Raw genomic sequence first — 456,720 nt, 5'->3', positions numbered from 1 at the left:
GCGGCCGGCGTACGGGTCCGAGGCGAGCGTGTCGGAGACCAGCGCGATGGTCTTGGTGACCTTCGTGCGCAGGCTCCGGGCCATGAGGTTGGGCCGGTAGTCCAGCTCCTGTGCCGCGCGTAGCACCCGTTGCCGGGCGTCCTCGGAGATCCGCATGTCCACGTGGCGTCCGGCGAGGACGAACGACGCCGTACTGCGGGACACGCCGGCGCGTTGTGCGACCTGGAGCAGGGTCGCCCGTTGCGGGGGCATGGAGGGAATTCTTCCACGCGCGGGCCCGCGGACGATCGTCGATCGGCGCGGAGAGTCAGGTTCCCGCGGGGATCGCGTCGAGGGCGGCCTCGACGGAGTCGACCACCACGAGCCGGTCGAGCGCCTGGCGGCGGGCGAATTCCGTGTCCGCGAGCCCGTCGAGCCAGCTCAGCAGGCCGTCGTAGAAGCCGGCCGTGTTCACCAGGATTATCGGCTTGTGGTGCAGGTCAAGGGTCGCCGTGGTCCACACCTCGAAGAGTTCGTCCAGTGTGCCCAGGCCGCCGGGCAGCGTGATGAACGCGTCCGAGCGGTCGATCATGATGTTCTTGCGCTCGCCCATGTCGGTGGTCACGATCAGCTCGTCCGCCGCCGTGTCCGCGACCTCGAGATCCACCAGGTACTGCGGTATCACGCCGAGCGTGTGCGCACCCGAGGCCCGCGCGGCGTCGGCGACCGCGCCCATCATGCCGACCCGGCCGCCGCCGGACACCAGGGTGTGTCCGCGCGGACCCAGCGCCTTGCCGAGCTGGGCGGCGAGCTCGAGCCAGCGCCGGTCGAGGTTGCTGGAGGACGCGCAGAAGACGCAGACGGCCGCCACGTCACCGGCTTCCGTCTTCGGCCTGCGGCCCGTCCGCGCCCACGATGATCTGCACGGCCTCCTGCACGTCGTCCGTCACCCGGATCAGGTCCAGGTCGTTCGGGCCGACCTTGCCGTCGGTGAGCAGCCGGCCCTTGATCCAGTCGAGCAGCCCGCCCCAGTAATCGGTGCCCATCAGGATCACCGGGAAGCGGGTGACCTTGCGGGTCTGCACCAGCGTGACCGCCTCGAACAGCTCGTCCAGGGTGCCGAAGCCGCCGGGCAGCACCACGAACGCCTGCGCGTACTTCACGAACATGGTCTTGCGGACGAAGAAGTAGCGGAAGTCGATGCCGATGTCGACCCAGCCGTTGAGGCCCTGCTCGAACGGCAGCTCGATGCCGAGCCCGACAGACATCCCGCCGGCCTCGGTCGCGCCCCGGTTCGCCGCCTCCATCACGCCCGGGCCGCCGCCGGTGATCACCGCGTAGCCCGCCTCGGCCAGGGCGGCGCCCAGGTCGGCGGCGAGCCGGCATTCGGGGCTTTCCGGCTCGCTGCGCGCCGAGCCGAAGACGCTCACCGCGGGCGGCAGGTCCGCGAGGGTGTCGAAGCCCTCGACGAACTCGGACAGGATGCGCAGGGCACGCCAGGCGTCCTTTGTCTTCCACTCGCCACGGTGGTGTGAGTCGAGCAGCTTCTCGTCGGCGGTGCTCAGCGGAATCGATTCGTGGCGGAGCGTGACGGCGCCGCGATGACGCTCCCGGGGTACGCGCCTGCGACCGTCAGTGCTGTCCGTCATGGCACCCACCGTAGTGCGGACGGTCCGTAACCGGTGAATAACCGGTTGGGTTTCGGCAAGAGGATTGCGACGTCGCGACCTTTTTGCCAGATTGAAACAACGGACGGTAGCTCCGGAGCGTCTGTACAGTTACGAACCCGCACGGCGCAGACACGGCGCCCGGCCCCCGGCCGGGCATCTGGGCAGAGGAGCCACCGTGATGAACCGTTACGAGCGCATGAAGATGCAGCGCCGCATGCAGCGGCGCATCCGGCTGGTGGTCGAGGAACGGCGCATGGCGCTGGCCCTGCCTCCGCCGGCCGTCGAGGCCGCCCTCGACCCGGAGACCACCGTGGAGATTCCGCGCCCGGCGGCCGACCCGCTCTGACCGGCCGCAGGCCCGTCACTCGTACGCGGTCAGCCATCGGTACAGGGTTGCCGCGCCGTCCCGGATCTTGCCGATCTCCACGTGCTCGTCCTGTGTGTGCGCCAGCAGCGGATCGCCGGGACCGTAGTTGAGGGCCGATACGCCCAGCGCCGCGAAGCGCGAGACATCCGTCCAGCCCAGCTTGGCCTCCGGCTCCGCGCCGACCGCCGCAAGGAACTCCCGGGCCGGCTCAGAGGCGAGCCCCGGCATCGCGCCGGGCGCCGAGTCGGTCACTTCGAGATCGAAGCCCGCGAATACCTCGTGCAGGTGCTCCGCCGCCTGCCGCTCGTCGCGGTCCGGTGCGAAGCGCAGATTGACATCGATCGCGCACTCGTCCGGAACCACGTTCCCCGCGACGCCGCCGCTGATCCCGACCGCGTTGAGGCCCTCACGGTACGTACAGCCATCGAGGACGATCGTGCGCGGACGGTAGTCCTCGAGGCGTCGCAACACCTCGCCTGCCGCATGGATAGCGTTCACTCCCCGCCAGGCCCGGGCGGTGTGCGCCCGGCGGCCGGCGGTGCGCACCGTCGCCCGCAGCGTGCCCTGGCAGCCGGCCTCGACCACGCCGTAGGTGGGCTCGAGCAGCACCGCGAAGTCGGCCTCGAGCCACTGTGGGTGCGCCTGCGAGACGAGGTGCAGCCCGTTGAACCGCGACTCGATCTCCTCCGCCTCGTAGAAGAGGAAGGTGACGTCGTAGCCGGGCTCGGGCAGCGTCGCCGCGAGGTGCAGGGCCAGCGCGACGCCCGACTTCATGTCGGAGGTGCCGCAGCCGTAGATCAGGTCGTCGACCACCGTCGACGGGAAGTTGTCGTTGAGCGGGACGGTGTCCAGGTGCCCGGCGAGCACCACCCGCCGCCCGCGGCCCAGGTCGGTCCGGGCCATCACGGTGTTGCCGTGGCGCTCGGTGCTCAGGTGCGGAAGCCGCCGCAGCACGTCCTCGACGTGGCCGGCGATGACCTTCTCGTCGCGGGAGACGGACTCGATGTCGACGAGCGCGCGGGTGAGCGCGACGGGGTCGACGAGCACGTCAGGGGTCAGCGGGTTGGCCATGAGCGGCACATTACCGCCCGGACATGAGGTCCGGCCGCAATGCGCGGAGGGAGACGGAGCCGACACGGGCCGTGGTTTCCCATTAGGATCCTTCGCGCCGGTGATGGGAGGCGCACACCATGCAGGTCGATACGGCATCGCTTCGGACGGCCGCCAAGAGGCTCCGGGACGAGGTCGCCGAACAGCTCAGAAGGGCCGGCATCCAGGCCGGCGGTCCCGAACGCGACTACCTGGTCGCGGGCGCGTTCGACGCGTACACGACGCCGGGCCCGTACCGGGCCGCGGTCGCCGCGTGGGGCCGGGAGCTGGAGGTGCTCGCCGAGGCCGCGCGGCAGCTTGCCGACGCGCTCGACGCGGCGGCCGCCGGCTACGACGCCGCCGACGCGCGCGGCGCCGGGCGACTGGCCGGCACCCGATGAGCGACGACCTGGACCGGCTACAGGACGCGCAGGACGACATCCACGACGCGTACGGGATCTGGGGCGCCAACGATCTCGCCGACGCCTGCCGCGGCGCCGCAGCGGTGCCCGGCTTCGGCGGGGACGCCGGCGAGCTGCGCGCGATCGCGGACCACTGCGACACCGTCGCGCAGACCGTGGAGCAGGCCCTGGACGCGGCGGGTCCCCTGGTCCGGGAGGGCATCAGCCGGGTCTGGGCGGGCGACACCCACGTCAGCGCGGACGAGGCGCTGCGCGCGCTGACCGACGACATGTTCCGGGCGTCGACGGCGTTCCACGCGATCGGCGACCTGCTCCGGCGGCACGCCGGGCCGGTGGAGGGCGAGGGCGCGGACCGCGCCGCCGCCGGCACGCTGGCGGAGATCGCGACGACGGTCGGCGCGATGACCTGGGGCGCGCTGCCCGGCCCCGGGTACGAGGGCGAGGCGATGCGCCGCCAGCACGCCCGGGCGATCGGCGCGATCGACGGCCGGGTGGACCGGCACATCGCCGTGCGCGCCGCGGCCGAGGACCTCGCGACCGCGCTGCACGAGATCGGGACACAGGCCCGGACCGGGCGGCTGAGCGACTCGCCGCTGTCGGCGGTCGACGAGGTGGTGATCGCGGGCGCGGGCCGGACGCGGACGGCCGCGTCGCACCCGCCGGTGCTGACGACGGCGATGGACGAGCGCGCGGCGGCCGCCCTGTCGGCGATGGGCGGCACCGACCGGGAACGGATGACCGGCCTGCTGGCGGCGGCGCGCTCGCCGGAGCACCGGGCGTACCTGCTGAAGACGCTGGCGGCGGGGTACCCGGTCGACCAGGTGGCGCGGTTCGACCAGTTGATCGCGGGCCACGGCGACGACCCGGCCTGGCTGGACGAGCACCTGAGCCCGCTGCCGATGGACGGCGAGCCCGCGCCGGGAAAGGACTTCACGACGTTCGGTGCCGCCGAGTGGGAGCAGGGCGCCGCACCGACCTGCGTGGTGGCGTCGACCGTGACGGCGCGGGCCGAGATCGACCCGCCGTACGCACTCCGGCTCACCACCGGCGGCCACCCCGGCGACCCGGCCTTCGACAACCCGGCGGCGTTCGCGGACCGGCTGCGCGACGAGCAGGCGCAGATCTACGACGACGGCCGGAGCTGGTTCCAGGAACACTTCGGCGGCGACGGGATGACGTCCGGCCAGTCGGCGGCGGTGGCCGACCAGGAGATCGCCCCGCGCTCGGGCGCCGGCTACGACGACGTCGCGCTGGACGACCGGGCGGCCCGGGCGGCGACGGTGCCCTCGATCGAGCGCGCGGTCGACGAGGGCTACCCCGTGCCGCTGTTCACCAGCGAGGACGGCGAGACGCACCAGCTGATGGTGATCGGACACTCGGGTGACCGGCTCCAGCTCTACAACCCGTGGGGCTATACCTACTGGATCACCGAGCACGAGTTCGTCGCCGGGCAGGTGAACGGCGTCGATCCCGACATACCCAGCACGCCCAGCTCGGTGCGGCTGCCGGAGAGGGCGCGCGGATGAGCCGGGCCAGCCTGGTCAACGAGGATCAGCTGGCGGGCGTGGACGTCGCGGCGCTGCTCGCGGGCGGCATGCGCGGCCCCGGCGCCGCCGGCGGGATGGTCAGCGGGTGCGCGGTCCCGGCCGCGATACAGGCCGGCCTGGCCGGGGTGCGGCCGCGGTCGCTGAGCTTCCTCGCCGAGCTCGTGCGCCGGGGCGGCGCACGCTACGCGGCGCGGCTTCCGGAGCCGCTGCCGACGCCGGAGCAGTCGGCGCTGGTCCGGCCGTGGCTCGCGGTCGCCGCCGAGGCGGACGGCGCCGACGAGTCGTTCGCGCGCTGGCTCGAGGCCGTCGCGGCGATCATCGACGCCCGGGATACCGGAAGGTGAGTACCTAGTAGGGTTCGCGGTGTGAGTACCGCGATCTCGACCTCGCCCGCGTGGGGCATCGGCCTCGCCACCGTCACCGCCGAGGGGCAGGTGCTCGACACCTGGTTCCCGGCCGGGTTCCTCGGTCTCGGCGCCGCACCGGCTCAGGCGCCGACGCTGCCCGCCGGCCTCGCCGGGCCGAAGGCGCTCACCGGCCTGTCGACCGTCGAGGTCCGGGTCGAGGTCGGCTCGCTCGCCGACCCGATCAAGGACGCCTCGGACGCGTACCTGCGGCTGCACCTGTTGTCGCACCGGCTGGTGCGGCCGAACGAGCAGAACCTCGACGGCATCTTCGGCATGCTGGCCAACGTCGCCTGGACCTCGGCCGGGCCGTGCCCGCCGGACCGGGTGGACGAGCTGCGCTTCATCGAGCGCGCCGCCGGCCGGCACCTCTCGGTCTTCGGCGTCGACAAGTTCCCGCGGATGACCGACTACGTCGCACCGTCGGGCGTGCGGATCGCCGACGCCGACCGGGTCCGCCTCGGCGCGCACCTGGCCGCCGGCACGACCGTCATGCACGAGGGCTTCTGCAACTTCAACGCCGGCACGCTGGGCACCTCGATGGTCGAGGGCCGCATCGTGCAGGGCGTCGTCGTCGGCGACAGCTCCGACGTCGGCGCGGGCTCCTCGATCATGGGGACGCTCTCCGGCGGCGGCAAGGACAAGGTCTCGATCGGCGAGCGCAGCCTGCTCGGTGCCAACGCCGGCATCGGCATCTCGCTCGGCGACGACTGCGTGGTCGAGGCCGGCTGCTACATCACCGCGGGGTCCAAGCTGACCCTGCCGGACGGCCGGGTCGTCAAGGCCCGCGAGCTGTCCGGGGTCAACGGCCTGCTGTTCTGGCGCAACTCGGTGACCGGCGCGCTCGAGGCGCGGCCCCGCAAGGGCACCGGCGTCGAGCTCAACGCCGCCCTGCACGCCAACGACTGACCCCTGCGGGGCGCATCCTCCGATTCCGCCATAGCCGATCACCCGCGAATGGGATCATCGGTGCGTCGCACCCGCCGACGGGGTTCGGAGGGCACTCGATGCGCACGGCGATCGTGGCGGTGGCGCTTGCCTCCGCGTTCATCACCGGTATCGGCTCACCGGTGCGGGCAGCGGCGAACGGCTGGTCGCGCACCGGTGACGTGCTGACCTGGCGGGCGCCCGCGCACGTGCCGACGGGCGACGCGGCGGTGGAGTTCTTCGCGGGCGGCCGGTCGCTCGGCCGCCCGGCCGAGGCAGGCGACCGCCGGACGTTCCGGTTGCGGATAGATGCCGCCGCGCGCCTGGACGACCTGGAGGTACGCGCGGGCGGCCGGCGCCTGGACGCGGCCGCAGCGGCCGGCGACCGGGCCGCCGGGGTCGCCCTGCCCGCGCCCCTACCGCCGAACCCCGCCGACCCGGGCGTCCGTGGGCCACATGCGACGGTCACCGGTGAGTACTCCCTGCCCGGCGTCCGGCTGCCGGGCCTGCCGCGGCCGGTCGAGATGCGGGCCGTCGTTGTCGCGCCGCGGGGCGCACCCGGCCGGCGGCCGCTCGCGCTGTTCCTGCACGGGCGCCACTCGACCTGCTACCGCGGCAGCGACCCCGACGCGGTCACGGACTCCTGGCCGTGCGAGCGCGACCACCGGCCGATCCCGAGCTACCGCGGCTACCTACAGGCACAGCGGCTGCTCGCCTCGCAGGGCTACGTGACCGTCTCCGTCTCCGCGAACGGCGTCAACGCGCAGGACGGCGACGCCGACGACGGCGGTGCGCAGGCCCGCTCGGCGCTCGTGCGGCTGCACCTGGCCCGCTGGGCCGACTGGGCCGGCGCCGGCCGCGCGGGCGCACCGGCGATCGTCCGGGCCGCACCCCGCGCCGCGATGTCCAAGGTCTTCCTGATGGGCCACTCCCGCGGCGGCGAGGGCGTGAGCCGCGCCGCGATGGACACGCTCACCCCGCCACCCGCCGCGCGGGACGGATACCACGGACGGGTCCGCTGGACGATCCGCGGACTGCTCCTGATCGGCCCGACCATGTTCGGCCACAACCCGGTGCCGGACGTGCCCTCCGCGACCATCCTCCCCGGCTGCGACAACGACGTCTCCGACCTGCAAGGCCAGGCATACATCGACGCCACCCGCGGCGTCGGCGCCGGCCGGGCGCTGCACAGCTCGCTGTACGTGATCGGCGCGAACCACAACTTCTTCAACACCGAGTGGACGCCCGGGCAGTCGGCCGCGCCCGCCCAGGACGACGTCGAGGCCGGCGACGACCCGGTCTGCTCGGCCGGGCGGGCGACGCGGCTCACCGCACGGCAGGAGCAGAGCGCCGGCGCGACCTACATCGCCGCGGCGGCCCGGCTCGCCGTCGGCGGCGACGACCGGGTGCGGCCGCTGCTCGACGGCTCCGGCGTACGGGCGAGGTCGGCCGACCCGGCCCGGGTGCTCAGCCACGCTTTGGGCGCTGGGCGCACGCCGGCGGCCCTGCCGGCACCCGGCGTGCGCGTCACCGGCGGCCGGATCTGCGCGCAGGTTGGCCGGGACCCGGCGCGGTCCTGCCTCTACCGGTGGACGACCGGTTCCCCGCACTTCGTGCCGTACCGCGACATCCGCCCGGAGGCCGGCCGGTACGCCCTCGAACTGGCCTGGTCGGCGCCCGGCACCCCGGTCACCGTGCGACCGGCCTCCCCCGCCGGGCTGGCCGGCGCCCGGGCGCTCACGCTGCGGCTGATCGTCCCGCCCAACACCGCCGGTACGCGGCTCGGCGTGGCGCTCGTCGGTCCGGGCGGGGCGCGGACCGGCCTCGGCGACGTCAGCCTCGACGGCCTGCCCGGCAGCGCGGGGACGACGACGGCCTGGGCGCAGGAGGTCCGGGTGCCGCTCGGCGGATTCCGGGGCCGGGTCGCGAAGATCGAGTTCACCCCGCGTACGGCGGACGGGCGGGCGGTGCTCCTCGACGCCTGGGGCTGGCGGCCCGGCACGCCCGAGGCGGCGGCGGTACCGCTGCCGCGCATCGACCTCGGCGAGGCCCGCGGCGCCGAGGGCGACTCGGGCGTACGCGTATGGCGGATCCCGGCCCGGGTGACCGGGCGTGGCCACGGCCGGGTGCGGCTCTTCCTCACCACCTTCGCCGGCGGGGAGCCCGCGGTGAGATCGTGGGTGGCGACCGTGCGCCCCGGCATGCGGGCCATCGCGGTGCCGGTCGCAGTGCGGGGCGACCCCCGCCCCGGCGGGGACCTCCGGTACAGCCTGAACGCCCGTGCCGTCCGCGGCACGATGATCGGCGACGACCAGGGCGAGTTGCTCGTCACGGACGACGACACTTGACCCTCTAGCAGGTCGAGGCGGCAGGGTTCGGGGGGTGGAGAGCAGGATGCACGGGATCGGGGAGATCGCGCGGGCCAGCGGGCTGAGCGTCAGCGCGCTGCGGTTCTACGACGGCGCCGGGGTGCTGGTCCCGGCCGAGGTCGACCCGGTGAACGGCTACCGCCGCTACAGCGACGACCAGGTCCGGGCGGCCCGCCTGGTGGCGGGCCTGCGCCGGGTCGGCATGCCGGTGGCGGAGATAACCCGTGCGGTGTCGGAGCTGGCCAACCCTCGCGCGGTGCGCAAGCTGCTCGACGAGCACCTGCACCGGCTGGAGGACGGCCTCGCCGACGCCCGCCGTGAGCTCTCCCGCGTCCACGCCCTGCTGGATCTTCAGGAGACCACCTTGACCACGATCACCCTGCCCGCCGCCGCCCTCGCCGCCGCTCTCGACGCGGTCCGCTTCGCCGCCTCCATCGATCCCGGCCTGCCGATCCTCGGCGGCGTGCTGCTCGAGACCGAGCCTGCCGCGCTGTGCCTGGTGGCGACCGACCGCTACCGCCTGGCCGTCGCAGAGGCCGCCGCCGCGGTCTCCGGGTCGCCGGCCCGGGTGGTGGCTCCGCTGCCGTTCGTCGACGAGCTGCGCGCGCTGCTCGCCGAGGGCGGGCAGGTGGTGCTCGCGCTGAGCCAGGACCGGATCGGCGTCGACGTCGCCGGGCGCCGCCTGGAGGCGCAGCCTCTCGAGGTCGGCTTCCCCGATCACCACCGTCTGGTGGAGCTCGGCGCGGACGGCGTCCGGCGGGTCACCGTCGACGTGCCGGCGCTGCGGGCGGCGGTGGATTCGGTCCCCGCGGTGGTCCGCGAGCACGAGGGCAAGCCCTTCGACCTCACCATCCTGGCGGTGGATCCCGCCGGCGCGCTGCGGGTGGCGCGGGAGGACGAGTGGGCGGCCGACGAGCAGGCGCATGTCGCGGTCAACCGCGAGTTCCTGCTAGAAGCCCTGGACGCGGGCGGAGCCGGTCAGCTCGTCCTGGAGCTGGACGGCCCGATCAAGCCGCTGGCGGTGCGCGGCGCCGGCTCCTACTCGATCCTGATGCCGGTCCGTCGCTAATGGGCCTGACACCGGTGTCCCGAGCGGCGAGACTGGCACGGTGGATGACATCGCCGCCCGCCGCGCCGCCTGTACGGACTCCTTTCTCGGCAACGGGCTGATCCGTCCGCCGGAGCTGCTGGCGAGCATCGACCCCGGCGCCGCGGCTGACGTGTACGGCGAGGGCGGCGTGGTCGCCGAGCTCGAACAGCACGTCGCCGCGGTGCTCGGGAAGCCGGCCGCCGTGTTCCTGCCCAGCGGCACGATGGCGCAGGGCGCCACCCTGCGGGTGCACGCGGACCGGCGAACCACCCGGACGATCCTCTGGCATCCCTACAGCCACCTCGACCGGCACGAGGGGCAGGCACATTCGCGGCTGCATCAGCTGATCGGGCGGCCGGTCGGCGAGGTCGAGCAGCTGATCACCCTCGACGATCTGTCCGAGGTCGCGGAGCCGGTCGCGGCGCTGCTGCTGGAGCTGCCGCAGCGCGACCTCGGCGGCGCGTTGCCGGCCTGGGAGGACCTGGTCGCGCAGACCTCGTGGGCCCGCGACCGGGGCGCGGCCGTGCACCTCGACGGCGCCCGGCTGTGGGAGGCCTCCGCCGGATACGAGCGGTCGCCCGCCGAGGTCGCCGCGCTCTTCGACACCGTGTACGTCTCGTTCTACAAGGGCATCGGCGCGCTGCCCGGCTGCTGCGTCGCCGGCCCGGAGCAGGACGTCGCCCAGGTGCGGGAGTGGCGGGGACGGCTCGGCGGCACGTTGTTCGCGTTGTGGCCGGCGGCGTCCTCGGCGCTCGGGCTGCTCGACGGCGCGCTCGCCGAGATGCCGGCCCGGCTGCGGCACGCCCGGGCGATCGCGAGCGCCCTCGCCGACGTGCCGGAGGTCCGGGTCGTGCCCGATCCGCCGCAGACGCCGATGATGCACCTGCTGCTGTCGGTGCCGGCCGATCGCTACCAGGCGAACGCGAGGCGCTTCTCCGAGGAGACCGGGATGTGGGTGTGGCCGAGCGTCGCCGATACCGGCGACCCGGCGGTGGTGCGGTGCGAGCTGGCGGTCGGGCGGGCGACGCTGCGCCACAAGCCGGAGGCGATCGCCGAGGTCCTGGCCGCCCTCTGCGTCTGAGCGGGGTACCCACGGGAGGGTCGCTCGCGGGTGGGCAGGTATTTGCGGGCGGTGCTCGTAGAGTGAGGCTGTGACTGACGACACCTTTCCGCTCGGTGACCGCTCGGTACGACGCATCGGCTTCGGCGCGATGCAGCTCGCCGGACCTGGCGCCTTCGGACCACCACGCGACCGCGACGCCGCCCTCGACGTGCTCCGCAAGGCCGTGGAGCTGGGCGTCAACCACATCGACACGGCTCAGTACTACGGGCCGGACTACGTCAACGACCTGATCCGGGACGCGCTGTCGCCGTACCCGGATGATCTGGTCCTGGTGAGCAAGGTCGGCGCCGCGCGGGACGACGCCGGGCGCTGGCTGCCGGCGATGCGGCCCGAGCAGCTGCGGGCCGGCGTGCACGACAACCTGCGTTCGCTGGGTGTCGACCGGCTCGACGCGGTGAACCTGCGGCTGATGGACGGCGGCGAGGACTTCGACGTCGAGCTGGAGACGATGATCTCCCTGCGCGACGAGGGCCTGATCGCCGGCATCGGCCTGAGCAACGTGACCCGCGAGCAGTTGGTGCACGCGGTGCAGCGCACGGAGATCGTCTGCGTGCAGAACGCGCTGAACCTCATCGAGCGCCAGTCCATGTCGCTGCTGCGCGAATGCCAGGAGCTCGGCATCGCCTTCGTGCCGTTCTTCCCGCTCGGCTCGGCGTTCGGCGGCGTGAACCGGCTGCTCACCCACCCCGACCTGATGGACACCGCGGACCGCCTCGAGGCGCTGCCGTCCCAGGTGGCGCTGGCCTGGCTGCTCGACCTGGCCCCGAACGTGCTGCTGATTCCCGGCACGTCCACGCTCGGCCACCTGGTCGACAACATGACCGCCCGCCGGGTCCACCTGGACGACGACGCCCGAAAGGTCCTGGACGCGATCGCGCTCTGATCGGCCTCAGCCGCGCGACGAGGCCGGCGTGACCGCCGGCACCGACGAGATCAGGTCCGCCATCACCTGTGCCGCCAGCGTGTGCGGGTCCGGCGGCGCCGGATAGTGTGCCGCGATCTCCTGGTTCAGCACGTCGAGCCGTTGCGGCAGCGCGACGAGGAAGTCGTCCAGCCCGCGCTGCACCGGCCGCCTCAGGAACGGTGCGACCAGCCCGACCAGCGGCCTGAGCCAGCCGACACCGCGGGCGGCCGCGCTCGTGGTCACGGTCCAGCGGCCCGGCTCGGCGCGGGCCATCCCGAGCTCGGCGACGGCCCGGCCGCGCGGGTGGGTCACCGTCGCGACCAGCTGCGGCTCCCCGTTCTCGTACGGCGGGAGCCGGCCGGCGTCGATCTGCACCCGCGCGCTGACCATGCCGCTGAGCAGGCCGTGTGAGCCGAGCCAGTCGGGCACCTGTAGCAGCACGTCGATCGGCCCGGACGAGAACTCGACCCGTGCCCGGGTGCCGCTGCGGTCATGGTGGACGGTGAAGCACGTCCGGTCCCGGTCGTCGGCCTCGAGCGTGATGGCGTAGGTGTGCCAGGTCGTCGCCACCCGCCCGGTGGCGCGCGCCACGGCGACCCGGCCGCGTTCCCACTCGGCCGCGGCGAGGGTGTCGGCGTCCTCCAGCCGGGCGGCGACCAGCGCCTCCTCGGGCGTCGGTTCGGGCACGTCGTCCTCGCGGAGCATCAGCCGGTAGGCGGCACCCGGATAGGGGTGCAGGCCGGCGACCACCCGCAGACCGTCGTGCGGCTTCTCGGTGACGGGGTGCAGCACCACCCCGTCGGTGAAGGTCAACGAGCGCCACTGTGCGATCAGCGGCGGTAGCGCGGCCACGAATGGTCTCGCATCGATCGCTGCGACATCCGTTCGACCGCCGAGACGCACCATGTCCGGATCGTAGACCGCGCCGAACCCGGTCGCGCCCTGCGGAACGGTCCGGTTACCGTCAGGCATGCGTTCTCCACGGCAGTACGACCAGCTCGTCGGCGAGGCCGTCGGCGTGCCGGTCACCGGCTGGGAGTTCGCCTGGCTGGACGGCCGCGCGGTCGGATCGGACCCCTCCTGGTCCTATCCGGACCTGGCCCGGCCCCTGCTGCGCCGGGCAGGCAGCCTGCTTGACCTCGACACCGGCGGCGGTGAGCTGCTGGTCGAGCTCGCGCCCCTGCCCACGCACACCGTCGCGGTCGAGGGCTGGGCGCCGAACATGGCGGTGGCCCGGGACCGGCTCGCCCCGTTCGGGGTGGCCGTGGTCACCGAGCTGCCCGGCGGCGAGGAGGAGTTCGACGTCGTGCTGAGCCGGCACGGGCGGCTGCCCGCGGAGGACATCGCGCGCCTGCTCAAGCACGGTGGCACGCTGCTGAGCCAGCAGGTCGGCAGCGACGATCTGGCCGACCTGAACGCGGAGCTGGGCGCGCCGCCGCCGTACGCGACGAGCTGGACGGCGGAGGAGGCGGTCGCAGCGCTGGGTGCGGCGGGGCTGCGGGTGACGGACGTGCGCGAGGAGCGGCCGCCGCTGACGTTCCACGACATCGGCGCCCTCGTCTATCAGCTGCGGGCCGTGCCGTGGCAGGTCCGGGATTTCACTCCGAAGCGGTACGACCGCGCACTGCGCCGGATAGACGCGACCATCCGGACGCACGGCCACTACACGGTGACCGCGCACCGATTCCTCGTCCAGGCCACACGCGGCTGACCTGGAACATCAACGAATGGTCACAAAGTGATTGTCTCGCGGGAATGCCAAGTCGGTTTTTTGTAGGTAGTGTCCGGCAGGGAACCGACTACTCGGGGGAGGGCCGTGGCTACCTTCAGTCGTGAAAGATCCCAGGACACCCTGCAACACGTCGCACAGGCCGCCGAGCACATCTCCGGCATCTGCTTCAAGACCGGCCCGCCGAGCCGCATCGGCGTCGAACTGGAATGGACCGTCCATCGCGACGGGGCACCGGCGGCATATGTCGAGGCCGCCGAGCTGCGAACAGCCCTCGGCACTCACGCACCACCCGCACTAGGCAGTTCCCACCCCGGTGATCCGTTACCTGGCGGTGGCACGGTGACCGTCGAGCCCGGCGGCCAGGTCGAGATCTCCTCGGCACCGGCCGGCTCCCTCACCGAGTTGTACGAAGCCCTCAGCACCGACCACGCGCTGCTCGCCGCCCTGCTGGCCCGCTCCGGCCTGGTGCTCGGCGAGAGCGGGCTCGACCCGCACCGGCCGCCGCGACGCATCCTGCACACCCCGCGGTACGCGGCAATGCAGCGGCGGTTCGACGCCACCGGCCGGCACGGCCACACCATGATGTGCAGCACCGCCGGCCTCCAGGTCTGCCTCGACGCCGGCACCGAGGACCGATTACCTCAGCGCTGGAACGCCCTGCACGAGGTGGGACCGGCCCTGCTTGCCGCGTTCGCCACCTCCGGGCGCCACGCCGGGCGCGACACCGGCTGGGCGTCCGCCCGGATGGCCGCCTGGTACGGCATCGACCCGCGCCGCACCGGGCCGGTCGACGATCCGGGCGACCCGGCCACCGGCTGGGTCCGCTACGCGCTCGCCGCCCCGCTGCTCTGCGTGCGCCGCGACGCCGGCCGGTGGGACGTGCCGCCCGAGGTGACCTTCCCCGACTGGATCGGCGGCGCGCTGCCCGGCCCGCCGGTCGTCGGCGACCTCGACTACCACCTGAGCACCCTGTTCCCGCCGGTACGCCCGCGCGGCTACCTGGAGGTCCGCTACCTGGACGCGCAGCCGGGCGGGGAATGGATCGCCCCGGTCGCCGTCCTGGCGACCCTGGTCGCCGACGACGCGATCACCGACGCGGCCCGCGCCGTCGCCGCGCCGACGGCCGGACGCTGGGTGCACGCCGCCCGGCACGGCCTGGCCGACCCGGCCGTCCGGGCCTGCGCCACCGAGCTACTGGATCTCGCCTGCCGCCACCTGGACCGCACCGGCCTGCCGCCGGCCGTCCGTGACGTGGTGACCGACATCCTCGATCGGCGCCTGCATCGCGCCGGCATCAGGAAGGACCCGCACGAATGACCCAGGACCTGCGTCTCGCCGTCGCCGCCGAACTGGAGCGTGCCCGCGCGCGAACGGCCCTGCTGACCGAGGCCGTCGACGACTCCGATCTCGTCCGCCAGCACTCACCGCTGATGTCACCCCTGGTCTGGGACCTCGCGCACGTCGCCAACCAGGAGGAGCTCTGGCTGGTCCGGGACGTCGGCGGCCGGGAGCCGGTGCGCCGCGACATCGACGAGCTGTACGACGCCTTCAAGCACCCGCGCGGCGACCGCCCGGCGCTGCCGCTGCTCGGCCCGGCCGAGGCCCGCGCCTATGTGGACCAGGTGCGGGACAAGGCCCTCGACGTGCTCGACCGGGTCCGCCTCGACGGGCGGCCGCTGGTCGCGGACGGCTTCGCGTTCGGCATGATCATCCAGCACGAGCAGCAGCACGACGAGACCATGCTCGCCACCCACCAGCTGCGCGACGGCGCGCCCGTGCTCGACGCCGAACCGCCGCCGGCCGCCCGGATCCCGGTCACCGGCGAGGTGCTGATACCCGGCGGCCCGTTCACCATGGGCACCGACACCGAGGCGTGGGCGCTGGACAACGAGCGGCCGGCGCACACCGTCGACGTGCCCGCGTTCCACATCGACGCGGCGCCGGTGACCAACGCCCGCTACGCCGAGTTCATCGCCGCCGGCGGGTACGACGACGCCCGCTGGTGGAGCGCGCGCGGCTGGGCGCACCGGCAGGCCGCCGGGCTGACCGCGCCGATGCACTGGCGGCGCGACGGCGACGGCTGGGCGTATACGAGGTTCGGGCGCACCGAGCGGATCGTCGCCGACGAGCCCGTGGTGCACGTCTGCTACTTCGAGGCGGAGGCCTTCGCGGCGTGGGCCGGCCGCCGGCTGCCCAGCGAGGCCGAGTGGGAGAAGGCCGCCCGCTTCGACCCGGCGACCGGCCGGTCCCGGCGCTACCCGTGGGGCGACGACCCACCGGAGCCGCGGCATGCCAACCTCGGGCAGCGCCACCTGTCCCCCGCGCCGGCCGGCGCCTATCCGGACGGCGCCTCGCCGCTGGGCGTGCACCAGCTCATCGGCGACGTCTGGGAGTGGACCGGCTCGGGCTTCGACGGCTACCCGGGCTTCGCCGTGTTCCCCTACGCCGAGTACTCGCAGGTGTTCTTCGGCGGCGACTACAAGGTGCTGCGGGGCGGGTCGTTCGGCACCGACGCGGCCGCCTGCCGGGGCACGTTCCGCAACTGGGATCATCCGGTCCGGCGGCAGATCTTCAGCGGGTTCCGCTGCGCCCGGGACGCCGGTCCCGGCGCTGCCTGATGTGCCGCCACCTGGCCTATCTCGGAGTACCGGTAGCCCTGTCGGACCTGCTGTTCGAGGCGCCGCACGCCCTCGTCCGGCAGTCCTGGGCGCCGCGCGACATGCGCGGCGGCGGCACCATCAACGCCGACGGCTTCGGCGTGGGCTGGTACCCGGACCACGGCGCCGCGCCGGTGCGCTACCGCAGCGCGGCTCCGATGTGGACCGACGCCGCGCTGCCGGCGCTGGCCGCGCACACCAGCGCGGGCTGCCTGCTCGCCGCGGTGCGCTCGGCGACGGTCGGCATGCCGGTCGTGGAGACCGCGGCGGCGCCGTTCGCCGAGGGCGACTGGCTGTTCAGCCACAACGGGGTCGTCGCCGGATGGCCCGACTCGCTCGCCGCGCTCGCCGGGCGGCTGCCGGTACGCGACCTGGTCACCCTCGACGCGCCCACCGACGCCGCCCTGCTCTGGGCACTGACCCGGCACCGGCTCCGGGCCGGTGCGACGCCCGCCGAGGCCGTCGCCGCGACCGTGGCGGAGGTCTCCGCGGCCGCGCCCGGCTCACGGCTCAACCTGCTGCTCACCGACGGCCGGCAGATCGCCGCCAGCGCCGCCGGGCACGCCCTGTCCGTTCGGGCGGACGCCGCGTCCGTACTGGTCAGCTCCGAACCCATCGATCCCGGACCGGCCTGGCGAGCCGTGCCGGACGGCCACCTGCTCGTTGCCACGCCATCCACGCTGGACATCACCGCGCTAGGGAGATCATGACCGCGCTGGAGATCCATCTCGACGACAAATACCTCGACCGGACGCTGCGCGCCGACGTGGCCACCGGCCTTACCGCGATGCCCAAGTGGCTACCGCCGAAGTGGTTCTACGACGCCCGGGGCAGCGAACTCTTCGAGGACATCACCCGGCTGCCCGAGTACTACCCGACCCGGACCGAGCGGGCGATCCTCGCCGCCCGGGCCGCCGAGATCGCCCGGATCACCGACGCGAAGGCGCTCGTCGAGCTGGGCTCCGGCTCGTCGGAGAAGACGTGCCTGCTGCTCGACGCGCTGCTCGATCACGGCACGCTCGGCGCCTTCACCCCGCTCGACGTCTCGTCCGCCGCGCTCGAGGACGCCGTCGACCGGCTCGTCGCGCGCTACCCCGGCCTGGCCGTACGCGGGGTCGTTGGCGACCTGACCCGCCACCTGGCGCACATACCGGACGGCGACAACCGGATGGTCGCGTTCCTCGGCGGGACCATCGGCAACCTCGCGCCGGCCGAACGCGCCGACTTCCTGGGCCGGCTGCGTGCCGTCCTCCGCACCGGCGAGTGGCTGCTGCTCGGTACCGACCTGGTCAAGGACCCGTCGGTCGTGGTGCCGGCGTACGACGACGCGGCCGGGGTCACCGCCGAGTTCAACCGGAACGTGCTGCGGGTGGTGAACCGCCGGCTGGGTGCCGACTTCGACCCGGACGCGTTCGCGCACGTCGCGCTCTGGGACGCCGAGCAGGAGTGGATCGAGATGCGGCTGAGGGCCACCTCGGCGCAGCGGATCCGGATCCGCGGCCTCGACCTGACGGTGGACTTCGCCGCCGGTGAGGAGCTGCGCACCGAGATCTCGGCGAAGTTCCGCCGCGCCGGGCTGGAGGCGGAGCTGGCCGCGGCGGGCTTCGCGCTGCGGCACTTCTGGACCGATCCCGCCGGCCTGTTCGCGGTGTCCCTGGTGCAGGCCGACTGACCCGCCCACGACGGCGTCGAGTGTCGCCGGGCCGGATTCGAGAGATCAGATCCGGCCCGGCCGCCGCGCGGGCGGGAACGAGCGGGCGGGCGCCGAGATATGCCGAAAGAGGCTAATAGTTTTTGCTTCTTTCGCCGATGACGGCCGGCGGAACGCTCACGAAACTGGACAGATGCGCCGTGAACGACCGGACCCATGGTACGACCCGCCGCGCCGGCACCGGATCCGCGGACGGGACAAGGCGGAGTTCATCATCGCCGCGCTGCTGCTCGCCGGCCTGCTCGGCCTCCTCGCGGTCGGGGTGGCGCGGGACACCCCGCGCGCACCGGGATCGACCCCGAGCCTCTCGCCGCCCTAACCGACGACGGCCAGCGCCTCGATCTCGACCCGGAACGCGGGATGCACCAGGCCGCTGACCTGCACCAGGGAGCTGGCCGGCGGCCGAAGCGGATCGATGAACTCGTCGCGCACCGCGCGGAAGTCCGCCAGGTCACCCATGTTGGTGAGGTAGACGGTCAGCTTCACCACGTGCGCGAGGTCGGTGCCCGCGGCGGCGAGCGCACCGAGAAGATTGTGGAACACCTGGCGGGTCTGCGCCTGCGGATCGTCGGCGCCGACCACCCGGCCCTCGGCGTCGAGCGGGACCTGCCCGGAGACCACGACCATCGCGCCGCTGAACGAGACCGCATGGCTGTAGCCGTTCGTCGGCGGCAGCCCGGCGGGATTAACGTGGTGCTGCATGGCCGCAGCGTAACTAGGGTGCAACCCATGACGCGAGTGTTCGGCGAGGTCGCCGCCATCTACGACGAGGCGCGCCAGGGCTACCCGGACGAGGCGCTCGGCGCCGTCACGGCCTTCCACGGTGGCCGCCCCGCCTCGGTCGCCGACGTCGGCGCCGGCACGGGCAAGGCGACGGAACTGCTGCTCAGGCTCGGCGTGCCGGTGACGGCCGTCGAGCCGGACCCGCGGATGGCCGCGGTGCTGACGAAGAAGTTCCCGCAGGTCGAGGTCGCGAACGCGGCGTTCGAGGAGTGGACGCCGCCGCCGGGCGGGGTCGGCCTGCTCGCCTGCGCGACGGCCTGGCACTGGATGGATGAGCGGAGCCGCGAGCGGCTCGCCCGCGCGGCCCTGCTGCCGCGCGGCACGCTGGCGATCTTCCACAACAGTCATGGGTACGCCGTACCGCGCCAGCAGGACACCGTCGACGCCATCCTTCAGGCGATCGACCCGACACCGTCGATTGACGACCGCCAGGTGGACTGGGCCCGCGTGGGCATCGAGCGGAGCGGGCTGTTCACGGACGTCGAGGTGCACCAGTGGCACCGCTTCCCGGTGCTGTCGAAGGAGCAGTACCTGCGGCTGCTCTCGACGTTCTCGAACTTCCGCAACCACTCGGCGCGGGACCAGCGTGCGGCGGTGACCAACCTGGGCGCGGCGATCGACGGCTGGGGCGGCGCCGTGGAGATGGACATCCTCACCGTCCTGGTGCTGGCCCGCGCGGCCTGAGCCGCGCGACGGCCGTCGGTTATCGTTGACCGCGGCCCCCACCGTCCGGTGCACGCTCCCGGACCTCGCGCCTCCCGGACTCGACAGAACCGTCGGCCGATTGCCTCTTTCAGGTGACGACATCGTCGTTCAGCCGACCCCGTTAGGGACAGGGCAGAGAAAAATGCGTGTCGTGGGGAAAGAAAATAACCTCGGGTAACCCACGAAAGCCTTATGAAAACCGCCGCCGATCAGGTCCGGTCCGTTTACCCGATTTGAGATCATGCCGCGTCACCGCTAGCACTTCATTTCGCCAGGCAGACACCACCGCGCATGCATACCCGCAGGCCGCCGGGCCATGTTGGACGCTCGATCCCGTAAGCCGATCGGATTAGCCCGGTCGGCGCGACCGGGGTGTATCGCGGTATCGGAGAGGCGAACAAAAGCACTATCGCGGCGTCGCGGCGAATCCGCCATCTTTGTCGCAGCGCCGGATCCGCCGCACCGGATCGGCGCCACACCGAAACAACGAGTACGCCGGGCGTCGGCTTTTCCGCGATATTGCGGAGGTCGCACTCCGGCCGATCAGGAGGACCACCATGGGCAAGACCACCAAGCGCACCGCCACCGTCGCCACCGCCGTCGTCCTCACGGTGGGTGCCGGAACCGCGGCCTTCGCATATGCCAGTGGATGGTTCCAGGGTGGCGGCACGGCGAGCGCCGCGTCGTCCACCATCCAGAACGTGACCACGACGGTCACGATTGCGAACGACTCCGCACACCGCCTGTTCCCCGGCAAGACGGTCGACCTGACCAGCAGCATCACCAACCCGAACGACTACAAGGTCAAGATCCTCACTGTCGCGGTCGGCCCTGTCACGTCGATCAAGAACAACTCGAACAACCCCAATTGCGTCGACGGACAGGCGAACCTCAGCGCATCGCTCACCGCCCCCGTGGAGATCAACGCTGCGACGACGACGCCGAGCCAGACCTTCGGCACGTTGACGATGGGCCAGAACGCCGAGCCCGCGTGCGCCGGCAGCCAGATCACGGTGACCCTGAACTTCACCGGCGAGCTCATTCCCTGATGCACCGCGGCGGGGTGGGCCGGTCGGCTCCACCCCGCCGCTACTCGCGGCCCGGATGGAATGAGGAGACCTTGAAGAGATGGCAGCAGGCGCTCGCCGCGGTGGTGGGCCTGACGGGCCTACTCGCCGCGACCTCACCGCCCGGCGGCGGCACGGACGAGCAACCGATGGTCATCACCTCGGCCCACGCCGGCCGCCGCGCCGAGCCGGTCTACCTCATCCTTCGTGGACAGTTGAGCGGGCTCTACCCGGGAGCGGTGAAGCAGATCAAGGTGACCCTGGTCAACGACAGCGGCCACCCGATCCGGTTGCACCGGCTCGACGGATGGCCGGTGACGTCGTCGCGACGGGAGTGCCGCCCCTCGCCGGCCAACCTGCGGATCCTCGACTACCGGGGCCGCCTGCCGGTGACCGTCGCGCCGCACACCCGCCACACGCTCTCCGGATCGATTCCCATCGCGATGCCCACCGGAGCGACGCCCAAGTGCTCGAACACCCGCTTCTCGATCTTCGTCTCCGGCGCCGGCAGCAGGCGGCACCGGTGAGGCGGCCGAAGCGAACAATCCTGATCGCCGGGGTCGCCCTCACCCTGGCGGTCGGCGGCACCCTGGCCGCCAACGCGACCTGGTCGATTCCGGGCCGGTCCGCGCCGATTCAGCTCAAGACGGCGGAGATGCCGCGCGGCCCCAAGCCGGACATCGCCAAACAGGGCGGGTCGGCGGTCGTCACCTGGCCCGCCCAGGAGATCGTGCCCGGCGTGGCGATGCGCGGATACGTCGTCACCCGGTACGACGCCGACCACGATTCGTCGTTCGAGGCGTTCCCGGCGGTCGCCGGCACGACCCTCACCGACGCCGACGTGCCGGCCGGGAAGTTCTACTGGACGGTCACGCCGAAGTTCGCGGCCTGGACCGGCGAGGAGAGCAAGAAGAGCGAGAACGTGAAGTTCTCCGCTCCGGCCGGCGCCGCGCGGGCCGCCGTGGTCGCCACCCCGTCCGCGACCGGACCGGCCGCGCCGACCACCGCCGCCACCCAGACGGCCGGTGGCGGGGATGAGACGGCAGACCCGCCACCGGCCCCGGCCGTCACCACCGCGGCGCCCGCGGAGACCACCCCGGCGCCGGTCACGACCACCACCCCGCTGCCGGCCGAGACCTCCGCGCCCGCCGGGGACGCGAACCCGCCGAAGGGTGGCGGCAAGAAGTAGTCACCGCGAGTTCCCGTGGCCCTCGGCGTCATACAAGGCGTCGGGGGCTACGTGCGCCCGCCTCACTCTTCGTAGGGTCTCACTCTCCGTCGCGGCTTTACACGGACGGATTAGGCCGTAATGACCCTCGGATTTCGCTGTATTCCTGAACACAGCGGACGGTCGCCCGATGCCGGCCCGACCCGCCATGGGTCATGGTTTTCGAGCAGTCAAACGAACTCACACAAGGTCCGCCCGGCGGCGGATCCACATATGAGTGGCGCTCGGCAATGAACGGGCGGCGGAGACAGTGACCGTCGCAAGTTTGGTTCGCCGGGCCGGCGGTGCTAGCGGCGACGTCTTCCCCGATGGGCTCGGTTTAGCGCGTTACCGCAGGTCAGGCGCGTGCTGGCGTTTCACATTCCGGCGTACCTCGTGCGGGTTAAGCCGGACAGACCCTCCTGTCCGATTTATGCGCGGGCAACGGCGGACGTATTCCCGATCACGGAGCCAGGCTTTTTCCGGAAATGTAGTAGATGCTCCGGTTTTCGCCATCGCTCCACCGCAGGAGGAAGCTCCGAATGCGCAAGCTCAGCAGACGGCCAGCCGCCGCGTCACGCACGATCGGCGACGCCGAGGCGACGCCGTGATCCGCGACCTGCCGGCCGCGCGTGACGTGCTCACCGGGCGTGACGGCGCGGCCTTGCGCGACGGCGGCGGGGATGCGTCCGAGGGCGTGCAGGCCACGCCGGAGAGGACAATCGAGGTGGATCTCGACGACGAGCCCACCGCCGACCTGCGCGGCTCCGGCCGCCGCCGCGGCTGGCTGCGCCGGCTGGACGCGCGGACCCGATCGATCCTGACCGGGGCCGCGGCCGCCGCCGTCATCGTCAACGCCGGCGCGGTCTGGGCCTACTGGCGCATCACGGACTCGGAGACGGGCCGGGCCGCCGGCGGAACCGTCGTGGAGATGAACCTGCGCGCCCGCTCGGACCTGAACAAGGCGCTCGAGCCCGGCGGCACCGGAAACCTGACCGTGACGGTCACGAACGACAACGACTTCCCGATCCGGATCACCTCGGTGTCCCCGGGCCAGGGCAACATCATCGCGGACGACGAGCACCGCGAGGCCGGCTGCGCGAACACCGGCGTGATCGTCGCGCAGAACTCGGTGAAGGTGCGGTGGGAGGTCCCCCGCAACACCGTCGGCGCGTTCACCGTCCCCGACGGACTCGCGATGAATGCCGACTCCGACAAGGCCTGCGCCGGCGCCGTCTTCGTGGTCCCGGTGCTGGTCTCCGGCATGGTCGGCCACTGAGGACGGGCCCGGATCGCTGAGGGGCTGAGGGGCGGCCATCACGGCGGCGGCGGCGATTGCGCGCCGCCTCCGCCGCACCTGATGACCACCGGGTGCCCGAAGGTGCCCGGGTGGCGCCACCGCCGGTAACAGAGCGTGGGCCTGGCGGTGCGCAGGAGTGAAATCGTAACGCCGAAATGCAAGTTGCACTACGCCCGCAGGCTATCCACATTGCGCAGCGTGCGCGTCGCGGCCGGACGGTGCTCGATCAGCGAAAGGTCGGGCAGCGGCGGCAACGGGCTCCCGGCCACCGAGTCGTAGAGGTGTGCGCGGGCGCGCTCGATCGCGACGCCCGCGATCTCCTCGTCCCTCGATGCCTTGCCGATGCCCTCGGCCATCACCCTCGAGGTCGCCTCCGCGTACCGCCGGACGTCCTTGAGGACCTGCTCGTAGCCGATCGCCGCCTCGTGCTCGCGGCCGCGGGCCTCCCGCGCCTCCGACCGCTCGTACGCGTTGCCGTGCGACACGAACTTCAGCCCGACCGCCGCGCAGTCCAGGGCGATCAGCAGCAGCGCGATGCCGATGTAGAAGGCGCCGATCCCCCAGAAGTCGGTGCTGACCAGGTACCACATCGCCTGGGTGCGGGCGCCGAAGCCGGCGTCGGCCCGGATCACCGTCGCGTTGACCGTACGCTGATCGGCGATCTTGGCGGTGAGGTCCGCCTGCTCGGCGGCGCGCGCGGTCCGGGCGGCCTTCTGGGTGTCCTGTAGCCGGGCGGCCTGCGCGTCCAGCTTCGCGGCCTGGTCGTCGAGGTGGCGGGAGCGCTGGATCAGGGTGTCGCAGAAGCCGCCGGGCGGGCAGCCGGTCCGGCGGGACACCCCCTTGCCCTCCGAGTCCGCGAGGGCCTGCGCGTAGAGCTTGCGTGCGTCCCGGCGCTTCTCGGCCGCCCGCGTTGTCAGCCCCCGCACCAGGCTGTCGTCGGCCGCCGCCTGCTTCTTCAGCTCGCCCAGCCGGGCGCCGTACGCGGCGATCGCCCCGCCGCCCTCGCCCGCGCTGATCTGCTCGTTGTGCACCTCGTTGAGCCGCGCGTCGATCTCCGCCTGGTAGCGGGCCAGCATCAGGGGCTCCGTGATGATCACCGCGAACAGCAGGGCCATGGCGAGGCGGCCGGCGTACAGGCCGATCGTGGGGCGGCGCAGCAGGTCGTCGGGATCGGAGGAGTCCAGGCGCTCGTAGTTGATCGCCACCCGCCCGACCACGGCACGGTCGTACGCGACCACCCCGATCGCCACCAGTGGACCGACAAGCCACCGCCACCACGGGTGCGAGTAGTTCGAGCTCGCGTCGACGAAGGCGGCGCCGCCGACGGTCGCGTACAGGAAGTAGAGCACGATGAAGACGCCGATGGAGTTGTAGAGAACTCGATCGGAATGGGTCGTCACGCTGTCCGGGTTCACGTTGGCGATCCGGTGCAGAACGCGACGGGCCATGGTGCCGAGTCTCGCCCATCCCAGCGGCGTGTGCGGCCGAAACGGGTGGATCACGCGGGACCTCGGGGTATCGCCCGGGCAGGGCATACCCGATGGGCGCGAGGTGTGCCGGTGGTTCGGCGGTATCGGCTCCGAGAGCTACAGCGCCGTCGGCTCGGTGACGGTCACCCGGACGATCACCGAGGCGTGCACCGTCTGCTGCTGCGGGTCTACGTCGAGCTCCAGGTCGGCGGCCTCCGGCGCGCCACCGAACGCGGCCATCCGCATCATCGGCTGCGCCCCGCCGCCGGTGCCCTCGTCGAGGATCTCCACGAGCCGGTCCACCTCGGCGCCGACGGCCTCGGCGTACTCGCGGGCGCGGCCGAGCGCGTCGGCGATCGCCTCGCGCCGCACCTCGGCGCCCGACCGGCTGCCCGGCCGTAGCTGCCACCACGGCCCGGAGACCGAGACGTGATCCTGGCCGGCCAGGCGCAGCAGCAGCTCGCCGAGGACCCCGAAGTCGGTGACGGTGACCGTGGTGGTGACGCTTCCCGAGTACGCGGCGACGCGCTCGCCGCCGCCGCGCTTGAGCTCGGGACGCACCTGCACGCCGCTGGTCTCGCGGCGCTCGATGGCGTCCGGGAACCCGTCGAGAAGGCCGCGCAGCGCGGCGGCCCGCTCGGTGAGCCGGGTCAGCGCGGTCTGCCGGTCCCGGTCGCGGGCGGAGGCGGTCACGGAGAAGACCGCCAGCTCGGGCGGCACGTCGCGGGTCGCCTCGCCGCGTACGACGATCATCGGTTGCTCGGCCATGCGACGACGCTACCCGCCGGCCCGGCGCGACCGGACGATCAGGAACGCCGCGACCGGCAGCGCCACCAGCAGCAGCACCAGCCCCGCACCGACGATGACCAGCGGCGGAATGCCGTCACCGCCGGCGTCGGCCGGTGCCGGCACGGCCGCGGCCGCCGGGGCGTCGGTCGCCGGCGGCGGGGCGCTGCTGCGGACGGGAGCGGGCTGCGCCGCGGTGAGCGCCGCGAGCAGATCCAACTGGCCGTGGCCGTAGTAGTCGTCGCGGCCCTTCGCGCCACGGTCGATCGCGGTACCGGTGAGCCGGTCCACCACCTCGACGGCGGTCAGTTCGGGGTACTTCGCCCTGATCAGGGCGGCCGAGCCGGCGACGATGGCCGCCGCGCCGCTGGTGCCGTTGCCCCGCACGTACCCGTCGCCGGGTGCGGGGCCGGGGATCTCCACCCCCGGTGCGACCAGGTCGACATATTCGCCGTGGTTGGAGAACTTCGCGACCTTGTTCTTGCGGTCGACGGCACCGACGGTGAGCAGCTCCGGGTACGAACCCGGAAAGTCGGGCTCATTGTCCTTGTCGCCGTCGTTGCCGGCCGTGCCGATCAGCACCACGTCGGCCGCGACCGCCTCCCGCACCGCCGCGCGCAGGCTCTCGGAGTCGCGCGTATTGAACGCCAGGTTGATCACCTTGGCGCCTTGAGCCACCGCGTAGCGGATCCCCTGCGCGACGAGGTAGGTGTCGTTGATCGGCTCGATCGGAATGACCTTGGCCCGCGGTGCGATGCCCAGCACGCCGCGACCGCCGCCGTGGCCGCGCCCGGCGATGACGCCGGCCATCCCGGTGCCGTGACCGACGGAGTCGAAGTTGCGCCCCGGCTTGTCCTGCGCCATGTGCCGGCCCGGCAGGACGGCGCCGCGCAGATCGGGATGGGTGTCGTCCACGCCGGTGTCCAGCAGGCCGACGATGATGCCCTCACCCTTGGTGATCCGCTGGGCCTGGTCGACCTTCAGCGGCGCCCAGTACCACTGCTTGTCCCGGATGTCGTCGGCCCGGGCCGGCGTCGCCGACCCGAACACGACAGCGATCACGGCCAGGACGGCGAGGGTCCGGCGGGTGATACCGCCCGGCACCGTCACCCGCGCCAGCCGATCACGTTCGGCCCGGGATCGTGCCGCACATCGTTCTCCGGCGCCGGGGCGATGACCGGGTCGACGCCCGCCGCTACCTGCCACGGGCTGTCGGGATCGAAGGGCGGCTGAGCGCCGCCGCTCGAACGACGGCCGCCGCGGCCGCCGCCCGCCATCGCGGGAGTGCCCTGGCCGGTCCGCGCCGCGCCGACCGGCTCGTCCGGAAGCCAGGCGGGCCGGGGCGGCCGGACCGGCTCGTTCCGGGCCGCCGCGCGGGCCGCGCCCGCACGGGCGCCGCCGCCGCGCCCGGCCACGCCGCCGCCGATGCCCGCGCCGGCGCCGTGCGGGACTCCCGCCGCGCCGCCGCGGCCCGCGCCGGCCACCGTCTCGCCGATGACCGCGCCGGAGGGCAGCGCGCGTGGCCCGACGGCCGCCGGCCGGGCGCCGGGGCGCGCGCCCTGGCCCACCCCGCCGATGCCGCTGGGGCCGAGCCCGGTCATGCCGCCGCCACCGCCGCCGATGCCGCGCGGGCCCGCAGGAATGCCGCGCGGGTCCGTGACGCCGCCGCGCAGGCCGGGCGCGCCGCCGAGCCCGCCGATGCCGGGGCCGACGATCGGGCCGGCCGGGGGCACGATGGTGCTGCCGCCGACGCCGGTCGGGGGAACGACGCTGGCCGGGGTGACGGCGGGCGGGGTGACCGGCGGCGGGGTGGCCGGCGGGGTGATGACCCCGGCCAGCCCGGGTCCGCCGACCACGCCACCGACGTCCGGGCCGCCGGTCGCGGGAGTCGCCCCGGTGCCGGCCCCCGGCACGAACGGGTCGCGTCCGGGCAGCGGTGGCACCGGGTCGTGCGGGACGGGCACGACGGTCCCGCCACCGCCCGAGGGCGAGACGCCGCCGCCGGTGCTGGAGGTGGTATCGCCCGGTTCGACGGTCGGCTCCCACATCGGATCCTTCGGATCCAGCAGATAGGGGTCGGGAACCTTCAGCCGGGCCACGTTGTCCTGCACGATCTGCTCGGCGGTGATCATGTGCTGCCGCGCCTGGCGGTCGAGGTCGTCCTCGGCGTTGTCCCACCACGCCGGCACCAGGTCGTCGCTCTTCTCCTTGTACTGCTCCCAGAGCGGCTCGATGTCGTTCTTCGCCTGGCGCAGCGCTTCGAGGATGTTGGCCAGGCCGGTCGCGGTGTCGTCGGCGTCGGCCCTCGCCTGTTCCATCCGGGCCAGCAGCGTGTCGATCTCCTTGACGAACGCCGCCGAGCTCGTGTTCTCACCGGGCGGCCAGGCCGCCACGAGCGCCTCGCGGGCGTTGAGCAGCAGGCTCCGCTGGTCCTTGACCGCGCCCGCGAGCTGGCCCCAGGCCGCCACCTGCCGCCAGGCATCGGGATCGTCCTCGTTCATGACCATCGACCACAGTCGCGGCGTATTGAACGACCCCCACGCCGTGCACCAACTACTGGTAAGAACCGGCTCGCTCATACCGCGGTCGCCCCTCCCCCGTGGCGCGGACGGTCGGCCCGCTCGGCCGCGAGCCGGACGGCGCGGGCCTCCTGCGCGGCCGTCCACAGTGCGTGCTCGACCCGCTTCGTCCCGTCGGCCGAGCCGGCGTCGACGGCGTCGAAGTCGGCGGCGACCTTCTCCGCCGCGGCGGCGAGCAGCCGGGCCGCGGTCAGGAAGTTGCCGAGGTTGGCGGTGGACGCGCTCAGGCTCTTCGCGTAGCGCTCCTTGGCGGCGTGCACGCCGCCGCTCGCGTTCTGCGCGCCGAACGGCACGCTGTCCAGCGGCAGCTTGGCCCGGCCCACCGCGGGCTCGGTCACGTAGTCCGTGTCCGCGCGGACATCGGTGGCGAACTTGTTGAGCCCGCCCGTCTCGACATTGATTCCAGGATCGCCCACGGCCGCCTCCCCGTAGCCCCGTCGTCACATCGCTTCAGAGGGTAGCGACCACGAACGATTTCCGGGTACCCGGTAGGGCGGTCAGGCGGTGAGGCGGGCGACGGCCTCGGCGACGCGTTCGTCGGTCGCGGTCAGCGCGATGCGGACGTGCCGGCCCGCGGCCGGTCCGTAGAACGCGCCGGGCGCGGCCAGGATGCCGCGCTGGGCGAGCCAGTCCACGGTGGCCCAGCAGTCCTCGCCGCGGGTCGACCACAGGTAGAGGCCGGCGGTGGAGTGCTCGATGGAGAACCCGGCCTTGACGAGCGCGTCCCTGAGCGTCTCGCGGCGGGCCGAGTAGAGCGCCCGCTGCTGCTCCACGTGCGTCTCGTCGCCCAGCGCGGCGACCATCGCGGCCTGCACGGGCGCGGGCACGATCATGCCGGCGTGCTTGCGGACCGTGAGCAGCTCCGCGATCAGCGCCGGGTCGCCGCCGAGGAAGCCGGCCCGGTAGCCGGCCAGGTTGGACCGCTTGGAGAGCGAGTGCACGGAGACGACGCCGGTGTAGTCGCCGCCGCAGACCTCATCGGCAAGCACAGAGACCGGGGTCTCGTCCCAGCCGAGGGACAGGTAGCACTCGTCGCTGACCACGACCGCGCCGCGCTCGCGGGCCCAGTCGACCACCTTGCGCAGGTGGGCGGCGGGCAGCACCCGGCCGGTCGGGTTGGACGGCGAGTTGATCCAGACCAGCTTGACCCGCGGGTCCGGGCCCAGTGCGGTCAGCGAGTCGGAGCGCACCACCTCGGCGCCGGCGAGGCGGACGCCGACCTCGTAGGTGGGGTAGCAGACCTGCGGGATGACGACGACGTCACCGGGGCCGACCCCGAGCAGCGTCGGCAGCCACGCCACCAGCTCCTTGGAGCCGATGGTCGGCAGCACGCCGAGCCGGCCGGAGGCGCCGCAGGCGCGGGCCAGCCAGCCGGCGATGGCCGCACGCAGCGCCGGCGTGCCGGCCGTCAGCGGGTAGCCGGGCGCGTCGGACGCGCCGGACAGCGCCGCCCGGATCAGCGGCGGGACCGGGTCGACCGGGGTGCCGATCGACAGGTCCACGATGCCGCCGGGGTGCGCCGCGGCGACCGCCTTGGCCGGCTCCAGCAGGTCCCAGGGAAAATCGGGCAGCGTGGCCGACAGCACGGTCAGTGTGCGTCGCCGCGCGGCGGCTGCGAAGTCACGAACGGGGTGTCCTTGTCGATCTTGCCGACCTTGGAGGCGCCACCGGGCGAACCGAGGTCCTCGAAGAACTCGTAGTTCGCCGTCGTGTAGTCCTTCCACTGCTCCGGCACGTCATCCTCGTAGAAGATGGCCTCCACCGGGCAGACCGGCTCGCAGGCACCGCAGTCGACGCACTCATCGGGGTGGATGTAGAGCATCCGATTGCCCTCGTAGATGCAGTCGACGGGGCATTCCTCGATGCATGCCTTGTCGAGCACATCGACGCAGGGCTCAGCGATGATGTAGGTCACGGTCTTTCCCTTCCAGAGCCACGCCGCGGGACACCGCGACGGTACGAGCAGAGCCTAGTATCTCGCCGGAAGGAGGTGGCACGTGCTCCGACGGCAGGATGTGGGACACCGGGTGGTGGTTCGCCGAATTGTAGGTGTTTCCCATAATCGTCCACTTTTTGCCGACGCCCTCGGCGAGCTGGTCGAGCTGACGGAGACGGAACTCACGCTGGCCACCGCCAAGGGCACGCTGCGCGTACCGCTGCGGGAGGTGCACCGCGCCAAGCGGGTGCCGCCCGCCCGCCGGCCGCCCGCCGCTGAGGTGGTCGCCCTTGAGCTCGCCGCGAACGAGGCCTGGCCGGCCCCGATCCAGGCCCGCCTGGGCGGCTGGATCCTGCGCGCGGCGGAGAACTGGACGGGGCGGGCCAACGCCGCGCTCGCGGTCGGCGACCCGGACCGCACGCTCGAGGCCGCCATCGACGCCGTCGAGCTGTGGTACGCCGCCAGGGGCCAGCGGCCCATGATCAACACTCCGATGCCACTGGCCGCCCCGGTCAACGCGGCGCTCGACGGCCGCGGCTGGACGGCCCGCCCGCTGACGCTCGTGCAGACCGCCCCGCTGCCCGCCCTGGTCGGCGACGTCGCGCCGCGGCGGGACCTGCCCCCGGTCGAGCTCGCCGACAGCCCCGCCGACGCCTGGTACGAGATGGTCGCCGAGCACAAGGGCACGCTGCCGGCGGTCGCGAGGAAGCTGCTCACCGGCGTACCGGAGGTGGTCTTCGCGTCCGTGCGGGACGAGGCCGGCGACCTGCTCGCGGTCGGCCGCGGCGCGGTCACCGGCCCGGACCGCTGGCTCGGCGTCTCCCTGGTGCAGACCGCGCCCGCCGCCCGCCGCATGGGCCTGGGCCGGCACCTGGTGCGCGCGGTGGCCGGCTGGGCGACGCAGCGCGGCGCCGCGCGGGCCTACCTGCAGGTCGAGGAGCGGAACACCCCCGCGACCACGCTCTATCAGGGGCTCGGCTTCCGCACCCACCACACCTACCTGACCCGCGAGGCGCCGGACTGACGGGCGTGGCGACGGCTCAGCGGCGCACGACCCGGCGCGGCTTGGTGGTCTTCGCCTTGGCGAAGGCTTGCAGCGAGCGGGAGCGGTAGTCGCGCCCGAGCATTGTGGCGATCCAGTAGCCGAGCAGCGTGCCAAGGATCGCGAAGCCGCTGTAGAGCCAGACCTGGGAGAAGAAGTTGCCCGCGCCCGCGGCGAACGGGGTGTCGCCGCTGATGAACGGGCCGACCAGGATGGTCAGCAGCATGCCGCCGAGCGCCGCGGCACCGATCTCGGGCAGCCAGGTACCCGCCGGCACCCGCTGGGCCCGGACGAAGGTCACGATCGCCAGCACGACGCCGATGGCGGCGAACATGATCAGCGATACCCGGCTCTCGGCCGTCTCGTTGTCGGCGAAGCCGATGCGGATCACGAGCCGCGCGATCACGTTGATCGCGAACAGACCGGCCGCCAGCACCGCAACCGGCACCCAACGCTGCTTCATGGCGTACTCCCCTGACGAGCTACGGCTTCTCGCCGCAGATGAATCGTGGCTCGGGATCGTAACGCCAGGTGAACTTCTCGCGCTCGATCTCTTTGCCGTCCTTGCGGATGACGCGCCATGCGTCCTGGGTGAAGCCCGGCAGCCCGCTGCTGGTGATGCACTTCGGGCCCGGCTCGCGGTGCACCGTCGGCGGCGAGGTGACGTCGCGGCGCGGGCCGAGCACGGTCTTGACGCTGTCGTAGACCTTGGTGCTCCACATCGTGACCGTCACCGACCTGTTGGTGTACGACGTGTCGATGAAGATCCCGTGCGGCGTGGTGTTCTTGAACTTCAGGTCGAGCGTCGGGTAGAAGATCGTCGACTCGATGACCGCCGGGTAGCGGGAGAAGTAGAACGAGTGCGGCTTGTGCTCGACGTCCTCGAGCCCCGCGTAGTAGGCGGCGTTGAAGAGCGTCGTGGTGAACTGCGAGGCGCCGCCGCCGACGCCCGGTTCGAGCTTGCCGCCGACGATGACCGGGGCGTCCTGGTAGCCGGAGTCGTAGTCGCGCTCGCCGGTGTGCCCGTTCAGCGAGAACGTCTTGCCGGGCAGCACGAGCGCGCCGTCGACGGCACGGGCGATGGTCATGATGTTCTGGCTGCGCGGCGAGCCGCCACCGCCGGTGAAGTAGGTGGTGAAGGTGGAGACCTTCTCCTTGATGCCGAGCCTGGCCAGGTCGGTGTCGGTCAGGGCGGCGGCCTGCGAGGTGAGGCTCGCGGTGACGGCACGGGGCCCCGGGTTGGGCAGCATGCCGAGCAGCGCCGGGCCGAGCAGGTTCAGGTCAACCAGGTCGCCCGGCCGGCCCGCCACGATCTTCGGCTTCCCGCCTTTCAGAACGATCTTCGCCGCCTCGGGCGGGGTCTCGACCTTGGCGAACTCCTTCGCCGCGGCGGCGTGCAGCCGCACGCCGTCGATCGCCGGGGTCAGCAGGCCGTTGTCGTCGGCGCGGAAGACCAGGCCCTTGGAGATCGCCTTGGGCGTCAGGGTGAACGACCGGTCCCCGACGGTGACGGTGACCGGCGCCGCGACGGCCGGGACGGCCAGCCCGGCCAGCAGCCCGTCGACCTGCTCGGCCGTGGTCGCCGGCGGCCTGGTGACCAGTTCGATCACGGCCACGCCGCCGGTCAGCCAGGACTGCCGGATCGCGGCGGAGGCGGCCGCCACGTCGAGGTTCTTGCCCGGCGCCGGGTGGGTGGCCTCCGGCGTCAGCCCCGCGTACCCGATGCCGGGCTTCTTCATCGTGATCTGCTTCGGGCCCACCTGCCCGCGGAGCACCGCCTCGAGCTTCGCCTCGTCCAGCTCGATCACCGGCGGCACCGTGCGCCCGCCGAACAGCGCCGGGTTGCCGCTGCGGATGGCCCGGCCGACGGACAGGTCGACGTTGAGCGTCATGGCGATGTCGGCGGGCTCGATCGAGAAGGTCTTGCCCGCCAGGCTCACCGCGACCGGGTGGCTGGTGCGCGGCCCGACGCCGTTGGTCAGCGCGCGCTCGGCGTCGGTGCGGGACATGCCGCCCAGGTCGACGCCGAGGACGCTGGTTCCGCGCGGCACGTCGCCGCCGTACGCCCAGGCGCCCGCGGCCGCCCCCGCGATGAGCACGGCCGCCACGGTGCCGACCACGACGATCCGCCGGCGGCTGACCGGGCCCTCGGAGGGGCTCGAATCCTGCGGCGGCGCCGGCTGCGGCACGGTCGTTGGGGCCTGATCGACGGAGGGCTCAGAGGCGAACACGGCGCAAGTGTGCAGGCCAGGCGGCGATCGCGACAAACGCCACGAGGGGTCGTCACATCTTTGTGACAGGCGGCTGCTTCAGGATCTGGCGGTACAGGTACACCGCGAAGGTGAGGCTTCCCACAAAGATCATCACCAGCGCGACCCAGTTGTCCCCACTGATCAGATAGTCGCCCTCCGCGGTGCGGAACCCGGCCGCCGCGAAGAACGTGATCAATGTCCAGACCACCCACGGCGGCCCGAGCGCCCAGCGCCGCCCCACCGTCGTCAGCGCGAACCAGCAGATCGCCAGGTTGCCGACCACGGCCGCCGGCACCGCGACCCCGATCGGCACGCCGCCGACCCGCAGCGGGGTCAGCACCAGCTCCAGAACGGCGCTGAAGACGGCGGCGAGCATCGCGACGACCAGCCCGGCGGTCCGGATCGTCGCCTCGAGCGCCCGGCTCGGCTCGGCCGGTGCCGCCGCCGGGTCGGCCGACGGCGAGGTGGGAGCCTCGAGCGTCATCGCCCGACCACATTGCTGAACAGGTCGGCCTCCCACTTGTGCGGGCCGCCCACCTCGCCGCGCTCGCCCTTGACCAGGGTGAAGTACTCGACGCCCATGAACTCGCCGCCGAAGTCACCGGCAATGCCGTACAGCCAGGAGTTGGACGGGATCTGGGTCGCGTGCGCGCGCATCGCGGCGACCTTGCGCTCGTAGAAGTCCGTGCCGTCGATCCGGGCCGCGATCTCGTCGTCGGGGTGGCCGAACGGCAGGTCCTCGACGTTCTCCACGTCGGCGAACGGGTTGTCGTCCATGCCCCGGAACGCCTCCATGCCGCCCTCGAGCACGCTCAGCGGCATGGCGGTCCAGTAGATCTTCTCCGGCCCGAAGCCCTCGGCCTCGGCCAGCTCCGCCGCGCGCATCGCGACCCGGTGCGCCTGGATGTGGTCGGGGTGACCGTAGAAGCCGTTCTCGTCGTAGGTGATGAGGACCTGCGGGCGTACCTCCCGCATGATCTCCAGGCACTGCCGGGCCGCCTCCTCGAGGTCGGCCTGCCAGAACGCCCGCGGGTGGTCGTTGGTCTCCTGGCCCATCATCCCCGAGTCCCGGTAGCGGCCCGCGCCGCCGAGGAAGCGGTAGTCGGTGACGCCGAGCGCGGCGCAGGCCCGCTCCAGCTCGCCGATCCGCCACCCGCCTAGCTGGTCCGCCTGCCGGGCCTCGAGCTGCGCCAGCGCGGGGACGTGGATCTCGCCCTCTTCGCCGAGCGTGCACGTCACAAGGGTCACCCCGGCACCCTCGGCGACGTAGCGGGCCATGGTGGCGCCGGTGCCGGTGACCTCGTCGTCAGGGTGGGCGTGCACGAGCATCAAGCGGCGTGCGGGCAGCGCATTCGTCACGCGCGCCACTCTACGCGCGAGCGTGGGCGGCCCCCACCTGCGCGGTTTGCCGGGCGGGAGGTGCCGGTGATCGGCGATGCTGGTCGGCGTGGAGTATCCCGAGCTCGCGACCCGCACCGGCGGGTTCCGCTTCGGCGCCCCGCACGCCCTGACGGTCGGCGACGACGGCGCGCGGGTCGCCTTCCTGCGCTCGGCCGGCCCACGGGACCCGGCGCCCGGGCTGTGGTCCCTCGACGTCGCCACCTCGGCGCTCACCCTGGTCGCGGCGGGGCCCGTCCACTCGTACGCGGGCTCGGCGAAGCTCGACGTGCTGACCTGGGCGTACGAGGGCGGGCTGTTCTCCTCCACCGCAGGGCGGATCGGCACCGCCGACGAGGTCCTGGACCCGCGCCCCGACCCCACCGGGCGGCACATCGGCTACATCACCCCGGACGGCTGCCTGCGGGTGGTCACCGGCGGCGACGACCAGCTGCTCGCGGGCGAGGCCGGCGGCGGCGCGTCCTGGGGTGCCGCGGAGCCGGCCGCGGCCGAGTTCGGCCGCGACCGCGGCTGGTGGTGGTCGCCCGACGGAACCTTGATCCTGGCCGTACGGAGCACCCCCGCGCCGAGCCTGCACCTGCTTGACTTGCACGGCGGCTGGGTCGACGTGCACTGGGACCGGGAGACGTACCCGTACCTGGTCGACGTGCGCTGGGGCGGCGCCGGGAACGCCCTGATCACGGTGCTGCGCCGCACCCAGCAGCACGGCCTGGTGCTGTCGGTTGATCCGCGCACCGGCGAGACCCAGGTGCACGCCGAGCTCGCCGACGCGCGCTGGGTGGAGCCCGTGCCGGGTACGCCCCGGCTGCTGCCCGACGGCCGCGTCATGGTCGGCGGCGAGCTGGCACACGACGGCTTCGACGCCCGCTGCCTCTTCGCCGACGGCAGCCTGATCACCCCGCCCGGCCTCTACGTGCGCCGGGTCGCCGGCGTCCTGCCGCGGCCGACCGGCGGCCCCGAGATCATCGTCGAGGGCACCGAGGGCGAGCCCGCCGAGCAGCACGTCTTCGCGGTCCGCACGGCACAGGCCGGCGGGGTCAGCGCCCGCCGGCTCACCGCGGAGCCCGGCTGGCACACCGCGACGGTCGGCGGCGACGTGCTCGTCACCGACCTGACGGTCACCCGCGGCTCGGCCACCATGACGCTGCCGTCGCTGGCCGAGCCCTTGCCCTACACACCAGCGCCCGTCTTCGAAAGGGTGACCGACCGGCGGCTGCCGAGCGGGGTCCTCTACCCCACCGGCCACGTGACCGGCACCCGGCTGCCGGTCCTGCTCGAGCTGGGTGGTGGCCCGGGGAACCAGCACGTCGTGGCCGACCCGGCCCGGTGGCAGGAACGGCAATGGTGGGCCGACGCCGGCTTCGTCGTGGTCAGCGTCGACTCCCGGGGTACGCCGGGAGTGGCGCCCAGCTTCGAGAAGGTGATCTACCGACGGCTGGCCGACGTGGCGCTGACCGACCAGATCGACGCGCTGCGCTCCCTCACCGGCAAGCACCCCGACCTGGACCTGGGCCGGGTCGCCGTGCGCGGTACCGGCCTCGGCGGCTGGCTGGCGGCGGTCGCCGTGCAGCGCCGGCACGACGTCTTCCGCTGCGGCGTCGCCCGCGACCCGATCATCGACTGGGCCGAGCTGCCCGTCGCGTACGCGGAGCGCTACCTCGGCAGCCACGCCGACAACGCCGACGTCTACGAACACCACCGCGTGGAACCGGCGGCGGCCGGCCTACTGATCTCCCCCGCCGGGGGCCTGTCCGAAGAACTCGCATTCGTGACCCGGGAGTGTGCATGACGTCAACCCTGATCAACCGCAGCCTGCCGCTGGAGGCCCTCGCCACGACGGAGGCCGACTACCTGCACCTCGGCGAGACGTCGGCCCGCACGGAGCTGTGGGACGGCGGGGTACTGGCCTGCCCGAGGGACACGCCGAGGCATCAGATGATCTTGAGCGCGCTGGCCAACGCGCTCAAGGCGAACCGCACGGACCTGAACGTGATCGCGGGCGTGCCGGTGCACCTGGGGCCGGAGCGGATCGCGGTGCCGGACCTGATCATCGCGGGCACCATCGACCCGGACCAGCCGCTGGTCGACGCCAGGTCGGTGCGCCTGATCTGCGAGATCACGTCCCCGACCAGCGCGACGGTGGACTGGTCGCTGAAGATGCACGCGTACGCGCAGGCGGGCATCCCGTGCTACCTGGTGGCGGAGCCGGAGCGAGGGCTGCTGCACAGCTACATGCTGTCGGCGCAGGGCTACGTCGAGCAGTCGGTGATGCAGCTCGTCCGAGTCACCGGGCTGAATCTCTGAGCGGCACGATCATGCTCACCTGTGGGAAGCTCGGGTCATGACGTCCGCCATCTTCGGCCGGGGAACGCCGATGACAGAGGAGGAGTTCCTCGCGCTGGGCGAGACCTCCGAGCGCGTCGAACTCTTCGACGGGAGCTTGTACGTGACCCCCGCACCGACCCCCCGGCATCAGGTGATCTCTCGCAGGCTGGCGAATCTGCTCGACCCGGGCGCAGCCAAGGCTGGGCTGATCGTGATGGAAGCGGTCAATGTGCGGCTGCAACCAGGCCGTATCACGATTCCCGACCTCGTCGTGACGACGGAGATCGACCTGGATGAGTCCGTCATCGACGCCGGGGCGGTCCTGTTGGTCTGCGAGATCATTTCGCCGTCGAACGCGGCGACCGATCGAGTGCTGAAGATGCACTACTACGCCGTCGCGGGCCTGCCCTGGTACCTGCTGGTCGAGCCGGAGACCCGGACCATCCGCCTGTTCGAGCTCGTATCCGGTCACTACAAGGAGCAGTCGGTCACCGGAGAGGGCGCGGTTCTACACCTGAACGAGCCGCTGGATGCCGTGGTCTCACCCACGGACCTGCTCCCACCCGCCTGATACCTACCCTCCCGACCACTTCCGCAGCCCTTCACCCGGCACTAACCTGAGCCGCATTCACCTTCGAGGGGATGTGGGTCATGGACGCGCTGCCGAGCTTTCCGCCTGGGTTCCTCTGGGGCGTGTCGACCGCGTCCTACCAGATCGAGGGCGCCGTGCACGAGGACGGCCGGGGCGCGTCGATCTGGGACACCTTCGCGCACACGCCCGGGCGTGTCCGCGACGGCGACACCGGCGACGTCGCCTGCGACCACTACCACCGCTGGCCGCGGGACGTGGAGCTGCTCGGCGACCTAGGTGTGCGCGCCTACCGGTTCTCCATCGCCTGGCCCCGGGTGCAGCCCGGCGGCTCCGGGCCCGCCAACCCCCGCGGCCTGGACTTCTACGACGGCCTTGTCGACGCCCTGCTGGAGCGCGGCATCGCGCCGGTGCCCACGCTGTACCACTGGGACCTGCCGCAGGAGCTGGAAGACGCCGGCGGCTGGCTGAACCGCGACACCGCGTACCGGTTCGCCGAGTACGCGGCCATCGTCGCGGACCGGCTCGGCGACCGGGTCACCCGCTGGATCACCCTCAACGAGCCGATCGTGCACCTGGCCGAGGGCTACGCCTTCGGCAACGGCGCGCCCGGGCGGACGCTGATGTTCGAGGCGCTCCCGGCCGCGCACCACCAGCTGCTCGGCCACGGCCTGGCGGTGCGGGCCCTGCGCGCACGCGGCGCCACCGAGGTGATGATCACCAACAACTGCACGCCGGTGCTGCCGGCCGGCCCCGGGCCCGAGGACGCCGCCGCGGCCGCGCTCTACGACGCGTTCCACAACGGACTCTTCCTCGACCCGATGCTGACCGGCCGGTATCCGGAGCTACCGGGGCTCGGCGACGACTCGCCGTTCATCCACGACGGCGACCTCGACATCATCGGTACGCCCGTCGACGCGCTCGGCGTCAACTACTACCAGCCGACCCGGGTCGGCGCGGCGGGCGCCGACAGCCCGCTGCCGTTCGAGATGCTGCCGATCGAGGGCGTGCCGCAGACCGCGTTCGGCTGGCCGGTCGTACCCGGCGGGCTGCGCGACCTGATGGTCGGGCTGCGCGACCGCTACGGCGCCGCGCTGCCGCCGATCTACATCACCGAGAACGGCTGCTCCACGCAGGACGTGCCCGACGCGGCGGGCGTGGTGCACGACGCCGCGCGGATCGAGTACCTCGACGGTCACCTGCGCGCCCTGCACGAGGCCATCGAGTCCGGCGTCGACGTCCGCGGGTACTTCGTCTGGTCGCTGATGGACAACTTCGAGTGGGCCGAGGGCTACCACCAGCGCTTCGGGCTGGTCCGCGTCGACTACGACACCCAGCTCCGCACGCCGAAGGACTCGTACGCCTGGCTGCGTACGGCGTTGGCGGCCCAGCCGTGACCGTCCCGGACACCGCCACCGCGGAGCCGACCGCCCGGGTCGGCGGCCGCTGGATCACCCTGCTGTCGCTGGCCAACCTCGGCCTGTGGATGGCCTACTTCGGCCCGCTCCAGGTGCTGCTCCCCAACCAGGTGCAGCAGGTGGCGGGCCACGACAAGACCACCGTGCTCGGCATCGTCACCGGCGCCGGCGCGCTGGTCGCCGTCCTGGTCGGCCCGCTCGCGGGCGCCCTGTCGGACGCCACGACGGCGCGCACCGGGCGCCGGCACACCTGGATCGCCGTCGGGGCGCTGCTCGGCTGCGCCGGCCTCACCCTGCTGGCCGCGCAGCACACCGTGCTCGGGCTGACGCTCGGCTGGTGCGCGGCGCAGATCGGGCTCAACACCCTGCAGGCCGGGCTCACCGCGATCGTCCCGGACCGCGCTCCGGTACGGCAGCGCGGGCTGGTCTCCGGCTGGATCGGCCTGACCCAGTCGATCGGCGTGGTCATCGGCGTCCTGCTCGTCACGCTGGTGGTCGCCGGCACCGGCGGCTATCTGCTGATCGGCGTGCTGGTCGTGCTGACCGCGGCGCCGTTCGTGCTCGCCACGCCCGACCCGCCGGCGGCGCCCGGTACCGTGCCGCGGCTCAGCGCCCGGGCGCTGCTCGGCTCGTACCGGTTCAGCCTGCGCGACAACCCCGACTTCGCCTGGGCCTGGATCACCCGGTTCCTGGTGCAGCTCGGCAACGCCATGGCCACGCTCTACCTGCTGTACTTCCTGCGCGACCGGGTCGGCCACCCGGACCCCGACACCGGGCTGCTGCTGCTCATCGTCGTGTACACCGCCGCGACCCTGCTGACCGTCGTCGTCGGCGGGGTGCTGTCGGACCGCACCGGCCGGCGCAAGCCCTCGGTGATCGTGTCCGGGTACGTCATGGCCGCCGCGGCCGTGCTCCTCGCGTTCTGGCCGACCTGGACCGGCGCCCTGATCGCCGCGGCCGTTCTGGGGCTGGGCTTCGGCGTCTACCTCTCCGTCGACCAGGCGCTGATCACCCAGGTGCTCCCGGCCGCGCAGGACCGGGCCCGGGACCTCGGCATCATCAACATCGCCAACTCGGCACCCCAGGTGCTCGGCCCCGCGCTGGCCTTCCCGATCGTGGCCTACCTCGGCGGCTATCCGGTGCTCTACCTGACGGTGGCCGCCGTGACGGTGCTCGGCTCCGTCCTGGTCACGCGGATCCGCTCGGTCGCCTGACGCCGGGCCGCGGCGGCCCGGCGTCAGGACGACCCGCGCGCTAGCGCGAGTAGAGCTCCACCTCGTACGCCGAGAAGCCGTACGAGGTGGCCCGGGTCTGTCCGGTCAGGCGGACGTAGCGGGCGGTCGTGGCGGCGAAGGCGACGTTGTCCAGGCCGCCGTTGCCGCCGGTCACGGCCGACACCTGGGTCCAGGTGCTGCCGTCGGCGGATACCTCGATCTTGTACGCGGTCGCGTACGCCGCCTCCCACCTGATCACCATCCGGGCCACCGGCCGGCTCGTACCCAGGTCGATGCGTAGCCACTGGTTGTCGGCCGACGAGCTGGCCCACCGGGTGGTGAGGCTGCCGTCGACCGCGTTGGCCGCCGGATAGAACAGCTGGTTGCTCGACGCGGTGACCGGCCGGCCCGCCGCCAGGTTGGACAGGTCGTCGCCGCGCTTGGCCGGGAACGAGACCACCTGCTGGTACGTCGGGCGGTTCTGCCAGGCGATCGGGTCGTGGGTGATCCCGCCCAGCGGCGACTGCACGATGGCGTCGGCGCACCACTGGTCGGCGGCGGCGCAGTGCGTGTCGCCGGGATAGGTGGTGGCGGCCGGCTCGGCCAGCGCGGCCGAGAGGCTGGTCAGCAGCGCGCCGCGGCAGGCGCCGAGCGCACCCGCGCCGCAGTACGTCCGCGGCCAGCCCGCGACCTGGTCGCCCAGCGCCGCGCGCAGATCCTTCTCGACGTAGCCCCACCAGCCGTACTGGAAGGACGAGCCCTTGTGCGACTGCGCCTCGTTGGCCGCGCTCGGCAGGCTGGAGTGCCGCCCGGTCTGGCCGCCCGAGGGCGACTCGTTGATCTGGAGCGTGTCGACGAGCGCCTGGTACAGCCCGTCGCCCAGCCCGGACTCGAACTGCGCCGACACCAGCCGCGGCCACCACGCGTCGAAGATCCGGATGGCCTCGGCGTCCTGGTAGGTCCGGCTGCCTGCGGCGGTCTCGATCCGATGCGAGCCGCGCTGCTGCCAGGCGCGGAGCTTGGCCACCGCGGCCGCCTGCGCGGAGTCGGTGACCGTGCCGGTGTCGATCACCCGGAGCAGGTCGTCGAGCACCTCCGAGCCCCGCAGGTCGGTGGTGCCCGCCGACTCGACGACGCTGAGCAGCGACGCCCGGTCGAACCTCGTCCCGGCCTGCAACGCCGCCTTGATCGGCCGGTCCAGCAGGTCGGCGCGGTGCACCGCGCCGAAGCTGAAGTTGCCGTCAGCCGCGGAGTAGTCCGCCGCCTGCTTGTTGTTCCAGCTGACGAAGTAGTCCTGGTTGACCGCCTGCGGATGGCTCGCCTGCGGCTGGTAGGTGGCCGTGTTGGTGTCCGGGTTCCAGCCGGCCCACTCGTAGGCGGCCTGCGCCCGGGTGGGCAGGTTCGGGTCGGCGCCGGCCGCGCGCACCGGCGCGGCGCCCGACATGAAGTACGCCGCGTCGGCGGAGTTGACGTAGAACCAGTTGAACGCGAACGAGATCGTTCCCGCCGAGGCGGCGAACGCGGCCGGCGTACCCATCTGGTCGGGCTCGTTGAACATCTGGAACCCGATCGCCGAGTCGGCCTCGTGGCGGTACGTCGAGCGCAGGCTGGTGAACGCGACCGGCTTGCCGCCGACCAGGCCACGCCAGCTCACCAGCCCGTACTTGGTGCGCAGCATGGTCAGCCGGTAGGAGCCCGCGGCGGTCGAGTCGGCCGTCGTCGGCGCCCAGGAGTTGGTCCGCGACAGCGGCTCCATGGCGAGGCACTGACCGTGGTAGAGGTAGTGGGTCGAGGCGGCGGTCGGCGCGCTGCCGTCGGTCTCGCAGAGCTCGGCGGCGAAGGTGTCGGTGATGTCCTGCACCGACGACGTCGCGCTCCAGGCGTAGTCCGGGCCGCGGCCGATCAGGGTATAGAGGTTGAGCCCTGAGAAGGCGACGCCCCGGCTGCTGATCCCCGGCCCCTGCAACTCCTGGAGCATCAGCAGCTGCGGCGCGAAGTAGCCGGTCTGCGGGCCGAAGACGGCGACCGGGTGCCCGGTCGCCGAGTGGGCCGCCGAGATCACGGCCGCGTTGGACATGCCGCGGTGGCGGCCGTCCACCCGCAGCCCGCCGAGCGACTCGGCGATGGCACTCGTACCGGTCGCGGCGGCGGAGACGGCCGAGCCGGTCTTGTCGTAGACCAGCGGCTCGGGCGTCGCGGTGCCGGCGTCCGGCATCGCCACGCCGGCCGCGTTCGGATCGCCGGCGCCGTACGGGAAGGACTGCCCGTTGTGCAGGGTGAGCACGGCCTCGGGGTCGTTCTGCGACCGGAACGCCGTCCAGACCTGATCGCCGATCGCGGTGCCGTACTTCGCCCGGGCCGCGATCCGGACCAGGGCCGACTGCATCTCGGTGCCGCCACCGCCGCCGAACAGGCCGCCGATCACGCCGGCGACCGCGATCAGGTCGGTGAGCTGGAAGTTCACCGGGCCGCCGGCGTTGGTGGCCGCGTCCAGGTGACCGGTCAGCACGTACTCGCCGGGGCAGTCCCGGGCGGACATGCAGTCGGCGATGTACTTGTTGATCCCGGCGATGTAGGACTGCACGTCGCCGTAGAGCTGGGCGCCGCGAGCGCCGGAGGCACGCAGCGCGTCGATCTGCGCCTGGAGGTCCGCCTCCGTGTACGGCGAGTTGCGCCAGACGCTCTGCTCCAGCTCCCGGTTGCCGACCGCGCCGCCGGCGAACGAGGTCAGCTGGCCGCGGGCCACGTGGCGCATCAGGTCCATCAGGAACAGCCGGTCCTCGGCGCCGGCATAGCCCGCGCCGAACATCGTGCCGGCCCGGGTGGTGCCGGTGACATGCGGAATGCCGAGGGCCTTGTCGCGCACCACGGTCACGTCGGAACGCGGCGAGTAGCTGCGCTCCACCTGGTTGGCGGGCACGCCGTAGCTGCTGTCGTTGAAGAACGTGTTGATCTGCTGGCCGGTCAGGCCGGTGTAGTTGTAGGTCAGGTTCGCGTACCGGGCCAGTTGATCGCCGGAGTGCGCGGGCATCGTGCCGAAGGCCTGATGGCTCAGGATCTCGAGCAGGTCGGCGTTGCCGTTCTGCCCCGGCGGCAGGATGTCCGCGCATTCGCCGAGGCAGTAGTCGTTCGTGGAGTAGGCGGCCGCCGCGGGGGTGGCGAGCAGCGGGTTCAGCACGGTGGCCGCGACCAGGGTGACGGTGAGGAGGGGGGCAAGGCGTCGGCGCATGGGGGTTTCCCTTCCGGGGACGCACGAACGCGAGAAGGATTCATAATGTTACGCACGTGTGAACGCTCCACACCAGAGCATGACGACCATCGATTCAAGGAGAGAATGTCGGAGGCGCTCGCTAGGGTTCGGTCATGAGTGTTGATCACTTCGACGAGGCCGGCACGGCGGTGCAGGCCGCGCTCGACGCCGGGGCCCGATACGCGGACGCACGGGTGATGCTGCGCCGCACCGAGACGATGAGCGCCCGCGACGGCGACATCGAGGACCTCAGCTCGGACGAGAGCGCGGGCATCGGCGTGCGCGCGCTGGTCGGCTCGAGCTGGGGCTTCTACGCGGTGCCCGACCTGTCCGGCGCCGCCGCCCGCGCGGCCGGCCGCCGGGCCGCGGAGATCGCCGCCGCGAGCGCGCTCGTGCCGGGCCCGGCGATCGACCTGAACCCGGCCGCCGCCGTCACGGCGAGCTGGGCCAGCGGGTGCGAGATCGACCCGCTCTCGGTGCCGCTGTCGGTCAAGGGCGACCTGCTCGTGGCGGCCACCGCCGCCGCCCGCGACGCCGGCGCCGACCTGGCCGAGGGCATCTACCAGATCTGGGACACCCGCAAGTGGTTCGCGTCCAGCGACGGCCACCGCATCGATCAGCACATCCGCGAGTGCGGCGCCGGCATCACCGCCAGCGCATACGGCGACGGCGAGATCCAGCGCCGCTCCTGGCCCTCGCACCGCGGGCAATACGGCACCCGCGGCTGGGAGCTCGTCGACGAGCTGGCCCTGACCGACAATGCCGCCCGGATGGCCGACGAGGCCCGCGCCCTGCTCACCGCGCCACTGTGCCCGTCCGGCGAGACCACCCTCATCCTCGGCGGCGAGCAGCTTGCCCTCCAGATCCACGAGTCCGTCGGCCACGCGATCGAGCTCGACCGCATCCTCGGCTGGGAGGCCGCCTTCGCCGGGACGTCGTGGCTGGACCTCGACCAGCTCGGCACGCTGCGCTACGGCTCCGACCTGATGAACATCACCATCGACCCGACGATCCCGGGCGCGCTCGGCAGCTTCGGCTACGACGACGAGGGCTCCCCGGCGGTCAAGCGCGACGCGGTGCGCAACGGCCGCTGGGTGGGCGTGCTGGCCGGCCGCGACTCGGCGGCGATGGCCGGGCTCGACTACGCGGGCAGCGTGCGCTCCGACGGCTGGGCGCGGCTGCCGATGGTCCGGATGACGAACGTCGGCCTCGAGCCCGGACCGCACACGCTTGACGAGATCATCGCGGCGACCGACGACGGCGTCCTGATGGACATCAACCGCTCCTGGTCGATCGACGACCGGCGGCTCAACTTCCAGTTCGGCTGCGAGATCGGCTACGAGATCAAGAACGGCAGGCGGGGCCGGATGCTGCGCAACCCGACCTACACCGGGATCGGCCCGAAGTTCTGGCAGTCGATGGACATGCTCTCCTCGGAGTCGATCGCGTGGGGCACGCCCAACTGCGGCAAGGGCCAGCCCGGCCAGGTCGGGCACACCGGGCACCCGGCCGCACCGGCCCGCTTCACCAACGTCCGGGTGGGGGTGCGGTCATGAGCGTCGAATTGGATATCGCCGGGCGGGTTATTGAGCTGGTGCGGCGGCTGGCGGGGGCCGGCGCCGAGGCCGAGGTCCTCGCCGGGCACTCCGCCGAGGCGCTGACCCGCTTCGCGAACTCCGCGATCCACCAGAACGTGGCCGACGCGACCACCACCGTGCGGCTGCGGCTGCACCTCGACGGGCGGACGGCGGCCGGCTCGACGACGGTGACCGGCGCCGACGGCCTGGAGTCCCTGGTGGAGCGCACGATCGCCGCGTCGCGCCTCTCCCCGCCGGACTCCGCCTGGACCGGCCTCACGCCGCCCGACGCGCTGCGACCGGCGGCCGGCTTCGACGAGGCGACCGCGGCGGCCACCCCGCAGGACCGGGCCGAGCGCGTCCGGGACTTCGTCCGGGCGGCCGGCGGGCTCGAGACCGCGGGCTTCTGCCGCACCAGCTACACCTCCGGCGGCTTCGCCAACACGGCCGGGCACGCGGTGCAGGGCCGGGCGGCCGAGGCGGCGATGGACGGCATCGCCCGCCTCGACGGCGCGGACGGCGTCGCCCGCCGGGCGAGCGGACGCCTCGCCGACCTCGACGGCGCCGCGCTGGGCGTGCGCGCCGCCGCGAAGGCCCGCGCGGGCGGCCGCCCGATCGAGCTGCCGCCGGGCCGCTACGAGGTCATCCTCGAGCCGACGGCGGTCGCCGACATCCTCGGCAACCTGGCCACCTTCGGCTTCAACGGCAAGGCGTTCGCACAGCACCAGTCGTTCGCGGAGCTGGGCGCACAGCAGTTCGACGACGCGATCACCATCGTCGACGAGCCGCTCGGCGCGACGCTGCCCTTCGACCTCGAGGGCACCCCGCGGGACGCGCTGGTGCTGGTCCGCGACGGCACGACGAGCGCGGTGAGCCACGACCGCACCTCGGCCGCCGAGGCGGGCGCGGCGTCGACAGGCCACGCCTCCGAGGGCTCCCGCTCCTGGGGCCCGATCGCCGCCAATCCGTGCCTGGCGCCGGGCCCTGACGCCGCCGACTCCGACTCCGCCGACTCCGAGCCCGGCGACGGCCCGACGGAGGCGTCCGCCCGGGCGCTGGTCGCCCGGATGCGGCGCGGCCTGCTCATCACGGACTTCTGGTACACGCGGGTGCTCGACCAGAAGAGCCTGGTCATCACCGGCCTGACCCGCAACGGCGTCTGGCTGGTCGAGGACGGCGAGGTGACGGCGGCGGTGGGCAACATGCGCTTCACCCAGTCCTACCCGCAGGCACTGGGGCCGGGAGCCGTGCTGGGCCTCGGCGCCGAGGCGGTCGCCATGCCGGACCGGTGGTCCGGAGTCCGGTACACGGCGCCCGCCCTGCACCTGAGGTCCTGGAACCTCACCGGCAACGCCTCGGGCTGAGCCGCCACCGCGGGCAGGCCGGACAACGGCCTGCCCGCCGCCGGTAGCCCGTGGTCGGTGGTGGGCGGAGCATTGACCGGCGTGTTTCACTGGGCCGGTGAGTGCTGGATCGATGAGTGACGGGCCGGATGACCAGCGGCCCGACGAATATCAGGCCGCCTTCCGCCCGGCCGACGAGCCGACCACCGGCCCGCCCGCCGGCGCGAGCGCCCTGCCCGGCTCCAGCACGCCCACCTCGGGCGCACCACTCTCCACCGCCCCGACCTCAGGCGCACCCGTCTCAGGCGCGCCTGTCTCAAGCGCACCCGTCTCTGGCGCACCCGTCTCTGGCGCGCCTGTCTCTGGCGCACCCGTCTCTGGCGCGCCGGCGCCGACGTCTGGTGCTCCGGCGGCTGGTCAGGGTCCGGATGTCGCGCCCGCTGCACGCCGCCGCGGCTTCAGGCTCACTAACGCGGACGCCGGGCCCGAGGACAGCGCCACGAAGCGCCGTCGGCGGCGGCTCTTCGTCGCCGGGATCTCGATCGGTGCCGCGCTGATCGTCATCGCGACCTGTGCCGGCGGGCTCGCCGTGATCGACACCGTCTCCGACTTCCGCGACGACGCCGCCGCGGCCCGGGAGCGCCAGCGGCTCCGGGACGCCGCCTGCGTCGGCCTGGAGACCCGCCTCAACCGCCTCGTCCCGCCCGGCGCCACCACCAAGCCGCAGGCCAGGGCCGTCGCCGTACAGGACGAGAACGCCGCCACGCGGATCTACGTTGTACAGCTCCGGGACCAGCGGGCCGGCGACGGCTGGCGGCAGCTCCTCGACGCCCGTACAAGCTACGCCGAGGGGCTCGAGGCGCAGGCCAAATCCCGTACTCCGGCGTTCTACGTCGCCCCCGAGACCCATGATCAGGTCTCCGTGGCCGACGAGCTGATCCGCTGGTCACCGGCGCCCTGCGCGGGCGCGATCCGGCGATTGGCAACACCTGACCTGTAGTAAGCCTTCCCTTACACGCCACGAAGCTGACCTTCGTTGTAACGTGTGCCACACATTGCGGATGCACCCCGTCTGACAGGTAGAAACAGGGCAGACAGGATCAGGGCGCGCCCGCCGGCAGACGCAGGTCACTGTCAGCACCGTCAGGGAGACGTCAATGACGACGACGGCAACGAGGCCGGATCAGGGGCGCGCACGCGCCGCGATCGCGGCGAAGACGTTGCGTACGGACCGGTGGTGGTTTCCACCGCTGGTCACCTTCGTGGGACTTACCGCGTGGGTCACCTACGCCACCGTCCGGGTATTCATGCATCGGGACTTCTTCGTCCCGGCCTACCACTATCTGACCCCGTTCTACTCACCGTGTATCACCGACCGGTGCGGTGAGGCGGCCGAGTTCGGCACCCCGCTTCCGAGCGCGTGGTTCATTCCGGACGCGGCGTTCACCCTGCCGTTCCTGCTGCTCTTCCGCCTCACCTGCTATTACTACCGCAAGGCGTATTACCGCTCCTTCTGGCTTTCGCCGCCGGCCTGCGCCGTGCCCGACGCGCACGAGAAGTACTCCGGCGAGACGCGCTTCCCGCTGATCTTCCAGAACATCCACCGGTACGCGTTCTACGCCGCCGGGGTCATCTCGGTCATCAACACCTGGGACGCCATCATCGCGTTCCAGCACGACGGCAAGTTCGGCTTCGGGCTGGGCAACGTCATCCTGGTCGTCAACGTGGTGATGCTGTGGGCGTACACGTTGTCCTGCCATTCCTGCCGGCACATCGCGGGCGGGCGGCTGAAGCACTTCTCGAAGCACCCGGTGCGGTACCGCTTCTGGACCATCGTGTCCAAGCTCAACACCCGGCACATGGGGCTCGCCTGGATCACGCTCGGCACCCTCGCGCTGACCGACTTCTACATCATGGCGCTGGCGGCGGGCTGGTGGCCCGACCTGCGCTTCATCAACTAGAGGGCCCCCAATGACAACCCGAATCGAACGACACCACTACGACGTCGTCGTGATCGGCGCCGGTGGCGCCGGGCTGCGGGCGGCCATCGAGGCCCGACTCGCCGGCAAGCGGACCGCGATCATCTCGAAGTCGCTCTTCGGCAAGGCGCACACGGTCATGGCCGAGGGCGGCGCGGCCGCCGCAATGGGCAACGTGAACAGCCGGGACAACTGGATGGTGCACTTCGGTGACACCATGCGCGGCGGCAAGTTCCTGAACAACTTCCGGATGGCCGAGCTGCACGCCAAGGAGGCGCCGGAGCGCATCTGGGAGCTGGAGACCTACGGTGCGCTCTTCGACCGCACCAAGGACGGCAAGATCTCCCAGCGCAACTTCGGCGGCCACGAGTACCCGCGGCTCGCGCACGTCGGCGACCGTACCGGCCTGGAGCTGATCCGCACCCTCCAGCAGAAGATCGTCTCGTTGCAGCAGGAAGACTTCGCGGAGACCGGCAACTACGACGCGAGGATCCGGGTCTTCTCCGAGACCACGATCACCGAGCTGCTGCTCGACGGCGACAAGGTGGCCGGCGCGTTCGGCTACTACCGCGAGTCGGGCGAGTTCATTCTGCTCGAGGCGCCGGCGATCGTGCTCGCCACCGGCGGCGTCGGCCGCTCCTACAAGGTCACCTCGAACTCGTGGGAGTACACCGGCGACGGCCACGCGCTCGCGCTGCGGGCCGGCGCGACGCTGATCAACATGGAGTTCCTCCAGTTCCACCCGACCGGCATGGTCTGGCCGCCCAGCGTCAAGGGCATCCTGGTCACCGAGTCGGTGCGCGGCGACGGCGGCATCCTGAAGAACTCCGACGGCAAGCGGTTCATGTTCGACTACGTCCCCGACGTCTTCCGCCGGCAGTACGCGGAGACCGCCGAGGAGGCGGACCGCTGGTACAAGGACCCGGACAACAACCGGCGCCCGCCCGAGCTGCTCCCCCGCGACGAGGTCGCCCGGGCGATCAACAGCGAGGTGAAGGCCGGCCGCGGCACGAAGGCGGGCGGCGTGCTGCTCGACATCGCCAGCCGGCTGCCGGCCGAGGAGATCCAGCGGCGGCTGCCGTCGATGTACCACCAGTTCAAGGAGCTGGCGGACGTCGACATCACCAAGGAGCCGATGGAGGTCGGCCCGACCTGCCACTACGTGATGGGCGGCGTCGAGGTCGACCCGGACTCGGCGGCGGCGTTCGGCCACGTACAGGGCCTGTTCGCGGCCGGCGAGGTGTCCGGCGGCATGCACGGCTCCAACCGGCTCGGCGGCAACTCACTCTCCGACCTGCTGGTCTTCGGCAAGCGGGCCGGCGAGCACGCGGCGGCGTACACGGAGACGCTGGCCAAGCGGCCCAAGGTGGCCACCGGCGACGTCGAGTCGGCGGTGGACGCCGCGCTCGCCCCGCTGAGTCGTGAGGGCGGCGAGAACCCGTACACGTTGCAGCACGACCTGCAGGTCGTGATGGGCGACCTGGTCGGCATCATCCGCCGCGAGGGCGAGCTGTCCGACGCCCTCAAGCGGTTGCAGGAGCTCAAGGTGCGGGTGGCGAACGTCGGCGCGACCGGCGGCCGCCTGTACAACCCGGGCTGGCACCTGGCGCTGGACCTGCGCAACATGCTCATCGTCTCGGAGTGCACCGCGAAGGCGGCGCTGGAGCGCGAGGAGTCGCGCGGCGGCCACACCCGCGAGGACCACCCGAAGATGAGCCCGCAGTGGCGACTGGTCAACCTGGTCTGCTCGCTGGACGACGGCGGCGACGTGCACCTCGAGCGCAAGCCGGTGCCGAAGATGCGCGCCGAGCTGATCAAGCTCTTCGACCGCACCGAGCTCTCGAAGTATCTGACGGTAGAGGAACTGGCCGAGTACGACGAGGTAGTCGGGGAGGCGAAGTAATGGAGCGTCACTTTCGGGTGTGGCGGGGCGACTCGTCGGGCGGTGAGATCCAGGACTTCGACGTCGAGGTGAACGAGGGCGAGGTCGTCCTCGACATCATCCACCGGCTACAGGCGACCCAGACGCCGGATCTGGCCTGCCGCTGGAACTGCAAGGCCGGCAAGTGCGGCTCCTGCTCGATGGAGATCAACGGCAAGCCGCGGCTGGGCTGCATGACGCGGATGTCCACCTTCGAGGAGGACGAGACCGTCACGATCACCCCGCTGCGGGCCTTCCCGATCATCCGCGACCTGGTCACGGACGTCTCGTTCAACTACGAGAAGGCCCGCGAGACCCCCGCGTTCGCGCCGCCGCCGGGCGTCAAGCCCGGCGACTACCGGATGCAGCAGGTCGACGTGGAGCGCTCGCAGGAGTTCCGCAAGTGCATCGAGTGCTTCCTCTGCCAGAACACCTGCCACGTGGTCCGCGACCACGAGGAGAACAAGCCGGCGTTCTCGGGTCCGCGCTACTTCATCCGCGCGGCCGAGCTGGACATGCACCCGCTGGACGACCGCGGCGACCGCAAGGAGTACGCACAGGCGAGCCAGGGCCTCGGCTACTGCAACATCACCAAGTGCTGCACCGAGGTCTGCCCCGAGCACATCAAGATCACGGATAACGCGATCATCCCGATGAAGGAACGGGTCGTGGACCGCCGCTACGACCCGCTGGTGTGGCTGGGCCGCAAGATCTTCCGTCGGGACCAGCTGGAGAGCTCACCGGCCGGCTCCGCGCGGGAGTCGATGGCGCAAAGCACCAGCACGGGCGTCACCGGCGTCGCGGCGGGCATCGGCCCCTCGGGCGCCCGGCCCGCGGAGTCACCGCCGCTCAACGTCGACGGCCGGCTTGACGTCGCCGAGATGGTCGCGATGCAGGCGGGCGGCCCCTCGCCGTTCGGCGACGACCAGGAGTTCCCGTTGCCGGAGGGCGGCATCACCTACCGCCATCCGGAACCGGACAAGGACTGATCACACCCGGAAAGGCCCGCCTCGGCGGGCCTTTTCTCTTTGACCCGGTGCGGCCCAAGCGGTATAGACCGTTCTGTCGGAGGGAAGGCCCGTCTTTCTATTTCGGTACGGCGCACGGGTCGAAAACGTTTCAGTTCTGCGCTACCTTTCCGTCCACCCACCGAACGGAAGGCTGGACATGTCTGCTTGGCTCCGGCGCGGTACGGCCGCGACCTACGCCGCGACCCTGGGCGTCCTGCTCCTTGGCGCGCCCGCCGCCGCGGCGGCACCGTCGGCCCCGGCGCCGACCGGCGCCGCGGCCGCGCGCAAGGCCGCCGCGCCGCCGGCCAGCGTCGACGCCCGGCTGTTCCTCTACAACGAGCACGGGCAGGCCGCGGTGGCACCCGGTGACACCGTCACGTTCGTGATGTCGACGGCCGGCTACCCGGAGAACGTGCCGCAGCACAAGACCGTCGTGCTGGAGCTTCCGGAGGGCGTCACGTTCCGCTCGGCCACCAACCAGCACGCCTCCGGCCCGTGCGTGCCGGACGCCGCCGGCCGGAAGGTCACCTGCACGACCCAGGACCCGGTCGACCAGCTGCCGGCGACCAACGGCGCCTGGTGGGTGACGACCGACTTCAGCGACGAGCTGCCGCTCGGCGAGTACGTCACCGCCAAGGCCACCCTCACCACGGAGATCCCGGACCCGGAGCAGGACAACAACGTCTCGAGCTGGGACGTGTTCGTCGCCACGACCGGCGACATGTCCGTCGCCATCAGCGCGCCGCCCGGACCGTGGAAGGTCGGCGACAAGTTCGACGCGACGTTCAAGGTGCACAACTTCGGCCCGTACCGGGCGCCCTTCAGCCTCAGCTCGGGGATCAACCCCGTCTCCGGCCTGCGGTACTCCGGCTGGCCGGAAGGCTGCGGCTTCGACCCGGGCGAGATGCAGTGCACGTTCGGCGTGCTCGAGGCCGGTAAGACGTTCGAGTTCACCATGCGTTTCGAGGTGACGGAGTACGACGCGGACGGGATCTCGCTGACCCCGACGATCTACCCGGGGAACCAGGACACCAACGCCGCCAACGACAAGGCCAGCTACCGGGCCAAGATCATCAAGCCGTCCGCCTCCCCGTCGCCGTCGCCCACCGGCGGCCAGGCCGGCGGCGAGCCGACCCTGCCGATCACCGGGGCGCCGGCCGTCCCGCTCGCCGCCGCCGGGCTGAGCCTGCTGGCCGCGGGGGCGGGCGCCCTGCTGCTGGCCCGGCGCCGCCGCACCTCCTGATCGTCACACCTGCGCCGCATTGGCACACGCGTGCTAATGCGGCGTAGGGTGTCCGGGTGACCGCCTACCAGCCGTCGATGCTCGACCTCATGGCCGGCACCGCCACCACGCTCGGGCCGCTGCCCGGCGGCCCGGTCCGCCACCGGCTGTCCGCGGGCGCCTGGGTGGACGTGCTGCCGGGCTGGGTGCGCGGCTCGGACCCGGTCTTCGATACCCTGCTCACCGCGGTCGACTGGCGGGCCGAGCGCCGCCAGATGTATGACGGCGTCGTCGACGTCCCCCGCCTGCTCCGCTGGTACGGGCCCGGCGAGGCCCTGCCGCACCCGGCGCTGACCGACGCGCGCGACCGCCTCTCGGCGCACTACGGGCCCGAGTTGGGCGAGGAATTCGTCACGGCCGGCATGTGCCTCTACCGCGACGGCCGCGACAGCGTCGCGTGGCACGGCGACACCCGCGGCCGGTCCTCCCGCGAGGACACCATGGTGGCGATCGTCTCCTTCGGCTCCCCGCGAAACCTCCTGCTGCGCCCCCGCGCGGGCGGCGAGACGCTGCGCTTCCCACTGGGCCACGGCGACCTGATCGTGATGGGCGGCTCCTGCCAGCGCACCTGGGAGCACGCGATCCCCAAGACGGCGAGGCCGGTCGGCCCCCGGGTCAGCGTCCAGTTCCGCCCGATCAACGTCGCCTAGCCGGCACACACCCTCCGCCGCGCCCGCCCCCCGGGCGCCGTTCGTCGTGCGCTCCGATCCGGTCCATCGATGACTTACGATACTTTGAGGCACGGAGTGGTCACGCTCCGCGCCCGAAACCTTTGTCGAGCTCGATGTTTCGGGGCTATTGACACCGGGTCTCAAGAACTTACACTCCAAGTGTAAATAGTTACCCGCGTCACATCCTCCACCTAGGACAATGTCCGCCCTCAATGCCGAGGTGACGATGCCCCCTCCAGAAACCGCCGAGACCGACAAAGGGCTCGTTCTACATCAGATCGGTGTCCGCTTCGGTGGCCTCGTCGCCCTCGACGGCGTCTCGCTGCGGGTACCGCCCGGCCGGACGGTGGGCGTCATCGGCCCCAACGGCGCCGGCAAGACCACCCTCTTCAACGTCGTCTGCGGCTTCGTCGCGCCGACCACCGGCGCGCTCACCCTCGACGGCAACCCGCTGCGGCCCCGCCCGCACCGCCTGGCCCGCCTCGGCATCGCCCGGACCCTCCAGGGCGTCGGCCTGTTCGCCGGCATGACGGTGCTCGAGAACGTCATGGTCGGCGCGGAGCACGCGGGCAAGCCGGCCGATTCCGCGTGGGAGGTGCTGGAGCGCTGCGGGGTCGCCGAGCACGCGCACGCCCTGCCCGGCGGCCTGCCGTACGCGGTACGCAAGCGGGTCGCCCTGGCCCGCGCGCTCGTCGCCGAGCCCCGCCTGCTCCTGCTGGACGAGCCGGCCGGCGGCCTGGGCGCCGACGAGATCGCGCAGCTCGGCGAGCTCATCACCGGGCTGCCCTGCGCCGTCCTGCTCGTCGAGCACCACATGGACCTGGTAATGGCCGTCTGCGACGAGATCCTCGTGCTCGACTTCGGCAAACCCGTCGCGCACGGCACCCCGGCCGAGATCCGAACCAACGAGGCGGTCGCCGACGCCTACCTCGGTGCCGCGGCATGAGCGCGTTGCTGGAGGCCGAACAGGTCACGGTCGGGTACGGGGCCGCGCCCGTGCTGCACGACGTCGACCTGGCGGTGCCGGCCGGTGCCATCACCGCCGTACTCGGTGCGAACGGCGCGGGGAAGACGACGCTGCTGCGTACCCTCTCGGGTCTGCTCCGGCCGGCCCGGGGCCGGATCCTGCTCGACGGCCAGGACCTGCGCGGGGTCCGGGTCGAGGAGATGGTGCGCCGCGGGGTGGCGCACGTGCCGGAGGGCCGCGGGGTCGTCACCGAGCTGACCGTCGACGAGAACCTGCGGCTCGGCGGCCTGTGGCGCAAGGACCGCGCGGACGCGAAGCGGGCGCTGGACGAGGTGTACGACCTCTTCGAGCCGCTCGCCCGCCGCCGCCGCTTCCCCGGCCACCAGCTCTCCGGCGGCGAGCGGCAGATGCTCGCGCTCGGCCGGGCGCTGGTCGGCCGGCCGCGCCTGCTGCTGCTGGACGAGCCGTCGCTGGGCCTGGCACCGAAGGTGACCGGCCAGATCATGGGCCTGCTGCGCACCCTGCGGGACTCGACCGGCCTGACCGTGCTGCTTGTGGAGCAGAACGTGCGCAGCGCGCTGTCGGTCGCCGACACCGGCGTCGTGATGTCGCTGGGCCGGGTCGTCGCCGGCGCGGACGCCGCGACGCTGCGCGAGGACGAAGACATGCGACACGCATACCTCGGATTCTGAGAAGGGAGGGCCATGGACCGGTTCGTGTTCTTGACGTTCGACGGCCTGGGCCGCGGCGCGGTGTACGCCGCGTTCGCCCTGGCATTGGTGCTCATCTGGCGGGCCACCCGGATCGTGAACTTCGCGCAGGGCGCGATGGCGGTGGCGACCGCCTACGTCGGCTACTCCGTCTCCACCGCGACCGGCTCGTACTGGCTCGGCTTCGTGGTGGCGGTCGTCGGCGGGCTGCTGCTCGGCGCGGCCGTCGAGCGGGTGGTGATGCGGTTCGTCGACCATTCGTCCCCGCTCAACGGCGTGGTGGTCGCGCTCGGCCTGGTGCTTGTCATCCAGGGCGTGCTCGGCATGACCTACGGCAACGAGTTCCGGCCGGCCGGCGCGCCGTTCAGCCGGGACGCGTTCGACGTCGGCGGGATCGCGCTGCTGTCGCGCTTCGACCTGTTCGTGTTCGCGGCCGTCTTCGCCGTCGTCGGTCTGCTGGCGGTCCTGTTCACCAGGACGAACGTCGGCCTGCGGATGCGCGCCTCGGCGTTCGCGCCGGACGTGTCGCGGCTGCTCGGCGTCAACGTCGGCGGGATGCTCACGCTCGGGTGGGCGCTGGCGGCGGCGGTCGGTTCGATGGCCGGCATGCTCGTCATCCCGACCGAGCTGGGCCTGCATCCGAACGCGATGGACATCGTCTTCGTCTCGTCGTTCACCGCGGCCGTGGTCGGCGGGCTGGACAGCCCGTTCGGCGCGGTGGCCGGCGGGCTGATCGTGGGGCTGCTGCTCTCCTACGTCAGCGGCTATCTGGGCGCGACCGTCGCCCCGATCGCCGTCCTGCTGCTGCTCGTCGTCGTGCTCCTCGGCCGCCCCGGCGGCCTCTTCTCCCGATCGGCGGCGAGGGCGGTATGAGTGCGACTCTGGCCCCGGCGGTGAGCACGGAACGGCGCGCACCCGAGACGAGGCGCAGGACCCGGTACCTGCTGTGGACGGTCGCCGCCGCGGTGCTGATCGTCGCGCTGACCTACGTCCTGCCGCCCTTTCGCAACTACCAGCTCGCGACGGTCGGCGCCTACCTCTGCGTCACGGCCGGGCTGACCGTTCTCACCGGGCTGAACGGGCAGCTGTCGCTCGGGCACGGCGCGCTGATGGCGACCGGGGCGTACACGGTCGCGTTGCTTCAGGAGCGGCTGGCCGGGCAGGGGCAGTGGACGCTGCTGGTCTCGGTCGTCGCGGCGATCGTGGTGACCACCGTCGCCGGCGGGATCGTCGGGCTGGCCGCCGCGCGGCTGCGCGGCCCGTACCTGGCCGGGCTCACCCTGGCCGTCGCCGTGGTGGTGCCGGCCATCACCAGCACCTTCGACAAGACCTTCAACAGCGATCAGGGCCTGTCCGTCTACGTCGACCCGCCGCCGCTGGCGCTCGGTGCGACGTTCCCGTACGAGCGCTGGCAGGCCTGGCTGACCTGGACGGGCGCGCTGCTCACCATGTTCGTGCTGGCGACGCTGGTCCGCGGCCGGTTCGGCCGGTCGCTGCGCGCCGTACGCGATGACGAGGCCGCCGCCCGCATCGCCGGGGTGAACGTCGCGCGCACCCAGGTCATGGCGTTCGTGGTGAGCGCGGCCTGCGCCGGCCTCGGCGGTGCGCTCTTCGCGGTGCTCGCACAGAGCGTCTCGCCGGGCGCGTTCCCGCTGTCGCTCTCCCTGTTCCTCGTGATGGCGATCGTGATCGGCGGGCTCGGCAGCCTGGCCGGCGCGGTCTGGGGCGCGGTCCTGCTGGTCGCGCTCCCCGCCCTGACCCATTCGGTCACCGACTCGGTCGACGTGTCACCGGCGGTCGCGCAGCGGCTCGAGGGGAATCTGCCGCTGGCGCTCTTCGGCATCACGTTGATCGTCGTCATGCTCGCCGCCCCCGGCGGCATCGCATCCCTCAAACCAAGAAGGAGAAAGGCATGAGACGCATCTGGTCCGCGCTCGCCGCGATAACCCTGGTCGCCGCCGCAACAGCGGGTTGCAGCGACGACGGCACGGGCGGCAGCAGTGGCGGCGGCAGTGTTCCCGGCGTGACCGCAACGGACATCCTCGTCGGCACGCACATGCCGCTGACCGGCCCGGCCGCGGCCGGCTACTCGAAGATCGCGCCGGCCACCAAGGCGTACTTCGACTTCGTGAACGCGAGCGGCGGCGTGCACGGCCGGAAGATCAGCTACAAGATCATGGACGACCAGTACAACCCGGCGAACACCCAGCAGGTGGTCCGCGAGCTCGTCCTCCAGGACAAGGTCTTCGCGATCCTGAACGGCCTCGGCACGCCGACGCACACCGGCGTGCTCGACTTCCTCAAGACCAACCGGGTGCCCGACCTCTTCGTCGCCTCGGGCAGCCGCAGCTGGAACCAGCCGGACAAGTACCCGGGCACGTTCGGGTTCAACGTCGACTACACCACCGAGGGCAAGATCCTCGCCTCGCACGTCAAGGAGACCCTGCCCGGCAAGAAGGTCTGCTTCCTCGGCCAGGACGACGACTTCGGCCGCGACAGCCTGGCCGGCATAGAGAAGATCCTCGGCCCGGTCGCCGCCAAGCAGTCGTACGTCACGAGCAACCCGAACGTCGGCCCGCAGATGGGCGCGCTCAAGCAGGCCGGCTGCCAGGTGGTCATGCTGGCGACCGTGCCCGGCTTCACCGCGCTGAGCCTTGGCACCGCCGCCAAGATCGGCTTCAAGGCGCAGTTCGTGGTCACGCAGGTCGGCGCCGACCTGCGCACGCTCTCCAAGCAGCTGGGCGCGGCCACGCCGCTGACCGAGGGCCTGATCTCGGCCAACTACCTGCCGCTGAGCACCGACGACGCCAACCCGTGGATCCAGCTCTTCAAGAAGGTGAACGCGCAGCACAACGGCAACGCCGAGTTCGACAACAACATCGTCTACGGCATGTCCGTCGGCTACCTCTTCGTGCAGAGCCTCCAGGCGGCCGGGAAGGATCTGACCCGGGAGGGGATCATCGCGGCGGTGGAGAAGGGCGGATTCCAGGGGCCGGCCAACGCTCCGCTGCGCTTCTCGGCCGACAACCACTCCGGGTACGGCGGCGAGCAGCTGACCAAGGTCGAGGGCGGTAAGCAGGCGTACTTCGGCACGCCGTACCAGACCGACGACGCCGACGGGCCGGTCGCGGCGTACTCGGCGCAGGCCGCGACTCCGCCGCAGAACGGGATCCCGGCTGCCTCCTAGCACACGAGCGAGGCAAGAGAAACGGTTGCGACTCGCCGTCAACAGATGCAGGGTTGGCGGCGAGGGCGGCTACCCGTCAGTATTTCGCGCTGCAAGCGCAAGTTCATATTCTTTGGGGGTCTTGACCGGATGTCGAAGCTTTCGGGTGCTGTGGCGATCGTGACCGGGGCGAGCCGAGGAATCGGGTTCGCCATCGCGCAACGCTTCGTCGCCGAGGGTGCCAGGGTCTGCATCACCGGACGCGACGCCGGCGCCCTCGAGACCGCGGTCAAGGACCTCGGCGGGCCCGCCGTTGCCATCGGCGTCGCCGGCAAGGGCGACGACGCCGAACACCGGGCCGCCGTGATCGACACGGTGCTCGGCACGTTCGGCCCGGTCACCACGCTGATCAACAACATCGGCATCAACCCGGCGTACGGGCCGCTCGGCACGCTCGAGCTGGGCGCCGCACGCAAGATGTTCGACGTCAACGTGCTCGGCACCCTGGGCTGGGTGCAGGAGGCGCTGCGCGGCGGCCTGTCCGAGACGGGCGGCTCGATCGTGAACATCTCGTCGATCTCCGGCGTGCGGCCCGCGCCGGGCATCGGGTTCTACGGCGTCACCAAGGCCGCGCTGATCCACCTGACCGAGGAGCTGGCCGTCGAGCTGGCGCCGACGGTGCGGGTCAACGCCGTCGCGCCGGCGGTCGTCAAGACCCGCTTCGCCGCCGCCCTCTACGAGGGCCGGGAGGAGAAGGTCGCGGCGACCTATCCGCTGGGCCGGCTCGGTGCCCCCGAGGACGTGGCCGGCGCGGTCGCGTTCCTCTGCTCGCCGGACGCCGCCTGGATCACCGGCCAGACGATCGTCATCGACGGCGGCATCACTTTGACGGGAGCGGGCGCATGAGCGAGCTTGCGAGCGAATCATCGACTCAGTGCCGAGCTCTTGGCATCGCTGGAGCGCCAGCGGAGGCGATGTCATGAGCCCGCGGCGGGTGGTTGTCACCGGGGCCGGCGGCGGCATCGGCGCGGCGCTGGCCCGCCGGTTCGCCGCCGCCGGCGCACGGGTGATCGTCAACGACCTCGACCCGGCGGCGGCTCAGGCCGTTGCCGCCGAGATCGGGGGCCTTGCGGTACCGGGCGACGCCGGCGACGAGGCGGACGTGCGCCGGCTCGCCGACGCCGCCTGGGAGGAGCTCGGCGGCTGCGACCTGTTCTGCGCCAACGCCGGCATGCTGTCGCCGGGCTCGGCCGACGCGGGCGACGCCGACTGGGAGCGTGCCTGGCGGGTCAACGTCATGTCCCACGTGTACGTGGCCCGCGCGATGCTGCCCCGCTGGCTGGAGAACGGCGGCGGGCGCCTGCTGCTCACCGTCTCCGCGGCCGGGCTGCTGACCCTGCTCGGCAGCGCGCCGTACTCGGTCACCAAGCACGCGGCGCTGGGGTTCGCGGAGTGGCTGCGCGCGACGTACGCCCACCGCGGCATCACCGTGCAGGCGCTCTGCCCGCAGGGCGTGCGCACCGACATGCTGACCGGCGGCCGGGACAGCGCCAGCAAGGCCCAGCTCGCCGCGACCGCCATGGAGCCCGCCGAGGTGGCGGCCGTGGTGGCCAAGGCGCTGGAGGGCGACAGCTTCCTGGTCCTGCCGCACCCCGAGGTGGCCGAGTACTACCTGCGCCGGGCGACCGACCCGGACCGCTGGCTCGGCGGAATGAACAAGATCCAGCGCCACTTCGAATCGGAGGCGATGGCATGAGCGGGCCACGCGGGCTCGACCTCGAGCGGCTGCGGGCACACCTCGGCTCCGGCGAACTCGCCGCGACCATGTTCGCCGGCGGCAGGTCCAACCTCACCTACGCGGTAAGCGACGGCACCGAGCGCTGGGTGCTGCGCCGTCCGCCGCTGGGCCACGTCCTGCCGACCGCGCACGACATGTCCCGCGAGCACAAGGTTCTCGACGCGCTCTCCGCGGCCGGGTTCCCGGCGCCGCGGCCGGTGCTGATCTGCACCGACCCGGACGTCATCGGCGCGCCCTTCTACCTGATGGAGTACGTCGACGGCACCATCTACCGCGACGTCGAGGCGCTCGAGGCGCTGGGCGCCGCCGCGATGCGCGAGCTGACCCTCTCCCTGGTGGACACCCTGGCCGACCTGCACGCCCTCGACCCGGCCGAGATCGGGCTCGCCGACTTCGGCCGCCCGGAGGGCTTCAACGAGCGCCAGGTCCGCCGCTGGAAGAAGCAGCTCGACGCGTCCCGCAGCCGCGAGGTGCCGGGCGTCGAGGAGCTGCACGCCCGGCTGGCGGTGCGGATCCCGGACGGCGCGGGCGCGGTGGTGCACGGCGACTTCCGGCTCGACAACGTGCTGATCGGCCCGGGGCTGGAGATCAGGGCGGTGCTGGACTGGGAGATGTCGACGCTGGGCGACCCGCTCAGCGACCTCGCCCTGATGCTCGTCTACGCCGGGCGCCCGCTGCTGACCAAGGACGGCGAGCCGCGCACGCCGATCTCCGTACCGGGGCATCCGAGCCTCGAGGAGATGTCCGAGCGCTACGCCAAGCGCTCCGGCCGCGACGTCTCCGACCTGCACTGGTACGTGGCCTTCGCGGCATTCAAGCTGGCCGTCATCCTCGAGGGCGTGCACTACCGGTACGTTCAGGGCCAGACCGTCGGAGCGGGGTTCGACACGGTCGGCGCGATGGTCGCGCCGCTGGTGGCACAGGGACACGAGTCGCTCGACGCAGCGCTGGAGGGAAACTGATGGACTTCGCGTTCGACGAGAGGACCGAGGACTACCGCAAGCGGCTCCTCGCCTTCATGGACGAGTACGTCTACCCCGCCGAGGCCACGTTCGACGAGGGCTACGCCGACGACTGGTCGCCGCCGCGGGTCATCAGCCTGCTGCAAGCGCAGGCGAAGCTCAACGGCCTGTGGAACCTCTTCCTGCCCGGCGAGCACGGCGCCGGCCTGACCAACCTCCAGTACGCGCCCCTTGCCGAGCTCACCGGCCGCAGCCCGGCGATCGCACCGCCCGCGCTGAACTGCGCCGCTCCGGACACCGGCAACATGGAGGTGCTGGCCCAGTTCGGCAGCCCCGAGCAGCGGGAGCGCTGGCTGCAGCCCCTGTTGGACGGCACCATACGGTCGGCGTTCGCGATGACCGAGCCGCAGGTGGCCTCGTCCGACGCGACGAACATCGGCACCCGGATCGCCCGCGACGGCGACGACTACGTGATCAACGGCCGCAAGTTCTACATCTCCGGCGCAATGAACCCGAACTGCAAGATCTTCATCGTGATGGGCAAGACCGATCCGGACGCCGCACGGCACGTGCAGCAGAGCATGATCCTGGTGCCCCGCGACACCCCGGGCCTGACCGTCAAGCGCGGCATGACGGTCTTCGGCTACGACGACGGCGACCACGGCGGCCACGCGGAGATGATCTTCGAGAACGTCCGGGTGCCGGCCACGAACCTGATCGGCGAGGAGGGCTCCGGCTTCGCCATCTCGCAGGCCCGCCTGGGTCCGGGCCGGATCCACCACTGCATGCGCCTGATCGGCATGGCGGAACGGGCACTCGAGCTGATGTGCCGGCGTTCGCTGACCCGCACGACGTTCGGCAAGTCGCTGTCCGAGCAGGGCGTTGTCCAGGACTGGATCGCGGAGTCGCGGGTCCGCATCGAGCAGGCCCGCCTGCTGGTGCTCAAGGCCGCCTGGCTGATGGACACCGTCGGCAACAAGGGCGCGCACACCGAGATCCAGGCCATTAAGATCATCGTTCCGGCCACCACCGAGTGGATCGTCGACAAAGCGATCCAGGCGCACGGCGCCGCTGGCGTCGGCCAGGACACCCCGCTGGCCCGCCTCTGGTCGCAGGCCCGCACGCTGCGGCTGGCGGACGGCCCGGACGAGGTACACAAGCGCTCGCTGGCACACCGCGAGCTCAACCGCTATCGGAGCACCTGATGCCGGCCACCTCCCCACGCCCCGCGCAGCGCATCGACGGCCGCACGGCCCGCTCGGAGCGCACCCGCAACGCCATCGTCGAGGCACACGTCGCCCTGATCCTCGGCGGTGACCTGCGGCCGACCGCGGACCGCATCGCCAAGCAGGCCGGCGTCTCGCTGCGCGCGCTGTGGAGCCACTTCGCCGACATGGAGGCGCTCTTCACCGCCAGCGGCGAACGGATACTGGAGCAGCGCGACGAGGCGCACGAGCCGATACCGACGGACCTGCCGCTGAAGGCGCGGGTCGATGCCTACTGCCATCAGCGGGCGCGCCTGCTGGAGCAGGTGGCGCCCGCGGCCAAGGCCTCGTCGCTGAAGGAGCCCTTCTCCCCCGCGTTGCAGAGCTACCGCCGCAGCCACGTCGAGCGCGTCCGCGCGGAGCTCAGTGAGCTCTTCGCCCGCGAGATCGGCGACGACGAGACCCTGCTCGCGGCGCTCACGGCGGTGAGCATGTGGCCGACCTGGGGCACCCTGCGCGACGCCATGGGCATGGAACCCGAGGCCGCCCGGGCGGTGCTGACCTGCACGGTCACCGCCCTGCTGAACGCGCCGCGTAGCTGAACCGCGACGTGCCGTGACGGCGGGGACCAGCCGGTCTCCACGCCGGGCGCGGGCGCCCGTCATGGAAACCGACGCCTAGAAGATCACCACCGAGCGGGCGCCCTCGCCGCGGGACATGCGGTCGAAGGCCGCCGGCACGTCGGCCAGGGTGATGCGGTCCGTGATCAGGTGGTCCAGGTGGAGCGCGCCGGAGAGCACGTCCTGTGCCAGCTCCGGCACCTCGCGGTCCGGGTCCGCCGAGCCGTACACCGACGCGCGCAGCGTGCGGGCGCTGTTGAAGATGTCCAGCGCGCTCAGCTCCACCATGTCGTCCGCGCCGCCCATGCCGACGACCGTCACCTGGCCGCCCCGGCGGGTCGTACGCCAGGCCGCCCGGATCGTCGCCGCGCGCCCCACGCACTCGAACGCGTGGTCCGCGCCGAGCCGGGACGTGAGCGCCCGGACGTCCTTCGACAGGTTCTCCGAGGAGACCACGAAGTCCGTCGCGCCCGCCGCCTCCGCCAGCGCCTTCTTCGCCGTGGACACGTCGACCGCGATGACCGTCGCGGCCCCGGCCGCGCGGGCCGCCGCGACCACCGACAGGCCGACCCCGCCGAGGCCGATCACCACGACGGACGAGCCCGCCGACACCCGCGCGGTGTTGCGCACCGCGCCGGTGCCGGTCAGGACCGCGCAGCCAAGCAGCGCCGCGCTCTCCCAGGCCAGCTCGTCCGGTACGGCGATGACGGCCTTCTCCGGCACCACGACCTGCTCGGCGAACGCGCCCAGCCCGAGCGTCACGTGCACCGGGTCGCCGTCGAGGGTGATGCCGTTCTCCAGCGCCGCGACGTTCGCCGCCGCGCACAGCCACGGCTCGTCGTGCGTGCAGAACCAGCAGGCCCGGCAGGGCGGCGCCCAGTTCAGCGCCACGTGCGTGCCGGTACGTACCCGGGTAACCCCCGCGCCGGCCTCGACCACCTCGCCGGCCGCCTCGTGGCCCAGCACCAGCGGGTGCGGCGGGCTCAGCGTGCCGTTGATCATGGACAGGTCCGAGTGACAGACCCCGGCCGCCTTGATCCGGACCCGGACCTGGCCGGGCCCGACCTCGGGCAGGCGCAGCTCCTCGATCGTCGGCGCCGCGCCGTTGTCCCGAACCACCAGGCCTCGCATGTATGGGGTCACCGCTGAATCGCCTTCGTCTGCTGGAATTCGGCGAGGCCGTACGGCCCCAGTTCCCGGCCGAGGCCGGACTGCTTGTAGCCGCCGAACGGCGCGGCCGGGTTGAACGAGCCGCCGTTGACGTCGACCCCGCCCGTGCGCATCCGCCGGGCCACCGCCATCGCCCGGTCCTCGGTGCCCCAGACGCCGCCGGCCAGGCCGTACCGCGAGTTGTTGGCGATCTCCACCGCGTGGTCGTCGGTGTCGAACGGCATGATCGACAGCACCGGGCCGAAGATCTCCTCCTGCGCCAGTTCGCTGGCCGGGTCGACGTCCGCGAAGACGGTCGGCGCGACGAAGTGGCCCCGGTCCGGTACCGCGGCGTCGCCGGCCACCTGCCGGGCGCCGGCCCGGGCGATGAAGCCGCGGACCCGGTCGCGCTGTGCCGCCGACACCAGCGGGCCGAGCCGGGTGGCCTCGTCGAACGGGTCACCCATGGCATAGGCCGCGGCGGCAGCGGCGGCGATCTCGACGGCCGCCGGGTAGAGGCTGCGATGCACCAGCATGCGGGTCCACGCCGTGCAGGTCTGCCCGGAGTTCAGCAGGGCGTTGCCCACGCCGACCTTGACCGCCCTGGTCAGGTCGGCGTCCTCGAGGATCACGTTTGCGGACTTGCCGCCCAGCTCCAGCGACACCCGGGCGATCCGGTCGGCCGCGGCGTGGCTGATCGCCCGGCCGGTCGCCGTCGAGCCGGTGAACGACACCATGTCGACGTCCGGGTGCCCGGCGATCGCGGCGCCGACCACCGGCCCGGTCCCGGTCACCAGGTTGAGCACGCCCGGCGGGAGCCCGGCCTCGTCCGCGGCATCGAACAGCAGGTACGCCACCAGCGGCGTCAGCTCGCTCGGCTTGAGCACCACGGTGCAGCCGGCGGCCAGCGCGGCGGCCACCTTGGCGACGACCTGGTGCAGCGGGTAGTTCCAGGGCGTGATCGCCCCGACCACACCCACCGGCTCGTGCACGACGAGCGAGTTGCCGATCGTCTCCTCGCGTACCGGCTCGGCCGCCAGGTCGGCGTACCCCCGGAGGACCGCGAGCGGGAGTCCCGCCTGGACCGCCTTCGCGATCTTGAGCGGCGCGCCCAGCTCGAGCCCGACGGTGCGCGCGATGTCGCCCGCCCGGGCGGCGAGCGACTCGTGCAGCTTGCCGAGCACCGCGCCGCGCTCGGCCATCGAGGTCTCCGCCCAGCCGGGGAACGCCCGGCGGGCGGCCGCGACGGCCCGGTCCACGTCCTCGGCGCCGCCGGCGGGCACGTGGCCCAGGATCTCCTCGGTGGCCGGGTTCTCGACCGGGATCGTGTCCGCGGACGTCGGCGACGCCCAGGCCCCGCCGACGTAGATCTTGTCGCGCGAGAGGCTCATGTCAGGCTCCCTTTCAGCGAATCCAGGCCGGCCTTCTTCACTTCCAGGCCGGCGAGCACGGTTTCCAGGCCGAGGGCGAACGCACCCTCGTCGACGCTCTGCCGGCGCTCGGCCAGCAGGTGTGCGTTGCGCAGGTGCGGGTAGCGCTCCTGATACAGCTCGGGATCCTCGTCGAAGCCTAGGGCGAACGAGCCGAGCGCCGCACCCGTCACGAGATAACGCATCAGGGCGCCGATGTGTGTGGCGCGGCCGGGCGGCCAGCCGGCCGCGATCAGTCCGCCGTAGACGGTGTCGGCCATGGCCAGCGCCGCGGGCCGGCGGCCGGGGCCGTGGGCGAGGACCGGGACGATGTTCGGGTGCGCGGAGAGCACGGCGTGGTAGGAGTGCGCCCAGAGCCGCAGCGCCTCGCTCCAGTGCTCGTCGAGGAAGTAGGAGACGTCGACCTGGGCGACGACCGCGTCGGCGACGGCGTCCAGGATCTCGGCCTTCGTCGCGAAGTGGTTGTAGAGCGAGGGCCCGGCGACGCCCAGCTCGGTGGCGAGCCGCCGGACCGAGACCGCGTCGAGCCCCTCGGCGTCGACCAGGGCGCCCGCCACCTCGACGATCCGCTCGCGGGTGAGCAGCGTGTGCCGGGGCCGGGCCATTTAACGCTCCTGAAACTCTGGACGGCGCAAAACTTACACCGCTAGTTTTATCACGTGGACTTTTCACTCAGCGACGAGGAGAGGGCGGTTCGTGACACCGCCCGGACATTCATCACCCGCGAGGTCATGCCCCTCGAGCAGGAGGCGCTGCGACGCGAGCGGGCACACCAGCCCGGGCTCGAGCCCGGCGAGCTGCGCGAGTTGCAGCTTAAGGCGAAGAAGTTCGGCTTCTGGGGCCTGTCGACCCCCGAGCAGTACGGCGGCATGGACCTCCCGGCGGTCCTCCAGTCGCTGATCTGGACCGAGCTCGGCCGCACGTTCGTGCAGTTCAAGTTCGGCGGCGAGGCCGACAACATCCTGTATCACGCCAACGACGAGCAAAAAGCCGAATACCTGGTCCCGACGATCGAGGGCGACCGGATCTCCTGCTTCGCCATCACCGAGCCGGGCGCCGGCTCCGACGCGGCGAACATCAAGCTCAGCGCCCGGCGCGACGGCGACGACTGGATCCTCAACGGGGAGAAGACGTTCATCACGAACGGCAACGACGCCGACTTCGTGATCGTCGTCGCGGTCACCGACCGGGAGAAGGGCGTCCGCGGCGGCGGCACGACCGCGTTCCTGGTCGACCGCGACATGGGCTGGCGCTCCGAGTTCATCCAGACCATGGGCGAGGGCGGCCCGGCCTCGCTGATCTTCGACAACGTGCGGGTGCCCGCCCGCAACATCCTCGGCGAGATCGGCCAGGGCTTCGAGCTGGGCATGAAGTGGATCGGCAAGGGCCGCTACCTGATCCCGTCGGGCGCGCTCGGCATCGCCGAGCGCGCGCTCGGCATGGCGATCGAGTACGCGAACACCCGCGAGACCTTCGGCACCACGATCAGCACCAACCAGGCGATCCAGTGGATGATCGCCGACTCCGAGGTGGAGCTGGAGGCGGCCCGGTGGCTCATCCTGCGGGCCGCGTGGACCGTCGACCAGGGCGAGGACCCGAGGCACGCGTCCTCGATGGCGAAGCTCTACGGCGCCAACATGGTCAACAACGTCGTCGACCGCGTGATGCAGATCCACGGCGGCATGGGCTACACCCGTGAGCTGCCGATCGAGCGCTGGTACCGCCAGGTCCGGCTGATGCGCATCTACGAGGGCACCGACGAGATGCAGCGACTGATCATCTCCCGCGACCTGCTTCGCGGCTACACCAAGATAGGTGGGCACCTGGCATGACCATGTTGTCGCTGGCCGCGATCCTGGCCGAGGGCGCTCGGCGGTACCCGGAGAAGGTCGCGGTCGTCGACCGCGACGACCGGATCACCTACCGGGAGCTCTGGCAGCAGTCCCTGGCCTACGCCGCGGGCCTGCGGGAGTCCGGCGTCGGGCCGGGCGACACCGTCGCCATCCTGGTACCCAACGTCGCCGACTTCCCGCGCGCCTACTTCGGGGCGCTCGCGGTCGGTGCGCGGCTCGTCCCGGTCCATCTGCTGCTCACCGCGGACGAGATGGCGTACGTGCTGCGCGACAGCGGCACCGACGTGCTCGTCGCGCACGCCAGTCAGCTATCGACGGCGGCCGCCGCCGCGGAGCTGGCCGGCGTCCGGCTGGTGAGCGTCGGCGTGCCGGCCGGCACGCCCGGCGCGCCGCCACGGCTGGAGGAGGCCGCGGCCGCGGTCGCCCCGCTGCCGACCTACGTGAGCCGGGAGGCCGAGGACGTCGCGGTGGTCTTCTACACCAGCGGTACGACGGGCGAGCCGAAGGGCGCCCTGCTGACCCACCTCAACCTGGTCATGAACGCGACCGTGAACATCTTCGACGCCAACGACGCGCGCGAGGACGACGTGGTCCTCGGCTGCCTGCCGCTGTTCCACACGTACGGACAGACCGTCGGCATGAACGGCACGTTCCGGCTGGGCGGAACCCTCGTGCTGCTGGCCCGCTTCACCGGCGAGGCGGCGATCGAGCTGATGGTCCGCGAGCGGGTGACCGTCTTCCACGGCGTACCGACGATGTACATCGGCCTGCTCGAGGCGGCCGCGAAAGCGGACAAACTGCCCGAACTGCGGCTCTGCGTGTCGGGCGGGGCGTCACTGCCGGTCGCCGTGCTCGAGCGGTTCAGCGAGCTGTTCCGCTCGACGGTCTTCGAGGGCTACGGCCTGTCCGAGACGTCACCGACGGCGACCACCAATCAGCCCGCCTTCGGCACCCGCGCGGGCTCGATCGGGCACCCGATCTGGGGCGTCGAGGTGGAGATCGCCCGGGCGGAGGTCGACGAGCGCATCGAGCTGCTGCCGGTGGGCGAGCTCGGCGAGATCGTGATCCGCGGCCACAACGTCTTCGCGGGCTATCTGAACCGGCCCGAGGAGACCGCGGCGGCGGTGGTCGACGGCTGGTTCCGCAGCGGCGACCTGGGCGTCAAGGACGCCGAGGGCTTCATCACGATCGTCGACCGCAAGAAGGACCTGGTCATCCGGGGCGGCTTCAACGTCTACCCGCGCGAGGTGGAGGAGGCCCTGGCCCGGCACCCGGCCGTGGTGCAGGTCGCCGTGATCGGGGTGCCCGACGAGGTGCACGGCGAGGAGATCTGCGCCGTGGTCGTCGCCGGCCCCGGCGGCGTCGCCGAGCAGGAGCTCATCGACTGGTCGAAGGAGCGGCTGGGCCGGCACAAGTACCCGCGCCAGGTCCGGTTCGTCGACGCCCTGCCGATGGGACCCAGCTTCAAGGTCCTCAAGCGGGAGCTACGCAAGACCTTCGGGTCCGAGGGCGGCGAGCAGCCGGGGTAGCTCCGCAACGATCGGTTTGTCCGCCGGCAGCCACGGGACGCTGTCCAGCTCGCCGGCGGTCAGCCAGCGCATCGCCGAGTGTTCGAGGGCGCGCGGCCGGTCGCCGTTCAGCAGCGTCACCGCGTAGACGCGCAGGACGGCGCGGCCGTGCGCCAGCGGCACGTCCGGACCCACCCGGGCGTCCACCCGCACCCGCACGCCGAGCTCCTCGGCGCACTCGCGGGCCAGCGCCTGCGCGTCGGTCTCCCCGGGCTCGACCTTGCCGCCCGGGAACTCCCAGCGTCCGGCGGCCTCCGGTGGTGCGGAGCGCTCACAGGCGAGCACCCGCCCATCGATCACGATCACTGCCGCGACGATCACTCTGGGTGATGTCCGGCCGCTGACGTGGTGTTCGTGACGCATGAGCCAAGAGCGTGCCACAAAACTTGGCCGATCAGGTTGCCCGAGCCGTCCCGATCGTCACGAGAACACGGATATGTGGGCGTGGACATAGTTGACGGGGAAGGCAAGACTGTTTGGCACCGACCATGACGACACGGCGACAGTTTGGCCACAAGCCGGCAACGACGCCAGGGAGGTGGGCCATGCGGGGCAGGAAAACACGCGGCATCCGCTCCGACTACTTGAGCGACGCCCTCGCGGTGCTCGGCGGCTGGACCCGGGACGGCGTCCAGTTGAAGCGCGTCCTCGCCTGCGACGACAGCCAGCATGCCGCATTGACCGAACGGATCAAGGTGGCGGCCGACACACTGCGCCTGCGCCCCAGCATCCGGCGCATGGACGGTCACACGCAGATCCTGCTCGGCGCCCCGGACGGTGTGGCCATCACCGACGGTGAGGTCACGCTCGCGGCTCGAATCGAGGATGCGTACCGCACGGTGGTCGGACCCCAGTAGCCTTTCGGGCATGACGGCACCCATTTACGACAGCAAGGGCCAGCTCGATCAGATCGCGAGCGGTCTGCTCGAGGGTGAGCAGATCATCGCCGTGTACGACGCGGTCGGCGCCGGCACCGGCTTCCTCGGGCTCACCACCCGCCGCGTGATCATCCAGGACCGATCCTTCATCGGGAAGCGCGTCGCGATCACGAGCATCCCGTACTCCAAGGTGAGCAGCGTCAGCGTCGTCAGCAACAAGAGCTGGGCGGGTCAGTTCTTCTCGACCGGCACCATCGCGGTCACGGTCGGCACACACAGCTACGAGGTCGAGTTCCGTGGCACGGAGAAGACCCAGCACGCGCACAACGTGATCCTGCACTACATCTCGTAAATCGCCTCGCCGCCCTTCCGGCCCGCACGCCCGCTTTGCCCCGGGCTGCGGGCCGCAGCTTTTGGCGCGATGAACAAAAGTCCAAGCTGGACGGACGAAAGTATGGACAGCCGCGTCGTAAGTTACTAACGTTTGCACACTGTTACATCCAAGTAACAGGCGGCGAGATCATCCCCGGGTTCTCGGCGCCTGGCCAGGGCTCGGCGTATCGGCGCAAGGTAGCCCAAACCTGGCAGCTCCCCTACGTCAGGAAAGGGACTGGACCCCTATGTCCGTCAGACATCGAAACATGCCCAGATTTAGATGTGCAGCGGGTGCCGCGCTGCTCATCGCCGCGACCCTGGTCGCCACGGCCGCGCCCGCCCAGGCACACGACATCAACCCCGCCGACTTCCAGCAGGTGACGCTCGCCAAGGGGGTCGCCGAGGTCGGCGAGCCGATGGCCATCGCCGTGCTGCCCGACTCCTCGGTGCTGCACACCGCCCGCAACGGCACGCTGCGCCGCACCGACCGGAACGGCACCACGACCGTCGTCGGCACGCTGGCGGTGTACAGCCACGACGAGGAGGGCCTCCAGGGCGTCGGCGTCGACCCCGGCTTCGCCACCAACCGGCAGATCTACCTCTACTACGCGCCGCCGCTGAGCACCCCCGCCGGCGACGCGCCGGCCACCGGCTCGGACTGGACCGCCTGGACCGGCGTCAACCGGCTCTCCCGATACACCCTCAACGCCGATTTCACCCTGAACACGGCCAGCAAGGTCGACGTCCTGGACGTGCCCGCCGCCCGCGGCCTCTGCTGCCACGTCGGCGGGGACATCGACTTCGACGCGGCCGGCAACCTCTACCTCTCCACCGGCGACGACAGCAACCCGTTCGACTCGGCGGGCTACTCGCCGATCGACGAGCGCACCAACCGCAACCCCGGCTACGACGCGCAGCGCAGCGCCGCCAACACCAACGACCTGCGCGGCAAGGTGCTGCGGATCAAGGTGAACGCCAACGGGAGCTACTCCGTGCCCGCGGGCAACCTCTTCGCGCCCGGCACGGCGAACACCCGGCCCGAGATCTACGCGATGGGCTTCCGCAACCCGTTCCGGATGAGCGTCGACAAGGCGACCGGCGTCGTCTACCTCGGCGACTACGGCCCCGACGCGGGTGCCACCGACCCGAACCGCGGTCCGAGCGGCCAGGTCGAGTTCAACCGGATCACCAGCCCGGGCAACTACGGCTGGCCGTACTGCACCGGCACGAACACCAGCACCGAGACCTACAACGAGTGGAACTTCGCCACCGGAACCACCGGCCCCAAGTTCGACTGCGCCGGCGGCCCGACGAACAACTCGTTCCGCAACACCGGACTGACCAAGCTCCCGCCGGCCCGCCCGGCCTGGATCCGGTACGCGGGCGACACGGGCAGCCCGCCCGAATTCGGCGGCGGCTCGGAGTCACCGATGGCCGGCCCGGTGTACCGCTACGACGCGAACCTGGCCTCGCCGACCAAGTTCCCGCAGGTCCTCGACGGGCACTTCTTCGCCGGCGAGCTGGGCCGCGGCTGGATCAAGCCGATCCACGTCGGCACGGACGGCTCGGTCGGTGCGATTTCGAGCTTCCCCTGGGTAGGTAAGCAGGTCATGGACATGGCCTTCGGGCCGGAGGGCTCGCTCTACGTCCTCGACTACGGCACCGGCTACTTCAACGGCGACGCCAACTCCGCGCTGTACCGCTTCGACTACCTGGCGGGCTCGAACCGGGCGCCGACCGCGGTGGCCAGCGCAAGCACGACGTCCGGTCAGGCGCCGCTGACGGTCGCCTTCTCCTCGGCCGGATCCTCCGATCCGGAGGGTGGGGCGCTTACCTACTCGTGGAACTTCGGCGACGGGACCAGCGCCGGCACCGCGAACCCGTCGAAGACCTACACGGCCAACGGGACGTACACGGTCACCCTGACCGCGCGGGACGCCGAGGGCCTGACGGGCACGGCCAACGTGACGATCACGGTCGGCAACACCGCGCCGACCGTAAAGATCAACAGCCCCTTCAACGGCTCGCTCTTCTCGTACGGCGCGACGATCCCGTTCTCGATCACCGTCACCGACCCCGAGGACGCCTCGATCAACTGTGCCGCCGTGAAGATGACCTACGTACTCGGCCACGACAGCCACGGCCACCAGATCACCTCGCAGAACGGCTGCACCGGCTCGATCACCATCCCGGTCGACGGCGAGCACGACTCGGCGGCGAACATCTTCGCGGTCTTCGACGCCGAGTACACCGACGCGGGCGGCCTGACCACGCACACCCAGCACACGCTCCAACCGCGGCACCGGCAGGCCGAGCACTTCAAGACCGCGTCCGGGGTCGACCCGATAGGCAAGACACAGGCCGAGGGCGGCGAGACCGTCGGCAACATCAACAACGGGGACTGGATCGCGTTCGAGCCGTACCGGCTGAGCAACGTCACGTCCTTCACCGCCCGGGTCTCCTCCGGCGGCGCCGGCGGCACGCTCCAGCTCCGGACCGGGTCGCCGACCGGCACGGTGCTCGGCTCGGCCACCGTGCCGGTGACCGGCGGCTGGGAGACCTTCACCGACGTCACGGGTACGGTCAGCGGCGCGCCGGCCAGCACCGGCACCCTGTACCTGACCTTCGCCGGCGGCACCGGCGCGCTGTTCGACGTGGACGCGTTCACGCTGAACACCGGGGCCGGCCCGATCGTCGGGCTGGCCGGCAAGTGCCTCGACGTGGCCGGCGGTGCCACCGCCAACGGCACCAAGATCCAGCTGTACACCTGCAACGGCACCGCCGCGCAGAACTGGACCGTCACCCCGAACGGCCCGGTCAAGGCGCTCGGCAAGTGCCTCGACGTGGCCGGCGGCGGCACCGCCAACGGCACGAAGGCACAGCTCTACACCTGCAACGGCAGCGGCGCGCAGACCTGGGCCGCCAACGCCGACGGCAGTCTGCGCAACCCGCAGTCGGCCAGATGCCTCGACGTCAGTCAGAACAACCCGGCCGACGGCCAGCAGATCCACATCTGGGACTGCCTGGGCGCCGCCAACCAGAAGTGGGTGCTGCCATGATCGGCAAGTTGCTAGCCGCCCTGATGCTGCTGCCCGCCCCAGCGGCGGTGGCCGACGACCCCTACGACGTGCTGGTCTTCTCCCGCACCGCCGGCTTCCGGCACGATTCCATCGCGGTCGGCACCCAGGCCATCCGTGACCTGGGCGCGGCAAACGGCTTCTCGGTCACCGCGACCGAGGACCCGGCGGTGTTCACCGCGGCCGGGCTGGCCGGCTACGAGGCCGTCGTCTTCCTCAACACGACCGGCGATGTGCTCGACAACACCCGGCAGGCCGCGTTCGAGAGCTACATCCGCGGTGGCGGCGGATACGTCGGCGTGCACGCCGCCGCCGACACCGAGTACGACTGGCCGTTCTACGGCCAGCTTGTCGGCGCATGGTTCGCGTCGCACCCGGCGATCCAGCCGGCCGCGGTGGTGGTCGGCGACCGCGGGCACGCCGCGACCGCGCACCTGCCGCAGCGCTGGAACCGCACCGACGAGTGGTACAACTACCGCACCAACCCCCGCTCCACCGCACACGTGCTGGCCACCCTGGACGAGAGCTCGTACACGGGCGGCGGCATGGGCGCCGACCACCCGCACGTCTGGTGCAAGACGCTGGACGCCGGCCGGTCCTTCTACACCGGCGGCGGACACACCCAGGAGTCCTACGCGGACCCGGCCTTCCGGGCACACCTGCTCGGCGGCATCCGGTACGCGGCCCGCGCGGCCAACGCCGACTGCCGCCCGGAGACCGGTTACACGACGCTGTACAACGGCTCGACCAGCGGCTGGTCGCAGGCGGGCCCGGGCAGCTTCACCAACAGCGACGCGACGCTCACCTCGGTGGGCGGCATGGGCCTGTTCTGGTACAGCGCCAAGCAGTTCACCAGCTACTCCCTGAAGCTGGACTGGAGGCTTGCCGGCGACGACAACTCGGGCGTGTTCATCGGCTTCCCGCCGTCGACGGACCCGTGGTCGGCGGTGAACAACGGCTACGAGGTGCAGATCGACGCGACGGACGCCGCGGACCGCACCACCGGCTCGGTGTACACGTTCAAGTCCGCCGACCTCGCCGCCCGCGACGCCGCGCTCAACCCGCCCGGCGAGTGGAACACCTACGAGCTGCTGGTCGAGGGCGAACGCCTCCAGGTGTTCCTGAACGGCACGAAGATCAACGACTTCACCAACACCGACCCGGTCCGCTCGCTGGCCGGCCACATCGGCCTGCAGAACCACGGTGACGGCGACGACGCCTCATTCCGCAACGTCCGGATCAAGGAGCTCGGCGGGCCGCCGGCCGACCGCACCGGCCCGATAGTCGGGCTGGCCGGCAAGTGCCTCGACGTGGCCGGCAGCGGCACCGCCAACGGCACCAAGATCCAGCTCTACACCTGCAACGGCACCGGCGCGCAGCGGTGGACCGTCACCCCGAACGGCCCGGTCAAGGCGCTGGGCAAGTGCCTCGACGTGGCCGGCGGCGGCACCGCCAACGGCACGAAGGCGCAGCTGTACACCTGCAACGGCAGCGGCGCGCAGAACTGGTCGGCCCAGCCCGACCAGACCCTGCGCAATCCGCAGTCCGGCAGATGCTTGGACGTGAGTCAGAACAACCCGGCCGACGGCCAGCAGATCCACATCTGGGACTGCCTCGGCGCGGCGAACCAGAAGTGGGTCCTGCCCTAGTAGTCGAGCACGCGGGTGGGCAGCGGCGTCTCGGTCACCGAGCCGTCCGCTGCCCGCCTGAGCTCGTAGCCACGCGGGCCCTCCGCGTCGGCCACGACCTCGGCCAGCCGGGTGCCGCGATAGACCAGCCCGGCGCCGTCGTCGGTCGCGTAGCCGTCGCCGAGCGTCCCGTCGCCGATCAGCTTGTGCATCATCGGCCGGCGCTGCTCCTCCGCGTCGTAGTGCACCCCGTTGCTGTACGGCAGCCAGCCCAGCCCGTCGGTGAACGCCCGCAGCTCGGGTCCGAAGCTGTCGGTGCTGCCACCCTGGTGCCAGCAGATCGAACCGGCCGAGACGCCGCCCAGCACGACCCCGGCCTGCCACGCCTCGTGCAGGATCTCCTCGATGCCGTGCACCCGCCAGACCGCGACCAGGTTGGCCACGCTGCCGCCGTTGACCCAGATCACGTCCTGGTCGAGCAGGTGCGCGCGGATGTCGTCGTGGTTCGGCATCGGGAACAGTTGCAGGTGCGAGGCCCGGTAGCGGGTCCTGGCGAACGCCGCGTAGGTCGCTCCGATGTAGTCGACGGGGTCACCGATCGCCTGGTGCAGGAAGCAGATCTTGGCCGTCTCGCCGGCGTTGGCCAGCTCCGCGGCGAAGTGGTGGATCGGCCCGACCCGCAGGTCGAACAGGCCGTACCGGCCGCGGCGGAATCCGGCGCTCGTGGCGAGGATCGTGGGTTCGTCGGCTGTCATCGCGTCATCATGGCGCACGCGTCGGCGGTGTCCAGAACGAGGTCGACGGCGGCGTCCAGCGCCGCGGCGAGGCGCATCGGGTCGCCGTTGAGATCGGCGAAGACGGCGTCGACCCGCTCGGCGAAGTGCGGCGGCGCGCCGGGCAGGGCGGCCGCCGCGGCCACCGCGCCCTTCTCATTGATCAGCCAGCGCCCGGCCGCGCCGTGCAGCGCGTGCGCACACACCCCCACCAGCCGGAACAGGCAGCCCGCCAGGTAGGCCGAGTCGCCGCGCGGCACCGCCTTGCGTGCCACCCCGGCGAGGAAATCGGCCTCCCACAGGCCGGCGACCAGGCTCTCGCCCAGCGCCGGCGGAAAGACCAGGGCCCGCTCCTGCAACGCCGCCAGCTCACCGCTCGGATCGGCCAGGATCACCCCGAGGGCGACCTCCCCCGCGTACGCGAAGTCCGGCACGCCGAGCGGGTGGCCCGCCTGCGCGTGGAACGCGTACCGGCCCAGCTCCGCCTGTTCGCACGCCTGCCGGACCCGGCTCACGTCGCGGTAGATCCAGTCGACGGCCGCGCCGTCCACGGTCAGCCAGCCGCCGCCGTCCACCCACGGCCCCCACTCGCCGGGCGAGGTGACCCGGGCGGCCGGGCCGCCGAAGACCCGGGCCAGCCCGGCCAGCGCCGGAACGTCGAGCGGTGCGCGGTAGTAGACGCCCAGGTCGGTGTCGGAGTCCGGGGTGTGCGTGCCCCGGGCCCGGCTCCCGCCCAGCAGGACGCCGGTCACCCCGGGCACCTCGGCCAGGGCCGCGGCGAGCTCCTGCAACCTGGTATCGCTCAACGCCACCCGGTCATCCTGCCGCACGGTCCGCCGGGGCCGGGCGGATTACCCCTGCTTGCCATCCGATCGCCGGTCGCCCGCCGCGGCATCCGGCGTGGCGGCCGCCACGGGTTCATTCGCCGCGTCCTTCTTCGGGTCGTCCTTCGGGTCGCCCTTCGGCACCACCACGCAGGGCAGCGTGAGCTGGAGCTCGTCGATGTCGGCGGCGGTGAGCAGGCTCAGGTCGCCGTCGATGAGGTCCTTCTCGGACTGATCGCCGCTGCCGTCGACGCAGGCCGTGCCGCGGGCCAGGCCGATGCACGGCCCGAGGCGGAGCTGGCATTCCCGGCGGCCGTCGCGCCCGCCGCCGAACGGGCCGGTGACGCGCCGGTTGCCGAAGGCCACCACCCGGTGCTGCGGCTCGCGGGTGACGTTCGAGTCGATGAGCCGGCGGCCCGTCTCCCTGCTGCCGGTGAACGTCACCTCGTAGTGCAGCACCCGTTCGCCGGGGATGCCCGGCGTCTGGATCCGCCGGCTGCCAGGCGGCATCGACGGGTCCCTGATCAGCCTGGTCCGGAACGGGATCGCCTCGGACTCCGAGACCCGTTCGACGTGCACCACCGGGCCCGCGGGCCCGGCCGGCCCGGCCGATCCGCCCGCCGAGGCGCCCACGGTGGCCGGGTTCCGGCCGCTCGGTGCCGTCCGGCGCGGCGTCCGGGTGCCGCTCCGATCCGCCTCGCCGGGCGTCGACCGGCCGTCGTCCGCCGGCACCGCCGCACGGGCGGAGTTCGGCAGGCCCGGCCTCCGCTCACCCGTGCTCCGGGCCGCGCGTACCCGGCCGGCCGCGTCCTTGGCGGCGGCCTTCCGGTCGGCGGCGTGGCCGGCGGCCTTCTGGGCACCGAGCTCCGCGTCGCCGGCCGGCGGCAGCTCGACGACGGACGAATCGCTACCGACGGCGTTCACCACTCGCGTGTCCGTGCTCGTCAGGGCGGCGATACCCGCCGCCGAACCGGCCACGACCATGAGAGCACCGAGCCCGGCAGTAGCCATCCGTACGCCGAATGGCAGCCGCGCCCACAGCGACTTTCGCGGCGTTTCGAGTAGATGCTGCCAGGAATCACTAGATGTCTGGTTTAGCACCAAAGCATTGTGCTTCGGGTAGCTCGCAAGACCAGCGTCAGAGCCGTGCCCGAAAGGATGACCACCGGCCTTGCGACGGCTATCCGACACCGCGGGGGAGCTCGCACTCCCCGTCCCCGACCGGCCCGCGCGCGGGCAGAGAATTCCCGCACACCCACGAAACATGGAGGTACGGTGCGCAGAACGATCAGCATCCTCGCGGCGGCGACCACGGCGATCGCCGGCTCGCTCGCGATCGGCGCCCCGGCACCGGCGGCGACACCGAGCCTGCGCTTCCACGGCGCACAGTACGACTCGCCAGGCAAGGACACCCGCAGCAACGCGAGCCTCAACAACGAGTGGATCTCGCTGATCAACAGCGGCGCCAAGCCGGTCAATCTCAGCCGCTACACGATCCGCGACGCGTCGAACCACGTGTACACGTTCGGCAACGTGACGATCGCCGCCAAGGGTGGCCGCATCTGGCTGCACACCGGCAAGGGCACGAGCAGCGGCCGCGTCGTGCGCTGGGGCAGCGGGAACTACATCTGGAACAACACCGGCGACAAGGCGACGCTGCGCGACGCCGCGGGCAAGAACCTCGACACCTGCTCCTGGGGCTCGAAGATGGACCGGGTCTGGGTCGCCTGCTGACGCCGTACCATCGGTGCCGTGTCCGCCGTCCCGCCCGTGCCGCTCAGCGGCGAGGAGCAGGCGGTCATGCGCGCCTTCGGCCGGCTGATCCAGGTCCTGCCGCGCCTGCTCGACGCCGACCTCGAGCGGGACCAGCGCATGTCCCTCAGCGAATACACCGCCCTGCGGCACCTGTCGGAGGCCGAGGACCGGCTGATGCGGATGAGCGAGCTCGCCGCGGCCTGCGACATGTCGCTGAGCGGCATGACCCGGCTGGCGAGCAAGCTGGAGTCGCTCGGCTACCTGCGGCGGATCCGCTGCGAACGGGACGCCCGTGGCTCCAACGCGGTGCTCACCGACGCCGGCCTCGCCCGGCTGCGGGAGGCCTGGCCGGATCACCTGGCCAGCGTGCGGCGGCACATCTTCGATCACCTGGAGGGCATGGACCTGCGCCGGTTCGCCGCGGCCCTCGAAGCAATGACCGGTTCGGCCGGTCCGGCGTGCAATGGTGATCCACATGACGACTGAGGACCTACCGGCCGAGTGACGTTCGAACCCGGGCAACCGGTCGTCCGGCGCTTCCTGCACACCGACCGCCGCATCGCCGCCGCGCAGGCCGCTCTTGTCGTCGCGGACGACGCGGACGGGCTGCTGCTGTGGAGCGACATCGGCACCGAGACCATGCGGCGTACCGATCTGGCCGGCGCGCCGACCCGCCACCTGAGCATCGCCGCCGAGGTCGCGATGCCCACCATGCTGAGCCCGAGCCACCACCGGGGCTTCCGCTCGCTGCTGCTCATCCCGCCCGGCGCCGCCCATTCGGTCTCGTGGAACTGGCTCGCCGACGGCACGTTCGCCGGCTGGTACGTCAACCTGGAGACGCCGGCCCGGCGCTGGCCCGGCGGGGTGGACACCCGCGACCAGTCGCTCGACGTGCTGGTCGGCGCCGACCGGGGCTGGCGGCTGAAGGACGAGGAGGACCTGGCGGCGCTGGACCCGGCGGAGGCGGCGGCCGTCCGGGCCGAGGGCGGGCGGGTGACCGGGCTCGTCGACGCGGCGGCGTTCCCGTTCGACGGCAGCCGGCTGGACTTCCGGCCGCCCGGCGACTGGACCCCGGCGACGCTCCCGCCCTGGTGGGACGCCGTACCGGCTTGACGTATGCCGTTATGGGTATACGATCGACCCATGGCACGAGCGGCGACAACCACGGACGCCTTCAACGCGGTGGCCGAGCCCCGGCGGCGGCAGATCCTCGACCTCCTCGCGGCCGGCGAGCGGCCGGTCAACGACCTGGTCGACCTGCTCGGGCTGGCACAGCCCCAGGTCTCCAAGCACCTGCGCGTGCTGCGCGAGGTTGACCTGGTGCGGGTCCGCGACGAGGGCCGGCACCGGATGTACCGGCTCAACGCGGAACCGCTGCGGACCATCCACGACTGGCTCAGCGGATACGAGCGGTCGTGGAACACCCGGTTCGACCTCATGGACGACGTACTCGACGAGCTCAAGAAGGCGGAGGAAGCAGATGACGACCACCGGTAAGGGCACGGCCAAGGTCACGCTGCCGGCCGACAACCAGATCCTGATCACCCGCGAGTTCAACGCGCCGGCACGCCTGGTGTGGAGGGCGTACACCACGCCGGAGCTCATCAAGCGGTGGTGGAGCGGCGACCACGGCACCGTCACGATCGCCGAGGTCGACCTGCGGGTCGGCGGCGCCTGGCGCTACGTGATGGAGGCGCAGGGCGGCTTCGAGGTGGCCTTCCACGGCGTCTACCACGAGATCCAGGAGCCCGAGCGCCTGGTCAACACGGAGGCGTACGAGGGCATCCCCGACCCGGACGAGCACGCGGCCCTGGTCACGACGACCCTGATCGAGAAGGACGGCCGCACGTTCATGGAGATGCTCGTCGAGCACCGCGACCAGGCGGACCGGGACGCGCACGTCAACTCCGGCATGGAGGCCGGCATGCAGGTCTCGCTCGACCACCTCGAACTGGTCGCCGCCGCACTGACCTGACGACCCTGCCATCATGGGGCCGTGACCACCGCCGGGACCCTCGCCAGTGATCGCCTGGCCCGGATCACCTCCGAGGTGCTCGCGCCCGCCGTCCTGGTCGCGGGCCTGATGCTGGCGGTCGGCTGGCACGCCGGCGACGAGCCCGGCGTGTCGCGCTGGTGGGGACTGCCCGGCGCGCTGTTCGCCGCCGGCATCCCCCTGGCGTACGTCCTGCGCGGCGTCCGGACCGGACGGTTGACCAGCCACCACATCCCGGAACGGGAACACCGCCGTGGCCCGCTGCTGTTCGGGATCGCCTCGCTGGCGGTCGGCCTGCCGGCGCTGGTGCTGCTCGGCGCCCCCGGCGACATACCGGCGCTGATGGCCGCGGGTGGCGCGGGCCTGCTGGTCTTCGCGGTGGTGACGCACTGGTGGAAGATGTCGATCCACGCGGGCGTCGCCGCCGGCACGGTGGCGACGCTTGTCGCCGTGTACGGCCCGGTCGCCCTGGCCGGCGTGCCGGTGGCGCTGCTGGCCTGCTGGTCCCGGGTACGCCTGTCGGCACACACGACACCCCAGGTCGTCGTCGGCGCGCTGGTAGGCGCACTGATCGCCGCGACGGTCTTCCCGGCGCTGCGCTGACTCAGGCCCTGCCCACCCGCAGCCCGATGAGGATCACCACCACCCCGAGCAGGCTGGTGAAGGCGAACGCACCGCCGAACGACAGGACCGTGAACAGCAGGCCGCCGACCGCCAGCGCCGCGCTGCCGCCCACCGCGTCCGTGATGCTCTTCGCCGCGGTGTTGAAGCCCTGCTCCCCCGTCGCCGAGAGGGCCAGCACCAGGGTGCTGATCCGCGGATACAAGGTGCCCATGCCGGCGCCAGCCGCGAACCAGCCGACCGTCGCCGCCGCGGGCGGCAGGTGCAGCACCGCGGTCGCCCACTCGATGATCGCCCCGCCGGCGAGCAGCACCGCGCCGACCCGGATCGCCGTACCCGGATCGAGCCGATCGCCCAGCCGGCTCTGCACCGCCGAGGCCAGCGCCCACGAGATCGCGCCCGCCGTCAACGTGACGCCGGAGAGCCAGGCCGGCAGGCCGTAGCGGTCGTGCAACAGCAGCGGCAGGAAGGCCTCGGTGCCGAAGAACACCCCGCCGGCCACGCCGCAGATCGCAACGGTCGCCGGCAGCCCCCGCCTGATCCGCAGCGTGCCGGGCGGCACCAGATTGCGCAGCGCGACCCCGATGACCAGCAGAATCACCGGCACCAACAGCCAGGCCGTCGCCGGCTCGAACTCACCGAGCGAGCTCAGCACCACCACGCTGACCGACACCACGGCCGCCTCGGCCACCCGTCGCGCATCGGCGGCCGACGGCGGCACCCGATCGGCGCGGGCCCGGTCGCGGCCGCGCAGCGACGGCAGCACGAGCACGGTCGCCACGGCGACCAGGACGAGCACGCCGAGGAACACCCAGTGCCAACTGAGCGCGTCGGCGACGAGCCCGGCCGCGAACGGCCCCACCAGCGACGGCAGCACCCAGGCGGACGCGAACGCCCCGAAGATCTTGATGTGCAGCCCCGCCGGGTAGACCGCAGCGACGAGCACGTACAGCGCGACGGTCTCGCCACCCGCGCCGAGACCCTGTAGGAAGCGCCCGGCCACGAACACCGGCATCGCCGTCGCGGTGCCGGCCAGGGCGAGCCCGAGCGCGAAGATGCACACGGAGGCGAGCAGCGGCACGGCCGGCCCGCGCCGGTCGGCCCACGACCCGAACGCCACCATGCCGACAACCCCGGCGGCGAGCGTCGAGGAGAACGCCAGGGCGTAGAGCCCACGCCCATCCAGGTCGGCGGTGACGATCGGCATGATCGTCGTAACCGCGAGCGACTCGAACGCGGCCAGAAAGACCAGGCTCCAGGTGCCGACGGTGGTCAACGCGTAAGGGACTTGCAGGATGCCGGCCGTCCGGGTCTCACTCTCCACGCTCACCGCCCGAACCTAGGACCTCAACCCACCTTCAGGTCAACGGGAAGCAGTCTCGATCTGGATGGGCTGGTGCCCGGCCCGACGAGATGATCAGCGCGCAGCGGCACGGCCGGACCACGCCGGTCGGCCCGTCATCCGAACGTCAACCGGCGGTGGCGTCTCGCCGGGCAGGGCGCAGGATCACCGTCACGACGTCGCCTTCGCCGATGCCCTCGGCCCGCCTCACGGCATCCTTGAGCGGAACCAGGTAGCGGCCGTCCCGGGGGAAGAGCGCCGTCGTGAACTCCGTGCCGCCGATGACGACATGCACCGGCACCTGGCCCCAGTAGATCAGCGACCGCGCCTCCTCCTTGAGTTCGGCGCTGCCGTCCTCGGACATGGCCACGAAGTAGAACGGCGCCGGCCCGCGCCATTCGATGATCTCGCCCTCGAACTCCCACTCCACGGCTACGCGCCTGACCAGGTGCTCTTGGTAGTCGAGGTCGCCGCGCAGGTGGATGCGAGGTCGGCGTGCACCGTCAGGCCGGGGCGGGCGAGCCCAAGCTGCTGGACGACATCGAACCGGCGCTCGTAGCCCGGATCGGCGCCGACCACGAGCGGCTTGTCGGAGGCGGCCCAGCGCCCCAGTTCGTACAGCGCGATCGGTTGCGTCGTCTCGGACGAGAACCAGAACAGGATCGCGGCGGCGGCCGCGAGCTGGTCGAATTCCCAGCGGATCTGCCGGACGCCCTCGGCGTCGTCCCCCATAGGGAAATTCACGCGCCGCGGGTTGTAGATGGCCGGCCACAAGGGCCGCAGGTAGTCGATCGCCTCGCGCTGCCAGTCACGCACCCCGCTGATGCCGCCGGCCAGAAAGATGCCCGGCCGAGGCGATGGCACGGGCCGCTCCGGGGCAACCACCACGGTCGTCATCGGCCGATTCTAGGGGCAGACGGCGGATCCCATGAGCCATCCGGCCGAGACCACAGTGGATGGACCGGGCGCACCCGAATCAACTCGGCCCGTTGCGTCCGCGAGAAGTACGAAGGCCTCCGGCCGTCCGGGTCCGGTTTCGGATGTAAACGGTCGGGGGGTCGTGTTCCGGGGTCGTCTGCTTCTAGGGTGCGGTGGCTGCTGGTAACGGCGAGAGGCGAAACTAGTGATCAACGGTCTCGTGGTTGACGACGCGGGTTTTGAGGTTCTGGCTGGCGGAGAGCGGGTCGGGCCGCGCCGGTTGCTGGGGCCTGAGGATGCGCGGACGTTGCGCGAGCTCGCGGACCGGTATGTGCGGGCGGTGTATTCGGCCGCCGACGACGCGGAGTTCGTCGGGTTGGGCCAGGAGCTGTTCGGTTGGCTGGACGGCGATCATCGGCAGTTGAGCACGCTGTTGGAGCGGGCGGGCGCGCCGGTGGTGTTCGAGGTGCAGGGGCCGCGGCGGCCTTCGGATGCGGCGTGGGCGGTGCTACGGGCCCCGTTCGAGGTGTTGGCCGGCCCGGACGGGGGTTTCCTGGCCGCGGACCAGTTGTCGCGGTTCGAGGTGGTGCGCCGGCTGGGGAACCCAGAAGGGCCGACAGCCTTGGACGGGTTTCGTCTGGGTGTGATGTTCATGGCGTCGTCGCCGCGGGGGCAGGTGGAGCTGGATTTCGAGGCGGAGGAGTCGGCGATCCTGGACGCGGTGGGTGATCCGCGGATCGATCTGGTCGTGGAGGACACCGGGGATCCGGTGCAGTTGGGTCATCGGCTGGCGGATCTGGGTGGGATGCCGGTGGTGCACCTGTCGTGTCACGGGGTGAACAACTGGCGGGCCGGGCCGGGTGTGGCGGGTGTGCCGGTGTTGCTGATGGAGGACGAGCTCGGTCAGGGCCGCCCGACGGCGGCGCCGGAGTTGGTGCGGTTGGTCGACGGGAAGACCCGGCTGGTGTTCGTGTCGGCGTGCCTGACAGCGACCGGTGCGGACACCGACGGGCATCTACCGGCTGGTCCCGGCCGGCGTGCCGGGGCGGCGGTGGGTGCGGGTGGGGTGGTGGCGCATTCGATGGCGACCGGGCTGGTCGCGGCGGGGGTGCCGGCGGTGATCGGCTGGGATGGGTCGGTGACCGATGGCGCGGCGATCCTGTTCGCGCAGGAGTTGTATCGCCGGTTGCGGGATCGGGCGCCGTTGGCGGTGGCGGTCGGTGACGCCCGCCGGGCGGTCCTGGCCTCGCCGAACCCGCGGCTGCGCGAGGACTGGCATCTGGCGCGCGTCTGGCTGGGTCCGGACGGGGGCGGGCCGGTGGTGTCCGGGACACGTAAGCGGACGCTGTTGTCGGCCGGGCACGCGACCAAGACGTTCCTGGACAAGAAGAAGCAGCATGTGCCGGTGGCGGAGCCGAGCATGTTCGTGGGCCGGCGCCGCGAGTTGCGGCAGACGTTGCAGGCGTTGCGTGCCGGTGAGCGGGCCGGGGTGTTGTTGCACGGTCAGGGCCGGTTGGGTAAGTCGAGTCTTGCGGCGCGGATCGCGGACCGTTTCACCGATCGGGCGGTGGCGGTGGTGTTCGGCGATTACAGCGCTCTGGGTGTGCTGGACGCGATCGCGGTGGCGGTGCAGACCAACCCGGCCGCCCGAGAGTTGATCGAGCAAGGTCTGTCGGCGGTGCGGCAGCGGCCGGAGGCGTTGGAGTCGGTGCTGGTGGATCTGTTGTCCGGGCCGTGCGCCCAGACGGCCGACGGGCAGCGGCCGCTGTTGTTGATTGTGGATGACCTGGAGCAGATCCTGGAGCCGGATCCAGCCGGCCTGCACCGGGTCGCGGCCGGGGTGGCGCCGGTGCTGGCCGCGGTGTTGCGGGCGTTCAGCCCGGATGTGACGGACAGCCGGCTGGTGGTGACCAGCCGGTTCCGGTTCACCCTGGACGGGTTGCAGGACCGCCTGGAGGCGGTGCAGTTGGAGCCGTTGTCGGCGGTGGCCCAGCGCAAACTGGCCCGCCGGCAGCAGGCCCGCACCACCGACCAGCTGCGAGAGGAACGCCAGCAGCTCGCGGAACGGGCGGTGGCGGTCAGCCGGGGCAATCCCGGCTTGCAGGATCTGATCGGCGGGCGGCTGGTCTACAGCCAGGCGGTCGACGCCGCACGGGCAGAAACGGCGGTGGCCGGGATGGAGGCCTACCTCGACCGAGGCCGGCTGCCCTCGGACACCGAGGTACGCGAGTTCCTGGAAAACCTGGCCCTGGACACCCTGATCGACCAGGCCGGACCGGCCCACACCGCGCTGCTGCGGCAGCTGACCGTCTTCGACCTGCCGGTGCCCGACGCGGTCGCGGAGGTCTTGGCCACACGCACAGGCGGCTCGGCTGAGCGGCTCTGCGGACTCGGCCTGGCCGACGTCTTTCCCGACGGGTACCAGCCGGACCGGCCGGCAGTCGCGGTGAACGCATTGACCGCCGGCAGGCTCACCCCACTGACCGCCGACGAAAAGGCCGAGACCGCTGCCGCGGTGGTGGAGCCGTTGCACACCGCGTGGGGCGGGCCGGCGCCCCGCAGCGTTCGGGATCCGCTGTTGGCGTTGCAGCTCACCCGTCTCGCTCTGCTCGCCGACCAGCCGACCGTGGCCGCCTCCTGCGCCGCCGAGGCGGTGCAAGCCCTGCGGACCGGGCCGGCGATCGACGCGGCCAGGCTCGGCTCGGAGGTTGTCGCGCTGCTCGACCGCCACGGGATGCCCGTGCCGGCGGTGCTGCTTCGAGGGGTCGCCACCGCCGCCGCTACCAGCGGTGACGGTGACACCGCCGACGCTCTGCTCGAGCGGGCGGTCCAGAGCATGGCCGGCACTTACGAATCTCGCGCTGATCCACTCGATCTCGCCCGCACGCTCGGCGAGCAGGCCCGGCGGCTGGTCACCCGCGGCGACCCCCAGCAGGCCGAGCAGCTGCTGCGCCGAGCTCACCAGCTGTTCACCGCCGCCGGCTCCGAACGGGAGGCTGCGACCATCGACGGCGAGATCGCGGCCATCCTGTTCCGGCGGGGTGAATACGACGAGGCACTCCGCATCCGCCAAGAAGTGCAGCTACCGGTCTACGAACGGCTCGGCGACACCCGCTCGACCGCGGTCACCTGGGGCAAGGTCGCGGACATCCTGTTCCAACGGGGCGACTACGACGAGGCACTCCGCATCCGCCGGGAAGTGGAGCTGCCGGTCTATGAGCGGCTCGGCGACACCCGCGCCACCGCGGCCACCTGGGGCAAGGTCGCCGACATCGTCTTCCAACGGGGCGACTACGACGAGGCACTCCGCATCCGCCACGAAGAGCAGCTACCGGTCTACGAACGGCTCGGCGACGCCCGCTCAACGGCGGTCACCTGGGGCCAGGTCGCCGACATCCTCTTCCAAAGGGGCGAATACGACCAGGCACTCCGCATCCACCAGGACAAGGCGCTACCGGTCTACGAACGGCTCGGCGACACCCGCGAGGCCGCGGTCACCTGGGGCCAGGTCGCCGACATCCTCTTCCAAAGGGGCGAGTACGACGAGGCTTTACGCATCCGCCGGGAAGTGGAGCTGCCGGTCTACGAACACCTCGGCGATGCCCGCTCGGCCGCGGTCACCTGGGGTCAGGTCGCCGACATCCTCTTCCAACGGGGCGAATACGACCAGGCACTCCGCATCCACCAGGACGAGGCGCTGCCGGTCTACGAACGGCTCGGCGACACCCGCTCGACCGCGGTCACCTGGGGCAAGGTCGCCGACATCCTGTACCAGCGGGGCGAATACGACGAGGCACTCCGCATCCGCCGAGAAGTTCAGCTGCCGGTCTACGAACGGCTCGGCGACACCCGCTCGGCCACGGTCACCTGGGGCAAGGTCGCCGACATCCTGCACCAGCGAGGCGAATACGACGAGGCACTCCGCATCCGCCGAGAAGTGGAGCTGCCGGTCTATGCGCGGCTCGGCGACACCCGCGAGGCTGCGGTCACCTGGGGCAAGATCGCGGACGTCCTGTACCAGCGAGGCGACTACGACCAGGCACTCCGCATCCACCAGGAAAAGGCGCTACCGGTCTACGAACGACTCGGCGACGCCCGCTCGACCGCGATCACCTGGGGCAAGGTCGCCGACATCCTCTTCCAACGAGGCGAATACGACCAGGCACTCCGCATCCACCAGGAAAAGGCGCTACCGGTCTACGAACGACTTGGCGACGCCCGCTCGACCGCGGTCACCTGGGGCAAGGTCGCCGACATCCTCTTCCAACGGGGCGACTTCGACCAGGCACTCCGCATCCGCCAAGAAGAGCAGCTACCGGTCTACGAACGGCTCGGCGACACCCGCGAGGCCGCGATCACCTGGGGCCGGGTCGCGGACATCCTGTACCAGCGGGGCGAATACGACGAGGCGCTCCGCATCTACCAGGAAGCGCAGCTGCCGGTCTACGAACGGCTCGGCGACGCCCGCTCGACCGCGGTCACCTGGGGCAAGATCGCCGACATCCTGTACCAGCGAGGCGAATACGACGAGGCACTCCGCATCCGCCGAGAAGAGCAGCTACCGGTCTTTGAGCGGCTCGGCGACATCGAAGGCACAGCCTCCACCAAATGGGGCCAAGCACAGATCGAACTCACCCAGCAGGAATACCAGTCAGCGGCCGACCATCTGGCCGAAGCTTTTCAAATCCTCAATCGGCTCCAACGCCCCGACGGTATCGCCATCGTCGGGGCGACGTTCGGCGAGCTCCTGCTGGCCGCGGGTCAGCTCGATGCGGCGAAGGCGGTACTCGAAACCAGCCTCACCGCGGCACAGACGATCGGCAGCCCTCGGGCAGTCGCGCGCATCAGTAACCTCCTGAGCCGCGTCGACTCGCCCTCAGGCCCTCCGGACTCTTGACCGGTACGCGGCTCGGCCGGGGGAAGCCCGGAACTACACGTTGAACCTGAACTCGACGACGTCGCCGTCCTTCATGATGTAGTCCTTGCCTTCCATGCGGACCTTGCCGGCGGCCTTGGCCGAGGACATGGAGCCCGCCGCCATCAGGTCGTCGTAGCTGACGATCTCGGCCTTGATGAAGCCGCGCTGGAAGTCGGAGTGGATCACGCCGGCCGCCTCGGGTGCGGTCGCGCCGACCGGGATCACCCAGGCGCGGGCCTCCTTCGGGCCCGCGGTCAGGTAGGTCTGGAGGCCGAGGGTGTTGAAGCCGACCCGGATGAGCTGGTTGAGGCCCGGCTCGGTCTGGCCGGTCGACTCCAGCAGCTCCATCGCCTCGTCGTCCGGGAGGTCGATCAGCTCGGACTCGATCTTCGCGTCCATGAAGACCGCCTCCGCGGGTGCGACAAGCGCGCGCATCTCGTTCAGGAACGCCTCGTTGCCCAGCTCGTCCTCGTCGACGTTGAAGACGTACAGGAAGGGCTTGGTGGTCAGCAGGTGCAGCTCGGCCAGCAGGTCCAGGTCGATGCCCGCCGCCTTCGCGCCCACGTACAGGGTGGTGCCCTCGTCGAGCAGCTTGAAGGCGGCCTCCGCGGCCGCGACCACCGGCAGGCGGTCCTTCTTCAGCTTGGCTTCCTTCTGCAGGCGCGGCAGCGCCTTCTCGACCGTCTGGAGGTCGGCGAGGATGAGCTCGGTGTTGATCGTCTCGATGTCGTCTGCGGGGGCGACCTTGCCGTCAACGTGCAGCACGTTCGGGTCGGAGAAGGCGCGGACCACCTGGCAGATGGCCGAGGCGTCGCGGATGTTCGCGAGGAAGGCGTTGCCGCGGCCCTGGCCCTTCGACGCGCCGCGCACCAGGCCGGCGATGTCGACGAATGAGACCGGGGCGGGCAGGATCTTCTCGGAGTTGAAGACCTCGGCCAGCTTCGTCAGCCGCTCGTCGGGCAGCCCGACCACGCCGACGTTGGGCTCGATCGTCGCGAACGGGTAGTTCGCGGCGAGCACGTCGTTCTTGGTCAGGGCGTTGAAGAGGGTGCTCTTGCCGACGTTGGGCAGGCCGACGATCCCGATGGTAAGGCTCACGAGGGGCCAGTCTACGTGGCGGGCAGGTGCACGTACGCCTTGAGCCCGAGGGCCGCGAACGCCGCGACCGGGTCCGCGTGCCGGGGCAGGCCGGCCTGGAACCGTTTCCAGACATCGAGGTCCGCCTGCCAGGCGGTCAGGTACCGCACGCAGAACGCCGGATCGATGATCTGGCAGCGGCCGCGGGCGACCTTCAGCGCCTGGATTATCCGGGTACGCCGCTCGTCCGGGCGGCTCCGGTCGAGCCGGGCCAGGATTTCATCGATCATGGCGACCCGGTTGTCGAGGAAGGCGCGCCAGAACCGCTCGTCCGCGGCCTGCATGGGGCGTTCGTGTTCCGACAGCGAGAAGAGGCCCTCGGCGAGGCAGTCGCCGAACTCCTCGGAGCGCGCCCGCTCCGGCGACAGGTACGGGTCGTAGGGCTCCTGCGTCACCCGCCCGTGCACGGCGACCTGCTCGACGTTGCGGCGGCCGACCAGAAAGAGCCAGTCCTCGTTGTAGACGGTGGGGAAGAACGGGGTGCGCGCGTTGACCCGTACGGCCATGGCGCCGCCGCCGACGAAGACGTCCTGCGGCAGGCCGACCTCCCGCCGGGCGTGGCAGACGACCGAGTTGTCGGGGAAGCCGACGTTGCGCATCGCCGAGACGTTGTAGTCGCTGAGCAGGCCGCCGGCGGCGCGGATGGCCTCCGGCCGGAGGCCGGTGAGGTCGTCGTCGAGGAAGGCGATCCGCTGCCAGCGCAGCATGCGGGCCACGGAAAGGCCGAGGTTGCGCTTGATGCTGACGTCGTTGGCGCGGTTCAGCTTCTTCTCCGCGGCGAGCAGGGTGTCACAGCTGAAGTTCGGCAGTTTCGCCTGGTCGGTGACGTCGACGGCGACGACCGGCGCGTCGAGGAGCTGCGCCTGTTTGCGCACCACCTCCGCGGACGACCAGCGGCTGCACAGCGCGATCATCGGCCGCTGGAGTTCCCGGGCCAGGAGCATCGAGTCGCGCATGGTGGCCGGGTTGCGGACCGTCGGCACCACGATGGCGGGCACGTCACCGGGCGTGACCTGGGTCGGGTGCGCGAGCAGGTGGCCGTGCGAGTAGCGGTGTCCCACGGCCCGTACGGCGGGTAGTTGCAGGGCGGCGGTCATCCCGCGTTCGACCACTCGTGCAGGACCGTGCCGGGCAGGGTCCAGTCCGGGGTGATGACCTCGCCGGCGACGATGCTGACCCGGGCCAGGATGCTGTACGTGTCCTCGGGCCGGTACCGCTGCTCGATGTAGGCGCGGTTGCGGTCGCGGAATCGCGGGTCGGTGAGGGTACGCACGGCGGCGTACGTGCCCCGGCCGTAGTTGCCGTTGCAGATGGTGACCGACCTCTTCCGGTTGAACGGGTTCGGCGCGCGGCAGAACTGGGCGACGTCCTCGATCAGCCGCTGGCCCGGCGGGTCGACCTCCAGCCTCGACGGGAAGACCGTCGCGTTGCCGTCCTGGTCCACTACCCGGAAGGAACCGACGTCCGGATCGCTGCCCTCGCGACGGTCCTGTGCGACCGGGAGCTCCAACGACTGCATCACCCGGCGCGTCATGGGGTTCCAGTCGACGCCACCCAGAAGGACGAGGTGGTTGGTGACGTCGTCCTGGGTCAGCTCGTCGGCGAGTTTGCGCCGCACGGAGACCCCGGGGTTCGCGGCGTACACGTGGCCGTAGAGCTCTATCAGGGCGTCGAGGTCCGAGTAGCCGTACAGCTCGACGTAGTCCGGGCTCTCCGGTGAGGTGTAGGTGTCGCTGGCGCGCAGGTTGGCGGGCAGCCGGGCGCAGACGAGCGTGATGGAGGACTGGTCCGGGAAGTGCCACATGCCTTCCCAGGGCGACCGGGTGGTCAGCTCGTCCGACCTCGACCGGCTCGGCGGCTGGTTCGGCCCGGCCGTACGCAGCTGGAGCAGCTCCCGGAACAGGTCCTCGAAGCGGTCGAGTTCGTCGTCGCGCAGGTCCTGCCGGGTGAGCAGCCGCGGGTGCCCGTCCGCGAGCGAGCGCGGGCTGGCGAAGAACCGGGCGTAGGCGTTCAGCCATTCCTCGGACGGCTGCGCCTTGCCCTTTTCCCAGGAGGAGACGAGCGGAACGCTGCGGCCCAGCGCGGAGGCGACCACTCCCTGGGTCACGGCCCGGTCAGCGAATCCGGTCTCGCGCAGCGCACGCAGGCGCGCACCGAGCCGCTTGCCGTCGTCAGCCATCGCAGTCCTTCAGTCGAAACTTCAGTCTTCACTGAACGCAGATACTCGCACTCGTGAGTGTCTTGCTTCAGTTCAGACTGAAGTTTAGCTTGAAGACAGAAGTTATCCGAACGTTATTTCGGAAGGAGGCACACCGGCAGACGGCGGCACAGACGACAACACCCTCGGTGGCCGCCGAGGGTGCAGTCAGGGCATTTCACTTCAGTGGCAGCTCACATCCACTTGCCTGCAGAAAGAAGCCACCATGACCACATTAACCCTGGACTCCCTGCTGTCAAATTCCGCCGCGGACCAGGACGGCACGCTGAGCGCGCTGATCGTCTTGATGATCCTGGTGATGGTGGTGCTCGTGCGGTTGTTCGGCGGGATGATCGCGCCGTTCAAGGAGGTCGTGAAGGCCGCGCTCGCCGCGCTCGGCGCCCTGCTGCTGGCCGGCGCGCTGGTCGTCATGCTGGTCACGGCGCTCGTGATGTCCGCGTAGTGGCCGGTCTCTCGGACGGGCACCGGCCCCGGGGTGACGGTTGGCGCATCGACCGGCACGATGATCCCGTGGGGGACCTACAGGGATTGCGCATCGCACCGCGGGTTCCCGGAGACATCGACCGGCTGGGCCGCACGTTCGGGCCGTCCGCCCGCGCCTACTACCTCGACCGGTCCCGCCGGCAGGGCGTGCTGCTCGTCGCCCGGGTCGGCGAGCGGGCCGTCGGCGCGGCGTTCGTGTCGACGGAGCCGGCGCCGGAGTCCGCGATCATCCGCCACCTGGGTCGGGTGCCGATGCTGCACCGGCTCATGGTCGACGCGTCCCTGCGCCGCAAGGGCGTCGGCACGAAGCTCATCGCCGCGGCCGAGGCCGAGCTGCGCCGCAGGCGGCTGTGGCGGGTGGCCGTCGGCGTCGACGTCGACAACGCCAGCGCGGCCCGGCTGTACCGCCGGCTCGGCTACCGGGAGTGGGCACACGGGCTGCTCGAGACGATCCGCGAGGACGTCAAGGACGGCAAGACGATCGCCGTGCCGGACGTGTGCCACGTATTCGTGAAGTACCTCTAGCGGACCAGGACGCCCAGCGGGTTGTCGGCCATCGTGCGCAGCTGGGCGGCGAGATTGCGGGCGTCGCCGTCCGGGTTCGCCTCGATCGCCTGCGCCAGCGCCCGCAGCTCGGGCGGCGGGAGCTGCGTCATGCCGACGCCGTGCAGCGGGATCGTGATCGTCGGCCCGCCGGCCGGGTCGCGGGCGATGAGCGTCGGTAGCCGTTCGATCGTCTCGCGGGAGGTCTCCCGGTTGCGCCGGAACGCGAGCGCGCCGACCGTGATCGTTGCCGTCGCCAGGTCGACCGTGCGGGCCCGGAACGCGCGCCGCACCGTCGCCCGCGTGCCCTCGAGCCAGGCCGCCGTCCGCAGCGCGCTCAACGCCAGGTAGAGCCCGATGACGATGAACGGTATGCCGATCAGCCCGATCAGCCGCATCGCACCGATGCCGTCGTCGAAGCCGGAGCCGCCGGTGAACCAGCTGCCGTTCGACACGCAGTCCCGGACCGACTCGGGCAGCAGGTCCCGCGGGATGCCGGCCAGCTCGTCCGCCGACGGGCAGGACTCGTCCGCGCTGATCACGCTGCCCAGCCAGTTGTCCGCGATGAGCGGCAGCACCAGGAACGCCGCGCCGCCGGCCGCGAACAGCAGGCCGAAGACCGCGCCGACGACCTTCTGCGCGGGCGGGGCACCGATCGACAGTTTGATCACGCAGTGAAGGATACGTCGCCACGGCAATGTCCGAATCCCGCCAGCAGTCGGCCCGCCCGTTGGCGCAGACTCGGTCGCATGGAGTTGGACTTCGAGCGTTGCTACCGGGCCGTGGACAGCCGCGACCAGCGCTTCGACGGCTGGTTCTACACCGCCGTGCGCACGACCGGCATCTACTGCCGCCCGTCCTGCCCCGCCGTCACCCCCCGGCGGGAGAACGTCACCTTCTACCCCAGCGCCGCCGCCGCGCAGCGCGGCGGCTACCGGGCCTGCCGCCGCTGCCGTCCCGATGCCGCGCCCGGCTCACCCGAGTGGGACGTGCGGGCGGACACCGTCGGGCGCGCCATGCGGCTCATCTCGGACGGCGTCGTCGACCGCGAGGGCGTGCCGGGGCTGGCGAGCCGCCTCGGCTACACCGAGCGGCACCTCAACCGCATGCTCGGCGCCGAGCTGGGCGCCGGGCCGCTCGCGCTGGCCCGGGCGCAGCGCGCACAGACCGCGCGCGTGCTCATCGAGACCACCGACCTCGGCCTGGCCGAGATCGCGTTCGCCGCGGGCTTCGGCAGCGTGCGCCAGTTCAACGACACGATCCGCGCGGTGTACGCCCGGTCGCCGGGCGAGCTGCGGCAGCGCCGGACGGTCCGGCGGCCCGAGGCGGGCACCATCACGCTGCGGCTCGCGTACCGGGCGCCGCTGCACGCCGGCGCGTTGCTCGGGTTCCTGGCCGCCCGCGCGCTGCCGGGCATCGAGGACGCCGGCGTCACGACGTACCGGCGGGGATTGAATCTGCCGCACGGCAGCGCGACCGTCGCGCTCGAGCCCGGCGACCGGTGGGTCTCCGCCACGCTGCGGCTCACGGACGTCCGCGACCTCGCGCCGGCGGTCGCCCGCTGCCGCCGGCTCTTCGACCTCGACGCGGACCCGGTCGCCGTCGACGGCACGCTGGGTGCGGATCCCGCGCTCGCCGCGGCGGTGCGCGCCGAGCCGGGGGTACGGGTACCGCGCGCGGCCGACGGCTTCGAACTCGCCGTACGGGCGATCGTCGGCCAGCAGGTCTCGGTCGCCGGTGCCCGCACGACGCTGGGCCGCCTGCTGGGTCCCGCCACGCCCGGCGAGTTGCGCGGCTTTCCCAGCGCCGAGTCCGTCGCCGAGCTGCCCGACGAGGCGTTCCGGATGCCGGCGAGCCGGCGCGAGACCATCCGGGCGCTCGCCGGGGCTGTGGCCGACGGCAAGCTGGACCTGGAGCCCGGCGCCGACCGGGAGGAGTCCGTCGCCCGGCTGATGGAGCTCCCCGGCATCGGCGCCTGGACCGCCGGCTACGTGGCGATGCGTGCCATCGGCGACCCCGACGTCTTCCTGCACACCGATGTGGCGGCACAGCGCGGCGCGAAAGCGCTTGGCCTGCCGCACTCCCCCCGCGCCCTGGCCGCGCACGCCGAGAGCTGGCGGCCCTGGCGCTCCTACGCTCTGATGCGACTCTGGAGGTCAGCATGATGCGGCACACGACAATCGACACCCCGGCCGGACCGTTCACCTACCTGGTCAGCGACGCCGGCGCCGTGCGGGCCTCGGGCTTCACCGCCGAGATCGATGAGCTGCTCCCGCTCGTACACGCCGGGCTGCGGGAGGAGACGCGGCCCGCCGCGTCGCCCGGGCCGGTTGGCGACGCGGTCCGCTCCTATCTCGACGGCGACCTCACCGCGATCGACGACGTGGTGGTCGAGCAGCGCACCGGCGGGCCGTTCCTGAGCCACGCCTGGCGGGTCATGCGCGACATCAAGGCGGGCGAGCCGGTGACCTACACCGCGTTCGCGGAGCTGGCCGGGCGGCCGGCGGCGGTGCGCGCGGCGGCGACGGCCTGCGCGCGCAACGCGGCGGCGCTGTTCGTGCCCTGCCACCGGGTGCTCGGCACCGACGGCACGCTGCGCGGATATCGCTGGGGACTCGACGTCAAAACCTGGCTGCTGCGGCACGAGCAGGGCCGTAGCATCGCTGCATGACCGATACGGGCAGGACCGCGCGCGCCGGTCTCCCCGAGCGTCCGTCGCTGGACGGCCTCGAGGAGAAGTGGGCGAGCCGCTGGCAGGAGGAGGGCACGTACACGTTCGACCGCGACAAGGCGCGGCCGGACGTGTACGCGATCGACACGCCTCCGCCGACCGTATCGGGCGAGCTGCACATGGGACACGTCTTCTCCTACACGCACACCGACACGGTCGCGCGGTTCCAGCGGATGCGCGGCAAGACCGTCTTCTACCCGATGGGCTGGGACGACAACGGGCTGCCCACCGAGCGGCGGGTGCAGAACGTCTACGGCGTCTACTGCGACCCGTCGCTGCCGTACGACCCGGGGTGGCAGCCGCCCGCGACGCCGCCGAAGCCGGCCGTCGCGGTGTCGCGGCGCAACTTCGTCGAGCTGTGCGGCCGGCTCACCGTCGAGGACGAGAAGGCGTTCGAGGCGCTGTGGCGCCGGCTCGGGCTGTCGGTCGACTGGGCGATGACGTACACGACGATCGGCGCCCGGTCGCAGGCCGTCTCGCAGCGCGCGTTCCTCGGCAACCTCGCGCGCGGCGAGGCGTACACGGCGGAGGCGCCGACGCTCTGGGACGTCGGCTTCCGCACCGCGGTCGCGCAGGCCGAGGTCGAGGATCGGGAGCGGCCCGGCGCGTACCACCGGCTGCGCTTCCACGGCCCGGACGGGCCGGTCGAGGTCGACACGACGCGGCCCGAGCTGCTGCCGGCCTGCGTCGCGCTGGTCACCCACCCGGAACATCCCCTGGTGGGCCGGACCGTGCGCACGCCGTTCTTCGACGTCGAGGTCCCGGTGCACGCCCACCCGCTCGCCGAGGCCGGCAAGGGCACCGGAATCGCGATGGTCTGCACGTTCGGCGACCTGACCGACGTCATCTGGTGGCGCGACCTCCACCTGGAGACCCGGGTCGTGCTGGGCCGCGACGGCCGTTTCCTGCCGGACCGGCCGGCGGGCGTTCCGGACGCGGCGTACAAGCCGTTCGCCGGCCTGAGCGTCAACGCCGCCCGGCGCGAGATCGTCCGGCTGCTGGCCGAGACCGGTGACCTGATCGGCGAACCACGGCCGATCACCCACCCGGTCAAGTTCTACGAGCGGGGCGACTCGCCGCTGGAGATCGTCACCAGCCGGCAGTGGTTCATCCGCAACGGCGGCCGGGACGCGGGGCTGCGCGACGAGCTGCTGGCCGGCGGGCGGGAGCTGACCTGGGTCCCGGACCACATGCGACACCGCTACGACCACTGGGTCAACGGGCTCACCGGAGACTGGCTGATCAGCCGGCAGCGCTTCTTCGGCGTGCCGATTCCGGTCTGGTACCGGCTCGACAACGCTGGCGAGCCGGACTACGGCCAGCTTCTCATACCGGATGTTTCGGCGCTGCCGGTTGACCCATCCTCGGAGTGTCCGCCGGGCTTCGAGGAGTCCCAGCGCGACGCACCGGGCGGCTTCACCGCCGACCCGGACGTCATGGACACCTGGGCCACGTCGTCGCTGACCCCGCAGATCGCCGGCGGCTGGGGCGACGACGAGGACCTGTTCGGCCGGGTCTTCCCGATGGACCTGCGCCCGCAGGGCCAGGAGATCATCCGGACCTGGCTGTTCTACTCGGTGGTCCGCTCGCGCTTCGAGCACGGGACTCTGCCGTGGAAGACCGCGGTGCTCTCCGGCTGGATCCTCGACCCGGACCGCAAGAAGATGTCGAAGTCCAAGGGCAACGTCGTCACGCCGATGGACCTGCTGGTCGAGAACGGCTCGGACGCGGTGCGGTACTGGGCGGCCAACGGGCGGCCCGGCGCCGACCTGGCGTTCGACCCGGCGCAGATCAAGGTCGGGCGGCGGCTCGCGACCAAACTGCTCAACGCGTCGAAGTTCGCGCTCGGCCTCGGCGCCGCGGACGCGCTGCGGCAGCCGGTCACGGCCGGGCTGGACCGGGCGGTGCTGGCCCGGCTCGCCGAGGTCGTCGACGTCGCGACGGCCGCGTTCGACGCGTACGACCACACCGCCGCGCTCCAGGCGAGCGAGGCGTTCTTCTGGACGTTCTGCGACGACTACATCGAGATGGTCAAGGACCGGGCGTACGCCGAGGGTCCGGGCGGCGACTCGGCCCGGGCGGCGCTCGCGGCCGGGCTGTCCGTGCTGCTGCGGTTGTTCGCGCCGTTTCTGCCGTACACGACCGAGGAGATCTGGTCCTGGTGGCGCTACGGCTCGGTGCACCGCGCCACCTGGCCGACCAAGTACGAGCTGATCCGGGTCGCGCCCGACGGCGACGCCACCCTGCTCGACCTGGCCGGGGACGCCCTGCGTCAGGTGCGCCGGGCCAAGTCGGACCGCAAGCTGTCGATGAAGGCGGACGTCCCGCTCGCGGAGGCGCTCGGTCCGGCGGCGATGCTGGAGCGGCTGGCGCTGGTCGAGGGCGACCTGAAGGCGGCGGGCCGGATCGGCGAGCTCGACATGCTCCCGGACCGCACGGCGGAACTCGTGATCGCCTGCGCGTTCTGAGCGGCCACGGCAGCATGGGAACCATGTCGATCCCGCCCGACGAGGTCGAGGCCCCGGCCGACGACGCGGTCCTCTTCCGGTCCTCGCCGTGGCGGACGTTCGCGCTGATGTTCGCCGTCGTGCTGGTCGCCTACGTGGTCGTGTCGCCGTTCGTCAATCTCCTGCTGAACGTCCCGCACGACCCGTGGTCGTCCATCGTCGCGCAGGGCGCGGTCATCGGGGCCCTGGTAGCCGGCGGCTACGAGCTGTCGGCCCGCTCGGCGCTGCCGACCTGGGTCCGTGCCTCGTCGGGCGGCCTGGAGGTGGCCGCGCAGGGCAGCGACCCGGTGCTGCTGGCCTGGCCGGACATCGACCACGTGGTGGTACGCCGGGACGGCCTGCGCACGGTCCTCGACGTGACCCCGGTCGACCTGGACCGGGTCCATCCGGTCTCGGAGGAGGACGAGGGCTGGCCGGCGATCCGCGACGACGACGACGACCCCAAGGGCCGGCCGGCCTTCACCGCCGACCTGACCGAGGTGTGGCCGGGCCCGCGGGCGCTACGCCGCGAGCTCGCCCGCCGCATGCACTGATCGCCGCTCAGAAGTCCCCGCCGCCGAAATCGCCACCACCGAAGTCCCCGCCGCCGAAGTCGCCACCACCGAAATCGCCGCCGCCGAAGTCCCCGGCCTGGTCCATGCCGTCGTAGCCCATGTCGCCGAATTCCGGCGAGAACAGCGCGTCGAAGATCAGCATGCCGCCGAGGACGCCCGCGCCGGCGCCGAGTGCCGTGCCCCAGACCGGCGTCGAGTACCAGCCCGACGGCACCGGCCGGCCCTGCACCCGACCGCCCGGGTAGTAGTAGGGCGTGGCCGGGCCCGGCTGCGGGCCCGCCCGGTACCGGTGGCCCTGCACGTTGACCTCGCGCTCGCGGGTCAGCTCGCCCGCGCCGCGCGCGGCAGCCAGCGGCGGCAGCTCCGGCCCCGGGTCGAGGCCCATCGCGACGCGGGCCGCGCGCGCGTAGGCCAGGCCCTCCAGCGCCGACTCGCGGGCCAGCTCGAACTGCCGCACCGACGCGGCCTGCTGGAGCTGGCCGCCGGCCGCGTTGTAACGCTCGCCCGCGTCGGCCAGCGCCTGCCGGGCCGCCGGCTCGTCGCCGTGCAGGTTCATCAGCTGGCCGCCGAGCCGCTCGTACCACCGCTGCGCCTCGGCCCGGGCGTCGGCCAGCCGCCGCTGCTCCCGGGCGGCGGAGCCACGCCGCACCGCCCCGGCGATCACAACCACCAGGATCAGGATCAGGAAGAGCAGCAGAAACGCCTTCATGACTCGACGGTACCCGCGGGAATCCAACCGGGGTCTCTGGCAAGCTCCGATGCGTGACCTTCTCGACTCTCGCCGTGGTGATCATCTGTCTGGGTGTCGGTGGTGCGCTCGGCTGGCTGGCCGGGCGCCTGCGCGCCGCCACCGACATCGCCCGGCTGGAGGCGACCCTGGCGGCCGGCCGCGAGGGCGAGGCCCGGATGGAGCAGTCGCTGCGCGCGCTGTCCTACGAGGCGACCGCGCAGTCCCAGGAGGCCGTTGCCCGCGCGGTGGGCCCGCTGCACGAGACCCTGCAACGCTACGAGCTGCGGGTGGCCGAGCTCGAACGCGACCGGGTGGACGCCTACGCCGAGCTGCGCGAACAGGTCCGGTCCATGGGCGTGGTCTCGGGCGAGCTGCGGGTCGAGACGAAGCAGCTTGTCGCGTCGCTTCGGGCGCCGCAGGTGCGCGGCCGCTGGGGCGAGCTCCAGCTGCGGCGCATCGTCGAGGCGGCCGGCCTGCTCGAGCACTGCGACTTCGCCGAGCAGGTCACCGGCGCGACCGACCACCAGGGCGTTCGGCCCGACATGCTGGTGCGCCTGCACGGCGGCCGCTGCGTGGTGGTGGACGCCAAGGCGCCGTTCGACTCCTACCTCTCGGCGATGGAGGCCCGCGACGAGCGCACCCGCGACGCACACCTGGACCAGCACGCGCGGGTGCTGCGCGGGCACGTGGACGCGCTGTCGGCGAAGGCCTACTGGACCGCGTTCGACCAGTCACCGGACTTCGTGGTGCTGTTCGTGCCGGCCGACCCGTTCCTCGACGCGGCCCTGCAACGCGACGCGTCGCTGATGGAGCACGCGTTCTCCCGCAACGTGGTGCTGGCGACCCCGGCGACGCTCGTCGCCCTGCTGCGCACGGTGGCCTACTCGTGGCGGCAGGAGGCGCTGGCCCGCAACGCGCTGGCGGTGCACAGCCTGGCCCGCGAGCTGTACGGCCGGCTGGCCACGCTCGGCGACCACGTCGGCAAGCTGGGCAGCTCGCTGAGCGGGGCGGTGACGGCGTACAACCGCGCCGTCGGCTCGCTGGAGTCGCGGGTACTGGTCAGCGCCCGCAAGCTCGCGGAGATGGGCGTCTCGGACGACGAGCTCGTCGTGCCGGCACAGGTGGAGCTGACGCCCCGCCAGCCACAGGCGCCGGAGCTGGTCGACGAGCTTTAGCCCCGGGCGGCCGCGGCGGCCTTCATGTCGCGGCGCAGCTCCTGCGGCAGCGAGAAGGTCAGCCGCTCCTCGGCGGTGGTGAACTCGGTGACCTCGCCGAAGCCCCGCTCCGCGAGGTGGGCGAGCACCTCCATGACCAGGTCGTCGGGGACGCTGGCGCCGGAGCTGACGCCGACGGTCGTCGCGCCCTCCAGCCACTCGTCCTTGATCTCGGAGGCGTAGTCGACCAGGTGGCCGGCCCGCGCACCCGCGCCGAGCGCCACCTCGACCAGGCGCACCGAGTTGGAGGAGTTGGTAGAGCCCACGACGATCACCACGTCGCACTCCGGGGCGATCTCCTTGATCACGTGCTGGCGGTTCGACGTGGCGTAGCAGATGTCGTCGCTGGGCGGCGACTGGAGCAGCGGTAGCCGCGTCTTGAGCCGGGCGACGGTCTCCATTGTCTCGTCAACCGACAGCGTGGTCTGTGACAGCCAGACCACCTTTGCCGGGTCGCGGACGACGACGTTCTCCACGTCCTCGGGCCCGTCGACAAGCTGGATGTGCGCCGGGGCCTCGCCCGCCGTGCCGATGACCTCTTCGTGCCCCTCGTGCCCGATGAGCAGGATGTCGTAGTCCTCGGCGGCGAACCGCTTCGCCTCGTGGTGCACCTTGGTGACCAGCGGGCAGGTCGCGTCGATCGCCTTGAGGTTGCGCTCGCGGGCCTGCTCGTGCACCTCCGGCGCGACGCCGTGCGCCGAGAAGACGACGGTGGAGCCCTCCGGCACCTCCTCGTTCTCCTCCACGAAGATCGCGCCGCGGGCCTCGAGCGTGGTGACCACGTGCTTGTTGTGCACGATCTGCTTGCGCACGTAGACCGGGGCGCCGTAGAGCTTGAGCGCCTCCTCGACGGTCTGCACGGCGCGGTCGACGCCGGCGCAGTAGCCCCGCGGCTTGGCGAGGAGCACACGCTTGCGAACTGGGCTGGTCGAGTCGGCGGTCACCCGGCCATGGTACGTGCACGCGGCCGCAACGCCTCGGCGTGCGACGGGCACCACAGTCACGACACTGCATACTCGTCCGGTGAATGAGACGAACATGACGGCGCGGCAGCAGGTCGGCGGCGTGGCACGAGGGTCGCTCGGCGCGGTGAGCCTCGTCGGCGGCCTGACCTGGATCCTGCTCAACCTGGACGCGCCACGGCCGGTCCAGGAGATGCTCGTCGGCGTGGTTCTGGCCGCCGGCGGGCTGGTGCTGCTCATGCCGCACCGGGTCGCGCTGCCGGGCCGCGCTACCGCGGCGGCGACGGCCGGCGCCGCGGTCGGCGGCACGCTGGCCGGCGGCCTCGTGACCGGCGTCAGCGTCGGCGGCGCGTTCGCCTACCTCGTCAGCCGCGGCTGGCCGTTCGCCTGGCTGTCCCGGGGCGGGGTCGGCGACGACCGGGCCGCGGCCGAGGAGGCCGCGAACCGGGCGAACTGGCACATCGACGCCGTCAACCTCGTCGCCGACCTCTACTTCTGGGCGTTCGCCGGCCTGCTGGTCGTGGCGGCCGCCGTGGTGATCCGCCGCGCCGGAGCGCGCCGCGAGGCCGCACCCCAGTCCTGATCAACAGATCGCGTTTCCGCACGTGACGGCGGTGGCGGGCGCGATACTCAGGCGATGAGCGCCGTAGGTGACGCGGGATATCCGGCCGGGCACGCGGCGGGCCGCCTGCTGGGCTCCTTCTGGTCGGCGCTGCGGCTGTTCGTCGGCTGGTTCAGCATCGCCATCGGCATCCTCAACCTGCTCGTCGAGCTGGACCGCGGCGGCTCGGGCGACGGCGCCTACCTGGCGTTCCACATCATGCTCGTGATCGGCGGCGTGCTCCTGGTCTCGTTCACCACCGTCGGCGCCGGCGCGGGCGTCGCCGGCTACTGCGCCGGCGGCGCGGTGCTGGCGGGCGGCATGATCCTCAGCGGCGTGCGGGCGTTCGACGCGGCGTGCTGCATGACCGCGTACGCGGCGCGGCACGGCTACCCGTTCACGTTCGCGGCCCGTGACGCCGGCCGCTGGCACCTCGACGGGCCGCACCTGCTCGCCGACCTGCTCTTCTGGGGGTACGCGGGCCTGATCGTGCTGGTCGCGGTGGCATCCGTGCGCCGGGCCGTGCGGCGCACCGCGCCGCGGGATGACGGGCCCGGCTCAGACAGGGCCTAGGCTGGCCGGGTGACTCAGCCCGAGACGCCGCCTGCGAAGTCGAGCGCCGACGAGCCGTGGCCCGTCCGGGTCGTGAGCCAGAAGGTCAGCGCGTGGATCGCCAAGCTCGGCTGGGTCTGGGTCGACGGCCAGGTCGCGCAGATCAGCCGCCGCCCCGGCGCCAGCGTGGTCTTCCTGACGCTGCGCGACCCGGCGGCCGACCTCAGCCTCACCGTGACCGCCCATCGCGACGTGCTCGACGCCGGCGCGCCCGGGCTGGTCGAGGGCGCCAGGGTCACGCTGCACGCCAAGCCCGAGTTCTATCCGGCGCGCGGCTCGCTGAGCCTGCGTGCCGACGAGATCCGCCAGGTCGGCCTCGGTGAGTTGCTGGCCCGCCTCGAGCGGCTGAAGAAGCTGCTCGGCGCCGAGGGTCTCTTCGCCCGCGAGCGCAAGCGGCGGCTGCCGTTCCTGCCGCAGCGGGTCGGGCTGATCACCGGGCGGGCCTCGGCGGCCGAGCGGGACGTGCTGATGAACACCCGGCGCCGCTGGCCGTCCGTGGACTTCCGGGTGATCAACGTGCCCGTGCAGGGTCCGACCGCGGTGCCGCAGATCATCGACGCGCTGAAGGTGCTCGACAACGACGACACCGTCGACGTGATCGTGCTCGCCCGCGGCGGCGGCAGCGTCGAGGACCTGCTGCCCTTCTCCGACGAGGCGCTGTGCCGGGCGGTGTTCGGCTGCCGTACGCCGGTGGTCAGCGCGATCGGACACGAGACGGACGCGCCGCTCGTCGACTACGTGGCCGACGCGCGCGCCTCGACGCCCACCGACGCGGCCAAGCGCATCGTGCCGGACCTGGCCGAGGAGACGAACCTGATCCAGCAGGCGCGGCGGCGGCTGGACCGCGCGGTGATCACCCTGGTGGACCGCGAGGCGCACCGCCTGGAGTCCTGGCGCTCGCGCCCGGTGCTGGCCCGCCCGGAGGCGCTCGTCGAGCAGCGGGCGGCCGAGGTGGCCGCCCTGCGCGACCGCGGGATCCGCAGCCTGGACCAGCGGCTGCGCCGCGCCGACGACGACCTGCGGCACACCCTGGCCCGGCTGCGAGGGCTGTCGCCGATGGCGACCCTGGAGCGGGGGTACGCGATCGTGCAGCGCGCGGACGGCCACGTGGTCCGCGCGGCAGGCGAGGTGGAGACCGGCGACGTTCTCCGGGTACGGCTGGCCGACGGTGAGCTTCGAGCGGGAGTGCGGGAATGACGGACGAGGAACTCAGTTACGAGCAGGCCCGCACCGAGCTGGCCACGGTGGTGGAGCGTCTCGAGCAGGGCGGCAGCTCGCTGGAGGAGTCGCTGGCCCTGTGGGAGCGCGGCGAGAAGCTGGCGGACGTCTGCCAGCGCCGGCTGGACGGCGCCCGCGAGCGCATCGAGGCGGCCCGCGCCGCCCGGGACGGCGGTTAGCCGCCCGGGACGGCGGTTAGCCGCCCGGGACGGCGGTTAGCCGTCCAGGGACGCGGCGAAGCGCTCCAGGCTCTCGGTCTCGGTGGTGCCCACCACGATGATGGTGCGGCCCTTCTCCAGCAGCAGCAGCGCGTTCTCGCCCGGCCGGGCGTCGTAGTGCTGCCAGGTGCGCCCGCCGTCGCGGAAGGTGCCGATCGCCTCGGGGTCGTCGCCCAGCTCGACCGGGATCAGCTTCTCCGTCGGTGCGCTGCTCTCGATGAGCTGGATGGGGTCGGAGTCCGGATCGACGTAGCCGATCCGCAGCGTCGCGCCGTCCTTGCCGCGCTCGAAGGTCGCGCTCACCGTGTGCCAGTCGTCGCCGAGCCCCTGCGGCACGACGACCTCGAAGGCCGCCGCCGCGCGGGCCTGCCGGACGGTCGGCTCGGCGTCGACGCTCACCGGCCGGTCGCCGTCCAGGACGAGCCGGTAGAAGAGCAGCAGCAGCGCGATCGGCACCAGCAGGATGCCGAGCGACATCGCCATGTCCCGCGGTGAGCGCCCACCACGCTTTCCGACGGTGATGGGTTCCGCGGCGGCATCAGGCGTAGTCACCTCCCCATTGTTAACCATGTCGCGGTCGCGGGACTTCGCGCGTCTCCACGTGTGAGGATCGGGGCACCACACCCGCACCGTCGCGAGGAGGCACCCCCATGCCCGTTTCCAACAACCCGCAGGACCTCGACCGCAACATCGCGCTCGACCTGGTACGCGTGACCGAGGCGGCCGCGATGGCCGCCGGCCGCTGGGTCGGCCGGGGTGACAAGGAGGGCGGCGACGGCGCTGCCGTCGACGCCATGCGCAAGCTCATCAACTCGATCCAGATGCGCGGCGTCGTCGTCATCGGCGAGGGCGAGAAGGACAACGCCCCGATGCTGTTCAACGGCGAGGAGGTCGGCGACGGCACCGGGCCGGAGGTGGACGTGGCGGTCGACCCGGTCGACGGCACGACGCTGATGAGCAAGGGCATGCCGGGCGCGGTCGCCGTGCTGGCGGTCGCCGAGCGCGGCGCGATGTTCGACCCGAGCGCCGTCTTCTACATGGAGAAGATCGCCGTCGGGCCGGACTGCGCCGACGTCATCGACATCAACGCCGGCGCGACGGAGAACCTGCGCCGGATCGCCAAGGCCAAGCACTCGAGCGTCTCGGACGTGACCGTCTGCATCCTGGACCGGCCCCGGCACCAGGCGCTGGTCGAGGAGGTCCGGGCGGCGGGCGCGAACATCAAGTTCATCTCCGACGGCGACATCGCCGGCGCCATCTCGGCGGCCCGTGGCTCCTCCGACGTCGACGTGCTGATGGGCATCGGCGGCACGCCGGAGGGCATCACGGCCGCCTGCGCACTCAAGTGCCTCGGCGGCGCGATCCAGGCGAAGCTCTGGCCGCTTGACGACTCCGAGCGCGAGAAGGCCATGGCCGGCGGGCACGACCTGGACCGCGTGCTGACCACCGACGACCTGGTCACCGGCGACAACTGCTTCTTCGTCGCCACCGGGGTCACCTCCGGCGACCTGCTCAAGGGCGTGCGGTACCGCGCCGGCGGCGCGCACACCCAGTCGATCGTCATGCGCTCCAAGAGCGGCACCATCCGGGTCATCGACTCCTACCACCGGCTGGAGAAGCTGGCGCAGTACTCGTCGGTCGACTTCGACGGGCACCTGCCGATGGTGCGCGAGTGACGCAGACCTCGACCGCACCCGCGCCACCCGGATCGGCCGTACCGGCCGGTCGCCGCGTCGCCGGCGTTCTGTTCGCGCTGATCGCGGGGGTCGCACTGGCCGTGCAGTCGAGGATCAACGGCGAACTCTCGATCCGCCTCGGCGACCCGATCGGCGCCGCGGTCGTCTCGTTCGGCTCCGGCCTGCTGGTGCTCGCGGTCCTCGTGCCGCTGCTACCGGCCGGCCGGGCCGGCCTGCGCCGCCTGCGCGACGGTCTGCGGGTACGGCAGATCCGCCCGTGGCAGTGCGTCGGCGGGATGTGCGGCGCCTTCCTGGTCGCCACCCAGGGCCTTACCGTGCCGACGCTGGGCGTTGCCGTCTTCGTGGTGGCGCTGGTCGCGGGCCAGTCCTCGAGCAGCCTGCTGGTGGACCGGGCGGGCGCGGGCCCGGCCGGCCCGCAGCCGGTGACCACGCCGCGGCTGGCCGGCGCGGTCCTGACCGTCTGCGCGGTGCTGCTGGCGGTCGGCGACCGGATCGGGCATCCGAGCGCGCTGGCGCTCGCCGTGCTGCCCCTGCTGGCCGGCGTCGGCATCGCCTGGCAGCAGGCGGTCAACGGCCAGGTGCGGGTCGTCTCGGGCAGCGCGATGGTGGCGGGCCTTGTCAACTTCGCGATGGGCACGTCGGTGCTGCTGGTCGCCCTCGCGGTCTCGGTGACCCTCCGCGGCTTCCCGGGCCGGCTGCCGAGCGGCCCCTGGTGGCTGTACGCCGGCGGCGTCCTTGGCATCGTCTTCATCGCCGTCGGCGCCGCCGTGGTCCGCTACACCGGCGTCCTGCTGCTCGGCCTCGGCATGATCGCGGGCCAGGTCACCGGCGCGCTGCTGCTGGACGGGATCGTGCCGGGCGCGGCCGGCCGGCCGGGCTGGAACACACTGCTCGGCGCCGTGCTCACGCTCGTGGCCGTCGGGGTGGCGGTGCTCAGAGGTCGGTGAGGGTGGTGTCCGGGCCGTACAGGGCCGGTGCCGGGCGCGGGCGGCGCCGGCGGAACAGGATCGCCGAGATCACGCCGCCGAGCAGGCCGAGCAGGTGCCCCTGCCAGGAGATCGGCTGATCGGTCGGCAGCACGTTGTAGAGCTGGTACCAGTAGAGCAGCCCGATGAACGCGGCCACGCCAAGGTTCCACCAGCTGCGCTCCACGAAGCCGCGGGCGAAGAGCAGGCCCAGGTAGCCGAAGACGACCCCGCTGGCGCCGACGACGACGCTGCTCGGGTCGCCGATCAGCCACACGCCGAAGCCGCTGACCAGCACGATCACCAGCGTCGACCAGAGGAAGCGGCGGACGCCGCCGGCCAGCGCGAACGTGCCGACCAGGATCAGCGGGATGCTGTTGCCGTACAGGTGGTCCCAGCCGGCGTGCAGGAACGGGCTGAAGATGACCCCGTCGAGGCCGCTGAGGCGGCGCGGGATGATGCCGCCGGCGACATCAAGGCGGCCGGCGCCGACGCCGACGTCGATCACCTCGATGAGGAACAGCACCGGGATGACGGCGCACATCGCCACGAACGCACGGCCGATCGAGGCGAAGAACGCCTCGGTGCCGAATCTCGCCGCTTGATCCTCGCGCTCCCCGGGGTAACCCATCCCCCGATGGTTACCGATGAGCGCCAGCCCCGCCAACCTGCCGGGTCCGTTCGGGCACCGTCAACTCAGCTTCCGGGCGGCTTCCCTGATGTCGGACCGGAACTTCGACACCTGCGTGTAGACGCCGGGGTAGCCCTCGCGGGCGCAGCCGAGACCCCAGCTCACGATGCCGACCTGCACCCACTTGCCCCTGGCGAGCTGCCGCACCATCGGGCCACCCGAGTCGCCCTGGCAGCTGTCGACGCCCGGGGCGGCGGCACAGATCATCTCGTCCTCGACCAGGTCGACGATCTTCTTGTACGCCTTGGCGCAGGGCCCGTCGGGCACGATCCGCACGGAGCCGAACCGGAGCTTGGTCTCCTGCTGCATGGAGCCCTCGCGGGTGTTTCCCCAGCCGAGGATGGTCTGCGTGCCGGTCTCGTCGGCGCCGCCGGAGCTGATCTCCAGGATCGGCAGGTCGAGCTTGCGGTCCAGCTTGATCAGGGCCCAGTCGTCGCCGCCGGTCTCGGAGACGAACTCCGCCGGGCGGACCACCGTGACCGACTTCGCCTTGATCGCGCGGCCGGACTTGAGATTGGTCACACCGGCGATCACCTCGATGCTGGTGTCCTCGCCCGGGCCGGTGACGCAGTGACCCGCGGTGAGCACCACCCGCGGCGCGGTCAGCGCCCCGCCGCAGCCCATGGAGAGCCGCACCATCCACGGAAATCGCCCATCGGGCGCCTTACCGCCGCCGACGATGTCAATCGCCGGCTCCGCGACGTCTCCCGCCTGTGCCGGTAACTGGTTCACCGAAAGAACGGAGGCGAGAACGCCGAGCGTGAACCACGAGGCGACTTTCCTGACCATAGGGATATTTGAACACGAGACGGCCACGCAAAAGGGGTACGCGCCGAAACGCGTACCCCTTTGCCAAGCCGGGTCTGTTTTAGTACCAGCCGACGTCCTGCGAGTGGCCCCACGCGCCACACGGCGAGCCGTAGCGGCCCTTGATGTAGCCGAGTCCCCACAGGATCTGGGTCTTCGGGCTGGTCTTCCAGTCCTCGCCCTCGCTGGCCATCTTGCTGCCGGGCAGAGCCTGCGGAATCCCGTACGCACCCGAGCTGGAGTTGGAGGCGCGGTGGTTCCAGCCGCTCTCCTTCTTCCACAGCTTGTCGAGGCAGGGGAATTCCTTGATCGCGAAGCCCTCGTCGAGCATGAGGGCGCAGCCGGTGGCCCGGTTGCCGCTGTATTCCTCACACGAGTCGGGGATCGGTCCCGTGTAGGGCACCGTCGCGCCGCCGTCGTCCTTCTCGTCCTCGGCGGCCTTCTTCTCGGCGGCCTTCTTCTCGATGACCTTCTTCTCGAGCGCCCGCGCCTTGCCGGCCGCGGCCTTCGCCTCGGCGGCGGCCTTCGTGGCGGCCTCGCCCTCGGCCTCCCGCTGGTATGCGCGTGCGGCGGCGTGCTGACCGTGCCGCTCCTTGAGCAGCTGAAGGTCGTCGACGTCAGCCTGCGCGATCAGGCCCACCTGGGCGTTCTGCGCCTGGACCTGCTGGTCCTTGCCGAGGTAGACCCCGCCGATCACGCCGGCCACGAGCAGACCCACCGAGGCCACGCGGATACCGACCCGGCTCCAGAGCCGATTCACGAAGATTCCCTTCGTTGGGGGCAATGACGCGGTGCGAATTCGCCGGGACGAATCCCGGCGACGATTCCCACCGCGAGCACCGACGACCCCACGGGCCGCACGCGACCGACCTCACTGCTGCCGGTCACGGTGACCCCCCAGTCGATCTCAAACCTGCCGGGCCACGCGATTGATGCTCGCCAGACACCATGGCCCAGAGTGAGGTGGATGTGAAATGACGACGCGCACGTGTGAAATGAATCACAGGATGTTTGGCATTTAATTCGGGCAAACACCCATCATTTCCATCACTTTCGAGGTAATGGAAATCTCACTGCAAGTAGCTAAGCCTCTGCATAGCGTGAGGCGGGGACCCGTTGGGTCCCCGCCTCAGCTAGTGACGGAGTGTTACTGGGGGATGTCTTCCAGCAGATCGGTGACGACCTCTGCGATCGGCGAGCGCTCCGACCTCGTAAGGGTGACATGGGCGAAGATCGGGTGGCCCTTCAGCGCCTCGATCACCGCCGTGACCCCGTCGTGCCGGCCCACCCTGAGGTTGTCGCGCTGCGCGACGTCGTGGGTGAGGACCACCCGCGAGCCCTGCCCGATCCGGGACAGCACCGTGAGCAGGACGTTGCGTTCCAGCGACTGTGCCTCGTCCACGATCACGAACGCGTCATGCAGGCTGCGGCCGCGGATGTGGGTCAGCGGCAGGACCTCGAGCATCCCGCGCGCCAGGACCTCCTCCATGACGTTCGCGTGCACGACCGCGCCGAGGGTGTCGAAGACGGCCTGCGCCCAGGGCGACATCTTCTCCGACTCGCTGCCGGGCAGGTAGCCGAGGTCCTGCCCGCCGACCGCGTAGAGCGGGCGGAAGACCACTACCTTCTTGTGGCGGTTGCGCTCCATCGTGGCCTCGAGGCCGGCGCAGAGCGCCAGCGCGGACTTGCCCGTACCGGCCCGGCCGCCCAGCGACACGATGCCGATCGACTCGTCGAGCAGCAGGTCGAGCGCGATGCGCTGCTCGGCAGAGCGGCCGCGCAGGCCGAACGCCTCCCGGTCACCGCGGACCAGGCGCACCGACTTGTCCGGGTTGACCCGGCCCAGCGCCGATCCGCGCGATGAATGGATCACCAGCCCCGTGTGGCAGGGCAGCGCGTCCGCCTCCTCCAGCTCGAGCTCCTCGCCCGCGTACAGGCGGCTGACCTGGTCCTCCGAGAGCTTGAGGTCCGACATGCCCACCCAGGTGGGGTCGCTGGCCTGGCCATGTCGGTACTCGTCGGCGGTCAGGCCGACCGAGGCGGCCTTGACCCGCAGGGGCATGTCCTTGCTCACCAGCGTGACGTCGCGGCCCTCCGCGGCCAGCCCCAGCGCCACCGAGAGGATCCGGGTGTCGTTGGAGTCGTTGCGGAAGCCGTGCGGCAGCGCGCTCTGGTCGGCGTGGTTGAGCTCCACCCGCACCGTGCCGCCCTCGTCGTTGCAGAGCACCGGCTGGTCGAGGCGGCCGAACTTGATGCGCAGCTCGTCGAGCATGCGCAGCGACTGCCGGGCGAACCAGCCCAGCTCGGGATGGTGGCGCTTGCCCTCCAGTTCGGAGATCACCACGAGCGGAATGATCACCTCGTGGTCGGTGAACCGGCGGAACGCCGCCGGGTCGGACAGCAGGACCGAGGTATCCAGGACGAAGACCCGGCCGGCTGGGGCGGGCTCCGCGTCGGCGTGCCGATCCCGGGACGACCTGCGTCCCGTGGAGGCGCGGCTGCTGGAGACTTTGGCGGCCGGGTTCAAGGGGGCCCCGGCGTCAGTACGGCGAGATGTCACAGGCCTGCTCGCTCCAGCGGGCGTGCAACCCGGGCCGCCCGCGGTCCGCCACGTCCGGCCCCCGTCCCTGACACGGAGCCGGGATGCGGGCCCCGTGGCGTACTTGTCGCAGGTCCGGGCCGACCGGTTGGCCCGGGATGACCCCGCGCCATGACAAGAACGCTACTGGTCAACTGGCACCTGCGGTAGTACCCGCGTGATACGCCAATTCGCCGTCGAAACGGTGGCGTGTAACCGGCCGAACGGCGGGTACGCTGGGATTCGTGCCTGAGTCTCCCCCCAGCAATGCGCGTCCTACGCACCCGCTGAGCGCCGCCGAGGCCTGGCAGTTCACCGCCTCGCGGGCCCGGGACACGACTCTCTTCTTCGACTTCGACGGGGTGTTGTCGCCCGTCACCGACGATCCCGACGCCTCACAGCCCGTGCCCTCGGTGCTCGGCGTGCTCGAGGAACTGGCCGGTGCGGTCGCCCGTGTGGCGATCGTCTCAGCCCGGCCGGTGAGCTTCCTGCGGTCGCGTTTCGAGTCGCTGGCCCACGTGGACCTTTTCGGTCTGTACGGCCTCGAGGTCTGGCACGACGGCGAGGTCGTCACGGAGCCCGCGGCCCTGCCGTGGGTGCCCGCGATGGCGGAGCTGGCCGAGCGCGCCAGGACCGAGCTGCCCGAGGCGATCCTTGTGGAATACAAGCGCCTCTCGGTCGCCCTGCACTACCGGACCGCGCCGCAGCTCGCCGCGATCGTCGAGCGGTGGGGCCACGAGCAGGCCGAGCGCCTCGGCCTGCGGGTGCAGGGCGGGCGCATGGTCGTCGAGCTCAAGCCCCCGGTCGACCAGGACAAGGGCATGGTGATCAGCGAGGCCGTGCTCAACGCCGGCTGCGCCTGGTATTTCGGCGACGACATGTCCGACATCAAGGCGTTCGACGCGCTGCGTGCCCGCGAGGCCGTGGATCCCGACTTCTTCGGCATGTGCGTGGCCGTCGCCAATCCCGAGACCGGCGCCGAGGTCTCCAGCGCGGCCGACCTGACGCTGGAGTCCCCCGAGGCGGTGGCGGGCTTCCTCGCCGAGGCGCTACACGCCTTCCGCCGCGCCTGACCAGCCATAGGCGCGGCGGGCCAGGTCCCGCAGCTCGCCGAGGTGACCCGGCGGGTCGTCACGCCACCACGCCAGCCGCACCGAGATGCGCGGCGCGTGCCGCAGCACCCGGTAGGCCACGCCCGGCCGCGGGTACTGGTGCGCGGTCGCCTCGGACGTGACGCCGACGGCCTGGCCGGCGGCGATGAGCGTCAGCCACTCGTCGACCGCGGGCGTCTCGCGGACGGCGGCCGGCCGCGCGTCCGGCGGCCAAAGGTCCAGCGTCGTCGTGCCGGTGCGGCTGTCGATCGCCACGGTGTACCGGGACAGGTCCTCCACCCGCAGGCTGCGCCGGCGGGCGAGCGCGCTGTCGGTGGCGACCGCGGCGTACCGCGACTCGAGGCCGATCTCCACGGTGGCGAAGCGGTCGTCGTCGAGCGGGCGGCGGATGACGGCGATGTCCGCCGTGCCGTCGCTCAGGCCGGCGGTCGGATCGTTGGCCTGCACGAACACCAGCGGAACGCCCGGGTGCGCGGCCGCCCAGATCTTCTGTAGGCGCCGGGTGTGCCGGCCGAGCGCGGCCCAGGCGTAGCCGAGCAGGACCTCGGTCCGCGCGGCGTCGACGATGCGTTGCAGGTGGGCGACCTCCTCGACGATCCGCCGGGCCTGCGCGACGATCCGGGTGCCGGTCGCGGTCAGCGCCACGTGCCGGGTGGTGCGCTGCACCAGCCGGGCGCCGAACGCCCGCTCCAACGCCGCGACCGAGCGGGACACGGTCGCCTGCGACACGCCGAGGACGGCGGCGGCGTCGGTGAACGTGCCCGCGTCGGCCACCGCCAGGAGCGTCCGGAGCTGACCCAGCCGCACATCCATACGCCCAGCGTATAGATCGGGCGGCCCGCGCATTTCCGCGAAGGCCCGGCGACGCGGAGCCTGGCGGCATGAGAACCTCCCGGCTCGCGGGCGTCGCGACGATGCTCGGCAGCGCGACGAGCAACCAGGTCGGCGCCGCCGTCGGCGCGCACGCGTTCGCGACGATCGGCCCCGCGGGAGTCGTCGCGGTACGCCAGTTCGTCGCCGCCGCCGTCCTGCTGCCGCTGGCCCGGCCGAACCTGCGCCGCTTCACCTGGGCGCAGTGGTGGCCGACGCTGCTGCTCGCCGCCGCGTTCGCGGTGATGAACCTGAGCCTCTACACCGCGATCGACCGGATCGGGCTCGGCCTCGCCGTCACGCTCGAGGTGCTCGGCCCGCTCGCGGTGGCGCTGGCCGCCTCCCGCACCCGGCTCGACCTGCTCTGCGCGGCGGCGGCTGGCGCCGGCGTCTACGTGCTGGTGCTTCCCGGTACGGCCAGCGACTGGCCCGGGATCGCGCTCGGGCTGCTCGCGGCGGCCTGCTGGGCGTCGTACATCCTGCTCAACCGGCTGCTCGGCACCCGGCTGCCGGGCATACAGGCGCCGGCCGCGGCGACCGCGGTCTCGGCGCTGGCCTACCTGCCCGTCGCCGCGGTGCTGGTGGCGCACGGGCGGTTGGACGCCGCCGGGCTCGGGTACGCGACCGCCGCGGGCGTGCTCAGCTCGGTGATCCCCTACGCCGCGGACCTGACCGCCCTGCGCAGGGTCCCGGCCCGGTTCTTCGGGATGTTCATGATCGTGCACCCGGTGCTCGCCGCGCTGGCCGGGCTCGTGCTGCTCGGCCAGGCGCTCCGCCCGCACGAGTGGGCCGGCATCACGATCGTGATCTGCGTGCTGGCCGTGAACGGCATCAGGCGCCGTAGCGCCGCTGTCGTCCCGCGTAGGACCGCAGCGCCCGCAGGAAGTCCGTCCGGCGGAAGTCCGGCCAGTTGGCGTCGTGGAAGTAGAACTCGGAGTGCGCCGACTGCCAGAGCAGGAATCCGGACAGCCGCTGCTCCCCGCTCGTGCGGATGACCAGGTCGGGATCGGGCTGACCGCGGGTGTAGAGGTGCTCGGCGATGTGCTCGACGTCGAGGATCTCGGCGAGCTCCTCGAGCGTGCGGCCGGCCGCGGACTGTTCGTAGAGCAGCGAGCGGACCGCGTCGGTGATCTCGCGGCGGCCGCCGTAGCCGACCGCGAGGTTGACCTCGACGCCCTCGGTGCGGTGCCGGGTCTTCTCCTGTGCGGCCTTGAGCGCCGTCGCCGTGTTGGCCGGCAGGACGTCGAGCGCGCCGACGATGCGCAGCCGCCACGGGTTGCCGTCCTCGGCCAGCTCGGTCGCCAGGTCTTCAATGATCTTGACCAGCGGATCCAGCTCGGCCGCCGGGCGCTGGAGGTTGTCGGTCGCCAGCAGGTAGAGCGTGACGTGCCCGATGCCGGCCTGGTCGCACCAGCCGAGCAGCTCCTTGATCCGCTCGGCGCCGACCCGGTGGCCGTCGTTGGGGTCGACGTAGCCCATCTCGCGGGCCCAGCGGCGGTTGCCGTCGCACATGACCCCGACATGCTGCGGCACCGGCCGGCCGGCGAGCTTGCCGGCGAGCCGTCGTTCGTACAGCGAATAGACCAGGGACCGCACACTCATCCCAGCAAGCCTAGCGAGCGCGGGCGCACGCTCAAGAGGGCGGCAGGGCGATGTGGAGTAACTCTGCCCCGATGCGTCCGATCGTGCGAAGGTCGAAAACCCCGTCACCCAGCCCCAGGTCCACCATTCGGTCGAAAACCGCACCATCTCGGCGAGCCGCGCGAACCGCGGCGTCGACCACCTCCGGCCGCCGGGTCAGCCGCGCCGCCAGTCCGGAGTGACGCAGGTGGCGGCCGAGTCGATTGCCGAGGGCGGCGGCGTACCGCTCGGCGGCCCGGTGCGGCCCGGCCGCGGCCGCGGCGCCGGCCAGGGCGCCGGAGAGCACGGCGTAGAAGATGCCCTCGCCGGTGAACGGATTGATCAGCGACAGCGCGTCGCCCGCGAGCAACACCCGCCCGCGGGCCGGTGGCGGGCGGCGGGTGGACAACGGCAGGTGGTGGGCGCGCAGGCCGGTCGGCTCGGTGCCGGGCAGCAGCTCGCACAGCCGCGCCATCAGGTACGCCTTCGTCAGCGGCGCCCCGCGCAACGTCTCGCCGTAGCCGACGTTGGCGGTGCCGTCGCCGATCGGGAACGACCACGCGTACGCGGGCCAGCGCGCGCTCGTCGTCTTGATGAGCTGCTCGGTGCCGACCGCGGGCGCGTAGCCGCGGATCGCGATGGCGAGGTGCCCGTCCGGGTTGACCGGATGGCCGAGCGCGCGGCGGACCACCGATCCCGCGCCATCGGCCCCGACCACAACCCGGGCCCGGATCCGGTCGTCGAGCGTGACGCCCGCGTCGTCCTCGCGTACCCGGCGGACCGCGTGCCGGCGCAGCTCGGCACCGTGCGCGACCGCCGCCAGCACGAGCCGGGCGTCGAACACCCGGCGCGGGACGGTGTGCGCCGGCCGGGGCAGTGGCCGGGCCACCTCGGTGCCGCCCGGCGCGATCAGGCGCAGGTCCGCCACCGGTGGGTAGCCATCGGTCACCCCGGTGACGCCGAGGCTGTCGAGCACGTCGACGGCGTCGGCCGCGATGCCGTCGCCGCACGCCTTGTCCCGTGGGAACTCGGCCCGGTCCAACAGCAGCACCGAAGCGCCCGCCCGCCGCGCCGCGAGGGCCGCGGCGGCTCCGGCGGGTCCTGCGCCGACGACCGCGACGTCGAACACGGCCGCGGTCATACCGCGAGCCGAATGTCGGCTGAGGTCACCCGGTGGACGGTACTCAGGCCGCGCCCGCCTCGAAAGCGAGGCGGGCGCGGGGTGTCACGCGGCGTTGAGGCGGGCCTTGAGCGCGTCGAGCTCGGACCAGAGCACGGCCGGCAGCTTGTCGCCGAACTTGGTGAACCACTCCTCGACCTGCGGGATCTCCGCAAGCCACTCGTCGGTGTCGACCCGCAGCACGGCCTCGAGATCCGCCCGGCTGATGTCCAGGCCGCTCACGTCGAGGGCGTCGGCGCTCGGCACGTGACCGATCGGGGTCTCGACCGCCTCGCCCTTGCCGTCGAGGCGCTCGACGATCCACTTGAGCACGCGCGAGTTCTCGCCGAAGCCCGGCCACAGGAAGCCGCCGTCGGCGTCGCGCCGGAACCAGTTCACGTAGAAGACCTTCGGCAGCTTGTCGGCGTCGCCGGAAGCGGCCTTGCCCATCTCGATCCAGTGGTTGAAGTAGTCACCGGCGTGGTAGCCGATGAACGGCAGCATCGCCATCGGGTCGCGGCGCACCACGCCGACCTGACCGACCGCCGCGGCGGTGGTCTCCGACGAGAGCGTCGCTCCGAAGTAGACGCCGTGCACCCAGTCGCGGGCCTCGGTGACCAGCGGGACGGTCGTCTTGCGCCGGCCGCCGAAGAGGATCGCGTCGATCGGTACGCCGCGCGGGTCGTCGTACTCGGGCGCGAGGATCGGGCACTGGTTGATGGGCGTGCAGAAGCGGCTGTTCGGGTGGCTGGAGACGTCGTCGGAGTCCGGCGTCCAGTCGTTGCCCTTCCAGTCGATGAGGTGCGCGGGCGGCTCGCCCATGCCCTCCCACCACACGTCGCCGTCGTCGGTGCGCGCCACGTTGGTGAAGACCGAGTTGCCCCGGGCCAGGGTGCGCATCGCGTTCGGGTTGGTGTGGTGGTCGGTGCCCGGCGCGACGCCGAACAGGCCGAACTCCGGGTTGGTCGCCCACAGGCGGCCGTCCTCGCCGAAGCGCATCCAGGCGATGTCGTCGCCGACGGTCTCGACCTTCCAGCCCGGCAGCGTCGGCTCCAGCATGGCGAGGTTGGTCTTGCCGCAGGCCGACGGGAACGCGCCGGCGATGTAGCGGACCTGACCCTCGGGCGAGGTCAGCTTCATGATCAGCATGTGCTCGGCGAGCCAGCCCTCGTCGCGGGCGGCGACGCTGGCGATCCGCAGGGCGAAGCACTTCTTGCCGAGCAGCGAGTTGCCGCCGTAGCCGGAGCCGTACGACCAGATCTCGCGGGACTCCGGGAAGTGCGAGATGTACTTGGTCTCGTTGCACGGCCAGGCCACGTCGGCCTCGCCCTCGGCCAGCGGCTTGCCGACCGAGTGCAGCGCGGGCACGAAGTCCGCGTCGTCACCCATCGCGGTGAGCACCGCGGTGCCCATCCTGGTCATGATCTTCATCGAGGCCACCACGTACGCGCTGTCGGTGATCTCGATGCCGAACATCGGGTTGGGCGCGTCGAGCGGGCCCATGCAGAACGGCACGACGTACATGGTGCGTCCGCGCATGCAGCCGCGGTACAGCTCCGTCATCGTCGCCTTCATCTCCGCCGGAGCCGCCCAGTTGTTGGTCGGGCCGGCGTCGGCGGGATCTACGGAACAGATGAACGTGCGTTCCTCGACCCGGGCGACATCCCCGGGATCCGTACGCGCCCAGAACGAATTGGGCCGCTTGACAGGGTCGAGGCGGACCAGCGAACCGGCGTCGACGAGCGCGTCGGTGAGCCGGGTCCATTCCTCATCGGAGCCGTCGCACCAGACCACCCGATCCGGCGTGGTGAGGGCGACAACCTCATCCACCCAGTTCAGGAGCTTGGTGTGGGCGGTGGGGGGCACAGACATGTGAATCCCTTCGGTCGGCACTGACCTGTGACGAACCAGGCCGGTCGGTCGGCCATTGTCACGGGAGTCACTTCAGCCTAAGCCGAGGAAACGTTCAGTTCATCGGCGAATCTTGTGGACAACCGCACAATCCTCGGTGTTTGTGCGCAATCACGATCGATCCTTCGCCGCTTGACGCACAAGCGCGCACGGCCTCCCCGTTGAATGCATTTTCCGGCCCGCTTCCACCCACGTTCACAAAGTGGACGAAACGGCCTAAGCTAGTCGTAAATCGGGCTTTCCTCCCACTCCCCGCTTCAGGAGGCAGGAATGACGATCCCGGCCAGCGAGACCGACATGGACACGGATCTGCTTGCCGCCGTCCGCGCCGGCGACACCGCCGCGTACGGCGTTCTGTACCAGCGCCACCGGGCCGCCGCCCGGGCGATGGCGTATGGGCTCGTCAGCGATCCCGCCGACGCCGACGACCTGGTCGCCGAGACGTTCGCGAAGGTCCTCGCGGCGCTGCGGGCCGGCGGAGGGCCGCTGGTGGCGTTCCGCGCCTACCTGCACACGACCCTGCGGCACGTGCGCTACCACCGTGCCCGCCGCGACCGCCGGCTCGAGTTCACCGACGACCTGACCCGGTACGACGAGGGCGAGCCGTTCCGCGACCCGGCCCTGGACCGCCTGGAGCGCACGTACGCCGCGCAGGCCTTCCGGGCGCTGCCCGACCGCTGGCGCGACGTGCTCTGGCGCACCGAGGTCGAGGGCGCCAGCCCGGCCGAGGTCGCCCCGGACCTCGGCCTCACGCCGAACGCCGTCGCCGTGCTCGCGCACCGGGCCCGCGAGGGCCTGCGCCGGAACTACCTGCAACAGCACGTGGCCGTCGCCGATCCGCCCGAGTGCCGGTGGACCGGCGACCGGCTGGGCGGGCACGTCCGGGGCCGGGTGGCGCCGCGCGACGCCGTCCGGCTCGAAACCCACCTCGCCTGGTGCGCCGGCTGCCGGGCCCGGCACGCGGAGATCACGGAGATCAACCAGAGCGGCTACCGTCCGTACAAGCAGCGGGGTCATCCCGAGGCCGACGGATTAAGAGTCGCTCACGAAAACGGCGCACCGTGACCAGCGCCGGTACTCTCGGGTCCGTGCCTGCCGCAATCCTGCCCGCGTTGAGGGCACGCTTCGGCGCACTCGTGCGCGAATTGAGCAAGTTCGGGGTCGTGGGCGGCACCGCCTTCGCCGTCGACCTGACCATTTTCAACGTGCTGCTACAGAGCGATTTCGAGTCGCTGACCGCCAAGGCGATCTCCACGGTCATCGCGACGACGGTGGCGTTCCTCGGCAACCGGTTCTGGACCTGGCGGCACCGCGGCCACGCCAACATGGCCCGGCAGTACGTGCTGTTCTTCCTGCTCAACGGCGTCGGCCTGATCATCGGCCTGACCTGCCTGGCGATCAGCCACTACGGCCTCGGCCTGATCTGGCCCGAGTTCCAGAGCCCGATCGCGGACAACATCTCGGGCCAGTTCGTCGGCACCGCCGTCGGCACCCTGTTCCGCTTCTGGTCCTACCGGCGTTTCGTGTTCGGCGAGGCCGTGGTCCCCGACCCGATCGAGGCCGTCGTTCCGGAGCCGTCCCGCCGGGACGCGCCCGTGGCGGCGCCGCAGGTCGTCGAGCCGACCGCCCCGCCCGCAGTCCGGCGAATGTGACATCGGAGGCACCCTCCGCGTCCCGCCGTCCTCGTCCTTTTCCCCCCGTAAGGTTGACCAATGCCTTCAGCCCGCTCGCTGGCGGAACGCCTGCGCCACCTCGCACCGGAAGCGCTGGCCTTCGGCGTGATCGGCGCGGGCAACACGCTGCTCTACATGGCGATCACCTGGGCCCTGCTGTCCATCGGAGCCGTCAAGGCGAGCATCGTCGCGACGATCGTCACGACGACCCTGGCGTATATCGCGAACCGGTACTGGACCTACCGCCACCACACCCGTAGCGCCCTGCGCCGGGAGTACGCGCTGTTCTTCGGCTTCAACCTGATCGGCATGATCATCCAGTCCGGCGCGGTCACCATCGGCAAGTACGGCTTCGGCCTCACCGAGGAGCACGACGAGATCCTGCTCATGGGGTGCACGATGCTGGGCATCGGGGTGGCGACGGTGTTCCGCTTCTGGGCGTACCGGACCTTCGTCTTCCTCAAGCCGCCGGTCGACGGGCACGAGGCCGCGGTCTCCGAGCTCGACGTGGTCGCGGGCCTTGCCGAGCTCAGCGCCGAGGCCGACGGGACCCTGGACGCGGAGTTGGCGAAAGAGATCGACGCTCAGCGCCGCGCTGTCTAGCGGTCGGCTGCGGAGCCTCGTCCTCGGCGGGCTCCTCGTCGTCGCCGTCTCCGCGCAGCTCGCGGTCCGTCTCGATGAGCTGGTAGAGCAGGGTCTGCACCCGATGGGCGCCGGGCACAGACGTCAGCACCGCGACCTGCTCGCCGATCGAGTCGATCTTCAGCGTGCCGCTGCCCAGCATCCGGTCGAGCAGCGTCTGCCGCAGCGCGTGGTCGTTGACCCGGTTGAGCGGCAGGTCCCGGCGGGCGCGGGCGATCACGCCGTCCTGTAGCAGGATCCGCTCGTCGGTGAAGACGTAGTGGGTGGTCCGCCAGACCAGCAATGGCCACACGCCCCGGGTCAGGCCCGTGAACAGCGCGATCGCGGCGACGATGAGCACGCCGATCAGCCCGCCGGTCGTCGGCGGCAGCATGACCCAGACCAGGATCACCGCGGCCAGGCCGGCGAGCAGCACCAGGATCGGGCCGATCGCCGCACGGGCGTGCGGGTGCAGGTGGAGGACGACCTCCTCCTCGTCGGTCAGGATCTCGTCCGGGAACGCCACCGGATCAGCGTACGTGCAGGACGTCTCCCGCGGAGACGCGCCGCTCGCCGTCAGCCGTACGGACGCCCAGCTGGCCGTAACCGTCCACCGTGGTCGCCGTGCCGGTGAGCTCGCTGCCCTGCGGGAGCAGCACGCGCACGTCGCGGCCGATCGTCGAACACCCACGCTGGTACGCCGCAAGCAGTCCGCACATCTCCGCGTCGCCGCCGGCCTCGCGCCAGCCGCCGTACCACTGCGCGACGCCGCGCAGCAGGGAGCGCAGCAGCGGATCGCGGTCGGTGTTCTCGGCGCCGGCGGCCCGCAGGGACGTGGCCGGCAGGCCCGTCGTCTCGGGAAGCTCCTCCGGGCGGGTGGTGACGTTGAGCCCGATGCCGATCACCACGGCGCCCGCGGTCGCCTCGGCGAGGATGCCGGCGGCCTTGGCCTCGCCGGCGCCGGTGCGGATCAGCAGGTCGTTCGGCCACTTCAGGGACGCGTCCAGCTCGGTGATGCGCCGCACGGTCTCGCGCAGCGCGACCCCGGCGAGCAGCGGCAGCCAGCCCCACGTGTGCTGGGGCGCGGGCGCCCAGCCCCGCTCACCGTCGGCGGCGCCGGGCCGCAGCAGGACGCTGAGCGTCAGCCCGGCGCGCGGCGGCGAGATCCACTGCCGGTCCCGGCGCCCCCGCCCGGCGACCTGCTGCTCGGCGACGATGACCAGGCCCTCGCCGGCACCGTCCCGCGCGGCCGCCGCGGCGTCGGCGTTCGTCGAACCGGTCTCGGCCCGGACCTCGACCCGCCGCCACAGCGCGCCCGGCACGACCAGCGCGCGTTCCAGGGCCCGCTCGGTCAGCGGGGGACGATCCAGGTCTGCATACGGCGAGGAGCCCACAGCGACACCCTAGGCGTCGCCGGGCCGGCTTTTCGGCGCGGGCTCAGTTGGGCTCCGCCGCGTGCCGGCTCACATAGACGGTGCTGCGCGCCTCGGTCTGGCCGTTGCCCGGGCGGGGCCGGGGCCGCGGCCGCGACCGGGTCGCGTCGGAGTACCCGTGCTCCACCGCCGGCAGCGTCTGGGTCAGGGTCTCGCTGGCGGGGAGCCCGCCCGGTGCGCGCCGGCGCCGCATCGTGGCGGAGGCGACCGGACGGCGGAACCGGCGGGGCGCGTCCTCGTCCGCGGCCGCCCCGGGGGTCCACGACAGGTCCGGCATGTGCGACCGGTGGACGTCGGAGACGCTCCAGATCGGCTCGTCCAGGCTCTGGTTCACCGGTGCCGAGGCCTGCGGCCGCCACTCGGCGTCGTCGCGGCGCCCGTTGTCGTCGAGGAGTTCGACCCCGTACCGCTCGGTGTTGAGCATGAAGCGCCCGGTGGCCTCGAGGTCGACGGGCGCGGCCGGCGCGGCATCGAGGCGCTCGATCACGCCGCGCTCCGAGGCGGACCGGGGCGCCTCGACCCGGTCGTCCGGGCGCGCAGGCGGCCACGGCGGCACGACCGCCGGTTCCGGCTCCTCGCCGGGCGCCGCCTCCGGCCGGCCCTGCTCCGGTACGGGCCAGCCGTACTCCGGGTCGTAGCTGCCCGCCGGCACCGGCATCCAGTACTCGCCCGAGATCGGCTCGGGCTCGTCGTCGTACTCGGGCCGGCTCCAGCCCTCGACCCGGTCGCCGTGGCTGCCGCCCCACGGCCGGGGCTCGGCCGGCGGCGCCGCGAAGGCGAACCCGGCCGGCGCGCCGGTGGCGTCAACGGCGTCGAAGTCCGCGGAGAGGTCGGGTTCCTCGGGACTGGCGACCCAGCCCTCGTCGCCGGCCCATTCCTCGCCGGGCCGATCGTCCGGGAGCCCGGCGGGTAGGTCACCGGGCACCGGGAAGTGGCCGGTCAGGAAGCCGCCGGTCAGGTCGTACGCCCCCGCGGCGTCCAGCCCGTGCAGCTCCAGGCTGTGCGAGACAGGCTCGTCGTCGGCCACCCGGTCCAGTTCGGGATCGATGTCGAGCTCGGGATCGCCGCCGCGCTCGGTTGCCGCGCGCAGGTCGTCCACCGGCAGCAGGTCCGCGCCGGCGGGCCCGGCACCCGTGGCGACCAGGTCGAACCGCCGGGAGGACGGCGCGTCGATGTCCTCGAGGGCGGCGAACCGCTGGAGCATGGATCGCCCGCGGCCCAGGCCGGCGAGGCCCTCGACCTCGGCGCCGTCCCTGCCCAGCGAGTCCACGATCGGGGTGCCCACCTCGGGCCACTGCGTGCTGAACGGCATCTCGGTCCCTTCCTGTCGCAGCTCGTATGGCGCGTCGTCCTCGTCAAGCGGTAGGCAGTACGCCTCGTCCGTTCCGGCCGGCAGCGGGCCGGAGAGCGGGTCCGCGTCCGCTTCGGCATCCGCGAAGGACCGGCCCGGCTCACCGGCGGCGCGGTACGCCGCGTCCGAGGCGGGCGCGAGCGCGGCGGAGGTCGGCCAGAAGCGCCGCGATCCCGGCCCGCTCGCCGATCCCGGATCCGCCTCGTCGGCATCGCCGGGGACCGGCCCGGGTGAGGTGCCGTCCTCGGCGCCGGGCGCGTCCTCGGCGCCGGGTGCCGGCAGGCGGCCGGGCTCCGGGTTCCGGCGCGCGGCGGGCGTGGTGGCCGGCGCCTCCACCTCGCGGTCGGCCCGCAGTCGCCGGCGCTCGCGAACGGGCCCGGCGGCCGCGTCCTCGGCTCGGCCTGCGGCGGCCTCCGTGCCCGCGGCGGCGCGGGTTCCCGCGGCGGCGTCGTCGCCGTGCGCGCCGCCGGCGGCCGCGGCACGCCGCGCGGCGCGGCCCGTTGACCGGGCGGCCGTGACCGCAACCGCCTTCGACCCGCGGCGCCGGGCGTCGCCCGTGCCGTTTCCTGTCCTGCCGAAGAGTGCCCTGCGGAAAACGATGAGGGTGGTGATGCCACCGACGATCATCGCCACGCCGACGGGGGTCATCCATGTCGTCACGGGGGATGTAACGAATGGGGCATTGAGTGCGAAACGTGCGAACTGCCCCACCGCTTGAGCCGGGCACCGCACCCGCCGCCGCGCATGCTGGATACGATCTCTGCGGCATGCGGGGCTAGCGGAGGACAGGGCATCGTGACGGCGCAGCGAGACGTGACGCAGCAGGATGACATCCACACCACGGCCGGCAAGCTCGCCGACCTCGACCGGCGCACCGACGAGGCGGTCCACGCCGGCTCGGCGCGGGCGATCGAGAAGCAGCACGCCCGCGGCAAGCGCACCGCGCGCGAGCGCATCGCGATGCTGCTCGACGAGGGCTCTTTCGTGGAGCTCGACGAGCTCGCCCGGCACCGCTCCACCGCGTTCGGCCTGGACCGGAGCCGCCCGTACGGCGACGGCGTGGTGACCGGTCACGGCACCGTCGAGGGCCGCCAGGTGTGCGTGTTCTCCCAGGACTTCACCGTGTTCGGCGGCTCGCTCGGCGAGGTCTTCGGCGAGAAGATCGTCAAGGTCCTCGACCTGGCCATGAAGATCGGCTGCCCGATCATCGGCATCAACGACTCCGGCGGCGCGCGCATCCAGGAGGGCGTCGTCGCGCTCGGCCTCTACGCCGACATCTTCTTCCGCAACGTCCGGGCCAGCGGCGTCATCCCGCAGATCTCGCTGATCATGGGCCCGTGCGCGGGCGGCGCGGTCTACTCCCCCGCGATCACCGACTTCACGGTGATGGTCGACCAGACGTCGCACATGTTCATCACCGGCCCCGACGTGATCCGCACGGTCACCGGCGAGGACGTCGGCATGGAGGAGCTCGGCGGCGCACGCACGCACAACGCCCGCAGCGGCAACGCGCACTACCTCGCCAGCGACGAGGACGACGCGATCGACTACGTGCGCGCGCTGCTCTCCTACCTGCCCAGCAACAACCTGGACGAGCCGACCACCTTCGATCTGCCGGCCGACCTGGCGACGGGCGAGGCCGACCTCGCGCTGGACGCGCTGATCCCGGACTCGGCGAACCAGCCCTACGACATCAAGCGGGTCGTCGAGACCGTCGTGGAGGACTTCCTCGAGGTCCAGCCGCTCTACGCGCAGAACATCGTCGTCGGTTTCGGCCGGGTCGAGGGCCGGCCGGCCGGCATCGTCGCGAACCAGCCGATGCACTTCGCCGGCACGCTCGACATCGCCGCGTCCGAGAAGGCGGCCCGCTTCGTGCGCACCTGCGACGCCTTCAACATCCCGGTGCTCACCTTCGTGGACGTGCCCGGCTTCCTGCCCGGCACCGGCCAGGAATGGGACGGCATCATTCGGCGCGGGGCCAAGCTCATCTACGCGTACGCGGAGGCGACCGTCCCCAAGGTCACCGTCATCACCCGCAAGGCATACGGCGGCGCGTACGACGTGATGGGCTCCAAGCACCTCGGCGCCGACATGAACTTCGCCTGGCCCACCGCGCAGATCGCCGTGATGGGCGCGCAGGGCGCGGTCAACATCCTCTACCGCGGCGACCTCGCGGCGGCCGACGACCCGGCGGCCCGGCGTGCCGAGCTGATCCAGGAGTACGAGGACACGCTCGCGAACCCGTACATCGCCGCCGAGCGGGGTTACGTGGACGCCGTCATCAAGCCGTCGGAGACCCGGGAACAGGTCACCCGGGCGCTACGGATGCTGCGCACCAAGCGGGAGACGCTGCCGCCGAAGAAGCACGGCAACATCCCGCTCTGAGCTCCTCGCACCGAGCTCCTCGCACCGAGCTCCTCGCTCTGAGCTCAGAGCGAGGAGCCGACCTCGGGGAGCCACTGGCCGGCCAGCATGAAGCCGCCGATCACCAGCGCGGCGAGGTCGACCGCGAGGAAGACGCCGACCCAGAAGATCGCCGGCACGTGGGTGATCCCGGCCAGCTGGTCCGCATCGGACTCCGGCATCCGGCCGCGGCCGCGCAGCTTCTGCAGCTCGAAGACCGGGCGCACGCCGCCGATCAGCAGGAACCACACGCCGACGTACGCGAAGGCCGCCTGTACCTGCGGCGACCCGTACCAGGAGACCGCGAAGACGATCGCGCCCGTGATCAGCACGGAGACCACGCCGAACACGTTGCGAATGTTGATCAGCATCAGCAGCAGCAGGACCACCGCCACCCAGAGCAGCAGCATGATCCGGTTGCCGCCGAGCAGCCAGGCGCCGCCCAGGCCGACAAGCGACGGCGTGATGTAGCCGGCCAGCAGGGTGAACATCATGCCCGGCCCGGTCGGCCGGCCCGCCGACAGCGTCAGCCCGGACGTATCGAACTCCAGCCGGATGCCGCGCAGCTTGCGCCCGGTGAGCAGCGCGACCAGCGCGTGACCACCCTCGTGGGCGATGGTTATCGCGTTGCGCGCGACCCGCCACAGCGGCCGGACCGAGACCACGACCAGCGCGACCACCGCCGTCACCAGTACGAGCAGGCCGGGCGGGTCCGGCTGGGCCCCGAACAGGGAGTCCCAGAGTTCACTTACCGAGTCGATCGACACAGCCCGGGAGCGTAGTCGATCTGCGCAGGTCTAGGCCAAGTCGCTAGGCGCGGCGGCGCAGGTCGGTGGCCCTCCGGGGTGGTGCCGTGCGGCGCTGCAACATCCAGACGCCGGCGACGCCCGCGCCAAGAAGCACCGTCGCGGCGACGACCAGCAGCACCGCAAGGGTGCCGACGGCCGCAACGACGAGCGCGATATCGGCGATCGCGACAAGCATCCACAGCGCGATCGTGGGCCTGCTGCCGTGTCGGCGAATCATCATGACCTCCATCCGTGGTGCCCGATGAGTACCCATTCATCGGTCACTCACACCCGGGCGGTCACGACTTCGGCTTGAACCCCTGGTAGATGAGCTGTAGATCCTTCAGCCCGGCCTCCCAGTCGCCGGGCGAGGTGTACCAGGAGATGCCGTACGCCTGCTTGCCCGCCTTGGTGATGACACCGCGCTTGACGGCGCGCTGCGCGTTGCCGCTCGACGTGGTGTACGTGAACTCCCAGTCGGCGGCCTTCACGAAGTAATCGACCGGCTCGATCCTGATCCGCTCGTAGTTGCGGTAGGACCGTCCGCGCCGGTCCTGCTCCTGGCCCTTCCAGTCGGCTACCGGATCCGGCTGCGGCTGATCGGTCTGGTCGATTATCAACAGCCGGTTGTCCTTGCGGAAGTAGACCTCGCTGCCCCGGCGGTCGATCGTGACGCCCTCCGGCACCGGCACGGAGAAGCCGGTGCTGTCGCTGTAGCGGTACCAGCCCTTCGGGATCGTGACGTCGCCGGGAGCCGGCGCCGCGGGCGAGCTCGGCGGCGCGGACGACGGCTGCCCGGTCGTGGCGGCCGGGGCCGCCGGCGCGGCCGAGGTGGCGGCGGTGGTCGGCTTGGTCGCGCTGGCGGCCGGCACGGCACCGGGCTTGCGGCCCTGGTCCTTGGCCCGCTCACCGTCGTCGCCGCCGAACGCGCGCGGGACCAGGACGACAAGGGTCAGCAGTACGGCGGCGAGCAGGCCGATCGCGATCACGGTCTGCCGGCGGGTGAGCGTGGTACCGAAGACCGTGATGCCGCGGGGGCCCGCGGACGGCGCGCGGAAGTTCATCGGCTGCCAGGCGGGACGGCTCGGCTGGCCGAAGCCCGGAATGCCCGGTACCGGGTCCGCGGCGCCCGACGGGGTGCCGGCCGCGGCGGGGGCCGGCGTGACTGCGGGAACCGCGCCGACCCGGGTCGCGGCCAGGGCGGACTTGCGCTCGGCCGCGGTCTTCTGCGGGCGCTTGGCGGTGCCGGAGCGCGGCTTCGGGGCGTCCGGGTCGGTGACCGGCTTGATGATGCGGGTGCGGTCCGGGCCGGCGGCGCCGCCTCTGGCGTCACCGGGCTTGGCCTCATCCGGCTTCGCCGCGTCGGTGCCACCCTCCGGGGCGCTACCGTCCGCGTCCTGGTCCGGCGTGCTGCCGTCCTGGTCCGGCGTGCTGCCGTCCTGGTCGGGCGTGGCGTCGCCGCTCTCGGCGTTCTCCGCCGTCGGCGGTGCGGGAACGGCCGTGCCGGCTTCGTCCGCCGTCTCGGCGGGTGCCGGCTGGTCCGCGACAGTCCCGGAGTCGTCCGCCGGGGCGGCCGCCGATGCCTTCGCGGTGCGGCCGCGCTTGCGCGAGGACTTGGTGGCCGGGGCGGTCTTCGCGGGTGCCTTCGCGGCTTCCGCTTCCTTCGCCTGCTCCGGCTCCGGCTCCGTCGCGGCCGGGTCGGGCGATGCTGCGCCCTCGACCGGCGTCGTGGCGGCGCCCGCGTCCTCGGCCGGCACCTCCTCGACCTGCGGTTCCGCGTCCGTCTTCGTCGTGGCCTCGTCCGCGGGCGCGGCGACGGCCGGCTCGGCCGTGCGCGCCTCGGAGGGCCGCGGGCCGAACGGCTGGCGGCTCTTCTTCGGCTCGGCGGTGCCCGAACCGCCGTCCGCCGGGTCGGCGACCGCAGTTTCCGGCTCATCCGTGCCGGTGGTCTCCGGCGCGGTCGCGTCCGGCGTCTCCGGCGCGGTCACGTCCGGCGTCTCCGGCGCGGTCGCGTCAGGCGTCTCCGGCGCGGTCACGTCCGGCGTGTCCACCGAGGTCGTGTTCGGCGTCTCCACCGAGGTCGCGCCCGGCGTCTCCACCGAGGTCGCCGCGTCCGCCGCGGCCGCCGCGGTCACGGCCTCCACGGCCGCCGAGCCGGACGCGGCCGGTGCGGAACCGGCGGCGTCGGAGACGACCGGGTCGCCAGGTGCGGCGGCGGTCGTCGCCGATGACGTCGCCGCGGGGCGGTCGGCCACCGTCGGCGCCGCCGACGAGGCCCTGGGTGCCGGCGGGGCGGGCTGCTGGGGCTCCGGCGGCGTGGCGGCGGCCGGTGCGCCCGTCCGGCCCGTGGAGCCCTTGCGGGCGACGGCGACCTCGTCGGCCGTGAACGACCCCGGTGCGGAGCCCGACCCGCGCATCGTCGCGTCCGGGGCGGTGCCATGCGCAGCCGACTTCGATGCCGGTGTTGGCGGGGACGATGCTGCACCCGTACGGGATCGGTCTAGGTTTTCGATCCGGGTGGCATCCAGCGCGGGCGGCTTCGGGGCCTCGGCCCGGGCCGGGGTGCCCCCGACCGATGCCTTGCCCGGCGTGAAGATCGGCGGACGGCCGCCACCGGCCGGGCTGACCGGCGGGCGCGGGCCCGGCACGACGGGCGCGGAGGCCGAGACGCCGGGCACGACCGGCGGGGCGAGGGTGGGCGCCGGGCGCTCGCGGCCCGCGCCCGGCCGGCGCATGGTCGGGCTCATCGGGAAGCTCAGCCTCGACCGGCGGCCGGTGGCGCGCAGCAGCAGCCGCTCGGCCTCCTCGGCGTTGATGCGGTGCGCGGGATCCTTGCGCAGCAGGCCGTTGAGCACCGGCTTGAGCGGCCCGGCGTTGCGGGCCGGCGGCGGGTTCTCGGTAGCGAGCGCGGCCAGCGTGGCGATCGCGGACGGCCGCGCGAACGGCGACGCGCCCTCGACGGCCGCGTAGAGCGTCGCGCCGAGCGACCACAGGTCGGCGCCGGGCCCGGCCGCGCCGTCCCGGGCCCGCTCGGGGGCGATGTAGGCTGGCGAACCCAGCACGAGGCCGGTCCGCGTCACGTTGGGGTCGCCCGGCACGGTGGCGAGCCCGAAGTCGGTGAGCACGACCCGGCCGTCCTCGCCGATGAGCACATTGCCCGGTTTCACGTCCCGGTGCACGACTCCGGCGCGGTGCGCGGCCCGCAGGGCGTTGAGCACGCCCAGCCCGATCTCGGCGGCCCGGACCGGGTTGAAGGGTCCGTCGGCGGCCAGAATGTCCTGCAACGAGCGGGACGGCACGTACTCCATGACGATCCACGGGTCGGCGTCGGTGCGCAGCACATCGAAGACGCGGACCACGTTGATGTTGTTGAGCCGGGCGATGGCGCGAGCCTCACGCAGCGAGCGCTCGCGCATCTCCCGCCGCTCCTCGGCCGTCAGCCCAGGCGGCGGGACCAGCTCCTTGATGGCGACCTCGCGGTGCAGGACGACGTCGGTCGCCCGCCAGACGCGACCCATCCCGCCCTGACCGAGCGGCGAAACGAGCCGGTAGCGGTCAGCGACAACAAGCGGGGGGGAAGTAGACATCACGCAGAAAATACCCGGTCATGTCGAGCCGCAGCGAATCGATCAGCCGAGTGTGGGACGCGTGTCACCGGGAACCACCCGAACCGTCGTATCCTTGATCAATGAATGAGGAACCGCTGGTCAAAGTCGTCCGGGGTGCACCGACCCCGGAGGAACTCGCGGCGCTGGTCTGCGTCGTGGCCCGCGGGCACACCGGCCCGGATTCACATTCCGGACGCCCGTCGATCTCCGCCTGGACCAGGAGCGCCCGCCCAGCCGCAGGCCGGACGTCGTGGCGGGAGTCGGCGCTACCCCGTTAGGCATCGACCGGCCTCGTTCGTCCACAGCCACTAACGGGGACTGCGAAGGCGGGCGACGACGGACTACTCTCGCGAGAGATTTCGCATTCTCGGGGGAGGCACCGGCGATGCCTGTGGACAGGGAGCCACCGTCGTGGATCGATGACTTCGGCTCGATCGAGACGGACATCCAGGCGATGGAGGAGTTCGCCGCGACCCTGGCCAACGAGGTCGCCACCGGTTACGAGCCCCACCTACAGCAGGTCGTCACGGCCATGCTGACCGAGCTACCGGCGGGAAGCGCCGACTTTCCCGAGCTGGGCGGCTTCCTCACCCGCCACCACGAGGTGCAGCAACAGACCTTCTCCAACGCGTTCAACTTCCGCGACGGCACACACCACTTCGCCACGGTCGCCAAGTCCATCAGCGACGAATACGGCACCACCGACGCCTACGCGCACGCGAAGGTGGCGGACGTGACCGACGCCTTCGCCGCCGCGAGTGATCCCCTGAGCGGCGAGACGAAGGTGGACGGCTGATGCTGATCGCTGACGGCGGTGGCGGCTACGGCGGCACGGACTGGATGTCGAAAGACGTTCGCTTCATGTGGTCGACGATCGCCAACCAGGACACCGGCCCGCACTACGACGTCGTCGAGGGCTGGCGCAAGACCGCCGACCTGACCCTCGCGCACCGCGCACAGGTCCAGATGTACCGCGACAACCTGGCCGCCGTCTGGCCGCCCTCGAAGAGCCCGGCCGCGGCCGCCTACATCGAGCGCCTCGACCAGTTGCTCGTGGACCTCCAGGCAACCCACGACGCCGCGTCCGCGAATTACACGACCTTCGCGACGGTGACGCTCACCCTGAGCCTGGCCCGGACGAAACTGAAGCCCATCCTCGACGAATACGAGGCGAACCGGCAGCTGGTCGTCGACTGGCAGGCAAAGCAGGACGAGGCAGCCGCGGTGACGGAGCCAAGGCCGACACCGGCGCCCGGTCCCCCGCCGGTGTCATCAGCGCGGCAGGAGCAACTGAACAACCAGGCCCGCGCCATCATGTACGACCTCAGCAGCACCTTGATCAGCGGAAACGCGGCCCTCCAGAAACCCAGGCATTACGACCCGGTAAGTATCTCGCGGGATGATCCACCCGACGGCGAGTCGAGCACCAACCCGGTACCTGGATTCGCCGTAGCACCAGTGATTCCCCCTCCCGGGGCGGGAAACGCCGGCGGCTCTGGACCGTCCGTCAGCCCGGTGTCGCACTCGACAACCGCTCCGGCCAGCCCGGTTCCCCCTGGTTCCAGCTTGGGCGGTGGGCTGGTTCTGGGCGGCGTCAACCCCACTGCCGTGGCTCCTCCCCCGACTTCGGGCTTTCCGCCCGGTCCGGGGCCCAGCCCTGCGCCGCCGATCGCGACTCCCGGCCCTATGCCCGGCCTCATCGCGCCGCCCGGCGGACCCGGACTGGTTCCCCCCAACGGCCTTCCCCCGGGGATATCGGTCAAGAACGGTATGGGCACTGGTCCCGCCAACCGCATGACCATGCCATCCGGCGGGGTCATCGGCGCGACTCCCGGCAGCGGAGTCATCGGACAGATGCCCGCGGGAAACACCGGTGGCCGGGCCGGGAGTGCGGCTCGGGTCAACCCGGTCGGCGGTGTCATCGGGCAGCAGGGCGGCCCGGCCGGTCGCGGCATGACTCCGAACGGCTCGCTGGTCAATCAATCCGGCAAGGGCCGCAGCCGACATGACGACCCCGAGTCGAAGCGATGGGATCCGGACAACCCGTGGGCAACCGAGGAGGGCGTCGAACCGGTGGTGCTTCCGCCAGGCGCTCCAGGCCCGGTCGACCCCGGACCCGCCATCGGCTTCCAGAGATGACCCGACGCTTCCTGGCAGTGGTTGCGGCGGCGCTGGCTGGGGCCAGCGCCGCTCTCTGTGGCACGCCGGCCCTTGGCGCCGATGCCGTAAGAGACAAGCAATGGCACCTCGAGTTCCTGGACGTCGCGGAGGCGCAGCGCACAAGCACCGGAAAGGGCGTGACCGTTGCGGTTATCGACTCGGGCGTGTCCGACCACCCGGACCTTTCCGGAACCGTTCTGAACGGCACCGACTTCCTCGAACGCGGCGGCAATGGGCGAACAGACCGGACTGGGCACGGCACCGGGATGGCTGGACTGATCGCAGCTCACGGCGGCGAGAAGACCGGCGCCCTGGGCATCGCGCCAGACGCCAAAATCCTCCCTATTCGGGTATTTGATAAGAAGCCGCAAAAAAATGCCAGAATTGGTGAGGCAATCACCTACGCAACAGAACACGGCGCAAAGGTCATCAACTTGTCCCTCGGCGGCGGCATCGACCCCGCAACCCTGTCAGCCGTGAAGGCGGCCCAGGACGCGGACGTCGTCATCATCGCGGCCGCCGGCAACAAGCCGGAGGATGTCGGCATTACAGCGCCGGCCTTCCTGGAAAGCATCGTCGCTGTCGGTGCGATCGACCGTTCCGGCAAGAAGGCGGCCGTCTCGGTTTCCGGAGCCGCGCTGGACCTGATGGCGCCGGGCGAGGACATCGAAAGCACCGGACGTAACGACGGCTACCGCTCCGGCACCGGCACTTCCGACGCCGCGGCCATCGTTTCCGGCGCGGCGGCACTTCTGCGCAGCAAGTATCCGGACATGACCGCGGAAGAGGTCGTGGCGCGGCTTGAATCCACCGCTATCGACAAGGGTAAGCCTGGCGTTGATGCCGACTACGGTCATGGCATTCTCGACCTTGTTGCCGCGCTCAGTGACAGCGCCGCTCCCTCCGCGAGCGCGAGCCCGTCGACCGCGCCGACGCCGACCCGGTCGGCCAGCGCCGCGGCATCCTCGGCGACCGAGCCCGCCGGCAGCACGACCCCGTTCATCGTCGGCGGTGTCGCTGTCGTGGTTGTCCTCGGCGGGTTGATTGCATTCCTGCTCGCGCGCCGCCGGCCGGGCGCCTCCCCCTGACCCGGCGCGAATAGCCGGACTTGTAGCGTTGTTCTTCGTGCAGACCGATTTTTCCCCGCGCCTGGTGCTCGCCTCAGCGAGCCCCGCGCGCCGGGCCCTCCTCAGCGCCGCCGGCATCGACGTGGAGGTCCTCGTCAGCGGCGTGGACGAGTCCACTGTTGAGGCCGCCGACGCCGCCGAACTCTGTCTCTCCCTGGCCCGGATGAAGGCGCGCGCCGTCGCCGCGACCCTTTCCGCCGATCCCGGTGTGCTCGTTCTCGGCTGCGACTCGGTGCTGGCCTTCGACGGGGAGATCCTCGGTAAGCCGCACACCCCCGCCGAGGCCGTCAAGCGGTGGTGTGCCATGCGCGGCCGCTCCGGCGTGCTGCACACCGGCCACCACCTGACCGATCTCACCACCGGCAAGCAGGCCGAGGACGTCGGAGCCACCGTCGTGCACTTCGCCGACCTCACCGACGGGGAGATCGAGGCCTACGTCGCGTCCGGCGAGCCGTTGCACGTCGCCGGCGCGTTCACCATCGACGGTAAGGGCGGCGCGTTCGTCGAGCGGATCGAGGGGGACGCCGGGAACGTCATCGGCCTGTCCCTGCCGCTGCTCCGCCGCCTGCTCATGACGTTCGGCGTAACGATTCCCCAGCTCTGGCGCACGAGCCGGAAAGAGGACGCATGACCTACAAAGGGCTCTCGCTCACCGCGGACCTGCACCAGTACCTGCTGAGCCACAGCACCCCGCCCGATGAGATCACCGCCGACCTCATCGCCGAGACCCGGGCCGTCCTGCCCGGGGACGCCGTCATGCAGGTCGCGCCGGAGCAGGCCGCCTTCCTGCGCCTGCTGACGGGCCTCATCGGCGTACGGAATGCGGTCGAGGTCGGCACCTTCACCGGGCTCTCCTCGCTCTCCATCGCCCGCGGGCTCGCCGACGGCGGGCGCCTGACCTGCTTCGACATCTCCGAGGAGTTCACCGGGATCGCCCGCCGGTACTGGAAGCGTGCCGGCGTCGACGACCGGATCGAGCTGCGGATCGGGCCGGCGGCCGAACGCCTGCGGGAGCTGCCCGCCGAGCCGCACCTCGATCTGGTCTTCGTCGACGCCGACAAGGGCGGCTACCCGGCGTACTGGAACGAGCTCGTTCCGAGGGTGCGGCCCGGCGGGGTCCTGCTGATCGACAACGTCCTGTGGTCCGGGGAGGTCGTTGATCCGCGGGATGAGAACGGCCGGGCCATCGCCGCCTTCAATGATCTGGCCCGCGACGACGACCGCGTCGAGCTGGTCATCCTGCCCATCGCGGACGGGCTGACGATGGCCCGGCGCCGGTAGTCCGTCAGCGCACGCTGCGGGCGAACAGCCTTGCCGCCCAGGTCAGCGCGAGCCCCGCGAGCACGGCCATGATGGCCAGGCCCTGCCACACCTCCGGCGCGGCCAGGTCGCCGATGAACAGCGCCCGCACGCCGCTGACCGCCCAGGAGAACGGGTTCCAGTCCGCGATGCCTTGCAGCCAGCCGGGTGCGAAGGTCAGCGGCAGCAGGATCCCGGAGAGCAGCAGGACGGGCTGGGCGACCGTGTTCATCATCGGCGCGAGCACGTCCTCGCTCTTGACCGCGAGCGCGACCCCGTAGGAGAGCGCCGAGGTCATCAGCGAGATCAGGGCCAGCATCAGGAACGCCAGCAGCAGGTAGCCGATGAACACGCGCAGGTCGAAGAGGAGCGCGAGCAGCGTGATGATGACCGCCTGCGCCAGCAGCGAGACGGTGTCGCGCAGCGACCGGCCGAGCAGCAGCGCGAACCGGCTGACCGGGGTGACCCGGGAGCGCTCGATCACGCCCGCCCGTAGCTCGGCGATCAGGCCGAAGCCCTGGAACAGCCCGCCGAAGATGGCCAGCAGGACCAGCAGGCCGGGCACGAAGATCTCGTACGCCTCGGCGTTGGAGCGCACGCCCAGCGCCGGCTTGAGCAGCGGGGCGAACAGCAGCAGGTACATCACCGGCTGAAAGACGCCGACCAGGATCCAGACCGGGTTGCGCAGCAGGAGCTGCATCTGCCGCTGGAAGATCAGTGAGGTGTCACGCAGCAGCTTCATGGCTCAGCTCTCCCGCAGGGATCGGCCGGTCTTGGTCAGGAACACGTCGTCGAGGCTGGGCCGGTGCAGCTCGATCGACTCCAGCGGCACGGACGCGGCGTCCAGCGCCCGAAGGATCAGCGGGATGGCAGTCGCGCCCTCGTCGACGTAAAGCCGCACGCTGTCGTCCTGTGTCTCCAGCTTGCTGACGAAGTCGGCCGAGCCGAGGGCCTCGGCGGCCCGCGTCGGTGACGGCACTCCGACGGTCACGATGTCGCCGGAGATCTCGCGCTTGAGCTCCGCCGGCGTGCCGGAGGCGACGATCTCGCCGTTGTCCATGATGGAGATGCGGTCGCAGAGCGCGTCCGCCTCGTCCAGGTAGTGCGTGGTGATGAAGACGGTCATGCCCTCGTCGCGCAGCCGGCGGACCTCGTCCCACATGTGCGCCCGGCTCTGCGGGTCGAGGCCGGTGGTCGGTTCGTCGAGGAAGACCACCTTCGGCTCGTGGATGATGCCGAGCGCGATGTCGACCCGGCGGCGCTGGCCGCCGGAGTACGTCTTGCACCTGCGGTCGGCGTACTCGCTGAGCTGGAAGCCATCCAGCACGCGCGCGGCGCGGGCCAGCGCGTCGGACTTCGAGACGCCGTAGAGGCGGGCCTGCAACACCAGTTCCTCGCGGGCGGTCGAGTCGTCCCAGGTGCTGCCGCCCTGCGCGACGTAGCCGATCCGGCGGCGGACCTCGCCGGGGTTCTTGCGCAGGTCGGCGCCGGCGATGACGGCGTCGCCGCCGTCCGGCTCGACGAGCGTGGCGAGCATGCGCAGCGTCGTGGTCTTGCCGGCGCCGTTCGGCCCGAGGAAGCCGAAGATCTCGCCCTCGTCCACCGACAGGTCGACGCCGCGGACGGCCTCGACGATCTTCTTCTCCCGACCCTGACGGGAGGTGAAGGACTTCCTCAGTCCCCGTGTTTCGATCATGGTGCTCCCCAGTCCCGGGCGGACGGATGCCCGCCACCGGTCGTGAGGCAGCGTAGGACTTGTCGATGCGACTAGTCAAACTTGATTAATCAGAGGTCTTGCCATCCCGATGGCGCCGGGTCCTTCACCCCGACAGGCAGATACGACTCGCCCGACTCGATGAGCCCCGCGATCCGCCCGCACCAGCGGATCTCCGCCTCCGAGCGCTCCATGGAGAGCTCCCACATCCACGTCACGAAGGTCGGCTTGGAGCGCGCCCAGTCGGCGCCGATCGCGGCCCGGAGCTGCTCGTTCCCGGCGCCCAGCTGCGCCGCCCGGTTCCGCAGCGCCGCGGCGGCCTCCGCGCGCGGCATGGCCGGCAGGAACGAGAACGCGGCCATGAACGGATCCGGCGGCGTCGCGATCGACCACCAGTTGCCGCGCAGCAGCGCGGTGAACTCCTCGGCGCCCTTCTCGGTGATCTCGTACGTGGTCCGGGCCGGGCGCGAGCCGACCTGCTCGGTGGCCACCTCGCGCAGCAACTCCTCGTCGGCGAGTTTGCGCAGGGCGTGGTAGATCGAGCCGGGCTGGATGTTGGCCCATTTGTCGGCACTCCAGCTGAGCAGCTCGCGGCGCACGTCGTAGCCGTGCACGGGCTGCATCCACTGGACCAGGCCGAGGATCATCATGCGGGTCGCCGACATATCTCACAGCCTAATAGGCAAACTTGACTGAGAATTTTGCCGGTACCTGACGATAGGCTCACCCCGTGCGCAAGGTATTGATCGCCAATCGCGGCGAGATCGCCGTCCGAGTCATCCGAGCCTGCAAGGACGCGGGCCTGGCCAGCGTGGCCGTCTACGCGGACGCCGATCGCGACGGCATGCCCGCCCGGCTCGCCGACGAGGCGTTCGCCCTGGACGGTGAGACCGCGGCGGAGACCTACCTGCGCTTCGACAAGCTCCTGGACGTCGCCGCCCGCAGCGGCGCCGACGCCGTGCACCCCGGCTACGGCTTCCTGTCGGAGAACGCCGACTTCGCTCAGGCCGTACTGGATGCGGGCCTGACCTGGATCGGCCCGACGCCGGCCGCGATCCGCGACCTGGGTGACAAGGTCACCGCCCGGCACATCGCACAGCGCGCGGGCGCCCCGCTGGTGCCGGGCACGGCCGAGCCGGTCCGGAACGCCGAGGAGATCGTCGCGTTCGCGGTCGAGCACGGCCTGCCCGTCGCGATCAAGGCGGCGTTCGGCGGCGGCGGCCGCGGCCTCAAGGTCGCCCGGACGCTGGGCGAGATCCCCTCGCTCTTCGAGTCCGCGACGCGCGAGGCGGTCGCGGCCTTCGGCCGCGGCGAGTGCTTCGTCGAGCGCTACCTGGACCGGCCCCGGCACGTGGAGGCCCAGGTCCTGGCGGACACGCACGGCAACGTGATCGTCGTCGGCACCCGCGACTGCTCCCTGCAACGCCGCCACCAGAAGCTCGTCGAGGAGGCGCCGGCGCCGTTCCTCAGCGAGGACCAGCGCACCCGCATCCACTCGAGCGCCAAGGCCATCTGCCGCGAGGCGGGCTACCACGGCGCCGGCACGGTCGAATACCTGGTCGGCCAGGACGGCACCATCTCGTTCCTCGAGGTCAACACGCGGCTACAGGTCGAGCACCCGGTCAGCGAGGAGACCGCGGGCGTCGACCTGGTCCGCGAGCAGTTCCGCATCGCCGACGGCGGCGTGCTCGCGCTGACCGAGGACCCGGCGCCGCGCGGCCACTCGATCGAGTTCCGGATCAACGGCGAGGACGCGGGCCGCGGCTTCCTGCCGGCCCCAGGCCAGGTCACTGACCTGACCTGGCCGAGCGGGCCGGGCGTGCGGGTGGACACCGGCGTCGAGACGGGCAGCGTCATCGGCGGCAACTTCGACTCGCTGCTCGCAAAGATCATCGTGACCGGCGCCGACCGCACCGAGGCTCTCGAACGCGCCCGCCGCGTCCTGGACGAGACGGTCATCGAGGGCATGGCGACGGTCCTGCCGTTCCACCGCCTCGTCGTGCGCGACCCGGCGTTCATCGACTTCACCGTCCACACCCGCTGGATCGAGACCGAATGGCAGGGCGGCGTCGAACCCTTCGCGCCGGCCGCGGCGGCCGCCGCAGAGGCGCCGGACCGCGAGACCGTCGTGGTCGAGGTCGCCGGCAAGCGCCTGGAGGTGCGCCTACCGGCAAACCTCATTTCCGGTACGCGCACAGTCGGCCCAGCCCGCCCTCAGCCCCGCCGTTCGGGGTCCGTAAAGCAGGCGGCGGGCGCCAGTGCGGCCGCGCTGGCGGCTCCCATGCAGGGCACGATCGTCAAGGTCGCGGTTCAGGACGGCGACCTGGTCGCCGAGGGCGACGTGATCGTGGTCGTCGAGGCGATGAAGATGGAGCAGCCGCTCCAGGCGCACCGATCCGGCACGGTCTCGGGCCTGTCGGTTGAGGCCGGCGCCACGGTCACCGCCGGCGCCGTGATCTGCGAGATCTCCTGAGCCTAGGCACCGTGGTTCAGCCGGCGCAGGACGGCGCGGGCCGCCTCGTCCGGCGTCTCAGAGGTTTGCGGTAGCGAGCCGCTGAGCCACAGCGTCGCGAAGCCGTGCGCAAGCGACCACGCGGCCAGCCCGGCCTCCCGCACCCCCGGCCCGTCGGCGCCGGCCCGGCCGTCCGGCAGGTCCGCGACCCCGGCGTAGAGCGCGTCGCCGGCCCGTTCCCGCGCGGCGGCCAGGGCGGCGTCGTCGGCGTGGTAGAGGTCCGGCCGCCACATCACCTCGAAGTGCGCCCGGTGCGTCGTCGCGTACCGGACGTAGGTGACGCCCAGTTCCAGGAAGCTTCCGGTCGTCGCGCGGGTCTCGGCCAGCGCCGCCGCGAGCTGAGTGAAGCCCTCCGCCGCCAGCGCCGTGAGCAGGCCGGGCTTGTCTCCGAAGTGGTGGGTCGGCGCCGCGTGCGAGACGCCGGCCCGGCGGGCCAGGTCGCGCAGGCTCAGCGCCGCCGGCCCGCTCTCGGCGATCGCCTCAGCCGCCGCGTCGAGCAGGGCCCGGCGCAGGTCGCCGTGGTGGTACCGCTCCTTCGCCATGTGGCCAGCATATCTTTCCATTGACAAGATAGCGATCCGAGGCGCATCTTGTCAGTGACAAGTTTGGAGGACCCCAGATGGCACCCCTGATCACCCTCGTCGGCGGCACCGGCCTCGCCCGCCTGCTCGGACTGCTCGGCGTCGACGCCCTGGACGGATGGCTGCCCGCCCTACGCACCGGGCTCGCCCTGATGTTCGTGCTGACCGGGCTCGCGCACTTCGGGCTCGGCCGCCGCGCGGACCTGATCGCCATGGTTCCGCCCCGGCTGCCCCGCCCGGACCTGCTGGTCACGGCGACGGGCGTGCTGGAGCTCGCCGGCGCGGCCGGCCTGCTGCTGCCGACCACCTACCGGCTCGCGGCGGCGTGCCTCGCGCTGCTGATGGTGGTCATGTTCCCGGCCAACGTCCACGCGGCCCGGCACCGGGTCACGCTCGGCGGGAAGCCGGCCACCCCGCTGCCCCTGCGCACCGCGGTGCAGCTCCTCTACATCGGTGCGGCGCTGACGATCGCACTCAGCGCAGCCGGGTGATCGTCACCTCGACGCCCTGGCCCGTACTCTGCGGGCCCGCGTAGACGCCCTTGAGCGGCGGCACGTCGCCGTACTCGCGGCCCCGGCCGACCACGACGTGCCGCTCGCCGACCGGCACGCCGTTCGTCGGGTCGAAGGCCGTCCAGCGGCCGACCCACCACTCGACCCAGGCGTGGCTCTGGCCCACCACGCTGTCGCCGATCGCCGCCGCCGGCGACGGGTGCAGGTAGCCCGACACGTACCGGGCCGGCAGACCCATCTCCCGCAGCAGACCGACCGTCAGGTGGCTGATGTCCTGGCAGACGCCCTTGCGCTGCGCCCACGCGTGCAACGCGTCGCTCTGCACGCCGGTCGCGCCCGGCTGGTAGGCGACCTCGCCACGGACGAACTCGCAGACGGCCAGCGCCGCGGCGTGCGGCGTGCCGTGCGCGCCCCGGATATCCGCCGCGATCCCGGCGAGCTCGGCGTCCAGGACCGTCCGCTTCGACGCGACCAGCAGTTCGTACCAGCGGTCCACGTTCTCCGGCATCTCGAGCTCGTCCCAGGCGGCGCCCTCGCCCTGCTCGATCAGGTCGCCCGGCGGCAGGGTCTCCACCGTGGACGTCGCCGTCACGGTCAGCGCCTCGTGCTTCGCGTGCACGTCGAACGCCGTGACGACCGTGCCCCAGTAGTCCTCGTAGCGATAGGTGCGCGCCGGCGGCCACACCTCCACGCGCGCATCCAGCACCGCCTGGTGACTCTCGTTACGCGGCCACATCCGCGCCTCGTTGTAGGACGACGACACCGGCCCGGCATAGTCGAACCCACTCTTGTGCTGAATCTTCAGCCGCCAGCTATCCACCAACGGCCCGCTCATGCCGTCCCCTCCGCTGGCGCTTCGGCGACGACATGAGTTTCAACCTGAGCCGATGATTCGCTCGCAAGCTCGCTCATGCCGCTCCTCGCACCCAATTGACCGCCGTAGTCTGGCGGAAATAGCGGCGGGACACCGCCTCGTTCACCTGGGAGCAGGTCTTCTCCAGGCTGGCCAGCACCGGTGACAGGTCGTCGATCAGCTCGTCCGCGCCGCGGAACTCCAGGTTGGTGCGGGCCCGGCCGACGATCCGCTGCGCGTCCGTCGCCACGCCCGCGCGGCCCGGGTCCGGCTCCAGGTCGGTCAGGCAGGACTCGGCCGTCGAGAGTGCCGCGAAGACCGAGCGGGGAAAGAGCCGGTCCAGCAGCAGGAACTCCGCCGCGTGGCGATCATCCAGGGAGCCACGGTACGTGCGCAGGAACGTCTCCCACGCCCCGCTGGAACGCAGCAGCGTCAGCCAGGACGGAATGCTCCCGCCGGCCCGTTCGTGCGTACGCAGCAGCCGGGCCGTCATGTCCACCCGCTCGACGTTGCGGCCCAGCACCAGGAACAGCCAGCCCTCGTCGCGGCTCATGGTGGCGTCGGTCAGCCCCGCCATCACCGCACACCGCTCGCGCACCCAGCGAAAGAACGAGTGCACACCCTGCTGCTCCACCCGGCGCCGGGCGTTGGGCAGGCCGTGCCAGGTCGAGTTGAGGCACTCCCACATCTCCGAGGAGACCGTCTCGCGGGCGCCGCGGGCGTTCTCCCGCGCCGCCGCCAGCGCGCCGACCACCGAGCTCGGGCTGCGCTCGTCGAGGCCGAGCAGGCCGACCACCCGGGCGGAGGTGAACGGCTGGTCCTCGATCGGCATGCCCATGACCGCGAGCAGCGAGCGGCAGGCCTGATCCTCGCTCGTCCACGGGTCGGCCAGGATGCGCTGGAGGTGCACGTCGAGGATGCGGGCGGTGTCCTCGGCCCGCTCGACGTACCGGCCGATCCAGTAGAGCGACTCGGCGATCCGGCTCAGCACCGCGGCCCTCCCTGCTGTTGCTGCTGTTGTTGCTGTTGCTGCGACTCGCCAATGCCGGCGCCGGGGCCCGGGTCCGGGCTGCCGGCCGCGGGCGGCCGTGCCGGTTCGGCGGGCGGGTGCGGCACCTGGAACGGCGACGGGTCGTCGGCGTCGGCGAGCACCCAGGTGTCCTTGGAGCCGCCGCCCTGGCTGGAGTTCACGACCAGGGCACCCTCCGGCAGCGCGACCCGGGTCAGGCCGCCGGGCAGCACCCAGATCCGGTCGCCGTCGTTGACCGCGAACGGCCGCAGGTCGACGTGGCGCCCGCGCAACCGGTTGCCGATCAGCGTCGGCACCATGGAGAGCTTCACCTCGCGCTGGGCGATCCAGCCACGCGGATCGGCCACGATCTTCGCGGTCACCGCGGCGAGCTCCGCCTCGGTGGCCTGCGAGCCGATCACGATGCCCGCGCCGCCGGCGCCGTCGACCGGCTTGAGCACCAGCTCGCCCACGCGCGGCAGCACGTGGTCCAGCACGCCGGGCTCGTCCAGCCGGTAGGTGTCCACGTTGGGCAGCAGCGGCTCCTCGTCGAGGTAGTACCGGATGAGATCCGGCACGTACGTGTAGAGGAGCTTGTCGTCGGCGACGCCGTTGCCGACCGCGTTGGCGATGGTGACCCGGCCCGCGCGGGCCGCGTTGAGCAGCCCGGCCACGCCGATCACCGAGTCGGCCCGGAAGTGCACCGGGTCAAGGAAATCGTCGTCGATGCGCCGGTAGATGACGTCGACCCGCTGCTCGCCCGCGGTCGTGCGCATCGCCACCTGGTTGCCGACGCAGACCAGGTCGCGGCCCTCGACCAGCTCGACGCCCATCTCGCGGGCGATCAGCGCATGCTCGAAGTACGCCGAGTTGTATACGCCGGGGCTGAGCACCACGACGGTCGGATTGCCGATGCCGACCGGCGCGGCGGCCCGCAGCGCGCGCAGCAGCATCGCCGGATAGGCCTCGACTGGACGGATCTTGGTGGCGGCGAAGACCTCCGGCAGCACCTGGGCCATCGCCCGGCGGTTCTCCATGACGTAGCTGACGCCGGACGGTATCCGCACGTTGTCCTCGAGCACCCGGAACCTGCCCTGCTCGTCCCGGATCAGGTCGACGCCGGCGACGTGGATCCGGACGCCGTTCGGCGGGTTGATGCCCGCCGCGGCACGCAGGAAGTGTGCGCTGGTGGCGATGATGCGCCGGGGCACGACGCCGTCCGCGAGGACCTGGCCGGCGCCGTACACGTCGGCGAGGAAGGCCTCCAGGGCGCGGATCCGCTGCGCGACGCCCAGCTCGACCTTGCGCCACTCGGCGGCGGCGATGATCCGCGGCACGATGTCCAGCGGGAAGGGCCGCTCGACGCCCTTGAGCGCGAACGTGATGCCCTGGTCCAGGAACGCCCGTGCCAGCACCTCGGCCCGAACGCCCAGCTCAGCGCTCGACAGCGGTTGCAGCGTCGCGTGCAGGGCCTCGTAGGTCTCCCGAGGCATGCCGAGCTCGCCGAACATCTCGTCCCAGCCGGGGCCGAGGCGGTACTCCTCGAAAAGATCCGCCATGGCCTGACACTACGGGCGACTCGTTGCGCGCGGGTAACACCGGTCACGGCCTTTTCACGGCGCAACAGAGCGATCGGTACAACAGCGCGATCGGTGCAGCAGCGCGATCAGGCGCCGGCATGAGGCGGGCCGCCGGTACGGGACCTACCGACGGCCCGGGCGCTACACACCCGGCACGAGGCCGGGCGGGCGCCGCTCGCCCGAGACACCGGGAACGGGGGACCCGGCGTATCGGGGACTGGCCCCCACGGTACGCGTGCGCGGCCCCCATCAGAAGCGCCCGATCCGGGTCTACACCGTCGGGGATCGCCGTTGCCCGCATAAAGGCCAACGGCGGGATCGTTCAACACGTACCGTGTCGGGCATCACCGTTACCTGGGCCTGATCAGAGCGCATCCTGGACTCAGCTCATTCTCAGGGGCGCACAGGGACAATGCCGTGTGCGTGACAGCCGCGAGGTGGCCGACCGATGACCGATTTGTTGACCGTAGTGGCGACACCGGCGTGGGCCTACCTTGCTCTTTTCGGGTTCCTGGCGATCGACGCGATGATCCCGGTCGTGCCGATCCAGGCCATCATGATCACGTCCGGCGCGCTCACCGTCTACGGCAACCTGAGCCTGCCGCTGGTCATCGCGGTCGGCGCGCTGGGCATGTTCACCGGCGACTCCATCGCCTTCGTGCTGGGCCGCACGGCGGGCCAGACGGGCGGCCACTGGTTCAGCGGGCGCCTGACCGCCCTGCGGCAGCGCTTCGCGCCCAGGAACGAGCAGGTCGAGAAGCCGGACTCGAAGACCAAGCGCGCGGCCGTGCGGTTCACCCGCGGCCTGCGCCGGCCCGGCCCGCTGGTGATCCTGCTCTGCCGCTTCGTTCCCGGCGGGCGGATGGCGGCCGGCTACAACGCCGGGCGCAGCGGCTACCCGATCAAGCTCTGGGTGATCTACGACGGTGCCGCGGCGCTGGGCTGGGCCACGTACGGCGGCCTGGTCGGGCACGTCGGCGGCACCGCGGTGACCCAGTCGGCCTGGCGCCTGTTCTCCATCGCCGCCACGGCGGCGGTCATCTTCGGCACCGCGGGCTGGATCCTGGCGCTGTTCGGCGGGCGTAAGGAGGCCGAGGCCCTGCGCCTCGCCGACGAGTCCGGCGGCGAGGCGACCGACGACCACCCGGCCGGCGCCCGCAGCTGAGGCCCCGGATCCGCGGCGCGGATCCGGGACCACCGGGCCGCTACTGAATGTCGTGCAGCATCAGCTGCCGGGCCGCCTCGGCGATGGAACCGGAGAGCGACGGGTAGATGGTGATCGTGTGGGCCAGCTGGTCCACGGTGAGGTTGTTCTCGATCGCCATCGTTATCGGCAGGATCAGCTCGCTCGCCTTCGGCGCGACGACCACGCCGCCGACGATCTGGCCCGTGGCCGGGCGGCAGAAGAGCTTGACGAAACCGTCGTGCAGGCCGGCCATCTTCGCCCGGGCGTTGCCGGTCAGCGGCAGCATCACCTGGCGGGCGGGCACCTTGCCGGCGTCGACGTCGTTCTGTGAGACGCCGACGGTGGCCAGCTCCGGGTCGGTGAAGACGTTCGCGGAGACCGTGCGCAGCCGCAGCGGCGCCACGGCCTCGCCCATCGCGTGCCAGATAGCGATCCGGCCCTGCATGGCGGCGACGCTGGCCAGCGGCAGCACGCCGGTGCAGTCGCCGGCCGCGTAGATGCCCGGCACGTTGGTGCGCGACACCCGGTCGACGGTCACGTAGCCGCCGCTCGCCACGTCGACGCCGTACTCGCGCAGGCCCAGGTCGGCCGTGTTGGGCACCGCGCCGACGGCCATCAGGGCGTGCGAGCCCTCGACCGTGCGGCCGTCGGAGAGCGTCACCAGCACCCCGTCGCCCGTGTTGACCACCGAGTCGGCCCGGGACTGGTTGAGGATCGTCATGCCGCGCTCGCGGAAGACCCGTTCGATGGCCATCGCGGCGTCGGCGTCCTCGTGCGGCATGACCCGCTCGCGGCTCGACACCAGCGTGACCTTGATCCCCATGGCCAGGTAGGCGCTGGCGAACTCGGCGCCGGTGACGCCCGAACCGATCACCACCAGGTGCGAGGGCAGCTCGTCCAGGTCGTAGACCTGCCGCCAGTCGAGGATGCGCACACCGTCGGGCACCGCCGTCGGCAGGACCCGCGGGGTCGCACCGGTCGCGATCAGCACGGTCGCCGCGTCCACGGCGTACCCCGCGCGACCCACGGGAGTGATCAGGACCTGGTGGGTGTGACCGAGAGTGTCCTCCCCGAGCCGCGCACGGCCCGTGACGACGTCCACGCCCGCCTTGATCAGCTTGGCCTGGATGTCGCCGGACTGCGCCAGCGCGAGCTGCTTGACCCGGTCGTTGACGGCCTTCGCGTCGACCGTCACGCCGGACAGGCCCGCCGAGCGGATACCGAACCGCTCGTTGTGGCGGTAGCCGGTCACCACCTCCGAGCTGGCGATGAAGGTCTTCGAGGGGACGCAGTCGGAGAGCACGCACGCGCCGCCGGCCCCGTCGGCCTCGACGAGGGTGACGTCCGCGTCGAGTTGTGCGGCGACCAGCGCCGCCTCGTACCCGCCCGGCCCACCGCCGATGATCACGATCCGGCTCACGATACTCCGACCTCCATTGCTAAGTTTTGTCGCTTTCGTACCTCTGATGTGCCGACACGCACGCCTCGTATTCTCCACTACCGCCCGTCCGGGCTATCGTCATCGCCGTGGGTCACTACGCCGCGTACGGCTCAAACCTCGATCCGGCCCGTATGCGGGCCTACTGCCCGCACTCGCCCATGGTCGGGGTCGGGTGGGTGGAGGGCTGGCGCCTGACCTTCGCCGGCGAGGGCGACATGGGCTGGGAGGGCGCGGTCACCACGATCGTGGAGTCGCCCGGCGACCGGGTCTTCGTCTCGCTCTACGACGTGCACCCGTGGGACGCCGCGCAGCTCGACGAGGTCGAGGGCGTGACCGCCGGCGCCTACCAGAAGCTCACCGTGCGTGTCTCCACGCTCGAGGGCGAGTTCAGCGCCTGGGTCTACGTCTTCGACGGCTACGAGGGCGGCATGCCGACCGCCTGGTACCTGTCCGAGATCGCGAACGCGGCCGAGAAGGCCGGCGCGCCGGACGACTACGTCGCCGAGCTGCGGGGCCGCCCGACCCGGACGTCGTCGCCCGAGGTCTGAACGGTCCGCTGGTAGATGTTCGCCTGGTACATCGGGCGCATACCTACCGCGCGGTAGAGCCGCGCGGCCCGCGTCGGATTCGCCAGGTCGACGCCGAGGCCGGCCGTCGCGCGGCCCTTGGCCGCATAGGCCGCGAAGGCCCGGCGCAGGAGCGCCTCACCGACACCCCGCCGACGGTACGGCCGCAGCACCGCCAGCGACCGCACCCAGCCCGCGTTCTCCTCGGCGCCGGAGTCGGACGACTGGAGCACGCCGGCCCACTCGCCGTCGGCCTCGCCGACGAACCACTCGTCCCAGGCGATGCTCGACTCGGCCGCGCACCGGCTCCGCCAGGTCTCGTAGTCCGTCTCCCGGTGGTCGCTGTCGCGGAACGCCTCCTCGATGGTGGCGTGGAACCGGCGCAGCTCGGCCTCGTCGTCGTGGCGCAGCGGCCGGACCGTGACGCCCGGCGCCGGCTCCGGCGCCGTGACCGGCGCGCCCGTCAGCGACATGATCATGCGTGCGTGCTGCTTGAGGAAGCCGAACCCGGCCTCGGTCAGCGCCGCGATCCACTCCGTCTCGGTGGGTATCGCACCCGCCCGGACCGTGTACACGTCGTGTCCGAACTCCCGGCCGCGCTCCACCACCCGCTCCAGCAGCAGGCCCAGCAGCCACCGCAGGGCCGGCTCGCCGCGCCCCGGCCACGCGTACACCTCGATGAACTCGCGGTCGTCGCCCGTGGCGTTGCCGGGGTAGGCCCAGCCCACGATCTCTCCGGCGGCGTCCAGCGCCACCCAGCAGTCCCGGGACGGGTCGGTGTGCGGCGCGGTGAGCGCCTCCCGCACCTCCTCGGCCGTGAAGTCGGGCTCGCCGACGGCCGCGATGTCGCTCGCGTGCGCGAGCCGCAGGATCTCGGGCACGTCCGCCGGCGTGGGGCGGCGGGTGCGCCAGCCCGCAGGCAGTCCGGTCACCCGGAAATCTGAGCACATAACGGCGCGACGGCCAACCGAAATCGGGGGCTCAGCCCGCCCGCGGCGGAGTTCGTCACCCGAGCCGGTGCGACAGCGACTCCAGCAGCCCGCAGAGCTCGATCCGCTCGGCCCGGTCGAGCTGCGCGTACGCCTGGCCGGCCAGCGAGTCCGCGACCGACTCCGCCCACATCAGGCGGCGCACTATCGGCCCCGGCGACGGGTAGGGCGGCTGCCAGCCGAACGCCACCGCGTCCGTCTCGCCGTCCGGGCCCGCGATGATCGCCTGCAACGGGGTGAGCCCGCTGGCCCGGACCGCGACCACGTGCACGCCGAGCCGGTGCTCGTGCAGCAGGTGCAGCATCACCGCCGCCTGCGCGCCGGGCGCCGTCTCGGGCACCGGCATCGCGCGCCACGCGGCGAAGAGCGGCAGCCCGGCGGCGTCCACTGCGGACACGACCCGCTTCGAGAGCTCCAGCAGCCGGTTCAGCCGGGGGAAGCCGCCCAGCTCGGCGACGCCCCACCGGCACAGCTCGTGCAGGTGCCAGGCGGCCACCTCGACCGGCGGGGTGGTCTTGGCCGCCGCCTCCCAGCCGTCGGTCACGGCGTCGGGCGCGATGAAACCGATCGCCGCGGCGACCGTCTCCGGGCGCACGTCGCCCAGCGCACCCGCGCGCGCCGACACGTGGTAGGCCCACCCGGACAAACCCATCAGCCGCGCGCGGCGCAGCGTCTGCGGCGACTCAGCGAACGCACCGACGAGTTTGGCGAGTCCCGGCTTGGCGTTGGCGGATGCCTGTTCGGGGGTCACGCGCCCGATTCTGCTCTCCCTGACCGGTTCAGGAAACCGGCTAATGATCCGGTTCATCGGCGTCGAGATCCTCGATCGCCGCCTCGACGTCGCCGACCTGACGCCGGGCCGCCGACGCGTCGCGCTCCGACGAGCGTCGGGCCAGCTTGCGCCGGGACAGCTCGGCCTGCGCGACGATCCGCTGCCGTTCGAGCTCGGCGAGCTGCTCCTCGATCTCGTCAACCGCGTGTGCTGCGTCACGCTCGGCCGCCTCGGCCCGTTCGAGGCGGGTACGCGCCCGGGTGTCCGCCGCCCGCGCCGCGGTCAGCTCCCGCTCGAGCTCGCGCCGGCGCTCGGCCCGCTGCTGCCGGGCCTTGCCGTCGGCCCGCCGCTTCCGCTCGTCCGAAAGTGACGGCACCGGGGCGGACTCGGGCTCCCCGGCCGCCGGCTCGGGCGGATCCTCCGCCGTGACCAGGCGCAGCCGGGGCCGGGGCACCTCGCCGAAGCCGGCGTAGGTCGCCGCCCGCACCAGCCGCCCGCCGCGGACCTGTTCGGCGACCTCCGGCTCGGCCAGCGCCGCCGTCAGCGTCGCCTCCACCTCGGCCATCGGCAGCTTCACCGTGCGCAGCCCGGGCTCCTCCTCGACGGCCAGCCGCTGCGCGGCGTTGACCAGCGCGGACACCACCTGGCGGCGCTGGGTGGACAGCTCGCGCAGCTGCTCGCCGTGCAGGCCGCGCTGTGCCGCGCGCAGCGCGGTGGCGAGCTCGACCAGCTCGTCGATCAGCTCCGGCCGGCGCAGGGCGAGCAGGTTGACCAGCCAGGCCGCAACGGTCGGCTTGCGCAGCGCGGCCAGCCGCTTCGCCGTCTCCTTGTCGCCGGCCTCCCGGGCCTGCGCCACCGCGGCGGCCCGGCCCGCGACGAACCCGTCCGGCGGCGCCTCGTAGAGCGCCCGGATCAGCTCCTCGGTGCTGGCCGGCACGTCAGTCGAGGGTAGTGCCGGGCGCGACGTGCGCGTACCTGGTGCCGCCCAGCCGCTCCAGGTGCCCGTCGGATACCTGCGCGCCGGTGTCGGTGAGCAGGTAATCGTGCAGCGCGAAGGCCCGGTCCGGCTTGACCGCGCGGACGAAGTCGATCGCCTCGCTCAGCTTCATCCAGGGCGCGTTCAGCGGCACGAAGAGCGTGTCGACGTGCTCGTCGGGCACCGTGAACGAGTCGCCGGGCGTGTACACCGAGCCGGCGCCGTCGGAGATCAGGTAGCCCAGGTTGGCGATCCGCGGGATGTCCGCGTGGATGACCGCGTGCTGACCCCCGTACGCGCGGACGCTGAAGCCCGCCGCCGTGAACTCCGTTCCGGCCTCGACGGCCGTGACCGCGAGCGCCTCCAGCTTGGGCAGCACCTGGGGGTGCGCGTACACCCGCAGGCCGGGGTGCTTGACGAGCGCGGCCGCCAGAGCATCGGTGTCGAGATGGTCGAAGTGCTCGTGCGTGATCAGCACGGCGTCGGCCCCGTCAAGGGCCGACCTTTCGCTGAACGCGCCCGGGTCGACGACGAGGACGGCGTCGCCGCCCTCGACGCGCAGGCAGGAATGCGTGAACTTCGTGACGCGCACGGGACCCCTCCGGTGCCGAATCGTGACCGCTCACCTCGCAGTCTGCCGGAACCGGCGCATCCGCGTCGCGCGTCCCAGGGTGCAGATCTCAACGGTCAACGGAGGATCCATGCGTGCAGGACGAAAGATAGCGGCGGCAGTCGGTGCCGTCGGGCTGGCCTTGACACTGGCACTGGCGGGTTGCGGCGGCAGCGGCGGCTCGGACGATACGCAGTCCACCTCGGGCGGCGGGTCCGACAAGGGCGCGGCCGAGGCTCCCGCGGCCGGCGCGCCCGAGGCGCCTCGGGAGGACGCCGACTCGCAGGGCAAGGACCAGACGGCGCAGGCGCCCAACCTGGCCGTCGACCAGCGGTCGATCATCTACACCGGCTCGATCACCGTACGCGTCGACGACGTGAACATCTCCGCGGCTCGCGCCTCCGGCATCGCGACCGCCGCGGGCGGCTTCGTCAGCGGCGACAAGCGCAACAGCGGCTCCGGCTCGTCGGACGCCTCACTCGAGCTGCGCGTGCCGACGGACAAGTTCTCCACCGTGGTCACCCAGCTCGCGGAGCTGGGCGACGAGGAGCAGCGCGGCATCAACACCGAGGACGTCACCGAGGCGGTCATCGACCTGGACGCCCGGATCGCCACCCAGAAGGCCCGGGTGGAGAGCGGCCGCAAGCTGCTCGCCCAGGCGAAGTCCCTGAACGACCTGGTGATGCTGGAGCGCGAGGTGGCGACGCGCGAGGCGGACCTGGCGTCGCTGGAGGCGAAGAAGCGCCGCCTGGCCGACCTGACGTCCCTGTCGACGATCACCGTGATCCTGCTCGACCCGGAGGCGGTCGCCAATCAGCCGAAGGAGGACGGCCCGCCCGGCTTCCTGGCAGGCCTGGAGAACGGCTGGAAGGGCCTACTGACCTCGCTGGGTGTCCTGGTGACGATCATCGGCTGGCTGCTGCCCTGGCTCATCGCCATCGGCCTCCCGGCCTGGGCCATCGTCCTGGCCTACCGCCGCTACCGCCGGTCCCACCCGGCCAGCCCGCCCCGCCCGGCGATCCCCGCCTTCGCGACACACGGCCCGCCGCCGGGCTACCCGGTCCACCCGCACCGCCCCGCACCCCCGGCCGCCCCGCAATCCGCGCCCCCGGCGGCCCCGCAGTCCGCACCGCCGGCTACCCCGGCTTCGCCCGACGAGAAGGACGCCAAATAGCAGTCGGCCCTGTCGCCTCGATCCGAGGCGACAGGGCCTTTGTTCTGTCGGCGCGCAGCGGCGACGAGCGCGACCACTCACGCACCCGGAAGGGAGCGAAGCGACCGGGGCCCGCGGGAGCGACGGTCAGCACCATGCACCGCCGTGGCAAAAAAGCTCATGATCGGTGTTAACGCTCTTGATCTTTGTCAGTAAGCCGCGGTCGACAGCGCGGCGAGCGCGGTATGCACCAACACCCGCACCCCATAACCGATGCACCGCTCGTCGACGTCGAAGTTCGACTGGTGCAGGTCCGCGTGCACGTCCTGGCCCGGCGCGCCGGTGCCGAGCCGGATCATCGCACCCGGCACGTTCTCGAGATAGAAGGCGAAGTCCTCGCCGCCCATGCTGATCTCGGCCTCGACGACCCGGTCCGGGCCGAGCGCCGCGCCGGCCGCGCCCGCGATCACCGCGGCCGCCATCCGGTCGTTGATCACCGGCGGGACGCCGCGGGTGTACTTGACCTCGACCTCGGCGCCGGTCGCGGCGACCACGTCGCGGATCAGCTTGGTGATCAGCTCCGGGGCCTCGCGCCAGGCCTCGCGGTTGAGTATGCGGACCGTGCCGAGCACCGAGCCCTCGCCCGGGATCGCGTTGAACGCCTGCCCGGCCCGCACCGCGCCCCAGACCATCGAGACGCCGGCGCGCGGGTCGACCCGCCGGTCGAGCAGCGCGGGCACGTCGACGATGACCCGGCCGAGCGCGTGCACCAGGTCGGCCGTCAGGTGCGGGCGCGCGGTGTGCCCGCCCGGGCCGCTGAGGCGGACCTCGACGGTGTCGGCGGCGGCCGTGAACGGGCCGGAGCGGACGCCGACCAGGCCGGCCGGCAGCTGGGGGTAGCAGTGCAGCGCGTAGATCGCCGCGACGTCCTTGAGCGCGCCGGAGGCGATGACCTCGGGCGCGCCGGACGGGACGCACTCCTCCGCGGGCTGGAAGATCAGCCGGACCCGGCCGGGCAGCTCGCCCTGCTCGTTGAGCTGGGCCAGGGCGAGGCCGAGGCCGAGCAGCACGGTGGTGTGCACGTCGTGGCCGCAGGCGTGCGCGACCCGGTCGACCGTCGAGCGGTAGGGCACGTCCTTGGTGTCCTGAAGCGGCAGCGCGTCGAGGTCGGCGCGGAACGCGATCACCCGGTCGCCCTCGCCGATGTCGCAGATCAGACCGTTGCCCTTGGGCAGCAGCTGCGGGCTCAGGCCGGCGACGGCGAGCTCGCGGGCGACAAGTGCGGCGGTCTCGAACTCGGCGTGCGACGGCTCCGGGTGCGCGTGGATGTGCCGCCGGATCGCTACCAGCTCGGCGCCCCGGGAGGCGAGCCAGCGGTCGAGCTGGCCGGGCAGCGGGTCGGCGCCCGGCGGCGGCCCCGGGAAGGGCGCCAGCTGGGAGTCGTCGGGCACGGTCAAGGCTGTTGTCACGTCGGATTCTCTATCGCTCTCGTCAACTGAACCGGTTTCCGCAACGCGCGACAGCTTAGACCTGATGAGGTGACGCTGTGCAACGCCATTCCCGCAATGATCAACCCTAACCGTGTCACTAAAGCCCTGATTAGAGCCTTTCGCGGGCGGCATCAGTTCACCACTTCCTACAACGGGTGACGAAACGCGAAGGTAACGCGGCTCCGGCCCGACCCGAGACCTCGATCAGAAGTGCTCAACGGGGTGGTACACGCCCCACACGTCGCGAAGTGTGTGGCATACCTCGCCCACGGTGGCACGCAGTCGCAAGGCGGCGCGCATCGGGGGCAGGACGTTCTCCGTACCCGCCGCCGCCCTGCGCATATCCTCCAGCGCCGCCTCGACCGCCGGGGAGTCGCGGTCGGCGCGCAGCTTCGCCAGTCGGGCGGCCTGGTCCGCCTCGATCGCGGGATCGACCCGGAGCGGCTCGTACTTCTCCTCCTCGTCGATGCCGAAGCGGTTGACGCCGACGACGACCCGCTCGCCGCTGTCGATCTGCTGGGAGATCCGGTACGCCGAGGTCTCGATCTCCTGCTTCTGGAAGCCCTGCTCGATCGCCTCGACGGACGAGCCGAAGCTGAAGACCCGCTCGATCAGCGCGGTCGCGGCGGCCTCGACCTCGTCGGTCATCGCCTCGATCACGTACGAGCCGGCGAACGGGTCGACGGTGTCCACCAGGCCGCTCTCGTACGCGAGCACCTGCTGGGTGCGCAGGGCGAGCCGGGCCGACTTCTGCGTCGGCAGCGCGATCGCCTCGTCGTAGGCGTTGGTGTGCAGCGACTGGGTGCCGCCGGCGACCGCGCCCAGCGCCTGCACCGCGACCCGGACCAGGTTGACCTCGGGCTGCTGCGCGGTGAGCTGCACGCCGGCGGTCTGTGTGTGGAACCGCAGCATCAGCGACTTCGGATTCTTCGCGCCGAACTCGTCGCGCATGATCCGGGCCCACATCCGCCGGGCCGCCCGGAACTTGGCGATCTCCTCGAGCAGCGTGGTGCGTGCGACGAAGAAGAACGAGAGCCGGGGCGCGAAGTCGTCTACGGCGAGCCCGGCGGCGATCGCCGCGCGCACGTACTCGATGCCGTTGGCCAGCGTGAACGCGATCTCCTGCGCGGGCGTCGCGCCGGCCTCCGCCATGTGGTAGCCGGAGATCGAGATGGTGTTCCACCTCGGGATCTCGGCGCGGCAGTACGCGAACGTGTCGGCGACCAGGCGCAGCGACGGCTTCGGCGGGAAGATGTAGGTGCCGCGGGCGATGTATTCCTTGAGGATGTCGTTCTGGATGGTGCCGGTCAGCGCGGAGCCGGGCACGCCCTGCTCCTCGGCGACGAGCTGGTAGAGCAGCAGCAGCACCGAGCCGGGCGCGTTGATCGTCATCGACGTGGAGACCTTGTCCAGCGGGATGCCGTCGAAGAGCTGCCGCATGTCGTCGATCGAGTCGATGGCCACGCCGACCTTCCCGACCTCGCCGTGCGCGATGGGGTCGTCGGAGTCGTAGCCCATCTGGGTGGGCAGGTCGAAGGCGACCGACAGGCCCATCGTCCCGGCCGCCAGCAGCTGGTGGTAGCGGGCGTTGGACTCGGCGGCGGTGCCGAAGCCCGCGTACTGCCGCATCGTCCACGGGCGCTGGGTGTACATCGTCGGGTAGACGCCCCGGGTGTACGGATACGCTCCGGGTTCGCCGAGCCTGGTGTCGACGTCGGGCGCCACGTCACCGCTGCCGTATACCGGCTTGATCTCGAACCCGGATTCTGCGTTCACAAGGGCGATCCTAAAGCAGCGTTAAGCACACGCGGGTGAGGTATTTTGCACTCTCCGTCCGAAAAGTTCCACCCTATGCGACAACGCGCTCACCCACGGTCGAGGTTTGGAGAACACCCCCTCGGCGGCTTTCCGAAAAGGGGTGGGAACCGGCAAGATAGCCTGGTTGGCCGACAGCCCCCTACCCCCTTCGGTGGCATCTCTCGTGACTCAGATTCCGACCTGGAGCGGTGGCAACTCTGCTCCGACCAGCGGACGCGCGGCCCCGGGCACGCTCATCGGCGGGCGTTACACGCTGCGCGCCGCGGTGGGCCACGGCGGCATGGGCACGGTCTGGCGGGCCGCGGACACGCTGCTCCGCCGCGACGTGGCCATCAAGGAGGTCATCCTCCCGCCCGGCCTGGCTCCGAGCGACCGCGACTCGATGTACGAGCGGACGATGCGCGAGGCGCGGGCCGCCGCCGCCCTCCAGCACCCGGCCGTCGTGCAGGTCTACGACGTGGTGCACGAGAACGGCCGCCCGTGGATCGTCATGGAGCTGCTGGAGGCGCGCAGCCTCGCCGACATGGTCATCGAGGACGGCCCGGTCGCGCCCCGCGTGGTGGCGAAGATCGGCATCGCGCTGCTCGGCGCGCTCGAGGTCGCGCACGCGCACGGCGTGCTGCACCGCGACGTCAAGCCCGCCAACGTGCTGATCTGCACCGACGGCCGCTGCGTGCTCACCGACTTCGGCGTCGCCCGGATGCCCACCGACGTGCAGCTGACCACGCCCGGCATGGTGCTGGGCTCGCCGCACTTCATCTCGCCCGAGCGGGCGATGGGCAGCGACTTCGGGCCGCCCAGCGACCTGTTCTCGCTCGGCGTCACGCTCTACACCGCGATCGAGGGCCGCCCGCCGTTCGACAAGGGCGACCCGATCGAGACGATGCACGCCGTCGTCGAGGACCCGCCGACCCCGGCGGTGCGCGCGGGCTCGCTGACCCCGGTGCTGATGGGGCTGCTGGAGAAGGACCCGGCCCGGCGCTTCGACGTGCAGAGCGCGCGCACCATGCTGCGCCAGCAGCTGGCCGGCCCGCTGGCCAGCAAGGCACCGCCGCACATGATGACGGACCCCTATTCGGTGGTGCCGGCGCAGCGCCCGCCGGCGGCCGAGACCCAGCCCATCCCGCCGCAGCAGCCGAAGCCGTCCGGCCAGATCGGCGGCCGGGCCATGCTCGCACCCGGCGAGTCGCTGACCGGCCGCCTGTCCAAGCTCAAGCCGGGCAACTCCGGCGGCGGCCGGCGCCGCGCGCCCGAGGCCGAGCCCGCGGACGCGCCGACCGGCGCCTACCCGCCGCCGCCCGGCCTCGACGACAACAACCGGACCAGCGTCATCCCGCCGGGCGCCCAGCAGAGCGAGGCGACAAGCGTGCTGCCGCCGCGGCGGCAGTGGGACGGCGCCCGCGCGGCCCGTGACCCGATGCCCGGCACGGTAGTGACGAACCCGGCCGCGAAGCGGCGCGCAATGATCGACAACGCGGTCGCCACGGTCCGCGAGAACACGGCCCGGGCCGTCGCCACGGCGAAGGGCTGGCCGCGCTCGACCCAGCTGATCGCCGGCGGCGGCGCGCTGGCCGTGGTCGTCGTACTGGTGCTGGTGTTCTCGCTGTCCGGCGGCGGCGAGAAGGCGCTGCCGCCCGACCAGCCGTCGACCGGCGGTCAGGTCGTGCCGGCGTCGCTGGAGACCCAGGACTACAAGGGCGACGACGCCGTCACGGTGAGGGTGCCGAAGGGCTGGTCCCGCGCGGCGAGCGGCAACTGGGTCGACTACGTCGACCCGGACGACAAGTCGACGAAGGTCCGGATCCTGATCGAGCCCGGATCCATCCCGCCGCGCAAGTTCGCCGAGACCACGGCGCCGGGCACGCTGAAGAAGTCGAAGGCCTGCCCGAAGCCGTTCAACCACCTCGGCGCGACCGATGTCGAGATCGCCGGGCTGACCGGCGCCCAGTTCGAGTACACGTGCGGCGAGGGCGACACCATGCGGCACGGCATCTGGTGGCAGACCACCACCGGCGGCAAGATGTACTCCTTCTACCTCACCACGACCGAGGCACAGTTCGGCGACAAGAAGCAGTACTTCGACGAGATGGCCAAGACCTTCACCCTCCAGGCAGGCTGACCCGGCCCGCCGTGCTATCCACTGAGCATGGCAACTGACGACCTTCGCAGGCTGGCCGAGACCTGGCTCGCCGACGATCCCGACCCGGCCGCGCGCGACGAGATCCGGGAACTGATCTCCCGGCTCCCCGGCAGCGCGGATGAGCTCGCCGACCGGTTCGCCGGCCCGCTGACCTTCGGCACGGCCGGCCTGCGCGGTCGGCTGCGCGCCGGGCCGAACGGCATGAACCTCGCGGTGGTCACCCGGGCGGCCGCCGGCCTGGTCGGCTGGCTGGCCGCGCAGGGCGGCCAGGGTCCGCTCGTCATCGGCTACGACGCCCGCCACGGCTCGCGGGAGTTCGCCCAGCAGACCGCGCGGGTGGCGACCGGCGCCGGGCGGGCGGCGCTGCTGCTGCCCCGGCCGCTGCCGACGCCGGTGCTGGCGTACGCCGTGCGGGCGCTGGACGCGGTCGCGGGTGTCATGGTCACCGCCAGCCACAACCCGCCGCAGGACAACGGCTACAAGGTCTACCTTGGCGCACAGCTCGGCGGGCCGGGCGGCGCCGGCGCGCAGATCGTCCCGCCGGCCGACACCGGCATCGAGGCCGCCATCCAGGCGGCCGGCCCGGTCACCGCGGTCCCGCTGGGCGAGCCCGGCACGGTCCTGGAGGAACGGATCGTCCAGGGGTACGTGGACAGCGCGGCCGACGTCGTCGCGCCCGGCCCTCGCGATCTCAGGGTGGCCTACACGCCCCTGCACGGCGTCGGCGGCGAGGTGTTCGCGGCGGCGTTCGCCAAGGGGGGATTCCCGGCGCCGGGCGTCGTCGCCGAGCAGGCCGAGCCGGACCCGGAGTTCCCGACCGTCGCGTTCCCCAACCCGGAGGAGCCGGGCGCGATGGACCTGCTGCTCGCCCTCGCCTCGGCGCTCGACGCCGACCTGGCCATCGCCAGCGACCCCGACGCCGACCGCTGCGCCGTCGCCCTGCCCGGCGCGGAGCCGGGCAGCTGGCGCCCGCTCAGCGGCGACGAGCTCGGCATCCTGCTCGCCGACCACCTGATCCGGCGCGGTACGGCCGGCGCCTACGCCACCACGATCGTCTCGTCCACGCTGCTGCGCGCGCTCTGCGCCGCCCGCGGCGTGCCGTACGCGGAGACCCTGACCGGCTTCAAGTGGATCGTGCGCGGCGCGGAGAAGCTCGCCTACGGCTACGAGGAGGCGCTCGGCTACTGCGTGGCGCCCGGCCTCGTGCGCGACAAGGACGGCATCACGGCCGCGCTGATCGTCGCCGAGATGGCGGCCGCGCTCAAGGCCGACGGGAAGTCCCTCGCCGACCGGCTCGCCGACCTGGACACGGAGTTCGGCGTCCACCGCACCGGCCAGCTGTCGATGCGGGTGGAGGACCTTGGCGAGATCACCCGCACGATGGCCCGGGTCCGCGCGAACCCGCCCCGGACACTGCTCGGCGACGAGGTCACCGACGTCGAGGACCGGCTACCGGACGCCGACGTGCTGACCCTGCGTACCCCGCGCTGCCGCGTGGTGATCCGCCCGTCGGGCACCGAGCCGAAGCTCAAGGCGTACCTCGAGGTGGTGGAGCCGGTCGTCGACGGCGACCTGGCCGCGGCCCGGCTCCGCGCTGAGGCCGCGCTGAACCGCGAGCTGCGCCCGGAGGTCGCCACCGCCCTCGGCCTGGACTGACGACGCCGGATCCGGGGCCTCGCGGCCCCGGATCGCGGGTCAGACCTTCGGGGCGCCCAGGGCCGCGGAGATCGCGCGGCCCAGGGTGGCCACGACGAGCGCGACGCTCGGGCGCACGATGGAGTCCTCGAGGTTCATAGCGCCGTAGAAGCCGGCGCCGCTGGCGATCTCCTCCAGCCGCTCGTGTGCCCGCGCCGACTCCTCGGGCGGCAGGCGCAGGGCCGGCTCCATCCGGGTCGCGATGAGCAGGGTGGCCAGTGCCGCCGTCCGCTCGTCCGGCGGCGCGTCGGTGATCAGGGCCTCGGCAAGCCGCTTGCGGATCTCGGCCTCGAAAGCGGGATCCGCCGTCGGGTAGCGGTGCACGTGGATGTGGCCCATCTGGGTCTCGTCCACGTCGCGCACGACGCCGCGCGCGATCAGGTCCTGGAGGACCCGGTTGCGCAGGTTGTGCCGCAGCCGCTGAACCCACTGCGCCGGTGTGTGCGGCTCGTCCGCCGCGGCCTTGGCGAGCACCAGGTCCGCGATCGGCTCGCCGGTCGGCGTGGGGTCCTTGACTACCAGGTTCCCGTTCACGTAGGCGATCCGGCCAGCCAGCGCAAGGTCCACCAGCACGGCCGCGGACATGCCGAGGTCGAGCCCGATGCGGGAACCGGTCGCCTTGCCGGTCTGGTCGTCGTACGCGAGGAGGAGGAGTTCCTCAGCGAGCGCGATGGAGGTCATGGCGAAAACGATAGTGGCCGGTGTCACCAGAGCAACGGCCAGCCGTCCGGAATAAAAGGCTACTTCTTGACAACACCCATCGCCTCGGGCCATTGGCCGCCCTCGAACACGTTCGCGTAGCTCTCGCTGATGTGCCCGACGTCGATGGCCCAGCGTCCCGCCTGCGCCAGCTTCGCCGCCACCAGGGTGCCGGTGGGGCCCAGCGCGATCAGGAACAGCTTGTCCGGGTCCTGCGCCTCCAGCAGCGGCATCAGCCGCGGCAGGTCCGCGTACGCGTTCACCGGCTTCGAGTAGACGAACTCGATCGACTTCGCGTTGTCGAACAGCGCCGGCTCGAGGACGAACCGCGAGCCCTCGCCGGTGACGATGACGATCTCCTTGGCGTCCCAGACGTCGCGCCACAGCTGCACGCCCTGGCGGCCGAGGTGGATGAAGTACTGCGGGCGCGAGACGTGCGCCATGCCCCAGGTGAGCGTGGTGTCCAGCAGCGGCTTCACCTCGGGCCAGATGTCCAGCCAGACCCCGGTCCAGTGCACGTTACGGAAGGTGTACGGGAACGCGACCATCAGCTTGTCGCGGTCGTAGCCGTCCATCCGCAGCACCTGCCGCAGGTCACCGGCGAGCGCCGCCGACCAGGGCTGGAAGCGCAGGTTGAACTCCGGCCGCAGCATGGTCTTGAGCTCGCCGTCGCCGAAGCGGGCCAGGCTGATCCGCTCCTGGGCGACCTTACGAACGGTGTCCTCGAAGCCGAGCTGGCAGGCCTCGGTGAACTCGCGGATCTCGGCGAACGTGTCCCGTGCCGCCAGCGCCCGGAAGCCCTCGAGGTACTTGCGCTGCTCGCGCATCTCCCAGCGGATGTCGGTGAGCAGCGCGGTGGTGGACTTCTCATGCTTGCGAACCTCGGCGGCCTGCTTCTTCGCCTCCGCCTGCTGCTCCTTGAGCACCTTCACCAGGCGGGACTCCGGCCCCCGGCCCCCGGCGATGCGGCGGCGAACCTTGTGCCAGACCGTCGCCTTCGTCGGTTCGCTCATATCGTTCTCTCCTGCTTTCCGGCGGCCAGCATGCCCTCGATGAGGCGCCCGGTGGCGGCGCCGTCGTCCAGGTCGCAACCCTTGGCCGCGAAGTCGGTGTAGCGATCTGCGTAGCGGGCGGCGACGGCGTCGATGTCCCGGATCGCCGCCACCACCTCCTCCGACGTCGAGAGCAGCGGGCCGGGGGCCTCCTGCTCGAAGTCGAAGTAGAACCCGCGAAGCGTGTCGCGGTAGTGCGCCAGGTCGTAGGTGAAGAACAGCATCGGACGCCCGGTGTTGGCGAAGTCGAACATCACCGACGAGTAGTCGGTGATCAACATATCCGCTGCCGCCAACAGTTCGGCCATGTCGGGGTATGTCGATACGTCGAAAACGAAGCCGTCGCCGTTGCCCGGGATCTCGTCGATGACGTTCGGGTGCCGGCGCACGAGCAGAGCGTGATCCGCACCGAGCTTCTCCGCCGCGTCCACGACGTCGATCTTCATGGAGATCTGGTAGCTGCCGGCCAGGTACTCGTCGTCGCGCCAGGTGGGCGCGTACAGCACGAGCTTGCGGCCCTCGGGGATGCCGGCCGCCTTGCGGACCCGCTCCTTGATCGCGGCCCGGTCCTTGAACAGCAGGTCGTTGCGGGGGTAACCGATCTCCATCAGCTCGCCGTCGTACTTGAAGGCGCGGCGCAGGATCGGCGTGCTGAACGTGTTCGGCGAGACCAGGAAGCTCCAGTTCGGGGCCTCCATCTCCAGCTTCTCCAGGTAGCGGCGGTCGGTGAACTGCACGTCCGCGATGTCGAAGCCGATCCGCTTGAGCGGCGTGCCGTGCCAGGTCTGCACCACGACCTGGCCCGGGCGGCGCTCGAACCACTCCGGCAGGTGCTGGTTGGTGACGATGTAGCGGGAGGTCGCCAGCGACTCGTACCAGCGGCGGCTCCAGAGCGCCACCGGCTCGGCGCTGTGCGGCAGCGGTGCCTGGCCGTCGACCGAGACCCACTGGTGCTCCAGCTGGGCGCCGCGCGCGACCAGCTCCTCGTGCACCGCCCGCGGGCTGTCCGAGTACTGCCGGCCGGTGAAGCTGTTGTAGAGCACGACGTCGCGCAGCGGCTGCTTGCGCAGCGCCGGGTACTCCTTCTCGCGCAGCCGGGTCTGGTGGTAGCGGCCGCGTTCGTCCTCCTCGAGCGCCGTGCGGACGCGCAGCACGACCCGCTCGTCGGTCAGCCACTCCAGCGAGACCCGGGGTGCGTCCCCGGCCAGCGGCAGCGGCAGCGCGGCCATCACCTCGGCCACGGCGGGCAGCGGATGCACCGGCCCGTTGCTGTCGCGGTACAGCACGTTCCACATGCCGGTACGGATGCGGATGTGGTCGTCGAAGCTCGGCACCGCGATCGGGTCGACCTCGGCGTGCCAGGTGTCGCCGTCGACGTGCGCGTCGAAGCTCCAGGTCTCGCGGGCGTTGAACGGCCGCAGCACCAGCTTGAACCGGTCGACCGGGCCGTGGATCCGGCCGGAGAACCGGAACTTGCGGTCCGCGGTGCTCACCCCGGTCAGCAGCGGGCCGGTCGGCATGGTGACAAGCTGGGCCTCGCCGGAGAGCGCGGCGTGCACGTGCACGCTGAGCACGCCGATGTCGATCGGATCCCAGGCGAAGTCGTCGGCGGTACCGCAGGCGACCATTCCGCTGCGCTTGGTGCCGACCGCGAGGTCGATCCGGAAGCGGTCGGTGGGCTCGGCGACCCGCAGCGGCTCGTAGGTGACCCCGTCACGCTGCAGGTCACGCACCGGCACCCGGAAGCGGAACCGCTCGCCGTCGAGCTCGACGGGGTAGCGGCGCCAGGTCAGGCCGTCTATGCGCGACAGCGTCGCGCTGGTGACCGGAGCGTCGCCGCGCAGCCGGCCCTCGATCTCCAGGTGGTCGTCGACCAGGCGGCCGCCGGTCAGCCGGGCGGGTACCCGCTCGACCCGGAGCCGCAGCCGGCCCTGCTTGATGAACGGGGTGATCCGGACGTCGTCGCCGACGTCCAGGCCGGTCAGCTTGATCGGGTTGGCGGGCTGGCCGATCTCCAGCGAGCCCTTGCTCATCCGGCCCAGGCCGACGACCCCGGTCACCACGGTCCAGGTGCCGGTCTTCCAGCCGCCCTCGGGCGTACGCATCGTCTGTGGGTCGATGACGGCGTCGAAGCCGGACCAGTCGTAGTTGTTCTGCGCGGTGCCGTGGTCGGCGGTGGCGTCGGCGCAGCGCCGGGAGATCATCGGCATGCGCTTGGTGCGCCGGCCCGAGTTCTCCTTCAGCCAGATCAGCCGGGACGTGCTCCACGGCCGCGCGGAGGACTGGCCGGGGATGAACGCGTGCCCGCGGATGTGCAGCTTGCCGTCGCGCCAGGAGACGTCGTGCACCTTGGTGCGCGGCCGCGGGGTGCCGGCCGCGAACAGCTCGGGCGGCAGCTGCGGCAGCTTCTCGTGGTACAGGTCCATGTCGTGATAGCGGCGCAGGCCCTTGCGGGCGATCCGGCGCTGCTTCTTCATGACCGGGACCAGGTCGAGGATCTCCGGCAGCATCCGGTTGCGGATCAGCGTCCAGAGCACCCGCTGGTTGGCCGGCAGCTCGAGGATCGCCTCCGGGTCGATCGTGTCGAGGTACTCGTTGGTCCGGTCCATGAAGATCCGGCGGTACTCGTCGTCGACGGTCGGCAGCACCTTGGCGAAGATGAACAGGTCGCCGGTCAGCACCGACTCGTCGTAGAGCCGCTTGGTGGCGTGGTGGCCCGACTCGCCCAGCAGGGTGCTCACCTTCCAGCAGCCCTCCAGGCGGTCGATGAAGTTCTTGAGCTCCTCGCGGCGCTGAGTGATCGACTTGTCGTCGCCCTCGCGCTCACGCCAGTAGTAGATCGGCGCGTCGATGACGTCGACGCTCTTGGCGAGCACGTGCAGGGGCACGGTGACCGGGGTGTCCTCGTACAGCACGCCCTCGGGGAAGCGCAGGCCCTGCGCGTCCCAGAAGGTCCGGCGGTAGACCTTGTTCCACGCCGTGCGGTCGCCGAGCAGGACCGGCTGCTGGTCGACGTGGGTGCGCAGCCTGGTGTTGGTGAAGATGTCGCGGTGCATGCCGGACTGGATCAGGCCCTTGCTGCTGAGCCGCATCACGTTGCCGCAGGAGAAGTCCGAGCCGGTCTTCTCGAGGATGCCGACGAGCAGCTCCGCCGTGTACGACGGGAGCACGTCGTCGCTGTCCATGAACATCAGGTAGTCGCCGGTGATGTGCTCAAGGCCGGTGTTCCGCGCCGCGCCGAGGCCGGCGTTCGCCTTGTGCACGACCTTGAAGCGGGCGTCCTTTGCCGCGAACCGCTCGGCGATGTCACCGCTCGAGTCCTTCGAGCCGTCGTTGACCAGGATGACTTCCAGCTGGTCACGGGTCTGCGCGGCGATGGACTCAAGGCACTCGTCGAGGTACGGCGCCACGTTGTAAATGGGCACCACGATGCTCAGCACAGAACTCGCCATTCCAGCAGGATAGGGGTCCGCTCCATGCGCTCGACACACACCGTCTATGTGAGTGAGCTTCGGCCGATGTACTAGGGTGCGCCGCCGTGCAAGCGATTATCGCCACACTCGGGTACGTGACGTCGCCGGACCGCCGGAAGGTGCTGATGATCCGCCGGGACACCCGGCCGGACGACCTCCACTTCGGCTACTACAACGGCCTGGGCGGCAAGCTCGAGCCCGACGAGGACGTGGTGGCGGGCATGCGCCGGGAGCTGCGCGAGGAGGCCGGCCTGGAGGCGCTCTCCGTCGACCTCGCCGGCACCATCTCCTGGCCGGGCTTCGGTCGCGGCGGGGAGAACTGGTTCGGCTTCCTCTTCCGCATCCCGGCCTGGAGCGGCACCCCGCTGTCCGGCAACGCCGAGGGCAGCCTGCACTGGGTGGAGGTCGCCGACGTGCTGGCCGGCCGGCTGCCGATGTGGGAGTCCGACCGGCACTTCCTGCCGCTGGTCTTCGCGGCCGAGCCCAGGCCGTTCCACGGCGTCATGCCGTTCGCCGACGGGAAGGCGCAGAGCTGGTCGTACGCCGCCTAGAACCGGGGCATGCCGCCGAACTGGCGGTCGCCGGCGTCGCCGAGGCCCGGGACGATGTACATCTTCTCGTTGAGGCCCTCGTCGATGCTCGCCGTGATCAGGCGCAGCGGCAGCCCCGAGTCGCGCAGCCGCTCGATGCCCTCGGGCGCGGCGAGGACGCAGCAGACGATGACGTCGGTGCAGCCCCGGTCGACGAGCAGCTGGCAGCAGTGCACCAGCGAGCCGCCGGTCGCCAGCATCGGGTCGAGGACCAGCACCGGCAGGCCGGCCAGGTCGCCGGGCAGCGACTCCATGTACGCGCGCGGCTCGTAGGTGTCCTCGTCGCGGGCCAGGCCGACGAAGCCCATCGACGACTCGGGCAGCAGGCCGAGCGCGGCGTCGGCCATGCCCAGGCCGGCCCGGAGCACCGGCACGATCAGCGGCGGGTTGGCCAGGCGGGTGCCCTGCGTCGGCGCGACCGGCGTGGCGATCGGGAACTTCTCGATCGCGAAGGAGCGGGCGGCCTCGTACACGACCATCGTGGTCAGCTCGTGCAGTGCGGCACGGAAGGCTCCCGAGTCGCTCTCCGCGCTGCGCATGACGGTGAGTCGGGACTGGGCCAGCGGGTGATCAACGACGAGTACGTCCACGCCGCTCAACCTACCGGGGTTCCCCAAGATCAATTGCCGGAGGGCCGCGTAGAATCCTTCTCATGACTGCGACAACGACGTCGAGACTGCCCGACGTGTCCGGTTCCGCCTTTAACCTCCGTTCTTTCCTGCACGGATTGCCCGGGGTCGACAAGGTCGGCATCGAGGCGCGGGCGGCCGCCCTCGGCACCAGGTCGGTAAAGACGACCGCGAAGGCGGCGGCGATCGACCTCGCCATCCGGATGGTCGACCTGACCACGCTGGAGGGCGCGGACACCCCCGGCAAGGTCCGTGCGCTGTCGGCCAAGGCGATCCGCCCCGACCCCGCCGAGCCGTCCTGCCCGAGCGTCGCCGCGGTCTGCGTCTACCCGTCGATGGTCCCGATCGCGGCCGAGGTGCTGGCCGGCTCCGGCGTGCACCTGGCGAGCGTGGCGACGGCCTTCCCGTCCGGCCAGTCCCCGCTCGAGATCAAGCTCGCCGACACCCGGGACGCCGTCGCCGGCGGCGCCGACGAGATCGACATGGTGATCAGCCGGGGCGCGTTCCTCTCCGGCCGCTACGACCACGTGTTCGAGGAGATCGTCGCGGTCAAGGAGGCCTGTGGCTCCGCGCACCTCAAGGTGATCCTGGAGACCGGCGAGCTGGGCACGTACGACAACGTCCGCCGCGCGTCCTGGCTGGCCATGATGGCGGGCGCCGACTTCATCAAGACCTCGACCGGCAAGGTGCCCGTCGCCGCGACGCCGCCGGTGACGCTGGTGATGCTCGAGGCCGTGCGGGACTACCGGGCGCAGACCGGCCGCCAGGTCGGCGTGAAGCCCGCCGGCGGCATCCGCACGACCAAGGACGCCATCAAGTACCTCGTGATGATCAACGAGACGGTCGGCTCCGACTGGCTCGACCCGGACTGGTTCCGGTTCGGCGCCTCCTCGCTGCTCAACGACCTGCTGATGCAGCGCACCAAGCTCGCCACCGGCCACTACGCCGGCCCGGACTACTTCACGCTGGACTGAGGCACATGCCATCCCGAGACGGCACTGCCGCATTGCAAGGAGTGACCAGCAGGATGTTCGAATACGCCCCGGCGCCCGAGTCCCGCTCGATCGTCGACATCGCACCCTCCTACGGCCTGTTCATCGACGGATCGTTCGTGCCGGCCTCGTCCTCGGGCGGCGTCTTCAAGACCGTCAACCCCGCCTCCGAGGAGGTCCTCGCCGAGATCGCCTCCGCCGGGGCCGACGACGTCGACCTGGCCGTCGCCGCCGCCCGGCGCGCCTTCGGCCCCTGGTCGGCGCTGCCCGGCGCCGAGCGCGCCAAGTACCTCTTCCGGATCGCCCGGATCATCCAGGAGCGCTCCCGCGAGCTGGCCGTGCTCGAGTCCCTCGACAACGGCAAGCCGATCAGGGAGTCCCGCGACGTCGACCTGCCCCTGGTCGCCGCGCATTTCTTCTACTACGCGGGCTGGGCCGACAAGCTGGCGTACGCGGGCTTCGGCCCGGACCCGCGGCCGCTCGGCGTCGCGGCACAGGTGATCCCGTGGAACTTCCCGATGCTGATGCTGGCGTGGAAGATCGCGCCGGCGCTGGCGGCCGGCAACACCGTCGTGCTCAAGCCCGCCGAGACCACGCCGCTGTCGGCGCTCTTCTTCGCGGACATCTGCCGGCAGGCCGACCTGCCGCCCGGGGTCGTCAACATCATCACCGGCGCCGGTGAGACCGGCCGCGCGCTCGTCGAGCACCCCGACGTCAACAAGGTCGCGTTCACCGGCTCGACCGAGGTCGGCCGGCAGATCGCCCGGTCGATCGCGGGCACCCGCAAGCGGCTCACCCTCGAGCTGGGCGGCAAGGCGGCGAACATCGTCTTCGACGACGCGCCGATCGACCAGGCCGTCGAGGGCATCGTCAACGGCATCTTCTTCAACCAGGGGCACGTCTGCTGCGCCGGGTCGCGGCTGCTGGTGCAGGAGTCCGCGTACGACGAGGTGCTCACCGCCCTCAAGCGCCGGATGTCGACGCTGCGGGTCGGCGACCCGCTGGACAAGAACACCGACATCGGCGCGATCAACTCGGCGGAGCAGCTGTCCCGGATCCGCGAGCTGTCGGAGATCGGCGCCGCCGAGGGCGCGGAGCGCTGGTCGCCGCAGTGCGACCTGCCGTCGCAGGGCTTCTGGTTCGCGCCGACCATCTTCACCGGCGTGACCCAGGCGCACCGGATCGCCCGCGAGGAGATCTTCGGGCCGGTGCTGTCGGTGCTGACCTTCCGCACGCCCGACGAGGCGATCGAGAAGGCGAACAACACGCCGTACGGGCTCTCGGCCGGCGTGTGGACCGAGAAGGGCTCGCTGATCCTCGCCATGGCCGACAAGCTGCGCGCGGGCGTGGTGTGGGCCAACACGTTCAACAAGTTCGACCCGACGTCGCCGTTCGGCGGCTACAAGGAGTCCGGTTACGGCCGCGAGGGCGGCCGGCACGGCCTGGAGGCGTACCTTGCCTGAGCCCACTTCCCCGACGAAGGCCACGCGCGCCGCCAAGGCCGCGAAGGCCGGCCGGAAGGCGAAGACCGCCGCCGTGCCGGCGGCCCCGGCCGAGGCGCCCGCCGCCCGGGCCGGCCGGCTGGCCGTGCGCAAGACCTACAAGCTGTACATCGGCGGGGCGTTCCCGCGCAGCGAATCAGGACGGACCTATCTGGTGGACGGCGACAACGTGGCCCTCGCCTCCCGCAAGGACGCCCGCGACGCCGTCATCGCGGCCCGCAAGGCGCAGGCCAAGTGGGGCGGCGCGACGGCGTACAACCGGGGTCAGGTGCTGTACCGGATCGCCGAGATGGTCGAGGCCCGCCGCGACGAGTTCATCGCGCGGGGCGTGCCGGCCGCCGAGGTGGACGCGGCCGTAGACCGCTGGGTCTGGTACGCGGGCTGGTCCGACAAGATCGCCCAGGTGCACGGCGGCGCGAACCCGGTCGCCGGTCCGTTCTTCAACATCTCGGCGCCCGAGCCGACCGGCGTGGTCGGCGTGGTCTCGCCGGCCTCGTTCCTCGGTCTGGTCAGCGTCATCGCGCCCGCCATCGTCACCGGTAACACGGTGGTGGTGCTGGTCAGCGCCCCGCAGGCGGCAGTGACCCTCGCCGAGGTCCTGGCGACCTCGGACCTGCCGGGCGGCGTGGTCAACATCCTCACCGGCCGGCCCGCCGAGACGGCGCCCTGGCTGGCCTCGCACGACGACGTCAACGCGCTCGACCTCACCGGCGTCGCCGACCCGGAACTCGCCGGCGACCTGGAGCGGGCCGCGGCTGGCAGCCTCAAGCGGGTCGTCCGGCCGCCGGTCGACACGCCCGACTTCACCGCCGACCCCGGCCTGCACCCGATGACGGCGCTGCTGGAGACCAAGACGGTGTGGCACCCGAAGGGTTTCTGACCTCGGTCTGCCGCCCCGCAGGGGCGCACACTAAGGTGTGTGCCCAGACTCACCGTCCGAACAGCTCACTTGAACCAACCCGGAGGTCACCGTGACCAGCCAGTCGCCCGAAGAGGGCTCGACGGTCAAGGACGAGAAGGCCGTCGTAAAGGACGACCTCTCCGGCCGTGAGCTGTGGGACGAGGTACGGATCTCGCCTGTCGAGATCGCGATGCCGGGTGGCGTGGGCCTGACCCTGCGCGCCTACCGGCTCGCCTCCGAGCTGACGCCGACCGAGATCGAGGCGGACGAGGACGACCCCTTCGAGGCCCGGGACCGCGCGGCCGCGGCCCGTGCCGCCGAGGAGGAGGGCGTCGACGAGTTCGCGGCGCTGGTCGCCGAGGGCGACTCGGGCACCAAGGCCGGGCGCAAGTCGGACGGGACCGTGACGACCGAGGACGGCGAGGTCGTCGAGGAGCCCGACGCGGCCGACTTCGCCGACGAGCCCGAGGAGGAAGAGGAGGAGTCCCCGGAAGACGAGGAAGTGCCCATCTTCCTCAGCCACCGTGGCAAGCTGCTCACCTTCAAGACCCCCGAATCGCTTACCTCCTTCATCCGTTCGGGTGCTCCGCACGACCTCGCACAGCTCGACACCTGGGCGACCCTCGCCGAGCGGGTACAGTCGTCCGACGTCGACCCCACGCCGGACGACCGCTACGAGTTGGACCTCGTGGTGGAGAATCTGCGCGGCGGGCACGACACGTGGGACCTGCCGCTGCTCATCGCGGCCGGCGAGCTGGCCCGAGACCTGGGCCACGCGCTGCGCTTGAAGCCGGTGATCCTGGCATTGGCGCCGGGTTCGCCACTCGATGACCTGGACGAGTCCCTGCGGTCAGCCGAGAGTGGCGGAATGGGCGGTTTCTTTGGACGCCGGAAGCTTCGTAAAATCGGGGCACAACAGGCGAGTCTGGGCTGGCGATCGATTATCGGCAAGATCTCTGCCGCTGTGGACTGGCGCGACTGACCCCTCAGCAGGGACCATCAGTCCTTGGCCGAAAACAGAGGCCCCGGGAGGAGGACGACGCCGTGGCGCTCGTGCGCGTGTACTGCGGTCTGGCGTCGGCTGATGAGACGGTGCGGACGGCTTCGGCCGGATCGCATCTGACCATCGCCGTGGTGGATGACGCGGGAAGGCTGCTCGGAGTCCACGAGATCAGCGACGACCCGGCGGGCTATGCCCAGCTGGGGACGCTGCTCGTGGAGCGGACGAGCGGGTTCGCGGACGCTGCGGTAGCCGCCGACAGCGACGACCACATGGTCACGTCGCTGCTGACCGCAGCCGGCCGTCCCCTGATAGTGGCCGACGACGACTCGACCGACGACTTCGCCGAGCGATTCGCCGACGACGACTCCGCCGAGGAGATCTCGGCGCCGCCGGCCGCCCGTCGCGCGGTGGGCCTGGCCCGCGCGTTGCAGGCGGGCGCGATCGCGGCCGTCACCATCCCGGCACCCCGCGAGCTGGTGAGCTACAAGCCCATCCTCGCGGCGCACGTGACGATGCTCAACGGCCGGCACGCCGCGGCCAGCGCGCTGCGCGAGGTGCTGCGCGAGCTCTACCCGGCCGCCCTGCGGGCATATCCGGACCCGGCGCACCCGCTGGCCCTTGCCGTGCTGGACGCGCTGCCGGAGCCCGGCCGCCTGACCGGCCGCAGCCACGACGCGGAGCAGGTCGCCGAGGAGGTGGCCGCGGAACTCACCCGCGCCGGTGCCGGCACCGACGACCAGGTCGTCGCCGCCGTCACCGCGCTGGTCGTGGCGATCGGCGAGTCCCCCCGCCGCGGTGGCGTCAACAAGGCGCTGTCACCGGCCGCGGCGGACACCGTCCGGCACGCCATCGGCGCGGTCCGCTCCTGCGACGCCGCGTGCGAGGCGCTCGTCGACACGCTCGTCGCCCGCGCCAGCACCCAGTCCGGCACCGGAGCGGCCGGCCGCCGCCAGGCCGGAGCCCGTCGCGCCGAGGCGGCCGCGGGCCTGCCGGTGCGCACGTCCGACGCGAGGACGGGTCGCCGCAGCCGCCCCGAGCCGCCCGCCGCGAACGGTTCGCCCGTGACGCCGCGCCCCCTGACCAGCCCCCCGGTCGCACCCGAGCCGGTCATGCCGCCGCCGCTGGCGCCGCGACCGGTCACTCCCCCGCCGGTCGCACCGGCCGCGGCCGCGGGCCTGCCGACCCGCATCTCGAACCCGGGTCCGTCCAGCCGTCCCGTCTCGGTTCCGCCGCCCCCGCCGGGGATGACGCCGATCGTGCCGGGCTCGCGCCCGTCCTCGGTCCCGCCGGTGGACACCGGGCAGCCGTTCCGGCCGACGCTGACGAACGCGGCGATGAGCAGCGCCCGCGCCGAGCGGCAGCGCACGGTCATCCCGTCCCGGCCGAACACGCGCACCTCGGCCCCGCCGCCCCCGGCCGCCAACGGCGCGACGGACTACTCGCTGCCGATGCCGGCCCAGCGCGCGCAGGACCTGCCCGAGCCGGGCTCCCGCGCCAACTGGCCGCTCATGAACAGCAGCGACGACGCGGCGGCGGCACCTCCGGCCGCCGCGGTGAGCAGCCCGCCGACCGACGGCCGGGTGCGCCCGCCCTGGCAGGACATGCCGAAGGAGCCGCCGGCGCTGCGCCTCGTCGAGCCGCAGCTCTCCGGCTTGGTCAACACCCCGGCCGACGTCACCGCGGTCGCCGAGCCGCCGCCGCTGCGCCTGGTCGACGACCGGGGCGGCCGCAACGGCCGGGCACCGGCGGCCCGCCGGACGACGCTGACCGCGCTCGACCGCAGCACCACGCCCCCGGTTCCGGCCGAGGGCGACGGTGACCTGCTGATCTTCGCCGCGGCCCGCTCGGCCTGGTTCACCGGCCACGACGAAGAGGCCGCGGACAACCTGGACTGGACGAACGCGAACGACACCGGATGGCGGGCGGCCGAGAAGGCCTCCAGGCCGTCCGTGGCGGCGGAGACGACCGCCGGCCTGCCGAAGCGCGTACCCCAGGCCAACCTGGTGCCCGGCTCACCGCTGCGCGAGGACCGCCCGCTGCGCATCGTCCGCGACGCGGCGAGCATCGCGGCGCACACCACCGGCTACTTCCGGGGCTGGCGCCGCGGGCAGGAGATCGGCGGCTACGCGATCGGTGGCCGCCCGGGCCGCGAGGCGGCCGGTGGCTGGGACTTCAGCCGCGAGGGCGGCACCCAGGCGGAGGAATACCACAACGCGGGCTACCGCAGCAGCTGAGCCGCGGTCCCGGACCGCGTCAAGCATGTAGATCGGCCACGCTCCCGTCGGGAGCGTGGCCGATTTCGATGGTGCCCGGCGGCGCAGACCCTTACAGGGTCGAGGCCAGTTCGGCAGGGGCGGCCAGGGAGGCGCTGAGCCGTTCGCGGGCCTCAGGGGTCAGTGCCACCTGGCCGGCGCGATTCAGCACCGCCTGGGCCGTCTCAGGGTCGCGCAGGGCCAGTGCCGGTTCGGCCCGGTAGACCGGCGCCTCCACGTAGGCGACCGGGTTGTCGGGCGCGTCGGTGCGGCGTTGTCGGGCGCGTCGGTGCGGCGCAGGCCGCCGTCCAGGATCTTCGGCGCCTGCGCGCGGTCGCCGTGTGAGTCGCCGAGGACCACCACGTGTCAGCGCGGACCCGCGAACACCACCGCGGCGCCCAGTCCCGCGGCGTCGTCGCCAACCGGCCGGGGCTTGACGCACGTGAAAAGTCTCCGGGCATGCAAAAGTCCCGCTCTGTCGGCAGAGCGGGACTTTCAGCAGCCTGTCAGGCCGGCGCTACCGCGCGCGAGCGACGCATCGTAAGGACGTACTCGACAAGCGAGATGAGTACGTTCTTCGTCGACTCACGGTTACGGGCGTCGCAGCTCACCACGGGCACGTCGCTGGAGATCGCGAGCGCGTCGCGAACGTCCTGCGCGTTGTGGTACTGCATACCGTCGAAGCAGTTTATGGCGACCAGGTAGGGCAGCCGTCGATGCTCGAAGAAGTCTATGGCGGCGAAGCAGTCGGCGAGCCGACGCGTGTCCACCATGACCACCGCACCGATGGCGCCCCGTACCAGCTCGTCCCACATGAACCAGAACCGTGTCTGGCCAGGTGTGCCGAACAGGTAGAGGATCAGATCCCGGTCGATGCTGATACGGCCGAAGTCCATTGCCACCGTGGTGGTCGTCTTACCCGGCACCTGCCGGTTGTCGTCGACACCCACGCCGGCGGAGGTCATGATCGCCTCAGTGGTCAGCGGGGTGATCTCAGAGACCGACCCCACCAGCGTCGTCTTACCGACACCGAAGCCACCGGCGATGACAATCTTCGCCGATGTCACACGCCCGGCGGCCGGCCGGCGCGACATGTCAGAGCCTGCGAAGTCCACTCAGCACCCTTTCCAGCAGTTCCGTACCCACCGCATCGGACTCATCATCAAGCGATGTCGGCTCGTACACCGCGACAAGACCATCTGTGGCCATGTCCGCGACGATCACTCGAGCCACCCCGAGCGGTAGTTGCATGCGTGCGGCGATTTCTGCCAGCGACTGAACTCTGCCGCCGTCGCACATCGCCGCGATGTACTGGTGTTCGCTCCCGCCCCTGCCCGCTCCCGTGGAACGGCCACGAACGGTGGTCTCGACGAGCGCTTCCAGCGCTATTTCCAGCTTCGGCCGGGTTCGGCCACGGGTCACGGCGTACGGTCTTACCAGCGCGCCGGTCGGCTCATCGCGTTCGGGCAACGTCACCGCTCACCCCATCCCTTGGCCCATAGAAGTGTCTCTTGTAATAAAGCTTTTGGACAGATGCCGGACGGAGCCGACAAACCATCCGTTCAGCCGAGCACTCCGGCCGCGGAGCGCGGCGCGGGAGTGAGCGCTTCGCCGACCCGGTCGACCAGGAGCGCCATCTCGTAGCCCACCTGACCGACGTCACAGCTGCGGGCCGCGAGCACTGCGAACGACGAACCGTCGGAGATCGACATCAGGAAGAGGAACCCGTTGTCCATCTCGACGACCGTCTGCAGCACCGCACCACCCTCGAAGCACCGTGCGGCACCCTGGGTCAGGCTGACCAGGCCGGAGGCGATAGCCGCCAGCTGATCAGCACGGTCGCGCGGCAGGTCCCGCGACGCCGCTAGAAGCAGACCGTCGGCGGAGACCGCGATTGCGTGCGCCACCCCGGGAACGCGGTCGGCAAAGTTGGCAAGCAGCCAACCAAGATCCTGCGTACTTGTCATGCTTCATGCTCCTTGCCAGCCTGCGAGGACTGCTGCCCTCCCGGAGTCTCCTCCGAGTTGGTCGAATTTTCCTTCGTACGACCCCGCTGTACACCGCGATGGTAAGCGGAGAGTAGCCCGCGTACCGCTTCGGGAGTGCGGCGCTGAACGGAGGTCTCGGCCCGGTCGACACCACCCGGGACGAGCTGTGCCATCGGCGTACGGCGCGGAAGGCCGGCCGTCGTCGTCGTATCGACCGGCATCTCGGCGGCCTTGCGGGCCGCCTGCCAGCCGTCGTCGGCAGCGGTCTGCCACGGGTTTGACCCGTTGCCGTTGACCGCACCGCCGGACGAAGCCGCTCCGACGGTGGCCGGGTCCCGATCGCGGGCCGGCTCACGCTCGAACGCGGGATCGCCGTTCAACTTCTCCGGGGAGACGGCCTGCTGAGGCACACCGACCGATCGGGCCGGCTCTCCGGTGGAGAATCGCTGCGTCGTGACCACCGAGTCGGCATCGGCCGGCGGCGCCGACTTCGGTGCCGCGGGCGGCGCCGACTTCGGAGCGACGGGCGCCTGCTGCTTGGCGGTCGCCTGCTGCTTGGCGGGCTTGGCGGGCTCGTTCGGCCGGGCGGTCGTGAACCAGGCCGACTCGAGCTCACGGAAGATCGGCAGCTCCATCGTCTCGTCGGCGAACTGCGCCTTCGAGTCGCCGGCCGCACGCTGACGCGCGGCCGCCTGTGCCGCGGCGATCTGCGCGGCGGCGGTGGCCTGTGCCTCGGCCGCCTGCATCTCCGCGATCTCGTGAGCCGCCGCCGCGGCGGCGGCGGACCGCTCCGCGTCGGACTGCGGCGTCACGTTCTGCGGGTTCATCGGGCGGGCGACCTGCGGCTGCGAGCCGGCCGGGCGGTACCGCGGCAGCTCCGCCGTCATGTCCAGGGCGGCCGAAAGGTTCTCCGGGACGTGCGGCGCGTGGCCCTGGTCGCGATCGGCGGTGACCGGCGGCCAGGCCGGCGGTGCCGAGGCGGCCGACTGCGGCGCGGGTGGCGCCGAGTATGGCCGGTTCTGGGTCGGCGGCGCCGAGGTCGGCGCGCCCTGCACGGGCGGCGACGACACCGGGTGGCCGCCACCGTACTGCGGCATGGGCGGCGCGGAGACCGGCGGGACCGGAGGCGCCGACACCGGCGGCACGAACGGGCTGCGGCCCTGCGTCTCCGGGTGGGACGGCAGCTGACGCGGGATCGTGTGGCCGTACTGGCCGGTGTCCTGCTGGAAGCCGTCGCCGTTGCGGCGCTGCGGTAGGTCGTCGGGGCCGGCGAAGCCCTGCGGGCCCGACTGCGGCTGCGAGTTCGGCAGCGGCGGGATCGGCTCGTTGCTGCGCGGGCCGTGGTAGCCGTTGGCGCCGTTACCGAAGCCGTTGCCGCCGTAGCCGTTGCCGCCGGGCTCGAAGCCGTTGGACGGCGCACCGGTCAGGTCGGACCAGGCGGGCACCGAACGGCCGCCACCGGCGCCGAGCATGCCACCGCCGTGCATCGGCGGGTTCGGGTCGAACGGCCGGCCGGTCGGGTAACCGCCGCGGCCGTTGCCGCCGGACTCGAGCGCCAGCGGCGGCTCGCCGAACGCCGGACGCTGCTGCTCCTGCCCGTAAGGGTGGTTGGGGCCGGACGCCAGGCGCGCGGTCATCGAGGACGAGACCATAACGCTGACCGGCAGGCCGACGTCGGCGACCGTGCCGCGCTCGGTGTCGGCCGGGCGGAGCTCGACCTTGACGCCGTGCCTGTTCGCCAGGCGGGCGACCACGACCAGGCCCATCATGCGGGAGACGGCGACGTCCACCATGGGCGGCTGGGCCAGACGCTCGTTGAGGTCACGCAGCTGCTCGCGGCTGATGCCGATGCCACGGTCCTCGACCGAGAGCACCGCGCCGTCGCCCAGGCGCCGGGCCTCGACGATGACGTGCGAGTTCGGCGGCGAGAACGCGGTCGCGTTGTCGAAGAGCTCGGCGACCAGGTGGACCATGTCGTTGACCGCGTGAGCGGACACCTCGATGTCCCGGTCGATCATGCCGAACTCGATGCGCGTGTAGTGCTCGACCTCGGACTGCGCGGCGCGGAGCACGTCGATCAGGGCGGCGGGCTCGCGCTGCACACGGGTCGAGTCGGCGCCGGCGAGAACCAGGAGGTTTTCGTCGTTACGGCGCATTCGGGTGGCCAGGTGGTCGAGCTGGAAGAGCTCGGCCAGCCGGTCCGGGTCCTCCTCGCCGCGCTCGAGCCGGTCGAGGTGGCCGATGAGCCGGTCGACCAGGATCTGCGAACGACGGGCGAGGTTGACGAACATCGTCGCGACCGACGACCGCAGGGCGGCCTGCTCGGCGGCGGTGCGGACGGCCTCGAGGTGAACCGCGTTGAAGGCCTCGGTCACCTGCCCGAACTCGTCCCGGCTGCGCACCGGCAGTGGCTCGGCTACCTGGTCGGCTACCTGGGCCGGGGTCAGTGAGCCGGTCAGTGCCGGGTCTCTCAGCCGCTCGACCGCCTGGGGCAGGCCGAACTGGGCGACGTTGAGCGCACCCTGGCGCAGTTCGCGCAGGGAGCGGGCCATCGAGCGGGCGACCAACCAGGCGAACGCGATGGCCAGCAGGAGCATGCCGAGCAGGATGCTGGTCTCGATGAAGACCCGGGTCTGCACGTCATCGCGGATCTCGGTTGCCTGCTCGACGATCTGCTTGTCGAGCCTGTTCTCCACGCTGCGGAACAGGTCGTTGTAGCCGATCATCGCGGTTTCCCACTGCTCGCGGTTGAACGCGATGTCCCTTGACCGGTCGGGGCTGAGGCCCTGGAGCGGACCGGTCAGGTTGGTGGCGGCACGCAGCGCCGGGCCGTTGACGACGCGGTCGAAGAGTGCCTCTTCGTCGTCGGTCGCGACCTCACGCATCGAGCTCTTGGCGATCTGGAAGCCGGTGTCGGTGACCAGCATGTCGCGGCGCAGGGCCGGGGTGAAGTTGCCTTCACCGAGGACCTCGAGGCCGACGTCGCGCTGGCGGGCGATGTAGTCCTTGGCCCGGGCCACCGCGGCGACCACCCGGAGGCGGTTACTCAGTGTGGTGTCCTGGGCGAGCTGTGCCGAGGCGTCGCGGACGTTGAGCAGGTCCTCGATCAGCGGGTCGTAGTTGCCCTTGATGTCCTTGAGCCGGAAGTTCGAGTTCGCCGTCTGGCTCCGGATGGAGGGCAGTTCCTCAAGGTTGCGGTCGAGGCGCAGCAGCAGGATCGACACCTGCGGCGGCAGGTCGTCGAGTGCGGCCTTCTGCTGCGAGTAGGGCAGCTTGGCCGCATCCACCTTGGGATGTTCACGCGTGTAGGCCAGATTTGCGGCATCCCGCTCCGCTGACTTGGGCTGCGTGGTCGCGATCATCACGCCGAAGGCACGTTCGTTCTGCAGGTGATCGACGAGACCACCGGCGGCCTGCGACAGCACCGAAAGGGTGCGTGCACGCTCGGCGTCGCTGGCCTCATTGATGTGGTCGATCAGGCCGCTGGTGCCGACGATGACCGTCGCCAGAGTAGGCACGAGCATGATGAGCCCGAGCTTCGACCAGATCGGCAGATCCCGCAGCCGGCCGGCCGGCCGGCGGAGACGCGACATGACAGCGTTCGCCGTCTTGGGGCGCTTGCTCACGTCACCGTCCTCCTGATTCGGACCCGGCATTCGGATCGCCGGGCACCGCACACGGCCGACTCACCGGTCGGGCCCCCGAGATTCCATCACGACGAGTCTCAAAGAGAAAGAGCAGCCTGACCCGGACCGTTTGTGTGATGCGATGTTGCGTCCGAAGAGTTGGACATCGCCGGTCGGTCATCACTGCTCGTATATGGCGCATCTCTTAAAGTCACTCGCTTGGGACGACGCCACGGGGATCCCGCACACGCCGCTCCGGCCCGATCCAGCATCAATCGCGGCAGGACAGACGATGGCTCGCCGCCGCGCCAACGGCAAGGCAAGATGCCGGATTGTGCAGTGTTTGAGACAGCAATCTGACCGAAAGGATGAGGCGGCTGACCGAATCGGTAGTTTCGTGGGACGAAGGTACGGACGTGTCGCCAATGCCGCTTTAAAACGGACTTCAGGCCAACAACTTCGCGTAAGCCGGCTTGATCACGTCGGTGATGATCGCCAGCCGCTCGTCGTACGGGATGAAGGCGGACTTCATCGCGTTGATCGTGAGCCACTGGAGTTCACTCCAGCCCCACCCGAACGCCTCGACGAGCAGCGCCATCTCCTTCGACATCGACGTGCCGCTCATCAGCCGGTTGTCGGTGTTGACGGTGACCCGGAACCGGAGATCGTGCAGCAGCCCGATCGGGTGCTCGGCGATCGAGGGCGCCGCGCCGGTCTGCACGTTGGACGACGGGCACAGCTCGAGCGGGATGCGCTTGTCGCGCACGTAGGACGAGAGCCGGCCAAGGCTCGTGCCGACGATGTCGTCCACGATCCGCACGCCGTGCCCCAGCCGGTCGGCGCCGCACCACTGGATGGCCTGCCAGATCGACGGCAGCCCGAAGGCCTCGCCGGCGTGGATGGTGAAGTGGAAGTTCTCCCGCTGGAGGTACTCGAAGGCGTCGAGGTGCCGGGTGGGCGGGAAGCCCGCCTCCGCGCCCGCGATGTCGAAGCCCACCACCCCGGTGTCGCGGCACCGCACGGCCAGCTCGGCGATCTCCTGCGACCGGGCGGCGTGCCGCATCGCGGTCAGCAGCGTGCCGATCCGGATCTGGTTGCCCTGTGTGGCCGCCTCGGCGCAGCCGTCCCGGAAGCCGGCGTGCACCGCCTCGACGACCGCGTCCAGGCTCAGGCCGCGCTCCAGGTGCTGCTCGGGCGCGTAACGCACCTCGGCGTAGACGACGCCGTCGGCGGCGAGGTCGAGGGCGCACTCTCGGGCGACGCGGTGCAGACCCTCCTCGGTCTGCATGACCGCGACGGTGTGCGCGAACGTCTCCAGGTAGCGTTCCAGCGACCCCGAGTCGGCCGCGGCGACGAACCACTCGCCCAGCCGCTCCGGATCGTCCTCGGGGAGTCGATGCCCCGCCTTGGCGGCGAGCTCCACGATCGTCGCGGGCCGCAGCCCACCGTCGAGGTGGTCGTGCAGCAGGGCCTTCGGGGCCTGGACGATGTCGGCGTGGGAGATGGCGACCATCACCAGATGCTAGTAGGAAGCACCGAATGATCGACGGAGCATTGCCGTACCTGCGGTGTCCGGTGTGCGGCGAGCCGCTGAACCGGGCCGATCGGAGCCTGCGCTGCCCACGCGGGCACGGCTTCGACATCGCGCGGCAGGGCTACGTGAACCTCACGGCGGGCCGGTCGCCCCATTCGGGCGACACGGTCGAGATGATCGCGGACCGCGAGACCTTCCTGGCGGCGGGCCACTACGACTTCATCGCGGCCGCGCTGGCCGGGACGGTACGCCCGGGCGACGGCCTGGTCCTCGACGCGGGTACGGGCACCGGCCACTACCTCGCCCGCGTCCTCGACGCCCTGCCGGGCACCCCCGGCCTGGGCATCGACGTCTCCAAGCCCGCCCTGCGCCGCGCCGCCCGCGCGCACCCCAGGGCCGGCGCCGCCCTGGCCGACCTGTGGCGCCCGCTACCGCTGCGCGACGCCGCCGCCTCGATACTGATCAACGTCTTCGCCCCCCGCAACGGCCCGGAGTTCCGCCGCGTCCTGCACCAGGACGGCCTGCTCCTGGTCGTCACCCCGGCACCCGACCACCTGGCCGAACTGATCGACGCCTACGGCCTGATCAGCGTCGACCCGGAGAAGACCGCCCGAGTCACCGAATCCCTCGGCCCCTCTTTCCGCGAGCAGGGCACCACCACCCTGCGCCACTCCATGCACCTGACCGCCGCAGAGACCCGAACCCTGATCGGCATGACCCCGAGCGCCCGCCACCTCGAAGTCCAGGACATCGAGGCCTCGGAGATCACGGCGACGGCCGCGGTGAACCTGACTCTCTACGGCCCGGCGTAGCCGGCCGTAGTCATCCACTCACGCAGCCGGCAGGGAGCGCAGCGACCGGTCTCGGCGGGAGCGACGGTCAGCACCATGCAACCAGGCACGACACGGTCCTGACCTTGATCTTGATCGTGCTCTCACACCGAGAGATCGACTTCTTCCCACCCGGGCGGCGCCTCGTGGTAGGGGCCCGAAAAAACAACCGCCCACTCCAGCCCCCACCTCCGCTGGCCGATGGCGTTGGCGTCCACCTCGCCCGGCAGCCATCCCCCGACCCGGCCCGCCTCCTGGAACGCCCAGTCCAGGCAGTAGTAGAGATCCAGCAGCACGGCGGCCTCGATCGCGTCCCGGGGCGCGACCAGCGACCGCGACCGCCACTCGGAGAACGACTCCCCGCCCGGCAGGTCCGGCATCTGCTGCATCAGCCGCTCCTCCGGCGGCACCGTCGGATCGAGGTGCCGGCTCAGGCCGAGCAGCCAGGCCAGGGCGAAGACCGCGTCGTGGTGCAGCACGAACGAGCGGTGGTCGCCCTTGCCGCCCGCCACGAACTGCCACTCCGGGGGCGTCACGAAGTCCACCAGGTGCGAGCCGAGCAGCCAGCTCATGGCCGTCTCCGTCGGCATGCCGAAGCAGCGCGCCACCACCACGTGCAGCACCGCCGCCCGGGCCTCTATCTCACCGGTCGCGCGCAGCGCCACGCCGTCACCCGGCTCCCAGACCAGCGGGAATGCCGGCGGTGGCAGTGGCAGTCCCAGCCTGTCGAGCTCGTCCAGGCTGGCATCGCGCACCGCTCGGGGATCGGGGGCGACCTTCATGACCGCTCAGGCTATGCGGTCGATGAGCAGAGGCGTAGGGGCGGGCGCCCGCTGTCCTATCCGGATCGCGCCGTCGGCCGCCGCGCGCGCGGCGGCGATCCTTGACCCGTCATCGGTACGGAGTTCGAGCAGCGGGTCGCCGGCGCGGACGGTGTCGCCGGGCCGGACCTTGAGCATGATGCCCGCGCCGAAGCTGACCGGATCCTCCTTGCGGGCCCGGCCGGCGCCGAGCCGCCAGGCGGCCAGGCCGATGTCCAGCGCGTCGATGCTCTCGATAACGCCGTCGGCGCCCGCGCGCAGCACCTCGGTCTCCCGGGCGGTGGGCAGCGGCGCGTCCGGGTCGCCGCCCTGTGCGCGGATCATCGCCTTCCACGAGTCCATCGCGGCGCCGGACTCCAGGGCCTTCGCCGGGTCGACGTCCAGGCCTGCCGCGGCAAGCATCTCCCGGGCCAGGGCGAGCGTCAGCTCGACCACGTCCGCGGGGCCGCCGCCGGCCAGCACCTCGAGGGACTCCTCGACCTCGATGGCGTTGCCGACGGCCAGGCCGAGCGGCGTGTTCATGTCGGTGAGCAGCGCGACCGTGCGCACGCCGTGCGCGCCGCCCAGCTCGACCATCGTGCGCGCCAGCTCGCGGGCCATGCCGACGTCCTTCATGAACGCGCCCGTGCCGACCTTGACGTCCAGCACCAGCGCGCCGGTACCCTCGGCGATCTTCTTGCTCATGATCGAGCTGGCGATCAGCGGGATGGCCTCGACGGTGCCGGTGACGTCGCGCAGCGCGTACAGCTTGCGGTCGGCCGGCGCGAGGCCGTCGCCGGCGGCGCAGATGACCGCGCCGACGCCCTGTAGCTGCCGGACGAACTCGTCGTTGCTCAGCGTCGCCCGCCAGCCGGGCACCGACTCGAGCTTGTCCAGGGTGCCGCCGGTGTGCCCGAGGCCGCGGCCGGAGAGCTGCGGCACCGCCGCGCCGCACGCGGCGACCAGCGGCGTGAGCGGCAGCGTGATCTTGTCGCCGACGCCGCCGGTGGAGTGCTTGTCGACGGTCGGGCGGGACACCGCGGACAGGTCCAGCCGCTCGCCGCTGGCGATCATCGCGGCGGTCCACCGGGCGATCTCCGCGGCCGTCATCCCGCGCAGCAGGATGGCCATGGCGAGCGCGGACATCTGCTCGTCGGCGACGACGCCCTTGGTGTACGCGTCGACGACCCAGTCGATCTGCGCGTCGGACAGCGTCAGCCCATCCCGCTTCGCCCTGATCACGTCAACAGCAGCGAACTCGCTCATGACTGCTCCCACCTCGTACCGATGCCTTCCGGCGGTTCACCCTCGCCGGCCCAGGACAGGCCACCGTCGGCGTCCACCACCACGATCCTCGGTGTGCGGGTGAGTGCCCACGCCACCGCGCCCGCGGCCGTCGGGAAGATGGGGCCCTCCTCGAGGATGCCCTTCTCCGCGTCGATCTCGTCCGGGCTGCCGGCGGAACGCTCCCAGTAGCCCGTCCAGACCTGCTCGCCGCCGGAGAGGTCGGGGTGCACGAAGACGGTGCCGCGGCCGCGCCACTTGGCCAGCTGCGGCGGCACGGCCGGCACCGCGGACGGCCCGGTGACCTTCTCGATGTCGTCCGGGCCGAACGCGTTCGGCAGCAGCTGGGCCAGCGTCAACGGCCGGGGCAGCGCCTCGACCAGGCACTCGGCGCCGCCGTGCTCATAGAGCAGCTGCCGGCAGCGCCCGCAGGGCATCAGCGGAAGGCCGTTGGCGTCGACGCAGGACAGCGCGACCAGCCGGCCCCCGCCGGTGGCGTGCAGCGAGCTGACCAGCCCGCACTCGGCGCAGAGGCCGATGCCGTACGAGGCGTTCTCGACGTTGCAGCCGACCACCACCCGGCCGTCGTCGACGAGCGCGGCCACACCCACCGGAAAGTCGGAGTAGGGCGCGTAGGCGTGCCGCATGGCCTCGATGGCGGCCGCCCGCAGCGCGGGCCAGTCGATCTCCATGCCGCCGATTCTGCACCACCACCGATCCAGCCTGATGCGGCTCCCCTGAACGGGCTAGCTCTTCACGTAGGGCTGGCCGTCCGCGGCGGGCGCGCGTACGCGGCCGACCAGGCCCGCCACCGCCACGATCGTCGCGAGGTACGGCAGCATGTTCAGGAACTGGCTCGGCACCGAACTGCCCGCCACGCTCAGGTACGTCGCCAGCTTCTGGGTGAAGCCGAAGAACAGCGCCGCGCCCAGCGCGCCGAACGGGGTCCAGCGGCCGAAGATCAGCGCCGCCAGGGCGATGAAGCCCGCGCCCGCCGTCATGTTCTTGTTGAAGCTGCCCGTCGCCACCAGGGTGAAGTACGCGCCGCCCGCGCCGGCGATCAGGCCGCCCATCAGCACGTTGACGTACCGCAGGCCGCGTACCCGGATGCCGACCGTGTCGGCCGCGGTCGGGTGCTCGCCGACCGCCCGGGTGCGCAGGCCCCAGCGGGTCCGGGAGAGCCCGAAGTGGATCACGAAGACCAGGATCAGCGCGAGCCAGACCAGCAGGTTCGCCTCGAACAGCACCGGGCCGATGACCGGGATGTCGGACAGGACGGGGATGCTCCACTCGGGCATCCGCGGCGGCTCGTTGTACGACTGCGCCTCGGGCTGCATGAGCCGCTCGTAGAGGAAGCCGGTGATGCCCACCGCCAGCAGGTTGAGCACGATGCCGACCACGACCTGGTCCACCAGGTAGCGGATCGCCAGCACCGCGAGGATCGCCGCGATGATCAGGCCGCCGATGGCCGCGCTGAACAGGCCAAGCCAGACGCTCGTCGCCATCGTGCCGACCAGGGCCGCGCCGAACGCGCCCATCAGGAACTGGCCCTCGATGGCCACGTTGACTACGCCGGAGCGCTCGCCGAGCACGCCCGCCAGGGCACCCAGCAGCAGCGGCACCGCCAGTTCGAGCGTGCCGCTCGCCGTGTCGACGAGCGGCAGGAACTTGCCCGCCACCTGCCAGCACAGGAACGACAGCACGAAGCCGAGGATGCCGAGGCTGAGCACCAGCGTCTGCTGCCGGCGTGCCACGCCCGCCAGCAGCACCGCGCCGGCGCCGAGCGCGACCAGGCCGAACAGGATCGCGCCGAACTGCCCGTCGATGGAGAGCGCGGCGCCCTCGGCGTCCTCGCTCAGGGTGAAGCGTGCGGCCTCGGACGGCGCGAGCGGGCCGAAGACCCCGATCGCCACCAGGCCGAGCAGCACCAGCGCGGCACCGAGCCGCCGCTGGCGGTCCCAGAACCGCTTCGGGGCCGTGGCCTCCGTCAGCTCCTCCACTGTCGCCGTCGACACCGGGGTCACCAGCCCTTCGCCATCGATGCGCCGAGCCGCGCGGAGCGCGCCGCTCGCAGGTGGAAGATCGCCTTCACCAGGGCCGGTGCGGCGATGAAGATGACGATCAGCGCCTGTAGCACCGTCACCAGCTCCAGGGAGATGCCCGAGAACGACTGCATCCGGTTGCCGCCGGCGCGCAGCGCGCCGAAGAGGATCGCGGCGAGCAGCGTGCCCCACGGCCGGTTGCGGCCGAGCAGGGCGACGAGCAGGCCGTCGAAGCCGATGTTGCCGGCCACCTGGGTGGTCAGGGCGTGTGCCGTGCCGAGCACCTGGGTGGCGCCGCCGAGGCCGGCGAGGCCGCCGGCCGCGACCATGAGCAGCGTGTAGGTCCTGCCGACGCTGATGCCGGCGGTCTTCGCGGCGGCCGGGTTGGCGCCGACGGCGCGCAGCTCGAAGCCGAACGACGAGCGGTTGAGCAGCCAGGCGACCGCGGCCGTGGTGAGCACCGCGAGCACGATGCCCAGGTTGACCCGGAGCTCACCGCCGACACTCGACAGCTGCGCGGAGGAGTCGACCGGCTCGCTGATGGCGTCGCTGCGGCCGGTGGCCTGGATGCCCTTCTGGAGGATCAGCCAGCTCAGGAACAGGTTGGCCGTGTAGTTCAGCATGATCGTGACGATGACCTCGTGCGCACCGGTCCGGGCCTTGAGGATGCCCGGCACGAAGCCCCACAGCGCGCCGCCGAGCAGGCCGGCGGCGAGCGCGGCGAGCAGGTGGATCACCGGCGGCAGCGGCAGCAGGAATCCGGCCAGCGCGGCGAAGATCGTGCCGATGATCGCCTGGCCCTGGCCACCGATGTTGAAGAGGCCACCGCGGAACGCCAGCGCCACCGAGAGGCCGGTGAAGACCAGCGGTGCCGCGTAGGTAAGCGTCTCCGAGATCGGGAAGAACACCTGCTTCAGGGTCCCGGTGCCGTTCGCCCAGGCCTCGATGGCCGCCGGGTCGACGATCGCGCCCTTGAAAAGGTCCGCGTACGCGTTGCTGACGGCGTCCCAGCTGGCGTTGATGGCGTCGGCCGGGCGGGCGGTCAGGTACGAGAACGTCTCCAGCACCGCGGGGTCGGAAACGATGATCAGGATCGCGCCGATGAGCAGCGCCAGCACGATGGAGAGCACCGTGACCGTGACCGTGTTCGCGGACCACAGGTTGTGCAGGAAGTGACTCATGAACGAGTCGCCGTCGCCGGGCTTCTCCTTGCCGGCAGCGGCGGCGGGCGCGCTCTTGGCGTCCGTGGCCGGCTCGGTGGCCGGCTCGTCGGCAGGCGGCTTCGGAGCGCCGACCGGTCCGTCCGTGGTCACTTGGTCCCCTTCTCTGCAACCCCGTCGCCGTCGGTGTCGTCCGCGGCCGGTTTCGGCTCCGCGGCCGGCGTGGGCACGACCGCGTCCGGATCGGTGATGCCGGCCATCAGCAGGCCGATCTCCTCGCGCGGCGTGTCCGGGGAGACGATCGCCAGGATCCGGCCGCGGTACATGACCGCGATCCGGTCGGCGAGCCCCACGACCTCGTCCAGCTCGCTGGAGACCACCAGCACGGCAGTGCCGACGTCCCGCTCGTGCACGATCCGGCCGTGGATGAACTCGATCGAGCCGACGTCCACGCCGCGGGTCGGCTGCGACGCGATGAACAGCCGCAGCGGCCGGGACAGCTCCCGGGCCACGACCACCTTCTGCTGGTTACCGCCGGACAGCGTGCTCACCGCCGCGTCGGGCGACGAGGTACGGATGTCGAACTGCTCGACCCGCTCGCGCGCCGCCGACGCGACGGCGGCCGGGTTGAGCCGGAACGCGTTGCCGTACGGCGCCCGGTCGTACTGGTCGAGCACCAGGTTCTCCGCGACGGAGAACTCCTTGACCACGCCGTCGAGGCTGCGGTCCTCCGGCACGTAGCCGATGCCGGAGCGCAGGATCCGCTTGGTGGACATCTTGGTCAGGTCCTCGTTGTCGACCGTGATCTCGCCGCCGCGCGGCTGGCGCAGGCCCATCACGGCCTCGACGAGTTCGGTCTGCCCGTTGCCCTGTACGCCGGCGATGCCGAGCACCTCACCGGCGCGCACGACCAGGTCGACGCCGTCGACGGCGCGCACGCCGCGGTCGTCGTCCACGATCAGGCTGGAGATCTTGAGAACCTCCCGGCCCGGCTCGGACGGCGCCTTGTTGACCTCGAGGCTGACCGCGCGGCCGACCATCAGGGCGGCGAGCTCGTCCTCAGGGGTCTGCGGTGAGGCGGTGCCGACGGTCTGCCCGCGCCGGATCACGGTGATCCGGTCGGCGATCGCCTTTACCTCTTTGAGCTTGTGGGTGATGAAGACGATGGACTTGCCGGCGGAGGCGAGCCCGCGCATGACCGTGAGCAGCTCCTCGGTCTCCTGCGGGGTCAGCACCGCGGTCGGCTCGTCGAGGATGAGCAGGTCGACGTCGCGGGTCAGCGCCTTGACGATCTCGACGCGCTGCTGCGCGCCGACCGGCAGGTTCTCGACCAGGGCGTCGGGGTCGACCGGCAGGCCGTACCGCTGGGAGACCTCGATGACCTCGCGCCGGGCCCGGCGGCGGTCCAGGAAGCCGACCCGGGTCTTCTCCGCGCCCAGCGCGATGTTCTCCGCGACGGTGAAGACGGGTACGAGCATGAAGTGCTGGTGGACCATGCCGATGCCGGCGGCGATGGCGTCGCGGGGGCTACGGAAGGTCCGCGCCTCGCCGTCGACGAGGATCTCGCCCTCGTCGGGCTGGAGCAGCCCGTAGAGCTGGTTCATGAGGGTGGACTTGCCCGCGCCGTTCTCGCCGAGGAGGGCATGCACCTCGCCGGGCTCGACGGTCAGGTCGATGTGGTCGTTGGCCACCAGGTCGCCGAAGCGCTTGGTGATGCCGCGCAGTTCGAGTCTCAGCGGAATCTCCTGCAGACGAGTGGCTGGCGATCAACGGAGGGACGTTAGCAGCCTGAGCAGAGCCGCCGCGCAGGCCGCGAGGAAAAACCCCCCGCGACCGCGCGGCGGCCGAAATGCTGGATCTAACCGCGGATCACTTGGGCGCGTTGGCCGATTCGACCTTGACGGTGCCCGCGATGATGTCCGCCTTGAGCTTGTCGATCTCGGCCTTGAGGCCGGCGTCGACCTTGCTCTCGAACTGGTTGAACGGCGCGATCGAGACGCCGTTGTTCTCCAGCGTGCCCAGGTAGCCCGGGGTCGCGGCGAGGGTCTTGCCGCTCGCGCCGTCCACGACGGCACCCTTGACGGCGTCGGTGATGTTCTTGACGACCGTGGTCAGGAAGACCTCGCAGTACTGCTCGGCGCTCTTGCAGCCGTCCTGGTCGACCCAGATGACCGAGACCTTGCCGTTGGACGCCTTGGCGACGTCCGCGGTGCCCAGGCCCGTGCCGCCGGCCACCGGCATGATCACGTCGGCGCCCTGGGCGACGAACGTGTTGGTGATCGACTTGCCCTTGTTCTGGTCACCGAAGTTCTCGGCGAAGGTGCCGTTCTGCTTGGCCTTGTCCCAGCCGAGCACCTTGACGTCCTTGCCCTTGACCTTGTTGAAGTGCGCGACGCCGTCGGCGAAGCCGTCCATGAAGACGGTGACCGGCGGAATCTTCAGGCCGCCGTAGGTGGCGACCTTGCCCGTCTTGGAGTAGCCCGCGGCGAGGTAGCCGGCCAGGAACGCGGCCTGCTCGGTGGCGAACTGCATCGGGAACACGTTTGTCGCGTCCGGGATGCTGGCGTCCACGATGCCGAACTGCTGGCTGGTGTTCTCCGTCGCGACCTTCTTGGTGGCGTCGCCCATCAGGCCGCCGACCGAGAGGATGAAGTTGCACTTCTGCGTGACGAACTGCCGCAGGTTGGGCTCGTAGTCCGCCTCGGAGGTCGACGCCACGTACTTCGGCTCGACGTTGCTCTGGGATTCCTTCGCCGCCTGCAGGCCGGCCCACGCCGAGGCGTTGAACGACTTGTCGTCGATGCCGCCGGTGTCGGTGACCATGCAGGCCTTATATGCCGCCGCGGTGCTCGCGCCGGTGCCGCTCGGGGTCTCTTCAGGGGCGTCGCCACAGGCAGCGGCGGCGAGCGAAAGCCCACCCGCCGCGAGAATCGCAACGATTCGCTTCCCACGTACTGGGCGCAAGACGCCCTCCTTCCACAGCGCACCGACACCTCGCGGTGCGTCTCAGGCGGGAGCGTAGCCGCAGGCCAGGGCGGCGTCAGGAAATCGGCCCGGACTGTTGGCGCACCGTTACCTGGCTGCAATCGGGTCGGCTCCTGAACGCCTCTTTAGCAGCCGTGGAGCGGTAATTGCCCGGTTGGCCGGGTAACTGGCGATCAATCTTTCGGCGTGAGCCCGCCCGTGGCGGTGCTTTCTTCGGCGTCGCTCCGGCCGGGAGCCGCCTGGCGCCAGGCCTTGACGCCGAGCACGCCCACCGTCGTGCCGATGACGAGCGACGCGCCGATGAGCAGGGCGTGCACCCAGAGGAACGACGTCGGGCCGCCGTCGTCGAAGGACCTGTCGTCCTTCCAGATCGCCAGCCCGAACCGGGGCCAGATCAGCCAGGTCCAGACACCGACCGCCACCAGGAACGCCGACCACCGCCGCGAGAGCACCACGCCGAGCAGTATGCCCGCGCCGGGGGCGGCCGTCCGGCGCCGCCCCCGGCTGTCCGCCGCGCTCAGCCCGCCAGGGCGGGCTCACGCTCCGCCGGTGCCGGCGCGACCTCGGCGGCGGGCCCGGCCAGCCCGCGCCGTCCGAACGCGACCAGGAGCAGACCCCCTATCGCGTACGCGCAGAGCACCCAGATCGCGGTGCCCGCGCCGTTGCCGTCGAAGTACGCGACCGAGCGGAGCAGCGTCGAGCCCGCGCCGATCGGCAGGTACTGCCCGACGGCCCCCCACGGCTGCGGCAGCAGCTCGGCGGCCGAGCTGACCCCGGAGAGCGCGTTGCCGACGAGGAAGACCGTCAGGGCGCCCAGCGCCAGCCCGGCCCGGTCCAGCACGGCGGCCAGCCCGGCGACGGTGCCGGCGACCGCGAGTCCGAACAGGCCCATCACGGCCGCGTTGCTCAGGTAGTCGCCGGGCAGCACACTCAGCCAGTACTGCTGGACGGCCGCGCCGCACAGGCCGGCGAGCACGGCGAACGTGCCGAGCGCGAGCAGCCGATCACCCCGGCGCTTGACCACCAGGAAGATCAGGACCCCGGCGAGCAGGCTGGTCATGGCGAGCGGCAGGAAGCCCGAGCCGAATCCGGCTCCGCGCGGGTCGTCCGCGTCGCTCGGCACGACGTCGACGACCGGAACCGGCCGGCCCTCGCCGAGCGCGGCGGTGGCCTGGGTCAGCAGGCTCGCCACGGCCGGGCCGGCGGCGGAGGCGACGTGCAGCGACGGCCCCTGCGGCCCGAGGACGATCGCGCCGTAGACGTCGCGGTTCCTGATCGCGGCGTCGGCGTCGGCGACCACCCGGACGTCGAAGGCGCCGGGGTGCGCGGCGGCGAGGCGCGCGGCGAGCTGATCGGCAGCGGGCGCCGGCCCCGCGACCGCCAGCGGCAGGTCGCGCGGCTCGAGGTTGGCGGCCGGCCCGGCGAACAGCGGCACCAGCAGGGCCTGAAGGGTCACCGCGGCCACGGCGACGAGGACGGCCAGGGAGGTTGCTTTCGGCAGCCTGGACATGTCGATCTCCTAAAACGAATGCTCGTTCTCTTTTGTATCCACAGCTTGCGCCGGGCCGGGCGGGAGTGTCAAGAACGAGCGTTCGTTTTAGAATGTGCGGCGTGCCACGCGTATCCGAAGACCACCTGACCGCACGCCGGGAGCAGATCCTCGCCGCGGCCCGCCTGTGCTTCCTGCGTAACGGCCTGCACAACACCTCGATGCAGGACCTGATCCAGGAGGCCGGGCTGTCGGTCGGCGCGGTCTACCGCTACTTCAAGTCGAAAAACGAGATCATCAGCGCCATCTCCCTGAGCGTCGCGGGCCGGCTGGTCGTTCAGCTCGAGGAGCTCGCGGCGCTGGATCTGCCCCTGATGGAGGCGATGACCCGGGTGCTGGACCTCGCCGACGAACAGACCGGGCCGGACGGGTTCTTCCCGCTGGCCCTCCAGGTCTGGAGCGAGGCGGTCCTCGATCCCGCCATCGGCGCCATCGTCCGGGCGCGCTACCTGGAGCTGCGGCAGCCCTTCCTGACCATCGCCCGGCGCGCCGTCGAGCGCGGCGAGCTGGGCATCGGCACGGACGCGGAGGCCATGGCGGCGGTGCTGTTCGGCCTGATCCCGGGCTACGCACTGCAACGCCAGCTCGTCGGCTACCCGGACAAGGAGACCTACCTGGCCGGCGTGCGCACGCTGCTCGGCTGACCCGCGGGTCAGCCGCCGGCGGCCAGCCGCGCCGCGATGCGGCCGAAGCCGGCCCGTACCTCGGCACGGGTCGGCGGGCGGCCCGGGGTGGTGCGGCGCGGCGCGTCGTCCGCGGTGACGTCCTCGGCGTCGAGGCCGGGGTCGTTCCCGGCCCGGGCCAGCGCGATCTCGTCGCGGATCGCGCCCAGCTCGGCGAGGGGTAGCAGCGGCTCGACCACCGCCATCAGGTCCTCGTCGGCGACGACGGCCTGGGCCAGCGCGAGGGCGTGCGGCCGCTCGTACGGCCCACAGACCAGCGGCGCCCACTCCTCCTCGTCGTCCAGCGCGCCGATGGTGATGATCCACGGCAGGTCCGCCACCGGTGAGTCCGGCGGCAGGTGCAGCGTCACAAGGGTGCCCACGCGCTCATCATGGCGCCCGGTCGTGCCGAATCCAGGTGTTTTGCCCCACCGGAGCGGTTTTATCGTCCGCCGACAGGTCCACCACGCGGCCGTGCGGACTGGTCGCCGCCCAGGACGCGCCGAAGAGCAGCAGCTGATTGAAGACGTAGAGGTAGACCAGCACGCCGACGGCGCTGGCGACCAGGGCGTACGCCGGATTGCGCTCGACCAGGTTGACGAAGAACCGGCCGACGGTGTTCAGCAGGGTGATGCCGATGCCGACCTGAAGCACCGGCGGCAGCATCCGGCGCGCGGTCATCCGCAGGCGCGGCACCGCGGCCAGCAGGGCCGCCGCGAGCACCATGTTGATCGCCACGGTGAGGATCAGGTTGACGGCGGAACGCAGGAGCGAGGCCTGGTCGCCGGCGATCCATCCCAGCAGCGCCTCCAGGCCGTAGACGGCGAACACGGAGACCGCGAGCAGGAGCAGTATTCCGATCAGGACCAGCAGGTCGACGGCCTGCCGGACGCCGATGTAGCCGGGCTGCTGGTTGAGCCGCCAGATCAGCCGCTGCGAGGAGCGGATCGCCTCGACCCAGCCGATGCCGGTGAAGATCAGGCCGAGGATGCCGACGATGCCGACGGTGCGTCCGCTGTCGACGATGGCCTGCACGTCCAGGAACGGCAGGTTCTGCTCCAGGAACTCCTGCACGACCTCGAAGAGCTCGGGGTTCGCGCCGATCAGGAATCCGAAGATCGAGTAGCCGATCAGAGTCAGCGCGAACACCGCGAAGAAGCCGTAGTAGGCGATCGCCGCCGCGAGCCGTCCGCCCAGCACCGCCTCGTAACGCAGCCAGGCCCGGCAGAAGTGGTCGAACTGCGGGGAGCGGTGTCGCAGCGCCATGATCCGGGCCTCGACCGCCGCGTACGCCCGGTCGATGGCGTTCACGCCGCCGACCGTACCGAATGAATTGGACCCTGTCTCCGCAGGCCCGCCCGCGTCTTCCACGGCTTCGTCCGGCGGGTCCGGCCGACTAACGCAGACCGCCGAGCGGGTAGTCCCGGCGGCGCTGCCACGGGCCCTCGCCGCCGTGCGTGAAGAGGGTGAACGAGCCGACGTCGAAGCGGGCGGAGAAGCCGGCGAGCTCCTCGAACACCGCGTCGAGGGCATCGCTCGCCACGTCCTGCGCGACGGTGACGTGCGGGTGGTACGGGAACCGCTGGTCGCGGTGCACCCCGTCGGCGGCGGCGATGGCGCCCGCGAGCAGCTCACACTCGCTGATGCCGACCGCGAGGGTCACGAAGACGACCTCGGTGATCGGCCGGAAGGTGCCGGTGCCGCGCAGGTGGATGGTGAAGGGCTCCTGCGCCGAGGCCACCGCCTCGAGGTGCTTCTCGACCGCGGGCAGCGACTCGGTGAGGATCTCGGTCGGGCCGAGCAGCGTGACGTGCGCCGGCGTGTACGCGGCCTGCGGATCACCCGCCTCGGCCCGGCGCCGGGTCAGCTCCGAGCCCCACGGCTCGGGGATGTCGATCGCGACGCCGATGCGCGTCGTGCTCTCGGCCACCTGGGTCAGGCCCCGCGCGCGGGGCTGAGGAAGCCGATGTGCTGGTACGCGCTGGCCAGCGTGACCGCCGAGACGGCGCGCGCCTTGTCGGCGCCGACCGCGAGGATCTTGTCCAGGTAGCCCGGGTCCTCGAGGTAGGCGCGGGTGCGCTCCTGGATCGGCTTGACGAACTCGACGACGATCTCGGCGAGGTCCTTCTTGAGGTCGCCGTAGCCGCGGCCGTCGTACTGCTCGAGCAGTTCGTCTATGGTCCGGCTGGTCAGCGCGGCGTAGATGGTCAGCAGGTTGCTGATGCCGGGCTTGTTCTCCTCGTCGTAGAGGATCTCGCGGCCGGTGTCGGTGACCGCCGACTTGATCTTCTTGGCCGAGCGGGCGGGATCCTCGAGCAGCTCGATGATGCCGTTCGGCGACGACGCGGACTTCGACATCTTCGACGTCGGGTCCTGCAGGTCGGTGATCTTCGCGGTGTCGCGCACGATGTAGGGCGACGGCACCGTGAACGTCTGGCCGAAGCGGGTGTTGAAGCGCTGCGCCAGGTCGCGGGTGAGCTCCAGGTGCTGCCGCTGGTCCTCGCCGACCGGCACGGCGTCGGCCTGGTAGAGCAGGATGTCCGCCGCCTGGAGGATCGGGTAGGTGAACAGCCCGACGCTCGTGGTGTCGGAGCCCTGCTTCGCCGACTTGTCCTTGAACTGGACCATCCGGCCGGCCTCGCCGAAGCCGGTGATGCAGCTCAGCACCCAGCCGAGCTGGGCGTGCTCGGGCACGTGCGACTGCACGAACAGGGTGCACCGCTCGGGGTCGAGCCCCAGGGCGAGCAGCTGCGCCACCGAGAGGCGGGTGCGGGCGCGCAGGGCGACCGGGTCATGCCCCATGGTAATGGCGTGCAGGTCGACGACGCAGTAGAAGGCGTCGGCGGTCTCCTGCATGGCGACCCAGTTCCGGACCGCGCCGAGATAGTTGCCGAGGTGGAAGGAGTCGGCGGTCGGCTGGATGCCGGAGAGCACCCGAGGACGGTGGTCGGCGTCGGACATGAGCGCCATTGTGTCAGTCTCGGCTGGCTTTCCGTCAAACGCCCGGCTACCGATAGTCTGATGTTTGATTCTGTTGACTTTTGAGCGTTCTTGGTGGAAAGCTAAGCTAGAGTCCCGCGTCCGTCAACGCACCCGCCATGAAAGGTCACGACGTGAAACTGCTCGTCACGGGAGGCGCCGGCTACGTCGGCAGCGTCACCAGCCGGCTGCTGCTCGACGCCGGGCACGAGGTCACCGTGCTGGACAACCTCAGCACCGGCTTCCGCGAGGCGGTCGCCCCCGACGCCACGTTCGTGCAGGCGGACATCTCCGAGGCCGGCGGCGTGCTGACCCCGGACGCGGGCTTCGACGCCGTGCTGCACTTCGCGGGCCTGATCGCCGCCGGCGAGTCCATGACCAAGCCGGAGCTCTACTGGGATCACAACGTGGTCCGCTCCCTGGCCCTGCTCGACGCCGTCCGGGCCGCTCGCGTGCCCCGCTTCGTCTTCTCCTCCACCGCCGCCGTCTACGGCAACCCTACCGAGCTGCCGATCACCGAGGGCGCGGTGAAGGCGCCGACGAACACCTACGGCGCCACCAAGCTCACCTTCGACCACGCGCTGACCTCGGAGACCTTCGCGCACGGCCTCGCCGCGGTCTCGCTGCGGTACTTCAACGTGGCCGGCGCGTTGATCCGCCCCGACGGCACCGCCATCGGCGAGCGGCACGACCCGGAGACCCACCTCATCCCGATCGCCCTCCAGGCCGCGGCGGGCAAGCGCGACAAGCTCCAGCTCTTCGGCGACGACTACCCCACCGTCGACGGCACCTGCGTGCGCGACTACATCCACGTGCAGGACCTGGCCCGGGCGCACCTGCTCGCGCTCGACGCGGCCACCGGCTCCGAGCACCGGATCTACAACCTCGGCAACGGCAACGGCTTCTCCAACCGGCAGGTGGTCGAGGCCGTCCGCGAGGTCACCGGCGCGGACCTGCCGGTCGAGATCGCGCCGCGGCGCGACGGCGACCCGGCCACCCTGGTGGCGTCCTCGCAGCGGGCCCGCGACGAGCTCGGCTGGGTGCCCGAGAAGAACACCCTGAACGACATGATCGGCGACGCCTGGGCCTTCTACCGCAGCCACGTCGCGTGATCTGATCGTCGCCATGACTGACGCCTCCGCAGCCTTCGTCGCCGCGTTCGCCGGCGAGCCCGCCGGCCGCTGGGCGGCCCCCGGGCGGGTCAACCTGATCGGGGAGCACACCGACTACAACGACGGCTTCGTGCTGCCGTTCGCCCTGGGGCAGCGGGTCGTCGCCGCCGCCGCCCGGTCGCCCGAGCCGGGCTGGACGGTGTGCTCGGACTTCGCGCCCGAGCCCGTCACGTTCACCTCCACCGAGATCGGCGCCGTGCAGGGCTGGGCGGCGTACGTGGCCGGGGTGGTGTGGGCCCTGCACGACGCGGGCTTCGAGGTGCCGCCGGCCCGGATCGCGATCACCTCGGACGTGCCGGTCGGCGCGGGCGTCTCCTCGTCCGCGGCCCTTGAGTCGGCGGTGCTCACCGCGCTGGTGGACCTCGGCGGCCTCGACCTGCCCGTCGCGGCGCGCCCGGCGCTGGCGCAGCGGGCGGAGAACGTCTACGTCGGCGCGCCGACCGGGATCATGGACCAGTCCGCCTCGATCCGCTGCGAGCAGGGCCGGGCGCTGTTCCTGGACTGCCGGACGCTCGAGGTCGAGCAGATCCCGTTCGACCTGGCCGCCGCCGGCCTGGCCATCCTCATCATCAACAGCAACGCGCCGCACCAGCACGTCGACGGCGAGTACGGCGCACGCCGCCGCTCGTGCGAGGAGGCGGCGCGGATCCTCGGCGTGCCGGCCCTGCGCGACGTGCACCCCGGCGAGCTGGACGAGGCGCTGACCAAGCTGGACGACGAGGTGATGCGGCGCCGGGTCCGGCACGTCGTCACCGAGGACCAGCGGGTGCTGGACACGGTCGAGCAGCTGCGCGCGGGGCGGATCCGGGAGATCGGGCCGCTGATGACCGCGTCGCACGCGTCGATGCGCGACGACTTCGAGATCACCGTCCCGGAGGTGGACGTGGCGGTCCGGGCGGCGCTGGCGGCGGGCGCGTACGGCGCCCGGATGACCGGCGGCGGCTTCGGCGGCTGCGTCCTGGCCCTGATCGACGCGGACCGGGCGGAGGCGACGACGGCGGCGGTGGAGCGGGCCTACGCCGAACACGGCTTCACGGCGCCGACGACCTGGTCGGCCACCCCCGGCCCGGGCGCCACCCGCCTGCCCTGAGACGACGACGCCCCGCCCGGCTCCAGGCCGTGCGGGGCGTCGACGGGGTGTCGCCTACTGGGCTTCGATGATCATTCCGGCGCCGACCGTGCGGTTGGTCGCCTCGTCGATCAGGATGAAGCCGCCCGTGGTGCGGTTGCGGCGGTACTCGTCGGCCAGCAGCGGGACCGTGGTGCGCAGCTTGACCCGGCCGATCTCGTTCAAACCGAGCTGCGGCGCGCTCTCGTCGCGGTGCAGCGTGTTCACGTCGAGCCGGTATTGCAGGCCGCGGACCACCGTGCGGGCCGAACGGGTGGTGTGCTTGATCGTGTACTTCGCGCCCACCCGCAGCGGCGCCGTCTCGTCCATCCAGCAGACCATCGCCTCGACGTCCTGCGCGACCGCCGGTGCGTTGTGCGGCCGGCAGATCATGTCACCGCGCGAGATGTCGATCTCGTCGGTGAGCCGGACCGTCACCGACATCGGCGGGAACGCCTCGTCGACCGGGCCGTCCGCGGTGTCGATCGCGGCGATCTTGCTGGTCAGTCCGGACGGCAGCACCATCACGTCGTCACCGGGCTTGAGCACGCCCGAGGCGACCTGGCCGGCGTAGCCGCGGTAGTCGGTGACCACCGTCGACTGCGGACGGATCACGTACTGCACCGGGAAGCGCACGTCGACCAGGTTGCGGTCCGAGGCGATGTGCACGTGCTCCAGGTGGTGCAGCAGGGACGGGCCCTCGTACCACGGGCTCTTCTCGGAGCGCGACGCGATGTTGTCGCCCTCCAGCGCCGAGACCGGGATGATGGTCAGGTCGGTGATCTCGAGCTTGGCCGCGAACGAGGTGAACTCGTCGGCGATCCTCTCGTAGACCTCGCGGTCCCAGTCGACCAGGTCCATCTTGTTGATGCAGAGCACCAGGTGCGGCACCCGCAGCAGCGAGGTGAGGAACGCGTGCCGGCGCGACTGCTCGACCAGGCCCTTGCGGGCGTCGACCAGGATCAGCGCCAGGTCGGCGGTGGAGGCGCCGGTGACCATGTTCCGGGTGTACTGGATGTGCCCCGGGGTGTCGGCGATGATGAACTTGCGCCGCGGCGTCGCGAAGTAGCGGTACGCGACATCGATCGTGATGCCCTGTTCCCGCTCCGCGCGCAGCCCGTCGGTGAGCAGCGCCAGGTTGGTGTACTCGTCGCCGCGCGCGGCGCTGACCGCCTCGACCGCCTCGAGCTGGTCGGAGAAGAGCGACTTGGTGTCGTACAGCAGCCGGCCGATCAGGGTCGACTTGCCGTCGTCCACGCTGCCGGCGGTCGCGAACCGCAGCAGGTCCATGCTGCGGGCGGCAGCCTCTTCGGTCTCCAGAACTGCCTGACTCATCAGAAGTAGCCTTCCCGCTTGCGGTCTTCCATCGCGGCCTCGCTGACCTTGTCGTCGCCCCGGGTGGCGCCGCGCTCGGTGATCCGGGTCGCCGCCACCTCGTCGATGACCTTCTCGACCGTGTCGGCGTCCGAGAGCACCGCGGCGGTCTGCGACGCGTCGCCGACCGTGCGGTAACGCACCGTGCGGGTCTGCACGGTCTCGCCGGACCGGGGCACGATGAACTCGTTGACCGCGTAGAACATCCCGTCGCGCTCGACGACCTCGCGGTCGTGCGCGTAGTAGATGCTCGGCAGCGAGAGCCGTTCCTTGGCGATGTAGTGCCACACGTCCAGCTCGGTCCAGTTGGAGAGCGGGAACACCCGGATCGACTCGCCGGGGTGGTGCCGGCCGTTGTACAGCGACCACAGCTCGGGGCGCTGGTTCTTCGGGTCCCACTGGCCGAACTCGTCGCGGAAGCTGAACATCCGCTCCTTGGCCCGGGCCTTCTCCTCGTCGCGGCGGGCGCCGCCGAAGAGCGCGTCGAAGCGGTACTTCTCCACCGCCGCGAGCAGCACCGGGGTCTGGATCCGGTTGCGGGTGCCGTCGGGCAGCTCGCGCACCAGGCCGTTGTCGATGGCCTCCTGCACGCTGGCCACGACCAGGTTCAGGCCGAGCTCGGTGACCCGGGCGTCGCGGTACTCCAGGACCTCGGGGAAGTTGTGCCCGGTGTCGACGTGCATCACCGGGAACGGTATCCGCGCCGGCGCGAACGCCTTCTCGGCGAGGCGCAGCATGACGATCGAGTCCTTGCCGCCGGAGAAGAGCAGCACGGGCCGCTCGAACTCCGCCATGACCTCACGCATGACGAAGACGCTCTCCGCTTCGAGAGCGTCAAGATGCGAGACGCGATAGGGCTTTGTCTGGCTCATCGGTTCCAGACCTTTCGGGTGTCGGCCGAGCTTTTTGCGCGGGGGTCAGGTTACGGGAGGTGACGCTGCAGCGCTGCAAGCAATCGGGGAGCGAGGTCCTTGCGACAGACCACCAGATCCGGCAACTTAGGATCGGCCTGGTTGTATTTCAACGCAGTCCCGTCGATTCGGGAAGCATGTAGCCCAGTGGCCGACGCCACAGCCACCGGGGCGGCGCTGTCCCACTCGTACTGCCCGCCGGCGTGCACGTATGCGTCGGCCTCGCCGTTGATCACCGCGGCGATCTTCACCCCGGCCGATCCCATCGGCACCAGCTCGGCGCCGATCTCCTCGGCGAGGGCGGTGACGAAGGCCGGCGGCCGGGTGCGGCTGGCGGCGATCCGGATCGGCCCGCCGGTCGCGGCCTCCAGCGGCAGCGGCGGGTACGCGGGCGGCAGGTCGGTGGCGAGCGTGCGGTGCCGGGCCGGCATCGCGACGGCGCCCGCGGCGAGGCAGCTCGGACGCGAGCAGTCGGCGGTCCAGAGCGCCACGTGCACGGCCCAGTCGGTCCGGCCCTCCTCGGAGAACTCGCGGGTGCCGTCGAGCGGGTCGACGATCCAGACCCGGGAGGCGTCGAGCCGGTCGGGGCGGGCGGCGGGCTCGCCGTTCTGCCACGCGATGCGGGAGTGGTCGTCCTCCTCCGACAGCACGGCGTCGGCGGGGCGCCAGCGGGCGAGCTCGGTGCGCAGCAGTTCGTGCGCGGCCTTGTCGCCGGCGGCCTTGAGCGCCGCGCCGTCGGCGTACCCCATCTCGTCGCGGACCCGGAGCAGCACCTGGCCGGCGCGGTCCGCCAGCCAGCGCGCGAACGCCGCGTCGATGACCGGCGGCGTGCCGCCGTCGGCGACCGCGTCGCGCTGACCGGTAACGCGCGCCGACGTCCTTGTCTGCTCGCCCATCGCCTCGCCTCTCATAGATGTCAGTACGCTCCGGATGAGCGAACAACCGCCGTCATGGTCCGCAAAAGGATCACCAGGTCCAAGCTGAGCGACCAGTTCTCCACATAGCGAAGGTCCAGCCTGACCGCCTCCTCCCAGGGCAGGTCCGATCGCCCGGAAACCTGCCATAGACCCGTCATGCCCGGCTTGACGGCGAGCCTGCGGCGCACGTCGTCGGCGTAGGCGGCCACCTCCTCGGGCAGCGGCGGCCGCGGTCCGACCAGCGACATCCGCCCGGACACGACATTGAGCAGCTGGGGGAGTTCGTCCAGCGAGAGCCTGCGCAGCCACCGGCCGATGGGGGTGACGCGCGGATCGTCACGGATTTTGAAGAGCACACCGTCGTGCTCGTTGAGATGCCGGAGCTCGGCCAGCCGGGCCTCGGCATCGACGTACATGCTGCGGAACTTGAAAATACGGAACTCGGACCCGTCACGCCCGACCCGCACCTGCCGAAAGAGTACCGGCCCGCGTGATGTCAACCGGACGCAGAGTGCGACGGCTAACAGCAGTGGCCCGAATACGATGAGCAGGGCGAGGGCGCCGAAGCGATCGAAGAGGTCCTTTACGATGCGCGCGCCGCCGTGCAGCCGAGGGTGCTCGACGTGCAGCATCGGCAGGCCGTCGAACGGCCGGATCGTGGTACGCGCGCCGGCCACGTCGACGAGCGCGCTGGCGACGACCAGGTCGACCTCGTCGCGCTCGAGGCGCCAGGCCAGCCGGCGCAGCACGGTGCCATCCAGTTCCGGGCAGCTCAGCACGACGACGGTGTCCGCGTCCGCGAGGTCGACCGCGCTCGCGACGTCGTCGAAGGTGCCGAAGACCGGCAGGTCGATCACGCCGTCATGGCCCGGCGGCAGGCACGCGCCCACCACCTCCAGGCCGTGGTACTTCTCCCGGCGCAGCTGGCGGGCGGTGCCGATGACGGACAACTCGTGCCCGACCACCAGCACGCGGCGCAGGCTCTCCCCCCGCGCCCGGGACATGTGCAGCCGCTTGCGCAGGGCGAACCGGAGCACGACGGCCACGCCGACCGCCGTGGGCAGCGCGACCAGGACGTAGGAGCGCGCGAGGTCGAGATCCAGCGCGTACGAGAAGACGGCGACCCCCGCGATCAGGCCGACGCCGCCCCGGAGCACCCGCTGGTACTCGTCGGTGCCGACGAACAGGAACCGGCTCTCGTACGCCCGGCTCACCACCAGCACGGCAAGCAGCACCACCGGCAGCAGCGCCGACAGCAGCAGGTACCAGCGGTTGTAGGTGGTCACCTCGTCGCCGAAGCGCAGCCCGAACGTCACCGCGCCCGCGGCGATGCCCGCCAGCAGGTCGCTCGCGACCAGGGTGCGCACGTAGCGCCGCTCCCAGCACTGACGCCGGGACATCGCCGCGTGCCGGCCGCGTACCCGGACGAAGGGCCGGGTGGCCGGCCGCGCGGCGGACGACCGGTTGGGCTCGGCCGACCAGAGCCGGTCGATGGCCTGGTTGCGGGCCTGCTCGGTCAGGATGAGCCCGCCGGCGCCGGCCAGCGGCGCGGCGTTGTCGGCGGCCTCGCCGCCCAGCCGGGCCGGCGACACGATCTTCGCGTTGCGGGACCGGTTCGGCAGCGGCCGGTGCGCGCGCGGGCCCTGGTTGGTCGGCGGATGATTGGCTGGGCCGTGGTTGTCCGGGTACTGCTCCGCCTGCGGGGCGTCGCCTACCCGCACCGTCGGCAGAAGCACCGTCGGCTCGTTGAGCGCCGCCTCGTGGCCCTCGGACAGGTCCTGTTGCACCCGAACCTCCCCCGCACCGCACGTGTGCGCACCGTTTCGGTGCGCTACGTGACCAACGCGTCAGAGCGGGAGGCGTCACGGGATCGAAAGGCGGACAAGACGGATGAAAGTATCTATCCGATTCGCCCGCCTTCCATCAACTTCCGTGGTATTTGTTCTGCGCCCACTCCACACCCTCGAGCACGACCGCCTCCACCACGTCGGCGGACCGGTCGACCAGGAAGTCCAGCTCCTTGCGCTCCACGCCGGAGAAGTCCGAGAGCACGTAGTCGGCCGGATCCTGCCGCCCCGGCGGCCGGCCGATGCCGACGCGGACCCGCGCGTACTCCTTGCTCCCCAGCGACCTCGACATCGAGCGCAGCCCGTTGTGGCCGCCCTCGCCGCCGCCGCGCTTCGCACGCACCTGCCCGTACGGCACGTCGAGCTCGTCGTGCACGGCGATCACGTGCTCCACCGGCACCTTGAAGAACTGGCTCAGCGCGGCCACCGGCGCGCCCGCCAGGTTCATGAACGTCAGCGGCTTGGCCAGGATCAGCTTCGGGCCGCCGAAGCCCAGCCGGCCCTCGGCCACCTCGGCCACCGCGCGCTTGTGCCGGCCGAACTTGCCGCCCAGCCGCGATCCGAGCAGGTCGGCCACCATGAACCCGACGTTGTGCCGGTTACCGGCGTACTCCCGCCCCGGGTTGCCGAGGCCGACCACCAGCCACGGTGCGTCGTCGGTCATTACTGAGCCCCCTCATGTCGGCCCCCTACGAAAAGAGGGAAAGTGCCGGCCGGCACTTTCCCTGCAGATCGCGGTTCTTCGGGTCAGGAAGCGGATTCCTCGGTGCCCTCGGCGGCCTCAGTCTCGGCGGCCTCGCCGGCGCCGGCGCCGGTGTCGCCCTCGAGCTGCTCGGCGGTCTGCGCCGCGGAGACGATCGCCAGCACGAAGTCGGGGTCGACGGCCAGCTCGGTGCCCTTCGGCAGGGTCACGTCGCCGGCGGTGATCTGCGAACCGGCCTCCAGGCCCTCGATCGAGACCTCGAAGCCGCTCGGCAGGTGCATCGCCTCGGCGACCACGGCCAGCGTGTTCGACTCGGTGACGACAAGGGTGTTGCGGGCGGCGTCGCCGACCAGCGTCACCGGGACGTCGACCTGGACCTTCTCGCCACGCTTGACGATGATCAGGTCGACGTGCTCGTAGGTGTCCTTGATCGGGTCACGCTGGATCGCCTTCGGCAGGGCCAGCGTCGCGCCGGTGCCGCCGACGACGTCGATCGTGAAGACCTGGTTGAGGCCGCCGTGGCGGATCGCCGCGGCGAACTCACGGGCGGGGAGCGCGATGTGGACGGGGGCTTCGCCGTGGCCGTACAGCACGGCGGGCACGAGGCCGGCCCGGCGCGTGCGGCGGGCACCACCCTTGCCGAACTCGGTACGGGGCTCGGCGCTGATCTTTACCTCGGACACGGGGAAACTCCTGAAAACGTTGGGCGGCGTGAAAGTCGGCGTGCTGCGGGCAATCGGCGCTCGGCGAAGGGGCGCACGGGCACAGGCCCGGAGCACCGCGTCGATCACGGTGCCTCAAGCGAAATCCGCGAATTGCAGCAGACCGCGTGGCACCCTCGCCGTGGCAACCGGACCAGCTTACCTGCCGCGTTGACAGGTAAACCGGCGGGTCCGGTCGGATGACCCTCCCTGTGAAAATTTCACTCTGATGATGCAACTTGCAGGCCCAGCTCAGCGCCCTTGCGGGCGCACCGGAGCCGCGCGGAGTATCAGCTCAGGCCACCGAAGAGCGTGGTCACCGAGCCGTCGTCGAAGACCTCCCGGATCGCCCGGGCGAGCAGCGGAGCGATCGACAGCACAGTGATCTTGTCCAGCTGCTTCTCGGGCGGAAGCGGCAGCGTGTTCGTCACCACCAGCTCGCTGATCCGGCTGTTCTTGAGTCGCTCCGTCGCCGGATCCGACAGCAGCGCGTGCGTGGAGGCGACGATCACGTCGGCGGCACCCGAGTCGAACAGGATGTCCGCCGCCTTCGTAATGGTGCCACCAGTGTCGATCATGTCGTCGACGATCAGGCAGACCCGGCCCTCGACCTCGCCGACGACCCGGTTCGCCACCACCTGGTTCGGCTTCAGCGGGTCACGCGTCTTGTGGATGAAGGCCAGCGGGCAGCCGCCCAGCCGGTCGGTCCACCGCTCCGCCACCCGCACCCGGCCCGAGTCCGGCGCCACGACCGTCATCGGCCGGCCCGCGAACTTGCGCATCACGTGCTCGGCGAGGATGTCCATCGCGAACAGGTGATCCACCGGGCCGTCGAAGAAGCCCTGAATCTGCGCGGTGTGCAGGTCGACCGTCAGGATCCGGTCGGCGCCGGCGGTCTTCAGCAGGTCGGCGACCAGGCGGGCCGAGATCGGCTCCCGGCCGCGGTGCTTCTTGTCCTGCCGCGAGTACGGATAGAACGGCAGGACCACCGTGATCCGCTTCGCCGACCCGCGCTTCAGCGCGTCGATCATGATCAGGGTCTCCATGACCCACCGGTTCACGCCCTCGGTGACCGACTGGACGACGAACGCGTCCGAGCCCCGCACCGAGTCCTTGAACCGGACGAAGATCTCGCCGTTGGCGAACTCATACGAATCCGACGGGGTCGGCGCGACGCCGAGCACCCGTCCGATCTCCTCCGCCAGCTCGGGGAAGCCCTGGCCGGAGAAAAGCATCAAACTCTTACGGTTCTCCGCGACGATGCTGCCCATCGGCTCGTCCGCTCCCGTGCAATCGAGGGGTTGTCACCTGAAGTATTACCCGGCGCCTTCCCGGCGCCACGTGCCGGAGCCAGGGCGTGGGATGCCTCACCCCAGCTTGCGCCGACGGGGGTGAGTCGTGCTGGGAATTGTCGCCAGGTGAGGCGACAAAGCTAGGCGCCGGCCTCCCCGCTCTGCTGCTCGAACCGCTCCGCGGCCTCGGCCGAGACCGTGCCGGGTCGCTGGCGCGCCGTCCATCCCTCGACATTGCGCTGCGGCGCCCGGGTCACACCCAGGGAGCCTGCGGGCACGTCCTTGCCGATGGCGCTGCCCGCGGCGACGTACGCGCCCGGACCGATGTCGACCGGCGCGATCAGCACGGTGTCGCTGCCGACGAAGGCGGCCTCGCCGACGACGGTGTGGTGCTTGTTCACCCCGTCGTAGTTGGCGAAGATCGTGCCCGCGCCGATGTTCGCCTTCGGCCCGATCGTGGCGTCGCCAACGTACGTCAGGTGCGGCACCTTCGCGCCCGCGCCCAGTTCGGCGTTCTTCGCCTCGACGAAACCGCCGATCTTCGCCTTGCGCCCCAGCCGGGTGCCCGGCCGCAGGAAGGAGTACGGGCCGACGGTGGCGTCCGGGCCGACCTGCGCGCCGATCGAGTGCGTCCGCAGCACCGTCGCGCCGGCCGCCACCACGGTGTCGATGAGCGTGGTGTCCGGCCCGATCACCGCGCCGGTCGCGACCGACGTCGAACCCTGTAGCTGCGAGTTCTGGTCCACGACCGCGTCCGGCTCGAGCTCGACGGTCACGTCGATCCAGGTGGTCGCGGGGTCGAGGATCGAGACACCGGACCGCATCCAGGCGGTGTTGACCCGGTCCCGCAGCAGCGAGCGCAGCCGCGCCAGCTCGGCCCGGTCGTTGCACCCGAGCGTCTCCAGCGCGTCGGCGGCCACGTAGACACCCACCGGGTGCCCGACGGCGGCGAGCAGGCCGAACACGTCGGTCAGGTACTCCTCACCCTGGTCGTTGTCGGTCGAGAGCTTGCCGAGCGCCTCGCGCAGCAGCGCGGCGTCGAAGGCGTAGATGCCGGCGTTGATCTCGCGGACCGCCCGCTCCTCGGGGGAGGCGTCCCGCTCCTCGACGATGCGCTCCAGGTTGCCGGCGCCGTCGCGCACGATCCGCCCGAGCCCGGCCGGGTCCGGCACCTCGGCGGCGAGCACCGTGGCGCCCCTGCTTGTGGACTCGTGCGCGGCGACCAGCGCCTCGACCGTCTCGGGGCGCAGCAGCGGCACGTCGGCGTTGAGCACGACGACGGTGCCGGTGGCCTCCGGGATGGCGTCGAGGGCGATCCTGACCGCGTGCCCGGTGCCGTTCTGCTCGGCTTGCAGGACCGGGGTGGCGCCGGGGGCGATCTCGGTGAGGTGGGCGCGGACCTGGTCGGCCTTGTGGCCGACCACGACGACGGTGCGGGAGGCGGCCGCGGCCGTCGCGGCGTGCAGGACGTGGCCGAGCAGCGTGCGGCCGAGCAGCGGGTGCAACATCTTGGGCGTCGCGGACTTCATCCGCTTGCCCTCACCGGCGGCGAGAACGACAACGGTACGGCTCTGGGCCTGGCTCACGCGGGACTCCATTGATCGCAGTGGCTATGCAAGATCGCAGTGCGGTGCAGAAAACGGCGGCGTCGGCTCAGCCGCGGACGAAGAAGCTCCCGAGAGAGGATTCGAACCCCTATAATCACCACCAAAGGGTGACGTCCTGCCCTTAGACGACTCGGGAGGGCAAAGCGGACATAACCACGAGGTCATGTTCGCGGGCTACATCGTAACCTCTTCGATCGAATCGGTCTCGGCGGCAATCCCACCCATCAGAACTCCGTCCCCTGCCGCGGCCGACCGCCCTCGACAAGGGTCTCCGACATCGCGCCGAACCGAGGACGGATTGTGCGTCTTCGCGGGCCGCGCCGGAAATCTCGAACGAACGTGCGACGGACGCGTCAGCTCGCCGGCGTCCCCGTCGAATTGTCCGGCGCCGCCCGAGCGGGCCGGATAGCCGACCCGCCGAACTTCCGACACTCTCCATACCCAACTTACGGTTGCGTAAGTTACGGTGACGTAGGCGTAAGTAGTGAACCTTCCCCCCGTGTCCCCACCTTTGTGAGGTGCCATGACTTCCGTACTGACCGGGCAGACGACCGACACCGCGGCCGGCCCCAAGCCGCTGACGGAAGGCCCACAGAGCCGGGGCATCCTGATCGCCCTCTACGGCTTCGTGATCGTCCCGTTCCTCGCGGTCTTCGCGGCAGTGCCCGTTGCCTGGGGAGGCTGGCTGTCCTGGACCGACGTCGCCATCGGCGCCGTCTTCTACCTCGTCTCCGGCCTGGGGATCACTGTCGGTTTCCACCGCTACTTCACCCACGGCAGCTTCAAGGCCAAGCGCTGGCTGCGGGTCAGCCTGGCGATCGCCGGCTCGCTGGCGATCGAGGGCGGGATCGTCCAGTGGGTCGCCGACCACCGCCGCCACCACGCCTTCTCCGACCTGGAGGGCGACCCGCACTCGCCGTGGCGCTTCGGCACCGGCTTCTGGGCGCTGACCAAGGGCCTCTGGTACGCACACCTGGGCTGGCTGTTCAAGCGCGAGCTCTCCAACCGCGGGCGCTTCGCACCCGACCTGCTCGCCGACAAGGACATCCGCCGCGTCGACGCGCTCTTCCCGGTCTGGGTGATCGTGTCCACGCTGGGCCCGGCGCTGCTCGGCGGCCTGATCACCCTGTCCTGGCAGGGCGCGCTCACCGCGTTCTTCTGGGCCGGCATCGTGCGCATCGGCCTGCTGCACCACATCACCTGGTCGATCAACTCGGTCTGCCACGTGTACGGCAAGCGGCCCTTCGAGGTGCGCGACGGTGACAAGGCCGCCAACTTCTGGCCGCTGGCGATCGTGTCCTTCGGCGAGTCCTGGCACAACCTGCACCACGCCGACCCGACCTGCGCCCGGCACGGCGTGCTGCGGGGTCAGATCGACATCTCGGCCCGGGTCATCTGGCTCTTCGAGAAGACCGGCGCGGCGTACGCGGTGCGCTGGCCGAAGCCGGAGCGCGTCGCCGCCAAGCTGGCGAAGGCGGACTCACCGACGTGAACGTCGGTGATCGTCCGGGACGGTGTGAACGGAATCCGGCTGGCAGGATGGCCGGGTGACAGACCAGAGCGAAACAGGCGATCAACCCCGCGGCCGGCGTGCGCGCCCGGCCGCGCGGTCGAGCCGGGGCGCTGCCACCCCCGCCACCTCCCGGGTACGCATGTCGGCCGCGCAGCGCCGCGAGCAGCTCATCACGATCGGCCGTCAGCTCTTCGCCGAGCGGGGCTTCGACGCCACCTCCGTCGAGGAGGTCGCGGCCCGCGCCAAGGTCTCCAAACCGGTGGTCTACGAGCACTTCGGCGGCAAGGAGGGCCTGCACGCCGTCGTGGTGGACCGCGAGGTCCGCGCGCTGCTGGACCGCGTCGCGGCGGCGCTGACCGCCGGGCACCCGCGTGAGCTGCTGGAGCAGGCGGCGCTGGCCCTGCTGGACTACATCGAGAACGAACCGCACGGATTCCAGGTGCTGGTGCGCGAGTCCCCCGTGCTCTCGCCGGCGGGCAACTTCTCCAGCGTGATGAACGACGTGGCGCACCAGGTCGAGCACATCCTCGGCGCGGAGTTCAAGTCACGCGGCCTCGACCCGAAGTTCGCCGAGCTCTACTCGCAGGCGCTGGTGGGCATGGTGGCGCTCGTCGGGCAGTGGTGGCGCGAGGCCCGCAAGCCGAAGAAGGAGATGGTCGCGGCCCACCTGGTCAATCTGGCCTGGAACGGCCTGTCCCACCTCGACCCGAAGCCCACGCTGCTGACCCGCCCCCGGTGACCGGGGGCGGGCACCCGCCGGCCGGTCAGTCCCGGCGCAGGGCGGCCTCGTGCTCGCGGCGGCTGTCCTCCGCCGTGCCGACCTTGCCGTAGAGGCCGCCGACGAGGATGAAGAGGCCGAGCACGGTCAGCACGACGATGTTGACCATCGAGACGTTCAGGACGTTCGCATCGGTCTGGATCATCGTCATCAGCACCATGGCGAGGGCGAGGATGCCCCAGCCCATCACCAGGTTGACCCGGTGATGGACGTTGCCGCCGAGCAGCGCGGCGACCAGGACGATCAGGCCGACCACCGTGGACAGCCAGGCGGCCGCCGGGTTGGTGCGCAGCCCGAGAACCCAGTCGGAGCCGCGGTTGAAGAACGGATCGCCCCAGGTGACCACGATGCCGATGACGCCGTACAGCGTGAGGTAGAGCCCCGACGCCGCGGTGAGCCAGCGGTAGGGCTGCCGGAGATGATGGTTGAGCGGGTAGTGCGCCATCAGGCAGATTGTGCCTGGCGTTCGCGCACCTGTCGCGGCGCTCCGGTCTCGGCGGCCGGCGCGACCTTGGTGTAGAGCCCGGCCATGATGAGCGCAAGACCCACAAGGTACGTAACAACAACCGTGGAGACGCTGAAGTTCAGGAAGTTGGCGTCCGTGCGGATCACGGCCAGCCCGTAGCTGCCGACCACCAGCAGGCCCCAGCCGATGACCTTGTCGACCTCGGTGTCCACGTTGCGGCCGATGGCGGTGGCGAGCAGCACGATCGCGCCGAGCGCCAGCGAGGCGAACGACCAGAAGAGGTTGGTGTGCTGACCCAGCACCCGGTCGTCACCGTTGCCGAACAGGCCCTCGTCGGCCGTCTGGATCACACCGAAGATCCCGAACACCACGAGGTAGGCGCCGGCCAGCGCGCTCAGGGCGCGGTAGATCGGCCGCAGCGGGTGATTGACCGGATTGTGCGCCATGGTGTCCCGTCTCCAACGTCGGTTCGTGTCGTCAAGATTCTCGCGCATCGCCGGAGGCCACGCAGGAGCACCCCCGGATCAGGCCTCGGGTAGGCGCTCGGCCAGCTCCAGCCAGGCCTCCTCGACCTGGCCCCGCTCCTCCTGCACGACCTTGAGCTGGGCGTCCAGCTCCATGATCTTGTCGTAGTCGCTGCCGTGCGTCGCGAGACTCTCATTGATCTTGAGAATCCGCTCGTCCAGCTTGGCGACCTGCCGCTCCAGCCGGCCGAGGTCCTTGCGGGCGGTGCGGAGCTCCGCCGCCGACATGCCGTCCGCGGTCGCGGCCGGGCCCCGGCCCGGCGCCGTAGACGCCTCCGGCGGGGCCGCCGGATTCCCGGCCCGGGACAGATATTCGGTGATGCCGCCGGGCAGGTGCACCAGCCGGCCGTCGCCGAACATCCCGTACGCCGTGTCGGTCACGCGCTCGACCAGGTAACGGTCGTGGCTGGCCACGACCATCGTGCCCGGCCAGGAGTCGAGCAGGTCCTCGAGCGACGCGAGGGTGTCGGTGTCGAGGTCGTTCGTCGGCTCGTCGAGCAGCAGCACGTTGGGCTCGGTGGCGAGCAGGCGCAGCAGTTGCAGCCGCCGGCGCTCGCCGCCGGACAGGTCGCTGACCGGCGTCCAGATGCGCTTGTCGGTGAAGCCGAACACCTCGGCAAGCTGGCCGGCCGTCAGCTCGCGGTCGCCGAGCTTGACCCGCTTGGCGACCTCCTCGACCGCCTCGAGCAGCCGCAGGTGCCCGGGCAGCTCCTTGAGCTCCTGTGACAGGAACGCGGGGCGCACTGTCGAGCCGGTCACCAGCCGCCCGCCGTCCGGCCGGGTGATCCCGGCGAGCAGCCGCAGCAGCGTGGTCTTGCCGGCGCCGTTGGCGCCCAGTATGGCGATCCGGTCGCCGGGACCGACCTGCCAGGTCAGCTCGTTGAAGATCGGCTTCGGCCCGGCCAGCAGCGTCACGCTCTCCAGGTCGTAGACCTGCTTGCCCAGCCGGGTGGTGGCCAGCCGTTGCAGGCTGACCTTGTCACGCACCGGCGGCACGTCGGCGATCAGCGCGTTTGCGGCGTCGATGCGGAACTGCGGCTTCGACGTCCGGGCCGGCGGGCCCCGGCGCAGCCAGGCGATCTCCTTGCGGAGCAGGTTCTGCCGGCGCGCCTCCACCGACGCGGCGACCCGCAGCCGCTCGGCCCGGGCGAGGGTCCAGGCCGCATAGCCACCCTCGTACGCGTGCACCTGCTCGTCCACGACCTCCCAGGTCGCGGTGCAGACGGCGTCGAGGAACCAGCGGTCGTGGGTGACGACGACGAGCGCGCCGCGGCGGCCCAGCAGATGGCGGGCCAGCCAGTCCACACCGGCCACGTCGAGGTGGTTGGTCGGCTCGTCGAGGATCAGCAGGTCGGACTCGCGGACCAGCAGCGCGGCCAGGGCGACCCGGCGGCGCTCGCCGCCGGACATCGGCCCGACCGGCGTCTCCAGCCCGAGGTGGCCCATGCCGAGGCCGTCGAGGATGGTCCGCACGCCGGCGTCGCCGGCCCACTCGTGCTCGGCGCCCATGCCCTCACTCAGCCAGGCCGTGCCCAGCACGACGTCGCGCACCGTCGAGTCGGGTGCGAGCGTCAGGGTCTGCGGAAGGGCGGCGACGCGCAGGTCACGGCGGTGCGTGACCCGGCCCGAGTCGGGTTCCTCGAGCTTGGCGAGCATGCGCAGCAGGGTCGACTTGCCCGCGCCGTTGAGGCCGACGATGCCGAGACGCGCGTCGTCGTCCAGGCCCAATGACACGTCGGTGAGCAGCTGACCGGCGGCTCCGTAGCCCTTGTTCACCCGGTCCAGATTGATGATGTTGGCCACGATGCCTCTAGGTTACCCGGGCGCCCGGCATCGGCCCGCGGGCGGTGACCACCGAGCGGCACACCCCGGCCTCGGTCAACCCGGCCGCGACCCGCTCTGCGTGCGCGCCGTCGGCGGCGAGGAAGACACAGGTCGGGCCGGAACCGGAGACGATGCCGGCGACGGCGCCCGCCTCGGCGCCCGCCTTCAGCACGTCGGCAAGCGCCGGGCGCAGCGACAACGCGGCCGGCTGGAGGTCGTTGGCGAGCGCCGCGCCGAGCACCGCGGGATCACGCTGGCGCAGCGCGGTCATCAGCGCGTCCGCGCTCTCCAGCGCGGGCGGCGGCCAGGGGCCGTCCCGCAGCCGGTCCAGCTCCCGGTAGACCTCGGGGGTGGACAGGCCGCCGTCGGCGATGGCGACCACCCAGTGCCAGGTCGTGGGCCGGGCCAGGATCGGGCTGACGGTCTCGCCGTGCCCGGTGCCAAGCGCGGTGCCGCCGTGCAGCATGAACGGCACGTCCGAGCCCAGCTCGGCGCCGATCTCGGCAAGCTCGTCCCGGGAGAAGCCGGTGCCCCAGAGCAGGTCGCAGGCGAGCAGCGTGGCGGCCGCGTCGGCGCTGCCGCCGGCCAGGCCGCCCGCGAGCGGGATCGACTTGCGCAGGTGCAGGCGGGCATGCGCGGGCACCCGGCCCTTGGCGGCCAGCGCCCGGGCGGCCCGCATGATCAGGTTGCTGTCGTCGAGGGCGAGCTCGCCGGCGCCCTCGCCCTCCATGGTCAGCGCGAGGGTGTCACCGGGCCGCGCGGTCAGCTCGTCGAAGAGGCTGATCGCGTGGTAGACGGTGCTGAGCTCGTGAAAGCCGTCCTCCCGCAGCGGACCGACCGCGAGATGAAGATTGATCTTCGAGGGCACCCGGACCCTGACAGGGCCGGCGAACCGGCGCGGCTTGTCGTCGTCCGGCCCCCACGCCTCCGTCACGGAGCGATATCCGAGATCGGGTCAAGGACCCACATGACCTGGCCCGGTCGAGCCGTCATGAGTCCACCTCCTCGTGCCGCCTGCCGGACGCGCTGAGCTTACCGCCGCACCCGGCGGCGATGGCGGCGGCCGCGATCGCGGCGAACTGCTCGACCGTGAGCGACTCCCCGCGGGCCTGCGGGCTCACCCCCGCGGCAACCAGCACCTTCTCGGCCAGGCCGGCGCCGCCCGCCCAGCCCGCCAGCGCGGCACGCAGGGTCTTGCGCCGCTGCGCGAACGCGGCGTCGACCACCTGAAAGACCGCCCGGCGCTCGACCTCGGCGGGTGGCTCACGGTTGGCGAAGGCCACCAGGCCGGAATCCACGTTCGGTACCGGCCAGAACACCGCAGGCGGCACCCGTCCCGCGGAGCGCGCGGCCGCGTACCAGGCGAGCTTGACCGACGGGACGCCGTAGATCTTCGAGCCGGGGCCGGCCACCAGCCGGTCGGCGACCTCCTTCTGCACCATCACCAGGCCGCCGCGAAGGGTCGGCAGCTCGGCGAGCAGGTGCAGGACCACCGGCACCGCGACGTTGTACGGCAGGTTCGCCACCAGCATCGTCGGCGCCGGGCTCAGCGCGGAGCGCCCGATCCGCAGGGCGTCCGCGTGGTGCACGGTCAGCTTCGCGGCGTCGCCGCGCTCCGCCACCGTCGCCGGGAGCGCGGCCGCCAGCACCGGGTCCAGCTCGACGGCGTGCACGTGCGCCGCCGCACCGAGCAGGCCGAGGGTGAGCGAGCCGAGCCCGGGCCCGACCTCCAGCACCACGTCGTCGCCGGTCAGCTCGGCCGCGGCGACGATCCGGCGCACCGTGTTCGGGTCGTGCACGAAGTTCTGGCCGAGCTTCTTCGTCGGCGCGACGCCGAGGCGCGCGGCGAGCTCCCGGATCTCCGCCGGGCCAAGTAGTGCATCAGCCATGAGGTCAGAGCCTACGGCTGCCCGGGGGTGACCGTGGGCCACGGGGCAGCGGGGAGCAGGTCCGACACGGTAGAACGGGACAATGACGGAGCTGCTCGAGCTGCGGGGCGTGGTGGAGGCGACACCGGACAAGGTCGCCGAGGTACTGCTCGACGCTCGGCCCGGCGGGCGGTCCCCGCTGGCCGCCACCGGCTCGGCAACGCCCGCCCGGGGCGACGAGTTCACCGTCGTCCTCGAGGGCAGCACGATGACGGTGACCCTCGACCGGGCCGCGCGCTCGATCGCACACCAGGGCGAGTGGTGGTATCGCGGCGTCACCAGCGTGGAGGCCGACGAGCGCGGCGCGCTGGTGATCCACCGCATCTTCAACGTCGCGCCGGGGCACCGCTGGGCGGTCCGGTTCGTCTCCCGGGGCCCGCTCGCGGCGGCGCCGACGACGTTCGCGAAGCTGCTCGGCGGCCTCGGCGAGCAGCTCGACTGCGCGGCCTATCCGCTGCCCGGCTGAGGTCCCTTACCGCCAGGGCCCGAAGGCCCGCTCCCCGTTCGCCGAGACGGCCGCGCAGAGCGTGTCCAGGTCCGTGCCGGTGGTCCCGGCGAGCGCCCGCATCGTCAGCGGGATCAGGTACGACGCGTTGGGGCGCCCCCGGTACGGCACCGGCGTGAGGTACGGGGCGTCCGTCTCGACGAGCATCTGCTCCGGCGGCGTCAGCGCGGCCGCCTCCCGCAGCCCGGTGGCGCTGGCGAACGTGACCGTCCCGGCGAAGCTGAGCAGGTAGCCCCGGCGCACGCACTCGGCGGCGAACTCCGCGTCGCCCGAGAAGCAGTGCAGCACCACCACGTCGGGCGCGCCCTCGGAGTCGAGCACCCGCAGCACGTCGGCGTGCGCGTCGCGGTCGTGGATGATCAGCGGCTTCGCGTACCGCTTGGCGATCGCGATGTGCGCCCGGAAGCTGTGCTCCTGCGCCGCCCGGCCCTCGTCGCCGGTGCGGAACGTGTCCAGGCCGGTCTCGCCGACGCCGCGGACGCGGGGCTCGGCGGCGAGGGCTTCGATCTCGCGCAGCGCGGCGTCGAGATCGGACAGTCGCGGCGCCTCGTTCGGGTGCAGTGCCACCGCGGCGAGCACCGCGGGGTGGCGGGCGGCCAGCTCGGCGCCCCAGCGCGAGGACGCCACGTCGACGCCGACCTGTAGCAGCCGGTCCACGCCGGACTTGGCCGCCGCGCCGATCAGCGCCTCGACCGGGTCACCGGCCGTCGCGCCGCCGGGCACGCCGGCCTCGTGCACGGTGATGTCGAGATGGGTGTGGCTGTCGAAGACGGGTACGGCCAGCGGCTCCGGCGCGGGCGGGAACTCACCCGCGCGCCGAGCGGCCCGCGCCTTGCGCGATTCGGAAGGTGTAGTGCTGTTCATCGTCGTTCAGGATCACATATCCGCCCGTGAGAGTTTTTTTCACTCACTGCGGGTCACCCTGCGTTCACCAGGAATCCATCCTCGGGGCCTAACTTCAGCCCGTGACCGTGACCGGTGAGGACACAACCGTCGACACCGACCCCCTCGAGCCGCCCCTGATGGCGCCGCTGCGCCGCGATCTGACCTGGGACCGGGTCCAGGCCATGACCCAGTCCGCCGGGCACCAGGACGACGCGGTGCTGCAAGCGATCCGGCACACGGCCGCCATCCGCCGCGGCACCCGGATGACGAAGGTCATCTCCGCCACCCAGCTCGCCGGCCACCTGGCCGGCTGGCTGCCGTACGGCTTCTGCTACCGCGCCTGCGACATCGCGCACCTGCGCACCCCGGCCGAGCTCGGGCTGCTGCGCACGGACGGCACCGGCGAGGCCGACGTGGCGTTCGCGCTGCGCTGGCGCGCGGTCGACCCGATCGACTACGAGATCCCGATGGGCGAGGTGCAGAGCGGGCTGCCGGCGCTGCCGGCGCACTCCCGGATCGGCCCGATGGTGCTCGGCACCGGCTTCACGCCGAGCACCATCGACCTGATCCCCGAGTTCGTCACGGCGGGCTTCGCCGACCTGCCGCTGCCCGCCAACGCGCAGCTGCTCGCGTACCCGGGCACCGGCGACGAGGTGGTGCTCTACACGTACCAGCCCGAGCAGCACGGCTGGCTGCGGCTGGCCGGGCCGCGCTGGCGGCACCTGCTGGACGGCCTTCCCGGCGTGAGCCCGGACCGCGAGTACGTGCCGTGCTCGGACGCCGGGGCGGCGCGGCTGGTCGGCCGGATCAACGACCACGAGTACCAGGCCGTCGCCGACCCGCCGGAGGAGTTCCGGGTCCGCGCGCTGACCCGCGCCGCCCGCTATCCGGTGACCACGCTGAGCCGCCGGGCCGAGCAGGCGCAGTGGCGCACCGTCGGCTGCTGGGTGCTGCAACGCGACGACAACTGGGCACGCCTGCGCCTGATACGGCCGGACGCCGACGCGGTCTCCGCCGTCGGCGCCCGGTGCTACGAACGCGGTGTCTACGAGGTCTGGGCGCCGGTACGCGAGCTGACCGACCACCACATCGCCGAGTTCCCTTACGTGCTCTAGGAGCCGAGGCGCTCCAGCTCCTCCTCGACCACCGACGGGTCGAGCTTGCGGAACACCGGCTTCGGTGCCGCCAGCGGCGTTCCGGCGACCAGCGGCACCGACTCCCAGCGCGCGCCGACGGTGTAGTCGCCGGTCAGCACCGGGTAGCCCGGGCCGCCGTCGAGGTCCTCGACCTCCACGATGGACGGCATCGGCGCGTGCACGCCCGAGCCGCCGAGCAGCTCGTGCACCTTCTGCGCCGAGTGCGGCAGGAACGGGGTCAGCAGCGTGTTCGCGTCGCTGACGACCTGGAGCGCCACGTGCAGTACGGTGCCCATCCGCGGCTTCTCCTCGGCGGCCTTGAGCTTCCACGGCGCCTGGTCGGAGAGGTACTTGTTCGCCTCGGCGACGACGCGCATGGCCTCGCCGATCGCCGCCTTCTGGCGGTGCTTGCCGATCAGGTCGCCGACCGCGGCGAAGCCGGCCTTCGCCGTCTCCAGCAGGGCGAGGTCGTCGGCCGTCAGGTCCAGCGCCGGCGGGATCTCGCCGAAGTTCTTGGCCGCCATCGAGATCGACCGGTTGACCAGGTTGCCCCAGCCGGCGACGAGCTCGTCGTTGTTGCGCCGGACGAACTCCGCCCAGGTGAAGTCGGTGTCGTTGGACTCCGGGCCGGCGGCGGCGATGAAGTACCGCAGCGCGTCGGCGTCGTAGCGCTCCAGGAAGTCGCGGACGTAGATGACCACCTTGCGCGACGAGGAGAACTTGCGGCCCTCCATCGTCAGGTACTCGCTCGACACGACCTCGGTGGGCAGGTTCAGGGCGCCCAGCGAGCCGGGGTTGCCGCCCTTGTCGCCCGCTCCCGAGTAGCCGAGCAGCAGCGACGGCCAGATCACCGAGTGGAAGACGATGTTGTCCTTGCCCATGAAGTAGTAGCCGAGCGCGTCCTTGCCCTGCGCGTCGGCCGACCACCACCGCCGCCACGCCTCCGGGTCGCCGGAGCGGCGGGCCCACTCGATCGACGCCGACAGGTAGCCGATGACCGCGTCGAACCACACGTAGATGCGCTTGTCGCCGCGGTCCCGCCAGCCGTCGAGCGGGATCGGGATGCCCCACTCGAGGTCGCGGGTGATGGCACGGGGCTGGAGGTCGTCGAGCAGGTTGCGGGAGAACTTCAGCACGTTGGGGCGCCAGCCCTCGCGCGCGTCCAGCCACTTGCCCAGCGACTGGGCGAAGGCCGGCAGGTCGAGGAAGAAGTGCTCGGTCTCCACGAACTGCGGCGTCTCGCCGTTGATCCGCGAGCGCGGGTTGATCAGCTGCTCGGGGTCGAGCTGGTTGCCGCAGTTGTCGCACTGGTCGCCACGGGCGCTCTCGTAGCCGCAGATGGGGCAGGTGCCCTCGATGTAGCGGTCCGGCAGCGTGCGCCCGGTCGACGGGGAGATCGCGCCCAGCGTGGTCTTGGGGACGATGTAGCCGTTCTCGTAGAGGCCGGTGAACAGCTCCTGCACGACCGCGTAGTGGTTGCGGGTGGTGGTCCGGGTGAACAGGTCGTAGGAGAGCCCGAGGCCGCACAGGTCCTCGACGATCACCCGGTTGTAGCGGTCGGCGAGCTCGCGGGGCGTGACGCCGTCCGCGTCGGCCTGCACCTGGATCGGCGTGCCGTGCTCGTCGGTGCCCGAGACCATGAGCACATCGTGGCCGGACATCCGCATGTACCGGCTGAAAACGTCGGAGGGCACCCCGAAGCCGGAGACATGACCGATGTGGCGCGGGCCGTTGGCGTAAGGCCAGGCGACCGCGGCGAGAACGTGGCTCATGGTGCCCAAGAGTAGTGACCGCCGCCCCGGCCGTGCGAACACCCGGCGACCTGACCAATTTGTCCCGACACGCCCGAGTATCTACCTGATCACCGCGGGTACCCGTAGTCCAATGGGAGACATGACGGGTGACGCGCCACAACCTGGGGAAACGCCTCACAACGAGGGCGGCCCGTGGTCGTACGCCGACCCGCCGGGCGCGCACCTACGCCCCCGCTCGGCGCCGGGGGGCGACCCGGCGCTCGAAACACCCGAGGCGGTCGCGCCCGAGCTCGCCGAGGCCCACCTCGCCGGGGTGCAGGACGTGGCCGCGGCCCTGAACGTCCTCGCCGCGCCAACGCGCCCGGAGACCGAGCGCGAGGAACTACCCGAACCCGAACCCGCCGTCGACCCCGACGCCAAGGGCGTCGAGCAGCACCACGAGGACGTCGACGCCGAGCGCTTCAACACCGGGGGCGACAGCACCGCCTACGCCGCCCTCGACCCCGAGCCTGCGGCGGGCGAGGCGCCGGACGTGATGATCCTGCCCGAGCCGGACCGCGACCGGCCGACGGTGGCCCTGGAGCGCGGCGCCGTGCCGGGCCAGCCGCCCTCCGGGCTGCCCCGGTTCGGCCGGGGCCGCGAGGACGGTGCCCGGGCGGACCGCGCGCTACAGGACCGGGTACGCCAGGAGCGCACCACCGCCCTGCTCGAGACTTCGCCGTTCTGGCGGGCCGGCGAGGAGGGCCCGGCGGCAGGCCTGCCGGCGCTGGACGACCCCGGGCGGCCCGCCGGCGCCGCCCGGCGGTCCCGGCGCGGCCCCCGCAACCCGCGCCGCCCGGCGACGGGCCTGCTCGGCCTGCTGGCCCTCGGGCTGGTCGCCGCCTTCTTCGCCTGGGTGAGCGCCGAGCCGCTCTGGCTCGCGGCCGGACACGGCGACCGGGGCTCCGCCACCGTCCTGCGGTGCACGGGCTCGGGGGTCACCCAGCGCTGCACGGGGCAGTTCACCGCCGCGGGCGGCGCCTACCGGGTGGACGACCTGACCCTGCTCGGCGTCGAGCCCGACCGGCGCGCCACCGGCTCGATCGCGCCGGCCCGGATGGTCAGCGGCGACAGCCGCCAGGCGTACGTCGGGAGCACCGGCATGCTGGTGCACCTGCGCTGGGCGCTCGGCCTCGTGCTGTTGCTGGTCTGCGGGCTGGGCATCGCCGGGCTGACCGGTGCGCGCCGGCTGGACACCGCCCGGGCCCGGCACGGCGCGCTGCTGATCAGCATCGCGGGCCCGCTGGTGCTGCTGGCGGGGTTCCTCGCCGCCGCCTATTGAGCGTGCACCAGCGCGTACACCTCGCGCTTGCGCAGGCCGTACGCGTCGGCGACGGCCTGGATGGCGTCGCGCCGGGAGGCGCCGCCGGCCTCGCGCTCGGCTACCGCCGCGCGTAGCTCCTCGTCGGCCGGCCGCTCGGCCGGCCCGGCCGGCGCGCCGGCGACCACCACGGTGATCTCCCCTCGCGGCCCGGCCTCGGCCGCCCACTCGGCGAGCTCACCCAGCGGGCCCCGGCGGATCTCCTCGTAGGTCTTCGTCAGCTCGCGGCAGACCGCGGCGTCGCGCTCGGCGCCGAGGGTCGCGGCGAGGTCGGTCAGGGCCGCGGTGATCCGGTGCGGCGCCTCGAAGAAGACGAGCGTGCGCGGCTCGGCGGCCAGCTCGCGCAGCCGGGAACGACGCCCCGAGCCGGTGCGCGGCAGGAAACCCTCGAAGCAGAACCGGTCGCTGGGCAGGCCGGACAGCGCCAGCGCGGTGGTCACCGCGCTGGGCCCGGGTGCCGCGGTGACCGCGAAGCCGGCGTCCAGCGCGGCCCGGACCAGGCGGTATCCCGGATCCGAGACGCTCGGCATGCCGCCGTCGGTGACGACCGCGACCACCGCGCCGCCCCGCAGCGCCTCGACCAGGTCGGGGGTCCGGCGCTCCTCGTTGCCCTCGAAATACGACACGATGCGGCCGGCGACGGTGACGTCGAGGTCCCGGGCGAGGCGGAGCAGGCGCCGGGTGTCCTCGGCCGCGATTACGTCCGCCGTCGCCAGAATCTCCCGCAGCCGGGCGGAGGCGTCGCCGACGTTGCCCAGCGGCGCGCCGACCAGTACGACCCGGCCCGTACCCGTCTCCACCACCGGAGAAGTCCATCACATGAAGTCGCGTGGGCTCCGGGCGCCGTGCTCTTCCGCCGCAGCCTACGATCGCGGGGTGACTTCGGCGACAGCTGACACCGACACCCCCGAACCCGCCACCGCGGACGAGCGGCCACCCGACGCGGCGGCCGGCGGCCTCACCGGTGTGCCCGACGCCGTCCGCCGTCGGCTCGCGACGCTGGACCGCTGGTGGAACCCCTACTCGTGGCTGATCACCGCGCTGGTCGTCGCGGTCGCGGCGATCCTGCGGCTGGCCGGCCTCAGCCGTCCCAAGGGCTACATCTTCGACGAGGTGTACTACCCGACCGACGCTTGGGACATGCTGCACCACGGCGTGGAGTGGGACGAGAAGACCAACGGGCCCGCGTACGTGGTGCATCCGCCCCTCGGCAAGTGGCTGATCGCGCTCGGCGAGAAGGCGTTCGGCAACAACGAGTTCGGCTGGCGCATCTCGGGCGCGATCGCCGGCACGCTCATGATCCTGATTCTGATCCGGGTCGCGTACCGGCTGTTCCACTCGATCGTGCTGGCCGGGATCGCTGGCCTGCTGATGGCGCTCGACGGCTTCCAGCTGGTGCTGTCCCGCACGTCGCTGCTCGACATCTTCCTCGGCCTGTTCATCCTGGCCACGTTCGCGGCGCTGGTGCTGGACCGCGACCATTACCGGCGGCGGTGGCTGCGGGCGCTGGAGCGCGGCTACGACCCGGCGGACAACCTGCGCGGGCTCCCCTGGATCTTCCCGTGGTGGCTGCTCACGTCGGGTGTGCTGTTCGGGCTGGCCTGCGGGGTGAAGTGGAGCGCGCTGTTCTTCGCGCCGTTCTTCGCCATGCTGGTCGTGGTCTGGCGGGTGCAGGCCCGCCGCTCGGCCGGCGTGCGCCGGGCGTTCCTGAGCGGCATCCTCGGCGATCTGGGCTACCTGATCCTCAGCTTCGTTCTGACGATCATCTTCTACGTCGCCACCTGGACCGGCTGGTTCGTCACGGACACCGGCTACTTCCGGCACTACCGCGAGGCGAACGGCCTCAGCGAGCCGCCGATCCTCGGCGCACTGCTCAACCTCGTGCACTACCACGCCCAGGCGTACGACTTCCACAGCGGGCTGACCGACCGGCACGTGTACCAGTCGTGGCCGTGGCAGTGGCTGCTGCTGGGCCGCCCGGTCGCGTTCTACTGGAACGGCAACGGCAGCTGCGGCGCGCCCAGCTGCGCCGCCGAGATCCTGCTGCTCGGCACGCCGATCCTGTGGTGGTCGTTCCTGCCCGCGCTGGCCGCCCTGGTCTGGTTCGGCATCGCCCGGCGGGACTGGCGCGCGTTCGCCATCGGCACCGGCGTGGTCGCCGGCCTGCTGCCGTGGTTCTACTTCGCGGTGGCCGACGGCCGGACGATGTTCGCGTTCTACGTGCTGCCGGCGCTGCCGTTCCTGATCCTGGCCGTCACCTACGCCCTCGGGGCGATCATGACGCCGTCGACCGGGATGGTCACCGGCTCCGGGCGCTCCGACCGGCAGCTGATCGGCACGATCGCGGTCGGCGTCTACGTGCTGCTCGTGGCGCTCTGCTTCGCGTGGTTCCACCCGATCTTCATCGGGCAGCTCATCCCCTATGAGGACTGGTCGTCGCGCATGTGGCTGGGCAGCCGCTGGATCTGACCGGCCCGCCGGCGGGGACGATCTCGCCGGCGGGGAATTGAAACGATAGAAACGCCCGCCGCTTCGCGCGACGGGCGTTTCTTTATCGAATAGGTGCGCGCCCCGATCGCCTGCCACGGGGGAAGCGGGCGATAGGAGCGCGCAAGATGAAGCTTAACCACCGCCGATGGCGGACACAACGGGTGGCCATACTCAGTTATCGGGAATCTTGTTGCCAACTAACGACCAGACCGTGAACAGGGACGTCTCGGCAGGCCACGTGCGACAAAGTGGACAATCCGCTATATTGGTTTCAATGCCACTTATCGCATCGTGAATACCATTCGGGTAATGCCTTTCGAATGAGTCGGCAATTAGACAATAAATCGCGGGCCAAAGCGGCGTAACCTTTAAGATCGGTGATGTTGTCCGCAGGTCAGCGGGTGTCCGCGAAAATCCTTGCACACAACTTGCCCATCAGGTCAAACGCAAGTAGCCACCGTTTCGGACGATTCCGGCCCCACCCTTCGTACGTCATCAGATCCGGTGACTCCGATCAAGATCTCGGTAGATGTTCTTAAGCTCGCCGCGTGACATTGCAGGAGCCCAATAACCCGCCATTCGCCGACGTCGACATCCCTGACACACAGGTGATCGATGTCGCGCTCCCCTCGCCGGTGTTCGTGGACTCGACCGGACGCCGTCGGCGCCTGCTGCGGCGGGTCGCGTACGGCTTCGGTGCCCTCTGCATGGTTTATGGGGGACTCATCAGCGTCAGCCTGGCCGGCGGACCGGTCAGTTCCAGCGCCGTCCTGCCCCTACCCCTGCCCGGGCTGGCAGACAGCGGCGACGAGAAGGACGTCGTCCTGGCCCGGCCCAGCCCGACCCCGGTACCGGTCACCACCACGCCCGCCGCGCGGCCCATCCTCGAGGTCTTCCCTCGTCGCGGCGCGCCGGGCGGCCGGACGGTCGAGGCCGGTTCCGTCACGCCACGGTCGTCGTCCGAGTCTCCCGATCCGTCCCGGAGCCCGTCGCCCGCGCCGACGTCGACCAAGCCCACGACCAAGCCGACCACCCCCAAACCCGCCGAGTCGGGGACGACCCCGCCGGCAACCCCGGACCCCGTCGAGACCACCACCGATCCGGCCCCGCCGGCCCCGCCCACCCCGCCGGCGCAGCCCCCGGCCAACGGCGGCGGCGGATCGGGCGGTGGCGGGAGCCCGGGTAGCGATCCCGTGGTCCCGCCGCCGCCACCGGCCGAAGACCCCGACCCCGCCGACCCGGCGCCGGCGAGCACCCCGAAGCCGAAGCCCGAGCCGAAGCCCGAGCCGAAGCCGGAGCCGAAGCCCGAGCCGAAGCCAGATCCTGGACCGGACCCCAGCGCCGAGGCCACCCCGTGACCCGCCCGCCGGCCCGCCGTAACCGCAACCGCAACCGGGCCCGGAGCCGCCTGCTGCCGCCGCCACGCGTCCTGCTCGGCGTCCTGCTGATCAGCGTCTTCGTCGGCGTGCTGGTGGTGCAGGCGTACATCAACGCCGAGTTCACCAGCGACCACCTCGAATCCGAGGTCGGCGACCAGGCCGGGGTGCCCGCGACGATCCGCGGCGGCGGCCCGATCATCAACACCACCGGCGGCCAGGAGAGCTCCAGCCGGCTGCCCGAACGCACCATCGCGCTCACCTTCGACGACGGCCCCGACCCACAGTGGACGCCGAAGGTGCTCGACGTCCTGCGGGAGAACGACGCGCACGGCACGTTCTTCGTCGTCGGCTCCGAGGTCGCCCGCCACCCGGAGCTGACCAAGCAGATCACCACCGACGGCAACGAACTCGGGCTGCACACGTTCACCCACCCCAACATGCAGCGCATCGCGCCGTGGCGGCGCAACCTCGAGCTGTCACAGACCCAGGTCGCCATCGCCCGGGCCGCGAACGTGCGCACGAACCTGGTCCGCTTCCCGTACTCGTCGAAGCCGCAGGCGATCGACGAGGTCAACTGGAAGATCATCAAGGAGGCCGGCAAGCACGGCTACCTGGTCGTGGTCAACGACATCGACAGCGAGGACTGGCAGCGCCCCGGCGTCGCGCAGATCGTCGAGCAGGCCACACCGCACGGTGACTCCTCCGCGGTCATCCTGTTCCACGACGCCGGCGGCGACCGGGCACAGACCCTGGCGGCGCTCAAGGTCTTCATCCCGGCGATGAAGGCGCGCGGCTACCGCTTCACCACGGTCACTGAGGGCCTGAACCTCTCGATCGCCGAGCAGGAGAAGGACCAGACCGTCGCTCTGCCGCTGCTCCCGGTAAACCCCGTTGCCGCCTCGACCGACCGGCTGCGCGGCTCCGGGCTGTTCTGGACGGTACGGCTGGCGGACGGCCTGGTCTGGGGGCTGGCCGGCCTCTTCCTGGTGGTCGGGCTGCTGACCATCGGGCGTACGGCGTTGCTGCTGCTGCTCGCCACCCGGCACGCCCGGCAGCGCCGCCGGCCCGACTGGTCCTGGGGCCCGCCGGTCACCGAGCCCGTCTCGGTCATCGTGCCCGCCTACAACGAGAAGGAGGGCATCGAGGCCGCCGTCCGGTCCCTGGCCGGCGGTGACTACCCGGAGATCGAGGTCGTGGTCGTCGACGACGGCAGCACCGACGACACCGCGGCGATCGTGGAGCGGCTCGGCCTGCCCAACGTGCGGGTCGTCCGGGTGCCGAACGGCGGCAAGTCCAACGCACTCAACACCGGGATCGCGCTGGCCCGCCACGACATCATCGTCACCGTCGACGGCGACACCATCTTCGAGCCCGACTCGATCCGGATGCTGGTGCAGCCGTTCGCCAGCCCGGCGGTCGGCGCGGTGGCCGGCAACGTCAAGGTCGGCAACCGGCAGACCCTGGTCGCGGCGTGGCAGCACATCGAGTACGTGATCGGCTTCAACCTCGACCGCCGCCTCTACGAGGTACTCAACTGCATGCCGACCGTGCCCGGCGCGATCGGCGCGTTCCGCCGCGTGGCACTGGCCGAGGTCGGCGGGGTCAGCGACGAGACCCTCGCCGAGGACACCGACGTCACCATGGCGCTGTGCCGGGCCGGGTGGCGGGTCGTCTACGAGGAGCGGGCCAAGGCGTGGACCGAGGCGCCGACGACCCTCGAGCAGCTCTATCGCCAGCGGTACCGGTGGAGCTACGGGACCATGCAGGCGATGTGGAAGCACCGCAAGGCGCTGACGGACTCCGGCGACTCGGGCCGTTTCGGCCGCGTCGGCCTGCCGTTCCTGGCCCTGTTCGGGGTGGCGCTGCCGCTGCTCGCACCCGTCGTGGACATCATGCTCGTCTACGGGCTGGTCTTCTGGGAGCTCAGCGCGACGGTGGTCGCGTGGGGCCTGATGCTCGCGCTGCAACTCTTCACCGCGGCCGTGGCGTTCCGCTTCGACAACGAGTCGATGCGCCCGCTGTGGCGGCTACCGCTGCAACAGTTCGCGTACCGGCAGCTGATGTACCTGGTGCTGATCCAGTCCGCGCTGACGGCCATGACCGGCGGCCGGCTGCGCTGGCACAAGCTGCACCGCGCCGGGCTCGGCGGCGCACGGAGCGCCGAGGCGGCGCCGCCCGCGCCGCCCGTACCCGTACCGGACCTCGCGCCCGCGGTCGACACCTGGCCGCCGGTGCTGGACCAGTCGGCCGACCCGGACCATCCGGCGGCCGGCCGGGCGACGGCCCGCCCGCCGGTACCGGCGCAGAGCGTTCCGCACTACGACAGCGATCATCCGTACCGCGGTGATCACCAGTACGACGACGACCGGTACGACGCCGACGAACTCCCGTCGGCCGGCTCGCCCCCGGCCGGCGGCTCCGGTCCCGTGTTCACCCGCGGGGCGTAACGGGGCCCCGCACCCGCCCGAACTGCAGCCGGGCGGGTGCGGGGCCCTCACACGCGCTAAGCGTCGACCAGTTCGCGTTCGGCGACCGGGAAGACCACGTGCAGCGAGGTGCCGTCGCCCGGGCGGTCCGAGAGCGCCACCGTCGCGTGGTGCGCGTCGAGGATCCGCTTGGCGACGGCCAGGCCGCGGTCCGGTCCGGGTACGAGACCCGGGTCGGCGAGCGCGCCGTAGTACAGGTGCGGGAACAGCTCGGGGCGCATTCCGCCGGGCATGTCCATGTCGTCAAGCCGTACCGTCGGGCCGGACTCCATCTCCGTGCCGACCCGCACCCGGCCGCCCGCCGGCGTGTACTTGACCGCCGCGAAGAGCAGGTGCGTGAGTACCTGCTCCAGGCGTACGGGATCAGCGATGATCGGCATCGACGGGCCGCCGGCCTGGTTGAGGATCCAGATCTGTTTGGTCGTCGCGATCGGCCGGACCGCCTCCACCGCCCGCTGGGTCAGCCGGGTCAGATCGATCTCCCGCATGTGCAGGCTGTCCATGCCGTGCCCGGCGTCGGCCATCGAGGCCAGGTGATCGAGCAGGTCGCTGAGCCCGCGCACGTGCGCCGCGGTCGCCCGGCCGACGAGCTCGGCCTGCTCCGCGTCGTGCATCCCGGTGTTGCCGAGATCGGCCAGATAGGAGCGCATCAGCCGCAGCGGCGCCCGCAGCTCGCCGCCGACCAGCCCGGCCAGCTCGTCCTTGCGCCGCTCCAGCTCTTGCAGCCGCGCGGTGGTGTTGACCAGCGCGGTGGCGTAGCGGCGCATCTCCAGCTGCGAGGTGACCTGCCGGGCCAGCGCCCGCAGCACCTGGAGCTGCTCGGTGTCGAGCCGGCGCGGCACCGAGTCGAAGATACAGAGCGTGCCGACGGCGAATCCGTCGCTGGTGACCAGCGGCGCACCCGCGTAGAACCGGACGCCGTCGCTGCGCTCGACCGTCGGGTTGCCGGCGAACCGGGGATCCTCGCGGGTGTCCGGCACGACGAGCAGGTCGTCGCCGAGGATCGCGTGCGCGCCGAACGACATGTCGCGCGGGGTCTCGGTCAGTTCGGTGCCGATCTTGGCCTTGAACCACTGGCGATCGACGTCGATCAGGCTGATCAGCGACATGGGCACGGCGCAGACGGTCGCGGCGAGCTTGACGATGTCGTCGAAGTCCCTCTCGGCCGGGGTGTCGAGCACGTGCAGTTCGTAGAGCGCGGCGAGTCGGTCGGCTTCGTTGCTGGGCAGGGGCGCGGACATGGCGGTCACCTCCTGGAGACACTCCAGGAATACCACCTAAAAGTAGCAGGACTCGCATTTCGCCAGTTTCCGCTCCCGGCCAGGGGCTCGGTCTCAGGCCGCGCGGTGGCAGACCGCCTCGACGTTGTTGCCGTCGGCGTCGAAGGCGAACGCACCGTAGTAGTCCGAGTGATAGTCCGGGCGCACGCCGGGCGGCCCGTTGTCGACGCCGCCGGAGCGCAGCGCGGCCGCGTGGAACGCGTCGACCGAGGCCCGATCCGGAGCGGTGAAGGCGACGTGCACGCGGCGGGTCGGCTCCCGCAGCGCCAGCCAGAAGAACGGGTGACCGCTGTCGGCGGCGAACCCGATCAGCTTCGCCTCGTCGACCACGATCTTGATGCCGAGCGGGCGCAGGGCATTCTCATAGAAGTGCTTGCTCTCGTCGAGGTGATGCACCCCGAGGACGACGTGGTCGATCATGGTCAGTTCCTCTCGCAGCCATGTTGACCGTATCTCCAGGGTGCGACATCTATTGATCTCGTGCGCCGAGCGGCGGTCAGTATGCGCCGAGCAGGGCGGCGGTATGACTGACCTGAACGCTGTGGGTTACGCAGTCATCCCCCTCGATCATGTGCAGCAGAAAGCCGGTGGGCTCGGCGATGTAGCCGGGCGGCTCGTCGGAGCCGAAGAGCAGCCCCGCCTGCCGCCACAGACTCGGCGCGACGGTGAGCACGCTGCCGGCGAAGCCCGCGGTGATCGACCGGTGCACATGCCCGGCCATGACCCGCGCGACGTGGGGATGGCCGGCGACGACCTTGCGCAGGTCGTCCCCGTCGAGCAGCCGCATGCCGTCGAGGAAGCGGATGCCGACCGGCATCGGCGGATGATGCAGGCCGACCAGCGCCGGCACGTCCGGCCGGCGCCGCAGCACCTCGTCCAGCCAGGACAGCTGCGCGTCGCCGAGCCGCCCCGCCGGAGAGCCGGGAATCAGCGAGTCCAGCGCCACGAGCGTGAACTCCGGATAGTCGACGGAGTAGTACGCCTCGCCGCCGACGGCGTCGAGCATCGCGTCCCGGTCGTCATGGTTGCCGGTGGTCAGGTGCAGCGGCAGCGGAAAGCTCCCGATGATCTCCAGCAGCGCCGCGTACTCGTCGGGCCGGCCGTGATCGGTGAGATCGCCGGTGATGACGACGCAGTCGGGCAACGGATCGAGGGCCATAACTCTGGAGAGTGCGAGCTGCAGCCCGGCGGCGGGGCCCCCGCCCAGCGGCCCGGTGGTGATGTGCGAGTCGCTGAGCTGCGCGATGAACGACGTCATGCCGCCATGATCCAGCGCAACCCGCCCAACACAACCGAACGGTCGTAACCCCTACACCGTCAATAACAGGACGCACACGCGAACGTCGACACAGGGCCCCCAGAACCCGAGCCGCCATTGCCGGTCGAAGCGCGCAGGACAGGCCCTGGAGGAAGCGCCGCTCCTCGTCGACCAACCGATCCGAGTGCGCCGACAGCGTGCCGAGCCAAGGCCATAGCTGTTGCCACCGACGTAGGGAAAGGACCGCTGCCGGCGAACGCCGTCGACTACGACCAGAGTCGGAATCAAGAAGACGAATACGCCGCATACATCAAATCGAAGCGGTCTCTCCCATTTTGCTGCGCACGGACCCTTAAAGAATCCACACCGCCGCCGGTGACCAAATCATTGACATCATCGTCCTGATATCGTTCCTCGGCAACAAGAAGGGGGACATTCAAGCGCCTCTGAGCCCTGAAGGCGGCGTTCCGAGCCGCCATCGAACACTCCAATATCGCGTCCGTCGATCCCGTGGCGATCACTTTCAGCGCAGAATGCAGTGTGACGACAGAATAAAGTGCCAGGGCGGAGGGGCCGGTGAGTTCGTCACCGACCACCATCTCATGCATCCCCTCCAACTCACGCCGTTGCGACTCATAGACCGAGCGGTCTTCAAAGTCCGGCACCCAGAGCATGTCCAGAGTTCTCACATAGCGATCGAGATCGGCGGGCCGACCCGAACTGGACACCGTCCAGAAGAGGATTCCGCTCGACCTTTCGGCGCATGCCGCCGAGAACAGGGCGGCCTGCTCCCGCGATGCGACAACGGCGAACTCGTCTATGTTCAACACTTACACCTTCGCGAACCTGGCCAATAGAACGTGCGGATCTTGAAACCGCGCTCACGCGAGTAGACCTGACCCGAGATTCTACCGGCAGTCGCCCTGATCATCTCACCGCACGGACCGGGTCGACAGACACTCCTCGACGCGGCACCCGCAATGGGCCGTCCGCCCATTTGATGGATACGGAGAAGGATGTTGTGTTCCGCGTGGGTCAACCCTTCGATATTGTCCTCGACCGCAATATGCCCCTTTCGTCTCGCCAACGAAATCTGCCCCAGACTCATACCGTCGCCGCTGCTGCCCACGACGGTAGCCTCGTTCCACCCACCTTTCCCGTCGGGGAACTGGGCACGTATCGCAGCCGACGTCTTGTTCTGCACGTCCCACTCGGTGCCCGCTAGCTTCTGGTATTCCGTGGCCGTGTCACCCAGTTCGTTCGCGAGCTCCTGCAACTCATCGTCGGAGCCGCAGTTGTGCACGAGGACTGGTTCGTTGCCGGCGATTACGTAGTACGTGTGGATCTCGGCGACGGTGAGGTCGCGCATGACCTTGGAGCCGTCGAACGCGTGGACGTCGATGACGTACTGGATCTCACCGTCGGGGCCGACCAGGGTCGACTTGCCCTCGACGAGATCGGCCGCGTCGACCCACTTGCCCGCGGTGGCGTCCCAGAAGGGGTGGTACGCCGTGGTCTCGAGCACCGCCTCGGTAGGCCCGCGGGTGCTGCGGCCTCCCTTGCCTTCGCCAACAGACTTGTCGGCCTTCTCGCCGGCCGGCCGGTCCGAGACCGTGACGTCGGTCAGTTCAATGTCGCGGTTGGAGTGCAGCTCGGTGACCTGCCGCGCACCTTCGTCACCCGTGGCAGGGTCCTTGGCCCGCACCTCGTCGCCGACATTGACCTCGGAGATCGGCCGGATCGTGCCGTCGGCCATCAGCACCCGGGTCGCCGGGTCGAAGCTGTGGCACGAGGCCGTTTCGGGTCGATCGGCCTCCTGAGGCTCGTCCCGATCTCGGTCTCGGTCTCGCTGGCGCTCCTGCTGCCGCTCCTGCTTCTTCGGCTTGGCGTTGTTCGGCTTCGAGTCGTTCCGCGCCTTGGTCTGCGGCTTCGGCTTCGTCGCCTGCGTGGAGGCCTTCGGCTTCTCCTGCTTCTGCTTCTTCGGCTTCGGCTTCTTCTTTGTCGGCGGCTTTTTCTTCTTCTTCGGCATCTTGGGCTTCTTCGGCAACTTCTGCATCACGTCGTTCAGATGCTTGCGTGCCTGCTGAAGCAGGTTCTGCGTATGCCGCATGACGGTCCGGGCGCCCTCAACAACGCGCTTCCACATGCGATAGCCGGAGAACGCCCGGTCGACCGCACGGTAGAGGGACTTCGCCAGCTTGAGGGCCTTGATCGGGCCCAGGAAGTTGGACGCAAGGTCGACGCAGTCCCAGATGCTGCCGCCGATGCACCCGACGATCGCGTTGTAGCCGATCATGTCGAGCAGCATTCCGATGCCGACCTGGAGCAGGATGTCGAGCAGCGGCGTCTGGCTCTCCCGCTCGGCGCGCTGGAAGTCGGCCTCCTGGCGGGCGATCTCGCCACCGGCGGCCTTCATGTCGCGGTCCCGCTGATCCATCGCGCTGGTGTAGTCCGCGAGTTGGGCCTGGTACTTCTTCATCGCGCACGCGAAGTCGTACTCACCGCACTTGCCGTCCACCGCGTTGCCGGTGGTGTCGGTGTTGCCCAGGGGGTCGCCCTCGGCGTACGCGTACCGGTTGGCCGCGCCCGACGTCGGCGTCGGGCTGTTCGTCGCGGTGTCGCGAGTGTCGAACGCTCCGGTCTCCGGGTCGTACCAGCGCGACCACATGTTGACCTTGCCGGTGCCCTGATCGGTCCACTCGGACTGGTAGCCGAGCTTGCCGACCATCCCACCGCCGGCGAGGATCTTGCCCCACGGGTCGTAGGACACCGAACCGGTCAGCGCGGTGCCGTTGCCGGCGAACTCGCCGACCACGTCGTCGTGGATGTCGGTCCAGGCGTACCGGTAGGTGCTGCCGGAGGCCACACCGACCAGGCCGTCGGCGACATCCCGGACGTAGACGCTGGTGCCGTCCGCGGCGATGTCGTTGCTGAGCCCGGTGTACTTGAGGCTCGGCTGGATCATCCGGCCCAGGCCGTCGTAGGTGTAGCTCGCCGTCGATCCGTTCTTCGCGCCCTGGGACACGACCTGGTTGAACGCGTCGGTGACGGTGTTCGTCTGCTGACCGTTGACGGTGGTGGCGGCCAGCGTGCCCCGGGCCGTGTACTGGTAGGTCGTCCCGGCCGAGTCGCTCACCAGCTGGTTGCGCTCGTTGTAGGTGAACGTCTTGGCGCCCGCCTGCACCCGGTTGCCGGCCTTGTCGTAGGCGTAGACCACCGGGGTGACCCCGTTGTCCCAGCCGATCATCCGGCCGGCGAAGTCATAGCTGTAGGTGTTCGTCGACGCGCCGTTGAATCCGGTGGTCGTCTTCTTGGTGAGGTTGTCGTTGCGGTCCCACTCGTACGCGATCTTGCCGATGCTGGCCTCGGCGGAGGTCTTCACCTCGTCGGTTTCCAGCTGGTGCAGGTCGTTGTAGCCCAAGGACCGCTTGTTGCCGCCGCCGTACGAGATCGACGTCACCTGTGAGGTCTCGTCGTAGCCGTACGACTGGCTGATCCCGGCGGTGGCGTTGGCCAGGGTCTTGAGCCGGCCGGCCTCGTCGTAGCCGTAGGACGTCGTCCCCGCACCGTCGACGCGCGTGGCAAGCGCCCCGTCGTCGTTGTACGTGTACGACGACGCACCCGAGACCCCGGCGATCGACGTGATCAGACCGCGGTCGTCGTACTGCACGGTGTTCTTGCCCGCCGAGCCGGTGAACGAGGTCATCCGGCCGACCTGGTCGTACTCGTATTCCCGGTCGGTCGTGGCCACCTGTGCGCCGGTGCCCGAGCTCCGCTTGAGCCGGCCCATCACGTCGTAGTCGGAGGTGACCGTCACCCCGCCCGGCGATTCCATTCGCGTCAGCCGGCCACCCGCGTCGTACAGCATGGTGAAGGTCCGGTCGTTCGGGTTGCCGGCCGTGGCGGGCTCGATCTGCTTCGCGGGCAGACCCCACTCGTTGTACGTGGTGATGAAGTTGGTGCCCCGGTCGTCGTTGCTGAACCGGGTCTGATTCCCGGCCTTGTCGTAGCCGAACCTCGTGACGATCGCGTCAGACCCGCTGATCGGCTCGCGCTGCGACTCCAGCCGGCCTGCCGCGTCGTAGGTGAACGTCTTCTCGCGGTTGTAGGCATCCGTTGCCGCCACCGTGTTACCAGCGGCGTCGTACCTCTGCGACCGCGTGCGCAGCAGCACGTCGGTCTTCGAGTAATCGGACGTGCTGAGCGCCCGGCCGGCGAAGTCGTACGCGACCGTGGTGTAGGTCTGGTCGGGCGCGGTCGTCCTGACCGGCCGGCCCGCGCCGTCGTAGCGCATCTTGGTGACCTTGGTAGCCCCGTCGGTGACGGTGACCTGCTCGCCGGCGGCGTTGTAGGTGGCCTGGGTCGTCACACGGCCGGGCGAGGTCACCTTCGTCGGCCACGGGCTCTCCCCGTTCGTGCCGTAGGCGTATTCGGTGCTGTACGACGCCGATGCCTGGCGGACCGCCTGGGTGGACTTCAGGGTCCGGCCCAGGTAGTCGTAGGTTGAGCCGACCGAGGCCCCGTTCGGGTCCGTGTGCCGGAGCACGTCGCCGTTGATGCTGTACGAGTACCGGGTGATCCCGGAGTCCGGCGCGGTGACCTTCACCGTCCGGCCGAACTGGTCGTACTCGTACCGGGTCGTGGCGTTCAGCGGGTCGGTGGTGGCGACCACCTGTCCGACCTCGTTGTACTCGGCGGTCGTCTTCGCCACGATCGGCGCGCTTCCGGCCTTCGGCGTGTAACTGGGCAGCTCGCTCTCCACCAGCTGACCAACGCCGTCGTACCGGAAGGTCGTCACCTTGTCGTTCGCGTCCTGCTGCTCGGTGACCTCACCGAACGTGTTGTAACCGACCAGGGTCTCCGACACGGTCAGGGCCGGGGCACCCTCCTCGACCACCGTGTTCACGGCGGGTGAGGAGGTCACGACCGCGCGGCCGACCTCGTCGTTGGTGATGTAGGCGGTGTTACCCCGCGGGTCGGTCACCGACTTGATCGAACCGTCCTCGGTGAGGCCGTAGGTGGTGCGGCTCACCCGGGCGTCGTTCGCCGGCGCGGCGCCGGACTTCAGCTGACCGACCTCGGCCGGGGTCAGCACCTTCTGGTACGCCTGCACGTCGTCGATCCGGCCGGAGAAGGCGCCGGTGGTGTCGGTCTCCGAGCCGATCCGCAGGCCGGTCGCCCGGTTGTTGAAGTCCTTCGTCGTCGAGATCGTCGCGGTGGCCGTGCCGTCCACGTACAGCGTCGCGGTCCGGTTGGCCGGAACCGGGTCGACGGTGACCGCGAGGTGCGTCCACGCGTTGGACGCCGCCTTCACCGTGGTGGAGCTGTTGAGCCAGGTGGTGCTGGCGTCCGGGTTGCGGACCGCCATGGCGATCTGCCAGGTCTCGGTGGTCTTGTTGAAGAACAGCTTCAGCGCGGAGCTGCCGATGTCACCGGCCATACCCAGGACATGGCGGTCGAGGTCCCGGGCACCGAGGTTGACCCAGGCGCTGACCGTGTACGGCTGCTGCGCGTTCACCACCGGCTGACCGATGATCGAGGCGGAGCTGCCGTTGAACGAGGCGGACCCGCCGCGCTCGCTGGACCAGGTGACCGCGCCGTTCACCTCGCCGGTGTTGTTACCGGCCGAGTCGGCGGTGGTCGGACCCGAGGTCTGGTCCATCTTCCACCGCATGGTCGGCGTCAGACCGTCCGACAGGTACGTGGTCTGCTGCCGCAGCCGGCCGAGCCGGTCGAACATCGCCTCGGACCTGCCCAGCACCGTGCTGCCCTCGGAGAGGGTGGTTCCGATCACCTCGTCCTCGAACGAGTACCGGTAGGCGGTGGTCCGGTCACGGGCCCCGGCCTGGTCTCCGGGCTCCTCGGGGAGGTCCAGGGTCGCGGCCGTGCTCCGGCCCGCGGCGTCGTAGGTCCGCGTGGTCGTGGTCTGGCCGTTGTTGGTGACCTGCTTTATCACGTTTCCGGCGGCGTCGTAGGTATTGCGCTCCATGAGGAACGACGCACCGGTCTCCGGATCGCGCCGGGTCACCGACGCCAGCAGGTTGTTGTCCGTGTACGTGTAGTCGTTGGTGTAGCCGTCCTCGTCCCCGTCGCCGTCCGTGTCCGCTTCCGACACGAATTCCGATGCGAGCCGGCCGGCCTTGTCGTACGTCATCGACCGCACGGTGAGGTTCGCCGCGGGTGACGGCGAGTGCGGGTCGCCGATGTAGCCCTCGACGATCGTCGCGAGCTCGTTGCCGAGGGCGTCGTACTCGGTACGAACCGTGCTGTCGTCCGCGTGTTTCTGCCGATTCACCCGGCCGTACTCGTCGTAGCCCGTCTCGACAGTGTTGCCCAGCTCGTCGGTCTCGGTGACTCGCCGGCCGAAGCCGTCGTAGCCGTACGTCACCGTCCGGGACGCGTCGCCGCCGGTGGCGTCCGACGCGACCTCCGAGGTCAGCAGACCGTCGACGTTGTAGGTCAGCGACGTGACCGGCGTGTGTACATCCCCGTTGACGGCGTTGGTCACCGCGGCATTGGTCACCGTGACCACCCGGTCCAGCCGGTCGTGCGCGAAGGTCGTGGTCGGGCCGGCGACGCCGGCGACGACCTCGATCTCCTTGGTGGTGCGGCCCAGCCCGTCGTATTCGTACCGGGTGACCATGCCGGCCGGGTCGGTCGTCTCGGCGACGTCGCCGCTGGGGTAGTACAGGATGGTCTGCACGCCGCCGTCGGGCTTGACGACCCGCCACGGCAGGTTGGCCGGCGCGGGGTCGGCGCCATAGCCGCCGGCCGTCCTGCCGGCCGTGGTGCCGTCGGTGTAGGCGATGGTCGTCTTGCCCTTGAGCGGGTCGACCATGCCGATGCGGTTGCCCTGACCGTCATAGGTGTACGTGGTCAGGTAGGTGTCGTCGGTGGCCGACGTCGACCCGAAGCCACGCTGGGTCATCACCCGGTCGTTGATGAGGTTGGGTGCCGGGTTCTCCGTGGTCGCGTCCGGGTAGTAGCTCGTGTAGCTCGTCGAGCACTTGTTCTCGGAGCGGTCCTGGCAGGTGGTCGCCGCGACGACGTTGCCCCGCACGTCGTGCTCGTTGATGGTCATGTTGCCCATGGGGTCGGTGACCGTCCGCAGGTGACCCTTGCCGCTGTAGCCGTACCGGGTCATGTTCCCGAGCGCGTCGACGTCGGCGATCTTCCGGCTGTACACCAGGTCGTACACGGTGGTGGTCGTGGTGCTCTTCGGACCCTCGACCGCGTAGTTCACCTCGCCCGAGCCGTTCGACTGGGCGGCGTTGCGGGCCTTGAACTGGTTGGAGATCTGGGTCGGATCCAGCTCCGCGGCGTAGAACGCGACCTCGGCGATGTGCCCGGTGAAGTCCCTCGTGGCGCCGGCCATTCCGGCCCACATCGAGGCGCCCGACGTGCCGAGGCTGTATGCGGGCTGGGGGGTGGCTGGAGTCAGGGTCCTCCCGCCCGCCCACTGGATCTTGGTGCCGTCCAGGTACAGCGTCTGGGTGTTGCCGGCGGTGGTCAGCACCGCGTGGTGCCACTTGCCGTCGTTGACCGCCTTGTGGCTGGCCACCCCCAGCTTCCATCCGTTCGCCCGGTCCAAGGCGCAGGGGTAGAGAAGCGCGTCGGTCCCGTCGACGTACTTGCCCGAGGTCGGGTTGATGGACACGCATTTCCCCGATGCCGGGTTCCGCAGTCCGCCGCCCATCGGATCCCACAGCTGTGCGGCGCTGCCGTTGCAGGTGTAGAGCTGAATCGCGGCGCCGTCGGCCGTGGAACCACCGCGGATGTCGAGACACTTGTCGAGGGCGCGGACGGCGACGGAGGAACTGGAGCCCGACTCGATAGTCCAGGTCTGTGCGGCGCTGCCGTTGCAGGTGTACAGCTGGATCGGCGTGCTGTTCTCGGAAGTGCCGCCCTGGACGTCGAGACACTTGCCCGCGACCTGGGAGCTCATTGGGCCGGTGGCCGGCGTGGACGGTGACAACCCACGCAACTCGCCGTCGGAGTCGATCCACATCGTCGGGATGCTCAGGAATTGAAAGGTCTCGGACCTGCCGAGCAGGGGTCCGTGGTCCGTCGTGTTGAACCACATCGAGACGGAGTTGGTCCCGTCCGGGTGCACCCCGGCCGGCAGGGCCACGTGGGAGTTGCTGCCGTTGAACGTCGCGGCGGTGGTGGACCCGCCGAGCGGGCCGGGCACCGAGCCGGTCGTGACGTTGTTATAGGTGGCGGTTCCGCCGTTGACCTCGTTCACCGCGTCCTGGGTACCGGTGTCCGACAGCCGCCAGTAGTTCGTCGGCGCGCCGCTCAGGACCGCACTCTCATGAACCTTCGTCGTCTTGGTCACCGTCGGCTTCTTCGGCTTCCACGCGGTGCCGTTGCCGTCGGTCAGCTGACTGACCCGGCCGGTGGCACCGTCGTACGCGACCACCGCGGTGGACTGCGTCGACGGACGGATCACCCGCGTCAGCGGGCGGACCGGGAGCCGGGCGGCCCAGATGTCGTCCACCATCGCCTTGTCGACCGCGGTGTCGTAGTACGCCACCTCGGCGATCGAGCCGTTGAAGTGATCCTTGGTACCGAGGTTGCTGCTCGTGTTGACGTGCGACTGGTTCGGCCAGCCACCGCCGAGGAAACCGGAACCGACGTACGAGCTGACCGCGCTCATGTCCTGGACGGTCACGCCGGTCTCGTCGACGGCGACGCGATTGCCGTCGAGGTACAGCTCCTGCTTGTTGCCGGTGGTGGAGAGCACCACGTGGTGCCAGTTGTTGTCGGCAACGCTCGCCGTGGACTGCATCGGCGTGTGCACCCGGGACAGGTATGCCTGGTCCGCCGTGCGCTGCTTGAAACAGGCCCAGATCTGCATCTCCGCGTTCAGCTGGGTCGGGAGGCCCGTACCCACCGAGTCCAGGCACAGGCCCGACGCGTACGCGACGATCTGACCGTCGGCCTTGACCTCCCACTGCTGGTTCGACTGCCCGTTGCAGTCGTAGGTGATGACGTCGACGCCGTTGGTGAAGCCCTCGCCCTCGGCGTCCAGGCACTTGACCACGCCGCCGGTGGTGACCCGCAGCTCCCGGGTGGCGGTCCAGGTGAACACCTGGTTGGCCGCCCCGGTGCAGTTGGCGAGCGCGAGCCGGACGCCGTTCGCCGAGGAGTTGCCGGGCACCGTGAGGCACTGCCCCTGCCCGTACGCCATCAGGGTGCCCAGCGACGCGCCCAGCTTCGGCGCCTTGGGGAAGCCGCCGACGAGCTTGCCGTCCGTGCCTACGTACAGCGTCGGGTTGTATGCGCCCTTGGTGGTGGTCGCCGTCGAGGTCGTCGGCTCCCAGGACTGCCCGTACAGGACGCCGTCGCCGGCGCCGTTGGGCGTCTTGAACCACATGCTGATGGCCTGGTTGGTGGAGTCCCCGTCCAGGTTCGCCGGCAGCCTCACCTGCGACGACGTGCCGTTGAAGCCGGCCGCCGTCGCGGTGGACCCGGCCAGCGGGCCGGGCTGGCCGAGCGTCACGTTGCTGTAGGCGCCGTTGTCGGTGCCGACGTTGTCCAGGACCGAGCTTTCGGCCGTGGTGCCGCTGGTCTCCGTCAGCCGCCAGTAGGAGTGCGGCTTGGAGTTGTCCACCGCGGTCTGGAACAGGCTGCCCGAGGTGTACTGGTACGCGTGGCAGTCACCCCAGTTCGTCGGGGGACACACCTTGGTCAGGGAGTTGTCGGTGTACTGGTACCACCAGGTGTTCACCGAGTCCCAGTCGCCCGGCGTGACCGGATCGGTGGCCACGTACTCGACGTGCTTGGGAGTCGTCTCGCTCCAGTAGAAGTCCAGGGTCCGGCCCGACGCGGACTTGATCGTCGTCAGCAGGTTGTTGTTGTAGGCGAAGGTCTCCTCCCGGCCGGAGACGTCCTTGATCGCCTTCAGCGCGAACCGGCCGGTCGCGACCTTCTGAAGGAAGTCGTAGGTGGTGCCGTCCTTCTCGACCAGCCTGTAGCCCTCGGTGCCGATCGCGGTGAAGGTGGCGGCGCGTCCCGCGGGCGAGGAGAACGTGCCGTCGTGATTACGGCCGAAGGCCAGCTCCCGCCCGTTGGGGTAGGTGACCACCACCGTGTTGACGACGCTCGTCCCGCTCGGTCCCGTGACGTTCGCCTCGACGGCCTTGGCATCCACCACGCTGGACCAGCCCGCGCCGAATGCCTGGCCGACGCGCGGGTCGATGCTGTTGTACGACCGGACGACCTCCAGCGCCGGGCCGACGGTGTTGATCATCGCGTCGCGGCTGGAGGTGGTGTAGTTGCCGATGACCGAGTCGAAGCCCTGTTCGGCGTTCTGCGACAACCCCGAGGTGATCGAGGGCTGCGGCACCGGCGTGACGAGCAGATGCTTCGTCAGGTACTTGGCGTTGTCCAGCAGACCGTCGGAGACCTTGACGGTCCAGTAGTACGACTCGCCCCACTTCAGCTTCCCGGCCGGGACGATCCAGGACTTCTTCGAGATCGCACCCGAGGTGAAGACCTGGGTCTTGGCGTCCTTGTCGTAGAAGATGAACTCGTACTTCAGCGACTTCGGCCAGTTGTCCGCGTCGTGCGCGTCGGCCAGCAGCTCCGGCGACAGCGTCCGCACGGCCTGCCCGTAAGCCGGGTACTGCTCGTTGACCTGCGGCGGCTCGTTGTAGTCGTAGGTCACTTCAAGGTACGGGTCGGTCGCGGAGTCACCGTAGTTGCCCGAGGTGAAACGCTTGAACGCGGTCGAGTCGGTCTCCGACGCGGTCAGCGCCAGGCCGTAGTTGGGCATCGATCCGCTGGACCAGGCGTTGAAGGTCGCGGTGTTCAGCGACACCGAGCGCCAGGCGCCCTTTCCGGCGTTGGAGCCGGTGTTCTCACACGCGGGATAGTTGTTGGTGATCGTCATCGTGCCGATCGCCCCGGAGTAGCTCGGCCCCTTCGCCAGGGTGCCGTTGTCCTCCATGCTCGCGACGGTCCAGGGCTCGGTGATCCGCCGCACGTAGACCGGCTCGTGGCTGGTGCAGTTGTACGACCAGGTGTGGAACAGGAAGAGCTTCGCCGACTTGATCTGCGTGCCGGTCAGGCCGTCGTTGTCGAATTCATCGAAGTGGATGAACGACCGCGACTTGTGTGTGCCGCTGTTGTACGTGCCGACCGGAAGATCGTCGCCGTTGTGCTGCTTGGTGGCGTCGTTGTTGTCGACGAAGATGTCGCCGGTGTCCTTGGTCTGCCATGTCGTCGGGTCGATCCGCACCGGATACTGCCGGGCCGGGTCGTTCAGCCACGCCGCGTCGGCGGTCACCTTCAGCGCCTGGCCGCCGTCGACGGTGATGAGGTCGTACTCCACGTCCCACGACCGGGCGGGCAGACCCGACTGCGGGTCGACCTTGGAGTCCTGCATGTAACCCGCCGGCACGTACATGGCGACCTTGCCGTCGGCGGCGACCAGCTCGAGCGAGCCGTCGTCCATCTCTCGCGCGGTCAGGCCCTCCAGCCGCAGCGGGAACACCCACTCGTTCCCGGCCGCCGGTGTATTCAGGACAATGGTCTCCTTGAGACCGTCGCTGACCGTCCTCAGCTCGAGGTCGGTGTCCGGCAGGATCTCCGGGTACGTCGCGGTGGAACCGTCGACGACCGCCGCCACATCCGCCGCGCCGGCCAGGTCGTAGGCCATCGTGTGACCCGAGGCGGTCGTCACCGACGCCAGCGCCTCATCCGCCGACTTCACCCGCTTCACCCGCGGAGCGGGCGGTGCCGCCTGAGTGGACGGGATGGCCGCGGCGGACGGGGAGACCGACGACGAGGGGGCGGAGTCGTCGGCGCCGCGTGCGCCCAGGGTCACGTCGATGGAGTTCGCGCCCATCTCCAGGCGGTCTCCGCGCCGGATCAGGGTGGTGTCGATCGGCTGGTACGACCCGTCGGCGGCCCGGTAGTTGGTCCGCGACTTGTGGATCTGGCGGGTGATCGAGCCGTCGGCGTTCTTGAACTCGTCGATGAGGGCGGTCGACTTCTTGGGCAGGCGCTCGCTGGTCTTCGCGTCGAAGCTGCCGGCGCCGGACTTCTCCGGCGCGGTCCACTTCTTCGGGGCCTCCTGCGGCGGCGGCGCGGGATCGACAACGCCCTTCCCGCGGCCCGGCGCCCGGCCGGCACCACCGTTCGCCCGCGTCTTGTCGCCGGACGCGTAGTGGTCACGGTGCTCGGCGTCGCGCGCCCACTTCTGCATCGGCAGGCCGGTGACGGCGGCCAGCGCCGCCGGCTGCCGCAACGCCGACAGCAGCCCCGAAACGGGCCACCCCGCGTTCTCCGGAACCACCTCCGGCGGGACGCCCAATGACATCCCCACGGCAAGTGCAGTGACGACAGCGATACGTCGTCTCACAGTGAGCCCCCGCTCCCACAGCAAACTTTCAAGACGCCGCGAAGCATGGAGCAAGATCATCTATTTAACAAGATCTTGCACCGGGGCCGAATCACCACTTACTCTCCGCCGGTGTCCAAAAAGGCGAGGTCAGACGCTCTGTTGTGGAAGAGATCACAGTGGTTGTCCGTGAAGTTCCCGCGGCGGGGACGGGCAAGGGTGATCGCCTTGGGCCTGGCCGCGGCCGCCATCGTCGCGGGCGTGACGACCTGGGCGCTGTGGCCGGATCCGCCCCGGCAGCGTGAGTATCTCGACACCACCGCCTGCCTGCTCACCGACGACAAGGGCGTCGCCGGGAACGAGGCGAAATCGATCTGGTCGGCCATGCAGGACAGTTCGGGCGCCAACCTCGTCCGGGTGCAGAACGTCCGGGTCAACGGCCCGCAGACCGCGCGCAACGCCAGCGCGTACCTTGCCTCGCTCACCGGCGGCCGCTGCGGCGCGATCATCGCGGTCGGCCCGGCTCAGGTGGAGGCGGTCACTAAGGCCGCCGGCGCCCATCCCGGGCTGCGGTTCGTGACCGTCGGCGGCACGCCGGCGACCAACGTCGAGGTCATCGACGCCGCCGCCCCGGACGCCCTGCGCACCGTGATCAAGGAACGGATCGAGGAACTGGCCGACGCCGCGTCCTGACCGCCGGCTCCATATCATCGGCGAGATCAATGCCGGCGAGGCGCGGAGCCACTAGCAGCTTCATAAAGAGTGCGGGGGTCGGCCGAGGCCGGCCCCCGCACTCGCCATCACTTCTTGATCTTGATGGTCGCCGAGACGGTCCGGCCGTCGTAGTGACCGGTCCGCTTGACGACGACAGTCAGGGTCAGCTTCTTGCCCGACCAGGACTTCTTCAGCTTCAGCCGCCCGGTCGTCGCGACGAGCTTGCCGTTGACGCGCCACTCGTACCGGTAGGAGGTCGGCTTTGGCGACCAGGTGCCCGACGAGGTCTTCACCGTCCTGCCGACCTTGACCGTCCCCACGATCTTCGGCTTGGCGGTCGCCTTCGGCGCCACGCCGTAGCCGACGGTGAGCGCGGCGGAGGTCGCCACGTTCTCCAGGTGGTTGGCGTGGCGGCCGGTCACGGTCACCGTGAGGCGCTTGCCGCGCAGCTCGGCGGGGATCGTGTACGACGAAGCGGTCGCCCGGGCGATCGGCACGCCATTCGCGGCCCACTGGTACTGGTAGTACTCCACCGCCGGACTCCACACGCCGGGGTTCACGGTCACCTTGACCCCGACCGCGGCCTTGCCGGAGATCGACGGCTTGGTCGCCACCGCCAGCTGCGTCGGCTGCACCACCACCACTTCGCGATAGGTGGAGGGCCGTTGTGGCGCCGAGTAGGACGTCGCCTCGAGGTCGTACCGGCCGGGCTCGACCCGGGTCAGGTCGATGTCGACCGTGTAGTGGTCCCGGTTCGCAGACACCGACCGCACCACGATCGGGGTCACCCTCTCGCCGCCCCGGGTGAGCCACAGAGTGTCCTGCTGGTGCAGGGCGGTGCCGAAGATGGCGAAGGTCGCCGTTGCCCCGGCCGTCAGTACGAATGGGGCAGGACTCCCGAGCCCGAAGGAGGCGTGGTTGCAGAGCCGGAGAAGGGTGACGCACGCCGCCTCGGCCCGGAAGGGCCCGGGCCGCTCCGCGATGAACGCGACAAGCGCACGGCTGTTGACCAGGGACGGCTTCGGCAAACAGGTCCAGGCGGTGCCGTCCTGGTCGCACCGGACGATCCCGCCGTCGCCGTTGATCAGGTACGGCTCGACGTTCTCTGTCGTCAACCGGAACTCGTCGTAGAGCCCGGTCGGCACGGAGACACAGTGTGCCCGGTCGTCCGCGCTCAGCGTCCCGGTGACCGGCCCGAAGCCGTACGCGGTGTTGTCCGTGATCACGCCGCAGTCCGCCGGCGCGGTGTAGTCGTAGCCGACCGCCCAGGTGTCCAGCCGGTAGTCGGCCGGCTTCGCGGCGGCCACGATGACCTCAGTGGACTGCACCAGGCACGGCAGCGCCGGGCAGGTGTGCAGCTCGCCGTCCTCGCCGAAACGCCCGATCGTGGGGGTATCTCCGCCGCTCTGCGCCCCGATCCAGGAGTTGACCGGAACCCGGTAGCACCGCACGTCGCCGGAGATGCTGATCGAGCCCGCGGTGGCCGGGCCGCCGAACGCCGTGGAGGTCGGCGCCGTGCAGCTCTCGCTGATCGCGGTGACCTGGCTGATCCGGTACCGCCCGGAGCCGTTCGCCGAACGCACCACCACCATGTGCCGGGCACTGCCCAGTCCGCAGCCGAGCTGCTGGTACGCCGCGGCGTCCGTGTCCTGGCACACCAGCCTGCCGTCGTTGTCGTACACGGAGAGCGAGGCCGTGCCGTCGCCCTCGACCCGGTCCAGGGTGAGGATCTCGTCGCTGCCGGAGCCGCCGTCCGGAAGGTCGAAGCAGGTGATGAAGTCGGCGCCGGAGAGCGAGACGGTCGCGTGCCCGGGAGCGCCGGGCACCCCCGGCGACATGTCGGCGCACTCGTTCGCCCCGGTCGTCCGCTGCACCGCGACCCGGTACTCACCGGTCGTCCGCGGGTCCTGGCTCACCACGATCAGCGAGGCCGACCCCGGGATATCCAGCTCGCATCCGAGCAGGTCGGTGACGTGGCCGGAGGCGCACGGCCGCGCGTCCTGGTCCTGGATGAGCTGCACCATCGGCCTGTTCGGGTCCTCGGGTGCGAGCGTGACCTGGTAGCGGCCCGGTGCGTCGGGCAGGTCCAGGCAGCGGACCTCGCCCTGGCTGGCGAAGGTGCCGCGATACGCCGTGCTGAAACCCTGTGCGGCCACAGCCTCGCAGCCGGGGCCGTTCAGATCGACAACGGTCGCGCGGAAGGGCTCGCTGTACGGCTCGGCCGCGCCGGGCTCCGCAACCAGGTAGTAGGTGCCGGCCCCCAGATTGCACCAGGCGACGGCACAGGCGAGGCTGACGCCGTCGTAGACCGCGCTCGCGAGTGTCTTGTTGTCCGCGTCGGCCGCCCGGGCCAGGTACACCCCGTTTGCCGCGACGGTGAACCGCCGGCAGCTACCACCCTGAAGCCGGTCGGCCGGGCCTTCCCCGAAACCGGTCATCGCAGTCACGACGCAGCTCGCCGGGTCCACCGGCATCCGCGCCGGCGCCGGCCCCGAGGCGGCGGCATCGGCCGTCCGAGCCAGGAGAAAGCTCGGAACGGCAACCGCAAGCGCCATCCCGGCCGCAATCACCAACGTGGCCGCCCGGCCTCTACCCCAACGCCTCACAGACGCCCCCGCTCATGATCCACAAATAGCGTGGATCTTCGCAGCGACGCAGATCAGCACCAACCAGCGTCCCACCCTATGGGAAGACAACATGCGACGCCAACGAACCCAGCGCAACCACCGCGATCAGCGCAACCACCGCGATCAGCGCAACCACCGCGATCAGCGCAACCACCGCGATCAGCGCAACCACCGCACCGCGGGGCTTCCGGGGGCTCGGCCCCCGGAGCAGACAAAACAAGTGGCCCCGGTCCGCGCTACCCGCGGACAGAGACCACCCAGACACTTGTGGAGCTGTGGGGATTTGAACCCCAGACCCCCTCGATGCGAACGAGGTGCGCTACCAGACTGCGCCACAGCCCCTCCGGCCCCGTAGGACCGCAGCAAGGCTAACAGGTCACCCCGCCCGCCCGCGAACCACCCTCCCAAAGATCATCAAGCCGGATACGACGACCCCCGGCCGCCCGCCTCGTAGGCCCGCCCGCGCAGCCCACCGCCCCGCCGGTAGGAAACCGACCCGCCGTTGACCGCCGCCGGCAGGTCCGACGGATCGCGGTCCAGGCCCATGGCCGCCCGCCGCACCGCCTCCTTCTGTGCCGCCAGCCGGCGCTGCGCCTCCCGGCGGGCCGCCGCCCGGCGTGCCTGCTCCCGGCGTACCTCCGCCTGCCGCGCCGCGAGCCAGGCCGCCTCCCGCGCCTCGATCCGCCGCCGGTGCCGGTCCGCGATCGCCCGGTTGCGCAGGTGCACCAGGTAGACCCCGAGCAGCGTGCCGGTGACCGCGAAGCTGATCCAGAAGCCGGGCCCGACCGCCAGCACGCCGATCAGCTCGATCACGTTGAGCAGCAGCAGCGCGGCGAAAACCCGCCGCCGCCGGACGACCGCGGGCGTCTGCCGGCGGCGTACGCGTGGACGGCGCGCCGGCCGACGGGCCGGGACCAGCCGCAACCGCCGGGAGGGCGGCGGCGGGGCGGGGGCGGCGGAGACCGGCAATGGATCACCCGTTAGGGTCCGCGACGTAACCGCGTACCGGCGTCCGGGGTTTATCGGTCGGCGTCCGGGCACGGTGCGGAGCCGACGGCGGCGCTGAAGCACCCGAGCCGTCGACGACGCCCGCTCCGCCGCCAGGCGCTCGGTAGCGTCGTACCGGCGCACGAGCGCGGGTGCGAGGGCGAGCAACCCGGCCGCGGCGAGGACGGCGAGGAGCACCGAGGTCGGCACCCTCACCCCTCCCGTCAGCCTCGAAGGCGTCCGGGCGGCGACCCGGGCGCACAAAAGTCCCAATCTCCCCGAGGTTACGGGCGGGAGCTGCGGAAATCGCCGCGCCGCGCCGGGGCGGTACCGTCCTGATGATCATTTCGGCACATCGACGGCTGAGCCTTTTTCCACGTGGCCCGGGCGGCAGCTCCCGGCGGCGGGTCGATGGCTCGGATACCTCTGGCCCGCGGCCAGGTTGAAAATTGCTCATTGGGCGTGTCGCGGGTCGGTGCGCGCCTATCCGGCCTTGGCGCGCAGCCGCCGCCACCGGGCCACCAGGCCACCCTCGGCCGCGACTTCCTCGCTGGTCATCGCGAATCCCAGGTGGTCGCGCCAGGCGCCGTCGATGTGCATGTAGCGCGGGTGGTAGGCCTCCTCGCGGAAGCCGAGCTTCTCCACGACCCGCCGGCTGGGGCCGTTCTCGGGCCGAATGTTGATCTCCACCCGGTGCAGCCCGCCGGCGCCGAAGGCGTGATCCACGGCCAGCGCCAGCGCCGTCGGGATCACCCCGCGCCCGGCCACCCGCGAGTCGACCCAGTAGCCCACGTACGCGGAGCTGAACGCCCGCCGCACGATGCTGCCGAGGTTGATGTGCCCGACCAGTCGCTCGCTGCCGTCGTCCTCGCGCAGGCAGACCACGAAGGGCATGCTGTCGCCGCGCCGGGCGGCCCGCTTCATGTCGCGGTAGACGTAGTAGTAGGCGCGGACGGAGTTCATCTCGGGCCAGGGCCCGGGCGGCGAGGACTCCCACGGGCTCAGCCAGGCCTCGTTGGCGATCCGCACCTCGGACCACGCTTGAGCGTCACCGCGACGGTACGGCCTGAGCAGCACGGATCCGTCCGCCAGGACGGCGGGCCATCCGGGCATGGACCCCAGCATCATCGCCTCCGGTCGAGCAGCAACACGTCGACGGTCGACCCGGCAGCCGCCGAGGTGACCCGCTCGCCGAGCACCAGCAGACCGTTGGCTTCGGCAAGGCCGGACAGAGTGTACGGCCCACCGGCGAGCGGCTGCACCGTGTAGCCGCCGCCGCGCCGCTCCGCAACGTGCGCGGGGCGGAACTCGCGCAGCCCGCCGGGCGAGGAGACGGTCTCCAGCAGGTGCGCCTTCACGCTGGGCCGGAAGACAGGCTCGGCACCGGCCAGCAGCTGGATGACCGGCCGGGCGAGCACCTCGAACCCGATGAGGGCCGCGCCGGGCTCGCCGGGCAGGCAGACGACCGGGACCTCCTCGCCGCCCACGGTCCCGAAGCCGAGGGTCGCGCCCGGGCAGAGCGCGACGTCGGTGAACCCGACAGCGCCCCGGCCGTGGTCGCGGCGGGACAGGACCCGGCGCAGCATGTCGCCGGGGCCCGTACCCGTTCCGCCGGTCGTGATGATCAGGTCGGCCCGCAGCGTCTGGTCCTCGAGCAGCCCGCGCAGGCCCTCGGGGTCGTCGTCGCAGATCCCGATCCGGTACGCGAGCGCGCCGGCCTCGACGGCCGCGGCGGTCAGCGCGTGCGAGTTGGCGTCGACGACCTGTCCGGGCTGGCTGGGCCGGCCCACGTCGACGAGCTCGTCGCCGGTCGCCACCACCACGACCCGCGGGCTGGGCCGCACGACGACGTGCCCGATGCCCGAGGCCGCGAAGACCGCCACCATCGCCGGGGTCACGTAGGAGCCGGCGGGCGCCAGCACCCGGCCGACGGGCAGCTCGTCGCCCGCGCGCCGGACACCGGACCCGCGCTTCGGCGCGTGCAGGATCTCCACCGCGGCCATGCCCTGGTCGGTCCAGTGCACCGGCACCACGACGTCGGCGCCGATCGGCAGCGGCGCGCCGGCCGCCACGGAGAAGCACGTGCCGGGCGTCAGCCGCACCGGCCGCCAGCTCGCCGCGCCGAGGTCGCCGACGACGTTGAGGCGGACCGGTCGCGGCCCGCCCTCGAACGTCCCGAACGACGGGTGTGAGCCGATCCGCCCGGCGGCGGCGAGGTCCTCCCAGCGCGCCGCGTACCCGTCGATGGCCGACTGGTCGAAGGCCGGGTACGGATGCGGGGCGAGCACGTCGTTGGCGAGCGTGTTGCCGTGCGCCTGGGTGAGGTCGAGGTCGAGCGGAGGCAGCGCCCGCAACCTGCGCAACACACTGCCCAGGTATTCGGCGAGAGGCATCAGCTCGTTGGCGGCCGCCTCGGCATCGGCCGTAGCGGTCATCCCTTGGCACCGCCGGCGACGAACTCGCCGAGCCACGCCCGGAACTCCGCGCCCAGGTCCTCGCGCTTCGCGGCGAGCTGCACGACCGCCTGGAGGTAGCCCAGCGGCATGCCGGTGTCGTAGCGGTGGCCGCGGTAGATGATCCCGTGCACCGGCGTGCCGTCCGCCAGCAGCGCGGCCATCGCGTCGGTCAGCTGGATCTCGCCGCCGCTGCCCGGCTTGGTGTCCTGGATCGCGTCGAAGATCTTCGCGGGCAGGATGTAGCGGCCGAGGACGGCCAGGTTGCTGGGCGACTCCTCGGGCGACGGCTTCTCCACGAGCCCGGTCACCTCGACGATGTCGTCGCCGCCGATGGCGGAGGGCGCCACCGAGGCGATCCCGTAGCGGGAGGTCTCCTCGGGCTTTACCTCCATGAAGGCCAGCACGATGCCGCCGGTCTGCGCCTGGAGGTCGAGCATCGCCGGCAGCAGCGGCTTGTCCTCCTCGACGAACTCGTCGCCGAGCAGCACGGCGAACGCGTTGTCGCCGATGTGCGAGGCGGCGACGCCGACGGCGTGGCCGAGCCCGAGCGGCTCGCCCTGGCGGCAGGTGTAGATGTCGGCGAGCTCACTGGTACGCCGGACGGCGGCCAGCCGCTCGAGGTCGCCCTTCTCCTCGAGCCGGGCCTCGACGTCGGGCCGCCGGTCGAAGTGGTCGACCATCGAGGTCTTGCCGCGACCGGTCACGAGCAGGACATCGGTGATGCCCGCCGCAGCGGCCTCCTCCACGATGTACTGCAAGACCGGGCGGTCCACAACGGGCAGAAGTTCCTTGGGTACGGCCTTGGTCGCCGGGAGGAAGCGGGTGGCAAGCCCCGCCGCCGGAATGACGGCCTTCACCGCTCGACGGCCGCTCTCTCGGGCCTTCGTCGTCATCTGAGGGGTCACCGCACCTTCGCTCAATTCGTGCCCGGACATGCCGCGAGACTATCGGCCGCGGCCCTGCCGCGGCGGTTGTGGCCCGCCGGACGCGCCTGGCGCCGCGACGTCTGTACCAGTGACATGGTCGAATTGCCCTTCCGGTACGCCTGTCGAAACCGTCGCGTCCGGCACACCCGCCGCGGGCAGCGGCACGGTCTCGGCCAGGCGGTACGTGTCCCGTCCGGCGTTCTTCGCCGCATAAAGTGCGTCGTCGGCCGCGTCGAGGACCTGCTGCGCGGTGGTCCCGTGCTCGGGATAGACGGCGATGCCGATCGAAACGCTGATCGCGACCCGGTCGACGGGCTGCCCCGTCGAGGAGTCCTGTCTGCGCGGGTCGATGGGTACCGGTATCTCCCGCACGGCGGCACCGAGCCGTTCGGCGACTATCACGCCACCGTACGCGTCGGTCTCGGGCAGCAGCACGACGAACTCCTCCCCGCCCTGCCGGAACGCGACGTCGACCTCGCGCAACCCGATCCTGATCCGCCGGGCGAACTCGCCGAGCACGGTATCGCCGGCGGCATGCCCGTACGTGTCGTTGACGTCCTTGAAGTGATCCAGGTCGAGCACGAGCACGGTCAGCATCCGACCGAACCGGCTGGCCCGCTCCACCTCCCGGCGCAGCGACTCGCGCAGGTAGCGGTAGTTCCAGAGCCCGGTGAGCGGGTCGGTCAGGGACAGCCGCTGCGCCTCCTCGTGCACCCGCACGTTGTGCACGGCGACCCCGGCCTGCCCGGCGAAGGTCCGCAACGTGAGCAGGTCCGGGTCGTCGAACTCGTCGCCGCCGAGCCGGTCGTAGAGTGCCAGCACCCCGAGCGTGGCCGGCTGGCCGCCGGCCAGCGCGTCGCCCGGCACGAGCGGGTCGCCGACGGTCGCGGGCGCGCAGATCGGCACGGCGACGTAGCTCCGGCAGGCCGGCTCCTCGAGGACGCCGGCGCCGGGTCCGCGGACGCCCCGCCGCGGCTCGCCGCTGGCCGCGACCGCGCCGAGGATGCCGGCCCCGGGTGTCAGGCGCAGCGTCGGCAGGTCGGCCTCGGGCACGTCCCAGCGCCCGGTCAGCCCCTCGGCGCAGCGCGCCACGAGCCGGCCGTCGACCGGGTCGAGCAGCAGCACGATCCCGGCCCGGGCCCCGGTCGCCGACAGCGCGGTCTGGAGGATGACCTGGAGTATCCGGTGCAGGTCGTGCGTGCTGGAGAGGGTGTCGCCGAGGATGGCGAGGTGGCCGCGCAGCTGGTCGCGGCTCGCGGTGAGCGCCTGCACGTACGCCTGGAGCTCGCGGGTCATCCGGTTGAACGTGCCCGCCAGCCGGCCGATCTCGTCGCCGCGGCCGACCGGCACCCGGGTGCCCAGCTCCCCGTCGGCCACCTTGCCGACCGCCCAGGCCAGCTCCTCCAGCGGCCGGGTGGTGGAGCGGGCCAGCCGCCGGGCGACGAGGACCGCGACCACCGCGACGATCACGACACCGAAGATCAGGAACGCGTAGAGCGACGTCGGGTCGGAGTTCGCCACCGAGACCGCGAGCGGCAGCGGCTGGCCGGGCTCGGCCGGGACCCCGCGCACGGACTGCTGCCCGCGCCCGGCCCCGTCCCCCGGCAGCGCGGCGGCGACCCGCCGGCTCACCGGTTCCGGCTCTGAGCTCAAAGCCGCCCCGGCACCCGGCCCGTCGCCGGCGAGCAGCGTGACGGCGGCACCGCTGGAGGCGGCCAGCCGGTTGACGAACTCCACGTCGAGCCGCTGGGCGGCGGAGACGGTGACGTCGGCCTGGTGCGCCCGGGCGACGATCGCGGTGGCGGCCCCGCCGGCCACCGGCGTGGCGCAGTCCCGCTGCCCGGCGGTGACGCCCGCGCCGATCCGGATCTCGGAGGCGAGGCCGCGGGCGACGAGCTGGTCGGCGGCCTGCCGCCGCCCGGCCTCGGGCAGCACGGCGACCGCGTCGGCCGCGGCCTGCAACTGCCGGCATACGGCACCGATGGCGGTGCGCACCGTCGTCGCGGCATGATCGAGTCGCTCGACCGTCCGATCCCGGCTCACCGTGGCGACGGTCATTCCGACAAAGAAGGACCCGAGCAGAACCGGACCGAGCACGACCGCCAGAAAAGCGGTAGTGAGTCGGCCACGCAGAGTCACACGTCCTCCTGGAAGTGGCCTTCTTTGGAGCGATGCTGACATAGTGTGCACCGTTTGCCGGTTTTCAAAAGGGGGTGTTGCATGCCGGATTTCGCCGGTGAAGCGGAAAAATCTCGAACCGCGAAGATTGCGCTGCGCGATCAACTCCTCGCAGCACGTAGATCACTCCCCCCGAAAACCCGCGCGTCAGCCGCGGCCGCGGTCCAAGCCGCCCTCCAAAATCTCGTACGCGCACAGCAGCACACGATCATCGCCGGATACGTCCCGGTGGGTCCCGAACCCGGCGGCCCCGACCTGCCGGAGGCGCTGGCGGGCCGGCTGATCCTGCCGGTGCTGCTCCCGGACAACGACCTCGACTGGGTCCGCTACGAGGGCCCGGACTCCTTGCGACCAGGCCCGCGGGGCCTGCGCGAGCCGATCGGCCCCCGCCTCGGCCCCGAGGCGGTCGCCCAGGCGTCGCTGCTGGTGGTGCCGGCCCTGGCCGTCGACCGCTCCGGCCTGCGCCTGGGACGCGGCGGCGGCTCCTACGACCGGGCACTGGCCCGCGCCGCCGACGCGTACTCCGTCGCCCTGCTGCACGACGGCGAGTTCCTGCCCTCCGTACCGGCCGAACCGCACGACCGCCGGGTACGCGCCGTGATCACACCGGCCGAGGGCCTCAACGAGACGCTGGACTGGACGAAATAAACTCCGATGACGGAGCATTGGCACTCCTAGACCACGAGTGCCAAGCGAGCGAGTATCACGGAGGACCAGTGCCCACGTACCAATACGCCTGCACCGAGTGCGGCACCCCGCACGAGGCGGTGCAGTCCTTCTCCGAGCCGGCGCTGACCGACTGCCCGAACTGCAGCGGCAAGCTCCGCAAGGTCTTCAACTCGGTCGGCATCGTCTTCAAGGGCTCGGGCTTCTACCGCAACGACTCCCGCACCGGAAACGTGAGCGCCGAGAAGGCCGGTTCGTCCTCGTCGTCCTCGGACAGCAAGTCGGACTCGTCGTCGACCCCGGCGACCACGCCCAGCTCATCCTCGACGCCGGCGGCCGCGTCCGCCTCCTCGTCGTCGTCCTCGTCCTCGTCGAGCTCCAGCTCGTCAGGCTCCGGTTCGTCGTCCTCGAGCTCGGCGGCGAAGTCCTCCTGATAGCAGGCACCGCGCCCGCCGTGTAGTTATCCACATCCCGGGGTTGTCCACAGGACGGCCACCGGGATGTGCCGCATCCGCCTACCGTTCTGCCCCGATGACGCACCCCGGGGCCGCTCAGGAGGCGACGATGCGCGGAGAACCACGACTGGACCCGGTCCGCTGGCGCCGCCCAGGCCGGTCGGCGCTGCTGAGGTCAGCCCTGGTCGCGGCCCTCCTAGCGACGGCAGCGGCGATGATGTGGTCAAGCTCACAGAGCTGCGCCCCGCCCCCAACCGCCGCCCCGCTTGCCCTCGCCGCCCAGCCGGCCTGCCACCCGGACCCCGGGACGAACAGCCGTCCCAAGTCCCCAAAGCCGGCGACCGCCGACCCCTTCGGCGCACCCGCTCAGCCTGACCCAGCGCAGGACGACCTGACCGCGCCCGACGCACCGGCGACCCTGACCCGACCACCCGTGCCGGCGGGAACTCTCGGCGTGCCGATCCGCCTCGCCGAACCCGCCGCCCTCCGACTGCTACGCCCAGGCGACCACGTCGACCTGTTCCGGCTGACCGAGGCCGGCCAGGACTCGCCGCCCGTGGCCAAGGCCGCCCTGGTCCTAGACGTCACAGGCGCGGACGACCCGGCAACAGGCGGACTACTGCTGGCCCTGACCCCGTCGGAAGCGGAACGCACCATGACAGCCGCAGAACACGGCTACGCAGTCCAGATCCGCCCAGACGGCTGACCACCCCACACCCTTACGCGCACACTGGCACTTCGCCGCTCAGCCCAGGCCCGGCGCAACCCAGACGCAGCGCAAACCAGACCGGCACAGGCCAGACTGCGCGAGTCGGACCCAGCGCAGCCCAGGCCCAGCCCAGCGCAGGCGCAGCGCAGCCCAGGCCCAGCCCAGCGCAGGCTCAGCGCAGCGCAGCGCTGCGCAGCGCAGCGCAGCCCAGGCCAGGCCAGGCCAGGCCCAGCGCAGCCCAAGCCCCTGCCCAGCCCAGGCCAAGCGCGGGCCAGGCCAAACACGGGCCAGTCCGTGCGCGGGCCAGACCAAGCCAGGCCAGGCCCGCCCGGGCGACCCTGCGCGGCCCAGGCCCGGCGTGGCCAAACCATGCGCGCGTCACCCAGTGCGGCCCACGCACCTACGCAGCCCAGACTCGGCGCGGGCCGGACTCAGGGCGGGCCAGGCTCAGCGCGGAGGGCCAGGCCCGGCGTGGGCCAGGCTCAGCGCAAGGAGCCAGGCTCGGCGCCGGCCCGGCTCAGCGCGGATCGGATCCCAGCGGTGTCTGGGGCCGCGCCGCGCGGGTCAGCCCCAGTGCGGGGGGCGGTCCTCGAGGAGGCGCTCGTCGTTCGAGTTGTCGCCGCTGAAGCCCCAGCCCCGCTCGGTGTCGTCACGGGTCTGCTCGGGCAGCAGCGGCATCTCCTCGGACTCGAGATCCACCGTGCGCTCGGCGTCGGCATCACGTTCGGGCTCGTCCAGCATGTCCACGCTATGAGGGTAGGCCGCGTCGCGATGCGCTGTCGGCATCGGATGGCTGTAGCGTCGATGAACGTGAGCGCACCGACCGGTTCCGACGACGACGCGTATTGGCAGCGCCCCGATGCCGAGCCGGAGCCCTTCGGTGCCGGCCGGCCCGAGCCGGCGCCCGAGCCCACCCCCACCTACCAGGGACCGCCGCGCACGCCGCCGCCGTCGCCGCATTGGCGTCCGCCGATGCTCCAGAAGCCCCCGCCGCCGCGATCCATGCCAGGCCAGGACATGGACGCCCTCGAAGAGGACGAGGGCTCGGCGCGCACCGTGACCTACGGCATCGGCCTGGTGGCGGGCGCGATCGCCCTGATCCTGATGTGCCTGCTCTGCGCCCGCGTGATCTTCTGACCAACACCGGCACACCGGATCTTCGTCACACGGACCCGCGGCGGCACTCTCGGAGAACCCAGAGCCGCACCCGCTGACCGAGGGGGCGAAACCCGCGGCAGCAGGAGCCACCTACGGAACCCGAGCCAACCGCACGATTCGAGGTCCGCACGAATCGAAAACCACGCGCGGAAGCCGGCGCCACCCGCATGAGGAGCCCGAACCGCGCGCGCAAATCGAAAGCCAGCCCTCCGCAAACCGAAAGCCGCACGGGCGCGAATCGAAAAGGCAGCCAGCACGGAATCCGGAGCCGCCGGCGCAGCAACCCGGAGCCATCCGCGCACCGGAGGACGAAGCCAGCCCGGCCGGGGTCGCGGTCGGAGGTCCGCGGCGGTTGCTACCGTCCCGGCCGCCACCCCACATGGCGGCCGGGACGGAGCACCGTCAGGACGTCGTTCCCCAGACTGCCTGAGCTCCGGAGTCGCCGGTCCTGATCACGTAATAGCCGGAAACCACCGCCAGCGCCACCACGATCACCGCCAGTCCGAGCTCGGCAGCGCGGGGTAGCGGACGGCTGCCCTTGCGGCTGGTCAGCACGACCATGACGAGAGTCACAACGCCGAGGCCGAGCGAGAAGTAGAACGTCAGCGTGCCGAAGCCCATGTGCTCGTCGATCGCCTCCAGCGGCGGGCCGCTCATGCCGTTCGCCACGAGGCGGTCGTACAGCTCCGTGCCGGAGAGCTTGGCTACGAAGGCGAACACCGGCGCGGCGATCGCGAGCAGGACCGCGGCCCAGCCGAGCTTCGAACGCCAGCGCGGCAGAACCGCGTAGGCGATCGCGATGAGGGCCAGGAGCGGCACGAACACCACCGCCGCGTGGACCACGAGAGCATGTACCGGCATGCCGTTGATCTGATCGAACACGGCGACCTCCTTGGTTCGTTCGGGAACGGGGGCCGTCATCCTAGAGATATCTGACGCCGCAAACATCCCCCCTGTCTCCGCCTACGCGCAGTGGACCACTCCGGTTCACCGGCCGGACCGGTGTTCGGCGAAACTCGCCCTCTCGCAGGCCACGGCGGTGCACTCGGAGGTTGAGCGGGCCCGATCGGCGTGCTGTCATGGTGAGATGTCGACGGGTGAGCAGCTGCTGCGCGCTAACGGCCTGCGCGTGACGCGGCCGCGGGTGGCCGTGCTCGACGTGCTGACCCAGGGCGGTCATCTCGAGGTCGAGGAGATCACCCGCCAGGTCCGCGACCGGCTCGACTCGGTCTCCACCCAGGCCGTCTACGACGTGCTCGGCGCGCTCTCCCGCGCCGGCCTGGCCCGGCGAATCGAGCCCGCCGGAAGCCCGGCACGCTTCGAGGCCCGCGTCGGCGACAACCACCATCACATCGTCTGCCGCAGCTGCGGGACGATCGAGGACGTCGACTGCGCCGTCGGCGAGCGCCCGTGCCTGGACCCGGGCGTCGCGCACGGCTTCGAGGTGGACGAGGCGGAAGTAACGTTCTGGGGCCTCTGCCCCTCCTGCCAGCGCGAACGCCGCGCCGACCGCGCAGCCTGAACCAACTCAGCCCGACGCCCACCACGCACCCAGCAACCAACTCAAGCTGACGCCGCTCCGCTGCCTGAACCAGCTCCAACCTGACGGCCATCGCACAGCCAGCCACCAGCTCAACCTGACGCCATCGCACAGCCAGCCACCAGCTCAGCCCGACGGCCACCACACAGCCAGCCACCAGCTCAACCTGGCGCCCACCACACAGCCAGCCACCAGCTCAACCTGGCGCCCACCACACAGCCAGGGACCTGCTCAAGCTCGCGCCGATGGTCAAGCCTGAACCTGTTCAACTTTCCCGCCCGGCATGGCACGCTGGATCGCATGGACAGCTCCCCGGACATGGGACTCTTCGGCCCGGACTCGGTCACGTGGAAGGTGCACAACGAACCCATCGTCACGATGGGCGGCCTCCGCTCCCTCTACCTACAGGCGCTGCACCCCCGCGCGGTGGCGGCCGTCGCCCAGAACTCGGACTACCGCGCCGATCCCTGGGGCCGTCTGAACAGGACCTCGGAGTACGTCGGCACCGTCCTTTACGGCAGCACGACCGAGGTCGAGGCGGCCGCGAGCCGCGTCCGCCGTGTGCATTCCCGAATGTCGGCCACCGACCCGCGCACGGGCGAGAGTTTCCGCGTCGACGAGCCCGACCTGCTGCGCTGGGTGCACGTGGCCGAAGTGGAGTCCTTCCTGACGACGGCCCGCCGCGCCGGACTGAGGCTGACCGACGAGGAGGTCGACGGCTACTACACCGAGCAGCTACGGGCGGCGGAACTCGTCGGCCTCGACCCGTCGACCGTTCCCGGCACGGCGGCCGAGGTCGCGGCCTACTACGAACGGATGCGGCCGGAGCTGGGCATCACCCGGGAGGCCGCCGAGACGGCGCTGTTCCTGACCGTTCCGCCGGTGCCGGAGGTCTGGAACAGCCGGGCGATCCGGTTGAGTCTCACGCTCGGTCCGGCCCGCTGGGCCTATTTCGGCATCGCGGGCACCGCCATCGCCCTGCTGCCCGCCTGGGCCCGCAAGATGTACGGCGGCCTGGGCTGGCCGACGACGGACCTGTCGGCGGACCTCTCCGTCCGCGGCCTGCGCCTGCTCATGGCCGCGATCCTGGCCACCCTGCCAAGGCAGTACCGAGTCACCCCGATGCGCCGCGCCGCCCTGGAACGAGCCGGCGCCGCAGCCGGCTGATCCGCCATGCCACCACCCCGGTTCGGGAGTAGGCACTAGTCCGGCGGGCGTTCGAGATGTTCGACCGCAGCCCACGGGTCCTTTGCCTGTGCCTGCTGGCCGGCCGGGCACGTCCGGCGGAAGTCGCACCAGCCGCACAGCGTGCCGGGATTGGTGGGGAACTCCGCGTCGGGGTCTCCCCCGGCCGCCACCGCCTTCTCCGCCGCGATGATGTCCCGTGCGGTGTCCTCGGCCCGCGCCACCTGACGCGCCAGTGACTCCTCGGTGTGCTCGTGCGCCGCGATCGTGCCCGTCGGCAGGTGGTGCAGCTCGACCCGGTGGCACGGTCGCCGGAACACCCGCTGGGCCGCGTAGGCGTAGAGCGCCAGCGCCTGTGACCCGCGGGCGTCGTCCGCGCCGAGGCCGGAGCGGCCGGTCTTGTAGTCGACGATGACCGCCTCGGGGCCCTGCTCGCCGGTCCGGGAGTCGATGCGGTCCGCCCGGCCGTTGAAGGCGAGCAGGGCCGTCTTGGTCGCCACCGTCCGCTCGACGCCCAGCGGCTCGTCCTGCGGGTCCAGGCCGGTCACGTAGGTCTCGAGCCAGCCGAGGGCCTTGCGGTAGGTCACCCGCTCCTGATCGACGTCGCGGTAGCCCTCGCGCACCCACGTCGCCTTCAGCAGCGTGGGCAGGGACTCCGGGACGCGGCGCTCGGTGGGCACCGAATACCAGTTCTTCAGGGCCGTGTGCACGCTCGCGCCGAGCGAGTTGTGCGCCCAGGGCGGCCCCTTCTGCGGGGACGGCCGATCCACGTAGGTGTAGCGGTAGCGGCGCGGGCAGTCGGTGTACGCGCCGAGCTTGCTCGGCGTGCAGACGAAGAGGCGCTCGGGCATGCCGGCGAAGCCCAACTGCTCGGGCACCGCGGCCGATCGGGGGGAGGTCCTGGGCACGTGGTAATCCTGCCAGCACCCTCCGACAAGAATCAGGGCGCGTTGGTGTAAAGCTCCACGAAGGCGGCCACGGAGTCGGCGATCAGCTGCACCGCGATGGCCGCCAGCAGCAGGCCAGCGATGCGGGTCAGCACCTCGATCCCGCCCGGGCGTAGCAGCCTGACGATGCCGCCGGAGAAGCGCAGCACGAGCCAGACCGTCAGCATGACGGCGAGGATGGCCAGGCCGATGACCGTGTAGTCGCGCACCCCGTCGGCGCGCTGCACGAACAGCATCGTCGCCACGATCGCGCCCGGGCCGGCCAGCAGCGGCGTGCCGAGCGGCACCAGGGCCACGTTGGTCGTGCCGCCCTGTTCCGACGGCTCGTCGGTCTTGCCGGTGAGCAGCTGCAACGCCACCAGGACCAGCAGCAGGCCGCCGGCGCCCTGCAACGCGGGCAGCTGGACGTGCAGGTAGTCGAGCAGCGTCTGGCCCGCCACCGCGAAGACCACGATGACGCCGAGGGCCAGCAGCACGGCGTGGGTGCCCGCGCGGATCCGCTGCTTGGCGGGCAGCGTCCCGGTCAGGGCCAGGAAGACCGGCACCATGCCGGGCGGGTCGACGATCACCAGCAGGGTCACGAAGGCCTCGCCGAACAGCTTCAGGTTCACGAGATCAACTTAGGCGGCCCTCCGCGGGCCGGGTGCTCGACTGCGTCCATCGTCACCCCAGGACCGGGACGCCGGTCGCGGCGGCGGCGATCCTCGCGTACGCGTCGGGTGCGGTGCCGAATGCACCCAGCTGGACCGTCTTGTGCCTGCCGTGGAAGTCGGAGGAGCCGGTGACGACCAGGCCCAGCTTCTCGGCGAGGGCGCGCACCTGCGCGCGCTGCTCGACGGTGTGGTCCTCGTGGTCGGCCTCGAGTCCGAAGAGGCCCGCCGCCGCCAGCTCGACGATCAGCTTGTCGGGGACGATGCGGCCCCGGACGGTCGCGTTCGGATGGGCGAAGACCGCGACCCCGCCGGCGGCCCGGATGGCCTGGACGGCCTCGAAAACATCAAGATCCTCTTTCGGTACGAAGTAACGGGCGCCCAGCCAGCGCGAGGCGAACGCCTCGTCGGTGGTGCGCACGAGCCCGGCACGGATCAGCGCCTGCGCGATGTGCGGTCGACCGACCGAGCCGCCGGCCGCGTAGCCGTAGACCTCGGGCCAGGAGATGTCCACGCCGTCCGCGCGCAGCAGCTCGACTATCCGCTCGGCGCGCTGCTCCCGGTCGGTGCGCAGCCGGGCCAGGTCGGCGGCGAGGGCCGGCTCCTCCGGATCGAACAGGTACGCGAGCATGTGCAGCGGGATCGCCGGCTCCACGCCGTACCACCGGCAGGAGAGCTCGGCGCCGCGGACCAGGGCCAGGCCGGGCGGCCGGGCCGCCGCGGCCTCGGCCCACCCGCCGGTGGTGTCGTGGTCGGTGATGGCCATCACGTCGAGGCCCGCCTCAAGGCCCGCACGGACCAGTTCGGCCGGGGTCAGTGTGCCGTCACTGGCGGTCGAGTGGCAGTGCAGGTCGATTCTGGTCACTCGCAGACGTTACCGGGTGCGTGCGACAACCCCGTTGTGCACGTCAGGCGTCGTCGCCCGCGTCACCGTCCTTGCCCAGCCGGGCCTCGACGGCCTGCGGTTCGTACATCTCCTCGACGACCCGCAGGTACAGCTCGTTCGGGTTCGGCAGGTACTTGACCTCGCGCAGCGCCTGGTCCTGGCCGGCCGACTCCAGCACGAACGTGCCGTAGCTCAGCATGCGGCCCAGCGCGGACTGCTCGTACTTCATGTCGGTGACCCGCAGCAGGGGCATCATGGCCACCTTGCGGGTGACGATGCCGTTGACGACCATGACCCGCTTGTTGGTCAGGATGAAGCGGTCGAAATACCAGTCGCCGATCCGCCAGGCGACCCAGCCCATGACGCCCAGCCAGACCAGCACGGCCACGGTGACCATGCCGTCGACGTTCTGCCGGGTGAGGAAGCCCGCGAGGTAGCCGAGCAGCAGGGTGGCGCCGACGCCGATCAGCAGCGGGGTCGACAGGCTTACCCAGTGGCGCTTCCACTCGCCGCGGTAGCGCTCGGTCGGGAAGAGGTAGCGCGAGACCAGGGTGGTCGGCTCGTCCTCGAGCGGCAGCACCCGGCGCGGTCCACCCGGGACGCCGGCTCCCTCGCCGCCGAGGCCCTGAAGCTCCTCCGCGGTGAAGACGGGAGCCTCGTACTCGCCGGGGTCGCGATAGTCCTCGTCGCGCGGATCGGTCCCGTAGCCGCCGTAGCCGGCACTGGGCGAGTAGGCGGCGTCGGGCGAGTAACCGGCGTCTGGGGCGTAGCCGGCATCGGGCGAGTAGCCGGGCCCGGGCGTGGCCGAGCCCTGGACATACTCAGGACCGTCGTCGCGAAACGCCGGATCGTCGTAGCCGAAATTCTCGTCGTCGTCCCGAGGGCGGCGCGCACCCTCATCATCAGGTTGCCGCGGCTCGCCAGGACCCATCAGGTGATGTTAAGCGACGAGGTTGGTGAAGAACGTTCCGAAACCGCGGGCAATGTCGCCGATGGTGCTACCCAGCGACTCGAACACGGCAGCGGCCGAGTTGGGGTTGAACGCAATGAAGAAGATCAAGAATGCGATGCCAAGCCAGGTGAGGACCTTCTTGATCATGGCGGGCCTTCTCCTCCGTTGCGGGTGACGGTCATCGCCGCGGGAATACTCACGGTATCAGTTTCGTGGCTCAGTGTGAACAATGTGGCCGTAAAGCCGATACCGGTCCCCGCAGGTCAGGCCATCCTGATCAGGCCCGGCCGTGCAGGTAGGGCGACGGCGCTCCGTACACGAGCTCGGACGGGATCCCGTCGGACAGGTCGTGCAGGACGACATGCTCGGCGAGGAAGTAGCCCGCGCTTGCGGGCCACGCTACCGCATAGAGCCACATTCCTTTGGCTTCACTCACATAGGCACTTCGATCTTCCGGGGACTTGACACACCACAGTGGAGTGGGGTGTCCGCCTACCTTGATCTTGGCGTGCGGGCCGGAGTGTCCGCCCGTGCCGCCCATGGCCTCGGCGATGAGGTAGCCGGGGTCGATGCCGGTGATCCCGGCGAAGCGGGTGCCGAGCCCGACGCCCGGACGCTCCGCGATCAGCACCAGATCGGCCGGGCCGCCACCGAGCGGCTCCGGGCCGCTGCACGACAGCGCGGTCGCCTTCACGCCGTCGCGGTCGTCGCCGGCCCAGCCGACCCCGGTGACCATCCAGCTCGGCGGCAGCGGCCACGGGCACCAGAGCGGCATGTGGTCGACCGTGGGCGCCGACTGCCGCAGCACGCTCTCGATTATGTCTGGGCCGATGTGCTCGGCGACGTGAAACGGGGAGACCTCGCCACAGTTGTCGCAACGCCAATCGCTGTGCATCAGGTCCGGCGGCCGGACCTGCGCAGCACAACGGGGGCAACTCACCGTGACACCCACCCTCTAACGGTGCGGGTCAGCAGGGCGCCCGTCAAGCGAATCGACAGAACCCGAGCGCTTCGCGCAGCTCACCGGGCAACTTCGGCCCGGCCCCGGGCCGACGGCGTCCGAGCCGCCCGCCCCGGCCCACGTCAAAGGCGCCTCGATGAGCCCTCTTCAGCGTGACCCGGACGGCAGCTGCCGACGGGGTCAACGGCTCAGATACGGCCGCCCCGAGGCCGTCCCCGATGCTGACCCGGGGCTGGCCCGAGGCCGTGCCGGGAGCTGTGGCCCGAGGCTGTCCCCAGGCCGTCCGGGGCTGGCCCGAGGCCGTCCTGGGGCTGGCCCGAGGCCGCGCCGGGAGCTGTGGCCCGAGGCTGGATTGCTCTGCTCAGTGATCATCGCTCGGCGGCGGGGACGCGTGTGCGCGTATCCAGGCATGCATGGCGATCCCGCTGGCCACTCCGGCGTTGATCGACCGTGTGGACCCGTACTGGGCGATCGAGAAGACCGCGTCGCACGCGGCGCGGGCGGCCGCGGAGAGCCCGGGGCCCTCCTGGCCGAAGATCAGCACGCAGTCACGCGGAAGGGTGACCGTTTCCATGGGCCGCGACCCCGGCAGGTTGTCGATGCCGACGATCGGCAGGCCGGCGTCCGCCGCCCAGGCGGTGAACTCCTCGATCGTCGGGTGATGGCGCACGTGCTGGTACCGGTCGGTGACCATCGCGCCGCGCCGGTTCCAGCGCCGGAGCCCGATGATGTGCACCTCGGCGGCCAGGAACGCGTTGGCGTTGCGGACCACGGCGCCGATGTTGAAGTCGTGCTGCCAGTTCTCGATGGCGACGTGGAAGCCGTGCCGGCGCTTGTCGAGATCGGCGACCACGGCCTCGTGCCGCCAGTAGCGGTAACGATCGACGACATTGCGCCGATCTCCCTGCGCCAGCAGCTCCGGGTCGTAGTGCTCACCCTCGGGCCACTCGCCGGGCCAGGGACCGACACCGACCTCGGACTCGTCCATCGCGGCTGGGTTTTCGACGACCATGGTCCAGGAGGCTAACCAGGGGCCCTGTGGCCGCACCTGGGGGGAGACGCAATGAGCGGCGGGGCCCTCCCCGGCGCCCGCCGCCCACGCTCTGTTGGAAGAGAGTCTGCCTTACCCTGCGTATCTATGTGAAGGGTTTTCAACAGTGACTCAAGTCACATTTAACTTTGTTACCTATTACCTTCAGTGGTGACCTGTTCGTTATCTGACGGCACTCCGGGCCATCGAGACCGCCCACCAAGGCCGCACCCGTCGCAAATTGGACAGCACGCGCCGCGCCGGTTCTGAGAGCGCTCTCCCTACTTTGAGTTACGATGGGTCGCCCAAGGTCAGCGCACCGGGCCGGAAATGGTGCCGCAGGCCACGTGTCACCCGAACCAGGCACGGGAATCATCGGGGTGGACGATGGGTTTGGACCGCATGTAGGCCTTTCCCGTGGCCTTCTTCCCGTGGACGGAGAGATCATGGCGACTGTCGCGCTGACCGCAGAGAACTTCGACGAGGTGACCGGCAAGGACGGCATCGTCCTTGTCGACTTCTGGGCCAGCTGGTGCGGGCCCTGCGTCCGCTTCGCGCCGACGTACGAGCGGTCCTCGGAGAAGCACACCGAGATCACCTTCGGCAAGGTCGACACCGAGGCCCAGCAGGAGCTCGCGGCGAAGTTCCAGATCAGCTCGATCCCCACGATCATGGCAGTGCGCGACGGCGTCATCGTCTTCTCGCAGCCCGGCGCCCTCCCCGAGTCGGCGCTCGAGTCCCTGATCGACCAGGTCGAGAAGCTGGACATGGACGACGTGCGCAAGCAGCTCGCCGCAAAGTAATCACCGGCACCCGTGCCGGCAGCGCCGCGGACCGGCCGGTCCGCGGCGCTCCCTTTTGGTGGGTTCCCGGAGTACCGGGTGGACAGTCGATAGAACATGTGTTCGAATCTTCGCCATGCGATGGTCACACCTGTCGGCCTCCACCGACGACGGCTCGCTCCTGAACGCAGCGCCGGCGGCCCCACCCCTGCCGCTGGCGCTGCCCGGAGCGACCGTCCGCACGTTCGACACGCCGGGCTTCGCGGGCATGACCTTCTACGAGATCCGCGCCAAGTCCCTGATCAACCGGGTGCCCGGCGAGTCGCGGGTGCCGTTCCAGTGGACGATCAATCCCTACCGGGGCTGCTCGCACGCCTGCTCCTACTGCCTGAGCGGGGACACCCCGGTCCTGATGGCCGACGGCTCGACCCGCCCGCTCTCGCAGCTGCGGATCGGCGACGCGGTGCTCGGCACGATGGGCGCCGGGCCGCACCGGCGCTACGTGCCGACCACGGTGCTCGACCACTGGGCCACGTCTAAGCCCGCCTACCGGGTCACCCTGGCGGACGGCACCCGCCTGGTCGGTAGCGGCGCACACCGCTTCCTTACCGACCGCGGCTGGCGGCACATCAGCCCGGAGGAGCCCGGGCTGCCGGCCCTCGCGGTCGGCGACCGGATGGCCGGCGTCGGCCGCTTCGCCGACGCGCCGAAGGAGTCACCCGACTACCGCACCGGATACCTGTGCGGCCTGGTCCGCGGCGACGCGGGCAACCTCGCCGGGTCCCGCGAGGGCGACGCCTGGATCCGTGCGGACGCCTACCTCGAGGACATCCCGATGCACGTGGCGCTCCGCTGGCCGCAGGAGCCCACGGGCAGCTGGTACCGCGGCTTCCTGGCCGGCGCGTTCGGCTCGACGGGGCACGCGGACCGCCTGGCCATCGTCTTCACCAGCCGCGACCCGGGCTTCCTCGACCGCATCACGGACGCGCTCACCCACCTGGGCCTGCCCAGCCGCCGCCCGCCGCACGCCCAGCTGGGCGGGGTCCACTCCGTCGAGATCGCCCGCGACCTGTGGGCGGCGCTCCGGTTCCGGCACCTGACCGGGGTCAGCGACGCGCCCCTGGACGCCTCGGGCGTCGGCGTCCGCGGCGAGGCCCAGCTGACCGTCGCCGACATCGAGGACCTGGGCCTGACCCTCCCGCTCTACGACATCGCGACCGGCACCGGCGACTTCGTCGCCGACGGCGTGGTGAGCCACAACTGCTTCGCCCGCAACACGCACACCTACCTCGACCTCGACGCCGGCCACGACTTCGACTCCAAGGTGATCGTCAAGGTGAACGCGGCCGACCTGATCCGCCGGGAGCTCGCGGCACCGAGATGGCGGGGCGACGCGATAGCGATCGGCACGAACGTCGACGTCTACCAGCGCGCGGAGGGCCGCTACCGGCTGATGCCGCGGATCCTGACGGCGCTCCGCGACTTCGCCAATCCCTTCTCGATCCTGACCAAGGGCACGCTGCTCCTTCGGGATCTGGACCTGCTGAGGCAGGCCGCGTCGGTGACGGACGTGAGCCTGTCGATGTCGATCGGCTTCGTCGACGAGCGGATGTGGCGCGCCGTCGAGCAGGGCGCGCCGAGCCCGCGGCGGCGCCTGGACGTGGTCCGCCGGCTGACGGACGCCGGCTTCCCCGTCAGCGTCCTGATGGCGCCGATCCTCCCGGGCCTGACCGACTCCGACGAGTCCATCGAGGAGACCGTCGCCGCCGTCGCGGCGGCGGGCGCGGTAAGCGTGACGCCCCTGCCGCTGCACCTGCGCACCGGAGCGCGCGAGTGGTATGCGGCCTGGCTGACCCGGGACCATCCCGAGCTGGCCGCCCGCTACCGGGAGCTGTATCGGGACGGCTCCTACCTGCCGCAGAAGCTCCAGCAAGAGATCGGCGCCCGGGTGCGGATGGCGGCCCGGCGTCACCGACTCCATCCGGCGGCGGACGGCGAGGCACGCACCGCGCGCGTCAACGGGCCCACGGCGGCGGGCCACCCGGACACCCCCGCGACCGACGGCACGCCGGAACGCACCACCGGCCAAAGCTTCGAGCCCAAGCAGCTGACCCTCCTTTAGCGCCCGCCAGCCGCGCCCGCCCGAACCTGCGCGGCGCGGCACGCCTGGACCCGCGCGGCACGGCGTGGGCGGACCCGCCCCGGGTGCAACGTGAGCGGCCTGCCCGGCCCTGCGAGGGCGGACCTCCTCGGCCCGGCGTGGGCGGACCCGCGCGGGTGCAGCGTGAGCGGGCCTGCCCGGCCCAGCGAGGGCGGACCTCCCCGGCCCGGCGAGGGCGGACCCGCGCGGGTGCAGCGTGAGCGGGCCTGCCCGGCCCAGCGTGAGCAGACCCGCCCGGCCCGGCGAGGGCGGACCCGCGCGGGTGCAGCGTGAGCGGGCCTGCGCGGCCCAGCGTGAGCAGACCCGCCCGGCCCGGTGTGAGCGGGCCTGCGCGGGTGCAGCGTGAGCCGGCCTGCGCGGGTGCAGCGTGAGCCGGCCTGCGCGGGTGCAGCGTGAGCCGGCCTGCGCGGTGCGGGTGCGCAGTTATCGGCTGGCCATTGGGTCCAGGTCGGTGGAGAGGCGGTGGCGGATGCGGCCGATCAGGACTCGCATGTCGGCGCAGTAGACGGTTGGATTGCGGAAGCCTTCGCCTGGTCGGTAGCGGTGTGCGTAGTGCCCGCCGCCGCAGATCCGGTGGATCGGGCAGGCGGCGCACTCGTCGCTCAGTGCGGCGAGGCCGATCTGGCGTGCCACGAAGCCCGGATGGTCGAGGGCGGCGTCGAACGGGTCCGTCAGCACGTTGAGGCCGGTGTCGCACGCACCCGAGTAGGCGCTCTTGAGCGAGTCGACCTGTTCTATCGCGCCGTCCGATTCGATCACCGCCACGGCCACCGGGCTCAGACCGACCTGATCGGACCGGCTGGATCCGCCGAGCAGGAGGCTCATGATCTCCTCGAAGAGCCGGACCCGGGTCTCCTGGCGGGGTGCGCCGTACCAGCGGTCGAAGACCTGGGCGAGCCAGTCGCCGTGCGGGGTGGCCTGTCCCGGCGACCTCGACGGTGGCATCGCCCAATTTGCGTGCGGCAGCAGGAAATCGATGGCGGGCGGGTCGTGTTCGAGCAGCCCGGTGTAGGTCGCTACCGGATCCGCCGCCGGGTTCACGGTGCACAGCAGGCCCGCGAAGGACGAGCGGAACCGCGCGCTGCCCAGCAGCCCCAGCGCCCGGTCGACGGCCGCGTGGCTGCCCCGGCCGCTGCGGAACCTGCGGTGCAGGTCGTGGTCCTCCGGTCGCCCGTCGACGCTCACGCCGATCCTGACCCGCTCGCGCGACAGCCGGGCCAGCGTCGGCTCGTCCAGGGTGACGGCGTTCGTCTGCATCCCGACGGAGAGCTCACAACCGTCCGGCATGGCGCGGCGCAGGTCGCCGATCAGCCGCACCAACCGGCCGGCGCCGGCCAGCAGGGGCTCGCCGCCGTGCAGGATCACGCTCACCCGGTCCAGGCCGTGCTCGCGTGCGTGCTCGCCGATGCGCCCGGCGGCGGCGCGGCAGACCTCGGCGGACATCACCGTCGGCCGGTCGCGCCAGCTCTGGTCGGCGAGCTCGTAGACATAGCAGTAGTCGCAGGCCAGGTTGCAGCGCTGATGCACCTTGAGGACGAACTCCCGGATGGCGGTGGGCCGCCATCCCGTCCGCCGCAGCGCGTGGACGTCGAGCAGGTCGTAGGGCCACGGCGGGTGGTCGGGCCGGACCGGGTGCGGCGAACGCCGGGCAGAGGTTCTCATCGGTTTGCTTCTCCCACGCCGATCGCCGAAGTACGCCGTCAGGCACCGATCCCTTGTCGAGGGCCACGCCGAGCGACGACTCCGGGACCGGTCGTCCGGGATGACGTCACCGGCCCGTCGATCGGCTGCGCTGTCCACATGGTGGCCTCCCCGCACAACGGGCCGGCAAAACACGGCGCCGGCCCGCGGCGCGCGTCGCCGCCCACGCCGTGAACCTACGCCGATGCGCGCAAGGACCGGCGCCGCGACAAACGCAGCGCGGCCCCGGACCCGGACGCAGCGCGAGACCAGACGCAGCGCGAGACCAGACGCGGCGTGGATAGAGTCGAGGGCATGAGGAGTGCACAGCAGATCCTGGCCGAGGCGTACGTCATCGCCGTGGTCGGCGCCTCGCGGGACCCGGCGAAGCCGTCACACGGTGTGCCGCTGCAAATGCTCCGGCACGGATGGAAGATCATCCCGGTCAACCCGTTCGTGGACGAGGTCTTCGGGATCAAGACCGTGCCCACGCTGGCCGACCTGACGGAGCCCGTCGATCTCGTCGACATCTTCCGGCCTGCCGCCGACGCGGTGGAGGTCGTCCGGCAGGCGGTCGCGATCAAGGCGCCCGCCGTCTGGCTACAGAGCGGCATCGTGTCCGCCGAGGCCCGCCGCATCGCCACCGAGGCCGGCATCGACTACGTCGAGGACCGCTGCCTCGCCGTCGAGCGGGCCGTCGGGAACCTCAGCAGGATCGCCTGATCGGCGCTCGAACGTCCAGGACATCCGGCCGGGACGTCCAGACACGCGGTATCGGGGTCCCTCAACTACCCAGCGGCTAGTACCGTGCCGGGGTGAACGAGGAGGACCTTAGATGACTTACCCGCCCGCCGGTGGCAACCCGGACCCATATCAGCCCCAGCAGCCATACGGGCAGCAGCCGGGCTACGACCCCACGGCGCCGTACTCGCAGGACCCGTACGCGGCCCCGGCCAGCGGCGCACCCTCCAGCGGACAGCCGTACGGCCAGCCGCAGTACGGCGCTCCCTCCAGCGGGCAGCCGTACGGCCAGCCGCCGCCCTACGGTCAGCAGCCCGGCTACGGCCAGCCCTACGCGCAGCAGCCCTACATGGGTGCGGCGCCGACAAACACCATGGCCATCCTGAGCCTGGTGTTCGCCTTCGTGTTCTCGCCCGCCGCGATCGTCATGGGTCACGTCGCCAAGAAGCAGATCCGTCAGACCGGCGAGTCCGGCGAGGGCCTGGCCACCGCCGGGCTCTGGCTGGGCTACATCTTCACCAGCATCTACGTGCTGCTCTGCGCGTTCTACATCATCGTCGCGATCGTGGCGATCAGCTCGAGCGGCAGCACAACCTACTGATCGAGCGGCGAGCCCGGTGGACGCAGCCGTCCACCGGGCGAGCCGGCTCAGCGGAACTCGGCCTCGCGGACGCTGTTGCCGCCGTCGACCACCAGCATCTGGCCGGTGATGTACGACGCCGCGGGCGAGCACAGGAAGGCGATCGCCGCCGCCACCTCGTCGGGGGTGCCGGGGCGGCCGATCGGCGTGCCCAGGCCCTGCTTGATCTCCGTCACCGTCGAGGCCGCCGTGTAGATCGTGCCCGGCGCGACGCAGTTGACGTTGATGCCGTCGGCGACGAGCTCCATCGCCAGCGCCCGGGTGAGGCCGACGACGCCCGACTTCGCCGCGGCGTATGCGGCCTCGGTCGGCAGGGCGTTGATCGGGCCCGCCGTCGCCGCCAGGTTGACGATGCGGCCCCAGCCCTGCTCGGACATGCCGCCGACGAAGGCGCGGCTGCACAGGAACGCCGTGCTCAGGTTGCGGTCGATCTCCGCCCGCCACTCGTCGTAGGTGAGCTGCGCGACCGGGCGGAGCACCTCGGGGCTCGTGCGGCTGGCCAGGCCCGCGTTGTTGACCAGGACCTGGACGTCGCCGAGCTGGTCCACGATCGCGTCGGCGAGCGCGCCGACCTCGGCCTCGTCTGTGAGATCCGCCACGAAGCCGGTCACGCCCAGCTCGGACGCCCGCTCGTGGATGCGCCGCGTCGTCGACACGATCGCCACGCGGGCGCCCAGGTCGCGCAGCCGGCGCGCGGTCGCGTACCCGATGCCGTCGGGGCTGCCCGCGCCCGTGACCAGGGCGACCTTGCCGTCGAGCCGCAGTGTCACGGGGAACTCCTCGGCCTCGGCCGCGGGGTCGTCCGGTGCGAGTCCGGGTTCGCCGACCGGATCCGGACCCTGGCCCTGCTCGGACTCGGAACTGGGCGCGGAAGTCCGGGGCCGGCGGCCGGCCGCGGGGCGGGTGGCGTCCCGCCTGGACCGGCTGCCGGTGGCGGAACGGGCGTCGAAGACCATGCGGCGATCCTGCCCGCTACCGCGTGCCGGGGCAAACATCCTCGGCCGTGGCGCACGCCGATGGCGTTGCACGACCGCACCCCGCGCACATCCGGGCACTCCGGGTGCCCGAGGGACGGCGGGCCGGTGACAAGGGCATCTATTCTTGCGGGCGGGAACGACGCGCCGGAGGAGGCCGCCATGACCTACCCGCCGACGCCCGGCCCGGACGGCACCTATCCGCCGCCGCCGGATCCGCCCGTGCAGGCCTACCAGCCGCCCGCGCCCTACACCTATGGCGCGCCCGGATACGGCGCGCCCGGATACGGCGCGCCCGGATACGGCGCGCCGGCGCAGCAGGGCCAGGGCATGCAGCCCGGTTACGACTACGGCTACCCCGGCAGCCCGTATTCGTACCCGGGCGGGCCCTACCCGGCGGGAGCGCCGACCGAGGGCCTGGCCATCGCCTCTCTTGTCGTGTCCTGCGCCAGCGTGCTCGGCACCTGCTTCTGGGGCATCGGCGGAGTGCTCGGCATCGTCGGCGCGATCCTCGGCCACGTGGCCCGCCGCCGGATCCGCGCGTCCGGCGCCGGCGGCGGCGGCCTGGCCCTCGCCGGGATCATCGTCGGCTGGACGGTCACCGGCCTCGCGGTGCTCGGCGCGGCCGCCCTGGTCTTCTTCATCGTGACGGACAGCAGCTCCGGCTACTAAGGCGTGTTCGGTACCGCCATGGGGAGCACGGGTCCCTGCTCGACGAAGGTCAGCGGGGCGGCGCGGCCGTAGCCGCGCGGCAGCTCGATGCGGGCCAGGTCGACGTCGGGGGTGCCGATCTCCACCGCCGTGCCGTCGTGGCGGGCCACGACGCTGGAGATGTGCACGCCCGCGGCCGTCCAGGCGGCCAGGTCCGCCACGATCCGGTCGTGCCACGCGGTCAGCTCGGTCAGGCTGTGCACGGCGTCGCGGACCACGACGCAGGTGTTCTCCGCGCTGAACCGGATGAAGTCGTCGAACTCCGCCGACGGCACCCGGTAGACGATCGCCCGCACGTGTTGCTGGTCGACCTCGAGGCCGGCGTAGCTCGCGGCGTGGTCGGCCCGGCCGCCGGCGTCGATCCGCGCGATGGCCGCCGCCAGCGGGGCGGGCGTCGCCGGCAGGATCCGGCCGCCCACGTTCACGGTCTCGGCGGGGCGCGAGAACTCGCATCCCGCCGTGGTCCAGCCGCCGGTCAGGCCGGGCATCGGCAGGGCGGGCTCGTCGCAGGCGCTCGTCATCAGCACCACCCCGAGCAGCAGCAGGCGGAGCCGGTATCGATCGCGGCGCATCTCATCCACCCTCTCTACCGCGTGGAGCGGCGGCACGCCAAGGCGCGGCGACGCCCGCAGGGTTCAACGACGTCAGCGATCCTCGGGATCCGCGCCGTCTGCCAGCGACGCCGTCGCCGCCCGCCGCCGCACCCGGGCGTCGCCGAGCACCACGACGGCCACCCCCGCCACCAGCAGGCCCAGCCCCGGCAGCGCCGCGGCCCGGGGCGTCTGGCCCAGCCAGGCCCAGGCCAGCAGCGCCGCGCCCGGCACCTCCAGCAGGATGAGCACGCTCACCGTCGTGGCCGAGGTCCGGTGCAGCGCGTAGTTGAACATCGAGTGCCCGAGCAGCTGGGCACCGACCACCAGCGCCAGGATCGCCGCCCAGGTGCGCTCGTCGTACCCGTGCAGCTGCACCCGGCCCAGCACGCAGACGACAAGCAGCAACGCGGCGCAGGTCCCGTAGCAGACCCAGGTGTACGTCGTCGTGCTCAGCCGGGTCCGGGCCCGTTCGCCGAGCGCCGTGTACACCGCCGCCGCCATCGCTCCGACCAGCGCCAGCAGGTCGGCGAGCACCGCCTGCGCCGACACACCGACGTCGATGCCGGTCGCCCAGGCCGCCCCGGCCACCGCGAGGCCGATGCCCACCCAGCCGGCGGTCGAGGGCCGGCGGCCCTGCACGGCCGCGATCAGCCCCTGCCAGACCGGCTGGGTCGCCACCAGCGCGGTCGCCGTCGCCACCGATCCCAGCTGAACGCTGGGCATCCAGGTCGCGAAGTGCAGCGCCAGCGCCAGCCCGGCCAGGACCGCGAAAACGCCGCTGCGGCTGCGCAGCGTCACGAGCTCGAACCGGCGTGGTCCGGCCGTGATCGGCGTGAGCGCCACGAAGGCCAGCCCGTTGCGCCAGAACGCCACTGCCAGGGCGGGTGCGGCCGCGAAGGCGATCAGGGGCGCCGACGACGACACCGCCAGCACGGCCACCGTCAGCGCCGCCGCGGTGAGCGGGGCGGGCGTTGAACGCATATTCATCCCCCGCAGTCACTTCTTGCTAATCCGCAGAACAGCTCGTCACGTTTTGTTGAACGCAAAGTGAGGCAGTCGTTACGCTCGCCGCCGACGCATCCGTCAATCCCTCTGGAGAGTGGTCATCGATGCCCGCGTACCAAGCGGTCGTTTTCGATTTTTTCGGCACGCTGACCCGTTCCATCAGGAGGGGGCCACAGCACGCCGACATCGCCAGAGCGCTCGGCTGCGACCCCGCCGCGGTGCTCAACGTCCTGGACCGCACGTTCCAGGTCCGGGCGCGTGGTCACCTCGGCTCCGCCGAGGCCACCTTACGGTGGGTCACCGAGCAGGCGGGCGGCAGCCCGGAGACCGCGCAGCTGCGGGCCGCGGTGCCCGCCCGCGTCGACGCGTTGAAGGCCGACACCAGCATTCGCGCGGACGCGGAGAGCGTGCTGCGGGCCATCAAGCGCCGCGGGCTGCGTACCGCGCTGATCAGCGACTGCACCCACGAGCTGCCCGCCTTCCTGCCGAGCATGCCGATCGCGCCGCTGCTCGACGTGAGCGTCTTCTCGGTCGAGGTCGGCCGCTGCAAGCCCGACCCGCTGATCTACCTGGAGACCTGCTGGCGGCTGCGGGTCGCCCCCGAGGACTGCCTCTACGTCGGCGACGGTGGCAGCCGCGAGCTCACCGGCGCGGCGGCGGTCGGCATGACCCCCGTCCGGCTCACCGCGCCGGACCTCGCCGATCATCTGGTCTTCGACCCGGACGATTGCTTCACCGGGCTCCGCGTGCCGTCGCTGACGGCGGTGCTGGACCTGCTGGATCGCGTACCGGCGCTGACCTGAGCGCATGCGAGGATGACCCGGTGACGACCGAGCTGGTGGCTGAGGCGATCAAGAAGGCCGGCATCGCCTGGATCAGTGCGGCCGGCGGGGAGTCCCGCGGCCTCTGGGTCATGCCGCTCGACGGCGCGCTGATCGTGGTCTGCGGGCCCGGCGAGCAGGACGCGCCGGGCCTCGCCGACGCGGCACGCGCCGCCGTGCGGCTGCGCGGCGACAACGGCGGCCTCATCGTGATCGTCGAGGCGCTGGTGGAGCGGCTGACGCCGGGCAGCGAGGCCTGGACGGAGATCGCGCCGCAGCTGGCCGGTAAGCGCCTGAACGCCTCCGGCACCGCCGACGAGGTGACCGCGCGCTGGGCGGAGACCGGCTGCGCGGTGCTCCGGCTGACGCCGGCGGACGAGCCGGCGGTCGCCGCGCCCGACCTGCCGGCCGACTCGGCCGCGGCCCCGCCCCGCGAGACCCCGGCGCGTGTCGTGGTCCGCAACCCCTTCCGCCTGCACCGGGTCGGCAAGCGCAGGCTCTGAGCGCCGGCTCAGCCGATGAACGGCGGGACGTCGATCTCGCCGCGCGCCACCGGCACGACGTGACCGCTGACCGCGGCGACGGTCGCCGCGCCGCCAACGGCCGTCACCGTGCACCGCAGCAGGGACGGCCGGTGCATCTCGACGCCCTGGTGGACCGTGTACGACGAGGTCCGGTCGCCGGGTAGCAGCCCGTTCGCGACCAGCCACACGCCGAGCCCCAGCGCGGCCGAGCCGGTCGCCGGGTCCTCGGGCACCGAGACGCCCGGGCAGAAGACCCGTGCGTAGGCGGTCCGGGCCTCGGCGTCCCAGGCGAACACGCTGATCCCGGTGACCTTCAGGGCACGGCCTCGCTCGGCGTCGGCCCAGGCCCGCGCGAGGGCGCCCCGGCGCACCGGGAGATAGGCGAATTCCAGCCCGCATCCGGCCGGGCCGGGCTGCGCGGATCCGCCCGCGAAGTCGTCGGCGCCGAGCCCGACGAGGTCGAGCAGCGCGCCGACGGGCAGCGCGGCGCCGAGGGTCGGCGTGCCGCCGGTCAGGGTCGCCGAGTCGGGCGTCACGGAGATCGACAGCAGGCCCGCGCCGCACTCCTGCACCATGTCCCCGGCTTCGGCAAGGCCGCGCCGCACCAAGGTCACGGCGGCGCCGATGCTCGGGTGTCCGGCGAACGGCAGCTCGGTCTCCGGGGTGAAGATCCGCGCCCGATAGGTACCGCCGGCCTCGGACGGCAGTACGAAGACGGTCTCCGCAAGGTTGAATTCGCGGGCCATCAGCTGCATCTGGTCACCGGCGAGCGCCTCGGCCCCGAACACCACGGCCAGCGGGTTGCCCGCGTAGGGGCGGTCGGTGAACACGTCCACGATCTCGTACGCCACGGTCGACATGGCTCGACGCTAACCTAGGCTTGTGCCGTGACCATGGGGAGCAGGGTTTACCTAGCGCGGCTCGCGGCGCTGCCCGTCTTCGACCCCAACGGCGACCGCGTGGGCCGGGTCCGCGACGCCGTCATCCGGCTCCGCACCACCAACCGGCCGCCGCAGGTCGTCGGCCTGGTCGCCGAGATGGCGCTGCGCCGGCGGATCTTCCTGCCGATCGGGCGGGTCACCTCCATGGACGCCGAGGCCGTCGTCCTGAGCACCGGCATGCTCAACCTGCGCCGCTTCGAGAAGCGCCAGAACGAGCTGCTGGTCCTCGAGGAGGTCCTCGACCGCCGGGTCACCGTCGAGCCCGAGGACCGGCAGGGCGATGGCCAGGTCGGCACGGTCGTCGACCTCGCCATGGAGCTCAACCGCAACAACGAGTGGCTGATCACCAGGGTGGCCGTGCGGGAGCACACCGGGCGGCTGGCCCGGCGCGGGCACACGTACCAGGTCGACTACGACCGGATCCGCGGCCTGGTCGGGCCGACGGACACCCAGGGCACGTCGAACCTGGTCGCGCTCCTGGAGCAGATGCGCCCCGCGGACATGGCGAACGCGCTCCAGGACCTGCCGGACGCCCGCCGCAACGAGGTCGCCGCAGCGTTCAGCGACCGGACGCTCGCCGACGTGCTCGAGGAGCTGCCCGAGCACGACCAGGTGGACATCCTCGTGCACCTGAACCGGGAGCGTGCCGCCGACGTGCTCGAGCGGATGGACCCGGACGACGCCGCCGACCTGCTCGCCGAGCTGCCGAAGACCGAGCAGAGCGTGCTGCTCGACCTGATGGAGCCCGAGGAGGCGGCACCGGTCCGGCAGCTGATGAAGTACAACCCCGGCACGGCCGGCAGCGTGATGACCTCCGAGCCGGTCATCCTGACCCCGGACGCCACCGTGGCGGAGGCGCTGGCCCGGATCCGCGAACCGGAGCTGTCTCCGGTGGTCGCGGCGCAGGTGTTCGTGGCCCGGGCACCCTCCGCGACGCCCAGCGGCAAGTACCTGGGCATGGTCCACTTCCAGCGTCTGCTGCGCGAGCCGCCCTCGTCGATGCTGGGCGGCATCGTCGACAACGACATCGATCCGCTGCGGCCCGAGACGAATCTCACCGAGATCACCCGACGGATGGCGACCTACGACCTGGTGGCGATGCCGGTGGTCGACGGGACGTTCCGGCTGGTCGGCGCGGTCACCGTCGACGACGTGCTGGACCACTCGCTGCCCCGGGACTGGCGTGACCGCGACGCCCATGACGACGAGCCCGCAGCGAACCTGTGGGGAACACGGCAGACCCCGGGAGCGGCATCATGACCGAGCCTCGCCGTGATCGGCTGGACCAGCCCATCGAGCCCGGGCGGGTGCGCCTGCCCCGGTTCGACCCCGAGGCCTTCGGCCGCTGGTCGGAGAGCATCGCGCGCTACATGGGCACGGCCAAGTTCATCGTTTACATGACGCTTGTCATCGGCGCCTGGTTCGCCTGGAACACCCTCGCGCCCAAGGACCTGCGCTTCGACCCGTACACGTTCACGTTCCTGACCCTGGTCCTGTCCCTGCAGGCCTCCTACGCCGCGCCGCTGATCCTGCTCGCGCAGAACCGGCAGGCCGACCGGGACCGCCTGACGATGGAGGAGGACCGCCGGCGGGCGGCCATGCAGAAGGCCGACACGGAATATCTGGCCCGCGAGATCGCCTCGCTGCGGATCGCCGTCGGCGAGGTCGCCACCCGCGACTTCCTGCGTTCTGAGCTGGCCCGGCTCGCCGACGAACTGGACGAGGCCGCCCATCGACGGCAGAAGCTGGAACGCAAGGAGTGGGAGGAGGAGCGGACCTGACACCGACGTAGCATGGTCGGCATGTCCGCACCCGCCCCCACCATCGAGGACGCCGTTCAGGCGGCCCTGGCCACCGTCGACGACCCCGAGATCCGCAAGCCCATCACCGAGCTCGGGATGGTCAAGGGCTTCACCGTCGCCGGCACCGGCGTGAAGGTCGAGCTGCTGCTCACGGTCGCCGGCTGTCCGCTGAAGGACAAGCTGACCAACGACATCACCGCGGCGGTCACCGCCATCCCCGGCATCACCGCCGTGGAGATCGAGTTCGGCGTCATGACCGAGGAGCAGCGCAAGGCCCTGCAGGCCACGCTGCGCGGCGGCGGCGCGCAGGCCGCCGAGCCGGTCATCCCGTTCGCCCAGCCGGGCTCCAAGACCCGGGTGTACGCGGTGGCAAGCGGCAAGGGCGGCGTCGGCAAGTCCAGCGTCACCGTCAACCTGGCCGCGGCCCTCGCCCGGCGCGGCCTGTCCGTCGGCGTGGTCGACGCGGACATCTACGGCCACTCGGTGCCCCGGATGCTCGGCGTCGACGGCCGGCCCACCCGGGTCGAGGACATGATCATGCCGCCGCAGTCGCACGGTGTGAAGGTCATCTCCATCGGCATGTTCACCGCGGGCAACGCCGCCGTCGTCTGGCGCGGGCCGATGCTGCACCGCGCGCTACAGCAGTTCCTCGCCGACGTCTTCTGGGGCGACCTGGACGTGCTGCTGCTTGACCTGCCGCCGGGCACCGGCGACGTGGCGATCTCGCTGGCCCAGCTGCTGCCGAACGCCGAGATCCTGGTCGTGACCACGCCGCAGATGGCCGCCGCGGAGGTGGCCGAGCGCGCCGGCGCGATCGCACTGCAAACACACCAGCGCCTCGTCGGTGTGGTGGAGAACATGTCCTGGCTCGAGCTGCCCGACGGCTCCCGCATGGAGGTCTTCGGCGCCGGTGGCGGCCAGACCGTCGCGGACTCGCTGACCAAGACCGTCGGCGCCTCGGTGCCGCTGCTCGGTCAGATCCCGCTGGACACCCGGGTGCGCGAGGCCGGCGACGCCGGCACGCCGGTCGTGCTGGCCGATCCGGACTCCCCGGCGGCGAAGGCGCTGGACGCGGTGGCGGACCGGCTGGCAGTCCGGCGCGAGTCGCTGGTCGGCAAGCCGCTCGGGCTGATGGTCACCGCCAAGCGGTAGAGCTCAGGTCGCGTCTACGTCGAATCTGCTCGGCGCCGGGGTGGGCTTGTCCACCCCGGCGCCGTCGCGGTTGTTGGGGTCTGCGGCGGCGGCGACCTCGCCCAGGTCCGACTTCACGCCGTTCAGGTCGCTCTTGACGTCGTCGAAGAGGCCCTGCAACGGCTGGCGGATCGCCATCTCGTCCTCTTCGCTGAGCAGATGCTTGCGAATGAAGGCCTTCGGGTGCAGGTCCTGAAGCTGGATGTCGGTGCCGAGCTCGCGGCTCAGGTCGGAGGTCGCGTTCTGCGCCATCGACCGCAGGCCGCGCAGCATCCGCAGGCCGTCGCCGATCACCTTCGGCAGCCGCTCACCGAAGATCAGCAGGGCGAGCATGAGCAGCCCGCCGATCTCCCACCAGTTCAGGTTCTCGAACACGGCCGGCCTCCCTCGTCCCGTACGCGGGCAAGACTACGCACGTTCCCTGTGCGACGTCGCCCGCCCATGAGGGCAACTCACTTCGCGTCGGCCGCCAGGGTCACCGACGCCGTCTGAATCTTCGTGCCGCGGCGGTATTCGACCGCCACGACCGAGGCGGGCGCGTACTTGCGGACCAGGGCGATCAGGTCCGCGCCGTCCTCCAGCGGGTGCCCGTCGATCTTGGTGATGACGTCGCCGGACTTCAGGCCCGCGATCGCCGCCGGGCCGCCCTGCCCGACCGAGCGCAGCCGGGCGCCGGACGCGCCCGTCGACCCGCCGGCGCCGCTGGTGGAGACCTCGGCGCCGATCACCGTGCGCCGGGCCTTGCCGAAGTCGATGATGTCCTTGGCGACCCGCTTGGCCTGGTTTATCGGGATGGCGAAGGCGAGGCCGATGTTGCCCGCCTCGGTGTCGCTGCCGCCGACGGAGCGGATCACCGAGTTCACCCCGACCACCCGGCCGGCGGCGTCGACCAGCGGGCCACCGGAGTTGCCCTGGTTGACGGCCGCGTCGGTCTGTATCGCCGCGTAGTAGCGGACGGTGCCGCCCGGGTCGCCGGCCTGGATGGTGCGGTCCAGGGCGCTGACGATGCCCTGGGTGACCGTGTTGACCAGGGCAAGGGGCGAGCCGAACGCCAGCACCGGGTCGCCGACCGCGATCGAGTCGGAGTCGCCGAGCCGCACGACGGTCAGGTTCTTCTTTGCGACTTTGATCACCGCGATGTCGGACTCGGGATCGCGGCCGACCACCGTCGCCGACGTCGACGAGCCGTCGCTGAACGACACCGACATGGTGCCGTCCGAGCCCTCGACGACGTGGTCGTTGGTGATCACGTAGCCGTCCGGGGACACGACGAAGCCGGAACCGATCGCGCCGGTGACCCGGACCGTGACCACGCTGGGCATCACCTGGTCGGCGACGCCGGCCATCGAGTCGGGCGGCCGCTGCGCCGCCGACGGGGCGGCCAGGGGCGCTCCGCCGAGCTGGGTGCCGCCGCCGACCCCGCTGTGCGTGGCGAAGACATAGCCGAGCGTGCCGCCGAGGCCCCCGGCCAGCAGGGCCGTGACCAGGCATATCAGCATGATCGGCGCCAACGACCGGCGCGGCGCGTTCGGGTCGGCGACCGGCTCGGGCTGCGGGCCGGTGCTCACCGGCGCGGTCGGCACGACAACGGCCGCCGGCGCATACGGGTCCCGCCACGGATCGGCCAGTGCGTCGGACCACCACGGCGAACCCGCCGGCGCTCCGGATGTGGCGGGCGGCGGCGGTTGAGGCTGGCGCCAGTTCCAGCCGTCGGTCACGTCGATGCCTCCACTCGTCGTACTGGAACCGCGGGCTCCGCGTCCAGGATGACACGGATCGGCGGCGATCATCCGGTGAGTCGGGCCTCGACTGCGGGTCGCCGCTTTTCGGCGCCGAAGTCCCCGATGCGCGAACGGTGGGCACCGCTCTACGCTCATACCCGATGTGCACCGGTTCCGGACCGCTCATCCACTTAGCCAGAAGGAGGTCGTCATCGTCACCGAAGCCCGATCCCCCGGGGCACCTACCGCGCAGTCGATGCGGTTCGCCGAGACCTACATCGCCGAGGACATCGTCCTGCAAACCGCGCGCAGCCTCGCCGTGGAGGTCGGCCTCGCGGCCGTGACACCCGGCGCGGGCTCCGTGCTCAGCCTGCTCGCCGCGGCGGGCAGCGCCAAGGCGGTGGTCGAGATCGGCACCGGTACGGGGGTCAGCGGCGTCTGGCTGCTGCGTGGCATGCGGGCCGACGGGGTGCTGACGACGATCGACGTGGAGAACGAGCACCAGCGCATCGCCCGCCGGATCTTCCAGGAGGCGGGCTTCGCGGCGTCCCGCACCCGGATCATCACCGGCCGCGCGCTGGACGTGCTGCCCCGCCTCGCCGACGGCGCCTACGACCTGATCTTCGTGGACGCGGACGCCACCGAGTTCGGCGCGTGCGCCGAGGCCGCGCTCCGCCTGCTGCGGCCCGGCGGAATACTGATCGTGAACGGCGCCCTGGCCGGCGGCCGCATCAGCGATCCGGCCGCCCGCGACGTGGACACCATCACGATCCGCGAGACGGTCAAGGCCCTCCGCGACTCCGAGGACTGGACACCCGCCCTGATACCCACCGCCGCCGGCCTGCTAGCCGCCGTGAAGCGCTAGCCAGCGCAACAGGGTGCGGACGCCCCAGCCGGTGGCGCCCTTGGTCAGGTCGGCGTCGTCCTTCTCCGCCCAGCTGGGCGCCGACATGTCGAGGTGCGCCCAGCGGTCCGTGCGGTCGCCGAGGAACTCGCGCAGGAACAGCGCCGCGACCACCGAGCCCGCGCCCTGTGTCGGCGAGCTGTGCCGGTCGGCGATCTCGCTGTCCAGGTACTGGACGTAGTCGTCGGGCAGCGGCAGCCGCCACATCTGCTCGCCCGCGGCCTCGCCCGCCGCGGCCAGGTCGCCGGCCAGGCCGTCGTCCTGGCTGTAGAGGGCGGCCGTGCGCTTGCCGAGCGCGACCGAGTTGGCGCCGGTGAGCGTGGCCAGGTCGATCACGACGTCGGGGTTCAGCTCGGCGACCGCGTAGCCGAGCGCGTCGGCGAGCACCAGGCGGCCCTCGGCGTCCGAGTTCGTCGACTCGGTGGTCGCGCCGTCCCACTGGGTGATGACGTCGCCCGGGCGGAACGCCGCGCCGCTGACCGCGTTCTCCGCCAGCGGCGCGAGCGCGGTGATGCGTACACCGAGGTTCAGGTCCGCGGCGGCCAGGGTCGCCGCGATGACGGCCGCCGCGCCGGCCATGTCCTTCCTCATCAGCTTCATGCCGTCGACGCTCTTGATGGAGATGCCGCCGGTGTCGAACGTGATGCCCTTGCCGACGAGTACCACGTGGCGGGTCGCGCCGGGCGGGTTCCAGGCCAGTTCGACGAGCCGCGGCGGCGTGGCCGAGCCGCCGCCGACCGCGAGGATGCCCCCGAAGCCCTCGGCGGCGAGCTGCTCCGGCCCGCGCACGGTGACCTGCACGCCCGGGCGTGTCGCGGCCTCGGCGACGACCTGCCCGGCGAACCAGGCCGGGTTCTTCACCGCCGAGGGCGTGTTGGTCAGGTCGCGGGCGAGCCAGGTCGCCGCGGCGGTCACCCGGGCGGTCTCGAGGCTCTCCGCGTACGCGGTGGCGTCTTCGGTCCTGAGGGTGACCGTCGCCGAGCGTGGCGGTTTCGGTGCCTCGCGGAAGCGGTAGCCGCCCAGCCAGAGTCCCTCGGCGAGGCCGCGGACGGCGGCGGGCGTGATCCGGTCGGGCAGCAGCACGTCGAGCGGCTCGTCGCCGCTCGCGGTGCGGGCGACGGCCGCGCCGGCGGCGCGCCAGCCGCCCTCGTCGGCGGCGCCGACGCCGGCCAGCAGGAGCCTCGCGGGGGTGCGCAGCGGGCGCGGCAGCACCTGTACGGCACCGGCCCTACCTGCGTCTTCGGCGGTGCGCACGAGTTCGGCGGTCTCCTCGTCGCCGCCGGCGAGCACGCCGGAGCCGTCGACCGGCAGCACCCGGGTGCCGGGGCTCTCGTCGCCTGACAGGCGGATCGCGAACACTGGAGGATGACCTTTCCTCAGGACGTGGAAAGCCCGCCGGTGCGGCAGGTACCGTACCGGCGGGCCACGTGAAACGTCAGCCGGCGATCGCCTTCAACGCGTCACCAAGCGCGTTGGCCTCGTCCGGAGTCATCTCAACGACGAGACGGCCACCACCCTCCAGCGGGACGCGCATGACGATGCCGCGCCCTTCCTTGGTGACCTCCAGCGGACCATCGCCCGTCCGCGGCTTCATCGCCGCCATCTTGTCTCCCCTCAGACCTACATCAGGGTCGGTGGGTTGCCCCACAGCCACTTCGTCAACGTCCCGTGCTCAGCCCCACGGGGCGCCGTTCCTCGTTTCCGACCGGCGGAGTCGCCCCCGCTGGACCGACCCGAGACCGTAGCGCTGCGGGCCTCGTCCAACGTCACACGACGTGGCCCACCGTGCCGATCAAACATTTTCCCTGATGAACACCGGCGATCCCAAACCCAGCCCGGGCGGATGTGACAGCGTCTAGCATATCGTCTTTCCTGCTGTCACAATGTGCGGTCATGCAGGCGCGGTCGGCACTCTTCGACCTCTACGGCGACTATCTACGCCCGAGAGGCGGCCGAGCGCCGGTCTCGGCCCTCGTCAAACTGCTCGCGCCGGTGGGGATCGCGCCGCCCGCGGTGCGTACCGCGGTGTCCCGAATGGTGCGTCAGGGCTGGCTGCACCCTATGCGACTGGTCTCCGGACCGGGCTACCTGCTGACGCCGAAGGCCGCGCGCCGCCTCGACGAGGCGTCGTCCCGGATCTACCGGACCGGGCGAAACGGCTGGGACGGGCGCTTCGATCTGGTGCTGACGCACGCCCCGGTGCCCCGCAAGGAAGGCAAACGCCTGACTTTTCTGGGCTACGGCATGTTGAGCGAACTGGTATGGGTCGCGCCGCGCGCCGCGGACGAGATCGACGCGGTGCTCGCCGATGCCGGGGTCGGCTACGAGCGGTTCAGCGCCGGACACGCGGCGGGCTCGACGGGCGCGGCCGAGGTGGTCGGGCGTGCCTGGAACCTGGCCGAGATCGGCAAGGCGTACGAGGACTTCGTCACGACGCAGCGCCCGATCGTCACCGCGATCGGCGCCCGCAGCACCGACGAGGAGGCGTACGCGGCCCGCTTCCAGTTCGTGCACGCCTGGCGCGCGTTCCTCTTCCGCGATCCGCAGCTGCCGGCGTCCCTGCTGCCCTCCCGGTGGCCCGGCTCCAGCGCCGCCACGTTCTTCGACCGGCACGCCAACCGGCTGCGCCCGGCGGCCGACCGCTTCGTCGAGCGCTGCCTGGCCTCGGCATCGCGCGGCGGCCGTGTGGGATTCTCTGACCCATGACCGCCATCCAACCGCCCCACCCGCCGCCCATGACCGGACTGAAGGCAGAGTCGCTTCTCGTAGACCGCACCGACGCCGTGGTGACCCTCACCCTGAACCGCCCCGACGCGATGAACGCCCTGGACAACGACCTCAAGGAGGCGCTGCGCGACACCCTGGCCTCGATCGAGGTGGACAAGTCCGTCCGGGCCGTCGTGCTCGCGGGCGCGGGCAACGCCTTCTGCGTCGGCCAGGATCTGCGGGAGCACGCACGCGAGCTGGAGCGGGGCGCGACCGAGCTGGACACCGTGCGGCAGCACTACAACCCGATCGCGCAGCGGCTGGCCAGCCTGCCCAAGCCCGTCGTCGCGGCGGTACGCGGCACCGCCGCCGGCGCCGGCGCCTCGCTGGCGCTGCTCGCCGACTTCCGGATCGGCGGCCCGCGCACCACGTTCCTGATGGCGTTCGCGAACGTCGGCCTGGCCGGCGACACCGGCATCTCCTGGTCGCTGCCGCACCTGGTCGGCCGCGCCCGGGCCCTGGAGCTCCTGCTGCTCGCCCAGCCCGTACGCGCGCAGGAGAGCCTCGACTACGGCCTGCTCACCAAACTGCTCGAGGACGACGACCAGGTGCTGCCGGCCGCGCAGGAGTTCGCCGCCCGCCTCGCCGCCGGTCCGACGGTGGCGTACGCCGCGATCAAGCGCGAGCTCTCCATCGGCACGGCGGGCTCGCTGTCGGACGCGCTGGCCGCCGAGGCGCAGGCCCAGGCGATCTGCGGCTCGACCGCCGACCACAAGGCCGCGGTGACCGCGTTCGTGGCCAAGCAGAAGCCGGTCTTCGACGGACGGTGATTCTTGCGGCCGGATATAGCCCGCGGTATGAGTATTTCGGGATAGCCCATACATGCCAGTGAATGTTTGACTCTCACCCATCAAGAAGCAGTGCGCCCCCCGGGCGCACCTTCGGCTTGGGGAGGTCTGGATGGCAAGGTGGCGCAGATTCCTGGGTGCGGCGGCCGCCGCACTCACGGTGGCCTCGATGGGCACCCTGATGCAGGCCTCGCCCGCGTCAGCGGCCGACGACGGCCCGCAGCAGGTCGTCGGCGGTACCACGGCGACGCAGGGCGAGTTCCCGTTCATGGTCCGCCTGTCGATGGGCTGCGGCGGCGCGCTGTACAGCTCGACCCTGGTGCTGACGGCCGCGCACTGTGTGAGCGGCACCGGCACCAACACGTCGATCACCGCGACGATCGGGGTCGTCGACCTCCAGTCGTCGAGCAGGGTCACCCGTAAGTCGAACTACGTCTACCGGGCTCCCGGCTACAACGGCAACGGCAAGGACTGGGCGCTGATCCGCCTGGCCAGCCCCGTCACCGGCTACGCGACGCTGCCGATCGCCACGACCACGGCGTACGACACGGGCACGTTCACGATCGCCGGCTGGGGTGCGGCGAGCGAGGGCGGTGGGCAGCAGCGCTACCTGCGCAAGGCGACGGTGCCGTTCGTCAGCGACGCCACGTGCAACTCGAGCTCGATGTACAACGGCCAGATCATCGCCAGCAACGAGATCTGCGCCGGCTACGCGGCCGGTGGCGTCGACACCTGCCAGGGCGACTCCGGTGGCCCGATGTTCCGCCGCAACGCGTCCAACGCCTGGGTGCAGGTCGGCATCGTCAGCTGGGGCGACGGCTGCGCCCGGCCGAACAAGCCCGGCGTGTACACGCAGGTGAGCTTCTTCGCCTCGACGATCGCCTCGGCGGCGGCCAGCCTGGGCGGCTGACCCCCTCGGATCGACACGCGGCGGGCCCGGAGCTGTTCAGCTCCGGGCCCGCTGTGCGTCAGTCGTCTTCCTCGTCCTCCTCCGGGTCGAGGTTGGCCTCCTCGCCCAGCACGAACGCCTGCATGGCCAGCTCGTCGCCGGACGGCGAGACGAACGTCGGCAGCTCCGCCGGCCCGAGCTCCACCACGTACGACCAGAACTGGCGCACCGCCTCGGCCGGCGTCGCCGCCTCGATCGGCAGGTCCAGGCTGACCAGCCAGGTGCGCCGGTCGCTCTGGCCGCCGAGCCTGGCGGCGAGCCGCCGGTACAGCTCCTCGTCGACCTGGGCGACCGGCTCGGCGAGCTTGAGCTCGTCGGCCGGCACCGGCTCGTCGAACGAGCGGCGGGTGTAGTTGACCACCAGCTCGGGTACACCGTGAGCGCCCCGCCGCGCCGGCGCCGCCTCGACCGCGCCGAGCGCCACCACCTGGGGCGTCTCCTCGCCGGCCACGAGGAGCACCTCGTCGCCGGCCGCCGGCTGCACGCCCGCTAGGCCCGCCACGGTCAGGGAGTCGTGATGGAACAACCGCTCGGTTGCCCATCGATCCGCCGGAATGATCACCGCCCATTGCGCCATGGGCACCATCTCATCACGGGCCGCCCGGCGGCCCGCCGGTGACTCGCGCGCGGGCCTTCCGGCGGCACAGAACGGCCGGAACGGTCCGCAAGTGACTCGGATGCCCACGACTGTCCACCCGGACCCGCGGGCCCCTCAGCGGCGCGCTGGGGCCGCCGCAGCGGTGGGTCAGCGTGCCTCCGGCGCCACGAAGCAACCGGCGAGGTGGTCGTCCACCATGCCGGTCGCCTGCATCAGGGCGTAGGCGGTGGTCGGGCCGACGAACTTGAAGCCGAGCTTCTTCAGGGCCTTGGCCAGCGCGGTCGACTCGGGGGTGATCGCCGGGACGTCCGCCCGGGTCGCGGGCCGGGGCCGCGGCGCCGGCGCGTACGACCAGAGCAGCGCCGTGAGGCCGTCCGGCAGGCCGGCCGCCACCCGGGCGTTGTGCAGCGTCGCGTCGACCTTCATCCGGTTGCGCACGATGCCGGCGTCGGCCATCAGGCGGGCCGCGTCCCGCTCGGTGAAGGCCGCCACCGCCGGGATCGAGAAGTCCGCGAACGCGGCCCGGAAGGCCGGCCGCTTACGCAGAATGGTGATCCAGGAGAGCCCGGACTGGAACGCCTCGAGCGACATCCGCTCGAAGAGCGCGTCGTCGCCGCGGACCTGCCGGCCCCACTCGAGGTCGTGGTAGGGCTGGTAGTCGGGGGTGCTGCCGCCCCACGCGCACCGGGCGCGCCCGTCCGCCCCGATCACCAACCCGTCGGTGCCGGGCCCGTCGATCACATCCGTCATGCGACGACGGTACGAGGCGGGTCCGACAGCGAAGTCAGCGGAGGCGACCCTCCTCGACGAGCCGGCCGAACTTCTTAAGCGCGCCCTTGAGGCTGAGCTTGGACCCCGGCCAGAGCACCGGCCAGGCCAGCCGACCGGCCGCACCCGGCGGCAGGTGGAACCACTCGTGCATGACCACCTGGGTCCGGTCGCCGCCCATCGCGGTGCAGCGCATCGAGCCCGGCCCGCGCAGCACCTTGCCGCAGTGCACGACCCGCAGCTCGTACGGCGCGTCGACCCGGACGACCCGCATCTCGTCGCGGAGCCCGGCGGGGCCGACACCGGTGATCGCCTCGATCAGGCTGCCCTCGCCGCCGTCGCCCTCGACGACCCGCACCTTGGTGAACGGGATCCACTCGGACTGCCGCTCCCAGTTCATGAACGCCGCGAAGACCCGCGGCGCCGGCGCGTTGACGATGACGGTCGCGGTGACCTCGCCGGTGCCCGGGCTCGCCGCGTCGTCGAGGCCGCCGGCCGGCCCGGTCTCGCTCATCGGCGCTCCGCCGGCTCCCCGTCGCCGGCTTTGCGCTCGGGCGCGTCCTCGGCGCCGGCGGCGGGCCCGGCGACGACGACCGGCACGGTCGACTCGCCCGGCAGCCTGTCGGCCGCGGGCGGGGTCTCGGGCAGCGTGCCCTCGGGCGGTGCGGCCGGCGGCGGCGCGACCGCGGCCTCGCGGGCCCGGCGCAGCACGTCGGCGTCGGCGGTCCGGCCCTCGCGCAGCGCCAGGACCTCGGCCTCCAGGACCCCGATCAGCTCGCCCTTGTAGCCGATGTCGTAGGCGGCCCGCTGTAGCGCCTGGTCGACCTGGGCCATCCGGTAGCCACGGAAAGCGGTGTCGAACCTGGTACGCAAGATGTCCTCCTCGCCGAGCGGCCGGTCGCCGGGCAGCGGCAGGGACCTGCCGTCGGGTTCGACCGGCGTCAATCCGGAGTCGCCACCGCTCACCATGACGGTCACACCGAAGACGATCGCCGCGACCACGAGAGCCACGACGATGAAGAGGAGAAGCTGACCCATGGGCACGATCGTGGCACGACCGCTGCGGCGTGGCGAGCCCGCCACCCCGCAGGCGGGCGATCGCCCCGCTCGATCGAGGGGCGTCAGGTCCAGGTAAGGATCTTCTTGCGCCAGGCATAGGCGATGCCCAGCGCCAGAACCGCCACGAAGACGGCCATCTCGACGGCCGTCACCAGGCCGAAGCCGGGCCGGTCGAAGACGACCGCCCACGGGAAGAGAAACACGGCCTCGACGGCGAAGAGCACATAAAGGTACGCATAGACATAATAACGAATCTTCGCCTGCGCCCAGTCACCGCCGACCGGGTCGACGCCGCTCTCGTAGGTCGTGCGCTTACCCGCCGGCTCGGCCGGGTTAGCGGGCCTGAGCAGCCTGTTCGCGCCGAACGCTCCGACGAAGACGAGCACACCGGCGCCCAGGAGCAGCCCGAGCGTCGCGTACGAACCCAAATACCCGTCCACGGGCGCAGCCTAGCGAACCGAAGGGTGGACTCGGTTGGCCCAGGCAAGCCTTGCCTGGCTACTGTGGTCAACGGTCTGAAGTCGGACAAGCGCCCGTACCCGCAGTGGTAAGGAGCGCCGACGTAGGCTGGAAGTGACTATTGCGGGCCGGCTCATCGACGTGCGTACCCGCCGGCCGGCTCCCTCAGGAGGTTGGAACGTGGCCGTTCCCGCGAAGCGTGTCGAGCAGCTCGATCGCGTGGTCATCCGGTTCGCCGGCGACTCTGGTGACGGTATGCAGCTCACCGGCGACCGGTTTACGTCCGAGACCGCCCAGCTGGGCAACGACATCTCGACGTTGCCCAACTTCCCGGCCGAGATCCGGGCACCAGCGGGCACCCTGCCGGGCGTCTCGAGCTTTCAGGTGCACTTCGCCGATTACGACATCCTCACGCCGGGCGACTCGCCGAACGTGCTGGTGGCGATGAACCCGGCGGCCCTGAAGGCGAACCTGGCCGACCTGCCGACCGGCGCGGACATCATCGTGAACACCGACGAGTTCACCCGGCGCAACCTGACCAAGGTCGGCTACCCGGTGAGCCCGCTCGAGGACGGCTCGCTGGACGACTACGCCCTGCACCCGGTGGCGCTGACCTCGATGACCATCGGGGCACTCGCCGAGCTGGGCGTGGCGAAGAAGGACGCCGAGCGCGCCAAGAACATGTTCGCCCTCGGCCTGCTGAGCTGGATGTACTCGCGCCCGTTCGAGTCGACGATCCGGTTCCTGGAGCGCAAGTTCGCCAAGCGCCCGGACCTGGTCGCGGCGAACAAGGCGGCCTTCAACGCGGGCTGGAACTTCGGCGAGACGACCGAGGACTTCTCGGTGCGCTACGAGGTCAAGCCGGCCAAGATGCTGCCGGGCACCTACCGCAACATCACCGGCAACGCCGCGCTGGCGCTGGGCCTGGTCGCCGCGGGCGTGCGCGCGAAGCTGCCGGTCTTCCTGGGCGCCTACCCGATCACCCCGGCGTCGGACATCCTGCACGAGCTGTCGAAGCACAAGCGGTTCGGCATCACCACGATGCAGGCCGAGGACGAGATCGCCGCGATCGGCGCGGCCGTCGGCGCCGCGTACGGCGGCGCGCTCGGCGTCACCACTACCTCGGGCCCCGGCGTCGCGCTCAAGGGCGAGACGATCTCGCTGGCGATCGCGCTCGAGCTCCCGCTGGTCATCATCGACGTGCAGCGGGCCGGCCCGTCGACGGGCATGCCGACAAAGACCGAGCAGGCCGACCTCAACATGGCGCTCTACGGCCGGCACGGCGAGGCGCCGCTCGCGGTGATCGCACCGAGGTCGCCGTCGGACTGCTTCCACGCCGCGATCGAGGCGGCCCGGATCGCCCTGAAGTACCGCACCCCGGTGATCCTGCTGTCGGACAACTACGTGGCCAACGGCTCCGAGCCGTGGCTGCTGCCCGACGTCTACGACCTGCCGGACATCTCGGTCGACTTCACCACCGAGCCGAACGGTGAGGACGGGCGCTTTCTGCCGTACCTGCGCGACCCGGAGACCCTGGCGCGGCCGTGGGCGATCCCGGGCACGCCGGGCCTTGAGCACCGGATCGGCGGCCTGGAGAAGGCCGACAAGACCGGCGACATCTCGTACGACCCGGCCAACCACGAGCTCATGGTCCGGATCCGGGCGGAGCGCATCGAGTCGATCCCGGTGCCGGACGTCGAGATCGAGGACCCGGACGAGGTCGCCCGCGTGCTCGTGCTGGGCTGGGGCTCCACCTACGGCCCGATCGGCGCCGCCTGCCGGTCGCTGCGCCAGCGCGGCCTGCCGATCGCGCAGGCGCACCTGCGGCACCTGTCGCCGCTGCCGGCCAACCTGGGCGAGGTGCTCAAGGCATACGACAAGGTGATCATCCCGGAGATGAACCTGGGCCAGCTCGCCCACGTCATCCGGGCCAGGTACCTGGTCGACGCGGTTCCCTTCAACCAGGTCAGCGGCCTGCCTTTCACGGCCGCGACGCTGGAGAACATGCTTGAGGACGTGGTCAAGAATGGCTAGCCCGACCCTGAACCACCGCAACCTGGGGCTCACCCCGGTGCAGCTCACCGCCAAGGACTTCAAGTCCGACCAGGAGGTCCGCTGGTGCCCCGGCTGCGGTGACTACGCGATCCTGGCGGCGGTGCAGCAGTTCATGCCGGAGCTGGGCATCCCCCGGGAGAACACGGTCTTCGTGTCCGGCATCGGCTGCTCCTCGCGCTTCCCGTACTACATGAACACCTACGGGATGCACTCGATCCACGGCCGCGCGCCGGCGATCGCGACCGGGCTGTCCGCGTCCCGCCCCGACCTGTCGGTCTGGGTCGTCACCGGCGACGGAGACGCGCTCTCGATCGGCGGCAACCACCTGATCCACGCACTGCGCCGCAACGTCAACCTCAAGATCCTGCTGTTCAACAACCGGATCTACGGCCTGACCAAGGGCCAGTACTCGCCGACCTCCGAGCTCGGCAAGATCACCAAGTCGACGCCGGCGGGCTCGGCGGACTCGCCGTTCAACCCGCTGTCGCTGGCGCTCGGCGCCGAGGCGACGTTCGTGGGACGCACGATCGACTCGGACCGCAAGCACCTCCAGTCGGTGCTGCGGGCGGCCGCGGAGCACGAGGGCTCGGCCTTCGTGGAGATCTACCAGAACTGCAACATCTTCAACGACGGCGCCTTCGAGCTGCTCAAGGACTCGGACACCCGCGACGACCACCTGATCCGCCTGGAGCACGGCCAGCCGATCACCTTCGGCGCGCAGGGCCAGTTCTCGGTCGTGCACCCGGCCGGCGGCTTCGGCCTGTCGGTGCGCGACAGCGCCGACCTCGGCGGCGAGACGCCGGTGGTGCACGACGCGACGGTCGACGACCCGGCCTACGCGTTCGCGCTGAGCCGGCTGTCCGGATCGGACCTGGGCACGACCCCGATCGGCGTGTTCCGCAACGTCCAGCGCCCGTCCTACGACGAGCTGATCCAGAAGCAGCTCGAGGACGCCAAGGCCCAGGTCACCGGGACGCCCGACCAGATGCTCGGCGAGCTGCTGAACGCCGGCGACACCTGGACGATCCTGTAGGGGTCCTAGACCGGCAGGTCGACGCCGCGGTGTTCCTCGTCGCGGATGTAGACGAGCATGTCGCCGGTCTCGATGGTCATGGACTGCTCGCCGCCGAGCGGCACCACCTTGCCGCGCCGGATCAGGGCCACGACGAGGGTCTGTAGCTCGCGGGGGTTGCGGCCGACCTCCGCCCGCTCGGCGGAGCGCATCGCCAGCGCCATGCCCTGGCCCGGCGTGAGCAGGTCCTCGACGACGTCGATCAGCGGCGGCGTGGTGGTGGTCAGGCCCAGTAGCCGGCCGGCCGTCGAGGACGACACGATGACGTGGTGTGCGCCGCTCTGCTTGAGCAGGGCGGCGTTCTCCTGTTCCCGGACCGCCGCGATGATCCGGACCTGACCGGCGGTCAGCTGCCGCACGGTCAGGCTGATGAGCACGGACGCCTCGTCGGTGTCGGTGGCGATGATGACCGCCTTGGCCTTCCTGACGTCGGCCTCCTCGAGCACGGCCGAGCGGGTGGCGTTGCCCTCGATCGCGACCAGGCCGTTCGCGGCGGCCTGGCGCAGCGCGGCGTCACGGCCCTCCACGATGATGATGCGGGACTTGTCGTAGCCGGTCTCCAGCAGCGCGCTGACCGCGGCCCGGCCCTTGGTCCCGTAGCCGCAGACGATGACGTGGTCCTTCAATTTTCGCCTCCACCGGGTGACCCTGAGGCTGTTCCGGTACTGGTCCGTCAGCACTTCCAGGGTCGTGCCGACGAGGATGATCAGGAAGAGCACGCGGGCCGGTGTGATGAACACAATGTTCATGAGCCGGGCGTCCGGCGTCACGGGCGTGATGTCGCCGTAGCCGGTCGTGGAGAGCGAGACGACCGCGTAGTAGAAGCAGTCGAGCAGCGTCAGCCCGTCCCCGTTGACGTCCCGGTAGCCGTCGCGGTCGAGGTAGATGACGCCGACGGTGAGCAAAACGAGGGTGATGGCGGCGGCGAGCCGGATGGCGAGCGCACGCAGGGGTCCCTGTCGGACCAGCGGTAGTCGAATCACTGGACGGCCGTCTGCACGTTCATACCTTAGCGGCCTTGAACAACACCGCTCTTTAGAACATCACATGACAGACCTGTTACGGAATACTGGTTAGTAACTTGAGTCACCGTTAAGGAAAAGTCCATCGACCTGCTTGTATGCCGCAACCTTGGGCTCGAAGACTGGCGGCCTACCGCTGGAGGTAATGATGAACCGGTTCGTCCGCCGCTTCCTCGTCATACTGATCTCAGCCTTCGCCCTCCTCGCACCCTCCGTCGCGGCGACCGCCGCCACGGAGAGCAAGGCGTCCGTCCTGTCCGGATGGACGCAGACCACCGCGGCCAGCACCAACGCCTGGAACAGCGCCCGGCTCGACCGCGCACCGTGGGCGAGCTACGGCTTCGACTGGTCCACCGACTACTGCTCGTCCAGCCCGGACAACCCGCTGGGCTTCGACTTCGAGCTCTCCTGCTGGCACCACGACTTCGGGTACCGCAACTACAAGGCCATCGGCGCCTTCCCCGCCAACAAGGCGCGGGTGGACAACATGTTCTACGCCGACCTCAAGCGCAAATGCGCCACGTACAACTCCGTGGTGCGGCCCGCGTGCCTGAGCCTCGCGTGGACGTACTACCAGGCGGTGAGCGTCTTCGGATCGCTCGAGGCCGTCAACCCGTCCGACATCGACCGCGCCCGGGCGCTGATCGAGAAGTAGCTCCGACCATCGGCAGGCAGTGAACGGGCCCCGGATCCACCACCGGGGCCCGTTCCCGTCAGCCAGGTGCGTGCGCGAAGCGGGTCGAGCCGTACTCCAGGTCGGGGTGTTCGACGGCGAGGGCCATAGCGACCGCCCGGCCGAACCCGTTCGCCGCGCCGTCGGCGTAGGCGACGTCGAAGGCGGTGTCGCCGAGCACCCGCCGCAGGACGGCCTGCTGCGCCGACCAGAAGGCACCGAACTGGGTGGCCCGCCGCGCGCCGCGCACCGACTCGGCGCCACCGAAGAGGACGGTCGCGGTGGTGGGATCGCCGCCGACCGCGCAGCGGACCGCGATGGCCGCGACGGCGTCCGCGGCCGCGCCCCGGAATCCGTGCCGCAACCGCGATCGCAGCGCGACGACCAGGTGGTCGTGCGCGGCGACCAGGTCACCGCGGCGCAGGGCCACCATGCCGAGAAGCCAGTCGACGGTACGGCTGCCGCGGTCCTGCGGCCGCCCCGCCTCGAGCTGGCGGGCCCCGCCGAGCAGCTCGGCCGCCTCGTCGACCGCGTCGCGCCGCCAGAGCAGCTCGGCGAGCGCCACGACCGAGGGCAGCGCAACGCCCGGCACGCCGGTCCGCTCCGCCGCGGCGATGACCTCGCGGCACACCCGCTCGGCCTCGGCCAGCCGCCCGGCGCCGACCAGCGAGATCCGGTGGCCGGCCAGCGCGCGCAGGAGCAGGGCGGGCTGGTCGGCCTCGCGGGCGAGCTTCTCGGCCCGGTTCAGGAAGCGGACCCGCTCCTCCGGGTCGTCGGCGAGCCCGGCGTGGACGAGATACGCGGAGGCCAGCTCGGCCGGGGCGACCTGCTCACCGTCGGCGCGCCCGTACAGCCGGAAGAGCAGGTCCCGGCCGGCCCGGGCCCCGCCGTGCTCGCGCCACCAGGGGTCGAGGGCACCGGCGAGCCGCAGCCCGGCCCGGACGCTGCCGCCGGTCGCGGACCAGCGCAGCGCGGCCTGCCACTCGCCGACATAGGGCGCGAGCTCGGTGAGCGACACGGTCCGCGGCTGCCCGTCGGTGTCGGTGGCGACGCTCTCCAGCGTGTGCAACGACCAGGCGGCGTGCCGGTCCCTCGCGGCGTGCTCCTCCCCCGCCGCGACGAGCCGGCGGGTCGCGTACGCCCGGACCTGCTCGGACATCCGGTAACGGGGTCCGGCGACGACCTCGACAAGCGAGCGGTCGGCCAGCTCGGACAGCGCGCCGAACGCGTCCTCGCCGGACCACTCGACGGTGCCGAGCTCCACCGGCCCGGCGAAGACGGCCAGCCGCCGCAGCAGCCCGGCCGCGGCGTCGCTGAGCCCGCGGTAGGACCAGTCCAGGTTGCCGGTCAGGCTGGCGTGCCGCCCGGTGCCGAGCCGCCCGGCGTCCAGCGCCGCGATCGGATCGTCGAGGCGGGCGGCGAGCTGCGCCGGGGAGAGCAGCCGGAGCCGGTCCGCGGCGAGCTCGATGGCCAGCGGCGCGCCGTCCAGCTTCGAGGCGATCCGGGCCAGGTCGGCGGCCTCGTCCTGCTGGCCGGGCCGGCCGCCGCGCGCGGCGTCGGTCCGGTCGGTGAGCAGGGTGAAGGCGTCGGCCGGCGTGAGCGGCGGTATCCGCCAGACCAGCTCGCCGGGCACGCCGAGCGGCACCCGCGAGGTGGCCAGCACGTCCAGCCGCGGGCAGCCGGCGAGCAGGCGCTGCACCAGCTCCATGGCGGCCGGACGCCGGGCCTCACAGGTCTCGAGGACGACGAGCGTGCGGCCGGCGCCGCACCGCTCGATGATCGTGTCGAGCACCGGCCGGGCCGGCTCGGGCCGGACACCCATCGCGGCGGCCAGCGCCGCCTCGTGCCCCTCACCGGCGAGATCCACGACCCAGACCCCGTCCGGGTACGCGGTGAGCAGCTCCTCGGCGACGACGTGCGCCAGCCGGGTCTTGCCGGCGCCACCCGCACCGGCGACGGTGACGAGCCGGTGCCGGCCGACCAGATCGCGCAGCTCGGCCAGCTCCGGCCGGCGCCCGACGAACGGGGTGACCGGGGCCGGCAGGTTGTGCGCGGGCGCGCAGGGCGTGCGGGGGCGGGGGAAGCTGCGCTCCAGGCCGGCGGCGGCGAGCTGGAACAGCCGCTCGGCGTCGTCGAACCCGCGCAGCCGGAAGGGGCCGAGGTCCAGCAGGTCGATGGTCTCGGTGCGCCGGGCGGTCACGATCCGCGCGACCCGCGCGGCGGCGCCGCGACCCGCCCAGTCGAGGGCGGCGCCCTCGCCGGTGCCGTGCCCGTGTGCCGGTGCCGCCGCGGTGGCGGCACGCGGATCGCGGGTGGTGCTCGCGCGGCCGATCGCGACGCGGCCGACCGCGGCGGCGCGGAATTCGCGGGTGGCGAGCGCACAGCCGGACGCGGTGGCGCGGGTTGCCGCGGCCTGCCGGACGGCCACGCGGCCGGTCACGGGCGCGGCGCCCGCCAGGACGTCGTCGCCCGGGCCCGGATCCGGTGAGCCGCCGGAGACGGCGGAGGCCGTCGCCTCCGAGCAGAGGACCTGGCCACCGTGGGCCGCGGAGGCCACCCGGGCCGCGCGGTGGACCTCCGCGCTCGCGTACTCGTCGCCGATCGGCGTGGCCCAGCCGGTGTGCAGACCCATGCGGACGCGGGGTTCCGCGTCCGCGCTCGGCCACGGGTACGCGGCCAGTGCACGCTGCGCAGCGACGCACGCCGCGACGGCGGCCCCCGCGTCGCGAAAAGCAACGAAGAAGGAATCACCCTCAGTGAAAAGCTCGACGCCGGCGTAATTGCTCAGCGCTGCGCGCACCAGGTCTCGATGCGCGTTGAGCACGCTGCCATAGCCGTCGCCCAGCATCCGGGCGAGCCGCGTGGAGCCCTCGATGTCCGTAAACATGAAGGTCACCAGCCCACTCGGCAGCTCGGTCCGTCCCGACACGGTAGGAACCTCCGCCCCCTTGGGAAGTCGCGCTTCGTGCTGCGCACCGCACTCACACGGCACATCGTTGGAACGCTCGGTAACCACCCGCCCGCCACGGCCGGCCACTCAAGGGCGGCCAACGGTCTGGTCATCGACGTTCACGCACGGCACTACGCGTGACGTAACGACGCGGTTCACGTTCGAGTTGCGCTGCGGCCGGTCAGTTCCGACGATCCGTTCGGATGTCCCCGCAAGAGTCACGTTGTGCGACTCCACCAGGTCACTCGACGATCACCGCAGCGTTACGTCAATGAACCACCCATACTCGACGGAACAAGAGATCCTCAAGGCCTTGACTGTGATACCGGCCCATCCTGATACCGACCGAACGGACGGATCTTCTCGACGATCGCGCACCAAGGTCGTCGGTGGCGTCATCAGTGTCCGATTTCAATCCTGCGGGATCGCGCGGGTGCGGCCGGCGCCGATCGCGGTGGGTGTGCGATCGGTCCGGGTGAGCGAATCGGCCGGGGCGGCGATCAGCAGCCGCAGCCGCCGCCGCAACAGCCACCGCCGCCGCCGGTGGCCGGGGCCGACGGCACGGCGCCGCCGCGGCCGGTCACCGCGACAGTCGTCAGTAGCTTGACCGTTTCGGCATGCCCCTGCGGGCAGGTGGCCGGTGCGCCGGACTCGGCCATCGGGCGGTTCATCTCGAAGGTGTCGCCGCAGGCGCGGCAGCGGTAGTCATAACGCGGCATCCACACAGCGTATGGCCCGGGTGCGACACTTCACCGAGGTGGCTACCCCCTTGTGACCCGCAGGTATCGGAACAGGTCCATGGAATCGCCGCTGGCCGCCGCCCGGTATCCTCGTCCGGGTGACGGACGGCCAGGAGACACCCTCGGCGCGGCGTGGGCGACGGCCCTCGGCGCCGCATCTCGGCGGGCCCCTGGGCAGCTCGGGCGCGGCACCCGCCGACGAGCCTCCCGCGACCGACTCCATCGGCGACCAGGCGACCGCGGACGGCGACCGAGCGACCTCCGTCGGCGACCGGGCGGCGAAGATCACCGCCGGTGACGTGACCACGCCGGTGGCGGGTTCTCCGGCCGCGGCGGCGAAGACCGGCGCGGCGGGCGACGATCACGCCCCGAAGGCGGCCACGGAAACCAAGACCGCGGACGGCGACGCCGCCGTGTCCGGCGCCCGGCCGGAAACAAAGGCCGAGGCGCCAGCAGGCAAGGACGTCGCGGACGGGACAGCGGCAGGCAAGGCGGACGCGACAGCGGCAGGTAAGGCGGACGCGACAGCGGCAGGCAAGGCGGACGCGACAGCGGCAGGCAAGGACGTCGCGGACGCGACAGCGGCAGGCAAGGCGGACGCGACAGCGGCAGGCAAGGACGTCGCGGACGCGACAGCGGCAGGCAAGGCGGACGCGACAGCGGCAGGCAAGGACGTCGCGAGCGGGACGGCGGCAGGCAAGGCCGGGCCGGCCACCGCCGCCGCCGCGGAGCCCGGCACCACCGCGAACGGCGACGACACTCCCAAGAGCGGCCCGGAGAAGACCGGCAAGGACGGGACCGGCAAGGACGGGGCCGGCGAGACGTCGGTGGCTCCCGCCGCCGCGGCCGTCGCCGCCGCCGCCTCGAAGGGGCGGACCACCCGGGTCCTGCGCGCCGCCAATCCCGTCCGGGTCGCCCGGAACACCGCCCGCAGCACCTCGGCGTGGGCCAAGCGCCCCAGCGGCCGGCTCATCCTCCCCGCGGCCATCGCCGCCCTGCTGCTCGGCGCCGCTGGATCGGCCGGCGCCTACCTCGTACCCCAGGCTCTGCAGTCCGTGCCGTCGCCCAGCGTGACCCCGGGCTTCGGCCAGGACGCCGGCGCCTCCGCGGGTCCCATCACCGCGCCCAGCATCAGCGGCGTTCCCGGGTTGCCCGGGTCCGTCTCGACGCCCGGCGGCACCCTGCCCGCCACCGTGCCGCCCGTCGCCGGCGTCGGCGGCGCCCGGCCCGCGGACGTGCTGGCGGCCTGGGCACAGGAGGCCGGCACCCGGGCCGGCATCCCGGTCGTCGCCGTGCAGGCATACGGCTACGCCGAACTGGTCGTGGCCCGCGCCACCCCGGCCTGCCATCTGAATTGGACCACCATCGCCGCGATCGCCAAGGTTGAGTCCTCGCACGGCAGCGCGAACGGCGCCGTGCTCAGCGCCGACGGTTCCGTAGCGCCCCCCATCTTCGGCCTGCCGCTGGACGGCAAGGGCGGCCGCCAGCTCATCCGGGACTCCGATCAGGGCGCCCTCGATGGGGACCCGCAGTTCGATCGGGCGATGGGTCCGCTCCAGTTCATCCCGCAGACCTGGACCGCGATCTCCGTCGGCAACGGCGTCGACGCCGACAACAACGGACTCTCCGATCCCAACGACATCGACGACGCGGCGCTGGCCGCGGCCCGCTATCTGTGCCAGGGCGGACGCGACCTGTCCAAGCCGGACGCCTGGTGGGACGCCATTTTGTCCTACAACGCCGTCCGGCCGTACGCGCAGAAGGTGTTCGACGCGGCCAACGAGTACGGGCAACGCACCCGGGTCTGAATAACAACCCACAGTGACGAGTCGCGTACATTTGACCGCCCAGCACTTCCCTGAAGGTCCAGATACCGGCAAGCTGTACGGGTGAGGGTGCGTGAGTGGGATCCCCGGGCCGCGTCGGCCTGGGAGATCCGGTCGCTCGTGGAGACGCTGAACGCGGTGCTGGCTGCCGATCTCCCGGACGATCCACCGTGGCAGGACGTGCAGGTGGTCGACTACCTGGCGGAGACGATGCCGGGTGAACGCCGGATCAGCTGGGTCGCCGAGGACGACCGTCTCGCCGAGGGCGAGAGCGCCATCTTCGGCCATGTCAGCATTCTTCTGCTGGGCGACATCGGCGTGCTCGAGGTGCTCGTCCACCCCGATCTGCGCCGTCGCGGCCTCGGTCAGCAGTTACTCGCAGTCGCCGCACGCCGGGCCTATCTCGAGGGCTTCTCGTCCATCGGGGTCGAGGCGATCGGCGACACCCCGGCCATCGATTTCTACACCTCGATGGGCTTCGAGCGGGAGTATGTGGAGACCCGCAGCGTCCTGACCCTGTCCAGGGTGGACTGGAACGCCCTCGGTGCCATGGCCGGCGGGATCAGCTCCGGATACCGGATCGAATACCACCCCGGCGGCCCGCCGCCCGAGCTGGTGGAGGCCTACGCGCAGGCCAAGCTGGTCGGCCAGGACGGCGACGACAACGACCTCGACCTGCGGCCGAGCTCATCCGACCCGCAGCGGCTGCGGGACAGCCTCGACACGCTGCACCGGCGCGGGCTGAAGCCGTACATCGTGCTGGCGCTGCACGAGGCGACCGGGACGGTCGCCGGGCTCACCGAGGTGGTCGTGCCCGCGCAGCACCCGGAGCGCGCCGACCAGTACGACACCATCGTCGTCCGGGAGCATCGCGGCTACGGCATCGACCGGGCGATCAAGGCACGGATGCTCTTCGAGCTGCGCACGGCGGAGCCCGGGCTGCGCGAGGTGCAGACCTGGAACGCGCAGCACAACGAGTCGATGTTGAAGGTCAACGCCGAGCTGGGGTTCCAGTCCGACCGAGATTGGTATGAATACGGCGCCGACGTTGCGCAACTGGTGCAGAGACTCGAACCCACGGACTGACCTGGGCCTTTATCGTCGGGCACCTTCACCTCCCTGATCGGCGGCTACGTGCCGACCGTCGGCGACGAGATCGTCGTGCGGGCCCGGGTCTCCGAGTTCTTCTCCATGACGCAGCTCTCCGGCGCCTCGCAGGTGACCAAGCTCGCATCGGACGTGCCGGCGGGCGAGGTCCAGATCGACGACGCGACGCCGCCGTCCGAGCTGGCCGCCGCCGAGCGCTTCTGGGAGCGTCACGAGGGCATGCAGCTTCGGGTCCGCGCGGGCTCCGGCGCGGTCTCGGGCCGCAACGTCTTCGGCGGCACGGCCGACGCCGAGATCTGGGTGATCGACAAGGACGACCCGCTGCTCGCCCCCGCCGACCCGTACGCACGCCGGGTGTTCCGCGACGCGCACCCGCTGGACAACCTGCCGGGCACCGTCGACGACGGCAACGGCGACCGCATCCTGCTCGGTTCGATCGGGGTCAAGGCGACCGCCGGCGACAACGGCGATCGAGAACGGCCACGCGCACGCGCGGATCGCGTACGGCGGCGACGTGAACGTCTTCCCCCGGTCGGACGACCCGGTTCCGGCCAACCCGGGTGACCAGCTCGGCCCGCTGTACGAGGCCGGCCTGCACAACCTCTGGGAGAACCTGGTGGCGGAGGCGCAGACGCTGGACAACCTCTTCGTCAACGACGGGCTCTACGGCGACCTGATCGAGATGCGAGCCGCGCACATCAACGCCGGCTGGGCCGCCTCCGACGAGGCGAACGGCTCGAAGGGCTCCAGCGACCACGACCCGCAGATCGCGCGCTTCCGGTCCCGGGCGGCGCTGTCGGCGGCGAGCGCGAGCGTCGTCGAGGGCGACCGCGGCACCACGCCGCTTGCCTTCCCGGTGACCCTGTCGCGGCCGCTGAGCCGGCCGATGACGGTCTGCGCGACGACGGTGCCCGGCTCGGCCCTGCCGACGATCGACTTCGAGCCGTACGTGGGCTGCAAGGTCATCCCGGCGGGCTCGACCGGCGTGGTCTTCGAGGTACGGGTCCGCGGCGACAAGGTCAGGGAGCGGGACGAGACGTTCAAGCTCGCGATCGCCGGCCTGGAAGGTCTCCGCCTGATCGACGCCACGGCGACGGGGACGATCAAGAACGACGACTGATCAGGAATGCGGAAAGGGGCCCCTCGGGGCCCCTTTTCAGTAGCGGTCGCGTAAAAGCTGAGCGGCCTCGGTCGCCCAGTAGGTGAGGATGATCTGGGCGCCGGCCCGCCGGATGGAGGTCAGCGTCTCCAGCATCACGCCCTGGCGGTCCAGCCACCCGTTCGCGGCGGCGGCCTCGACCATCGCGTACTCGCCGGAGACCTGGTATGCGGCGACCGGGACGTCGACGCGGTCGCGGACGGCGGCGATCACGTCGAGATACGGCAGGGCGGGCTTCACCATGACGATGTCGGCGCCCTCCGCCACGTCCAGCTCGACCTCGCGCAGCGCCTCGCGGACGTTGCCCGGGCTCTGCTGGTAGGTGCGGCGGTCGCCCTGGAGGGTCGACTCGACGGCCTCGCGGAACGGTCCGTAGAAGGCGCCCGCGTACTTGGCCGCGTAGGCGAGCACGGTGGTGTCCTGGTGGCCGGCGTTGTCGAGGGCCCGGCGGACCACGCCGATCTGGCCGTCCATCATCCCGGAGGGGCCGACGACGTGCGCTCCGGCCTCGGCCTGCGCGACGGCCATCTGGCCGTAGAGCTCGAGGGTGGCGTCGTTGTCGACGGTCCCGTCGGCGGCCAGGACCCCGCAGTGTCCGTGCGAGGTGAACTCGTCGAGGCACAGGTCGCCCATGACAACTGTCGAGTCGCCGACCTCGGAGATCAGGTCGCGCAGCCCGACGTTCAGGATGCCGTCGGGGTCGATGCCGCCGGAGCCGGTCTCGTCCTTGGCGGCGTGGTCGGGCACGCCGAACAGCATCAGGCCGCCGACGCCCGCGCTGACCGCCTGGTGCGCGGCCTTGCGCAGCGACTCGCGGGAGTGCTGCACGACGCCCGGCAGTGAGCTGATCGCGCGGGGCTCGGTCAGGCCTTCCTTGAGGAACAGCGGCAGCACCAGCTCGGCCGGTGCGACCCTGGTCTCCTCGACCAGCCGCCGCATGGCGGCCGTGCGGCGCAGGCGCCGCGGACGCACGTCGGGAAACGACATGCCAACTCCCTCAGCCAGGCCGGTCGCTCGACCGGCCGCCGTGACCGGGGCCGGCCGTCGCGGCCGGCCCGGCCTATGTCAGCGGAAGCGCAGGGCGGTCGGGCCCTGGACCTTGGAGCCGCGGCGCTGCTTGGCCGGCATCGCGGCGAGCTTCTCGCGCAGTTCGACCGCGTACGACGCCAGCGCCTCGACCAGGTCGCCGACCGACGCGTGCTGCGGCTGGACGTCGACCCGCAGGCCGAACTCCGTCGCCGTCTCCGCGGTCTTCGGGCCGATCACCGCGACGACCGTGCGGGCGTGCGGCTTGCCGGCGATGCCGACCAGGTTGCGGACCGTCGACGACGAGGTGAAGAGCACCGCGTCGAAACCGCCGGACTTGATCGCGTCGCGAATGTCGGCCGGCGGCGGCGCCGCGCGGACCGTCCGGTACGCGGTGACGTCGTCCACCTCCCAGCCGCGCTCGATGAGGCCCGCGGCCAGCGTCTCGGTGGCGATGTCGGCGCGCGGCAGCAGCACCCGGCCGACCGGGTCGAGGATCTCGTCGTGCGGCGAGAACTCCGCCAGCAGGCCCTCGCTCGACTGGTCGCCGGCGGGGATCAGCTCGGGCTGGATGCCGAACGCGCGGACGGCGTCGGCCGTCGCCTCGCCGATGCAGGCGATCTTGACGCCGCCGAAGTGCCGGGCGTCCAGGCCGTGCTCGCCGAACTTCTCCCAGACCGCGCGGACCGCGTTCACCGAGGTGAAGACGACCCAGGCGTACCGGCCGTCGACCAGGCCCTTGACGGCCCGCTCCATCTGCGCCGGGGTGCGCGGCGGCTCGACGGCGATCGTCGGCACCTCGCACGGGATGGCCCCGTACGCCCGCAGCCGTGCGCTCATCGCACCCGCCTGCTCCTTGGTGCGCGGTACGAGCACCTTCCAGCCGTACAGCGGGCGGTTCTCCCACCAGCTCAGCTTGTCGCGCTGGGCGACCTCCGTGCCGACGGTGAGCACCACCCGGCCGGTGAAGCCGAGCGCGGCGGCGACGAAGCTGTCCACCGAAGAGGTGGTCGTGTACTGGGTCTCGCCGGTGCCGTCGCCGGTCACGCCGACCGGCGTGCCGGGCTCGATGCCCGCGGCGAGCAGTCCGTCGCGGACGGCGGCGAGGTCGCCGGCGTCGACGGCGACGGCGAACGAGCCCTTGACCGCGGCCGCGGCGAGCGCGTCGAAGTCCAGGCCGGCAACGTCGTCGATGTCGGCGACGGTGCGCACGCCGGGCAGCGGCACGCCGGCGTAGGTGGCGACGCCCTCGGCCTGGCCGAGGCCGGGCACGACCTCGAAGTGCACGGCGGTGCGGGCGACGGCCTGCACCTCCTTGACCACGGTCTCGTGACCGAACGGGTCGCCGGCGACCAGGTGCACGGCGGCGAGGCCGGACTTGGCCGCGGAGAGCAGCACCTTGGCGACGTCGCCGGGTGCGCCCTCGGCCGGGCTGAACTGGGTGTCGTCCTTGGCCTCCGCCCGGATGGCCGCGAGCAGCGATTCGGGCACGCCGCGGTCGTAGATGACCTGATCGGCCTCGGCGAGAGTGTCGTGCGCCCGGCGGGTCAGCAGACCCGGGTCGCCGGGTCCGGCGCCGACGAACGCGATGCGCCCTGCGGACTTACGGGCGGTGCGGGTGGTCATTCTGTGCTCCCCATCAGGGTGTCGGCGCCGGCGTCGAGGAGATCGGCGGCAAGCGCCTTTCCGATCTCCGCCGCGTCGGCGGGCGTTCCGGTGCGCGACAGCCGGACAGCTCGAGCCCCGTCCGGGCTGATCACCGCACCGCGCAGGTAGATCTCATCGCCTTCCTCGCCTTCGGCGAGTTCGGCGTGTGCCGCGACCGGCGCGGAGCAACCGGCCTCGAGCGTGGCGAGCATCGCCCGTTCCGCCGTGACGGCGGCGCGGGACGGTGCGTGATCGAGTGCGGCCAGCAGCTCGACCAGATCTGCGTCGTCGGCCCGGCACTCGATCGCCAGCGCGCCCTGTGCGGGCGCGGGCAGCATGAGCATCGGATCCAACGTCTCTGTGATCTCGGCGGCGCGGCCGAGACGCACCACGCCGGCCCGCGCCAGGACGACCGCGTCGAGGTCGGCCTCGGGGCCGAGCACCCTCGCGATACGGCTGTCAACATTGCCGCGGATAGGCGTGACCTGCAACTGTAGGCCCAAGGCATGCAGTTGCGCGATTCGGCGCACCGCGCCCGTACCGATCGCGGAGCCCGCCGGCAGCTCGGTGAGGGTCAGCCCGTCGCGGGCGACGAGCGCGTCACGCGGGTCCTCCCGCAGCGGCACGGCCGCGATGTGCAGACCCGGGTGCGGAAGCGTCGGCAGGTCCTTGTACGAGTGGACCGCGAAGTCGATCTCGTTCGCGATCAGGGCCTCACGCAGCGCCGAGACGAAGACCCCGACACCGAGCTGGGCGACGGGCGCGTTGGAGCGGTCGCCGGCGGTGACGATCCGGACCAGCTCGACGGGGCGGCCGGTCGCGGCGGTCAGCGAGTCGGCGACCTGCTGGGACTGAGCGAGCGCGAGCGCGCTGCCACGCGTGCCGAGGCGCAGTGGGGCGTTCACTCTTGTCCTCCGATCTCGGGAACGGCGTCAGCCTGGGTGGCGTGGGGTACGTCCAGGTCGAACAGCTCACGCAGCAGCGCCGCGTACTGGTCGCCGCCGGGTTCGGCCGCGAGCTGCCGGACCCGCACGGTCGGTGAGTGCAGCAGCTGCTGTACGACCCGGTGCAGGGTACGGGAAACATCGGCCCGCTGCTCCTCGGTGAATTCCGGGCGCCGGGTGGTGAGCTTGCGCAGCTCGCCGCTGACCACCTCGTCGGCCCGGGTGCGCAGGGCGGCGACGGTCGGGGCGATCTCGGCGCCGCGCAGCCAGGCCATGAAGTGGTCGACCTCGGCGGCGACGATCTGCTCGACGGCGAGGGTCTCGGCGGCGGCCGGCATGGTGCGCCGGGTCGTCGCCAGGCCGTCGATGTCGACCACCGTGACGTTCGGCAGGTCGGCGACGTCGGGCGCGACGTCCCGCGGCACCGCCAGGTCGAGCACGACGAGCGGCCGTTCCCGCCCGGCGAGGGCGGACGCGGTGAGCAGCGGCTCGGTGGACGCGGTGGCGCAGACCACGATGTCGGCCGCGGCGATGGCCGCGTCAAGGGAGTCGAACGGCACGGCCGTGGCGCCGTACGCCTCGGCGAGACGCTCGGCTCGGTCGGCACCGCGGTTGGTGATCTCCAGGGGGCCGACACCGGAGCGGGTCAGGGTGGCCACCGACAGCGCGCCCATCGCGCCGGCGCCGACCACCAGGCCGGTGCGCCCGGTGAGGTCGCCGTCGAACGTGGCGGACGCCACCTCGAGCGCGGCGGTGACGACGCTCTGCCCGGCCCGGTCGATGCCGGTCTCGGCGTGTGCCCGCTTGCCGACCCGCAGCGCCTGCTGCATGAGCTCGTGCAGCAGCCGGCCGGCGGAGTCGGACTCGGTCGCGGCGTGATAGGCGTCTCGCAGCTGCCCGAGGATCTGCGCCTCGCCGACGACCATCGAGTCGAGCCCGGCGGTGACCCGGAACGAGTGGCGCACGGCCGCCTCGTCGTAGTGCACGTAGAGGTGGGCGGCGAGGTCGCTGGCCCCGATGCCGGAGTGCTCGGCGAGCACGTTGCAGACGTCGCCGAGGCCGCCGTGGAAGCCGGTGACGGCCGCGTAGACCTCGACCCGGTTGCAGGTGGAGAGGATCACGGCCTCGCCGATGTACGGCTGGGCGAGGAGTTTGCGCAGCACGGCAGGGATGTCGGTGCCGGCGATGGTGAGGCGTTCCAGGGTGTCGACCCCGGCGGTCCGGTAGGACGCGCCGACGCTGAGCAGGTTCACGAGCCGACCGCCTCCTGGTTACCGGGCTGCGCTGAGCGGCCGCCGGGTATCGCCGTCAGAGACGCCTTGCGGTGCTCGTGGAACGAAAGGATCTGCAGCTCGATGGCCAGATCAACCTTACGCACGTCGACACCGGCGGGCACCGACAGCACGCAGGGCGCGAAGTTGAGAATGCTGGTGACGCCGGCGGCCACCAGATCGTCCGCGACCGCCTGCGCCGCGCCCGCGGGGGTGGCGATCACGCCGATGGTGATGCCCTCCTCGACGACCGCCATGCCCAGCTCGTCGATGTGCCGCACGGTCAGGTCGCCAAGCGGCTTGCCGACCTGTTCGGCGTCGGAGTCGAACAGGGCCACTATGCGGAACCCGCGGCTGGCGAACCCGTCGTAGCCGGCCAGCGCGTGGCCGAGATTACCGACGCCGACAAGCGCGACGGCGCGCCGCTGGTCCAGCCCGAGGATGTACTCGATCTGGTCGACGAGCAGCGCAACGTCGTAGCCGACGCCGCGGGTGCCGTAGGACCCGAGGTGGGAGAGGTCCTTGCGGAGCTTGGCCGAGTTGACTCCCGCCGCGGCGGCGAGGCCCTCGCTGGACACCGTCTCGGAACCTGACTCCGCGAGGTTGTGCAGAGCGCGCAGGTATTCCGGTAGCCGCGCGATCGTCGCCTCGGGAAGATCCGGGAAGGCGGGAACTGCACCGGTATTACCCGGCGTGCTTCCGTGACGCTGCTGACTCATCTGACTCCGTGCCGACGAGGCGGACCTACGGTGAGCCCTGCTGCAGGTCCGGTACCGGTTGCGCCTGCGTGGACCGGCTGTGATAGCGGGGCTCGTCGGAGTCACAGAATAGGCGCTTGTGAAGGCGTGCACAAATCGCGATCTTGATGGGAGAACTGGACAAAGATCGAGTCGGCATGCTATTGCCGTCGACTCTCCGCCGAGTATTACCGGTTACCGCCCCGATGTGCCACCGGGTCCGCGTCACGGAGTACGGGGCATCACAGCGTCCGGGCGATGCGCACCGCCTCGAGCAGGGTGTCCGCCACCGGCCGGCCGCTGGCGCGCAGCCGCGACGGATCGGTGAAGCCGCCGCTGTAGAGCACGCACACCCCGCCGACCGACTCGGCGGCCTCCGCGTCGTCGAGCGAGTCGCCGATCAGCACCACCTGGTCGCCGGGCACCTGCTGCTCGGCGAGGTGCCGGGCCAGGTGGCCGGCCTTGAGCCCGCCGTCGACCTCGGTCGGCCGCCCGTCGATGCGGGTGAACATGCCGGCCAGGCCATAGGTCTGCACGGCCGGGATCAGCTCGTCGTGGAACCACATGGAGAGCAGCGACTGGCCGCCCGGCCAGGCCCGGATCGCGGCCTCGGCGTCCGCCGCCAGCGAGATCGTGGTGAGCCCGACCCGGTAGGCCTCGTGGAAGATCCGGTCGAGCTCCTCGAACTCCTCCGCGTCGACGGCCCGCTCGAGGATCTCCGCGTAGAACTCGGCGACCGGCCGGCGGAACCGCCGGCGGTGCTCGTCGGAGTCGACGCTGCGGCCGCCGACGGCCGCGAAGGTGTGATTTGTCGACGAGACGACGAGCGAGAGATCGTCGAGCAGCGTGCCGTTCCAGTCCCAGACAAGATGAGTGCGAGCCACGGCGCGAGATTACAGGCGGGGCGCCCCCGCCGGTCTACTCATATCCCGCAGCAGACGATCCTCCTCGACCCGCCAGTAGCCGTGCTCCTTGCCATCGAGAAGCACCACCGGCACCCGGTCGCCGTAGTCGCGTTCCAGCTCCATCGACTCGCCGACCTCCACCCGGGTCCACTGGCCCGGCGCGATCCGGTCCAGGGTCTGCTCAGCGACCTCGCACAGGTGGCAGCCGTCCCGGCTGATAAGAGTGATCCGGGTCATCGCAGGGCACCCTTTCGCACCTTGCCGATCGCCGAGTGCGGCAGCTCCGGCACCAGCTCGATCCCGGTCGGCAGCTTGAACCGGGCGAGCTGACCGGCGCAGTAGACCTGGAGCTCGGCGGCGGTCGGCGGCGGGTCGAGGGCGGGCACGACGTACGCGTACGGCGCCTGCCCGGTCGAGCCGTCGGGGATCGCGATCACGGCCGCCTCGGCGACGCCCGGGTGCGAGCCGAGGACCCGCTCGATCTCGGCGGGGTAGACGTTGAAGCCGTTGACCAGGATCAGCTCGCCGATCCGGTCGACGAGTACCAGGTCGCCGTCCGCGTCCGCGTACGCGATGTCGCCGGTGCCCCACCAGCCGTCGGCGTCCGGGCCGTCCTGACCGTCCGGCCAGTACCCGGAGAAGAGGTTGTCGCCGCGCACCACGATCTCGCCGGGGTCCGTGCCGCCGCTCACCTCCAGGTCCAGGTCGAGGTCGAGTTCGTCGGAGGACTCCGCCGCGACGTCGCCGTCGCGCCACAGCACGGCGCCGTCCGCGGTGCGCAGCAGCAGCGAGACCCCGGGCAGCGGGCGGCCGATCGAGCCGACCTTCTCCCGGTCGCTGACCGCCGTCGTGGTGAGCACCGGCGCCGCCTCGGTGAGGCCGTACCCGATCAGGACGGTCCTGCCGGTCGCGGCCGTGAAGCGCGCCGCGTCGGCCGGCTCGAACGGCGCCGCGCCGCAGACCGCCGTCCGCACGGTCGACAGTGCCTCGCGAACGCTCGGCGCCAGCGACCACGCCGCGTACATGGATGGCACCCCGACAACGGTCGTGACCTGATGTTTCTCGATCAGGGCGAGCGTCGCCTCCGGGTCGAAGCGGTCGACCAGCACCCCGCAGGCGCCGTGGTGTGCGATCGCGCCGAGGCCGGTGTTGAGCCCGTATGCGTGGAAGAACGGGATCGCCAGCAGCACCACGTCGTCGCCGCAGAGCACGGGCGGCTCGATCCGCGCCAGCTGGTCGTGATTGGCGGCGAGCGCGCGGTGGGTGAGCATCGCGCCCTTCGGCCGCCCGCTCGTCCCCGAGGTGTAGAGCAGGACCGCCAGGTCGTCCGCGGCGGCCGGGTGCGGCGCGGCCCGCTCGCCGGACCGCAGCGACGCCACCGGTACGGCCACGCCGGCGGACAGCCCCAGCCGGCCCAGTGTCGGGTCCTCGGCGATCACCCGCACGGCACCGCAGTCCGTCAGTGCGAAGGTCAACTCGTCGGGCGTGTAGCCCGGATTGAGCGGAACCGCGACGAGTCCGGCGCGCAGAACCGCGAAATAGGCGACCGCGAAATCGACGGTGTTGCCGAGCACCAGCGCGACGCGATCGCCGGGCGCGGTGCCCACCGCGAGGCGCCCCGCGGCCTGGTCGACGCGTTCGTCCAGCTCAGACCAGGTGACTAAGGACTCGCCGGTTATCAACGCCGGAGCGTCGGGGCGATGTTGCGCGGATGTGCGGACCGGGTCCCGAGCGCTGTTCTCCACGACGCCTGAGTCTGGCACAGAAGGCACTCGATCGGGTCGCCGGACACCATGTCCGGGCCGTTGCCGACCTGTCCTAGATCGTGACAGATGTTCTCGATGCGATTTCTGTGGCGCTTCGGGATATTTTCGCGCAGCGCACACTTTGTGCGACTCCGCGTGTTCGATCTCCGCAATACTTCCGGTCTGTGTAACGGAGTCCACATCCGTGGGTGAGGTTGCCCTGCCATGCGCGGGCCGCCCCACCCCCTTTTGTTGTGGAGCGGTCTTCAGACCCCCTCATCGACGGCCCGCCGGGTCAAGGAGGCGCAGTGAGTCATGTGTACGCCGGCGATCCGTACAGCCGCGATGTGTTCGCGGCGCGTCTCGCGCTCACGGAGGGCCTGAGCGCCCTCCGCAGGGGCATCGACAACACGATCGCGTACGCGATCCGCAGCGACGGACCCAAGCGGACCCGGAACCGGCCGCACATCAACGAATCTCCGAGCCGGCACCTGCCGCCGACCGGTAACGCGAAGCCGGGTGGCGGGCGGGTCGCCGTGCCCGGGCGCCCACAGGCGCCGCAGCAGGCCGGGCCGGACCGGCGGACGGGCGCCGCCGACGGAGACGCCACCGTCGTCGTACCGACGCAGAGCACGACCGGCCCGCCCAGCGAGTCCGAACCGCCCAAGTATCCGGCGCGCCCCGACCCGGGCGACGCGGCCGCCGAGGTGTGGGCGCTTGTCGAGCGGGCGCAGGCCGGCGAGTCCGCCGCCTTCGGTCTGATCTACGACCGGTACGTCGACACCGTCTTCCGCTTCGTCTACTTCCGGGTCGGTAACCGGCAACTCGCCGAGGACCTCACCTCCGACACCTTCCTGCGCGCGCTCAAGCGCATCGGCAGCTTCACCTGGCAGGGCCGCGACCTCGGCGCCTGGCTGGTCACCATCGCCCGCAACCTGGTCGCCGACCACTTCAAGTCGGGCCGCTACCGGCTCGAGGTGACCACCGGGGACGTCCTGGACGCCGACCGCGAGGACCGCGGGCCCGAGGGCAGCCCCGAGGCCGCCGTCGTCGACCACATCACCAACGTGGCGCTGCTCACCGCGGTCAAGCAGCTCAACCCGGAGCAGCAGGAGTGCATCGTGCTGCGCTTCCTCCAGGGCTTCTCGGTGGCCGAGACCGCACAGACGATGGGCAAGAACGAGGGCGCGATCAAGGCACTCCAGTACCGGGCGGTCCGGGCACTCGCCCGGCTGCTCCCCGACGGGTTCCAGTGGTGACCGCAATTCATCACATGTCGATCTCTGCGGGCTCCAGCGCCCTACCGATACCCGTAACCGCTCCCGCCCGTCGTGCGTTTGTCCGGGTGCGACCAGTGGTGGGCCTTTGGCCCACCGGTTCCGTCGCGACCGCCGGCGAGATCGCCGGCGATTCAGTCACGAGCGAGGGGAGGTGCACACGGTGAACTTCAACATCTTTGATCGCCGGAGCGCCGAGCGCTTCGCGGAGCTTCTCGACGAGACCAACGGCGGCATCCGCCATCACACGCGGGGCCAGGCCGACGAGCAACTCGCCGAACTGGTCGCCATCGGGCACAGCCTCTCCGCGGCACGGTCCGGGGTCCAGGTGGATCTCGAGTTCCGTACCGGCCTGCGAGCGATGCTCGTGGCCACCGCGGAACGGGACGGCATCGGGGCGACCGCCACCGCGCAGGAACGGGCCGAGTGGCAGAAGGATGCCCAACCGGCCCGCAAGCTGTTCGGCCGCCGGATCCGCGCCCGCGGCGCGATCGTCATCGGCGTCGCCGCCGGTGCCATGGCCGTCTCCGGAATCTCCGCCGCGAGCGAGAACGCCGCGCCGGGCGACGCCCTGTACGGCGTCAAGCGTTCGACCGAGCGCGCCCAGCTGGCCATGGCCGGATCCGATGTCACCCGGGGTCAGCTGTCGCTGACGTTCGCCCGCAACCGCCTCTCCGAGGCGGCCTCGATGGAGGGCGACGACCCGAGCTTCGGCGACGTGCTCGACGACATGGACAACGACACCCGGCAGGGCGTCAAGCTGCTCAACTCGGCGGCCGTCACCCGCCGGGACAAGGCACCGCTGGACTCCGTCGACACCTTCGTCGGCAGCCAGAGCCGGGTACTCACGGCGCGGCTGGACCGGCTCGACGCGAACAACCAGGCGCGGGCACTGCAGTCGTTGAGCCTCCTCGACGCCGTGCACGACCGCGCCGCGGACCTGCGCGCCGGCCTGAGGTGCGACACTGTGACGCAGTCCGGCAGCGACGCCATCGGGCCCAAGCTGCGCGAGTGCGCGACCGGCGCCGCGACCACCACGGCTCCCGGCTACCAGCAGGGTCACGGTCAGAAAGAGGCGACGACCGGCGGCGACAAGGGCAAGAAGGCCAAGCCGAGGACCAGCGGCAGCCCGACGGCCGACCCGGCCACCGGCGGCACGCCCGGCTCCCGGAACTACGTCGACCCGTCGGCGGATCCGTCGGACCTGCCGGACGCGCGGAACTCGGACGCACCGTCCGACGCACCGGCCGAAGAGGACAAGGGCCTGCTGGGCGGGCTGCTGGGCGGCATCTTCGGAAGCTGAGCCTGCGCAACACGTGGCGAGGGGCGGTGTCGGACTTCACGAGTCCGGGCCGCCCCTCACTTTCAGATTAGCGGCCGAACGGGTCCGGACGCTTCTCCAAAAGGGAATGAATCGTTGCCTGAATGGTCTCGCGCACCTCGTCGGCGAGGTTGTAGACGATCATCGGATCGTCCGCGTGCTCGGTGAGGTGCGCCGTCGGGATCGGCGGGCAGAACTCGATGAGCCACTTGCTGGGCAGCGGGACCAGGCCGAGCGGCCCGAGCCACGGGAACGTCGGCGTCACCGGGAAGTACGGCATGCCGAGCAGCCGGGCCAGCGGCTTGAGATCGGCGATGATCGGATAGATCTCCTCGGCGCCGACGATGGCGACCGGGATGATCGGGGTACCGGTGCGCAGCGCCGCGGAGACGAACCCGCCCCGGCCGAAGCGCTGTAGCTTGTAGCGCTCCGAATAGTGCTTGCCGATGCCCTTGAAGCCCTCGGGGAAGACGCCGACCAGTTCGCCCTCGCGCATCAGCCGCTCGGCGTCCGGGTTGCAGGCCACCGTCGCGCCGGCCTTGCGGGCCAGTTCGGACAGCACCGGCATGCGGAACACCAGGTCGGCGCCGAGCAGCCGCAGATGCCGGTCCTGCGGGTGCTTGTCCCGCAGGGCGACCGTGAGCATGAGCGCGTCGAGCGCCACCGTGCCGGAGTGATTGCCGACGACGAGCCCGCCGTCGAACTCCGGGACGTTCTCGATGCCGAAGACCTCGGTGCGGAACCAGTCCCGGTAGAGCACCTTCAGCATCGGGTGGAAGACGGCGTCGGTGAGCTCGGGATCGAAGCCGAAGTCGTCGATCTCGTAGGTGCCGGCCAGCCGCCGCCGGAGGAAGGCGAGCCCGCTCGCCACCCGCTGGTCCCAAACGTCGACCACGCCGACGGGCTCCGTCGCCGTCTCCGGTTCGGCGGCCGGCTCCTGCGGGGTGTCCGAGCCGACCAGGTCCGGGGCGGACGGGGTCTCGGCCGCCTCGCGGGCGGGCCGCCGGCCGGGTCGCCGGCCGTTCAACGGCTTACCCGGCGCGGCGACGGGCAGCTCGAAGTCGGAGTGCCCGGGCAGCGCCGCATGAAACTCGTCCTGGGTCATAGCTGCACGCGCTCCTGGTCCTGCGTCGCCGCGACGTCCTGCGTCGCCGCGGCCCGGACCCGGCGGATGCCGTCGAGGATGGCCCGCTCCGCGGCGGCCAGCCGGTCGGCGCTCAGCGACGCGCCGTTGCGGTGCCCGTTGATGAAGTCGTCGAAGGCGGCGGCGGTGGAGCGCGGCGCGAACCCGAACTCCCTGACCAGGCGGGTCGTGTCGACCACCCGGCCGTGCACGAACAGGTCGATCTGGTCCAGTCCGATCTGGCCGATGCCGACGTTGCGGGCGACCGCGGCGACCGACGACAGCGTGCCCTCGGGCAGCGGCAGCGAGATCCGGCCGGCCCGGCGCACGGCCTGGGAGAGCGCGAGAACGCCCTCGCCGGCCACGTTGAACGTGCCCGGGTGGTCCTCGACCACGGACCGGTGCAGGATCTCCAGCGCGTCGTCGACGTGCACGAACTGGAGCCGGGCGTCGCGGCCCAGCACGGTGGGCACCAGCGGCTGAGAGAAGTAGCGGGTCAGCGACGTCTCGGCGGTCGAGCTGATGAACGGCGCGAACCGCAGCACGGTGGCGCCGACCTCGGGACGCCGCCGGCGGAAGCCGCGCACGTAACCCTCGATGTCGAGGATGTCCCGGGCGAACGAACCGCGGGGCACGGCCCGGGGCTCGGTGTCCTCGGTGAAGACGGCCGGATCGCGGAACGAGGCGCCGTACGCGGCCGTCGAGGAGCGCACCACCAGCTTGCGCAGCTTCCCGGCGCTCTGCGCGCCGGCGAGCAGCTGCATGGTGCCGATGACGTTCTGTTCCTTCATCGCCGAGCGGCCGCCGCCGTCGGGGTCGGGCGCGCTGGTGACCGCCAGGTGCACGATCACCTCGGCGCCCAGCTCGGCGAGGACACCGGCCGAGGCGCGCGCGTCGGCCTGGATCAGCTCGACGTCCGTCAGCAGGCCCGACAGGGCCGGCGACGGTTCGTGCGGATCCAGGCCGATGACACGTTCGACGCGAGGGTCCGCGGCAAGCCGGGACGCAACGCGGGCACCGAGGAATCGACTTACCCCGGTGACCACGACGACCCTCGGCGGGGCCGCGGGCATGGACGTCACCACGGGCGCGCCTTTCGCATGCGGCGGTGCTGGGTGCAAGTGAGCTGGCCGGGCGTCACGCCCGGCCGGTGATCACTTGCCGAGACGGCGACGCTGGACGCGGGTCTTGCGCAGCAGCTTACGGTGCTTCTTCTTCGCCATACGCTTGCGACGCTTCTTGACCACGGAGCCCATACGAAATGCCTCTCGAAACCATGTGGGGCCGGTCCCTGCACACCCGCAGGCGCACCCGACCGAGCTTGACGGCGGCTCGCCCCGCACCCGGCGCCGTTTGGACGCACGCGGATATCAGGGGGCGAACCGCTCCAGCGTAGCGGCCCGGCGGACCCAGGACCAACACGGCCCCGGGGTCAGGCGGTTTGACTGAACGCTCCGCGCAGATACGTGTGGACGGCGTGCTCCGGTACGCGGAACGAGCGACCGACACGCACGGCGCTCAGTTCACCGCCGTGCACGAGCCGGTAGACGGTCATCTTGGATACCCGCATGAGCGCGGCGACCTCGGCCACGGTCAGGAAGCGCACCTCTGCGAGGCGCTCCTCGGCTTGGGCTGGACCCGTCATCTCCTCGCACCGATCCTTTCGCAGGCGCCTCCGCCGCGGCCGGTCAGGCCTTGCGCCGCGGCGGGCGGGCGCGCGTGTCATCAGTACGGTATCGAGACTGTTGTGACCAAGGCGATGCGTTCCGTGAAATAACCACAAAAAGTCAAGCCGACACGCCACATGAGGCGCGTTTTACCCCGAAAGATGACTTACTTCCGACTAACGAGTGCTTTGCCGAAGAACGCCACATTTGCCGGGCGCTCGGCCAGGCGGCGCATCAGGTAGCCGTACCACTGGTCGCCGTAGGGGACGTAGACGCGCACGTTGTGGCCGACGGCGGCGAGCCGGGTCTGCTCCTCCGGGCGGGTGCCGTAGAGCATCTGGATCTCGAACTCGTCGGCCGAGCGGTCGAACCAGCGCGCCCGGTCCTCGGCGATGGCGATCAGCCGCGGGTCGTGCGTCGCGATCATCGGGTAGCCGTCGCCGGACATCAGGATGTTGAGGCAGCGCACGTACGCCTTGTCGACGTCGAGCGCCGACTGGAACGCGACCGACTCGGGCTCCGCATAGGCGCCCTTGCAGAGCCGCACTCGCGACCCCGAGGTGGCCAGCTCGCGGCAGTCCCCCTCGGTCCGGCGCAGGTACGCCTGTAGCACCGCACCGGTCGACGGGTGGTCCTTGCGCAGCTCGGCGAGGATCTCCAGCGTCGAGTCCGTGGTGGTGTGGTCCTCGGCGTCCAGCGTGACCGTGGTGCCGGCGTCGGCGGCCGCGGCGCAGATCTCCCGCGCGTACTCGTACGCCATCCGGTCGTCGACCTTCTGCCCCAGCGCGGACAGCTTCACGCTGACCTCGGCCGCCGGCGTGAGCCCCGCGGCCTTGAGCCGGCCCAGCAGGGTCAGGTACTGGTCGCGGGTAGCGGTCGCCTGCTCCGCCGTGAGGGTGTCCTCGCCCAGGTAGTCGAGGCTGATCCCGAGGCCGTCGTCGGCGAGCTCGCGGCTCGTGCGCAGGGCGTCGTCGACACCCTCGCCGGCGACGAATCGACGGACGATGCCTTTGGTGACCGGGGCGGTGGAGACCAGCCGCTCCATCCGGGACGACCCGGCGGCGGCGAGAAAGACGGAACGGAGCATGGTCCGAGCGTATCCTTCGTAGCCGCGCCAGTCGCCGCGGAGCTGTGTTGTCGCCCGAGGTGAGGCTACGGTTATCGGGTGAACTTCGATGCGTACGCGCGTACGGCGGTCGAGCTGGTCAACGTCGGGCTCGGCGATCTCGACGGGCTCAGATCCCTGTTCAACGAGGATCTTGTCTGGATGCGCGACGAGGTCGGGGAGAAGGACCTCGGGTCGTTCCGCCGCGCACAGCGCCGGCTGCGCGACATCTTCGAGTACGGCACCACGGGCCGCGACGCCGAGGTCGTCACGGAGCTGAACGCCCTCCTCGAGGCATATCCGGTGCAGCCACGCATCTCCGGGCACGACGCCTCCGACTGGCACATGCACGTCACCAGCCGCGGCGCGTCCGTGAGCTCGGAATATCTGGCCGGCGCCGTCTGGGGCCTGTCCGTGTGGCTGTGCGAGTACGGCAGCGCCCGCTTCGGCATCTGCGCCGACGAGCGCTGCGGCAACGTCTACCTCGACACGTCGTCCAACAACTGCCGGCGCTTCTGCTCCGAGCGCTGCGCGACCCGTTCGCACGTGGCGGCGCACCGCGCCCGCAAGCGCGCCGCGACGCTCACCCCCGCGTAACCGCCGGGGTCGCCGAGGCGGCCGGCGCGAGGTGGTGCCGGGCGAAGGCGAGTGACTCCCGCAGGTCCGCCTCGCGGACCGCGCGGCTTGTCACCTTGCGGGTGGAGACCTCCAGCGCCACCGAGCCCCGGAAGCCCCGGCCCGCCAGCGACCGCAGCAACTCGGCACAGGGCTGGTTACCGCGCCCCGGCACCAGGTGCTCGTCGCGGCCCTCGCCGGTGCCGTCGCCCAGGTGCACGTGCTTGAGGCCCGAGCCCATCCGGTCGGCCATGACCAGCGAGTCCGTCCGCGAGGCGGCGGCGTGCGACAGGTCGAGCGTGTACGCGTCGTAGCCTGCCTCGGTCGGATCCCACCCCGGCACGTACGGCACGAAGTTCCGGCCCGCCATCCGCACGGGGTACATGTTCTCGATCGCGAAGCTCGTGTCCGGGTGCCGGGTCTGCACCTTGGCCAGGCCGGCGGCGAAGTTGCGGGCATAGTCGCGCTGCCAGGTGAAGGGCGGGTGCACGACAACGGTCGGCGCGCCAAGCGCCTCGGCCAGCCCGGCGGCGCGGTTGAGCCGCTCCCACGGGTCCGGGCTCCAGACCCGCTGGGTCACCAGCAGGCAGGGCGCGTGCACCGAGAGGACCGGCACGCCGTAGTGGGCGGCGAGGCCCTGGAGGGCACCGGCGTCCTGGCTTACGGCGTCGGTCCAGACCATGACCTCGACACCGTCATAGCCCACCGTCGCCGCCATCTCGAATGCCGCGGCGGTCGGCTCGGGGAAGACGGAGGAACTGGACAGGAGAACGGGGACACGGAAGGCCACCGGTCAAGGGTAGACCCGTCCGGCACGCCCGCCGGGTCCTCCGTCGGGGTAAACAGTGGCAAACCAGACGCCTTGACGGGCGGCGGTCACCCACGCGCGTACGCTGTCGCAGGTGAGCCGCCGCACCCAGATTCGCATCGTGATGGACGAGGCGGCCGCCGCCCGCGGCCGCGAGGTCTCCCTGGACTTTCCCCGTGAATGGATCGAGTTCACCGACCCGGCCGACGACCAGCACGTGGTCCGCGCCGACCTGACCTGGCTGCTGTCGCGGTGGACCTGCGTGTTCGGGTCGGCCTGCCACGGCATCATCGCCGGCCGCCCGCAGGACGGCTGCTGCTCGCACGGCGCGTTCTTCACCGACGCCGACGACGAGAACCGGACCAAGAGCGCTGCGGCCCGGCTGACGCCCGAGACCTGGCAGCACTACCGGCGCGGGTTCAAGAACTACACCGAGATGGACACCGTCGACGGCGCCAAGCCGGCCCGGCGCACGGCGACGCAGTCCGCCGACGGGCCGTGCGTCTTCCTCAACGACGCCGACTTCGCCGGGGGCGGCGGCTGCGCGCTGCACGCACAGGCGCTGCGCGACGGGGTGCACCCGCTGACCTACAAGCCGGACGTGTGCTGGCAGCTACCGGTGCGCCGCGAGCAGGACTGGACCAAGCGGCCGGACGGCAGCAAGTACCTGCTGTCCACGCTCACCGAGTTCGACCGGCGCGGCTGGGGACCCGGCGGGCACGACCTCGACTGGTGGTGCACTTCCTCGCCGGACGCGCACGTCGGCACCGAGCCGATGTACCGGACGTACGCGCCGGAACTGGTCGCGCTGATCGGCCAGGACGCCTACGACGAACTGGCCCGGCTCTGCGACGTCAGGCTGCGGTCGCCGCTTGCCGCGCCGCACCCGGCGACGGTCGCCGCGGAGGCGGCCCGGGCACCGCAGAAGCGCGCCGGGCGAGGCCCGGCGGCACCCACTCACGGCTCGAACTTGTAGCCCAGACCACGCACGGTGACGATGTAACGCGGGGCCGACGGCTCCGGCTCCACCTTGGAGCGCAACCGCTTGACGTGCACGTCCAGGGTCTTCGTGTCGCCGACGTAGTCGGCGCCCCAGACGCGGTCGATCAGCTGACCGCGGGTCAGCACCCGGCCGGCGTTGCGCAGCAGGAGTTCGAGCAGCTCGAACTCCTTGAGCGGCAGCTGCACTCCCGTGCCGTCCACGGTCACCACGTGCCGTTCCACGTCCATCCGGACCGGGCCCGCCGCCAGCGTCGGCGTCGTCACCTCGGCCGGCTCCGAGCCCTGGCGGCGCAGGACCGCACGGATCCGGGCGACCAGTTCGCGCGGCGAGTACGGCTTGGTGACGTAGTCGTCCGCGCCGATCTCCAGGCCGACGACCTTGTCGATCTCGCTGTCCCGTGCGGTGACCATGATGATCGGCACGCTTGAGCGCTGCCGCAGTTGCCGGCACACCTCGGTGCCGGACATCTCGGGCAACATGAGGTCCAGCAGGACGATGTCGGCGCCGGTCCGGTCGAACTGCGTCAGCGCCGAGGTTCCGGTCGGTGCGACCGATACCTCGAAGCCCTCCTTGCGCAGCATGTACGACAGAGCGTCGGAGAACGACTCCTCATCCTCGACCACGAGCACGCGAGCCAATGGGGGTTCCTTCCTTAGGGGCCGGCCTGTTTCAGGCCGAAGGGAGCCCGGCCGCGCCGGACTCGATCTCAATCGCCGGGGGTAACGGCATAGGTACCTCCGGGGGGCGCGCCGGTAGGCGCAGAGTGAATGTCGAGCCACCGCCGAGCGTGCTGGTCACGTCGACGCGACCGCCGTGGTTGGTGGCGATGTGCTTGACGATGGCCAGGCCGAGCCCGGTGCCGCCGGTCGAGCGCGAGCGGGCCTGGTCGGCGCGGTAGAAGCGCTCGAAGATCCGGTCGACGTCGTGCGGTGCGATGCCGATGCCCTCGTCGGTGACGTCGATCTCGATCCAGTCGTCGTCCTCGCGCATGGCCAGCGCCACCCGGGTGTTCTCGCCCGAGTAGGCGATCGCGTTCTCGACGAGGTTGCTCACGGCGGTGGCGACCTGGCTGTCGCTGCCGTACACGGTCGCGCCACGCGGGCCGGCGTACACGACCTCGATGCCCTTTGCCGACGCCGTGGTGCGGGTCCGGTCGATCACCTCCGCGATGACCCAGTCCAGGGCGACCGGCACCGGGGTGGGCAGCGGCTCCGCGCCCTGTAGCCGGGTCAGCTCGAGCAGCTCGTTGACGAGCCGGCCCATCCGGGCGGACTCGTGGTGGATGCGCTCGGCGAACCGGCGCGCGGCGACCAGGTCCTCGGACTGCTCAAGTGCCTCCGCGGCCGGCAGCTCGGTGGCGTCCAGCAGCGCCTCGGCGAGCAGCTGGAGCGCGCCGATCGGGGTCTTCAGCTCGTGGCTGACGTTGGCCACGAAGTCACGCCGGACGCGGGCCAGCCGGTGCGATTCGGTGACGTCCGCGGCCTCGACGGCGACGTGGGTTGCGTTCAGGGCGACGGCGCGCAGGTGCAGCCCGAGCGGCGCGTGCGCACCGCCCGCGCGACCCCGGGGCAGGTCCAGCTCGACCTCGCGGCGCACGCCCGTGCGCCGCACCTGGCCGGCCAGCGTACGCAGGATCGGGTGCGCCGCGATCGTGCCGGGAGCGCCGCCGGAGCGCAGCAGCCCCATCGCCCGCGCCGCCGGGTTGACAAGTACGGGCTCGTCATCGGCGTCCAGCACGACGACGCCGACGCGCAGCGAGTCGAGGCTTTTGCGACCGAGGCCCTTGAGTCCGTGTTTGCCCGTACGCTCGTCGTCGGTGTCGATCTCTCGTCCCCCCTCAGCCGGCCGGGCGGCCGGAGCGTCGTCGGGCTCCGGTCCGGCCGAGCCGGCCGGGCGGGCCCTGGACAGCAGGAACCCGGCCACCACGCCGATGGCGAGGGCGGCGAGAGCGAGGGTTATGCCGTACACCGGATTCACGCTGCGATCGTAGGGGCATTGTTTACCTGAACCGTACGTCCAGCCGGACAAACCCGGCGTGCTTCGAGCAATGTTCACCACCCGGCCCGGCGTCGTTCACCGCCGTTCATGTTCAGGCCGCCGTGCACCCCTAGCGTTGCCTCAGCAACCCCTGCTCACAAAGGCTGCCGACCCGATTAGGGCAGCCCCGAACCCCCGGGACGAGAAATCATGCGCGAGGAGTTTCAGGCCGACCTGACGGAGGTCAGCCGCCTGTTGGTGACGATGGCCGAGTCGGTACGCGCCGCGATGCGCAAGGCGACAACGGCCCTGCTGACCGCCGACCGGGAGGCAGCCAACGCGGTCATGGAACGCGACGCCGAGGTCGACGAGGTCTACCGCCAGGTCGAGGCGAAGGTGGCGGACAGCATCGCCCGGCAGGCGCCGGTCGCCTCCGACCTGCGGACGCTCATCACCGCCCTGCACATCTCCGCCGACCTGGAGCGGATGGGCGACCTGGCCGAGCACGTCGCGAAGACCGCGCTGCGCCGGCACCCGTCGCCGGCGGTGCCCGCCGAACTGCGGCCCGTCTTCCGGCAGATGGCCGAGGCCGCCGACCGCATGGCCGAGAAGATCACCACAGTTCTCGCCAGCCCCAACGCCGACCTGGCCGCGGAGCTGGAGAAGGACGACGACGCCATGGACGACCTGGAGCGCGACCTGTTCAAGGTGCTGCTGCACGACGACTGGCCGTACGGCGCGGAGACCGCGATCGACGGCGCACTGCTGGGCCGCTTCTACGAGCGGTACGCCGACCACGCCGTGAACGCCGGCGAGCAGATGATCTACATGATCACCGGCGAGCCGGTCACCGGCTGACCCGGAAACGCGAAACGCCGGGACGCCACGGGGGTCCCGGCGTTTCCGGCCGTCCGGTCCGGGTCAGCGGCCCTGGCTGGCGACCGCCGCGGCGGCCTCCTTGGCCAGTTCCGGGTCGAGGTACGCGCCGCCGGCGGTGACCGGGCGCAGGTTGTCGTCCAGGTCGTAGCGCAGCGGGATGCCGGTCGGGATGTTCAGCTTCGCGATCGCCTCGTCCGAGACCTGGTCGAGGTGCTTGACGATCGCGCGCAGCGAGTTGCCGTGCGCGGCGACCAGCACCGTCTGGCCGGAGAGCAGGTCCGGCACCACCGCGTCGTACCAGTACGGAAGGGCGCGCTCGAGGACGTCCTTGAGGCACTCGGTGCGCGGCTTCAGCTCCGGCGGCAGCGCCGCGTAGCGCGGGTCGGCGAACTGCGAGAACTCGTCGTTCTCGCCGATCGGCGGCGGCGGTGTGTCGTAGGAGCGGCGCCAGAGCATGAACTGCTCCTCGCCGTACTCCTGGAGGGTCTGCTTCTTGTCCTTGCCCTGTAGTGCGCCGTAGTGGCGCTCGTTGAGCCGCCAGTGGCGCCGCACCGGGATCCAGTGCCGGTCGGCGGCGTGCAGGGCGATCTCGGAGGTCCGGATCGCGCGCCGCAGCACGCTGGTGTGCACGACGTCGGGCAGCAGGCCGTGCTCCTTCAGCAGCTCGCCGCCGCGTCGCGCCTCGGCCTCGCCCTTGGCGTTGAGGTCGACGTCGACCCAGCCGGTGAAGAGGTTCTTGGCGTTCCACTCGCTCTCGCCGTGCCGCAGCAGTACAAGGGTCCCCACAGTCATGCCCTCCATCCTGCCGCAGGCCGGGCGCGGTCGTGCGCGGACCCCGGGTGGCGACCAACACGTGGAAATCATGCTGCGCCGGCAACCGAAGATCCGTAACTTGTAAGGCTGCGACGATTGTTCGGTGCTTACGGGGGTTTACGCGTGCGCGGATGGCTACAACAGGCGGCCGGCGGGCTGCCGCGGCAGTTCTGGTTCCTCTGGACCGGCACGCTGATCAACCGACTCGGCTCGTTCGTCGTCGTCTACCTGGCCATATATCTCACCGGGCAGCAGCACTTCAGCCAGAGCCAGGCCGGGCTCGTGCTCGGCGCGTACGGGGTCGGCGGGGCGGTCGGCACCATGACCGGCGGCGTGCTCACCGACCGCTGGGGCCGCCGGCCGACGATGCTGACCGCGCAGTTCGGCGCGGCCACGCTGATGGTCGGCCTCGGCCTCGCGCAGGGCTTCTGGCAGATCCTCCTGGGAGCGCTGCTCCTCGGCGCGTTCGCCGAGGGGGTCCGCCCCGCGTTCCAGGCCATGATGGTCGACGTGGTCCCGGACTCCGACCGGGTCAGGGCCTACTCGCTGAACTACTGGGCGGTCAACCTGGGCTTCGCGAGCGCGGCCGTCCTGGCCGGCCTCGCCGCCCAGTTCGACTACCTGCTGCTGTTCCTTGTCGATGCGGGAACGACGCTGGTCACGGCCATCATCAGCCTGATCTTCCTGGCCGAGACCCGCCCACACCGCGCGCCACCGGCGGCGGGGCCCCGGCGCGGCGGCCCGGGACTCGGGACGATCTTCCGCGACCGGACCTTCATGACCTTCGTGGCGCTGAACTTCTTCATCGTCCTGGTGATCATGCAGCACCTCTCGGCCATGCCGATCGCGATGAGCGCGGACGGCCTGAGCCCGGCCACGTTCGGCTGGGTGATCGCGATCAACGGCCTGATGATCGTCGCGGGGCAGCTCTTCGTCCCGAAGCTGATCGACGGCCACGACCGGTCGCGGGTCCTTGCCCTGTCCACCCTGATCATCGGCGTGGGTTTCGGGGTGAACGCCTTCGCCGGCACGGCGGCGCTGTACGCCGTCTCCGTGGTGATCTGGACCGTCGGCGAGATGCTCCAGTCCCCGTCGAACTCGGCGCTGATCGCGGAGCTGTCGCCGGCCCAGCTGCGCGGCCGGTACCAGGGCGTGAACTCCCTGTCCTGGTCGGCGGGCGCGGCGCTGGCCCCGATCGTCGGCGGCTTCGTGCAGCAGCACCTGGGCGGCACGGTGCTCTGGCTGGGCTGCGCGGCGATCGGCGTACTCGTCGCGGCCGGGCAGATCGTCTCGGGCCCCGCCCGTGAGCGCCGCGCCAAGGCCCTGCGCGAGCGCGCACCCGTGCACCCGGTCGCCGTCGAGACCGTCGCCGCCGAGACCGTCGCACCGCCCGTCGCGGTCGTGTTGCCGCCCGCCGGGAGCGCCGTCCCGCGCCAAAGGCGACGCCGGCCACCGTCAGGTCCGGGTTCCGGCCCTCGAACGAGCGTCCCGAGGGGTCCGAACCGGGCCATATCCGATCGGGCCGACCGGGTTACCCGGAAGGGTGACAACGGGCCGGACGTCTGATTCGCGCATCATCCGTGAGGCTTGAGTTGCCTCATGTGACGGTTCAGACAGATGGCAGACAGCCAACTGGCTTGTGGCCCTCGACCGGCCCAACTAGCGTGGTCGATGGACGCCGAGCCGTCAGTTCGGGGAACGGGTCGACCCTCTGGGTCACCGCGGATCGGCGTTCGGGGACGGGTGGCATAAGCCGTTGGGGGACGGCGCGACCCGAGACCGGCGGTTAGTGCGGGCGACGCCTATGGGGATGGGCGTCGCCCGCCGCCGCCGGCGCTTTCTTTTTCCTACCCCTCAGCCTTCGAATCCAACTTCGGATCGGCGAAGTGTGCGAAGGCCTGGAGGTTGGCCAGGGACTCGCCACGCTTGACCCGCCACTCCCATTCGCGGCGGATCGAGCTGCCGAAGCCGATCTCCAGCATCGAGTCGAAGGACTCGTCCGCGTACGTCAGGACCGCGCCGAGCAGCCGGTCGAGCTCGTCGGCGTCCAGGCCCTTCAGCGTGACCCGGCCGGTCAGGTAGACGTCGCCGGAGCCGTCGATCGAGAAGCCGACGCCGTACATGCGGGCGTTGCGGCGCAGCAGCCAGGCCCAGAGCTCCTCGTGCTTCTCGTCCGGGTGGCGCATCACGAAAGCCTCGATGCGCAGCGCGTGCTCGCCGACGATGAGGTTGCAGGCCGTCTTGAGCTTGTGTGTGCCGGGCAGCGTCACCACCCAGGACGAGTCCCCGGTCGGCTCGCACGGCAACTCCCGCTCCGCGCAGACCCGCTCGATCAGCTCACCGACGTCGCTCACCATGAGAACGAGCCTGCCAGACGCGCCGCGATCAGCGCACGATGCTCGGTCACCGCCTCGCGGTAGACCCGCAACAGCCCGTCCGCCGTCCGGTCCCAGGAGAAGTTCCTGGCGTGCCGGACGGCGCCGGCCGAGAGCTGGGCGCGGCGCGCCGGCGCCACCAGCAGACCCGTCAGCACCCGGGCCCAGTCGCCCGGGTCGTGGCCGTCGACAAGCACCCCGCTCACGCCGTCGGTGACGGCCGTGACCAGGCCGCCGACCGCCGCGGCGACCACCGGGGTGCCGCAGGCCTGCGCCTCGAGCGCGACCAGGCCGAACGACTCGTTGTGCGACGGGACGGCGACCAGGTCGGCGGCCCGGTAGAGCCCGGCGAGCGCCTCACCGGTACGCGGCGCGATGAAGCGCACCTTGTCGGAGACCCCGAGCGAGGCGGCCAGCTCGATCAGCGAGGTGGGCCGGTCCAGGCCGCTGCCGCTGGGCCCGCCGCAGATCACCACCGTCACGTCCTCGTCCCGCAGCGGTTCCGAGGCAAGCGCCCGGATCAGGACGTCCGGACCCTTGAGCGGCTGGATCCGGCCGACGAACGCGACGACGTACCCCCGCTCGGGCAGGCCCAGCCGGCGCCGGTCCGCGGCCTTGACCGACCGGGGGCGGAAACGCTCCAGGTCGACGCCCGGCTGCACCACCGTGAGCCGGGTCGGGTCGGCGGCGTAGGAGCCGACCAGGTCCCGCGCCTCGAACCGGGTGTTGGCCACCAGGCGGTCCGCCTCCGCGATGACCTGCTCCTCGCCGATGACGCGCGAATTGGGTTCCGGCCGGTCCCCCTCGGCGATGAGGCGATTCTTGACCTTGGCGAGGGTGTGCGCGGTGTGCACGTGCGGCACACCCCAGCGCTCCCGGGCCAGCCAGCCGACCTGCCCGGACATCCAGTAGTGGGAGTGGATCAGGTCGTACGAGCCGGGCGGCCGGGCGGCCTCGGCCCGCAGCACGCCGTTGGTGAAGGCGCACAGCTGCGACGGCAGCTCCTCCTTCGACAGGCCCTCGAACGGGCCGGCCGTGACGTGCCGCACGGTCACGCCGGGCGCCATCTCCACCACCGGCGGCAACTCGCTCGACGTGGCCCGGGTGAAGATCTCGACCTCGACGTCGCGCTCGGCCAGCCGCTTGGAGACCTCGACGATGTACACGTTCATGCCGCCGGCGTCGCCGGTGCCGGGCTGCTCCAGCGGCGAGGTGTGTACCGAGAGTGTGGCGATGCGCCGGGGTGTCGGCCAGCGGCCTGCGGCCCGCAGCTCAGCCACGTCGTGTCCCTTCGAAAGGCGGTAAAACGTAACGGGCAACTGTTACGCCGTCGTTCATCTTCCCCATCTCCGGGGCCCGAACCCAATGCCAGGACGCCGGGGGTGACCCAGCTCTCCCGCACGGGTGAGGCAGGATCAAAGGATGGTGCAGAAGAACATCGCAGTCGTCACCGGGGCATCCAGCGGCATCGGCGCGGCGACCGCACGCCGGCTCTCCGCCGAAGGTTTCCACGTGGTGGCCGCGGCCCGCCGGCTGGACCGGCTCGAGAAGTTGGTCGCGGAGATCGGCCCCGACGCCACCGCGGTCGCCTGCGACGTTACGTCCGACGCTTCGGCCGCGGCGCTGGCCGCCGCCGTGACCGGCCTCGGCGCCCCGGTGACCCTGCTTGTCAACAACGCGGGCGGCGCGCGGGGGATGGACCCGGTGGCCGGCGGCTCGGTCGCCGACTGGCAGTGGATGTACGACGTGAACGTGCTGGGCACCCTGCGCGTCACCCAGGCCCTGCTGCCCGCGCTCGAGGCGAGCGGCGCCGCAACGGTGGTGACCGTCGGCTCCACCGCCGCCTTCACGGTCTACGAGGGTGGCGGCGGCTACACGGCCGCGAAGCACGCGCAGACCGCGCTCGTCGGCACGCTGCGCCTGGAGCTCGCCGGGCGGCCGGTCCGGGTCGTCGAGATCGACCCCGGCATGGTGCGCACCGAGGAGTTCTCGCTCAACCGGCTCGGCGACCCCGAGAAGGCCGACGCGATCTACGCCGGGGTGCGCGAGCCGCTTGTCGCGGACGACATCGCCGACTGCGTCGCGTGGGTCGCGACTCGCCCGCAGCACGTGAACATCGACCGCCTGGTGGTGCGCCCGATCGCGCAGGCCGCGCAGCACAAGGTGGTTCGCGAGCCGAGGTGAACCCCGCCAGGAAGCCGCTCGGCGCCGTCACCCGGGGCACCACCAACCCCAACCGGCTGCGCCGGGTCGACAACTTCATCGCGTACCGGTGCGGTGAACTGCTCGCGGCCGCGGCGGCGCCGCTGGTCGTGGATCTCGGTTACGGCGCGACGCCGGTCACGGCGGTCGAGCTGCGCCGCCGCCTCGCCGACACGGTCCGGCCGGACGTCGCGGTCGTCGGCCTCGAGATCGATCCGGTCCGGGTCGCCGACGCCCAGCGGTACGCGGACCCGCCGCTGCTCGAGTTCCGCCGCGGCGGCTTCGAGCTGGCCGGCCTGAGCCCGGTGGTGGTGCGCGCGTTCAACGTGCTGCGCCAGTACGCCGAGGACGAGGTCGCGGCGGCCTGGGCCACGATGACCGGCACCGGCGCGCTGCTGGTCGAGGGCACCTGCGACGAGCTCGGCCGGATCGCCACCTGGGCGGTCGCGGACGCGGCCGGCCCGCGGACGCTCACGCTGTCCGCGCGACTGTCCGATCTGGATCATCCGGCAACGTTCGCCGAGCGGCTGCCGAAGGCCCTGATCCACCACAACGTGCCCGGTTCGGCCGTGCACGACCTGCTCCTCGCGCTCGGCGCGGCGTGGGACGCGTCGGCGACACCGTTCGGGCCCCGGCAGCGCTGGCTAGCCACGGTCGCGAAGTTCCGGGAGCGGTGGCCGGTGCTGGACGGCCCGGCCCGCTGGCGCCGCGGCGAGCTGACCGTGCCCTGGCCCGGATAGCCGACCGGGCCGGCCCGCAAATGCGGACCGGCCCGGTTTTCGGGGGGTGAATGAGGCTTACTTGCCGATGGTCACCTTGAACATCGGGTCCGACGCGACCTTCTTGAATGCTGCCAGGCTGCTGGCCGTCGAGTTCACCGAGATGTCCCGGTCGCCCTCGTCGTCCTTGGCGGTGTCGAAGTAGACGATCGCCTTGACCGCCGGGTGCGCCTTGAGCTCGGGCACCACGGTGTTGAACGCCGGCGCCTTGTCAGTGATCGACTTGGTGCGGTGGTACATGCCCCACTCGGCGACCATGATCGGCTTCTTCGGGTGGTTCTTGACCGCCCAGTCGTACCAGCCGAGGCCGCCGCCGGTGGGCTGCCGGTCGAGGATGTCGCCCATGTCGCCGTAGTGGTAGTAGCCCTTCTCGACGCTGACGTACGAGTCGAGGCCGATCCAGTCGACGTAGGCGTCGCCCGGGTAGAGGTCCTTCCACCAGGACTGCGCCATCCACTTCTCGTTACCCATGTACGCGATCACGTTGACGGCGTTGGTGACCCCGTTGGCCCGCAGGCGGGTGATCACGTGGCGGTACATCGCCGCGTAGTCCTTGGCCGTCATGCCGGACGAGGCCGAGGTGGACACGTCGTTCTCCGGCTCGTGGTGCAGCGCGAGGAAGAACTTCTGCTGGTAGTTCTTCTTGACGTACTCCGACCACTTGTCGATCCGGGCGTCCTGCGCGCCGGCCGCGACCTTGGCCCAGGTCGAGTTGTAGGCGACCTTCCAGTTGAGCAGGAGAACCCGCGGGTTCTTCGGGTCCTGCGTCATGGCGATCTCGGCCTTGGTGGGGAACTGCTCGTCGCCCTTGTGGTACGTGTGGTAGATCGACGCGGTGCGGCCGGTCAGCGCCTCCCAGTCCTTGAGGGCCTGGTCGCGCGGCGTGTCGGTGAAGCCGCCGGCCGCGGCGCCCCAGAGCACGCCGCAGGACGGCACGAGCAGCGCGTCGGTGACGCACTCGGCCGGCGCCGTCACCGGCGGGGTCGCCGGGGTGGACGGCTTGGCCGACGTCGTCGTGGTCTTCTTGGTGGTGATCACCAGCTCCGGGCCGCCCGAGGTGGCGGTGCCGTACTCCATCGAGCGCAGCCGGGTGACGGCGTTGGTCGAGGCGGACTTGAGCGCGAACGCGTACGTGCCGGCCTTGTTGACCACCTTGGACACGTTGAAGGTCAGCGTCTTGTCGGTGGTCTTCGGCTTGAGCGAGGCGACCAGGGAGCCGGTCTTCGGTGCGTTGGCCGCGGTGACGGTCTTCTCCGACCACGAGTTCGGCACCGAGAAGACGTTCAGCGTCGCGGCGACAGGGGTGCCGTCCACCGGCAGCCGCAGTTCCGCGCCGGTAACGGTCTCGCCGGCCGCCACCTTCGGCGCGAACTTCAGGTAGGACATCCGGGTCTCCCCCGACTCCTTGCCCACCACCAGCTTGTCGGCTGCGCCGAAGTTGACGGTCTTACGCGTGCTCGAGGTGTACGCGTCGTCGCTGGTGTAAGTGGTCCTCGTGCCGGTCGTGGTCGTCGTGGTCGCCGCGTTCGCCGGGGGAGTCAGCGCGAATCCCCCGCCGGCGACAACGACGCCCGTCAGTGCGATTCCGATGGTCCCTCGCCTGGCCCCCACGTAGATCCCCCCTGAGTGTCAAACATTCGCTGTCTGACATTCAGGTTCGAGGCGGACGGGTGCCGGCCCGGGAAGCGGACGGGTGCGTGCCGGTTGCCGTCCGCCGGGGCGGAGGGTGGGCGGCACCGGGCCGGGACACTGAAAGGGTTTTCGGCCGGTTCGACCCGGCCGATCGGCCGTAACCGGTACGCGAGAGCGCCGCCGGACCCGGTCCGGCGGCGCCCTACACGGCGGTCGTCACATGCTGGGTGCGCGGTCGGCGAGTACCGCCCGCAGCGCCTCCAGCAGCACGTCTGAGGTGAACGGCTTCATGACCAGCCGGGCGTCCTCGGCGATCTGGCCCTTGGCCACCGCGATGTCCTTGGGCAGGCCGGAGATGTAGACGACGCCCATATCGGTACGCATGCCGGTCGCGGCGCGGGCCAGCTCACCCCCGCCGACGCCCGGCAGGCCGAGGTCGGTGACGAGCACGTCGATCGCGCCGGCGTGGTCGCGGCACACCTCGAGGGCCTGGTCAGCGTCGGCCGCCATCAGGGTCTCGAAGCCCCGGCGCTCGAGCATCCGGCGCACGATGTCGCGCAGGTCCTCCTCGTCGTCGACGACGAGGACCGTTGGACGCTCCTGCGGAACCTCCGGCATTGGGGCCTCCTCGATGCTTGTCACAACACGCTATCGGCGGGCGGGCACACCGGTGCCGCTTTCCGGGCTTTCGGAGCACCGGCCCGCGTACCGGCGTCCGCTTGCGGCGACGGGCGTACCCGACGCGCCGATCGGGTGGGTCTGAGACGGATCGGCGCTCGTGTCCGGCCCGTCCGGCCCTGGGTTGCCGGCGGGTAGCAGGGTCCCGGCACGGAACCCTCGCGCTAAGCCGCCCCGGCCGCGGACCGAAGTGACCCCTGACAGAGACCGCCGCACTGCCACTCAGCCAGGAGAGAGCGATGATGACCACCATGCTGTCGCCCGAGATCGTCACCGTCCCGTCCCTGGTCGACCGCTGCGACAGCTGCATCGCCGCCGGAAAGGCGGAGATCGTACTGACCACCGGCGGCACGCTGGTGTTCTGCGGACACCACGCGAACAAGAACGCGGGCAAGCTGAATCCGGTCGCCGCCCGGATCACCGTCGGGGACGGCTTCGAGTGGGCGATGCAGTCTCCACCGGCGTGACCACTTGATCACATCCGCCGCGATATGATCGCTCCCTCGCACTTGGGCCGAAACGCCCATATTTAGAGGGGTTCCACCGGTGCAGATCGCGGCGCTCGACGTGGGCAGGCTGTCCCGGATCTTCGCCGGGTGCGCCGGGATCACGGTGGTCGTCGCCGGCGTCTTCAGCCTGTCGACCTCGCCGGTGCCCGCGGGAGAGAACGTACTGACGTCGAGCCCGGCGGCCGCACTCGTGGCCGCCGGGCTCGCTCTCGTCCTGCTCGCTCCGGAACGCGGCGGACCGGCGCTGCGCGGCGCCGGCTACCTGCTCGCGCTCCTCGCCGCGGCGCTCGGCGGCGCCACCCTGGAGCGCCACCCGGCCGCCGGGGTCGCCACCATGCTCGCCGGCCTGGCCCTGGCCTGCATCGACATCCGGTTCCGGCGCTCCGGCGTGCAGACCCGGTTCCGGGTCGCCGACCCGCTGCTGGCCGGCACCGCGATCATCGCCCTGGTCGCCATGGTCCCGCGGATGTTCGCGCCGACGTTCCCGGGCGGCGGCGGACCGGACAGCGTCATGGCGCCCTACCACGGCGGCACACTGCTCGCCCTGGCCGTCGGCGCCATCCTGGCCCGCCCGGAGGCGGGCCCGCTGCGCACCGGCGCGGCCGCGGGGGCCGGCAGCAAGATCCGGCACACGCTGCCCGTGCTCATCGCCCTGCCGGTCGTGGCCGCCCTGATCAGCGCGTTCGCGGTCCGTACCGGGATCAGAAGCCCGGCGGGCGCGATCAGCATCGGCGTGACCCTCGCCGCCCTCGCCGTGCTGGCCCTGATCGCCCTGCTGGTGCGCTCGCTCGAGAGCGCCGACCGCCAGCAGCGCGAGCTCGTCGCGGAGCTGCGGGAACGCCGGGAGTTCGCCGACACGCTGCTCCAGTCGATGAACGAGGCGGTGATGGTCCTCGACGCCAACCACCGGGTGATCGACGTGAACCGGCGCTGGCGGGAGCTGACCGGCAACACCCGGCCGCCCGGCCCGGAACCGGCCGAGGTCCCGCCCGCCGGCACCGGGGACTGGGTGGTGCGGCACGCCGACGGCACCGACATCCCGGTGCTGGCCACCATGGCGGCGATCCCGGACGCCGACGGGCGTGCCCGGGCGTACGTGGCGACCTACGTCGACATCGCCGACCGCAAGCGCGCCGAGGACAGGCTGAGCGAACGCGCCGCCGAGCTGGAGCGCAGCAACGAGCGGCTGCGCGAGTCGAACAGCCGGCTGGAGGCGGCGCTGGCCTTCAAGAACGACCTGACGTCGATGCTGACCCACGACGTCGCGCAGCCGATCAGCTCGATCGCCAGCCTCTCCGAGCTGCTCTCCGCGGACTGGTCCGAGCTGGGTGAGGACATCCGCCTCGAGCTGGCGACGAAGATCGACAAAAACACCCATCGGCTCATCAAGATGATGAACGACCTGCAACTGCTCTTCCGGCTGGACACCGGCACGGTCACCGCGCGGCGCACCCCGGTGCCGGTGCTCGACGTCGTCACCTCGGTCGTCGAGGAGCTGGGCTGCGCGGACGGCGTGGAGATCGTCATCGACGACGACGTCTCCTCGCTGGCCGACCGGCAGCACCTCTGGCACGTGGTGCGCAACCTGCTCAGCAACGCGATCCAGTACGGCGAGCCGCCGCTGGAGGTCCGCGCCGAGCGGCACGCCGAGTCCGTCGTGCTGACGGTGCGCGACAGCGGCGACGGCATCCCGGAGGAGCTGATCCCGCACCTGTTCGACCGGTTCATGCGCGGCGCCGGGCTCGGGCTCTTCATCGTGCGCCACCTCGTGGAAGCGAACGGGGGCTCGGTCCGCTATGAGCGGGCCGAGCCCCACGGCGCGGAACTGATCGTGACTCTCGAGTCGGCGTCCCTCTGACCGCTACCAGTCCTGGGAACTGCCGCGCTCCTCCTCGTTGACGGCCCCGTCGGTGCGGCCGTCGCGGGCGCTCATGGCCTTGCCGCCCATCGGCGCCGCGCCACCCGCCGCGCCGCCGCTCATCGAGAGGGTGCCGCCGATGCGGCGGCCGGGTGCGAGCACGTCGTCGAGGTCGGCGGCGCTGCTGATGCCGGGCGCCGAGGTGATGTCGACGTCGGTGCCGCGCTCCGCGTTGCTGAACCCGCCGGCGCTGGTGCCCCAGCCGGCGCCGGGCTGCGGGCGGCCGCCGCGAGCGCGGGTCGCGACCGAGGCCGGCGAGGCCGGGTCGAGCATCTTGCCGCCCATTCCGGAAAGGTCCTTCGAGCTGGCACCCAGGTCGGCGGCGGCGGGCCAGCCGGCCTCGATCAGGCTCTTGAAGGTATTCAGGTCGGACTTGAGCTGACGGCTCAGCGACGCCTGGCCGTGCCGGTCGCTGGGCATCAGGTACGCGACGTCGGCCTCGAGCTGCGCGACGATCTGTGTGCGCATCTCACCCATCGGCCGCAGGGTGATCGTCTCCGCGAGCATCGGCCCCTCGGTGGTCGTCCAGGAGACCCTTTCGTCCAGGGTGCACTCGGTGATCTGTGCGTCGAACTCCCGGCGGTGACCCTCGACCTCCATGACCCAATGCGTCTGATCGTTGCCGATCCGGGTCACCTGCTGCACACCGGTCATGAATTGCGGATAGTTCTCGAATGCCTCGAGTTGTTGGTACACCGTGTGCAGCGGGGCACCGATCTCGACGGCCTGCTGGACCATACTCATGGCATCTCTCCCATGCTGAAGTGCTGGCATGACCGAGAGTACGTATGTGATTACGCTACGCGTTTGATTTCGGATCAGACCCGGCGCAGGTACTGCCAGCGGCCGACCTCGCCCGCGTATCGGGCGTCACTCGCCGCCAACAGGGCCACATTCGCCTCACGCAGCATGGCCACCAGCCGGGGCGCCGGGCTGCGCCACGCCTCGCTGATCTCGACCGCGGTTCCGGTGAGCCGGCAGGCGGCGGCGAGCGCGTCCACGAGCTCCGGGGTCAGCACGGCGTCGTCGATGCCGACCTGGGCCAGCAGGCTCAGCGGGCGGGCCAGCTGCGTCGGCGCGTACCGGGAGGCACGCTCTATGCCCTTGATCGTCGCGGCGACGGTGGCCTCGGCGACCTGGTCCGGGGTGAGCCGCCCGGCGGCGATCATGGCCCGCACGTCGCGGGGCGCGATCAGGCCCTCGGCCAGCGGCAGCCGGGACACCGACACCGACACCACCTCGAGATGCCCGAGATCGGCCGGCCAGGCCAGCCAGCCGTCGGGCTGGACGACCTCGACCTCGGCGCCGACCCGCAGGCTGAGCTCGGTGCGCAGGCGGGCGCGGCGGATGGTGTCCGCGTACGCGGGCAGCCAGGCCGTCTCCGGCCCCACCTGATCGGCGAACGTGACAGTCGTCAGCCCGGCCTTGTCGGCGGCCGAGACCACGACGCCGACGCTGTCCCGGCCCGCGGCGAAACCGGTGTGCACGTGCGCGTCGGTCCGCAGGTCGAGGGCGGCGACGGGCGCGGCAAGGGTGGTGCCGTTCATGACCGATTCGTGTTCTGCAACCACGAAGACTCCCGAGACACGTCCGTATGACGAGCCCATCTCGTCCTGGAATACGGTGCTGCCCCGGCGTTGTCGACGGGGGCCGCGCCAGGTGCAGTCAGGGTGCGCCGTGCTCAGAGCTTGAACGCGCCGACCAGGGTGCGCAGCTCCTCCGCGGTACGCGCCACCTCGTCGCTGGCCTGCCGGCTCTGCGTGACGCCGTGCACCGCGGTCGAGCTGGCGGCGGAGACGTCGGTGATGTTCTCCGCGATCCGGCTGCTGCCCGAGGCCACCTCGCTGATGCTGCGGCTCATCTCGGCCGTCGTCGCGGTCTGCTCCTCGACCGCGCTCGCGATCGCCGTCTGGAACTCGTTGATCTTCGCGATAACCTCACTGATCCGGCCGATCACCTCCACCGCGCCGCCGGTGTCGTGCTGGATCGCGCTCACCCGCGAGCCGATGTCCTCGGTCGCCCGGGCGGTCTCCTGCGCCAGGTCCTTGACCTCGGAGGCGACCACGGCGAAGCCCTTGCCCGCGTCGCCGGCCCGGGCGGCCTCGATCGTCGCGTTCAGGGCGAGCAGGTTCGTCTGCTCGGCGATGGAGGTGATCAGCTTGATCACGTTGCCGATCTCCGCGGACGACTCGCCCAGCAGGCGGACGGTCTCGGTCGCGCGTGCGGCCTCGGCGACCGCGGCCGCGGCGATCTCGGCGGCCTCGCTGGTGCTGCGGGAGATCTCCCGGATGCTCAGGCCCATCTCCTCCGACCCGGCCGCGACGGTCTGCACGTTGCGGGAGATCTCCTCGGCCTCGCTGGACGCCGAGGTCATCCGCGCATCGGTGTGCTGAGCCGAGTCGGCGATCTGTGCGGCAACCGCCGAGAGCTCGGTGGCGGAACTGGCGAGCGTCTCGGCGTTCTGTTCGATCGTGCTGAGCGAGTGGTGGATCGCGGACAGGGCGCTGTCCAGCCCGACCGCCATGCGGCCGATCTCGTCGCGGCTGGTGATGCCGCTGCGCCGGGTGAGATCGCCGGCCGCCAGGGCTTCGATGACCTCGCCGAGCCGCCGCACCGGGCCCAGAATCGATCGCGCCAGCGGCACGGCCAGCCCGATGAGCAACACCATCGCGACGATGCCGACGATCCGGGCGGCCCAGGTCGTGGCCCGCACGGCGCTGTCCATGTCGGCACGCTCCTGCTTGACGGCCGCGACGACCTTCTCGTTGAGGGCGCCGAGCTGGTCGTCCACCGCGCTGTTCCGCTCGGCGATCTGGGCGATGTTCGCGTGCGCGGCGGCGCCGCCGGCGCCGGCCTGCGCGACGAAGTCCGCGATGAAGGCGCCGAAGCTGTCCACGGCCGGCCGGATCTGCGCGAACTCGGCGGGCAGGTCACCGGGCATGCCGACCGCCTCGACCGCGTCCGCGGCCTCGTCGGCCGAGGCGACGTCGTCGGCGACGTCCTGGGTGACGTCCTGGCCGAGGGCGGCGCGATAGGCGTCGACCTTCAGCTCACTCTGCCGGGTGTCCAGGTGGTTCAGCGCACCGAGGCCGGCCTCCAGCCGGCGCACCGTGTCGGCCTGGTCCACGACCTTGTTCTGGCCGGTCACCGCGATGTACCACATTCCGGCGATACCCAGCGCGCCGACGGCCACGATAACGCCCAGCCGCTTGGCGATCCCCAGTTCCATCAATCGCGACACGTGTGTCCCCCCGAAAGCCAGCATTGCCCCTGCGGACCTCTGCTCCGGCGGTCCATGATCGCGCCGCAGCGACTCAGGACCATCCTTCAGCCGGATCCGTGCGCCCGGGGCCGAACCCCTTGTTTTGACGCAACCCGTTCGAAGGGACCACGCGTGAAACGCCGACATATTCGCATCGCCGCAGCCCTGCTCACCGCCGCCGGCACGCTCGGCGCCCTACCCGCCGCGGCCGCCGTCACCAGGATCGCCGGCACCGGCCGGGTGGTCACCGCGGGCACCCCGCTCAACACGCGCAGCGGCCCGTCCGCGAGCAGCGCCAAGACCGGCACCCTCAGGAACGGCGCGACCGTCTCGATCGTCTGCCGGGTCGCCGGCGAATTCATCCGCGGCACCGTCCGGAACACCGGCTACTGGGACCGGCTCGCCGACGACAGCTACATCTCCGACGCGTACGTCCGGCGCCGCAACTTCCCGATACCCAGGTGCAGGAAGACCGCGCCGATGCCGGCCGTCACCGGCTCCTGGATGCTTCCCGTCACCGCCGGCCTGGTCAGCGGCTTCCGCCCCCCGGACCGCCCGGTGCACGACGGCGTCGACCTCGGCGCGACCCGCAACACCCCGATCCGCGCGGCCAGCGCCGGCAAGGTGATCAAGGTCGTCTGCAACGTCTCCGCGGGCAGCTGCGACGTCGACGGCAAGCTCACGCTGACCGGCTGCGGCTGGTACGCCGAGGTCCGGCACCCGGGCGACATCGTGACCCGGTACTGCCACATGGTGCGCCGCCCGGCCGTGACCGTCGGCCAGACCGTCACCCGCGGCACGATCCTCGGGTACGTGGGCAGCTCGGGCTCGTCCTCCGGCCCGCACCTGCACTTCGAGGTACACACCGGCAGCCCCGCGACGAGGGCGAACGCTATCGACCCGGTCGCCTTCATGCGCGCCCGCGGCCTGTACATCGGCTGAAGCCGGCGCACGGCATGATGCTCGTCGTGGATCTGACGGGCAGCGGAGCCGGAGACATGCACCCCTGCTGCCGGCGGGCGCTGCGGCACGTCGCCGCACGGGCCGCCGGCCGGCCGGTCGAGGCATCCCTGCGGATCAGCCTCAACTTCCATCCCGACCGCGTCGCCGCCGGCCGGCCGATCCTGCGGGCCCTCGCCACCGACGGGAGCTACCTGTCGCAGTTCGCGACCGGCACCAGCAACGGCGGGCTCACCGCGCATCCCGGCGGCGACCGCTGGCGCTGGGAGCAGAGCATGTTCGGCGGCGCGTACGACGACGCGCCAGCCCACGTCCGACCCGTTTACGGCGGGCTGAACTTCCGCCACAAGGTCGTCGGCGCGGCGCCCCGCTTCGGATCGGCGCACCTGCGGCTGACCGCGGCGGCCCTGGCCAGGGCGACGTTCTGTTATCCGGACAGCGTTCTCGAGCCGACCGCCTTCGCGGTCGCCGAGCGGATGTCCCTGATCGACCTCGCCACCGCCGATCGGCAGGACGAACTGGACGACTACATCGAGGCGCACGTCCACGGCGGCGTCCGGCTCGACCGCGACGTCGAGGCCCTGGTCCTCGACCCGAGCTACCGGAACACCGAGGTCGAGACCGCCGCCCGGCGGCTACCCTGCCCGCTCGAGTGGCACCCGGGATTTCGGCTCTCCGTCGCCGAACTGCACCGGCACCCCGGCTACCGCGGCCCGCGCTACGTCGACCTCGGCACCGCGCTCGCCGACGACGGCCACCTCACACCCCGGCTGATCGGCGACGCCGCCCGCAGCGGGAACCACGACCAACAGGACCTCAAACGGGTCTGGCACTACCTCGCGAGATTCGGCGCACCGGCCGGTCCGCCCACTTAGGAACGTCACACCGACGAGATCGCGGACGCCACCCCGGGTGCGAGCGCCCGCAGCTCCTTGAGCACCGCCCTGCTCTGGTCGTCGGGCACCAGGGCCAGCGCCTCGGAGAGCGGGGGGAGCGCCGCCTGGTCGCCGAACAACTCCAGCGCGGCGGCCGCGGCGAGCGCCCGATCCCGGGCGGAGCGGTCGGTGGCGGCCGCCAGGGCCAGCAGCGGGCAGTACCGCGCCAGCCCCTGTTCGCGCATCCGGCCCGACCATCGGATGGCGCTGTTCACCGGCAGCCGGCCGGCCAGCCAGACCACCACGCCGAAGAGCTGGGGATCGCCGGGGAAGCGTTCCCAGAGGGCCTCGACGACGGCCTCGGCGAGCGGCGGCGCCTCCGGCCGGGTGGCGTACAGCACCTCGCGGACGGCATGCTCCGGGATCAGCCTGGCCAGCTCGGCCACGTCGGAACCCGCGCCCTCCAGCACCTTGGCGATGTCACCGAGCGGCAGTACCAGGCGCCCGGCGCGCAGCTCGGCCCGCAGCAGCTCGGCCGCCTCGGCCGGCCGGCCGGTAGCCCTGAGGCTGATGATCTCGAACGGCCTCAGCCTGCGGCGGCCGGCCTCGACGCCAAGGTCGTTGAAGGCGTTCTCGGGTATGCCCCGGAGCAGCTCAAGCACCCGCTCGTGGTTGCCCTCGGCGGTGCGCACGACGATCTCCGACTGGTCGGTCGTCACCTGCTCGCGGGCGGCCGTGCGCAGCTCCGCGAGGGCCTCGTTCGCCTCCGGGAAGCGGCCCGTCTCCGCGCAGCACCGGATCAGGATGCTGAGCAGGCCGACCCGGATGAAGGCCTCGGGGTTTGCGGCGAGACCCGATCTGCAGGCGTCGATGGCGCCGGCCGGGTCGCCGGCGTCGCGCTCCGCCCGGGCGAAGTTGTAGAGCGCCTCCGGCCCGTCGGACTTGGCAAGCGCGGCGAGCCGGTGGTTGCGCCGGACCTTGTCCTTTGTCGCGACGGTGGCGCCGAGGTAGCCGGAGTGCGCCAGTGAGAGCGTCTCGGTGCGTTCGTTCTGCGGAACCTCGCCGGTGATCCGGTGGGTGACCTGTTCGTGCAGGCGGCCGCTGTAACGGTATTCGGCGGCCCGGAACAGGCGCGGTGACCAGACCGAGACGCTGCCGGCCCCGGTCGGGCTGTCCACATGCACCAGAAACGCGTCGAGCGTACGGCCGGCCGTTTCGAGCTGCTGCCGCAGCGCCTTGGGGTCGCCCCCGACGACCTCGTCGGCGTCGACGGTGAGCGCCCATCTGCCCCGGCAGTGTGCGAGGGACCGGTTGCGGGCGTCGCCGAAGTGGTCGTCCCAGTAGCCGTCGATGACGCGGGCGCCCATCTCACGGGCGATCTCCCGGGTCCGGTCGGTGGAACCGGTGTCGTAGACCACGATCTCGTCGGCCACCGCGCGCAGCACGTTCAGGCAGGTGGCGATCACCGCCTCCTCGTCCTTGACGATGAGGCTCGCCGACAGCAGCGGCGCGTCCGCCGGCGGCGCCGGCCGCAGCGCGCACTGCCTGCCGCCGAGGTGGGCGATCAGCGCGCTCTCGACGAGCACTAGCCGGCCCTGCTCGCGCAGTTCGGCGTACGGCATGTCCAGTGTGGGCCCGCCGGCGCGCTCCAGGGCCTCGCGGCGGACGGCGACGCAGACCGGGCCGAGCCGGTCGACGTCGGTCAGGCCGCGGTGGTCCTGGCGCCACTGCCGGGCGTACGCCTTGAAGACGGGGATGCCGGCCGCGGCCTCGGGCGGCAACCTGACCCGCTGCGGGCCGAGGCTGCGGTGGCACCGGGGCCCGGCGGCGACGACGGTGGGGTCGTCGAAGGCCGCGGCGATCGGCTCCAGCCAGTGCGGCGTCAGGACGGTGTCGCCGTCGAGCAGCACGACCACCGGGTTGGTGGTGGCGGCCAGCCCGGCCGACCAGCGGGCGGCGTGCTCCGGCGGGGTCTCGTCGACGACCGTCAGCCAGCGCTGTGTGCGGGCCTTGACAGCCAGGTCGTGGCGTTGCGGTGGGAGCACACAGACGACCTCGTCGCGCAGCCCGAGGGTGGGCCGCAGCCCGGACAGCAGGTTCTGGAAGTCGGCGGTGGTGCCGCCGGCGGTGACGATCACTGATACGGGCACGCGCATCACCTCTGGCCGATCAGCAGGCCGAGAGCCGGCTTCCTGTCGGGAACCGGCTCCGGCCTGTCGAAATCCTCGAATCGTCGTCGTCAGTCCGGCTTCGCGGCCGGGCGGAGACTCTCGGCCAGGGCCTGTACCGCCTCTTCGTTCGGCGACGCCGCCTCGCGGTTGGCGGCCTGTAGCTCCCGGTAGACCTCCTCGCGGTGCACCTGCACATCGCGGGGAGCCTGGATCCCGATCCGGATGAGGTCGCCCCGTGCCTCCAGCACGGTCACGATGACGTCATCGCCGATGATCACGCTCTCGCCGGCTTTCCTGGTCAGCACCAGCATCGCGGCCGCCCTTCGCCATCCGTGGACAGGACTTCACGCACCGTAGCCGCCGAGAGCGGTCGTTGCCGGGTGACCGCGCCGGACGGGTGTCACGCAGTGCGGTGCATGACCGCGCGGACCGGCATGCCGCTGTCCTGGAGGATGACCTGCATGGCACGGCGGCTGTCGCGGTCGACGATGATCGGGGCGAGCAGGTTGGCCGTTGTCTCCTCGACCCCGGCGGTGATGACGACCATGACCAGTAGCCGGTCCGGGTCCTTCGTGTTGAGGGCGGCGAGAACGTCGTTCTCGATCTCCGGCGCGTAGTCCGGGAAGAACGGCTCGGGCGGCGCCACCAGGAACCGGATGTTCGGGTCCTGGGTGGAAGTGAACGCGTAGAGCAGGCCCTGCTCGTTCAGCCGGACCAACACGAACTGCCGGTGCGCCGGGAATCCGGCCATCGGCGAGGCCATGTCGATGGTCGGCATGTCCAGCCAGGCGTCGGTCATGGTGGCCCCAATCAGTCGGGACGCGGTGCTAGTACTCATGGTCACCTCAGGAAGTCGATGAGCGAAGGCTGTTCGCCCTGGCCCCGGCGGCCAAGGCGGCCTGATACGACGCTACAGAGAGATATCGTCGATATCGGACAGTCGCGATGCCACAGACAACATTTGACCCTCAGTGAAGTCCCTCGTCTGCGTAATCCCACTCTACCGGGATCGAATCTCCGAATACCTGGAATCGGCGTTTTGCCAGATCACGGCAAGAAGGGATTGAAAGGCGGCGGCCGCCCTTCAATCCCTTCTTCACCACTAATACCAGGCCGTTCACAAAGACATCAGACGACCCTTACGTCACTCAGCGCAGATAGTCGAGGAGCGACGGCTGGATAACCTTGGCGGTCGCGGACAGCGCGGCCTGATATGCGGTCTCCTGAAGCTGCATCTCCATGATCGTCTGCGGCAGGTCGATGTCCTCGACATCCGAGATCTGGGACTTCAACGTCACCAGCCGGTCCAGCGCGGTCTCGCGCATGTTCTCCACCCGGTTGTAACGCGCACCAACGTCCGACAACGTCTGCTTGATGAGCGCGCTCGCGTCACCCAGCTTGTCCTGACCGTCGCGCAGCGCCGTCACATCGTTGGAGCGCAGGCTCGCCGAGAGTCCCTCGAGCACCGCGAAGAGCTGGTCGGGGCCGGTACCGAAGACGTTCGGACCCACCTCGGCGACCCGCACCTGCGCGTTGCTGCCCACCGTACGCAGCACCTCGCCGTTGTCGCCCAGATAGTTGCCGCTGCTGTCGTACGCCGCGTTGCCCGTCGTGGTGCCGCCGAACACCGGCCGGCCCAGGTACGTGGTGTTCGCCGAGCCGATCAGCGACTGCCGGATGTTGTCGATCTCCACGGCCAGCGCCTCGCGCGACTGCTGCGTCGAGGTACCGCTCTGGCTCTGGATGGCCAGGTCCCGCGCCCGGTTCAGCTGGGTCAGCGACTGGGTGAGCGTGTTGTCGACGGTGTCGAGCCAGCCCAGGCCGTCGTCGGCGTTGCGGGAGTACTGCTCGTTGACCCGCGACTCGCCGCGCAGCTGCATCGACGACACCGTGCCGGTCGGCGAGTCCGACGGCCGGTTGATCTGCTTGCCGCTGGACAGATGCTCCTGGATCTTGGCGCTGCGGGCGACGTTGCGCTGCAGGTTGGCAAGCACCCGGGTGGTGATGCTGCCTTCGGTGACCCTCAACTGCATGTCGTCCTACCTACCTTCCGACCAGGCCGGTGCGATTGATCAGCTGGTCGAGCATCGAGTCGATCGTGGTCAGGACCCGGGAGGCCGCCTCGTACCCACGCTGGAACGTCAGCAGGTTCGTCATCTCCTCGTCGAGGTTGACGCCTGCCTCCGCTTCCCGGGCCGAGTCGATCTGCAGGGCGATGTTGCTCTGAATATCGGCACGGCGGCCGGAGGTCTGAGAGGCGACGCCCAGATCGGCGATCATGTTCTGGTAGGCCTTGTCCGGACCGTCGGTACGCTCGCCGGTACGCGACAGCAGATCGGCGACCGACCCGTCGAAGGTGCCGGGGGTCGGTGCCGCGCCGACCTGCTCCGGCTTGTCCATGTCGAGAGCGACGGCGATGGTGCTCGCGCTGTCACCGGAGAAGAACGGCCGGCCGCCGACCCCGTCCAGGCCGTACGCCGTGGTGTGCACGGCGTTGACCGTGTCGGCGAGCTTCTTGGCCACGTCGTCGAGCTTGGTGGCCATGCCCGGGATGACGGTGCTGAGGGCGTCGATCATCGCGCCCATCCGCCCGCCCGAGGTCGCCGTCGTGCCGTTGTCCTTCCACGTCAGCTGCACGGGGTCGCCGGCCTGGTCCTCGAGCCGCGCGGCACCGTTCACCTCGACGGTGCGCGTGTTGAACTCGCTGACCAGGTTGGCGCCGCCGACGAAGACGTCCATCGCGCCGTTGGGCCGCTTCGAGGCAGTCGCGCCGACCATCTCGGCCAGGTGCATGACGTGCAGGTCGCGCTGGTCCTCCAGCTCGTTGACCGTCGCGCCGGACGCCTTGGCCAGCACGATGCTCTTGTTCAGGTCGGCGATCGCCGTCGCGGTCTGGTTGACCTCGGCGGAGAAGGCGGCCGCCTCGCCGCGCAGGTCCTTCCAGTGCGAGGCCAGCGAGCCGTACGCGTTGTGCAGGCCGTCCACCACCGTCGCGCTCTGCTGCAACAGCGCGGAGCGGGCCGCCGGGTCGTTCGGCGCGTTCGCGACGTCGGCCCAGCCGCCCCACATGTCGTGGAACTGCGCCTGGAGCGCGGTGTCGCCCGGCTCACCGAAGACGTCCTCGATCGAGTTGTAGATCGCCGCCTGGTTGGTCAGGTACGAGCTGCTGGCGTGCTCGGTGCGGCCGCGCTCCTCCAGGAACTCGTTGCGCAGCCGCTGCACGCTCGTCACCTCGACGCCGTCGCCGAGACCGTCGGAGCGGGCGTACATGGCGGCCGAGCTCCCGCCGACCACCGACTGCATGTTCACGCGCTGCCGGGAGTATCCCTGTGTGTTGGCGTTCGCGATGTTCTGGCCCGAGACATCAAGCCCGCGCCGGTTGGCGTAAAGGCCGGTCAGTGCGGTGTTCAGGGAACCAAAGGAACTCGACATCAGATCGCCTCATCTACCAGGCTCGGACGGCGTGCGCCGCCGAATACGGTTTTGCCCTGCGGGTCATAGGTCTCCACGTTGCCCGCGAACGCGAGCATCGTGTCGCGGGTCGCCCGCTGGCCCGCGGTGAGCAGCTCACGGTTGGCGCCCGCCATGCCGCTGATCTCGGAGGTCAGCGTCAGGAACGCCTTGCGGTGCTGCTGCAACAGTTCCGACCAGGGTGCCGGGGCCGCATCGGCCAGCTCGCCCAGCGACGCCTCCGCCGACAGGCCCAGCTCCAGCGCGACATCCTGCGAGTAGGCGGCGCGGGCGATCTCGGTCTGCCGCATCTGCTCCAGCACCACCTCGACCTCCCGGGTGGCGTGCGGCAACCAGCGGTTCCGGCCCGCGGCGAGGATGAGCTGCTCCTCCTCGAGCTTGAACAGCAACAGTTCCAACAGTTCACGCGAACGCCACAGCACGCTGGAAAGGTCGGTCAGGCTCACCCGCGGCTCCTCCCTATCGGCTCGGGCGGGATCGGCCTCACGCGGCCGTTCCCCTGCACTCGGACAGGTCGGCACGTTCTCTGGGCAACTGAGGGGTTCCGGCCGATTGGGGAGGCCGGCGGGCGCCGGTGCCCGGTTGCATATATAAGGCATCCCGCGAGCGGGCCGGCGACCTCAAAAAATATTCAAGAATTCCGGGGCGCTCTCCTCATCACCGGCGGGGCCCCGCCGAATAGTCATGGCGTAACACCCCGGCTCACGGATGAGTCGAATCGGGCCCCACTCAAGGAGGAAATTCAAATGGGTCTTCGCATCAACCAGAACATCGCCGCCCAGAACGCCTACCGGAACCTGTCGGTCACGGACACGCAGATGGGCAAGTCGCTCGAGAAGCTGTCCTCTGGCTTCCGGATCAACCGGGCGGCCGACGACGCGGCCGGCCTCGCCATCAGCGAGGGCCTGCGCAGCCAGATCGGCGGCCTCAAGGTCGGCGCTCGCAACGCGCAGGATGGCATCAGCGTCGTGCAGACCGCTGAAGGTGCGCTCACCGAGGTTCACAGCATGCTGCAGCGCATGAACGACCTCTCGGTGCAGTACAAGAGCGGCGTCCAGGGCACCGACTCGCAGGCCGCGCTGGCCGGTGAGTTCACCGCCCTTCAGTCCGAGATCACCCGTATCGCGGACAACACGAAGTTCAACGGTGTCACCCTGTTCAACGACGCTGACCTGGCCTTCCAGGTTGGTTACGACACCAACGACACGATCACGGTCGACGGCGCCGCGGCGCTGAAGAAGATCGACACCAGCGCTGCCGTCATCACCGACAGCACGACGGTGCAGACCGCGATCACCGGTATCTCGACCCAGCGTGCCTCGCTCGGTGCGCTCCAGAACCGCTTCGAGCACACCGTCAACTCGGTGAACGTCGCGGTCGAGAACCTGTCCGCGTCGGAGAGCCGGATCCGCGACACCGACATGGCGCAGGAGATGATGTCCTTCACCCGGTCGCAGATCCTGTCCCAGGCCGGCACCGCCATGCTGTCGCAGGCGAACCAGTCGCAGCAGGGCGTGCTTTCCCTGCTCCGCTGATCGGCGTTCCTCACAACCGCATAGCGAATCTGCCGAGCTGAAAAGCTCAGTCAACTGAATAGACAACCGAAGAGACGGGCGGTCGGCATCGCCGACCGCCCGTCCCTGTCCCGCACCACGGGCGAACAGCGAAGGGGGGAACGCTGCGATGGGCATGACCGTTGACGGTCTCGTTTCCGGTTTGAGCACCACGGACACCATCAATCAACTGATGCAGGCCGAGGCGCTCCCGCAGACCGCGCTCAAGAACAAGGTCACCACCCAGAACAAGGTGGTCTCCGCGTACCAGTACGTGAACACCAAGATGGCCGCCCTGGCGTCCGCCGCGAAGGCGCTCGGCGACCCGGCCTCCTGGGGCGCGATGAAGGCGACGAGCAGCTCCGACGCCGCCGTCGTCACGGCCGGCGTCGGCGCCTCCGCCGGCTCGGTCAGCTTCCGGGTCGAGTCCGTGGCCGCGACACACACCATGACCTTCACCGGCCAGACGGTCGCCTCCCCCACCGACGCCGTCGGATCGCCGGTCCTGAGCGGCAGCACGTTCGACATCACGCTCAAGGACGGCAGCACCAAGACGCTCACGCCGGCGGACCAGTCGCTGCAGGCGATGGTCGCCGCGATCAACGGTGTGTCCGACTCGATGTACAAGGCGTCCGCCGTGCAGATCGGCTCGGGCCAGTACACGCTGCAGCTGACCGCCAAGACGAGTGGCACCGCCGCCGCGTTCGACGCCACCAAGCTGCCCACCGGCCTGAACCTGGGCACCGCGTCGACCACCGTGCAGGGCAGCGACGCCATGCTCCGGATCGGCGAGGACGCGGTGGACGCCAACGGCGACCCGCTCCTGGACGGCAACGGCGACCCGGTCTCGCAGTCGTACACGATCAGCTCGGCGACCAACACCTTCGCCAACGTGCTGCCCGGCCTGACCATCACGGCCACCCGGAAGCAGTCCGCCACCGACGCGCCGGTCACCGTCAGCACCACCGCCGACGCCGACGCCGTCGCCGCCAAGGTGCAGTCGCTCGTCGAGAGCCTGAACTCCGCGCTGACCGAGATCAACATGCAAACCAAGATCAAGACCGCTACCACCGCGGCCGGCGCGCTGGCGGGCGACTCCACCATGCGCGCGCTCCGGCAGGACCTGCTGAGCAGCGTCTCCGGCGGCGTGACCGGCGTCGATCCGCTCAACCCCGGCGTCACCAACAGCTTCGCCGACATCGGCGTCACGCTGAGCCGGGACGGCGTCATCACGTTCAACAAGGAGACGTTCCTCGCCAAGTTGGCGGCGGACCCGGAGAAGACGCAGCGGTACTTCGACTCCTACACCGAGACCGACTCCAAGGACCCCGTCAACAACCCGGGCGGCCTCGGCACGGAGGGCAAGTACCAGGCCGACTTCGACGTCGCCCGGGGACTCGGCCGCAAGCTGGAGAACCTCTCGCTGCTGGCCACCGAGGGCGTCATCCGCCCCGGCGATCCGGCGAGCAAGGCCAAGCAGGGCACGCTCCAGGCGCTGATCCAGCGCCGCAACGACAGCATCAGCGACCTCAACGACCAGGTAAGCAACTGGGACGACCGGCTGGCACTGCGCCGGACCGGACTCGAGCGCCAGTTCGCCACCCTCGAGACCGCTCTCAGCAAGATGAAGCAACAGTCCAGCTGGCTCGCCGGTCAGCTGGCCAGCCTCGGTTGATGAAATGAGCCGTCGATGACCTCTCCAACACCAGCCATGCGCGAGCGCTACCTCGCCGACTCCATCGCCACGGCATCCCCGGCGAAGCTGCTGATGATGCTCCTCGACCGCCTCGTGCTGGACCTGACCCGCGGCGAGCAGGCCCTGCTCGCGGGCAACCGGCCCGAGGCACGGGAGAACCTGCTGCACGCACAGGACATCGTCATGGAGCTGCACACCACGCTGGACGTCAACGTCTGGGAGGGCGCCGCCGACCTGGCCCGCCTGTACGCCTACGTGACCACCGAGCTGATCAACGCCAACGTGCAGGGCGACGCGGTAAAGGTGCGCCAGTGCCGTGACCTGATGGAGCCGCTACGCGACACCTGGCGCGAGGCGGCACTGGCACCCAGCGCGGCGGGCTGATCACGATGGCCGCCTGGCGGGAGGAATGGGTCGCCGCGCTCGACGCGCTGGAGGCCGACGTCGAGACGATCGAGCGACTGATCGAGGACGAGCACCGCGTGCAGGCGCTGCCCGCCGCGAATCCGTGGTCACCGCCGGCCGAACTGAGCGCGCTGCCGCTGGACCTCAAGCCGCGCGCCGACCGGATCCTGGCACGCCAGATCGCCGCGGCCCACGCGGTCAGCACGGCGATCACCGGAAATCGTCGGCAGACGGCGTACGCGGCCAAGATCGAGGTCGGCACCGCCGGCAAGGCGATACCGGCATACGTCGACTGCAACGCCTGACCCACCAGTGTCAGCGAAACAAAGAGCCCGGGACCCACAAGGTCCCGGGCTTTTTTGTGCAACCGACAGGCAACCGTTTGTCCCTCAGCGGACCGCCGGGCAGGCCGAAGCGATATGTACGAGCAAAGGACTGCTCTTTGACAACTGCCACGGACCGGCGCGCTTTCTACCCCTGGAAGGAATACTGCCGTGTTCGACGACGTCGCATCGTCCTCGCTCCGCGTCGCGGTGGCCGGCCTGTCCGCTCGGCAGAACGCCATCGCCAACAACATCGCCAATATCGAGACCCCGGGCTACCAGGCTCGTAAGGTCAAGTTCGAGGAGGCACTGAGCGGCGCCGTCGCTTCCGGCCGGTCGCCCTCGACCGTCACGCCGAGCGTGCAGAACTCGCTGGAGCCGACCCGACTGAACGGCAGCAACGTCAACCTCGACGAGGAGACGCTGTCGCACATCGACACGACGATGCGCTACCAGCTCGCCATCCGCGCCCTCGACGGCAAGTACAGCCTGATCCGCGACGCGATCAAGGGGGCGTGAGGTAGATGAGCACCTTCAACGCGATCGGCACGGCTGCCACCGGCGTGACCGTCTACCGCAAGTGGCTCGACGCGGTCTCCGACAACATCGCCAACATCGACAACGTCAGCAAGACGTCCGAGAACGCCTTCCAGGCCCGCTACGTCATCGCCCAGGAGGCGCAGGACGGCAACGGCGCGCAGGTGGGCGGCATCGCCCTCGGCAGCGCGGAGGGCATCCTCTCCTACGACCCGGACAACCCGATGGCCGACACCGAGGGCTACGTCCGCCGGCCGGACATCGACCTCGGCAGCCAGATGGCCCAGCTCATGATGGCGCAGCGCGCCTACCAGGCGAATCTCTCGGTCGTCGACCGAGCCCGTGAGTCCTACAGTGCCGCAATCCAGCTCGGGAGGGCCTGATAATGACTTCTCCGATCGGCGCGATCAGCGCACTCAGCGGTCTTTCCGGCGTGGGCGGTGTGGGCGGTGTTGGCGGTGTCTCCGGCATCGACGGCCTGCCCGGCGCGAGCGCCGCCAGCGCCGTCACCGGCCCGAACACCGACTTCGCCGGCATGCTCTCCAAGGGTCTCGAGAACGTTCAGGCCTCGCAGAACAACGCCGCGGACCTGGCGGTCCAGGTCGCCAACGGCACGCTGCAGGACCCCGCGCAGTACACGATGGCCTCCACCGAGGCCGCGCTCGGGCTCCAGCTCACCATGGCGATCCGCAACAAGGCAGTGGAAGCCTTCCAGGAGATCATGAGGATGCAGGCCTGATATGACGGATCGTCTTCCCGCGCCCGTACGCAAGGTAGGCGAAACCTTCAAGTCCTTCACCACGGGGCAGAAGGTGGTCACCATCGCCGCCGTGCTCGCCCTGCTCATCGGCGGATACTTCTTCGCCACATGGGCATCGAAGCCGTCGTACTCCGCGCTGTTCAGCAACCTGTCGAGCAAGGACGCCAGCGCGATCGTCGAATCGTTGCAGAAGTCCGGCACACCCTACGAGCTGTCCAACGGCGGCAGCACCATCATGGTCCCCCAGGACCAGGTCTACGACCTGCGGCTACAGCTCAGCGGCGAGGGCCTGCCGGGCGAGTCGGACACCGGTTACGCGCTGCTGGACGAGCAGGGCATCACCACCAGCGACTTCATGCAGCACACGAACTACCAGCGGGCGCTGGAAGGCGAGATCTCCAACACCATCAAGTCGATCGACGGTGTCGAGGCGGCCACGGTGCACCTGGTGATGCCGCAGAAGGACGTCTTCTCCGACGACCAGAAGAAGACCACCGCCTCCGTGCTGGTGCAGTCGAGCCCGAACGAGCCGCTCACCACCCAGCAGGTGCAGGCGATCGTGCACCTCGTCGCGTCGAGCGTCGAGGGCCTCGAGCCCGAGCAGGTCACCGTGGCCGGCGCGGACGGAAAGATCCTGTCCACCGGCGGCGGCGCCGCGGTGGCCACCGGCAGCGAGAGCGGCTCGGAGTCGCAGACGGTCGCGTTCCAGAACCGTATGAACGCCTCGTTGCAGCACATGCTGGACAGCGTCGTCGGCCCCGGCCACGCCGTGGTGACGACCACCGCCCAACTGGACTACGACCAGACCGAGACCACCACCGAGTCGTACACCTCGGACCCGTCCGTCGCCGCGCTCTCGGAGAGCATCAGCCGCGAGGCCTACAACGGCAACGGCACCGGCAGCGGCGGCGTGCTCGGCCCGGACAACATCCAGGTGCCGAACGGCACGACCAGCACGGCCGGCACCGGCCAGTACGAGCAGAGCGACGTCGTCCGCAACAACGCGGTCAACAAGACCACCGAGGCTCGCAAGAGCGCGCCGGGCAGCATCGAGCGGCTGAACGTGGCCGTGCTGCTGGACAGCACCACCGCCGGCAACGTCAACCAGGCCGACGTGCAGGCGCTGGTCAGCGCCGCTGCCGGCATCGACGCGACCCGCGGCGACACCGTGGCCATCAGCGCGATGCCGTTCGACACCAGCGCCGCCACCGCGGCGCAGGACGCACTGGCGCAGTCCGCGGCCGCCGAGAAGTCGGCGAAGCAGACCTCGCTGATCAAGACCGCGGCGATGGCGGTTGTGGTGCTGTTCCTGATCTTCCTGGCCTGGCGGGCCAGCCGGCGCGCCAAGAAGCGCAAGGCGCTGTCACCCGCCGAGCTCAAGCACCTCGAGGACATGCAGGCCGCACTCGAGCAGCAGCGCCTGGCCGAGCTGAACGCGGCGATCCCGTCGCCGGCGATCGAGGCCGCCAACGCCGACTTCGAGGCCATCGAGGAGCGGCAGCGCGAGATCGAGCGGATGGTTCAGGAGCAGCCCGAGGAGATGGCCACCCTGCTGCGTGGCTGGCTCAGTGCACGCTGACCCGGCTCGCTACCGCCCCTGGTTCAAGGAGGACACGCGTTGACCACACCGGCGCTGACCACGACGTCGATGACCGGCCTGCGCAAAGCCGCCATCCTGCTGGTACGCATGGGCAAGGAGCACTCCAGCCGGGTGCTCGGTGCGATGAACGAGAACGAGGTCGAGGAGCTCTCCGCGGAGATCGCCCGGCTCGGCAAGCTCGAGGCCGAGGTGGTCGTCGACGTCATCGACGAGTTCTACGCGATGGCGACGACCAAGCACGCGGGCTCGGGCGGCATGGCGTACGCACGCGAACTGCTCGAGGCGTCGCTGGGCGCCGAGCGGGCCCAGCTGATCCTGGACCGGCTGCAGGCGTCGATGACGGACATGCCGTTCAACTTCCTCAGCCACGCCGACCCGCGCCAACTGCTCTCCTACGTGCAGCACGAGCACCCGCAGACGATCGCGCTGGTGCTGGCGCACATCCCTTCGGCGCTGGCCAGCTCGATCCTGTCCGGGCTCGCGCCCGAGGTGCAGTCGGACGTCGCGCACCGCATCGCCGTCATGGACCGCACCTCGCCGGACGTGATCCGCCAGGTCGAGGTGGCACTCCAGCGCAAGCTCTCCACGGTGCTTCAGCCCGACGAGCTCTCCACGGTCGGCGGCCTGGACCCCCTGGTCGACATCATCAACCGGGCCGACCGCACCACCGAGCGGCTCATCCTGGAGGCCCTCGAGGCCCGCAACCCGGAGATCGCCGAGGAGATCCGCCGGCGGATGTTCATGTTCGAGGACATCACCAGCCTCGACGACCGCTCGGTGCAGCTGGTGCTGCGCCAGGTCGAGCCGGCCGACCTCGCCACGGCGCTCAAGGGCGTCGCCGAGCCGGTCCGCGACAAGGTCACCGGCAACCTGTCCGAGCGCGGCCGGGAGAACCTGCTCGAGGAGATGGACCTGATGGGCCCGGTCAAGGTGAAGATGGTCGAGGAGGCCCAGCAGAAGATCGTCTCGGTGATCCGCCAGCTCGAGGACTCCGGCCAGATCGAGATCCAGCGCGGCGGCGAGGCCGATGAGCTTATCGCCTGACGACCCGATCCTGCGCGGGAGCGTGGCCGAGGCCGCCATCGCCGCCCGGTTCGGCGTGGACCTGCGGCGTGGCGTGCCGCCCGACAGCGAGCCGGTCGAGCGGGCGAAGCAGGAGGCGCGCACCGCGGGGTACGCCGAGGGCTGGGCGCGGGGCCAGCGGGCCGCCGCGGTCGAGGCCGAGGCCTCCGCGGAGCGGGCCCGGGTCCGCGAACAGGCGCACGACCAGCGCCGCGCGACCGCTCTCGCCCAGGCCGTCAACGCACTGGGGCGGGCCGTCACCGGCCTCGAGGACCAGATGCAGCCGACGCTGCACGACCTGGAGGACGCCGTGCTGGCGCACGCCTTCGAACTGGCGGAGGCGATCGTCGGGCGGGCCATGGACGATCCGGAGGGGCGGGCCGTCGCGGCGCTGCGCCGGGTCATGAACACCGCGCCCGAGCAGGGCCGGATCGTCGTGAGCCTGCATCCGGACGACTTTCTCAATCTGACCGGTACCGCAACCGACGCCGACTACAACTACGAGGGTCGGCCGGTGCACCTGCGGCCCGACCCGGCGCTGAGCCCCGGCGACGCGGTGGCCGAGACCGGCACCACGACCGTCGACGCCACCATCGCCACCGCCGTGGAGCGCGCCCGGGAGGCCCTGAGACTGTGACCGACGTCTTCCGAAACCGCATCGACGCCGCCGTGAGCGCGGCGCGTCCGCTCAGCCGGGGCAAGGTCACCGGCGCGGTCGGCCTCCGGGTCACCGTCAGCGGGCTGGACGCGCGGGTCGGAGAGCTGTTGCAGATCGGCGAGGGCGCCGACGCCGTGCTCGCGGAGGTCGCCGCGATCGACGGCGAACGCCTGTCCTGCCTGCCGCTCGGCCCCATCGCGGGCATGAGCACCGGCAGCCCAGTGGTCTCGACCGGCGGCCCGCTGCGCGTCGCCGTCGGCCCGGACCTGCGCGGCCGCATCCTGGACGGCCTGGGCCGTCCGATGGACGGCGGCCCGCCGCTGCGGGGTGAGCTTGTCGGCATCGACGCCGCCCCGCCCTCGGCGATGGAGCGCCAGCTTGTCGACGCGCCGATGCCGCTGGGGGTACGGGTGCTGGACACGCTCGTGCCGTGCGGGCGCGGGCAGCGTATCGGCATCTTCGCCGGCTCCGGCGTCGGCAAGTCCACCCTGATGTCGATGATCACCAGGGGCACCACCGCGGAGCTCAACGTCGTCGCCCTGGTCGGCGAGCGCGGCCGCGAGGTGCGCGAGTTCATCGAGCACGACCTCGGCCCCGAGGGCCTGGCCCGTTCGGTGGTGGTCATCGCGACCTCGGACACCCCGCCGCTGGTACGGCTCCGGGCCGGCTCGGTCGCCACCCGGATCGCGGAGTACTTCCGCGACGAGGGCGGCGACGTGCTGCTGATGATGGACAGCGTCACCCGCGCGGCGATGGCGCAGCGCGAGGTCGGCCTGTCGGTCGGCGAGCCGCCGGCCACCCGCGGCTATCCCCCGTCGGTCTTCGCGATGCTCGCGTCGCTGCTGGAACGGGCCGGTCCCGGCGCACGGGGCAGCATCACCGGCCTCTACACCGTGCTGGTCGAGGGCGACGACCACAACGAGCCGATCGCCGACGCGGCCCGCTCGATCCTCGACGGGCACATCGTGCTCGACCGCAAGCTGGCCACCGCGGGACACTTCCCCAGCGTCCAGGCCCTCGACTCGATCTCCCGGGTCGCCAACCGCATCACCAGCCCCGAGCAGCGCAGCGACGCCACCGAGCTGCGCCGGATGATGGCCGCGCACCGCGACGTGCGCGAACTGGTCGAGATCGGCGCCTACGTGTCCGGCACCAACCCGGACGCCGACCGCGCCACCGCGCTCTGGCCGCAGATCACCGCGTTCCTGCGCCAGGGACTGGACGAGAAGGTCGTCGCCGCCGACGCCTGGCACGACCTGCGGCAGCTCATCGCCGCCGCGACCTGACAAACCGCACGGGTGCAGGTCGGGTGCAGGCGCTAAGCCGTTCCCGGACCGGGCCGACCGGACTTGGTGAGGCAGCCACGTCTAGGTCCTCGGGAGGTCCTGTGAATCGCCTGTTCCGGCTCGGTCCAGTGCTGCGCGCCCGCAAGGCTCAGGAGGACGCCGCCCGCGGCGCCGTCCTCCAGTCCCGCCAGGAGATCGTCCACGCGCAGGCGCTGGTCAAGCGCCGCCAGCTGGACCTGGCCGGCGCGGACGCGCCCGACGAGGGCACCGCGCGGGCCATGGTCGCCTCCCTGGTCGCCCGGCAGTCGATGGCGGCGACCCTCTCCGGCGCGCACCGGATGGTGGCCGACGCCGAGGCGGCGGCCCTGGAGAAGCAGCTCGTGCTCGCCGACGCGGCGAAGCGGCGCCGGGCGGTGGAGTCGATGGCCGAGCGGCACGCCGAGGCGGTCCGCGCACACGACCTGCGCACCGAGCAGAACAACCTCGACGAGATGGCGGTGACGGCGAAGGCCCGCAACGCCGCCCGCGGCGTCGACGCGTCCAGCGAGCAGCGCGCCAACGCGCTCCGGCACGGCAACGGCACCGCCTCGGACCGCGAGGACGCCGCCCGCCGGACCGCCGGCGCCGTCGCGGCGCAGCGCACGGTCGTCAACCTGGGCGACGCGCGCCAGTCGATCGACGCCTCCCGGTCCATGCTCGCGCTCGCCGCTAAGCGCAACGCCGGTCACGCCGAACTCGATGACGAAAGCACCACCGACGAGATCACCGGGGGCCGCGCATGATGGGTGTTCAGGGCGTCATGTCCCGCATCACCGAGCTCAGGACCCAGCTCGGGATCGTGCCCCCCACCAACGGCACCGCGTTCGCCAGCGCCCTCAACGAGGCCGGCGGCAAGATCGGCAACACCGGCGGCACCGGGGTGACGGGTCAGGCGGTGGTCGACGCCGCCAAGAAGTACCTCGGCACCCCGTACGTCTTCGGCGGCACCGATCCGGCCAAGGGGCTGGACTGCTCGGCGCTGGTGCAGCGGGCGTACAAGGATCTGGGTATCGACCTGCCGCGCACCGCCGCGGAGCAGGCGAAGGCCGGCACCAAGGTCGACAGCCTGAAGGACGCCCGGCCCGGTGACATCCTCGCCTTCGACTCGCCCGTCGACCACGTCGCCATCTACCTGGGCGACAACAAGATGATCGCGGCGCCGAAGCCCGGCGACCACGTCAAGATCCAGTCGGTCTACGAGACGCCGACGCACATCCGTCGCGTCGTCGGCACCGAGGCCGCGGCCGGCGTCGACGCCGCCGGTGCCGTGCGCCCCGCCAGCCTCCAGAACTCCGCCTCGCTGGCCGGCGTCCCGTACGCGGACATGTTCCTCGCGGCCGGCGCGAAGTACAACGTGTCGCCGAAGCTGCTGGCCGCCGTCGCGAAGGTCGAATCGGGCTACAACCCGAAGGCCGTGAGCCCGGCCGGCGCGCAGGGCCTGATGCAGCTCATGCCGGGTACCGCCCGGGGCCTCGGCGTCGACAACTCGTTCGATCCGCGGCAGGCCATCAACGGCGCGGCGAAGCTGCTCTCCAGCCATCTCAAGGAGTTCAAGTCGCTCCCGCTGGCGCTGGCCGCGTACAACGCGGGCGGCGGCAGCGTGCACAAGTACGGCGGCATCCCGCCGTTCTCCGAGACACAGGCATACGTGCCCAAGGTCCAGAAGGCCTTGGCCGCGCTCGGCTGAGCACCGCACACACGAGGGGAACCATCGTATGACGAGCTCCGTGACCGGGCCTGGCAGGCCGACCATCGACTCCGGGCGCCGCCCGGACGCGCGGGCGACCGACGGCGCCGAGGCCTTCGGCTCGGCGCTCTCCGCCGAGCTGGAGCGCCCGGCCGAGCAGGCAAGGGAGCGGGCCGCGCAGGACCGCAGGGCCGACGACCGGGCCGATCAGGGCCGCGCTGACGACCGGGCCGATCAGGGCCGCGCCGCGCTCGACCGTTCGGTCGCCGAGCGGGCCGCCGCGTACCGTGCCGCGCAGGGGCGTCTCGACCGGGGACAGGCGGAGAACCGGGCCGCCGACGCCCGGCTGCGGCGCACCGCCGAGAACCGGGCGGCCCGGGACGAGGCCGCACAGGACCAGGCCGCGGCGGACCGGATGTCTCAGGCACAGGGCGCGGACCAGCGCACCGACGCCCCGCGCGCGGAAGTCCGGCCGAGCGACGACGGGCGGCCGGCGAGCGGCGTGTCCGACGAAACGGCTGCGGCGGACGCCCGGCCCGTCACCGACGACGACGCCGCCGCCGCGGTTCCGGCCGCGGAGGAGACCCTCGCCGCCGCGAGCGCGCCGATCGCCGGGCTGGCGTTCCAGGCCGCCTTCGCCGCGACCGCCGTGATCACGCAGGGCGTCGAGACCACGCCGACCGGCGCTGCCTCGACGACGGCGATCACACCGACCACATTGGCCACACCGGCCACACCCGCCACGCCCGTGACCGCGACCGCGCCTGCCACGCCCACCACCGCCACCGCGACCGCGCAGGCCGCGCCGACCCAGGCGGAGCCGACCCAGGCAGAGCCGACCCAGACGGACACACCGGCCACCCCGGCCACCACCGTCGCCACCGGCGTGGCCACCGCATCACCGGCCACACCCGCGACGGCTACCGCACCTGCCACGCCCACCACCGGCACCGGCACCGGTACCGGGCCGGCCGAGTTGAGCGGGGCGGACCCGCAGGCGGCCACCGTCACCGGCGGGGCGACCGCACCCGCACCGACCACGCCCACCCCGGCCGCAGCCACGACCCCGACCGCGACCCAGACCGGCGAGGTGAGCGCACCCGCACCGGCCGCAACGGCACCGAACCCCGGGCAGGAAGCAGCCCCGCAGGCCGCGACCACGCCGACCGTGCAGAACCAGGCCGCGCCGGCGCAGACCGGTGCCGACGACGCCGGGACCGTCCCGGCCGCTCCCGCCCCGGGTACCGCACCCGTCGACACCGCCACCAACACCAACGCGACCACGGCCACCGCCGCGCCGACGACGGACGCCGCGACCGCCGCCGCGACCGCGGATGCCGACGCGCAGGCCGCCACCCGGGCCGAGGACGCTCAGCCCGCCGGCGACCGGCCGGCCACCGCCGCTACCGCTGCCACCGGCGACAACCGGGCCGCGACCACCGGCGGCGGCACGGGCGGCGACGGGCAGCCGACCGGGCAGGGCTCCGGCGGGCAGGGATCGGCCGCGTTCGCGCCGTTCACCGCCCCCGCGGCGGCACCCGGCACCGAGGCTCCTTTCGGCCTGCCGTCCGTCAGCGGTGTCTCAACGACCGCTCCGGCCGCCCCGGCGGCACCGGTCGCGGACACCCCGAGGCCCACGCCGCCGATGCCCGGACCGCTCGCGACCCAGCTCGCCGCGCGGATCACGCCGCTGCGGCTCGACGCCGACGGCGTGCACCGGCTCACCGTCAACCTGCACCCGGCGGACCTCGGGCCGGTGCAGGTCATCGCCGAGATCCGCAACGGCGAGATCAGCGTGCAGCTCTCCAGCTCGACCGACGCGGGCCACGACTCGCTGCGCAACGCGATGAACGACCTCCGGCGCGAACTCCAGCAGGCCGGCTTCTCGAACACGTCACTCGACCTGCGTCAGGGTGCTCAGCAGGATCAGGCGCGCCAGCAGTTCGCCTTCATGGGCGAGCGGGGCGGAGCACACGCCGGGAACCGGGCGGCGGGCGGCGGGTCCGAGCCACCCGCTCACGCGGCGCCGAGCCACCCGGTGAGCACCGGAGACGGCCGCCTCGATGTTCAGGCGTAAGCACCCGAACCGCAACTAAGCGAACCGGCGGAGCGGCCGAACCTGAAGTGCGAGGGCAACCGACCTAAACCAGGAGGACTTGTCAGATGACGTCACCGATCGGCGGATTCGTCAGCCGGGACTTCGATGTCGCGGGCAAGACCCCGACCTCGATGTACACGAACAAGACCACCACCGACGGCGGCAGCAAGTCCGTCGCCGACCAGGACACCTTCCTGAAGCTGCTGGTGGCTCAGCTCAAGTACCAGGACCCCAGCAACCCGGCCGACTCGACGCAGTTCCTCGCGCAGACCGCGCAGTTCACCCAGGTCGAGAAACTCGGGCAGATCGCGGACATGTTGCAGGCGCAGCAGCTGATCGGCGCGAGCTCGCTGGTCGGCACCACGGTCACGTACCAGGACGAGTACGGCATGACAAAGACGGGCGTCGTCACCAAGACGAAGCTCAACGGAGACAGCGAACCGATCCTCGTGGTCGGGAACATGGATGTGCAGCTGTCCAGGGTCACGGAAGTTCAGCAAACCCCGCCGGCGGCGCCGGTCAAGACCACCTGAACCGACCCGCCTCACCACATCCGATGATCCCGCTTACCACGAAGGACAACTGACTCTATGCTGCGTTCACTTTTCTCCGGCATCAGCGGCCTGCGGGCTCACCAGCAGATGATGGACGTCACCGGCAACAACATCGCGAACGTGAACACCACCGGTTACAAGTCGAGCCAGACGGTGTTCCAGGACACGCTCTCGCAGATGGTCAACGCGGCCGGCGCTCCCCAGAACGGCTCTGGCGGCACCAACCCGGCCCAGGTCGGCCTCGGTGTGCGCACGGCGAGCGTCAACGCGAACTTCAGCCAGGGCGCCGCGCAGACCACCGGCAAGGCCGGCGACATGATGATCCAGGGTGATGGCTTCTTCGTCGTCAAGAGCGGCAACGAGTCCGTCTACACCCGCGCCGGCTCGTTCACCTTCGACGCCAACGGCTCGCTGACCACCCCGAACGGCCAGATCGTCCAGGGCTGGAGCGCCGACACCAACGGCATGGTCAACACCGCCGGTGCGCCCGGCGACATCAAGCTGCCGATCGGCATCAGCCTCGCGCCGACCCAGACCAAGAACTTCACGCTGACCGGCAACCTCTCCTACGAGGCCGCGGCCGATGCGACCTCTGCCAAGGTCATCCCGATTCCGGTGATCGACGCGAGCGGCGCCTCCAAGACCGTGAACGTCACCCTTCAGATGAGCGTCAAGGGCGACCCGTCCGTGCCGACTGATCCGGAGTGGACGATGACCGACGACCTCGGCAACACCGTGACGCTGGTCTTCCCCGGCGGCAAGCCTCAGGACACGGCCAACCCGGGCGTCCCGGCCACCACGCTCACCTTGGGCGGCTACACCGTCGACGTGCACGACCTCACCTGCTACAGCGGCGGCACCGAGGCCCGGGTCAGCGCGTCGGACGGCTCCGCGGCCGGCATCCTGAGCTCGTACACGGTGTCGAACACCGGTCAGATCGTCGGTATCTTCAGCAACGGCCTCAAGCAGACCCTCGGTCAGCTCGCGCTGGCGAACTTCAACAACGTCAACGGTCTCGAGAAGATCGGTGACTCGATGTTCCGCAGCACCGTGAACTCGGGCCTGGCCCAGATCGGCTCGGCCGGCACCGCGGGCCTCGGCCTGATCACCAACGGCGCGCTGGAGATGTCGAACGTCGACCTCGCCCAGGAGTTCACCAACCTGGTCATCGCCCAGCGCGGCTTCCAGGCCAACAGCCGGATCATCACCACCTCTGACGAGATCCTCCAGGAACTCGTCAACCTCAAGCGCTAGTAGTCGATAACGCCGGTGTGAAGCCGGGACGGGCCTGACAGCCCGCCCCGGCTTCGCCGTGTCCGGGCCGCGTCGCACCCGTAATGCGACCGAGTCACGCTCATCGGCAACCGGCGCAGGGCCGAAATGACATAGGACAGGCCACGGACGGCTCCACCAGCCAGATGATGCCCCAAGGACGGATGTCTTGATCCTCGTAACCCGCCTCAACGGCGCCGTGTTCGCACTCAACCCGGACCTGGTTGAGCGAGCGGACTGCACGCCCGACACGGTCATCACGCTGGTGGACGGCACCAAGTACGTCATCGCCGAGTCCGTGCCCGAGTTCATCGACTCGGTGCGCCACTACCGCGCCTCGCTGATCGCACAGGCGAGCCGCATCGAGTCCGAGCCCGCCCTGCTGGCCGGCAACGGTACCGCCGACAACGGAACCGCTGACAACGACGACCAGGCCGCTGCCAACGTGCTGCAGCTCCACAGGAAGGACCGCTGATGGACCTCGCAGCCATCATTGGCGTAGTCGCCGCGTTGATCATCGTTTTCGTCGTCCAGATCTGGGAGGGCGGCAGCCCGACCTCCATCATCCTGATCCCGTCGATGCTGCTCGTCTTCGGCGGCGCGTTCGCCGCGGGCATGGCCGGCGGGGTGCTCAAGGACGCGATGGGCGTCGGCAAGCTGTTCCAGAAGGCGTTCCTGGCCAAGGTGACGCCGCCGAACAAGCTGGTCGAGGACGTCGTCAAGCTCGCCGAGCGTGCCCGCCGCGAGGGCCTGCTGGCCCTCGAGGACGCGGTCAAGACGGTTGAGCACCCGTTCCTGAAGCGCGGCCTCCAGCTGGCCATCGACGGCACCGACCCGGAGGAGCTGCACGACATCCTCCACGCGGAGGTCTCCGCCAAGAAGAAGGCCGACAAGGCCGGCAAGAAGTTCTTCGAGAACATGGGCGGCTACGCGCCGACCATCGGCATCATCGGCACGGTCATGGGCCTGGTGCACGTGCTCGAGAACCTCAACAAGCCGGAGACGCTCGGCCACTCCATCGCCGCGGCGTTCGTCGCGACGCTCTGGGGCGTGCTCTCCGCCAACCTGATCTGGCTGCCGCTCGCGGCCCGCCTGGACCGCCTCTCCAACCTCGAGGCCGAGGAGATGGAGCTGGTCATCGACGGCGTGCTCGCGATTCAGGCCGGCTCGAACCCGCGACTGGTCGCGCAGAAGCTCCGTAGCCTGCTGCCGCCGGACGCCGCCCGGGCCGCCGAGGCCGCCGCCTCGAACAAGAAGGCCGCGTAGCCGTGAGCGCGGGAGGCGGGACGCGCCGGAAGAAGGTCCGGCACGAGGAGCACGAGGAGCACGTCAATCACGAGCGCTGGCTCGTGTCGTACGCCGACATGCTCACGCTGCTGTTCGTCCTGTTCGTGGTGCTGTACTCGATGAGCAGCGTCGACCAGAAGAAGTTCTCCGAGCTGGCCACCAGCCTCTCGCAGGGCTTCGGCTCGCAGAACGTGGCGATCACCGGCAACGTCTCGAACCTCGACGGCGCCAGTCAGACCACCGACATCGTGCCCATCGACCCGGGCAGCACCAACCCGGGCAACGGCGAGAGCGGCACGGCCGGCATGACCAAGGAGCAGCGCTCGGCCGTCGACCGTGCGCTGCGGGCCGTCGACCGCAAGAAGGCCTCGGAGCAGGCGAAGGCGGCCACCAAGGAGGCGGAGGACATGAAGGCGATCGAGCACAAGATCGCCGACGCGCTCGACCGGGCCAAGCTGCTCAACCAGGTCAAGTTCACCATCGACCGGCGCGGCCTGGTGGTCACGGTCGTCACCAACGAGGTGGTCTTCGCGGGCAACCGCGCCGATCTCCAGCCCGGTGGCGAGAAGATCCTCGACGCGATCGCGCCGACGCTCGCCAAGCTGCCGAACAACATCGAGGTCGACGGCCACACCAACCAGCTCAAGGCGCCGACCACGTTCTACCCGAGCGGCTGGGAACTCTCCGCGGCCCGGGCGTCCACGACGGTCCGGTACCTGATCGGGCACGGCCTGGCGAAGAGCCGGATGAGCGCCGCGGCCTTCTCGGACACCATGCCGCTGATCGACCCGAAGGACCCGCGGGCGGTGACCATGAACCGCCGGGTGGACGTCGTCGTACTGACCATGCTCAACCCCGAGCAGGCCGCGCTGCTGCCGGCCGCCGCGGGCCCGGACGCGAAGCTGCACACCGGGGTGACCTCCGCGCAGGCGGCGGCCGCCAAGGCGGCCGCGGCTAAGGCGGCGGCCGCCGCGACCGATTCAACCGGCAAGCCCGGCACCACGCACAACTGACCACGACAGGAGGAGTTCCGATGAGCAAGGACGACAAGGACACTGCGGCGGATGCGCCGAAGAAGTCCAAGAAGAAGCTGATGATCATTGTGCTCGCCGTCGTGCTGCTCGGCGTCGGCGCGGGGGCGGGCGGGTTCTTCTTCCTCCAGAGCCGCGCCAACGCCGCGGCCGAGGAGCCGGCGCCGGAGCGGGGCGTGGTCGTTCCGATCGAGAACACGATGACCATCAACCTGTCCGACGCGCACTACCTCAAGCTCGGCTTCGCGCTCCAGATGACCAAGGAGGCCGGCGAGGAGGAGGTCGACACCGCCGAGGCGCTCGACCTGGCCATCGACCAGTACACCGGCATGAAGATCGGCGAGCTGGAGACCGAGAAGGGCCGCGCGACGGCCAAGGAGGAGCTCCTCGCGAAGATCGAGAAGGCCTACAACGTGGATGACAAGCACCTCGTGATGGGCATCTACTTCACCACCTTCGTCACTCAGTGACCACGGGGATGGGCAGGTCCGTCCGGCACGGATCTGCCCATTTCTCGTAAAACGAGATAAAACACCCTCCCCCGCTCAGCGGTTGCGCAACCGAGCCGATGAGGACGACGTGACAACGTCTCCGACCCGTTCCCCCGGGAAGATGTCCCGGCGCGGCAACACCGGCCCCACCTCGTACGACTTCCGCCGGCCGATCAAGCTGTCCCGCGAGCACATCCGCACGCTACAGATCGCCTTCGAGACGTACGCCCGCAGCTGCGGCACCCTGTTCACCACCCGGCTACGGGTGGTCAGCAGCGTCTCCCTGGTCTCGATCGAGCAGCTCAACTACGACGAGTACGTCGCCACGCTCGCCAACCCGACGGTCATCGCGGTGGTCTCCATCGAGCCGCTGCCCGGCACCGTGCTGATGGAGATCTCCTCCCCGGCGGTGATGACCGCGATCGACCACATGCTCGGCGGCCCCGGCGGCCCACAGCCGGAGCGGCCGCTCACCGACGTCGAGATGCCGCTGCTGCGCGGCCTGCTGGAACGGATGCTCGGCGAGCTGCGGTACGGCTTCGAGACCCTGGTCGACATCTCCCCGAAGCTCCGGGAGATCGAGTACAACGCCCAGTTCCTGCGCACCCACCAGCCCGGCGACGCGGTCGTCATCGCCTCGCTCGAGGTGAAGATCGGCTCCGAGGAGTGCGTGGCGAGCATCTGCCTGCCGTTCAGCACGATCCTGCCGGTGCTCGAGCAGCAGGAGACCATCGAGCTGACGGCGGCCGAGCGGATAGTACGCGACACCTCGTTCCGCAACCTCACGGCCGGACTTTCCGCGGCGCCGATTGACGTAGCTGTCCGATTCCAGCCCATTCAGATGCGTACCGATGACATCGTGGATCTACGACCCGGCGACGTGCTGCCACTGGGGCACCCGATCAGCGTGCCGCTCGAGGTCACCGTCAACGACACCGTTTTCGCACACGCAGTACCCGGTAACCAGGGTGCCCGGCTCGCCTGCCTCGTCGTGCCGTCACCCAAGGAGGAAGAGCGCCGATGACCGCGCCCACGATCACCGAGCCGCAGCTGGTGCTGGTCCGCAACGCCGCAACAGCCGCCCTGGCAGTCCTGCCGACGAGCCGGGAACTCCAGGTCGGCGCGCCCGTGACGGCGAGCGCCGACATGCTGGCCACCGGGCAGGCCGTCACCGCGAAGTTCAGCGGCGCGGCCACCGGCGAGGTCGTCGTCGTGGTCGGGCAGGACCTGGCGGACGCGCTCAAGGAGAGCCCGCTCGGCGAGCTCGACCTGACCGCGGCCGTACGCCCGGCGCTGGAGGCCGCGGCCCGCGCGTTCGGCCCGGTCGTCCTCGACCCGGGGCAGCTCATGGAGCCGGTGGTGGCGCTGAGCGCGATCGCGGCGAAGGACGGAGCGATCGCCGTGCCGCTGCTCGACGGCGGCGACGTCCGCGCGGTGCTCGCGATGGCGCTCGCGCCGTGGCCGGCCGACACGGCGCCCGGCGGTGCCGGCCGGCGCGAGGGCGCGGCCGTGACCATCCGCGGCCTGGACATGCTGCACGACGTCGAGATGGAGGTCTCCGCCGAGCTGGGCCGGACCCGGATGAGCGTGCGGGAACTGCTCTCCCTCATCCCGGGCGCCATCGTCGAGCTGGACCGGGCCGCCGGCAGCCCGGCGGACCTGCTGGTCAACGGCCGGCTGATCGCCCGCGGCGAGGTCGTCGTCATCGATGAGAACTTCGGAATCCGGATCACCGAAATCGTCTCTCCCGGCAGCGAACGGGAGTAGGCCTTGTTCGAGCTCGTCCTGCGGATCGGCTTCTCGCTGCTGGTCGTCTTCGGCCTGCTCTGGGGACTGGCCAAGGTCGTGGGGCGCGGAGGCATGAGGCGGCGAGGGTCGGGCAGCCTGTCGGTGCTCAACCGGCAGCACCTGACCCGCAGCTCCTCGGTCGCGGTCGTCCAGGTGGCGGACCGCGCGCTGATCCTGGGTGTCACCGACAACCAGGTGAGCCTGCTGGGCGAGACCGACCTGGACGCGTTCGGCGCCGAGCAGCGGCCGGTGCAGCAGAAGCAGGACGCGCTGCCGGTGCTGCCGGTGGCGCCCGAACACGGCGGCAGGCTCGACGGGTCGGTCCTGTCGCCGCGGACCTGGAGCTCGACGCTCGACTTCCTCCGCGACCGGACGACGAGGCGCTGACATGTGGCGGCGTACCCTGCTGATCCTGCTCTTCGCGGCGACCGCGCTGGTGCCGGCCGCGGCGGCGCGGGCCGCGCCGCCGCAGCCGATGCCGCAGCCGGCCCAGGTCGCCGTGCGGTACGAGCTGCCGAGGGCGCCGGGACCGACCGCCCCGGTCGCGCCGACCGTGTCGCCCACCGGCGGCAGCATCAGCGTCAACATCGACGGCACGAACCCCGACGGCAGCAAGCCGTCCACCGCGCTGGTGATCGTGCTGGGCCTGACCGTGCTCTCGGTGGCGCCGGCGGTGCTGCTGCTCTGCACGTGCTTCACCAAGATCTTCATGGTCCTCGGCATCACCCGCAACGCGATGGGCCTGATGAGCATGCCGCCCAACCAGGTGCTGGCCGGGTTGGCGCTCTTCATCAGCCTGTTCATCATGACCCCGACGCTCACCCAGATGAACGAGGAGGGCCTGCAGCCCTACCTGAACGGCGACAAGACCCAGTCGCAGGCGTTCGAGGACGGCATGGTGCCGCTGCGCGAGTTCATGTTCAAGAGCACCCGCCCCGAGGAACTGGCACTGCTGATCAAGGTGTCCGGCGAGGAGAAGCCGGCGAACCCCGACGACGTGCCGACGACCACCCTGATCCCCGCGTTCGTCCTGTCCGAGCTGCGGGCGGCCTTCATCATCGGCTTCGTCATCTTCATCCCGTTCCTCATCATCGACATGGTCGTCTCCGCGTCGCTGATGTCCCTCGGCATGATGATGTTACCGCCGGTAACAGTCGCACTGCCGTTCAAGCTCCTGCTCTTCGTACTCGTCAACGGCTGGGGGCTGATCATCACGGCACTGGTGGGGTCATACGAATGAGGCCCGGGTGAATTGGGACGTCCCAATCTCGGAGATCCTCGCGGTCATGCTCGGCGCCACCCGGTGCGGGGCCTGGCTGATGCTCTGCCCGCCGTTCAACTCCCGGCTCATCCCGACACAGATCAAGGTCCTGCTCTCGATCGGGCTGGCACTGCCGATGGCGCCCTTCCTGACCGCCAGCACGCCCTCGCTCGAGACCTCGGCGATCATCGGTAGCGCGGCCCTACAGGTCTTCGTCGGCGCGGCGCTCGGCTTCATCACCTACCTCTACTTCGCCGCCATCCAGGCGGCCGGCGACCTGCTGGACCTCTTCGGCGGTTTCGCCCTGGCCTCCGCGTACGACCCGATGTCGCAGAACCAGAGCTCGATCTTCGGCCGCTTCTACAACCTCCTCGCGGTGACCCTGCTCTTCGCCAGCGACGGACACCAGATGATCCTGCGGGGGTTCCTGCACTCGTACGAGACGCTGCCGCTGGACGCGACCTTCTCCCTCGAGACCCTCGGCAAGGTGCTGACCCAGGGCATCGGCGAGATGTTCCTGGCCGCGTTGCAGATCGCCGGCCCGCTGATCGCCGTCCTGTTCCTCACCGATGTCGCGTTCGGTCTGCTGAACCGCGTGGCGCCCGCGCTCAACGCGTTCCAGCTCGGCTTCCCGGCGAAGATCCTGCTGACCCTCACCCTGTCCGGCACGGCGATCGCGATCCTGCCCCGCGCCCTGGACGAGCTGGTCGACCAGGCGGTCGTCGCGGTCGTCAGGCTGAGCGGGGGGTGATCCGTGGCCGGGGAGAAGACCGAACAGCCGACACCGCAGAAGCTGAAGAAGGCCAAGAAGGAAGGCCAGATCGGGCGCAGCCAGGACATCGGCGCCTGGGTCGGCATGCTGGCGGCCAGCATCATGCTGCCGCGGACCCTGGGTTCGGCGATGGACCACTCCCGCGAGCTGATGGCCAAGGTCCCGGACGTCATCGCCGACCCGGACCCGCAGATCGCGCTCGACATCCTCAAGGACGGCCTGATGAGCGCCGGCTGGGCGGTGCTGCCCCTCGCGCTCACGATGATGGTGGTCGGCATCGCCGCGGCCGCCGCGCAGGGCGGAATCCGGGTCGCCACCAAGCTGTTCGTCCCGAAGTTCAGCCGGCTCAACCCGCTGCCCGGCATCAAGCGGATGTTCGGGCCGCAGTCGCTCTGGGAGGGCACCAAGGCGCTGATCAAGACCGCCGTGCTGGCCGGCGTCCTGTACATGACGATGAAGGACATCGTGCCGGTGCTGATGACCGCGGGACGGTTGCAGATCGGCTCGCTGCTCGGCGTGATCAACGACGCCGTGCTGTCGCTGATCCGGGCCGCGGCCGTCGCCGGCATCGTGATGGCCGCGGCCGACTACTTCGTGGTCCGCCGGCGCACCAACAAGCAGCTGCGGATGAGCAAGGAGGAGGTCAAGCAGGAGAACAAGAACACCGAGGGCGACCCGCACGTCAAGGGGCAGATCCGGGCCAGGCAGATGGCCATGGCCCGCAACCGCCAGATGGCCGACGTGCCGACCGCCGACGTGGTGCTGGTGAACCCGACCCACGTCGCCGTCGCCCTGCGTTACGACGCCGAGAAGGGCGCGCCGCGGGTGATCGCCAAGGGCCAGGGCGCGATCGCCCTGAAGATCCGTGAACTGGCCAGCGAGAACCGGATCCCGATGGTCCAGGACGTGGCGCTGGCCCGTGCCCTGGAGAAGAGCGTCGAGGTCGGCATGGAGATCCCGGCGGAGTTCTTCGGCGCGGTGGCCAAGGTGCTGGCGTTCGTGATGAGCCTCAAGGCGAGGGGCTCGGCGGCCGGTCTGCACCGCAACCCGAACCCGACGGCGGCCGCCGCCTGACCCGCCAATTCGGTTGCCACTGCGGATTAGGGCGGCATGCTCCCAATCTGGGAGATTTCCTCACATCATACCCATCGCTGCGGGAGTATCAGCAGGTGGAGGGGGTGCTGTGAAGAACCGCAACCTCAGCAAGCTCGCCGTGCCCATCGGGGTCATCGGCATCATCGTCATGATGGTCGTACCCCTGCCGACCTTCCTGCTCGACATGCTGATCGCGCTCAACATCACCGGCGCCCTGCTCATCCTGCTGATCGCCATGTTCGTTCAGCGGCCCCTCGACTTCTCCATCTTCCCGGCCCTGCTGCTTGTCGCCACGCTGTTCCGGCTCGCGCTCAACATCAGCGCCACCCGGCTGGTGCTGCGCGACGGCGACGCCGGCAAGGTCATCCACGCGTTCGGCAGTTTCGTGGTCGGCGGCTCGCTCGTCATCGGCCTGGTGATCTTCATGATCCTGATCATCGTGCAGATCGTGGTGGTGACGAAGGGCGCCGAGCGCGTCGCCGAGGTCGGTGCGCGCTTCACCCTCGATGCCATGCCCGGCAAGCAAATGGCGATCGACGCCGACCTGAACGCCGGGCTGATCGACGAGGCCGAGGCGAAGCAGCGCCGCGCCGACGTCGCCGCCGAGGCCGACTTCTACGGTGCGATGGACGGCGGCTCCAAGTTCGTCAAGGGCGACGCGATCGCCGCGATCATCATCACCGTCATCAACCTGGTCGGCGGCTTCGCGATCGGGATGCTCCAGGAGGGCATGTCGCCCGGCGAGGCGATGAACCACTACAGCCTGCTGACCGTCGGCGACGGCCTGGTCTCCCAGATCCCGGCGCTGCTGCTCTCGGTCGCGACCGGCCTGATCACCACCCGCTCGGCGACCTCCGGCGACATGGGCAGCACCGTCACCACCCAGCTGAGCCAGAACAAGCTGGCGCTGCGCATCGCCGGCGGCGCGGCGCTCGCCATGTGCATCATCCCGGGCCTTCCCCCGGTGCCGTTCCTGGTGATCGGCGCCGTCGTGCTGCTGGTGGCCCAGCGGATACCGGACCCGGTGCCCGAGGGCGCGGGTACGCCGGTCGCCGAGGTCGAACGCCCGTCGCCGGACTCCCCCGAGCAGCTGATCGGCGAGATGCGCGTCGACCCGCTCGAGCTGGCTCTCTCCCCCGACCTGGTCGACCTGGTCGACACCAACGGCGGTGACCTGCTGGACCGGGTCCGCGCGCTGCGCCGCAAGATGGCGCTCGAGCTGGGCCTGGTCATGCCGCCCGTGCGCACCCGCGACGACCTCGACCTGCCGCTCTCCTCGTACGCGATCCGGATCAGCGGCGTCGACGCCGGCACCGGCCAGGCGCCGCCCGGCACGGTGCTGGCGATCGGCGACGGGTTGCAGGCGCTGCCCGGCCGGGCCGGCGTCGAGCCGGTCTTCGGCCTGGCCGGCAAGTGGGTACCGGCGGAGCTGCACTACCAGGCGGAGCTCTCGGGCGCGACGGTCGTCGACCGGGCATCCGTGATCATCACGCACCTGGCCGAGATCGTCCGGCAGAACGCCAGCCGACTGCTCGGCCGCGAGGACGTGCGCTCGCTGAGCGAGATGGTCAAGCGCACCCACCCGGTCGTGGTCGAGGAGCTGACCCCGACGTTGCTGAGCCTCGGCCAGATCCAGCGGGTGCTCCAGGCGCTGCTGGACGAGGGCGTACCGATCCGCGACCTGGTCCGGATCTTCGAGTCGCTGTCGCTGCGCGCCAAGGTCTCCGTCGACCACGACGGCCTCGTCGAGGCGGCCCGCGCGGCGCTGGGCCCGGCCATCGCCGCCCAGTACGCGACCGGCGGCCGGCTGACCGTCATCACCCTCGACCCGATGCTCGAGCAGGGACTGCTCGAATCGCTGCGGCCGAGCGAGACCGGTGCGTTCATGGCGATCGACGGCATGCGCGCCGAGGCGATGGTCACCGAGGCCGGCCGGCTCGTCGAGGCCGCCGAACAGCAGGGCATCACCCCGGTGCTGGCCTGCTCACCGCAGCTACGGCTGCCGATGATGCGTCTCCTGCGCGCAGGTTCCCGCCGCGTGCAGGTGCTGTCCTATTCCGAGATCTCTGGTTCTTCCGCACAGATCGAGACCATGGGGGTGGTGAACGGTGCCTACGCGGGTACTGCTTGAGGGGCCGGCGATCGAGCCGTTGCTGGCCCAGGTGCGCGATGAGTACGGCTCCTCCGTCCGGATCATCTCGGCCGACAAGGTCCGTACCGGTGGCTTCGGCGGCTTCTTCGCCAAACAGCGCTACGAGCTGTCGGTCGAGGTGCCGGACGCCGATGAACGCGGCGAACCGCCGCCGAGCCGGCCGGCGCCGGCCGAGGAGCCACAGTCGCTGGAGCAGCTGCTGGCCCAGGCCGAGTCCGGCGACCGGATAGCGCCGGACGACGACCGCCGGACGGGTCGCGACGCCGGCATGGGCGACGCCGCCTCCGCCGTCGGCCGGCCGGTCCGCGAGGGCGGACGGGAGGTCACCGACCCGGGGGCCGCCTTCGCCGAGCTGATGGCCGGCCTCGACAAGGCGGAGGACCCCGCGTGGTCCCGGCCCCGGCCGCACGCCGCCCAGGCGGAACAACCCGACGACGGCCCGACGGTGCGGCCGTTCCGCCCGGCGAAGGCCACCGGCTCGCCGGTCAACGGCGGTGCCACCGGCGGGGTGCGGCCGCTGCCGCCCGTACCGTCGCTCGCCGAGCTGATGGGCGGCCTGAACGTGAGTGGGGATCCCGCCGCTGCCGCCGCCGCGGGCCGGCCCGGGCCGAACCCGGTGTCGCGCACGGCGGCCGCGGCTTACGGCCTCGCGCCGGTACCGGCCGCGACGACCGCGGCCGACCTGGCCGAGACGCTTGCCGGCCTGGGTCTCGGCGGGCCGGGAACCACGCCGCAGCCGCCGGCCATGCTGCGGCCCATGCACCCCGATCCGGTGCAGCGCAACCTCATGATGGTGGGCATGCCGGAGGAGATGGTCGCGCAGATCGTCGGCGGCGACACCTACTCGGGCGTGCTCGGCGTGCTGGCCTCGCGCCCCGCCGCGCCGGGCGTTCCGGACGCGCCGGGCGAGATCCTGGTGCTCTGCGGCGACCTGGACCACGCGCTACCGCTCGGCCGCAAGCTCTGCGAGCAGGCCGGCATCGACCAGGCGCACCTGCTGCTCGGCGGGCCGACCGCGGCCGGAACCGGCCTGCACTCGTCGAAGGTGCTCGGCGATCCGCCGGCCGCCGCGACCAGGGCGGAGCGGCTACAGAACGCCGACCACGCCTGGATCGTGGTGGTCGACGCGAAGGTCGGCGGTACCGACCCGATCTGGGTCAGCGACATGTGCGAGGCGCTCGGCGCCACCGCCGTCTGGGCGGTGGTCGACGCGACGCGCAAGACCACGGACACGGCCCGGCACCTGCGGATGCTCGGCGACGTCGAGGCGCTCGTGGTGCACAGCCTCGACCTCACCTCGGACCCGGCCACCGTGCTCGGCCTGGAGCGGCCGGTCGTCTCGCTGGACGGCAAGCCCGCCACCCCGCACGCCTGGGCCGCGATGCTGTGCGCGCGGATCGCCTCGGACGTGGTCCCGATGCCCGCCCTTCCGCGGCGGCCGGCCCGGGGCCGGTAACCGTGATCCGGCCCTCCGTTCTGCTCTTCGCGCTGCTCATGAGCGCACCGGCGCTGTACCGCTACGTCACCGACGAGATCGACATCAGCCAGGTGCTGATCCGCTTCCTCATCGCCGTGCCGATCGCCGCGGTCCTGCTCGCCGGGCTGCGCTTCGTCACGGCCGGATACGGCAGGACGGAGGAGCCGGGCACACCGACGTCGCCCACCCCGGCGGAGCCGGAGCCCGACCCCTCGTCCTGATATATCCGGTTCAGCGACATACGTTGACAGTTCGTTAATAGTTTCCGTTTAGTGCTATATGTTACCTCTGGTGTGCGGCTGCCCACCGGAGGTGAACGGTGACCACTGATCGTCCGATCATCGTGGTCGGTTGCCCGCGGTCGGGCACGACGATGCTCCAGCTCATGCTGCACGCCCACCCGCGGATCGCGATTCCGCCCGAGACGCGGTTCACGCTCGCCGCGTACTGGGAACGGCGGATCTTCGGCGACCTCTCCGAGGCCGCCAACCGGCGCGCACTGGCCCACTGGATCATCCACCGGCGCGAGACCCGCTTCTGCGACCTGGGACTTCCCGCGGAGGACATCGCCGAGCGGATCACGGCCGGCCCGGGCACGCTCGGCTCCGCGCTGGGCACGGTCTTCCAGCGGTACGCGGCCCGCTTCGGAAAGCCGCGGTGGGGTGACAAACGCCCGGCGTACCTGAACAACGTCGACATCCTGCTGCGGCTCTTCCCGGACGCACAGTTCATCAACATCGTCCGGGACGGGCGGGACTGCGTCGCCTCGCTGAAGGAGATGTCCTGGCACCGCAAGGACATCTACGCGACCGTCGCGGCGTGGTCCCGGGCCGTTGACGACGCCCGCCGGGCCGCCCGGCGCCTCGGCCCCACGCAGTGGCACGAGGTGCGCTACGAGGACCTGGTCGCGGACCCGCACGCCGGCCTCGCCAAGATGTGCGCCTACCTCGGCGAACAGTACGACCCGGCGATGGCGGAGCCCTCGGCCGTCGCGGATGTCGCGGTGCCGTCCTTCAAGACCTGGCATGCGCGTACGCACGCGCCGGTGACGACGCAGCGGATACAGAGCTGGCAGACGCGGCTGACCTCCGAGGAGATCGCGCTCTGCGAGGCCGCACTCGGATCCCGCCTGGAGGCCTGCGGCTACGACCTGTCCGGCACGGGCCGCCCGGCACCGGCGGCGCTGCTGCGGTACGGCCTGACGGCGGCGCCGCAGCGGTTCGTCCCGGCCCGCCGCGGCCTGAGCCGGGCGGCGAACCGCCTGCGGCGCGGCGACGACCTCGCCTACCGGCCGACGGCGATCCTGCCCCAGCGAACCGGCCCCGGACCGCAGGGCACAGCAAGCGCCCCGCGGAATCTCAGCGGGGCGCCAGGGCCGGCGGCGTGTCAGACCAGCGAGAGCGAGAGCTTGCCCTTGCCGTAGCGGGCGACCTCGACGGTGAGGTCGAGTCGCTTCCCGAGTGCGAGCAGGTGTGCGCGCGCGTCGTTCGGCAGGTCCATGCCCGGGTAGATCACCTGGTAGAGCTTGATGTGCGGTGCGCCCTCCCGGTTGAGCAGGCTGGTCAGCACGTTGCAGAGCTCGAAGACGTTCTCGGCCAGGTTCGGGAAGAGCTTCCCCTCCTCGATGCTGTCCTCGGCGGCACCGACGGGGAGCAGGCCGAGGGCGGCTCCCGCGTTGGCCGCCAGCGGTAGCTGTAGGCCGAGTACCGCGTACAGCTGCTGGGAGGTATCCGTATACAGGGCGATCACGCCGGTGGGCAGATCCTCCGCGGTCATCGGGTCGCCCGAGGCGACGTTGACGTCCCGGCCGAGCAGATCCTCGAAGAGATTGCGGACGGCGATGGAGGCGGGGATAACCGAGGTGTCAGACATAGCTATATCATCCCAAAATAGGTGAGAAGACCTCGTCAAAACGTTCGGCGGTGAAGGGCTTGACGATGAAGAACGCCGCGCCTGCGGCCTCCGCCGCCTGCTGCATCTCCGGCGTGGACTCCGACGTGACGAAGCCGAACTTCACCTCGTTGCCCGACGCCCGCAGCTTGCGCAGCACCTCGATACCGGTCAGCTCCGGCATGTTCCAGTCGGAGATGACCAGGTCCGGCTTCTCGGCGACCGTCTTGTCGACGGCCTCCTGACCGTCGGCGGCCTCCACCAGGTCGTGATCCCCGAAGCCCGCCTGCCGCAGCGTGCGGGTCACGATCTGCCGCATGACCCGGCTGTCGTCAGCGATCAGGATCTTCATGCGCTCGCCTCCTGCTTCACGCTCTGCCACATCGAGATCGAAACCGGCTCGCCGTCCCAGACGCCGTAGAGGCCGGTGATCCGCTCGGCCGCCGGGTAGTACGACGCCGTGTCCGGCGCCAGCACCACCGTGGGCAGGGACAGGTAGCACCCGGCCGGCAGCATCGCCTTGACGTTGCCGCCGACGATGTTCGCCAGCTCGCCGAGCACGTCCGACAGGTCGTCCTGGCTGACCTCTTCCGGCTCCATGGCCAGGAACGCGGCAGCGGCCTTCTCGGCGGCCTTGCGCGACGACGCGTAGACGAGATGTCCGTGCCAGGTGCCGGTGATGGACACCGTCGAGTGCACCTCCGACAGCTGCGTCGCGTCACCGTTGAGAACCAGCGGGCTGATTCCCTCGGGATCGAGATAGGAGACCCAGACCTGCTCCACCATCTCGGCGAGGTCGTCCTCGCCTACAAGGTTTTCTCGACTCATGAGTTCGCTCCGGTCGGGACTAGGCCCAGCAGGGCCAGCTTTTCGATCATTGCGCCCTCCGTGAAGGGCTTGATCACATACTCGTGTGCTCCTGCGGCTAGTGCGCGGACGATCTGGCTCTGTTCACTCTCCGTCGTGACCATTACCAGCGTCATCTCACGCAGACGCGGTTCGGCACGGACCTTGGTCACGAACTCGAGCCCGTTCATGTTGGGCATGTTCCAGTCGATGAGGGCCAGCTCCGGCACCTCGGTCATCGTGGCGAGCAGGTCGAGGGCCTCCTGGCCGTCCCCCGCCTCGATCGCCTCGAAATTCAGTTTGGCGACGATGCGCTTGAGAATCATGCGCATCGCGCGGGAGTCGTCGATCACCATGGCTCGCACCGCGGCTCACCCCTTCCTGACGGCGCCGGCTGGCACCGCGCTCCGCACTCGATAGGCAGAGGTCCGGCCGGCCGCTACCCGTTCATAGTTTTCGTCGATTCCGATGGTCGTCTCGGCCGCTCCGAGGAACAGCCAGCCGTCCGGTCGCAACAGCCGGGCGACGTTGCGCAACACAGACTTCTTCGTCGCGACGTCGAAATAGATGAGCACATTCCTAAGAAAGATCACGTCGAACGGCGGCATCGACGGCAGCGGCGCGGTCAGGTTCATCAGCTTGAACGAGACATTGCGCCGCAGGCCGGGCGTGACCCGCCAGTGCGCGCCCGCCCGCTCGAAGTACTGGACCAGCTGGCTGGCGGGCAGCCCGCGGTTGACCTCGACCTGGCTGTACTCGGCCGCCTCGGCCCGCTTGATCATCTCGGTGGAGATGTCGCTGCCCATGATCTCGTACGACCAGCCGGCCGGCAGGTTCTCCTGAAGCGTGATCGCCAGGCTGTACGCCTCCTGGCCGCTGGAGCTGGCCGCCGACCAGATCCGTACCTTGCGGGTCGACGCCCGGGTGCGCACCAGTTCCGGCAGCACCACGTCGGTCATCGCCGTGAACGGCTCGCGGTCGCGGAACCACGAGGTCTCGTTGGTGGTCAGCGCGTCGATGATCCGCCGCTGGTCCGCGGGGTTGGGGCGGCGCTGCAAGTTCGCCAGAAAGGCGGCGACGCTTTCCGCGCCCACCTGCCGGGCCACCGGGATGAGGCGCGCCTCGACCAGGTACTCCTTGCCGGGTGCCAGCACGATCGCCGCCTCCCGCCGGACCATGGCCGAGACGAACGCGAAGTCGGATGCGGAGAGAGTCACCGGCTCACCGCCGTCGGCCGGGAGACGCGGCCCGTCTGGACCCGCTGGATCAGCGCGGGGGCGATCCGGTCCAGGGGCAGAATCGCGTCGGCGAGGCCGGCGCCGACCACGGCGCCGGGCATGCCCCACACCACGGAACTGGCCTCGTCCTGCGCCATGATCTCGGCACCAGCCTCACGCAGCACCTTTGAACCACCTCGTCCGTCATATCCCATACCGGTCAGCACCGTGGCGAACGCCGAGGCCCCGAAGAGCGCGGCAACCGAACGGAACATCACGTCGACCGCCGGGCGGCACGAGTTCTCCGGCGGCGCGCCACTGAGCTGGATCAGCGTCGAGGTGTTGCGGCGCTGCAACACCAGATGCTTGTCGCCCGGGGCGATGTAGACCGTGCCGGGAGTCAGTTCCATGCCGTCGGCGGCCTCGACCACCCGCAGCGGCGTGCTGCGGTCGAGGCGCTCGGCGAACATCTTGGTGAACACCGGCGGCATGTGCTGGGTGACCACGATCGGCACCGGCAGGTCCGACGGCATCGCCTGTAGCACCTTGGTCAGCGCGTCGGGGCCGCCGGTCGAGGATCCGATCGCGAGGATGTCGACGCGCACCGGCGGGCCGCGCCGCACCGGGCGGGGCGGGCCGGCGATCCCTGGCCGGGCGGGCGCCAGGCCGGGGCGCCCGGGCACCGGTGCACCGGGGCGGCCTCCGGGCGGCGGCGCCAGCCCCGGCCGGCCGGGCGGCGGACCGGGCCGGGTCGGCGCACTGGCCGACGACCGGCGCCGGGCCAGTGCATGGATCTTGGGAATGAGCTGCTCGCGTACGGCAGCGATCGACTCCTGGATCGAGCCGACGTTGCTCGGCTTGGTCACATAGTCGGTGGCGCCGGCGGACAACGCCTCCAGCGTCGCGCTCGCACCCGCCGCCGACAGCGTGCTGAACATGATCACGGGCAGGTGCTTGTGCCGCTTGCGCAGCTCGCGAACCGCGGCGATGCCGTCCATCTGCGGCATCTCGATGTCCATCGTGACCGCGTCCGGCTTGAGCTGATCGATCTTCGCCTGGGCGAGCAGACCGTTCGCGGCGGTGCCGACCACCTCGATGTCCGGCGCGCCGGTCAGCGAGTCGACGATGAGCCGCCGCACGACCACGGAGTCGTCGACGACCAGAACTCTGATCATGGATTCACCCGGCCCTTCACCCGAGCCACGCCGGGCCGAGCGCCGCGACCACCGGTGCGAGCAACCGGTGTGCCGTGGCGGTGTCCAACAGGTCACGGACCACCAGCGCCTGCACCGCGCCGCTGAGCATGTTCCAGACGCCGCCGGCGCGGTCGGCCACCGGAATCGCGGCCGTGTCCATCGCCTGCACCAGCAGCATCTGGGCCGCCGCGGCGGTGCGTACCCGGTCCGACAGGTACGCGGCCCAGGACGCCGAGTGCACGGCCGGTGACCACCCGCCGGCGTTGCGCCGGGCGTCCTCGGCGGACTGCAACAGCCGGGTCAGGTCGTTCGCGCGCAGCGACCGGAGCCGATCCAGCAGCGCGGAGACCGCGTAGTGGTGCGGGCCCAGGTCGATCGGCTTGCCGACGGGCAGCTTGCGCACCGCCGCCACCCAGCCCGCGCCGAGCATCCGCCGGGTGGTGTCGTCCAGCACCTCACGCAGGTAGCTGGCCACGGCCGCGTCACAGAGCAGCGCGGTCGCCGCGGCGGCGTCCTCGCTCTGCGTCGCGTCGCGGCCGGTGCCCTGCCAGGTCCAGGCCATCACGTCGTAGCGCAGGCAGGTCAGCAGCGCGTCCACCGAGCCGATCGGCGCCCTTTCCACAAGCGCCAGGGAGCTCGCCGGGTCGTCCGACTTCATGCCTTTCAGGCTGGGCATCCGGCGCGCGGCGCTCTCCACCTCGACCCAGAGCGGGCCGCGCACCCCCTCGTCGGGCAGCCGCTGTGCGAGCACCGGCAGGTCCCCGACGCCCAGACGCAGGGCGCGCAGCAGCACCTCGGCGGTCGCCGACCCACCACCCAGACGGGTGAGGTCGAAGCCGAGGACGGGGGCACTGACGAGGCTGTACATCAGGTAGTGGCTCGATAGGTGTCGACCGCCTGGTTGACGTCGAGGGCGAGCATCAGCCGCCCGTCAAGCTTGAAGGTGCCGACCACCAGCTCCCGGGTCGGGCCGCTGAGCGTGTCCGGCGGCGGCTCGAACGCCTCGTCGTCGAGGTCGACGACCTCGCCGATCCGGTCGACAAGCAGGCTGACCGGCTCGCCGTCACCCCGCAGGATCACGTTCATCACCGGCCCCTCCATGGCCTGCCGGGCCAGGCCCAGCTGCACCCGCAGGTCCACCGCGGCGATCACCTGGCCACGCAGGTTGAACAGCCCGCCGACCGCCGGCGGCGCGAGCGGCACCGGGGTGTACTCGTTGTAGGAGAGAACCTCCTGAACGGTGTCCACCTCGACGCCGAACAGCTGGTCTGCCACCTCGAAGGTCGCGAATTGACGGCTTGCCATCTCAGGCCTCCACCAGCATCTCGTCGGCCGACTCGGTGTAGAAGTTCGGATCCGCGGCGAGGATGGCCCGGCGTACGTCGAGCAGTTCGGTCACCCGCTGCTGGATCACCGCGGTGCCGACCAGGCCGTCCTCCTCCGCCTCCCGGCGCGCCGTCGTCGAGTTCTCGGCGATGTCGACGATCCGGTCCACGACCAGGGCCACGCTGCGCTGGCCCTCGCTGTACACGACAACGGACACCGTCTCACCCTCCTCCATCTCGCTGTACGCCCCGAGCAGGTGCGACAGGCGCACCAGCGGCAGGATCTGTCCCCGGTACTGCACGACCTCGCGCGAACCGGCGTGCTCGATGCGGTCCCGCGGGAACTCCTCGAGCCGGGTGACCGCGTCCAGCGGGATCGCGACCCGGCGCTCGCCGACCGCGGTGACCAGCAGGCGTTCGCCCGTACCGGCACCGGCGCCGGCGCGTGACGTGCCGACCAGGTTCTCGCGGTCGGACTCGGCCGTCAGGTGCGAGCGGCGGGCCAATGAGGAGATGTCGAGGATGAGGCCGACCTTGCCGTCGCCGAGGATCGTCGCGCCGGCGTACAGGCCGATGTCCTTGAAGCGGCTGTTGAGTGCCTTGACCACGACCTCCTCGGTGTTGAGGACGCGGTCGACGACCAGCCCGAAGCGGCGGCCGTCGGCGTGCAGAACCATGATGTAGACGCCCTGGTCGCCGCCGACGTCCAGGCCGAGGGCCCGGTCCAGGCGGACCAGCGGCAGCAGCTTGCCGCGCAGCCGGTACACCGGCGCGCCGGAGGCGTACTCGATCTTCGTGGACTGGCCGTCGATGAAGACCAGCTCGAGGACCGCGACCTGCGGCACCACGTAGCGCTGGTCGCCGCAGTCGACGGTCAGCGCCTGGATGATCGCCAGGGTCAGCGGGATGGTGAGGCGCCAGACCGTGCCCTCGCCCAGCGTCGAGTCGACGCTGACCGCGCCGCCGATCCGCTCGATGTTGGTCTTGACCACGTCCATGCCGACGCCGCGGCCGGACACGTTCGTCACCTTCGCCGCGGTGGAGAAGCCCGGCTGGAAGACCATGGCCATGATCTCGCGCTTGTCCATGGTGGCCACCTGCTCGGGGCGGAGCAGGCCCTTCTCGATCGCCTTCTCGGCGATCCGGTTCACGTCCATGCCGGCGCCGTCGTCGGCCACGTCGACCGCGACGTGCCCGCCCTCGTGGTAGGCCCGCAGGGTCAGCGTGCCCTCCGGCGACTTGCCGGCGGCGACCCGCTTGTCCGACTCCTCGATGCCGTGGTCCACGGCGTTGCGCACCAGGTGGGTCAGCGGGTCCTTGACCGCCTCCAGCAGGCTGCGGTCGAGCTCGGTCTCCTTGCCCTCCATGACCAGCTCGACCTTCTTGCCGAGCGACTGGCTCAGGTCACGGATGACCCGGGGAAGCTTCGACCAGATGTGCTCGATCGGCTGCATCCGGGTCTTCATGATGCCCTCTTGCAGCTCACTGGTGATCATGCCGAGCCGCTGGGCGCTACGGACCAGGCCGGAGTCGCCGGTCTCCATCACGCCGCGGACCAGCTGGTTGCGCGCGAGCACCAGCTCGCCGACCAGGTTCATCAGGCCGTCCAGCAGGTCGACGTCGACCCGGATCGCGCTGTCGGCGACGCTGCGCTTGGGCGTCTGCGCCTGAAGGGCCTCGTTGACGGCGGCCGGTGCGGCCTTGCCCTCCTCCAGCAGGATCGCGCCGAGCTTGCGCTCGTCGCCCTCCAGCTGCTGCTGTAGCGCGGAGCCGACGTCACCGGGCGCGGCGGCACCGGACTCGACGAGCATCTCGCCGAGCGGCCTGCGCTGCCCCTCGACGGGCTCGGGCGCCGTGCGTACGGGCAGCTCCTCGAGCGGCTCCGGTGCCTCGGTGTGCGCCGCCGGCATGGCCACGACGCCGGCCTCCGCGCCGGTCACGTTCATCTGGGCGTGCACCGCGGCGATGATGGCCTCGACGTCGACTTCGCCCTCGTTGCCGTCCTGCTCGATCGCCTCGAGCAGCGCGCGGACGCCGTCGATCGTGGCGAGCAGGGTCGTGATGGTGGTCGGCGTCACCGGCTGCACGCCGTCGCGCAGGCGCGACAGCAGCGACTCGCCGGCGTGGGCGAGCGTCTCGAGCCGAGTGAAGGCCAGGAACCCGCTCGTGCCCTTGATCGTGTGGATTGCCCGGAAGATGCGTGAGATCAGGTCACGCGATCCCGGCTCCTGTTCCAACGCGACGAGATCCCGGTCGATCTGGTCCAGGTTCTCGTGGCTTTCCATGAGGAACTCGCCGACGATCTCACCAAGGTCTTCCACGACTTACCTCCTGCTCGTTGCCCACTGCCCTCATCGACCCACCGGCTCCTCATCTGAGGACACCAGGACTGCTACCTCGCCCGGCTCAGGTGTCGCCTCCAGCACGCCGGTAGCGGTAGCCGAATCCGCGCACGGATTCGATGGGTGACTCATCGGGGTCCGACCAGCCGAGCTTGCGGCGTAGCCGCAGGACGGCGAACTTGACCCGTTCCTGGCCGATGCCGGTCGGGTCGTCCCAGGCCTGGGTAAGCAGCTGGTTCGGGCTCAGCACCGCGCCCGCGTGCCGAACAAGGGCGTTGAGCAGCCGGAACTCGGTGGGTGTCAGGCGCTTCTCGTCTCCCTTGACGTAGACCCTGCGCTTGGTCGGGTCGAGGTGCACCAGCCCGTCGTCGTAGATCTGGCTGGCCCAGCTGTTCTGCCCGCTGGACGAGCGGCGCAGCAGCGCCTCCACCCGGGCGAGCAGCTCGTTGTTGGCGAACGGCTTGGTGAGGTAGTCGTCGGCCCCGCCGCGCAGGCCGCGTACCTTCTCGGCCTCCTGGCCGTGCGCGGTGAGCACCAGCACCGGCACGTCCGAGACGTCCCGGAGCCGCTCGAGGACCTGCCAGCCGTCCATCTCCGGCAGGCCGACGTCGAGCACCACCAGGTCGGGGTGTTCGGCGTAGGCCTCCTTGAGGCCGGCGCGGCCGTCACCGGCGTGCGCCACCTCATAGCCGGCCCGGCTGAACAAGAGCCGCAGGGCCAACGCGATGTCCGGGTCGTCCTCGACCACGAGCAACCTGCTCATGCTCTAACCACCGTGACCCCCAACCCTGCGTCGCCAGACGCGGCTGCCCGGCCGCCGCGGCACGGTGGCTGCATCGGTCAGCGTCTTGCCTGCGTCCCCCGCTGACGCGGAGGGCGGAAAGATGAAATGTCCAAAACCACGATAGCGTGACGTGTCGGTTCATATACGGAAAGTTATAGTTCAGCGTGCGCTTCCGCCGCCGGGCCGATCGGTGAGGGTTCGATGACCCCCGAACCCGGTACGCCGCCGCGGGCACCCGAGGGCGGAGCCCAGCAGGCCCGGTTCCTCGCGGTCGTCTCGCACGAGTTGCGGACGCCGCTGACCACCATCGCGTCGTTCACCGAGAGCCTGGACACCGACAGCCTCGCGCCGGCCGAGCGCTCCGTCGCGCTGGCGGCCGTGCGCCGCAACACCGAGCGAATGCTCGCGCTGGTCGAGGACCTCATGCTGGTCGGCCGCCTGCAAACCGGCGACCTCGAACCGCGGCGCACCGCCGTCGACCTACCCGCGCTGATCACGGAGGCCGCCGAACTGCTGGCCAGCCGGGAGCCCTACACGGACGCGACCGTACGGGCCGACTCCGGTCCGGCACTCTCCGCCGACGGCCCGCTGCTGCGGGATCTCCTCTACGCGGTGATCGGCACGGTGGCCAGCGGCGCGGCCGACCGGTCCGCCACGGTCCAGGCCTCGGCCGGGCGGCAGGGCTGGACGGTGCGGGTGACCGCCCGGCAGTCCGAGCAGCTCACCGACGAGCAGCTGATGGCCGGGATGCTGGCCCTTCCCGAGCCGCCGCACCGCCGCCGCAGCACGGCGGTCTGGATGCTGCTGGCCGAGGCGATCGCGGCCGCGCACGGAGGTTCCGTTCGGCTGACATATACCCCGGAAGCGGGGGCAGGTGCCGAGATCGGGCTTCCGCCCACCATCCCCACAGGTTAACAGCCTTGCCGGTCGATACGTTGTAAACGGGCAAAGAAGGGACATACCGCTAAAAAGCCGATCCGATAGCCATGCCGGGCGAACACGCGCCCAAGGCGGATCGGGAGGCAGAAAGTGTTCGGTTCCGTACGACGTCTCGCCCTGATCGCGGCCGCACCGGTCGCGCTGATGGGGGCCGTGGCGGCACCCACGCATGCCGGGACAACGGTCCCGGTGACCGTGGCGGCCAGAGGCGGCGCGCCGACCACGAAGCCGAGGCTCGGCGACGAGGTGTTCGAGTCGACCAACCAGGTGCGGCTGCGACACGGCTGCCCCGCCCTGACGCAGGACGAGGAGCTGACCGTCGCGGCCGTCCGGCAGAGCCACTACATGGCCGCCACCGGGGACTTCGGCCATTTCGGCTGGAACGGCTCGACGTTCCGAAGCCGCTCGCACGCCGCCGGCTATCACGCCGTTGCGGGCGAGAACGTCGCGCACGGCTACTCCGGCACCGACGAGGTCATGGCGGCCTGGATGGCCAGCCCGCCGCACCGGGCCAACATCCTCAACTGCGGCGTGAAGGCGCTCGGCACGGGCGTGCAGCGCGCCGCGAACGGCACCTACTACTGGACCCAGGTCTTCGGCTGGCGGTAATGAGGCGCCGCTCAGAGGACGCAGTTCACCAGGACCGGTTCGGGATGCAGGACGACGCCGAACCGGTCCCGCACGCCGTCTCGGATCTCCCGGGCCAGGTCCAGCAGGGCCGTCGTCGTGCCGCCGCCGCGATGGGTCAGCGCGAGCGTGTGCTTCGAGGAGATCGCCACCCCGCCGGCGCCGGCGTAGCCCTTGCCGAAGCCCGCCCGCTCGATCAGCCACGCGGCCGGGACCTTGACCGTCCCGTTCGGCGCCGGCCAGCTCGGCGGCTCGCCCGCGTCGGCGAGCCGGTCCTGCACCGCGACCCAGTCCTGCGCCGACAGCACCGGGTTGGTGAAGAAGGAGCCCACCGACCGGGTGTCCGGGTCCTCGGGGTCGAGCACCATGCCCTTGCCCGCGCGCAGCTTCAGCACCGTCTCGCGGACCCGCGCGACGCCCGTACGGTCGCCGACCTCGACGCCAAGGTGACGCGCCAGTTCGGCGTACCGGACCGGGGCCGACTGCCGGGCGGCCTGGAGGCGGAAATCGACCTCGAGCACGACCCAGCGGTCGCTGTGCTTGAAAATGCTCGACCGGTAGGCAAAACCGCATTCCGGCAGCGAGAGCACCCGCACCTCGTCGGAGTGCCGGTCGTAGACGTGCACGGCCTCGATGGTGTGCGCGACCTCCTGGCCGTAGGCGCCCACGTTCTGGATCGGGGTCGCGCCGGCCGAGCCGGGGATGCCGGAGAGCGCCTCGAGGCCCGAGAGGCCCCGCTCGATCGTGTCCGCGACGAATTCGTCCCACGGCTCCCCCGCGGCGACCCGCAGGAGCACGCCGCGCGAACTGTGGTCGACCACGCGCACCCCGCGAGTACGCAGCAGCAGCACGGTCCCGGGGAATCCCGCGTCCCCGATCACGACGTTGCTCCCGCCGGCGAGGACGAGCAGGGGTTGCCCGGAATCGGCGGCGGCCCGTACGGTTGCCACCACTTCATCCGTTTCGGACAGCACGGCCAGAGCGCCCGCCGGCCCACCGAGGCGTAGCGTCGTGTACGCCCCCAGCGAACTGGCATGCGCTGCGGGTGCGGAGGTTGGGTGGTCAGCACTAACGTCAGGCACGACGTTCACCCTAAGCCGCGGGCCCCGGGTGGATTCCGGTGGTCCTCCTCGAGTGGGAGAAGGCTGATGAACAGGCTGCACGCGACGAAGGACTTCTGGCTCGCCGCCCTGCGCGCGGACGGGCCCGCGTTCCAGGACGCGGTCGCCGAGACCGGCCCGGAGGCCGCGGTGCCCTCGTGTCCGGGATGGACGGTGGCCGATCTCGTCGAGCACGTCAGCGCCACCCTGCACTGGGTGCGCGAGCTGGCGCCGCGCGGCGTGATCGACCGGCCCGCCGACCCGGTGATCCCCGATCCCCGCCCCGATTGGCCGGCGGCGCTCGACCATCTGCGCCGGGAGATGACCGGAACGATCGAGACGCTCGACGCGCTCGACCCCGACCACCCGTCCTGGACCTGGCCGGCACAGGCGCGCAAGGCCGGCTTCTGGCAGCGCCGGATGGCGCACGAGATCTCGGTGCACCGCTGGGACGCCGAGGCCGCGGCCGGCCGCGCCACCCCGATCGAGACGAAGCTGGCCGCGGACGGCGTCAACGAGGTGCTCGACACCTGGCTGCCGGCCGGCCGCCGCAAGGGCCCCACCGATCTGTACGGCGTCGTGCACCTTATCGCCACCGACGCGAGCTATGAGTGGTTCGTCCGGTTGCGCGGCGCCGGGATCGCACTTTTGGACACCGGGACGATCCTGGATTCGGACGACCACCACCCCCGCGCGGAGGCCTCCGGCACCGCGAGCGACGTCCTGCTAGCACTTATGGGACGGATCGATCCGGACAATCTGCTCTTGACCGGCGATCCACGCCTGTTCAGCCCGCTTCGGGCCGGGTGAGGCGTCCCATAATCCGGACCGCGTTCCGCAACTTTCGGATGGCTCCCGAGAAGACGATTGGCTCTACGCTGTACCGGTTAAGGGCGGTCGTTTCCGGCCGCCCGCCACAGTCCCGCCGCTGATCAAGCCGGTCGGCGCGGCCCGGCACGGCAGCGGCGGATCACGCAGGGAGCGGTGAAGGATGACGGCAACCGTCTCGGTGGAGTCGAGCGACAGACCACTGGCATCGGGGGCGCGGTTCCCGGACGGCTTCATCTGGGGCGCCGCGACGGCGTCTTACCAGATCGAGGGCGCGACGCGCGAGGACGGCCGCGGGCCGTCCATCTGGGACACGTTCAGCCGCACGCCCGACCGGGTGTACGCCGGGCACACCGGCGACGTGGCGTGCGACCACTACCACCGCTACGTCGAGGACGTCGCGATGATGGCCGGCCTCGGGCTGGCATCGTACCGGTACTCGATCGCCTGGCCGCGCATCCAGCCCGACGGCACCGGGCCGGTCAACACCCGCGGACTGGACTTCTACGACCGGCTCACGGACGAGCTGATCGGCAAGGGCATCGACCCGGTCGTCACGCTCTACCACTGGGACCTGCCGCAGAGCCTCGAGGACCGTGGCGGCTGGACGGCCCGCGCCACCGCCGAGGCCTTCGCCGAGTACGCCCAGATCGTGCACGCCCGCCTCGGCGACCGGGTACGCACCTGGACCACCCTGAACGAGCCGTGGTGCTCGGCGTACCTGGGCTACGGCAGCGGCCGCCACGCGCCGGGCGTCCGGAACCCGGCCTCGGTCTTCAAGGCCGTGCACCACCTGCTCCTCGGCCACGGCCTGGCCGCACGCGCCCTGCGCTCGGCCGGGGCGCAGAGCGTCAGCATCACGCTGAACCCGGCCTCGGTCCTGCCGCTGGACCCGGAGAACTCCGCCGACCTCGAGGCCGCCCGCATCGTCGACGGGCTCAACAACCGGATCTTCCTGGACCCGCTGCTGCGCGGGGCGTACCCGGACGACATGCGCGAGCACATGGCCCGCTTCGTCGACCTGTCGTTCATCCAGGACGGCGACGAGGCGATCATCAACGCGCCCATCGACGTGCTTGGCGTCAACTTCTACACGCCGACCTACGTCTCGGCGAAGCCGGGCACGCCGGCCGCGCTGGACGCGCCGGGCACCGAGGGCGTCGCCTTCCGCGAGCCGGTCGGCCCGGTCACCGACATCGGCTGGCAGATCGAGCCCGCCGCGCTGACCCGGCTGCTGGACCGGATCCACCGCGACTACCCCGGTACCCCGATGATGATCACCGAGAACGGCGCCTCGTACTCCGACGGGCCGTCCGAGGACGGCGCGGTGCACGACACCGACCGCATCGAGTATCTCGACGGGCATCTGCGCGCGTGCCTCGATGCCATTTCCCACGGCGTTGACCTTCGGGGATACTTCGCGTGGTCTCTGATGGACAATTTCGAATGGGCCGAGGGGTACGCCAAGCGATTCGGTCTCGTGCACGTGGACTACACCACGCAGCAGCGGGTGCCGAAGGACAGCGCGCGGTGGTACCAGGAGGTGATCCGGCGAAACGGTCTCACCGACCAGGGCCGGATCGGGGAGTGAGCTGATGGTGACGCGGGAGCGACCGACTCTGGAGGCCGTGGCCAGGCGGGCCGGTGTCTCGAGGGCGACCGTCTCCCGCGTCGTCAACGGGTCGACCACCGTCGCGGTGGCGATCCGTGACGCGGTGAACCAGGCCGTCGAGGAGCTGGGCTACGTGCCCAACCAGGCCGCGCGCAGCCTTGTCACGCAGCGCACGGAGTCGATCGCGCTGATCCTGCCGGAGACGGCGAACCGGGTCTTCTCCGATGACCTGTTCTTCCCCGCGGTGATCCGCGGCGTGAGCATGGAGCTCGACGCGGCGGACAAGCAACTGGTGCTGATGATGGCGGGCTCGGCGGCCAGCCACGACCGGGTCGAGCGGTACGCGATGGCGGGCCACGTCGACGGCGTCATGTTCGCCTCGATGCACGGCGCCGACCCGCTGCCCGGCGCGCTCGCCCGGCTCGGCATCCCGGTCGTCTGTAGCGGCCGCCCGATGACCCCGGCCGAGCTGCCGGTCCCGTACGTGGACGTGGACCACGTCGGCGGCGTCGGGAAGGCCGTACGGCACCTGCTGGGCACCGGGCGGCGGCGGATAGCCACCATCGCCGGCCCGCAGGACATGATCGCCGGGATAGACCGGCTGACCGGTTACCAGGACACGCTGCGCGAGGCGGGGCTGCCCGAGCACGTCGCCGTCGGCGACTTCACCCGCGAGTCCGGCCTCCGCGCGATGCGCCAGCTGCTCGCCGACGACCCGGGGCTGGACGCGGTGTTCGTGGCCTCCGACATGATGGCCCACGGCGCGCTACAGGCGCTCAAGGACGCGGGCCGCCGGGTCCCGGAGGACGTCGCGGTGGTCGGCTTCGACGACTTCGAGATCAGCAGGCTCAGCGACCCGCCGCTGACCACGGTCCGCCAGCCGATAGTCGACATGGGCCGGACGATGGCACGGCAGATGCTCGGCCTGGTCAACGAGCGACCGCTGGAGCCGGACGCCGTCGTCCTCCCCACCGAGCTGGTGGTCCGGGCCTCGGCCTAGCGGATCAGAGCGACCGCACCGTCGTGATCTCGATGGGCAGCCCCAGGGAGCGGCGGGCGAGCAGGGTGCCGCCCACCACGGCGGCCGGCATCACCAGCACGGCGCCCAGCGGGATCAGGAAGCAGGCGAAGACGGCCACCCCGAAGCCGAGGGCGAGCGGGCGGTTGCCGCGCAGGGCGGCCCGGCGGTGGCGCAGGCGCTGACCACGCCGCTGGAACGGCACGCCGGTCAGCTCGACGGCGAGCAGCCAGCCGCCGATCGTCGCGCCGATCACCGGTACCACGGTCTGTCCGACCACCGGGATGAAGCCGGCCAGGAACAGCGGGATGCCGAAGAGGATGGACAGCCCGATCAGGCGCAGCGAGTCCACCAGGCTGCGGGCCAGCGAGCGGCCCAGCGACACCTCGACCTCGTCCGGCACGCCGCCGTAGCGGGCCTCGACCAGGCCGGAGATCTTCTCGTAGAACGGGTCGCCGATCAGCAGGGTGACCGCGGTGAAGGTGAGGACGCCGAACAGGCCGCCGAGCCCGATCAGGGCCACGCCCGCCAGCACCCGGGTCAGGTCCCGGTAGAAGGTCGACCAGTCGTCGGCGAACCAGGTGACCGTCGCGGACAGGTCGTCGACGTACGCGATCAGGGCGGCCAGCGCGGCCGCGTAAAGGATGCCGACGATCAGCGCCGGGAGCAGGCCGAGCCCGAGGATCCTCGGGCTGCGCAGGACCAGGACCAGGCCGCGGCCGAGCAGGCCCGCGCCGGAGGCGAACTGCCGCACGGCGCCGCCGGTCACGGCGGCACCCTGCACGGCAACGGACCGCAGTTGATTCGAATTGCTCCCCACGGTCAGGGAGCTTAGGACCCCTGGGCCAGTTGGGGCTCGCCGAGGCCGGAGACCTCCGGATCCGCGCTCGCGCTCGGCGCCGTCGCGGACGGGCTCGGCGGTGCGATGACCATGGTCGGGGTCGGCACCGGCGGCTGCAGCAGCGTGAAGGCCGGCGAGGGCGCACCGGAGACCACGGTGGACGGCGCGGCGGCGGCGCTCGGCGCCACGATCGCGGCCCGGTCGGCGACGGCCAGGGACGATGCCACGGCGACCGGCGTGGTGGCGGGCGGCGACCACGCGACGTTCGACTCGGACGCCGGCTTCGCGACCCGCTCGGGCGCGTGGCCGATTCCGCCGGCCCCGCCGGGCGCGCTCAGCACCGGCTCACTGGGTGCCGGCGTGCCGAGCGTCCAGCCGACCGTGACGGCGAACGGAAGCCCGAGGGTCACCAGGCCGAAAAAGATGGATTTGGGGGAAAGCGGCACGCCATGAACACCGCTTCAGTGCCCGAAAAGTTACGGCTCGGGCGATCTACCCACTTGATCGGGGGTCGCGATCAGGCGTTCAGGAAGGCGGAGACGCGTTGGCGTAGCTCGGTGCGCTTGGTCCAGAGCACCGCCGGCCGGTCGTAGACGTGCAGTTCGGCGTCGGGCAGCAGAGCGGCGAGCCGCTCGGCGACGGGCACGGGATGCACGTCGTCCCCCACGCACCCGATCACCAGCGCCCGGCCCGGGAACGACGCCAGCGCCGAGGTGTCCGGCACCGCGGGCGCCCGCCACAGGGTGTCGAGCTCGGGGGCGAGCCCGTCGGTCAGCAGCTGCTCGACCCGCTGCCGCAGGTAGCTCCACCCCGTCGGCGTGTTACGCACCGACGGCGGCAGCTCGGGCTCGACGGCGTCCGCGACCAGCGCGGCCTCGCCCGACTCGACCGCGGCGAGCAGGCGGGTCAGTCGCGCCTCGGCCTGCGGCGGCCGCACGCCGTCCAGCGGCGCGGGCAGATAGAGCACGATCCGTTCGAAACGCCCGGGCGTGTCCGCGAGCAACCGGCACAGCGCGCCGGCGCCCATGCTGACACCCAATGCCCGGGTGGCGCCGGACCGGTCGGCGACGGCACGCAGGTCGTCGGCGAGATCGGCGAAGCTCCACGGTCCGGGTGGCGCGTCCGAGCGGCCGTGCCCGGCGAAGTGGAAGAAGACCCGCCGGCCGGTGACGCCGCTGCCGAGCGGGCGGGTGCCGGAGATGTCGCCGGCCAGCCCGTGCGCGAAGACCGTGACCGGCTCGCCGGCGCCCGTGACGAGCTGCTCCAGGCGTACGCCGGGACGGGCCTCGATCAGTTCGGTGGGCGGCGACGGCAGGGTCGGCCGGCCGCCCCGCGGCGCGCTCGGGCCCGGGCCGGGATTCCGCGGGCCGCCGTCGGGAGGCGGCGGCCAGCGGAGACCCTTCACCAGAAGCCCTTGCCGTCCGACAGGTCGCGCAGGCCGGGCCGGACGTCGAGCAGGTAGATCAGCGCGGCGGCCACGCCGATGAGGCCGAACAGGCCGGTGGCACCGCCGCCGACGCCGAGCAGCGTCAGGATGATGCAGACGGCGAGGATGGCCAGCCAGGCACCCTTGGGCAGGGTGCCGATCGCCTGAAAACCATCGCCGCGCTGGGTCACGCAGTGGATGAGCGCGACAGCCTGCACGACCAACGACAGGATCGAGACGGCGAGGGCGATGAGACCCGCGACGTCGTCGTAGAAGATGGGTGTCGCGCTGTAGGCCATGACCGCCAGTCTATGCCGCGGGCCCCGGCTGACGCCGAGGCCCGCGGATCAGAGAGTTTCCGTGGTTACTTACTTGGCGGCCGGACGGGTCGGGCGCTTGCGCGGCTTCGGCGCGCTCTGCTCGGCGGCGGCCTCGACGGCCTTCGGCTCCACGGTGGTCACCATGTCGGCGTTGACCGCGTCCGCGGCCTCGACGACACCGGTGCCGACCACGCGCTCGCCGTGCGCGACAAGCGAGGTGTAGACGGCGACGGCACGCTCCTGCGCGGCGGCGGCGAACGCCACGGCGCTGGCGGTAGCGGTCTCGCGCAGCTTGTCGAAGTCGGTGCTGGCGGCGGTCGACTTGAGCGAGGCGGCCTTGGTGCTCGCCGTGTCGTTCGCGACCTTCAGCGAGGCGGCGGCGCGGTCGCTCAGGTCGGTGATGACGGCCGGCAGCTTGCGGAGCTGCTGGTAGGCCAGGTCACCGGCGCCGGCGGCGGCGTAGAGGGGCGCGGGGATACGGGTCTTGGTCTGCTCGGTGGTCACTTACTTCTCCTCGGGCTGGGTGGTCCTGGGTGGGGGGGCTGCACCGTCCTCGGCGACAGCCACGTCGCGGATGACATTGCTGAGCGCGTCATCCGCATCGGGAGCCTTGGCGGGCTCTGTCGCCGCCGGCGCCTGCCGGGCGGTCTCGTTTCGGAACGTCTCGTAGATCTGCGACAACGACTGCTTCTGGGCGATCGTCAGCTCGGGATCGACCGCGATCGCGGCCAGCACGCCCTGCTGGCCCTCCCCGTCGAGCAGGCCGGCACGCAGGTACATCGCGGGCGTCGACACCCGCAGCGCGCTGGCCAGTTGCTGCAACACCTCGGCGCTGGGCTTGCGCAGGCCACGCTCGATCTGGCTGAGGTACGGGTTGCTCACGCCCGCCTTTTCGGCGAGCTGCCGCAGCGAGATCTTCGCGGTCTGCCGCAGGTCACGGATGAATCCACCGATGTCCTGGGGCAGGTCCTTTGGCGTGGCCATGCATTCGACGGTAGCCCGAGGTGCTAGCTCCTGCAAGCACTTGCTTGCAGGAGCTAGCGTGAGTCGTGTCACCAGGCGGTGCGGACCTCACCGATCCGTACGCCGCCGCCCAGCACCGGCACCGTGGCCAGGTCGTCCAGGATCGGCGCCGCGACGCCGAGCCGGCGCAGCGCGGACATCAGGACCGGCATCCGGGCCCGCATGGCGCCGTCCTCGATCTTGAGAGCGACCGCGCCGACGTCCTCGATCGCCACCGCGACCACGCCCTCGGCCCCGCCCTTGGCCAGCAGGCCGGGCACCCCCCGCATCAGCCGGGTGTCGTCCTCGCCGGTGCCCGCGACCAGCTCCGGATCGGCGCGCATCGTGTCGGCGACCAGCCGCTCGTACGACTGCGGCGGCGCCTGCACCAGCCGCTGGAACCCGCGGGCCAGGGCGGTCAGCGAGAATCCGAACACCGGCGCGCCGCAGCCGTCGATCCCGGTCGCGGCGATCGGCTCGCCGACCAGGTCGGTCACCGCGGCGGCGATCGCCACCTGCAACGGATGCTTCGCGTTGCGGTAGTCGTCCAGCGACCACCCGTTCGCCACGCAGGTGGCCAGCATCCCGGCGTGCTTGCCCGAGCAGTTCATCAGGATGCGCTCGGGGCCGCGGCCGTCGCGCAGCACGATGTCCCGCTCGTTCTCCGACAGCGGCAGCGACTCCGGGCAGCGCAGCGCGCCCTCGTCCAGGCCCGCGGCGCCCAGGATCTCGCGCACCCGGGCGACGTGGAACGGCTCGCCGAAGTGGCTGCCGCTGATCAGCGCGAGATCGGCCGGGTCGGCGGTGCGCAGCCCGGCCCGCAGCATCCCGACCGTCTGGAACGGCTTGTTGGACGAGCGGGGGAACATCGGGGCGGCTACCTCGCCCGCCGCCGCGACCACCAGTCCGGCCGCGTCGAGCACGACCACCGAGCCGTGGTGCACCGACTCGACGAAGCCCGAGCGCACCACCTCCGCCAGGATCATCGGGCCGGGACCCCGAGCAGCTCGCGGGCCTCGGTCGTGGTCAGCGGCGGGCGCTGGGCGAGCTGCGCGAAGCCGAACGCCCGGGCCACCAGCTGCATGTTCGACTCGACCGGCTGGCCCTTGCCGTACGTGATGGTGTCCTCCATGCCGACCCGCAGGTGCCCGCCCGCGGACAGCGAGGCGAGCATGACCGGGATCGTGCTGCGCCCGATGCCGGTGGCCGAGAACGTGGTGCCCGCGGGCAGGTCGCGGATCGCCTGCTCGCACGCGACAAGCGCCGCGGCGGTGCCGGGCATGCCGCCGGGCACCCCCATCACCAGGTCGACGTGGACGTGGCCGCCGAACGGAAGTCCGTGCTTGCCGAGCAGGCGTTGCAGGGTGGTCAGCTGACCGAGGTCGAAGATCTCGTACTCCGGCACGATGCCCCGCTCCTGCATCCGGGTGTGCAGGTCGACGATGAAGTCCCAGCGGTTCATGAACACGCCGTCGCCGAAGTTGACAGTGCCCATCGTGCAGGACGCCATCTCCGGGCCGGCGTCGAGCACGGCCAGGCGGGCCGCCTCCGGGTCGGTCACGGCGCCGCCCGAGGAGAGCTGAATGATCAGGTCCGTCGCCTGCCTCAGCGCGGACACCGTGGCGCGCAGCCGGCCCTGGTCCAGGCTGGGCTCGCCCGCGTCGTCGCGGATGTGGACGTGCACGATCGAGGCGCCGAGCGCCTCGCACTCCTTGGCGGTGGCCACGAGCTCGTCGATCGTCACCGGCAGCGCGGGTACGGCTGCCTTGCTGCTCTCCGCGCCGGTGGGCGCGACTGTGATGAGTGTCCCGGTCATGTCCGCGATCCTGCCATGCGGGACGGGCCTACGAGACGTCGATGGCGGCGGCCGACTCCCCGACCAGCAGTGACGCGTCGTCCGCGACGTTGCGCTTGAGCACGGCCAGGGCGATCATGCCCAGCTCGTAGTGGCGGACCGCGGTGCCGACGAAGCCGACCGCGCGCCCGTCCAGCGTCACCGGGGTGCCCTGCGCGGGCGGCTGGTCGGTGGCGATCCCGTCGAGGTGCAGCAGCACCGCGCGCCGGGGCGGCCGGCCCAGGTGGTGCACCCGGGCGATCGTCTCCTGGCCCCGGTAACAGCCCTTGTCGAGGTGCACGGCGGGCGCGGCGAAGCCGGCCTCGGCCGGAATGGTCCGGTGGTCGGTCTCCCAGCCAAGCCGCGGCAGCCGGTTGGCGACCCGGACGGCCTCGTAGGCCCACAGCCCGGCCCTTGGCACCTCGGCCAGCCGCCCCAGCACCTCGTCGAGGGCGGGCCGGGGCACCAGCAGGTCGACGCCGAGCGGCACCCGGCGGGCGAGCGCGCCGTCGCCGAACGGCCGTACGTCGTAAAGGGCGGTCGGCTCGGGCGGCACCGAGCCGGCGGCGAACTTCGGACCCGGCACCTCGAAGATCCGCGGCTCGGCCAGGTCGACGCCGAGGTGCGCCCGCGCGGCGTCGGCCGCCTGCGGCCCGACCAGCGACAGCACGGCCATCTCGCCGGTCGCGTCGCGCGGCTCGACCCGGGTGAAGAAGCGCATCATCTCGAGGTACTTCAGCAGGCCGGCACCCGCGCCGGGCTCGGTGTCCAGCCAGGTGGTCGTGCCGTCCTCGGCGACCAGGGCGTGCTGCTCGACGTGGCCGTGCGGGGACAGCACCAGGAACTCGGTGCCCTGCCCGGCGCGCAGCCCGCTCAGGTGCTGGGTGGTCAGGGTGTGCAGCCAGCTCGCGCGCTCGTCGCCGGGCACGGCGATGACGTCGCGGTGGGAGCGGTCGACCAGCCCGGCGGCGGTGTCGAGGACGCGCTGCTCGCGCATCGGATCGCCGTAGTGCGCCGGCACGCCCGCGTCGGCGGAGCCGGAGTCGAGCTCCTCGATCAGTACCTTTGTCACGCCTGTGCCTCCCGGCAGTCGCCGCACTCGCCGAAGAGCGAGACGTGGCCGACGTCGACCCGGAAGGCGCGGTCGGCGTTCAGTTGTTCGGTCACGGGCAGCATCACCGCGGGGTCGACCTCGTCGACCGAGCCGCAGTTGCGGCAGACGAGGTGCACGTGCTGGTCCTCGCCCGCCGGGTGGTAGGTCGGCGAGCCGTGCGACAGGTGGGTGTGGCTGACCAGGCTCAGATCCTCGAGCAGCTCGAGGGTTCGGTAGACGGTGGTGATGTTGACGCCGGCGGCGCGTTCACGCACGGTGTGGTGTATCTGCTCCGGAGTCGCGTGGCCCAGCTCATGCACGGCCTCCAGGATCAGCTGGCGCTGCGGCGTGAGGCGCAGGCCGCGCTCCCGGAGCATCTCGGCAAGCGATGTGGCGGACACGTAACGAGCATAGTTCGCGCGGCTATACCCTCCGCGGCGTGAGCGAAAGCATTCTGGTGATTCCGGGCTCAGGCGCGGTGACGCCGACGGACCGCGGCCTGCTGTACGGCGAGGGCGTCTTCGAGACCCTGCACCTGCGCCCGTCCGGCCCCTGGCTGCTGGACCGCCACCTGGACCGCCTGCACCGCTCGGCGGCGCTCCTGGAGCTGCCGCCGCCGCCCCGGGCCGAGCTGGCCGAGCTGGCCGGGCGCGCGGCCCGGTCCTGGCGTGACGGCGAGGGTGCCCTGCGGCTGATCGTCACCGCCGGGCCGGCGGGCGGCCGGCCGGCGACCTACGCGACCGTCGGCCCGATCCCCCCGGCCGCGCTCCGCGAACGCCACGAGGGCATCCGCGTGATCACCGCGGATCTGGGCGTCCGCGCGCGCCCGCCGTGGTCGCTGGCCGCGGCGAAGACGCTCTCCTACGCGGAGAACCTGGCGGCGCGGCGCTGGGCCGTACGGCAGGGCGCCGACGATCTCCTCTGGCTGGACCCGGACGGCCACGCGCTGGAGGCGCCGACCGCCAGCCTGGTCTGGCTCACCGGCGACACCCTGTGCACCGTCCCGCCGGAGCCGACCGGCATCCTCCCGGGCACCACGGCGGCCGAGCTGCTCGACCGGGCGCCGGCGCTGGGCCTGCGCGCGGAGGAGCGCATGATCACCACCGGCGGGCTGGCGGCGGCCGACGCCGTCTGGCTCGCGTCGTCGCTGCGCGGCCTGGCCGAGGTCCGCACGCTCGACGGGGCGCCGCGCGCGGGGTCGCCCTGGACCCGGCGTCTGCTGGCGCTGCTCGGCTTCGTCTAGCCGCCGATGCGGAGCAGCCGCGCGGACAGGTGCGGCCGCAGGGAGTGGCCCATCGCCGACATCTCCTGCGCGTAGAGCAGCGCACCCTCGACGATGCCGAAGAGCCGGTGCCCGGCGGTCACCTCCTTGGAGGACGGCGTGCGGACGACCGCGTCCGTCGCCATCTCCAGCCGCGTGCCGCTCACCCGCCCGAGGTACAGCTCCATCACCCCGGTCGGCGTCATCATCGTGGCTTCCATCTCGTCGCCGGGCCGGTCGTCGACGAGCACCGGCCGCCACCAGCCGATCTCACGGCCGGCCATCCGGATCGGCTTGGAGTCCGCGTCGAGCAGCCAGGCCCGCGACTCGTACGCCAGGAAGGGCCGGCCGTCGTGGCTGATCCGGACCTCCTGCGCGAAGTCGAAGTCCTCGATCTCGGGGAATCCGCCCTGGCCACGGCCGCGCCAGAGTCCGATGAACGGCAGCAGGCCGAGCAGCGCGGGGTGCAGGTCGGGACCCTGCCGCAGGTCGTGCGTGTCCTCGTACGGGTACGCGTCGACCGGCGGCGCATTCATCCACGGCGGCGGGCCAAGCGGATTTTCCGTCTCACTGCTCACCAGCGTCCCCTTGCAATGCGCATCGCCAGATAGCCCAAACCGCCCGCCAGCCCGCCGAACCCGGCGACCAGCAGACTCACGAACCCGACCTCGGTAACCATGACACCGTCATCCTATGCTGACCGACATGGCCCGTTTGCTCGTCGTCAAGGCAACCGCCGGAGCGGACGCACCGGAGCGTTGCTCGCAGGCGTTCACCGTGGCCTCCACCGCGGCCGCGTCCGGCGTGGACGTCTCCCTCTGGCTCACCGGCGAGTCGACGTGGTTCGCGCTGCCCGGCCGGGCGGCCGAGTTCACCCTTCCGTACGCCGCTCCCCTGCCGGGCCTGCTCGAGCTGCTGCTCACGTCGGGCCGGGTGACCGCCTGCACGCAGTGCGCCGCGCGCCGGGAGATCGGCCCGGACGACGTGCTGCCGGGCATCCGGATCGCGGGCGCCGCCGTCTTCGTCGAGGAGATCATGTCCGACGGCGCCCAGGCGGTCGTGTACTAGCCCGGCACGATCCGCCAGCGCTGGTTCGCCAGGTTGAGGTCCGCCCACTGGGTGACCGGCGCGCCGTCCGCGGTCGACTGGCCCGAGACCTCGAGCAGCTTGCCGCTGTGCCGCGCGACGATCTCGAAGACGCCGGCCGAGACCCAGGACAGCCGCCACTGCTGGTTGGTCCCGCCGGCGTAGTCCCACTGGGTCACCCGCGCACCGTCCGCGGTCGAGGCGCCGCCGACGTCGACGCACTTGCTGGTGAGGTTGCTGACGATCCGGAAGTGGCCGGCGCCCGCGTCCTCGAACCGCCACACATGGTCGGCGGTGCCGGTCGGCGGCCACTGGGTGAGCTGTGCGCCGTTGGCCGAGGACATGTCCTGGATGGCGAGCACCTTGCCGGTGTGTGTGACCTGAAGCTTGACGGTGCCGTCGGGGATCAGCCGCCAGTTGTGGTCGGCCGTGCCGTTGTCGGCGTACTGCACGACGTTCGCGGAGTCGGCCGTGGACATCCCGGCCACGCCGAGCACCTTGCCGGAGTTGCGGTTGCGGATCCGCAGGTAGCCGGTGCCGTTGTCGATCATCTGCCACAGATGGTCGGCGGTGCCGTTGTCGTCGAACTGCACGACCTGCGCGGAGTCCGCCGTGGACATCTGGTCGACGCCGAGCACCTTGCCGGAGTTCACGCAGCGGATCCGCACGTAGCCGTCGCCGTTGTCGACGATCTGCCACAGGTGGTCGGCGGTGCCGCTGTCCGCGAACTGCACGACCCGGGCGCTGTTCGCCTGCGACATCTGGTCAACGCCGAGGACCTTGCCGCTGTGCTGGTTCTGGATCCGGAACGCCACGCCGGGCGGCACCCACGGCCGGCCGGCGCCGATCGTGGGGAACGACGTGATCCGCAGCCGGGCCGCGCCCATCGGGATCAGCGTGACGGTCTCGGCCGGCTCGGCCGACGGGGTCGGGCTGTCCTGCAGCGGCGTCACGATCTGGTCGGAGTCGGCGGTCCAGGCCGGGATCTTCCGGGCCGGCGTGGTGATCCGGATCGGCGCGGTGGCGGGCGTGAACGGGTCGTTCGTGTTGCCCAGCCCGGTCGTCACCGCGAACGACGTCGCGCCGTCGAGGCCGTAGTTCCACGCCGAGCCCGGCCGCACCTCGCTTGTCGGCCAGGCGTCCGTGCCGCCCGCGCGTGACCAGTTCTCGGTGATCGCCAGCGAGAACGTCAGGGCGCCGAAGCCGACCGACACCGCGTTGTGGTTGCCGGCCCAGGTCTTCACGGCCGCCCGCATGGGCAGCCGCAGGACGACCCGGTCACCGTTCGCCCAGGTCCGGCTGATCTTCGAGTACGCCGGCCCGGGCGCGACGGCCGCGGCGGCGCCGTTGACGGTGACGGTCGGCGACGGGCACCACCCCGGTATCCGCAGGTACAGCGGGAAGGCAAGGGCCTTCGGCGTGCTCACCGTGTACGTGATGGTCTCGGAGAAGGGGTAGGACGTGTCGGCGACGATCGTGACCGCCGTACCGTCGGCGACCCGGGCGGTGACCCGCGACGGGCCGTGCAGGTTCGCGACCAGGCCGGCGTCCGGGGTGGCCGCCCACATCTCCTCGACGTAGTAGGGCCAGCCCATCCCGTAGTTGTGCGGGCAGCACCGGTAGTTGTCGATGCCCAGCATGTACGCCTGCATCGGGAACCCGTTCTGGAACTGCGCCTGCCGGCCGGTGCGGTCCAGCTGCGCGATGCTGTTCGCGCTGGTGATGTAGTGGATGCCCTTCTGCTTCTGGTCCAGCGAGGCGGGCAGCGAGTTGAACGCCAGGTCCTCGACGCGGTCGGCCCAGACGGGGTCGCCGGTGATCCGGCTCAGCATCTCGTGGCTGGCCATGAACTCGACGATGCCGCAGGTCTCGAAGCCCTGCCGCGGGTCGCCGAAGCCGGGCCGGGCGTTCTCGTCGCCGGCGAACCCGCCGCCGGGGAACTGCCCGTACGCGTTCATTATCGCGTTGTAGTCCTGGTAGCTGGCCTGCCGGTGCGCGGCGTCGCCGGACAGCACGGAGTAGACGGCCGGCTCGCGGAAGCCCTGCGCGAGGTTGACGTTGTGCGGCGACGGCAGGTTGTTCAGGTAGTTCGCCGAGTTCGCGTGGATCTTGTGGGCCAAGTCCAGCAGGAACGAATCACCCGTGCGGTTGTAGGTCCAGAACACGACCTCGAGCGTGTCCGCCCAGCGGAAGCTGCCCCAGCTCTGCGAGAAGACGCTGGTGGGACGGCCGTTGACGTACTGGAAGAAGCGGGTCAGGAACGGCACGATCCGGGTGTCGCCGGTGAATTCCTGGTACGTGCGGATGGCGTGCAGCATCGGCATGTGCGGCCAGAAGTCCGGGCCGTTGTTCAGGCTGGTGCGCAGGCCGGTCGGCCCGAAGAAGCCGTCGGACGCCTGGGTCGCCAGGACGCCGTCGATCCAGCGCTTGGTCTCGTTGATGACCCGGGTGTCGCCAGTGACGTAGCCCAGGCTGCTGAAGCCCTTGAGCCAGTACGGCAGCTCCTCCCAGCCGCCGAGGTTCGGACGGATCCAGCCGGTGTTGTCGTACTGGAGGAAGTGGGAGATCTCGGTCATCCGCCCGTTGATGCCGTCCAGCTGGTAGCCGAGCTGGGTGGCGAGCCATCCGGCGGCCCGGGTCTGCCCGGGCGCGAGCCGGATGAAGGCGTCCGGTCGCAGCGGCGACCGGTTGACCACGTAGCCGGGCGCGGCGGCCCGCGCCGCCGATCCGGTGATCAGTTCTGTTACCGCCGCGACGGCGGGCACGGCAACGGTTCCGGCCAGGAAGGTACGACGGTCCACAGCAGCCTCCGGGGGCGCGCCAGGGCGTGCGCTCATGGTGGATTATGTTCGAATCCTTGCGTTAAAGGATCGTAAAACATCGATTCACGCATGTAAATGGATTGGCCGCCCGGATCTGGCAGGCTTGTTAACGACAGCCGGTGGTGGCGGTGACCCGCGCCTTCCCGTCGCTGTCGGAGACCACCACGGACACCGCACCGTCCCGGTACGCCAGCACGTGCGGGTCGGCCTGCACGACGGCCGTGCCGCCGGTCACCACCCGCAGCGCCCGCCCGAGATCCGCCGGGGCCGTCAGCCCGTCCGCCGTCACGGTCCTGGCCGTACCGCCGCCCGGGCAGGCCACCTCGCTTGCCGTCACCCCGGCCCCGCCCGCGCCGAGCGCGCCGAGCGCCGCGCCGAAGGCCGGCGGCGTCTCCACCGCGGCCGGTGGCGACGGCGCGAGGTCGACGCCGGGTGCCTGCGGACGGCATCCGGTGGAGACCCGCAGCGTCAGGACGGTGGCGTCGGCGCCGGCCGTGGCGTCCACGCCGACGAACTCGCCGGCGTCGGCCCGCAGCGCGTACCGGGTGCGGGCGGCGTTGCGCCGCACGGCGGCGTCGTACTCCTCCGGCATCGCCCCCGCGATCGCCTCCAGCGCGGCCGGCGCCTCGCCGGGGCGCACCCGGACGGTGATGTCCCGGCCGGCCTCGACCCCGGCCCACACCGGGGTGAGCGCGCAGCCCTTGTCGAACTCCACCGGGCCGAGCGTGACGACCCGGTCGGGTGCGTCGGCGGCGGCGAACACGGCGCCGGTGGCCCGCTGGAGCACGGGCAGCGCCTCGGCGATGTCCCGCTGCTCCGCCACGGTCGGCGGGTCGTGACGCACGGACCACACCCCGAATCCGGCCAGCGCCAGCGCCCAGGCGACCACGATCGCGGTGAGCCACCACCGCCGCTTGGGCCGCTCGGCGGCGGGCGGCGGGGGATATTGATACCCGGGCGGCTGACTCACGGCGCCAATGCTCGCATGCGCAGGGAAAACGAGGGCGGGGCCCCGGGTGGGGTCCCGCCCTTCGTCAACAGAGCGTGGGTCAGGCGGCGACGCCGAGGCCGACCTCGTTCACGCCGCGGGCGGCGTCGACGACAAGGTCGCCGTTGCCGTGCCGGGACAGCGCCCGCAGCGTCCAGCTACCCGGCGCCGCGAAGAAGCGGAAGACGCCCGCCGGGGAGGTGACGACCTCGGCGGTGAACTCACCGGTCGAGTCGAGCAGGCGGACGTACGCACCGCCCACCGCGTCGCCGTCGGCGTTGGTCACGATGCCCGTGATCACGGTTTCCTTCTCGAGGTCGACACTGGCCGGGATGGGAGCCGACTGGTCGGGCGCGGCGCAGCCGTCCGCGATGTTCGAGGGAGAGGTCATGGTCACGCCTTTCCGGGCTCGTCGCCGAGGGCGATCGGCACGCCGATGAGGGAGCCGTACTCGGTCCAGGAGCCGTCGTAGTTCTTCACGTTCTCGTGGCCGAGCAGCTCCTTGAGCACGAACCAGGTGTGCGAGGAGCGCTCGCCGATGCGGCAGTAGGCGATCGTGTCCTTGCCACCGTCCAGGCCGGCCTCACCGTAGATCTTGGTGAGCTCGGCGTCGGACTTGAACGTGCCGTCCTCGTTGGCCGCCTTGCTCCACGGCACGCTGAGCGCGGTCGGGATGTGGCCGGCCCGCTGCGACTGCTCCTGCGGCAGGTGCGCCGGCGCGAGCAGCCGGCCCGCGAACTCGTCGGGGCTGCGCACGTCGACCAGGTTCTTCACGCCGATGGCCTTGACGACCTCGTCGCGGAAGGCGCGGATCTCCAGGTTCGGCGCCTTCGCCTGGTACTGCGTCGCCGGGCGCGACGGCACGTCCTTGGAGTACGGGCGGGCGTCGAGCTCCCACTTCTTGCGGCCGCCGTCGATCAGCTTCACGTCGCCGTGGCCGTAGAGCTTGAAGTACCAGTACGCGTACGCCGCGAACCAGTTGTTGTTGCCGCCGTAGAGGATCACGGTGTCGTCGTTGGCGATGCCACGCGCGGACAGGAGCTGGGAGAACTGCTCCTGGTTGACGAAGTCACGGCGGACCGGGTCCTGCAGGTCAGCCTTCCAGTCGACCTTCACAGCACCGGGGATGTGGCCGCCGTCGTAGGCGGTGGTGTCCTCGTCGACCTCGACGAAGACGACGCCTGGTGTCTCGAGATTCTTCTCGGCCCAGTCGGCAGACACGAGTGCGGTGTCGCGACTCATCGGTTTACTCCCTTGGTCAGGTGAGATGGGGGTGAGTCGACGCGCGGAGGAATTTCGGTCGCACCCCGCGCGGGACCCTTGTTGGAACGGATCACGTTGGGTTGGGTGCGACGGCGCCACTGCCGGGCGGAAGGTCAGATCCTGCGCAGCTTGAATGGCCCCGTCAGATGACAGGGCGACACAGGCAGGCGGCCACGCGGCACAGGTCGACCGCGCGCCTCTTGGTGAGCAACAGGCTCATGCCGGTGACCCTACCAGCGGTTACAGAACCCGGAACACCGTCGACCACCATCCGGGAACGAGTCCGCGGTCACAGTCAGCCGGTACTCAACGGCACGTCGCTCGCGCCGGCGGTCACCACGAGACCCTCGGGGGTCGGCTCGACCTTCTGCACCTTCATGCCGAGCGGCAGGGCCGGCACCTTCAGGTCCACGGAGATCTGCCGGACCAGGCTGTCCACCAGCCCGCGCACCAGCGGGAGGTTCGGCAGGCCCTCGGCGGTCACGTCGGCGAAGGTCACGCTGACCACGCCGTCGTTGACCGCGAGGTTCACCGTGCCACTGGCGTTGAAGGTCTGGCCGAGCGCCTTGATCGGCGCGGTGCCGACCAGCTTGCCGTCGCGCTCGCTGAGCGTCAGGCCCTCCCGGCCGATCAGGTCGGCCAGGTTGGCGTACGTGATCGTGCCGGCGCCGGTGACCGTGCCCGCGACGATGTCGCCGGTGCCGCTCCGGAGCGTGTCCACCGAGGCCTGCACGTCCTCGGCCCGGATGTCGAGCACCTTCATGTCGATCTTCTTGCCGTTGCCGGCCGGCCCGGAGAAGTCGTTGAGCAGGATCCCGATCTCCTGGTAGTGCCCGGACAGCACCTGGGTCAGGAACGGCACGCCCTCGATCGTCACGTCCGGCGGCTGCGCCGTGGCGTCCTGCGCGTCAAGCTGCGAGACGACCCGGTCCGCGATGAGCCGCTCCGCGGCGGACTTGCCGGCCCGGTCGGCCACGAACAGCAGGACGAGGAGCAGCACAAGGAGCACGCCGACGACGATCATCAGAGTTCTGCCCCGGCGTTTACGCGGCTTCTCGGACCCGTACACCTGCGCCACTGCGGCCTCCCGGTCACCTCAAGTGGCACGGTATATGCCCAGCGCCCGGATTCCGACACCAAGCCGCTCTCCGACACCGCATCAGGTGAGGACGAAGACCGTCATCACGTACGCGGCCGGCAGCGCCAGGGCGAACGCGCCGAGCGGGCCCTGCATGTGCCGGGCCACCCAGAACGTGGGCGGCGACCCGGCCATCCGCCGGCCCGCCTCGGAGTAGTTGACCGCCAGGTCGACCAGCTCGGCGATGCCGGCGACGATGAAGCCGAGCACCGCACCCTTGGCCGGGGTGAACGGCAGGACCAGCACGCTGCCGAGCACGGCCGCCGCGAGCGTGCCGAGCATCGCGCCGACGATGATGCCGGTCGCGCCGCGCGGCACCTGCGGCGCGATCCGCGGCTTCGGGAAGACCGCGTCGATCAGGTGCGAGGCCAGCACCGCGACGGCGCAGGCGGTCAGGCAGACAAGCACCGCCTGCGTGCCGACGGGCTTGCGGGTGAGGACGATCAACTGCGCGAACGACACCACGCCGACGACGATGAGCAGCGTGCCGCTCAGCGAGTCGCGGAAGCGCAACCGGTCCTCGGACCGCAGCTGCTGGCCGACGACGGCGAGCAGATAGCCGATCGCCGCGACGGTCAGCAGCGGCAGGATGCCGGCCGACTCGCGGGTGACGGCCAGGTAGTCGGCGGCGGCCGCGGCCGCCACGCAGACCCCGGCGACGGTGCCGGAGGCCGGCGGCCGGATCGCCATCGTGAACGCGAGGATGTAGAGCAGCTGCACACCGAAGACCACGATCGCGTACGACAGGCGGGCGTCCGGCCCGGACGTCTGCGCGCCGAGGATCAGCCCGATGCCCAGGAGCCCCGCGAAGCCGGCGACCGCCACCGAGAGCTGGCGGCGCACCGGTACGACCGGGATCTCCTCGTCGAACTCCTCGTCCTCGTCTTCCTCGGCCGGCTCACCGGCGCGGCTGCCGATCCGCGAGGCGGGCTCGGGCGCGCCGGCATAGAAGCCGGAGGAGGATCGGCCCGGCGCCGAACGGGCGATCTCCCGGGAGACGTCGTCGTCCCAGGAGTCGTTGTCGCGGGGCGCGGAAGGGTGCACGCCTGCGATCGTGCCAGACCCGGGGCGAGTAGTACGCATCGCGGCCGGGTCATCCTGCCCGTCATCCGGTCGAAACGCTGGGGGATCGACTCGGATGAAAGGCTGGTTACGATTCGGCCGTTCGGTTACCTCAGGGGCGTAGTTCACACCACTTGGTGATCCGGCCGGGGTCCATGAGCTGGCGAATCGGATAAGGTACTCCCAGCCCACCCGTCGGTGACGCCGGGGATAAGTCCTTCCGGTGACGCAGCCATGAGCTGTGCAGACCGGGTCACCCGTGCGGCCTTCGTGCCGCGAGGATCGAGGTGAGTGTGGAAATCCTCCTGTTGGTGACGACGCGTGCCGGTGAGCCTTCCGCCGTGTTGCCCGCGCTGGACCTGCTGCCCCACTCCGTGCGCACCGCCCCCCGGGACGTGCGCACCCTGGTGTCCGGGCCGAGCCCGGACGCCGTGCTCGTCGATGCCCGCTCGGAGCTCTCCGAGGCCCGCGCGACCTGCCGGATGCTGCACGCCACCGGCATCGGCGTCCCGCTGATGGCCGTGGTAACCGAGGCGGGCCTGATCGCTCTCAACGCTGACTGGGGTGTCGACGATGTCATCCTGGCCACCGCCGGTCCGGCCGAGGTCGAGGCCCGGCTACGCCTCGCGGTCGGGCGCCTGACGAACGCCACCGCCGGCGCCGGCGGCTCGATCCGCGCCGGTGAGCTGAACATCGACCCCGACACCTACGCCGCCAAGCTCAAGGGCCGGCCGCTCGACCTCACCTACAAGGAGTTCGAGCTGCTGAAGTTCCTGGCGCAGCACCCCGGCCGGGTCTTCACCCGCGATCAGCTGCTGCGCGAGGTCTGGGGCTACGACTACTTCGGCGGCACCCGCACGGTCGACGTGCACGTGCGGCGGCTGCGGGCCAAGCTCGGCTCGGAGTACGAGTCGATGATCGGCACCGTCCGCCAGGTCGGCTACAAGTTCGTGGTTCCGCCGAGCGGCCGCAAGCTGCCCGACAACGAGCCCGTCTCGCTGCCGGTCTGAGCGCTTCCGCATGATTGAAGTCCGGTCGCTGGACCGGCTCTCCCCCGCCGAGGCGGCCGACGTGCTCACGTTGGCCGCTGCGGCGGCCGAGGCCGACGGCGTCCGCCCCCTGTCCGAGGACGGCGTTCTCGGCCTGCGCGGCACCGACCGGACCCACCTGCTCGCCTACGACGACGGATCCCTGGCGGGCTACGCCTATCTCGACGACCTGTCGGGCGAGCTCGTGGTGCATCCGAAGCACCGGCGGCGCGGTCACGGCACCGCGCTACTCGCGGCCGCCGGCCAACGGGCGCGGCGGTTCTGGGCGCACGGCGACGAGGAGGGCGCCCGCGCCTTCGCCGCGAAGTCGGGCTTCACCCGATCGCGCGTCCTCTGGCAGATGCGGCGCGGCCTCGCCGGCCTGCCCGCGATACCGCTGCCCGACGGCGTGGACCTGCGCGCCTTCGTGCCCGGCGCCGACGACGAGGCCTGGCTGGCGGTCAACGCCCGTGCCTTCGCGCACCACCCCGAGCAGGGCCGCTGGACCGCGGACGATCTGCGGCTGCGCCTCGCCGAGCCCTGGTTCGACCCGTCCGGATTCCTGCTGGCGGTCGACCCGGCCGACGACCGGCTGCTCGGCTTCCACTGGACCAAGGTCCACCCCGCCGAGGGCGAGGAGCCCGCGATCGGCGAGGTCTACGTGCTCGGCGTCGACCCGGGCGGCCACCGCCGGGGCCTCGGCGCCGCGCTGAGCGTCGCCGGGCTGCGCCATCTCGCGGGCCTCGGCCTGTCGCACGCCCTGCTCTACGTCGACGAGTCGAACACCGCGGCGGTCGCGCTCTACCGCCGGCTCGGCTTCGAGGTTTACTCCACCGACGTGATGTACAGCCGCTAGTTACCGCCGCTATGGCGGCGCGTGTCCGCGTGATCACTGTGTGTCCAAAGAGAACGCAGGATAACGCCCAAACCGGACGCGAAGCGCTCAGTTCACTTAACGGACAGCCCCCCCTTGACCAAAGGCCACCGCCCGGCGTCTACGTGTTCACCCTGCGTTCACTCTTGGCCGGGGAGCCGGTCACCTGGCGCTCTTAGCTTTCCGGGTGTGCCGATGAAAGTTCGGCCGGCCGGGACCTCGGAGCCCGGATATGCGTTCAATTGAAGGGACACCCGTGAAGCTCCAGCGGTACTACGTTGCCGGCATTGCCTTGACCGCCACGCTCGCACTCACCGCGTGCGGCTCTGACAACACCGACTCGCCCGCCGGGGACGCGTCTGTCGCGCCCGGCAGCTGTACGGCGGGTCAGCTCACCGCGCAGGGCTCGTCGGCACAGAAGAACGCCATGGACGAGTGGATCAAGACCTACCAGGGTCAGTGCGCGGACACGAAGATCGGATACGAGGGCACCGGCTCCGGCGCCGGCATCCAGGCGTTCATAGCCGGGACGGCCGACTTCGTCGGCTCCGACTCGGCGCTGAAGGAGGAGGAGCAGCCGCAGGCCGACGCCAAGTGCCCGGGCGGCCAGGCGCTCAACCTCCCGATGGTCATCGGCCCGATCGCGGTCGTGTACAACCTCGACGGCGTCGACAACCTCCAGCTGTCCTCCCCGACCCTTGCCAAGATCTTCTCCGGCAAGATCACGAAGTGGAACGACCCGGCCATCGCCGCCGACAACTCCGGCGCGAAGCTGCCCGACACCACGATCGCGTCGGTGCACCGCTCGGACGAGTCGGGCACCACCGACAACTTCACCAAGTACCTCAGCAAGACCGCCGAGGCGGACTGGACCCTCGGCAACGCCAAGGCGTGGAAGGCGCCCGGCGGCACCGGCGCGGCCAAGTCGGACGGCGTGACCACCGCGGTCAAGAGCACGGCCGGCTCGATCTCCTACGTCGAGCTCTCCTACGCGGAGAACAGCGACCTGAAGAAGGCCAAGATCAAGAACGGCGCGGGTGAGTACACCGAGCTGACCGGCGAGAGCGCCGGCAAGACCATCGCGGGCGCCAAGGTCGCGGGCACCGGCGACGACCTGAAGCTCGACATCGACTACGCCACCACCGAGCCGGGCGCGTACCCGATCGTCCTGGTGACCTACGAGATCGCTTGCAGCAAGGGCAGCGCCAAGGCGGCCGCGATCAAGGGCTTCCTGACCTACACCTCGAGCACCGCCGGGCAGTCGGCGCTGGGCGACCTGGGCTACGCCCCGCTGCCGGAGGCCGTCCGCAGCAAGGTCGAGGCGTCGGTCGCCAAGATCTCCTGACCCGTTCGCACCGCAATCCCATTCCCCCTCTACACGACTGCGAGCGCGCGCATGGGTGACTATCCCTCCCGCTCGGCGAACGCAAGCGCCGGCGGAACGGGTGTGACAGCACGTCACGCCCGGTCCGCCGGCACCGGCGTACCGCCGATCCCTCCCGATGACTTCGACGGACGCCGTTCGCCGCTCGGCGGCGGGGGCGCCCTGCCCAAGAAGTCCCGGTTCTCGGTCGAGACCGGCTTCCGGGGAGTCAGCAAGGCATCCGGCGCGATGGTGCTCGTCATCATCGTCGCCATCGCGATCTTCCTGATCTCGGAGGCGGTGCCCGCCCTCCAGGCGAACACCGAGAACTTCTTCACCTACAAGGCCTGGTTCCCCAACGACGCCGAGCCGAAGTTCGGCATCGCCGCGCTGGCCTTCGGCACCGTGCTGACGTCGACCATCGCGCTCATCCTGGCGGTGCCCATCGCCCTGGGCATCGCCCTCTTCCTCTCGCACTACGCGCCGCGACGGCTCGCCACGCCGCTGGGCTTCACCGTCGACCTGCTCGCCGCGGTGCCCAGCGTCGTCTTCGGCCTCTGGGGCCGCGACGTCCTCATGGAGCCGGTGCAGGAGCTCTCGGTCTGGCTGAACAAGTACTTCGGCTGGCTGCCGATCTTCGGCGGGGACGGCCCGTTCGGCCGCTCGGTCCTGCTCGGCAGCCTGGTGCTGGCGATCATGGTGCTGCCGATCATGACCTCGCTGTCCCGGGAGGTCTTCCAGCAGACCCCCGCCATGAACGAGGAGGCGGCCCTCGCCCTGGGCGCCACCAAGTGGGAGATGATCCGCACGGCCGTCCTGCCGTACGGCAAGCCCGGCGTCATCGCCGCGGTCATGCTCGGCCTGGGCCGCGCGCTCGGCGAGACCATCGCCCTGGCCATGACCCTCGGCATCGTCTTCAACATCTCGTTCAACCTGATCGAGAACGGCGGCAACAGCATCGCCGCCAACATCGCCAACACCTTCGGCGAGGCCAACGAGACCGGCCGCGGCGCGCTCATCGCCTCCGGCCTGGTGCTCTTCGCCATCACGCTGGTGGTCAACATGGCCGCGCGGGCGATCATCTACCGCCGCCGCGAGTTCCGGGACAGTGCGGCATGACCGAGCGCAGCGCGGACATGCCGAAGGGGAGCCGAGCATGAGTCTGCTGGAGAGCGAAGCCGCCGGCGTGGCGATGACGCCGGAAAACATTCGGAGCAGGCGGCTTCCGATCGCCACCAACCTCGGCGTCGCCGTCGCGGCGCTCGCCGTCGCGGCCGTGATCGTGTACGGCTTCGGCATCGGCGGCTGGGTCCTCGTCGTCGTGCTCGGCACGGCGTTCTACCTGGCCGGGCTCTACGCCGCGGCCACCCGCGTGGAGGGCCGCCGCTCGGCCCGGGACCGCTTCTGGAAGACGCTGATCTACACGGCCTGCATCCTGGCGGTCCTGCCGCTCGCCGCGGTCGTCTGGACGCTGGTGACCAAGGGCATCGCCCGCCTCGACGGGAACTTCTTCGGCACCTCGATGAACAACATCGGCGCCCGGGACCCCGACGGCGGCGCGTACCACGCGATCGTCGGCACGATCATGCAGGTCGGGCTCGCCACCCTGATGGCGGTGCCGCTCGGCGTGCTCGGCGCGATCTACCTGGTCGAGTACGGCCGGGGCCGGTTCGCCCTGACGGTCCGCTTCTTCGTCGACGTGATGACCGGCATCCCGTCGATCGTCGCCGGCCTCTTCATCCTGTCGTTCTGGGTACTGAAGGTCAGCCCGATCTTCAACGACGGCACCCCGCGCTTCTCCGGGTTCGCCGCCTCGCTGGCGCTGACCGTGCTGATGCTGCCGACGATCGTGCGGTCGACCGAGGAGATGCTCCGCCTCGTGCCCGGCCCGCTGCGCGAGGGCGCGTACGCGCTGGGCGTTCCACAGTGGAAGACCATCCTCAAGGTCGTACTGCCCACCGCGCTGCCCGGCATCGTCACCGGCGTCATGCTCGCCGTCGCCCGCGCGGCCGGCGAGACGGCACCGGTGCTGCTCGTCGCCGGCGGCGCCGCGGCGATCAACTTCGACCCGTTCGCCGGCAACCAGTCCTCGCTGGCGCTCTTCGTCTACCAGCAGGCCGGCGACGCGTCCAAGTACGCGCCGCAGCGGGCCTGGACGGCGGCGCTGACGCTCGTCGCCCTCGTGCTGGCGCTGACCGTCGCCGCCAAGCTCCTCGCCCGCCGCAACCGGCTGTCCTGAAAGGTGTCCCCCATGGCCAAGCGCATCGAGGCGAGGAACGTCTCGTCCTACTACGGCTCGTTCAAGGCGATCGACAACGTCTCCATGACCGTGGAGCCGAAGACGATCACCGCCCTGATCGGCCCGTCCGGCTGCGGCAAGTCCACGTTCCTGCGGTCCGTCAACCGCATGCACGAGGTACTGCCCAACGCCCGCATCGAGGGCAGCCTGACGATCGACGACCAGAACATCTACGACGCCGACGTCGACGTCACCGCCGTGCGCCGCATGATCGGCATGGTCTTCCAGCGCCCCAACCCGTTCCCCACGATGTCGATCTACGAGAACGTGGTCGCGGGCCTCAAGCTCAACGGCGTGCGCAAGAAGTCCCTGCTGGACGAGGCCGCCGAGAAGTCGCTGAAGGCGGCGAACCTCTGGGACGAGGTCAAGGACCGCCTCGCCCGCCCCGGCGCCGGCCTCTCCGGCGGCCAGCAGCAGCGCCTCTGCATCGCCCGCACCATCGCGGTCGAGCCGCAGGTCGTCCTCATGGACGAGCCCTGCTCGGCACTCGACCCGATCTCGACGCTGGCGATCGAGGACCTGATGTTCAAGCTGAAGGACCGCTTCACGATCATCATCGTCACGCACAACATGCAGCAGGCCGCCCGAGTCAGCGACAAGACCGGCTTCTTCTCGATCGAGAAGACCGGCGACCCCGGCCGCCTCATCGAGTACGACGACACCCAGAAGATCTTCAGCAACCCGTCCGAGCGCAAGACCGAGGACTACATCACCGGCCGCTTCGGCTAGGCCGACGCGGCAGACGGACGAGGGCCTCCGGTTGTGAAACAGCAGCACCACACAACCCAGGAGGCCTTCGCCGCGGCGCGGCTAGGGGATGTGCAGGATGGCGCCGTCGGGGGTCAGTTCGACTCTGGGCATGACCGGTTCGGCGGCGTCGCGGCCGGCCGAGGCCGCGACGACCTCTTCGAGGCTTCCGTACGCGGACAGATCGTTCAGCATCACCCGCGTAGGTGGGAGCATGGCCAGGCCGTTGGCGGCCGCCGGGCTGATCCAGGTGGTCCGGTCGGCCTCGCCGGACACGTCGCGCGCCGACTGCCCCGCCGGCAGCAGGGCGACGAAGAACCAGGTGTCGAAGCGCTTGGGCTCGAACTCCGGCGTGATCCACCGGGCCCAGGGCAGCAACAGGTCGTCGCGCAGCCGCAGGCCCCGCCTGTCCAGCAGGTCGGTCATCGTCAGCTCGCGGCGCTGCACGGCCGCGCGTTCGGCCTCCCACTCCGCCCCGCTGACGTCGCCGACGGTGCGGTCCGGCTGCTCGTGCGGGCCGGCCAGCAGGATGCCGGCCTCCTCGAAGAGCTCGCGGGCAGCCGCGCCAACCACCGCCCGGGCCTCGGCCTCCGGCAGGCCCAGCCGCCGCGACCAGTCCCGCTTGAGCGTCTCGGGGCGGTCGGCGGCGTCGACGCCCCCGCCGGGGAACGCGTACACGCCGCCGAAGACCATCGTGGTCGCGCGCCGCAGGACGTACACCTCGAAGGCCTCGTCCGCCGGGCGCAGGAGCACGACGGTGGCCGCGGGGCGCGCGGGTGCCGGGGTGCCGCTGAAGTCGCGGGCCCGTTGCAGCATGGCCGCCGGTAGCGGCATGGATTCGCTCACCGTTCGATCCTGCCACCCGGGCCCGGAGGGGGATACGGTGCGATCATGACCGAGAAAGCTGTCCGCTGGGGCATCCTTGGCACCGGCGGTATCGCCTCGACATTCGCGACCGACCTCCTCCTCGTGCCTGGCGCCGAGCTCTCGGCCGTCGGCTCCCGCACCCCCGAGGCCGCGGCGGCGTTCGCCGGGCGGCACGGCTTCGCCCGCGCGCACGGCTCCTGGGCCGAGCTCGCCGCCGACCCCGACGTCGACGTGATCTACGTGGCGACACCGCACGCGGCGCACTTCGACGCGGCGATGACCTGTCTCGAGGGCGGCAAGGCCGTGCTCTGCGAGAAGCCGATGACCCTCGACCTGCCCTCCTCACAGGCGCTGGTGCAGGAGGCGCGCACCCGCGGCCTGTTCCTGATGGAGGCCATGTGGATGCGCCTCAACCCGGCGATCCGCCGCATCGTGGAGCTGATCGGCGAGGGCGCGATCGGCGAGGTGACAAACATCCACGCGGACTTCGGGCTACAGGGCCCGTTCGAGGCGACGCACCGGCTGCGCGACCCGGCGCAGGGCGGCGGCGCGCTGCTGGACCTGGGCGTCTACCCGCTCAACCTCGCACACCTGATCCTCGGCCGGCCGGCGGTGGTGCGAAGCTGGGCGCGGCTGACGCCGGAGGGCGTCGACGACAACACGGGCATCCTGCTGGGCTGGGACTCCGGCGCGCTCGCGGCCCTGTCGTGCAGCCTGGTCGGCGAGACCCGCACCGCGGCGTCGATCACCGGCACGCTGGGGCGGATCGACCTGCCGCAGGGCTTCTTCGTGCCGCGCGGCTTCGTGCTGCACCGCGTCGGCGAGCCGACGGAGGAGATCTCATACCCGTTCCCGGGCAACGGCTATCAGTACGAGGCCGCGGAGGTGCAGCGCTGCCTGGCCGAGGGCCTGCTGGAGTGCCCGCTGATGCCGCACGCGACGACCCTGGAGATCATGGGCCTGATGGACTCCATCCGCGCCGAGCTCGGCGTCGTCTACTGAAGGCGGCGGGGCCCGGCCGCGGTGCGGCCGGGCCCCGCCTCTCAGCTCAGCTACCGAAGATCGGCCTCACGATGAAGTAGACGACGCAGGCGATCCCGGCCGCCGCCGGGAACGTGGTGATCCAGGCCATCACGATGTTGCCGGCCATGTTCCAGCGGACCGCGCTCAGCCGCTTCGTGGCGCCGACACCCATGATCGCCGAGGTGATCGTGTGCGTCGTCGAGATCGGCGCGTGCAGGACCAGCGCGTTGAAGAACAGCACGGAGCTCGCCACCATCTCGGACGCGAAGCCCTCCGCCGGACCCAGGTCGATGATCTTGCGGCCCAGCGTGCGAATGATGCGCCAGCCGCCGGCGTAGGTACCGGCCGCCAGCACCGCCGCCGACGTCCAGAACACCCACCACGGAATCTCCGTCGCGCTGTCCTGGAAGCCGCCCGTGTAGAGCGCCAGGACGATGATGCCCATCGTCTTCGCGGCGTCCTGCATGCCGTGGCCGACCGACATGAAGGCCGCCGAGATCGTCTGCGCCACCCGGAAGCCGCGGTTGAGCTTGCCGGGGTGGCCGCGACGGAAGATCCACATGATCGCGACCATGACGATGAAGCCGAGGATGAAGCCGACGAAGGGCGAGGCCACCATAGGGATCAGCACCTTGTCGACGATGGTGCCCCACTGGACCTCGCCCTGTGAGGCGAACAGCGTCGCGCCGACCAGGCCGCCGAAGAGCGCGTGCGACGAGGAGGAGGGCAGGCCGAAGTACCAGGTGATCAGGTTCCAGGCGATCGCGCCGACCACGCCGGCGAAGACCACGCCAAGGCTGGCGATGCCGGGCGGGAGCTTGACCAGGCCGTCGCCGACCGTCTTGGCCACCTCGGCGCCGAAGTGCGCGCCGACGAAGTTGCCGACCGCGGCCATCGCCAGCGCGACGCGCGGGGTCAGTGCCCGGGTGCTGACGCTGGTGGCGATGGCGTTCGCCGCGTCGTGGAAACCGTTTGTGTAGTCGAAGGCCATCGCGGCGATGATCACCGCGAGCACGGCTATGAGCTCGGGGGACAAGGCCTAGGACTCCTTGACCGTGATGGTCTCGACCGTGTTCGCCACGTGCTCGAAGGCGTCGCACGCGGCCTCGAGCTCGTCGGCGACCTCCTTCATCTTCAGGACCGTCAGCGCGTCGTACTCGCCGGAGAAGAGGCGGACCAGCAGCATCCGGTATGCGCGGTCGCCGTCGTTCTCCAGGCGGTTGATCTCGATCCAGTACTCCTCGAGATTCTTCATGCTCTTGAGCCGCGGCATCGCGTCCGCGGTGATCTTGGCCTGCTGGTCGAGCACGGTCACCAGCTCGTGCATCTCGCGCGGCAGCGACGGCAGCTCGGTGAGGCCGTACAGGTAGAGCAGGTTGCCGACCGCCTCGAGGTGGTCCATCACGTCGTCGAGGTGCGAGCCCAGCTGGTAGATGTCCTCGCGGTCGAACGGCGTGATGAAGGTCGAGTTGATCTTCTTGTACAGGGTGTGGGTGATCTCGTCGCTGTCGTGCTCGACGTCCGACAGGCGGTCACTGACCGACTGCACGTCCGCGCCGGGCAGCGCGAGCTCGTTCAGCAGCCCGGTGCCCTTGACGAGGTTCTGGGCGGCCTTGCTGAACAGCTCGTAAAAGGCGCCCTCGGTGGGGCGGAAGGAGAACTTCACGGCGCGAACCTCGATCGAGGAGTGGACGAGACGGAGGAATGCTAGGTAACCCCTCCCCCGTTGCCGATCCCGCCCACCCCTGCTTAGCGGCAGTTCAAGGCGCGTTCACTTGCCGTTAACCTGGAATGCCGCCTATCTGGTTCTTTCAGACAGTCTGGGCGATGTCCGGTCGGGGAGCGGTCGGCCGCGGGGTCGGCGTATGGCGGCGCCCGGCCGGCGCGGACGGCAGTCGCGGCGGGGCGGGCCGGGTCACCGGATGCCGGCGCAGGTGCCGGGCCAGGCCGGCCTGGTCGGCGTCGGCGATGACGTCGACACCGGCGGCGCCGAGCTCCGCCCAGACCGCCCGCCGGGCCCGCCGGGCGCCCTCGGGCAGGCCCGAGAACCGGACGGTACGCCCGTCCTCGTGCGCCGAGCGCACCATCGCGTGCAGCAGGTGCCGCTCCTCGGCGGAGATCGGCTCGCGCCCGTCCCAGCCGAACCGCCGGTTCCACGCCTCGCTGACCATCGGCACCAGCGTCGGCGGCGCGGACGCGGTGCCGAGGTCGTCGAAGGTCCCGTCCGCGAACGCGTACCGGCGGCGCTGGCCACCGAGCAGCTCGCGGACGTCGACGATGCCCGTGATGACCACGGTGACCGCGCCCGGGTCGAGCCGGCCGTCGATGCAGCGGCTCAGCAGCGGGGCGTGGTCGCGCAGCTGCTGGTCGAGCATCCGGTACGCCCGCAGCAGCGTGTCGGCGTCCCGGTTCGGCCCGGTGAACTCGACGACGAGCCGGAACGGCACCCGCTGGTCACGGCAGAGCCGCCCGCCGCGCGCGTGCGCGCGGGCGAAGAGCGGGGAGAGCACCAGCCGGCGCAGCGTACGGCCGGGCTGGGGAGTCCCGGGGCCCATGAACAGCTCGCCGTGCGGCCCCGGCCGCACCGGCACCGTGAGGCCGGCGAGCCCGCGCCGCAGCACGTCGGGCAGCGGGTCTATGACCTGGTTGCCGACGAGCGCATGCCCGGCCGGCAGGTACGCCCGCGGACGCCGGGCCACCGCGGCGCCGACGGTCGCCGCACCGGCGGCACCCGCGACCCCGGCCAGCCCGCCCAGGAGCGCCGCCACGTCGTTCGTCATCGCCTGCCCCCGCCCCGAAAAACGCGAAATAGGACTAAATGGTCTTATAGCGCTACCACTGTGTCACATCAGACAGGCGTTACAGGGCAATGTCGCGCAGAATTCCTTCATGCCGTCTGAGGATTTCGAGGCTGAGCGGCCCCGGCTGCTCGCCCTCGCGTACCGGATGCTGGGCAGCCGGGCCGAGGCCGAGGACGTCGTGCAGGAGGCCTGGCTGCGCTACCACGCCGCCCGGGCCGACGGGATCCGCGACCCGCAGGCCTGGCTGACCACGGTCACCGGGCGGCTCTGCCTGGACGTGCTCAGGTCGGCCCGGGTACGCCGCGAGGCGTACCCCGGCCAGTGGCTGCCGGAGCCGGTCGTCTCGCACTTGGACGACCCGGCCGAGAAGGTCGCGCAGCGGATGGAGGTGAGCCTGGCGCTGCTCGTCGTGCTGGAGCGGCTGACGCCGGAGCAGCGGGTCGCGGTGGTGCTGCACGACGCGTTCGCGATGCCGTTCGACGAGGTCGCCGCCGTGCTCAACACCAGCGCCGGCGCGGCGCGCCAGCACGCCTCCCGAGGCCGGCGCGCGGTGGCCGACGGTCAGTCCCGGCACACCGCGGACGTCGCCGAGCAGCGTGCGGTTCTGGAGGCGTTCCTCAAGGCGGCGTCCTCCGGCGACCTGTCCGCCCTCGCGGCCGTGCTCGCGCCCGAGGTCGTGGCGGTCGGCGACGGCGGCGGCGCGGTCAACGCGGGCCGCAGGCCGGTGTTCGGGCCGGACCGGGTGGCCCGCTTCTACGTGGGCACCCTCGACCGGTTCGCCAGGTACGGCGTCGACGTCACGATCGAGCCGGTCCTGGTGAACGGCGGCGCCGGCGTGCTGCTCCGCGGCGCGTACCCCGACGGGCGCCGGCTGCTCGCCGTGCTGGCCGTCGCCGTCGCGGACGGCCGCATCACGGCCCTCTACAACCAGCTCAACCCCGCCAAGCTCGGCTCAGTCGACGACCGCTGACAGCCATTTCCGGTACGCGGAGGCGAACGGCTCGGAACCGTCGCCCAGGGCCGTGAACAGGCGCCGGGCGGCGGCGTTCGCCTCCGTGACGACCTCGTCGGTGTAACCGAACGCGACCCGGTGCTCCTCGAACTCGTCCTCGTCCCGCAGCTCGACCAGCCCGGAGTCCCGCCGTCGGGAGACATCGAGGTCGAGGTCGACGATGTGCACGGTGTCGCCCTCCCAGCGCGCGGGGGTGGCGACGTCGCAGTAGACCTCGCTGGTGCGCGGCGGCGGGTTGAACATGCCGGTCCACCAGGCGTGGTGCGGGATAAGCAGGACGAACGGAATCTGCTCCACGGACGGCTGGCCGTGGTAGACGGAGACCGTGCCGCGTGTCACACCGACCCAGACTCCCAGGTCGTCCTCGTTGAGCCGACGGGCGGGATAGTCCCGGTGAGCGGTGCCGTCGTACTTGGTGTAGACGACCCGGACAATCTCGCTCGGCATGACAAGACACTAACGGTGACATGGTTTCGTCGGTGGTGGCGGGTACGGTCTCCGACGTGACTGCCGCGACCCGCAAGAAGGCAACCGCGTCCCAGCTTCTCGCCGCCGCCGTCGGCGCGGTGCCGGGCGGAGCGTCCCGGCCGGGGCAGGAGGAGATGGCCGCGGCCATCGAGCGGGCGGTCAAGCAACGCGAGCACCTGTTGGTGCAGGCCGGGACCGGCACGGGCAAGTCGCTGGCCTATCTGACCCCGGCCCTGCTCGTCGACGGCCCGGTGGTGGTCTCGACCGCGACGCTGGCCCTGCAGAACCAGCTGGTGGAGCACGACCTGCCCCGCCTGGCGGACGCGGTGGAGCCGGTGCTGGGCCGCCGCCCCACGTTCGCGGTCCTCAAGGGCCGGCACCACTACCTCTGCGCGGCCAAGCTCGAGCACGCCGACGAGGAGGCCCCGACCGACACCCTCTTCGACGACGCGCCGCCCAAGGCGACCCAGTGGCTGGGCGAGGTGGGCCGGCTGGGCAAGCAGATCCTCCGCGTGCAGCAGTGGGCGGAGAAGACCAAGACCGGCGACCGCGACGAGCTGGATCCCGGCGTGGACGAGACGGCCTGGCGCCAGGTCTCGATGCCGGCCCGCGACTGCGTCGGCGCGGCCCGCTGCCCATACGGCGCGGAGTGCTTCGCCGAGGCGTCCCGGGTCCGTGCCCGCGAGGCGGACATCGTGGTGACCAACCACAGCCTCCTCGCGGTCGACATGCTGGCCGAGCGCAATATCGTGCCCCCGCACAAGCTGCTGATCGTCGACGAGGCCCACGAGCTGGCCGACCGGGTCTCCTCGGCCGCGCAGGCGGAGCTGACCCCCGAGGCGGTCGAGCGGGCCTCGAAGCGGGCCCGGCCCCTGGTCTCGCCGGCCGCGGCGGAGTCACTCGCCGAGGCGGCCGACTCGCTGACGGTCGGCCTCGCCGACATCCCGGCGGGGCGCCTGACCACCGGCCTGCCCCCGCTGCTGCACCAGGCGGTCCTGCTGATCGACTCGGCCACCCGGGCGGCACTCGACGCGATCGGCGACGTCAAGAACGACGACCCCGACCCGGTGCGCAAGCAGCAGGCGAAAGCCACCCTCGACGACCTCTCGACGACCGCGCAGCGCCTGCTGGAGGAGTCGCAGTTCGACGTGGCCTGGGTGGAGAAGTCCGACCTGGGCAACGGCCGCCGGGCGCTGGTGGTGGCGCCGCTGTCGGTGGCGGGCACCCTGGCCACCAGCCTCTACGACGAGCGCACGGTGGTCGCCACCTCGGCGACGCTGACGCTGGGCGGCCGCTTCGACACCGTGGCCAGGTCACTCGGCCTGCCCCTGGCGGCACCGGTCCCGGCGGCCCGGGCGGCCGCGGCGCCCCCGGTCTCGGGCGACGGCTGGAGCTCCCTCGACGTCGGCTCGCCCTTCGACTATCCCCGCCAGGGCATCCTCTACGTGGCCGCACACCTGCCGCGGCCGGCGGCGTCCGGCCTGCCGGACGCGGCCGGCGAGGAGCTGGTCAAGCTGGTGTCGGCGCTCGGCGGCCGCACACTCGGCCTGTTCTCGTCCCGGCGCGCCGCGACCCAGGCGGCGGAGCTGCTCCGGGCCCGCTCGGACCTCCCGGTGCTCCTACAGGGCGAGGAGTCCCTCCCGATCCTGGTCCGCAAGTTCCGGGAGCAGCGGGAGAGCTGCCTGTTCGGCGTGATGTCCCTCTGGCAGGGCGTCGACGTGCCGGGCGACGCCTGCCAGCTGGTCGTGATCGACCGCCTGCCGTTCCCCCGCCCGGACGAGCCCCTCGCCGCGGCGCGCGCGGCCGCGGTCGACGCCGGCGGCGGCTCGGGCTTCGCCGCGGTGAGCGTCCCCATCGCGGCGGTCCGGCTGGCACAGGGAGTCGGCCGCCTGATCCGTTCCACCGGCGACAAGGGCGTGGTGGCCGTCCTGGACTCCCGCCTGGAGACGGCCCGCGGCTACGGCGCCTTCCTACGCCAGTCCCTACCCCCGTTCTGGTATACGACCAGGCCGGAGGTGGCGCTCGGCGCCCTGGAGCGCCTGGCGAAGACCTGAGTCAGGTCGTCTGCTCCTCCGCGGTGACGATGACGGCGTCCGGCGGCACCTCGGGTCTGCTCCGGGCCAGCCGCCGGACACCCGTGTTCAGGACGGCGATCAGCGGCACGGCCACCAGCGCCCCCATGATTCCCGCCAGCACCACGCCGGAGGCGATTCCGATGATCACGACGAGCGGATGGATGGCGACCGCCCGACCCATGATCAACGGCTGGAGGATGTGGCCCTCGAGCTGCTGCACCAGGATCACCGCGCCCAGCACCACCAGCGCGATCACCCAACCCTCGTCCACCAGCGCGACAAGCACCGCGACGGCGCCGGAGATGCTCGCGCCGACGATCGGGATGAACGCGCCGAGGAACACCAGCGCCGCGAGCGGGAACGCGAACTCGACGTCCAGGATCACCAGCGCCAGTCCGATGCCGGCCGCGTCGATGAACGCCACCAGCACGGTCGCCCGCACATAGGACCCGAGCGTGGACCACGACGCGTCGCCGGCGTCCGCGACGTTCCACCGCACGTTGACCGGGAGCAACCGGACGAGGAAACGCCAGATCTTGCGGCCGTCGCGCAGGAAGAAGAACGTCGCGAACAGCACCAGCAACGCCCCGGTCATCACCTCGAACAGCGTCGTCGCGGTCGCCACGCCGGTCGCCGTCAACGACGACGTGTTCTCGTTGAGCCACTTCTGCGCCGAGGCGATCGCCTGTTCGACCTGGTCGGTCGACAGGTGCAGCGGCCCGGTGCGTGCCCAGTCCCGGATCTGCCGGACGCCCGCGACGGCCTTGTCGGCCATCTCCGACGCACCGGCGGCGAACTGGTTCACCACCAACGTCAGCGTGCCGACCACGGCGCCGATGCCGCAGATCAGGACCAGGAACGTCGCGAACGACGGCGGGAGCCGGAAGCGGCGCAGCCAGCCGACCGCCGGCGCCAGCAGCGCGGACAGCAGCAGCGCGATGGCCAGCGGGATCACGACGATGCTGATGATGCCGATGAAGCGGAGCAGCACCCAGCCGACGACCCCGACGACGATGAGCCGCCACGACCAGGCCGCCGCGATCCGCAGCGAGTGCGGCACCTCGCTGTCGTCGCGGCTAGCCGTCGACTGGTGCTCGTCCCGCGCCTCGGGCGGGGGTGCCTGAAATTCGATGTCTTGATCGTCCGGCGCACCGTCGTCCTCGGCGCGCGCCGTTCGCACGGACTCGCGGCCCGACTCGTACGCCCGGCGAAGGTTCTCCTGGACCCGTTGCAAGCGGCTCAACCCGCTGACCCCCTCGTCCGTCGTCACGCGGTTCCACCGTAGTCGAGACCGACTCATCCGCACGTCAGGCTCGGGCGTACCGTCCTCTCGTGAGCACCAACACCCGCACCGAGGCCGGGCTGCCGATCCGGATGTTGCACGACCGCGTCCTCGTCCGGCTCGACGGGGGCGACGGCGAACGCCGCTCCAGCGCCGGCATCGTCATCCCCGCCACCGCCTCGCTGGGCCGCCGCCTGTCCTGGGCCAAGGCCGTCGGCGTCGGGCCGAACGTGCGCTCCATCGTCCTGGGCGACCGAGTGCTCTTCGACCCGGAGGACCGCGCCGAGGTCGAGCTGCACGGCAAGGAGTACGTGCTGCTGCGCGAGCGCGACGTACACGCCGTTGCGGCGACCCGCGTCGAGGCCGACGGCACCGGCCTGTACCTGTAGCCGGTCACCGGGGCCGTCATGATCGGGCGGCGACTCCCGCGGTCCGGAGCAGCGCGAACACGCCCCAGCCGAGGTATTCGCGCCGGTAGCGCACGTAGACGAGCGGATCGTCGGCCAGCTCGGCCCGCGGCCGCGTAGCGGTCCGGCTGTGCCGCCCGGGCCCAGGCTGCGCTCGAGTAGGCGGAGGGTGCCGGGCACGCCGTCGCCGATCCAGGTCGCCCCGATGCAGGCGGCGGGCCATGTCGGTGGCCACGGTGCTGATGTCCACGCCGGTGCCGGAGATGCCGTGGTCGCGGGCCCACGTGCAGAGCATTTCGCCGCGGCCGCCGGCGAGGTCGAGCAGGGTGTCGCCGGCGCGCAGCTTAATCGCCTCGCCGAGGGTGGCCAGCTTCCCTGGCGTGAACGGGTTACAGATCCGAAGATCGCCCTCGCGGATGGTGTGATGACGCGGAGGGTCCACTGTGGGTGCTCCTCAAGTCCGAGGATCGAAGTGGGTATGCCTGAGGCCGGTCATCCCGGACCGGCACACTCGACCGCGGCATCGCGCATCAACCCACTTCACTGTTCGGACCGGCACTCCGGGAGCGGCCAGGCCAACCGCCCGAAACCCAAGGCCAAACCGATTTCCGTACGTCCACAGCGGACGTTCGCGTCAGCCGGCGCGCGGCGTCCCGTCGGCGGGACCGGGTTCGGGCCGGCGGTAGTCCGGTTCGGGCGGGTTCGCGGCGTCGTGCCCCTCGCGGGTGTAGTCGATCCACGTCTCGCCGGGGGCGGCGGGCCGGATCGGCGTGTCACCGGCGGCGGCACGGGTCTCCCAGGGGTCGTTTCCGGCGGCCGGGTAGCCGCCCCCGGACGCCGGACCAGGTACGGGGGCTCCGGAGCCGGGCGCCGCGCCGTCGCCGGAGGCGAACCCGGGCCGGATGTGACCGGCGGCCGGTGCGCCGTAGCCGGGACCGGGGCTCTCGCCGTGGCCGTAGCCGGAGGTGTCCGAGCCCGGCCCGCCGTGACCGGCCTGCCCATACCCCTGCTGTCCATACCCCGGCTGACCGTGACCGCCCGCGCCGTAGCCGGGCTGCCTCTGCCCGGGAGCACCGTAACCAGGCTGACCACCATAACCAGGCTGACCGCCATAGCCGGGCTGACCGCCGTAGCCAGGCTGACCGCCGTAGCCAGGCTGACCGCCGTAGCCAGGCTGAGCACCGTAGCCAGGCTGAGCACCGTAGCCAGGCTGGACGCCATAGCCCGGCTGAGCACCGTAGCCAGGCTGAGCACCGTAGCCAGGCTGGACGCCATAGCCCGGCTGACCGCCGTAACCAGGCTGACCGCCAGAGCCAGGCTGACCGCCGTAACCAGGCTGACCGCCAGAGCCAGGCTGGACGCCATAGCCCGGCTGACCGCCGTAACCAGGCTGAGCGCCATAGCCAGGCTGACCGCCAGAGCCAGGCTGGACGCCATAGCCCGGCTGACCGCCAGAGCCCGGCTGGGCGCCATAGCCCGGCTGAGCGCCGTAACCAGGCTGGACTCCGTAGCCAGGCTGAGCGCTGTAACTCGGGGGGCCATAGGCCGGAGGGCCGTAAGCCGGGGAGCCGTAAGCCGCCGCGCCGTAGGACGGGGTGCCGTAGAGCGGGGAGCCGTAGCCCGGGGCGCCGGCCATCGCCGGGTACGGGTTCGGGGGCAGGCGGACCGGGACCGGCACCACCGGTTCCTCCGGCGCGCTCACGGTGCGCGTCACCCCGTCCGGGAAGGCGATCTGATAGGCCGTCCCGTCCCAGAACGCCTGCGGCATCTGCGGGTCCCGGCCGACGAAGATCGACCGGTAGTCCGAGATCGCCGTCAGGAGCCGGCGCTCCTCCTCCATCGACTTCCACTGCTCGGCCGGCGTGCGGTCCAGGCCGCGCTGCATCCCGTCCCGCAGCAGGGCGAGCTGGGTTCCCGCGAGCTGGAAGCCGCGCATCGCCTTGACGCCCGCCTCCCCGGCCACCCGCTTGGCCCAGCGGCGCGCCGAGTGCCGGCGGCCCAGGCTGCCCAGCGTCGCCACCTCGGGCGGGGACAGCCAGCCCGCGCGTACGTAGCCCGGCAGGATGCGCTCGGTGAGCCGCCCCTCGTAGCTGCGCAGTGCGATCGCGAAGCCGACCACCAGGAAGAAGAACGGGACCATGAAGCCCAGGTAGCCGTACAGCATGATCAGGGTCTCGCCGGTGGCCACCGAGAGCGTCGGCAGCAGGTTGAACGTGCCGTGCAGGATCATCGCGGCGAGCAGGCCCGCGATCGGGGCCAGCCACTTCACCCGGCGGTCCGCCGAGCGGGCGGCCAGGCCCATGCCGATGCCGGTCATCGAGGTGAAGAGCGGGTGCGCGAAGCCGGTGAACAGGATGCGCACGATGAAGATCAGGAAGAGATTCTGGATGCCGGTCGCCGGGCCGTACTGGTCCACGCCCGAGGCGTAGCCGTGACCGCCCAGGTAGAGCACGTTCTCCACCATCGCGAAGCCCAGCGCGGAGAGGCCGCAGTAGACGATGCCGTCGGTGATTCCAGACCACTCCCGGCGGCGGCGCCAGAGCAGCAGGAACGGCCCAAGCGCCTTCATCGACTCCTCGATGAACGGCGCGACGAGCACCGCCACCAGCGCGTCCGGCAGGCCGAGCCGGTCGAAGCCCCAGGACGCCAGCGAATTGACGCCGATCGCCACCAGGGTCGCCACCGCGGAGCCCCACGCGAAGCAGAAGATCAGATAGCGGGTCGGTTCCGGCTCGTACCGGTCCAGCCAGAGGAAGCACCCGACCAGGACCGGTACCGGCAGGATCGCCGCGACCAGGCCGACCGCCAGGCCGACGGGTCCGTTGCTGAAGCCCAGGATGACCAGCATCGCGATCGCGCAGGCCGCGATGAAGGTGATCACGCCGGCCAGCGGCAGCCAGCGCCGCCATCCGGTCTGGCGCCCGGACACCTTGCCGACCGCCACCGGGTCGGGCACTCCCTGCGGCGCGACGGCGCCGGAGAGCGACCCGGGCCCGGCATCCGACGAGACCGGGAACAGGCCGGCCGTCGGCGCGGCGTCGGTGGGAGACCCCGCCCCAGCGTCCGGCGCAGCCGGGAACAGGCCGGCCGTCGGCGCGGCGTCGGTGGGAGACCCCGCCCCAGCGTCCGGCGCAGCCGGGAACAGGCCGGCCGTCGGCGCGGCGTCGGTGGGAGACCCCGCCCCAGCGTCCGGCGCGGTCGGGAACAGGCCGGCCGTCGGCGCGGCGTCGGTGGGAGACCCCGCCCCAGCGTCCGGCGCGGTCGGGAACGGGCCGGCCGTCGGCGCGGCGTCGGTGCCCGCTTGCGCGGGCGAAGGCATCGACGGGTCCGACTCCGGAGCGAACGCGAAGGGGAACGGCGCGGCGGGATCCGGCGCCGGCCCGGGCGGCGCGGCGGGATCCGGCGCCGGCGAGGCCGGAGTCGCGGGGACGGGTGCCGGGTCCGGCGACCCGCCGGGAGCTACGTCGGCCATCCCGTCAGCGTAGCCACCTCGCCGCACCCCGGCGGTCCCGCGGCGGCGCAAAGGGATCAAGGACGCGAAATCCCTAGCCGGAGGGTCCGGGCCGTGATCGCCCGGTGTGCTTCCGGACGCCACGCGCCTGCCTGTGCCGCCCGAATGCCCGCCGCACCAGGCGGGGCGCCTCCTCGTACTCGACGCCGGTCGCCCGGAGCAGGTCGGAGACCGTGGTGCGGATCTGTGCGATGACGACCCCGCCGGAGAAGCCGACTCCCTCGTCGTAGGCCCGGCCGGACTCGGCCACCGCCCGCAGCGCGCGCTCCCGGGTCGCGACCGGCTCGACGCCCTTTCTCCACTCCGCGCGGAGCAGGTCGACGGCGTCGGCGAGCAGCGACATCGACGTGGCCAGGGACTCCGGCGCCGGCTCCTCGTCGTTCAGCCCGGTCAGCACGCGCCGGGCCAGCACCCGGACGTTGCGCAGCGCGTGAGTCACCTCGTCGGCGCCCTCCAGGTACCGGCTCAGCCGGTCGCGGGAGCGCCACCGGGCCGGCGCGAAGGCCACGTTCTCGCTCGCGGCGGCCGCCGCCTGGTCGAAGGCCGCGAAGTCGCGCTCCGCGGCCCGCAGCCGGTCGAGCGCCTCGCGCACCGCATCGGCCTCGCCGACCCGCAGCCCTTCGGCGATCCCCCGCAGGCCGTCGGCGAGCTCCCCCAGCGCGGGCTCGGCGGCGCGGCGCACCACCTTCACCGGGTTGAGTGGCAGGAGCGTCATCACGGTCAGGCCGACCGCGCCGCCGATGAGGGCGTCGAAGAACCGGCTGAACGGCTGGCCGGGGACCGTGGCCAGCGTCACGACCAGCACCGCCGACGAGGCGGACTGCACGACCAGGGGCGCGGCGCCGCCGACCGCCGTCGGTACCACGATCGCCAGCACGACGACCAGGGCGATCTGCCACCCGCCGCTGCCGATCAACAGGATGAGCGCGTCGCCGACGCCGATGCCGACGGCGACGCCGACCACCAGCTCGCCCGTGCGCCGCGCCCGCTTGCCGGCCGAGGAAGCGAGCGTGATGACGGCGGCGACCGGCGCGAAGAACGGGCTCTGCCTGCCGAGGACGTCGTTCGCGATGAACCAGGCGAGCCCGGCCGCGACTCCGGCCTGTAGCGCGAGCGGCAAGATCGCTTTTACCCGGGAATAGCCGGCCCCGGCCCCGGAGCGGGACCGGCTCGGCAGGCGGGTGAGCCCGGCCGAGAGCCGGGCACGCACGCCGACGTGCGTCATGTCTCCAGACCCTAGCCGCGCACATGCCAGGATTGCGGCCGTGAGGACACATGTTGACCGGTGGGTGCTGGCGGCGCGCGGTGCCGGCGCGAGCGCCGACGACACGGACCTGGCCGCGGCCGGCGAGTACCTGCTGACCCGCTGGTCAGAGCCGCAACGGCAGTACCACACCGTGGCGCACCTGACCGCCGTACTGGATGTGATCGACGAATTCGCCGGCCTGGCGACGGACCCGGACCGGGTCCGGCTGGCCGCCTGGCTGCACGACGCGGTCTACGACCCGCGTGCGCTCGGCGACGCGAACGAGCGCGACAGCGCGGAGTTCGCCGAGGGGCTGCTCGCGACGCTCGGGGTGCCGGCCGCGACGGCGGCGGAGGTCGCCCGGCTGGTCGGCCTCACGGCGGGGCACGCGACGGGCGAGGACGACCGCGACGGTGAGCTGCTCTGCGACGCCGACCTGGCGATCCTGGCGAGCGCCCCGGACGACTACGCGGCGTATACGGCCGCGATCCGCCGGGAGTACGCGCACGTGCCGGACGACGCCTTCCGCGGCGGCCGGGCGCAGGTGCTGAAGGCCCTGCTGGAGCTGCCCTCGATCTACCGGCACCCGCCGCTGCGGGCGGCCTGGGAGGACCGGGCCCGGGCGAATCTCGAGGCCGAGCTCAAGACCTTGGGCTGAGGTGCTTCGGACGGCGCAGGCCGGCGGCGCGCAGGCGGGCGGAGAGGTCGCGGGAGCGGACCAGGGTGGCGCCGAGCCAGAGCGCCGCCGGGAAGCGGGCGGCCGGGATGTCGTAGTGGTCCCGGTCGAACGCCCGCCGGGGCACGCCCAGCATCTCGGCGAAGACGTGCAGCTCGGCGTAGGAGAGGTCGCTGGCCAGGTGGGACCAGAGCCGTCCCCGGCCCGGCCAGCGCGGCTCGTCGACGAGTATCAAAGATCCACTTCGAGCAGCTCGGTGCCCCGGTCGGCCGCGTAGCCCCGCACGTCGGGCACGCCGAGGCGGGCGGCGTCGGCGGTGAGGTCGTCCGGCATCTTCTGCGACTGCCGCTCGGCCTCGACCCGGGCCAGGTAGTGCTCGATCTCCCGGTCCTGGACCGCCTTGTCCCAGCCCAGGGCCTCGCCCATGACCGCGGCCGCGTGTGCGGCGGTCTCGGCGCCGCGGTGCGCTGTCTCGATCGAGATCCTGGTGCGCCGGGTCAGCACGTCGTCGAGGTGCAGGGCGCCCTCGGCCTGTGCCGCGTAGGCGATCTCGGCCGCCAGGTATTCGGGTGCGCCGGCGAGCGGCGTGGCCAGCTCCGGCTTCGCGGCGATCATGGCGAGCAGGTGCACGGTGAGGGTGCCGTACCGCTCGAGGAGGTGCTCGACGACGCCGGCGGTGACGCCGTGCCGCCGGGCGATGTCCATCCGGTCGCGCCAGGCGGCGGTGAAGCCGTCGGCGCCCAGCAGCGGAAGCTGGTCGGTGCGCGACGGCCGTGCGGGCCCGCCGAGCCGGCGCACGGCCCGGTCGATGACGTCGGCGGCCATGACCCGGTAGGTCGTGTACTTGCCGCCGGCGACGAGCAGCAGCCCGAGCATCGGCTCGACGACCGCGTGCTCCCGCGACAGCTTCGAGGTGGAGTCGGCCTCGCCGGAGAGCAGCGGCCGCAGCCCGGCGTAGACGCCCTCGATGTCGTCGGTGGTGAGCGGCCGGTCGAGCACGGTGTTGACCTGGTCGAGCAGGTAGCTGATGTCGCGCGCGGAGGCGGCCGGATGCGACCGGTCCAGCTGCCAGTCGGTGTCGGTGGTGCCGATGATCCAGTGCCCGCCCCACGGGATGACGAAGAGCACCGAGGTCGGCGTGCGCAGGATCAGCCCGGCCTCGCCGGTGATCGCCGAGCGGGGCACCACGAGGTGCACGCCCTTGGAGGCACGGACCCGCAGGCCCGGCCGCACGCCGACGTCGCTGAGCATGCGCGACAGGTCGTCGCTCCACACGCCGGTCGCGGCGACGACCGTGCGCGCCCGGACCTCGATCTCGGGCGAGTCGGGCGCCTCGAGATCGCGGACCTTGACCCCGACGACCTCCCGCGCCTCGCGGACGAAGCCGGTGACCCGGGCGCTGGTGACGACGGCGGCGCCGAGGCTGGCGGCGGTCCGGGCCAGGTTGACCACGAGCCGGGCGTCGTCGACCTGGCCGTCGTAGTAGCGGATGGCCCCGGCGATCTTGTCGGCCCGCAGGCTGGGGAAGAGGTGCCGGGCGCCGTCACGGGTCAGGTGCCGGTGCAGCGGCATGCCGCGCCCGCTGCCGAACACCCCGGCGAATGCGTCATAGGCGGCGACGCCGAGCCCGTAGTAGGCCCGCTGCCAGACCCGCGCGGGCGGCGCGGCGGCGGGCAGCGGAACGAGGATCGGCACCGGCCGCACGAGGTGCGGCGCGAGGCGGCTGGTGAGCAGGCCGCGCTCGGTCAGCGCCTCGTGCACGAGGTGCAGCTCGAGCTGTTCGAGGTAGCGAAGGCCGCCGTGAATCAGCTTGCTGGATCGGCTGGACGTGCCGGCGGCCAGGTCGCGGGCCTCGACGAGCGCCACGCTCAGGCCGCGCGAGGCGGCATCCAGGGCGGCGCCGGCGCCGGTGACCCCGCCGCCGATGACGAGGACGTCGAACTGCTCGTCGCGCAGCCGTCGCAGATCGGTGACGCGGCGGATCGGAGAGAGCCGGCCGGCGGCATATCGGGAGACCGAGGGTGAGCGCACAACCCCCACGTTAGCGCCGACGTGTATCACCCCGGCGGATGAATATGGCGGGTGATCCCGCCGTATACGTCAGGTGACGAGTGCGCGAACCTGGTCGAGCATCTCCGTCACCGATGCCGCGGGGTCCGTCACCGGGAACTGGACCGCGCGGATCGTCGCGGTCGGGTCGGCCAGCAGGGTCACGCGCTTGAAGCGGTCGACGCCCGCCACCCGGAACGTCGGCAGCCGCAGGCCTGCGGCCAGCCTGCCGTCGACGTCGCAGATCAGCGGGAACGGCAGCCCCGCGTGCGTGGCGAACGCCGCCAGCTGGTCCGGCCGCTGGGTACTGACGCCCTTGATCTCGGCGCCGGCCGCGGCGAAGTCGGCGGCGCGGGCCGCGTACGTCATCGACTCCAGGGTGCAGCCGGGCGCGCCCGGGATGTCGGCCCAGCCCGGCGGGTAGTCCGGTGCGCCCGGCGCGAAGGCGCCCGGGAAGAAGTACAGGACCGTCCAGCCGGAGATCTCCGCCAGCACCTGGCGACCGACCAGGGCGTGCACGCGATGGTGTTCGGCGGACGCCGGCCGCGCCGATGCCGTAAGGGAGCCGTCGCCGAGCACGTGCCGGGTGCCCCAGTCCTGGAGCGCGACGAGGACCGGGAGCAGCCCCTCGCCCTTCGGGGTCAGCAGGTAGTCGTAGCGGGGCGGGTGCTCCGAGTACGCGACCCGCCGCAGCACGCCGTGCTCGACAAGCGCCGACAGCCGTTCGGTGAGCGCCCGGCGGCTCACGCCCAGCGTGCGCTGCAACGCCTCGAACCTGGTCACCCCGCCGGCGACGTCGCGGACCACCAGGAAGGTCCACCAGTCGGTGAGCACGCCGAGGGCCTGCTCGATGCCGCAGTCGGCATCAATGAACTCGACCCTTCGCACGCCCTCCACTATAGTCCGTTCCAAAATGAAACTGACTGGAACGGGGGTCGGGGACCGTGAGCGTCTTCTGGCGGTGGTGGGCGGCCGGGACAACCAGCGATCTGGGCTCGGCGGTCGGCGGGGTGGCGCTGCCCCTGACCGCGCTCACGGTCCTCGATGCGACGCCGTTCCAGATGGGGATGATCGCCGCGTCCGGCTATGTCGCCTGGATCGTCATCGGCCTGCCGGCCGGGGTCATCGTGCAGCGGCTGCCCCTGCGCGGCACCCAGCTCGGCGCCGACCTGATCCGCGCGGTCGCCGTCGCCTCGATCCCGGTGGCCTGGTGGTTCGGCCTGCTGACGATCGCCCAGCTGGTCCTCGTGGCGCTCGTCCTCAGCTTCGCGCACGTCGTCTTCTTCGTCGCCAACACCACGTTCCTGCCGGAGATCGTCAGCCGCGACCAGCTACAGTCCCGCAACAGCCTGACCTCCGGCACCCACGCGACCACCCAGCTCGCGGGGCCCTCGCTCGGCGGCTTCGCGGTCCAGTTGCTCGGCGCGGTGCCGACCCTGCTCGTCGACGCCGCCAGCTACCTCGTCTCCGCCGCCCTGCTGCGGACCCTGCCGGCCCGGCACGGCCGCAGGCCCGACGAGCCGACGCCGATGGGCGCGATGATCCGCGAGGGCTGGGCGTTCGTGACCCGGCACCCGATGATGGGACCGGCGATGTGGTCCGCGACCGCGTCGAACTTCGTCAACGGGGCGTACCTGGCGCTCTTCCCGCTCTACCTGGTGCGGGACCTGCACGCACCCGCCGCCGTGGTCGGCGTGCTGCTGGCGGTCGACGGCGTCGGCACCCTGATCGGGGCGGCGCTGACGACCCGGATCACCAACGCGCTCGGCACGGCCCGCGGACTGATCATCCTGGGCTTCGTCGAGGCCGCCGGCGCGTTCGTCATTCCGGCGGCCACCGGCTGGGCCGCGTACGTGACCTTCACCGCCGGCGTGCTGATCTTCGCCGGCACCGGCGTGGTCTTCAGCGTCACCACCCGCACCTACCGGCAGATCGCCAGCCCGCCGGAGCTGCTGTCCCGGGTGATGGCGACGGTCCGCTTCGTCTCCTGGGGCGCCATACCCCTCGGCGGCCTGGTGGCGGGCGCCCTGGCCGGGCCGCTCGGCACCCGGGCCACCCTGCTGGTCTTCGCGGCGGCCGCGGTCCTCGCCCCGCTGGCGCTCTACTTCTCACCCGTCCGTGGCCGGCGGGACCTGCTCGATCCGGCCGTTACCGAACCGGCGGCGGTCGCCGGGTAGGTTCGGCGGTTGTGGACAGCGAGTTCTGGATCTCCGAACTGACCGACGACGACGTGCCCGCCGTGGTGGCCCTCTGCCGGACCGCGCTCGATCTGCCCGAGGACGCCGCCGACGCCGCCGAGATCGTGCTGCGCCTGCGCGAGACCACCGGAACCGGCGGCTGGTCCGACGCCCCGCGCCGGCTGGCGGGCTTCATCGCCGTCCGGTCGGCGGGCCCGGGACCCACCGCGGCCGGCGCCGCGCTGTCGGGCGAGCCGGTCTCCGTCGCCGGTGGCCGGGTCATCGGGGTGGTGCTGGGGTCGGTGTCGCACCGGGACGCCTCGATCGGGCACGTGGACCTGGTCGCCGTCGACCCGCAGGACCGTCGCCGGGGCGTCGCCCGGGCGCTGATGGCCCGGATCGAGGGCGCGCTGGCCGGACTCGGCGCCGGCGACGTCGTCATCGCCGGTAACGCGCCGTACTACGCCTGGCCCGGCATCGACGTGCGGTACACCCCGGCGATCTGCGCCGCCATGGCGTTCGGCTTCGAGCAGGACCAGCCGGCCTGGAACATGACCGTTGACACCGCCGCCGCCGGGCTGGAGCCGACCGCCGACCACGAGGCGCGGCTGGCGGGCGACGGCGTCGTCGTGCGGCGGGCCGGCGCCGAGGACGTGCCGGCGCTCGTCGGCTTCGCGCTGGCGAACTTCGGCACGGGCTGGGCCGGGGAGATCACCCACTCGGTCGGGCGTGACCGGGCGGGCTGCCACCTCGCCCTGGCCAAGGACGGGTCCATCCTGGGCTTCGCCGCGTACGGGTCGTCGCGGCCGGGCTGGTTCGGGCCGATGGGCACCGCCACCGCCGCACGCGGCCTGGGCATCGGCGCCCTGCTGCTGCGCCGGTGCCTCGCCGACCAGCGGGCGGCCGGGCACGACCGGGTGCAGATCGGCTGGGTCGGGCCGCTGCCGTTCTACTCGAAGGCCGTCGGCGCCCGCGTCGAGCGCGTCTTCCTGCTGTACCGCAAGCAGCTCTGACGACCGCCCTCCCGGTACGCGAAAAGGGCGGGCCGCCGAAGCGACCCGCCCTCTCTACGAGCTGGACTCAGAAGTCCATGTCCCCGCCGCCACCGGGGCCACCGGCCGGGGCCGGGTTCTTCTCCGGCTTGTCCGCCACGACCGCCTCGGTCGTGAGGAACAGAGCGGCGATCGACGCGGCGTTCTGGAGCGCCGAGCGGGTGACCTTGGCCGGGTCGATGATGCCCGCGGCCAGCAGGTCGACGTACTCGCCGCTGGCGGCGTTCAGGCCCCAACCCGCTTCGAGGTTGCGGACCTTCTCCACCACGACGCCGCCCTCGAGGCCGGCGTTGACGGCGATCTGACGCAGCGGCGAGTCCAGCGCGACCTTGACGATGTTCGCGCCGGTGGCCTCGTCGCCCACCAGGTCGAGCTTGTCGAACGCGGACTTGCCGGCCTGCACGAGCGCGACGCCACCACCGGGGACGATGCCCTCCTCGACGGCCGCCTTCGCGTTGCGAACGGCGTCCTCGATGCGGTGCTTGCGCTCCTTGAGCTCGACCTCGGTGGCCGCGCCGACCTTGATGACCGCAACGCCGCCGGCCAGCTTGGCCAGGCGCTCCTGCAGCTTCTCGCGGTCGTAGTCGGAGTCCGACTTCTCGATCTCGGCGCGGATCTGGTTGACCCGGCCCTGGATCTGCTCGGCGTTGCCGGAGCCGTCGACGATCGTCGTCTCGTCCTTGGTGATGACGACCTTGCGGGCCTGGCCCAGCAGGCTCAGGTCGGCGGCGTCGAGCTTGAGGCCGACCTCCTCGCTGATGACCGTGCCACCGGTGAGGATGGCGATGTCGTCCAGCATGGCCTTGCGGCGGTCACCGAAGCCCGGCGCCTTGACGGCGACCGACTTGAAGGTGCCGCGCACCTTGTTGACGACCAGGGTGGCAAGGGCCTCGCCCTCGACATCCTCGGCGATGATGATCAGCGGCTTGCCGCCCTGCATGACCTTCTCGAGGACGGGGAGCAGGTCCTTGACCGCGGAGATCTTGCTGTTCGCGATGAGGATGTACGGGTCGTCGAAGACGGCCTCCATACGCTCAGCGTCGGTCATGAAGTAGGCCGAGATGTAGCCCTTGTCGAAGCGCATGCCCTCGGTCAGCTCGAGCTCGAGACCGAAGGTGTTGCTCTCCTCGACGGTGATGACGCCTTCCTTGCCGACCTTGTCCATGGCCTCGGCGATGATCTCGCCGACCGTGGAGTCACCGGCGGAGATGGAGGCGGTGGAGGCGATCTGCTCCTTGGTCTCCACGTCCTTGGCGAGCTGCGACAGGGCCTCGGAGACGGCCGAGACGGCGGCCTCGATGCCCCGCTTGAGCGCCATCGGGTTCGCGCCGGCCGCGACGTTGCGCAGGCCCTCGCGGACCAGGGCCTGGGCCAGGACGGTCGCCGTCGTCGTGCCGTCGCCGGCTACGTCGTCGGTCTTCTTGGCGACCTCCTTGACCAGCTCGGCGCCGATCTTCTCGAAGGTGCCCTCGAGCTCGATCTCCTTGGCGATCGACACACCATCGTTGGTGATGGTGGGAGCGCCCCACTTCTTCTCGAGCACGACGTTGCGGCCCTTGGGGCCGAGCGTCACCTTGACGGCGTCCGCGAGCTGGTTCATGCCACTCTCGAGGCCGCGACGAGCTTCCTCGTCAAATGCGATGATCTTGGCCATTCGGCTGTGTCCTCCTGGACATTCGCGGCGCCGGGCCGGTCCGGCCCGTGTTCCGCACGTTGAGAACGCTGCGGACGTCACCACCTGGCGATGTGACGTCCTCAGGTCGAGCCGGAAAGCCCGCGACGACCGGTCCCGTGCCCCGGCACCGATGGCGGTGCCGCTGCCGTGACCCCACCGCCCCGACCTGCTGGCACTCACGTGGCGCGAGTGCCAATCACTTGTTTAGCACTCTGATGGGTCGAGTGCAAGCAGAACGGTCGGGGGCCGGGTGCGCCCGGTTCGTGCACACGAGGTCGATATCCGCGTCCTACTTGCCTCGTGCCGGGTGACCGGGTAGCAAGGCACCATGACCAGCACCCTGGCGCCACCCGTCACCGTGCACCGGGTCACGCCCGGCGACACGGCCCGGATGCGGGCACTGCGGCTGGAGATGCTGGCCGACAGCCCGCTCGCGTTCCTGGAGACGGTGGCGCAGGCCGCGGCCCGGCCGCACGCCGACTACCGGCGGCGCATCGTGCAGGCCTCCTCCGGCAGCCAACTGGCCCAGTTCGTCGCGGACCCGGGCGGGCGGCTGATCGGCCACGCCGGCGGCACGGTGCTGCCCGAGGAGCCGGACGCGACGGTGATCTTCGCGGTCTACATCACACCGGCGCACCGCGGCAGCGGCATGCTCGGCGAGTTGATCGAGGCGGTCGCGCAGTGGTCGGCCTCGATCGGCCGGCACGAGCTGATGCTCGAGGTGGTGGTCGGCAACGACCGGGCCGTCCGGGCGTACGAGCGGCTGGGCTTCCGGGACGCCGGCAAGCGGGTGCCTCACCCGGTCATCCCGGCCCTGACCGAGCTGCAGATGCGCCGCCGGGCCTGAGGCGCGTTGAGGTGGGCTGGGCCACGATCCGGACCGCGCTCACCGCGGTCAACGGCACCACGCTCGTCGGCCTCGGGCTCGCCGTGCTCTGCGGCACCAGGATCCGCCGCGGGCCGGGCGGGATCCTGATCGCCGAGGGATACCGCCGCAAGATGCCGCCCGCGACCTGCTTCACGGTCGGCTCGGTGATCATCACCAGGCGCACGGCCGACTGGCTGCTGCACGAGAGCCGGGCCGGCCTGCTCGCACACGAGAGCCGGCACGCCGGGCAGTACGCCGTGTTCGGCCCGCTGTTCTGGCCCGTGTACTGGGCCTGCTGCGGCTACTCCTGGGCGATGACCGGAACGGCCGGCACGCGCAACGCGTTCGAGCGGCATGCCGGGCTGGCACTGGGCGGTTACCGCGAGGCGCCGCTGCGGCCGGGCCTGCGGCGACTGAAGCGCTGAGGCGGAAGAATTTGGTCGGGAGGACGCACGCACAGCGCCTCCGGCACTGGGTCGTTGGGCCCCTAGGAGATTGTCGCCAAGCTCAAAGGTGGGGCCGCGTACGGCGTCACGTCCTCCCGCGTAGAGCATCCTGCCGAGCCTGCGATCCTTCCGCAAGTCCTCAGGGGAAGGAATTCTCAACGTTGGGCAGAGGTTTGACTACTCTGTGTTATCCGAGGAGGCCGGCGTCCCGGGCGCCGCGCAGCGACGGCTTGATCCGGTGAGTGGGTCCGACCTGCCCGGCGACGGCGTCCAGTGTCTTCAGTCCCTCGCCGGTGTTGAAGACGACGGTCTCCTTGTCGGGGTCGAGCCGGCCGCTCGCGACGAGCTTCCTGAGCACCGCGACGGTGACTCCGCCGGCGGTCTCGGCGAAGACGCCGGTGGTGCGGGCGAGCAGCTGGATGGCGTCGCGGATCTCGTCGTCGCCGGCGTAGTCCATCCAGCCGCCGGTGCGGGTCACGGCCTCGATCGCGTACGCGCCGGCGGCCGGGTCGCCGATGTTGAGCGACTTCGCGATGCCGGTCGGCTTCACCGGGATGATCTGGTCGGTGCCGTTGTGCAGGGCCGTGGCGATGGGGTTGCAGCCGGCCGACTGTGCACCGAAGACGGTCCAGCCGCCCTCGGGCGCCTCGACCAGGCCGATCTCCACCAGCTCGCTGAACGCCTTGTCAATCTTGGTGAGCAGCTCGCCGCTGGCCATCGGCACGACCACCTGTGCGGGGATGCGCCAGCCGAGCTGCTCGGCGACCTCGTAACCCAGCGTCTTCGAACCCTCGGCGTAGAAAGGTCGCACGTTCACGTTGACGAACGCGGTGTCCTCGAACTCGTCGGTCTCGACGAGCTCGCCGCACAGCCGGTTGACGTCGTCGTAGGAGCCGTCGATCGCGACCAGGTCGCCGCCGTAGACGGCGGTGGTGATGACCTTGCCCTGTTCGAGATCGCCGGGGATGAAGACGATGGACGGCACGCCGGCGCGGGCGGCGTGCGCGGCGACGGAGTTGGCCAGGTTGCCGGTCGACGCGCAGGCGAACCGGGTGAAGCCCAGCTCGCGGGCGGCGGTGAGCGCGACGGAGACGACCCGGTCCTTGAAGGAGTGGGTCGGGTTGGCGGAGTCGTCCTTGACCCAGAGCGGCGCCCGCAGCCCGATCTCGGCGGCCAGGGCGGCGGCGCCGACCAGCGGGGTGAGGCCGGGGTCGAGGGTGACCCGGGTTGCGGGGTCCTGCCCGGTGGGCAGCAGGGCGGCGTAGCGCCAGATGTTCTGCGGGCCGGCCTCGATCTGCTCGCGGGTGACCGCGGCGAGCGCGGCGGGGTCGTAGGCGACCTCGAGGGGGCCGAAACACTCGTAACAGGCGTGCTGCGCGACGAGCGGGAATTCGGCGCCGCAACCACGGCAGACGAGCGCGCGGGCGGGGCTGAGGGACTTGCTGGGGGCGTCGACGGCCGACGTCATAATGAGGCCTTCCTCTCATCTTTCCCCGGGCGTCGTGCGACGCACATGGGGACGGAATTAGCACCTGCCGCACGCGGCCTCGTCATCGAGACATGCGCGGTGGTTGCCGGGGCGTCATCGGGCCGTTCCCTCAGCCCCTCTGGATGAGGTATTCAGTTGTGTTTCCAACACCTTACGACGCGGGCGGCGAAATCGGAGCAGACCGTCCCGAGGTGTGAGCGACGTCCTTCCCTCTTGATAGATGATGGTCGATTGATTCACAGCATTCTCTGAGGTTGGTTCCCGGGCCGGGACCCTAGTCTCCATTGAAAGTCATGGATCTGTTGCCGGATGTTCACCCGGCCGCCACTCCGAATGCCTTGAGGGAAGGGCCCCGTCATGCCTCGGCTCGTTCTGTTCGCGATCGACCTCGTTGCGGTCTGCCTGCTCGTCTTCGGGCTCTACTTCCCGCGTCACCGCCGCCGAGATCTCGTCGTCGCGTACCTCGGTGTCAATGTCGGGGTGCTGGCCGTTGCCGGCTCGCTCAGCGCGAGCACCGTCGGGGCCGGGCTCGGGCTCGGGCTCTTCGGCGTGCTCTCGATCATCCGGCTGCGCTCGACCGAGCTGGACCAGCACGAGGTCGCCTACTACTTCTCCGCGCTGGCCCTGGGCATCCTCGGCCCGCTCGGCGGCGGCTCGGCCTGGCTCGCGCCCGGGATGATGGCGCTGATCCTCGCCGTCATGTACCTCGGTGACCACCCCCGGCTGTTCCGCGGCTACCGGCGCCAGGTCCTCGTCCTCGACTCGGCGATCACCGACGAGGTGGCCCTGGTCGCCAAGCTCGAGCAGCTGCTCGGCGCGCGGGTGCACGCCGTCTCGGTCGAGAGGGTCGACCTGGTCAGCGAGACCACGGCGGTCGAGGTCCGCTACTCCCGCCGGGCCGGCGCGGCGCCCGCGGCCACCGCCGGCCGTCCGGCCGCGACGGCGGGCGCGCAGCGGTGACCACCACGCCCGCCCGGACCGTCGGCGACCGGCTGGACGGGCTCGCGGGGCTGGGGCCGATCGGGCTCGACGAGCTCACCGCGCAGGCCGAGCTCCAGATCAGGCGGGACCGCAAGTACGTGCTCGCGCTGGACGACCTGGCCCGGCTGCTGCCGGCCATCGGCCGCGACGCGCGGATCCTCGACATCGACGGCCTCCGGCTCTTCCGGTACGGCTCGGTCTACTTCGACACCGCCGACCTCGTCTGTTTCCGGCTCACCGCGCTGCGCCGCCGCCGTCGGTTCAAGATCCGGACGCGGACGTATCTCGACTCCGGGCAGTGCTGGCTCGAGGTCAAGACCGAGGGCGTGCGCGGCGGCACGGTCAAGACCCGCCTGGCGTACGAGCAGCGGCAGCAGGGTGACATGGCACCCGGCCGCTGGTTCGTCGAGGCCGTCCTCGAGGACCTCGGCGGCATCGCCGGGCTGGCCTTCGGGCCCGTGCTCACCACCAGCTACCTGCGCAGCACCCTCTATCTCCCGGCCACGCAGAGCCGGGTGACCATCGACGTCGACCTGTCCTGGGCCGATCTCGGCCGGGCCGGGCTGAGCCTGCCCGCGCTGGCCGTGGTCGAGACCAAGACGCGGGCCGCGGCCTGCGAGGTCGATCGTCTGCTCTGGGCCCGGGGTCACCGCCCGGCGTCCATCTCCAAGTACGCGACCGGTCTCGCCGCGCTGCGGCCCGGCCTGCCGTCCGCGCCGTGGCGCCGCCTGCTGCGCCGCCATTTCCATCCCGCTGCCCCGGCCGGCCCCGCGCCGGCCGCCGACCGAAGGACGTGAGATGCACCGTTCCCCCCTCCTGATCGCCGCCGTGGCCGGCACCCTGGCCGTCGCGCCCGCACCGTGCCGGGCCGCGCCCGCGGCGGAACAGGCCCTGGCCGCCGGCCCCGCGGCGGCGCAGGCGCTGGCCGCCAACGCCCCCGACCACGACGAGCCCGCCGACCACACCTGGAGCGAGCAGAGCGTCGCCGCGGTGACGCTGACCGGCTCCGGCGCCACGTCCAGCGCGAGCGGCGTCTCGATCAGCGGAAGCACCGTCACGGTCACCGCCGCGGGCACGTACCGGTTCACCGGGTCGCTGACCAACGGCAGGATCGTCGTGAACAGCGCCGGCACCGGGATCGTGCGCCTGATCCTCAACGGCGTGACCATCGCCAACACGACCACCGCGCCGCTGTCGGTGACCGCCGCCGACGAGGTGATGGTGGTGCTGGCCGACGGTACGACCAACCGGCTCACCGATCCGGCGACGTACACGACCGCGGTGAACCCGGCCGCGGCGCTGTCCAGCGCCGCCGACCTGACCATCACCGGCAACGGGTCGCTGGCCGTGACGGGCAACGCCGCGGACGGCATCGCCAGCGACGACGGGCTGGTCATCGACTCGGGCACGATCACGGTCACCGCCAAGGACGACGGCGTACGCGGCCAGGACTACATCCTGCACACCGGCGGCACGCTGGGCGTCACGGCCGGCGGCGACGCCCTGAAGTCCGACGAGGACGCCGACGCCACCGAGGGTTACGTCTATCTGGCCGGCGGCGCCCGTACGCTCACGGCACCCGGCGGCGACGGGGTCAGCGCGACCACCGACGTGATCGTCGCGGGCGGCAGCCTGACCGCGACCACCGGCGGCGGCAGCACGACGACGCCGGGCACCACCTCGACCAAGGGGCTCAAGGCCGACGTCAGCGTGGTGATCAGCGACGGACAGGTCAACCTCAACGCGTCCGACGACGGGATCAACTCCAACAACCTGATCACCGTCGACGGCGGCGCGCTCACGGCGGCCAGCGGCGACGACGCGGTGCACGCGAACACCGCCCTGACGATCTCCGCCGGCACGGTGACCGTGACCAGGTCGTACGAGGGCCTGGAGGCCATGAAGACCACCCTGGCCGGCGGCACGATCAACGTGACGGCGACCGACGACGCGGTGAACGCCGCGGAGGAGGGCGTCGACGAGAGGCAGGTAGCGCCGAACGCGTTCATCAGGGTCACCGGCGGGACGGTCACCGTCAACGGCGGCACCGACGGGCTGGACTCCAACGGCACCCTTGCCGTCTCCGGCGGCACGGTGATCGCCAACGGCTCGCCGACCCGCGGCGGCGGCGAGGGCGGCCTGGACTCCAACGGCGCGCTCACGATGACCGGCGGCTCGATCCTGGCGACCGGCATCACGGCGTCGACGAGCACGCTGCCGACCAGCGGCCAGGCCTGGGTCGCGTACTCATTCAGCGCGAACCAGCCGGCCGGCACGGTCGTGCACCTGGCCACCGCGTCGGGCACGCAGCTGGCGTCGTTCCAGAGCACCCGGGTGCTCAAGGGCGTGATCTTCGATCTGAGCTCGCTGACCCGGGGCACCTCGTACCGGATCTACACGGGCGGCTCGGTGTCGGGCACGGCGGCCGGCGGCGGGCTCTACACCGGGGGCACCCTCTCCGGCACCCAGGTCGGCACGGTGACGGCCGGCAGCGGCCGCGCCTGACCCGCGGATCGGCCGTGACCCCGCTTCCGCCAGGGTCACGGCCACCGACGGTGGAACGACCTGGGACTTGTGGCGCCGTGTGCGTAGGGTGACCAAGGTCATTTCACCCAGCGCGGGGAGGTTCGGCGTGAGCGCCGTCCTGGAGATTCAGGGTCTCGAGAAGACCTATCGCAGTCGGAAGGGGGTGCGGAAGGCTCTCGACGGCTTCGACATGGTCGTCGAGGCGGGGCAGGTGCACGGCTTCCTCGGTCCCAACGGCTCCGGCAAGACCACTACGCTGCGTACCCTGCTCGGACTGATCAAGCCGAACGGCGGCCGGATGTCGATCCTCGGCCGCGAGGTACCGCAGGCCCTGCCCGAGGTGATCGGCGCGATCGGCGCGATCGTGGAGAGCCCGCAGTTCTTCGCCAACTTCACCGCGCAGGAAACCCTCTCCCTGCTGGCCGAGGCGGGCGGCGTCGACCAGGCCCGGGTCACCGAGGTGTTCGAGCTCGTCGGGCTGCGTGACCGGGCGAAGGACCGCGTCAAGACCTACTCGCTGGGCATGAAGCAGCGCCTGGCCGTGGCGTCCGCCCTGCTCAAGAACCCGACGCTGCTGATCCTGGACGAGCCGGCCAACGGCCTCGACCCGGGCGGCATCCGGGAGATGCGCACGCTGATGCGCAATCTGGCCGACGTCGGCATGACGGTGGTGGTCTCCAGCCACATCCTCGGCGAGATCCAGCTCATCTGCGACTCGGTCACGATCATCTCGGCCGGGCGCCGCGTGGCCGCCGGCACCGTCGCCGACGTGCTCGCCCAGCACCAGGCCGCATCGGTACGCGTGCGGGTCGAGTCGCCCGGCGACCTCGCCGCCGCCGCGGACACGTTGCGGGAGATCGGCGCCCAGGTCGTCGTCGAGCCCGATCACCTCCTGGTCAGCGGCGTCGCCCAGCCGGGCGCGATCACCCGTGCGCTCGCCGCCGGCGACGTCTTCGTCAGCGAACTGGCACCGGTCGCCGTCGACCTGGAGAGCGTCTTCCTCGAGCTCACCGGCACCACGCCGGTCGAGGGCGTGTACCGCCAGATCGACGAGTCCGTGACGGCCCCGGCTACACCGAACGGCGGGTGGGGACAGTGAGTCTCTTTCTGGCGGAGACGCGGCGGCTCGTCAAGCGCCGCTTCGCCCGGTTCCTGGTCATCGGCACGCTGCTCGTGCTGGCCGCGATCCTGGCCGGCACGTTCGTCACCAACCACTCGACCTCGGAAAGGGCGCTCGCGGCGGCCCAGGCCCAGGCCGACCGGGACTACCAGGGCGCGCTGACCTCGGCCGCCGAGGAGATGCGGACCTGCCTGGCCGCCCGCGGCACGGCGGCCGCGGCGAACCACCCGCCCGGCTGCGACATCTACCAGCCGTCGCGGCGGGACTATCTCGCCGAGTACTACCTGGAGGAGACGTTCAACTTCCGGGTCGAGTTCGGCGACATGATCATCACGCTGGCGGCCATGCTGGCGGTGATGGCCTTCCTGGTCGGCGCGACCTTCGTCGGCGCCGAGTGGAGCAGCGGCGGCATGATGAATCTGCTGCTCTGGCGCCCGCAGCGGCTCCGAGTGCTCGGCACCAAGCTCGGTGCCCTGCTGGTGGCCCTTACCGCGCTGACCGTGCCGATATCGGCCGCCTGGACCGGGCTCTTCGTGGCGCTCGCGACCCAGCGCGGGACGATGTACTCGATGACGTCCGGCGCGTGGCAGTCCTTCGTGCTCATGGAGCTGCGCGGGCTGGTGCTGGTGCTGGTCGCGGGCGCGATCGGCTTCGCTCTCGCCTCGATCGGCCGGCAGACGGCGATGGCGCTCGGCTCGGCGATCGGCGCCGTCATCGTGCTCCAGGTCGGCCTCTACTCGTTGCTGAGCCTGTCGGGTGCGCCGTTCGCCGAGGCGTACCTCGCACCGCTCTGGATCCTGGCCTGGATGGACAAGTTGGCGGAGGTGACCGACTGGGACACCTGCGTCTACTCGAGCGCGACGGGCTGCGTGACCGACACGTTCACGATCACCTGGCCGATGGCGGGCGGGGCGCTGCTGGCGCTGGCCGTTCTCGTTGTAGGTGCAGCCATGTGGACTATGCGTAGCAGAGACATTACGTAAGGTAGTTTCGGCTGGGTCAGGCACACACTCGGACGGCGGGGATCGGCGGCTGCCACTATGCTGGCGATCCCCTTCGTACATCTGTGCGTGCTCTCCCACCGCCCAGGAGCGCCATGCAGCCCGACGCCGAACTCAACCAGCAGGTCCCGGTGCCCCGCGAGGCCGAGACCGCCCCCTCGCCCGCGCTCACCGACCGCGAGGTCGAGATCCTCGCGTTCGAGAGCAAGTGGTGGAAGCACGCCGGCGCCAAGGAACAAGCGATCCGGGACGCGTTCGGACTGTCGTCCACGCGCTACTACCAGCTGCTCAACGCCCTGCTGGACAACCCGGCGGCACTGGAGCACGACCCGGTCCTCATCGGCCGGCTGCGCCGCCTGCGCTCGACCCGGGCCCGCACCCGCCGGCGCTAGCCCGGCGCGTGCGTCGAGGCGTACGCCTCCAGCCAGGCGACCTGCACCGGGTCCAGCGAGGCACGCACCCGGCCGCGGGCGATGCCGACGTGCGCCGCGGTCACCGTCGAGGCGTCCAGCGACTCGCGCATCGCGGCGAGCGCGGCCTCGCGGATCAGCGCGGCGCAGTCCGCGGCCGAGTAACCCTCCAGCGCGGCGCCGAGCTCGTCGAGATCCACCGCGCCGTCGAGCGGCACCGACCGGGCCGACGCCCGCAGGATCGCGGCACGCGCGGGTGCGTCCGGCGGGGGCACGAAGACCAGGCGCTCCAGCCGGCCCGGGCGCAGCAGCGCCGGGTCGATCAGGTCGGGCCGGTTCGTCGCGCCGATCACCACCACGTTGCGCAGCGACTCGACGCCGTCCAGCTCGGTAAGCAGCGCGGCGACCACCCGGTCGGTGGTGCCGCCGTCGGTGGCCTGGCCGCGGGTCGGCGCGAGCGCGTCGACCTCGTCAAGGAAGACAAGCGTCGGCGCGGCCTCCCGGGCACGCCGGAACAGCTCCCGTACGGCCCGCTCGCTGTCGCCGACCCACTTGCTGAGCAGCTCGGCGCCCTTGACCGAGAGCACGTTCGCCTTGCCCGTGCCGGCAATCGCCTTGACCAGGTACGTCTTGCCGCAGCCGGGCGGGCCGTACAGCAGGACGCCGCGCGGCGGCTGCACGCCCAGCCGGGCGAACGTGTCCGGATAGGTCAGCGGCCACAGCACCGACTCCGTGAGGGTCTGCTTCACCTCGACCATGTCGCCGACGTCGTCAAGGGTCACCTGCGCCACCTCGAGCGTCGAGTCGGCCATCGAGGTCGGCCGGACCACGTCGAGCGCGGCCTCGAAGTCGGCCATCGCCACGGTCGGCGACTCGGCGTCCTTCTGGCGCAGGGCCGCGCGGACCCCGGCCTCGCGGGCCAGGGCACCCAGGTCGGCGGCGACGAACCCGGGCGTACGCCCGGAGACGTCGTCCAGCCGCACGTCCTCCGCCAGCGGCATGCCGCGGGTCAGCACCCGCAGCTGCTCGAGCCGCATCGCCGCGTCCGGCAGCGGCACGGCGAGCTGGACGGCGAGCAGATCCGGCGCACGCAGCCCGGGATCGACCGCCTCGGGCCGGCTCGTCGTGCACACCACGGCGCCGCCCGACTTCAGCAGCTCCGCGAGGACCTGGCGGAAGACGGTCGCCAACGGGCCCGGGTCGTCGCGGGGCGCGAGCGCTTCGACGTCGGCGATCAGCAGCACGGCCGACCCGGCCTCGCGCACGTCACGGGCCAGGCCGCGCAGCCGGGTCGCCGCGGAGTCGTTCGTCAGCGCGGCCAGCTCCGGCCCCCAGACGGACCGCACGGTCGCGCCCACCTCGGCGGCGACCGCGCGGACCAGCGCCGACTTGCCCGAGCCGGCCGGCCCGCTGACGAGCACGCCGAGCGAGACGGTGGTGCCGAGCCGGCCGAGCACCTCGCGGTGGTGGAAGCCGAGGTCGAGCAGCTCGACGAGCTCCTGCGCCTGCGCCCGCAGGCCGGGCAGGTCGCCCAGGCTGGGCGGGGGCGTGTCCGGGTCGGTGGACGCCGGCCGGCCCGCCGCCGCCACGGGCGCGGCCTGATCGCGTACGGAGGAGAACTGCCCGTCCTGCCAGCCGACCACCGTGTCCATTGTGACAAGCGCGGACTCGCCGCCCTCGAGCGCGACGACGGTGAGCAGCGTGCTGGTCCAGGCGTAGCCGACGCGGTTCGCGAGGCTGCGCCGGGCGGCCTCGACAAGCGGCCGGTGGCCGGCGTCGGGCAGCACGTCCTGTGGCAGCAGCGAGACGTCGTCGCCAGCGGTGACCACCTTGCCGAGCAGGGCGAGGCGCAGCATCTCCGGCGAGACCACCGCGACGATCTCGGCCGGCCCGGCGAGGGTGACCCGCCGCGCCTCGACCACCGGAATTGGCGTGACCATCACCTGGCCGCCGTCGCGCAGGCCCAGATTGCCGAGCACCAGGTCGTCGGCGTAGAGCAGGGCCCGGCTCGCCGTCGACTCGGCCCGCGCGGCGATGCCGGCCGTGGTCCGGCGGCCGGCCAGCCGCAGCGGATCGCCCGGATTGACGGCGAGCGCCGCCATCACCTCGGGGTGCAGCCGGACGATGCCGCGGCGCGCGTCGAGCGCCGCGGGCCGCTGGGTGACGGTCAGCGTGAGGTCGTCTGGCACCGCGGGGGCCTCCATTTGGACGAGGGGGACTAGGTTGACACGCTAGCCGCCGTTCGCTGCCCCGGGAGGCATCACCGCGATGAGGTTCCGTCACGCCACTTTGGCCGTTGCCCTGCTCACTGTGCTCGGTGTCGCCGGGTGCGGTGACGATCCGGACGACCGCGCCCTCGGCGCGTTCACCGATGGCGCGCCGGGCGGGCCGAGCGCGTCGGCGGATCCGGGCGCGGCGCAGGTCGAGAGCACGTCCCAGGCGCGGCCTGTCGGCTCGCCGGACGTGCTGACGGCCGCCGGCATCGGGCCGTACGCGATCGGGTCGCCGCAGGGCGAGCTGAAGAAGGCCGGCCTGTTCGGCAAGGTCACCACGAAGGCGCCCTGCGCCACCACCAAGGGCCTCGGCAAGTACAACACCCCCGCGCTGGCGTTCACCGGCGGCAAGCTGGAGCGGCTGACGGTGACCAGCACCAAGGTCGCCACCCCGACCGGCGCGAAGGTCGGCACGAGCTACGCCGCCCTCAAGGGCATGTACCCGAACGGCAAGCAGCTCGACGACTGGGTGGGCGCGAGCGCCTGGTACACCCTCGACGGCGGCAACGCCCTGCTCTTCCGGATCAAGGACGACAAGGTCGCCTCGATCGACGCCGGCGCGGGCCAGACTGTGCGGTTCTTCTACACCGACAAGCAGGGCTGCTAGCACCGGCGGCCGCCTTCACAGCTCCTGCTCAGGCGCCCGCGGCTAGCGTGGGCGCATGCCTGCCCTGCCTGCCCGGCTACGCCGTGCCCTGCCCAGAGCGACACGGCGCCGGGTGGTGTCCGGTTCGGTGGTCCTCGTCCTGCTCGCCGCCCTGGTGGGCTGGGCCGCCCTGCCCGAGCGCAGGTCCTGGACCGCCGTCGACAAGCGCCTGACCGTGCTCTCCGGGCCCTCGGGCACCGAGCCGGTCGACCTCGACACCCGCTTCTACCTGCCGTCCGGCGGGGACGCGAAGGTGCCGGCGGTGCTCCTGGCGCACGGCTTCGGCGGCACCAAGAACTCCGTGAGCGACGACGCGGAGTCGCTGGCCGACCGCGGCTACGCCGTGCTGACCTGGACCGCCCGGGGCTTCGGCGCCAGCGGCGGCGAGATCCACCTGGACAGCCCCGACTACGAGGTTCGGGACGCGCAGCGGCTGCTGGACTGGCTGGCCGCGCAGCCCCGGGTGCTGACCGACGCGACCGGCGACCCCCGGGTCGGCGTGGTCGGCGGCTCGTACGGCGGCGCGCTGGCGCTGCTGCTCGCCGCCCAGGACCCGCGGGTCGACGCGATCGTGCCGTTGATCACCTGGAACGACCTGGGCCGGGCGTTCTTCCCGCAGTCGGCCGCCGCGGTGACCGCGCCGGGCGTGTTCAAGAAGAGCTGGGCCGGGCTGTTCTTCGGCAGCGGCTCGTCGTCGGCCGGTGGCTTCCCCGGCGGTCCCGCCGCCGCGCCGCGGCCGGCCGGCGCGGACCCCGCCTGCGGGCGCTTCGCCGCCGACGTCTGCGCCGCGTACCTGAAGATGGCGACGACCGGCACGCCGGACGACGCGACGACCGCGCTGCTGCGGCGCTCCAGCCCGGCCTCGGTCATCGACCGGGTCAAGGCGCCGACGCTGCTCATCCAGGGCGCGGTCGACACCCTCTTCCCGCTGTCGGAGGCGGACGCCAACGCCCGCGGCATCGCGGCGACCGGCACCCCGGTCCGGGTCGCCTGGTTCACCGGCGGCCACGACGGCGGCTCCGGACCGCAGACCGACCAGGACCGCACCAAGTTCCTGACTGTGCAGTGGCTCGACCACTACGTGAAGAAGAGCGGCGACGCGCCGGCGAACAGCTTCACCTACTCGCGGGTGGCCGGCTTCAGCGCGCTGGACCGCGGGCTGGTCACCAACGGCTACTCCGACCCGACGTACCCGGGGCTGACCGGGACGGGCCGCGCGGACGTCGCCGTCGGCGGCCGGGCGCAGCAGATCGCCAGCCCGCCGAACGGCAACCCGGGCGCGCTCTCCTCGCTGCCCGGCATCGGCGGCCAGGTCAGCTCGCTGCTCGGCAGCGTGGCCGGCGACCTGCCCGGCCAGCACGCCGAGTTCGACTCGGCGCCGGTGCCGAGCGCGATCGAGGTGGTCGGCGCGCCGACCGTCCGGCTCCGGGTCGCCTCACCGACCGGCTCGGCGACGGTGTTCGTGAAGCTCTTCGACGTCGACCCGAACGGCCTCGCCACGCTCAGCGGCGGGCTCATCGCCCCGGTCCGGCTGACCGGCCTGCCCGCCGACGTCGCGGCCGCGCCCGCGGTCACGGTGACGCTGCCGGCGATCGTGCGCCGGATCGACGCGGGCCACCTGGTCCGGGTCACGGTGGCGACCTCGGACCAGGCGTTCCTTGGCCCGGTGGAGCCGGTGACGTACACGGTCGCGGTCGAGCCGGCGGTCACCCTGCCGACGGTGGTCGGCACGCCGATCGCGAACCCGCAGGTGATCTGGCGCTACGTGCTCGCCGGCCTGATCGCGGTCATCGTGGCCGGGCTCGTCGTGGTCCTTGCCGTGCGCCGCCGCCGGCTGCGCCGCCAGGAGGCACCCACGATCGACGAGTACGCGGAGACGCCGCTGGTGGTCCGCGGGCTGCGCAAGGCGTACGGCGACGGCTTCGTCGCGGTGGAACGGGTGGACTTCACGGTCGAGCGTGGCCAGGTCGTCGGCCTGCTGGGGCCGAACGGCGCGGGCAAGACGACGACGCTGCGGGTGCTGATGGGCCTGACGATGCCGACCGAGGGCGACGCGCTGGTCTTCGGGCACCGCCTTGAGCCGGGCTCGCCGGTGCTGTCGCGGGTCGGCGCGCTGGTCGAGGGCCCCGGCTTCCTGCCGCACCTGACCGGCATGGAGAACCTGCGGGCGTACTGGCGCGCGACCGGGCGGCCGGAGCAGGACGCCCGCTTCGACGAGGCCCTGGAGATCGCCGGGCTCGGCGACTCGATAAACCGGCGGACCAAGAACTACAGCCACGGCATGCGGCAGCGGCTGGCGATCGCCCAGGCGATGCTCGGACTGCCGGAGCTGCTGGTGCTCGACGAGCCGACGGACGGCCTCGACCCGCCGCAGATCGCGGAGATGCGGCAGGTGCTGCGGCGCTACGCCACGGACGGCCGGGCGGTGCTGGTCTCCAGCCACCTGCTCGCGGAGGTCGAGCAGACCTGCACGCACGCGGTGGTGGTCAACAAGGGCCGGATCGTGGCGAACGGCCCGGTCGAGGACATCGTCGGCGACTCGCCGTCGGTGCAGCTCGAGGTCTCCGATGTGGACGCCGCCGCCGCGGTGCTCGCCGGCCTGAACGTCCGCTCGGTGACGCCGGACGGCGCGTCCGGCCTGATCATCGACATGAACGGCACGCCGCGCGCCGAGGTGGTGGCCTCGCTGGTGCGCGCCGGCGTCGGGGTGGACCGGGTGGTGCCACGCCGCCGCCTGGAGGACGCGTTCCTGGCCCTGGTCGGCGACAACTCACGAGGAAGTGGAGACCGATGAGCGCGGCCGCTACCGGCTACCGGGCGACGAAGACCCTGCCCCTGATGGCCGAGGTGCGCCGGCAGGCGTCGCGCCGGCGTACCCAGCTGGCACTTGGCTTCATGGTGCTGTTGCCGATCATCATCCTGCTGGCGTTCGAGTTCGGCGGGGACGGCGACGACGACAACGGCCGCGGCGCGTTCTCCAGCCTGGTCGAGCTGGCCACCTCCGGCGGCCTGAACTTCACCCTGTTCTGCATCGCCGTCTCGGCGGGCTTCCTGCTCGTCGTGGTGGTGGCCCTGTTCTGCGGCGACACGGTGGCCAGCGAGGCGAGCTGGGGCAGCCTGCGCTACCTGCTGGCGATCCCGGTGCCCCGGGCCCGGCTGCTCGGCGTGAAGCTGATCGTGGCGCTGGGCTACTCCCTGGTGGCGCTGCTCACGCTGGCCGGCACCGCCCTGCTGATCGGCACGCTGCGGTACGGCTGGCACCCGCTGGGCAGCACGGTCGCCGCGGAGATCCCGTCGGGCGAGGGTGTGCTGCGCCTGCTGGCCATCCTCGGTTATCTGGCGGTGGTGCTGCTGGTGGTCGCGGGCCTGGCCTTCCTGCTGTCGGTGCTGACCGACGCGGCGCTGGGCGCGGTGGGCGGCGCGGTCCTGCTGTGGATCCTGTCGAGCATCCTGGACCAGATCACCGCGCTGGGCTCGATCCGCAGCTTCCTGCCCACCCACTTCAGCGACGCGTGGCTGGGCCTGCTGTCGACCCCGATGCAGACCGACGACGTGGTGCGGGGCGCGATCTCGGCGATCTGTTACGCGACCGTCTTCTGGTCGCTGGCGTTCTACCGCTTCACCCGCAAGGACATCACCTCATAGCCCGCGCGGTCAGCTGTTCATGAGCTTGAGCATCTGGCGGATCTGGTCCGTGCGCGACAGCCGGACCCGCTCCGCCAGTGCCTTCGCCTCGGTGTTGCTGCCCTGGGTGGTCTCCATCTTCGCCATCTCGACCGCGTTGTGCTGATGCGCGACGAACAGGCTCAGGAACGCCGTCTCGAACTTCGCGCCCTTCGCCTTGCGCAGCGCCGCGATCTCCTCCGGCCCGGTGGCCGGCAGGCCGCCGTGGTCGGCGTGCGCGCTCGGCGCGTGGTCCACAGTGGTCGGCTTGGACCACTGGCCCAGCCAGCCGGTCATCAGCTTCAGCTCGTCGGACTGGGTCACGTCGATCGCCTTGGCCAGGGTCTTCAGCTCGGCGCGGGAGGCGCCCTTCTCGGCCAGGCGCACCATCTCCAGGCCCTGCTCGTGGTGCGCCACCATCATCTGTAGGTACATCACGTCGGTGTCGTTGTGCGCGCCACCGGCCTGGAGCGCGGCCTCCGTCGCGACGACCGTCGCCGGCGGCGCGGCGGGCGTGGTGCCGCAGGCGCCAAGCAGCAGGGCGGCGGCGATCACGACCGCCGCGTGGCGCGGCCTCACAGCGGGAGCCAGAGGGCGAGCGTGAAGATCGACGGCTCCCAGCTACGGATCGAGGAGTGGCCCTGGCGGCACCGGTATCGCACGCCCTCGTAGGTGACCTCGTCGCCGGTGCGATAGGTGACGCCGGGTGCCCACGCCTTGCCGTCCTTCGCCGGGGCGGGAGCGCCGGTGGTGGGCGCGGCGGTCGGTGCGGTGGTGACGGCCGGAGTGGTCGGCGCGGGCGCGGTGGTGGGCGGCGTGGTGCCGGAACCCGCGCCGCCGCCGACATTGAGGTCGATGCAGCTGTAGAACGCGTTCGCGGTGTCCCCGATGTTCCAGACCGCCAGGACCTTCTGCCGGCCGGGGAACGCGCCGAGGTCGATGTCGTGCGTGACCACCGCGTCCGGCTGGGCGTTGCCGCCGTCGACCGTCGCGACCTTCTTGCCGCCGATGAAGTATTCCCAGTTGCTGGTGCGGTGGCGCGCCGTCATCACCCAGGTGAACGACACCGTCTTACCGACCGCCTTGGCCGGCCAGTTACGGCTCTCGTCGGCGAGCACGGAGAAGCCGGCCACGCCGCCGTCGCAGGACTTGAGGCCCTTGGGGCCCTCGACGCTCTGCGGCTCGAACTGGATCTGGCCGCAGTTCGCCACCGCGCCCGACGCGCAGAGCGCCTGGCGGCTCGGCGGCGAGGAGACGTAGCCGTGCGCGAGTGCGGGCGCGGCGACGAACAGCGTCGAGCCGACCGCCCCCAGCGCCACCAGCGGATATGCGATCGACCTGCGCATCGTGGTCTCCCAACGTGTCGTAAAGACTGTTTACGACGGGGACCGTAACGACGCGTTCCATAAGGCAGCCTTAACGGCTCCAGAAGGGATCATGAAGGTCCGCGGCGCCGCCGCCCGGCCACCCGCGGGCCCTGCTGCGCGGGCCCGGCCTCCGGTACGCCGAGCAGCATCGCGATCCTCGCGCCCCCGAGCGGGCTGCGCTCGATGGTCAGCCGCCCGCCCGCCGCCTCGGCCACCCGGCGCACGATGTCGAGCCCGAGGCCGGAGGAGCCGGCACCGCTGACCCCGCGCTGCACCGCGTTCGCCGGATCGCTGATGCCCGGGCCGGCGTCGTCGACGAGCAGGCCGGCCTCGGAGACGGTCACCCGGAAGGCGACTCCCTCCGGCGTGTGCGCGAAGACGTTGCCGAGCAGGGCGTCGACGGCCAGGATCAGCTCGCTGCGGGGCAGCGCCACGGCCACCGGCCGGTCGCCGCCGACCACCCTCCACGGCCGCGCCTGGTCCTCGGCCAGCGCTGACCAGAAGGCGAGCCGCTCGGCCAGCACCTCCACCAGGTCGGAGCGCTGCGCGCCGCGGGCCTCCACGCCGAGCCGGGCACCCGCGATGATCGCCTCTAGCTCCTCGTCGAGCATGTCGCAGGCCTGCCGCATCCGGTCCGCGATCAGGCCCGGCGGCATGGTGTCCGCGTCGAGCCGCAGGGCGGTCAGCGGCGTGCGGAGCCGGTGCGACAGGTCCGCCGCGAGCTCGCGTTCGGCGTCGAGCAGCCGGCGCAGGTCACCGGCCATCGCGTTGAAGGCCAGCGCGGCGTCGCGCAGCTCGGGCGGCCCGGACGGCCGCACCCGGACGGCGAGTTCACCGGCGCCGAGCCGGCGACTGGAGTCGGCCAGCTCCCGGGTCGCGCGGACCAGGCGGGCGCCGAGCCGGTCCGCCACGAGCACCGACCCCACGACCAGCACGACGGCGAGGCCGCCGAGCGCGAGCCAGGCCGGCCAGACACCGCGGGTCATCTCGTCGTCAGGGACGAAGACCTCGATGACCACCGCGCGCCCGTCGCTGAGCACGCTGGGCTGGAGGTAGGCGATCCCGCCGGCCGCAGCGGCGGTCACCGGGCGGCGGTAGCGGTTGGCCGAGGCGACGTCGGCGCCGGTGACGTGCGTGGCGCCGACCGGCGCGATGCCCGGCAGGTGCACGGCCAGCCGGCCGGCCTCGCCGGCGGCGGTGCTGGCGACCGCGCTGGTCAACAGCTGCGGGTCGGCGTCGACGGCGAGGGCCGCGACCATGGCCGCGGCCTGCTGGCGTGCGTCGCCGATGGCCCGGTCGTGCGCGATCTGCCGGGTCGCGAACGTCAGCGGCACCAGGAAGGCCAGGGCGACCATCGACGTGATGGCCAGCGCCAGCCGGTTCAGCTCCCATCTCACTTCGGTTCGGCCATCATCACGCCGACACCGCGCACGGTGTGCAGGTAGCGCGGCGCGGCCGCGGTCTCGCCGAGCTTGCGGCGCAGCCAGGAGATGTGCACGTCGATCGTCTGCTCCTCGCCGATCCGCGACTGGTTCCACACCTCGGTCAGCAGCTCGCGGCGGCTGATCACCTGCCCGACCCGCTCGGCCAGGTAGGTCAGCACGTCGAACTCCCGCCGGGTCAGCTGCAACGGCCGCCCGCCCAGCGCGGCCCGCCGCTGCCGGGGCTGGATGACGAGCTCACCCACCGTGATGGTGTTGGGCGCCATGTCGGCGGACGCCCGCGTCCGGCGCAGCACCGCCGCGATCCGGGCCAGGATGTGACCCGCGGAGAAGGGCTTTGTCACGTAGTCGTCGGCGCCGGCGCTGAGCAGCGTGATGATGTCGGCCTCGGCGCGGCGCGCGGTGGCGACGATCACCGGCACCTCGGACACGGACCGCATCATCCGCAGGGCGTCGGCGCCGTCGATGTCGGGCAGGCCCAGGTCGAGGATGACCAGGTCCGGCCGCTCCTCGGTGAGGATCCTGAGCGCCTCCGCCGCCTGCGCGACCGGGCGTACGACATGGCCGGCGTCGGTCAGCGCCCGGGTCAGGGCGGCCGAGATGTTCCGGTCGTCCTCGACAAGCAGAATCAGCGCCATGGGACAACAGTAGGGGGAAGTGGGATCATGGCCCACGTGCGATCTACCCGAAGCGTTGTCCCGGTGCTCGGCTGGTGCGCCGCGACCCTGACCAGCGTCGCGCTGGCCTCGGTGGCGATGCTGCCGGTGCTGCGCGCCGCGACGCCGGACGAGAGCGCCGTGGTCTCCGTCGATCAGCTACGCGACTCCGGCGTGGTGGAGCCGTCACCGCTGCCGGGCAGCCCGCCGGCGGCCACGACGGAGCCGGAAGCGACCACCACCCCGCCGCGGACCAAGAGCGCCCGGCCCGGCGCCACCCCGGCCCGGACCTCGGCGACGCCGACGCCGAGGGCGACGACCTCCGCCGCGCAGACCACGACCACCACCGAGGACGGCTGGACGGTGACCACGGACGGCGCGGGCGAGAAGACCTACGTGCGCTCCTTCCGGGTCGAGGGCGGTCAGGCGGTGATCCGGGTGACCGAGGGCGAGGTGCGGGTGGTCACCGCCACGCCGAGCGACGGCTACTCGGTGGCGACGGTGCAGAACAGCCCGGACAACCTCGCGGTCTACTTCAACGAGGTCAACCACAGCTTCGTGATCCACGCGGTGTGGAACGTCGACCGGCCCTTCGCCGAAGTCAGCGAGATCGGCTGAACAGCCGACGGCCGACCGTCGCCTCGATGACCGGCGGGATTCACCTGGGCGCCGCCTCGCCTGTCTAGCGTCCGGCCGATGACCTACGCGCCAGAGGTGAGCGTCGTCATCCCCACCCGCTCACGACCCGACCTGGTGACCCGCGCCGTCTCCGGCGTGCTGGCACAGACCATGGACGATCTCGAGGTCATCGTCGTCGTCGACGGTCCCGACGAGGGCACCGTCACCGCCCTCGCGGCGATACCCGACCACCGCCTGCGTGTCCTCGTGCAGCCGTCGAAGGGCGGGGCGCCGCACGCCCGCAACACCGGCGCCCGCGCCGCGCGCGGGCGCTGGACGGCCATGTTGGACGACGATGACGAGTGGCTGCCCGCGAAGCTCGAGGTGCAGCTCAAGCTCGCGTACTCGGCCCGGGCGGCGACGCCGATCGTCGCGAGCCGGCTGTTCAACCGCACACCGCGGGCCGAGTCGGTGATGCCGCGCCGGCTGCCCGGCCCGGACGAGCCGGTCAGCGAGTACCTGACCGTGCGCCGCGGCCTGTTCTACGGCGACGGCTTCATACAGACCTCGACGATCCTGGCGCCGGCCGAGCTGTTCCACCGGGTCCCGTTCACCGTCGGGCTGCGCCGCCAGCAGGAGCTCGACTGGACCCTGCGGGCCGTACGCCACGACGACGTCGAGCTGGTCGTCGCGCCGGACCCGCTGGTCATCTGGCACCAGGACGAGGACCGGGAACGCATCAGCCTCGAGATGCCGTGGCGTCAGCAGCTCGAGTGGCTCCAGCGCAGCCGCGACCTGTTCACCCCGCGGGCGTACGCGGCGTTCACGATGAGCGTGCTGAGCTCGATGGCCGCGCCGACCCGCAGCCCGAAGGTCTTCGGTGAGCTGCTCCGCGAGGCCCGCACGCACGGCCGCCCCGGCGCGATCGACTACCTGACGTTCCTGCAGATCTGGGGCCTTCCGCCGGAGGTCCGGCACCGGCTCCGCGACAGGGTTCTCGGCCGCGGCCGCACGAACCGGGCCGATGCCGCACGCTAGGGGGTACCCACCGCCCGGCCGCGTCGTGATCTGGCGCAGCGCGATGCTCTCCGGCTCCGAGACGTTCGTCCGCAACCACGGCCAGGCCCTGGCCCGGTGGCGATCGGTGTACCTCGGCGCCACCAAGGAGGAGTCGGCGCTGGCCGAGGAGTCGGACCTGGTCGTATATCCGGACAGCGCGGCCGGGCGGCGCGCCTTCCTGCGGCTGCGGCTGACCGGCTCGTCGCCGCGGCTGACGCGGATGCTCGCCCGGCTGCGGCCCGACCTGGTGCACGCGCACTTCGGCGGCGACGGCTGGCTGGTGAGCCACGCCGCGGCGCAGGCCGGCGCGCCGCTGCTCGTCACCGTGCACGGCCACGACGTGACCCGGCAGCCGGACTCCTCCGGGATCCTCGGCGGCCGTTACCGCCGCAACCTGCGCACGATGTTCGAGCGGGCAACGGTCGTGCTGGCCGTCTCGGAGCACATCCGCGGCAAGGCGATCGCGCTCGGCGCCGACCCGGAGAAGGTGCTCGTGCACCACACCGGCGTGCCGGTCACCCCGGCCCTGGCTACGCCGAAGAGGTGGGACGTCGTCTTCGTCGGCCGGTTCGTCGAGAAGAAGGGCGTCGACGACCTCATCGACGCCCTCGGCGCGCTGCCGACGCCGCGACCGCGGTCGCTGCTCATCGGCGACGGGCCGCTGCGGGACAGGATGCGGGCGCGCGCGGCCGAGCTGCGGCTGGACGCCACCTTCCTCGGCGCGCAGACTCCCGCGCAGGTGAGCCGCCACCTGGCCGAGTCCCACCTGCTCGCCGCCCCGTCCAAGACCGCCGCGGACGGCGACTCCGAAGGGCTGCCGACCACGATCCTCGAGGCGGCCGTGCAGGGCGTTCCGACGGTGTCGACCCGGCACAGCGGCATTCCGGAGGCCGTGGTGCACGGCGAGACCGGCCTGCTCGGCGCCGAGGGCGACAGCACGGCGATCGCGCACCACATCCAGAAGCTGCTCGGCAACCCGGGCCTGCGGGAGAGGCTCGGCCGCCAGGCCCGCGAACGCGTCGAGACCCGGTTCGACCTGCGGCGGCAGTCCGACCGGCTCGAGGAGCTGTACGACGCTATCCGCGCGGGCGCAGCACCCGGCGTGCGGTCCGCCGTGCCGCCCGGGCGCCGCTGAGCAGCGCCCGCGCGGGTGCCGTCGCGCCGAGCACCAGGTTGATCCGCTGCACGCGTTTCAGCTCCGCCTCGCGGTCGACGAGCATCCGCTCGTACCAGAGCTGCTTGGCCCTGGCCTGCGCCAGCTCGTCCGCCAGCCGGGACCGGGCGACGAGCAGTTCCCGGACGTCCGTGCCGGGGCGGCCGCCCGGCGGCTCGGGCGGGTCGATCTCCCGCCCGGTCATCGCGGCCAGCGTGACGGCCAGCTCGGCCGCGCTCTGCGGCGCCGGCCACGGGTGCGGGTAGCCGCCGTCGATCAGGTCCGCGGCGAAGCGCGCCAGCGCCGCGGCGGGATCCTGTGCCGGGGCGAACGCGGTGAGCTCACCGGCGGGGCCGAGCACGACCTGGTCGGCCGGCACCCCGGCCGCCGGTCCGTCCAGCCAGGTGCCGAGCAGCTCACGCACGGCGGGCAGGTCCCGCCCGAGCGCGGCCCGCAACAAAAGATCATGGAGGGTACGCCCGGACGGCAGCGACCGGTGCACGTCGGCACCGCCGTCGGCGTCGGCACCGGCCGCGAGGATCCAGGCCGGCGCCAGTGCCGCGGCGGCGCCGTGCCGCAGCGCGCTGACCGCCAGCCGGCGCGGATCCGTCAGCACGTCGCCGAGGGGTTCGACGGCGCGGGTCAGCAGGGCCGACAGCGCACCGCTGACGTCTTCGCGGTCCAGCTCGGCGGCCTCGAGCACGAGCGTCGGCGCGAGCGGGTCCGGGTAGGCCGCGTAGGCGACGGCCGCCCGGCCCAGGCGGTCACGCACCCGGCCGAGCCCGGCGGGCCGGCTCGGGTCGTGCTCGCCGGCGACGGTCCAGTCCGCGTCGGCCGGCCGGCCGGGCAGCGCGACCAGCCGGTGCAGGCCGAGGTGGTTCTCGACGGTGAGCAGCAGGGTGCCGCCGGGCCGGAGCAGATCGAGCAGCAGGTCGAGGGAGTCGCCCCAGGACGTCTCGACGCCCTCGGCCGAGGCGAGCGCCTCCAGCCCGGCCAGCGCGATCACGGTGTCGAACGGGGCCTCGGCGCCGAACTTGGCGAGGCCGCCGACGCACACGGTGGCCGCGGGGAAGCGGGCCGCGAGCGCCTCGCCGTCGGCGACGCCCCGGACCAGCAGCGTCAGGTCGTCGGCCGGGGCCAGGTCGATGAGCGCCGGGTCGTGCGGACCGGCGAACAGGGTCCGGCCGCGCGCCGCGGCCAGCAGTGGACCGAGCGCGGCGCCCCGCGCCGGCCCGGGGCCGTGCGCGCCGTCGAGATCCGACCAGCGCAACATCTCGTCGCCGAGCAGCCGCGGGTTCATCGGGCACCGACCTTCGCCGCGTGCCAGCCGAGGATGCGGGTCAGTTCGGCCGGCGGGAGCAGGCGGTCGGCGCCAAGTTCGGCGACGGCGGTCTCCCGCGCCGCGTCCGGGTCGACGAACGGACCGTGCAGCTCCGGCCATTGCCGCCGGATCCGCTCCGGCCCGCCGAACGCGAAGTCCTCGCCGTCAAGCTGCATCGGGTCGCCGTACACCGCGGGCTCGCAGCCGGCCAGGGCGCCGTAGAGGACCGCGCTGCACAGGCGGTTGGACGCGACCCGGCGGTGCCGGCGCAGCTCGGCGGCCTGGCGCCGGAGGAACTGCGGGTCGAGGCGCTCCCACCTGCCGCCGCGGTAGCCGTGGCAGATCACCCGGAAGCCGGCGCGCTCGTAGCGCCGCCGCACGCTCGCGGTGCGGTACTCCTGCCAGTACAGGCAGACGGTGACCGGGCCGGGCTCGGTGTCCCGGATCTGTTCGATCAGCCGGGCGTGGTCGCCGAGGACGTGCTGACCCTCCCAGCCGTGGAACGGGTACCAGATCGTGCCCTCCCGCCGTACCCCCGGATCCTTCTCCATCCGCAGCAGGTACGCCCAGGGCGAGCCGACGACGTAGGTCTCCCGCCGGCCCAGCGACCAGGCGCGCCGCCGGGTCCGCTCCGACCAGAGCAGCACCGGGGTGCCGGCGACGAACTCGTGGTCGGCGGCGAGGCCGTCACCGATGTTCCAGCCGTGCTGAAGGTAGCCGTGCAGGCGCGGCGGGTCGGCGTCGTCGAGGCCGCAGTAGCGGGCCAGCACGTGCGCATGCCCGTAGTAGTGGTTGGCGTGGTGCACGCCCCATCGCACACCGCGCGGGCGTCCGGCACGACAACGCCGGTCGTCCGCCAGGTGTCCGGCAGCCGATCAGGCGCAGACGACCTGCACGCCCGCCTCGCGGAAGCTCTCCAGCAGCTCCGGCGGCGCCCCCGAGTCGGTGACCAGGGTCTCCACCTTGCCGATCGGGCAGATCCGGGCGAACGCGTGCCCGCCGAGCTTCGACGAGTCGGCGATCACCACGACGCGCTTGGCCCGGGCGACCATCAGGCTGTTCATCGCGGCCTCGCCCTCGTGATGCGCCGCGGCACCGAGCTCGACGTCGAGCGCGTCGACGCCCAGCAGCACGATGTCGAGGGTGACCTCCTTGAGCAGCGCACCGCCCAGCGGGCCGACCAGCTCGAACGACTGCGGGCGCACCACGCCGCCGGCCACCACGATTTTCATCCGCGAGCGGACCAGCAGCTCGTTGGCGATGTTGAGCGCGTTGGTGACCACGGTGAGCTGGGCGCCCTCGCCGCTGGTGTTGAGGTCGGGCCGCACCGCGAGCGCCCGGGCCACCTCGGTCATGGTGGTGCCGCCGTTGAGGCCGACGACCGTGCCGGGCACGACCAGGTTCGCCGCCGCCTCGCCGATGCGCTGCTTCTCCGCCGAGTGCTTGGCGCTCTTGTAGCGCAGCGGCAGGTCATAGGAGACGCCGTTGGCGACCGCGCCACCCCGGGTCCTGGTGATCATCTGCTGCTGGCCGAGCTGGTCGAAGTCCCGGCGGATGGTCGCCTGCGAGACGTCGAGCTTGTCGGCCGCGTCCTCGACGCTGACCCGGCCGCTCTCCGCGAGCAGCTCAAGCAGCGCATTCCACCGCGCGTACCGGTCCACCCGAGCTCCCTGCTGCACGTTTCGTGATAAGAGTGTGCACATTAGTGCGCGAAACGTCGCGAAGCAAAGAGAGTGCCTGCGCGAACACGCTACGGTGGTTGCGAACCCGCGGAGCTTCCAAGCAGAATAGCGCTCGAAATAGCGGTGAACCGAGCGCATCTGCGCAGGCGATTGAGGGAATACTGCCATGAGTCACGTCAAGGTGGAGATCGCCAGCCAGCCCGATTGCTGGCTTCAGGCGGCCAAGCTGGCCGGCTCGCCCGGCCTGCCCGCGGCGGGTGAGCGGGTGGCGGTCGCCGGCTGCGGCACCTCCTGGTTCATGGCCAAGGCCTACGCCACCCTGCGCGAGCAGGCCGGCCTCGGCGAGACCGACGCGTTCCAGGCGTCCGAGTTCCCGATGGGCCGCGACTACGACCGGGTCGTCACGATCAGCCGCTCCGGCACCACGACCGAGGTCATCGACCTGCTCGACGCCCTCGACGGCCGGACGCCGACCACGGTGATCACCGCCGACGGCGCGGAGGCGGCCGCCGCGGTCGCCCGGGACGCGATCGTCCTCGACTTCGCCGACGAGCTGTCGGTGGTGCAGACCCGCTTCGCCACCAGCGCGCTCGCCCTGCTCCGGGCCCACCTCGGCACCGACATCGACCCGATCGCCGCGGACGCCGAGGTCGCGGTCCGGCTGCCGATGCCCGTGCACCCCGCGCTGGCGCAGCAGATCACCTTCCTCGGCCGCGGCTGGACCATCGGGCTCGCGGAGGAGGCGGCGCTCAAGTGCCGCGAGGCCGCGATGTGGTGGGCCGAGGCGTACCCGGCGATGGACTACCGGCACGGCCCGATCTCCATCGCCGGTCCGGGCCGGGTGGTCTGGGCGTTCGGCGACATCCCGGCCGGCCTGGCCGACGACATCGAGGCGACCGGCGCCGCGTTCGTGCACAGCCGCTACAACGGCGGATACGCCGCCCTCGGAAACTGGCGCGGCGGCCGGGCACCGCTCGACCCGATGGCCGACCTGGTCGTGGCGCAGCGCGTCGCCGTGCTGCTCGCCACCAGCCAGGGCCTCGACCCCGACCACCCCCGCAACCTCACCCGCTCGGTCGTCCTGCCGTGACCGCACGACAGTGAGCGACGACGTCGTGGTGGCGCTGGATGTCGGCGGCACCGGAATCAAGTGCGCCCTGGTACGGCCCGGCGGCGCGGTGCACCACGCCGAGCGGCACCCGACGCTGGCCGCCCGGGGACCCGAGGCGGTCACCGCGAACATCCTCGACATCGCCGCCGGCCTGGCCGACCGGGCCCGCGCGGACGGGCTGCGGCCGGTCGCCGCCGGGGTCGCGGTGCCCGGCGTGGTGGACGAGGAGACCGGCACCGCCGTCTGGTCCAGCAACGTCGGCTTCCGGGACGTGCCGCTGCGCGACCTGGTCTCCGCCCGGCTGGGCGTGCCCGCGGCGCTCGGCCACGACGTGCGCGTCGGCGGGATGGCCGAGGCCCGCCTCGGCGCCGGCCGCGACGAGCGGCACGTGCTGTTCATCGCGATCGGCACCGGCATCGCGGCCGCACACGTCGTCGACGGCACCGCGTTCGGCGGCGCACACGGCGCGGCCGGCGAGGTCGGGCATGTCATCGTCCGGCCGGGCGGGCCGCTCTGCGGCTGCGGCGCCCGCGGCTGCCTCGAGGCGGTGGCTTCGGCCTCCGCGGTCGGCCGGCGCTACGTGGAGCTCTCGGGCATACCGGAGGTCACCGCGTTCGACGTCGCCACCCGCGCCGCCGCCGGCGAGGAGCTGGCGAACTCCGTCTGGACCGAGGCGGTCGAGGCGTTCGCGGACGGGCTGCTCACCGCGCAGGCCCTCTACGACGCCGGGATCGTGGTGCTCGGCGGCGGGCTGGCCGAGGCCGGGGAGGCGCTGCTCGCGCCGCTGCGGGTCGCGCTGGACGCCCGGATCACGTTCCACCGGATGCCGCGGATCGTGCGGGCGGCGCTCGGCGACACCGCGGGCTGCCTCGGCGCGGCCCTGCTCGCGCTCGACAGCCTGGGAGCACCCTCTTGACGGAGAAGATCAGCGGCCGCGTCGTCCGGCCCGGCGCCGTCGTGCCCGGGTACGTCGAGGTGGACGGGCCGACGATCCTGTCCGTCTCCGCGCGGGACGACGCGGGCGACGACATCATCGTCCCGGGCTTCGTGGACCTGCACTGCCACGGTGGCGGCGGGCACACCTTCACGCTGGGCGACCCGGCCGCCGCACGCGCCGCGGCCGCCTTCCACCTGCGGCACGGCACCACGACGATGCTCGCCAGCCTGGTCAGCTCCCCGTACGAGCTGATGCGCGACGCGACGGCGGCGTACCTGCCGCTGGTCGCCGACGGCGCGATCGCCGGGCTGCACTTCGAGGGGCCGTACCTGTCGCACGCCCGCTGCGGTGCGCAGAACCCGGCGTACCTGCGCGAGCCCTCGCTGGATGAGCTGACCGCCCTGGTCAAGCTCGGCGACGGCGCGATCCGGATGGTCACGATCGCCCCGGAGCTGCCCGGCGCCCTGGCCGCCGTCGAGTTCCTGGCCGGCAGCGGGGTGGTCGCGGCGCTGGGGCACACCGACGCGACGTACGAGCAGACCCTGGCCGGGGTGGCGGCGGGCGCGACCGTCGGCACCCACCTCTTCAACGGCATGCGCCCGGCCCACCATCGCGAGCCGGGCCCGGTCGTCGCGCTGCTGAACTCCCCCTCGATCGTCTGCGAGCTGGTCGCCGACGGCATCCACCTGCACGACGGGATGCTGCGTCTTGCGGCACAGGCGGCCGGTCCGGACCGCGCGGCGCTGATCACGGACGCGATGGACGCGGCCGGCATGCCCGACGGCGAGTATGAACTGGGCGGCCAGGCCGTCGCGGTGGCCGACCGGGTGGCCCGGCTGGTCCGGGACGGCTCGATCGCGGGCAGCACGCTGACCATGGACGAGGCGTTCCGGCGGGCGGTCTGCGCCGGCCTCGACCTGGCGACGGCGTCCGCGATGGCCTCGACGACGCCGGCCCGCGCCCTTGGCCTGGCCGATCAGGTCGGCGCGCTGGAGGCCGGCCTCCGCGCGGACCTGGTCGTGCTCGGCCCGGACCTGACGGTCAGGCGCGTGATGCGCGCAGGCGCCTGGCTCTGACCGCCCGCACACCCGCGGCCACCGGGTCATCCAGCCCGGCGGGCCGGTCGATGCCGTTCGGCAGGCGCGGCAGCGGGATGGCGTCCCACGGAATCCGGGTCAGCACGCGGGCCAGGATCAGGCCGAGCAGCAGCCCGGCCACCGAGTCGGTGATCCAGTGGAAGGCCAGGTAGGTCGTGGTGAAGAACACGATCACCGGGGGCAGCACCCGCAGGGCCGCGTTGGCGCGCGGCGACAGCGGCGGCCGGTCGAGCGACCGCAGCAGCGCGCTGAGCAGCACCGCGATGACGGCGTACCAGGCCAGCGCGTTGGCGACGTGCCCGGACGGATAGCTCATCGCCACCGGGCCGTCGGCGGCCGGATTGAACAGGATCTCCCGGTCCGGGCCGGCGAAGTGCGGTGCCGCGCGGTCCAGCCAGACCTTGAGCGGGCCGATCGTCACGAACGTCACCAGGAATGCGACAACGATCACCAGCACCGGCCGCACCGATCGCCGCCGCCAGGCCACCAGCCCGGCCAGCAGGATCGAGGTCGACATCAGCACCTGGCCGCCCTGGCCCAGGTAGTTGAGCACCCGCGACATCCAGTACAGCGGCGCCGGACGGTGGGCGTCGACCCAGTCGGCCACCTGCACGTCGAGCGCGAGCAGGTGGCCGCGGGCGAGCGCCACGGTCAGTGCGACGAAGCCTGCGAGCAGGGCGGCGTCGAACCACCAACCCCGGGGCCGTACGGGCATGAGCATGGCGCACACGGTACGTCAGAGATACGACTTGATCCTGCTGTTGAGCAGGTCGGCGCGGACCCCCGAGTTCGGGCAGCCGCCGAAGTGGTGCAGCGCGACCACCCTGTTGGTCTTGCGGGAGAGCACCGGGCTGCCGCTCGATCCGCCCTCGGTGTCGCAGTAGTAGGACACGTCGGAGTTCTGCGCGTACCCGTCGAAGGTCGGGTCGACCACCGCGCAGGTGCCGGCCGGCTCGCCGCGGCGCCCGGCGATCCGGGTCGGCTCGCCGGCCGGGTGCTGCGGCACGTAGAGCTCCTGGCCCCGGGCCGGCGGGACGGTGTCCAGGTTGAGGTAGCCGAACTTCTCCACCGCGGCGAAGTTGCCCACCGTGAAGAGCGTGTAGTCCAGGACGTGCTCGGTGGCGAGCACCTTGTCACCCCAGACCTTTGTCGGCTTGAAGACGTCGTAGCCGCCGCACTGCGCGCACTGGTAGTTGAACCAGACCTCGGTCTCGTACGCGGCGGCCGAGTTGTCGAAGCAGTGGTTGTTCGTCAGCATCCGGTTCTTGGTGCCGACCCGCCAGCCGGTGCAGAGCTCGGTGCCGTTGATCAGCAGCCGGGCGATCGACTTCGACCGGGTGTACGCCACCGGGTCGGCGGAGCGGTAGCAGACCGCGTCGGAGCTGGTGTCGGCGCCGCAGACGGACTCCTCCGCGCCGGTCCGACCCGGCCTGGTGAGGCTCTCCGACGGGATCCGGGCCTGCTCCTTGCGGGAGTAGCCGCGGGCGACCTGGTCCACGTTCACGCCGAGCCCGCCGAGCAGCGAGCCGACCAGGTCACCGCCGGCGCGGTGCATCTCGACCACCGCGGTGTCGCCGGTGATCGACATGGCCCACCTGCCGGAGTCCGTGACGCCCTCCAGCAGCTTCGGCGCGTCGTAGCGGTAGGACTCCTCGCCCTCCGGGTCCGAGACCGTCACATAGTCGCCCGGCAGCATCGCCATGCGGCTGAAGTGCACCTTGACGTACGAAGCGGACGGGTAGTGCAGAACCTCGCGCTTCGGCGCACCGTAGCCGAGCAGCTTGTCGATCCGCAGCAGCTCGCCGACCTTCTGCCGGCCGTCGCCGCCCCCGGAGGCCGCGGACTCGGGCACCACCGGGCCGGCCGCGCCCGGCGCGGGCGACGGGGACTTCGCCGCGGGCTTCGCGGACGACGGCCCGGGCACGGGCGCCCCGCCAGTCGGGCCGTTCCCGCCGGTCGCGGCCGCTGGCTGCCGCACCGCGGCGGGGTCGCCGACCGGGCCCGCCGCCTCCTGCCAGGAACCGACCGGGCGAGCCCCGTCCACCGCCGAGAACCTCCATGCCGCCGCACTGGCCGTGCCGGCCAATGCCAGGGCAGCACCCGCCCCGACGACGATGCTCACCACGCGTCGCAAAATTCGCTCCCGCCACTCTGATCCGGCTGTCTCGCTTCTGTGTAACGAACCACGTGCGGCAGCGACGCGCCGCCCGGAGCGTGCACACTGGCTTCGTGCGAATCACGTCCGCCCTCGTCGACCCGGCTCTGCTGGACCTGCCGTGGAGCGTGCCGCTCGAGGAGTGGCCCGCGTCGCACCTGGTCGCGCTCCCGCAGGGCATCTCGCGGCACATCGTCAGGTTCGTCAAACTCAACGAGACGGTCTACGCGCTCAAGGAGACCCGCGAGCGGATCGCCGAACGGGAGTACGACCTGCTGCGCGCCCTCGAACGGATCGACTTCCCGGCCGTCGAGGCCATCGCCGTCGTCACCGACCGGGTGGACGACGCGGGCGAGCCCCTCGAGACGGTGCTGATCACCCGGCACCTCCAGTTCTCGCTGCCGTACCGGGCGCTCTTCTCGCACACGCTGCGGCCCGAGACGATGAACAGGCTGCTCGACGCGCTCGCCGCGCTGATCGTCCGCATGCACCTGACCGGCTTCTCGTGGGGCGACTGCTCGCTGTCCAACACGCTGTTCCGCCGCGACGCGGGCGCGTTCGCGGCCTACCTGGTCGACGCGGAGACGGGCAACCTGCACCCCCGGCTCTCCGAGGGCCAGCGCAGCGAGGACATCGAGATCCTGCGGCTGAACATCTTCGGCGAGTGCCTGGACCTGGAGGCCGCGGGCCTGCTGCACGAGGCGATCGACCCGGAGGCGGTGGTCGACGACATCGTGGCCCGCTACGAGCGGCTGTGGCACGAGGTGACGTACGAGCAGGAGATCGCCCGCGACGCCCGGCACGACATCGAGGGGCGCATCCGGCGCCTCAACGACCTGGGCTTCGACGTCGCCGAGGTCGCGATGTCCACCGTGGACGGCGGCTACCGGGTCCGGCCGAAGGTGGTCGACGCCGGCTACCACACCCGCCGGCTGCTGCGCCTCACCGGCCTGGACGCCGAGGAGAACCAGGCCCGGCAGCTGCTCAACGACCTGGACACCTACCGCGCCGAGTCGGACCTGACCGACGAGCAGCAGGCGGCACACCGCTGGCTCACCGAGGTCTTCGAGCCGGTGGTCCGGGCGGTGCCGACGCACCTGCGCCGCAAGCTCGAGCCGCAGGAGATCTTCTCGCAGATCATCCAGCACAAGTGGCTGCTGTCCGAGCAGTCCGGCCGAGACGTCGGCATGGCACCCGCGGTCCAGTCGTACCTGACCGACGTGCTGGCACACAAGCCGGACGAGCAGGCCGTACTCGGCCTCGAGGTCAGCGCGCTCTAGGCACCCGGCTCCTCCGCCAGGCCGGGCGGCGGGCTGGCCTGCTCCACCAGGGCGCGCAGGCCGGCGCGACGAGCCACGATCATGATGCGGTCGCCCGCCGCCAGCACCCGCCGGTGGTCCGGCGCCCAGTCCACCCACTCCGAGCCGGCCGCCGACAGGCCGATCACGCGGGCGCTCAGCGGCCGGTCGGCCTGGCTCAGCGTCAGCCCGTCGAGCGGGGAACCGGCGAAGACCCGCACCGCGGCGACCAGCAGCGCGTGCCGGTCGACCGGGATGGTGGCGAGCACCTCGCGCTCCAGCATCGCCGCCGCGAAGGTCGGCGCCGCCAGCCGGGACACGCTGCGCGAGATGTCGATGTTGAAGGCCGTCTGCACCCGCTGGGCGAAGTCGTCGTCGAAGAGCCGCAGCACGACGCGCAGATCCGGGCGGACCGCGCGGGCGTTCAGCGCGGCCTGGAGGTTGGTGACGTCGTCGGTGGAGACGACCACCAGCGCCCTGCTCGTCGCGATCGAGGCCGCGCGCAGCGTCTCCTCCCGCGCCGCGTCGCCGACGATGAACGGCACGCCCAGCTGCTGTGCGGCCTTCGAGCCGCGGGCGTCGGCCCGGCGGTCGATCGCCACCACGTCGACGCCCAGGTCGTTGAGCTGGCGCAGCACCCGGGTGCCGACGCTGCCGAGTCCGACGACAACGACGTGGTCCTCGTACTGTGCGGCGACCCGGCCGCTGTTGAGCTCGAGCCGGGCGTTCACCATGCCCTCGACCACCGCGGCGGTGACCAGCGGCAGCAGCGCGAGCCCCGCGATGGTCAACACCAGCTGGGCGGCCTGCGCGACCTCGTTACGCTGAACCTCCACATCGGACGATCCGACGACGGTCAGCAGCGTCACGTAGATCGACTGCCAGAACCCGTCGACCGGGTCGGCGTGCACCAGCACCGCACCCGATACCACCGTGATGATCAGGGTGACCAGCACGGCTACGCCCAGCTTGCGGCTCAGCGCGGCCCGCAGCGCCCGGCCGACGACCCGCACCGGCCGGCGGCGACGGCGGGCCCGGATCCGGCGCTGCGCGTCGACCACCGGCGCGGCGGACCGCCCGGACGCCTCGGCCAGCACCAGATCCGTCGGCTGTTGCGCCGCCGGCGGCGGATCCGCGGGCAGGACGTCGATGCGCCCGGCGCCGTCCGCGGCGGTCAGCGCGCAGACCAGCCGGTCCGGGCTCACCTCGCCGCGGCGTGC

The 456,720-nt window shown here is 71.6% G+C and carries 434 protein-coding genes, 2 tRNA genes, 6 pseudogenes and 1 riboswitch (2 of these 443 running past the window's edge); of the genes and pseudogenes, 215 read left to right on the top strand and 227 right to left on the bottom strand.

From position 1 onward, the window contains the following. The 3 genes in view from BJ971_RS02700 to BJ971_RS02690 are tightly spaced (at most 55 nt apart) and all read right to left on the bottom strand, a layout consistent with a single transcriptional unit that may run on beyond the window. Positions 1–252, bottom strand: partial view of a LacI family DNA-binding transcriptional regulator gene (locus tag BJ971_RS02700; RefSeq protein WP_184989466.1) — the start only. 768 nt of this gene lie to the left of the window's left edge; only the first 252 of its 1,020 coding nucleotides appear in the window; the start codon lies at positions 250–252; its stop codon lies beyond the left edge, outside the window. Positions 253–307: 55 nt separating this feature from the next. Next, positions 308–850 carry an LOG family protein gene (locus BJ971_RS02695; RefSeq protein ID WP_184989464.1) on the bottom strand — a complete coding sequence of 181 codons (543 nt, stop codon included), beginning with the start codon at positions 848–850 and terminating at the stop codon, positions 308–310. A 1-nt stretch (position 851) separates the two neighbouring features. Then, entirely contained in the window at positions 852–1,628 is a 777-nt protein-coding gene (locus BJ971_RS02690; RefSeq protein WP_184989461.1) for an LOG family protein, read from the bottom strand. A gap of 199 nt (positions 1,629–1,827) precedes the next feature. On the opposite strand from BJ971_RS02690, the gene BJ971_RS02685 reads away from it, so the two are divergent. Beyond that, positions 1,828–1,995, top strand: a complete 168-nt coding sequence (locus BJ971_RS02685) for a hypothetical protein (protein WP_184989458.1) — start codon at positions 1,828–1,830, stop codon at positions 1,993–1,995. Between the two features lie 15 nt (positions 1,996–2,010). Here BJ971_RS02685 and dapE read toward each other — a convergent pair whose 3' ends face one another. Continuing rightward, positions 2,011–3,087, bottom strand: coding sequence for a succinyl-diaminopimelate desuccinylase (gene dapE / locus BJ971_RS02680; protein ID WP_184989455.1), 1,077 nt, complete (start codon positions 3,085–3,087; stop codon positions 2,011–2,013). 119 nt (positions 3,088–3,206) lie between these two features. On the opposite strand from dapE, the gene BJ971_RS02675 reads away from it, so the two are divergent. From BJ971_RS02675 to BJ971_RS02640, 8 genes are all read left to right on the top strand, one after another. Next, on the top strand, positions 3,207–3,506 hold the full coding sequence (locus BJ971_RS02675; RefSeq protein ID WP_184989452.1) for a type VII secretion target: 300 nt from the start codon (positions 3,207–3,209) through the stop codon (positions 3,504–3,506). Beyond that, a complete protein-coding gene (locus tag BJ971_RS02670; protein ID WP_184989449.1) occupies positions 3,503–5,053 on the top strand; it encodes a hypothetical protein in 1,551 nt (516 codons plus the stop codon). The genes BJ971_RS02675 and BJ971_RS02670 overlap by 4 nt, the downstream gene beginning before the upstream one ends. Further along, a complete protein-coding gene (locus tag BJ971_RS02665; RefSeq protein ID WP_184989445.1) occupies positions 5,050–5,418 on the top strand; it encodes a hypothetical protein in 369 nt (122 codons plus the stop codon). The genes BJ971_RS02670 and BJ971_RS02665 overlap by 4 nt, the downstream gene beginning before the upstream one ends. Before the next feature lie 21 nt (positions 5,419–5,439). Then, positions 5,440–6,387, top strand: a complete 948-nt coding sequence (gene dapD / locus BJ971_RS02660; protein WP_184989442.1) for a 2,3,4,5-tetrahydropyridine-2,6-dicarboxylate N-succinyltransferase — start codon at positions 5,440–5,442, stop codon at positions 6,385–6,387. 98 nt (positions 6,388–6,485) lie between these two features. Continuing rightward, a complete protein-coding gene (locus BJ971_RS02655) occupies positions 6,486–8,753 on the top strand; it encodes a hypothetical protein (protein ID WP_184989439.1) in 2,268 nt (755 codons plus the stop codon). 46 nt (positions 8,754–8,799) lie between these two features. Next, positions 8,800–9,843: a DNA polymerase III subunit beta family protein gene (locus BJ971_RS02650; RefSeq protein WP_184989436.1), complete on the top strand. Its 1,044-nt coding sequence runs from the start codon at positions 8,800–8,802 to the stop codon at positions 9,841–9,843. 40 nt (positions 9,844–9,883) lie between these two features. Further along, positions 9,884–10,945, top strand: a complete 1,062-nt coding sequence (locus tag BJ971_RS02645) for a threonine aldolase family protein (protein ID WP_184989434.1) — start codon at positions 9,884–9,886, stop codon at positions 10,943–10,945. A gap of 70 nt (positions 10,946–11,015) precedes the next feature. Continuing rightward, on the top strand, positions 11,016–11,870 hold the full coding sequence (locus tag BJ971_RS02640; protein WP_184989431.1) for an oxidoreductase: 855 nt from the start codon (positions 11,016–11,018) through the stop codon (positions 11,868–11,870). A 6-nt stretch (positions 11,871–11,876) separates the two neighbouring features. Here BJ971_RS02640 and BJ971_RS02635 read toward each other — a convergent pair whose 3' ends face one another. Further along, a complete protein-coding gene (locus BJ971_RS02635; RefSeq protein WP_184989429.1) occupies positions 11,877–12,743 on the bottom strand; it encodes a hypothetical protein in 867 nt (288 codons plus the stop codon). A 118-nt stretch (positions 12,744–12,861) separates the two neighbouring features. On the opposite strand from BJ971_RS02635, the gene BJ971_RS02630 reads away from it, so the two are divergent. From BJ971_RS02630 to BJ971_RS02605, 6 genes are all read left to right on the top strand, one after another. Further along, positions 12,862–13,602, top strand: coding sequence for a class I SAM-dependent methyltransferase (locus tag BJ971_RS02630; protein ID WP_184989426.1), 741 nt, complete (start codon positions 12,862–12,864; stop codon positions 13,600–13,602). Positions 13,603–13,707: 105 nt separating this feature from the next. Continuing rightward, positions 13,708–14,940 (top strand): ergothioneine biosynthesis glutamate--cysteine ligase EgtA, encoded by a 1,233-nt coding sequence (gene egtA, locus BJ971_RS02625; RefSeq protein ID WP_184989423.1) that lies wholly within the window; start codon positions 13,708–13,710, stop codon positions 14,938–14,940. After that, complete coding sequence (gene egtB, locus BJ971_RS02620) at positions 14,937–16,241, top strand: ergothioneine biosynthesis protein EgtB (RefSeq protein WP_184989420.1); 1,305 nt, start codon at positions 14,937–14,939, stop codon at positions 16,239–16,241. Before egtA ends, egtB begins: the two co-directional genes overlap by 4 nt. Continuing rightward, positions 16,241–16,990: an ergothioneine biosynthesis protein EgtC gene (gene egtC, locus BJ971_RS02615; RefSeq protein ID WP_184989417.1), complete on the top strand. Its 750-nt coding sequence runs from the start codon at positions 16,241–16,243 to the stop codon at positions 16,988–16,990. The genes egtB and egtC overlap by 1 nt, the downstream gene beginning before the upstream one ends. Continuing rightward, entirely contained in the window at positions 16,987–17,952 is a 966-nt protein-coding gene (gene egtD, locus BJ971_RS02610; RefSeq protein ID WP_184989414.1) for an L-histidine N(alpha)-methyltransferase, read from the top strand. The genes egtC and egtD overlap by 4 nt, the downstream gene beginning before the upstream one ends. A gap of 172 nt (positions 17,953–18,124) precedes the next feature. Beyond that, complete coding sequence (locus tag BJ971_RS02605) at positions 18,125–18,310, top strand: hypothetical protein (protein WP_184989411.1); 186 nt, start codon at positions 18,125–18,127, stop codon at positions 18,308–18,310. Here the strand turns inward: BJ971_RS02605 and BJ971_RS02600 are convergent. Continuing rightward, positions 18,307–18,693, bottom strand: coding sequence for a RidA family protein (locus BJ971_RS02600; RefSeq protein WP_184989408.1), 387 nt, complete (start codon positions 18,691–18,693; stop codon positions 18,307–18,309). The genes BJ971_RS02605 and BJ971_RS02600 overlap by 4 nt on opposite strands. A gap of 27 nt (positions 18,694–18,720) precedes the next feature. On the opposite strand from BJ971_RS02600, the gene BJ971_RS02595 reads away from it, so the two are divergent. From BJ971_RS02595 to BJ971_RS02575, 5 genes are all read left to right on the top strand, one after another. Further along, positions 18,721–19,458: a class I SAM-dependent methyltransferase gene (locus tag BJ971_RS02595; RefSeq protein WP_184989405.1), complete on the top strand. Its 738-nt coding sequence runs from the start codon at positions 18,721–18,723 to the stop codon at positions 19,456–19,458. Positions 19,459–19,916: 458 nt separating this feature from the next. Beyond that, positions 19,917–20,528, top strand: a complete 612-nt coding sequence (locus tag BJ971_RS02590; protein WP_184989402.1) for a hypothetical protein — start codon at positions 19,917–19,919, stop codon at positions 20,526–20,528. Positions 20,529–20,599: 71 nt separating this feature from the next. Beyond that, the gene (locus tag BJ971_RS02585) at positions 20,600–21,073 is read left to right on the top strand and encodes a putative periplasmic lipoprotein (RefSeq protein WP_184989399.1); all 474 of its coding nucleotides are present in this window, start codon (positions 20,600–20,602) and stop codon (positions 21,071–21,073) included. Then, positions 21,070–21,735, top strand: a complete 666-nt coding sequence (locus BJ971_RS02580; protein ID WP_184989396.1) for a hypothetical protein — start codon at positions 21,070–21,072, stop codon at positions 21,733–21,735. Before BJ971_RS02585 ends, BJ971_RS02580 begins: the two co-directional genes overlap by 4 nt. A gap of 625 nt (positions 21,736–22,360) precedes the next feature. Then, on the top strand, positions 22,361–23,032 hold the full coding sequence (locus BJ971_RS02575; RefSeq protein WP_239087678.1) for a hypothetical protein: 672 nt from the start codon (positions 22,361–22,363) through the stop codon (positions 23,030–23,032). Positions 23,033–23,220: 188 nt separating this feature from the next. Here BJ971_RS02575 and BJ971_RS02570 read toward each other — a convergent pair whose 3' ends face one another. From BJ971_RS02570 to fdxA, 7 genes are all read right to left on the bottom strand, one after another. Continuing rightward, a complete protein-coding gene (locus tag BJ971_RS02570) occupies positions 23,221–24,501 on the bottom strand; it encodes a DUF4407 domain-containing protein (RefSeq protein WP_184989394.1) in 1,281 nt (426 codons plus the stop codon). Between the two features lie 138 nt (positions 24,502–24,639). Further along, positions 24,640–25,290 carry an SIMPL domain-containing protein gene (locus BJ971_RS02565; protein WP_184989392.1) on the bottom strand — a complete coding sequence of 217 codons (651 nt, stop codon included), beginning with the start codon at positions 25,288–25,290 and terminating at the stop codon, positions 24,640–24,642. A 9-nt stretch (positions 25,291–25,299) separates the two neighbouring features. After that, positions 25,300–26,418: a S8 family peptidase gene (locus tag BJ971_RS02560; protein WP_184989390.1), complete on the bottom strand. Its 1,119-nt coding sequence runs from the start codon at positions 26,416–26,418 to the stop codon at positions 25,300–25,302. Then, on the bottom strand, positions 26,415–27,809 hold the full coding sequence (locus BJ971_RS02555; RefSeq protein WP_184989386.1) for a WXG100 family type VII secretion target: 1,395 nt from the start codon (positions 27,807–27,809) through the stop codon (positions 26,415–26,417). The genes BJ971_RS02560 and BJ971_RS02555 overlap by 4 nt, the downstream gene beginning before the upstream one ends. 74 nt (positions 27,810–27,883) lie before the next feature. After that, entirely contained in the window at positions 27,884–28,303 is a 420-nt protein-coding gene (locus tag BJ971_RS02550) for a hypothetical protein (protein ID WP_184989384.1), read from the bottom strand. Positions 28,304–28,384: 81 nt separating this feature from the next. Then, a complete protein-coding gene (gene dapC, locus BJ971_RS02545; protein WP_275411391.1) occupies positions 28,385–29,473 on the bottom strand; it encodes a succinyldiaminopimelate transaminase in 1,089 nt (362 codons plus the stop codon). 2 nt (positions 29,474–29,475) lie between these two features. After that, positions 29,476–29,802, bottom strand: coding sequence for a ferredoxin (gene fdxA / locus BJ971_RS40855; RefSeq protein ID WP_239087677.1), 327 nt, complete (start codon positions 29,800–29,802; stop codon positions 29,476–29,478). A gap of 82 nt (positions 29,803–29,884) precedes the next feature. Here fdxA and BJ971_RS02540 point away from each other — a divergent pair, with 82 nt between their 5' ends. Continuing rightward, positions 29,885–30,847, top strand: coding sequence for a GNAT family N-acetyltransferase (locus BJ971_RS02540; RefSeq protein WP_184989378.1), 963 nt, complete (start codon positions 29,885–29,887; stop codon positions 30,845–30,847). Between the two features lie 16 nt (positions 30,848–30,863). Here the strand turns inward: BJ971_RS02540 and BJ971_RS02535 are convergent, their stop codons facing one another. From BJ971_RS02535 to mshB, 4 genes are read right to left on the bottom strand one after another with little or no spacing between them, the layout of a single operon-like run. Beyond that, positions 30,864–31,328 carry a hypothetical protein gene (locus BJ971_RS02535; protein ID WP_184989376.1) on the bottom strand — a complete coding sequence of 155 codons (465 nt, stop codon included), beginning with the start codon at positions 31,326–31,328 and terminating at the stop codon, positions 30,864–30,866. 19 nt (positions 31,329–31,347) lie between these two features. After that, on the bottom strand, positions 31,348–33,096 hold the full coding sequence (locus BJ971_RS02530; RefSeq protein WP_184989373.1) for a VanW family protein: 1,749 nt from the start codon (positions 33,094–33,096) through the stop codon (positions 31,348–31,350). A 52-nt stretch (positions 33,097–33,148) separates the two neighbouring features. Then, positions 33,149–33,601 carry a hypothetical protein gene (locus BJ971_RS02525; RefSeq protein ID WP_239087676.1) on the bottom strand — a complete coding sequence of 151 codons (453 nt, stop codon included), beginning with the start codon at positions 33,599–33,601 and terminating at the stop codon, positions 33,149–33,151. Then, positions 33,598–34,446, bottom strand: coding sequence for an N-acetyl-1-D-myo-inositol-2-amino-2-deoxy-alpha-D-glucopyranoside deacetylase (gene mshB / locus BJ971_RS02520; protein WP_184998592.1), 849 nt, complete (start codon positions 34,444–34,446; stop codon positions 33,598–33,600). Before mshB ends, BJ971_RS02525 begins: the two co-directional genes overlap by 4 nt. A gap of 106 nt (positions 34,447–34,552) precedes the next feature. On the opposite strand from mshB, the gene BJ971_RS02515 reads away from it, so the two are divergent. The 5 genes from BJ971_RS02515 to BJ971_RS02495 all read left to right on the top strand — a co-directional run bounded on the left by BJ971_RS02515 (position 34,553) and on the right by BJ971_RS02495 (position 40,061). Continuing rightward, on the top strand, positions 34,553–36,304 hold the full coding sequence (locus tag BJ971_RS02515; RefSeq protein WP_221478720.1) for a prolyl oligopeptidase family serine peptidase: 1,752 nt from the start codon (positions 34,553–34,555) through the stop codon (positions 36,302–36,304). Then, positions 36,301–36,819, top strand: a complete 519-nt coding sequence (locus BJ971_RS02510) for a Uma2 family endonuclease (RefSeq protein WP_184989368.1) — start codon at positions 36,301–36,303, stop codon at positions 36,817–36,819. Before BJ971_RS02515 ends, BJ971_RS02510 begins: the two co-directional genes overlap by 4 nt. 37 nt (positions 36,820–36,856) lie before the next feature. Further along, positions 36,857–37,411, top strand: a complete 555-nt coding sequence (locus BJ971_RS02505; protein ID WP_184989365.1) for a Uma2 family endonuclease — start codon at positions 36,857–36,859, stop codon at positions 37,409–37,411. 80 nt (positions 37,412–37,491) lie between these two features. Next, entirely contained in the window at positions 37,492–38,826 is a 1,335-nt protein-coding gene (locus BJ971_RS02500) for a GH1 family beta-glucosidase (RefSeq protein ID WP_184989362.1), read from the top strand. After that, on the top strand, positions 38,823–40,061 hold the full coding sequence (locus tag BJ971_RS02495) for an MFS transporter (protein ID WP_239087675.1): 1,239 nt from the start codon (positions 38,823–38,825) through the stop codon (positions 40,059–40,061). Before BJ971_RS02500 ends, BJ971_RS02495 begins: the two co-directional genes overlap by 4 nt. Positions 40,062–40,101: 40 nt before the next feature. Here BJ971_RS02495 and BJ971_RS02490 read toward each other — a convergent pair whose 3' ends face one another. After that, positions 40,102–43,290 (bottom strand): penicillin acylase family protein, encoded by a 3,189-nt coding sequence (locus BJ971_RS02490; RefSeq protein WP_184989359.1) that lies wholly within the window; start codon positions 43,288–43,290, stop codon positions 40,102–40,104. 134 nt (positions 43,291–43,424) lie between these two features. Here BJ971_RS02490 and BJ971_RS02485 point away from each other — a divergent pair, with 134 nt between their 5' ends. The 19 genes and pseudogenes from BJ971_RS02485 to BJ971_RS02395 all read left to right on the top strand — a co-directional run bounded on the left by BJ971_RS02485 (position 43,425) and on the right by BJ971_RS02395 (position 62,504). After that, the gene (locus tag BJ971_RS02485; RefSeq protein WP_184989356.1) at positions 43,425–44,867 is read left to right on the top strand and encodes a TldD/PmbA family protein; all 1,443 of its coding nucleotides are present in this window, start codon (positions 43,425–43,427) and stop codon (positions 44,865–44,867) included. Next, positions 44,864–46,252 (top strand): TldD/PmbA family protein, encoded by a 1,389-nt coding sequence (locus BJ971_RS02480; protein ID WP_184989353.1) that lies wholly within the window; start codon positions 44,864–44,866, stop codon positions 46,250–46,252. The genes BJ971_RS02485 and BJ971_RS02480 overlap by 4 nt, the downstream gene beginning before the upstream one ends. Positions 46,253–46,513: 261 nt before the next feature. After that, a pseudogene (locus tag BJ971_RS42455) lies at positions 46,514–46,702 on the top strand (hypothetical protein); the annotation flags it as partial. 118 nt (positions 46,703–46,820) lie between these two features. Continuing rightward, complete coding sequence (locus BJ971_RS02470) at positions 46,821–47,231, top strand: hypothetical protein (RefSeq protein ID WP_184989350.1); 411 nt, start codon at positions 46,821–46,823, stop codon at positions 47,229–47,231. Between the two features lie 157 nt (positions 47,232–47,388). After that, on the top strand, positions 47,389–48,192 hold the full coding sequence (sdhC, locus tag BJ971_RS02465; protein ID WP_184989347.1) for a succinate dehydrogenase subunit SdhC: 804 nt from the start codon (positions 47,389–47,391) through the stop codon (positions 48,190–48,192). Between the two features lie 10 nt (positions 48,193–48,202). Further along, positions 48,203–50,113, top strand: a complete 1,911-nt coding sequence (locus tag BJ971_RS02460) for a fumarate reductase/succinate dehydrogenase flavoprotein subunit (RefSeq protein WP_184989345.1) — start codon at positions 48,203–48,205, stop codon at positions 50,111–50,113. Next, positions 50,113–51,120, top strand: coding sequence for a succinate dehydrogenase/fumarate reductase iron-sulfur subunit (locus tag BJ971_RS02455; RefSeq protein ID WP_184989342.1), 1,008 nt, complete (start codon positions 50,113–50,115; stop codon positions 51,118–51,120). Before BJ971_RS02460 ends, BJ971_RS02455 begins: the two co-directional genes overlap by 1 nt. 178 nt (positions 51,121–51,298) lie before the next feature. Further along, complete coding sequence (locus tag BJ971_RS02450) at positions 51,299–52,384, top strand: LPXTG cell wall anchor domain-containing protein (protein ID WP_184989339.1); 1,086 nt, start codon at positions 51,299–51,301, stop codon at positions 52,382–52,384. Positions 52,385–52,461: 77 nt separating this feature from the next. Further along, entirely contained in the window at positions 52,462–53,073 is a 612-nt protein-coding gene (locus BJ971_RS02445; RefSeq protein WP_184998587.1) for an alpha-ketoglutarate-dependent dioxygenase AlkB, read from the top strand. Positions 53,074–53,320: 247 nt separating this feature from the next. Beyond that, a complete protein-coding gene (locus BJ971_RS02440) occupies positions 53,321–54,040 on the top strand; it encodes an ABC transporter ATP-binding protein (protein WP_184989337.1) in 720 nt (239 codons plus the stop codon). After that, positions 54,037–54,753: an ABC transporter ATP-binding protein gene (locus BJ971_RS02435; protein WP_184989335.1), complete on the top strand. Its 717-nt coding sequence runs from the start codon at positions 54,037–54,039 to the stop codon at positions 54,751–54,753. The genes BJ971_RS02440 and BJ971_RS02435 overlap by 4 nt, the downstream gene beginning before the upstream one ends. Before the next feature lie 12 nt (positions 54,754–54,765). Further along, positions 54,766–55,644, top strand: coding sequence for a branched-chain amino acid ABC transporter permease (locus BJ971_RS02430; RefSeq protein ID WP_184989332.1), 879 nt, complete (start codon positions 54,766–54,768; stop codon positions 55,642–55,644). Next, positions 55,641–56,687 (top strand): branched-chain amino acid ABC transporter permease, encoded by a 1,047-nt coding sequence (locus BJ971_RS02425; RefSeq protein WP_184989330.1) that lies wholly within the window; start codon positions 55,641–55,643, stop codon positions 56,685–56,687. Before BJ971_RS02430 ends, BJ971_RS02425 begins: the two co-directional genes overlap by 4 nt. Continuing rightward, entirely contained in the window at positions 56,684–57,958 is a 1,275-nt protein-coding gene (locus BJ971_RS02420; RefSeq protein ID WP_184989327.1) for an ABC transporter substrate-binding protein, read from the top strand. The genes BJ971_RS02425 and BJ971_RS02420 overlap by 4 nt, the downstream gene beginning before the upstream one ends. Before the next feature lie 129 nt (positions 57,959–58,087). Next, entirely contained in the window at positions 58,088–58,843 is a 756-nt protein-coding gene (locus BJ971_RS02415; RefSeq protein WP_184989324.1) for an SDR family oxidoreductase, read from the top strand. 73 nt (positions 58,844–58,916) lie between these two features. Further along, on the top strand, positions 58,917–59,693 hold the full coding sequence (locus tag BJ971_RS02410) for an SDR family oxidoreductase (protein WP_184989321.1): 777 nt from the start codon (positions 58,917–58,919) through the stop codon (positions 59,691–59,693). Beyond that, positions 59,690–60,697 (top strand): phosphotransferase family protein, encoded by a 1,008-nt coding sequence (locus BJ971_RS02405; protein ID WP_184989316.1) that lies wholly within the window; start codon positions 59,690–59,692, stop codon positions 60,695–60,697. Before BJ971_RS02410 ends, BJ971_RS02405 begins: the two co-directional genes overlap by 4 nt. Beyond that, positions 60,697–61,902: an acyl-CoA dehydrogenase family protein gene (locus BJ971_RS02400; protein ID WP_184989314.1), complete on the top strand. Its 1,206-nt coding sequence runs from the start codon at positions 60,697–60,699 to the stop codon at positions 61,900–61,902. Before BJ971_RS02405 ends, BJ971_RS02400 begins: the two co-directional genes overlap by 1 nt. Continuing rightward, positions 61,902–62,504, top strand: coding sequence for a TetR/AcrR family transcriptional regulator (locus BJ971_RS02395; RefSeq protein WP_184989309.1), 603 nt, complete (start codon positions 61,902–61,904; stop codon positions 62,502–62,504). Before BJ971_RS02400 ends, BJ971_RS02395 begins: the two co-directional genes overlap by 1 nt. A 75-nt stretch (positions 62,505–62,579) precedes the next feature. Here BJ971_RS02395 and BJ971_RS02390 read toward each other — a convergent pair whose 3' ends face one another. The 3 genes from BJ971_RS02390 to BJ971_RS02380 are packed head-to-tail and all read right to left on the bottom strand — an operon-like array spanning position 62,580 to position 65,706. Next, positions 62,580–63,653, bottom strand: coding sequence for an alcohol dehydrogenase catalytic domain-containing protein (locus tag BJ971_RS02390; protein WP_184989306.1), 1,074 nt, complete (start codon positions 63,651–63,653; stop codon positions 62,580–62,582). A gap of 8 nt (positions 63,654–63,661) precedes the next feature. Then, positions 63,662–65,062 carry an aldehyde dehydrogenase family protein gene (locus BJ971_RS02385; protein ID WP_184989303.1) on the bottom strand — a complete coding sequence of 467 codons (1,401 nt, stop codon included), beginning with the start codon at positions 65,060–65,062 and terminating at the stop codon, positions 63,662–63,664. Then, on the bottom strand, positions 65,059–65,706 hold the full coding sequence (locus BJ971_RS02380) for a TetR/AcrR family transcriptional regulator (protein WP_184989300.1): 648 nt from the start codon (positions 65,704–65,706) through the stop codon (positions 65,059–65,061). The genes BJ971_RS02385 and BJ971_RS02380 overlap by 4 nt, the downstream gene beginning before the upstream one ends. A gap of 54 nt (positions 65,707–65,760) precedes the next feature. Between BJ971_RS02380 and BJ971_RS02375 the strand changes: the two genes are divergently transcribed. Next, positions 65,761–66,933 (top strand): acyl-CoA dehydrogenase family protein, encoded by a 1,173-nt coding sequence (locus tag BJ971_RS02375; RefSeq protein WP_184989297.1) that lies wholly within the window; start codon positions 65,761–65,763, stop codon positions 66,931–66,933. Next, positions 66,930–68,483, top strand: coding sequence for a long-chain-fatty-acid--CoA ligase (locus BJ971_RS02370; protein WP_184989294.1), 1,554 nt, complete (start codon positions 66,930–66,932; stop codon positions 68,481–68,483). The genes BJ971_RS02375 and BJ971_RS02370 overlap by 4 nt, the downstream gene beginning before the upstream one ends. Here the strand turns inward: BJ971_RS02370 and BJ971_RS02365 are convergent. After that, positions 68,439–68,885 (bottom strand): (deoxy)nucleoside triphosphate pyrophosphohydrolase, encoded by a 447-nt coding sequence (locus BJ971_RS02365; protein WP_184989291.1) that lies wholly within the window; start codon positions 68,883–68,885, stop codon positions 68,439–68,441. The two genes, BJ971_RS02370 and BJ971_RS02365, sit on opposite strands and share 45 nt — an antisense overlap. 182 nt (positions 68,886–69,067) lie before the next feature. Here BJ971_RS02365 and BJ971_RS02360 point away from each other — a divergent pair, with 182 nt between their 5' ends. From BJ971_RS02360 to BJ971_RS02345, 4 genes are all read left to right on the top strand, one after another. Further along, the gene (locus BJ971_RS02360) at positions 69,068–69,379 is read left to right on the top strand and encodes a pterin dehydratase (RefSeq protein WP_184989288.1); all 312 of its coding nucleotides are present in this window, start codon (positions 69,068–69,070) and stop codon (positions 69,377–69,379) included. A gap of 10 nt (positions 69,380–69,389) precedes the next feature. Further along, positions 69,390–69,752 (top strand): PH domain-containing protein, encoded by a 363-nt coding sequence (locus tag BJ971_RS02355; protein ID WP_184989286.1) that lies wholly within the window; start codon positions 69,390–69,392, stop codon positions 69,750–69,752. A gap of 289 nt (positions 69,753–70,041) precedes the next feature. Next, positions 70,042–72,834 carry a PQQ-dependent sugar dehydrogenase gene (locus tag BJ971_RS02350; RefSeq protein ID WP_239087673.1) on the top strand — a complete coding sequence of 931 codons (2,793 nt, stop codon included), beginning with the start codon at positions 70,042–70,044 and terminating at the stop codon, positions 72,832–72,834. Next, a complete protein-coding gene (locus BJ971_RS02345) occupies positions 72,831–74,501 on the top strand; it encodes a ThuA domain-containing protein (protein ID WP_184989282.1) in 1,671 nt (556 codons plus the stop codon). Before BJ971_RS02350 ends, BJ971_RS02345 begins: the two co-directional genes overlap by 4 nt. Here BJ971_RS02345 and BJ971_RS02340 read toward each other — a convergent pair. Genes BJ971_RS02340 through BJ971_RS02330 form a run of 3 tightly spaced genes read right to left on the bottom strand, consistent with a single transcriptional unit; the run spans position 74,498 to position 77,061 of the window. Further along, positions 74,498–75,235: a Type 1 glutamine amidotransferase-like domain-containing protein gene (locus tag BJ971_RS02340; protein ID WP_184989280.1), complete on the bottom strand. Its 738-nt coding sequence runs from the start codon at positions 75,233–75,235 to the stop codon at positions 74,498–74,500. The two genes, BJ971_RS02345 and BJ971_RS02340, sit on opposite strands and share 4 nt — an antisense overlap. Further along, positions 75,232–76,065, bottom strand: coding sequence for a nucleotidyltransferase domain-containing protein (locus BJ971_RS02335; RefSeq protein WP_184989278.1), 834 nt, complete (start codon positions 76,063–76,065; stop codon positions 75,232–75,234). The genes BJ971_RS02340 and BJ971_RS02335 overlap by 4 nt, the downstream gene beginning before the upstream one ends. Before the next feature lie 39 nt (positions 76,066–76,104). Next, positions 76,105–77,061, bottom strand: coding sequence for a G5 domain-containing protein (locus tag BJ971_RS02330; RefSeq protein ID WP_184989275.1), 957 nt, complete (start codon positions 77,059–77,061; stop codon positions 76,105–76,107). Between the two features lie 291 nt (positions 77,062–77,352). Between BJ971_RS02330 and BJ971_RS02325 the strand changes: the two genes are divergently transcribed. Genes BJ971_RS02325 through BJ971_RS02300 form a run of 6 tightly spaced genes read left to right on the top strand, consistent with a single transcriptional unit; the run spans position 77,353 to position 80,428 of the window. Next, positions 77,353–77,811 carry a lamin tail domain-containing protein gene (locus tag BJ971_RS02325; protein ID WP_184989271.1) on the top strand — a complete coding sequence of 153 codons (459 nt, stop codon included), beginning with the start codon at positions 77,353–77,355 and terminating at the stop codon, positions 77,809–77,811. A gap of 18 nt (positions 77,812–77,829) precedes the next feature. Then, entirely contained in the window at positions 77,830–78,318 is a 489-nt protein-coding gene (locus BJ971_RS02320) for a MarR family winged helix-turn-helix transcriptional regulator (RefSeq protein WP_239087672.1), read from the top strand. 15 nt (positions 78,319–78,333) lie between these two features. Beyond that, positions 78,334–78,945: a ribonuclease FAU-1 family protein gene (locus BJ971_RS02315; RefSeq protein WP_184989269.1), complete on the top strand. Its 612-nt coding sequence runs from the start codon at positions 78,334–78,336 to the stop codon at positions 78,943–78,945. A 30-nt stretch (positions 78,946–78,975) separates the two neighbouring features. Further along, positions 78,976–79,329 carry an ArsR/SmtB family transcription factor gene (locus BJ971_RS02310; RefSeq protein ID WP_184989266.1) on the top strand — a complete coding sequence of 118 codons (354 nt, stop codon included), beginning with the start codon at positions 78,976–78,978 and terminating at the stop codon, positions 79,327–79,329. After that, positions 79,313–79,807, top strand: coding sequence for an SRPBCC family protein (locus tag BJ971_RS02305; RefSeq protein WP_184989263.1), 495 nt, complete (start codon positions 79,313–79,315; stop codon positions 79,805–79,807). Before BJ971_RS02310 ends, BJ971_RS02305 begins: the two co-directional genes overlap by 17 nt. Before the next feature lie 21 nt (positions 79,808–79,828). After that, a complete protein-coding gene (locus tag BJ971_RS02300) occupies positions 79,829–80,428 on the top strand; it encodes a phosphatase PAP2 family protein (protein WP_184989260.1) in 600 nt (199 codons plus the stop codon). A 1-nt stretch (position 80,429) separates the two neighbouring features. Here BJ971_RS02300 and BJ971_RS02295 read toward each other — a convergent pair whose 3' ends face one another. The 3 genes from BJ971_RS02295 to BJ971_RS02285 all read right to left on the bottom strand — a co-directional run bounded on the left by BJ971_RS02295 (position 80,430) and on the right by BJ971_RS02285 (position 82,685). Further along, the gene (locus BJ971_RS02295) at positions 80,430–81,776 is read right to left on the bottom strand and encodes an MFS transporter (protein WP_203709518.1); all 1,347 of its coding nucleotides are present in this window, start codon (positions 81,774–81,776) and stop codon (positions 80,430–80,432) included. Between the two features lie 139 nt (positions 81,777–81,915). Beyond that, on the bottom strand, positions 81,916–82,218 hold the full coding sequence (locus tag BJ971_RS02290; RefSeq protein ID WP_184989257.1) for a DUF1905 domain-containing protein: 303 nt from the start codon (positions 82,216–82,218) through the stop codon (positions 81,916–81,918). Between the two features lie 2 nt (positions 82,219–82,220). Beyond that, positions 82,221–82,685, bottom strand: a complete 465-nt coding sequence (locus BJ971_RS02285) for a nucleoside 2-deoxyribosyltransferase domain-containing protein (RefSeq protein WP_184989254.1) — start codon at positions 82,683–82,685, stop codon at positions 82,221–82,223. Between the two features lie 226 nt (positions 82,686–82,911). On the opposite strand from BJ971_RS02285, the gene BJ971_RS02280 reads away from it, so the two are divergent. Continuing rightward, a complete protein-coding gene (locus BJ971_RS02280; RefSeq protein ID WP_184989251.1) occupies positions 82,912–87,603 on the top strand; it encodes a tetratricopeptide repeat protein in 4,692 nt (1,563 codons plus the stop codon). 33 nt (positions 87,604–87,636) lie between these two features. Here BJ971_RS02280 and ychF read toward each other — a convergent pair whose 3' ends face one another. The 3 genes from ychF to BJ971_RS02265 are packed head-to-tail and all read right to left on the bottom strand — an operon-like array spanning position 87,637 to position 90,940. Beyond that, positions 87,637–88,722, bottom strand: a complete 1,086-nt coding sequence (ychF, locus tag BJ971_RS02275; RefSeq protein ID WP_184989248.1) for a redox-regulated ATPase YchF — start codon at positions 88,720–88,722, stop codon at positions 87,637–87,639. An 11-nt stretch (positions 88,723–88,733) separates the two neighbouring features. Then, positions 88,734–89,873, bottom strand: coding sequence for a hypothetical protein (locus tag BJ971_RS02270; protein WP_184989245.1), 1,140 nt, complete (start codon positions 89,871–89,873; stop codon positions 88,734–88,736). After that, a complete protein-coding gene (locus tag BJ971_RS02265) occupies positions 89,855–90,940 on the bottom strand; it encodes a helix-turn-helix domain-containing protein (RefSeq protein ID WP_184989242.1) in 1,086 nt (361 codons plus the stop codon). The genes BJ971_RS02270 and BJ971_RS02265 overlap by 19 nt, the downstream gene beginning before the upstream one ends. Positions 90,941–91,184: 244 nt before the next feature. Between BJ971_RS02265 and BJ971_RS02260 the strand changes: the two genes are divergently transcribed. Together BJ971_RS02260 and BJ971_RS02255 are read left to right on the top strand one after the other, a co-directional pair. After that, positions 91,185–91,421 carry a hypothetical protein gene (locus tag BJ971_RS02260; RefSeq protein WP_184989239.1) on the top strand — a complete coding sequence of 79 codons (237 nt, stop codon included), beginning with the start codon at positions 91,185–91,187 and terminating at the stop codon, positions 91,419–91,421. A gap of 68 nt (positions 91,422–91,489) precedes the next feature. Continuing rightward, the gene (locus BJ971_RS02255; protein WP_184989236.1) at positions 91,490–91,987 is read left to right on the top strand and encodes a GNAT family N-acetyltransferase; all 498 of its coding nucleotides are present in this window, start codon (positions 91,490–91,492) and stop codon (positions 91,985–91,987) included. Here the strand turns inward: BJ971_RS02255 and BJ971_RS02250 are convergent. Further along, the gene (locus tag BJ971_RS02250; RefSeq protein ID WP_184989234.1) at positions 91,984–92,676 is read right to left on the bottom strand and encodes a hypothetical protein; all 693 of its coding nucleotides are present in this window, start codon (positions 92,674–92,676) and stop codon (positions 91,984–91,986) included. The two genes, BJ971_RS02255 and BJ971_RS02250, sit on opposite strands and share 4 nt — an antisense overlap. A 78-nt stretch (positions 92,677–92,754) precedes the next feature. Here BJ971_RS02250 and BJ971_RS02245 point away from each other — a divergent pair, with 78 nt between their 5' ends. Genes BJ971_RS02245 through BJ971_RS02230 form a run of 4 tightly spaced genes read left to right on the top strand, consistent with a single transcriptional unit; the run spans position 92,755 to position 97,776 of the window. After that, positions 92,755–94,170 carry an AlkA N-terminal domain-containing protein gene (locus BJ971_RS02245; protein ID WP_184989231.1) on the top strand — a complete coding sequence of 472 codons (1,416 nt, stop codon included), beginning with the start codon at positions 92,755–92,757 and terminating at the stop codon, positions 94,168–94,170. Beyond that, positions 94,167–94,676: a methylated-DNA--[protein]-cysteine S-methyltransferase gene (locus BJ971_RS02240; protein WP_184989229.1), complete on the top strand. Its 510-nt coding sequence runs from the start codon at positions 94,167–94,169 to the stop codon at positions 94,674–94,676. The genes BJ971_RS02245 and BJ971_RS02240 overlap by 4 nt, the downstream gene beginning before the upstream one ends. After that, the gene (gene valS, locus BJ971_RS02235; RefSeq protein ID WP_184989226.1) at positions 94,673–97,204 is read left to right on the top strand and encodes a valine--tRNA ligase; all 2,532 of its coding nucleotides are present in this window, start codon (positions 94,673–94,675) and stop codon (positions 97,202–97,204) included. The genes BJ971_RS02240 and valS overlap by 4 nt, the downstream gene beginning before the upstream one ends. Before the next feature lie 23 nt (positions 97,205–97,227). Beyond that, positions 97,228–97,776, top strand: coding sequence for a hypothetical protein (locus BJ971_RS02230; protein ID WP_184989223.1), 549 nt, complete (start codon positions 97,228–97,230; stop codon positions 97,774–97,776). 7 nt (positions 97,777–97,783) lie between these two features. On the opposite strand, the gene BJ971_RS02225 is transcribed toward BJ971_RS02230, so the two are convergent. Next, positions 97,784–98,506, bottom strand: coding sequence for a hypothetical protein (locus tag BJ971_RS02225; RefSeq protein WP_184989219.1), 723 nt, complete (start codon positions 98,504–98,506; stop codon positions 97,784–97,786). Positions 98,507–98,559: 53 nt separating this feature from the next. On the opposite strand from BJ971_RS02225, the gene BJ971_RS02220 reads away from it, so the two are divergent. Continuing rightward, positions 98,560–99,702, top strand: a complete 1,143-nt coding sequence (locus BJ971_RS02220; protein WP_184989216.1) for a DNA recombination protein RmuC — start codon at positions 98,560–98,562, stop codon at positions 99,700–99,702. Here the strand turns inward: BJ971_RS02220 and BJ971_RS02215 are convergent. After that, the gene (locus tag BJ971_RS02215) at positions 99,699–100,685 is read right to left on the bottom strand and encodes a 4-hydroxy-3-methylbut-2-enyl diphosphate reductase (RefSeq protein ID WP_184989213.1); all 987 of its coding nucleotides are present in this window, start codon (positions 100,683–100,685) and stop codon (positions 99,699–99,701) included. The genes BJ971_RS02220 and BJ971_RS02215 overlap by 4 nt on opposite strands. 79 nt (positions 100,686–100,764) lie before the next feature. Here BJ971_RS02215 and BJ971_RS02210 point away from each other — a divergent pair, with 79 nt between their 5' ends. Genes BJ971_RS02210 through BJ971_RS02195 form a run of 4 tightly spaced genes read left to right on the top strand, consistent with a single transcriptional unit; the run spans position 100,765 to position 103,313 of the window. Beyond that, positions 100,765–101,286, top strand: a complete 522-nt coding sequence (locus BJ971_RS02210) for a hypothetical protein (protein WP_184989209.1) — start codon at positions 100,765–100,767, stop codon at positions 101,284–101,286. 54 nt (positions 101,287–101,340) lie between these two features. Beyond that, positions 101,341–101,877, top strand: coding sequence for a hypothetical protein (locus BJ971_RS02205; protein ID WP_184989205.1), 537 nt, complete (start codon positions 101,341–101,343; stop codon positions 101,875–101,877). A 9-nt stretch (positions 101,878–101,886) separates the two neighbouring features. Next, positions 101,887–103,113, top strand: coding sequence for an exodeoxyribonuclease VII large subunit (gene xseA / locus BJ971_RS02200; protein ID WP_184989202.1), 1,227 nt, complete (start codon positions 101,887–101,889; stop codon positions 103,111–103,113). Further along, the gene (locus tag BJ971_RS02195) at positions 103,110–103,313 is read left to right on the top strand and encodes an exodeoxyribonuclease VII small subunit (protein ID WP_184989199.1); all 204 of its coding nucleotides are present in this window, start codon (positions 103,110–103,112) and stop codon (positions 103,311–103,313) included. The genes xseA and BJ971_RS02195 overlap by 4 nt, the downstream gene beginning before the upstream one ends. A 36-nt stretch (positions 103,314–103,349) precedes the next feature. Here the strand turns inward: BJ971_RS02195 and BJ971_RS02190 are convergent, their stop codons facing one another. Next, positions 103,350–103,904, bottom strand: a complete 555-nt coding sequence (locus BJ971_RS02190; protein WP_239087477.1) for a DUF4245 domain-containing protein — start codon at positions 103,902–103,904, stop codon at positions 103,350–103,352. 98 nt (positions 103,905–104,002) lie between these two features. On the opposite strand from BJ971_RS02190, the gene glpX reads away from it, so the two are divergent. Both glpX and BJ971_RS02180 read left to right on the top strand, forming a co-directional pair. Beyond that, on the top strand, positions 104,003–105,028 hold the full coding sequence (glpX, locus tag BJ971_RS02185) for a class II fructose-bisphosphatase (RefSeq protein ID WP_184989193.1): 1,026 nt from the start codon (positions 104,003–104,005) through the stop codon (positions 105,026–105,028). Beyond that, positions 105,025–105,996 (top strand): DMT family transporter, encoded by a 972-nt coding sequence (locus BJ971_RS02180; protein WP_239087476.1) that lies wholly within the window; start codon positions 105,025–105,027, stop codon positions 105,994–105,996. Before glpX ends, BJ971_RS02180 begins: the two co-directional genes overlap by 4 nt. Here the strand turns inward: BJ971_RS02180 and BJ971_RS02175 are convergent. The 4 genes from BJ971_RS02175 to phoH2 form a co-directional block, all read right to left on the bottom strand. Then, positions 105,983–106,645: a rhomboid family intramembrane serine protease gene (locus BJ971_RS02175; protein WP_184989190.1), complete on the bottom strand. Its 663-nt coding sequence runs from the start codon at positions 106,643–106,645 to the stop codon at positions 105,983–105,985. The two genes, BJ971_RS02180 and BJ971_RS02175, sit on opposite strands and share 14 nt — an antisense overlap. Before the next feature lie 60 nt (positions 106,646–106,705). Continuing rightward, positions 106,706–107,494, bottom strand: coding sequence for a S1 family peptidase (locus BJ971_RS02170; RefSeq protein ID WP_184989188.1), 789 nt, complete (start codon positions 107,492–107,494; stop codon positions 106,706–106,708). 79 nt (positions 107,495–107,573) lie between these two features. Continuing rightward, positions 107,574–108,272, bottom strand: coding sequence for an aggregation-promoting factor C-terminal-like domain-containing protein (locus tag BJ971_RS02165; RefSeq protein ID WP_184989185.1), 699 nt, complete (start codon positions 108,270–108,272; stop codon positions 107,574–107,576). A 387-nt stretch (positions 108,273–108,659) separates the two neighbouring features. Continuing rightward, positions 108,660–110,072, bottom strand: a complete 1,413-nt coding sequence (gene phoH2 / locus BJ971_RS02160) for an RNA 5'-3' helicase PhoH2 (protein ID WP_184989182.1) — start codon at positions 110,070–110,072, stop codon at positions 108,660–108,662. Positions 110,073–110,335: 263 nt separating this feature from the next. Here phoH2 and otsB point away from each other — a divergent pair, with 263 nt between their 5' ends. Continuing rightward, positions 110,336–111,163 (top strand): trehalose-phosphatase, encoded by an 828-nt coding sequence (gene otsB, locus BJ971_RS02155; RefSeq protein ID WP_184989179.1) that lies wholly within the window; start codon positions 110,336–110,338, stop codon positions 111,161–111,163. Here the strand turns inward: otsB and BJ971_RS02150 are convergent. Beyond that, positions 111,140–112,015, bottom strand: coding sequence for a LysR family transcriptional regulator (locus BJ971_RS02150; RefSeq protein ID WP_184989176.1), 876 nt, complete (start codon positions 112,013–112,015; stop codon positions 111,140–111,142). The two genes, otsB and BJ971_RS02150, sit on opposite strands and share 24 nt — an antisense overlap. A 68-nt stretch (positions 112,016–112,083) precedes the next feature. On the opposite strand from BJ971_RS02150, the pseudogene BJ971_RS02145 reads away from it, so the two are divergent. Continuing rightward, positions 112,084–112,884, top strand: a pseudogene (locus tag BJ971_RS02145) (EamA family transporter); the annotation flags it as partial. Positions 112,885–112,903: 19 nt separating this feature from the next. Here the strand turns inward: BJ971_RS02145 and BJ971_RS02140 are convergent. From BJ971_RS02140 to BJ971_RS02130, 3 genes are all read right to left on the bottom strand, one after another. Then, entirely contained in the window at positions 112,904–113,674 is a 771-nt protein-coding gene (locus tag BJ971_RS02140) for an isoprenyl transferase (protein ID WP_184989173.1), read from the bottom strand. Positions 113,675–113,705: 31 nt separating this feature from the next. Beyond that, entirely contained in the window at positions 113,706–114,833 is a 1,128-nt protein-coding gene (locus BJ971_RS02135) for an NAD(P)/FAD-dependent oxidoreductase (protein WP_184989170.1), read from the bottom strand. A gap of 84 nt (positions 114,834–114,917) precedes the next feature. Beyond that, entirely contained in the window at positions 114,918–116,723 is a 1,806-nt protein-coding gene (locus BJ971_RS02130; RefSeq protein WP_184989168.1) for a phosphoenolpyruvate carboxykinase (GTP), read from the bottom strand. Positions 116,724–117,032: 309 nt separating this feature from the next. Between BJ971_RS02130 and BJ971_RS02125 the strand changes: the two genes are divergently transcribed. The 3 genes from BJ971_RS02125 to BJ971_RS02115 are packed head-to-tail and all read left to right on the top strand — an operon-like array spanning position 117,033 to position 119,038. Further along, positions 117,033–117,827: a sigma-70 family RNA polymerase sigma factor gene (locus BJ971_RS02125; RefSeq protein WP_184989165.1), complete on the top strand. Its 795-nt coding sequence runs from the start codon at positions 117,033–117,035 to the stop codon at positions 117,825–117,827. A gap of 23 nt (positions 117,828–117,850) precedes the next feature. Then, a complete protein-coding gene (locus BJ971_RS02120; protein ID WP_221480037.1) occupies positions 117,851–118,414 on the top strand; it encodes a GtrA family protein in 564 nt (187 codons plus the stop codon). Between the two features lie 60 nt (positions 118,415–118,474). Continuing rightward, the gene (locus BJ971_RS02115) at positions 118,475–119,038 is read left to right on the top strand and encodes a GtrA family protein (RefSeq protein ID WP_184989159.1); all 564 of its coding nucleotides are present in this window, start codon (positions 118,475–118,477) and stop codon (positions 119,036–119,038) included. On the opposite strand, the gene BJ971_RS02110 is transcribed toward BJ971_RS02115, so the two are convergent. Genes BJ971_RS02110 through BJ971_RS02100 form a run of 3 tightly spaced genes read right to left on the bottom strand, consistent with a single transcriptional unit; the run spans position 118,965 to position 122,488 of the window. Continuing rightward, positions 118,965–119,582, bottom strand: coding sequence for a PH domain-containing protein (locus tag BJ971_RS02110; protein WP_184989156.1), 618 nt, complete (start codon positions 119,580–119,582; stop codon positions 118,965–118,967). The two genes, BJ971_RS02115 and BJ971_RS02110, sit on opposite strands and share 74 nt — an antisense overlap. A gap of 4 nt (positions 119,583–119,586) precedes the next feature. Further along, the gene (locus BJ971_RS02105; protein ID WP_184989153.1) at positions 119,587–120,450 is read right to left on the bottom strand and encodes a biotin--[acetyl-CoA-carboxylase] ligase; all 864 of its coding nucleotides are present in this window, start codon (positions 120,448–120,450) and stop codon (positions 119,587–119,589) included. Between the two features lie 43 nt (positions 120,451–120,493). Further along, the gene (locus tag BJ971_RS02100) at positions 120,494–122,488 is read right to left on the bottom strand and encodes a hypothetical protein (protein ID WP_184989150.1); all 1,995 of its coding nucleotides are present in this window, start codon (positions 122,486–122,488) and stop codon (positions 120,494–120,496) included. Between the two features lie 165 nt (positions 122,489–122,653). On the opposite strand from BJ971_RS02100, the gene BJ971_RS02095 reads away from it, so the two are divergent. Continuing rightward, positions 122,654–124,225 (top strand): acyl-CoA carboxylase subunit beta, encoded by a 1,572-nt coding sequence (locus BJ971_RS02095; RefSeq protein WP_184998581.1) that lies wholly within the window; start codon positions 122,654–122,656, stop codon positions 124,223–124,225. Between the two features lie 44 nt (positions 124,226–124,269). Here BJ971_RS02095 and BJ971_RS02090 read toward each other — a convergent pair whose 3' ends face one another. The 4 genes and pseudogenes from BJ971_RS02090 to BJ971_RS02080 form a co-directional block, all read right to left on the bottom strand. After that, complete coding sequence (locus BJ971_RS02090; protein ID WP_184989148.1) at positions 124,270–125,010, bottom strand: M50 family metallopeptidase; 741 nt, start codon at positions 125,008–125,010, stop codon at positions 124,270–124,272. Between the two features lie 43 nt (positions 125,011–125,053). Next, positions 125,054–125,272, bottom strand: coding sequence for a hypothetical protein (locus BJ971_RS02085; protein WP_184989146.1), 219 nt, complete (start codon positions 125,270–125,272; stop codon positions 125,054–125,056). A 58-nt stretch (positions 125,273–125,330) separates the two neighbouring features. Beyond that, complete coding sequence (locus BJ971_RS42755; protein ID WP_498368185.1) at positions 125,331–126,095, bottom strand: serine/threonine kinase C-terminal domain-containing protein; 765 nt, start codon at positions 126,093–126,095, stop codon at positions 125,331–125,333. 1,224 nt (positions 126,096–127,319) lie between these two features. Then, a pseudogene (locus BJ971_RS02080) lies at positions 127,320–128,618 on the bottom strand (serine/threonine-protein kinase); the annotation flags it as partial. A 101-nt stretch (positions 128,619–128,719) separates the two neighbouring features. Here BJ971_RS02080 and BJ971_RS02075 point away from each other — a divergent pair. From BJ971_RS02075 to BJ971_RS02050, 6 genes are all read left to right on the top strand, one after another. Beyond that, positions 128,720–128,917, top strand: a complete 198-nt coding sequence (locus BJ971_RS02075) for an acyl-CoA carboxylase subunit epsilon (RefSeq protein ID WP_184989143.1) — start codon at positions 128,720–128,722, stop codon at positions 128,915–128,917. A 107-nt stretch (positions 128,918–129,024) separates the two neighbouring features. Beyond that, entirely contained in the window at positions 129,025–129,435 is a 411-nt protein-coding gene (locus tag BJ971_RS02070) for a hypothetical protein (protein WP_184989141.1), read from the top strand. Then, the gene (locus BJ971_RS02065; RefSeq protein WP_184989138.1) at positions 129,435–130,778 is read left to right on the top strand and encodes a hypothetical protein; all 1,344 of its coding nucleotides are present in this window, start codon (positions 129,435–129,437) and stop codon (positions 130,776–130,778) included. The genes BJ971_RS02070 and BJ971_RS02065 overlap by 1 nt, the downstream gene beginning before the upstream one ends. Then, positions 130,775–131,887, top strand: coding sequence for a type VII secretion-associated serine protease mycosin (mycP, locus tag BJ971_RS02060; protein ID WP_184989135.1), 1,113 nt, complete (start codon positions 130,775–130,777; stop codon positions 131,885–131,887). Before BJ971_RS02065 ends, mycP begins: the two co-directional genes overlap by 4 nt. A 37-nt stretch (positions 131,888–131,924) precedes the next feature. Further along, positions 131,925–132,557, top strand: coding sequence for a Maf family protein (locus BJ971_RS02055; RefSeq protein WP_184989133.1), 633 nt, complete (start codon positions 131,925–131,927; stop codon positions 132,555–132,557). Next, on the top strand, positions 132,554–133,207 hold the full coding sequence (locus BJ971_RS02050) for an O-methyltransferase (protein WP_184989130.1): 654 nt from the start codon (positions 132,554–132,556) through the stop codon (positions 133,205–133,207). Before BJ971_RS02055 ends, BJ971_RS02050 begins: the two co-directional genes overlap by 4 nt. A 4-nt stretch (positions 133,208–133,211) precedes the next feature. Here the strand turns inward: BJ971_RS02050 and BJ971_RS02045 are convergent, their stop codons facing one another. From BJ971_RS02045 to BJ971_RS02035, 3 genes are all read right to left on the bottom strand, one after another. Continuing rightward, positions 133,212–133,967: an ABC transporter permease gene (locus BJ971_RS02045; RefSeq protein WP_184989127.1), complete on the bottom strand. Its 756-nt coding sequence runs from the start codon at positions 133,965–133,967 to the stop codon at positions 133,212–133,214. Positions 133,968–133,970: 3 nt separating this feature from the next. Continuing rightward, positions 133,971–134,921, bottom strand: a complete 951-nt coding sequence (locus BJ971_RS02040) for an ATP-binding cassette domain-containing protein (RefSeq protein ID WP_184989124.1) — start codon at positions 134,919–134,921, stop codon at positions 133,971–133,973. Between the two features lie 89 nt (positions 134,922–135,010). Beyond that, complete coding sequence (locus tag BJ971_RS02035; protein WP_239087474.1) at positions 135,011–135,604, bottom strand: PadR family transcriptional regulator; 594 nt, start codon at positions 135,602–135,604, stop codon at positions 135,011–135,013. 65 nt (positions 135,605–135,669) lie between these two features. On the opposite strand from BJ971_RS02035, the gene BJ971_RS02030 reads away from it, so the two are divergent. Next, on the top strand, positions 135,670–137,412 hold the full coding sequence (locus BJ971_RS02030) for an acetyl/propionyl/methylcrotonyl-CoA carboxylase subunit alpha (protein WP_184989121.1): 1,743 nt from the start codon (positions 135,670–135,672) through the stop codon (positions 137,410–137,412). A 2-nt stretch (positions 137,413–137,414) separates the two neighbouring features. Here the strand turns inward: BJ971_RS02030 and BJ971_RS02025 are convergent, their stop codons facing one another. Further along, positions 137,415–137,993, bottom strand: coding sequence for a TetR/AcrR family transcriptional regulator (locus BJ971_RS02025; protein WP_184989118.1), 579 nt, complete (start codon positions 137,991–137,993; stop codon positions 137,415–137,417). A 77-nt stretch (positions 137,994–138,070) separates the two neighbouring features. On the opposite strand from BJ971_RS02025, the gene BJ971_RS02020 reads away from it, so the two are divergent. Beyond that, positions 138,071–138,523 carry a DoxX family protein gene (locus BJ971_RS02020; protein WP_184989115.1) on the top strand — a complete coding sequence of 151 codons (453 nt, stop codon included), beginning with the start codon at positions 138,071–138,073 and terminating at the stop codon, positions 138,521–138,523. Here the strand turns inward: BJ971_RS02020 and BJ971_RS02015 are convergent. The 3 genes from BJ971_RS02015 to BJ971_RS02005 form a co-directional block, all read right to left on the bottom strand. Beyond that, on the bottom strand, positions 138,507–139,379 hold the full coding sequence (locus tag BJ971_RS02015) for a transglutaminase family protein (protein WP_184989112.1): 873 nt from the start codon (positions 139,377–139,379) through the stop codon (positions 138,507–138,509). The genes BJ971_RS02020 and BJ971_RS02015 overlap by 17 nt on opposite strands. Before the next feature lie 73 nt (positions 139,380–139,452). Then, a complete protein-coding gene (locus BJ971_RS02010; protein WP_184989109.1) occupies positions 139,453–140,388 on the bottom strand; it encodes an alpha-E domain-containing protein in 936 nt (311 codons plus the stop codon). Further along, the gene (locus tag BJ971_RS02005; RefSeq protein ID WP_184989106.1) at positions 140,382–141,965 is read right to left on the bottom strand and encodes a circularly permuted type 2 ATP-grasp protein; all 1,584 of its coding nucleotides are present in this window, start codon (positions 141,963–141,965) and stop codon (positions 140,382–140,384) included. Before BJ971_RS02005 ends, BJ971_RS02010 begins: the two co-directional genes overlap by 7 nt. Before the next feature lie 469 nt (positions 141,966–142,434). On the opposite strand from BJ971_RS02005, the gene BJ971_RS02000 reads away from it, so the two are divergent. Then, a complete protein-coding gene (locus tag BJ971_RS02000; protein WP_184989103.1) occupies positions 142,435–143,151 on the top strand; it encodes a DedA family protein in 717 nt (238 codons plus the stop codon). Positions 143,152–143,191: 40 nt separating this feature from the next. Here BJ971_RS02000 and BJ971_RS01995 read toward each other — a convergent pair whose 3' ends face one another. Beyond that, positions 143,192–144,592 (bottom strand): NAD(P)H-quinone dehydrogenase, encoded by a 1,401-nt coding sequence (locus BJ971_RS01995; RefSeq protein WP_184989099.1) that lies wholly within the window; start codon positions 144,590–144,592, stop codon positions 143,192–143,194. 107 nt (positions 144,593–144,699) lie between these two features. On the opposite strand from BJ971_RS01995, the gene BJ971_RS01990 reads away from it, so the two are divergent. Next, the gene (locus BJ971_RS01990) at positions 144,700–145,161 is read left to right on the top strand and encodes a gamma-glutamylcyclotransferase (RefSeq protein ID WP_184989096.1); all 462 of its coding nucleotides are present in this window, start codon (positions 144,700–144,702) and stop codon (positions 145,159–145,161) included. Here the strand turns inward: BJ971_RS01990 and BJ971_RS01985 are convergent. The 4 genes from BJ971_RS01985 to BJ971_RS01970 all read right to left on the bottom strand — a co-directional run bounded on the left by BJ971_RS01985 (position 145,107) and on the right by BJ971_RS01970 (position 148,508). Further along, complete coding sequence (locus BJ971_RS01985; RefSeq protein ID WP_239087473.1) at positions 145,107–146,111, bottom strand: GNAT family N-acetyltransferase; 1,005 nt, start codon at positions 146,109–146,111, stop codon at positions 145,107–145,109. The genes BJ971_RS01990 and BJ971_RS01985 overlap by 55 nt on opposite strands. 73 nt (positions 146,112–146,184) lie before the next feature. After that, complete coding sequence (locus BJ971_RS01980) at positions 146,185–146,919, bottom strand: SCO6745 family protein (protein WP_184989090.1); 735 nt, start codon at positions 146,917–146,919, stop codon at positions 146,185–146,187. 40 nt (positions 146,920–146,959) lie between these two features. Further along, on the bottom strand, positions 146,960–147,877 hold the full coding sequence (locus BJ971_RS01975; RefSeq protein ID WP_184989087.1) for a hypothetical protein: 918 nt from the start codon (positions 147,875–147,877) through the stop codon (positions 146,960–146,962). A gap of 1 nt (position 147,878) precedes the next feature. Next, entirely contained in the window at positions 147,879–148,508 is a 630-nt protein-coding gene (locus BJ971_RS01970) for an MBL fold metallo-hydrolase (RefSeq protein ID WP_184989084.1), read from the bottom strand. 109 nt (positions 148,509–148,617) lie between these two features. Between BJ971_RS01970 and BJ971_RS01965 the strand changes: the two genes are divergently transcribed. Next, positions 148,618–149,700 (top strand): DUF4349 domain-containing protein, encoded by a 1,083-nt coding sequence (locus BJ971_RS01965; RefSeq protein WP_184989081.1) that lies wholly within the window; start codon positions 148,618–148,620, stop codon positions 149,698–149,700. 188 nt (positions 149,701–149,888) lie between these two features. Here BJ971_RS01965 and BJ971_RS01960 read toward each other — a convergent pair whose 3' ends face one another. Then, on the bottom strand, positions 149,889–151,148 hold the full coding sequence (locus BJ971_RS01960) for an amidohydrolase (RefSeq protein ID WP_184989078.1): 1,260 nt from the start codon (positions 151,146–151,148) through the stop codon (positions 149,889–149,891). 225 nt (positions 151,149–151,373) lie between these two features. Continuing rightward, on the bottom strand, positions 151,374–152,945 hold the full coding sequence (locus BJ971_RS01955) for an acyl-CoA mutase large subunit family protein (protein ID WP_184989075.1): 1,572 nt from the start codon (positions 152,943–152,945) through the stop codon (positions 151,374–151,376). A gap of 205 nt (positions 152,946–153,150) precedes the next feature. On the opposite strand from BJ971_RS01955, the gene BJ971_RS01950 reads away from it, so the two are divergent. Both BJ971_RS01950 and BJ971_RS01945 read left to right on the top strand, forming a co-directional pair. Next, complete coding sequence (locus BJ971_RS01950) at positions 153,151–155,106, top strand: serine/threonine-protein kinase (RefSeq protein WP_184989072.1); 1,956 nt, start codon at positions 153,151–153,153, stop codon at positions 155,104–155,106. A gap of 27 nt (positions 155,107–155,133) precedes the next feature. Beyond that, positions 155,134–156,783, top strand: a complete 1,650-nt coding sequence (locus BJ971_RS01945) for a phospho-sugar mutase (RefSeq protein WP_184989069.1) — start codon at positions 155,134–155,136, stop codon at positions 156,781–156,783. 39 nt (positions 156,784–156,822) lie between these two features. Here the strand turns inward: BJ971_RS01945 and BJ971_RS01940 are convergent, their stop codons facing one another. Genes BJ971_RS01940 through BJ971_RS01930 form a run of 3 tightly spaced genes read right to left on the bottom strand, consistent with a single transcriptional unit; the run spans position 156,823 to position 162,025 of the window. Next, the gene (locus BJ971_RS01940) at positions 156,823–157,503 is read right to left on the bottom strand and encodes a GOLPH3/VPS74 family protein (protein WP_184989065.1); all 681 of its coding nucleotides are present in this window, start codon (positions 157,501–157,503) and stop codon (positions 156,823–156,825) included. Positions 157,504–157,562: 59 nt separating this feature from the next. After that, positions 157,563–158,534, bottom strand: coding sequence for a GT-D fold domain-containing glycosyltransferase (locus BJ971_RS01935; RefSeq protein WP_184989062.1), 972 nt, complete (start codon positions 158,532–158,534; stop codon positions 157,563–157,565). Beyond that, complete coding sequence (locus tag BJ971_RS01930) at positions 158,531–162,025, bottom strand: bifunctional glycosyltransferase/CDP-glycerol:glycerophosphate glycerophosphotransferase (RefSeq protein WP_184989058.1); 3,495 nt, start codon at positions 162,023–162,025, stop codon at positions 158,531–158,533. Before BJ971_RS01930 ends, BJ971_RS01935 begins: the two co-directional genes overlap by 4 nt. Before the next feature lie 116 nt (positions 162,026–162,141). Between BJ971_RS01930 and BJ971_RS01925 the strand changes: the two genes are divergently transcribed. Next, positions 162,142–162,597, top strand: coding sequence for an NUDIX hydrolase (locus BJ971_RS01925; RefSeq protein ID WP_239087472.1), 456 nt, complete (start codon positions 162,142–162,144; stop codon positions 162,595–162,597). Here BJ971_RS01925 and upp read toward each other — a convergent pair. Continuing rightward, complete coding sequence (gene upp / locus BJ971_RS01920) at positions 162,594–163,226, bottom strand: uracil phosphoribosyltransferase (protein WP_184989052.1); 633 nt, start codon at positions 163,224–163,226, stop codon at positions 162,594–162,596. The genes BJ971_RS01925 and upp overlap by 4 nt on opposite strands. Before the next feature lie 62 nt (positions 163,227–163,288). Here upp and deoC point away from each other — a divergent pair, with 62 nt between their 5' ends. The 5 genes from deoC to BJ971_RS01895 all read left to right on the top strand — a co-directional run bounded on the left by deoC (position 163,289) and on the right by BJ971_RS01895 (position 169,897). Further along, on the top strand, positions 163,289–164,239 hold the full coding sequence (deoC, locus tag BJ971_RS01915) for a deoxyribose-phosphate aldolase (protein ID WP_184989049.1): 951 nt from the start codon (positions 163,289–163,291) through the stop codon (positions 164,237–164,239). Positions 164,240–164,292: 53 nt separating this feature from the next. Beyond that, the gene (locus BJ971_RS01910; protein WP_184989046.1) at positions 164,293–165,720 is read left to right on the top strand and encodes an aldehyde dehydrogenase family protein; all 1,428 of its coding nucleotides are present in this window, start codon (positions 164,293–164,295) and stop codon (positions 165,718–165,720) included. Between the two features lie 73 nt (positions 165,721–165,793). Further along, entirely contained in the window at positions 165,794–166,639 is an 846-nt protein-coding gene (locus BJ971_RS01905; RefSeq protein ID WP_184998578.1) for an aldehyde dehydrogenase family protein, read from the top strand. A 91-nt stretch (positions 166,640–166,730) separates the two neighbouring features. After that, on the top strand, positions 166,731–167,642 hold the full coding sequence (locus tag BJ971_RS01900; protein ID WP_184989043.1) for a SatS C-terminal domain-containing protein: 912 nt from the start codon (positions 166,731–166,733) through the stop codon (positions 167,640–167,642). A 62-nt stretch (positions 167,643–167,704) separates the two neighbouring features. Further along, positions 167,705–169,897 carry a transposase gene (locus BJ971_RS01895; RefSeq protein ID WP_184989040.1) on the top strand — a complete coding sequence of 731 codons (2,193 nt, stop codon included), beginning with the start codon at positions 167,705–167,707 and terminating at the stop codon, positions 169,895–169,897. A 91-nt stretch (positions 169,898–169,988) separates the two neighbouring features. Here BJ971_RS01895 and BJ971_RS42750 read toward each other — a convergent pair whose 3' ends face one another. The 6 genes from BJ971_RS42750 to BJ971_RS01865 all read right to left on the bottom strand — a co-directional run bounded on the left by BJ971_RS42750 (position 169,989) and on the right by BJ971_RS01865 (position 177,042). Beyond that, positions 169,989–170,357 (bottom strand): DUF8817 family protein, encoded by a 369-nt coding sequence (locus tag BJ971_RS42750; RefSeq protein WP_498368184.1) that lies wholly within the window; start codon positions 170,355–170,357, stop codon positions 169,989–169,991. A 64-nt stretch (positions 170,358–170,421) separates the two neighbouring features. Next, complete coding sequence (locus BJ971_RS01885; protein WP_184998575.1) at positions 170,422–171,009, bottom strand: GTP-binding protein; 588 nt, start codon at positions 171,007–171,009, stop codon at positions 170,422–170,424. 1 nt (position 171,010) lies between these two features. Next, complete coding sequence (locus tag BJ971_RS01880) at positions 171,011–171,385, bottom strand: DUF742 domain-containing protein (RefSeq protein ID WP_184998576.1); 375 nt, start codon at positions 171,383–171,385, stop codon at positions 171,011–171,013. A 92-nt stretch (positions 171,386–171,477) separates the two neighbouring features. Then, positions 171,478–171,882 carry a roadblock/LC7 domain-containing protein gene (locus tag BJ971_RS01875; protein ID WP_014447580.1) on the bottom strand — a complete coding sequence of 135 codons (405 nt, stop codon included), beginning with the start codon at positions 171,880–171,882 and terminating at the stop codon, positions 171,478–171,480. Continuing rightward, entirely contained in the window at positions 171,879–175,529 is a 3,651-nt protein-coding gene (locus tag BJ971_RS01870) for a sensor histidine kinase (RefSeq protein ID WP_184989034.1), read from the bottom strand. Before BJ971_RS01870 ends, BJ971_RS01875 begins: the two co-directional genes overlap by 4 nt. 445 nt (positions 175,530–175,974) lie before the next feature. Beyond that, positions 175,975–177,042 (bottom strand): adenosine deaminase, encoded by a 1,068-nt coding sequence (locus BJ971_RS01865; RefSeq protein WP_184989031.1) that lies wholly within the window; start codon positions 177,040–177,042, stop codon positions 175,975–175,977. A gap of 26 nt (positions 177,043–177,068) precedes the next feature. Here BJ971_RS01865 and BJ971_RS01860 point away from each other — a divergent pair, with 26 nt between their 5' ends. After that, positions 177,069–177,875: a putative RNA methyltransferase gene (locus BJ971_RS01860; RefSeq protein WP_184989029.1), complete on the top strand. Its 807-nt coding sequence runs from the start codon at positions 177,069–177,071 to the stop codon at positions 177,873–177,875. A gap of 122 nt (positions 177,876–177,997) precedes the next feature. On the opposite strand, the gene BJ971_RS01855 is transcribed toward BJ971_RS01860, so the two are convergent. The 9 genes from BJ971_RS01855 to BJ971_RS01815 all read right to left on the bottom strand — a co-directional run bounded on the left by BJ971_RS01855 (position 177,998) and on the right by BJ971_RS01815 (position 187,674). Next, positions 177,998–178,675 (bottom strand): DUF4272 domain-containing protein, encoded by a 678-nt coding sequence (locus BJ971_RS01855; protein ID WP_184989026.1) that lies wholly within the window; start codon positions 178,673–178,675, stop codon positions 177,998–178,000. A 6-nt stretch (positions 178,676–178,681) separates the two neighbouring features. Beyond that, entirely contained in the window at positions 178,682–179,959 is a 1,278-nt protein-coding gene (locus BJ971_RS01850; RefSeq protein WP_184989023.1) for a thymidine phosphorylase, read from the bottom strand. Then, positions 179,956–180,669, bottom strand: a complete 714-nt coding sequence (locus BJ971_RS01845; protein WP_184989020.1) for a cytidine deaminase — start codon at positions 180,667–180,669, stop codon at positions 179,956–179,958. The genes BJ971_RS01850 and BJ971_RS01845 overlap by 4 nt, the downstream gene beginning before the upstream one ends. A gap of 54 nt (positions 180,670–180,723) precedes the next feature. Beyond that, complete coding sequence (locus BJ971_RS01840; RefSeq protein ID WP_184989018.1) at positions 180,724–181,992, bottom strand: ABC transporter permease; 1,269 nt, start codon at positions 181,990–181,992, stop codon at positions 180,724–180,726. Between the two features lie 5 nt (positions 181,993–181,997). Then, positions 181,998–183,200: an ABC transporter permease gene (locus BJ971_RS01835; RefSeq protein WP_184998574.1), complete on the bottom strand. Its 1,203-nt coding sequence runs from the start codon at positions 183,198–183,200 to the stop codon at positions 181,998–182,000. 128 nt (positions 183,201–183,328) lie between these two features. Beyond that, positions 183,329–184,870 (bottom strand): ABC transporter ATP-binding protein, encoded by a 1,542-nt coding sequence (locus BJ971_RS01830; protein ID WP_307837385.1) that lies wholly within the window; start codon positions 184,868–184,870, stop codon positions 183,329–183,331. A 178-nt stretch (positions 184,871–185,048) separates the two neighbouring features. Then, positions 185,049–186,143 carry a BMP family lipoprotein gene (locus BJ971_RS01825; protein ID WP_184989015.1) on the bottom strand — a complete coding sequence of 365 codons (1,095 nt, stop codon included), beginning with the start codon at positions 186,141–186,143 and terminating at the stop codon, positions 185,049–185,051. A gap of 194 nt (positions 186,144–186,337) precedes the next feature. Next, complete coding sequence (locus BJ971_RS01820; RefSeq protein ID WP_184989012.1) at positions 186,338–186,619, bottom strand: SCO4848 family membrane protein; 282 nt, start codon at positions 186,617–186,619, stop codon at positions 186,338–186,340. 62 nt (positions 186,620–186,681) lie between these two features. Next, positions 186,682–187,674, bottom strand: coding sequence for an ABC transporter permease (locus tag BJ971_RS01815; protein WP_184989010.1), 993 nt, complete (start codon positions 187,672–187,674; stop codon positions 186,682–186,684). Positions 187,675–187,775: 101 nt separating this feature from the next. Here BJ971_RS01815 and BJ971_RS01810 point away from each other — a divergent pair, with 101 nt between their 5' ends. After that, a complete protein-coding gene (locus tag BJ971_RS01810; RefSeq protein ID WP_184989007.1) occupies positions 187,776–188,357 on the top strand; it encodes a TetR/AcrR family transcriptional regulator in 582 nt (193 codons plus the stop codon). Positions 188,358–188,365: 8 nt separating this feature from the next. Here the strand turns inward: BJ971_RS01810 and BJ971_RS01805 are convergent, their stop codons facing one another. From BJ971_RS01805 to trpS, 4 genes are all read right to left on the bottom strand, one after another. After that, a complete protein-coding gene (locus BJ971_RS01805) occupies positions 188,366–188,758 on the bottom strand; it encodes a hypothetical protein (RefSeq protein WP_184989004.1) in 393 nt (130 codons plus the stop codon). A 7-nt stretch (positions 188,759–188,765) separates the two neighbouring features. After that, positions 188,766–189,686 carry a YihY/virulence factor BrkB family protein gene (locus tag BJ971_RS01800; protein ID WP_184989000.1) on the bottom strand — a complete coding sequence of 307 codons (921 nt, stop codon included), beginning with the start codon at positions 189,684–189,686 and terminating at the stop codon, positions 188,766–188,768. A gap of 85 nt (positions 189,687–189,771) precedes the next feature. After that, positions 189,772–190,305 (bottom strand): 2'-5' RNA ligase family protein, encoded by a 534-nt coding sequence (locus BJ971_RS01795; RefSeq protein WP_239087471.1) that lies wholly within the window; start codon positions 190,303–190,305, stop codon positions 189,772–189,774. A 5-nt stretch (positions 190,306–190,310) separates the two neighbouring features. Beyond that, complete coding sequence (gene trpS, locus BJ971_RS01790) at positions 190,311–191,336, bottom strand: tryptophan--tRNA ligase (RefSeq protein WP_184988996.1); 1,026 nt, start codon at positions 191,334–191,336, stop codon at positions 190,311–190,313. 152 nt (positions 191,337–191,488) lie between these two features. Between trpS and galE the strand changes: the two genes are divergently transcribed. Both galE and galK read left to right on the top strand, forming a co-directional pair. Further along, entirely contained in the window at positions 191,489–192,466 is a 978-nt protein-coding gene (gene galE / locus BJ971_RS01785; protein ID WP_184988993.1) for a UDP-glucose 4-epimerase GalE, read from the top strand. Between the two features lie 13 nt (positions 192,467–192,479). Beyond that, positions 192,480–193,616 carry a galactokinase gene (gene galK, locus BJ971_RS01780; protein WP_184988990.1) on the top strand — a complete coding sequence of 379 codons (1,137 nt, stop codon included), beginning with the start codon at positions 192,480–192,482 and terminating at the stop codon, positions 193,614–193,616. Positions 193,617–193,670: 54 nt separating this feature from the next. Here galK and cysN read toward each other — a convergent pair whose 3' ends face one another. The 9 genes and pseudogenes from cysN to BJ971_RS01735 form a co-directional block, all read right to left on the bottom strand. Then, entirely contained in the window at positions 193,671–194,969 is a 1,299-nt protein-coding gene (cysN, locus tag BJ971_RS01775; protein WP_184988987.1) for a sulfate adenylyltransferase subunit CysN, read from the bottom strand. Beyond that, entirely contained in the window at positions 194,969–195,880 is a 912-nt protein-coding gene (cysD, locus tag BJ971_RS01770; RefSeq protein ID WP_184988984.1) for a sulfate adenylyltransferase subunit CysD, read from the bottom strand. Before cysD ends, cysN begins: the two co-directional genes overlap by 1 nt. Before the next feature lie 50 nt (positions 195,881–195,930). Then, positions 195,931–196,815 carry an inositol monophosphatase family protein gene (locus BJ971_RS01765; protein WP_184988979.1) on the bottom strand — a complete coding sequence of 295 codons (885 nt, stop codon included), beginning with the start codon at positions 196,813–196,815 and terminating at the stop codon, positions 195,931–195,933. Positions 196,816–196,835: 20 nt separating this feature from the next. Next, the gene (locus BJ971_RS01760; protein WP_184988976.1) at positions 196,836–198,623 is read right to left on the bottom strand and encodes a sugar transferase; all 1,788 of its coding nucleotides are present in this window, start codon (positions 198,621–198,623) and stop codon (positions 196,836–196,838) included. 136 nt (positions 198,624–198,759) lie between these two features. Then, positions 198,760–199,347: an aminoacyl-tRNA hydrolase gene (gene pth / locus BJ971_RS01755; RefSeq protein ID WP_184988972.1), complete on the bottom strand. Its 588-nt coding sequence runs from the start codon at positions 199,345–199,347 to the stop codon at positions 198,760–198,762. Between the two features lie 83 nt (positions 199,348–199,430). Beyond that, a complete protein-coding gene (locus BJ971_RS01750) occupies positions 199,431–200,069 on the bottom strand; it encodes a 50S ribosomal protein L25/general stress protein Ctc (RefSeq protein WP_184988970.1) in 639 nt (212 codons plus the stop codon). Positions 200,070–200,377: 308 nt separating this feature from the next. Beyond that, positions 200,378–201,358, bottom strand: coding sequence for a ribose-phosphate diphosphokinase (locus BJ971_RS01745; protein ID WP_184988967.1), 981 nt, complete (start codon positions 201,356–201,358; stop codon positions 200,378–200,380). A gap of 32 nt (positions 201,359–201,390) precedes the next feature. Then, positions 201,391–202,977: pseudogene (gene glmU, locus BJ971_RS01740) on the bottom strand (bifunctional UDP-N-acetylglucosamine diphosphorylase/glucosamine-1-phosphate N-acetyltransferase GlmU); the annotation flags it as partial. Between the two features lie 74 nt (positions 202,978–203,051). Further along, positions 203,052–203,122 (bottom strand) — tRNA-Gln (locus tag BJ971_RS01735). A gap of 387 nt (positions 203,123–203,509) precedes the next feature. On the opposite strand from BJ971_RS01735, the gene BJ971_RS01730 reads away from it, so the two are divergent. Then, a complete protein-coding gene (locus BJ971_RS01730; protein ID WP_184988961.1) occupies positions 203,510–204,478 on the top strand; it encodes an acyl-CoA desaturase in 969 nt (322 codons plus the stop codon). Positions 204,479–204,533: 55 nt separating this feature from the next. Then, the gene (locus tag BJ971_RS01725) at positions 204,534–205,238 is read left to right on the top strand and encodes a TetR/AcrR family transcriptional regulator (RefSeq protein WP_377884678.1); all 705 of its coding nucleotides are present in this window, start codon (positions 204,534–204,536) and stop codon (positions 205,236–205,238) included. A gap of 25 nt (positions 205,239–205,263) precedes the next feature. Here the strand turns inward: BJ971_RS01725 and BJ971_RS01720 are convergent, their stop codons facing one another. The 5 genes from BJ971_RS01720 to rsmA form a co-directional block, all read right to left on the bottom strand. Next, on the bottom strand, positions 205,264–205,722 hold the full coding sequence (locus BJ971_RS01720; RefSeq protein WP_184988958.1) for a DUF4383 domain-containing protein: 459 nt from the start codon (positions 205,720–205,722) through the stop codon (positions 205,264–205,266). Beyond that, the gene (locus BJ971_RS01715) at positions 205,722–206,189 is read right to left on the bottom strand and encodes a DUF4383 domain-containing protein (RefSeq protein ID WP_184988955.1); all 468 of its coding nucleotides are present in this window, start codon (positions 206,187–206,189) and stop codon (positions 205,722–205,724) included. Before BJ971_RS01715 ends, BJ971_RS01720 begins: the two co-directional genes overlap by 1 nt. A gap of 78 nt (positions 206,190–206,267) precedes the next feature. After that, complete coding sequence (locus BJ971_RS01710) at positions 206,268–208,070, bottom strand: ABC-F family ATP-binding cassette domain-containing protein (RefSeq protein ID WP_184988952.1); 1,803 nt, start codon at positions 208,068–208,070, stop codon at positions 206,268–206,270. Positions 208,071–208,077: 7 nt separating this feature from the next. Next, positions 208,078–209,025: a 4-(cytidine 5'-diphospho)-2-C-methyl-D-erythritol kinase gene (locus tag BJ971_RS01705; protein WP_184988949.1), complete on the bottom strand. Its 948-nt coding sequence runs from the start codon at positions 209,023–209,025 to the stop codon at positions 208,078–208,080. A 55-nt stretch (positions 209,026–209,080) separates the two neighbouring features. Then, entirely contained in the window at positions 209,081–209,980 is a 900-nt protein-coding gene (rsmA, locus tag BJ971_RS01700) for a 16S rRNA (adenine(1518)-N(6)/adenine(1519)-N(6))-dimethyltransferase RsmA (RefSeq protein WP_184988947.1), read from the bottom strand. Between the two features lie 82 nt (positions 209,981–210,062). Here rsmA and BJ971_RS01695 point away from each other — a divergent pair, with 82 nt between their 5' ends. Continuing rightward, entirely contained in the window at positions 210,063–210,485 is a 423-nt protein-coding gene (locus tag BJ971_RS01695; protein WP_184988944.1) for a hypothetical protein, read from the top strand. A gap of 6 nt (positions 210,486–210,491) precedes the next feature. Here BJ971_RS01695 and BJ971_RS01690 read toward each other — a convergent pair whose 3' ends face one another. After that, entirely contained in the window at positions 210,492–211,388 is an 897-nt protein-coding gene (locus BJ971_RS01690; RefSeq protein WP_184988941.1) for a TatD family hydrolase, read from the bottom strand. A gap of 101 nt (positions 211,389–211,489) precedes the next feature. On the opposite strand from BJ971_RS01690, the gene BJ971_RS01685 reads away from it, so the two are divergent. Beyond that, entirely contained in the window at positions 211,490–212,524 is a 1,035-nt protein-coding gene (locus BJ971_RS01685; protein ID WP_184988938.1) for a hypothetical protein, read from the top strand. Here the strand turns inward: BJ971_RS01685 and metG are convergent. Continuing rightward, a complete protein-coding gene (metG, locus tag BJ971_RS01680; RefSeq protein ID WP_184988934.1) occupies positions 212,521–214,317 on the bottom strand; it encodes a methionine--tRNA ligase in 1,797 nt (598 codons plus the stop codon). The genes BJ971_RS01685 and metG overlap by 4 nt on opposite strands. A gap of 121 nt (positions 214,318–214,438) precedes the next feature. On the opposite strand from metG, the gene BJ971_RS01675 reads away from it, so the two are divergent. Then, positions 214,439–215,620 (top strand): hypothetical protein, encoded by a 1,182-nt coding sequence (locus BJ971_RS01675; RefSeq protein WP_184988930.1) that lies wholly within the window; start codon positions 214,439–214,441, stop codon positions 215,618–215,620. On the opposite strand, the gene rsmI is transcribed toward BJ971_RS01675, so the two are convergent. Further along, positions 215,614–216,462 carry a 16S rRNA (cytidine(1402)-2'-O)-methyltransferase gene (gene rsmI, locus BJ971_RS01670; RefSeq protein ID WP_184988927.1) on the bottom strand — a complete coding sequence of 283 codons (849 nt, stop codon included), beginning with the start codon at positions 216,460–216,462 and terminating at the stop codon, positions 215,614–215,616. The genes BJ971_RS01675 and rsmI overlap by 7 nt on opposite strands. Positions 216,463–216,535: 73 nt before the next feature. On the opposite strand from rsmI, the gene BJ971_RS01665 reads away from it, so the two are divergent. From BJ971_RS01665 to BJ971_RS01655, 3 genes are all read left to right on the top strand, one after another. Continuing rightward, positions 216,536–218,128, top strand: a complete 1,593-nt coding sequence (locus tag BJ971_RS01665; RefSeq protein WP_377884672.1) for a dolichyl-phosphate-mannose--protein mannosyltransferase — start codon at positions 216,536–216,538, stop codon at positions 218,126–218,128. A gap of 569 nt (positions 218,129–218,697) precedes the next feature. Further along, positions 218,698–219,507, top strand: coding sequence for a hypothetical protein (locus BJ971_RS01660; RefSeq protein ID WP_184988921.1), 810 nt, complete (start codon positions 218,698–218,700; stop codon positions 219,505–219,507). Further along, a complete protein-coding gene (locus BJ971_RS01655; protein ID WP_184988918.1) occupies positions 219,504–221,975 on the top strand; it encodes a bifunctional polysaccharide deacetylase/glycosyltransferase family 2 protein in 2,472 nt (823 codons plus the stop codon). Before BJ971_RS01660 ends, BJ971_RS01655 begins: the two co-directional genes overlap by 4 nt. 56 nt (positions 221,976–222,031) lie before the next feature. Here the strand turns inward: BJ971_RS01655 and BJ971_RS01650 are convergent, their stop codons facing one another. The 5 genes from BJ971_RS01650 to BJ971_RS01630 form a co-directional block, all read right to left on the bottom strand. After that, the gene (locus BJ971_RS01650; protein ID WP_184988916.1) at positions 222,032–223,255 is read right to left on the bottom strand and encodes a GAF domain-containing sensor histidine kinase; all 1,224 of its coding nucleotides are present in this window, start codon (positions 223,253–223,255) and stop codon (positions 222,032–222,034) included. Between the two features lie 93 nt (positions 223,256–223,348). Then, the gene (locus BJ971_RS01645; RefSeq protein ID WP_184988913.1) at positions 223,349–223,714 is read right to left on the bottom strand and encodes a VOC family protein; all 366 of its coding nucleotides are present in this window, start codon (positions 223,712–223,714) and stop codon (positions 223,349–223,351) included. A gap of 76 nt (positions 223,715–223,790) precedes the next feature. Continuing rightward, positions 223,791–224,552, bottom strand: coding sequence for a phosphodiesterase (locus BJ971_RS01640; protein ID WP_184988910.1), 762 nt, complete (start codon positions 224,550–224,552; stop codon positions 223,791–223,793). 284 nt (positions 224,553–224,836) lie between these two features. Next, on the bottom strand, positions 224,837–225,379 hold the full coding sequence (locus tag BJ971_RS01635) for a hypothetical protein (protein ID WP_184988907.1): 543 nt from the start codon (positions 225,377–225,379) through the stop codon (positions 224,837–224,839). After that, on the bottom strand, positions 225,376–236,880 hold the full coding sequence (locus BJ971_RS01630; protein WP_239087478.1) for a ricin-type beta-trefoil lectin domain protein: 11,505 nt from the start codon (positions 236,878–236,880) through the stop codon (positions 225,376–225,378). The genes BJ971_RS01635 and BJ971_RS01630 overlap by 4 nt, the downstream gene beginning before the upstream one ends. Before the next feature lie 240 nt (positions 236,881–237,120). Between BJ971_RS01630 and BJ971_RS01625 the strand changes: the two genes are divergently transcribed. Continuing rightward, on the top strand, positions 237,121–237,594 hold the full coding sequence (locus tag BJ971_RS01625; RefSeq protein WP_184988900.1) for a type 1 periplasmic-binding domain-containing protein: 474 nt from the start codon (positions 237,121–237,123) through the stop codon (positions 237,592–237,594). A 107-nt stretch (positions 237,595–237,701) separates the two neighbouring features. On the opposite strand, the gene BJ971_RS01620 is transcribed toward BJ971_RS01625, so the two are convergent. The 7 genes from BJ971_RS01620 to BJ971_RS01590 form a co-directional block, all read right to left on the bottom strand. Then, positions 237,702–240,053 (bottom strand): hypothetical protein, encoded by a 2,352-nt coding sequence (locus BJ971_RS01620; protein ID WP_184988897.1) that lies wholly within the window; start codon positions 240,051–240,053, stop codon positions 237,702–237,704. 457 nt (positions 240,054–240,510) lie between these two features. Beyond that, positions 240,511–240,584: transfer RNA gene (locus tag BJ971_RS01615), tRNA-Ala, on the bottom strand. A gap of 72 nt (positions 240,585–240,656) precedes the next feature. After that, positions 240,657–241,445 carry a divisome protein SepX/GlpR gene (gene sepX / locus BJ971_RS01610; RefSeq protein ID WP_184988894.1) on the bottom strand — a complete coding sequence of 263 codons (789 nt, stop codon included), beginning with the start codon at positions 241,443–241,445 and terminating at the stop codon, positions 240,657–240,659. A 267-nt stretch (positions 241,446–241,712) separates the two neighbouring features. Further along, positions 241,713–242,357 carry a GNAT family N-acetyltransferase gene (locus BJ971_RS01605; RefSeq protein WP_377884667.1) on the bottom strand — a complete coding sequence of 215 codons (645 nt, stop codon included), beginning with the start codon at positions 242,355–242,357 and terminating at the stop codon, positions 241,713–241,715. After that, positions 242,354–243,664, bottom strand: coding sequence for a molybdopterin molybdotransferase MoeA (locus BJ971_RS01600; RefSeq protein ID WP_184988889.1), 1,311 nt, complete (start codon positions 243,662–243,664; stop codon positions 242,354–242,356). The genes BJ971_RS01605 and BJ971_RS01600 overlap by 4 nt, the downstream gene beginning before the upstream one ends. Beyond that, positions 243,661–244,578, bottom strand: a complete 918-nt coding sequence (locus BJ971_RS01595) for a UTP--glucose-1-phosphate uridylyltransferase (protein ID WP_184988886.1) — start codon at positions 244,576–244,578, stop codon at positions 243,661–243,663. Before BJ971_RS01595 ends, BJ971_RS01600 begins: the two co-directional genes overlap by 4 nt. Positions 244,579–244,629: 51 nt before the next feature. Next, the gene (locus BJ971_RS01590) at positions 244,630–246,750 is read right to left on the bottom strand and encodes a diguanylate cyclase (protein WP_184988882.1); all 2,121 of its coding nucleotides are present in this window, start codon (positions 246,748–246,750) and stop codon (positions 244,630–244,632) included. 81 nt (positions 246,751–246,831) lie between these two features. Here BJ971_RS01590 and BJ971_RS01585 point away from each other — a divergent pair, with 81 nt between their 5' ends. From BJ971_RS01585 to BJ971_RS40850, 3 genes are all read left to right on the top strand, one after another. Further along, positions 246,832–247,437, top strand: a complete 606-nt coding sequence (locus tag BJ971_RS01585; RefSeq protein WP_184988879.1) for a 5-formyltetrahydrofolate cyclo-ligase — start codon at positions 246,832–246,834, stop codon at positions 247,435–247,437. Positions 247,438–247,505: 68 nt separating this feature from the next. Continuing rightward, positions 247,506–247,889 (top strand): FmdB family zinc ribbon protein, encoded by a 384-nt coding sequence (locus BJ971_RS01580; RefSeq protein ID WP_184988876.1) that lies wholly within the window; start codon positions 247,506–247,508, stop codon positions 247,887–247,889. Between the two features lie 454 nt (positions 247,890–248,343). Then, positions 248,344–248,616, top strand: a complete 273-nt coding sequence (locus BJ971_RS40850) for a hypothetical protein (RefSeq protein WP_239087470.1) — start codon at positions 248,344–248,346, stop codon at positions 248,614–248,616. A 567-nt stretch (positions 248,617–249,183) separates the two neighbouring features. Here the strand turns inward: BJ971_RS40850 and BJ971_RS01570 are convergent. Next, on the bottom strand, positions 249,184–249,366 hold the full coding sequence (locus BJ971_RS01570; RefSeq protein WP_184999363.1) for a hypothetical protein: 183 nt from the start codon (positions 249,364–249,366) through the stop codon (positions 249,184–249,186). Positions 249,367–249,423: 57 nt separating this feature from the next. Between BJ971_RS01570 and BJ971_RS01565 the strand changes: the two genes are divergently transcribed. After that, positions 249,424–249,756: a translation initiation factor 2 gene (locus BJ971_RS01565; RefSeq protein ID WP_184998567.1), complete on the top strand. Its 333-nt coding sequence runs from the start codon at positions 249,424–249,426 to the stop codon at positions 249,754–249,756. Between the two features lie 423 nt (positions 249,757–250,179). Here BJ971_RS01565 and BJ971_RS01560 read toward each other — a convergent pair whose 3' ends face one another. Continuing rightward, positions 250,180–250,659, bottom strand: a complete 480-nt coding sequence (locus BJ971_RS01560; RefSeq protein WP_184988874.1) for a DUF2231 domain-containing protein — start codon at positions 250,657–250,659, stop codon at positions 250,180–250,182. A gap of 205 nt (positions 250,660–250,864) precedes the next feature. Between BJ971_RS01560 and BJ971_RS01555 the strand changes: the two genes are divergently transcribed. Together BJ971_RS01555 and BJ971_RS01550 are read left to right on the top strand one after the other, a co-directional pair. Continuing rightward, a complete protein-coding gene (locus BJ971_RS01555; RefSeq protein ID WP_184988871.1) occupies positions 250,865–251,299 on the top strand; it encodes a Fur family transcriptional regulator in 435 nt (144 codons plus the stop codon). A 318-nt stretch (positions 251,300–251,617) separates the two neighbouring features. After that, positions 251,618–252,484, top strand: a complete 867-nt coding sequence (locus tag BJ971_RS01550; protein WP_184988868.1) for an oxygenase MpaB family protein — start codon at positions 251,618–251,620, stop codon at positions 252,482–252,484. Positions 252,485–252,519: 35 nt separating this feature from the next. On the opposite strand, the gene BJ971_RS01545 is transcribed toward BJ971_RS01550, so the two are convergent. The 7 genes from BJ971_RS01545 to BJ971_RS01515 all read right to left on the bottom strand — a co-directional run bounded on the left by BJ971_RS01545 (position 252,520) and on the right by BJ971_RS01515 (position 257,910). After that, the gene (locus BJ971_RS01545; protein ID WP_184998565.1) at positions 252,520–253,353 is read right to left on the bottom strand and encodes a RecB family exonuclease; all 834 of its coding nucleotides are present in this window, start codon (positions 253,351–253,353) and stop codon (positions 252,520–252,522) included. Between the two features lie 89 nt (positions 253,354–253,442). Then, entirely contained in the window at positions 253,443–254,060 is a 618-nt protein-coding gene (locus BJ971_RS01540) for a MarC family protein (RefSeq protein ID WP_184988864.1), read from the bottom strand. 52 nt (positions 254,061–254,112) lie between these two features. Beyond that, complete coding sequence (locus BJ971_RS01535) at positions 254,113–254,964, bottom strand: PHP domain-containing protein (RefSeq protein ID WP_184988862.1); 852 nt, start codon at positions 254,962–254,964, stop codon at positions 254,113–254,115. A gap of 43 nt (positions 254,965–255,007) precedes the next feature. Then, on the bottom strand, positions 255,008–255,916 hold the full coding sequence (locus tag BJ971_RS01530) for a PH domain-containing protein (RefSeq protein WP_184988859.1): 909 nt from the start codon (positions 255,914–255,916) through the stop codon (positions 255,008–255,010). 9 nt (positions 255,917–255,925) lie between these two features. Continuing rightward, positions 255,926–256,084, bottom strand: a complete 159-nt coding sequence (locus BJ971_RS01525) for a hypothetical protein (RefSeq protein WP_023562582.1) — start codon at positions 256,082–256,084, stop codon at positions 255,926–255,928. 130 nt (positions 256,085–256,214) lie between these two features. After that, positions 256,215–256,877 carry a DUF6758 family protein gene (locus BJ971_RS01520; RefSeq protein ID WP_311772727.1) on the bottom strand — a complete coding sequence of 221 codons (663 nt, stop codon included), beginning with the start codon at positions 256,875–256,877 and terminating at the stop codon, positions 256,215–256,217. Between the two features lie 382 nt (positions 256,878–257,259). Beyond that, positions 257,260–257,910, bottom strand: coding sequence for a TrmH family RNA methyltransferase (locus BJ971_RS01515; protein WP_377884660.1), 651 nt, complete (start codon positions 257,908–257,910; stop codon positions 257,260–257,262). 464 nt (positions 257,911–258,374) lie between these two features. On the opposite strand from BJ971_RS01515, the gene trxA reads away from it, so the two are divergent. Together trxA and BJ971_RS01505 are read left to right on the top strand one after the other, a co-directional pair. After that, a complete protein-coding gene (trxA, locus tag BJ971_RS01510; RefSeq protein ID WP_184988854.1) occupies positions 258,375–258,731 on the top strand; it encodes a thioredoxin in 357 nt (118 codons plus the stop codon). Positions 258,732–258,846: 115 nt separating this feature from the next. Further along, complete coding sequence (locus tag BJ971_RS01505) at positions 258,847–260,832, top strand: intein-containing Rv2578c family radical SAM protein (RefSeq protein ID WP_184988852.1); 1,986 nt, start codon at positions 258,847–258,849, stop codon at positions 260,830–260,832. Between the two features lie 462 nt (positions 260,833–261,294). Here BJ971_RS01505 and BJ971_RS01500 read toward each other — a convergent pair whose 3' ends face one another. Continuing rightward, a complete protein-coding gene (locus tag BJ971_RS01500) occupies positions 261,295–262,533 on the bottom strand; it encodes an FxsB family cyclophane-forming radical SAM/SPASM peptide maturase (RefSeq protein WP_184988849.1) in 1,239 nt (412 codons plus the stop codon). 333 nt (positions 262,534–262,866) lie between these two features. Between BJ971_RS01500 and BJ971_RS01495 the strand changes: the two genes are divergently transcribed. Continuing rightward, a complete protein-coding gene (locus BJ971_RS01495; RefSeq protein WP_184988846.1) occupies positions 262,867–263,274 on the top strand; it encodes a CoA-binding protein in 408 nt (135 codons plus the stop codon). Between the two features lie 112 nt (positions 263,275–263,386). Next, positions 263,387–263,893: a DUF4190 domain-containing protein gene (locus BJ971_RS01490; protein WP_184988843.1), complete on the top strand. Its 507-nt coding sequence runs from the start codon at positions 263,387–263,389 to the stop codon at positions 263,891–263,893. A gap of 47 nt (positions 263,894–263,940) precedes the next feature. On the opposite strand, the gene BJ971_RS01485 is transcribed toward BJ971_RS01490, so the two are convergent. Continuing rightward, positions 263,941–264,888, bottom strand: coding sequence for an SDR family NAD(P)-dependent oxidoreductase (locus BJ971_RS01485; protein ID WP_184988840.1), 948 nt, complete (start codon positions 264,886–264,888; stop codon positions 263,941–263,943). A 180-nt stretch (positions 264,889–265,068) separates the two neighbouring features. Here BJ971_RS01485 and BJ971_RS01480 point away from each other — a divergent pair, with 180 nt between their 5' ends. Next, the gene (locus tag BJ971_RS01480) at positions 265,069–265,578 is read left to right on the top strand and encodes a DUF4190 domain-containing protein (RefSeq protein ID WP_184988837.1); all 510 of its coding nucleotides are present in this window, start codon (positions 265,069–265,071) and stop codon (positions 265,576–265,578) included. On the opposite strand, the gene BJ971_RS01475 is transcribed toward BJ971_RS01480, so the two are convergent. Then, a complete protein-coding gene (locus BJ971_RS01475; RefSeq protein ID WP_184988834.1) occupies positions 265,575–266,189 on the bottom strand; it encodes a hypothetical protein in 615 nt (204 codons plus the stop codon). The genes BJ971_RS01480 and BJ971_RS01475 overlap by 4 nt on opposite strands. 72 nt (positions 266,190–266,261) lie before the next feature. Further along, a complete protein-coding gene (locus BJ971_RS01470) occupies positions 266,262–267,191 on the bottom strand; it encodes a DMT family transporter (RefSeq protein WP_239087711.1) in 930 nt (309 codons plus the stop codon). A gap of 128 nt (positions 267,192–267,319) precedes the next feature. Between BJ971_RS01470 and BJ971_RS01465 the strand changes: the two genes are divergently transcribed. Next, positions 267,320–268,018, top strand: a complete 699-nt coding sequence (locus BJ971_RS01465) for an HAD family hydrolase (RefSeq protein WP_184988829.1) — start codon at positions 267,320–267,322, stop codon at positions 268,016–268,018. A 20-nt stretch (positions 268,019–268,038) separates the two neighbouring features. Then, on the top strand, positions 268,039–268,539 hold the full coding sequence (locus tag BJ971_RS01460) for a hypothetical protein (RefSeq protein WP_184988826.1): 501 nt from the start codon (positions 268,039–268,041) through the stop codon (positions 268,537–268,539). A gap of 8 nt (positions 268,540–268,547) precedes the next feature. Here BJ971_RS01460 and BJ971_RS01455 read toward each other — a convergent pair whose 3' ends face one another. Continuing rightward, a complete protein-coding gene (locus BJ971_RS01455) occupies positions 268,548–269,420 on the bottom strand; it encodes a PhzF family phenazine biosynthesis protein (RefSeq protein ID WP_184988823.1) in 873 nt (290 codons plus the stop codon). A gap of 33 nt (positions 269,421–269,453) precedes the next feature. On the opposite strand from BJ971_RS01455, the gene BJ971_RS01450 reads away from it, so the two are divergent. The 3 genes from BJ971_RS01450 to BJ971_RS01440 are packed head-to-tail and all read left to right on the top strand — an operon-like array spanning position 269,454 to position 272,455. Then, complete coding sequence (locus BJ971_RS01450) at positions 269,454–270,761, top strand: magnesium transporter MgtE N-terminal domain-containing protein (RefSeq protein ID WP_221479014.1); 1,308 nt, start codon at positions 269,454–269,456, stop codon at positions 270,759–270,761. Next, complete coding sequence (locus BJ971_RS01445; RefSeq protein WP_184988817.1) at positions 270,758–271,282, top strand: DUF1003 domain-containing protein; 525 nt, start codon at positions 270,758–270,760, stop codon at positions 271,280–271,282. Before BJ971_RS01450 ends, BJ971_RS01445 begins: the two co-directional genes overlap by 4 nt. Positions 271,283–271,303: 21 nt before the next feature. After that, positions 271,304–272,455 carry an Mrp/NBP35 family ATP-binding protein gene (locus BJ971_RS01440; protein ID WP_184988814.1) on the top strand — a complete coding sequence of 384 codons (1,152 nt, stop codon included), beginning with the start codon at positions 271,304–271,306 and terminating at the stop codon, positions 272,453–272,455. Between the two features lie 3 nt (positions 272,456–272,458). Here the strand turns inward: BJ971_RS01440 and BJ971_RS01435 are convergent, their stop codons facing one another. Together BJ971_RS01435 and BJ971_RS01430 are read right to left on the bottom strand one after the other, a co-directional pair. Next, positions 272,459–272,869, bottom strand: a complete 411-nt coding sequence (locus BJ971_RS01435; protein ID WP_184988812.1) for a twin-arginine translocase TatA/TatE family subunit — start codon at positions 272,867–272,869, stop codon at positions 272,459–272,461. A 77-nt stretch (positions 272,870–272,946) separates the two neighbouring features. Continuing rightward, complete coding sequence (locus BJ971_RS01430) at positions 272,947–274,212, bottom strand: S1C family serine protease (protein ID WP_377884653.1); 1,266 nt, start codon at positions 274,210–274,212, stop codon at positions 272,947–272,949. Positions 274,213–274,492: 280 nt separating this feature from the next. Between BJ971_RS01430 and BJ971_RS01425 the strand changes: the two genes are divergently transcribed. Further along, positions 274,493–275,080, top strand: a complete 588-nt coding sequence (locus BJ971_RS01425) for an O-methyltransferase (protein ID WP_203709550.1) — start codon at positions 274,493–274,495, stop codon at positions 275,078–275,080. Here the strand turns inward: BJ971_RS01425 and BJ971_RS01420 are convergent. Together BJ971_RS01420 and BJ971_RS01415 are read right to left on the bottom strand one after the other, a co-directional pair. Further along, on the bottom strand, positions 275,060–276,478 hold the full coding sequence (locus tag BJ971_RS01420; RefSeq protein ID WP_184988803.1) for a leucyl aminopeptidase family protein: 1,419 nt from the start codon (positions 276,476–276,478) through the stop codon (positions 275,060–275,062). The two genes, BJ971_RS01425 and BJ971_RS01420, sit on opposite strands and share 21 nt — an antisense overlap. A 76-nt stretch (positions 276,479–276,554) precedes the next feature. After that, positions 276,555–276,722, bottom strand: coding sequence for a DUF3117 domain-containing protein (locus BJ971_RS01415; RefSeq protein ID WP_015625691.1), 168 nt, complete (start codon positions 276,720–276,722; stop codon positions 276,555–276,557). Between the two features lie 290 nt (positions 276,723–277,012). Between BJ971_RS01415 and BJ971_RS01410 the strand changes: the two genes are divergently transcribed. The 3 genes from BJ971_RS01410 (at position 277,013) to BJ971_RS01400 (ending at position 279,583) form a co-directional block, all read left to right on the top strand. After that, entirely contained in the window at positions 277,013–277,825 is an 813-nt protein-coding gene (locus BJ971_RS01410; RefSeq protein ID WP_184988800.1) for a PaaX family transcriptional regulator, read from the top strand. Positions 277,826–277,854: 29 nt separating this feature from the next. Continuing rightward, positions 277,855–278,655 (top strand): enoyl-CoA hydratase-related protein, encoded by an 801-nt coding sequence (locus BJ971_RS01405; protein ID WP_184988797.1) that lies wholly within the window; start codon positions 277,855–277,857, stop codon positions 278,653–278,655. Positions 278,656–278,785: 130 nt separating this feature from the next. Beyond that, complete coding sequence (locus BJ971_RS01400) at positions 278,786–279,583, top strand: S1 family peptidase (protein WP_184988794.1); 798 nt, start codon at positions 278,786–278,788, stop codon at positions 279,581–279,583. Positions 279,584–279,641: 58 nt separating this feature from the next. Here BJ971_RS01400 and BJ971_RS01395 read toward each other — a convergent pair whose 3' ends face one another. The 5 genes from BJ971_RS01395 to ndhC form a co-directional block, all read right to left on the bottom strand. Further along, positions 279,642–280,199, bottom strand: a complete 558-nt coding sequence (locus BJ971_RS01395) for a hypothetical protein (protein WP_184988791.1) — start codon at positions 280,197–280,199, stop codon at positions 279,642–279,644. A gap of 168 nt (positions 280,200–280,367) precedes the next feature. Continuing rightward, positions 280,368–280,970, bottom strand: a complete 603-nt coding sequence (locus BJ971_RS01390) for a DNA-3-methyladenine glycosylase I (RefSeq protein ID WP_184988788.1) — start codon at positions 280,968–280,970, stop codon at positions 280,368–280,370. 34 nt (positions 280,971–281,004) lie between these two features. Continuing rightward, complete coding sequence (locus tag BJ971_RS01385) at positions 281,005–281,502, bottom strand: SRPBCC family protein (protein WP_184988784.1); 498 nt, start codon at positions 281,500–281,502, stop codon at positions 281,005–281,007. Then, on the bottom strand, positions 281,499–282,026 hold the full coding sequence (locus BJ971_RS01380; RefSeq protein ID WP_239087710.1) for a DivIVA domain-containing protein: 528 nt from the start codon (positions 282,024–282,026) through the stop codon (positions 281,499–281,501). Before BJ971_RS01380 ends, BJ971_RS01385 begins: the two co-directional genes overlap by 4 nt. 83 nt (positions 282,027–282,109) lie before the next feature. After that, positions 282,110–282,487, bottom strand: coding sequence for an NADH-quinone oxidoreductase subunit A (ndhC, locus tag BJ971_RS01375; RefSeq protein ID WP_184988781.1), 378 nt, complete (start codon positions 282,485–282,487; stop codon positions 282,110–282,112). Positions 282,488–282,686: 199 nt separating this feature from the next. Here ndhC and BJ971_RS01370 point away from each other — a divergent pair, with 199 nt between their 5' ends. Both BJ971_RS01370 and BJ971_RS01365 read left to right on the top strand, forming a co-directional pair. Next, positions 282,687–284,540, top strand: coding sequence for a 2-oxoacid:acceptor oxidoreductase subunit alpha (locus tag BJ971_RS01370; RefSeq protein WP_184988777.1), 1,854 nt, complete (start codon positions 282,687–282,689; stop codon positions 284,538–284,540). Beyond that, positions 284,533–285,594, top strand: coding sequence for a 2-oxoacid:ferredoxin oxidoreductase subunit beta (locus tag BJ971_RS01365; RefSeq protein WP_184988773.1), 1,062 nt, complete (start codon positions 284,533–284,535; stop codon positions 285,592–285,594). The genes BJ971_RS01370 and BJ971_RS01365 overlap by 8 nt, the downstream gene beginning before the upstream one ends. A gap of 5 nt (positions 285,595–285,599) precedes the next feature. Here BJ971_RS01365 and BJ971_RS01360 read toward each other — a convergent pair whose 3' ends face one another. Continuing rightward, the gene (locus BJ971_RS01360; RefSeq protein WP_184988770.1) at positions 285,600–286,616 is read right to left on the bottom strand and encodes a potassium channel family protein; all 1,017 of its coding nucleotides are present in this window, start codon (positions 286,614–286,616) and stop codon (positions 285,600–285,602) included. Positions 286,617–286,803: 187 nt separating this feature from the next. Here BJ971_RS01360 and BJ971_RS01355 point away from each other — a divergent pair, with 187 nt between their 5' ends. Continuing rightward, a complete protein-coding gene (locus tag BJ971_RS01355; protein WP_184988767.1) occupies positions 286,804–287,310 on the top strand; it encodes a phospholipase in 507 nt (168 codons plus the stop codon). Between the two features lie 58 nt (positions 287,311–287,368). Here BJ971_RS01355 and BJ971_RS01350 read toward each other — a convergent pair whose 3' ends face one another. After that, entirely contained in the window at positions 287,369–290,257 is a 2,889-nt protein-coding gene (locus BJ971_RS01350; protein WP_184988763.1) for an adenylate/guanylate cyclase domain-containing protein, read from the bottom strand. A 521-nt stretch (positions 290,258–290,778) separates the two neighbouring features. Then, positions 290,779–290,997 (bottom strand): FmdB family zinc ribbon protein, encoded by a 219-nt coding sequence (locus tag BJ971_RS01345; RefSeq protein ID WP_184988760.1) that lies wholly within the window; start codon positions 290,995–290,997, stop codon positions 290,779–290,781. A gap of 119 nt (positions 290,998–291,116) precedes the next feature. Between BJ971_RS01345 and BJ971_RS01340 the strand changes: the two genes are divergently transcribed. The 3 genes and pseudogenes from BJ971_RS01340 to BJ971_RS42590 all read left to right on the top strand — a co-directional run. Next, positions 291,117–292,826 carry a lysozyme family protein gene (locus BJ971_RS01340; RefSeq protein WP_184988757.1) on the top strand — a complete coding sequence of 570 codons (1,710 nt, stop codon included), beginning with the start codon at positions 291,117–291,119 and terminating at the stop codon, positions 292,824–292,826. Between the two features lie 81 nt (positions 292,827–292,907). Next, a complete protein-coding gene (locus BJ971_RS01335) occupies positions 292,908–293,930 on the top strand; it encodes a GNAT family N-acetyltransferase (protein ID WP_184988754.1) in 1,023 nt (340 codons plus the stop codon). An 18-nt stretch (positions 293,931–293,948) separates the two neighbouring features. Next, positions 293,949–294,885, top strand: a pseudogene (locus BJ971_RS42590) (single stranded DNA-binding domain-containing protein); the annotation flags it as partial. A 222-nt stretch (positions 294,886–295,107) separates the two neighbouring features. On the opposite strand, the gene hemB reads toward BJ971_RS42590, so the two are convergent. The 8 genes from hemB to BJ971_RS01285 form a co-directional block, all read right to left on the bottom strand. Then, entirely contained in the window at positions 295,108–296,097 is a 990-nt protein-coding gene (gene hemB, locus BJ971_RS01320) for a porphobilinogen synthase (protein ID WP_184988745.1), read from the bottom strand. A 78-nt stretch (positions 296,098–296,175) separates the two neighbouring features. Then, entirely contained in the window at positions 296,176–297,762 is a 1,587-nt protein-coding gene (locus BJ971_RS01315) for a bifunctional uroporphyrinogen-III C-methyltransferase/uroporphyrinogen-III synthase (protein ID WP_184988742.1), read from the bottom strand. Continuing rightward, positions 297,759–298,688, bottom strand: coding sequence for a hydroxymethylbilane synthase (hemC, locus tag BJ971_RS01310; RefSeq protein ID WP_184988739.1), 930 nt, complete (start codon positions 298,686–298,688; stop codon positions 297,759–297,761). Before hemC ends, BJ971_RS01315 begins: the two co-directional genes overlap by 4 nt. Then, a complete protein-coding gene (locus BJ971_RS01305) occupies positions 298,685–299,980 on the bottom strand; it encodes a glutamyl-tRNA reductase (RefSeq protein ID WP_184988736.1) in 1,296 nt (431 codons plus the stop codon). The genes hemC and BJ971_RS01305 overlap by 4 nt, the downstream gene beginning before the upstream one ends. Continuing rightward, on the bottom strand, positions 299,977–300,717 hold the full coding sequence (locus BJ971_RS01300; RefSeq protein WP_184988733.1) for a redox-sensing transcriptional repressor Rex: 741 nt from the start codon (positions 300,715–300,717) through the stop codon (positions 299,977–299,979). The genes BJ971_RS01305 and BJ971_RS01300 overlap by 4 nt, the downstream gene beginning before the upstream one ends. A 260-nt stretch (positions 300,718–300,977) precedes the next feature. Beyond that, the gene (locus tag BJ971_RS01295; RefSeq protein WP_184988730.1) at positions 300,978–301,619 is read right to left on the bottom strand and encodes an HAD family hydrolase; all 642 of its coding nucleotides are present in this window, start codon (positions 301,617–301,619) and stop codon (positions 300,978–300,980) included. A gap of 9 nt (positions 301,620–301,628) precedes the next feature. After that, positions 301,629–301,877 carry a glutaredoxin family protein gene (locus BJ971_RS01290; protein ID WP_184988727.1) on the bottom strand — a complete coding sequence of 83 codons (249 nt, stop codon included), beginning with the start codon at positions 301,875–301,877 and terminating at the stop codon, positions 301,629–301,631. Beyond that, positions 301,874–303,385 (bottom strand): AMP-binding protein, encoded by a 1,512-nt coding sequence (locus BJ971_RS01285; RefSeq protein ID WP_184988724.1) that lies wholly within the window; start codon positions 303,383–303,385, stop codon positions 301,874–301,876. Before BJ971_RS01285 ends, BJ971_RS01290 begins: the two co-directional genes overlap by 4 nt. 401 nt (positions 303,386–303,786) lie before the next feature. On the opposite strand from BJ971_RS01285, the gene BJ971_RS01280 reads away from it, so the two are divergent. Beyond that, on the top strand, positions 303,787–304,644 hold the full coding sequence (locus BJ971_RS01280; protein WP_239087712.1) for an ECF subfamily RNA polymerase sigma factor, BldN family: 858 nt from the start codon (positions 303,787–303,789) through the stop codon (positions 304,642–304,644). 181 nt (positions 304,645–304,825) lie between these two features. Continuing rightward, complete coding sequence (locus BJ971_RS41935; protein WP_184988719.1) at positions 304,826–305,965, top strand: DUF5667 domain-containing protein; 1,140 nt, start codon at positions 304,826–304,828, stop codon at positions 305,963–305,965. Positions 305,966–306,032: 67 nt separating this feature from the next. Here BJ971_RS41935 and BJ971_RS01270 read toward each other — a convergent pair whose 3' ends face one another. From BJ971_RS01270 to BJ971_RS01250, 5 genes are all read right to left on the bottom strand, one after another. Next, positions 306,033–307,088, bottom strand: coding sequence for a lysophospholipid acyltransferase family protein (locus BJ971_RS01270; protein WP_184988716.1), 1,056 nt, complete (start codon positions 307,086–307,088; stop codon positions 306,033–306,035). Then, entirely contained in the window at positions 307,085–308,179 is a 1,095-nt protein-coding gene (locus BJ971_RS01265; RefSeq protein ID WP_184988713.1) for an NAD-dependent epimerase/dehydratase family protein, read from the bottom strand. The genes BJ971_RS01270 and BJ971_RS01265 overlap by 4 nt, the downstream gene beginning before the upstream one ends. Positions 308,180–308,260: 81 nt before the next feature. Continuing rightward, entirely contained in the window at positions 308,261–308,362 is a 102-nt protein-coding gene (locus tag BJ971_RS01260) for a 30S ribosomal protein bS22 (protein ID WP_007465623.1), read from the bottom strand. Between the two features lie 176 nt (positions 308,363–308,538). Continuing rightward, positions 308,539–308,751, bottom strand: a complete 213-nt coding sequence (locus BJ971_RS01255) for a helix-turn-helix domain-containing protein (protein WP_125803603.1) — start codon at positions 308,749–308,751, stop codon at positions 308,539–308,541. 188 nt (positions 308,752–308,939) lie between these two features. Next, positions 308,940–309,860: a proline dehydrogenase family protein gene (locus tag BJ971_RS01250; protein WP_184988710.1), complete on the bottom strand. Its 921-nt coding sequence runs from the start codon at positions 309,858–309,860 to the stop codon at positions 308,940–308,942. 78 nt (positions 309,861–309,938) lie between these two features. On the opposite strand from BJ971_RS01250, the gene BJ971_RS01245 reads away from it, so the two are divergent. After that, a complete protein-coding gene (locus tag BJ971_RS01245; protein WP_184988707.1) occupies positions 309,939–310,475 on the top strand; it encodes a CGNR zinc finger domain-containing protein in 537 nt (178 codons plus the stop codon). Here BJ971_RS01245 and BJ971_RS01240 read toward each other — a convergent pair. Then, on the bottom strand, positions 310,462–311,283 hold the full coding sequence (locus BJ971_RS01240; protein WP_184988704.1) for a sugar phosphate isomerase/epimerase family protein: 822 nt from the start codon (positions 311,281–311,283) through the stop codon (positions 310,462–310,464). The two genes, BJ971_RS01245 and BJ971_RS01240, sit on opposite strands and share 14 nt — an antisense overlap. A gap of 142 nt (positions 311,284–311,425) precedes the next feature. Here BJ971_RS01240 and BJ971_RS01235 point away from each other — a divergent pair, with 142 nt between their 5' ends. After that, positions 311,426–312,277 carry a DUF3109 family protein gene (locus tag BJ971_RS01235; RefSeq protein ID WP_184998562.1) on the top strand — a complete coding sequence of 284 codons (852 nt, stop codon included), beginning with the start codon at positions 311,426–311,428 and terminating at the stop codon, positions 312,275–312,277. Here BJ971_RS01235 and BJ971_RS01230 read toward each other — a convergent pair. Both BJ971_RS01230 and BJ971_RS01225 read right to left on the bottom strand, forming a co-directional pair. Then, positions 312,259–312,942: a response regulator gene (locus BJ971_RS01230; RefSeq protein WP_184988701.1), complete on the bottom strand. Its 684-nt coding sequence runs from the start codon at positions 312,940–312,942 to the stop codon at positions 312,259–312,261. The two genes, BJ971_RS01235 and BJ971_RS01230, sit on opposite strands and share 19 nt — an antisense overlap. 31 nt (positions 312,943–312,973) lie before the next feature. Beyond that, a complete protein-coding gene (locus BJ971_RS01225) occupies positions 312,974–314,272 on the bottom strand; it encodes a sensor histidine kinase (protein ID WP_377884731.1) in 1,299 nt (432 codons plus the stop codon). 219 nt (positions 314,273–314,491) lie between these two features. Between BJ971_RS01225 and phoU the strand changes: the two genes are divergently transcribed. Further along, on the top strand, positions 314,492–315,139 hold the full coding sequence (gene phoU, locus BJ971_RS01220) for a phosphate signaling complex protein PhoU (RefSeq protein WP_184988695.1): 648 nt from the start codon (positions 314,492–314,494) through the stop codon (positions 315,137–315,139). 63 nt (positions 315,140–315,202) lie between these two features. On the opposite strand, the gene BJ971_RS01215 is transcribed toward phoU, so the two are convergent. Then, positions 315,203–315,961, bottom strand: a complete 759-nt coding sequence (locus BJ971_RS01215) for a phosphoglyceromutase (RefSeq protein ID WP_184988692.1) — start codon at positions 315,959–315,961, stop codon at positions 315,203–315,205. Positions 315,962–316,096: 135 nt separating this feature from the next. Between BJ971_RS01215 and BJ971_RS01210 the strand changes: the two genes are divergently transcribed. Next, the gene (locus tag BJ971_RS01210; protein WP_239087708.1) at positions 316,097–317,539 is read left to right on the top strand and encodes an MDR family MFS transporter; all 1,443 of its coding nucleotides are present in this window, start codon (positions 316,097–316,099) and stop codon (positions 317,537–317,539) included. A gap of 281 nt (positions 317,540–317,820) precedes the next feature. Here the strand turns inward: BJ971_RS01210 and BJ971_RS01205 are convergent, their stop codons facing one another. Continuing rightward, a complete protein-coding gene (locus tag BJ971_RS01205; RefSeq protein WP_184988689.1) occupies positions 317,821–318,330 on the bottom strand; it encodes a type III secretion system chaperone family protein in 510 nt (169 codons plus the stop codon). Beyond that, positions 318,324–319,628, bottom strand: coding sequence for a D-inositol-3-phosphate glycosyltransferase (gene mshA, locus BJ971_RS01200; protein ID WP_239087707.1), 1,305 nt, complete (start codon positions 319,626–319,628; stop codon positions 318,324–318,326). The genes BJ971_RS01205 and mshA overlap by 7 nt, the downstream gene beginning before the upstream one ends. A gap of 142 nt (positions 319,629–319,770) precedes the next feature. On the opposite strand from mshA, the gene BJ971_RS01195 reads away from it, so the two are divergent. Further along, on the top strand, positions 319,771–320,532 hold the full coding sequence (locus BJ971_RS01195; protein ID WP_184988686.1) for an SDR family oxidoreductase: 762 nt from the start codon (positions 319,771–319,773) through the stop codon (positions 320,530–320,532). After that, complete coding sequence (locus tag BJ971_RS01190; protein WP_184988683.1) at positions 320,529–321,290, top strand: class I SAM-dependent methyltransferase; 762 nt, start codon at positions 320,529–320,531, stop codon at positions 321,288–321,290. The genes BJ971_RS01195 and BJ971_RS01190 overlap by 4 nt, the downstream gene beginning before the upstream one ends. A 57-nt stretch (positions 321,291–321,347) precedes the next feature. On the opposite strand, the gene BJ971_RS01185 is transcribed toward BJ971_RS01190, so the two are convergent. Then, the gene (locus BJ971_RS01185) at positions 321,348–322,940 is read right to left on the bottom strand and encodes a CBM96 family carbohydrate-binding protein (RefSeq protein ID WP_239087706.1); all 1,593 of its coding nucleotides are present in this window, start codon (positions 322,938–322,940) and stop codon (positions 321,348–321,350) included. A 237-nt stretch (positions 322,941–323,177) separates the two neighbouring features. Beyond that, positions 323,178–323,579 (bottom strand): response regulator, encoded by a 402-nt coding sequence (locus BJ971_RS01180; protein ID WP_184988680.1) that lies wholly within the window; start codon positions 323,577–323,579, stop codon positions 323,178–323,180. Between the two features lie 302 nt (positions 323,580–323,881). Between BJ971_RS01180 and BJ971_RS01175 the strand changes: the two genes are divergently transcribed. Both BJ971_RS01175 and BJ971_RS01170 read left to right on the top strand, forming a co-directional pair. Then, the gene (locus tag BJ971_RS01175; RefSeq protein WP_184998559.1) at positions 323,882–324,106 is read left to right on the top strand and encodes a DUF7455 domain-containing protein; all 225 of its coding nucleotides are present in this window, start codon (positions 323,882–323,884) and stop codon (positions 324,104–324,106) included. Between the two features lie 79 nt (positions 324,107–324,185). Next, on the top strand, positions 324,186–326,006 hold the full coding sequence (locus BJ971_RS01170) for a sensor histidine kinase (RefSeq protein ID WP_184988677.1): 1,821 nt from the start codon (positions 324,186–324,188) through the stop codon (positions 326,004–326,006). 3 nt (positions 326,007–326,009) lie between these two features. On the opposite strand, the gene BJ971_RS01165 is transcribed toward BJ971_RS01170, so the two are convergent. From BJ971_RS01165 to BJ971_RS01155, 3 genes are all read right to left on the bottom strand, one after another. Further along, positions 326,010–326,810 carry an SRPBCC family protein gene (locus BJ971_RS01165; RefSeq protein ID WP_239087705.1) on the bottom strand — a complete coding sequence of 267 codons (801 nt, stop codon included), beginning with the start codon at positions 326,808–326,810 and terminating at the stop codon, positions 326,010–326,012. Between the two features lie 74 nt (positions 326,811–326,884). Beyond that, positions 326,885–327,613: a hydrolase gene (locus BJ971_RS01160; RefSeq protein WP_184988674.1), complete on the bottom strand. Its 729-nt coding sequence runs from the start codon at positions 327,611–327,613 to the stop codon at positions 326,885–326,887. 134 nt (positions 327,614–327,747) lie between these two features. Beyond that, on the bottom strand, positions 327,748–329,307 hold the full coding sequence (locus BJ971_RS01155; protein ID WP_184988671.1) for a methyl-accepting chemotaxis protein: 1,560 nt from the start codon (positions 329,305–329,307) through the stop codon (positions 327,748–327,750). A 153-nt stretch (positions 329,308–329,460) separates the two neighbouring features. On the opposite strand from BJ971_RS01155, the gene BJ971_RS01150 reads away from it, so the two are divergent. Together BJ971_RS01150 and BJ971_RS01145 are read left to right on the top strand one after the other, a co-directional pair. Next, complete coding sequence (locus BJ971_RS01150) at positions 329,461–330,270, top strand: peptidoglycan DD-metalloendopeptidase family protein (RefSeq protein ID WP_239087704.1); 810 nt, start codon at positions 329,461–329,463, stop codon at positions 330,268–330,270. A 56-nt stretch (positions 330,271–330,326) separates the two neighbouring features. Next, positions 330,327–331,163 (top strand): DUF3626 domain-containing protein, encoded by an 837-nt coding sequence (locus BJ971_RS01145; protein ID WP_184998556.1) that lies wholly within the window; start codon positions 330,327–330,329, stop codon positions 331,161–331,163. Positions 331,164–331,168: 5 nt separating this feature from the next. Here BJ971_RS01145 and BJ971_RS01140 read toward each other — a convergent pair whose 3' ends face one another. The 6 genes from BJ971_RS01140 to flgN form a co-directional block, all read right to left on the bottom strand. Continuing rightward, positions 331,169–333,313, bottom strand: a complete 2,145-nt coding sequence (locus BJ971_RS01140) for a glycosyltransferase (protein ID WP_184988665.1) — start codon at positions 333,311–333,313, stop codon at positions 331,169–331,171. An 89-nt stretch (positions 333,314–333,402) separates the two neighbouring features. Then, on the bottom strand, positions 333,403–333,645 hold the full coding sequence (csrA, locus tag BJ971_RS01135; RefSeq protein ID WP_184988662.1) for a carbon storage regulator CsrA: 243 nt from the start codon (positions 333,643–333,645) through the stop codon (positions 333,403–333,405). Between the two features lie 89 nt (positions 333,646–333,734). Then, the gene (gene fliW, locus BJ971_RS01130; RefSeq protein ID WP_184988659.1) at positions 333,735–334,133 is read right to left on the bottom strand and encodes a flagellar assembly protein FliW; all 399 of its coding nucleotides are present in this window, start codon (positions 334,131–334,133) and stop codon (positions 333,735–333,737) included. Between the two features lie 349 nt (positions 334,134–334,482). Then, the gene (flgL, locus tag BJ971_RS01125; RefSeq protein ID WP_184988656.1) at positions 334,483–335,367 is read right to left on the bottom strand and encodes a flagellar hook-associated protein FlgL; all 885 of its coding nucleotides are present in this window, start codon (positions 335,365–335,367) and stop codon (positions 334,483–334,485) included. Positions 335,368–335,377: 10 nt separating this feature from the next. Continuing rightward, positions 335,378–336,766 carry a flagellar hook-associated protein FlgK gene (gene flgK, locus BJ971_RS01120; RefSeq protein ID WP_184988653.1) on the bottom strand — a complete coding sequence of 463 codons (1,389 nt, stop codon included), beginning with the start codon at positions 336,764–336,766 and terminating at the stop codon, positions 335,378–335,380. Then, a complete protein-coding gene (gene flgN, locus BJ971_RS01115; protein WP_184988650.1) occupies positions 336,766–337,251 on the bottom strand; it encodes a flagellar export chaperone FlgN in 486 nt (161 codons plus the stop codon). The genes flgK and flgN overlap by 1 nt, the downstream gene beginning before the upstream one ends. A 300-nt stretch (positions 337,252–337,551) precedes the next feature. Between flgN and BJ971_RS01110 the strand changes: the two genes are divergently transcribed. The 30 genes from BJ971_RS01110 to BJ971_RS00965 all read left to right on the top strand — a co-directional run bounded on the left by BJ971_RS01110 (position 337,552) and on the right by BJ971_RS00965 (position 365,112). After that, entirely contained in the window at positions 337,552–338,340 is a 789-nt protein-coding gene (locus BJ971_RS01110) for a flagellin N-terminal helical domain-containing protein (protein WP_184988646.1), read from the top strand. A 181-nt stretch (positions 338,341–338,521) separates the two neighbouring features. Further along, positions 338,522–340,033, top strand: a complete 1,512-nt coding sequence (gene fliD, locus BJ971_RS01105; RefSeq protein ID WP_184988644.1) for a flagellar filament capping protein FliD — start codon at positions 338,522–338,524, stop codon at positions 340,031–340,033. A 15-nt stretch (positions 340,034–340,048) separates the two neighbouring features. Further along, the gene (gene fliS / locus BJ971_RS01100) at positions 340,049–340,438 is read left to right on the top strand and encodes a flagellar export chaperone FliS (RefSeq protein WP_184988641.1); all 390 of its coding nucleotides are present in this window, start codon (positions 340,049–340,051) and stop codon (positions 340,436–340,438) included. A gap of 5 nt (positions 340,439–340,443) precedes the next feature. Further along, on the top strand, positions 340,444–340,764 hold the full coding sequence (locus BJ971_RS01095; protein ID WP_184988638.1) for a hypothetical protein: 321 nt from the start codon (positions 340,444–340,446) through the stop codon (positions 340,762–340,764). Between the two features lie 189 nt (positions 340,765–340,953). Next, entirely contained in the window at positions 340,954–341,301 is a 348-nt protein-coding gene (gene flgB / locus BJ971_RS01090) for a flagellar basal body rod protein FlgB (protein WP_184988635.1), read from the top strand. Between the two features lie 5 nt (positions 341,302–341,306). Then, positions 341,307–341,702, top strand: coding sequence for a flagellar basal body rod protein FlgC (locus BJ971_RS01085; protein ID WP_184988632.1), 396 nt, complete (start codon positions 341,307–341,309; stop codon positions 341,700–341,702). Between the two features lie 2 nt (positions 341,703–341,704). Then, entirely contained in the window at positions 341,705–342,058 is a 354-nt protein-coding gene (gene fliE, locus BJ971_RS01080) for a flagellar hook-basal body complex protein FliE (RefSeq protein ID WP_184988630.1), read from the top strand. 1 nt (position 342,059) lies between these two features. Then, positions 342,060–343,658 carry a flagellar basal-body MS-ring/collar protein FliF gene (gene fliF / locus BJ971_RS01075; RefSeq protein ID WP_184988627.1) on the top strand — a complete coding sequence of 533 codons (1,599 nt, stop codon included), beginning with the start codon at positions 342,060–342,062 and terminating at the stop codon, positions 343,656–343,658. A gap of 39 nt (positions 343,659–343,697) precedes the next feature. After that, on the top strand, positions 343,698–344,723 hold the full coding sequence (gene fliG, locus BJ971_RS01070; RefSeq protein ID WP_184988624.1) for a flagellar motor switch protein FliG: 1,026 nt from the start codon (positions 343,698–343,700) through the stop codon (positions 344,721–344,723). Further along, positions 344,707–345,378, top strand: coding sequence for a FliH/SctL family protein (locus BJ971_RS01065; RefSeq protein WP_221478701.1), 672 nt, complete (start codon positions 344,707–344,709; stop codon positions 345,376–345,378). The genes fliG and BJ971_RS01065 overlap by 17 nt, the downstream gene beginning before the upstream one ends. Further along, positions 345,375–346,685, top strand: a complete 1,311-nt coding sequence (locus BJ971_RS01060; RefSeq protein ID WP_184988621.1) for a FliI/YscN family ATPase — start codon at positions 345,375–345,377, stop codon at positions 346,683–346,685. The genes BJ971_RS01065 and BJ971_RS01060 overlap by 4 nt, the downstream gene beginning before the upstream one ends. Before the next feature lie 101 nt (positions 346,686–346,786). Further along, positions 346,787–347,467 carry a flagellar export protein FliJ gene (locus tag BJ971_RS40840; protein ID WP_239087713.1) on the top strand — a complete coding sequence of 227 codons (681 nt, stop codon included), beginning with the start codon at positions 346,787–346,789 and terminating at the stop codon, positions 347,465–347,467. Then, a complete protein-coding gene (locus BJ971_RS01050; RefSeq protein WP_184988618.1) occupies positions 347,464–348,411 on the top strand; it encodes a transglycosylase SLT domain-containing protein in 948 nt (315 codons plus the stop codon). The genes BJ971_RS40840 and BJ971_RS01050 overlap by 4 nt, the downstream gene beginning before the upstream one ends. Before the next feature lie 28 nt (positions 348,412–348,439). Continuing rightward, positions 348,440–350,488, top strand: a complete 2,049-nt coding sequence (locus tag BJ971_RS01045) for a flagellar hook-length control protein FliK (RefSeq protein WP_184988615.1) — start codon at positions 348,440–348,442, stop codon at positions 350,486–350,488. Positions 350,489–350,574: 86 nt separating this feature from the next. Continuing rightward, a complete protein-coding gene (locus BJ971_RS01040; protein ID WP_184988612.1) occupies positions 350,575–351,042 on the top strand; it encodes a flagellar hook assembly protein FlgD in 468 nt (155 codons plus the stop codon). Positions 351,043–351,099: 57 nt separating this feature from the next. Next, positions 351,100–352,317 carry a flagellar hook protein FlgE gene (locus BJ971_RS01035; protein ID WP_184988609.1) on the top strand — a complete coding sequence of 406 codons (1,218 nt, stop codon included), beginning with the start codon at positions 351,100–351,102 and terminating at the stop codon, positions 352,315–352,317. Positions 352,318–352,504: 187 nt separating this feature from the next. Beyond that, complete coding sequence (locus tag BJ971_RS01030; RefSeq protein WP_184988606.1) at positions 352,505–352,810, top strand: flagellar FlbD family protein; 306 nt, start codon at positions 352,505–352,507, stop codon at positions 352,808–352,810. Next, a complete protein-coding gene (locus tag BJ971_RS01025; RefSeq protein ID WP_184988603.1) occupies positions 352,810–353,601 on the top strand; it encodes a motility protein A in 792 nt (263 codons plus the stop codon). The genes BJ971_RS01030 and BJ971_RS01025 overlap by 1 nt, the downstream gene beginning before the upstream one ends. A 2-nt stretch (positions 353,602–353,603) precedes the next feature. Continuing rightward, a complete protein-coding gene (locus BJ971_RS41930) occupies positions 353,604–354,635 on the top strand; it encodes a flagellar motor protein MotB (protein ID WP_184988600.1) in 1,032 nt (343 codons plus the stop codon). Between the two features lie 20 nt (positions 354,636–354,655). Next, positions 354,656–355,123: a flagellar basal body-associated FliL family protein gene (locus BJ971_RS01015; protein WP_184988597.1), complete on the top strand. Its 468-nt coding sequence runs from the start codon at positions 354,656–354,658 to the stop codon at positions 355,121–355,123. Positions 355,124–355,232: 109 nt separating this feature from the next. After that, entirely contained in the window at positions 355,233–356,168 is a 936-nt protein-coding gene (locus BJ971_RS01010) for a flagellar motor switch protein FliM (RefSeq protein WP_239087714.1), read from the top strand. Further along, the gene (fliN, locus tag BJ971_RS01005; RefSeq protein ID WP_184988595.1) at positions 356,165–356,911 is read left to right on the top strand and encodes a flagellar motor switch protein FliN; all 747 of its coding nucleotides are present in this window, start codon (positions 356,165–356,167) and stop codon (positions 356,909–356,911) included. Before BJ971_RS01010 ends, fliN begins: the two co-directional genes overlap by 4 nt. 3 nt (positions 356,912–356,914) lie before the next feature. Beyond that, complete coding sequence (gene fliO, locus BJ971_RS01000; RefSeq protein ID WP_184988592.1) at positions 356,915–357,319, top strand: flagellar biosynthetic protein FliO; 405 nt, start codon at positions 356,915–356,917, stop codon at positions 357,317–357,319. 1 nt (position 357,320) lies between these two features. After that, entirely contained in the window at positions 357,321–358,172 is an 852-nt protein-coding gene (gene fliP / locus BJ971_RS00995) for a flagellar type III secretion system pore protein FliP (RefSeq protein WP_184988589.1), read from the top strand. A 7-nt stretch (positions 358,173–358,179) separates the two neighbouring features. Continuing rightward, on the top strand, positions 358,180–358,944 hold the full coding sequence (gene fliR, locus BJ971_RS00990; protein WP_184988586.1) for a flagellar biosynthetic protein FliR: 765 nt from the start codon (positions 358,180–358,182) through the stop codon (positions 358,942–358,944). A gap of 3 nt (positions 358,945–358,947) precedes the next feature. Then, positions 358,948–360,039 carry an EscU/YscU/HrcU family type III secretion system export apparatus switch protein gene (locus BJ971_RS00985; RefSeq protein WP_184988583.1) on the top strand — a complete coding sequence of 364 codons (1,092 nt, stop codon included), beginning with the start codon at positions 358,948–358,950 and terminating at the stop codon, positions 360,037–360,039. Positions 360,040–360,148: 109 nt separating this feature from the next. Next, on the top strand, positions 360,149–362,191 hold the full coding sequence (gene flhA / locus BJ971_RS00980) for a flagellar biosynthesis protein FlhA (protein WP_184988580.1): 2,043 nt from the start codon (positions 360,149–360,151) through the stop codon (positions 362,189–362,191). Beyond that, entirely contained in the window at positions 362,169–363,668 is a 1,500-nt protein-coding gene (locus tag BJ971_RS00975; RefSeq protein WP_184988577.1) for a hypothetical protein, read from the top strand. The genes flhA and BJ971_RS00975 overlap by 23 nt, the downstream gene beginning before the upstream one ends. 2 nt (positions 363,669–363,670) lie before the next feature. Then, complete coding sequence (locus BJ971_RS00970; RefSeq protein ID WP_184988574.1) at positions 363,671–363,910, top strand: hypothetical protein; 240 nt, start codon at positions 363,671–363,673, stop codon at positions 363,908–363,910. A gap of 98 nt (positions 363,911–364,008) precedes the next feature. Then, positions 364,009–365,112, top strand: a complete 1,104-nt coding sequence (locus BJ971_RS00965; RefSeq protein WP_184988571.1) for a sulfotransferase family protein — start codon at positions 364,009–364,011, stop codon at positions 365,110–365,112. Here the strand turns inward: BJ971_RS00965 and BJ971_RS00960 are convergent. From BJ971_RS00960 to BJ971_RS00915, 10 genes are all read right to left on the bottom strand, one after another. Beyond that, a complete protein-coding gene (locus BJ971_RS00960) occupies positions 365,076–365,561 on the bottom strand; it encodes a hypothetical protein (RefSeq protein ID WP_184988568.1) in 486 nt (161 codons plus the stop codon). The genes BJ971_RS00965 and BJ971_RS00960 overlap by 37 nt on opposite strands. Positions 365,562–365,568: 7 nt before the next feature. Continuing rightward, complete coding sequence (locus tag BJ971_RS00955) at positions 365,569–365,931, bottom strand: response regulator (protein WP_184988565.1); 363 nt, start codon at positions 365,929–365,931, stop codon at positions 365,569–365,571. Then, entirely contained in the window at positions 365,928–366,407 is a 480-nt protein-coding gene (locus BJ971_RS00950) for a chemotaxis protein CheX (RefSeq protein ID WP_184988562.1), read from the bottom strand. Before BJ971_RS00950 ends, BJ971_RS00955 begins: the two co-directional genes overlap by 4 nt. Continuing rightward, complete coding sequence (locus BJ971_RS00945) at positions 366,404–366,781, bottom strand: response regulator (protein ID WP_221478700.1); 378 nt, start codon at positions 366,779–366,781, stop codon at positions 366,404–366,406. The genes BJ971_RS00950 and BJ971_RS00945 overlap by 4 nt, the downstream gene beginning before the upstream one ends. Before the next feature lie 15 nt (positions 366,782–366,796). Continuing rightward, positions 366,797–367,642 carry a CheR family methyltransferase gene (locus tag BJ971_RS00940; protein ID WP_184988559.1) on the bottom strand — a complete coding sequence of 282 codons (846 nt, stop codon included), beginning with the start codon at positions 367,640–367,642 and terminating at the stop codon, positions 366,797–366,799. Beyond that, the gene (locus tag BJ971_RS00935; protein ID WP_184988556.1) at positions 367,639–368,817 is read right to left on the bottom strand and encodes a protein-glutamate methylesterase/protein-glutamine glutaminase; all 1,179 of its coding nucleotides are present in this window, start codon (positions 368,815–368,817) and stop codon (positions 367,639–367,641) included. Before BJ971_RS00935 ends, BJ971_RS00940 begins: the two co-directional genes overlap by 4 nt. Positions 368,818–368,833: 16 nt before the next feature. Next, positions 368,834–369,706 (bottom strand): hypothetical protein, encoded by an 873-nt coding sequence (locus BJ971_RS00930; RefSeq protein WP_184988553.1) that lies wholly within the window; start codon positions 369,704–369,706, stop codon positions 368,834–368,836. After that, the gene (locus BJ971_RS00925) at positions 369,706–370,143 is read right to left on the bottom strand and encodes a chemotaxis protein CheW (RefSeq protein ID WP_184988549.1); all 438 of its coding nucleotides are present in this window, start codon (positions 370,141–370,143) and stop codon (positions 369,706–369,708) included. The genes BJ971_RS00930 and BJ971_RS00925 overlap by 1 nt, the downstream gene beginning before the upstream one ends. Position 370,144: 1 nt before the next feature. Then, positions 370,145–372,484: a chemotaxis protein CheW gene (locus BJ971_RS41925; protein ID WP_184988546.1), complete on the bottom strand. Its 2,340-nt coding sequence runs from the start codon at positions 372,482–372,484 to the stop codon at positions 370,145–370,147. Positions 372,485–372,569: 85 nt separating this feature from the next. After that, complete coding sequence (locus BJ971_RS00915) at positions 372,570–373,268, bottom strand: response regulator transcription factor (protein WP_184988542.1); 699 nt, start codon at positions 373,266–373,268, stop codon at positions 372,570–372,572. Positions 373,269–373,490: 222 nt separating this feature from the next. Between BJ971_RS00915 and BJ971_RS00910 the strand changes: the two genes are divergently transcribed. Next, positions 373,491–374,204 (top strand): sensor histidine kinase, encoded by a 714-nt coding sequence (locus tag BJ971_RS00910; RefSeq protein ID WP_184988539.1) that lies wholly within the window; start codon positions 373,491–373,493, stop codon positions 374,202–374,204. Positions 374,205–374,318: 114 nt separating this feature from the next. Further along, entirely contained in the window at positions 374,319–374,837 is a 519-nt protein-coding gene (locus BJ971_RS00905; protein ID WP_239087715.1) for a CAP domain-containing protein, read from the top strand. A gap of 11 nt (positions 374,838–374,848) precedes the next feature. On the opposite strand, the gene BJ971_RS00900 is transcribed toward BJ971_RS00905, so the two are convergent. Then, the gene (locus BJ971_RS00900; RefSeq protein ID WP_377884615.1) at positions 374,849–375,937 is read right to left on the bottom strand and encodes a UDP-N-acetylmuramate dehydrogenase; all 1,089 of its coding nucleotides are present in this window, start codon (positions 375,935–375,937) and stop codon (positions 374,849–374,851) included. Between the two features lie 66 nt (positions 375,938–376,003). Here BJ971_RS00900 and BJ971_RS00895 point away from each other — a divergent pair, with 66 nt between their 5' ends. The 3 genes from BJ971_RS00895 (at position 376,004) to BJ971_RS00885 (ending at position 379,395) form a co-directional block, all read left to right on the top strand. Then, positions 376,004–376,765 (top strand): maleylpyruvate isomerase family mycothiol-dependent enzyme, encoded by a 762-nt coding sequence (locus BJ971_RS00895; protein ID WP_184988533.1) that lies wholly within the window; start codon positions 376,004–376,006, stop codon positions 376,763–376,765. A 181-nt stretch (positions 376,766–376,946) separates the two neighbouring features. After that, a complete protein-coding gene (locus BJ971_RS00890; RefSeq protein ID WP_184988530.1) occupies positions 376,947–378,374 on the top strand; it encodes a GH1 family beta-glucosidase in 1,428 nt (475 codons plus the stop codon). A gap of 4 nt (positions 378,375–378,378) precedes the next feature. Continuing rightward, complete coding sequence (locus BJ971_RS00885) at positions 378,379–379,395, top strand: LacI family DNA-binding transcriptional regulator (RefSeq protein WP_184988527.1); 1,017 nt, start codon at positions 378,379–378,381, stop codon at positions 379,393–379,395. 4 nt (positions 379,396–379,399) lie between these two features. Here the strand turns inward: BJ971_RS00885 and BJ971_RS00880 are convergent, their stop codons facing one another. The 10 genes from BJ971_RS00880 to BJ971_RS00835 all read right to left on the bottom strand — a co-directional run bounded on the left by BJ971_RS00880 (position 379,400) and on the right by BJ971_RS00835 (position 386,306). Continuing rightward, the gene (locus BJ971_RS00880; protein WP_438839535.1) at positions 379,400–380,233 is read right to left on the bottom strand and encodes an EI24 domain-containing protein; all 834 of its coding nucleotides are present in this window, start codon (positions 380,231–380,233) and stop codon (positions 379,400–379,402) included. A gap of 11 nt (positions 380,234–380,244) precedes the next feature. Next, positions 380,245–380,664: a hypothetical protein gene (locus tag BJ971_RS00875; RefSeq protein WP_184988524.1), complete on the bottom strand. Its 420-nt coding sequence runs from the start codon at positions 380,662–380,664 to the stop codon at positions 380,245–380,247. Between the two features lie 107 nt (positions 380,665–380,771). Beyond that, complete coding sequence (locus BJ971_RS00870; RefSeq protein WP_184988521.1) at positions 380,772–381,659, bottom strand: alpha/beta fold hydrolase; 888 nt, start codon at positions 381,657–381,659, stop codon at positions 380,772–380,774. Further along, positions 381,656–381,979 (bottom strand): DUF2516 family protein, encoded by a 324-nt coding sequence (locus BJ971_RS00865; RefSeq protein ID WP_184988518.1) that lies wholly within the window; start codon positions 381,977–381,979, stop codon positions 381,656–381,658. The genes BJ971_RS00870 and BJ971_RS00865 overlap by 4 nt, the downstream gene beginning before the upstream one ends. 69 nt (positions 381,980–382,048) lie before the next feature. Continuing rightward, on the bottom strand, positions 382,049–382,504 hold the full coding sequence (locus BJ971_RS00860; RefSeq protein WP_184988515.1) for a hypothetical protein: 456 nt from the start codon (positions 382,502–382,504) through the stop codon (positions 382,049–382,051). After that, positions 382,505–382,984 (bottom strand): helix-turn-helix domain-containing protein, encoded by a 480-nt coding sequence (locus BJ971_RS00855; RefSeq protein ID WP_184988512.1) that lies wholly within the window; start codon positions 382,982–382,984, stop codon positions 382,505–382,507. Between the two features lie 68 nt (positions 382,985–383,052). Next, positions 383,053–383,988: an asparaginase gene (locus BJ971_RS00850; protein ID WP_184988509.1), complete on the bottom strand. Its 936-nt coding sequence runs from the start codon at positions 383,986–383,988 to the stop codon at positions 383,053–383,055. After that, the gene (locus BJ971_RS00845; RefSeq protein WP_184988506.1) at positions 383,985–384,818 is read right to left on the bottom strand and encodes a beta-keto acid cleavage family enzyme; all 834 of its coding nucleotides are present in this window, start codon (positions 384,816–384,818) and stop codon (positions 383,985–383,987) included. The genes BJ971_RS00850 and BJ971_RS00845 overlap by 4 nt, the downstream gene beginning before the upstream one ends. Before the next feature lie 28 nt (positions 384,819–384,846). Continuing rightward, the gene (gene ygfZ / locus BJ971_RS00840; protein ID WP_184988503.1) at positions 384,847–385,908 is read right to left on the bottom strand and encodes a CAF17-like 4Fe-4S cluster assembly/insertion protein YgfZ; all 1,062 of its coding nucleotides are present in this window, start codon (positions 385,906–385,908) and stop codon (positions 384,847–384,849) included. Beyond that, positions 385,905–386,306 carry a Fur family transcriptional regulator gene (locus tag BJ971_RS00835; protein ID WP_184998548.1) on the bottom strand — a complete coding sequence of 134 codons (402 nt, stop codon included), beginning with the start codon at positions 386,304–386,306 and terminating at the stop codon, positions 385,905–385,907. Before BJ971_RS00835 ends, ygfZ begins: the two co-directional genes overlap by 4 nt. Before the next feature lie 62 nt (positions 386,307–386,368). On the opposite strand from BJ971_RS00835, the gene BJ971_RS00830 reads away from it, so the two are divergent. Next, positions 386,369–387,172, top strand: a complete 804-nt coding sequence (locus tag BJ971_RS00830; RefSeq protein WP_239087716.1) for an aminotransferase class IV — start codon at positions 386,369–386,371, stop codon at positions 387,170–387,172. On the opposite strand, the gene BJ971_RS00825 is transcribed toward BJ971_RS00830, so the two are convergent. Together BJ971_RS00825 and mtfM are read right to left on the bottom strand one after the other, a co-directional pair. Continuing rightward, the gene (locus BJ971_RS00825; RefSeq protein ID WP_184998547.1) at positions 387,169–387,726 is read right to left on the bottom strand and encodes a heme-binding beta-barrel domain-containing protein; all 558 of its coding nucleotides are present in this window, start codon (positions 387,724–387,726) and stop codon (positions 387,169–387,171) included. The genes BJ971_RS00830 and BJ971_RS00825 overlap by 4 nt on opposite strands. Positions 387,727–387,764: 38 nt before the next feature. Beyond that, entirely contained in the window at positions 387,765–387,869 is a 105-nt protein-coding gene (gene mtfM, locus BJ971_RS41920) for a small membrane protein MtfM (RefSeq protein ID WP_275410578.1), read from the bottom strand. Positions 387,870–387,883: 14 nt separating this feature from the next. On the opposite strand from mtfM, the gene BJ971_RS00820 reads away from it, so the two are divergent. After that, positions 387,884–388,258: a DsrE family protein gene (locus tag BJ971_RS00820; RefSeq protein ID WP_184988498.1), complete on the top strand. Its 375-nt coding sequence runs from the start codon at positions 387,884–387,886 to the stop codon at positions 388,256–388,258. On the opposite strand, the gene BJ971_RS00815 is transcribed toward BJ971_RS00820, so the two are convergent. From BJ971_RS00815 to BJ971_RS00790, 7 genes are all read right to left on the bottom strand, one after another. After that, on the bottom strand, positions 388,255–391,113 hold the full coding sequence (locus BJ971_RS00815) for an RICIN domain-containing protein (RefSeq protein ID WP_184988495.1): 2,859 nt from the start codon (positions 391,111–391,113) through the stop codon (positions 388,255–388,257). The two genes, BJ971_RS00820 and BJ971_RS00815, sit on opposite strands and share 4 nt — an antisense overlap. Before the next feature lie 91 nt (positions 391,114–391,204). Next, positions 391,205–392,068 (bottom strand): hypothetical protein, encoded by an 864-nt coding sequence (locus BJ971_RS00810; RefSeq protein ID WP_184988492.1) that lies wholly within the window; start codon positions 392,066–392,068, stop codon positions 391,205–391,207. A 79-nt stretch (positions 392,069–392,147) separates the two neighbouring features. After that, the gene (locus BJ971_RS00805; protein ID WP_184988489.1) at positions 392,148–392,477 is read right to left on the bottom strand and encodes a DUF1416 domain-containing protein; all 330 of its coding nucleotides are present in this window, start codon (positions 392,475–392,477) and stop codon (positions 392,148–392,150) included. A 2-nt stretch (positions 392,478–392,479) separates the two neighbouring features. Beyond that, positions 392,480–393,328 (bottom strand): sulfurtransferase, encoded by an 849-nt coding sequence (locus BJ971_RS00800; RefSeq protein WP_184988486.1) that lies wholly within the window; start codon positions 393,326–393,328, stop codon positions 392,480–392,482. 163 nt (positions 393,329–393,491) lie between these two features. Next, positions 393,492–393,569, bottom strand: a complete 78-nt coding sequence (locus BJ971_RS41915) for an Ms5788A family Cys-rich leader peptide (RefSeq protein WP_311772860.1) — start codon at positions 393,567–393,569, stop codon at positions 393,492–393,494. Positions 393,570–393,644: 75 nt separating this feature from the next. Then, positions 393,645–394,373 carry an LmeA family phospholipid-binding protein gene (locus BJ971_RS00795; RefSeq protein ID WP_184988483.1) on the bottom strand — a complete coding sequence of 243 codons (729 nt, stop codon included), beginning with the start codon at positions 394,371–394,373 and terminating at the stop codon, positions 393,645–393,647. A gap of 135 nt (positions 394,374–394,508) precedes the next feature. Then, positions 394,509–395,531: a hypothetical protein gene (locus BJ971_RS00790; protein ID WP_239087717.1), complete on the bottom strand. Its 1,023-nt coding sequence runs from the start codon at positions 395,529–395,531 to the stop codon at positions 394,509–394,511. A 305-nt stretch (positions 395,532–395,836) separates the two neighbouring features. Here BJ971_RS00790 and BJ971_RS00785 point away from each other — a divergent pair, with 305 nt between their 5' ends. The 6 genes from BJ971_RS00785 (at position 395,837) to pstB (ending at position 401,842) form a co-directional block, all read left to right on the top strand. Continuing rightward, positions 395,837–396,559 (top strand): winged helix-turn-helix transcriptional regulator, encoded by a 723-nt coding sequence (locus BJ971_RS00785; protein ID WP_184988477.1) that lies wholly within the window; start codon positions 395,837–395,839, stop codon positions 396,557–396,559. Positions 396,560–396,569: 10 nt separating this feature from the next. After that, entirely contained in the window at positions 396,570–397,433 is an 864-nt protein-coding gene (mshD, locus tag BJ971_RS00780) for a mycothiol synthase (protein WP_184988474.1), read from the top strand. A 274-nt stretch (positions 397,434–397,707) separates the two neighbouring features. Beyond that, positions 397,708–398,796, top strand: coding sequence for a phosphate ABC transporter substrate-binding protein PstS (gene pstS, locus BJ971_RS00775; RefSeq protein WP_184988471.1), 1,089 nt, complete (start codon positions 397,708–397,710; stop codon positions 398,794–398,796). 51 nt (positions 398,797–398,847) lie between these two features. Continuing rightward, complete coding sequence (gene pstC / locus BJ971_RS00770; RefSeq protein ID WP_184988469.1) at positions 398,848–399,933, top strand: phosphate ABC transporter permease subunit PstC; 1,086 nt, start codon at positions 398,848–398,850, stop codon at positions 399,931–399,933. A 37-nt stretch (positions 399,934–399,970) separates the two neighbouring features. Next, complete coding sequence (gene pstA / locus BJ971_RS00765; RefSeq protein WP_184988466.1) at positions 399,971–401,053, top strand: phosphate ABC transporter permease PstA; 1,083 nt, start codon at positions 399,971–399,973, stop codon at positions 401,051–401,053. Between the two features lie 12 nt (positions 401,054–401,065). After that, entirely contained in the window at positions 401,066–401,842 is a 777-nt protein-coding gene (gene pstB, locus BJ971_RS00760; protein ID WP_184988463.1) for a phosphate ABC transporter ATP-binding protein PstB, read from the top strand. A gap of 81 nt (positions 401,843–401,923) precedes the next feature. Here pstB and BJ971_RS00755 read toward each other — a convergent pair whose 3' ends face one another. Beyond that, on the bottom strand, positions 401,924–402,694 hold the full coding sequence (locus BJ971_RS00755; RefSeq protein WP_184998546.1) for an NUDIX hydrolase: 771 nt from the start codon (positions 402,692–402,694) through the stop codon (positions 401,924–401,926). A 57-nt stretch (positions 402,695–402,751) separates the two neighbouring features. Here BJ971_RS00755 and BJ971_RS00750 point away from each other — a divergent pair, with 57 nt between their 5' ends. Continuing rightward, positions 402,752–403,729 carry a Gfo/Idh/MocA family protein gene (locus BJ971_RS00750; RefSeq protein WP_184988460.1) on the top strand — a complete coding sequence of 326 codons (978 nt, stop codon included), beginning with the start codon at positions 402,752–402,754 and terminating at the stop codon, positions 403,727–403,729. 46 nt (positions 403,730–403,775) lie between these two features. Here BJ971_RS00750 and BJ971_RS00745 read toward each other — a convergent pair whose 3' ends face one another. The 3 genes from BJ971_RS00745 to BJ971_RS00735 all read right to left on the bottom strand — a co-directional run bounded on the left by BJ971_RS00745 (position 403,776) and on the right by BJ971_RS00735 (position 406,530). Beyond that, the gene (locus BJ971_RS00745; RefSeq protein WP_184988457.1) at positions 403,776–404,786 is read right to left on the bottom strand and encodes an inorganic phosphate transporter; all 1,011 of its coding nucleotides are present in this window, start codon (positions 404,784–404,786) and stop codon (positions 403,776–403,778) included. A 3-nt stretch (positions 404,787–404,789) separates the two neighbouring features. After that, complete coding sequence (locus tag BJ971_RS00740) at positions 404,790–405,416, bottom strand: DUF47 domain-containing protein (protein WP_184988454.1); 627 nt, start codon at positions 405,414–405,416, stop codon at positions 404,790–404,792. Positions 405,417–405,561: 145 nt separating this feature from the next. Further along, on the bottom strand, positions 405,562–406,530 hold the full coding sequence (locus BJ971_RS00735; RefSeq protein ID WP_184988451.1) for a PI-PLC domain-containing protein: 969 nt from the start codon (positions 406,528–406,530) through the stop codon (positions 405,562–405,564). A 109-nt stretch (positions 406,531–406,639) separates the two neighbouring features. Between BJ971_RS00735 and sigJ the strand changes: the two genes are divergently transcribed. Further along, entirely contained in the window at positions 406,640–407,521 is an 882-nt protein-coding gene (gene sigJ, locus BJ971_RS00730) for an RNA polymerase sigma factor SigJ (RefSeq protein ID WP_184988448.1), read from the top strand. Here the strand turns inward: sigJ and BJ971_RS00725 are convergent. Continuing rightward, entirely contained in the window at positions 407,504–408,010 is a 507-nt protein-coding gene (locus BJ971_RS00725) for a ribonuclease FAU-1 family protein (RefSeq protein ID WP_184988445.1), read from the bottom strand. The genes sigJ and BJ971_RS00725 overlap by 18 nt on opposite strands. Before the next feature lie 20 nt (positions 408,011–408,030). Between BJ971_RS00725 and BJ971_RS00720 the strand changes: the two genes are divergently transcribed. After that, positions 408,031–410,085 (top strand): ATP-dependent DNA helicase, encoded by a 2,055-nt coding sequence (locus BJ971_RS00720; protein WP_184988442.1) that lies wholly within the window; start codon positions 408,031–408,033, stop codon positions 410,083–410,085. A 1-nt stretch (position 410,086) separates the two neighbouring features. On the opposite strand, the gene BJ971_RS00715 is transcribed toward BJ971_RS00720, so the two are convergent. Continuing rightward, entirely contained in the window at positions 410,087–411,376 is a 1,290-nt protein-coding gene (locus BJ971_RS00715) for an AI-2E family transporter (RefSeq protein WP_239087718.1), read from the bottom strand. 104 nt (positions 411,377–411,480) lie between these two features. On the opposite strand from BJ971_RS00715, the gene BJ971_RS00710 reads away from it, so the two are divergent. Beyond that, entirely contained in the window at positions 411,481–411,777 is a 297-nt protein-coding gene (locus BJ971_RS00710; RefSeq protein ID WP_184998545.1) for a GroES family chaperonin, read from the top strand. Positions 411,778–411,793: 16 nt separating this feature from the next. Here BJ971_RS00710 and BJ971_RS00705 read toward each other — a convergent pair whose 3' ends face one another. From BJ971_RS00705 to BJ971_RS00695, 3 genes and pseudogenes are all read right to left on the bottom strand, one after another. Next, complete coding sequence (locus BJ971_RS00705) at positions 411,794–412,237, bottom strand: SAM-dependent methyltransferase (protein ID WP_239087719.1); 444 nt, start codon at positions 412,235–412,237, stop codon at positions 411,794–411,796. Positions 412,238–413,215: 978 nt separating this feature from the next. After that, positions 413,216–414,814 (bottom strand): annotated as a pseudogene (locus tag BJ971_RS40805) (PrsW family glutamic-type intramembrane protease); the annotation flags it as partial. Positions 414,815–415,340: 526 nt separating this feature from the next. Further along, positions 415,341–416,531: an FUSC family protein gene (locus tag BJ971_RS00695; RefSeq protein ID WP_184988436.1), complete on the bottom strand. Its 1,191-nt coding sequence runs from the start codon at positions 416,529–416,531 to the stop codon at positions 415,341–415,343. Positions 416,532–416,571: 40 nt separating this feature from the next. On the opposite strand from BJ971_RS00695, the gene BJ971_RS00690 reads away from it, so the two are divergent. Continuing rightward, complete coding sequence (locus tag BJ971_RS00690) at positions 416,572–417,210, top strand: HD domain-containing protein (protein WP_203709368.1); 639 nt, start codon at positions 416,572–416,574, stop codon at positions 417,208–417,210. Here BJ971_RS00690 and BJ971_RS00685 read toward each other — a convergent pair. The 3 genes from BJ971_RS00685 to BJ971_RS00675 form a co-directional block, all read right to left on the bottom strand. After that, positions 417,194–417,463: a DUF4031 domain-containing protein gene (locus BJ971_RS00685; RefSeq protein ID WP_184988430.1), complete on the bottom strand. Its 270-nt coding sequence runs from the start codon at positions 417,461–417,463 to the stop codon at positions 417,194–417,196. The genes BJ971_RS00690 and BJ971_RS00685 overlap by 17 nt on opposite strands. After that, positions 417,460–419,259 (bottom strand): glycerol-3-phosphate dehydrogenase/oxidase, encoded by a 1,800-nt coding sequence (locus BJ971_RS00680; RefSeq protein ID WP_184988427.1) that lies wholly within the window; start codon positions 419,257–419,259, stop codon positions 417,460–417,462. Before BJ971_RS00680 ends, BJ971_RS00685 begins: the two co-directional genes overlap by 4 nt. A 69-nt stretch (positions 419,260–419,328) precedes the next feature. Further along, positions 419,329–420,165, bottom strand: a complete 837-nt coding sequence (locus BJ971_RS00675; RefSeq protein ID WP_184988424.1) for a winged helix-turn-helix transcriptional regulator — start codon at positions 420,163–420,165, stop codon at positions 419,329–419,331. Between the two features lie 56 nt (positions 420,166–420,221). Here BJ971_RS00675 and BJ971_RS00670 point away from each other — a divergent pair, with 56 nt between their 5' ends. Both BJ971_RS00670 and BJ971_RS00665 read left to right on the top strand, forming a co-directional pair. Continuing rightward, entirely contained in the window at positions 420,222–421,454 is a 1,233-nt protein-coding gene (locus BJ971_RS00670; protein ID WP_239087517.1) for an MFS transporter, read from the top strand. Positions 421,455–421,465: 11 nt separating this feature from the next. Next, entirely contained in the window at positions 421,466–422,467 is a 1,002-nt protein-coding gene (locus tag BJ971_RS00665) for a GNAT family N-acetyltransferase (protein ID WP_184988421.1), read from the top strand. Positions 422,468–422,534: 67 nt separating this feature from the next. Here the strand turns inward: BJ971_RS00665 and groL are convergent, their stop codons facing one another. Then, a complete protein-coding gene (gene groL / locus BJ971_RS00660; RefSeq protein WP_184988418.1) occupies positions 422,535–424,160 on the bottom strand; it encodes a chaperonin GroEL in 1,626 nt (541 codons plus the stop codon). Positions 424,161–424,509: 349 nt separating this feature from the next. Between groL and BJ971_RS00655 the strand changes: the two genes are divergently transcribed. Continuing rightward, positions 424,510–425,028: a GNAT family N-acetyltransferase gene (locus tag BJ971_RS00655; protein WP_184988415.1), complete on the top strand. Its 519-nt coding sequence runs from the start codon at positions 424,510–424,512 to the stop codon at positions 425,026–425,028. 11 nt (positions 425,029–425,039) lie between these two features. Continuing rightward, a complete protein-coding gene (locus BJ971_RS00650) occupies positions 425,040–425,474 on the top strand; it encodes a hypothetical protein (protein ID WP_184988412.1) in 435 nt (144 codons plus the stop codon). Positions 425,475–425,682: 208 nt separating this feature from the next. Here the strand turns inward: BJ971_RS00650 and thrC are convergent, their stop codons facing one another. Then, entirely contained in the window at positions 425,683–426,963 is a 1,281-nt protein-coding gene (thrC, locus tag BJ971_RS00645; RefSeq protein WP_184988408.1) for a threonine synthase, read from the bottom strand. A 12-nt stretch (positions 426,964–426,975) separates the two neighbouring features. Further along, positions 426,976–427,113, bottom strand: a riboswitch (SAM riboswitch). Positions 427,114–427,341: 228 nt separating this feature from the next. On the opposite strand from thrC, the gene BJ971_RS00640 reads away from it, so the two are divergent. The 6 genes from BJ971_RS00640 to BJ971_RS00615 all read left to right on the top strand — a co-directional run bounded on the left by BJ971_RS00640 (position 427,342) and on the right by BJ971_RS00615 (position 433,004). Continuing rightward, complete coding sequence (locus BJ971_RS00640; RefSeq protein ID WP_184988406.1) at positions 427,342–427,944, top strand: DUF4956 domain-containing protein; 603 nt, start codon at positions 427,342–427,344, stop codon at positions 427,942–427,944. Then, positions 427,941–428,762: a VTC domain-containing protein gene (locus BJ971_RS00635; protein WP_239087516.1), complete on the top strand. Its 822-nt coding sequence runs from the start codon at positions 427,941–427,943 to the stop codon at positions 428,760–428,762. Before BJ971_RS00640 ends, BJ971_RS00635 begins: the two co-directional genes overlap by 4 nt. A gap of 1 nt (position 428,763) precedes the next feature. After that, positions 428,764–430,470, top strand: a complete 1,707-nt coding sequence (locus tag BJ971_RS00630; protein ID WP_184988403.1) for a carbohydrate-binding domain-containing protein — start codon at positions 428,764–428,766, stop codon at positions 430,468–430,470. 127 nt (positions 430,471–430,597) lie between these two features. Beyond that, positions 430,598–431,590 carry an ATP-binding cassette domain-containing protein gene (locus BJ971_RS00625; protein ID WP_184988400.1) on the top strand — a complete coding sequence of 331 codons (993 nt, stop codon included), beginning with the start codon at positions 430,598–430,600 and terminating at the stop codon, positions 431,588–431,590. Beyond that, positions 431,587–432,594: an ABC transporter permease subunit gene (locus BJ971_RS00620; protein WP_184988397.1), complete on the top strand. Its 1,008-nt coding sequence runs from the start codon at positions 431,587–431,589 to the stop codon at positions 432,592–432,594. Before BJ971_RS00625 ends, BJ971_RS00620 begins: the two co-directional genes overlap by 4 nt. Positions 432,595–432,635: 41 nt before the next feature. Continuing rightward, positions 432,636–433,004, top strand: a complete 369-nt coding sequence (locus BJ971_RS00615) for a DUF3263 domain-containing protein (RefSeq protein ID WP_307837394.1) — start codon at positions 432,636–432,638, stop codon at positions 433,002–433,004. On the opposite strand, the gene BJ971_RS00610 is transcribed toward BJ971_RS00615, so the two are convergent. Continuing rightward, positions 433,001–435,226 carry an AAA family ATPase gene (locus tag BJ971_RS00610; RefSeq protein WP_184988393.1) on the bottom strand — a complete coding sequence of 742 codons (2,226 nt, stop codon included), beginning with the start codon at positions 435,224–435,226 and terminating at the stop codon, positions 433,001–433,003. The genes BJ971_RS00615 and BJ971_RS00610 overlap by 4 nt on opposite strands. 64 nt (positions 435,227–435,290) lie before the next feature. On the opposite strand from BJ971_RS00610, the gene BJ971_RS00605 reads away from it, so the two are divergent. The 3 genes from BJ971_RS00605 to BJ971_RS00595 are packed head-to-tail and all read left to right on the top strand — an operon-like array spanning position 435,291 to position 439,586. Next, a complete protein-coding gene (locus tag BJ971_RS00605) occupies positions 435,291–435,902 on the top strand; it encodes a hypothetical protein (RefSeq protein WP_184988391.1) in 612 nt (203 codons plus the stop codon). A 55-nt stretch (positions 435,903–435,957) separates the two neighbouring features. Then, positions 435,958–438,735: an alpha/beta fold hydrolase gene (locus BJ971_RS00600; protein ID WP_184988389.1), complete on the top strand. Its 2,778-nt coding sequence runs from the start codon at positions 435,958–435,960 to the stop codon at positions 438,733–438,735. After that, positions 438,732–439,586 carry an ABC transporter permease gene (locus BJ971_RS00595; RefSeq protein WP_184988387.1) on the top strand — a complete coding sequence of 285 codons (855 nt, stop codon included), beginning with the start codon at positions 438,732–438,734 and terminating at the stop codon, positions 439,584–439,586. Before BJ971_RS00600 ends, BJ971_RS00595 begins: the two co-directional genes overlap by 4 nt. A gap of 9 nt (positions 439,587–439,595) precedes the next feature. Here BJ971_RS00595 and BJ971_RS00590 read toward each other — a convergent pair whose 3' ends face one another. The 4 genes from BJ971_RS00590 to BJ971_RS00575 all read right to left on the bottom strand — a co-directional run bounded on the left by BJ971_RS00590 (position 439,596) and on the right by BJ971_RS00575 (position 443,051). Then, on the bottom strand, positions 439,596–440,183 hold the full coding sequence (locus BJ971_RS00590; protein WP_239087515.1) for a DUF305 domain-containing protein: 588 nt from the start codon (positions 440,181–440,183) through the stop codon (positions 439,596–439,598). Beyond that, the gene (locus BJ971_RS00585) at positions 440,180–440,950 is read right to left on the bottom strand and encodes a lytic polysaccharide monooxygenase (RefSeq protein ID WP_184988384.1); all 771 of its coding nucleotides are present in this window, start codon (positions 440,948–440,950) and stop codon (positions 440,180–440,182) included. Before BJ971_RS00585 ends, BJ971_RS00590 begins: the two co-directional genes overlap by 4 nt. Before the next feature lie 89 nt (positions 440,951–441,039). Continuing rightward, positions 441,040–442,368: a sensor histidine kinase gene (locus BJ971_RS00580; RefSeq protein ID WP_184988381.1), complete on the bottom strand. Its 1,329-nt coding sequence runs from the start codon at positions 442,366–442,368 to the stop codon at positions 441,040–441,042. Next, positions 442,365–443,051 carry a response regulator transcription factor gene (locus BJ971_RS00575; protein WP_184988378.1) on the bottom strand — a complete coding sequence of 229 codons (687 nt, stop codon included), beginning with the start codon at positions 443,049–443,051 and terminating at the stop codon, positions 442,365–442,367. Before BJ971_RS00575 ends, BJ971_RS00580 begins: the two co-directional genes overlap by 4 nt. Before the next feature lie 36 nt (positions 443,052–443,087). Here BJ971_RS00575 and BJ971_RS00570 point away from each other — a divergent pair, with 36 nt between their 5' ends. The 3 genes from BJ971_RS00570 (at position 443,088) to BJ971_RS00560 (ending at position 445,881) form a co-directional block, all read left to right on the top strand. After that, entirely contained in the window at positions 443,088–443,687 is a 600-nt protein-coding gene (locus tag BJ971_RS00570; RefSeq protein ID WP_184988375.1) for a DNA mismatch repair protein MutL, read from the top strand. Between the two features lie 78 nt (positions 443,688–443,765). Beyond that, a complete protein-coding gene (locus tag BJ971_RS00565) occupies positions 443,766–444,725 on the top strand; it encodes a glycosyltransferase family 2 protein (RefSeq protein WP_184988372.1) in 960 nt (319 codons plus the stop codon). Next, a complete protein-coding gene (locus BJ971_RS00560) occupies positions 444,712–445,881 on the top strand; it encodes a glycosyltransferase (RefSeq protein ID WP_184988369.1) in 1,170 nt (389 codons plus the stop codon). The genes BJ971_RS00565 and BJ971_RS00560 overlap by 14 nt, the downstream gene beginning before the upstream one ends. On the opposite strand, the gene BJ971_RS00555 is transcribed toward BJ971_RS00560, so the two are convergent. The 3 genes from BJ971_RS00555 to BJ971_RS00545 form a co-directional block, all read right to left on the bottom strand. Further along, a complete protein-coding gene (locus BJ971_RS00555) occupies positions 445,823–447,199 on the bottom strand; it encodes a hypothetical protein (RefSeq protein ID WP_184988366.1) in 1,377 nt (458 codons plus the stop codon). The two genes, BJ971_RS00560 and BJ971_RS00555, sit on opposite strands and share 59 nt — an antisense overlap. After that, positions 447,196–448,026: a hypothetical protein gene (locus BJ971_RS00550; protein ID WP_184988363.1), complete on the bottom strand. Its 831-nt coding sequence runs from the start codon at positions 448,024–448,026 to the stop codon at positions 447,196–447,198. The genes BJ971_RS00555 and BJ971_RS00550 overlap by 4 nt, the downstream gene beginning before the upstream one ends. 69 nt (positions 448,027–448,095) lie before the next feature. Then, positions 448,096–448,881 carry a DeoR/GlpR family DNA-binding transcription regulator gene (locus BJ971_RS00545; protein ID WP_184988360.1) on the bottom strand — a complete coding sequence of 262 codons (786 nt, stop codon included), beginning with the start codon at positions 448,879–448,881 and terminating at the stop codon, positions 448,096–448,098. A 187-nt stretch (positions 448,882–449,068) separates the two neighbouring features. Here BJ971_RS00545 and BJ971_RS00540 point away from each other — a divergent pair, with 187 nt between their 5' ends. Genes BJ971_RS00540 through nagA form a run of 3 tightly spaced genes read left to right on the top strand, consistent with a single transcriptional unit; the run spans position 449,069 to position 452,026 of the window. Further along, positions 449,069–449,992: an SIS domain-containing protein gene (locus BJ971_RS00540; RefSeq protein ID WP_184988357.1), complete on the top strand. Its 924-nt coding sequence runs from the start codon at positions 449,069–449,071 to the stop codon at positions 449,990–449,992. Positions 449,993–450,002: 10 nt separating this feature from the next. Further along, on the top strand, positions 450,003–450,929 hold the full coding sequence (locus BJ971_RS00535) for an ROK family protein (protein WP_184988353.1): 927 nt from the start codon (positions 450,003–450,005) through the stop codon (positions 450,927–450,929). Continuing rightward, positions 450,926–452,026, top strand: coding sequence for an N-acetylglucosamine-6-phosphate deacetylase (gene nagA / locus BJ971_RS00530; protein ID WP_184988350.1), 1,101 nt, complete (start codon positions 450,926–450,928; stop codon positions 452,024–452,026). Before BJ971_RS00535 ends, nagA begins: the two co-directional genes overlap by 4 nt. Here nagA and BJ971_RS00525 read toward each other — a convergent pair. Together BJ971_RS00525 and BJ971_RS00520 are read right to left on the bottom strand one after the other, a co-directional pair. After that, a complete protein-coding gene (locus tag BJ971_RS00525) occupies positions 451,992–452,768 on the bottom strand; it encodes a phosphatase PAP2 family protein (protein WP_184988347.1) in 777 nt (258 codons plus the stop codon). The two genes, nagA and BJ971_RS00525, sit on opposite strands and share 35 nt — an antisense overlap. A 15-nt stretch (positions 452,769–452,783) precedes the next feature. After that, a complete protein-coding gene (locus BJ971_RS00520) occupies positions 452,784–454,091 on the bottom strand; it encodes a trypsin-like serine peptidase (protein ID WP_239087514.1) in 1,308 nt (435 codons plus the stop codon). Positions 454,092–454,276: 185 nt separating this feature from the next. Here BJ971_RS00520 and BJ971_RS00515 point away from each other — a divergent pair, with 185 nt between their 5' ends. Next, positions 454,277–455,482, top strand: coding sequence for a DUF4032 domain-containing protein (locus BJ971_RS00515; RefSeq protein WP_184988341.1), 1,206 nt, complete (start codon positions 454,277–454,279; stop codon positions 455,480–455,482). Here the strand turns inward: BJ971_RS00515 and BJ971_RS00510 are convergent. Beyond that, a protein-coding gene (locus tag BJ971_RS00510; protein WP_184988338.1) for a potassium channel family protein crosses the window boundary here: on the bottom strand, positions 455,479–456,720 show its 3' portion. 537 nt of this gene lie beyond the right edge of the window; only the last 1,242 of its 1,779 coding nucleotides appear in the window; its start codon lies beyond the right edge, outside the window; its stop codon occupies positions 455,479–455,481. The two genes, BJ971_RS00515 and BJ971_RS00510, sit on opposite strands and share 4 nt — an antisense overlap.

It is taken from the genome of Amorphoplanes digitatis (assembly GCF_014205335.1).
Taxonomy (GTDB): domain Bacteria; phylum Actinomycetota; class Actinomycetes; order Mycobacteriales; family Micromonosporaceae; genus Actinoplanes; species Actinoplanes digitatus.
Note: the sequence above shows the minus strand (reverse complement) of the source record. Positions and strands in the feature narration are given on the sequence as shown.

Bases quoted from the DNA above. Each gene is read 5' to 3' on its own strand.
- BJ971_RS02690 (WP_184989461.1), bottom strand. From the start codon at position 1,628: ATGACGGACAGCACTGACGGTCGCAGGCGCGTACCCCGGGAGCGTCAT.
- BJ971_RS02685 (WP_184989458.1), top strand. From the start codon at position 1,828: ATGAACCGTTACGAGCGCATGAAGATGCAGCGCCGCATGCAGCGGCGC.
- dapE (WP_184989455.1), bottom strand. From the start codon at position 3,087: ATGGCCAACCCGCTGACCCCTGACGTGCTCGTCGACCCCGTCGCGCTC.
- BJ971_RS02675 (WP_184989452.1), top strand. From the start codon at position 3,207: ATGCAGGTCGATACGGCATCGCTTCGGACGGCCGCCAAGAGGCTCCGG.
- BJ971_RS02670 (WP_184989449.1), top strand. From the start codon at position 3,503: ATGAGCGACGACCTGGACCGGCTACAGGACGCGCAGGACGACATCCAC.
- BJ971_RS02665 (WP_184989445.1), top strand. From the start codon at position 5,050: ATGAGCCGGGCCAGCCTGGTCAACGAGGATCAGCTGGCGGGCGTGGAC.
- BJ971_RS02655 (WP_184989439.1), top strand. From the start codon at position 6,486: ATGCGCACGGCGATCGTGGCGGTGGCGCTTGCCTCCGCGTTCATCACC.
- BJ971_RS02650 (WP_184989436.1), top strand. From the start codon at position 8,800: ATGCACGGGATCGGGGAGATCGCGCGGGCCAGCGGGCTGAGCGTCAGC.
- BJ971_RS02630 (WP_184989426.1), top strand. From the start codon at position 12,862: ATGCGTTCTCCACGGCAGTACGACCAGCTCGTCGGCGAGGCCGTCGGC.
- egtB (WP_184989420.1), top strand. From the start codon at position 14,937: ATGACCCAGGACCTGCGTCTCGCCGTCGCCGCCGAACTGGAGCGTGCC.
- egtC (WP_184989417.1), top strand. From the start codon at position 16,241: ATGTGCCGCCACCTGGCCTATCTCGGAGTACCGGTAGCCCTGTCGGAC.
- egtD (WP_184989414.1), top strand. From the start codon at position 16,987: ATGACCGCGCTGGAGATCCATCTCGACGACAAATACCTCGACCGGACG.
- BJ971_RS02605 (WP_184989411.1), top strand. From the start codon at position 18,125: ATGCGCCGTGAACGACCGGACCCATGGTACGACCCGCCGCGCCGGCAC.
- BJ971_RS02600 (WP_184989408.1), bottom strand. From the start codon at position 18,693: ATGCAGCACCACGTTAATCCCGCCGGGCTGCCGCCGACGAACGGCTAC.
- BJ971_RS02595 (WP_184989405.1), top strand. From the start codon at position 18,721: ATGACGCGAGTGTTCGGCGAGGTCGCCGCCATCTACGACGAGGCGCGC.
- BJ971_RS02570 (WP_184989394.1), bottom strand. From the start codon at position 24,501: ATGGCCCGTCGCGTTCTGCACCGGATCGCCAACGTGAACCCGGACAGC.
- BJ971_RS02565 (WP_184989392.1), bottom strand. From the start codon at position 25,290: ATGGCCGAGCAACCGATGATCGTCGTACGCGGCGAGGCGACCCGCGAC.
- BJ971_RS02555 (WP_184989386.1), bottom strand. From the start codon at position 27,809: ATGAACGAGGACGATCCCGATGCCTGGCGGCAGGTGGCGGCCTGGGGC.
- BJ971_RS02535 (WP_184989376.1), bottom strand. From the start codon at position 31,328: ATGAAGCAGCGTTGGGTGCCGGTTGCGGTGCTGGCGGCCGGTCTGTTC.
- BJ971_RS02525 (WP_239087676.1), bottom strand. From the start codon at position 33,601: ATGACGCTCGAGGCTCCCACCTCGCCGTCGGCCGACCCGGCGGCGGCA.
- mshB (WP_184998592.1), bottom strand. From the start codon at position 34,446: ATGCTCGTGCACGCCCACCCTGACGACGAGGTCACCGGCACCGGCGCC.
- BJ971_RS02515 (WP_221478720.1), top strand. From the start codon at position 34,553: ATGCTGGTCGGCGTGGAGTATCCCGAGCTCGCGACCCGCACCGGCGGG.
- BJ971_RS02510 (WP_184989368.1), top strand. From the start codon at position 36,301: ATGACGTCAACCCTGATCAACCGCAGCCTGCCGCTGGAGGCCCTCGCC.
- BJ971_RS02505 (WP_184989365.1), top strand. From the start codon at position 36,857: ATGACGTCCGCCATCTTCGGCCGGGGAACGCCGATGACAGAGGAGGAG.
- BJ971_RS02500 (WP_184989362.1), top strand. From the start codon at position 37,492: ATGGACGCGCTGCCGAGCTTTCCGCCTGGGTTCCTCTGGGGCGTGTCG.
- BJ971_RS02490 (WP_184989359.1), bottom strand. From the start codon at position 43,290: ATGCGCCGACGCCTTGCCCCCCTCCTCACCGTCACCCTGGTCGCGGCC.
- BJ971_RS02485 (WP_184989356.1), top strand. From the start codon at position 43,425: ATGAGTGTTGATCACTTCGACGAGGCCGGCACGGCGGTGCAGGCCGCG.
- BJ971_RS02480 (WP_184989353.1), top strand. From the start codon at position 44,864: ATGAGCGTCGAATTGGATATCGCCGGGCGGGTTATTGAGCTGGTGCGG.
- sdhC (WP_184989347.1), top strand. From the start codon at position 47,389: ATGACGACGACGGCAACGAGGCCGGATCAGGGGCGCGCACGCGCCGCG.
- BJ971_RS02460 (WP_184989345.1), top strand. From the start codon at position 48,203: ATGACAACCCGAATCGAACGACACCACTACGACGTCGTCGTGATCGGC.
- BJ971_RS02455 (WP_184989342.1), top strand. From the start codon at position 50,113: ATGGAGCGTCACTTTCGGGTGTGGCGGGGCGACTCGTCGGGCGGTGAG.
- BJ971_RS02450 (WP_184989339.1), top strand. From the start codon at position 51,299: ATGTCTGCTTGGCTCCGGCGCGGTACGGCCGCGACCTACGCCGCGACC.
- BJ971_RS02445 (WP_184998587.1), top strand. From the start codon at position 52,462: ATGCTCGACCTCATGGCCGGCACCGCCACCACGCTCGGGCCGCTGCCC.
- BJ971_RS02440 (WP_184989337.1), top strand. From the start codon at position 53,321: ATGCCCCCTCCAGAAACCGCCGAGACCGACAAAGGGCTCGTTCTACAT.
- BJ971_RS02435 (WP_184989335.1), top strand. From the start codon at position 54,037: ATGAGCGCGTTGCTGGAGGCCGAACAGGTCACGGTCGGGTACGGGGCC.
- BJ971_RS02430 (WP_184989332.1), top strand. From the start codon at position 54,766: ATGGACCGGTTCGTGTTCTTGACGTTCGACGGCCTGGGCCGCGGCGCG.
- BJ971_RS02425 (WP_184989330.1), top strand. From the start codon at position 55,641: ATGAGTGCGACTCTGGCCCCGGCGGTGAGCACGGAACGGCGCGCACCC.
- BJ971_RS02420 (WP_184989327.1), top strand. From the start codon at position 56,684: ATGAGACGCATCTGGTCCGCGCTCGCCGCGATAACCCTGGTCGCCGCC.
- BJ971_RS02415 (WP_184989324.1), top strand. From the start codon at position 58,088: ATGTCGAAGCTTTCGGGTGCTGTGGCGATCGTGACCGGGGCGAGCCGA.
- BJ971_RS02410 (WP_184989321.1), top strand. From the start codon at position 58,917: ATGAGCCCGCGGCGGGTGGTTGTCACCGGGGCCGGCGGCGGCATCGGC.
- BJ971_RS02405 (WP_184989316.1), top strand. From the start codon at position 59,690: ATGAGCGGGCCACGCGGGCTCGACCTCGAGCGGCTGCGGGCACACCTC.
- BJ971_RS02400 (WP_184989314.1), top strand. From the start codon at position 60,697: ATGGACTTCGCGTTCGACGAGAGGACCGAGGACTACCGCAAGCGGCTC.
- BJ971_RS02395 (WP_184989309.1), top strand. From the start codon at position 61,902: ATGCCGGCCACCTCCCCACGCCCCGCGCAGCGCATCGACGGCCGCACG.
- BJ971_RS02390 (WP_184989306.1), bottom strand. From the start codon at position 63,653: ATGCGAGGCCTGGTGGTTCGGGACAACGGCGCGGCGCCGACGATCGAG.
- BJ971_RS02385 (WP_184989303.1), bottom strand. From the start codon at position 65,062: ATGAGCCTCTCGCGCGACAAGATCTACGTCGGCGGGGCCTGGGCGTCG.
- BJ971_RS02380 (WP_184989300.1), bottom strand. From the start codon at position 65,706: ATGGCCCGGCCCCGGCACACGCTGCTCACCCGCGAGCGGATCGTCGAG.
- BJ971_RS02370 (WP_184989294.1), top strand. From the start codon at position 66,930: ATGACCATGTTGTCGCTGGCCGCGATCCTGGCCGAGGGCGCTCGGCGG.
- BJ971_RS02365 (WP_184989291.1), bottom strand. From the start codon at position 68,885: ATGCGTCACGAACACCACGTCAGCGGCCGGACATCACCCAGAGTGATC.
- BJ971_RS02360 (WP_184989288.1), top strand. From the start codon at position 69,068: ATGCGGGGCAGGAAAACACGCGGCATCCGCTCCGACTACTTGAGCGAC.
- BJ971_RS02355 (WP_184989286.1), top strand. From the start codon at position 69,390: ATGACGGCACCCATTTACGACAGCAAGGGCCAGCTCGATCAGATCGCG.
- BJ971_RS02350 (WP_239087673.1), top strand. From the start codon at position 70,042: ATGCCCAGATTTAGATGTGCAGCGGGTGCCGCGCTGCTCATCGCCGCG.
- BJ971_RS02345 (WP_184989282.1), top strand. From the start codon at position 72,831: ATGATCGGCAAGTTGCTAGCCGCCCTGATGCTGCTGCCCGCCCCAGCG.
- BJ971_RS02340 (WP_184989280.1), bottom strand. From the start codon at position 75,235: ATGACAGCCGACGAACCCACGATCCTCGCCACGAGCGCCGGATTCCGC.
- BJ971_RS02330 (WP_184989275.1), bottom strand. From the start codon at position 77,061: ATGGTCGTGGCCGGTTCGGCGGCGGGTATCGCCGCCCTGACGAGCACG.
- BJ971_RS02310 (WP_184989266.1), top strand. From the start codon at position 78,976: ATGGCACGAGCGGCGACAACCACGGACGCCTTCAACGCGGTGGCCGAG.
- BJ971_RS02305 (WP_184989263.1), top strand. From the start codon at position 79,313: ATGACGACCACCGGTAAGGGCACGGCCAAGGTCACGCTGCCGGCCGAC.
- BJ971_RS02285 (WP_184989254.1), bottom strand. From the start codon at position 82,685: ATGACGACCGTGGTGGTTGCCCCGGAGCGGCCCGTGCCATCGCCTCGG.
- BJ971_RS02265 (WP_184989242.1), bottom strand. From the start codon at position 90,940: ATGGCTGACGACGGCAAGCGGCTCGGTGCGCGCCTGCGTGCGCTGCGC.
- BJ971_RS02260 (WP_184989239.1), top strand. From the start codon at position 91,185: ATGACCACATTAACCCTGGACTCCCTGCTGTCAAATTCCGCCGCGGAC.
- BJ971_RS02245 (WP_184989231.1), top strand. From the start codon at position 92,755: ATGGAGTTGGACTTCGAGCGTTGCTACCGGGCCGTGGACAGCCGCGAC.
- BJ971_RS02240 (WP_184989229.1), top strand. From the start codon at position 94,167: ATGATGCGGCACACGACAATCGACACCCCGGCCGGACCGTTCACCTAC.
- valS (WP_184989226.1), top strand. From the start codon at position 94,673: ATGACCGATACGGGCAGGACCGCGCGCGCCGGTCTCCCCGAGCGTCCG.
- BJ971_RS02230 (WP_184989223.1), top strand. From the start codon at position 97,228: ATGTCGATCCCGCCCGACGAGGTCGAGGCCCCGGCCGACGACGCGGTC.
- BJ971_RS02225 (WP_184989219.1), bottom strand. From the start codon at position 98,506: ATGAAGGCGTTTCTGCTGCTCTTCCTGATCCTGATCCTGGTGGTTGTG.
- BJ971_RS02205 (WP_184989205.1), top strand. From the start codon at position 101,341: ATGAGCGCCGTAGGTGACGCGGGATATCCGGCCGGGCACGCGGCGGGC.
- BJ971_RS02195 (WP_184989199.1), top strand. From the start codon at position 103,110: ATGACGGACGAGGAACTCAGTTACGAGCAGGCCCGCACCGAGCTGGCC.
- glpX (WP_184989193.1), top strand. From the start codon at position 104,003: ATGCCCGTTTCCAACAACCCGCAGGACCTCGACCGCAACATCGCGCTC.
- BJ971_RS02175 (WP_184989190.1), bottom strand. From the start codon at position 106,645: ATGGGTTACCCCGGGGAGCGCGAGGATCAAGCGGCGAGATTCGGCACC.
- BJ971_RS02170 (WP_184989188.1), bottom strand. From the start codon at position 107,494: ATGGTCAGGAAAGTCGCCTCGTGGTTCACGCTCGGCGTTCTCGCCTCC.
- BJ971_RS02150 (WP_184989176.1), bottom strand. From the start codon at position 112,015: ATGGATGTGCGGCTGGGTCAGCTCCGGACGCTCCTGGCGGTGGCCGAC.
- BJ971_RS02140 (WP_184989173.1), bottom strand. From the start codon at position 113,674: ATGAGTGTGCGGTCCCTGGTCTATTCGCTGTACGAACGACGGCTCGCC.
- BJ971_RS02135 (WP_184989170.1), bottom strand. From the start codon at position 114,833: ATGACCGCGGCCGTGTTCGACGTCGCGGTCGTCGGCGCAGGACCCGCC.
- BJ971_RS02130 (WP_184989168.1), bottom strand. From the start codon at position 116,723: ATGTCTGTGCCCCCCACCGCCCACACCAAGCTCCTGAACTGGGTGGAT.
- BJ971_RS02125 (WP_184989165.1), top strand. From the start codon at position 117,033: ATGACGATCCCGGCCAGCGAGACCGACATGGACACGGATCTGCTTGCC.
- BJ971_RS02115 (WP_184989159.1), top strand. From the start codon at position 118,475: ATGCCTTCAGCCCGCTCGCTGGCGGAACGCCTGCGCCACCTCGCACCG.
- BJ971_RS02100 (WP_184989150.1), bottom strand. From the start codon at position 122,488: ATGACCCCCGTCGGCGTGGCGATGATCGTCGGTGGCATCACCACCCTC.
- BJ971_RS02085 (WP_184989146.1), bottom strand. From the start codon at position 125,272: ATGATGATTCGCCGACACGGCAGCAGGCCCACGATCGCGCTGTGGATG.
- BJ971_RS42755 (WP_498368185.1), bottom strand. From the start codon at position 126,095: ATGAACTTCCGCGCGCCGTCCGCGGGCCCCCGCGGCATCACGGTCTTC.
- BJ971_RS02075 (WP_184989143.1), top strand. From the start codon at position 128,720: ATGAATGAGGAACCGCTGGTCAAAGTCGTCCGGGGTGCACCGACCCCG.
- BJ971_RS02070 (WP_184989141.1), top strand. From the start codon at position 129,025: ATGCCTGTGGACAGGGAGCCACCGTCGTGGATCGATGACTTCGGCTCG.
- BJ971_RS02065 (WP_184989138.1), top strand. From the start codon at position 129,435: ATGCTGATCGCTGACGGCGGTGGCGGCTACGGCGGCACGGACTGGATG.
- mycP (WP_184989135.1), top strand. From the start codon at position 130,775: ATGACCCGACGCTTCCTGGCAGTGGTTGCGGCGGCGCTGGCTGGGGCC.
- BJ971_RS02050 (WP_184989130.1), top strand. From the start codon at position 132,554: ATGACCTACAAAGGGCTCTCGCTCACCGCGGACCTGCACCAGTACCTG.
- BJ971_RS02045 (WP_184989127.1), bottom strand. From the start codon at position 133,967: ATGAAGCTGCTGCGTGACACCTCACTGATCTTCCAGCGGCAGATGCAG.
- BJ971_RS02040 (WP_184989124.1), bottom strand. From the start codon at position 134,921: ATGATCGAAACACGGGGACTGAGGAAGTCCTTCACCTCCCGTCAGGGT.
- BJ971_RS02035 (WP_239087474.1), bottom strand. From the start codon at position 135,604: ATGTCGGCGACCCGCATGATGATCCTCGGCCTGGTCCAGTGGATGCAG.
- BJ971_RS02025 (WP_184989118.1), bottom strand. From the start codon at position 137,993: ATGGCGAAGGAGCGGTACCACCACGGCGACCTGCGCCGGGCCCTGCTC.
- BJ971_RS02020 (WP_184989115.1), top strand. From the start codon at position 138,071: ATGGCACCCCTGATCACCCTCGTCGGCGGCACCGGCCTCGCCCGCCTG.
- BJ971_RS02015 (WP_184989112.1), bottom strand. From the start codon at position 139,379: ATGAGCGGGCCGTTGGTGGATAGCTGGCGGCTGAAGATTCAGCACAAG.
- BJ971_RS02005 (WP_184989106.1), bottom strand. From the start codon at position 141,965: ATGGCGGATCTTTTCGAGGAGTACCGCCTCGGCCCCGGCTGGGACGAG.
- BJ971_RS02000 (WP_184989103.1), top strand. From the start codon at position 142,435: ATGACCGATTTGTTGACCGTAGTGGCGACACCGGCGTGGGCCTACCTT.
- BJ971_RS01965 (WP_184989081.1), top strand. From the start codon at position 148,618: ATGCGTGCAGGACGAAAGATAGCGGCGGCAGTCGGTGCCGTCGGGCTG.
- BJ971_RS01945 (WP_184989069.1), top strand. From the start codon at position 155,134: ATGGCAACTGACGACCTTCGCAGGCTGGCCGAGACCTGGCTCGCCGAC.
- BJ971_RS01940 (WP_184989065.1), bottom strand. From the start codon at position 157,503: ATGACCTCCATCGCGCTCGCTGAGGAACTCCTCCTCCTCGCGTACGAC.
- BJ971_RS01935 (WP_184989062.1), bottom strand. From the start codon at position 158,534: ATGAGCGAACCGACGAAGGCGACGGTCTGGCACAAGGTTCGCCGCCGC.
- BJ971_RS01930 (WP_184989058.1), bottom strand. From the start codon at position 162,025: ATGGCGAGTTCTGTGCTGAGCATCGTGGTGCCCATTTACAACGTGGCG.
- deoC (WP_184989049.1), top strand. From the start codon at position 163,289: ATGACTGCGACAACGACGTCGAGACTGCCCGACGTGTCCGGTTCCGCC.
- BJ971_RS01910 (WP_184989046.1), top strand. From the start codon at position 164,293: ATGTTCGAATACGCCCCGGCGCCCGAGTCCCGCTCGATCGTCGACATC.
- BJ971_RS01885 (WP_184998575.1), bottom strand. From the start codon at position 171,009: ATGTCGCGCCGGCCGGCCGCCGGGCGTGTGACATCGGCGAAGATTGTC.
- BJ971_RS01875 (WP_014447580.1), bottom strand. From the start codon at position 171,882: ATGACAAGTACGCAGGATCTTGGTTGGCTGCTTGCCAACTTTGCCGAC.
- BJ971_RS01865 (WP_184989031.1), bottom strand. From the start codon at position 177,042: ATGGTCGCCATCTCCCACGCCGACATCGTCCAGGCCCCGAAGGCCCTG.
- BJ971_RS01860 (WP_184989029.1), top strand. From the start codon at position 177,069: ATGATCGACGGAGCATTGCCGTACCTGCGGTGTCCGGTGTGCGGCGAG.
- BJ971_RS01855 (WP_184989026.1), bottom strand. From the start codon at position 178,675: ATGAAGGTCGCCCCCGATCCCCGAGCGGTGCGCGATGCCAGCCTGGAC.
- BJ971_RS01850 (WP_184989023.1), bottom strand. From the start codon at position 179,959: ATGAGCGAGTTCGCTGCTGTTGACGTGATCAGGGCGAAGCGGGATGGG.
- BJ971_RS01845 (WP_184989020.1), bottom strand. From the start codon at position 180,669: ATGGAGATCGACTGGCCCGCGCTGCGGGCGGCCGCCATCGAGGCCATG.
- BJ971_RS01835 (WP_184998574.1), bottom strand. From the start codon at position 183,200: ATGAGTCACTTCCTGCACAACCTGTGGTCCGCGAACACGGTCACGGTC.
- BJ971_RS01815 (WP_184989010.1), bottom strand. From the start codon at position 187,674: ATGTCCAGGCTGCCGAAAGCAACCTCCCTGGCCGTCCTCGTCGCCGTG.
- trpS (WP_184988996.1), bottom strand. From the start codon at position 191,336: ATGTCCGACGCCGACCACCGTCCTCGGGTGCTCTCCGGCATCCAGCCG.
- galK (WP_184988990.1), top strand. From the start codon at position 192,480: ATGACTGACGCCTCCGCAGCCTTCGTCGCCGCGTTCGCCGGCGAGCCC.
- cysN (WP_184988987.1), bottom strand. From the start codon at position 194,969: ATGAGTCAGGCAGTTCTGGAGACCGAAGAGGCTGCCGCCCGCAGCATG.
- cysD (WP_184988984.1), bottom strand. From the start codon at position 195,880: ATGAGCCAGACAAAGCCCTATCGCGTCTCGCATCTTGACGCTCTCGAA.
- BJ971_RS01765 (WP_184988979.1), bottom strand. From the start codon at position 196,815: ATGGGCGAGCAGACAAGGACGTCGGCGCGCGTTACCGGTCAGCGCGAC.
- pth (WP_184988972.1), bottom strand. From the start codon at position 199,347: ATGACCGACGACGCACCGTGGCTGGTGGTCGGCCTCGGCAACCCGGGG.
- BJ971_RS01745 (WP_184988967.1), bottom strand. From the start codon at position 201,358: ATGGGCAGCATCGTCGCGGAGAACCGTAAGAGTTTGATGCTTTTCTCC.
- BJ971_RS01730 (WP_184988961.1), top strand. From the start codon at position 203,510: ATGACTTCCGTACTGACCGGGCAGACGACCGACACCGCGGCCGGCCCC.
- BJ971_RS01720 (WP_184988958.1), bottom strand. From the start codon at position 205,722: ATGGCGCACTACCCGCTCAACCATCATCTCCGGCAGCCCTACCGCTGG.
- BJ971_RS01715 (WP_184988955.1), bottom strand. From the start codon at position 206,189: ATGGCGCACAATCCGGTCAATCACCCGCTGCGGCCGATCTACCGCGCC.
- rsmA (WP_184988947.1), bottom strand. From the start codon at position 209,980: ATGGCTGATGCACTACTTGGCCCGGCGGAGATCCGGGAGCTCGCCGCG.
- BJ971_RS01695 (WP_184988944.1), top strand. From the start codon at position 210,063: ATGACGGAGCTGCTCGAGCTGCGGGGCGTGGTGGAGGCGACACCGGAC.
- BJ971_RS01690 (WP_184988941.1), bottom strand. From the start codon at position 211,388: ATGAACAGCACTACACCTTCCGAATCGCGCAAGGCGCGGGCCGCTCGG.
- metG (WP_184988934.1), bottom strand. From the start codon at position 214,317: ATGAGCCACGTTCTCGCCGCGGTCGCCTGGCCTTACGCCAACGGCCCG.
- BJ971_RS01675 (WP_184988930.1), top strand. From the start codon at position 214,439: ATGACGGGTGACGCGCCACAACCTGGGGAAACGCCTCACAACGAGGGC.
- BJ971_RS01650 (WP_184988916.1), bottom strand. From the start codon at position 223,255: ATGTCCGCGCCCCTGCCCAGCAACGAAGCCGACCGACTCGCCGCGCTC.
- BJ971_RS01645 (WP_184988913.1), bottom strand. From the start codon at position 223,714: ATGATCGACCACGTCGTCCTCGGGGTGCATCACCTCGACGAGAGCAAG.
- BJ971_RS01640 (WP_184988910.1), bottom strand. From the start codon at position 224,552: ATGACGTCGTTCATCGCGCAGCTCAGCGACTCGCACATCACCACCGGG.
- BJ971_RS01630 (WP_239087478.1), bottom strand. From the start codon at position 236,880: ATGTCATTGGGCGTCCCGCCGGAGGTGGTTCCGGAGAACGCGGGGTGG.
- BJ971_RS01620 (WP_184988897.1), bottom strand. From the start codon at position 240,053: ATGACCGGTTTCGGGGAAGGCCCGGCCGACCGGCTTCAGGGTGGTAGC.
- BJ971_RS01605 (WP_377884667.1), bottom strand. From the start codon at position 242,357: ATGATGCTGGGGTCCATGCCCGGATGGCCCGCCGTCCTGGCGGACGGA.
- BJ971_RS01600 (WP_184988889.1), bottom strand. From the start codon at position 243,664: ATGACCGCTACGGCCGATGCCGAGGCGGCCGCCAACGAGCTGATGCCT.
- BJ971_RS01595 (WP_184988886.1), bottom strand. From the start codon at position 244,578: ATGACGACGAAGGCCCGAGAGAGCGGCCGTCGAGCGGTGAAGGCCGTC.
- BJ971_RS01585 (WP_184988879.1), top strand. From the start codon at position 246,832: ATGCCGGATTTCGCCGGTGAAGCGGAAAAATCTCGAACCGCGAAGATT.
- BJ971_RS01565 (WP_184998567.1), top strand. From the start codon at position 249,424: ATGAACGTGAGCGCACCGACCGGTTCCGACGACGACGCGTATTGGCAG.
- BJ971_RS01555 (WP_184988871.1), top strand. From the start codon at position 250,865: ATGTCGACGGGTGAGCAGCTGCTGCGCGCTAACGGCCTGCGCGTGACG.
- BJ971_RS01550 (WP_184988868.1), top strand. From the start codon at position 251,618: ATGGACAGCTCCCCGGACATGGGACTCTTCGGCCCGGACTCGGTCACG.
- BJ971_RS01545 (WP_184998565.1), bottom strand. From the start codon at position 253,353: ATGCCCGAGCGCCTCTTCGTCTGCACGCCGAGCAAGCTCGGCGCGTAC.
- BJ971_RS01530 (WP_184988859.1), bottom strand. From the start codon at position 255,916: ATGGGTCCTGGCGAGCCGCGGCAACCTGATGATGAGGGTGCGCGCCGC.
- BJ971_RS01525 (WP_023562582.1), bottom strand. From the start codon at position 256,084: ATGATCAAGAAGGTCCTCACCTGGCTTGGCATCGCATTCTTGATCTTC.
- BJ971_RS01515 (WP_377884660.1), bottom strand. From the start codon at position 257,910: ATGGTCGTCGAAAACCCAGCCGCGATGGACGAGTCCGAGGTCGGTGTC.
- trxA (WP_184988854.1), top strand. From the start codon at position 258,375: ATGGCGACTGTCGCGCTGACCGCAGAGAACTTCGACGAGGTGACCGGC.
- BJ971_RS01505 (WP_184988852.1), top strand. From the start codon at position 258,847: ATGCGATGGTCACACCTGTCGGCCTCCACCGACGACGGCTCGCTCCTG.
- BJ971_RS01500 (WP_184988849.1), bottom strand. From the start codon at position 262,533: ATGAGAACCTCTGCCCGGCGTTCGCCGCACCCGGTCCGGCCCGACCAC.
- BJ971_RS01495 (WP_184988846.1), top strand. From the start codon at position 262,867: ATGAGGAGTGCACAGCAGATCCTGGCCGAGGCGTACGTCATCGCCGTG.
- BJ971_RS01490 (WP_184988843.1), top strand. From the start codon at position 263,387: ATGACTTACCCGCCCGCCGGTGGCAACCCGGACCCATATCAGCCCCAG.
- BJ971_RS01485 (WP_184988840.1), bottom strand. From the start codon at position 264,888: ATGGTCTTCGACGCCCGTTCCGCCACCGGCAGCCGGTCCAGGCGGGAC.
- BJ971_RS01480 (WP_184988837.1), top strand. From the start codon at position 265,069: ATGACCTACCCGCCGACGCCCGGCCCGGACGGCACCTATCCGCCGCCG.
- BJ971_RS01475 (WP_184988834.1), bottom strand. From the start codon at position 266,189: ATGCGCCGCGATCGATACCGGCTCCGCCTGCTGCTGCTCGGGGTGGTG.
- BJ971_RS01470 (WP_239087711.1), bottom strand. From the start codon at position 267,191: ATGCGTTCAACGCCCGCCCCGCTCACCGCGGCGGCGCTGACGGTGGCC.
- BJ971_RS01465 (WP_184988829.1), top strand. From the start codon at position 267,320: ATGCCCGCGTACCAAGCGGTCGTTTTCGATTTTTTCGGCACGCTGACC.
- BJ971_RS01455 (WP_184988823.1), bottom strand. From the start codon at position 269,420: ATGTCGACCGTGGCGTACGAGATCGTGGACGTGTTCACCGACCGCCCC.
- BJ971_RS01450 (WP_221479014.1), top strand. From the start codon at position 269,454: ATGGGGAGCAGGGTTTACCTAGCGCGGCTCGCGGCGCTGCCCGTCTTC.
- BJ971_RS01445 (WP_184988817.1), top strand. From the start codon at position 270,758: ATGACCGAGCCTCGCCGTGATCGGCTGGACCAGCCCATCGAGCCCGGG.
- BJ971_RS01440 (WP_184988814.1), top strand. From the start codon at position 271,304: ATGTCCGCACCCGCCCCCACCATCGAGGACGCCGTTCAGGCGGCCCTG.
- BJ971_RS01415 (WP_015625691.1), bottom strand. From the start codon at position 276,722: ATGGCGGCGATGAAGCCGCGGACGGGCGATGGTCCGCTGGAGGTCACC.
- BJ971_RS01410 (WP_184988800.1), top strand. From the start codon at position 277,013: ATGCAGGCGCGGTCGGCACTCTTCGACCTCTACGGCGACTATCTACGC.
- BJ971_RS01405 (WP_184988797.1), top strand. From the start codon at position 277,855: ATGACCGGACTGAAGGCAGAGTCGCTTCTCGTAGACCGCACCGACGCC.
- BJ971_RS01400 (WP_184988794.1), top strand. From the start codon at position 278,786: ATGGCAAGGTGGCGCAGATTCCTGGGTGCGGCGGCCGCCGCACTCACG.
- BJ971_RS01395 (WP_184988791.1), bottom strand. From the start codon at position 280,199: ATGGCGCAATGGGCGGTGATCATTCCGGCGGATCGATGGGCAACCGAG.
- BJ971_RS01390 (WP_184988788.1), bottom strand. From the start codon at position 280,970: ATGACGGATGTGATCGACGGGCCCGGCACCGACGGGTTGGTGATCGGG.
- BJ971_RS01385 (WP_184988784.1), bottom strand. From the start codon at position 281,502: ATGAGCGAGACCGGGCCGGCCGGCGGCCTCGACGACGCGGCGAGCCCG.
- BJ971_RS01380 (WP_239087710.1), bottom strand. From the start codon at position 282,026: ATGGGTCAGCTTCTCCTCTTCATCGTCGTGGCTCTCGTGGTCGCGGCG.
- BJ971_RS01365 (WP_184988773.1), top strand. From the start codon at position 284,533: ATGGCTAGCCCGACCCTGAACCACCGCAACCTGGGGCTCACCCCGGTG.
- BJ971_RS01355 (WP_184988767.1), top strand. From the start codon at position 286,804: ATGAACCGGTTCGTCCGCCGCTTCCTCGTCATACTGATCTCAGCCTTC.
- BJ971_RS01345 (WP_184988760.1), bottom strand. From the start codon at position 290,997: ATGCCGCGTTATGACTACCGCTGCCGCGCCTGCGGCGACACCTTCGAG.
- hemB (WP_184988745.1), bottom strand. From the start codon at position 296,097: ATGTCGTTTCCCGACGTGCGTCCGCGGCGCCTGCGCCGCACGGCCGCC.
- BJ971_RS01315 (WP_184988742.1), bottom strand. From the start codon at position 297,762: ATGACCACCCGCACCGCCCGTAAGTCCGCAGGGCGCATCGCGTTCGTC.
- BJ971_RS01300 (WP_184988733.1), bottom strand. From the start codon at position 300,717: ATGAGTCAGCAGCGTCACGGAAGCACGCCGGGTAATACCGGTGCAGTT.
- BJ971_RS01290 (WP_184988727.1), bottom strand. From the start codon at position 301,877: ATGACCCGGATCACTCTTATCAGCCGGGACGGCTGCCACCTGTGCGAG.
- BJ971_RS01270 (WP_184988716.1), bottom strand. From the start codon at position 307,088: ATGACCCAGGACGAGTTTCATGCGGCGCTGCCCGGGCACTCCGACTTC.
- BJ971_RS01265 (WP_184988713.1), bottom strand. From the start codon at position 308,179: ATGCCCGCGGCCCCGCCGAGGGTCGTCGTGGTCACCGGGGTAAGTCGA.
- BJ971_RS01260 (WP_007465623.1), bottom strand. From the start codon at position 308,362: ATGGGCTCCGTGGTCAAGAAGCGTCGCAAGCGTATGGCGAAGAAGAAG.
- BJ971_RS01255 (WP_125803603.1), bottom strand. From the start codon at position 308,751: ATGACGGGTCCAGCCCAAGCCGAGGAGCGCCTCGCAGAGGTGCGCTTC.
- BJ971_RS01250 (WP_184988710.1), bottom strand. From the start codon at position 309,860: ATGCTCCGTTCCGTCTTTCTCGCCGCCGCCGGGTCGTCCCGGATGGAG.
- BJ971_RS01235 (WP_184998562.1), top strand. From the start codon at position 311,426: ATGGACGAGGCGGCCGCCGCCCGCGGCCGCGAGGTCTCCCTGGACTTT.
- phoU (WP_184988695.1), top strand. From the start codon at position 314,492: ATGCGCGAGGAGTTTCAGGCCGACCTGACGGAGGTCAGCCGCCTGTTG.
- BJ971_RS01215 (WP_184988692.1), bottom strand. From the start codon at position 315,961: ATGGAGGGCATGACTGTGGGGACCCTTGTACTGCTGCGGCACGGCGAG.
- BJ971_RS01205 (WP_184988689.1), bottom strand. From the start codon at position 318,330: ATGGTGAGCGACGTCGGTGAGCTGATCGAGCGGGTCTGCGCGGAGCGG.
- BJ971_RS01195 (WP_184988686.1), top strand. From the start codon at position 319,771: ATGGTGCAGAAGAACATCGCAGTCGTCACCGGGGCATCCAGCGGCATC.
- BJ971_RS01180 (WP_184988680.1), bottom strand. From the start codon at position 323,579: ATGCCGGAGGTTCCGCAGGAGCGTCCAACGGTCCTCGTCGTCGACGAC.
- BJ971_RS01175 (WP_184998559.1), top strand. From the start codon at position 323,882: ATGACCACCATGCTGTCGCCCGAGATCGTCACCGTCCCGTCCCTGGTC.
- BJ971_RS01165 (WP_239087705.1), bottom strand. From the start codon at position 326,810: ATGAGTATGGTCCAGCAGGCCGTCGAGATCGGTGCCCCGCTGCACACG.
- BJ971_RS01160 (WP_184988674.1), bottom strand. From the start codon at position 327,613: ATGAACGGCACCACCCTTGCCGCGCCCGTCGCCGCCCTCGACCTGCGG.
- BJ971_RS01145 (WP_184998556.1), top strand. From the start codon at position 330,327: ATGCACCCCTGCTGCCGGCGGGCGCTGCGGCACGTCGCCGCACGGGCC.
- csrA (WP_184988662.1), bottom strand. From the start codon at position 333,645: ATGCTGGTGCTGACCAGGAAAGCCGGCGAGAGCGTGATCATCGGCGAT.
- fliW (WP_184988659.1), bottom strand. From the start codon at position 334,133: ATGACCGACGCCTGGCTGGACATGCCGACCATCGACATGGCCTCGCCG.
- flgL (WP_184988656.1), bottom strand. From the start codon at position 335,367: ATGCAGTTGAGGGTCACCGAAGGCAGCATCACCACCCGGGTGCTTGCC.
- flgK (WP_184988653.1), bottom strand. From the start codon at position 336,766: ATGTCGAGTTCCTTTGGTTCCCTGAACACCGCACTGACCGGCCTTTAC.
- BJ971_RS01110 (WP_184988646.1), top strand. From the start codon at position 337,552: ATGGGTCTTCGCATCAACCAGAACATCGCCGCCCAGAACGCCTACCGG.
- fliS (WP_184988641.1), top strand. From the start codon at position 340,049: ATGACCTCTCCAACACCAGCCATGCGCGAGCGCTACCTCGCCGACTCC.
- BJ971_RS01095 (WP_184988638.1), top strand. From the start codon at position 340,444: ATGGCCGCCTGGCGGGAGGAATGGGTCGCCGCGCTCGACGCGCTGGAG.
- BJ971_RS01085 (WP_184988632.1), top strand. From the start codon at position 341,307: ATGAGCACCTTCAACGCGATCGGCACGGCTGCCACCGGCGTGACCGTC.
- fliE (WP_184988630.1), top strand. From the start codon at position 341,705: ATGACTTCTCCGATCGGCGCGATCAGCGCACTCAGCGGTCTTTCCGGC.
- fliF (WP_184988627.1), top strand. From the start codon at position 342,060: ATGACGGATCGTCTTCCCGCGCCCGTACGCAAGGTAGGCGAAACCTTC.
- BJ971_RS01065 (WP_221478701.1), top strand. From the start codon at position 344,707: ATGAGCTTATCGCCTGACGACCCGATCCTGCGCGGGAGCGTGGCCGAG.
- BJ971_RS01050 (WP_184988618.1), top strand. From the start codon at position 347,464: ATGATGGGTGTTCAGGGCGTCATGTCCCGCATCACCGAGCTCAGGACC.
- BJ971_RS01045 (WP_184988615.1), top strand. From the start codon at position 348,440: ATGACGAGCTCCGTGACCGGGCCTGGCAGGCCGACCATCGACTCCGGG.
- BJ971_RS01040 (WP_184988612.1), top strand. From the start codon at position 350,575: ATGACGTCACCGATCGGCGGATTCGTCAGCCGGGACTTCGATGTCGCG.
- BJ971_RS01035 (WP_184988609.1), top strand. From the start codon at position 351,100: ATGCTGCGTTCACTTTTCTCCGGCATCAGCGGCCTGCGGGCTCACCAG.
- BJ971_RS01025 (WP_184988603.1), top strand. From the start codon at position 352,810: ATGGACCTCGCAGCCATCATTGGCGTAGTCGCCGCGTTGATCATCGTT.
- BJ971_RS01015 (WP_184988597.1), top strand. From the start codon at position 354,656: ATGAGCAAGGACGACAAGGACACTGCGGCGGATGCGCCGAAGAAGTCC.
- fliN (WP_184988595.1), top strand. From the start codon at position 356,165: ATGACCGCGCCCACGATCACCGAGCCGCAGCTGGTGCTGGTCCGCAAC.
- fliP (WP_184988589.1), top strand. From the start codon at position 357,321: ATGTGGCGGCGTACCCTGCTGATCCTGCTCTTCGCGGCGACCGCGCTG.
- BJ971_RS00960 (WP_184988568.1), bottom strand. From the start codon at position 365,561: ATGTCTGACACCTCGGTTATCCCCGCCTCCATCGCCGTCCGCAATCTC.
- BJ971_RS00955 (WP_184988565.1), bottom strand. From the start codon at position 365,931: ATGAAGATCCTGATCGCTGACGACAGCCGGGTCATGCGGCAGATCGTG.
- BJ971_RS00950 (WP_184988562.1), bottom strand. From the start codon at position 366,407: ATGAGTCGAGAAAACCTTGTAGGCGAGGACGACCTCGCCGAGATGGTG.
- BJ971_RS00945 (WP_221478700.1), bottom strand. From the start codon at position 366,781: ATGGTGATCGACGACTCCCGCGCGATGCGCATGATTCTCAAGCGCATC.
- BJ971_RS00935 (WP_184988556.1), bottom strand. From the start codon at position 368,817: ATGATCAGAGTTCTGGTCGTCGACGACTCCGTGGTCGTGCGGCGGCTC.
- BJ971_RS00930 (WP_184988553.1), bottom strand. From the start codon at position 369,706: ATGTACAGCCTCGTCAGTGCCCCCGTCCTCGGCTTCGACCTCACCCGT.
- BJ971_RS00925 (WP_184988549.1), bottom strand. From the start codon at position 370,143: ATGGCAAGCCGTCAATTCGCGACCTTCGAGGTGGCAGACCAGCTGTTC.
- BJ971_RS00915 (WP_184988542.1), bottom strand. From the start codon at position 373,268: ATGAGCAGGTTGCTCGTGGTCGAGGACGACCCGGACATCGCGTTGGCC.
- BJ971_RS00910 (WP_184988539.1), top strand. From the start codon at position 373,491: ATGACCCCCGAACCCGGTACGCCGCCGCGGGCACCCGAGGGCGGAGCC.
- BJ971_RS00895 (WP_184988533.1), top strand. From the start codon at position 376,004: ATGAACAGGCTGCACGCGACGAAGGACTTCTGGCTCGCCGCCCTGCGC.
- BJ971_RS00890 (WP_184988530.1), top strand. From the start codon at position 376,947: ATGACGGCAACCGTCTCGGTGGAGTCGAGCGACAGACCACTGGCATCG.
- BJ971_RS00885 (WP_184988527.1), top strand. From the start codon at position 378,379: ATGGTGACGCGGGAGCGACCGACTCTGGAGGCCGTGGCCAGGCGGGCC.
- BJ971_RS00865 (WP_184988518.1), bottom strand. From the start codon at position 381,979: ATGGCCTACAGCGCGACACCCATCTTCTACGACGACGTCGCGGGTCTC.
- BJ971_RS00855 (WP_184988512.1), bottom strand. From the start codon at position 382,984: ATGGCCACGCCAAAGGACCTGCCCCAGGACATCGGTGGATTCATCCGT.
- BJ971_RS00850 (WP_184988509.1), bottom strand. From the start codon at position 383,988: ATGATCCTGGCGGAGGTGGTGCGCTCGGGCTTCGTCGAGTCGGTGCAC.
- BJ971_RS00845 (WP_184988506.1), bottom strand. From the start codon at position 384,818: ATGACCGGGACACTCATCACAGTCGCGCCCACCGGCGCGGAGAGCAGC.
- BJ971_RS00835 (WP_184998548.1), bottom strand. From the start codon at position 386,306: ATGCTCCGGGAGCGCGGCCTGCGCCTCACGCCGCAGCGCCAGCTGATC.
- BJ971_RS00825 (WP_184998547.1), bottom strand. From the start codon at position 387,726: ATGAATGCGCCGCCGGTCGACGCGTACCCGTACGAGGACACGCACGAC.
- mtfM (WP_275410578.1), bottom strand. From the start codon at position 387,869: ATGGTTACCGAGGTCGGGTTCGTGAGTCTGCTGGTCGCCGGGTTCGGC.
- BJ971_RS00820 (WP_184988498.1), top strand. From the start codon at position 387,884: ATGCTGACCGACATGGCCCGTTTGCTCGTCGTCAAGGCAACCGCCGGA.
- BJ971_RS00815 (WP_184988495.1), bottom strand. From the start codon at position 391,113: ATGAGCGCACGCCCTGGCGCGCCCCCGGAGGCTGCTGTGGACCGTCGT.
- BJ971_RS00805 (WP_184988489.1), bottom strand. From the start codon at position 392,477: ATGACCTCTCCCTCGAACATCGCGGACGGCTGCGCCGCGCCCGACCAG.
- BJ971_RS00800 (WP_184988486.1), bottom strand. From the start codon at position 393,328: ATGAGTCGCGACACCGCACTCGTGTCTGCCGACTGGGCCGAGAAGAAT.
- BJ971_RS41915 (WP_311772860.1), bottom strand. From the start codon at position 393,569: ATGAGCCTGTTGCTCACCAAGAGGCGCGCGGTCGACCTGTGCCGCGTG.
- BJ971_RS00795 (WP_184988483.1), bottom strand. From the start codon at position 394,373: ATGATCGTCGTCGGCGTGCTCCTTGTGCTGCTCCTCGTCCTGCTGTTC.
- mshD (WP_184988474.1), top strand. From the start codon at position 396,570: ATGATTGAAGTCCGGTCGCTGGACCGGCTCTCCCCCGCCGAGGCGGCC.
- pstC (WP_184988469.1), top strand. From the start codon at position 398,848: ATGGGTGACTATCCCTCCCGCTCGGCGAACGCAAGCGCCGGCGGAACG.
- pstA (WP_184988466.1), top strand. From the start codon at position 399,971: ATGAGTCTGCTGGAGAGCGAAGCCGCCGGCGTGGCGATGACGCCGGAA.
- pstB (WP_184988463.1), top strand. From the start codon at position 401,066: ATGGCCAAGCGCATCGAGGCGAGGAACGTCTCGTCCTACTACGGCTCG.
- BJ971_RS00755 (WP_184998546.1), bottom strand. From the start codon at position 402,694: ATGCCGCTACCGGCGGCCATGCTGCAACGGGCCCGCGACTTCAGCGGC.
- BJ971_RS00750 (WP_184988460.1), top strand. From the start codon at position 402,752: ATGACCGAGAAAGCTGTCCGCTGGGGCATCCTTGGCACCGGCGGTATC.
- BJ971_RS00735 (WP_184988451.1), bottom strand. From the start codon at position 406,530: ATGACGAACGACGTGGCGGCGCTCCTGGGCGGGCTGGCCGGGGTCGCG.
- sigJ (WP_184988448.1), top strand. From the start codon at position 406,640: ATGCCGTCTGAGGATTTCGAGGCTGAGCGGCCCCGGCTGCTCGCCCTC.
- BJ971_RS00725 (WP_184988445.1), bottom strand. From the start codon at position 408,010: ATGCCGAGCGAGATTGTCCGGGTCGTCTACACCAAGTACGACGGCACC.
- BJ971_RS00720 (WP_184988442.1), top strand. From the start codon at position 408,031: ATGGTTTCGTCGGTGGTGGCGGGTACGGTCTCCGACGTGACTGCCGCG.
- BJ971_RS00710 (WP_184998545.1), top strand. From the start codon at position 411,481: ATGTTGCACGACCGCGTCCTCGTCCGGCTCGACGGGGGCGACGGCGAA.
- BJ971_RS00695 (WP_184988436.1), bottom strand. From the start codon at position 416,531: ATGACGCACGTCGGCGTGCGTGCCCGGCTCTCGGCCGGGCTCACCCGC.
- groL (WP_184988418.1), bottom strand. From the start codon at position 424,160: ATGGCCAAGATCATCGCATTTGACGAGGAAGCTCGTCGCGGCCTCGAG.
- BJ971_RS00655 (WP_184988415.1), top strand. From the start codon at position 424,510: ATGACCAGCACCCTGGCGCCACCCGTCACCGTGCACCGGGTCACGCCC.
- thrC (WP_184988408.1), bottom strand. From the start codon at position 426,963: ATGACGTCGGCCGTCGACGCCCCCAGCAAGTCCCTCAGCCCCGCCCGC.
- BJ971_RS00640 (WP_184988406.1), top strand. From the start codon at position 427,342: ATGCCTCGGCTCGTTCTGTTCGCGATCGACCTCGTTGCGGTCTGCCTG.
- BJ971_RS00630 (WP_184988403.1), top strand. From the start codon at position 428,764: ATGCACCGTTCCCCCCTCCTGATCGCCGCCGTGGCCGGCACCCTGGCC.
- BJ971_RS00610 (WP_184988393.1), bottom strand. From the start codon at position 435,226: ATGGAGGCCCCCGCGGTGCCAGACGACCTCACGCTGACCGTCACCCAG.
- BJ971_RS00605 (WP_184988391.1), top strand. From the start codon at position 435,291: ATGAGGTTCCGTCACGCCACTTTGGCCGTTGCCCTGCTCACTGTGCTC.
- BJ971_RS00600 (WP_184988389.1), top strand. From the start codon at position 435,958: ATGCCTGCCCTGCCTGCCCGGCTACGCCGTGCCCTGCCCAGAGCGACA.
- BJ971_RS00595 (WP_184988387.1), top strand. From the start codon at position 438,732: ATGAGCGCGGCCGCTACCGGCTACCGGGCGACGAAGACCCTGCCCCTG.
- BJ971_RS00585 (WP_184988384.1), bottom strand. From the start codon at position 440,950: ATGCGCAGGTCGATCGCATATCCGCTGGTGGCGCTGGGGGCGGTCGGC.
- BJ971_RS00575 (WP_184988378.1), bottom strand. From the start codon at position 443,051: ATGGCGCTGATTCTGCTTGTCGAGGACGACCGGAACATCTCGGCCGCC.
- BJ971_RS00565 (WP_184988372.1), top strand. From the start codon at position 443,766: ATGACCTACGCGCCAGAGGTGAGCGTCGTCATCCCCACCCGCTCACGA.
- BJ971_RS00560 (WP_184988369.1), top strand. From the start codon at position 444,712: ATGCCGCACGCTAGGGGGTACCCACCGCCCGGCCGCGTCGTGATCTGG.
- BJ971_RS00555 (WP_184988366.1), bottom strand. From the start codon at position 447,199: ATGAACCCGCGGCTGCTCGGCGACGAGATGTTGCGCTGGTCGGATCTC.
- BJ971_RS00540 (WP_184988357.1), top strand. From the start codon at position 449,069: ATGAGTCACGTCAAGGTGGAGATCGCCAGCCAGCCCGATTGCTGGCTT.
- BJ971_RS00525 (WP_184988347.1), bottom strand. From the start codon at position 452,768: ATGCTCATGCCCGTACGGCCCCGGGGTTGGTGGTTCGACGCCGCCCTG.